408 protein-coding genes, 6 tRNA genes, 1 other RNA gene, 3 pseudogenes and 1 riboswitch (1 of these 419 only partly in view) are annotated in these 461373 nt (G+C 60.1%); of the genes and pseudogenes, 164 read left to right on the plus strand and 254 right to left on the minus strand.

Annotated elements, in window-relative coordinates:
- Positions 1 to 251: transposase (locus tag ACWNRM_RS00005; RefSeq protein ID WP_485168920.1), on the plus strand; the 251-nt coding region annotated here is incomplete at its 5' end.
- Between the two features lie 189 nt (positions 252 to 440).
- Here ACWNRM_RS00005 and ACWNRM_RS00010 read toward each other — a convergent pair.
- The 4 genes from ACWNRM_RS00010 to ACWNRM_RS00025 all read right to left on the minus strand — a co-directional run bounded on the left by ACWNRM_RS00010 (position 441) and on the right by ACWNRM_RS00025 (position 5726).
- Positions 441 to 1316 carry a CatB-related O-acetyltransferase gene (locus ACWNRM_RS00010; RefSeq protein WP_485168921.1) on the minus strand — a complete coding sequence of 292 codons (876 nt, stop codon included), beginning with the start codon at positions 1314 to 1316 and terminating at the stop codon, positions 441 to 443.
- 692 nt (positions 1317 to 2008) lie between these two features.
- A complete protein-coding gene (locus ACWNRM_RS00015) occupies positions 2009 to 3034 on the minus strand; it encodes a ribonucleotide-diphosphate reductase subunit beta (protein ID WP_485168922.1) in 1026 nt (341 codons plus the stop codon).
- Positions 3031 to 3882, minus strand: a complete 852-nt coding sequence (locus ACWNRM_RS00020) for an META domain-containing protein (protein ID WP_485168923.1) — start codon at positions 3880 to 3882, stop codon at positions 3031 to 3033. The genes ACWNRM_RS00015 and ACWNRM_RS00020 overlap by 4 nt, the downstream gene beginning before the upstream one ends.
- Entirely contained in the window at positions 3873 to 5726 is a 1854-nt protein-coding gene (locus tag ACWNRM_RS00025) for a ribonucleoside-diphosphate reductase subunit alpha (RefSeq protein ID WP_485169295.1), read from the minus strand. Before ACWNRM_RS00025 ends, ACWNRM_RS00020 begins: the two co-directional genes overlap by 10 nt.
- Positions 5727 to 6131: 405 nt before the next feature.
- Between ACWNRM_RS00025 and ACWNRM_RS00030 the strand changes: the two genes are divergently transcribed.
- Positions 6132 to 6560 carry an OsmC family protein gene (locus tag ACWNRM_RS00030; protein WP_485168924.1) on the plus strand — a complete coding sequence of 143 codons (429 nt, stop codon included), beginning with the start codon at positions 6132 to 6134 and terminating at the stop codon, positions 6558 to 6560.
- Between the two features lie 241 nt (positions 6561 to 6801).
- Here the strand turns inward: ACWNRM_RS00030 and aroC are convergent, their stop codons facing one another.
- Both aroC and fabI read right to left on the minus strand, forming a co-directional pair.
- Positions 6802 to 7902, minus strand: coding sequence for a chorismate synthase (aroC, locus tag ACWNRM_RS00035; RefSeq protein ID WP_485168925.1), 1101 nt, complete (start codon positions 7900 to 7902; stop codon positions 6802 to 6804).
- A 1-nt stretch (position 7903) separates the two neighbouring features.
- Entirely contained in the window at positions 7904 to 8746 is an 843-nt protein-coding gene (gene fabI, locus ACWNRM_RS00040) for an enoyl-ACP reductase FabI (RefSeq protein WP_485168926.1), read from the minus strand.
- 142 nt (positions 8747 to 8888) lie between these two features.
- On the opposite strand from fabI, the gene pdxH reads away from it, so the two are divergent.
- From pdxH to ACWNRM_RS00070, 6 genes are all read left to right on the plus strand, one after another.
- The gene (gene pdxH, locus ACWNRM_RS00045; protein ID WP_485168927.1) at positions 8889 to 9500 is read left to right on the plus strand and encodes a pyridoxamine 5'-phosphate oxidase; all 612 of its coding nucleotides are present in this window, start codon (positions 8889 to 8891) and stop codon (positions 9498 to 9500) included.
- 75 nt (positions 9501 to 9575) lie between these two features.
- Entirely contained in the window at positions 9576 to 10463 is an 888-nt protein-coding gene (locus ACWNRM_RS00050) for a universal stress protein (protein ID WP_485168928.1), read from the plus strand.
- Positions 10464 to 10534: 71 nt separating this feature from the next.
- Positions 10535 to 12529, plus strand: a complete 1995-nt coding sequence (locus tag ACWNRM_RS00055; RefSeq protein WP_485168929.1) for a glycosyltransferase N-terminal domain-containing protein — start codon at positions 10535 to 10537, stop codon at positions 12527 to 12529.
- Complete coding sequence (gene lpxK, locus ACWNRM_RS00060; protein WP_485168930.1) at positions 12520 to 13512, plus strand: tetraacyldisaccharide 4'-kinase; 993 nt, start codon at positions 12520 to 12522, stop codon at positions 13510 to 13512. Before ACWNRM_RS00055 ends, lpxK begins: the two co-directional genes overlap by 10 nt.
- 9 nt (positions 13513 to 13521) lie before the next feature.
- Positions 13522 to 14463 carry a lysophospholipid acyltransferase family protein gene (locus ACWNRM_RS00065; protein ID WP_485168931.1) on the plus strand — a complete coding sequence of 314 codons (942 nt, stop codon included), beginning with the start codon at positions 13522 to 13524 and terminating at the stop codon, positions 14461 to 14463.
- Positions 14464 to 14645: 182 nt separating this feature from the next.
- Positions 14646 to 15017 carry a hypothetical protein gene (locus ACWNRM_RS00070; RefSeq protein ID WP_485168932.1) on the plus strand — a complete coding sequence of 124 codons (372 nt, stop codon included), beginning with the start codon at positions 14646 to 14648 and terminating at the stop codon, positions 15015 to 15017.
- Positions 15018 to 15155: 138 nt separating this feature from the next.
- Here the strand turns inward: ACWNRM_RS00070 and ACWNRM_RS00075 are convergent, their stop codons facing one another.
- The gene (locus ACWNRM_RS00075) at positions 15156 to 16532 is read right to left on the minus strand and encodes a penicillin-binding protein activator (RefSeq protein ID WP_485168933.1); all 1377 of its coding nucleotides are present in this window, start codon (positions 16530 to 16532) and stop codon (positions 15156 to 15158) included.
- On the opposite strand from ACWNRM_RS00075, the gene rsmI reads away from it, so the two are divergent.
- Positions 16517 to 17461 (plus strand): 16S rRNA (cytidine(1402)-2'-O)-methyltransferase, encoded by a 945-nt coding sequence (gene rsmI, locus ACWNRM_RS00080; protein WP_485168934.1) that lies wholly within the window; start codon positions 16517 to 16519, stop codon positions 17459 to 17461. The two genes, ACWNRM_RS00075 and rsmI, sit on opposite strands and share 16 nt — an antisense overlap.
- A gap of 127 nt (positions 17462 to 17588) precedes the next feature.
- Here rsmI and ACWNRM_RS00085 read toward each other — a convergent pair whose 3' ends face one another.
- Genes ACWNRM_RS00085 through ACWNRM_RS00095 form a run of 3 tightly spaced genes read right to left on the minus strand, consistent with a single transcriptional unit; the run spans position 17589 to position 20473 of the window.
- On the minus strand, positions 17589 to 18251 hold the full coding sequence (locus ACWNRM_RS00085) for a LolA family protein (protein ID WP_485168935.1): 663 nt from the start codon (positions 18249 to 18251) through the stop codon (positions 17589 to 17591).
- Position 18252: 1 nt separating this feature from the next.
- Entirely contained in the window at positions 18253 to 19635 is a 1383-nt protein-coding gene (locus ACWNRM_RS00090) for a glutamate--cysteine ligase (RefSeq protein ID WP_485168936.1), read from the minus strand.
- Between the two features lie 58 nt (positions 19636 to 19693).
- Positions 19694 to 20473, minus strand: coding sequence for a 16S rRNA (uracil(1498)-N(3))-methyltransferase (locus ACWNRM_RS00095; RefSeq protein ID WP_485168937.1), 780 nt, complete (start codon positions 20471 to 20473; stop codon positions 19694 to 19696).
- 18 nt (positions 20474 to 20491) lie between these two features.
- Here ACWNRM_RS00095 and ubiA point away from each other — a divergent pair, with 18 nt between their 5' ends.
- Positions 20492 to 21412: a 4-hydroxybenzoate octaprenyltransferase gene (ubiA, locus tag ACWNRM_RS00100; RefSeq protein ID WP_485168938.1), complete on the plus strand. Its 921-nt coding sequence runs from the start codon at positions 20492 to 20494 to the stop codon at positions 21410 to 21412.
- On the plus strand, positions 21409 to 22059 hold the full coding sequence (locus ACWNRM_RS00105; RefSeq protein WP_485168939.1) for a class I SAM-dependent methyltransferase: 651 nt from the start codon (positions 21409 to 21411) through the stop codon (positions 22057 to 22059). The genes ubiA and ACWNRM_RS00105 overlap by 4 nt, the downstream gene beginning before the upstream one ends.
- Positions 22060 to 22074: 15 nt before the next feature.
- Here the strand turns inward: ACWNRM_RS00105 and ACWNRM_RS00110 are convergent, their stop codons facing one another.
- Together ACWNRM_RS00110 and ACWNRM_RS00115 are read right to left on the minus strand one after the other, a co-directional pair.
- On the minus strand, positions 22075 to 23472 hold the full coding sequence (locus ACWNRM_RS00110; RefSeq protein ID WP_485168940.1) for an MFS transporter: 1398 nt from the start codon (positions 23470 to 23472) through the stop codon (positions 22075 to 22077).
- A 3-nt stretch (positions 23473 to 23475) separates the two neighbouring features.
- Entirely contained in the window at positions 23476 to 24225 is a 750-nt protein-coding gene (locus ACWNRM_RS00115; protein WP_485168941.1) for a dienelactone hydrolase family protein, read from the minus strand.
- Between the two features lie 298 nt (positions 24226 to 24523).
- On the opposite strand from ACWNRM_RS00115, the gene ACWNRM_RS00120 reads away from it, so the two are divergent.
- Complete coding sequence (locus ACWNRM_RS00120; protein ID WP_485168942.1) at positions 24524 to 25870, plus strand: GntT/GntP/DsdX family permease; 1347 nt, start codon at positions 24524 to 24526, stop codon at positions 25868 to 25870.
- 66 nt (positions 25871 to 25936) lie between these two features.
- Here the strand turns inward: ACWNRM_RS00120 and ACWNRM_RS00125 are convergent, their stop codons facing one another.
- From ACWNRM_RS00125 to ACWNRM_RS00140, 4 genes are read right to left on the minus strand one after another with little or no spacing between them, the layout of a single operon-like run.
- Positions 25937 to 26527 carry a cysteine hydrolase family protein gene (locus ACWNRM_RS00125; protein ID WP_485168943.1) on the minus strand — a complete coding sequence of 197 codons (591 nt, stop codon included), beginning with the start codon at positions 26525 to 26527 and terminating at the stop codon, positions 25937 to 25939.
- The gene (der, locus tag ACWNRM_RS00130; RefSeq protein WP_485168944.1) at positions 26524 to 27930 is read right to left on the minus strand and encodes a ribosome biogenesis GTPase Der; all 1407 of its coding nucleotides are present in this window, start codon (positions 27928 to 27930) and stop codon (positions 26524 to 26526) included. Before der ends, ACWNRM_RS00125 begins: the two co-directional genes overlap by 4 nt.
- A gap of 3 nt (positions 27931 to 27933) precedes the next feature.
- Positions 27934 to 29319: a PQQ-binding-like beta-propeller repeat protein gene (locus ACWNRM_RS00135; RefSeq protein ID WP_485168945.1), complete on the minus strand. Its 1386-nt coding sequence runs from the start codon at positions 29317 to 29319 to the stop codon at positions 27934 to 27936.
- Between the two features lie 5 nt (positions 29320 to 29324).
- On the minus strand, positions 29325 to 30017 hold the full coding sequence (locus ACWNRM_RS00140) for a tetratricopeptide repeat protein (protein WP_485168946.1): 693 nt from the start codon (positions 30015 to 30017) through the stop codon (positions 29325 to 29327).
- 148 nt (positions 30018 to 30165) lie between these two features.
- Between ACWNRM_RS00140 and bla the strand changes: the two genes are divergently transcribed.
- Positions 30166 to 31122: a class A beta-lactamase gene (bla, locus tag ACWNRM_RS00145; RefSeq protein ID WP_485168947.1), complete on the plus strand. Its 957-nt coding sequence runs from the start codon at positions 30166 to 30168 to the stop codon at positions 31120 to 31122.
- 87 nt (positions 31123 to 31209) lie between these two features.
- On the opposite strand, the gene ACWNRM_RS00150 is transcribed toward bla, so the two are convergent.
- The 9 genes from ACWNRM_RS00150 to ACWNRM_RS00190 form a co-directional block, all read right to left on the minus strand.
- Positions 31210 to 31596: a hypothetical protein gene (locus ACWNRM_RS00150; RefSeq protein ID WP_062164787.1), complete on the minus strand. Its 387-nt coding sequence runs from the start codon at positions 31594 to 31596 to the stop codon at positions 31210 to 31212.
- A gap of 48 nt (positions 31597 to 31644) precedes the next feature.
- Entirely contained in the window at positions 31645 to 32964 is a 1320-nt protein-coding gene (locus ACWNRM_RS00155; protein WP_485168948.1) for a dihydroorotase, read from the minus strand.
- A 39-nt stretch (positions 32965 to 33003) separates the two neighbouring features.
- Positions 33004 to 34743, minus strand: a complete 1740-nt coding sequence (gene asnB / locus ACWNRM_RS00160) for an asparagine synthase (glutamine-hydrolyzing) (RefSeq protein ID WP_485168949.1) — start codon at positions 34741 to 34743, stop codon at positions 33004 to 33006.
- Between the two features lie 3 nt (positions 34744 to 34746).
- Positions 34747 to 35835 (minus strand): glycosyltransferase, encoded by a 1089-nt coding sequence (locus tag ACWNRM_RS00165; RefSeq protein ID WP_485169296.1) that lies wholly within the window; start codon positions 35833 to 35835, stop codon positions 34747 to 34749.
- Between the two features lie 43 nt (positions 35836 to 35878).
- On the minus strand, positions 35879 to 36814 hold the full coding sequence (locus tag ACWNRM_RS00170; RefSeq protein ID WP_485168950.1) for a glycosyltransferase family 9 protein: 936 nt from the start codon (positions 36812 to 36814) through the stop codon (positions 35879 to 35881).
- Complete coding sequence (dnaQ, locus tag ACWNRM_RS00175; RefSeq protein ID WP_485168951.1) at positions 36811 to 37488, minus strand: DNA polymerase III subunit epsilon; 678 nt, start codon at positions 37486 to 37488, stop codon at positions 36811 to 36813. Before dnaQ ends, ACWNRM_RS00170 begins: the two co-directional genes overlap by 4 nt.
- On the minus strand, positions 37485 to 38072 hold the full coding sequence (gene coaE, locus ACWNRM_RS00180) for a dephospho-CoA kinase (protein WP_485168952.1): 588 nt from the start codon (positions 38070 to 38072) through the stop codon (positions 37485 to 37487). Before coaE ends, dnaQ begins: the two co-directional genes overlap by 4 nt.
- Before the next feature lie 97 nt (positions 38073 to 38169).
- Complete coding sequence (locus ACWNRM_RS00185; RefSeq protein ID WP_485169297.1) at positions 38170 to 39036, minus strand: shikimate dehydrogenase; 867 nt, start codon at positions 39034 to 39036, stop codon at positions 38170 to 38172.
- Positions 39037 to 39038: 2 nt separating this feature from the next.
- The gene (locus tag ACWNRM_RS00190) at positions 39039 to 39812 is read right to left on the minus strand and encodes an N-formylglutamate amidohydrolase (RefSeq protein WP_485168953.1); all 774 of its coding nucleotides are present in this window, start codon (positions 39810 to 39812) and stop codon (positions 39039 to 39041) included.
- A 60-nt stretch (positions 39813 to 39872) separates the two neighbouring features.
- Between ACWNRM_RS00190 and argH the strand changes: the two genes are divergently transcribed.
- Positions 39873 to 41333, plus strand: a complete 1461-nt coding sequence (gene argH, locus ACWNRM_RS00195; RefSeq protein WP_485168954.1) for an argininosuccinate lyase — start codon at positions 39873 to 39875, stop codon at positions 41331 to 41333.
- Positions 41330 to 41467: a hypothetical protein gene (locus ACWNRM_RS00200; RefSeq protein WP_023978364.1), complete on the plus strand. Its 138-nt coding sequence runs from the start codon at positions 41330 to 41332 to the stop codon at positions 41465 to 41467. Before argH ends, ACWNRM_RS00200 begins: the two co-directional genes overlap by 4 nt.
- Here the strand turns inward: ACWNRM_RS00200 and gluQRS are convergent.
- Entirely contained in the window at positions 41452 to 42309 is an 858-nt protein-coding gene (gluQRS, locus tag ACWNRM_RS00205) for a tRNA glutamyl-Q(34) synthetase GluQRS (RefSeq protein WP_485168955.1), read from the minus strand. The genes ACWNRM_RS00200 and gluQRS overlap by 16 nt on opposite strands.
- Before the next feature lie 138 nt (positions 42310 to 42447).
- Between gluQRS and ACWNRM_RS00210 the strand changes: the two genes are divergently transcribed.
- On the plus strand, positions 42448 to 43011 hold the full coding sequence (locus tag ACWNRM_RS00210) for an HNH endonuclease (protein ID WP_023978366.1): 564 nt from the start codon (positions 42448 to 42450) through the stop codon (positions 43009 to 43011).
- A gap of 26 nt (positions 43012 to 43037) precedes the next feature.
- Here the strand turns inward: ACWNRM_RS00210 and ACWNRM_RS00215 are convergent, their stop codons facing one another.
- The 4 genes from ACWNRM_RS00215 to guaA form a co-directional block, all read right to left on the minus strand.
- Positions 43038 to 43400 carry an ArsC family reductase gene (locus tag ACWNRM_RS00215; protein WP_485168956.1) on the minus strand — a complete coding sequence of 121 codons (363 nt, stop codon included), beginning with the start codon at positions 43398 to 43400 and terminating at the stop codon, positions 43038 to 43040.
- Positions 43401 to 43518: 118 nt separating this feature from the next.
- Positions 43519 to 44487, minus strand: coding sequence for a DNA/RNA helicase domain-containing protein (locus ACWNRM_RS00220; RefSeq protein WP_485168957.1), 969 nt, complete (start codon positions 44485 to 44487; stop codon positions 43519 to 43521).
- Complete coding sequence (locus ACWNRM_RS00225; RefSeq protein WP_485168958.1) at positions 44484 to 45455, minus strand: DNA/RNA helicase domain-containing protein; 972 nt, start codon at positions 45453 to 45455, stop codon at positions 44484 to 44486. The genes ACWNRM_RS00220 and ACWNRM_RS00225 overlap by 4 nt, the downstream gene beginning before the upstream one ends.
- Before the next feature lie 180 nt (positions 45456 to 45635).
- Complete coding sequence (gene guaA / locus ACWNRM_RS00230; protein WP_023978369.1) at positions 45636 to 47231, minus strand: glutamine-hydrolyzing GMP synthase; 1596 nt, start codon at positions 47229 to 47231, stop codon at positions 45636 to 45638.
- Positions 47232 to 47364: 133 nt separating this feature from the next.
- On the opposite strand from guaA, the gene ACWNRM_RS00235 reads away from it, so the two are divergent.
- The 3 genes from ACWNRM_RS00235 to ACWNRM_RS00245 all read left to right on the plus strand — a co-directional run bounded on the left by ACWNRM_RS00235 (position 47365) and on the right by ACWNRM_RS00245 (position 48016).
- Entirely contained in the window at positions 47365 to 47766 is a 402-nt protein-coding gene (locus ACWNRM_RS00235; protein WP_485172125.1) for a hypothetical protein, read from the plus strand.
- Positions 47767 to 47830: 64 nt separating this feature from the next.
- Positions 47831 to 47907: transfer RNA gene (locus ACWNRM_RS00240), tRNA-Arg, on the plus strand.
- A gap of 32 nt (positions 47908 to 47939) precedes the next feature.
- Positions 47940 to 48016 (plus strand) — tRNA-Arg (locus tag ACWNRM_RS00245).
- Between the two features lie 624 nt (positions 48017 to 48640).
- Here ACWNRM_RS00245 and ACWNRM_RS00250 read toward each other — a convergent pair.
- The 3 genes from ACWNRM_RS00250 to ACWNRM_RS00260 all read right to left on the minus strand — a co-directional run bounded on the left by ACWNRM_RS00250 (position 48641) and on the right by ACWNRM_RS00260 (position 50340).
- Entirely contained in the window at positions 48641 to 49045 is a 405-nt protein-coding gene (locus tag ACWNRM_RS00250) for a response regulator (RefSeq protein ID WP_485168960.1), read from the minus strand.
- Positions 49046 to 49117: 72 nt separating this feature from the next.
- Positions 49118 to 49774 (minus strand): trypsin-like serine peptidase, encoded by a 657-nt coding sequence (locus ACWNRM_RS00255; RefSeq protein ID WP_485168961.1) that lies wholly within the window; start codon positions 49772 to 49774, stop codon positions 49118 to 49120.
- 137 nt (positions 49775 to 49911) lie between these two features.
- On the minus strand, positions 49912 to 50340 hold the full coding sequence (locus ACWNRM_RS00260) for a cytidine deaminase (RefSeq protein WP_485168962.1): 429 nt from the start codon (positions 50338 to 50340) through the stop codon (positions 49912 to 49914).
- Between the two features lie 67 nt (positions 50341 to 50407).
- Here ACWNRM_RS00260 and lysA point away from each other — a divergent pair, with 67 nt between their 5' ends.
- Entirely contained in the window at positions 50408 to 51733 is a 1326-nt protein-coding gene (gene lysA, locus ACWNRM_RS00265; protein ID WP_485168963.1) for a diaminopimelate decarboxylase, read from the plus strand.
- The gene (locus tag ACWNRM_RS00270; RefSeq protein ID WP_485172126.1) at positions 51730 to 54435 is read left to right on the plus strand and encodes a DUF4175 domain-containing protein; all 2706 of its coding nucleotides are present in this window, start codon (positions 51730 to 51732) and stop codon (positions 54433 to 54435) included. Before lysA ends, ACWNRM_RS00270 begins: the two co-directional genes overlap by 4 nt.
- 87 nt (positions 54436 to 54522) lie before the next feature.
- On the opposite strand, the gene uraH is transcribed toward ACWNRM_RS00270, so the two are convergent.
- The 8 genes from uraH to ACWNRM_RS00310 are packed head-to-tail and all read right to left on the minus strand — an operon-like array spanning position 54523 to position 61516.
- Complete coding sequence (uraH, locus tag ACWNRM_RS00275; protein ID WP_485168965.1) at positions 54523 to 54855, minus strand: hydroxyisourate hydrolase; 333 nt, start codon at positions 54853 to 54855, stop codon at positions 54523 to 54525.
- The gene (uraD, locus tag ACWNRM_RS00280; RefSeq protein WP_485168966.1) at positions 54852 to 55346 is read right to left on the minus strand and encodes a 2-oxo-4-hydroxy-4-carboxy-5-ureidoimidazoline decarboxylase; all 495 of its coding nucleotides are present in this window, start codon (positions 55344 to 55346) and stop codon (positions 54852 to 54854) included. Before uraD ends, uraH begins: the two co-directional genes overlap by 4 nt.
- Complete coding sequence (gene puuE, locus ACWNRM_RS00285) at positions 55343 to 56239, minus strand: allantoinase PuuE (RefSeq protein WP_485168967.1); 897 nt, start codon at positions 56237 to 56239, stop codon at positions 55343 to 55345. The genes uraD and puuE overlap by 4 nt, the downstream gene beginning before the upstream one ends.
- A 20-nt stretch (positions 56240 to 56259) precedes the next feature.
- Entirely contained in the window at positions 56260 to 57837 is a 1578-nt protein-coding gene (locus tag ACWNRM_RS00290; protein WP_485168968.1) for a gamma-glutamyltransferase family protein, read from the minus strand.
- Positions 57837 to 59177: an AtzE family amidohydrolase gene (locus ACWNRM_RS00295; RefSeq protein WP_485168969.1), complete on the minus strand. Its 1341-nt coding sequence runs from the start codon at positions 59175 to 59177 to the stop codon at positions 57837 to 57839. Before ACWNRM_RS00295 ends, ACWNRM_RS00290 begins: the two co-directional genes overlap by 1 nt.
- Entirely contained in the window at positions 59174 to 59347 is a 174-nt protein-coding gene (locus ACWNRM_RS00300) for a DUF4089 domain-containing protein (RefSeq protein ID WP_485168970.1), read from the minus strand. The genes ACWNRM_RS00295 and ACWNRM_RS00300 overlap by 4 nt, the downstream gene beginning before the upstream one ends.
- Positions 59344 to 60786, minus strand: a complete 1443-nt coding sequence (locus tag ACWNRM_RS00305) for an NAD(P)-binding domain-containing protein (RefSeq protein WP_485168971.1) — start codon at positions 60784 to 60786, stop codon at positions 59344 to 59346. Before ACWNRM_RS00305 ends, ACWNRM_RS00300 begins: the two co-directional genes overlap by 4 nt.
- Before the next feature lies 1 nt (position 60787).
- Positions 60788 to 61516, minus strand: coding sequence for an HAD family acid phosphatase (locus ACWNRM_RS00310; protein WP_485168972.1), 729 nt, complete (start codon positions 61514 to 61516; stop codon positions 60788 to 60790).
- Positions 61517 to 61835: 319 nt separating this feature from the next.
- Between ACWNRM_RS00310 and ACWNRM_RS00315 the strand changes: the two genes are divergently transcribed.
- Positions 61836 to 62447: a TetR family transcriptional regulator C-terminal domain-containing protein gene (locus ACWNRM_RS00315; protein WP_485168973.1), complete on the plus strand. Its 612-nt coding sequence runs from the start codon at positions 61836 to 61838 to the stop codon at positions 62445 to 62447.
- A 33-nt stretch (positions 62448 to 62480) separates the two neighbouring features.
- On the opposite strand, the gene ACWNRM_RS00320 is transcribed toward ACWNRM_RS00315, so the two are convergent.
- On the minus strand, positions 62481 to 63638 hold the full coding sequence (locus tag ACWNRM_RS00320) for an MFS transporter (protein ID WP_485168974.1): 1158 nt from the start codon (positions 63636 to 63638) through the stop codon (positions 62481 to 62483).
- A gap of 109 nt (positions 63639 to 63747) precedes the next feature.
- Here ACWNRM_RS00320 and aptA point away from each other — a divergent pair, with 109 nt between their 5' ends.
- Entirely contained in the window at positions 63748 to 65067 is a 1320-nt protein-coding gene (aptA, locus tag ACWNRM_RS00325; RefSeq protein WP_485168975.1) for an omega-aminotransferase AptA, read from the plus strand.
- Between the two features lie 156 nt (positions 65068 to 65223).
- On the opposite strand, the gene ACWNRM_RS00330 is transcribed toward aptA, so the two are convergent.
- The 4 genes from ACWNRM_RS00330 to ACWNRM_RS00345 all read right to left on the minus strand — a co-directional run bounded on the left by ACWNRM_RS00330 (position 65224) and on the right by ACWNRM_RS00345 (position 70679).
- Entirely contained in the window at positions 65224 to 65964 is a 741-nt protein-coding gene (locus tag ACWNRM_RS00330; RefSeq protein WP_485172127.1) for a CDP-diacylglycerol diphosphatase, read from the minus strand.
- Positions 65965 to 66032: 68 nt separating this feature from the next.
- Positions 66033 to 67583, minus strand: coding sequence for a Ppx/GppA phosphatase family protein (locus ACWNRM_RS00335; RefSeq protein WP_485172128.1), 1551 nt, complete (start codon positions 67581 to 67583; stop codon positions 66033 to 66035).
- Positions 67540 to 69864, minus strand: coding sequence for an RNA degradosome polyphosphate kinase (locus tag ACWNRM_RS00340; protein WP_485168978.1), 2325 nt, complete (start codon positions 69862 to 69864; stop codon positions 67540 to 67542). The genes ACWNRM_RS00335 and ACWNRM_RS00340 overlap by 44 nt, the downstream gene beginning before the upstream one ends.
- Before the next feature lie 83 nt (positions 69865 to 69947).
- A complete protein-coding gene (locus ACWNRM_RS00345; protein WP_485168979.1) occupies positions 69948 to 70679 on the minus strand; it encodes a DnaA/Hda family protein in 732 nt (243 codons plus the stop codon).
- Positions 70680 to 70774: 95 nt separating this feature from the next.
- Here ACWNRM_RS00345 and purM point away from each other — a divergent pair, with 95 nt between their 5' ends.
- Positions 70775 to 71833 carry a phosphoribosylformylglycinamidine cyclo-ligase gene (purM, locus tag ACWNRM_RS00350; protein ID WP_485168980.1) on the plus strand — a complete coding sequence of 353 codons (1059 nt, stop codon included), beginning with the start codon at positions 70775 to 70777 and terminating at the stop codon, positions 71831 to 71833.
- A gap of 8 nt (positions 71834 to 71841) precedes the next feature.
- The gene (gene purN, locus ACWNRM_RS00355) at positions 71842 to 72426 is read left to right on the plus strand and encodes a phosphoribosylglycinamide formyltransferase (RefSeq protein WP_485168981.1); all 585 of its coding nucleotides are present in this window, start codon (positions 71842 to 71844) and stop codon (positions 72424 to 72426) included.
- Positions 72427 to 72507: 81 nt separating this feature from the next.
- Here purN and ACWNRM_RS00360 read toward each other — a convergent pair whose 3' ends face one another.
- From ACWNRM_RS00360 to ACWNRM_RS00375, 4 genes are all read right to left on the minus strand, one after another.
- Positions 72508 to 73920 carry a DUF2142 domain-containing protein gene (locus ACWNRM_RS00360; protein WP_485168982.1) on the minus strand — a complete coding sequence of 471 codons (1413 nt, stop codon included), beginning with the start codon at positions 73918 to 73920 and terminating at the stop codon, positions 72508 to 72510.
- 86 nt (positions 73921 to 74006) lie between these two features.
- A complete protein-coding gene (locus tag ACWNRM_RS00365) occupies positions 74007 to 74993 on the minus strand; it encodes a glycosyltransferase (protein WP_485172129.1) in 987 nt (328 codons plus the stop codon).
- Between the two features lie 117 nt (positions 74994 to 75110).
- Positions 75111 to 75524: a sugar phosphate isomerase/epimerase family protein gene (locus tag ACWNRM_RS00370; protein WP_485172130.1), complete on the minus strand. Its 414-nt coding sequence runs from the start codon at positions 75522 to 75524 to the stop codon at positions 75111 to 75113.
- A gap of 3 nt (positions 75525 to 75527) precedes the next feature.
- On the minus strand, positions 75528 to 75938 hold the full coding sequence (locus ACWNRM_RS00375) for a hypothetical protein (protein WP_485168985.1): 411 nt from the start codon (positions 75936 to 75938) through the stop codon (positions 75528 to 75530).
- Between the two features lie 297 nt (positions 75939 to 76235).
- Here ACWNRM_RS00375 and ACWNRM_RS00380 point away from each other — a divergent pair, with 297 nt between their 5' ends.
- The 3 genes and pseudogenes from ACWNRM_RS00380 to ACWNRM_RS00390 all read left to right on the plus strand — a co-directional run bounded on the left by ACWNRM_RS00380 (position 76236) and on the right by ACWNRM_RS00390 (position 77668).
- A complete protein-coding gene (locus ACWNRM_RS00380) occupies positions 76236 to 76553 on the plus strand; it encodes an MFS transporter (protein WP_485168986.1) in 318 nt (105 codons plus the stop codon).
- Positions 76489 to 77136, plus strand: a pseudogene (locus ACWNRM_RS00385) (MFS transporter); the annotation flags it as partial. The gene ACWNRM_RS00380 and the pseudogene ACWNRM_RS00385, both read left to right, overlap by 65 nt.
- Before the next feature lie 73 nt (positions 77137 to 77209).
- Positions 77210 to 77668 carry an MFS transporter gene (locus ACWNRM_RS00390; protein ID WP_485168987.1) on the plus strand — a complete coding sequence of 153 codons (459 nt, stop codon included), beginning with the start codon at positions 77210 to 77212 and terminating at the stop codon, positions 77666 to 77668.
- A gap of 77 nt (positions 77669 to 77745) precedes the next feature.
- On the opposite strand, the gene ACWNRM_RS00395 is transcribed toward ACWNRM_RS00390, so the two are convergent.
- Positions 77746 to 78282, minus strand: coding sequence for a P-loop NTPase family protein (locus ACWNRM_RS00395; RefSeq protein WP_485172131.1), 537 nt, complete (start codon positions 78280 to 78282; stop codon positions 77746 to 77748).
- A gap of 145 nt (positions 78283 to 78427) precedes the next feature.
- Between ACWNRM_RS00395 and ACWNRM_RS00400 the strand changes: the two genes are divergently transcribed.
- The gene (locus ACWNRM_RS00400; RefSeq protein WP_485168989.1) at positions 78428 to 79366 is read left to right on the plus strand and encodes a DMT family transporter; all 939 of its coding nucleotides are present in this window, start codon (positions 78428 to 78430) and stop codon (positions 79364 to 79366) included.
- A 69-nt stretch (positions 79367 to 79435) separates the two neighbouring features.
- Here ACWNRM_RS00400 and ACWNRM_RS00405 read toward each other — a convergent pair whose 3' ends face one another.
- Together ACWNRM_RS00405 and ndk are read right to left on the minus strand one after the other, a co-directional pair.
- Entirely contained in the window at positions 79436 to 79921 is a 486-nt protein-coding gene (locus ACWNRM_RS00405) for a hypothetical protein (protein WP_485168990.1), read from the minus strand.
- 298 nt (positions 79922 to 80219) lie between these two features.
- Positions 80220 to 80642 carry a nucleoside-diphosphate kinase gene (gene ndk / locus ACWNRM_RS00410; protein ID WP_023978403.1) on the minus strand — a complete coding sequence of 141 codons (423 nt, stop codon included), beginning with the start codon at positions 80640 to 80642 and terminating at the stop codon, positions 80220 to 80222.
- Positions 80643 to 80760: 118 nt separating this feature from the next.
- Here ndk and ACWNRM_RS00415 point away from each other — a divergent pair, with 118 nt between their 5' ends.
- The 3 genes from ACWNRM_RS00415 (at position 80761) to ACWNRM_RS00425 (ending at position 84804) form a co-directional block, all read left to right on the plus strand.
- A complete protein-coding gene (locus tag ACWNRM_RS00415) occupies positions 80761 to 82653 on the plus strand; it encodes an ABC-F family ATP-binding cassette domain-containing protein (protein ID WP_485169298.1) in 1893 nt (630 codons plus the stop codon).
- 45 nt (positions 82654 to 82698) lie between these two features.
- Positions 82699 to 83817: an AI-2E family transporter gene (locus ACWNRM_RS00420; protein WP_485168991.1), complete on the plus strand. Its 1119-nt coding sequence runs from the start codon at positions 82699 to 82701 to the stop codon at positions 83815 to 83817.
- Positions 83818 to 84012: 195 nt separating this feature from the next.
- Positions 84013 to 84804, plus strand: coding sequence for a MerR family transcriptional regulator (locus ACWNRM_RS00425; protein ID WP_485168992.1), 792 nt, complete (start codon positions 84013 to 84015; stop codon positions 84802 to 84804).
- A gap of 167 nt (positions 84805 to 84971) precedes the next feature.
- Here the strand turns inward: ACWNRM_RS00425 and ACWNRM_RS00430 are convergent, their stop codons facing one another.
- The 3 genes from ACWNRM_RS00430 to ACWNRM_RS00440 all read right to left on the minus strand — a co-directional run bounded on the left by ACWNRM_RS00430 (position 84972) and on the right by ACWNRM_RS00440 (position 88785).
- Positions 84972 to 85433, minus strand: a complete 462-nt coding sequence (locus ACWNRM_RS00430; RefSeq protein ID WP_485168993.1) for a hypothetical protein — start codon at positions 85431 to 85433, stop codon at positions 84972 to 84974.
- Positions 85430 to 86629: a DegT/DnrJ/EryC1/StrS family aminotransferase gene (locus ACWNRM_RS00435; RefSeq protein ID WP_485168994.1), complete on the minus strand. Its 1200-nt coding sequence runs from the start codon at positions 86627 to 86629 to the stop codon at positions 85430 to 85432. The genes ACWNRM_RS00430 and ACWNRM_RS00435 overlap by 4 nt, the downstream gene beginning before the upstream one ends.
- A gap of 137 nt (positions 86630 to 86766) precedes the next feature.
- Positions 86767 to 88785: a polysaccharide biosynthesis protein gene (locus ACWNRM_RS00440; protein WP_485168995.1), complete on the minus strand. Its 2019-nt coding sequence runs from the start codon at positions 88783 to 88785 to the stop codon at positions 86767 to 86769.
- An 88-nt stretch (positions 88786 to 88873) separates the two neighbouring features.
- Between ACWNRM_RS00440 and ACWNRM_RS00445 the strand changes: the two genes are divergently transcribed.
- Complete coding sequence (locus tag ACWNRM_RS00445) at positions 88874 to 89944, plus strand: glycosyltransferase family 4 protein (RefSeq protein WP_485168996.1); 1071 nt, start codon at positions 88874 to 88876, stop codon at positions 89942 to 89944.
- Here the strand turns inward: ACWNRM_RS00445 and ACWNRM_RS00450 are convergent.
- The 3 genes from ACWNRM_RS00450 to ACWNRM_RS00460 all read right to left on the minus strand — a co-directional run bounded on the left by ACWNRM_RS00450 (position 89901) and on the right by ACWNRM_RS00460 (position 92724).
- A complete protein-coding gene (locus ACWNRM_RS00450; protein WP_485168997.1) occupies positions 89901 to 90467 on the minus strand; it encodes a GNAT family N-acetyltransferase in 567 nt (188 codons plus the stop codon). The two genes, ACWNRM_RS00445 and ACWNRM_RS00450, sit on opposite strands and share 44 nt — an antisense overlap.
- Before the next feature lie 171 nt (positions 90468 to 90638).
- Positions 90639 to 91043, minus strand: coding sequence for a MarR family transcriptional regulator (locus ACWNRM_RS00455; RefSeq protein ID WP_485168998.1), 405 nt, complete (start codon positions 91041 to 91043; stop codon positions 90639 to 90641).
- Between the two features lie 259 nt (positions 91044 to 91302).
- Positions 91303 to 92724: a leucyl aminopeptidase family protein gene (locus tag ACWNRM_RS00460; protein WP_485168999.1), complete on the minus strand. Its 1422-nt coding sequence runs from the start codon at positions 92722 to 92724 to the stop codon at positions 91303 to 91305.
- A gap of 108 nt (positions 92725 to 92832) precedes the next feature.
- Between ACWNRM_RS00460 and ACWNRM_RS00465 the strand changes: the two genes are divergently transcribed.
- The 3 genes from ACWNRM_RS00465 (at position 92833) to fdxA (ending at position 96155) form a co-directional block, all read left to right on the plus strand.
- Positions 92833 to 95367, plus strand: a complete 2535-nt coding sequence (locus tag ACWNRM_RS00465; RefSeq protein ID WP_485169000.1) for a helicase-related protein — start codon at positions 92833 to 92835, stop codon at positions 95365 to 95367.
- 3 nt (positions 95368 to 95370) lie between these two features.
- Positions 95371 to 95655 carry an RNA-binding S4 domain-containing protein gene (locus ACWNRM_RS00470; RefSeq protein ID WP_485169001.1) on the plus strand — a complete coding sequence of 95 codons (285 nt, stop codon included), beginning with the start codon at positions 95371 to 95373 and terminating at the stop codon, positions 95653 to 95655.
- 167 nt (positions 95656 to 95822) lie between these two features.
- Entirely contained in the window at positions 95823 to 96155 is a 333-nt protein-coding gene (gene fdxA, locus ACWNRM_RS00475) for a ferredoxin FdxA (RefSeq protein WP_023978416.1), read from the plus strand.
- A gap of 268 nt (positions 96156 to 96423) precedes the next feature.
- Here the strand turns inward: fdxA and cyoD are convergent, their stop codons facing one another.
- Genes cyoD through cyoA form a run of 4 tightly spaced genes read right to left on the minus strand, consistent with a single transcriptional unit; the run spans position 96424 to position 100303 of the window.
- A complete protein-coding gene (gene cyoD / locus ACWNRM_RS00480) occupies positions 96424 to 96759 on the minus strand; it encodes a cytochrome o ubiquinol oxidase subunit IV (RefSeq protein ID WP_122039945.1) in 336 nt (111 codons plus the stop codon).
- The gene (gene cyoC / locus ACWNRM_RS00485; RefSeq protein ID WP_485169002.1) at positions 96759 to 97376 is read right to left on the minus strand and encodes a cytochrome o ubiquinol oxidase subunit III; all 618 of its coding nucleotides are present in this window, start codon (positions 97374 to 97376) and stop codon (positions 96759 to 96761) included. Before cyoC ends, cyoD begins: the two co-directional genes overlap by 1 nt.
- 2 nt (positions 97377 to 97378) lie before the next feature.
- Entirely contained in the window at positions 97379 to 99367 is a 1989-nt protein-coding gene (gene cyoB / locus ACWNRM_RS00490; RefSeq protein WP_485169003.1) for a cytochrome o ubiquinol oxidase subunit I, read from the minus strand.
- Between the two features lie 6 nt (positions 99368 to 99373).
- Positions 99374 to 100303, minus strand: a complete 930-nt coding sequence (cyoA, locus tag ACWNRM_RS00495; RefSeq protein ID WP_485169004.1) for a ubiquinol oxidase subunit II — start codon at positions 100301 to 100303, stop codon at positions 99374 to 99376.
- Here cyoA and ACWNRM_RS00500 point away from each other — a divergent pair.
- Positions 100303 to 100440 carry a hypothetical protein gene (locus ACWNRM_RS00500; RefSeq protein WP_485169005.1) on the plus strand — a complete coding sequence of 46 codons (138 nt, stop codon included), beginning with the start codon at positions 100303 to 100305 and terminating at the stop codon, positions 100438 to 100440. The genes cyoA and ACWNRM_RS00500 overlap by 1 nt on opposite strands.
- 455 nt (positions 100441 to 100895) lie before the next feature.
- Here ACWNRM_RS00500 and ACWNRM_RS00505 read toward each other — a convergent pair whose 3' ends face one another.
- Positions 100896 to 101678 (minus strand): Bax inhibitor-1/YccA family protein, encoded by a 783-nt coding sequence (locus ACWNRM_RS00505; RefSeq protein ID WP_485169006.1) that lies wholly within the window; start codon positions 101676 to 101678, stop codon positions 100896 to 100898.
- Positions 101679 to 101991: 313 nt separating this feature from the next.
- On the opposite strand from ACWNRM_RS00505, the gene thpR reads away from it, so the two are divergent.
- Both thpR and ACWNRM_RS00515 read left to right on the plus strand, forming a co-directional pair.
- Positions 101992 to 102561: an RNA 2',3'-cyclic phosphodiesterase gene (gene thpR / locus ACWNRM_RS00510; RefSeq protein WP_485169007.1), complete on the plus strand. Its 570-nt coding sequence runs from the start codon at positions 101992 to 101994 to the stop codon at positions 102559 to 102561.
- 1 nt (position 102562) lies between these two features.
- Entirely contained in the window at positions 102563 to 103153 is a 591-nt protein-coding gene (locus ACWNRM_RS00515; protein ID WP_485169008.1) for a uracil-DNA glycosylase family protein, read from the plus strand.
- Between the two features lie 16 nt (positions 103154 to 103169).
- Here the strand turns inward: ACWNRM_RS00515 and ACWNRM_RS00520 are convergent, their stop codons facing one another.
- From ACWNRM_RS00520 to ACWNRM_RS00530, 3 genes are read right to left on the minus strand one after another with little or no spacing between them, the layout of a single operon-like run.
- The gene (locus ACWNRM_RS00520) at positions 103170 to 103901 is read right to left on the minus strand and encodes a MarC family protein (RefSeq protein WP_485169009.1); all 732 of its coding nucleotides are present in this window, start codon (positions 103899 to 103901) and stop codon (positions 103170 to 103172) included.
- A complete protein-coding gene (locus ACWNRM_RS00525; protein WP_485169010.1) occupies positions 103901 to 105994 on the minus strand; it encodes a lysylphosphatidylglycerol synthase domain-containing protein in 2094 nt (697 codons plus the stop codon). The genes ACWNRM_RS00520 and ACWNRM_RS00525 overlap by 1 nt, the downstream gene beginning before the upstream one ends.
- A 38-nt stretch (positions 105995 to 106032) precedes the next feature.
- Positions 106033 to 107658 carry a lysine--tRNA ligase gene (locus ACWNRM_RS00530; RefSeq protein ID WP_485169011.1) on the minus strand — a complete coding sequence of 542 codons (1626 nt, stop codon included), beginning with the start codon at positions 107656 to 107658 and terminating at the stop codon, positions 106033 to 106035.
- A gap of 167 nt (positions 107659 to 107825) precedes the next feature.
- Here ACWNRM_RS00530 and ACWNRM_RS00535 point away from each other — a divergent pair, with 167 nt between their 5' ends.
- Together ACWNRM_RS00535 and ACWNRM_RS00540 are read left to right on the plus strand one after the other, a co-directional pair.
- Positions 107826 to 110720, plus strand: a complete 2895-nt coding sequence (locus ACWNRM_RS00535) for an ATP-dependent DNA helicase (RefSeq protein ID WP_485169012.1) — start codon at positions 107826 to 107828, stop codon at positions 110718 to 110720.
- On the plus strand, positions 110713 to 111828 hold the full coding sequence (locus tag ACWNRM_RS00540) for a glycosyltransferase family 32 protein (protein ID WP_485169013.1): 1116 nt from the start codon (positions 110713 to 110715) through the stop codon (positions 111826 to 111828). The genes ACWNRM_RS00535 and ACWNRM_RS00540 overlap by 8 nt, the downstream gene beginning before the upstream one ends.
- 132 nt (positions 111829 to 111960) lie before the next feature.
- Here ACWNRM_RS00540 and ACWNRM_RS00545 read toward each other — a convergent pair whose 3' ends face one another.
- Positions 111961 to 114924, minus strand: coding sequence for a TonB-dependent receptor domain-containing protein (locus tag ACWNRM_RS00545; protein WP_485169299.1), 2964 nt, complete (start codon positions 114922 to 114924; stop codon positions 111961 to 111963).
- Between the two features lie 394 nt (positions 114925 to 115318).
- The gene (locus ACWNRM_RS00550) at positions 115319 to 116080 is read right to left on the minus strand and encodes an SDR family NAD(P)-dependent oxidoreductase (protein ID WP_485169014.1); all 762 of its coding nucleotides are present in this window, start codon (positions 116078 to 116080) and stop codon (positions 115319 to 115321) included.
- Between the two features lie 114 nt (positions 116081 to 116194).
- Between ACWNRM_RS00550 and ACWNRM_RS00555 the strand changes: the two genes are divergently transcribed.
- The 3 genes from ACWNRM_RS00555 to ACWNRM_RS00565 all read left to right on the plus strand — a co-directional run bounded on the left by ACWNRM_RS00555 (position 116195) and on the right by ACWNRM_RS00565 (position 119501).
- Positions 116195 to 117109 (plus strand): LysR family transcriptional regulator, encoded by a 915-nt coding sequence (locus ACWNRM_RS00555; RefSeq protein WP_485169015.1) that lies wholly within the window; start codon positions 116195 to 116197, stop codon positions 117107 to 117109.
- Between the two features lie 51 nt (positions 117110 to 117160).
- On the plus strand, positions 117161 to 118225 hold the full coding sequence (locus tag ACWNRM_RS00560; RefSeq protein WP_485169016.1) for a bifunctional transcriptional activator/DNA repair enzyme AdaA: 1065 nt from the start codon (positions 117161 to 117163) through the stop codon (positions 118223 to 118225).
- Positions 118226 to 118598: 373 nt separating this feature from the next.
- On the plus strand, positions 118599 to 119501 hold the full coding sequence (locus ACWNRM_RS00565; protein ID WP_485169017.1) for a prohibitin family protein: 903 nt from the start codon (positions 118599 to 118601) through the stop codon (positions 119499 to 119501).
- A gap of 346 nt (positions 119502 to 119847) precedes the next feature.
- Here the strand turns inward: ACWNRM_RS00565 and groL are convergent, their stop codons facing one another.
- From groL to ACWNRM_RS00580, 3 genes are all read right to left on the minus strand, one after another.
- Complete coding sequence (groL, locus tag ACWNRM_RS00570; protein WP_485169018.1) at positions 119848 to 121491, minus strand: chaperonin GroEL; 1644 nt, start codon at positions 121489 to 121491, stop codon at positions 119848 to 119850.
- A gap of 50 nt (positions 121492 to 121541) precedes the next feature.
- The gene (groES, locus tag ACWNRM_RS00575; RefSeq protein WP_023978434.1) at positions 121542 to 121832 is read right to left on the minus strand and encodes a co-chaperone GroES; all 291 of its coding nucleotides are present in this window, start codon (positions 121830 to 121832) and stop codon (positions 121542 to 121544) included.
- Positions 121833 to 122059: 227 nt separating this feature from the next.
- Complete coding sequence (locus ACWNRM_RS00580; RefSeq protein WP_485169019.1) at positions 122060 to 122263, minus strand: DUF4169 family protein; 204 nt, start codon at positions 122261 to 122263, stop codon at positions 122060 to 122062.
- Between the two features lie 50 nt (positions 122264 to 122313).
- On the opposite strand from ACWNRM_RS00580, the gene ACWNRM_RS00585 reads away from it, so the two are divergent.
- Both ACWNRM_RS00585 and ACWNRM_RS00590 read left to right on the plus strand, forming a co-directional pair.
- Positions 122314 to 122988 (plus strand): dienelactone hydrolase family protein, encoded by a 675-nt coding sequence (locus tag ACWNRM_RS00585; RefSeq protein WP_485169020.1) that lies wholly within the window; start codon positions 122314 to 122316, stop codon positions 122986 to 122988.
- Between the two features lie 30 nt (positions 122989 to 123018).
- Complete coding sequence (locus ACWNRM_RS00590; RefSeq protein ID WP_485169021.1) at positions 123019 to 123339, plus strand: DUF2934 domain-containing protein; 321 nt, start codon at positions 123019 to 123021, stop codon at positions 123337 to 123339.
- A 133-nt stretch (positions 123340 to 123472) separates the two neighbouring features.
- Here the strand turns inward: ACWNRM_RS00590 and ACWNRM_RS00595 are convergent, their stop codons facing one another.
- Complete coding sequence (locus tag ACWNRM_RS00595; RefSeq protein WP_485169022.1) at positions 123473 to 124360, minus strand: S-methyl-5'-thioadenosine phosphorylase; 888 nt, start codon at positions 124358 to 124360, stop codon at positions 123473 to 123475.
- A 178-nt stretch (positions 124361 to 124538) separates the two neighbouring features.
- Here ACWNRM_RS00595 and hemF point away from each other — a divergent pair, with 178 nt between their 5' ends.
- On the plus strand, positions 124539 to 125480 hold the full coding sequence (gene hemF, locus ACWNRM_RS00600; protein ID WP_485169023.1) for an oxygen-dependent coproporphyrinogen oxidase: 942 nt from the start codon (positions 124539 to 124541) through the stop codon (positions 125478 to 125480).
- A 106-nt stretch (positions 125481 to 125586) separates the two neighbouring features.
- Positions 125587 to 126714 carry a hypothetical protein gene (locus tag ACWNRM_RS00605; protein WP_485172132.1) on the plus strand — a complete coding sequence of 376 codons (1128 nt, stop codon included), beginning with the start codon at positions 125587 to 125589 and terminating at the stop codon, positions 126712 to 126714.
- Between the two features lie 61 nt (positions 126715 to 126775).
- On the opposite strand, the gene ACWNRM_RS00610 is transcribed toward ACWNRM_RS00605, so the two are convergent.
- The 5 genes from ACWNRM_RS00610 to ACWNRM_RS00630 all read right to left on the minus strand — a co-directional run bounded on the left by ACWNRM_RS00610 (position 126776) and on the right by ACWNRM_RS00630 (position 131973).
- Positions 126776 to 127402, minus strand: coding sequence for a Smr/MutS family protein (locus ACWNRM_RS00610; RefSeq protein ID WP_485169025.1), 627 nt, complete (start codon positions 127400 to 127402; stop codon positions 126776 to 126778).
- 55 nt (positions 127403 to 127457) lie between these two features.
- Positions 127458 to 128915: a cytochrome-c peroxidase gene (locus ACWNRM_RS00615; RefSeq protein ID WP_485169300.1), complete on the minus strand. Its 1458-nt coding sequence runs from the start codon at positions 128913 to 128915 to the stop codon at positions 127458 to 127460.
- Between the two features lie 235 nt (positions 128916 to 129150).
- The gene (locus tag ACWNRM_RS00620; protein WP_485169026.1) at positions 129151 to 129987 is read right to left on the minus strand and encodes a DNA-methyltransferase; all 837 of its coding nucleotides are present in this window, start codon (positions 129985 to 129987) and stop codon (positions 129151 to 129153) included.
- Entirely contained in the window at positions 129987 to 131144 is a 1158-nt protein-coding gene (gene mltA, locus ACWNRM_RS00625; RefSeq protein ID WP_485169027.1) for a murein transglycosylase A, read from the minus strand. Before mltA ends, ACWNRM_RS00620 begins: the two co-directional genes overlap by 1 nt.
- Positions 131145 to 131289: 145 nt before the next feature.
- Positions 131290 to 131973 carry a Tim44/TimA family putative adaptor protein gene (locus tag ACWNRM_RS00630; RefSeq protein ID WP_485169028.1) on the minus strand — a complete coding sequence of 228 codons (684 nt, stop codon included), beginning with the start codon at positions 131971 to 131973 and terminating at the stop codon, positions 131290 to 131292.
- A 233-nt stretch (positions 131974 to 132206) separates the two neighbouring features.
- On the opposite strand from ACWNRM_RS00630, the gene secB reads away from it, so the two are divergent.
- Positions 132207 to 132725: a protein-export chaperone SecB gene (gene secB / locus ACWNRM_RS00635; protein ID WP_023978446.1), complete on the plus strand. Its 519-nt coding sequence runs from the start codon at positions 132207 to 132209 to the stop codon at positions 132723 to 132725.
- A 252-nt stretch (positions 132726 to 132977) separates the two neighbouring features.
- On the opposite strand, the gene ACWNRM_RS00640 is transcribed toward secB, so the two are convergent.
- From ACWNRM_RS00640 to tsaD, 3 genes are all read right to left on the minus strand, one after another.
- Positions 132978 to 133067, minus strand: a tRNA-Ser gene (locus ACWNRM_RS00640).
- Between the two features lie 222 nt (positions 133068 to 133289).
- On the minus strand, positions 133290 to 133484 hold the full coding sequence (locus tag ACWNRM_RS00645; protein ID WP_485169029.1) for a hypothetical protein: 195 nt from the start codon (positions 133482 to 133484) through the stop codon (positions 133290 to 133292).
- A 124-nt stretch (positions 133485 to 133608) separates the two neighbouring features.
- The gene (tsaD, locus tag ACWNRM_RS00650) at positions 133609 to 134697 is read right to left on the minus strand and encodes a tRNA (adenosine(37)-N6)-threonylcarbamoyltransferase complex transferase subunit TsaD (RefSeq protein WP_485169030.1); all 1089 of its coding nucleotides are present in this window, start codon (positions 134695 to 134697) and stop codon (positions 133609 to 133611) included.
- An 88-nt stretch (positions 134698 to 134785) separates the two neighbouring features.
- Here tsaD and hemC point away from each other — a divergent pair, with 88 nt between their 5' ends.
- Genes hemC through ACWNRM_RS00675 form a run of 5 tightly spaced genes read left to right on the plus strand, consistent with a single transcriptional unit; the run spans position 134786 to position 139183 of the window.
- Positions 134786 to 135895, plus strand: a complete 1110-nt coding sequence (gene hemC, locus ACWNRM_RS00655) for a hydroxymethylbilane synthase (protein WP_485169301.1) — start codon at positions 134786 to 134788, stop codon at positions 135893 to 135895.
- Entirely contained in the window at positions 135888 to 136634 is a 747-nt protein-coding gene (locus ACWNRM_RS00660) for a uroporphyrinogen-III synthase (protein WP_485169031.1), read from the plus strand. The genes hemC and ACWNRM_RS00660 overlap by 8 nt, the downstream gene beginning before the upstream one ends.
- Entirely contained in the window at positions 136631 to 137488 is an 858-nt protein-coding gene (locus tag ACWNRM_RS00665) for a 23S rRNA (adenine(2030)-N(6))-methyltransferase RlmJ (protein ID WP_485169032.1), read from the plus strand. Before ACWNRM_RS00660 ends, ACWNRM_RS00665 begins: the two co-directional genes overlap by 4 nt.
- Positions 137485 to 138450: an NAD(P)H-dependent glycerol-3-phosphate dehydrogenase gene (locus ACWNRM_RS00670; protein ID WP_485169033.1), complete on the plus strand. Its 966-nt coding sequence runs from the start codon at positions 137485 to 137487 to the stop codon at positions 138448 to 138450. The genes ACWNRM_RS00665 and ACWNRM_RS00670 overlap by 4 nt, the downstream gene beginning before the upstream one ends.
- A gap of 22 nt (positions 138451 to 138472) precedes the next feature.
- Entirely contained in the window at positions 138473 to 139183 is a 711-nt protein-coding gene (locus ACWNRM_RS00675) for a TylF/MycF/NovP-related O-methyltransferase (RefSeq protein WP_485172133.1), read from the plus strand.
- 42 nt (positions 139184 to 139225) lie between these two features.
- Here ACWNRM_RS00675 and ACWNRM_RS00680 read toward each other — a convergent pair whose 3' ends face one another.
- From ACWNRM_RS00680 to ACWNRM_RS00690, 3 genes are all read right to left on the minus strand, one after another.
- Positions 139226 to 139522, minus strand: a complete 297-nt coding sequence (locus ACWNRM_RS00680; protein WP_485169035.1) for a superinfection immunity protein — start codon at positions 139520 to 139522, stop codon at positions 139226 to 139228.
- 85 nt (positions 139523 to 139607) lie between these two features.
- Positions 139608 to 140525 carry an MIP/aquaporin family protein gene (locus ACWNRM_RS00685; protein WP_485169036.1) on the minus strand — a complete coding sequence of 306 codons (918 nt, stop codon included), beginning with the start codon at positions 140523 to 140525 and terminating at the stop codon, positions 139608 to 139610.
- A 154-nt stretch (positions 140526 to 140679) separates the two neighbouring features.
- A complete protein-coding gene (locus ACWNRM_RS00690; protein WP_485169037.1) occupies positions 140680 to 141921 on the minus strand; it encodes a NupC/NupG family nucleoside CNT transporter in 1242 nt (413 codons plus the stop codon).
- Positions 141922 to 142148: 227 nt separating this feature from the next.
- On the opposite strand from ACWNRM_RS00690, the gene ACWNRM_RS00695 reads away from it, so the two are divergent.
- Positions 142149 to 142637: a glutathione peroxidase gene (locus ACWNRM_RS00695; RefSeq protein WP_485169038.1), complete on the plus strand. Its 489-nt coding sequence runs from the start codon at positions 142149 to 142151 to the stop codon at positions 142635 to 142637.
- 86 nt (positions 142638 to 142723) lie between these two features.
- On the opposite strand, the gene ACWNRM_RS00700 is transcribed toward ACWNRM_RS00695, so the two are convergent.
- Positions 142724 to 143359 (minus strand): LysE family translocator, encoded by a 636-nt coding sequence (locus ACWNRM_RS00700; RefSeq protein WP_485169039.1) that lies wholly within the window; start codon positions 143357 to 143359, stop codon positions 142724 to 142726.
- Positions 143360 to 143839: 480 nt separating this feature from the next.
- Between ACWNRM_RS00700 and murJ the strand changes: the two genes are divergently transcribed.
- From murJ to ACWNRM_RS00715, 3 genes are all read left to right on the plus strand, one after another.
- The gene (gene murJ, locus ACWNRM_RS00705; RefSeq protein WP_485169040.1) at positions 143840 to 145393 is read left to right on the plus strand and encodes a murein biosynthesis integral membrane protein MurJ; all 1554 of its coding nucleotides are present in this window, start codon (positions 143840 to 143842) and stop codon (positions 145391 to 145393) included.
- A 241-nt stretch (positions 145394 to 145634) separates the two neighbouring features.
- Positions 145635 to 148280, plus strand: coding sequence for a DNA mismatch repair protein MutS (mutS, locus tag ACWNRM_RS00710; RefSeq protein WP_485169041.1), 2646 nt, complete (start codon positions 145635 to 145637; stop codon positions 148278 to 148280).
- A 48-nt stretch (positions 148281 to 148328) separates the two neighbouring features.
- Positions 148329 to 151136: a [protein-PII] uridylyltransferase gene (locus tag ACWNRM_RS00715; RefSeq protein WP_485169042.1), complete on the plus strand. Its 2808-nt coding sequence runs from the start codon at positions 148329 to 148331 to the stop codon at positions 151134 to 151136.
- A 52-nt stretch (positions 151137 to 151188) separates the two neighbouring features.
- On the opposite strand, the gene ACWNRM_RS00720 is transcribed toward ACWNRM_RS00715, so the two are convergent.
- Both ACWNRM_RS00720 and ACWNRM_RS00725 read right to left on the minus strand, forming a co-directional pair.
- Positions 151189 to 152997: a tetratricopeptide repeat protein gene (locus ACWNRM_RS00720; RefSeq protein ID WP_485169043.1), complete on the minus strand. Its 1809-nt coding sequence runs from the start codon at positions 152995 to 152997 to the stop codon at positions 151189 to 151191.
- Positions 152998 to 153062: 65 nt separating this feature from the next.
- Positions 153063 to 153413: a DUF3147 family protein gene (locus ACWNRM_RS00725; protein WP_166928174.1), complete on the minus strand. Its 351-nt coding sequence runs from the start codon at positions 153411 to 153413 to the stop codon at positions 153063 to 153065.
- A gap of 147 nt (positions 153414 to 153560) precedes the next feature.
- Between ACWNRM_RS00725 and ACWNRM_RS00730 the strand changes: the two genes are divergently transcribed.
- The 5 genes from ACWNRM_RS00730 (at position 153561) to ACWNRM_RS00750 (ending at position 159839) form a co-directional block, all read left to right on the plus strand.
- Positions 153561 to 154700 carry an L-dopachrome tautomerase-related protein gene (locus tag ACWNRM_RS00730; protein WP_485169044.1) on the plus strand — a complete coding sequence of 380 codons (1140 nt, stop codon included), beginning with the start codon at positions 153561 to 153563 and terminating at the stop codon, positions 154698 to 154700.
- A gap of 83 nt (positions 154701 to 154783) precedes the next feature.
- On the plus strand, positions 154784 to 156190 hold the full coding sequence (gene thrC, locus ACWNRM_RS00735) for a threonine synthase (protein ID WP_485169045.1): 1407 nt from the start codon (positions 154784 to 154786) through the stop codon (positions 156188 to 156190).
- Positions 156191 to 156318: 128 nt separating this feature from the next.
- A complete protein-coding gene (locus tag ACWNRM_RS00740) occupies positions 156319 to 157584 on the plus strand; it encodes a M16 family metallopeptidase (RefSeq protein ID WP_309680653.1) in 1266 nt (421 codons plus the stop codon).
- Entirely contained in the window at positions 157581 to 158924 is a 1344-nt protein-coding gene (locus ACWNRM_RS00745; RefSeq protein ID WP_485169046.1) for a TldD/PmbA family protein, read from the plus strand. Before ACWNRM_RS00740 ends, ACWNRM_RS00745 begins: the two co-directional genes overlap by 4 nt.
- A 9-nt stretch (positions 158925 to 158933) precedes the next feature.
- Positions 158934 to 159839, plus strand: coding sequence for a Tim44 domain-containing protein (locus ACWNRM_RS00750; protein WP_485169047.1), 906 nt, complete (start codon positions 158934 to 158936; stop codon positions 159837 to 159839).
- An 880-nt stretch (positions 159840 to 160719) separates the two neighbouring features.
- Here the strand turns inward: ACWNRM_RS00750 and ACWNRM_RS00755 are convergent.
- The 3 genes from ACWNRM_RS00755 to ACWNRM_RS00765 all read right to left on the minus strand — a co-directional run bounded on the left by ACWNRM_RS00755 (position 160720) and on the right by ACWNRM_RS00765 (position 163676).
- On the minus strand, positions 160720 to 161661 hold the full coding sequence (locus ACWNRM_RS00755) for a heme o synthase (RefSeq protein ID WP_485169048.1): 942 nt from the start codon (positions 161659 to 161661) through the stop codon (positions 160720 to 160722).
- Complete coding sequence (locus ACWNRM_RS00760; protein WP_485169049.1) at positions 161658 to 162851, minus strand: hypothetical protein; 1194 nt, start codon at positions 162849 to 162851, stop codon at positions 161658 to 161660. Before ACWNRM_RS00760 ends, ACWNRM_RS00755 begins: the two co-directional genes overlap by 4 nt.
- A 102-nt stretch (positions 162852 to 162953) precedes the next feature.
- On the minus strand, positions 162954 to 163676 hold the full coding sequence (locus tag ACWNRM_RS00765) for a class I SAM-dependent methyltransferase (RefSeq protein ID WP_485169050.1): 723 nt from the start codon (positions 163674 to 163676) through the stop codon (positions 162954 to 162956).
- A gap of 274 nt (positions 163677 to 163950) precedes the next feature.
- Here ACWNRM_RS00765 and ACWNRM_RS00770 point away from each other — a divergent pair, with 274 nt between their 5' ends.
- On the plus strand, positions 163951 to 164253 hold the full coding sequence (locus ACWNRM_RS00770; protein WP_485169051.1) for a hypothetical protein: 303 nt from the start codon (positions 163951 to 163953) through the stop codon (positions 164251 to 164253).
- A 24-nt stretch (positions 164254 to 164277) separates the two neighbouring features.
- Here ACWNRM_RS00770 and gshB read toward each other — a convergent pair whose 3' ends face one another.
- The 4 genes from gshB to uvrB form a co-directional block, all read right to left on the minus strand.
- Positions 164278 to 165258: a glutathione synthase gene (gene gshB / locus ACWNRM_RS00775; protein ID WP_485169052.1), complete on the minus strand. Its 981-nt coding sequence runs from the start codon at positions 165256 to 165258 to the stop codon at positions 164278 to 164280.
- A gap of 171 nt (positions 165259 to 165429) precedes the next feature.
- A complete protein-coding gene (greB, locus tag ACWNRM_RS00780) occupies positions 165430 to 165927 on the minus strand; it encodes a transcription elongation factor GreB (RefSeq protein WP_485169053.1) in 498 nt (165 codons plus the stop codon).
- Positions 165928 to 165933: 6 nt separating this feature from the next.
- A complete protein-coding gene (locus ACWNRM_RS00785; protein ID WP_485169054.1) occupies positions 165934 to 166827 on the minus strand; it encodes an aldose 1-epimerase in 894 nt (297 codons plus the stop codon).
- Positions 166824 to 169043, minus strand: coding sequence for an excinuclease ABC subunit UvrB (gene uvrB, locus ACWNRM_RS00790; protein WP_485169055.1), 2220 nt, complete (start codon positions 169041 to 169043; stop codon positions 166824 to 166826). The genes ACWNRM_RS00785 and uvrB overlap by 4 nt, the downstream gene beginning before the upstream one ends.
- Before the next feature lie 118 nt (positions 169044 to 169161).
- On the opposite strand from uvrB, the gene ACWNRM_RS00795 reads away from it, so the two are divergent.
- The 4 genes from ACWNRM_RS00795 (at position 169162) to glpK (ending at position 174311) form a co-directional block, all read left to right on the plus strand.
- A complete protein-coding gene (locus tag ACWNRM_RS00795; RefSeq protein WP_485169056.1) occupies positions 169162 to 169932 on the plus strand; it encodes a DeoR/GlpR family DNA-binding transcription regulator in 771 nt (256 codons plus the stop codon).
- Between the two features lie 117 nt (positions 169933 to 170049).
- Positions 170050 to 171705 (plus strand): glycerol-3-phosphate dehydrogenase, encoded by a 1656-nt coding sequence (gene glpD / locus ACWNRM_RS00800; protein WP_485169057.1) that lies wholly within the window; start codon positions 170050 to 170052, stop codon positions 171703 to 171705.
- Positions 171706 to 171752: 47 nt separating this feature from the next.
- Positions 171753 to 172658: an MIP/aquaporin family protein gene (locus ACWNRM_RS00805; protein ID WP_485169058.1), complete on the plus strand. Its 906-nt coding sequence runs from the start codon at positions 171753 to 171755 to the stop codon at positions 172656 to 172658.
- Between the two features lie 117 nt (positions 172659 to 172775).
- Positions 172776 to 174311, plus strand: a complete 1536-nt coding sequence (gene glpK / locus ACWNRM_RS00810) for a glycerol kinase GlpK (RefSeq protein WP_485169059.1) — start codon at positions 172776 to 172778, stop codon at positions 174309 to 174311.
- Between the two features lie 98 nt (positions 174312 to 174409).
- Here the strand turns inward: glpK and ACWNRM_RS00815 are convergent, their stop codons facing one another.
- Positions 174410 to 174925 (minus strand): DUF2938 family protein, encoded by a 516-nt coding sequence (locus ACWNRM_RS00815; protein WP_062164876.1) that lies wholly within the window; start codon positions 174923 to 174925, stop codon positions 174410 to 174412.
- Positions 174926 to 175442: 517 nt separating this feature from the next.
- Between ACWNRM_RS00815 and ACWNRM_RS00820 the strand changes: the two genes are divergently transcribed.
- Genes ACWNRM_RS00820 through ACWNRM_RS00830 form a run of 3 tightly spaced genes read left to right on the plus strand, consistent with a single transcriptional unit; the run spans position 175443 to position 178515 of the window.
- Positions 175443 to 176777, plus strand: coding sequence for an SMP-30/gluconolactonase/LRE family protein (locus tag ACWNRM_RS00820; protein ID WP_485169060.1), 1335 nt, complete (start codon positions 175443 to 175445; stop codon positions 176775 to 176777).
- Positions 176774 to 178003 (plus strand): L-dopachrome tautomerase-related protein, encoded by a 1230-nt coding sequence (locus ACWNRM_RS00825; RefSeq protein ID WP_485169061.1) that lies wholly within the window; start codon positions 176774 to 176776, stop codon positions 178001 to 178003. The genes ACWNRM_RS00820 and ACWNRM_RS00825 overlap by 4 nt, the downstream gene beginning before the upstream one ends.
- Positions 178000 to 178515, plus strand: a complete 516-nt coding sequence (locus tag ACWNRM_RS00830; RefSeq protein WP_309680682.1) for a YagU family protein — start codon at positions 178000 to 178002, stop codon at positions 178513 to 178515. The genes ACWNRM_RS00825 and ACWNRM_RS00830 overlap by 4 nt, the downstream gene beginning before the upstream one ends.
- A gap of 52 nt (positions 178516 to 178567) precedes the next feature.
- Here the strand turns inward: ACWNRM_RS00830 and ACWNRM_RS00835 are convergent, their stop codons facing one another.
- Both ACWNRM_RS00835 and ACWNRM_RS00840 read right to left on the minus strand, forming a co-directional pair.
- Entirely contained in the window at positions 178568 to 178987 is a 420-nt protein-coding gene (locus tag ACWNRM_RS00835; RefSeq protein WP_485169062.1) for a GNAT family N-acetyltransferase, read from the minus strand.
- Between the two features lie 65 nt (positions 178988 to 179052).
- Positions 179053 to 180174 (minus strand): zinc ribbon domain-containing protein, encoded by a 1122-nt coding sequence (locus ACWNRM_RS00840; RefSeq protein ID WP_485169063.1) that lies wholly within the window; start codon positions 180172 to 180174, stop codon positions 179053 to 179055.
- Positions 180175 to 180329: 155 nt separating this feature from the next.
- On the opposite strand from ACWNRM_RS00840, the gene ACWNRM_RS00845 reads away from it, so the two are divergent.
- Positions 180330 to 181952 (plus strand): ABC-F family ATP-binding cassette domain-containing protein, encoded by a 1623-nt coding sequence (locus ACWNRM_RS00845; protein WP_122050194.1) that lies wholly within the window; start codon positions 180330 to 180332, stop codon positions 181950 to 181952.
- A gap of 234 nt (positions 181953 to 182186) precedes the next feature.
- Here ACWNRM_RS00845 and ACWNRM_RS00850 read toward each other — a convergent pair whose 3' ends face one another.
- Together ACWNRM_RS00850 and ACWNRM_RS00855 are read right to left on the minus strand one after the other, a co-directional pair.
- Positions 182187 to 182702, minus strand: a complete 516-nt coding sequence (locus ACWNRM_RS00850) for a 2'-5' RNA ligase family protein (RefSeq protein ID WP_485169064.1) — start codon at positions 182700 to 182702, stop codon at positions 182187 to 182189.
- A gap of 124 nt (positions 182703 to 182826) precedes the next feature.
- Positions 182827 to 183522 (minus strand): TetR/AcrR family transcriptional regulator, encoded by a 696-nt coding sequence (locus tag ACWNRM_RS00855; protein WP_485169065.1) that lies wholly within the window; start codon positions 183520 to 183522, stop codon positions 182827 to 182829.
- A 75-nt stretch (positions 183523 to 183597) separates the two neighbouring features.
- Here ACWNRM_RS00855 and ACWNRM_RS00860 point away from each other — a divergent pair, with 75 nt between their 5' ends.
- On the plus strand, positions 183598 to 185037 hold the full coding sequence (locus ACWNRM_RS00860; protein ID WP_485169066.1) for a cytochrome P450: 1440 nt from the start codon (positions 183598 to 183600) through the stop codon (positions 185035 to 185037).
- A 698-nt stretch (positions 185038 to 185735) separates the two neighbouring features.
- Here the strand turns inward: ACWNRM_RS00860 and ACWNRM_RS00865 are convergent.
- The 3 genes from ACWNRM_RS00865 to ACWNRM_RS00875 all read right to left on the minus strand — a co-directional run bounded on the left by ACWNRM_RS00865 (position 185736) and on the right by ACWNRM_RS00875 (position 190487).
- Positions 185736 to 187103 carry an ABC1 kinase family protein gene (locus ACWNRM_RS00865; RefSeq protein WP_062164894.1) on the minus strand — a complete coding sequence of 456 codons (1368 nt, stop codon included), beginning with the start codon at positions 187101 to 187103 and terminating at the stop codon, positions 185736 to 185738.
- 3 nt (positions 187104 to 187106) lie between these two features.
- Positions 187107 to 188918, minus strand: coding sequence for a M3 family oligoendopeptidase (locus tag ACWNRM_RS00870; RefSeq protein WP_485169068.1), 1812 nt, complete (start codon positions 188916 to 188918; stop codon positions 187107 to 187109).
- Positions 188919 to 189038: 120 nt separating this feature from the next.
- Complete coding sequence (locus ACWNRM_RS00875) at positions 189039 to 190487, minus strand: AMP nucleosidase (protein WP_485169069.1); 1449 nt, start codon at positions 190485 to 190487, stop codon at positions 189039 to 189041.
- A 109-nt stretch (positions 190488 to 190596) separates the two neighbouring features.
- On the opposite strand from ACWNRM_RS00875, the gene ACWNRM_RS00880 reads away from it, so the two are divergent.
- The 4 genes from ACWNRM_RS00880 to ACWNRM_RS00895 all read left to right on the plus strand — a co-directional run bounded on the left by ACWNRM_RS00880 (position 190597) and on the right by ACWNRM_RS00895 (position 195496).
- Positions 190597 to 191037 carry a DUF6525 family protein gene (locus ACWNRM_RS00880; RefSeq protein ID WP_485169070.1) on the plus strand — a complete coding sequence of 147 codons (441 nt, stop codon included), beginning with the start codon at positions 190597 to 190599 and terminating at the stop codon, positions 191035 to 191037.
- 360 nt (positions 191038 to 191397) lie between these two features.
- Positions 191398 to 192852, plus strand: coding sequence for a hypothetical protein (locus ACWNRM_RS00885; RefSeq protein WP_485169071.1), 1455 nt, complete (start codon positions 191398 to 191400; stop codon positions 192850 to 192852).
- Entirely contained in the window at positions 192849 to 194054 is a 1206-nt protein-coding gene (locus ACWNRM_RS00890; RefSeq protein ID WP_485169072.1) for an HlyD family secretion protein, read from the plus strand. Before ACWNRM_RS00885 ends, ACWNRM_RS00890 begins: the two co-directional genes overlap by 4 nt.
- Entirely contained in the window at positions 194051 to 195496 is a 1446-nt protein-coding gene (locus tag ACWNRM_RS00895) for an efflux transporter outer membrane subunit (RefSeq protein ID WP_485169073.1), read from the plus strand. The genes ACWNRM_RS00890 and ACWNRM_RS00895 overlap by 4 nt, the downstream gene beginning before the upstream one ends.
- Positions 195497 to 195566: 70 nt before the next feature.
- Here ACWNRM_RS00895 and ACWNRM_RS00900 read toward each other — a convergent pair whose 3' ends face one another.
- From ACWNRM_RS00900 to ACWNRM_RS00930, 7 genes are all read right to left on the minus strand, one after another.
- On the minus strand, positions 195567 to 197531 hold the full coding sequence (locus ACWNRM_RS00900; protein ID WP_485169074.1) for a transglycosylase domain-containing protein: 1965 nt from the start codon (positions 197529 to 197531) through the stop codon (positions 195567 to 195569).
- Between the two features lie 38 nt (positions 197532 to 197569).
- The gene (locus tag ACWNRM_RS00905; protein WP_485169075.1) at positions 197570 to 202621 is read right to left on the minus strand and encodes an alpha-2-macroglobulin family protein; all 5052 of its coding nucleotides are present in this window, start codon (positions 202619 to 202621) and stop codon (positions 197570 to 197572) included.
- Positions 202622 to 202781: 160 nt separating this feature from the next.
- Positions 202782 to 203711, minus strand: coding sequence for a Gfo/Idh/MocA family protein (locus ACWNRM_RS00910; RefSeq protein ID WP_485169076.1), 930 nt, complete (start codon positions 203709 to 203711; stop codon positions 202782 to 202784).
- Positions 203708 to 204994 carry a sugar MFS transporter gene (locus ACWNRM_RS00915; protein ID WP_485169077.1) on the minus strand — a complete coding sequence of 429 codons (1287 nt, stop codon included), beginning with the start codon at positions 204992 to 204994 and terminating at the stop codon, positions 203708 to 203710. The genes ACWNRM_RS00910 and ACWNRM_RS00915 overlap by 4 nt, the downstream gene beginning before the upstream one ends.
- Before the next feature lie 171 nt (positions 204995 to 205165).
- Entirely contained in the window at positions 205166 to 209686 is a 4521-nt protein-coding gene (gene gltB, locus ACWNRM_RS00920) for a glutamate synthase large subunit (RefSeq protein ID WP_485169078.1), read from the minus strand.
- A gap of 5 nt (positions 209687 to 209691) precedes the next feature.
- Positions 209692 to 211152 carry an NAD(P)-dependent oxidoreductase gene (locus tag ACWNRM_RS00925; protein ID WP_485169079.1) on the minus strand — a complete coding sequence of 487 codons (1461 nt, stop codon included), beginning with the start codon at positions 211150 to 211152 and terminating at the stop codon, positions 209692 to 209694.
- A gap of 178 nt (positions 211153 to 211330) precedes the next feature.
- Positions 211331 to 212266, minus strand: coding sequence for a complex I NDUFA9 subunit family protein (locus ACWNRM_RS00930; RefSeq protein ID WP_485169080.1), 936 nt, complete (start codon positions 212264 to 212266; stop codon positions 211331 to 211333).
- A 111-nt stretch (positions 212267 to 212377) separates the two neighbouring features.
- On the opposite strand from ACWNRM_RS00930, the gene ACWNRM_RS00935 reads away from it, so the two are divergent.
- From ACWNRM_RS00935 to rpoN, 7 genes are all read left to right on the plus strand, one after another.
- Positions 212378 to 212464: transfer RNA gene (locus ACWNRM_RS00935), tRNA-Leu, on the plus strand.
- A 69-nt stretch (positions 212465 to 212533) separates the two neighbouring features.
- On the plus strand, positions 212534 to 213181 hold the full coding sequence (locus ACWNRM_RS00940) for a ribonuclease D (protein ID WP_485169081.1): 648 nt from the start codon (positions 212534 to 212536) through the stop codon (positions 213179 to 213181).
- Between the two features lie 126 nt (positions 213182 to 213307).
- Entirely contained in the window at positions 213308 to 214342 is a 1035-nt protein-coding gene (locus tag ACWNRM_RS00945; RefSeq protein ID WP_485169082.1) for a KpsF/GutQ family sugar-phosphate isomerase, read from the plus strand.
- On the plus strand, positions 214339 to 215118 hold the full coding sequence (lptC, locus tag ACWNRM_RS00950; RefSeq protein ID WP_485169083.1) for an LPS export ABC transporter periplasmic protein LptC: 780 nt from the start codon (positions 214339 to 214341) through the stop codon (positions 215116 to 215118). Before ACWNRM_RS00945 ends, lptC begins: the two co-directional genes overlap by 4 nt.
- A complete protein-coding gene (locus tag ACWNRM_RS00955) occupies positions 215118 to 216107 on the plus strand; it encodes an LptA/OstA family protein (RefSeq protein ID WP_485169302.1) in 990 nt (329 codons plus the stop codon). Before lptC ends, ACWNRM_RS00955 begins: the two co-directional genes overlap by 1 nt.
- A complete protein-coding gene (gene lptB, locus ACWNRM_RS00960) occupies positions 216107 to 216883 on the plus strand; it encodes an LPS export ABC transporter ATP-binding protein (protein ID WP_485169084.1) in 777 nt (258 codons plus the stop codon). Before ACWNRM_RS00955 ends, lptB begins: the two co-directional genes overlap by 1 nt.
- Before the next feature lie 6 nt (positions 216884 to 216889).
- Complete coding sequence (gene rpoN, locus ACWNRM_RS00965) at positions 216890 to 218317, plus strand: RNA polymerase factor sigma-54 (RefSeq protein WP_485169085.1); 1428 nt, start codon at positions 216890 to 216892, stop codon at positions 218315 to 218317.
- A 68-nt stretch (positions 218318 to 218385) separates the two neighbouring features.
- Here rpoN and ACWNRM_RS00970 read toward each other — a convergent pair whose 3' ends face one another.
- From ACWNRM_RS00970 to ACWNRM_RS00980, 3 genes are all read right to left on the minus strand, one after another.
- A complete protein-coding gene (locus ACWNRM_RS00970; RefSeq protein ID WP_485169086.1) occupies positions 218386 to 218748 on the minus strand; it encodes a RidA family protein in 363 nt (120 codons plus the stop codon).
- A gap of 2 nt (positions 218749 to 218750) precedes the next feature.
- Positions 218751 to 219008 (minus strand): DUF1150 family protein, encoded by a 258-nt coding sequence (locus tag ACWNRM_RS00975; protein ID WP_485169087.1) that lies wholly within the window; start codon positions 219006 to 219008, stop codon positions 218751 to 218753.
- 80 nt (positions 219009 to 219088) lie between these two features.
- Positions 219089 to 219586 (minus strand): Hsp20 family protein, encoded by a 498-nt coding sequence (locus ACWNRM_RS00980; RefSeq protein WP_485169088.1) that lies wholly within the window; start codon positions 219584 to 219586, stop codon positions 219089 to 219091.
- 189 nt (positions 219587 to 219775) lie between these two features.
- Between ACWNRM_RS00980 and def the strand changes: the two genes are divergently transcribed.
- The 3 genes from def to truA are packed head-to-tail and all read left to right on the plus strand — an operon-like array spanning position 219776 to position 222033.
- Positions 219776 to 220321: a peptide deformylase gene (gene def, locus ACWNRM_RS00985; protein WP_485169303.1), complete on the plus strand. Its 546-nt coding sequence runs from the start codon at positions 219776 to 219778 to the stop codon at positions 220319 to 220321.
- A gap of 4 nt (positions 220322 to 220325) precedes the next feature.
- Positions 220326 to 221252, plus strand: a complete 927-nt coding sequence (gene fmt, locus ACWNRM_RS00990) for a methionyl-tRNA formyltransferase (RefSeq protein ID WP_485169089.1) — start codon at positions 220326 to 220328, stop codon at positions 221250 to 221252.
- The gene (truA, locus tag ACWNRM_RS00995; protein ID WP_485169090.1) at positions 221242 to 222033 is read left to right on the plus strand and encodes a tRNA pseudouridine(38-40) synthase TruA; all 792 of its coding nucleotides are present in this window, start codon (positions 221242 to 221244) and stop codon (positions 222031 to 222033) included. Before fmt ends, truA begins: the two co-directional genes overlap by 11 nt.
- Before the next feature lie 28 nt (positions 222034 to 222061).
- Here truA and ACWNRM_RS01000 read toward each other — a convergent pair whose 3' ends face one another.
- The 3 genes from ACWNRM_RS01000 to dapD are packed head-to-tail and all read right to left on the minus strand — an operon-like array spanning position 222062 to position 224657.
- The gene (locus tag ACWNRM_RS01000) at positions 222062 to 222697 is read right to left on the minus strand and encodes a hypothetical protein (protein ID WP_485169091.1); all 636 of its coding nucleotides are present in this window, start codon (positions 222695 to 222697) and stop codon (positions 222062 to 222064) included.
- Positions 222694 to 223824, minus strand: coding sequence for a succinyl-diaminopimelate desuccinylase (dapE, locus tag ACWNRM_RS01005; RefSeq protein ID WP_485169092.1), 1131 nt, complete (start codon positions 223822 to 223824; stop codon positions 222694 to 222696). Before dapE ends, ACWNRM_RS01000 begins: the two co-directional genes overlap by 4 nt.
- A 2-nt stretch (positions 223825 to 223826) precedes the next feature.
- A complete protein-coding gene (dapD, locus tag ACWNRM_RS01010; RefSeq protein WP_485169093.1) occupies positions 223827 to 224657 on the minus strand; it encodes a 2,3,4,5-tetrahydropyridine-2,6-dicarboxylate N-succinyltransferase in 831 nt (276 codons plus the stop codon).
- Between the two features lie 206 nt (positions 224658 to 224863).
- Here dapD and ACWNRM_RS01015 point away from each other — a divergent pair, with 206 nt between their 5' ends.
- Complete coding sequence (locus tag ACWNRM_RS01015; RefSeq protein WP_485169094.1) at positions 224864 to 225907, plus strand: GGDEF domain-containing protein; 1044 nt, start codon at positions 224864 to 224866, stop codon at positions 225905 to 225907.
- Here the strand turns inward: ACWNRM_RS01015 and argB are convergent, their stop codons facing one another.
- The 6 genes from argB to rpmH all read right to left on the minus strand — a co-directional run bounded on the left by argB (position 225908) and on the right by rpmH (position 230149).
- Entirely contained in the window at positions 225908 to 226831 is a 924-nt protein-coding gene (gene argB / locus ACWNRM_RS01020) for an acetylglutamate kinase (RefSeq protein WP_485169095.1), read from the minus strand. It abuts the gene before it with no gap.
- The gene (yihA, locus tag ACWNRM_RS01025; RefSeq protein WP_062164926.1) at positions 226828 to 227505 is read right to left on the minus strand and encodes a ribosome biogenesis GTP-binding protein YihA/YsxC; all 678 of its coding nucleotides are present in this window, start codon (positions 227503 to 227505) and stop codon (positions 226828 to 226830) included. Before yihA ends, argB begins: the two co-directional genes overlap by 4 nt.
- On the minus strand, positions 227502 to 229271 hold the full coding sequence (gene yidC, locus ACWNRM_RS01030; RefSeq protein WP_485169096.1) for a membrane protein insertase YidC: 1770 nt from the start codon (positions 229269 to 229271) through the stop codon (positions 227502 to 227504). Before yidC ends, yihA begins: the two co-directional genes overlap by 4 nt.
- Positions 229272 to 229435: 164 nt before the next feature.
- Positions 229436 to 229669: a membrane protein insertion efficiency factor YidD gene (gene yidD, locus ACWNRM_RS01035; RefSeq protein WP_485169097.1), complete on the minus strand. Its 234-nt coding sequence runs from the start codon at positions 229667 to 229669 to the stop codon at positions 229436 to 229438.
- Positions 229666 to 230007 (minus strand): ribonuclease P protein component, encoded by a 342-nt coding sequence (rnpA, locus tag ACWNRM_RS01040; RefSeq protein WP_485169098.1) that lies wholly within the window; start codon positions 230005 to 230007, stop codon positions 229666 to 229668. Before rnpA ends, yidD begins: the two co-directional genes overlap by 4 nt.
- A 7-nt stretch (positions 230008 to 230014) precedes the next feature.
- A complete protein-coding gene (gene rpmH, locus ACWNRM_RS01045) occupies positions 230015 to 230149 on the minus strand; it encodes a 50S ribosomal protein L34 (RefSeq protein ID WP_023978518.1) in 135 nt (44 codons plus the stop codon).
- Between the two features lie 148 nt (positions 230150 to 230297).
- Here rpmH and ACWNRM_RS01050 point away from each other — a divergent pair, with 148 nt between their 5' ends.
- Positions 230298 to 230510: a hypothetical protein gene (locus ACWNRM_RS01050; protein ID WP_485169099.1), complete on the plus strand. Its 213-nt coding sequence runs from the start codon at positions 230298 to 230300 to the stop codon at positions 230508 to 230510.
- 73 nt (positions 230511 to 230583) lie between these two features.
- Here the strand turns inward: ACWNRM_RS01050 and gloA are convergent, their stop codons facing one another.
- From gloA to rpoZ, 19 genes are all read right to left on the minus strand, one after another.
- Complete coding sequence (gloA, locus tag ACWNRM_RS01055) at positions 230584 to 230979, minus strand: lactoylglutathione lyase (RefSeq protein WP_023978520.1); 396 nt, start codon at positions 230977 to 230979, stop codon at positions 230584 to 230586.
- 54 nt (positions 230980 to 231033) lie between these two features.
- The gene (locus tag ACWNRM_RS01060) at positions 231034 to 231876 is read right to left on the minus strand and encodes an LpxI family protein (RefSeq protein WP_485169100.1); all 843 of its coding nucleotides are present in this window, start codon (positions 231874 to 231876) and stop codon (positions 231034 to 231036) included.
- Positions 231873 to 232724 (minus strand): acyl-ACP--UDP-N-acetylglucosamine O-acyltransferase, encoded by an 852-nt coding sequence (lpxA, locus tag ACWNRM_RS01065; protein WP_485169101.1) that lies wholly within the window; start codon positions 232722 to 232724, stop codon positions 231873 to 231875. The genes ACWNRM_RS01060 and lpxA overlap by 4 nt, the downstream gene beginning before the upstream one ends.
- 21 nt (positions 232725 to 232745) lie before the next feature.
- Positions 232746 to 233165, minus strand: coding sequence for a 3-hydroxyacyl-ACP dehydratase FabZ (gene fabZ / locus ACWNRM_RS01070; protein WP_485169304.1), 420 nt, complete (start codon positions 233163 to 233165; stop codon positions 232746 to 232748).
- Positions 233166 to 233412: 247 nt separating this feature from the next.
- Positions 233413 to 234474 (minus strand): UDP-3-O-(3-hydroxymyristoyl)glucosamine N-acyltransferase, encoded by a 1062-nt coding sequence (gene lpxD / locus ACWNRM_RS01075; RefSeq protein ID WP_485169102.1) that lies wholly within the window; start codon positions 234472 to 234474, stop codon positions 233413 to 233415.
- A 6-nt stretch (positions 234475 to 234480) separates the two neighbouring features.
- Positions 234481 to 235392: an OmpH/Skp family outer membrane protein gene (locus ACWNRM_RS01080; protein ID WP_485169103.1), complete on the minus strand. Its 912-nt coding sequence runs from the start codon at positions 235390 to 235392 to the stop codon at positions 234481 to 234483.
- A 71-nt stretch (positions 235393 to 235463) separates the two neighbouring features.
- Complete coding sequence (bamA, locus tag ACWNRM_RS01085) at positions 235464 to 237896, minus strand: outer membrane protein assembly factor BamA (protein WP_485169104.1); 2433 nt, start codon at positions 237894 to 237896, stop codon at positions 235464 to 235466.
- Between the two features lie 192 nt (positions 237897 to 238088).
- A complete protein-coding gene (rseP, locus tag ACWNRM_RS01090; protein ID WP_485169105.1) occupies positions 238089 to 239174 on the minus strand; it encodes an RIP metalloprotease RseP in 1086 nt (361 codons plus the stop codon).
- Positions 239167 to 240369: a 1-deoxy-D-xylulose-5-phosphate reductoisomerase gene (dxr, locus tag ACWNRM_RS01095; RefSeq protein WP_485169106.1), complete on the minus strand. Its 1203-nt coding sequence runs from the start codon at positions 240367 to 240369 to the stop codon at positions 239167 to 239169. The genes rseP and dxr overlap by 8 nt, the downstream gene beginning before the upstream one ends.
- A gap of 19 nt (positions 240370 to 240388) precedes the next feature.
- Positions 240389 to 241255 carry a phosphatidate cytidylyltransferase gene (locus tag ACWNRM_RS01100; RefSeq protein WP_485169107.1) on the minus strand — a complete coding sequence of 289 codons (867 nt, stop codon included), beginning with the start codon at positions 241253 to 241255 and terminating at the stop codon, positions 240389 to 240391.
- Positions 241252 to 242019, minus strand: coding sequence for a polyprenyl diphosphate synthase (gene uppS / locus ACWNRM_RS01105; RefSeq protein WP_485169108.1), 768 nt, complete (start codon positions 242017 to 242019; stop codon positions 241252 to 241254). Before uppS ends, ACWNRM_RS01100 begins: the two co-directional genes overlap by 4 nt.
- Before the next feature lie 9 nt (positions 242020 to 242028).
- Positions 242029 to 242595, minus strand: a complete 567-nt coding sequence (gene frr / locus ACWNRM_RS01110) for a ribosome recycling factor (protein WP_062164947.1) — start codon at positions 242593 to 242595, stop codon at positions 242029 to 242031.
- A 135-nt stretch (positions 242596 to 242730) separates the two neighbouring features.
- The gene (pyrH, locus tag ACWNRM_RS01115; RefSeq protein WP_485169109.1) at positions 242731 to 243459 is read right to left on the minus strand and encodes a UMP kinase; all 729 of its coding nucleotides are present in this window, start codon (positions 243457 to 243459) and stop codon (positions 242731 to 242733) included.
- A gap of 86 nt (positions 243460 to 243545) precedes the next feature.
- Entirely contained in the window at positions 243546 to 244436 is an 891-nt protein-coding gene (era, locus tag ACWNRM_RS01120; protein ID WP_035443892.1) for a GTPase Era, read from the minus strand.
- Positions 244433 to 245182 (minus strand): ribonuclease III, encoded by a 750-nt coding sequence (gene rnc, locus ACWNRM_RS01125; protein ID WP_485169110.1) that lies wholly within the window; start codon positions 245180 to 245182, stop codon positions 244433 to 244435. The genes era and rnc overlap by 4 nt, the downstream gene beginning before the upstream one ends.
- 9 nt (positions 245183 to 245191) lie before the next feature.
- Positions 245192 to 245986: a signal peptidase I gene (gene lepB / locus ACWNRM_RS01130; RefSeq protein WP_485169111.1), complete on the minus strand. Its 795-nt coding sequence runs from the start codon at positions 245984 to 245986 to the stop codon at positions 245192 to 245194.
- A gap of 43 nt (positions 245987 to 246029) precedes the next feature.
- Entirely contained in the window at positions 246030 to 246440 is a 411-nt protein-coding gene (acpS, locus tag ACWNRM_RS01135; protein WP_485169112.1) for a holo-ACP synthase, read from the minus strand.
- 8 nt (positions 246441 to 246448) lie between these two features.
- Positions 246449 to 248674, minus strand: a complete 2226-nt coding sequence (locus ACWNRM_RS01140) for a RelA/SpoT family protein (protein WP_485169305.1) — start codon at positions 248672 to 248674, stop codon at positions 246449 to 246451.
- 151 nt (positions 248675 to 248825) lie between these two features.
- Positions 248826 to 249224, minus strand: coding sequence for a DNA-directed RNA polymerase subunit omega (rpoZ, locus tag ACWNRM_RS01145; RefSeq protein ID WP_485169113.1), 399 nt, complete (start codon positions 249222 to 249224; stop codon positions 248826 to 248828).
- Between the two features lie 275 nt (positions 249225 to 249499).
- Between rpoZ and ACWNRM_RS01150 the strand changes: the two genes are divergently transcribed.
- From ACWNRM_RS01150 to ACWNRM_RS01160, 3 genes are all read left to right on the plus strand, one after another.
- Positions 249500 to 250105, plus strand: a complete 606-nt coding sequence (locus ACWNRM_RS01150) for a LabA-like NYN domain-containing protein (protein ID WP_485169114.1) — start codon at positions 249500 to 249502, stop codon at positions 250103 to 250105.
- A 426-nt stretch (positions 250106 to 250531) separates the two neighbouring features.
- Complete coding sequence (locus ACWNRM_RS01155; protein WP_485169306.1) at positions 250532 to 251503, plus strand: NAD(P)-dependent oxidoreductase; 972 nt, start codon at positions 250532 to 250534, stop codon at positions 251501 to 251503.
- A gap of 122 nt (positions 251504 to 251625) precedes the next feature.
- Positions 251626 to 252234, plus strand: coding sequence for a superoxide dismutase (locus ACWNRM_RS01160; protein ID WP_023978540.1), 609 nt, complete (start codon positions 251626 to 251628; stop codon positions 252232 to 252234).
- Between the two features lie 129 nt (positions 252235 to 252363).
- Here the strand turns inward: ACWNRM_RS01160 and yajC are convergent, their stop codons facing one another.
- The gene (gene yajC, locus ACWNRM_RS01165) at positions 252364 to 252678 is read right to left on the minus strand and encodes a preprotein translocase subunit YajC (protein ID WP_023978541.1); all 315 of its coding nucleotides are present in this window, start codon (positions 252676 to 252678) and stop codon (positions 252364 to 252366) included.
- A 122-nt stretch (positions 252679 to 252800) separates the two neighbouring features.
- Here yajC and ACWNRM_RS01170 point away from each other — a divergent pair, with 122 nt between their 5' ends.
- Entirely contained in the window at positions 252801 to 253643 is an 843-nt protein-coding gene (locus ACWNRM_RS01170; RefSeq protein ID WP_285532047.1) for an ATP-binding protein, read from the plus strand.
- Between the two features lie 104 nt (positions 253644 to 253747).
- Here ACWNRM_RS01170 and ACWNRM_RS01175 read toward each other — a convergent pair whose 3' ends face one another.
- Positions 253748 to 256264: a TonB-dependent receptor plug domain-containing protein gene (locus ACWNRM_RS01175; RefSeq protein ID WP_485169115.1), complete on the minus strand. Its 2517-nt coding sequence runs from the start codon at positions 256262 to 256264 to the stop codon at positions 253748 to 253750.
- Positions 256265 to 256690: 426 nt separating this feature from the next.
- Here ACWNRM_RS01175 and ACWNRM_RS01180 point away from each other — a divergent pair, with 426 nt between their 5' ends.
- Positions 256691 to 257791, plus strand: coding sequence for a Rieske 2Fe-2S domain-containing protein (locus ACWNRM_RS01180; protein WP_485169307.1), 1101 nt, complete (start codon positions 256691 to 256693; stop codon positions 257789 to 257791).
- Positions 257788 to 258750 carry a GNAT family N-acetyltransferase gene (locus ACWNRM_RS01185; RefSeq protein ID WP_485169116.1) on the plus strand — a complete coding sequence of 321 codons (963 nt, stop codon included), beginning with the start codon at positions 257788 to 257790 and terminating at the stop codon, positions 258748 to 258750. Before ACWNRM_RS01180 ends, ACWNRM_RS01185 begins: the two co-directional genes overlap by 4 nt.
- Positions 258751 to 258764: 14 nt before the next feature.
- Here the strand turns inward: ACWNRM_RS01185 and ACWNRM_RS01190 are convergent, their stop codons facing one another.
- Complete coding sequence (locus ACWNRM_RS01190; protein WP_485169117.1) at positions 258765 to 259673, minus strand: SMP-30/gluconolactonase/LRE family protein; 909 nt, start codon at positions 259671 to 259673, stop codon at positions 258765 to 258767.
- Positions 259674 to 259804: 131 nt separating this feature from the next.
- Here ACWNRM_RS01190 and ACWNRM_RS01195 point away from each other — a divergent pair, with 131 nt between their 5' ends.
- Positions 259805 to 260557, plus strand: coding sequence for a competence/damage-inducible protein A (locus tag ACWNRM_RS01195; RefSeq protein ID WP_485169118.1), 753 nt, complete (start codon positions 259805 to 259807; stop codon positions 260555 to 260557).
- 90 nt (positions 260558 to 260647) lie between these two features.
- On the opposite strand, the gene ACWNRM_RS01200 is transcribed toward ACWNRM_RS01195, so the two are convergent.
- Genes ACWNRM_RS01200 through ACWNRM_RS01210 form a run of 3 tightly spaced genes read right to left on the minus strand, consistent with a single transcriptional unit; the run spans position 260648 to position 262842 of the window.
- Positions 260648 to 261604, minus strand: a complete 957-nt coding sequence (locus tag ACWNRM_RS01200; RefSeq protein WP_062164959.1) for an acetyl-CoA carboxylase carboxyltransferase subunit alpha — start codon at positions 261602 to 261604, stop codon at positions 260648 to 260650.
- A gap of 48 nt (positions 261605 to 261652) precedes the next feature.
- Positions 261653 to 262579, minus strand: coding sequence for a tyrosine recombinase (locus tag ACWNRM_RS01205; RefSeq protein ID WP_485169119.1), 927 nt, complete (start codon positions 262577 to 262579; stop codon positions 261653 to 261655).
- A gap of 11 nt (positions 262580 to 262590) precedes the next feature.
- Entirely contained in the window at positions 262591 to 262842 is a 252-nt protein-coding gene (locus ACWNRM_RS01210) for a hypothetical protein (protein WP_485169120.1), read from the minus strand.
- Positions 262843 to 262989: 147 nt separating this feature from the next.
- Here ACWNRM_RS01210 and aroB point away from each other — a divergent pair, with 147 nt between their 5' ends.
- The 3 genes from aroB to ACWNRM_RS01225 all read left to right on the plus strand — a co-directional run bounded on the left by aroB (position 262990) and on the right by ACWNRM_RS01225 (position 266457).
- Positions 262990 to 264672 carry a 3-dehydroquinate synthase gene (aroB, locus tag ACWNRM_RS01215; RefSeq protein ID WP_485169121.1) on the plus strand — a complete coding sequence of 561 codons (1683 nt, stop codon included), beginning with the start codon at positions 262990 to 262992 and terminating at the stop codon, positions 264670 to 264672.
- Between the two features lie 311 nt (positions 264673 to 264983).
- Positions 264984 to 266129 carry an OmpA family protein gene (locus ACWNRM_RS01220; RefSeq protein WP_485169308.1) on the plus strand — a complete coding sequence of 382 codons (1146 nt, stop codon included), beginning with the start codon at positions 264984 to 264986 and terminating at the stop codon, positions 266127 to 266129.
- A gap of 184 nt (positions 266130 to 266313) precedes the next feature.
- Positions 266314 to 266457: a hypothetical protein gene (locus ACWNRM_RS01225; RefSeq protein WP_485169122.1), complete on the plus strand. Its 144-nt coding sequence runs from the start codon at positions 266314 to 266316 to the stop codon at positions 266455 to 266457.
- Between the two features lie 111 nt (positions 266458 to 266568).
- On the opposite strand, the gene ACWNRM_RS01230 is transcribed toward ACWNRM_RS01225, so the two are convergent.
- Positions 266569 to 268131, minus strand: a complete 1563-nt coding sequence (locus ACWNRM_RS01230) for a peptide chain release factor 3 (protein WP_122039844.1) — start codon at positions 268129 to 268131, stop codon at positions 266569 to 266571.
- A gap of 106 nt (positions 268132 to 268237) precedes the next feature.
- Positions 268238 to 268855 carry a 30S ribosomal protein S4 gene (gene rpsD / locus ACWNRM_RS01235; protein ID WP_023978552.1) on the minus strand — a complete coding sequence of 206 codons (618 nt, stop codon included), beginning with the start codon at positions 268853 to 268855 and terminating at the stop codon, positions 268238 to 268240.
- 384 nt (positions 268856 to 269239) lie between these two features.
- Between rpsD and ACWNRM_RS01240 the strand changes: the two genes are divergently transcribed.
- Entirely contained in the window at positions 269240 to 269710 is a 471-nt protein-coding gene (locus tag ACWNRM_RS01240; RefSeq protein WP_485169123.1) for a LysM peptidoglycan-binding domain-containing protein, read from the plus strand.
- Positions 269711 to 269754: 44 nt separating this feature from the next.
- Here ACWNRM_RS01240 and ACWNRM_RS01245 read toward each other — a convergent pair whose 3' ends face one another.
- Positions 269755 to 271182: an MATE family efflux transporter gene (locus ACWNRM_RS01245; protein WP_485169124.1), complete on the minus strand. Its 1428-nt coding sequence runs from the start codon at positions 271180 to 271182 to the stop codon at positions 269755 to 269757.
- A 96-nt stretch (positions 271183 to 271278) separates the two neighbouring features.
- Between ACWNRM_RS01245 and cysS the strand changes: the two genes are divergently transcribed.
- The 3 genes from cysS to gloA2 are packed head-to-tail and all read left to right on the plus strand — an operon-like array spanning position 271279 to position 273801.
- Complete coding sequence (gene cysS / locus ACWNRM_RS01250; RefSeq protein ID WP_485169125.1) at positions 271279 to 272634, plus strand: cysteine--tRNA ligase; 1356 nt, start codon at positions 271279 to 271281, stop codon at positions 272632 to 272634.
- Positions 272631 to 273410, plus strand: a complete 780-nt coding sequence (locus ACWNRM_RS01255; protein WP_171840683.1) for an RNA methyltransferase — start codon at positions 272631 to 272633, stop codon at positions 273408 to 273410. Before cysS ends, ACWNRM_RS01255 begins: the two co-directional genes overlap by 4 nt.
- Positions 273385 to 273801, plus strand: a complete 417-nt coding sequence (gene gloA2, locus ACWNRM_RS01260; RefSeq protein ID WP_485169126.1) for an SMU1112c/YaeR family gloxylase I-like metalloprotein — start codon at positions 273385 to 273387, stop codon at positions 273799 to 273801. The genes ACWNRM_RS01255 and gloA2 overlap by 26 nt, the downstream gene beginning before the upstream one ends.
- Positions 273802 to 273896: 95 nt before the next feature.
- Here gloA2 and ACWNRM_RS01265 read toward each other — a convergent pair whose 3' ends face one another.
- The 10 genes from ACWNRM_RS01265 to tkt form a co-directional block, all read right to left on the minus strand.
- Complete coding sequence (locus ACWNRM_RS01265) at positions 273897 to 275366, minus strand: MFS transporter (RefSeq protein ID WP_485169127.1); 1470 nt, start codon at positions 275364 to 275366, stop codon at positions 273897 to 273899.
- 152 nt (positions 275367 to 275518) lie between these two features.
- A complete protein-coding gene (locus ACWNRM_RS01270; protein WP_485169128.1) occupies positions 275519 to 276415 on the minus strand; it encodes a DUF4349 domain-containing protein in 897 nt (298 codons plus the stop codon).
- Between the two features lie 276 nt (positions 276416 to 276691).
- Complete coding sequence (locus tag ACWNRM_RS01275; RefSeq protein WP_485169129.1) at positions 276692 to 277228, minus strand: gluconokinase; 537 nt, start codon at positions 277226 to 277228, stop codon at positions 276692 to 276694.
- Positions 277225 to 277944, minus strand: coding sequence for a ribose-5-phosphate isomerase RpiA (rpiA, locus tag ACWNRM_RS01280; RefSeq protein WP_485169130.1), 720 nt, complete (start codon positions 277942 to 277944; stop codon positions 277225 to 277227). Before rpiA ends, ACWNRM_RS01275 begins: the two co-directional genes overlap by 4 nt.
- Positions 277937 to 278695, minus strand: coding sequence for a 6-phosphogluconolactonase (pgl, locus tag ACWNRM_RS01285; protein ID WP_485169131.1), 759 nt, complete (start codon positions 278693 to 278695; stop codon positions 277937 to 277939). The genes rpiA and pgl overlap by 8 nt, the downstream gene beginning before the upstream one ends.
- 90 nt (positions 278696 to 278785) lie before the next feature.
- On the minus strand, positions 278786 to 279649 hold the full coding sequence (locus ACWNRM_RS01290; protein WP_485169132.1) for a Cof-type HAD-IIB family hydrolase: 864 nt from the start codon (positions 279647 to 279649) through the stop codon (positions 278786 to 278788).
- A 28-nt stretch (positions 279650 to 279677) separates the two neighbouring features.
- Positions 279678 to 281225 carry a glucose-6-phosphate dehydrogenase gene (gene zwf / locus ACWNRM_RS01295; RefSeq protein WP_485169133.1) on the minus strand — a complete coding sequence of 516 codons (1548 nt, stop codon included), beginning with the start codon at positions 281223 to 281225 and terminating at the stop codon, positions 279678 to 279680.
- Between the two features lie 133 nt (positions 281226 to 281358).
- Positions 281359 to 282354: a phosphogluconate dehydrogenase (NAD(+)-dependent, decarboxylating) gene (gnd, locus tag ACWNRM_RS01300; RefSeq protein ID WP_485169134.1), complete on the minus strand. Its 996-nt coding sequence runs from the start codon at positions 282352 to 282354 to the stop codon at positions 281359 to 281361.
- A gap of 91 nt (positions 282355 to 282445) precedes the next feature.
- Complete coding sequence (locus tag ACWNRM_RS01305; protein ID WP_485169135.1) at positions 282446 to 285313, minus strand: bifunctional transaldolase/phosoglucose isomerase; 2868 nt, start codon at positions 285311 to 285313, stop codon at positions 282446 to 282448.
- A 157-nt stretch (positions 285314 to 285470) separates the two neighbouring features.
- The gene (tkt, locus tag ACWNRM_RS01310; RefSeq protein ID WP_485169136.1) at positions 285471 to 287591 is read right to left on the minus strand and encodes a transketolase; all 2121 of its coding nucleotides are present in this window, start codon (positions 287589 to 287591) and stop codon (positions 285471 to 285473) included.
- Positions 287592 to 289012: 1421 nt separating this feature from the next.
- Between tkt and ACWNRM_RS01315 the strand changes: the two genes are divergently transcribed.
- The 6 genes from ACWNRM_RS01315 to ACWNRM_RS01340 all read left to right on the plus strand — a co-directional run bounded on the left by ACWNRM_RS01315 (position 289013) and on the right by ACWNRM_RS01340 (position 293344).
- Positions 289013 to 289528, plus strand: coding sequence for an ankyrin repeat domain-containing protein (locus ACWNRM_RS01315; RefSeq protein WP_485169137.1), 516 nt, complete (start codon positions 289013 to 289015; stop codon positions 289526 to 289528).
- Positions 289525 to 290592, plus strand: coding sequence for a pyridoxal phosphate-dependent aminotransferase (locus tag ACWNRM_RS01320; protein ID WP_485169138.1), 1068 nt, complete (start codon positions 289525 to 289527; stop codon positions 290590 to 290592). Before ACWNRM_RS01315 ends, ACWNRM_RS01320 begins: the two co-directional genes overlap by 4 nt.
- A 124-nt stretch (positions 290593 to 290716) precedes the next feature.
- Complete coding sequence (locus ACWNRM_RS01325) at positions 290717 to 291001, plus strand: hypothetical protein (RefSeq protein WP_485169139.1); 285 nt, start codon at positions 290717 to 290719, stop codon at positions 290999 to 291001.
- An 86-nt stretch (positions 291002 to 291087) separates the two neighbouring features.
- Positions 291088 to 292329: an aminopeptidase gene (locus tag ACWNRM_RS01330; RefSeq protein ID WP_485169140.1), complete on the plus strand. Its 1242-nt coding sequence runs from the start codon at positions 291088 to 291090 to the stop codon at positions 292327 to 292329.
- Positions 292326 to 292853: a hypothetical protein gene (locus tag ACWNRM_RS01335; RefSeq protein ID WP_485169141.1), complete on the plus strand. Its 528-nt coding sequence runs from the start codon at positions 292326 to 292328 to the stop codon at positions 292851 to 292853. Before ACWNRM_RS01330 ends, ACWNRM_RS01335 begins: the two co-directional genes overlap by 4 nt.
- Before the next feature lie 71 nt (positions 292854 to 292924).
- Positions 292925 to 293344 (plus strand): hypothetical protein, encoded by a 420-nt coding sequence (locus ACWNRM_RS01340; RefSeq protein ID WP_485169142.1) that lies wholly within the window; start codon positions 292925 to 292927, stop codon positions 293342 to 293344.
- A gap of 91 nt (positions 293345 to 293435) precedes the next feature.
- On the opposite strand, the gene ACWNRM_RS01345 is transcribed toward ACWNRM_RS01340, so the two are convergent.
- Positions 293436 to 293744: a hypothetical protein gene (locus ACWNRM_RS01345; protein ID WP_485169143.1), complete on the minus strand. Its 309-nt coding sequence runs from the start codon at positions 293742 to 293744 to the stop codon at positions 293436 to 293438.
- A 514-nt stretch (positions 293745 to 294258) separates the two neighbouring features.
- Here ACWNRM_RS01345 and ACWNRM_RS01350 point away from each other — a divergent pair.
- Positions 294259 to 295002, plus strand: coding sequence for a response regulator transcription factor (locus tag ACWNRM_RS01350; protein ID WP_485169144.1), 744 nt, complete (start codon positions 294259 to 294261; stop codon positions 295000 to 295002).
- On the opposite strand, the gene thiD is transcribed toward ACWNRM_RS01350, so the two are convergent.
- From thiD to secA, 16 genes are all read right to left on the minus strand, one after another.
- Positions 294994 to 295785, minus strand: a complete 792-nt coding sequence (thiD, locus tag ACWNRM_RS01355; RefSeq protein ID WP_485169145.1) for a bifunctional hydroxymethylpyrimidine kinase/phosphomethylpyrimidine kinase — start codon at positions 295783 to 295785, stop codon at positions 294994 to 294996. The genes ACWNRM_RS01350 and thiD overlap by 9 nt on opposite strands.
- Positions 295785 to 297152, minus strand: a complete 1368-nt coding sequence (glmM, locus tag ACWNRM_RS01360) for a phosphoglucosamine mutase (RefSeq protein WP_485169146.1) — start codon at positions 297150 to 297152, stop codon at positions 295785 to 295787. The genes thiD and glmM overlap by 1 nt, the downstream gene beginning before the upstream one ends.
- A 109-nt stretch (positions 297153 to 297261) precedes the next feature.
- The gene (ftsH, locus tag ACWNRM_RS01365; RefSeq protein ID WP_485169309.1) at positions 297262 to 299184 is read right to left on the minus strand and encodes an ATP-dependent zinc metalloprotease FtsH; all 1923 of its coding nucleotides are present in this window, start codon (positions 299182 to 299184) and stop codon (positions 297262 to 297264) included.
- Between the two features lie 165 nt (positions 299185 to 299349).
- Complete coding sequence (tilS, locus tag ACWNRM_RS01370; RefSeq protein ID WP_485169147.1) at positions 299350 to 300639, minus strand: tRNA lysidine(34) synthetase TilS; 1290 nt, start codon at positions 300637 to 300639, stop codon at positions 299350 to 299352.
- 8 nt (positions 300640 to 300647) lie between these two features.
- Positions 300648 to 301508 (minus strand): tetratricopeptide repeat protein, encoded by an 861-nt coding sequence (locus ACWNRM_RS01375; RefSeq protein WP_485169148.1) that lies wholly within the window; start codon positions 301506 to 301508, stop codon positions 300648 to 300650.
- Positions 301509 to 301767: 259 nt separating this feature from the next.
- On the minus strand, positions 301768 to 302244 hold the full coding sequence (pal, locus tag ACWNRM_RS01380; RefSeq protein WP_023978578.1) for a peptidoglycan-associated lipoprotein Pal: 477 nt from the start codon (positions 302242 to 302244) through the stop codon (positions 301768 to 301770).
- Between the two features lie 276 nt (positions 302245 to 302520).
- On the minus strand, positions 302521 to 303900 hold the full coding sequence (gene tolB, locus ACWNRM_RS01385) for a Tol-Pal system beta propeller repeat protein TolB (RefSeq protein WP_485169149.1): 1380 nt from the start codon (positions 303898 to 303900) through the stop codon (positions 302521 to 302523).
- A gap of 46 nt (positions 303901 to 303946) precedes the next feature.
- Positions 303947 to 304942, minus strand: a complete 996-nt coding sequence (locus ACWNRM_RS01390) for an energy transducer TonB (protein ID WP_485169150.1) — start codon at positions 304940 to 304942, stop codon at positions 303947 to 303949.
- A gap of 17 nt (positions 304943 to 304959) precedes the next feature.
- Positions 304960 to 305394, minus strand: coding sequence for a protein TolR (gene tolR / locus ACWNRM_RS01395; RefSeq protein WP_023978580.1), 435 nt, complete (start codon positions 305392 to 305394; stop codon positions 304960 to 304962).
- 5 nt (positions 305395 to 305399) lie between these two features.
- Positions 305400 to 306116, minus strand: a complete 717-nt coding sequence (gene tolQ, locus ACWNRM_RS01400) for a protein TolQ (RefSeq protein ID WP_023978581.1) — start codon at positions 306114 to 306116, stop codon at positions 305400 to 305402.
- Between the two features lie 99 nt (positions 306117 to 306215).
- Positions 306216 to 306629 carry a tol-pal system-associated acyl-CoA thioesterase gene (gene ybgC / locus ACWNRM_RS01405; protein WP_023978582.1) on the minus strand — a complete coding sequence of 138 codons (414 nt, stop codon included), beginning with the start codon at positions 306627 to 306629 and terminating at the stop codon, positions 306216 to 306218.
- The gene (ruvB, locus tag ACWNRM_RS01410; RefSeq protein ID WP_485169151.1) at positions 306616 to 307674 is read right to left on the minus strand and encodes a Holliday junction branch migration DNA helicase RuvB; all 1059 of its coding nucleotides are present in this window, start codon (positions 307672 to 307674) and stop codon (positions 306616 to 306618) included. The genes ybgC and ruvB overlap by 14 nt, the downstream gene beginning before the upstream one ends.
- 55 nt (positions 307675 to 307729) lie before the next feature.
- Complete coding sequence (ruvA, locus tag ACWNRM_RS01415) at positions 307730 to 308335, minus strand: Holliday junction branch migration protein RuvA (protein ID WP_485169152.1); 606 nt, start codon at positions 308333 to 308335, stop codon at positions 307730 to 307732.
- A 76-nt stretch (positions 308336 to 308411) separates the two neighbouring features.
- On the minus strand, positions 308412 to 308918 hold the full coding sequence (gene ruvC, locus ACWNRM_RS01420) for a crossover junction endodeoxyribonuclease RuvC (RefSeq protein WP_122039817.1): 507 nt from the start codon (positions 308916 to 308918) through the stop codon (positions 308412 to 308414).
- Positions 308915 to 309664, minus strand: coding sequence for a YebC/PmpR family DNA-binding transcriptional regulator (locus tag ACWNRM_RS01425; RefSeq protein WP_485169153.1), 750 nt, complete (start codon positions 309662 to 309664; stop codon positions 308915 to 308917). The genes ruvC and ACWNRM_RS01425 overlap by 4 nt, the downstream gene beginning before the upstream one ends.
- Before the next feature lie 36 nt (positions 309665 to 309700).
- Positions 309701 to 312448, minus strand: a complete 2748-nt coding sequence (gene secA / locus ACWNRM_RS01430) for a preprotein translocase subunit SecA (RefSeq protein ID WP_485169154.1) — start codon at positions 312446 to 312448, stop codon at positions 309701 to 309703.
- Between the two features lie 362 nt (positions 312449 to 312810).
- Between secA and ACWNRM_RS01435 the strand changes: the two genes are divergently transcribed.
- The 5 genes from ACWNRM_RS01435 to ACWNRM_RS01455 all read left to right on the plus strand — a co-directional run bounded on the left by ACWNRM_RS01435 (position 312811) and on the right by ACWNRM_RS01455 (position 318098).
- Positions 312811 to 313722 carry a peptidylprolyl isomerase gene (locus ACWNRM_RS01435; RefSeq protein WP_485169155.1) on the plus strand — a complete coding sequence of 304 codons (912 nt, stop codon included), beginning with the start codon at positions 312811 to 312813 and terminating at the stop codon, positions 313720 to 313722.
- Positions 313723 to 313861: 139 nt separating this feature from the next.
- Positions 313862 to 315097 carry a bifunctional glutamate N-acetyltransferase/amino-acid acetyltransferase ArgJ gene (gene argJ, locus ACWNRM_RS01440; protein WP_485169156.1) on the plus strand — a complete coding sequence of 412 codons (1236 nt, stop codon included), beginning with the start codon at positions 313862 to 313864 and terminating at the stop codon, positions 315095 to 315097.
- Positions 315098 to 315454: 357 nt separating this feature from the next.
- Positions 315455 to 316690, plus strand: coding sequence for an NAD(P)/FAD-dependent oxidoreductase (locus ACWNRM_RS01445; RefSeq protein WP_485169157.1), 1236 nt, complete (start codon positions 315455 to 315457; stop codon positions 316688 to 316690).
- A 26-nt stretch (positions 316691 to 316716) separates the two neighbouring features.
- Complete coding sequence (locus ACWNRM_RS01450) at positions 316717 to 317475, plus strand: 2OG-Fe dioxygenase family protein (protein ID WP_485169158.1); 759 nt, start codon at positions 316717 to 316719, stop codon at positions 317473 to 317475.
- Positions 317476 to 317519: 44 nt separating this feature from the next.
- Positions 317520 to 318098, plus strand: a complete 579-nt coding sequence (locus ACWNRM_RS01455; protein WP_485172134.1) for a hypothetical protein — start codon at positions 317520 to 317522, stop codon at positions 318096 to 318098.
- Between the two features lie 27 nt (positions 318099 to 318125).
- On the opposite strand, the gene ACWNRM_RS01460 is transcribed toward ACWNRM_RS01455, so the two are convergent.
- Positions 318126 to 318199 (minus strand) — tRNA-Gly (locus ACWNRM_RS01460).
- A 104-nt stretch (positions 318200 to 318303) separates the two neighbouring features.
- Positions 318304 to 318383: riboswitch (SAM riboswitch) on the plus strand.
- 67 nt (positions 318384 to 318450) lie between these two features.
- Here ACWNRM_RS01460 and metZ point away from each other — a divergent pair.
- Positions 318451 to 319638, plus strand: coding sequence for an O-succinylhomoserine sulfhydrylase (metZ, locus tag ACWNRM_RS01465; RefSeq protein ID WP_485169160.1), 1188 nt, complete (start codon positions 318451 to 318453; stop codon positions 319636 to 319638).
- A 36-nt stretch (positions 319639 to 319674) separates the two neighbouring features.
- Positions 319675 to 320148 (plus strand): Co2+/Mg2+ efflux protein ApaG, encoded by a 474-nt coding sequence (gene apaG, locus ACWNRM_RS01470; RefSeq protein ID WP_485169161.1) that lies wholly within the window; start codon positions 319675 to 319677, stop codon positions 320146 to 320148.
- On the opposite strand, the gene ACWNRM_RS01475 is transcribed toward apaG, so the two are convergent.
- Positions 320108 to 323032, minus strand: a complete 2925-nt coding sequence (locus tag ACWNRM_RS01475; RefSeq protein WP_485169162.1) for a diguanylate cyclase — start codon at positions 323030 to 323032, stop codon at positions 320108 to 320110. The genes apaG and ACWNRM_RS01475 overlap by 41 nt on opposite strands.
- Positions 323033 to 323244: 212 nt before the next feature.
- Positions 323245 to 323835 (minus strand): hypothetical protein, encoded by a 591-nt coding sequence (locus tag ACWNRM_RS01480; protein WP_485169163.1) that lies wholly within the window; start codon positions 323833 to 323835, stop codon positions 323245 to 323247.
- A gap of 479 nt (positions 323836 to 324314) precedes the next feature.
- Between ACWNRM_RS01480 and ACWNRM_RS01485 the strand changes: the two genes are divergently transcribed.
- Both ACWNRM_RS01485 and ACWNRM_RS01490 read left to right on the plus strand, forming a co-directional pair.
- Positions 324315 to 325718, plus strand: coding sequence for a sugar porter family MFS transporter (locus ACWNRM_RS01485; protein WP_485169164.1), 1404 nt, complete (start codon positions 324315 to 324317; stop codon positions 325716 to 325718).
- Positions 325719 to 325823: 105 nt separating this feature from the next.
- On the plus strand, positions 325824 to 326987 hold the full coding sequence (locus ACWNRM_RS01490) for a bifunctional 2-C-methyl-D-erythritol 4-phosphate cytidylyltransferase/2-C-methyl-D-erythritol 2,4-cyclodiphosphate synthase (protein WP_485169165.1): 1164 nt from the start codon (positions 325824 to 325826) through the stop codon (positions 326985 to 326987).
- Positions 326988 to 327135: 148 nt separating this feature from the next.
- Here the strand turns inward: ACWNRM_RS01490 and ACWNRM_RS01495 are convergent, their stop codons facing one another.
- The 11 genes from ACWNRM_RS01495 to aat form a co-directional block, all read right to left on the minus strand.
- The gene (locus ACWNRM_RS01495) at positions 327136 to 327309 is read right to left on the minus strand and encodes a hypothetical protein (protein ID WP_023977686.1); all 174 of its coding nucleotides are present in this window, start codon (positions 327307 to 327309) and stop codon (positions 327136 to 327138) included.
- A 133-nt stretch (positions 327310 to 327442) separates the two neighbouring features.
- On the minus strand, positions 327443 to 328174 hold the full coding sequence (locus tag ACWNRM_RS01500) for an ATP12 family protein (RefSeq protein ID WP_485169166.1): 732 nt from the start codon (positions 328172 to 328174) through the stop codon (positions 327443 to 327445).
- Positions 328171 to 330723 carry an AsmA family protein gene (locus ACWNRM_RS01505; protein ID WP_485169167.1) on the minus strand — a complete coding sequence of 851 codons (2553 nt, stop codon included), beginning with the start codon at positions 330721 to 330723 and terminating at the stop codon, positions 328171 to 328173. The genes ACWNRM_RS01500 and ACWNRM_RS01505 overlap by 4 nt, the downstream gene beginning before the upstream one ends.
- A 16-nt stretch (positions 330724 to 330739) precedes the next feature.
- Positions 330740 to 331735, minus strand: a complete 996-nt coding sequence (locus tag ACWNRM_RS01510; protein ID WP_485169168.1) for an RluA family pseudouridine synthase — start codon at positions 331733 to 331735, stop codon at positions 330740 to 330742.
- The gene (locus ACWNRM_RS01515) at positions 331732 to 333144 is read right to left on the minus strand and encodes a replication-associated recombination protein A (protein ID WP_485169169.1); all 1413 of its coding nucleotides are present in this window, start codon (positions 333142 to 333144) and stop codon (positions 331732 to 331734) included. Before ACWNRM_RS01515 ends, ACWNRM_RS01510 begins: the two co-directional genes overlap by 4 nt.
- A gap of 218 nt (positions 333145 to 333362) precedes the next feature.
- Positions 333363 to 336620 carry a hypothetical protein gene (locus ACWNRM_RS01520; RefSeq protein ID WP_485169170.1) on the minus strand — a complete coding sequence of 1086 codons (3258 nt, stop codon included), beginning with the start codon at positions 336618 to 336620 and terminating at the stop codon, positions 333363 to 333365.
- A 15-nt stretch (positions 336621 to 336635) separates the two neighbouring features.
- Positions 336636 to 337097: a thioredoxin-dependent thiol peroxidase gene (gene bcp, locus ACWNRM_RS01525; RefSeq protein WP_485169171.1), complete on the minus strand. Its 462-nt coding sequence runs from the start codon at positions 337095 to 337097 to the stop codon at positions 336636 to 336638.
- 22 nt (positions 337098 to 337119) lie between these two features.
- The gene (locus tag ACWNRM_RS01530; RefSeq protein WP_485169172.1) at positions 337120 to 337500 is read right to left on the minus strand and encodes a hypothetical protein; all 381 of its coding nucleotides are present in this window, start codon (positions 337498 to 337500) and stop codon (positions 337120 to 337122) included.
- 366 nt (positions 337501 to 337866) lie between these two features.
- A complete protein-coding gene (locus tag ACWNRM_RS01535; RefSeq protein WP_485169173.1) occupies positions 337867 to 338511 on the minus strand; it encodes a hypothetical protein in 645 nt (214 codons plus the stop codon).
- Positions 338508 to 339155 carry a hypothetical protein gene (locus ACWNRM_RS01540; protein WP_485169174.1) on the minus strand — a complete coding sequence of 216 codons (648 nt, stop codon included), beginning with the start codon at positions 339153 to 339155 and terminating at the stop codon, positions 338508 to 338510. The genes ACWNRM_RS01535 and ACWNRM_RS01540 overlap by 4 nt, the downstream gene beginning before the upstream one ends.
- 20 nt (positions 339156 to 339175) lie before the next feature.
- Positions 339176 to 339838, minus strand: a complete 663-nt coding sequence (gene aat / locus ACWNRM_RS01545) for a leucyl/phenylalanyl-tRNA--protein transferase (protein WP_485169175.1) — start codon at positions 339836 to 339838, stop codon at positions 339176 to 339178.
- A 161-nt stretch (positions 339839 to 339999) separates the two neighbouring features.
- On the opposite strand from aat, the gene ACWNRM_RS01550 reads away from it, so the two are divergent.
- Positions 340000 to 340164: a hypothetical protein gene (locus ACWNRM_RS01550; RefSeq protein WP_485169176.1), complete on the plus strand. Its 165-nt coding sequence runs from the start codon at positions 340000 to 340002 to the stop codon at positions 340162 to 340164.
- Between the two features lie 86 nt (positions 340165 to 340250).
- On the opposite strand, the gene ACWNRM_RS01555 is transcribed toward ACWNRM_RS01550, so the two are convergent.
- Positions 340251 to 341087 (minus strand): EcsC family protein, encoded by an 837-nt coding sequence (locus tag ACWNRM_RS01555; RefSeq protein WP_485169177.1) that lies wholly within the window; start codon positions 341085 to 341087, stop codon positions 340251 to 340253.
- A 224-nt stretch (positions 341088 to 341311) separates the two neighbouring features.
- On the opposite strand from ACWNRM_RS01555, the gene ACWNRM_RS01560 reads away from it, so the two are divergent.
- The 4 genes from ACWNRM_RS01560 (at position 341312) to ACWNRM_RS01575 (ending at position 344878) form a co-directional block, all read left to right on the plus strand.
- The gene (locus tag ACWNRM_RS01560) at positions 341312 to 341794 is read left to right on the plus strand and encodes a hypothetical protein (RefSeq protein ID WP_485169178.1); all 483 of its coding nucleotides are present in this window, start codon (positions 341312 to 341314) and stop codon (positions 341792 to 341794) included.
- 5 nt (positions 341795 to 341799) lie between these two features.
- Positions 341800 to 343182 carry an NAD-dependent succinate-semialdehyde dehydrogenase gene (locus ACWNRM_RS01565; protein WP_485169179.1) on the plus strand — a complete coding sequence of 461 codons (1383 nt, stop codon included), beginning with the start codon at positions 341800 to 341802 and terminating at the stop codon, positions 343180 to 343182.
- 251 nt (positions 343183 to 343433) lie between these two features.
- Entirely contained in the window at positions 343434 to 344069 is a 636-nt protein-coding gene (locus ACWNRM_RS01570) for a PadR family transcriptional regulator (protein WP_485169180.1), read from the plus strand.
- On the plus strand, positions 344066 to 344878 hold the full coding sequence (locus tag ACWNRM_RS01575; protein WP_485169181.1) for a siderophore-interacting protein: 813 nt from the start codon (positions 344066 to 344068) through the stop codon (positions 344876 to 344878). The genes ACWNRM_RS01570 and ACWNRM_RS01575 overlap by 4 nt, the downstream gene beginning before the upstream one ends.
- A 519-nt stretch (positions 344879 to 345397) precedes the next feature.
- Here the strand turns inward: ACWNRM_RS01575 and ACWNRM_RS01580 are convergent.
- Positions 345398 to 346036 (minus strand): pyridoxamine 5'-phosphate oxidase family protein, encoded by a 639-nt coding sequence (locus ACWNRM_RS01580; protein ID WP_485169182.1) that lies wholly within the window; start codon positions 346034 to 346036, stop codon positions 345398 to 345400.
- 107 nt (positions 346037 to 346143) lie between these two features.
- On the opposite strand from ACWNRM_RS01580, the gene pdxR reads away from it, so the two are divergent.
- Positions 346144 to 347580 carry a MocR-like pyridoxine biosynthesis transcription factor PdxR gene (pdxR, locus tag ACWNRM_RS01585; protein WP_485169183.1) on the plus strand — a complete coding sequence of 479 codons (1437 nt, stop codon included), beginning with the start codon at positions 346144 to 346146 and terminating at the stop codon, positions 347578 to 347580.
- Positions 347581 to 347596: 16 nt separating this feature from the next.
- Here pdxR and ACWNRM_RS01590 read toward each other — a convergent pair whose 3' ends face one another.
- Positions 347597 to 348019, minus strand: coding sequence for an EVE domain-containing protein (locus ACWNRM_RS01590; RefSeq protein WP_485169184.1), 423 nt, complete (start codon positions 348017 to 348019; stop codon positions 347597 to 347599).
- A gap of 215 nt (positions 348020 to 348234) precedes the next feature.
- Here ACWNRM_RS01590 and ACWNRM_RS01595 point away from each other — a divergent pair, with 215 nt between their 5' ends.
- From ACWNRM_RS01595 to ccmI, 7 genes are read left to right on the plus strand one after another with little or no spacing between them, the layout of a single operon-like run.
- On the plus strand, positions 348235 to 348996 hold the full coding sequence (locus tag ACWNRM_RS01595; RefSeq protein ID WP_485169185.1) for a heme ABC transporter permease: 762 nt from the start codon (positions 348235 to 348237) through the stop codon (positions 348994 to 348996).
- Entirely contained in the window at positions 348993 to 349190 is a 198-nt protein-coding gene (ccmD, locus tag ACWNRM_RS01600) for a heme exporter protein CcmD (RefSeq protein WP_485169186.1), read from the plus strand. The genes ACWNRM_RS01595 and ccmD overlap by 4 nt, the downstream gene beginning before the upstream one ends.
- A 35-nt stretch (positions 349191 to 349225) precedes the next feature.
- Positions 349226 to 349741: a cytochrome c maturation protein CcmE gene (ccmE, locus tag ACWNRM_RS01605; RefSeq protein WP_485169310.1), complete on the plus strand. Its 516-nt coding sequence runs from the start codon at positions 349226 to 349228 to the stop codon at positions 349739 to 349741.
- Positions 349738 to 351756, plus strand: coding sequence for a heme lyase CcmF/NrfE family subunit (locus ACWNRM_RS01610; protein WP_485169187.1), 2019 nt, complete (start codon positions 349738 to 349740; stop codon positions 351754 to 351756). Before ccmE ends, ACWNRM_RS01610 begins: the two co-directional genes overlap by 4 nt.
- A complete protein-coding gene (locus ACWNRM_RS01615) occupies positions 351753 to 352343 on the plus strand; it encodes a redoxin domain-containing protein (RefSeq protein WP_485169188.1) in 591 nt (196 codons plus the stop codon). Before ACWNRM_RS01610 ends, ACWNRM_RS01615 begins: the two co-directional genes overlap by 4 nt.
- A 53-nt stretch (positions 352344 to 352396) precedes the next feature.
- Positions 352397 to 352852: a cytochrome c-type biogenesis protein gene (locus tag ACWNRM_RS01620; RefSeq protein ID WP_485169311.1), complete on the plus strand. Its 456-nt coding sequence runs from the start codon at positions 352397 to 352399 to the stop codon at positions 352850 to 352852.
- Positions 352849 to 353655 (plus strand): c-type cytochrome biogenesis protein CcmI, encoded by an 807-nt coding sequence (gene ccmI / locus ACWNRM_RS01625; RefSeq protein WP_485169189.1) that lies wholly within the window; start codon positions 352849 to 352851, stop codon positions 353653 to 353655. The genes ACWNRM_RS01620 and ccmI overlap by 4 nt, the downstream gene beginning before the upstream one ends.
- A gap of 49 nt (positions 353656 to 353704) precedes the next feature.
- Here the strand turns inward: ccmI and ACWNRM_RS01630 are convergent, their stop codons facing one another.
- A complete protein-coding gene (locus tag ACWNRM_RS01630; RefSeq protein WP_485169190.1) occupies positions 353705 to 355873 on the minus strand; it encodes a tetratricopeptide repeat protein in 2169 nt (722 codons plus the stop codon).
- On the minus strand, positions 355839 to 357008 hold the full coding sequence (locus ACWNRM_RS01635) for a DUF3142 domain-containing protein (RefSeq protein WP_485169191.1): 1170 nt from the start codon (positions 357006 to 357008) through the stop codon (positions 355839 to 355841). The genes ACWNRM_RS01630 and ACWNRM_RS01635 overlap by 35 nt, the downstream gene beginning before the upstream one ends.
- 509 nt (positions 357009 to 357517) lie before the next feature.
- Here ACWNRM_RS01635 and ACWNRM_RS01640 point away from each other — a divergent pair.
- The 7 genes from ACWNRM_RS01640 (at position 357518) to ACWNRM_RS01670 (ending at position 365268) form a co-directional block, all read left to right on the plus strand.
- Positions 357518 to 357871 (plus strand): hypothetical protein, encoded by a 354-nt coding sequence (locus ACWNRM_RS01640; protein WP_485169192.1) that lies wholly within the window; start codon positions 357518 to 357520, stop codon positions 357869 to 357871.
- 64 nt (positions 357872 to 357935) lie between these two features.
- Positions 357936 to 359087 carry an LPS export ABC transporter permease LptF gene (gene lptF / locus ACWNRM_RS01645; RefSeq protein ID WP_485169193.1) on the plus strand — a complete coding sequence of 384 codons (1152 nt, stop codon included), beginning with the start codon at positions 357936 to 357938 and terminating at the stop codon, positions 359085 to 359087.
- On the plus strand, positions 359077 to 360228 hold the full coding sequence (gene lptG, locus ACWNRM_RS01650; RefSeq protein ID WP_485169194.1) for an LPS export ABC transporter permease LptG: 1152 nt from the start codon (positions 359077 to 359079) through the stop codon (positions 360226 to 360228). Before lptF ends, lptG begins: the two co-directional genes overlap by 11 nt.
- Positions 360228 to 362540 (plus strand): LPS-assembly protein LptD, encoded by a 2313-nt coding sequence (locus tag ACWNRM_RS01655; RefSeq protein ID WP_485169195.1) that lies wholly within the window; start codon positions 360228 to 360230, stop codon positions 362538 to 362540. Before lptG ends, ACWNRM_RS01655 begins: the two co-directional genes overlap by 1 nt.
- An 82-nt stretch (positions 362541 to 362622) precedes the next feature.
- A complete protein-coding gene (locus tag ACWNRM_RS01660) occupies positions 362623 to 364080 on the plus strand; it encodes a peptidylprolyl isomerase (RefSeq protein WP_485169312.1) in 1458 nt (485 codons plus the stop codon).
- A complete protein-coding gene (rsmA, locus tag ACWNRM_RS01665) occupies positions 364077 to 364895 on the plus strand; it encodes a 16S rRNA (adenine(1518)-N(6)/adenine(1519)-N(6))-dimethyltransferase RsmA (protein ID WP_485169196.1) in 819 nt (272 codons plus the stop codon). The genes ACWNRM_RS01660 and rsmA overlap by 4 nt, the downstream gene beginning before the upstream one ends.
- A gap of 166 nt (positions 364896 to 365061) precedes the next feature.
- Positions 365062 to 365268: a cold-shock protein gene (locus ACWNRM_RS01670; protein WP_023977648.1), complete on the plus strand. Its 207-nt coding sequence runs from the start codon at positions 365062 to 365064 to the stop codon at positions 365266 to 365268.
- 169 nt (positions 365269 to 365437) lie between these two features.
- On the opposite strand, the gene ACWNRM_RS01675 is transcribed toward ACWNRM_RS01670, so the two are convergent.
- The 9 genes from ACWNRM_RS01675 to ACWNRM_RS01715 form a co-directional block, all read right to left on the minus strand.
- Complete coding sequence (locus tag ACWNRM_RS01675) at positions 365438 to 367702, minus strand: TonB-dependent receptor (RefSeq protein WP_485169197.1); 2265 nt, start codon at positions 367700 to 367702, stop codon at positions 365438 to 365440.
- Positions 367703 to 367836: 134 nt separating this feature from the next.
- Positions 367837 to 369036 (minus strand): class I SAM-dependent methyltransferase, encoded by a 1200-nt coding sequence (locus ACWNRM_RS01680; protein WP_485169198.1) that lies wholly within the window; start codon positions 369034 to 369036, stop codon positions 367837 to 367839.
- 138 nt (positions 369037 to 369174) lie between these two features.
- On the minus strand, positions 369175 to 369753 hold the full coding sequence (rplI, locus tag ACWNRM_RS01685) for a 50S ribosomal protein L9 (protein ID WP_023977645.1): 579 nt from the start codon (positions 369751 to 369753) through the stop codon (positions 369175 to 369177).
- Positions 369754 to 369763: 10 nt separating this feature from the next.
- Positions 369764 to 370045 (minus strand): 30S ribosomal protein S18, encoded by a 282-nt coding sequence (gene rpsR, locus ACWNRM_RS01690; protein WP_023977644.1) that lies wholly within the window; start codon positions 370043 to 370045, stop codon positions 369764 to 369766.
- A 5-nt stretch (positions 370046 to 370050) separates the two neighbouring features.
- Positions 370051 to 370515, minus strand: coding sequence for a 30S ribosomal protein S6 (gene rpsF / locus ACWNRM_RS01695; protein WP_023977643.1), 465 nt, complete (start codon positions 370513 to 370515; stop codon positions 370051 to 370053).
- Positions 370516 to 370741: 226 nt separating this feature from the next.
- Positions 370742 to 371326 carry a GNAT family N-acetyltransferase gene (locus ACWNRM_RS01700; RefSeq protein WP_485169199.1) on the minus strand — a complete coding sequence of 195 codons (585 nt, stop codon included), beginning with the start codon at positions 371324 to 371326 and terminating at the stop codon, positions 370742 to 370744.
- A gap of 16 nt (positions 371327 to 371342) precedes the next feature.
- Positions 371343 to 373292, minus strand: a complete 1950-nt coding sequence (gene rpoD / locus ACWNRM_RS01705; RefSeq protein WP_485169200.1) for an RNA polymerase sigma factor RpoD — start codon at positions 373290 to 373292, stop codon at positions 371343 to 371345.
- 246 nt (positions 373293 to 373538) lie between these two features.
- Positions 373539 to 375350 (minus strand): DNA primase, encoded by a 1812-nt coding sequence (gene dnaG, locus ACWNRM_RS01710; protein ID WP_485169201.1) that lies wholly within the window; start codon positions 375348 to 375350, stop codon positions 373539 to 373541.
- Positions 375351 to 375364: 14 nt separating this feature from the next.
- A complete protein-coding gene (locus ACWNRM_RS01715) occupies positions 375365 to 375817 on the minus strand; it encodes a GatB/YqeY domain-containing protein (protein ID WP_485169202.1) in 453 nt (150 codons plus the stop codon).
- 176 nt (positions 375818 to 375993) lie between these two features.
- On the opposite strand from ACWNRM_RS01715, the gene carA reads away from it, so the two are divergent.
- The 4 genes from carA (at position 375994) to ACWNRM_RS01735 (ending at position 382765) form a co-directional block, all read left to right on the plus strand.
- Positions 375994 to 377346, plus strand: a complete 1353-nt coding sequence (gene carA, locus ACWNRM_RS01720; RefSeq protein ID WP_485169203.1) for a glutamine-hydrolyzing carbamoyl-phosphate synthase small subunit — start codon at positions 375994 to 375996, stop codon at positions 377344 to 377346.
- 3 nt (positions 377347 to 377349) lie between these two features.
- On the plus strand, positions 377350 to 380604 hold the full coding sequence (gene carB / locus ACWNRM_RS01725; RefSeq protein WP_485169204.1) for a carbamoyl-phosphate synthase large subunit: 3255 nt from the start codon (positions 377350 to 377352) through the stop codon (positions 380602 to 380604).
- A gap of 403 nt (positions 380605 to 381007) precedes the next feature.
- Positions 381008 to 381481 (plus strand): transcription elongation factor GreA, encoded by a 474-nt coding sequence (greA, locus tag ACWNRM_RS01730; protein WP_031240013.1) that lies wholly within the window; start codon positions 381008 to 381010, stop codon positions 381479 to 381481.
- Between the two features lie 72 nt (positions 381482 to 381553).
- Positions 381554 to 382765 carry a threonine ammonia-lyase gene (locus ACWNRM_RS01735; protein ID WP_485169205.1) on the plus strand — a complete coding sequence of 404 codons (1212 nt, stop codon included), beginning with the start codon at positions 381554 to 381556 and terminating at the stop codon, positions 382763 to 382765.
- Positions 382766 to 382778: 13 nt separating this feature from the next.
- Here the strand turns inward: ACWNRM_RS01735 and ACWNRM_RS01740 are convergent, their stop codons facing one another.
- The 9 genes from ACWNRM_RS01740 to aroA form a co-directional block, all read right to left on the minus strand.
- Positions 382779 to 383090: a hypothetical protein gene (locus ACWNRM_RS01740; protein WP_485172135.1), complete on the minus strand. Its 312-nt coding sequence runs from the start codon at positions 383088 to 383090 to the stop codon at positions 382779 to 382781.
- 111 nt (positions 383091 to 383201) lie between these two features.
- On the minus strand, positions 383202 to 383363 hold the full coding sequence (locus ACWNRM_RS01745) for a hypothetical protein (protein ID WP_485169207.1): 162 nt from the start codon (positions 383361 to 383363) through the stop codon (positions 383202 to 383204).
- Between the two features lie 18 nt (positions 383364 to 383381).
- A complete protein-coding gene (locus ACWNRM_RS01750) occupies positions 383382 to 383576 on the minus strand; it encodes a hypothetical protein (RefSeq protein ID WP_485169208.1) in 195 nt (64 codons plus the stop codon).
- Positions 383577 to 383886: 310 nt separating this feature from the next.
- The gene (locus tag ACWNRM_RS01755; protein ID WP_485169209.1) at positions 383887 to 384915 is read right to left on the minus strand and encodes a CgeB family protein; all 1029 of its coding nucleotides are present in this window, start codon (positions 384913 to 384915) and stop codon (positions 383887 to 383889) included.
- 38 nt (positions 384916 to 384953) lie between these two features.
- Positions 384954 to 387920, minus strand: a complete 2967-nt coding sequence (locus ACWNRM_RS01760; RefSeq protein WP_485169210.1) for a glycosyltransferase — start codon at positions 387918 to 387920, stop codon at positions 384954 to 384956.
- Between the two features lie 20 nt (positions 387921 to 387940).
- Entirely contained in the window at positions 387941 to 391297 is a 3357-nt protein-coding gene (locus tag ACWNRM_RS01765; protein ID WP_485169211.1) for a glycosyltransferase family protein, read from the minus strand.
- A 197-nt stretch (positions 391298 to 391494) separates the two neighbouring features.
- Complete coding sequence (gene rpsA / locus ACWNRM_RS01770) at positions 391495 to 393189, minus strand: 30S ribosomal protein S1 (protein ID WP_485169212.1); 1695 nt, start codon at positions 393187 to 393189, stop codon at positions 391495 to 391497.
- Between the two features lie 498 nt (positions 393190 to 393687).
- Complete coding sequence (gene cmk / locus ACWNRM_RS01775; protein ID WP_485169213.1) at positions 393688 to 394320, minus strand: (d)CMP kinase; 633 nt, start codon at positions 394318 to 394320, stop codon at positions 393688 to 393690.
- Positions 394320 to 395663, minus strand: a complete 1344-nt coding sequence (gene aroA / locus ACWNRM_RS01780) for a 3-phosphoshikimate 1-carboxyvinyltransferase (protein WP_485169214.1) — start codon at positions 395661 to 395663, stop codon at positions 394320 to 394322. The genes cmk and aroA overlap by 1 nt, the downstream gene beginning before the upstream one ends.
- Positions 395664 to 395844: 181 nt before the next feature.
- Between aroA and ACWNRM_RS01785 the strand changes: the two genes are divergently transcribed.
- Together ACWNRM_RS01785 and ACWNRM_RS01790 are read left to right on the plus strand one after the other, a co-directional pair.
- Complete coding sequence (locus ACWNRM_RS01785) at positions 395845 to 396171, plus strand: FYDLN acid domain-containing protein (protein ID WP_485169215.1); 327 nt, start codon at positions 395845 to 395847, stop codon at positions 396169 to 396171.
- Positions 396172 to 396215: 44 nt separating this feature from the next.
- Positions 396216 to 396746 carry a hypothetical protein gene (locus ACWNRM_RS01790; protein WP_485169216.1) on the plus strand — a complete coding sequence of 177 codons (531 nt, stop codon included), beginning with the start codon at positions 396216 to 396218 and terminating at the stop codon, positions 396744 to 396746.
- Positions 396747 to 396797: 51 nt separating this feature from the next.
- On the opposite strand, the gene ACWNRM_RS01795 is transcribed toward ACWNRM_RS01790, so the two are convergent.
- The 9 genes from ACWNRM_RS01795 to ACWNRM_RS01835 form a co-directional block, all read right to left on the minus strand.
- Positions 396798 to 398687: a glycosyltransferase family 2 protein gene (locus ACWNRM_RS01795; RefSeq protein WP_485169217.1), complete on the minus strand. Its 1890-nt coding sequence runs from the start codon at positions 398685 to 398687 to the stop codon at positions 396798 to 396800.
- Positions 398688 to 398717: 30 nt separating this feature from the next.
- Positions 398718 to 399476 (minus strand): SDR family oxidoreductase, encoded by a 759-nt coding sequence (locus ACWNRM_RS01800; protein ID WP_485169218.1) that lies wholly within the window; start codon positions 399474 to 399476, stop codon positions 398718 to 398720.
- Entirely contained in the window at positions 399473 to 400069 is a 597-nt protein-coding gene (gene recR, locus ACWNRM_RS01805) for a recombination mediator RecR (RefSeq protein ID WP_485169313.1), read from the minus strand. Before recR ends, ACWNRM_RS01800 begins: the two co-directional genes overlap by 4 nt.
- Positions 400070 to 400127: 58 nt before the next feature.
- Entirely contained in the window at positions 400128 to 400451 is a 324-nt protein-coding gene (locus tag ACWNRM_RS01810; protein ID WP_023977620.1) for a YbaB/EbfC family nucleoid-associated protein, read from the minus strand.
- A gap of 18 nt (positions 400452 to 400469) precedes the next feature.
- Entirely contained in the window at positions 400470 to 402581 is a 2112-nt protein-coding gene (locus tag ACWNRM_RS01815) for a DNA polymerase III subunit gamma/tau (RefSeq protein ID WP_485169219.1), read from the minus strand.
- 32 nt (positions 402582 to 402613) lie between these two features.
- An RNA gene (gene ffs / locus ACWNRM_RS01820) (signal recognition particle sRNA small type) lies at positions 402614 to 402710 on the minus strand.
- 57 nt (positions 402711 to 402767) lie between these two features.
- On the minus strand, positions 402768 to 404492 hold the full coding sequence (gene ggt, locus ACWNRM_RS01825; RefSeq protein ID WP_485169314.1) for a gamma-glutamyltransferase: 1725 nt from the start codon (positions 404490 to 404492) through the stop codon (positions 402768 to 402770).
- Between the two features lie 129 nt (positions 404493 to 404621).
- Positions 404622 to 405413: a type I methionyl aminopeptidase gene (map, locus tag ACWNRM_RS01830; protein WP_485169315.1), complete on the minus strand. Its 792-nt coding sequence runs from the start codon at positions 405411 to 405413 to the stop codon at positions 404622 to 404624.
- A 121-nt stretch (positions 405414 to 405534) separates the two neighbouring features.
- Positions 405535 to 406653 carry a D-alanyl-D-alanine carboxypeptidase family protein gene (locus tag ACWNRM_RS01835; RefSeq protein WP_485169220.1) on the minus strand — a complete coding sequence of 373 codons (1119 nt, stop codon included), beginning with the start codon at positions 406651 to 406653 and terminating at the stop codon, positions 405535 to 405537.
- A 316-nt stretch (positions 406654 to 406969) separates the two neighbouring features.
- On the opposite strand from ACWNRM_RS01835, the gene clpS reads away from it, so the two are divergent.
- Together clpS and clpA are read left to right on the plus strand one after the other, a co-directional pair.
- On the plus strand, positions 406970 to 407338 hold the full coding sequence (gene clpS, locus ACWNRM_RS01840; RefSeq protein WP_485172136.1) for an ATP-dependent Clp protease adapter ClpS: 369 nt from the start codon (positions 406970 to 406972) through the stop codon (positions 407336 to 407338).
- Positions 407339 to 407453: 115 nt separating this feature from the next.
- Entirely contained in the window at positions 407454 to 409790 is a 2337-nt protein-coding gene (gene clpA / locus ACWNRM_RS01845) for an ATP-dependent Clp protease ATP-binding subunit ClpA (RefSeq protein ID WP_485169222.1), read from the plus strand.
- Between the two features lie 104 nt (positions 409791 to 409894).
- Here the strand turns inward: clpA and ACWNRM_RS01850 are convergent, their stop codons facing one another.
- The 5 genes from ACWNRM_RS01850 to ACWNRM_RS01870 form a co-directional block, all read right to left on the minus strand.
- A complete protein-coding gene (locus tag ACWNRM_RS01850; RefSeq protein ID WP_485169223.1) occupies positions 409895 to 410362 on the minus strand; it encodes a DUF3465 domain-containing protein in 468 nt (155 codons plus the stop codon).
- 5 nt (positions 410363 to 410367) lie between these two features.
- Positions 410368 to 410580: a hypervirulence associated TUDOR domain-containing protein gene (locus ACWNRM_RS01855; protein ID WP_485169224.1), complete on the minus strand. Its 213-nt coding sequence runs from the start codon at positions 410578 to 410580 to the stop codon at positions 410368 to 410370.
- A gap of 161 nt (positions 410581 to 410741) precedes the next feature.
- Positions 410742 to 411482 carry an HAD family hydrolase gene (locus tag ACWNRM_RS01860; protein WP_485169225.1) on the minus strand — a complete coding sequence of 247 codons (741 nt, stop codon included), beginning with the start codon at positions 411480 to 411482 and terminating at the stop codon, positions 410742 to 410744.
- A 521-nt stretch (positions 411483 to 412003) separates the two neighbouring features.
- The gene (locus ACWNRM_RS01865) at positions 412004 to 412708 is read right to left on the minus strand and encodes an HAD family hydrolase (protein WP_485169226.1); all 705 of its coding nucleotides are present in this window, start codon (positions 412706 to 412708) and stop codon (positions 412004 to 412006) included.
- A gap of 274 nt (positions 412709 to 412982) precedes the next feature.
- Entirely contained in the window at positions 412983 to 413267 is a 285-nt protein-coding gene (locus tag ACWNRM_RS01870) for a putative hemolysin (RefSeq protein ID WP_485169227.1), read from the minus strand.
- A 510-nt stretch (positions 413268 to 413777) separates the two neighbouring features.
- Here ACWNRM_RS01870 and ACWNRM_RS01875 point away from each other — a divergent pair.
- Together ACWNRM_RS01875 and ACWNRM_RS01880 are read left to right on the plus strand one after the other, a co-directional pair.
- The gene (locus ACWNRM_RS01875; protein ID WP_485169228.1) at positions 413778 to 414569 is read left to right on the plus strand and encodes an SDR family NAD(P)-dependent oxidoreductase; all 792 of its coding nucleotides are present in this window, start codon (positions 413778 to 413780) and stop codon (positions 414567 to 414569) included.
- Positions 414570 to 414706: 137 nt separating this feature from the next.
- Entirely contained in the window at positions 414707 to 415507 is an 801-nt protein-coding gene (locus ACWNRM_RS01880) for an SDR family NAD(P)-dependent oxidoreductase (RefSeq protein ID WP_485169229.1), read from the plus strand.
- Positions 415508 to 415573: 66 nt separating this feature from the next.
- On the opposite strand, the gene ACWNRM_RS01885 is transcribed toward ACWNRM_RS01880, so the two are convergent.
- Together ACWNRM_RS01885 and ACWNRM_RS01890 are read right to left on the minus strand one after the other, a co-directional pair.
- Entirely contained in the window at positions 415574 to 416023 is a 450-nt protein-coding gene (locus ACWNRM_RS01885; protein WP_485169230.1) for a response regulator, read from the minus strand.
- Complete coding sequence (locus ACWNRM_RS01890; RefSeq protein WP_485169231.1) at positions 416023 to 417126, minus strand: histidine kinase dimerization/phosphoacceptor domain -containing protein; 1104 nt, start codon at positions 417124 to 417126, stop codon at positions 416023 to 416025. The genes ACWNRM_RS01885 and ACWNRM_RS01890 overlap by 1 nt, the downstream gene beginning before the upstream one ends.
- A 647-nt stretch (positions 417127 to 417773) precedes the next feature.
- On the opposite strand from ACWNRM_RS01890, the gene ACWNRM_RS01895 reads away from it, so the two are divergent.
- Complete coding sequence (locus ACWNRM_RS01895; RefSeq protein ID WP_485169232.1) at positions 417774 to 418268, plus strand: lysozyme; 495 nt, start codon at positions 417774 to 417776, stop codon at positions 418266 to 418268.
- A 771-nt stretch (positions 418269 to 419039) separates the two neighbouring features.
- On the opposite strand, the gene ACWNRM_RS01900 is transcribed toward ACWNRM_RS01895, so the two are convergent.
- The 7 genes from ACWNRM_RS01900 to ACWNRM_RS01930 form a co-directional block, all read right to left on the minus strand.
- A tRNA-Thr gene (locus ACWNRM_RS01900) sits at positions 419040 to 419114 on the minus strand.
- Positions 419115 to 419183: 69 nt separating this feature from the next.
- Positions 419184 to 419597 carry an RNA polymerase-binding protein DksA gene (gene dksA / locus ACWNRM_RS01905; protein ID WP_023979604.1) on the minus strand — a complete coding sequence of 138 codons (414 nt, stop codon included), beginning with the start codon at positions 419595 to 419597 and terminating at the stop codon, positions 419184 to 419186.
- A 462-nt stretch (positions 419598 to 420059) separates the two neighbouring features.
- Positions 420060 to 420719, minus strand: a complete 660-nt coding sequence (locus tag ACWNRM_RS01910; protein WP_485169233.1) for a glutathione S-transferase family protein — start codon at positions 420717 to 420719, stop codon at positions 420060 to 420062.
- 14 nt (positions 420720 to 420733) lie between these two features.
- Positions 420734 to 421798, minus strand: coding sequence for a tRNA 2-thiouridine(34) synthase MnmA (gene mnmA / locus ACWNRM_RS01915; protein WP_485169234.1), 1065 nt, complete (start codon positions 421796 to 421798; stop codon positions 420734 to 420736).
- Between the two features lie 39 nt (positions 421799 to 421837).
- Positions 421838 to 422152: a ferredoxin family 2Fe-2S iron-sulfur cluster binding protein gene (locus tag ACWNRM_RS01920; protein WP_023979601.1), complete on the minus strand. Its 315-nt coding sequence runs from the start codon at positions 422150 to 422152 to the stop codon at positions 421838 to 421840.
- 23 nt (positions 422153 to 422175) lie between these two features.
- Entirely contained in the window at positions 422176 to 423324 is a 1149-nt protein-coding gene (locus ACWNRM_RS01925; protein ID WP_485169235.1) for a cysteine desulfurase family protein, read from the minus strand.
- Positions 423321 to 424433: a cysteine desulfurase family protein gene (locus ACWNRM_RS01930; RefSeq protein WP_485169236.1), complete on the minus strand. Its 1113-nt coding sequence runs from the start codon at positions 424431 to 424433 to the stop codon at positions 423321 to 423323. Before ACWNRM_RS01930 ends, ACWNRM_RS01925 begins: the two co-directional genes overlap by 4 nt.
- A gap of 465 nt (positions 424434 to 424898) precedes the next feature.
- Here ACWNRM_RS01930 and ACWNRM_RS01935 point away from each other — a divergent pair, with 465 nt between their 5' ends.
- Complete coding sequence (locus tag ACWNRM_RS01935; protein WP_023979597.1) at positions 424899 to 425564, plus strand: alpha/beta hydrolase; 666 nt, start codon at positions 424899 to 424901, stop codon at positions 425562 to 425564.
- A 161-nt stretch (positions 425565 to 425725) separates the two neighbouring features.
- The gene (gene tyrS, locus ACWNRM_RS01940) at positions 425726 to 426982 is read left to right on the plus strand and encodes a tyrosine--tRNA ligase (RefSeq protein ID WP_485169237.1); all 1257 of its coding nucleotides are present in this window, start codon (positions 425726 to 425728) and stop codon (positions 426980 to 426982) included.
- Positions 426983 to 427143: 161 nt separating this feature from the next.
- Here the strand turns inward: tyrS and ACWNRM_RS01945 are convergent, their stop codons facing one another.
- Positions 427144 to 428472, minus strand: a complete 1329-nt coding sequence (locus ACWNRM_RS01945; RefSeq protein ID WP_485169238.1) for a hypothetical protein — start codon at positions 428470 to 428472, stop codon at positions 427144 to 427146.
- A 284-nt stretch (positions 428473 to 428756) separates the two neighbouring features.
- On the opposite strand from ACWNRM_RS01945, the gene ACWNRM_RS01950 reads away from it, so the two are divergent.
- From ACWNRM_RS01950 to ACWNRM_RS01960, 3 genes are read left to right on the plus strand one after another with little or no spacing between them, the layout of a single operon-like run.
- Entirely contained in the window at positions 428757 to 429320 is a 564-nt protein-coding gene (locus tag ACWNRM_RS01950; RefSeq protein WP_485169239.1) for a hypothetical protein, read from the plus strand.
- 41 nt (positions 429321 to 429361) lie between these two features.
- Positions 429362 to 430456 (plus strand): sensor histidine kinase, encoded by a 1095-nt coding sequence (locus tag ACWNRM_RS01955; RefSeq protein WP_485169316.1) that lies wholly within the window; start codon positions 429362 to 429364, stop codon positions 430454 to 430456.
- A complete protein-coding gene (locus ACWNRM_RS01960) occupies positions 430453 to 431067 on the plus strand; it encodes a response regulator (RefSeq protein WP_485169240.1) in 615 nt (204 codons plus the stop codon). The genes ACWNRM_RS01955 and ACWNRM_RS01960 overlap by 4 nt, the downstream gene beginning before the upstream one ends.
- Here ACWNRM_RS01960 and ACWNRM_RS01965 read toward each other — a convergent pair whose 3' ends face one another.
- The 4 genes from ACWNRM_RS01965 to ACWNRM_RS01980 all read right to left on the minus strand — a co-directional run bounded on the left by ACWNRM_RS01965 (position 431068) and on the right by ACWNRM_RS01980 (position 436104).
- Positions 431068 to 432174 carry a glycosyltransferase family 4 protein gene (locus ACWNRM_RS01965; RefSeq protein ID WP_485169317.1) on the minus strand — a complete coding sequence of 369 codons (1107 nt, stop codon included), beginning with the start codon at positions 432172 to 432174 and terminating at the stop codon, positions 431068 to 431070.
- Between the two features lie 47 nt (positions 432175 to 432221).
- Positions 432222 to 434048, minus strand: a complete 1827-nt coding sequence (locus ACWNRM_RS01970) for a heparinase II/III family protein (protein WP_485169241.1) — start codon at positions 434046 to 434048, stop codon at positions 432222 to 432224.
- A 27-nt stretch (positions 434049 to 434075) separates the two neighbouring features.
- Positions 434076 to 434750 carry a ribulose-phosphate 3-epimerase gene (rpe, locus tag ACWNRM_RS01975; RefSeq protein ID WP_485169242.1) on the minus strand — a complete coding sequence of 225 codons (675 nt, stop codon included), beginning with the start codon at positions 434748 to 434750 and terminating at the stop codon, positions 434076 to 434078.
- 91 nt (positions 434751 to 434841) lie between these two features.
- Entirely contained in the window at positions 434842 to 436104 is a 1263-nt protein-coding gene (locus ACWNRM_RS01980; RefSeq protein WP_485169243.1) for an RsmB/NOP family class I SAM-dependent RNA methyltransferase, read from the minus strand.
- Between the two features lie 72 nt (positions 436105 to 436176).
- On the opposite strand from ACWNRM_RS01980, the gene ACWNRM_RS01985 reads away from it, so the two are divergent.
- The 5 genes from ACWNRM_RS01985 to ACWNRM_RS02005 all read left to right on the plus strand — a co-directional run bounded on the left by ACWNRM_RS01985 (position 436177) and on the right by ACWNRM_RS02005 (position 441812).
- The gene (locus ACWNRM_RS01985) at positions 436177 to 436860 is read left to right on the plus strand and encodes a YggS family pyridoxal phosphate-dependent enzyme (protein ID WP_485169244.1); all 684 of its coding nucleotides are present in this window, start codon (positions 436177 to 436179) and stop codon (positions 436858 to 436860) included.
- A gap of 140 nt (positions 436861 to 437000) precedes the next feature.
- Entirely contained in the window at positions 437001 to 438989 is a 1989-nt protein-coding gene (locus ACWNRM_RS01990; protein WP_485169245.1) for a potassium transporter Kup, read from the plus strand.
- On the plus strand, positions 438986 to 440143 hold the full coding sequence (gene hemW / locus ACWNRM_RS01995) for a radical SAM family heme chaperone HemW (protein WP_485169318.1): 1158 nt from the start codon (positions 438986 to 438988) through the stop codon (positions 440141 to 440143). The genes ACWNRM_RS01990 and hemW overlap by 4 nt, the downstream gene beginning before the upstream one ends.
- 156 nt (positions 440144 to 440299) lie before the next feature.
- The gene (locus tag ACWNRM_RS02000) at positions 440300 to 441385 is read left to right on the plus strand and encodes a nucleoside hydrolase (protein ID WP_485169246.1); all 1086 of its coding nucleotides are present in this window, start codon (positions 440300 to 440302) and stop codon (positions 441383 to 441385) included.
- Positions 441386 to 441389: 4 nt separating this feature from the next.
- Entirely contained in the window at positions 441390 to 441812 is a 423-nt protein-coding gene (locus ACWNRM_RS02005) for a DUF1489 family protein (RefSeq protein WP_485169247.1), read from the plus strand.
- A 39-nt stretch (positions 441813 to 441851) separates the two neighbouring features.
- Here ACWNRM_RS02005 and ACWNRM_RS02010 read toward each other — a convergent pair whose 3' ends face one another.
- The 11 genes and pseudogenes from ACWNRM_RS02010 to rimP form a co-directional block, all read right to left on the minus strand.
- Entirely contained in the window at positions 441852 to 443894 is a 2043-nt protein-coding gene (locus ACWNRM_RS02010; protein ID WP_485169248.1) for an FUSC family protein, read from the minus strand.
- A 31-nt stretch (positions 443895 to 443925) separates the two neighbouring features.
- Entirely contained in the window at positions 443926 to 445356 is a 1431-nt protein-coding gene (locus tag ACWNRM_RS02015) for an NAD(P)H-dependent flavin oxidoreductase (RefSeq protein ID WP_485169249.1), read from the minus strand.
- Positions 445357 to 445416: 60 nt separating this feature from the next.
- Positions 445417 to 447570 (minus strand): polyribonucleotide nucleotidyltransferase, encoded by a 2154-nt coding sequence (gene pnp, locus ACWNRM_RS02020; protein ID WP_485169319.1) that lies wholly within the window; start codon positions 447568 to 447570, stop codon positions 445417 to 445419.
- 248 nt (positions 447571 to 447818) lie between these two features.
- Positions 447819 to 448088, minus strand: coding sequence for a 30S ribosomal protein S15 (rpsO, locus tag ACWNRM_RS02025; RefSeq protein WP_023979579.1), 270 nt, complete (start codon positions 448086 to 448088; stop codon positions 447819 to 447821).
- Positions 448072 to 449025 carry a tRNA pseudouridine(55) synthase TruB gene (gene truB, locus ACWNRM_RS02030; protein WP_485169250.1) on the minus strand — a complete coding sequence of 318 codons (954 nt, stop codon included), beginning with the start codon at positions 449023 to 449025 and terminating at the stop codon, positions 448072 to 448074. Before truB ends, rpsO begins: the two co-directional genes overlap by 17 nt.
- Before the next feature lie 15 nt (positions 449026 to 449040).
- Complete coding sequence (gene rbfA / locus ACWNRM_RS02035) at positions 449041 to 449466, minus strand: 30S ribosome-binding factor RbfA (RefSeq protein WP_122039729.1); 426 nt, start codon at positions 449464 to 449466, stop codon at positions 449041 to 449043.
- Positions 449463 to 451625 (minus strand): annotated as a pseudogene (gene infB, locus ACWNRM_RS02040) (translation initiation factor IF-2); the annotation flags it as partial. The gene rbfA and the pseudogene infB, both read right to left, overlap by 4 nt.
- A 206-nt stretch (positions 451626 to 451831) precedes the next feature.
- Positions 451832 to 452270: pseudogene (locus ACWNRM_RS02045) on the minus strand (translation initiation factor IF-2 associated domain-containing protein); the annotation flags it as partial.
- Positions 452267 to 452911 carry an RNA-binding protein gene (locus ACWNRM_RS02050; protein ID WP_485172139.1) on the minus strand — a complete coding sequence of 215 codons (645 nt, stop codon included), beginning with the start codon at positions 452909 to 452911 and terminating at the stop codon, positions 452267 to 452269. The pseudogene ACWNRM_RS02045 and the gene ACWNRM_RS02050, both read right to left, overlap by 4 nt.
- A gap of 37 nt (positions 452912 to 452948) precedes the next feature.
- The gene (gene nusA, locus ACWNRM_RS02055; protein ID WP_485169251.1) at positions 452949 to 454493 is read right to left on the minus strand and encodes a transcription termination factor NusA; all 1545 of its coding nucleotides are present in this window, start codon (positions 454491 to 454493) and stop codon (positions 452949 to 452951) included.
- An 83-nt stretch (positions 454494 to 454576) separates the two neighbouring features.
- A complete protein-coding gene (gene rimP, locus ACWNRM_RS02060; RefSeq protein ID WP_485169252.1) occupies positions 454577 to 455203 on the minus strand; it encodes a ribosome maturation factor RimP in 627 nt (208 codons plus the stop codon).
- A gap of 192 nt (positions 455204 to 455395) precedes the next feature.
- Here rimP and ACWNRM_RS02065 point away from each other — a divergent pair, with 192 nt between their 5' ends.
- The 4 genes from ACWNRM_RS02065 (at position 455396) to ACWNRM_RS02080 (ending at position 458895) form a co-directional block, all read left to right on the plus strand.
- Positions 455396 to 456037 (plus strand): hypothetical protein, encoded by a 642-nt coding sequence (locus ACWNRM_RS02065; RefSeq protein ID WP_485169253.1) that lies wholly within the window; start codon positions 455396 to 455398, stop codon positions 456035 to 456037.
- The gene (locus tag ACWNRM_RS02070; protein WP_485169254.1) at positions 456034 to 457302 is read left to right on the plus strand and encodes an AAA family ATPase; all 1269 of its coding nucleotides are present in this window, start codon (positions 456034 to 456036) and stop codon (positions 457300 to 457302) included. The genes ACWNRM_RS02065 and ACWNRM_RS02070 overlap by 4 nt, the downstream gene beginning before the upstream one ends.
- A 21-nt stretch (positions 457303 to 457323) precedes the next feature.
- Positions 457324 to 458280 carry a hypothetical protein gene (locus ACWNRM_RS02075; RefSeq protein WP_485169255.1) on the plus strand — a complete coding sequence of 319 codons (957 nt, stop codon included), beginning with the start codon at positions 457324 to 457326 and terminating at the stop codon, positions 458278 to 458280.
- A 390-nt stretch (positions 458281 to 458670) separates the two neighbouring features.
- Complete coding sequence (locus ACWNRM_RS02080; protein WP_485172137.1) at positions 458671 to 458895, plus strand: hypothetical protein; 225 nt, start codon at positions 458671 to 458673, stop codon at positions 458893 to 458895.
- A gap of 359 nt (positions 458896 to 459254) precedes the next feature.
- On the opposite strand, the gene ACWNRM_RS02085 is transcribed toward ACWNRM_RS02080, so the two are convergent.
- A complete protein-coding gene (locus tag ACWNRM_RS02085) occupies positions 459255 to 460826 on the minus strand; it encodes an ABC transporter substrate-binding protein/permease (RefSeq protein ID WP_485169257.1) in 1572 nt (523 codons plus the stop codon).
- Positions 460823 to 461373 carry the 3' portion of an amino acid ABC transporter ATP-binding protein gene (locus ACWNRM_RS02090; protein WP_485169258.1) on the minus strand. 142 nt of this gene lie beyond the right edge of the window, so 551 of the gene's 693 nt are visible here — the last part of the coding sequence; the start codon falls outside the window, past its right edge; it ends in the stop codon at positions 460823 to 460825. The genes ACWNRM_RS02085 and ACWNRM_RS02090 overlap by 4 nt, the downstream gene beginning before the upstream one ends.

Raw genomic sequence — 461373 nt, forward strand, 5'->3', positions numbered from 1 at the left:
TCGGCTCGCACAAGGGGCCGGGCGTGCAGGCGGCGATCGAGGCCGCCGGAGCCAGCCTGCGGTTCCTGCCGCCCTACAGCCCGGACTTCAACCCGATCGAGATGGCGTTTTCCAAACTCAAGGCCCACCTCCGCCGCGCCGCCGAACGCACCCGCGACGGGCTTTGGAACAGGATCGGCAAACTCATCGATCAGGTCGCGCCCGCAGAATGCGCCAACTTCTTCACCGCCGCTGGATACAAGCCAGATTGAGAGGAAAACGCTCTAGTCTCCCTGCAGAGGAGACAGACAACACAGGTTGAAAGCCCCCTCCCGGTGGTCCCGGAACAGTGTCACGGGGGGCAACCCTCAGTTGATTTCAACGAGGATCGGCACGTCCCGCTATATTCGACATACCGATCGGCCATCGTGGCAGACATGCCTCTCAGGCATGACGCACTCTCAGGACTGATGGTGGAACTTGCTTATGAAGAGATCGATATCGTCCGTCATGATGAAGTCCAGATTCTGATTTATCTTGTCATCCTCCCAATCCCACCATCTGATCTCAAGCATTTTCCAAATCTGCTCCTCCGAGAATCTCATCTTCAGCACTTTTGCCGGGAAACCGCCCACGATGGCGTATGGGGGCACATCTTTGGTGACCATTGCGCCCGCAGCAATGACTGCGCCGTCGTGAATGGTCACGCCTCCCTTGACGATGACACTGTGGCCAATCCAGACATCGTTACCGATGACCGTCTTTCCATTGTAAAGATGGTCACTTATATCGTCGAGCGGCTTCCAGAAGTGGTTATCAATCGATTTAAATGGATAATTCGAGACAAAATTATAGTTGTGATTACCAGATATTATCTTAAGCGCCGGGCCAATACTTGTGAATTTCCCAATTTCGACATCATCATCCCCGCGCGAGTCTATAATCTCCATGGATCCATAAGTGTGGGTGCCAATCTTCCTGTTTGGGTATTCCCATTGCGTCGGGGCAAAAGGCCTGGGCGTATAGTCTTTCGCCTGAGACTCTAGATGGAAAACGGGCCCGTTCGCCCCGTACATGACATGTTTGCCTACAAGATGGATCTTTTCTCCGACCAGATTGATTTGATCGAACTCAGCGGAGACGTGTCTCGCCTTGTTCAGTATCCGCAATTTCCGGTCGCTGAACTCCCAATAACGCTCGTTCGGATTTCTGTAGCCAGAGATGCTGCCGTCGTCCAGAAACCTGATGCTCTCCGACATACGCACATTGTTTTCCTGGAAAAGATTCCAGAAATTGCTTTTGAGTTCATTTATTAAAAACGAATCGAAATCGAGCATTGTTACTATTCCGGAACCTGGGAAATCATCGTTCCAAGTGAAATAGTACGATCCCGCCAATCGGTAAATTTACAAATAATGTCGTTGAACAATATTTGATATTTATCCCATAATAAGAGTTATGGCATTCTATCTGCCCGAATACAAGACCGGATAAGTCCTGTATTCGATCCTTACGCAAACTGCCTTTGTCTGCCAGTCGCTCTAGCTTACTGATTGGCCGTCCCGGAGGCGATACGGGGACAACGCCACCCGATGCACTCAAGGTGATGTCGACCTGAGCGTGTATTTGTTTCAGGTTTCGCCACTCTCCATACCAGCGTTGAACCTGATGCGCTGGGCGGGCGATACGTTGCGGTGTCTAGCCTCATTCTCGGGGAGATCGTCGCTTCACTCTATCCCCAGCAGGAAACTGGTCCATCAACCATTCCTGTGAGTGATATCACGCCGCCTCACTGGCGTACGCTCTATGCCAGATTGTGCATAAGGGCGAGAAATCGGGACTTTCATCCCCAGAGCCACGCGGGTTTTGCGCCTGTCTCTACAGAACGTATCGAACCGCGAGGAATAGAGTCTTTCCGGCTCACCTACGGAGAGGCCATTCGCCAGGCCGGTTCCCCAGCCCTAGCAGTTTCAACCCGCGAGATGTGCCCGAGGAATATCGTGGCGGGGCGTTAACCCCGCCTGAATTTTCAGGAAGCGAAAACGTCCGCCTCGAAAGCCTCTTCCCAGGATCCCGAGGTTGAAGCGCGAGAATATTCCGTTGAGCGATTTTCAAAGAAATTGGCGTGTTCGACTGCATTCAGCATGTCATCCAGCCAGGGCAATGGATTTTCCTCAATGCCGTAAAAGGGATCAAGGCCAAGCTGCGTCATCCGGCGATCAGCAATGAAGCGGATATAACGCTTTACCTGATCAGCACTCAAGCCTTCGACGTCACCCATCTCGAAAGCGAGATCGATGAAGGCATCTTCATGCTCGACCGTCGTCGCGCAGATCTCTGCGAGTTCGGCGCGGAAATCCTCGGTCCAGATCTCGCTGTTCTCACGCACAAAAGTACGGAACAGACGGATCATCGACAGGCAATGCAGCGTCTCATCACGCACTGACCACGAGACGATCTGCCCCATGCCCTTGAGCTTGTTGAAGCGGGGGAAGTTGAGGAGGATCGCGAAGGAAGCAAAAAGCTGCAGCCCTTCCATGAAAGCGCCGAACGCTGCCATGGTCTTCGCAATTTCACGCTTGTTATTGATGTTGAAGGACTGCATGAAATCATACTTGTCCTTCATTTCCTTGTACTTCAGGAATGCCGAATACTCTGTTTCGGGCATTCCGATTGTATCTAGGAGATGCGAATAGGCTGCGATATGAATCGTCTCGATGTTCGAAAACGATGACAGCATCATCAGCACTTCGGTCGGTTTAAAGACCTGGCTGTAATACTTCATATACGCCGAGTTCACCTCAACGTCGGCCTGCGTGAAGAAGCGGAAGATCTGCGTTACCAGATGACGCTCGCCTTCGCTCAGTGTGCGGTGCCAATCCTTTACGTCATCGGCCAAAGGCACTTCCTCGGGCAGCCAGTGGACACGCTGCTGGATCAGCCATGCGTCATAGGCCCAGGGATAACGGAAGGGCTTATAGACCGGATTGGCGGTCATCAGGTCGAAATGCTGTTCTTCGGCAAGCGGCGCGCCGGCGTTCTGTGTCTCGCTCATGGGCTCTTCCTGCTCCGTTCTGTCTGCGGGCCGGAATCGGTCCGGCCCTGATTTTCCTGCAATGTCAGCGCAGTCACACCGTGATCGTCACTCAGGATCAGGCGGTCGCCTTCCCTGCGCCATGCACGCACGGTCTGCATGGCCTTGAACACGGCATCTTCCTGCGTCATGCGCACACCCGGACAGGCCATGCGCGTTCCCGCCGTCGGGCCAAAGGTGAAATGGGTTGCGTCGACAACCACATGCCCCATCATCCGGTTGCATCCGCCTGTGCCAGACAATGCACCATCGGCGCGAATAACCATGAAGGCGGGCGCCGAGGGGTCAGCCTTTTGCGCACCAATCTGTATGATGGACCAGGCCCCGGCAACGGACTCGGGCACGGGTTGACGGACGGATTCGACCTTGACCGTCGTATCTGACGGCACAGCTCCCGCCTCCATATTGGCGGTCTGGCTAATGGCAACAAGCCTGCCGCGCTGGCGTATAGCCGCGTGGAGCGCATAGCGATGGCCTGCGGTCAAATGCTGTGCATCGTAGTGCAGCCTGTAGCCAAAAGGTGATTTGCCTACCGGCATGAATTCGGTCTTGCCCAGTGTGACGGAGGGGGCATCTGCCCGGCTGACATCATCGAGTTGCACAGTGAGCATTGCTCCCTGCGGCATGATCATGCCCGTGGGTGTGACGACCGTACCGATGAGAACGGATTGTCCTTGTACCGCTTGCCCCTGTGCCGCATCCGCAGGCGCCGGCATCCCAGCCGCCCGGGACGATTGTACACCAACGATACCGATGGCCAAAGCGGCTGTCATAAGTGCCGTAGCGCGAATGGTTGGCTTCACTGACATGACAGACATTCCTCATAGCTTGTCGTCGCTGCGGGCTTCTTGGCAGCCTCAGCCGCGTCGCTGCTGTAATCCTCTTCTTCAAGAATGTTGTTCTTGAGCGCCATATCGCTCACCGCGTCAGCGCGCTGGATCGAGAGCGAACGGCAGTAATAAAGCGACTTCACGCCACGCTTCCATGCAAGGAAATGGATCTGATGCAGATCGCGCTTGTGGATATCAGCAGGCAGGAACACATTGATGGACTGCGCCTGACAGATGAACCCGGCGCGATCAGCCGCATGTTCGATCACCCAGCGCTGATCCAGTTCGAACGCTGTCTTGTAAACATCTTTCTCGGCCTGGGTCAGGAAATCGAGATGCTGCACAGAGCCCTTGTTCAGGGTGATCGATGACCAGACCGCATCGTTGTTGTGCCCCTTCTGCTCCAGCAGCTTGAGCAAATGGCGGTTGCGCACGGTGAACGAGCCTGAAAGGGTTTTCTGCAGGAACACATTGGCAGAGATCGGCTCGATACCGGGGCTGGCATTGCCTGCGATGATCGAGATCGAGGCCGTAGGGGCAATCGCCATCTTGTTCGAGAAACGCTCCATGATGCCGTATTCCTCTGCATCGGGGCACGGCCCGAGCAGCTCGGCAAGATGCTTGGAGGCCGCATCGGCCTGCACCTTGATGTGCTGGAAGATGCGCTTATTCCACACACGCGCCATCACGCTCTCGAACGGGATGCTGCGCGCCTGCAGGAAGGAATGGAAGCCCATGACCCCAAGCCCGACCGAGCGCTCGCGCATGGCGGCATAGCGGGCACGCTCCATGTCATCGGGGGCACGGTCAATGAAGTCCTGCAACACGCGATCAAGGAAGAGCATGACGTCTTCGATGAATTGCGGGTTGTCCTTCCACTCGTCCCAGGTTTCGAGATTGAGCGAAGACAGGCAGCATACGGCGGTACGGTTCTTGCCGTGATGATCGAGACCCGTAGGCAGGGTGATTTCCGCGCAGAGATTGGAGGTCTTGACCTCAAGCCCGGCAAGCTTGTGATGCTCGGGGCGTGCCTTGTTCACATGATCAGAATAGATGATGTAGGGCTCACCCTGCTCCATGCGAGCCGTGAGAATACGGATCCAGAGCTGCCGCGCGGAAACGCTGCGGATAACAGACATATCCTTGGGCGAGCGCAGGCCCCATTCCTCATCTTTCTCCACGGCGCGCATGAAGTCGTCGGTGAGCAGCACACCATGGTGCAGATTGAGGGCCTTGCGGTTAGGGTCACCACCGGTCGGACGGCGCATCTCGACGAATTCTTCGATCTCGGGGTGCCAGACGGGCAGATAGACCGCCGCAGAACCGCGACGCAAAGAGCCCTGTGAAATGGCGAGTGTGAGGCTGTCCATCACGCGAATGAACGGAATGACACCCGAGGTCTTGCCGTTCTTGCCGACATTCTCGCCGATCGAGCGCAGATTACCCCAGTAAGAGCCGATGCCGCCGCCCTTGGACGCCAACCAGACATTCTCGTTCCAAAGGTCGACAATGCCACGCAGGCTGTCATCGGCCTCGTTCAGGAAGCACGAGATCGGCAGGCCTCGCGACGTTCCCCCGTTGGACAGAACCGGGGTCGCGGGCATGAACCAGTGTTGCGAGATGTAATCATAGAGGCGCTGCGCATGGGCGGCATCGGCACCGTAATACGAGGCAACACGACCAAACAGATCCTGATAGTGCTCGCCCGGCAACAGATAGCGGTTATCAAGCGTCGCCCGGCCGAAATCCGTCAACAGCGAATCACGTGACCGGTTGACCCGGACAGGATGATGGCCTTCAAGCTGTACGACATCATCAAACATGTCCGGCTCGGCCTCGATCTCCTGGGGGGCACGGTCACAGGGCTCCGGCAGAACATCAGCCGCGGCTGAAACAGGCTCACGGATCGTGTCGTCTAGCAGGCTCACGGGCCATCTCCCCAAGGTCAGATCGAATTTGGTATCGCAATTTCCGAGTGTCCTCTTGGCGCAAGTCGCGCCTCTCAGACAAGCAATATATCGTGTTAAATTTAGCCTCGGACACTACATATGGTGTTGACACAGGCAGAAGCCCTTGGAGAACATGGAGTTCCCGCAAGCCGCTTTTTTACGGCCCGCTCCCGGCGTTGCGATGATGTCACAGCGTTACAGGTGAACAATTCGTCGGCCCCTGCGTTGGCTCAGCAACCGGAGGCTTCTGCCTCCGGAACCCAGCAGGAGGACTTGCACATGACGATCAAGAAAACTGCCAGCGCCCAGTGGAGCGGTGGCCTGAAGGACGGCAAGGGTACGATCTCGACGCAGAGCGGTGCGCTCTCCAGCCAGCCCTATGGCTTCAACACGCGATTCGAGGACAAACCCGGCACGAACCCCGAGGAACTGATCGGCGCGGCGCATGCCGGTTGCTTCACCATGGCACTCTCCATGATCCTTGGCGAAGCCGGTCTTACGGCGACGTCGCTCGAGACCAAGGCAACTGTCTCGCTCGACAAGACCGAGGGCGGTTTCGAGATCTCTGCCATCCATCTCGACCTCAAGGGCGCTGTCCCCGGCGCCGATCAGGCAAAATTTGAAGAGCTCGCCACGAAGGCCAAGAATGGCTGTCCCGTCTCGCAGCTTTTCAAGGCTGACATCACCCTGTCTGCCGCGCTGATCTGAACCACAAGGCTGGCGACTGCCAGCCTGACACGCCTTCCCCTCAGCCCGTCCCCTCAGCACCGGTATGTGCGCGTGGTTCGCGGCAACGCGTAGGCAAGCCTGAAGGTGCCGGGGCAGTGATGGGAGATCGTGGAACGCTTCATCTCAATCGGCTGAGCGCTCGATCGTGCTGCCGTCGCACTCGACCCACTCCATGTGTGGGATTGAGCCCCGGCGCTCAGCCGCCGCCACAGGGTAACCTCTAGTCGCGGGTGCGATGCCAGCCGTTCTGGGCGTGATCACGCAGGATGTGATCTGCCAGCAGACAGGCCAGCATGGCCTCAGCTACGGGAACCGCACGAATGCCTATGCAGGGGTCGTGCCGGCCTTTTGTCATGACATCGATATTTTCACCCTGCCGATTGACCGAGGGTACCGGCACCAGGATCGAACTGGTTGGCTTGATGGCGAAACGCGCAGTGATGGGCTGGCCGGTAGAGATGCCACCCAGAATACCCCCCGCCCTGTTTCCTTCAAAATGAAGCGCTCCGTCACGCATGCGCATCGGGTCGGCATTTTGCTCGCCACGCAACGCCGCGACGCCTATGCCCTCGCCAATCTCGACCGCCTTCACCCCATTGATGCCCATGAGAGCGGCAGCAATGTCAGCATCAAGCTTGCCATAGAGCGGCGCACCCAGGCCGGCCGGGAAGTTCTGGGCAACGACTTCAACCAGCGCACCGATGGACGATCCTTCCTTGCGCACGCTTGAAAGCAGACCCTCCCATTCGACCGCCGTGACAGGGTCCGGACAGAACAGGGGATTGCGATTGACTTCCTCCCAGTCCCACCGCGCCCTGTCGATCGCCAGGCCGCCAATCTGCACCAACGCAGCCCGTATGGTCGCCATCTCGCCCAGCAGGGTCTCAATCACACGCCGTGCAACACCCCCCGCTGCAACGCGGCAGGCTGTCTCGCGCGCCGATGAGCGTCCGCCACCGCGATAATCCCTGTGCCCGTATTTCAGGTCATAGGTGACGTCAGCATGGCCGGGACGATAGCGTGAGGCAATATCCGAATAATCTTTCGAGCGCTGATCCGTATTCTCGATCATGAGCGCAATCGGCGTGCCGGTCGTCCGCCCCTCGAACACGCCGGAGAGGATACGGACCTGATCCGCCTCCTGGCGCTGGGTGGTGAATTTGGACTGCCCCGGCCTGCGTCGATCCAGCCAGGGCTGGATGTCGCCCTCGTTCAGTGTGATACCGGGCGGGCAGCCATCGACCACGCAGCCAATGGCCGGCCCGTGGCTTTCACCCCAGGTCGTGACACGAAACAGCGTCCCGAAGCTGTTATCCGACATGTCAGCCTTCTGAGGATGCGACAGCGATATCAGGCGCAGTCGGGTTCTTCATCCCCACGACGTGATAACCGCAATCGACGTGATGGACTTCACCCGTTGTTCCCGATGAAAGGTCAGACAGGAAATAGAGACCCGAACCACCGACATCCTTGAGCGACACGTTACGCTCCATTGGTGCGTTCAGCTGGTTCCAGCGCAGGATGTAACGGAAATCGCCGATGCCATTGGCGGCCAGCGTCATGATCGGCCCGGCAGAGATTGCATTGACGCGAATATTATCCTTGCCAAGATCGGCAGCCATATAGCGGACCGAGGCTTCAAGTGCTGCCTTGGCCACGCCCATCACATTATAATGAGGCATGACGCGTTCCGCGCCAAGATAGGACAGGGTCAGCAGCGAACCGCCATCCGTCATCAGGGCCGCTGCGCGACGCGCGACCGCCGTGAAGGAGAAGCAGGAGATATCCATTGCCTTCAGAAAGGCATCGCGCGGCGTATCGACATAGCGCCCGCGCAGGAACTGCTTGTCGGCCCAGCCAATGGCATGGACCACGAAATCGATCTTGCCCCATGCCGCCTCGATCTCATCGAAAGCACGGTCGATATCGGCATCATCGCTGACATCGCAAGGGATAACCAGAGAAGCCCCTACACTTTCTGCAAGAGGCTTGACGCGCTTGCCTAACGCTTCGCCCTGGTAGGTGAAAGCAAGCTCAGCCCCCTGTGCAGCGCAGGCAGAGGCGATGGCCCAGGCAATGGAGCGGTCATTGGCGACGCCCATCACGAGGCCGCGCTTGCCCGCCATCAGCGTCCCGGTGGGGAGATCGAACGAAGCGGTGGACATGAGGCAGATCCCGGTTAATGTCAGAAAAAGAAATAATAATGCTCCGCTACGTCGCACATGCCCGCCGCGCAAACAAGTGTCGAGATGACACGTTAGCGGTGACAACAAAGACGGACATAAATGGTGCAGGAGACGCCCTGTCATGACTGACGATACCACCCTCCCCCTCATTCCCCTCGACGCAGACCCCTTCGTTCTCTTTGCCGAGTGGATGAAAGACGCCGAGGCACGCGAGCCGAACGACCCGAATGCCATGGCACTCGCCACCGCGACACCCGATGGCATTCCGTCTGTCCGCATGATCCTCCTCAAGGGGGCTGATGAGAGAGGCTTTGTGTTCTATACCAACCTTGAAAGCCGCAAGGGTGGTGAATTACTGCGCAACCCTCATGCGGCGCTGCTCTTTCACTGGAAATCCCTGCGTCGTCAGATCCGCATCGAGGGGCCGGTCGAGCCAGTCAGTGCAGAAGAAGCCGATCGTTACTTTGCCAGTCGCAGCCGCAACTCCCGGATCGGTGCCATTGCCTCCGACCAGTCAAGGCCTCTCGCCGACCGTGCTGATTTCGAGAAACGCATAGAGGCTGTAACGGCGCGTTTTGAGGGAAAGGAACCCGAGCGTCCGGCAAACTGGTCAGGTTTCCGTCTCGTACCTCGACAAATCGAGTTCTGGCAGGACCGCCCCTACCGTATGCATGACCGCGCAACGTGGACGCGCGAAGAGAACGACTGGGCGGTCACCCGACTCTATCCCTGACCCGACCTGCTACGGGCGTACTCGCGGGACCTCGCCCACCCCGCCAGACACACCATCTATCTAGCGAGATCCCTCATGGCCAACGACGTCAGAAACATCCTCGTCCCGCTGAATGGCGCAGGCAATATCGATGCCGTTCTGCGTGTCGGCCTGCTCCATGCACGCGCCTTCAATGCCCACCTCTCGACCGTTCTCGTGGGTGACGATCCCAACGAGATGGCGGCGCTCACAGGTGAGGGCCTCTCAAGCGCGATGATCAACGAAATGATGGAGGCCGCCGAACATGAGGCGCATCGCCGCATGCTTCAGGTTCGGCTCAAATTCGACGCGTTCATCCGTGATAATGACATCGATCCCAAGCAAGGTTTTCTTGAGAACGATCCCTTGGCGCATTCGCGGCTAAGCGCTTCTCTCGAGTTCCTGACGGGATCGGAACATGAGGCTGTAACCTGGCGGGCACGCCTTTCGGACCTCACCCTGATGCCGCATCTCGGCCCGAACGATAATGCCCGTGCTTCAGAAGTCCTGCATGCGGTGCTCTATGATAGTGGCTGCCCGCTGGTCATTGCCCCGCCGACCCCGCCCGTCAGTTCAGGAAAGCGTCTTTGCATCGCCTGGAATGGCACTGCGGAGGCAGCGTCGGCCCTGCGTGGGGCTCTCCCTTATGCCAAGCAGGCCGAGAGCGTACAGATCCTTACCAGTGTCGATTATCATCGACGTGGGCCTGAAGCGGATACCGTGCGGGATTATCTCAAGCTGCATGGCGTGAATGCCGAAATCAGGAACTTCAAGGGAATCGAACGCGATGTCGGCGCAGGCATCCTCACCGCGTGTGCAGATTTCGGCGCTGATATGCTCACGATGGGGGCTTACTCTCATTCGCGATTGCGCCAGATGATCATGGGGGGTGCCACCCGCCATGTGCTTGAACATGCTGGCATAACGGTTCTCATGAGCCGTTGATGTCGAACCTTTGCCATACCGCACCGGACATGCTACCGGCGCGGTATGGGTGACTTCCTTTCAGGCGCCGAATGACCCGTCTTGAGCCAGAGCTCCAGACCGAATGCCAGAACAGGCATCCGGGCCGCTCACGCGCCGAGCGCCTCCTTCTGGTGTTGGCACGCGCCTATCTGGGCTTCACCCAGGTCACAATACGCTGGTGCTTCACCGGAGCGCCGGAATCCCTCCCGTCCCTGCTTCAAGGTCCCGATCGTCCTGCCGATGGCTGCATCACGGCCTGCTGGCATCGCTCCCTGCTCTTTCTGCCAGCCATGTGTCGTTGGGGACATCGCCAGAACCCCACCCTCGATTTCGGTGTCATGATCAGCCGCAATCGCGATGGACGTTTTATAAATGACCTCGTGGCGCCCTGGGGAATCACTGGGGTCGAAGGGTCGAGTGATCGTCAGGGGAAGAACAAGGGAGGCAGTCGCGCCCTGCGCGAAGCTATCCGGGTGATCAGAAGCGGTTCAGTTTTCGCCATCACACCCGACGGTCCGCGTGGTCCTGCCGAACAGGTGCAGCCCGGCACCCCGGCCCTGATGCGGCTTTCTGGCAGCCCTCTCATACCAATCGGGGGGGCCTGCACATCACTGCGCCTACCCAGCTGGGATGGGTTGCGCGTTCCCTTGCCTTTTGGCCGTGGCTACATGATCTATGGCGCCCCCCGAACGGGAGAAGCTACACCTGAATCCATCGAGCTGGCCCTCAAGGACCTTTCGACCAGGGCCGAACATTATCTGTCAGCCGGTCGTTTCACAGTTCCCGACCGCCTTTGGCATATTCTCGGGATGGTGCTCACGCCTGGATTAAGAGCCATGATGCTGGTGCGTCTGCGACGTGGGAAAGAGAGACGCAACCGCCTCCCCGAACGTCGGGGCCGTACCAGGATGAAAAGGCCATCAGGCCAATTGATCTGGCTTCATGCCGCGAGCGTGGGCGAAACCCACTCCATCCTGCCCCTGATTGAGGTATTGGCACACCGAAATCCGGAATGGCACTTCCTTCTCACCAGTGCCACGACGGGCGGTGCCGATATTGTAGCGCACCATCTTGCGCAGGCCGGATGCCGGGCTGCACGCATCATCCATCAATTCATTCCGTATGACACGCCATTCTGGACAAGGCGCTTTCTCAATCACTGGCAGCCTGCCGCCCTCTTGCTGACCGACAGTGAACTTTGGCCCGGCCTCATTCTTGCCTGTACCCGACGCGCGATCCCGGTTGGTGTGCTGAACGGTCGTCTTTCAGAGAAGTCCTGGCGACGCTGGCACCGCGCCCGCCACCTTGCCCCTCCGGTTTTCCGGCGCCTCGCCTTCGTTGCCGCGCGGGGCGAGGAAGATGCTATTCGTTTTACAGCCCTCGGCGCACGACAGGTTGCCTGTCTGGGCGACCTCAAGCAGGATGCGCCGCCTCCATCGGTCGACCAGGCCGAACTAGAAATTGTCAGACGCCTGATCGATGGAAGACCCGTCTTTCTCGCAGCCTCCACCCATCAGGGTGAGGATCAGATCATACTGCGTGCAGCAGAGCTTGTCCGCGCGCGCTTTCCTGACCTGCTGACGATTATTGCCCCCCGTCATCCTGTACGCGGCACCGAGATCGCTGCACTTTCCTCCCCGCCAGCACCAAGACGAAGCGCCGGTGCCTCACCCGATCGGGAGGATCAACTCTGGGTTGCAGATACCTTGAGCGAACTTGGCCTGTTTTACCGACTTGCCGATTGCGCCTTCATTGGCAATTCACTGATTGCGCCCGGCGGCGGCCATAACCCGTTCGAGGCAGCGAGACTGAACGTTGCGCTTGCAACAGGCCCCTTTCATGACAATTTCCGACCAGCCTTTACGCAACTGAACGGGCTCGTTGCGACTATACATGATGAGAAGCAACTGGCTGAATGGATTGCAGAGGTGTTAACCCGACCTGCCCTGTGGAAAGACCGCGCCCGACGCGCAAGAGAGACAATCGGCTCTGGACGCGATGTGGCCCGCAAGCTGGCTGAAAAGATCGAGGCCCTGTGCGCCTGAAGCTCCCCCCGCCAGCGTTCTGGTACAGGACTACGCAGGGCTGGCAGGCTCATGCTCTGCGACCCGCCTCTCTCATACTCGACGCGGTAGGCCTTTTCCGGGCGCTGCGCACACGCCCTGCGACAGCCAGCATCCCAGTGCTCTGCTGTGGCAATCTCAGCGTAGGCGGCACTGGCAAGACGATCCTCGTGCGTGATCTGGCGACCCGGCTGCAGGCACGTGGTGAGTACCCTCACATCCTGAGCCGCGGCTATGGCGGAAAGCTTGATGGCCCCCTCCGTGTGGATATCTCGGCGCACACGGCACGGGATGTCGGAGACGAGCCTTTCATGCTGGCGCAGGACTTTCCGGTCTGGATCGGTCGTAATCGTGCCGAGACCGCCCAGCGCGCGACCGAAGCGGGCGCAACATGTCTGATCATGGATGATGGCCTGCAGAACCTGACCCTGCGGCAGACCATGCGTCTGATCACGATCGATGGTGCAGTTGGTCTGGGGAATGGTCGAACCCTTCCCGCCGGGCCTCTGCGCGAACCTGCCCGCAGAGGCTTCATGCGCACCGATGCTGTTATCATGATCGGGCGCGATGACGCGGACGTTGCGCCTTCACTGCCGCCTGACCTGACCATGATCCCGGCACGGCTCATTCCGTCTGCCGCCATACGACGCTTGCAGGGAAAGCAAATCATTGCTTTTGCCGGGATTGGTCGTCCGGCAAAGTTTTTTGATATGCTGCGAGAAGCCGGCGCCCCACCTATGCGCAGCATCGCATTCGACGATCACCATCACTATACGGAACGCGATTGCCGACGCCTGTCCGTCCTGGCGCGTCAACCCCGGACGGCGCTTGTCACCACGCGCAAGGACTGGGTCAAGCTTCCTTTGTGGCTGCGCGACGACGTCGTGGTCATCGATGTGGAATTGCTCTGGACCGATCCAACGGCGCCAGAGCACCTGCTGGACCAGCTGTTTGCAACTGTGTAGAGCGGCCTCATGAGCGATACGACCGCGATCACCTTTCTTCACCGTGCCGAATATGTCCTTGCTCGCATGGCACTCGCGGGGCTCTCCTGGCTACCTGCCACCAGCGCCTCCAACATGGGCGGCTGGCTGGCACGAAAATTAGGACCTCGCCTTCCCGTGTCACGGGTGGCGGACGATAATCTCGCGATGGCGATGCCACGGCTGACATCAGAGGCGCGCGCGGCCATCATCATCGACGTCTGGGATAATCTCGGGCGCACGCTTGGCGAATTCCCTCATCTGCCTTCTCTCGCGCAGAACACCAGCTCCGGTCCAGGCTGGTCCATCAGCAATGCGGAAGCACTGGATGCCGTTCGGGCAACAGGCCGACCCGTCATCTTCTTTTCAGGCCATATCGGCAACTGGGAGATGTTGCCCCCCATCGTGGCGCATCACGGCCTCCCCTTTGCCTCTTTCTACCGTGCAGCTGGGAATCCGCTCATAAACAGGCTGATCATCGGCCTAAGAACGCGCGCGCTGAAAGCTCACGCGATAAAAGCCGATGTCCCGATGTTCGCAAAGGGATCCAAGGGCGCCAGGATGGCGCTACGGCATCTGGCGCAGGGACATCATCTGGGCATTCTGGGCGACCAGAAGATGAATGACGGGATTGAGTGTCGCTTCTTCAATCTACCCGCCATGACGGCATCAGCCGCGGCGGCCTTCGCCGTCAAGCATGATTGCCCCATAGTCACAGGGCGGATCATACGTGTCGGCCCGGCGAGGCTGCATCTGGAGGTTGGCCCGGTTCTTTACCCTGACCTTGAAGCACCGCGCGCAGACGAGATTGGCAGTCTGACTCAGAGACTCAATGATCAGCTCGAGCGATGGATCACTGAGAAGCCCGGAAGCTGGCTCTGGCTTCATCGTCGCTGGCCAAAACAGTTGTATACAAGAAAATGGCGCAAATAACGGTCGAAACAGCCTAAAAGTTTCGTTTTCCCTATCTGAACAGAGGTGAAACGAAGCATTGCTTTTGTGCAACACTCCGCGATCACGATGACTGAAAATGTCATACAGACGCAGTTTAACGTTGAGAACGCCCGCTTTTGCCGTCTAGCCTCGTATCTGCACCAGAAATGAGGACGCAACGTATGGCCCAGACGCTGCCGTTTCCCAAGAACGAAACTCCAGCACCTCTCAGCAATGTGATTCCACTGCGCTTCAATGTACTGCCACGTCATCGCGAATATCTTTCGCAATGGCTGCAGGCAGGCCTGGCGATGGGGCTTTGCGACGCCGATATCGAGACGGAATGTCTGGACGGACGCAGCGAGGCGGTCGCTCATATCCTGATCTGGGTTCGCGAAAATGCTGATCCTGCCTACATGATCAAACCGCGCGGTCTCCGCTGGGTGCTGGTCGACCACATCCGCGATCACGAACTTGGCGTCTATCCAAGCCTCGAGCTTGCCTTGAATACTGTTCGTCCGGTCTTGCCGCTGAAATCCATCGCCGCAGCCTGAAGGCTCCTGTCTTTGGCGGGGCCCCTATCAGTCCCCCTGGCCCCTGCCCCGCCTTAAGGTGGCAGGCAGGTACACACTGAGACTCAGCATGTTGGTCTCACCTACCCCGCGTGACGCAGGGTAGATGTGTTTGCCGTATCAGTGCGTCAGGCGCTTTGGTGCAGCCGACGCCATCTTTACACCGCCACCGGTCAGAATTTCGAATAATGCCAGGCCGCGTGCCACGGTCCCATCAGCTTGCAGTACGAATGTCCCATCAGCTCCTGCAAATCCGTCGGGCCTCAGAAGCGAAGTGGGAGAAAATCCATCCGGCCTCTGGCTCAGCACTGCGGCCATGGTAGCGGTGTCATACGCGACATTGGCAAGCACCGAGGGAGCGTACCCATACCGGGCGCGATAGCGCTGCACGAAATCATTGCGGAATGAAGGATCCGGCGCTGCAAACCAGGCACCGCGCAGAGCGCCAAGCTTACCCGCAAAAGCACTCCACAAGGCTGGACCAAGAATCCGTGTCTGTCTGCTGTCGATATCGGCCTGATGCAGCCCATCTATGACGGTTGCCAGCTGCAGCCCCGTATCTCCCAGAAGAAGGGCATCGAAAGGCGGCGGCGCCAGCGTCGGCTTCGTGGCGGCTTGCACATTTCCCGATATCGGATTCGCGCCCGATCCAGCAACAGAGGGCGCCCCTGAAGGCAGGGGGGCTGACGCAGCGTCAGTGCCCAGAGGATTGATGGCGTCAGGCTCCGCAGGCTGTGCTGTCGTGGCCTGCTGCGTGGCCCGATCCTGACGCGCCTGCCAGTCGGCCAGCGTTTTCAGGCCAGTTGTGATGGAAGAGGCCGATTCGGTGTGAAAGGCAATTTGCGGCGCCGGGAGGCCGCGTGCAGCGCAAGCCTTGAGCAGGGCATCACCCAGTGCATGACCCAACGCAGATTCGGGCAGATACGCGGCAAAATTCCTGCGGCCTTCGGCGCTCGCCGCGTCAACCAGACGATTGACCTGCTGCTCAACCGTCACGCCCATGACCCACACGCCGGGTCGCGCCTGAGCCTGATCGCTCGTATAGGCAAATTCGGGAATACCGGAGGATTGAGCCAGTGACGCGACGGATGCCGTCTGAGGCGCTGTCAGCGGCCCAAGAATTACCCGATCCCCCTGATCGATTGCCGCTCGTGCGGTCGTCTCGACAGTCTGACCGGGCGCATCTGTATCGCGAATATCGAGCGTTACCCCATGTCCCTCAGGCACAGCTATATGGGCGGCATTGGCCATCTGCTGACCAAGCTTTCCAAAACGGCCACTTAGGGGCAGCAGCATGCCGATTTTTTTCTGACCAGAGGCTTCCTGCACGGATCCGGGGCCAATTGTCGCCACGGGTGGTGGCGTCTGCGGTCCGCCGCACGCCGTGAGGGCAAGGGCAGCAACGCCCGCGAGAGTGGAAACCTTGCATGCAGAGGCCGACCTGAGCGATGTGAAGGAAACCACGCGCTGACGGGGACCGAATGTCCGACCTACCATCTTACACCCATACTCCTGTTGACGACTCGACCCTCAAGGGTCCGTCGCATGCTTATGATACTTCCGGTAATTCCGCGACTCTGCCTCCCGGCAGCTTGACGCTTGTGGCGACGCCGATCGGCAATCTGGGCGACATGAGTGCACGAGCCATCGCGACACTCCGGGCCGCGGACGTCATCCTCTGCGAGGATACCCGGGTAACAGCCAAACTGCTCAAGGCGTATAACGTTTCCACGCCGACACAAATTCTCCACGACCACAACGAGCAGGATCGTATTCCGGCACTGCTCGACCGTTTGAACAAGGGAGGACGAATTGCCCTGGTGTCCGATGCCGGCACGCCACTTGTTTCCGATCCCGGCTTTCGTCTGGCACGCGCGGCGATTGCGGACGGCAGGGCAATTAGCGCCGTACCGGGTGCAAACGCTGCCACACTGGCGCTCACGCTGTCGGGCCTGCCCCCTCATCCCTATCTCTTCAGCGGTTTTTCTGCTCCGCGCTCCTCCGCCCGCCGCAGCCAGTTCGCGGTACTGCGCGCCGCCGAGCAGGCAGGTTTCACCGCAACGCTCATCTGGTACGAAGCGCCCCACCGCCTACTGGACATGCTGGATGACCTGATCGCGGTTTTCGGTCCCGAGCGTGAAGCCGCCGTGGCGCGCGAACTGACCAAAAAGTTCGAGGAGATTCGTCGCGGATCGCTCACCAAGATCCGTGAGCACTTCACCGGCACCGCGCCGCGCGGTGAAATAACCGTGCTGGTCGGCCCTCCGGGCAATGAGGCAGCCGATACCGAGCAGGATCTGGACGCTCGTCTTGTCGAGGCGCTCAAGACCCATTCCGTGAAAGACGCGGCGGCTCTGGTCGCCGGGGCGGTCAATCTGCCCAAGCGCGTTGTCTATGCCCGCGCGCTGGAGATTGGCAGAAACTGATCAGTGACCGAACGCGAGGAAAGCGGTAGGTCACGGCCGCCTTGCGTCGGCGCGGACATCATGCCGACTTGCGGTTGCCCATCGAAGCGCGGAGGCCGACATACCCGCGCGCTTCGGGGTAAACATGTCAGTCCTGTTCCTTCGGCAGTGCGAACAATGTCGCCGGGTTGCCGGAATTGGTGACAACGTTGAACAGGTCGATCTGCGTCTCGCGTCCTTGCGCATCCTTGACCACCCATGATTTCAGCGTCAGGGGGGAGTCATTGAAGATGAGTGTCAGGCTACCCTCTGACGGTGTCGCCGTGCGAACCAGGGTGACCTGCACCAGCCCATGATCGTGCTGAAAGGCGGTCACCGTCACATCACCAGACAGGCGCAGATCGGGCCTTAGCAGCAGGCCGAGCGGTGTCCGATCGAGCGGAAGCGTCGTGACCTGTCCAAGCTCCCGATCCTGATAGACAACCTTGCCGTCATTGGCGATGAGCAGCAGCGGGCTTGGCTTATCGTAGTCGAAACGCATTTTTCCAGGCCGGTCCAGCCAGGCCTGTCCCGTAGAGCGGCTGCCATCGGGCGCGATCTGCTGGAACCGCGCCTTGATCGCATGGATGGCGTTCAGTGCGTCCTGTACGCGGGCAATCCAGCCGGCATCGGTGGGCTTGAGAACCGCAGCCTGCGGCGTTGCAGCAGTGCCTTGGGCCAGCACCTTGCCGGGGGTAATGGCCAGGGTGCCAACAAGAACTCCGCCCAGAATCAAGGACCGGATAGACGATCGTGACTTGTTCGCGCTCATCTCAGATCGCTGCTTCTTCAAAAACGTGACGGACATCGCCCTGCCAGGCTCCCTTGAAACGCTCCACCCAGTGCTCGGCCTGGGTCGGCCCGCCATCAGCAATGATCTGGAGCGGGGCAAGAAAGACCTCCTCACCCAGACGACGCGCACGCAGCCCCTGCTCAGCCAGCGCGATGACGCGCTTGGCGAGCACACGCAGCCCACCGGGGAAATCCGCGCTCATTGCATTGCGCGGCACTTCGGCACGCAGGGCACGATAGACCGACCAATCCTGCTCACGAACCAGTGCCTCGGCTGCGACCAGAGTGGCCGGATCATAGAGCAGACCCACCCAGAGCGCCGACTGAGCCAGCATCATTGCCGGGCTACCCGCATCAGCCCCGCGCATTTCAAGGAACTGCTTGAGGCGCACATCCGGGAAAACCGTTGTCAGGTGATCCTCGAAATCACCCATCGTCGGGGTGAAACCTGCCAGCGCTGACTGCGCCTTACCTTCCAGCCAGGCGCGGAACGACGCCCCCGCAACATCGCGTATCTCGCCATCGCGCATGATGAAATACATCGGGACATCAAGAACCCAGTCCACATATTGCTCGAAGCCGAAATGGTCATCGAAACAACAGGCTGGCATGCCCGAACGCGCGTTGTCTGTGTCGGTCCAGACCTGCGCCCGGTTCGACAACAACCCGTTCAGCTTGCCCTCATGGAAGGGAGAATTTGCAAAGAGCGCCGTTGCGAGCGGCTGTAGCGCAAGTGACACGCGCATCTTGCGGGCCATGTCCTCCTCGGAGCCGAAATCGAGATTGACCTGAACCGTGCAGGTGCGGGTCATCATATCCAGCCCGAGTGTACCCACTTTCGGCATGTAGCGTCGCATGATCGCGTAACGGCTCTTGGGCATGATCGGCATGGCATCACGCGTCCAGAGCGGCTGAAAACCCAGAGGTGCGAAGCCCAGACCAAGCGCCTTGGCCGGCTCCCTGATCGCCTCGAAATGCGCCTGCATCTCGTCGCGTGTCTCGTGCAGCGACGCGACAGGACGTCCTGACAGCTCGAACTGCCCTGCAGGCTCAAGCGAGAGGGATTCTCCCTTATGAGCGCCCTGCCCCTTGAGCCCTATGAGCTTGTCATGATCGGTGATGGCCTGCCAGTCACGCCCGTCAGCCATGACTGCCTCAAGAAGCGATTCGATACCTTCTGGCGCGTAGGCAGGCGGTGAATAGGCTTCGCGGCCTGAATGATCACCCGGCAGAACAAAGCCGAATTTCTCGTGCTCGGTACCGATGCGCCATGACCCCTGTGGCTTGGCCCCATCCGCAAGAAGTGCAACGAGCTGCGCCTTGCTCTCGATGGGCGCGTCATTCAGGTCACCGGGATTGGACATGGGCGGTACTGGAGCCTCAAAGGGAGATTTCTGGAAAAAGAAACTGTCGAGTTTCGTCTTATATGGACTGTGATGCGCGAAACGCCAACTGGGCAAGCCCGGCAATCACCGCCGTATCCGCTCTGAGGATAAGATTCCCTAGTGAAACCGGCCTGATCATGCTGTGCATAGTCAGCAGGCGCCGCTCGCTTTCCGAGAATCCGCCCTCTGGCCCGATCAGCAGACCGTAATGCGACGGCACCGGCTCAACGCTCGGACTTTGCTGTCGTTCCAGCGCTGCATAGAGCGGATAGGACTGGGGCCATTCATCAAGCAGCTGCGCCAGCGGCCGCAGCGGCTCGATGGCTGGAATATCGAGCCGTTCGCATTGTTCCGCGGCCTCGATCGCAATGGCGCGAAATCTCTCGGCGTTGATGCGGTGCGTATTGGTGCGTTCCGTGATCACAGGGGCGAAACGTTTGACACCCATCTCGGTCCCCATGCGCAGCACAAGATCAGTGGCGTCGCGCTTGAGTGGGGCAAACACCAAAACCGGCCCCGGCACTTCCACCGCGGGACGGCTAAGCATGGTCAGGACCGCCTGGCCCCGGTCCTTGCGCTGTATCTCAAGACGCGCTGTCCATTCGCCAGCCCCTTCACCGAACACGCAAAGGACGTCTCCTTCGTTCAGGCGCAGCACGGCGATGAGATAACGCATCTGACCCGGATCGAGCGCTATGGCTGTGCCCGCCCCCATACCGGGAAGGAGCTGATCCAGATAGAGCCGGGGGGCGTCCTGCATGTCTGCCTCGTGATGCGTGATTGACGTTCCCTGTTCATAGACGCAATGAACCCTCATGACGACATGGAGACCTCAATGACGCGCGAGACCGTGCCCCATACCGACATTCGCGCTCATGGCTGGATCGCCCGCATGCCGCGTGCATGGCGGCCCTATCTGCTGTTGGCCCGTCTCGACCGCCCTGTCGGCACGTGGCTCCTCCTCTTGCCCGGCATCTGGGGAATCGCGCTCGCCGGGGGCGCGACATTTTCCCGTCGCGCCGTGCTGATCGCCCTTTTCGCCATTGGCTCCCTCGCCATGCGGTCAGCGGGTTGTGTCGTCAATGACATCTGGGACCGCAAGATCGACGCCCAGGTTGCCCGTACCGCAGGTCGCCCTCTTGCCAGCGGCGCTGTCTCGGTGCTTCAGGCCCTCTGGCTGCTGGCAGCCCTGCTCGTCATTGGCGCGCTCGTGTTGTTCCAGCTTCCCGCCATCTGCTGGGCGCTCGCGCCGCTTGCCCTGATTCTGGTCGGTCTCTACCCGGCGGCCAAACGCGTGACGTGGTGGCCGCAGCTCGTCATGGGGTTCACCTTCGGTTTTGGCGCCCCCATGGGGTACGCCGCCGCCGCAGGACGGGTCGATTGGGTCTGTGCCCTTCTCTATGCCGGCACGATCCTGTGGCAGCTTGGCTTTGACACCATCTATGGCTTTCAGGACATGGATGACGATGCCCGTATCGGGGTGCGTTCAACCTCGCGGCTCTGGGCAACGCAGGCGCGGCCTTTCATCGCTGCCTGCTACGCAGGGGCGGCCCTCCTCCTGTCAGCAGCCATCGCACTGGCCGGGCTGCACTGGAGTGTCTGGCCCCTCGCGCTCCTGTCCAGCCTCATGCTGGTCAGCCAGATCGTTCGTCTGGATATCCGCAACCCGGCGCTGTGCCTGATGCTGTTTCGTCAGAATGTCCCGTTTGGCATGGTTCTGGCCGCGGCACTGATCTGCGGGCGGGTGCTGTCGTGAGAGAAGCCGAAAACTTCATTGCCAGTCAGACGGTTATCGAAACCGCGCCCCTCGTCCCGGAGCTGAGGCTGCATCTGGCCACTGAAATCACCCCGATCTGGCAGGCGACAGAAGCCCACCTGGCCGAGATGAACATAGAGCCGCCTTTCTGGGCCTTTGCGTGGCCGGGCAGCCAGCTTCTCGCCCGTTTCATCCTCGACAACCCGGCTCTCGTGCGGGATCGCATCGTGCTGGATTTTGCCTGTGGGGGTGGTCTGGCAGGCATCGCGGCAGCACGGTCCGGCGCAGCAGAGGTGCTTGCCAATGATATCGACCCTCTTGCCCTTCAGGCCGCGCAGATCAATGCTGCGCTGAATGGCGTTGGCCTCACACCGCTGGAAGGCTCCATCATCGGCACATTGCCCAAGGTAGATCTGCTTCTTTGCGGAGATGTCTGCTACAACCAGCAGATGGCGGACCAGATCATTCCGTGGTTGCGTCACTGTGCGACCCGTATGGAGGTCTGGATGGCTGATCCGGGGCGCCCCTATGCGCCGAAAGACGGTATCGAGACGCTGAGCGTCATGGAGCTGCCCACAACGATGGAGCTGGAGGGCAGAACAGCGCGTGAAACACGCCTGTGCCGAATTCTGCCTCTACCAGCCTGACTGGCTTCAGCCCGGTCAGGCCTTCGCCTTGATCGAACGCGCCAGGCTCATCGCAGCGCCAAGCCAGGCAATCAGCATGGCGCAGAGCAGGCACAGCGTCGAGGCATGGGTGCTGAAGCGAAATACGCTTGCAACGAGTAGCGCGCCAAGCGTCTGCCCGCCCAGCCTTGCGACCGACACGAGGCCGCTTGCGCTTCCCTCGCGCCCACGGGGAGCCGCCAGCATCATGACGCGGTTATTGGGGGGCTGGAACATGCCGAACCCGGATCCCGCCAGCCAGGTGCGCCAGATGATGTCCAGATTGGAGGCATCTGGCGGCAGAAGCCAGAGCAACGCAAACCCGCATCCGGTTACGGCAAGGCCGAGGCTGGAGAGCAGAACCGCAGGGACCCGATCGGTCCAGCGGCCTATGAGGAACGACATGGTGGCCACGCCTACCGCCCAGGGCGTGATCAGAAACCCGGTGACTGTCGCCGGGCGCTGGAACACGGTCTCAAGCGTGAAGGGCATGGCAATGATGAAGAAATTCGACGCGACAAACCCCGTCATGCCGACGATGAACGCAATCAGGAAGGAGGGCACACCCAGCAGATCGACCGGCACCACAGGCTCGTCCTTGCCGCGCTGATAGCGCAGAAGCGCTGCCCAGCAGAGAACACCTGCCCCGGACAGAAGCAATGCGCCACAGAGCCCGCCATGCACCGCGTCATCAACGCCAATCACGGTGAAGGTAAAGGCACAGATGGTCAGCACCACGGCCGGCAAATCGACCGCCTTCTCCGAGCGTGGCGTGACTGGCAGGGCGAAGCTGGCCAGCGCCAGCGCTGCCAGCCCAAGGGGCACATTGATCCAGAAAATCCACGGCCAATCGGCAACCGACATGACCAGAGAACCGACGGTAGGGCCAAGCGCCACGCCGGTACCGATAATCAGGCCGTTCAGGGCCAGCCCTTTGCCAAGCGCTGCCTTTGGGTAGATGAACCGTATGAGCGCAATGGCAACGCTCATGATACTCGCCCCGCCAACACCCTGCAGGGCCCGCGCAAGGGCAAGCTCAAGCAGGCTGTGAGACAGGGCGCAGAAAATGGAGGCGACAAGAAAGATTGCGATGCCCAGCCTGCACATGCGGGCAAAGCCTATACGCGCCCCGATCGACGCCAGGGGGAGCAGCATCGACAGCGAAGCAAGCTGATAGGCATTGATGACCCAGATGGACTGGGATGAGGCGATATGCAGGTCATGCGCGATGCTCGGCAGCGCGACATTCGCCACAGCGTAATCAAGCACCGAAAGCAGCACAGCCAGCGCAACCGCCAGCATCGCCCTGGCGCGCTCGACACCATACAGCCCGTCAGGCTGCCCAGTGCCATCGCTGTCGTTGTGCGAAATTCCGCCCTGTCGCGCCGCTTTCATGACTTATGGCTGAGCCATGAACACGCGCTGATAAAGCCCGTTGGTCCAGCTCATCCCCTGAAGAAACAGCGCTGCATCGAAACGGGGTGCACCATCGCGCAGGAAGGCGTGCTGGCCATCGACCTCATGCCATTCCAGCGCCGTACCGGCCTGCTCGAGCGCATCGCGAATCTGGCGACGTCCCTCATAGGGCACATGCGGATCATGCCGGCCCCATACCATCATGATCTCGCCGCGTATCTCGGGGACGCGGGCCAGCGTACCATCATGGCGCTCGCCACCCAGCGTGCCGGTATGCAGATCGGTGGCATAGAAACAGGCTGTCGCTTCGATGTTCGGCAGCAGCGCTGCACGGAAGGCAAGGTGACCGCCGAGACAGACGCCAAACGCACCAAAGCGCCCGCTGCATGCCTCATGCCCGCGCAGCCAGGCAATGAGCGCCACATTGTCAGTGTCAAACTGTCCGATGGGCTTGGTGTATTTCAGGTCATTCCCCCGATCGGTGCCCGGCTTGTCATAGGCCAGCACACAGCCGGGGGCCTCGTATTCGTGATAGACTTCCGGGACCGCTACCAGATACCCCTGCCCTGCAATCATCGCGGCGAGGCGCTCGATAGGCGCGGTCACCTGATAGATTTCCGAGAACAGCAAAATGGCGGGGAAACGTCCCGCTCGTGCCGGACGGAAGAGATGGACGCGCATCTCGCCCGTGGGTGTCTGGATATCGGCTGTTTCGTCGCTTCGGATCAGCACGGTGTTCCCCTCTCAGGTTCTTATGGAGTCGTAGGCGCCACTGGCGAGTCTGTTTCGTGCATAGAACCTCATGCACGCCAAGACCATGCCTGCCGAGTTACAGCCTGAAGGGTGGTGCGACTCGTGTGCTGATCATGCAGATCAGCGAGCCGCCGCGAGAAAACTTTGGATCGATCCAGAATCAAGGGCGTGCCGGAACAGGCGGGAGTAGGCTTGTAAGATTTCTGCCCAATATGTGAACACGCAGCAACCTGATGATACGTTGACAGAAACCCCATTAGCCCCGCGTGATCACGTCATGTCTGCGCTTTTTGCCATCTCCCTTGCCTCCGCAGCGATCCTTGCGATCGTCGTCCTCATTGCCTTCTTCAGGCTCAACCCGTTCATCGTGCTGTTCACGACGTCGCTGGCGCTTGCGCTGGCGGCGGGGATGCCAGCCGACAAGGTTGTGAAATCCTTCGAGGAGGGCGCAGGCCACGTGCTTGGCCATGTCGGCACGGTGATCGCGCTTGGCACGATGTTGGGCAAGATGCTGGCTGAGTCGGGAGGTGCTGACCGCATTGCCCTGACCATCTCCAACCGGGCCGGACGCTCGCGCGTGGACTGGGCCATGATGATCATCGGTCTGCTGATCGGCCTGCCGGTATTCTTCGAGGTCGGTTTCGTCCTGCTTATTCCCCTCGCCTTCGTGCTGGCCGCCCGCACCGATACACCGTTGCTGCGCGTCGCGCTTCCCATGGGGGCCGCGCTGTCAGTCACCCATGCCATGATCCCGCCGCATCCGGCCACACTGCTGGCGCTCTCGGCCTATCATGCCAATACGGGCCATACGATTTTCCTCGGTATCCTGATCGGCACGCCCATCGCCATCATCGCCGGCCCTCTCTTTGCCCGCTTCATAGCCCCGCGCGTTCCCCTGACCGAGGCCAACCCGCTGGCAGAGCAGTTCGTCAACCGCGAGCCGCCCAAGAACATGCCCGGCTTTGCCATTACCGTTTTCACCATCCTCTCCCCGGTGGTGCTCATGCTGGTGGCTTCGATTGCCGATCGTGTCTCGGCACCAGGAACGACGCTGAACACGGCCCTGCATTTCATCGGCAATACCGATATCGCCCTCGTGCTGGCCGTCATCCTCTCCTTTTATGTTCTGGGGCTGGCCCGCGGTTTCTCACGCGAGACCATCCTGCGTTTTACCAATGAATGTCTTGGCCCGACCGCACTCATCATGCTGCTTGTCGGCGCAGGCGGCGGCTTTGGCCGCGAACTGGTTGATAGCGGTGTCTCGAAGGTCATCACCGACACAGCGCTTGACTTCAATGTGCCGATTCTCGTTCTGGGCTGGCTGCTGGCGGTTATCGTGCGCGTGGCCTGCGGCTCGGCAACGGTGGCCATGAGCACCGCCTCCAGCATTGCTGGCCCGATCCTGCTCAAGAGCCATGGCGTTTCGCCCGAACTCATGGTGCTGGTCACGGGCGCAGGCTCGGTGGCTTTCGGCCCCATGAACGATGCCGGGTTCTGGCAGATCAAGGAATATCTCGGCCTGACCGTGCCGCAGACCATCAAGACTTGGTGCGTGATCGAAACGCTGATCGCATTCCTCGGCCTCGGCCTCGGCTTCTGCCTTCTGGCGTCGCTGTTCATATAGAAAAAGCGCGGGACAATGATCCCGCGCTTCTTGCCTCTGCGCCGACAGACGCATCTCGTGAGAGCGTCAGAGCGTAGCCAGAAAGGCCTCTGACGTCATAGGGCGGGAGAACATCGGATAGGTGTACTGAATGGCTGCCTCATGCTGCGCCTGCGAAAGCGTGGCGGTGCAGTCGGTCAGGGTCACCACATCATAGCCCAGTTCATAGGCCGTGCGCATGGTGGACTCCACACAACAATCGGTCAGGAAGCCACCAAGCGCGACACGCTTGATCCCGTTATGGCGCAATACAAAATCGAGATTGGTGCTGGCAAAACCGCACAAGCCACGCTTGCCTGAAATGACAATATCATCACTCTCAGGGGTCAGCGCATCAATAATCCGAGCGCCCCATTCCCCTTTCTGAAAAGCCTGCGTCGCCTTGACGCCCGCCAGAATTCCGTAGGACTCGCTGGCAAGTTCAGGATAGCCCTTTGCGAACTCGATGGGCACCCAGACAATCTTCACGCCCCTGGCACGCGCGGCTTCGACGAGAGCGATTGTGCGATCAATCATGCCCGTGCGGGCAATCTCGGTCTTCACGCCGTCATGCAGCGCTCCGCCCTTGCTGACAAAATCATTCTGGAATTCGATCAGCACCAGGGCGGTCTGGCTCATGACTTGTTCTCCGCATAGGGGTTCTTGGTGCCCCTCAATTGCAAACGGATCGGCGTGCCCGGCAAATGGAAGGTTTCGCGCAGCCCGTTCACCAGATAGCGCTTGTACGCATCGGGAAGCAGCTCCGCGCGCGTGCCGAAAAGAATGAAGGTCGGCGGGCGGGACTTGGCCTGCGTCATGTAACGCAGCTTGAGACGACGCCCGTCAACCAGAGGCGGCTGATGCCGCTCAAGCGCGGCCTCGAACCAGCGGTTGAGCTCGCCGGTCGTCACGCGGCTGTTCCAGACCTCATGCGCCCGACGTACGGCGGGCAGAAGCTTGTTCACCCCAGCACCCGTCAGGGCCGAGAAGGTAACGACCGGGATACCACGCATCTGGGCCAGCGAGGTCTCGATACGATCGGCAATTGCCTGACGGGTGGCTGCGCGGTCCTCGACTGCATCCCACTTGTTCAGGGCCAGAACACAGGCGCGCCCTTCGCGCTCGATAAGACGGGCAATCTGCAGATCCTGCTCATGCACACCCAGCGTGGCATCCAGCGTCAGTACCACTACCTCGGCCATTTTCAGCGCCTCGATGGACGCCGAAACCGACATGCGCTCCAGATCCTGCTCGATGCGCGCCTTGCGACGCAGCCCAGCCGTATCGACAAGCTGGATCGGCCCAACCTCGTCATGCAGCGACACCGAGATTGAATCACGCGTCAGACCCGGCTCCGGCCCGGTGATCATGCGCTCCTCACCCAGCAGGCAGTTCAGGAGCGTGGATTTGCCGGCATTGGGGCGGCCCACAATGGCAAGGCGCAGCGGGCCCGCTGGCCGTTCCTCGATCTCCTCGCCATCCTCGTCAAGCACCTTGGCGCGCGAACACGGCTTTTCACGCACACGCTCACCTTCGGGCAGGCGATCGGCGATTTCACCCATCAGATGCGCAATACCCTCGCCGTGTTCGGCAGAGAGCGCCAGTGGCGTCCCGAGACCAAGGGAATAGGCCTCGAGCACTTCATTACCCGCCGCCGCACCCTCTGCCTTGTTGGCGAGGAGCAGCACTTTCTTGTTCTGCTTGCGCAGCCAGGCAGCAAAATGCTTGTCGGCCGGCGTCACACCAGCGCGGGCATCGATGCAGAATAGCACGAGATCCGCCTGCGCCACTGCCGATTCCGAAGACGCGCGCATACGACCAAACAGTGTGTCCGGCGCAGCTTCTTCAAGACCTGCCGTATCGATCAGGCGTACCTTGCGCCCACGCAGCAACGCCTCTCCTTCCTTGCGATCGCGTGTCACGCCCGGCATGTCAGACACAATGGCCTGACGCCGCCCTACCAGCCGGTTGAAGAGAGTCGATTTACCGACATTGGGACGCCCGGCGATGACAACGAGCGGAAGAAAAGAAGAGTCAGTCACGGATCAACCATATGCATTCAGGTTACCATCGGTCGACAGCACAAGAACCTTGCCGTCGCAGATGATGGGTTCAACCAGGGTAGGCTTTTTTGTTTTCAGCGGTGCGTCAGCCTTGCCCGTGACCGCGTCGATCACCTGGAAGCCGTTTTCCTCTAGAGAGGAAACACACACTAGCTTTCCATCGGCCATGACGGGGCCAAACCACGTCACGGCATATTTCTGCTTGGTCTCGTTCTTGAAACGACGCAGGTCGTGAATCCAGCGCACATGGCCGGACAGACGGTCCAGACAGGCAAGCTGCTGATCCGACGAGATCAGATACAGCCAGTCGCCCACAATAAGCGGCGTATTCTGCCCGCTGGCCTCACGCTCCCAAAGACGGCGGCCCGAGCGCATATCAATGGCCACCAGAACCTTGGAAAGCGAAACCGCATAGGCTGTGCCATCCTTGACCACGGGTGCGCCTCGCACACAGGCCAGATCGAGCATGGCACCACGGCCATTCGAGCCGCCAAGGCTATCGCTCCAGACAAGCTCACCGGACTCCGCGCGAAGCGCCACAAGGTCGCCACTGCCGAAACCGGCCACGACAACGCCGTTATATACCGCCGGGGCGGATTGCCCGAAGATCACCGTATCGGCCTCGGTGGCCTGATAGGTCCAGATCTGCTCGCCCGTCTCGGCATTCAGCGCAAAGAGGCGCTCATCGATCGTGCCGAAGAACACACGACCATCGACGATTGTCGGTGCCGAACGCCCCGGCACAACCGTTTCGGCGCGCCATTTGACCTTGCCGGTCTCGGCAGCCACCGCGATGACCTGCCCGACACCATCGACGATATAGAGCGTGTCACCGGCAAGGCCCAGGCCGCCACCGATATCGCTCGAACGTGCCTTGTTGCCCTTGGGGATGAATGTCCAGAGCGGGCTCATGGCTGGCCAGGACCAGGCTCTTACCGTCCCGACACCATCGCGGGTGTAGATGCGACCTGCGTCAATGACGGGTGGCGACTGGATGGCGCCCCGGCCATTGGGGCCAAGGGCGACGAAATGCAGGAAAGCAGGCTCGGAAATGCCGTGACCGATCGAACGCGACCAAGCGAGCTGCGGACCGGCCCAGTTGGTGTTCAGCGAGAGATGGTCCGGCACGCGCCCGACCAGCGGCCACGCTGTGATGGGCTGAGCCGGGGGCAGAACGATCGGTGTATGATCCTCTTCATCCACGACCAGACCAGCACCGGTCGACAGCACATCATAGCGCTTGCCCGCAAGAATCTGCTTGGGGTCGTCCTTGAAGATTCCGCAGCCGCTCAGCATGGCCGTCGTGGCGAGGGTCGAACCCAGAAAGAAGCGTCGTCCCGGCTGGCGCGGGGATGTCTTGTTCGTCATGGGCATCAACCGGCTCCGCCGAAGGTTTGAAGAAGAATGGAAGCACGCTGGCGAACACCGTCCGGCGCGTCGGGTGACTGCGCGAGCCCCATGAGGAGGCTGCGCGCCTCGTCATGCTGCTTGGCTGTGGCATCTGCCCGCAAATCGAGCGCCGCGAGGCCTTCCTGGGCGAAGGCGCGCCAGGGACCAGCGCTGGCAGCCAGCACCTCGAACCCCTTTCGGGTCTCGGCCGGGTTCGCGTCATCGATATGACTGTTGAGCAGAAGAAGGCGGGCCAGATCACGGAGCGAGACATTCTCGTCCTTGTCGTCAATCACGCCCTGCCAGGCCTTGCGCGCGCCATCGACATCGCCAGCCTGAGCCTTGAGCTGGGCCAGCCTGATGGCCGCAAAGCCACGCGTGGCGCCGGGGGCCTTGCTGGCGAGGTCAGCCAGGACGGCCTGATTGGCCTTTTCGGACTGGCTGCGTGCGGCCGCATCGGGCTGGGGCGCCTGAAGCGCCTCCATAGCCGTATAATAGCGGCCCGAGGCCTCTGCCTGCGTCTGATGGTGGCGATGAATCTGCCATTGCCATCCGCCCACACCGATCAGTGCGACAAGCGCCACACCGACCGCAACACCTCCAAAACGCCGGGCAGTTGCGCGCATCTCAGCTGCACGCATCTCCGCCTGGGCCTGACTGAAAAACTCGTCTGCCACCGTGATCCTCTTGCGACACTATTACCGCAACCATACAGACGCCTGCACCCTGCGGCAAATTGCTTTGTCATTGCAGACATGCATCGGACAAACTTCAGCCACAACCGCGCGTCAGAACAGCGTTTTACACTGAATCAGAAAGTCCTTCATGCGCCCAGACCCCGTTGCCCCACTGGCGAGACGACGCCTGCTTGTCGGCCTTCCCCTTCTCGGGATCGCCGCCCGATCAGCACTCTCCCATGAGGCCCTGGCTCAGGCGGCTTTGACCCAATCGGCCCCCGTTCTCTCTCCGGCAACCCATCAAGCCTTGTCCAATATCGCTACGCGCTACGAGAAGATCTCGGGCGGGCGCCTTGGCGTCCACATCTTCTGTCCCGAAAACGGTACGGCGCTCTCGTGGCGAGGCGAGGAACGTTTTCGTATGTGCAGCAGCTTCAAGGCGTCGCTCGCCGCCTGTGTGCTCGCACGCTGCGACCGGGACGAGGACGATCTGACCCGACGCATCGCTTTTCGCGAGAGCGATTTCAAGGAGCCGTTCTGGGCCCCGGTGGCCGCCCGAAATCGTGACGCGGGTAGTCTCAGCCTCGCGGCGCTCTGCGCCGGGGCGGTAACGATGAGCGATAATATCTGTGCCAATATGCTGTTGCGTCATATCGGCGGCCCCGCAGCCCTGACGCGCTTCTGGCGAGATAGCGGCGATGAGATCACCCGTCTCGACGCCTATGAACCGGAACTGAACCGCCCCTCTGCCAACCCTGATGACAACACGACCAGCCCCGTCGCGATGGCACGGACACTGCATCGTCTGATCCATGGGACATTGCTTCATCCCAACTCGGCAGCACTCCTGCGCAGCTGGATGATCAACTGCACCACAGGTACTCAGAGACTGCGCGCCGGGCTGCCCGCGCATTGGGTGGTGGGCGACAAGACGGGAAATAACGGCAAGGATATTGCCGCCGACATCGCCTTCGCATCGCCCGACAAGAACGCCGGTAAGTCGGTTATCATCGCCACCTATACCGCAGGCGGCACCCCGGACGAGACACAGTTTCGCCGGGTCTTTCATGACATCGGCGCCCTCGCCCCGGCATTGCTGGGCTGAAACCTGCGCCATTCCGAGAGGCCGGAACGAAGAAGGGGACGGGCTCATACCCATCCCCTTCTTCCATAAGCCCGAATGACGCAAGCCTTACTTCTTGGCGAGTTTCTTGCCAGCGGCCGTCAGTTCAGCCGAGATATGGCTGAAATTGGCGGCGATACGCTGCTGAACGCCTGTGCTGACGGCATGCACCTTTGCGATACGTTCGCGCGCATCCTCGCTGATGGCCTGCTCTTCTTTCTGTGACGCACTAGCAACACAGCTATTATAGGCGCGCGCCTCTTTCTCATAAGCCTGGAACTTGTCCACGCTCGCATTGTAATGCGCGGTATCGGTCGCTGTGATAGAGGGCGCACTCGGCTCCTGACCGCATTTGGCGCGCGGATCGGCCTTGGCGACAGAAGGGAGCGACCCGGTTACAGCCACCGAGGCCAGAGCGATCGAGGCAAGAAGCGAAGGTAAAGCGATAGGTTTCATGATCGTGCGATCTGCTGATGTGAAGTGAAAGACGCTATTGCGCAGGAATTACGGCGCAAATCGGGCCAGACGACCGATGGGTGCCGAGGTAATTTCATCATCACGCATGACGATATGCCCACGCACGATCGTCCCGACAGGCCAGCCCGTGACCTGTTTGCCGTCGAAAGGCGTCCATCCAACGGGGCTCGCAATCCAGTCGTTACGGATTTCGCGTCGGGCCTTCATGTCCACGAGCGTGAAATCAGCGTCGAACCCGACGGCCATGCGTCCCTTGGTCTGCAAGCCATAGATACGGGCCGGCCCCGCCGCCATCAGATCGACCAGACGCGTCAGAGACAGGCGACCTGCATTCACGTGATCGAGCATGACGGGCACAATCGTCTGAACACCGGTCAGCCCGGCAGGGCATTGCGGCCAGGGCTTTTCCTTGGCCTCGCGCGGGTGCGGCGCATGATCTGACGACACGACATCCACCCGCCCGTCACGCAGGGCGGCCCAGCAGGCGTCATAATGGCGCTGGTCGCGAATAGGCGGGTTCATGACGGCATAGGCACCGAGCGTCTCATAACAGTCCGGCCCCACCTGCGTCAGGTGATTGACCAGAACCTCCACACTCACATGGGAACGATGGGCAGCAAGCCAGTCCAGTTCCTCGGCGGTCGAGGTATGCAGGATATGGACTGGTCGGCCCGTCTTGCGGGCAAGTGCCGTGATCCGTCGTGTGCCGAGAAAGGCACATTCCTCATCGCGCCAGATCATGTGGTTTACATGAGGCATTCCTGTCTCAAACAGGGGCTTGCGCGCTTGCAGGCGATATTCATCCTCGGAGTGAAAGGCCACGCGACGGTGCCCGCTACGCAACACAGCCTCGATGCCCTCATCATCCTCGATCATCAGATCGCCCGTGGATGACCCTGCAAAAACCTTGATGGCGCAAACGCCGTCTTCCTGCTCCAACGCGGCCAGTTCAGGCGTATTGGCGCGGGTTGCCCCTACGTAAAGCCCCATATCGGTCAGCGCGTTCTCCGCCACGGTCAGGCGCTTGTCGGCAATCGTGGCGGCGGAGGTGATGGAAGGCGATGTGTTGGGCATATCGAATACCATCGTCACGCCGCCAAGCGCCGCAGCGCGGGTGCCAGTCGCGATGGATTCGATTGCGGCATTGCCGGGGTCGCGCAAATGCACATGCGCATCGATCAGACCCGGCAGCACATGCAGGCCGGTCGCATCGATCTCCTCCGCAGCGTCGTCCTGCGCCGTCACGGCCAGGCTCGCAATGCGCCCTTCTTTCACGCCCAGATCGGCCTTGGCCTCACCCCAGGGAAAGACACAGATCCCGCCTCTGATGATCAGATCGTAATGCATGGGTTTCTCCTATTGCGGGTGATGGAAATCAGGGAAAGATCAGGCGGCGAGCGTGTCGAACACATCGCCATGGTACGGAATTCGCTCGATATGAATCCGATACCACAGGGCGTAGAACAGCAACGCCCAGGCAGCATGACGCTCGCGCCGCCCCTCTGGGCGATCAAAAATCCGACGAATGTCCTGCGCCTCCAACACGCCCTTGAACGCTTGCGCCTCAGCCACCAAAGGCCCGAGACGGGCGGAACGAGCGCCAATCCACTGCCCGACCGGCACCGTGAATCCCTGCTTGGGCGCAAAAGGCGACGACCCCGGCACATTCTTCTCTACCCAGCGTCGTAACAGATATTTGCCGTGGCTGCCCTTCACCTTGAGATGATCGGGCAAGGACCAAGCCAGAGCGCTCATGACCGGATCGAGCAAGGGGGTCCTGCCCTCGATGGCATGGGCCATGAGGCAGCGATCGAGCTTGATCAGCAGGTCATTCGGCAGCCATTCATCCAGATCGAGGCCCTGCACGGACCGAAGACGCGTCTGCTCATAGGGTGGCGTGAAGTCCTTCTTCCACTGCCCCCCCGTGGGCAGACGGCAAAGCCCGTCCATCATGCCGCGCCGCCAGGGCAGACGGCCGCCCCGCCACCAGGGGCGCATGGCGCGGCGATAGCGGCCATAGCCGCCGAAGAGCTCATCGCCTCCCTCACCGCTCAGTATCACGGTCACATCCTTGCGCGCCTCACGTGCCAGAAACCAGCTGGGGATTACGGCATAATCCGCCACCGGGTCATCCAGGCAGGCCACGATCTCAGGCAGATGGCGCCAGACCATGCTTTCGGTAATGGTCAGCACATGGTGCTTCGCGCCTAGCACATGGGCGGTCTCCGCCGCCTGCGCGCTCTCATCGACCGAGCCGGTGTCGAAACGCGCTGTCCATGCCAGAGGCGCCCCACGACCAAGGCGCGTCATGGCCGCAAGAACCGCCGTGCTATCTATGCCGCCAGAGAGAAACATGCCGAAAGGCACATCGGCCCGCTCATGCGCCCGCACACTATCCATAAGGGCGTGGTCGAGGCGTGAGAGCGCCATCTCCTCGCTCAGATCCCGGTTGATCGTGCCATGACGGGCGGGCAGTTTGCTGGCGTGATCCAATGCGCCATTGACGAAACGCAGGGTTTCGCCGGGCAGGACGCGCTTGATGCCGGGATAGATCGTCTCACGCCCCGCAACGAACTGCACCTGAAGCAACTGGTCGCGGGCGGCGTCGCGCACGCCGCGCGTGAGAAGCCCCGTTGCGAGTAATGCCTGCGCCTCAGAGGCAAAGATCACCCCCTGCTCGATCTCGGCGTAATAGAGCGGCTTGATACCGAACGGATCACGACTGAGAGCCATGACCGTATCGGGCCCTGTTTCGTCCAGCAGCGCTATGGCGTACATGCCGCGCAGCTCGAACGTGTAGGCGGTATCGCAATCGGGCCAGAGAAACAGGGGCGATTCACAGTCGCTGCCCGTCTTGAATGGCGCATCGGCAAGCGTCGCACGCAGGGCCGGATCATTGTAGATCTCGCCATTGGCAACCAGCGCAATTGGGCCCTGAATCAGAGGTTGCGCGCCCCCTTCCAGGTCGACAATGGAGAGACGGCGATGAACAAGCGCCGCTGCCCCCGTCTCATGGAATCCCTCGCCATCGGGTCCGCGGTGACGCAGCGCCTGAGCCATGATCTGAAGGATTGCCGGGTCAGGCGCATACCCGGGACGACATGCCATGCCAGCGATACCACACATGGCCTAGCACTCCCCATTATGCCGCGAGGCCAGTGCATGCAGGAACTCATCCCACCGCGCCAGCACGACCGGGGCGGCAAACTCGCGTTCAAAACGTGCCCTGCCATTGACGCATAGCGATGCCGCCAGCGCAGGCGTTTCAAGCACCGCAGCAATCTCCCGCGCAAAGGCTTCGGGATCTTCGGTGGGCGCAAGTAGCCCGTCCTGCGTTCCGGCCAGAACCTCCTCCGGCCCCTGTATCGCGCTCGCCACGACAGGACGCGCCGCCGAAAGCGCCTCGATCACCACATTGCCCAGAGGTTCGATGCGCGACGGACAAACCAGCAGATCGCACGCTTTCAGCCACGGGCCGCTGTCCTGCACCCAGCCGGGCATATGCACGCGGTCAGACACCCCCTCACCACGCGCAAGACCGGTAAGGGCCTCGCGCTCCGGCCCCTCACCCGCAATGACGAGATGGACACCGGGTAACCTCTTCATGGCGCGTATCAGAACATCAAAGGCCTTGTTGCGATGCAGCCTGCCCAGAGCCAGAATGAACGGCCGCCCCTCTGGCACGCAATCGGGGCGCTGTGGCTTCACATGGGCCAGATCATTGGCGAAATTAGGCAGATAATGCACACGCCCTGCATCCCAGCCCTGGGCCACCATCCATCGTGTCAGCCCGCGTGTATTGCCCACGAGGTCGGAGCATTTCCGATAATTGGCAAGGTCGTAATAGCCGCCCAGCCTTCCTGCGACAGGCCACGGCCCTGCCGGCATCATACGGGCGGCGCGGCTCATCCAGGCGATGGTTACGTCAGGCTGAAACCGTGTGAGGGAACGGCGCAGATGCCAGGGCGTCAGCAGATCGAGCCGCCCACCGAAACGCATGGCCTCAGTGGCGACGTGCCGTGCACCCAGCCGCGCCTCGCGCGCAGGGTCACGACGAAGGATCGCCCTGACATCATGACCGGCCTCATGCTGGGCCATGCACAGGCGTTCATAGAAAAGTTCGGCACCGCCACTACGCGCGCCCGCCATGACGTGAGCGATGCGCAGAGGAGTGAAATGACGCTCCGACAAGCTCAAACCGCCCTCCCGTTCGCGCATCGCCTGGCGGACAGACGCCAACTCTGCACCCGCACCGAACGTCTCAACCGCCATGATGCGCTTCTTCCTCTCCTGCCAGAAGGGTCTCAATTTCTGTCAGAACGGTCGCAACAGTGAGCCCGGCAATCGGGGCCTTGCCTTCCGGGCCAGGCGCCGCAACGAAATGTGCCTTCCTGCCCGTCGGCGCATATTCCGAGGCACGGCTGGGGCCAAAGAGACCCAGTGTTGGCGTACCGGCCGCCGCAGAAAGATGCATCAGCCCCGAATCATTACCGACAAACAGGGCGCAGCGGCGCAGCAAGGCACCAACGAGGCCGAGGCTCCCTTCCCCGCCAAGATCAATGGCGCCTTTCCCGGCACCGGATGCCGCAAGCGCCTCGATGACAGGTCGTGCGAGTGCCTTTTCCGCCTCGCCGGGGCCATAGAAAATGACAGGGGTCAGCCCTCGTGCCTGCATAGCCCGACCGATCTCGATGAAATGCGGGGCGGGCCAGATCTTGCCTTCCCAGTTGGCGGTCGGCGCAAGGGCGCAATAACGTCTTGTCGCTGGCAGGATCTTGGCTGCGAGATCCTCCTGCTCCGGGCGACACCAGATTTCGGGCATGAGCGTCTTCTTGCCCCGAAACAAGGCCGCCAGATGGCCGATACGCGCGCCCGGCCGACGGCCACCGCGTAGGATACGGCGGTGAAATGTGGGCAGGAAAAGCGAGACACCCGAACCGCGCAGATCGACAATCCGGGTCCAGAACGTGCCCACACAGCCCCACCACAGACCGAGCCAATGCAGGTCGTAGCGCTTCTTGCTGACCACGATCACCCGGTCGACCGAGGGGCACGGCTCGAAATAGCTCGCTGCGACAGGCCCGCAAGCCACAGTGATGCGCGCATCCGGGTGAAGACGGCGCAGTTCGGCCAGCACACCGGAGGAGATGACGGCATCACCCAGACGGTTGGCCGTGATGAACAGGATCCGTTTCATTGCAGCCAGATCGGCTCTTTCAGTCCCGCTACGAAGGCTTGATGAGCCGCTTTCGTCGCCTCATCCGGCGGGGACATGGGGCGCGGTCTGCGATCAGGATTGGCGCGATAGGTGGCAACTCCACCGCCGCTCCCAGACACCGCCAGCCCCAGCCCGCGCTGGCGACCGCCCATCAGTTCCAGATAGACCTCGGAAAGCAGCTTGCAGTCGAGCAGCGCATTATGGGTGGTGCGTGCTGACAGATCGATGTCATGACGACGACAGAGCGCATCAAGCGAGTTGGGCAGACCGGGATAGCGCTTTTTCGCCATCTCGAGGGTATCGATCATACGCGCACGATCGAGGGGCGCCTTGCCACATGCCTTGAGTTCGGCATTGATGAAGCCAAAATCGAACGGCGCGTTATGGGCGATCATCTCATCATTGCCGATGAAGGCCAGAAAACCGTCCACAATTTCGGCAAATTTCGGTTTATCGAGCAGGTCGTCGAGCGTGAAGCCGTGCACACGGCTGGCCTCGGGCGGCACGCCACGCTCGGGGTTGATCAGCACATGAAACGCCTCCCCGGTCGGGAGATCATCGATCAGTTCGAGCGCCGCAATTTCGATCACGCGATCGCCGGTCGCTGGGTCGAGCCCTGTGGTTTCCGTATCGAAAAGGATGGACCTTTTCATGCTGCGTTCTCCAGGGTTCTCATCATGCGTTTCATCTGCTGCGCGGTATGGCCGCGCGAGAGGCCATTACGCAACAGCAGATCGGCGCGTCGATTGCGTTCGTTATCGCTCATCTGACGTGACAGCAATGCACGCGCCTGGGCCTCGCTCATTGAGCGTCGGCGCATGATCCGACGCAGGCGCACAGGCAACGACGCCGTCACCACAACGACCAGATCACAGTCACGATCGGCTCCGGTCTCGAAAAGAAGCGGGATATCCAGCACACAGAACCGCATTTTGCGCCGGCGCATCTGCCGTAGGAAATCCTGCCTCGCCCGACGAACGAGGGGGTGGATAATCGCCTCAAGAGCGACAATGCGCTCCGGATGCCCAATGACGGTCTGTCGCAAGGCTGCGCGATCGACCGCGCCTTCTTTCACCGTTTCCGGCCAGAGCCGGGCAAGGGCCGGAACAGCCGCACCATTTTTCGCCTGAAGGGCGTGGACAGCGCGATCCGCATCGAAAACCGGCCATCCAGCCCTGCGAAGAAAATGCGCGACCGTGCTCTTGCCTGCTCCCATACCGCCCGTCAGGCCGATCACGACGGTACCTGCACGTTGAGGCCGCCAATCCTTACGAGGGCGAACAACCCCGACGCGCGCTTTCGAATTCAATACGGCACCCCTGACGCAGCCCTGCTCAATCGATCGTCTCGATCAGACGAGCCCGCAGCGTGTCATCCACCTGCGGCTCGCGACCGAACCACGCAGCAAAACCCGGCCGTGCCTGATTGATCAGCATGCCAAGCCCATCGACCCCCTTGAGTCCGCGAGCACGCGCCGCAGCCAGAAGAGGCGTTTCGAGCGGCATATAGACGATATCCGACACGACCAGATCGGACGACGCCAATGCAAGCGTTGCGGCCCAGTCGTGAGTTTCCTGCCCTGCCATACCCAGCGACGTGGTGTTGGTCAGAAGCCCGAAAGAGGCGAGAGCCTCGGGCCATTCCTGCCAGTCCAGAACAGCACCGCCCCCCAATGCCTCGACAAGCGACTGGGCGCGGCTGCGGGTGCGATTGGCAATGGCCAGGTCGCAACCCGCATCGAGCAGTGCCGCACAAACGGCCCGCGAGGCCCCTCCAGCGCCGAGCACCAGTGTCTTGCGCGGCAGGGTAATCCCTGCCTGATCGAGCGAGTCCAGATAGCCCGTGCCATCGGTGCAATCGCCGAGGATGGTGCCATCGGGTGAAAAGACCAGCGTATTCACGGCCCCTGCCCGTCTGGCCTGATGCGTGTGCCTGCCAGCCAGACTGTAAGCGGCTTCCTTATGCGGGATCGTGACATTCAGGCCTGCAAAGCCAAGCGCCTGCAATGTGTGTACCCCGGCCTCGAAGCGTTCCGGCGCCAGCGGCAGACGCAGGTAAAGACCGTCGATACCGTAAGCGGCGCACCAGTAATTATGCAGGATGGGCGAGCGCGTATAGGCGAGCGGCCATCCCGTTACAGCCGCCAGAACAGGCTGGCCCTGCGGAAAAAGCGCCGCAAGTTCAGCCTTGGCATCTGCCAGGTTCAGTGCGCCGTCGAGATGGCGTTCCAGTAGAGCGGCAATAGCCGCGCCAGTCTCTGTGCCCAAGATATCTGTCCTGCCTCGTTTTCAATCAGATCCTGACGGATCTCTATCTCCAGATAGGGCAGACCGCCCTGCTCTGCATGATACGGCACGGTATAATCCGATGTCGCAGTCAGCACATAGGGTTCATTATCCCCTACGCACAGATCCCCCTCCTGCCGCAGCAGGTCGAGCATGATCCGTGCCGAGCGCGTATCCCGATGATGCAGGATCCCCACATGCCAGGGACGATCCTTCCCGTTCATGCGCGGCGTGAAGCTATGCAGGGCGATCAGCGCCACGGGCGTTTGCCGCTGGCGTAGCAGTGCTGCGATCTGGTCGTGATAGGGATGAAGTATTTCGCGCTCACGACGCGCCCGACAGGCAGCGCTGAGCGCCACGTTCGCGCCTATGGTTGTGTGGTCCGACACTGCCGGGATGGATGTCGGATGACCCGGTGCACGATTGCTGTCGATCACGAGACGGGAATAGACCTGCTCGATCAGATCAGCGCCGAGCAGCGCCTGCAACTGCACACCAACCCCGTGGATACCGATATCCCAGGCAATATGTCGCCCCCAATCGGTCTCGTCGACGCCAAGACGCCCCAGCGCCCGGGGTACCTCACGTCCTGCGTGGTCGCTCACGAGAATGAACGGCGATGAACCTGTAGCCTTCGTTACCCGGTAGGGCAGCGGATCTGCAGGGCCGAGAAGAGGGGGAAGCTCGCTCATGAATTGCGCGCACCTTGCTGACTGACTAGGTTAGCCCACCTTGACCACAATCCCCATGCCATGGACAACCCCGTGACCGAGACCAAGCCCCAGCCATCGAGCGATACTCCCACCCAGACCGAAGCACGTCTGGCCAACCCGCAATGGGGCGGGCGCTTTGCGGCCGGTCCGGCTGCCATCATGGCCGATATCAATGCGTCCATCGATTTCGATCGCAAATTGTGGCGTCAGGATATTCGCGGCTCGCTGGCTCATGCTGCCATGCTCGCCCGCGTGGGACTGCTGACGGCAACGGAGGAACAGGAGATCCGCGACGGGCTTCACGGCATTGCCCGTGATATCGAAGCCGGGAATTTTCCTTTCTCGCAGGATCTTGAAGATATTCACATGAATATCGAGGCGCGCCTGTCCGATCGTATTGGCGAGGCTGGCAAGCGCCTGCATACTGCGCGCTCACGCAATGACCAGGTTGCCACCGATTTCCGCCTGTGGGTGCGCGACGCCATTGACGGAATCAGCGGACAGATCACCGCGCTCATGCGCTCTCTGGCGACACGGGCACTGGAACACGCTGCTGACGCCATGCCGGGCTTTACCCACCTGCAGGTCGCCCAGCCTGTCACCTTCGGACATCATCTGCTGGCCTATGTCGAGATGCTCTCGCGTGATCGCGACCGCCTGCGCGACGCCCGCGCACGTCTGAACGAATGTCCGCTCGGCTCTGCCGCGCTTGCAGGCACGTCCTTCCCGATCGACCGACGCTTCACGGCTGCTCAGCTCGGCTTTGACCGCCCCACAGCCAACTCGCTCGATTCGGTCTCCGATCGCGATTTCGCGCTCGAATATCTCTCGGCTCTGTCGCTGCTTGGCATGCATCTGTCGCGCCTGTCGGAGGAGCTGGTGCTGTGGTGCTCGGCACCGTTCAGCTTCGTACGGCTTTCAGACGGCTTCACCACCGGCTCCTCCATCATGCCACAAAAGAAAAACCCCGATGCCGCCGAGCTGGTGCGCGCCAAGGTAGGGCGCATCACGGGTGATTTCATGGGCCTGCTGATGGTGATGAAGGGCCTGCCTCTGGCCTATGCCAAGGACACGCAGGAAGACAAGGAGCCGGTATTCGATGCCACCGAGGCCGCTACCCTGTCTCTTGCTGCCATGGATGGCATGATACGCGACATGACCGCCAACACAGACAAGATGCGCGCCCTCGCCGGTGCCGGTTTCGCGACCGCGACCGACCTTGCGGACTGGCTGGTGCGCGTGCCGCGTCTGCCCTTCCGCACGGCGCATCATGTCACAGGCCGACTGGTCGGCATGGCCGAAACCAAAGGCTGCGATCTGGCTGATCTCACGCTGGAGGAAATGCAGGGTGTCGAGCCGCAGATCGATGCCAGCATTTTCGATGTACTGACCGTCGAGTCCTCCCTGGCCTCGCGCACCAGTGAGGGCGGCACGGCGCCGGAGAACGTCGCCCGCGCAGCAGGGCTCTGGCTGTCACGCCTTGAGGAGAACGCAGCATGACCCGCACGACCCGAATTCTCGGCCTGGCCCTAGCGGGCGCGCTCATGCTCACTGGCTGCGGCAAAAAGGGTGCTCCCCACGCCCCCGGCCCGGCCAGCAAGATCACCTACCCGCATAACTACCCGCCGGAGTAATCCGCCCCACCGTTAAAGGGCGTCCGGGCAATGGAAGAGCGCGCCAGAGCGATAATGGCAGGCGCGCTCATCCCCTTCTCCCGCAAGGCACGCAGGCTCTCGGCACCATCCCGCTTTGAAAGCTTGCGCCCGGTTTCATCGCAGATCAGCCCGTGATGAGCGTAAAGCGGGGCCGCAAAACCAAGCAGTTCCTGCAATACACGGTGCACCGAGGTCGCCTCGTAAAGATCCGCTCCTCGTGTGACGCAGGTAATGCCCTGACGGGCATCGTCGCAGGTGACGCACAGATGGTATGAAACGCCATTATCACGCCGTCCCAGCACGACATCCCCAAAATCCTGAGCCCGCCCCTCGATGCGTTGCGCGCCTTCCTGCCAGGAGGGGATACACCCGAGCCGCTTCAGTGCTGCGTTCATATCGAGACGCCATACATGCGGCTGATCCGGCACAATCTGGCCATGACGACCACGGCAATGCCCGCCATAGATTGCACTCCCATCCGGCGCGATGCCCGCCGCACCCGCCTGCATTTCGGCCCTTGAGCAGGTGCAGGCATAAACCAGCCCCTGTTCGCGCAATCTATCCAGCATGGACCGGTAGTAAGGCAGATGGGCTGACTGGCATATGACAGGCTCCGCGCTTTCGAACCCCAGCCACAGCAGATCGTCCAGAAGTGCCTGCGTGAAGGCAGGCAGGCAGCGCTGCGGATCGATATCCTCGATGCGGATCAGGAATGTTCCGTCATGCCCAGCCATATCCCGCGCATGACAGGCCGAGGCAACATGACCCAGATGCAGAAAACCCGTCGGGCTCGGTGCGAAACGTGTGCGAAATCCTGTCATCAAACCTTCGCTTGCCCTGCTCACGGAAAGCTGAAATAGTCAGGCCCATAAGACAGACGGCGCGTATCTATAGGCGCTGGTTTCCCGTCGCGCTTGAGATAATTCGATCGTGCCGCCCTGTAAAAGAGGATGCGATCGATGCTTGCCAGCGCCCAGCATTTCCCCGCCCTTGTTCTGAATGCGGATTTTCGTCCGCTTTCATACTTTCCGCTATCGCTATGGTCCTGGCAGGAAAGCGTCAAGGCGGTGTTTCTCGACCGGGTTTCGGTCCTGAGTGAATACGATGATATCGAGGTCCATTCGCCGAGCTGCGTCATGCGCGTGCCCAGCGTTATTGCGCTGAAGGAATATATCCCCACAGCGCGACGACCTGCTTTCACGCGGTTCAACGTTTTCCTGCGTGACAACTTCTCCTGCCAGTATTGCCACGACCGATTGCCCACGCATGAGCTGACCTTTGATCACGTTATCCCCCGCGCCAAAGGCGGCCGCACCACCTGGGAAAACGTCGTGACGGCGTGCAGCCCCTGCAATCTGATCAAGGGATCGAAACTTCCCGCAGAGATTGGCATGCACCCGCGCATCAGGCCCGTGCAGCCCTCGACACGGCGCCTGCAGGAGAATGGCCGCAGCTTTCCGCCAAACTACCTGCATGAAAGCTGGCGCGACTATCTGTACTGGGACAGCGAGCTGGAGGGCTGAGTTTCGCCCTCCCGCCCCGCTTCCCCTCAGGAAGTGGGCGCAAAAACTGCCGCATAGAGCTCGGGCTTGAACCCAAGCGTCACAGCTCCGTCTCGCACCAGGATAGGACGCTTGATGACGGTCGGGTGCGCCATCATCAGTGCTACAGCCTGCACCTCCGTGCTGATCTGCTTGTCAGCCTCAGGCAGTTTGCGGAAGGTGGTGCCCGATTTGTTGAGCAGCTTCTCCCAACCGACACCCTTCACCCAAGCCGCCAGATCCTCCGCGCTCAACCCGTCCTTGCGGAGATCGTGATAGCAATAGGCGACACCCTCGGCATCCAGCCAGCGCCGCGCCTTGCGCACAGTGTCACAAGTCGTAATTCCGTAGATCGTCACCTCTTGCTCCAATCACCCCTCCTCGTGAATATCTGAACCCAACACTGGGCGGTCTCATACCATGAATGGCGGCGCTTACCGGTAATGTTCGACATGATCGCAAAGCCGATGATCGCCTCGCTTTCGCCCCTCATGAGTACGGATCAAACCCACAGCCAAGCAAAAATTCGTAGATTTCGTCATAGGCGTGCACCGGCCTGGTGACATCCTCAGGGGAGCCTTCAGGAACAAAGATGATCATGCCTTGACGTGCTCTGGTAAGGAGAACCCGATAGGCGTTCGCCATATAGCGCTGTCTCGCAGAATCATTAACCCGCTGCCAACGAGTCCCTTTAAACTGGAAGCTCGTCCATGCGTGGCCTTCCCGGCGATAATTGAGGTCCCAGCAAACGCAGGTCCAATCCAGTTCTAGCCCCTGCGTCTCAAATTCTGTGCCCACGTCCTCGAGCGCATCTGAGGATCGGACATCATCATGCGGCCCAATAAACCAATGTTGCGGCTCAATCTTCGCTTTTACAAATAGCCCACAGGGCCGAAGTCTCACAGCGTTTGACGACGCCAGCAAACCGCTTCGCTCCTGCCCCCGACGCTTAGCGCGGAGCCAGCGCCGCGCTGCTTCGAGATCACGAGTCACCAAAAGCGGAAAACGAGTAAGCCCTTGTCTCACCTGCTGTGCACGCGCCGCATCCCCTGCCACGACATGCGATACGAACTCTGATAGCCGCTCAGCGCGGAAGGATCGGATAGACGTCGATAAATGCAAGGGAGCCGCCAGAACCCGATCGTGCAATACGCTCTCATGGGTGAGCATTGGGGAGAGATGAATTTGCCAATGGGGGAAGGTGCTCTCAAGCGCGCGCAGCCACTCATCGATGCCTGCTTCGCCCGTGTTGATCTCTTGCCCGCTACCAACGAGGCAAACTACTACGCACCAATCTGGATGCCGATCCATGACCGAAAGAAGGAACGCAGGCTCTGACATTGAGAACCCCGACTGCCCTCGCTTCTGCATGAATTTTGATGTTTGCTCAAGGTCCCAGGCGCGCTGCGCCTCATCAAACACGACAACCTTTTCGGCAGGCGGAGAAACACAATTCAAGGCCTCGTCGCGGAAATGATGGATGTTCTGAATGAAAGCCTCAGCGCGGCGGCGCTCCCGGACTTTGCTGCTGTCCTCATTTTTTCTTTCGCCGTTTTGACAGCATCAACCGTCAAGGCTTCGCGCAACACCTCGACTAATGGGCCGTTGCCCGACAGGAACACGGCATGTTCCTCAGCATGAGCGCGTTGACGATCGGTGGCCAGATTGAGACCGGCCAGTGTTTTGCCTGATCCCGGCACCCCTGTAATAAAACAGATCATTTTGCGATGCTCGCGCTTCGCGTTTTCGATCACGCGCGCAACGTATTGAGCCGTCTGCGTCAGGTTTTCCGCGCCGGCTTCCGAACGCGATATGCTATGGACCGAATGACCATGATATAGCGCCTGCGCGGCTTCAATAATCGTCGGTGTCGGCCGATAGCGACCGGCTTCCCATCTCAATGGGTCGATAGCAGGGGTTGTGTCTAGGTGGGAGATTTCTCGGATAGCCCGTTCGAGATCATCCTGGCCTAACGCGATGGGTTTCATCAGGCCGTCATCATCGAACTGATACTGAGGTGTCGAGGATGCCTGCCACGATGTGGCTACAGCAATGGGAACGACGGGGAGAGCATGACTCGTTTCATGGAAGTTTTTCAGATCCAGCGCGTAGCCGTAGACTTGATCAAGATCCCCGCGGCTCAGATATTTCGCGCCGATCTTATATTCGATGACGAATACGATGCCGTGGAGCAACAACACCAAATCGGCCCGCCGCCCCATCCGAGGGATGAGAAATTCTATAAAGGCGTGGGCCTTTGGAAACGCCTCAAGCAATCTTCGGAGATGTTCAATTTGATAGGCCCAAGCTCCGCGTTGTGTCTGCTCAACGCTGAACGGCAATTTCGATGCCAGCCGACCAAGCAAAGCCTCGTCGGACGCCGCATCAAGCTCAGTTTTGTCGAGAGATAGATAAGCGCGTGCCATAAATGCCCCAAGGCGATCAGCTATCAAGCAGTCGGGTTGAGAAGCCTGTTCTCGACTGAACCGTCGTGCAAACAGAACTGCACGTGCCGACTCCCAGCCAAATGTAAAAAGAGCGCCCCATCTGAACAGGGCGCTCCTTTCAATTTCGTCGGATCAGCGTGGCACCAAGACCGTAGGGGATCACTCCCACTCAATCGTGCCTGGCGGCTTGGAGGTGATGTCGTAGGTGACGCGGTTGATGCCACGCACTTCGTTGACGATGCGGCCTGCGACACGGTTCAGGAAGCCGAAATCGAACGGGTAGACCTCAGCCGTCATGCCGTCCGTGCTGGTTACGGCGCGCAGGGCACAGGCCTGGTCGTAGGTGCGGCCGTCACCCATCACACCCACTGTACGGACCGGAAGCAACACAGCAAAGGCCTGCCAGATGGCGTCATAGAGCCCGGCATTGCGGATTTCTTCCAGATAGATCGAGTCCACCTTGCGCAGCAGATCGAGCTTTTCGCGATCGATTGCGCCCGGAATACGGATTGCAAGGCCCGGCCCAGGAAAGGGATGACGCCCGACAATGGCTTCTGGGATACCAAGCTCGCGACCCAGGGCGCGCACCTCGTCCTTGAACAGTTCGCGCAGCGGCTCGACCAGCTTCATGTTCATGCGGTCGGGCAGACCGCCGACATTATGATGCGACTTGATCGTGACCGAAGGACCGCCTGTGAAGCTGACGGACTCAATCACATCCGGATAAAGCGTGCCTTGCGCAAGGAACTGCGCGCCGCCCAGCTTGGTGGCCTCTTCCTCGAACACCTCGATAAACAGACGCCCGATGGTCTTGCGCTTCACCTCCGGGTCCGTCACGCCGGCCAGGGCGTTCAGGAAGAGATCAGACGCATCGCGATGAACAAGGCTGATGTTGAAACGGCCACGGAAAGTCTTGACCACTTCATCCGCCTCACCCGCGCGCAAAATGCCCGGATCGACGAAAATGCAGGTGAGCTGATCGCCAATGGCATCATGGATCAGCTTCGCTGCCACGGAGGAGTCAACGCCCCCTGACAGACCGCAGATCACACGACCAGAGCCTACCTGCTCGCGGATACGGGCAATTTCAAGGTCACGGAAGCCGGCCATGGTCCAGGTGCCCTTGCAACCGGCAACCTCATGCGTGAAATTCTTGATCAGCGCGGCACCATGCGGAGTGTGCACCACTTCCGGGTGGAACTGCACACCATAGAGGCGACGCCCCTCATCGGCGATAATGGCGAACGGTGCCCCTTCCGACCACGCGACAGCGCGGAAACCGGGCGGAAGCGCCGTAACGCGATCACCGTGGCTCATCCAGACCTGCTCACGATGGCCGCGCGACCAGGCACCACGGAACAGGGCGCAATCCTCGGCAATCTCGATGTGAGCCCGCCCGAATTCACGGTGCTCATGGGTTTCGACCTTGCCGCCAAGGCGCGCGCACATGGCCTGCTGGCCATAGCAGATGCCCAGCACGGGAACGTTGAGGTCAAACACGACATCGGGGATCTGCGGTGCATTGTCGTCATGAACGCTGGCCGGGCTGCCAGAGAGGATGATGCCACGCGGGTGGAAACCGCGGATCTTCTCTTCTGTCGCTGTGAAAGGCCAGATTTCGCAATAGACGCCACTCTCACGCACGCGGCGGGCAATGAGCTGCGTGACCTGACTGCCGAAATCGAGGATCAGGATACGATCTTCATGAAGCTGCAGGTCGAGGTTATCGGCGTTTTGCGGGGCGGTGTCGGTCATGGCGCTCTTTCAACACGTCGTGCATGGGCAAGTTCTGTGGGCATCGTATAGGATGTTCGTCGTGCATCGTCATCCCAAACGACGCGTTATGCCCGCCTAAATGTCACCATTCCTTCATTCAGACGAGACCGATATGTCGCATTCCCGCTTTCGCCCCCTGCCCTGCGCGGCGCTCCTTGGTGTGATCGGGGCGCTTTCGGCCTGCTCCTCCCCTCAATCCCCGAGCAAGGACCCTGTTGGTCTCTGGACCGGGGCCCTGGTGACCGATGAGGGAAGCTGCCCGACAAACACGGACTCGACCTTGCAGATTGGCAGTAAGGCCATCAGCTTCACGCCCGGCGATAACGCGCTCGTTCTCAAGGGTGTGCGCGGGGCAAACCCGCACCACTATCATGCACAGCTTGATCTCAAGGATGCACAAGGCAAACCCTATAGCATCGTGTTCAATGGGTATCCTGTCGGCAATGCCATCGGGGGCATCTATGGTGCGCCGACATGCCGCGCCCATATCGTCATGACCCGTCCAAATCATTGATTGAAAAAAATTCTTTTTCCCTCTTGCGGGGTCGGGAAACTCGCAGTAGAACCCGCCCCACGACGCACCCGTAGCTCAATTGGATAGAGCACCAGACTACGAATCTGGGGGTTAGAGGTTCGAGTCCTTTCGGGTGCGCCAGTATACATCGTGATCAGTCAAATGATCACTACGCACCCGTAGCTCAATTGGATAGAGCACCAGACTACGAATCTGGGGGTTAGAGGTTCGAGTCCTTTCGGGTGCGCCATTTTCCAACAATAATTTCAAGCCACCCAACGGTATGCTGGTATGGTTCGTAGTCAAAACGAGCTGGTTCCGATGTGAGGTGTCTTATACGGCGATGATACCATTTGGCGATGATACGCCAGATTGGAGGTCAGCTCGTCGCGCTGCTCTTCCTGTTCAGGACATCGCGTCACGAGAAGAGGTTTCGGACGGACGATCGTCGCTCACCGTAGGTCGGACACGCCTCTTGCAAGATAAATCCCCACGATCGTCCTCGCGACAAGCAGAAGTCGCGCTCATACGGCAGATGTCGGAAATAATGTTTGGTGCTTCACAAACCAGACAATGCCCCCCTGAGGGATCAATAAGCCGCAGATTGACCAGGCTGATCGCCTTAGCGTCTTCGGCCTCTGATCGCCCACGGTTGGCCGCACAGGGTCAACGCAGCACTGAAGGCGCAGATCCAGGAGTGTGTCTCTTCTTATTCAGGTCCGCGTCAGGTTCCGTATACCCGCGGCGATATCCGCAACGTCATCATAACGCATGAGCCAGGCTTGATCTGCCATTTCGTCATTGAAATGTTGCTGGATGCTTATCTTTGCAGCTTCAAAAACACTTCATAGGCGTCGTAGAGAGAATTCAGAAGTCAATGCACCAATGTCGCAAGCGCGGCGCAGACGTCACTCTCCAGAAATGGCTTCGAGACAAAGAGGCCTCGCGGCGGCAGACAGAAGCTGTCGAGAGACCGTCTTCCAGACGTCAGAACGAAGGCGACGTCCGGCATCGTACGTGACAGATGATAGCCCAGGTCCAGACCTGTCATGGAGCTTGGCATCTCGAAGTCGGAGAACACCGCGCGGATCTGAGGATTGTGACGCAGGATCGCGAGCGCCTCATCCGCGTCTTCGGCAGAGAGCACCGTGTATCCAGCCTGCTCAATCATCTCCGAGACATACAGACGCAGCAGCACCTGATCTTCAACCACAAGCACAGTCGGGGCGACTGGACCGCGTGAAGAACTGCCGGAATCAGTAATTGCGCTCGTTAACATGACAACTATGTCTCCTGAGAGAGCCTTGAGCCTTCTTAACGGTGACAAGCGCCAGATAGTTTACCTACCGCGTCATGACTTCTCTCTAACAGTTTTGTTAATAACCCTGTTACCCTGGAAACCGGCCGCTGTGCCGCCTCGACCATCATGTGCAGTGACGTCAATCCCCGCAATAGCCCACGCTCCTTCCTGATAGACCAGAAGCGGCGCACCACTGGCACCGTGGGTTGCTGCGCAATCATGATCGATCAACTGCCCCCTCACCCTGACGACATGGCAACTGATGTCGCCCATCGCGAGTTCGATACGGTCCTGCTGGTATCCGGCAAGCATGGCGTCGTCTCCGGACTTCGCCATCGTGAAGGGAAGCAGATCCTGCGATTTCATCAGGGGTCGATCCAGAACGATCGTTGCATGATCCGCCTGGCTGGTGCGCAACGGGTGGAATGGGTCATAGGCTGAGGGAATGATGAATTTCACACCACGCGCCGTCGCGCGCCAGGCGCCCGTATCGTACCCGAGCATGAAATGCACGCTGCCTGGCTGAATGAAGTTGGCGGCATTTTCCAGCCACAAACAATGCGCGGCAGTGATGATGACAGAAGGCGCCACCATGAAACCCGTGCATTTCACGCCCAATTCAGTCTGAACGCGCCCCAGGATACGCCAGGGTGCCTGATTGACCTCGACCACATGCCGCGCGGCGCCCCCCACCCCGGCGAGCGGCATCTTTCCTCCGTTTGCAGCGACGGCCACTCCCGACGTGCTCCATACAAACGGGACGCCCCATGCAAACATGGCGAGCACGGCTTTCCATAGCCATGCCCTCGGGCACCGATCGTGACTGTCTGGGCCAGACACAGGATTCACGCGCTTGCCTCGCTTGCGCTCCCGCCTGTGTCCTGAACGAGATGATCCGGGCCAAAGGACCACGGGAGCAAGGCTTCAAGAGTCGTATCCAGCAAAAGCATGCCCTCTGTATTGACGATCCTGATCGCAAGCTCAGCCCCCCCGAACTCACGCAACCTCTGCCGGCATCCCCCACACGGCGTACACGGTGCCTCCCCAGAGCCAACGATGACGATCTCGTCGATCCTGCGCCCGCCCGCCATCACCATTGCGGCAATCGCACCGGCCTCAGCGCAACTTCCCTGAGGATAGGCCGCATTTTCAACGTTGCAGCCGGCATGAATGACGCCATCGCAACGCAGTGCAGCCCCCACCTGGAAGCGTGAATAGGGGGCATAGGCACGCTCGCGGGCGGCCAGGGCGGCCTCAATCAGGTCTGCGCTCATCAAATATCCCTCTTCCTTGTATAATCGCAGCTTGGAAGCCGCAGATTGCCCTTGTAGTCTGTCATTCATGACACGCCACGACCCTGATATCATGAACCTTCTTGCCTCACGCCCCTCCCTTCATATGGACGGGCAGGACGGTCTGCTGTTCGAAGGCGTTCCCCTCCAGACAATCGCCAGCGCGGTTGGCACGCCATGCTGGGTCACGGGGGCAGGCACACTGCGGCGTCGGACCCGCAATCTCAGGAAAGCCTTCAGCGAGCGTGGTATCGATGTTGCACTTCATTATGCGCTCAAGGCCAATGACCATCTCGCGACCCTGACCGTTCTGCGTCAGGAGGGTTGCGGCGGCGATGTCGTCAGTGGCGGCGAACTGCGCCGCGCCCTTGCCGCCGGAATCAGCCCGTCGCAAATCGTATTCTCCGGGGTCGGCAAGACGGATGCAGAGCTGATGCTTGCGCTGCAGGAGGATATTGGTCAGATCAATGTCGAGAGTGTGGAGGAGTTGCGGCGACTCTCCCGCCTTGCGCGCGCATCGAACCTGACCGCGCGGGTCGCGCTGCGCGTCAATCCGCATATTGATGCGGAGACTCATGACAAGATCAGTACCGGACGTCTTGGCGACAAGTTCGGAATCGATTGGGCCGATGCTCCTGCCCTCTATCGAGAAGCCAGCACGCTGCCGGGAATCGATATCCGGGGTCTGGCAACCCATATTGGCAGCCAGATCCTGTCGCCCGCCCCCTTCAAGGCGGCTTATGCCCGTATTGCCGAGATGGTCGTGGGTCTGCGCAATGAGGGCCTGAGTGTTTCTGTCGTTGATTGTGGTGGTGGTCTTGGGGTGCGCTATCGCGATGAACTGGCCCCGCCCCCTGCTGCTCTGGCAGGCGCAATAGCCGAAACACTCGGCACACTTGAATTGAAGCTGGCCATAGAACCAGGACGCTGGATTGCTGCACCGGCGGGAGTTCTTCTGGCTTCCGTGATTGACCTCAAGGCCCAGCGCGAAGGCGTTTCCGACTTCGTGATCGTTGATGCTGCGATGAATGATCTGGCACGGCCGAGCCTCTATGGGGCCTGGCACGGCATCATCCCGCTTGCACCCGACCTCGCCTATGCCGAGACTGCACCGCAGACGGTTGTTGGGCCGGTGTGCGAATCAAGCGATGTCTTCGCCAAGGACCGGCTGCTCCCAGCGGTGCGCACAGGTGATCAGATCGCCATTCTCGACACAGGCGCTTACGGGGCGGTCATGAGCTCGACCTACAATAGCCGTCCGCTTGCTGCGCAGGTGATGATCGAGAACGGCCAATGGCAGGTGGTTCGCAAGCGGCAGCGTGTGGAAGCACTCTGGAATGATGACAGCATACCGGAGTGGCTGGATAGCGAATGAGCATGGCGACGCCTGCACCGTCCACCCCTTCCGGCCTTTCGCTTGAACGCCGCGTCTTCAAGGCGCGCAACAGGGCGCGTCGTGTGCTTTGGCTTGAATCCGCTTGGTCTGCGGCCCAGCGCCCTCTGGCACTGGTCGGAGCTTACGCCATATCGGGACTGCTTCGCCTCCCGCAATCCTTGCCCGACACGCTGCACGCTTTTCTGTTGGCCGGCGTTGCCGGCGGGGCCATGGCGCTTGCGGCGCGCAACCTTGGCCAACTGCCCCCTCCCTCGCCTGAAAAAATCGATCGGCGCATCGAGCAGGCCTCGGGGTTGCCTCATCATCCCCTGGCCGCTCTGGACGATTACCCGGCAGACGGCGCAGAGACCGCCCTGTGGCAAATTCACATGCAGCGCCTGCACAGCAATATCGGGCAGCTGCAAACAGGTTGGCCAAGGCTGGTCTGGACGACGGGCCGGAAGCTGGCGTGGGCAGGCTTCGGCGCGTGCCTGATTGGTCTCGTCATCGTTGCTGGCCCTGCTGCCCCCTCGCGTCTTGAGGCGGCCTTCCTGCCAGGTGTAGATGACGTCGATGTCCCAATGCCGCAAATCGAGGCCTGGGTGGATATGCCGGGCTATGCCCCCGGCGCTCCGGTATTTCTTACAAACGCAACCACCCCTGCGCCCCTGCCCCAGGATGCCAGACTCACGATTCATGTGACCGGGGCACGCTCGGGGCCTCATCTTCTTGGCATCGAAACAAGTGATGTTGTTTCAAGGCAACTCGATCCCGGGAGCTGGAGTTTCACCGCCACCCTCGCCCATAGCGGCAGGATTTCCATCCGTTCGCGGGGTCGTACGGTTGGGGAGTGGCAATTCAAGATCATCCCCGATCTTGCGCCTGACGTCTCCTGGGCAGCGCCGCCGGTCGCCGCAAAGGATAACAGCGATCTCGTCATGCCCTGGCGTGTCGCTCAGGCACATGGCGTAGCAAACCTGCACGCGGAAATTACCCTCAAAGCCAACCCGGCCCTGCCTCCGCTCGTGGTGACCATCCCTCTCAAGGGAACACCAGCCAAGGCTGAAGGCACATTCCAGAGTGATCTGACGGCGTCGCTGTGGGCCGGAGAAGTGGTCACCCTTCGTCTCAAGGCCACAAGCCGCAGCGGACGGACGCGTTACAGCACGAGCGAAACAGTGACGCTCCCTACGAGGGTCTTTCATGACCCCGCAGCTCGTGCCCTGGTGAGCCTCAGGCATCGTTTCGGCCTTGACCGCGAAACCGCCGCCCAAACAGCGGACGAACTCAAGGCGATAGCGAGCACTCTGCCTGTGACCGAAAAAGGCAGCATCCTCGCTTTACTCTACGCCGCGGCCCAGCTTGAGGATCCTGACTCCGACAGCGCCAGAGAAAACACGATCGGTCTTTGTTGGGCGGTGGCGCTCTATCTTGAGGATCTGCGCGCTACAGACCGTGACACAGCGCAGGCCAATCTGGAAATCCGCGCGGCCCAGAAGGCCGTACAGGACCAGATTGCCCATATGCGTGCGCTAGGCCCTGCCGGTCATAGCGAAGCCGAGCAGCAGGAGCTTGCCTCGCGCATGAAAACACTGCGCGAGGCCCTGAGTCGACGCATGCAGGCCCTGATGCAACGCAGCATGCAGCTTGGCACGGTCATTCCCGACATCGGTGACGCACCCGATGATGGTTCGGACCCGGTATCGCGTCTCATGCGCCGTCTGCAATCGGACGCGGCCAATGGCAATGCTGATGAGGCGATCAAACGGCTGGACGACCTCTCGCGAATGGCCGAGCGTATGCGCACGGCCACACCACAGGATCTGGCGCAGATTGCCCAGCAGCTTCAGGCACAGGCACGGGCGCGAGCCCAGAAGGCCGCATTGCACGATCTCGTCAAGCGCGAGACCGTACTGCTCGACCATGCGCAATCCCGCCTGAATCCGGGGCAGCGCGCCGCACGCGAAGCCATGATGAACCAGAATGCCCCGGGGCAGGATGTCGGCGCCATGTCCACCGCTGAACTCCTCAAGCGCCTCGGCATGGCACCGCCACCCGACATGGATGAGGCCGCGCCCCCTCCCGAACCTTCTCCCCCGTCCCCGGAGGAAGCCACTTTGCAGCATGAGGAGCGACGCAACGACCATGCCGTCCAGCGTGCCCTGCAGATGGTGACACGCCTGCTGAACGACGACATCAAAAGCCTGACCGGCAAGTCGATGCCTGGCCTGATCAAGGCAGATCAGGACATGAAATCAGCCCGCACCGCCCTCGCCACGGCACAGGACGGCCCTGCCGAGATTGCCATACGCAAGGTGCTCAAGGATCTCGCCGAGACCGGTCAGCAGATGAGCGAAGCGCAAAAAGGCAAAAACCACGGCGGCGGCCCCCTCGCATTGCTTCCGACCATGGGAAGTACCGGTCATGCCGAGGGTGGCAAGGACAAGAAAGGCCAGGGTCGCGCCGATAGTGATGATGACGATGATGGCGATGGCCAGTCGGGTGACAGGAATGATCGCGATCCCCTGGGGCGGAAGATGGGCAAAGGGCATTCCGGTGCCGATACGGATGGTACGGTGCCTGATGCGGATAGCCGCGAGAAAGCAAGGGCCATTGAGCGTGAGTTGCGGCGACGCGACGCAGACCGTACCCGTCCCAAGAGCGAACTCGATTACCTGGATAAACTGCTGAAATCCTACTGAGTGCCTTGCGGGCCCCAGGCCTTTCTGCTGTCACGCCGTGTTGGCCGCGGTCCCGTATTGCCCGATCAGGTCGAGACCGAAAACCTCTCAGCTTCCCCGATAGGTCGAATAGCCAAAGGGCGAGACCAGCAGCGGCACATGGTAATGCCCGGCTCCCGTCATGCCGAAATCGATCTGCACCACATCCAGAAACGGCGGCTCGGGCAGATTATGCCCACGCCCCCTGAAATAGGCCGCCACGTCGAAGCGAAGCACATAAGCACCTGCCCCGACTGCGATATCCTTCAGGCCGGGACAGCGGCCATCCTCATTTGTCGCGCCGGCATAGAGCACGCGATCATCATGAAGCAGGGTGATCGTCATACCCTGTGCGGGCACGCCTCCTGCCGTGTCGAGAACATGGGTGGAAAGGCTGGTCATGATGCTGTCCTGTCCTTGAGTCTGAGCAATGCAATCTGGTCGATCTGACCGAGGGCCTCAGCCAGTTCCTCCTGCGGTGACTGCGCCAGCCGACGTTCGATCTCCTGACGCATACGCTCCTTGGTGGCCTGTCGGACACAGATGACGAACGGCATATCGAAACGTGCCTGATAGGCCTCGTTCAGGGCGCGAAAGGCGATGAATTCAGCCTCGCTCAACCTGTCGAGACCCGCCCCCTCCTGCTCGGCCGCCGAGAGCCTGCCCAGATCGGGGTCCACACCAAACTTACGTGCGAGCTCCGGATGGGCCTTGACCAGCGCTTTCTGCCTTTCGTGATCGGCATCGCGTATGATCTGCGATGTTGCGGCAATCATGGCCTCCGGGCCTGAAAAGGGCGCCTGAGGCCACGCCTCGGCCACGATCCAGGGCGTGTGCTCGTAGATATCGCCATAGGCCGATACGAATTCTTCCCGAGTGTTCGCGGTGATCATGCGGGGTGATGCTCCTGCCAGTGACGGGCGATATCGAGCCGTGTCGCAACCCAGGCATCCTGATGGGCCTGCACATGGGCGATGAAACGTTTGAGCGCCAGCGCACGGGCGGGCCGGCCTGCAAGGCGACAATGCAGGCCGACAGACATCATGCGCCCGCCCTCCTGATACAGCATGTCGAAGGTATCACGCAGATAACGGAAGAACTGCTCGCCTTCGGTAAAACCATTGAGCGCAACGAGCTTCATGTCGTTCACATCGAGCGTATAGGGCACAATCAGCTGTGCCCGGCCATAACGACGGTCGTAATAGGGCAGATCGTCGGCATAGGAATCGGCGTCGTAGACAAAGCAGCCTTCCTCGGCGACAATCCGGGCGGTGTTCGGGCTGGTACGACCCTGATACCAGCCCAGCGGGGCCTCCCCCGTGACCTCTTCATGCAGCCTGATGGCTTCCCGGATATGCTCACGCTCGATTGCTTCAGGGATGTCCTGATAATCGATCCATCGGTAGCCGTGGGATGCAATCTCCCAGCCTGCCTGCTTCATGGCCGCTACAGCATCGGGATTGCGGGCAAGAGCCATTGCCACACCGAAAACCGTAAGGGGCAGACCTGCCTCGGTGAAAAGCCGGTGAAGACGCCAGAAACCGGCACGAGCGCCGTATTCATACAGGCTTTCCATCTGCATGCAGCGCGCACCGGTAATCGAACGGGTACCGACCATCTCGGACAGGAAGGCCTCGGAACCGGCATCGCCATGCAGAACGTTATTTTCGGCACCTTCCTCGTAATTCAGAACGAACTGGACGGCGACGCGGGCGCCCCCCGGCCATGCGGCGTCGGGGGGATTGGCACCATAGCCCAGCAGGTCGCGTGGATATGCCTGTGTCATGCCTGTTCGTTCTTTCCCGTTCAAAGCGCCGCCACGCCGCCATCGCTGCGCGGATCGGTGGCCCCTTCCATTGTGCCATCCTCATAGCGCCGAATAGCCCCGGCATGACCCATCGCTGTGGCAAATGGCGTCAGACTCTCGACGTCGTGACCAAGCGCGCTCAGCCCCTCAAGGATTTCCGGGCCAAAGCGCGTCTCCATCTTGAGCGTTGTGGTGGTTTCGCCCCAGGTGCGCCCGAGCAACCAGCGCGGCGCCGTGATCGATTCCTGAAGGCTCAGCCCGGCGATGACGTTTCGCGCCACGATGGCTGCCTGAGTCTGCGGCTGCCCCTCGCCGCCCATCGTGCCATAGGCCAGCAGACTTCCATCATTGAGCGCGGCCATTGCAGGGTTGAGCGTATGGAAAGGCTTGCGCCCCGGCACGAGGCTGCGCAGACGCCCGGGTACGAGATCGAAACTGGCCCCACGATTCTGCCATACCAGGCCGCTCTCCGGCAGCACGATGCCCGAGCCGAACTCGAAATAGAGGCTCTGGATCATGCTGACCGCCCAGCCCTGCGAGTCCATCACGCCAAACCACGTGGTATCGCCCTGCTGGGTCTGATGGGGCCAGGGTGCCGCACGGCTCAGATCGATGGAGGCCGCCATTTCATCCAGAGCAGCCTGATCGGACAAAAGCGCCTGTGGGGAGGTTTCCATGATGGCAGGATCGGCAATCACCCGATCGCGCCAGATGAAGGCGGCCTTCGTCGCCTCAACCCAGCGATGAATGTCGTCAACCGTATCAGCCCCGGTCACGCCCAGCCGTTCGGCCAGAGCCAGAATCAGCAGGGAAGCCGCGCCCTGTGTGGGTGCGACCATATTAAAGAAGCGACCATGGTGAAGGCTGGTCTCGAGCGGCTTCGTCAGGAGGGCTTCATGATGATTGAGGTCGTCGCGGCTGACCGGCGAACCACAGGCCGCAAGATCAGCCGCGATCTGATCGGCCAGCTTGCCATGATAAAAATCGCCCAGACCGGCATTGGCAAGGCGCCGCAACGTGCGCGCCAGCGCCGGATTGCTGTGCACGGCGCCCGCAATCGGCATATCGCCTTGTGGCAGGAACAGGCCGCTGAAATTGGGCATGTAGCTCAACACGTCCAGATGGGCTGCCATAAGCCCGGCCATGCTCTCCGTTACCACCATGCCGCTCTCGGCGTGATCGATGGCATCGGCCAGCAATGTCGAGAGAGGCAACGCCCCTCCTGCATAGGCGAGCGCTCGCGACCAGCCCGCAACCGTACCGGCAACCGTGTTGGCTGCCAGCCCGCCACGCCAGGGCACACTGTCACATTCCGCGTAGAGCTCAGGCGTCGCATTCTGGGCGAGCCTGCCGCACGCATCAATGGCCACGGTCTCGCCATCAGGGCGGCGAATGAGCCAGAAGCCATCTCCCCCAAGGCCGGTCATATGCGGGTAAACCGCAGACAGGGTTGCGGCCACAGCCACGGCCGCCTCTACCGCGTTGCCACCTGCCTTGAGGATATCCCTCCCCGCCTGCGCCGCAAGATGATGCGGGGCGGTAACCATTCCCTTGCGGGAGCGTGCGCTGAAAAGCATCAATCCTCCAGAATACGGGCGCGAGCGACGCCAGCGCGTTCCAGCGCCTCACCGAGCGCGACAAGACGATCTTCCCGCCCCGGCTGCGCCACGAGTTGGACGCCAAGCGGCATCCCGCTGCCGGTATTGGCGTCGATGGCCAGAGGCACGGTCAGGACCGGGAAACCGGCCAGAGTCAGGGGCTGGGTATAAAGGCCGAGATTGGCACGCGCAGAAACCGGTTGACCACCAATTTCGATGACGGGCGTGTCAATCCGCGGCGCGGGGCCGACCACGGCGGGTGCAACAAGAATATCTGCCTCAAGGAAGGCCTCATGCATACGCTCACGAAACCAGTGGCGGATCTTGTGTGCTCTGAAGACGTGCGGTGCAGGCACAAGCGCCCCTGCGAGCAGGCGATCACGCACCGCCGGATCATACTGCTCCGCGCTGTGACGCAAGCGATCGAGATGCAGCCCTGCCCCTTCGGATGCGCTGATGACAAATGCCGCGGCACGCGCCGTTGCAACCTCTGGCAGAACGATCTCGTGGCGTATCGACAGGGCCGTGCAGAAAGCTGCGAGAGCGGCTTCCATCTCAGGCGACATATCCTGGGCAAACCAGCCGCCAAGCCGCGCCATGTTCAGCCCTGCAACATCCACCCGCGCCAGGGGTGACGCGCTCAGCACCTCCACCATCACACGCATATCGGCAGCGCTGGCGGTAAAAGGCCCGACCGTATCGAGACTCGCGACAAAAGGATAAGACCCTGATACCGGCAGCAAACCCTGCGTGGCACGCAGCCCCCACACGCCACACAGCGATGCCGGCACACGGATCGAGCCATTCGTGTCGGAACCAAGGGAAAGCGGAAAATATCCTGCAGCGACGCCTGCCGCGGAGCCACCGGAAGACCCACCAGCGAGACGCGCGCCGTCATGCGGGTTTTTCGTCATGCCATAATGAGCATTGTCGGTCGCAAAACCGTAGGCGAATTCATCCATATTGGTCGTTGCGAGCGGTATGGCACCAGCCTCGATCAGCCTGCGAACCAGCAGCGCGTCACAATCGGCCGGCGCTTCGCCAGCCAGAACCTGCGACCCAGCCGTAGTCACCAGACCTTGCACATCAAACAGGTCCTTGATGCCAAAAGGTACTCCCGCCAGCGGTCCGGGGTCGATCCCCTCGGCCACAAGAGCATCGATGCGGCGCGCCTGATTGAGCGCCCGCTCCGACAGAAGGCGTGTGACGGCATTGATGGTGCCATCGCGCTGTGTAACACGGTCCAGGCAGCTCTCGATCAAGCCGAAGGCGCTGCGTTCGCCCGACCTGACAGCGCGCGCAATCTCGATGGCGTTCATGGATGATACTCGAAAGCGGGCTCAGTGCGCTCGGGCAGATCGAGCGACAGGATGAGCTTCTGGTACCGCGCCAACAAGGCGAGATTTTCCAGCACGCCCGGCTGGCAATCGACCGGAATCGTCAGATCGAGCGCAGCCGCACGCGCATTGAGCGTGGCGTCGTCAATCATGCCTGCTCCTCACCCTCCCGACCGAGACTGACGAGTTCCTCCGCGTCATAGGCGAGCAGGCTCTCAAGGTGCTTTTCACCGTCCTGAACGAACAGATCGCAGGCGATCGAGCGGGCCAGACGGTCCACGCCATAGCGCATGCCGCTGATCGAGGCGCCCGAAAGCCCCATGCTCGGCGTCGCTGCGAAGGTGAAATTATAGATTGCCCCCAGCATGGCGGCATCCGGATGCGCCGGGTCGCGCGGCAGGAACTGGCTCTGCGAGCCAAGATAGGGGTAGGAGTCCAGTACGGCGCTTTCCTCGCCCTCAGGGGCCTCGAACCGATCGCGCCACAGCGCGACGTTTTCGGCAACGGACGCAGTTTCCGGCCGCTTGCTGAAATCGATTACGAAGCCGGTGCCGATAATCAGGAAGTCAAATTCCATCGTCCCGTGAGGCGTATCGACAGTAATGGTCTCATCCTCACAGCGCGCGCCGAGCCAAGGGGTATCGCCGTGGAAGCTGAACCCGTCATGACGGCTGCAACGCCAGAATGTGTCCTGCGGCGGCGGCTGATTGAGATCGAAGATGCGGCGCATGAAGCGCCAGCGTGTCAGATCGGGCAGCGCCGGGAAATGGGCCAGGAAACCGGCATTTTCCATCCAGCGATACGGGTTGATACGCGGCAGGGTCTTGCGGCGTATGCAGACGGCAACCGAACTGGCACCGGCTTCCAGCGCGGTCGCCGCATTATCGAAGGCAGAGGCGCCACCGCCGAGCACACCGACACGCTTGCCACGCAACGCCTCGAAATCGATAGGCTGGTGCGTGTGGGCGTAGAGATGGCTGGGCACCGCCTCGCGTATGAATTCCGGCACATGCCATGACCCGCTGCCCTCAATGCCGGTCGCCAGCACAAGGCGACGTGCCCAGACATGAGAGATCTCTCCCTCCTGCGAGCGGAACTGAAGATGCAGCAGGCCATCCTGCCAGACGACATCGACCAGTTCACGGTCATGCTCTACGGGGAGAGCAAGCGTCTCCTCATACCAGTCAAGATAGGCCTGCCAGTCGCGCCGGTCGATCTTGCCCAGCGACTCCCAGGCATCCTTGCCATAACGCGCCTCAAACCAGCTTCGTGGGGTCAGCGAGGGGATGCCGAGATCGGGGCCAGTCACATGCTTGGGCGTGCGCAGCGTGATCATACGGGCAAAAGTGACCCACGGACCCGCCTGTCCCTTCTTTGCGCGCTCGAATACCCGAACGTTATGCACGCCAATGCGACGAAGCGCGAAAGAGGTCGAGAGACCTCCCTGCCCGCCACCGATCACCGCAACATCAAGTACCGGTTCACCATGATGGGTCAGCGTGGACGAGACCCAGGGACCCGACGCATAGGCAATTTTCTGAAGATCCTCATGAACCCGGCTGGCGAGGTCACGGAGCGCTTTGTTCTGCATGTCAGGGCACCCGATAGAATGGATTGGGAAGAAGAAAACCGCGATCGGCATGACCGCCTGCCAGATCGGAGGGCTGATCACCGATATTGGCGATGATGTGGTAGCCCTTTTGTTCAATCTCGCTTCGGGCCGCTGCCTTGTAGTCGGAGGCTGATGGCGTATGGCTGCCCTCGGGCCGGAGCACGAGGCCTGACCGACCGGTATAGCCCGCAGCCTCAAGGTTGCGTGCCGTATCGGCACGCTCATTCTCACTGCGCCCGGTCACGAAAAACACGGACACGCCATGCTGCTGGGCCATACGATAAAGAGCGAGTGTGGAGGGGAATGCCTGCGCCTTGGCGCTCATCTCCCAGGCCATCACACCGCACGGCCCCTTGGGCAGGACATCGCACTGGCCATCATGAAAATAGGCGAAATGATTGGCCTGTATCTCAGGCCAGTTGGAAAGCGATGTCTCGTCGATATCCAGAACAATGGCCGGCCGGCTCACATGCGTGGCACGCAGACGAACCCACTCCGATGCCTCCTCGATCACGGCAGCAAACTCACGATCATAAGCCCCGCTGTCATGATAGGCAGTAGCGGCAATCTCCGCATCACCCACATTGGCCGGTGCCGCCTGGGCAACGCCGGAAACGGCAAACCCGAGCATGGCCGCAAGCCCCAATGCGCGCCCGAAACGATTTGAACACCTGCGAGAAACGGGTCGGACGATAGACGGGAAAATCATGATAGGCGGCGCTCCTGTGAAGCCAAGATACAGTTGCAGCATCTTCACAGTTGCAAAGACGGCTCACAAGACCGTCGTGCCGGGACATGTCCTTGCTTCAAACAATCGCTTTTCATACCCGCCACGTCCTGTATTGAGATCTCGTTCCTTAAGTGAAACAGAACATCTCCTCTTAGTCTATCCCTCTTGTGCACAAACAGCGGGAGGCCTATTTTATGAATTCCGGTTCAGGTTGCCCAAATATCGTCTCAACTACTTGCAAATACCCCAATACCCGCCTAGACACGGTCGTATACAACGGAGCAGTCAGGAGATAATTTTGGGCGCGCCTCGGGAAATTGCGGTCGTGACCATTCTGGAAGCCGCCGAAAAGATCTTCTCCGAACATGGATTCAGCGGTGCGAGCATTGCCGCTGTGGCTCGGGAAGCTGGAATTCCCAAAGCCAATATTCATTATTATTTCTCCACCAAGGAAACCCTGTATCAGGAAGTGCTTCGGCGCACCGTACAGGAATGGCTCCAGGAATGCGAAATCTGGCTCCGCCCCGAGAATACAGCGTCTACGGCCCTACGTGCCTATATCGGCTCCAAGCTCGCCTTTTCGCGCGCCAATCCGCATGCTTCACGCCTTTTCGCACACGAAATCATCGGGGGCGCGCGCTATCTGCATGATTACCTCTTGACAACCCTGCGTGAGGCGGTTGCGCCTTTCGGCGAAACGTTCAGGGTGTGGATGGCGCGAGACGAGATTCCACAGGTCGACCCGACGCATTTCCTGTTCTGTCTCTGGGCCATGACACAATGGTATGCAGATATGCAGCCTCAGGTAACCGCCCTGCTTGGCAAGGAAACGCTCGAAGAAAGCGATTTTCATGCTGCGGCGGAAACAATCCTGGCCCTCGTTCTTGCCCGGAAGGACATAGCGGCCTGAGGCTCACCAAACGGAGAGGGTCTATCCGATAGTCTACCCTCGGGCCGCTGAGGGTACACGGACAAGCAGAACAATCAGGATAGCGACAACGGCGAGTGCGGCACCACTCATCGAAACAGCGCCATAGCCCAGCCCCTGATACAGGACCGCACCGCCCAGCCAGGCACCAAGCGCGTTGCCAAGGTTGAAGGCGCCGATATTGACTGACGACGCCAGAGCCGGGGCGCGTTGTGCCGCCTGCATCGTGCGCATCTGCAACGCCGGCATGATGGCGAAAGAGGCCGCACTCCAGACCAGAATACCGAGTATGGCACCAATCGGCGTTACCGCAATGAACGGGTAGATCAGCATGATGCCACCCAGCACGGGCAGCATCAGCAACAGGGCAAAACGCGTGGAGCGATCGGCCAGACGACCACCAAGCGCTGCGCCAATGCTGAAACCGACGCCGATCGTCATGAGCGCGAGGGTGACGAGTCCCTCACCGGCATGGGTGATGCTGTGCAGGAAGGGGGCGATATAGGTGTAGAGAACGAACATGATCCCTGCACCAAGGGTGGTGACTGCGAGGGCTAACAACACCTCACCGCCCGCGAGAACACGCAATTCGCCAAGGATATCCGGGCTTGGATTACTGCCACGTCGTGGCAGGGCAAGACTGAGGGCGAGCACGGCCAGGGCGCCGAGCAGCGCCGTCACCAGAAAGGCGCTACGCCACCCCATGGTGTCGCCCAGCCAGGTTGCCGCAGGTACGCCGAAGATATTTGCGATGGTCAGCCCCATGAACATCGACGCCACCGCCGAGGCACGACGCTCGGGCGCCACGACACTTGAGGCCTCAACAGCCCCGAGGCCGAAAAACGCCCCGTGTGACAGGCTGGTGATCACTCGCCAGATCATCAGAACGGCATAGCTGTGGCTGAGCCCGGCACCGAGGTTGCCGATAATGTAAAGCCCCATCAGCCCGACTAGGGCGGCCTTGCGCGATACGGCCCCCAGCAGCAGCGTCATGACGGGCGCCCCCAACATGACACCAAAGGCATAGGCACTTACGAGCGACCCGGCCTTGGGCACGCTGATGTGAAGATCCTGGGCGATGACCGGTAACAACCCCATAGGGGTGAACTCGGTTGTGCCTATGGCAAAAGCCCCCACTGCCAGCGCGAGCAGCGCCCCTCGAGCCGAACCCATCTTACCCCCTGCCGAATTAAAGCTTGCGCAAGTTCTTCTTACTTTCCAGATCCTGCGCCCCGTGCCACGATTTTCTCCTGATGTTTCCACAAGGAGCCGGATCGAGACAATGACCACACCATTTGCCGACAGCAACCACGACGCCCTCTGGCTGCCCTTCACGGCCAATCGCCAGTTTCGCGATGCCCCGCGCATGCTCGTTTCGGCAAAAGGTATGTATTACCGGGATGATAAAGGCCGCGAAGTCCTGGATGGTTGCGCCGGTCTCTGGTGCGTCAATGCAGGCCACGGGGCACCGCGTATCGTGGAAGCCGTGCAGAAGACGGTCGCGACCCTCGATTTTGCTCCCGCTTTCCAGATGGGCCACCCCCTTGCGTTCGAGGCCGCAGACCGTGTCGCGCGCCTGGCCCCGAATCCGCTCAACCACGTTTTCTTCTGCAATTCCGGCTCGGAAGCAGGCGATACGGCGCTCAAGATCGCCATCGCCTATCATCGCCTCCGTGGCGAAGGCACACGTACCCGCCTGATCGGACGTGAACGCGCCTATCATGGCGTCGGGTTTGGCGGCATTTCGGTCGGCGGCATTTCGGGCAATCGCAAGCTCTATGGTTCGCTGCTGACCGGGGTGGACCATCTGCCCCATACGCTCGATCTGCGTCGCAACGCCTTCTCGCGCGGCCTGCCGGAACATGGTGCGGAACTGGCTGACGATCTGGAGCGCATCGTCGCCCTTCATGACGCCTCGAACATTGCGGCTGTTATCGTCGAGCCGATGGCTGGCTCGACCGGCGTGCTGCCAGCGCCGAAAGGCTATCTCAAACGCCTGCGCGAGATCTGCACCAAGCATGGCATCGTGCTGATTTTCGACGAGGTCATTACCGGCTTCGGTCGTCTGGGCGCGTCTTTCGCCGCCGAGAAATACGGCGTCGTGCCTGACATCATGACGGTCGCCAAAGGTATTACCAATGGCACGATCCCCATGGGTGCCAATATCGTATCCGATGAGATTTTCGACGCGTTCATGCAGGGACCGCGCGAGGCCATCGACCTGCCGCATGGCTACACGTATTCGGCCCACCCCATCGCCTGTGCGGCTGCCATCGCCACGCTCGACACCTATGCAGAGGAGCATTTGTTCGAACGTGCGGCCGCACTCTCGCCGTATTTCGAGGAGGCTGCCCACTCGTTGAAGGATGCGCCCCATGTGGTCGATATCCGCAATGAGGGGCTTGTGGCCGGCATCGAACTTGCCCCCCGCATCGCCAAAACGACACGCGCTTTCGAGGTGTTCGAGCGCGCCTTCCATGAAGGACTGCTGCTGCGCTACACAGGTGACATCCTCGCCATTTCACCGCCGCTGATCATCGAGAAGAACGAGATCGATCGCATCTTCGAGACGATCGGCCGCATTCTCAAGACGATCGAGTGATCAGCTTAAGCCCCGGCGGGTTACGCCGGGGCTTTGATTCCATCGCACGGATTTTTCGATCTCCCGGCAATCCGGTGAGATCGAGCCTGTTTCAGGCGCACAGTGCGACCAGGCGTCGCCGCGGCCCTAGACGTTCAGCCACTTGCCCAGCGCCCCTCAGGGGACAGATCGGGGCGCTCTGTCGAGAACATGGCAGGCATGGTCCTGCAGCTCTTCGCCGGAGGCATGATCATCATCATGCGCCACGTCATCAAGCAACGCATAACCGGTGCCGAGCGGCACGAGGACAAGGGTATGATTTCCCATTTCCTGTTCGGGATGGGCCAAGGAACCTGCAAGTATCCTGAATGGCGAGCCGTTCAGCGTCGAGAGATAGAGGGCGCGGTAACGATGTGCACCCAGCGGGACAGGCAGAAACGACCAGCTTGGCCCGATACGGTCACCGTACCGGTCCAGTGTCGCCCTCACCTCAGGGTCCACGCAATCCAAATGGATGTGTAACTGGTTCTGCGAGCGCCCGCGTGACGAATTGATCGAAAGGGCGAGCAGCCGGTCCGGAACAGGATGCCCATAGGCCGCACCAACGCGTTCACGGAAAGCCCAGGCTTCGGCGAAGTAGTTGGGCGTTTCAGGGCGGAGCAGGACCGTACTTTCCATCCCCGCTACCTTATCCGTGGGAATCAAAAGATATTGCCCACGCCCCTCAAGCGAATGCAGCAGGGCAATACCCCGTGCCTGGTCATAGATCACACAGGGCTTCGTCCCTTTGGAGCACTTCGCGCTGACGAGCTTCCAGAGAATATCCGGATCATGATCCTTGTGGATTACCGTGGCGGCGCGGGAGGCGGGTGCAAGACCGATGCCGAGCGCCGCAACGGCGACACCCACCCGCCACATTACGCGCCTGATGATGCGCGGCAAAGCACGATTTGATCGGGGAGACAGGGATCGATCCCGACTGCCCCTCAGCATGCCCGCGTCGCCGCCGAAAGAGCCATGCTCTGGCCCAGCCGCTCAAGGCGACGCTTGACCCCACCACCCGCAGCAAAGCTGCTCTGCTCGTTATGGCTCAGCCAGAGAATCCCGTCCTCGATCGAGAGGGAGGTATTCTTGAGAAGCGCCGACGTGCCACCGCAGATCGTATAGGCAAGGCGAAGCGCAAAGCCGAGCTGCACGGCGCGGTCGCAATCATCGGGTGAGAGCAGACGCCGCGAGACTTCCATAAGGGGATCGGCCGGGTCGGCCTCGTAGCGGACCGCCAGTGTCAGGGCGACGAAGGCGCGTGACTGGTGGTCGAAACCAACGCCATGCATACGCATGATACGTAGATAGGTCTGGGCTGCGCGATATTCGGGGTGATCGAACGAGCCGATGTCAGACATACGACAGGCCATATCGCGCAATGCGGTTTCGGACGGCGTTTCATGCTGGAACAGCGGCGCTGTCCAGCGCACGAGATCATCGGGCAGCTCCATGCTGCGGCTCAGACGATGCGCGGTCTCATCAGCCAGCGCACGACAGGGGTCGAGTGCAGCAACCTCCTGCCCGACCTTGCGCATATACCAGCCCTCACGCAGGCCATCGACGCTGAAAATGATCTGTGATGGCTGCACGATACGCATCAGACGTCGCAGGACGGTTGCGGAGAACGGGACATCGTCCAGACGCTTGCGCGGAAAGCCGGGTACTTTTTCCAGCATCTTGCGCGGGGTATCGATCAGCCACGTCACCATCTCGCGCGCCTCGTCGGCACCCAGCGTATAGAGATGAACGATATTGAGCGGGTAATGCGTGCGGGCAATCTGCAACCGGGCCAGGGCGCGGAATGCACCGCCAACCAGATAGAGCGGCTTTCCTTTCAGGGCAGGCAGCCATGCCACATCATCAAGATCGGCTTCCACAACCTCACGCGCACGCTTGAGGTCGCCGCCAGAACGGTCAGACAGGCGTATCACCCCCAATGGCTTGGTGCAGGCCTCATGATGCCGCCCCCCTGCCACACGGATCAGTTCAAGCGAGCCACCGCCAATGTCAGCGACAACGCCATCTGCATCCGGCAGACCACAGAGCACGCCGGTCGCAGCGTAATCCGCTTCCTCCTCACCCGAGAGGATACGGATCGGCACATCCGGCATACACTCATGCAGTGTCTCGACAAACTCGTGCCCGTTGCTGGCATCGCGTACCGCAGCCGTCGCCAACACCTCGAAAGGGTGGGCGTCCATCGCGCGTGCGATGGCATTGAAGCGGGTCATGACATCGCGTGCGAGTCTCAGCCCCTCCTCATTCAGGCGACCCGTCTGCTCAAGCCCGCGCCCCAGACGCAGCGTCGCTTTTTCATTGAAGATCGGGATCGGATTGCGGGTGACGCCCTCGAACACGACCAGACGGACCGAATTCGATCCCAGATCGACAATGGCGGCGCGATGATGGCCCTTTGGCGCGTCAGTACCCGTCACTCTACCCTCTTCCTCAATCTTCGCGGATACGTTCGGGCCGCTCACGACGGCCCGCATCCTTATCCTGCGGTTTCTCCCTCGCTGCCGAACCGCGCCCGGAGAGCGATGGGTTATGCATGAAATATTCATGCGCCGAGAAGGGATTAGCCCCCGGAGATACGCGATGCCAATCCCCACGTGAGGAAAGCACCCAGCTTTGAAGTGTGTCACGTAAATCCATGGTCATGATCTGACCCAGGATCTGGGCATGAACGGTCGAATTGAAGATCGGCACCATCGCCTCGACACGACGATCCATGTTTCGTCCCATCCAGTCGGCCGAGGAGATGAAGACCTTCGCCTTGTGCGACGGCATCCGATGGCCATTGCCAAACGCGAAGATACGCGCATGTTCCAGAAACCGACCGACGATCGAACGGATCTCGATATTTTCCGAAAGACCCGGCACACCGGGGCGCAGGCAGCAGATCCCCCGGATGATCCCGACCACCCTCACCCCGGCGCGTGACGCCCGGTAGAGCGCATCGATCAGGGCCGGGTCGACCAGTGAATTCATCTTCAGCCAGATCTTGGCAGGGCGCCCGGCCTTGGCGTGAGCGATCTCCCCCTCGATCAGGTCCATGAGCGTGTCACGCAACGTGATGGGGGCAAAAGCGAGCGCCTCCATATCCACCGGGGTCGCATAACCCGTCATGTAGTTGAACAGCTTGGCCGAATCGCTCGCGAGCTGGGGATCGCAGGTGAAGAAGGAGAGATCCGTATAGATACGCGCCGTGATCGGATGATAATTGCCCGTACCGAAATGGGCGTAGGACCGCAGACCACCAGCTTCTCGCCTGACGACAAGGCTGAGCTTGGCGTGCGTCTTTAGATGGGTGAAGCCGAACACCACCTGGACGCCTGCCGATTCGAGCGACCGCGCGAGGCGTATATTGGCTTCCTCATCAAAGCGCGCGCGCAATTCAACCATCGCCGTGACCGACTTGCCCAGTTCTGCGGCCTCGATCAGCGCCCGCACAATGGGGCTGTCACGCGAGGTGCGATAAAGCGTCTGCTTGATTGCCACCACGTTGGGGTCAAGCGCTGCCTGTTTGAGAAACTGCACCACCACATCGAAGCTCTCGAAGGGATGATGCACCACGATATCCTTGGCGCGGATCGCTGCGAAGCAATCGCCGTCATAATCGCGGATTCGCTCAGGGAAGCGCGGCGTATAGGGTTTGAACAGCAGGTCAGGGCGATCAGATACGATCATCTGCTTGAGATCGACCACACCGATGATATCGGGCTGAACCACCACATCGTCACGTGCCACGTCGAGTTCTTCAGCGAACTCACGCCCCATGCTCTCCGGTATGGAGGCGTCAAGGGCAAGATGGATACCCACACCACGGCGACGCTGCTTGAGCGCTGTCTCGTAGGACAGCACCAGATCCTCGGCTTCGTCCTCGAACTCGACATCCGAGTCGCGGATGATACGCAGCACCCCGCCCTCGGCAATTTCCATTCCGGGAAAAAGACGCGTTATGTGCAGCCGGATGACATCCTCTAGCGCCACAAAGCGCACATCGGGTCGAATATCCGGCTCCTCCTTGTGCGGCGCGGGTAGCCTTATGAATCGGTCGATCTGCTGAGGCAGCAGAATGAGCGCATCCATCGAAAATCCCGGGATTGTCGGGTCATTGAGGCGTAGCGCCAGCGCCATCCCGAGATTCGGAATGAAAGGCATGGGGTGCGAGGGGTCGATGGCGAGCGGCGTCAGAACAGGATAGATCTCGTTCTCGAACTTGGCGGCGATGCTCTCGCGCTCGGCGTCTGTCAGTTCCTCACGCGTGCACAGGCGAAGCCCGGCCTGGGCGAGTTCACCGCGCAAGAGGCGCCAGATGCGCTGCTGTGCCGCAAAGAGCTTTGCCGCGCTGCGGCGCACGCTCGTCAGCTGGCGCGCTGGCGTCAAACCATCAGCCGAGGGGGCGACCAGCCCCTCGCGCACCTGACCGACAAGCCCCGCCACACGCACCGAATAGAATTCATCCAGATTACTGGCGCTGATCGACAGAAAGCGCAGGCGCTCCAGCAACGGGTGGCGGCTGTTTTCTGCCTCCTCAATCACGCGCTGGTTGAAGTCGAGCCAGGATAATTCACGGTTGATGAACCGCGTCGGCGAGGTCACGATTCCGGGGTCGGGAATACGGGCTACGGCACGCGTGGCCCGCGTCGCCCTTGGGGCTTTCGCCCGGGTGGCGCGTGGTGCCTTGGAGGGGGCGGGCCTTGAGTCCTTTTCCGAAGACGACGTCACGCGCTGCGTTTCCTGTTTCTGTCTAATGAGAAGTAACAACATCGGCCCGTGAGCAGCGCGCGTCAAACCCCTTAACCCAATCATCATAAAACGTTCCGGCCCGGTGACGGCCTGAGTGGTCAGGTTCAGCGTTCGCCGGGGGCGGGCTCATCCAGCAGCCCCGACAGGGCCTGTCGTGCAAGGGCCCGCGTGAGTGGCCTGTTATGAGCAAGCCCAGCCTGATCGAGCCGGTCTACCGCGCTCACAATCGCATCGCAGGTGCGCGGCAGATGGTGCATGAGCCAATCGAGAATCGGCTTCGAGACTATCATCTGACGTTCTGCAATCAGGCGCAGAAGCAGGGCAAAACGCAGGGAATCCTCCGGCGACAAAAGCGGCACAACCGTGATAGCCCGCAAACGGCTTGCCAGATCGGGAAGAACGATGGGCAGACGAACAGGCGCGTAACGCGAGGCAATGAGCAGGGTTGTGCGATGCTCACGCGCCAGATTGAGCAGATGCAGCAGGGCACGCTCGGATGTCACACGCTCCAGATGATCAAGCGCCAACGTGGTATGGGCTGTCCCCGCAATCTCCACCACCTGCGCCATATCCAGCGTCGCCGCATCGACAACGCGGGCCTGACGTCTTGCTGCCCAGATGTGCAGAAGATGCGACTTGCCGCAGCTGTCATCACCGCAGAGCAGCAGCCTGCGATCGGGCCAGCCGGTCTGATTCAGCCAGTGGCGGGCCTGGGCGTTGGAGGCCGACGGAATGAAGTGGCGGGCCGCAACACTCGCAGGCGGCCGCAGCGCCAGCGCGAGTTGCGCGGCGGCGTTGCCCGGCGCCAATCCGTCAATTCCCGCTTCTTTGTCCATTCAATAGCCGTTCCGGTCCTTTCCGAGCCGGGTCGGCTCCATTAGAAGGACAGATACTAACGCAACCGGCCAGGTTTTTCGAGCGAGGCGACAGCATGACCGATCCGATTTCCCCTTCAGCAAGCTATCGCGATTCCGGCGTCGATATCGAGGCCGGTGATGCGCTGGTCGAGGCGATCAAGCCCGCAGCAAAATCGACCGACCGGCCGGGCACGATGGGTGGTCTGGGCGGCTTCGGTGCGCTGTTCGACCTCAAGGCCGCTGGTTTCACCGACCCGATCCTTGTCAGCTGCACCGATGGTGTGGGCACAAAGCTCATGGTTGCCATCGAGAGCGGTCAGCATGATACGGTCGGCGTCGATCTGGTGGCCATGTGTGTGAATGATCTCGTGGTGCAGGGCGCTCAGCCGCTTTTCTTCCTTGATTATCTGGCAACCGGCAAACTGGCTGTCGAAGATGCTGCCCGTGTCGTGAAGGGCATTGCACAGGCCTGCCGCGATACGGATTGCGCACTGGTCGGCGGTGAGACTGCCGAAATGCCCGGCATGTATGACTCCGGGCATTATGATCTCGCCGGGTTCAGTGTCGGCGCAGCCGAGCGTTCTGCTCTGCTTCCCGCCGGCATCACCGAAGGCGACACATTGATCGCCCTTCCCTCCACCGGCGTTCATTCCAATGGCTATTCGCTGGTGCGCAGCATCAAGGCCATGAGCGGTCTGCAATGGAACAGCGAAGCCCCCTTCGAGCCGGGCAGTACGCTCGCCGAAGCCCTGCTGCGCCCCACCGCGCTCTATGTGCGAACGGTCATGGCCCTGCATCATGCCGGGTTGCTGCATGGCTGCGCCCACATCACCGGTGGTGGCCTGCCCGGGAACTTGCCCCGTGTCCTGCCTGAGGGTCTGGGCGTACAAATCGAGGCCGATACCTGGCCCGTGCCCCCTGTCTTCCGCTGGCTGGCCACCACGGGCAATGTCGCGCATGACGAGATGCTCAAGGTCTTCAATTGCGGCATCGGCATGGTTCTGATCACGCCCGAACCCGGAAAGGTTCTGGCCATGCTCGAAGCTCGTGGCGAAAAGGGCTATCGCATTGGCGACGTTACCGCCAATGGCCCACGCTATGCATTGGATGGCCAGGTTGATTTCGCCCTGTGAGTGAGGCAATGGCTGTCCATAAAACCCCCATTGCTGTTTTCATCTCAGGGCGTGGCAGCAACATGAATGCCCTGATCGAGGCCTGTGCACGACCTGATTATCCGGCGCGCATTGCCCTTGTGCTGAGCAACAACCCGGATGCACCGGGGCTTGAGACTGCACGAAGCGCAGGCCTCGAAGCTGTTGCGATCGATCACCGCCTTTTCCCGAAAGATCGTGCGGGACACGAGAAGGCCATTGAAGCCTGTCTCGAAAAGGCAGGAATCGAGGTGATCTGCCTTGCGGGCTACATGCGTGTGCTCACCCCTTATCTCGTCGGGCGATGGGCTGGCCGCATGCTCAACATCCATCCGAGCCTGCTGCCGGCCTATCCCGGTCTGGATACGCACGAGCGCGCCCTGGCGGCGGGTGATACCCGTCATGGCTGCACGGTCCATCTGGTCACTGATGGCGTGGATGAAGGCCCGGTACTAGGCCAGGCCGAGGTGCCGGTTCTGCCGGGCGATACACCCTCCACCCTTGCGGCACGCGTTCTGGAGCAGGAGCATCGCCTCTACCCCGAGGCGCTCGCAGCGTTTCTGAGAGCCCGATAAAGCGCCCTCTTGCGACAAAAAAGCCCGGTCACGCCGGGCTTTTTTGTCGCGCATCATAGGTTCGGGGAGCAGGGCGCTCCCTTACCAGAAGCGTGCGGCCAGCACGCTTGTGAGCGTCACAAGGTCAAAGCACAGGAAAGCAGTCATACCCAGCATGGCCCAACGCTGCGTGCTTTCCGACAGGGAAAGCTGGCCTGCCCTTGGCATCAGGGGAAACAACAGAGCCAGAAAGGGCGCAATCGGGAGGAAGTAGCGGCCCTGAACGCCATTGATGATAGGCGCGCCCACCGGAGTCCAGATGACATAAAGCGAGAAATAGACAGCCCCCACAGCAAGCAGCATGGCGACCACTGTGACGAGAGCAGTTCTCCCATTCTGGGCAAGCGCCTTGTTCCTGAACGCCGGATAGGCACAGAAGCATAGCGTTGCGATAATCGTCAGGTAAACAAGACGATAGAACCAGACAGGAAACAGCGTATCGAGCCAGCCAAGTACCCCGATGAACTCATGAATGTTGTGACCGAGATTCACCTTGAGCGTCGTATAGGCGAGCATCGGCAGCGAGAGCGGATGGGTCAGCACCCAATGTACCTGACCGCTATCTGATGTTCCGGTTCCGTCCAGAAACTGCACCTTGGTTGGTGTCATGCCGAAATGCTGCCAGACCAGAAAGGTCACGACGCTCGCCATGAAAGGCGCAACAGAGAGGAGTTTGCGGCGGCCCGGTCCCAACCACTCTCTGCCAGGGAAAAAGCCAAGCGGGATCAGGCTGCAAAGCAGCAAGGGCGGCTTGCTGACGGTCAGTATGGCAAAAAGACAGGTTATGCCGACCCAGAAGCGGATAGAACCGCGATTGAGAGCATCAAGCCGGCTGAGCAGCCCCGCAGTAAGCAAGGCTAAAGCAAAGATCAGGCCATCTTGCGAACAGGAAGCGTTGAGCGCCATCACCATCGGCAGGCTGGCGAGCAACATCAGGTAAAGCACGCCCCGGCGCGCCACTGCGATGCCAAGCGCACAAAGGGCAATGCTTATGACTGCATTGACGACGTGCACCATGATGCTGGTCTGAATAATGGTGGCCCGTGTCAGGCGACCCACGAGCGTAACAAAGGCGCCCGGGAGATAGGTGATAGGGGCATAAATGACGGTATTACCGAATGACGCCCAGCTCCGGTTTCTGTCCCAATGACGTTCGGCAAGCGCCGAGAGTTCATTGAGGTTCACCTTGTTCTCAGCATGAAAACGCAGGTTGTCCAGCAGTTCCGCCTCAGTGGGAAAATTTGCTGGCAGATACCCCCCGGCCTGTCCCGCATCGCGTTTGATACCAACGAACCCACCCTGCGCGATCTGCACAATTCGGGCAAAATGGTTGCGTTCATCAGGCATCTGCCCAGGCGGAATGAGCAGGACGCATGAAAGCGCCATCATGGCCGCGAAAAAGAGGAAGACGCGCACGGGCGAAAGCGCCAGGGCTGATCTCAGAGTGGTAAGCAAGACTCTATCCCCCAGGGGAAAACGCGATGAGTATCCAAAAGCCGCGTAGACGCACTAAGGCTGATGGACGTTGGTGCCGTGAAACGTCAGAGATCAATACAAGGTGGAGCCTGAAGCGCCAGATAAGCCAGACGCTTGTTCTCCTGACGGCCCAGCGCAACGCTGTTCAGAATCATCCCGCAAACCAGTGACAGAGCCGCGAGGAGTTCAAGTCCGGTTGCCAGCACGGCGGAAGGGAGATGCGGCACAGTGTGGGTCTCGATGAAGTCCAGGACCGAACGCAGCCCGATCAGGCCGCCGCATATCGCCAGCACAAGTCCGATGGCCCCGAAGAACAGCAATGGACGTTCCTGCTTGAGCAAGTTGACGATTGTCCCGAGAATGCGGAATCCGTCGCGATAGGTGTTCAGCTTGGAAAATGATCCCTCCGGCCGCTCGATATAACGTGTCGAGACTTCGCCCATCGACATGTTGAGCTGCAAGGTGTGAACCGTGAATTCCGTCTCTGTCTCAAATCCCGACGAAAGCGCCGGGAAGGACTTGACGAAGCGACGACTGAAGACACGATAACCTGAGAGCATGTCAGACTGGCCACGACCAAAAAGACTGACAACCAGTCCGGTCAGAACCTTGTTGCCCAGCACATGTCCGGGACGATAAGCGGCAACAGCTTCATGAACGCGGACACCCATCACGGTATCATGCCCGTTTTCAAGCGCCATGCGCACCATCTGCGGTGCCGCTGCCGCCTCATAGGTGCCGTCCCCATCGATCAGCACATAGAAATCGGCCTCGATATCCGCAAACATACGTCGGATGACATGGCCCTTGCCCTGTAAACGCTCCCGACGGACAATCGCACCAGCTTCCTTTGCCAGCGCGACGGTGCGGTCGCTCGAATTATTGTCATAGACATAGATGCACGCCTCCGGCAGGGCAGCACGCATATCGCGCACCACGCCTCCTATGGTCACCTCCTCATTATAGCAGGGAACAAGAACAGCAACCCGGTAGGCGCCGAGCGGCAGCGCGGATGCTGTGACGATACCTGCCTGATTGGGGTCTGCCTGCATTACTCTCTCTGCGGAACGATCCTGATCTGCGGCTCCTAGCATTTCGGCCCGGGCTAGACCAGATCAAGGCTATGTAACGCCGTTACACAGCCCCTCTCCGCAAGAGGATTACGACTGTCATTGAGGTGCCATATGATCGACCAGTACCTTTCTGAGGCGTGGCAAAAGGAGGGCCGGATCACATTCCCAGAGTGCCGGGCTGATCAACTCCAGTGACCAGGGGCCGTCATAGCCACTGCGCCTTACGGCTGCGCACCACCCCGGCAGATCAATCTCCCCCTCCCCCGGCAGACAGTCACGCAGTACGGTCTCATCCCAGGCCTCATCAGCCCGAGGGAGACGCCCGTCGCAGAAATGCACACCGAAGATACGTGCAGGATCGAAAGCGGCGAGGTCCGCAGACCAGGCACCCGAGCCGTAAAAATGCCAGAAGTCGACAACCACCCCCACATTGGCGGCTCCTACACGAGCAATAACCTCTCTTGCCTGGGTCAAGGTCCGGAAACGGGTGAAGGCCGGTAACTCGATCATATATCACACACCCCAATCGGCGCCGATCGCGGCAATTGAAGCGATACTCTGCACCATGACATCCATGAGCGCAGGCTCTGCCAGATGATCGGCACCGTTGCGCGGGAGGACTATGACTGTTGGTGCGCCCAGATCATGCGCCTCGCGCGTGATCTTTACCGCTTCCTCCATCAGGGCTGCGCGCCCTGGCGCATCGTGACGCTCGATGTGATCGAGCGCGCTCACGTGGCTTATGCCCATCCCGGCATCGTGTACCATGCCTCGCACGGTATCGATGGTACCGCCGCAGGAAAGATAACGGGCAAGCTTCGGATAGAAGATTTCCATATCGTCACCCCCCGCCTCATGCGAGAGGCGGATATCCGTCAATAAATTCGAGTGAAAACTCTTAATACCGTGCAATGCGGTGCGCATGACGACCATCTCCTCCTGACAAATCAGTCGTCCTCACCGGGCAGAAATCTGCCCCGGTGGTTCTGGCCGATCTTGTCCCGGGCGGTGACAGGGTCACCGTCCGGCCTTGATGTGAAACAATCAGAATTCGCATTCGCTTCCGCAGGCGCATGGCCAGGCTCCAGACGTTAACTTAATGTCATCTTTGGGTCGCCCTATCATTCCTCCGTTTCCCTCCCCTGCCTCGCGTCGTCGCTCCTGCGAGACCCATCGCGCGTCTGCAATCGAGACCGCTTTCCCGGCAAACGGAGGTCGCGCATGAAACGGATCCAGTCACTCGTCGGCGTCACGTCCGGGCGCCACGATGTCTCCTATGTACTTCGCATCTGCGCGGTAGCAGCGCTGGGCGGTATTCTCTTGGGCGACGATACCTCCGTCATATCGGGGGCCATCGGGCCGATACGGGCCCATTTCCATCTGAGCGACGCCGCAACTGACTGGGCTGTCTCCAGCGTGATACTGGGCTGCATCATCGGGGCCTTCGGCTCGGGGTGGCTCGCTCGGGCGCCGGATGGCGCTGTTCATCTGCGCCGTCCTGTTTTCCGTGCAATCGATTGGTGCCGCCCTTGCACCTGATTTTACCCAGTTCATCATCTACCGGATTTTAGGTGGGCTGGCTGTTGGCATCGCCTCTGCGGTGTCGCCCATGTACATGTCTGAAGTATCGCCAAAGGACATGCGCGGTCGGGCCTTGTCGATGGAGTAGTTTGCCATCGTTCTGGGCGCGCTGATCGTTTATGTCGTCAATTACCTGATCGCCGCCCGTGCGAGCACGGCCTGGCTTGAGGAAATGCGCTGGCGCTGGATGCTTGGCTCGGAGATTGTTCCGCGCCTCGTCTTTTGCGTGACAATCTTCCTCATTCCGGAATCACCATGCTGGCACGTGATCCGTGGGCACGAGGCCCATGCGCGCTCGCTCATCGCTGAGATACGGGAATCCATGACGCAGCATACCCGCCAGGGGCCTGCACTCATGACGGTGCTGCGCGACCGCCGCGCAAGATGGATCGTCTTTGCGGGCGCCATGGTCGCAGGCCCGCAGCAATTCACCGGCATCAATATTGTTGTCTATTACGCACCGATGCTCCTGAGCACGAACAGCGGCAGCCTTCAGAAAGCCCTGTTCCAGACCATCTGGATTGGGGTGGCCAACATCGTTGGGGGCATGATTGGAGCCTGGATTGTCGATCGCAAGGGGAGACGTCCGCTGATCCTGTGGGGGGTCGCTCGGCATGACCATCGGCCTTCTGGTGTCGTCCGTCGCCCTCTACAGACAGGATGCCGGACTTCTCGCCCTGTTCGGCCTTCTCTTTTACATGCTCATGTTTGGCCTTTCCTGGGGGCCTGTCGCATGGATTCTCGTTTCGGAAATCTTTCCTAACCGTATCCGCTCGATTGGCATGAGCCTCGCCGTCGCTTCAAACTGGGTGATGAATTTCGTGGTGGCGCAAGGCTTTCCCATGCTGGCAGGCAACCATGCCCTGAATGAGGCTTTTCACGGTGCCTTTTCCATGTGGCTTTTTGCGGCGCTCTGCCTCGGGTCGATGGTCTTCGTGTTGCGGTATATCCCCGAGACAAGAGGGGTCTCCCTTGAGAAGATTGAGGAAACCATGATGGCTGGCCCCGCCTACAGAGCGCGCCGCCCGGAGAACAATCCGCTATCCACCAGACGCCCTGTTGATCACACGTGAACCGGGCGTGGTGAAGCCTGATAGAAAAAACAAGCTGACATAGGCGGTGCCACTTCAGATGCCGTCATTACGCCTCCTCACAGTCCCGCGTGCCGGCAGAACTCATTGACGGCACGAGGTGTCGGGAGGAAGCATTTTGGCAAGCGCGAGCGGGCGTAGATCGTTTGGTAGCGCCGCCTGTTCAATCTCGTCGGCCCGACGATATGGCTCAGCATCGCGATACTGACGGGCTCGCAGGTGTCGCGCGCAAACCCTCCTATACGCTGGCCGGGACGTGCACAGCGACGCAGATAACGATACAGGCTGAGGCAGGTTGACGCGTCCAGCAGGATCAACCCGGTCGCTCGTGCCAGACGATCTTCCATGCAGGAGGAGTAATTCCCCTCGATCACCCAGCGGTCATCCGAAATTGCCCGTGCATGATCTGCATGAAACGCATCGAGCGGCCTCAACGTGCTAAAACTGCCATACTGATAACGCAAAAGGTCCAGATGGATTACGGGGAGATCAAACGCCGTGCCCAAACGCAGCGCAAGCGTGGATTTCCCGCTGTTGGACGGGCCGAGTATACAAATGCGCGTTCCCAGTCTGCTCGTTGGATCCATCGGCTTCATACCCCCTGCCTGAATAGGCCCTCCCGCACCGGAGAAGCAGCACCCTGTTGAAGCTCGACCCAAGCGCGCCGCCCTCATATATCGTGCGATAGATCCGCAACCGTGCCACAAGAGCGATGAAACGACTCAGAAAGAGGGACGATCCGTGCAGGAGCAGCACCAAAACCATATGGGGCCACAGGAGTGGTCGCTTCTGCTGGTTCTTGCTCTCCTCTGGGGCGGCTCGTTTTTCTTTTTCAAGATTCTTGTTTCTGCCGTACCACCCTTCACTGTCGTGCTGGGGCGGGTCGGATTGGCGGCCTTGGCGCTCAATCTTCTCTTGATCGTCCGCCGCGCGCCCCTGCCGCTGAATGGTACCCTCTGGTTACGGCTTCTCCTTCTGGGGCTGCTCAATAACGTCATACCTTTCTCGGCCATCGCCTTCGGTGAAACGCGCATCTCCAGCGGTCTGGCAGCAATTCTGAACGCCACGACCCCGGTTTTCACAATTATCGTCGCGCATTTCCTGACCCATGACGAGAAAATGCGTTGGGGAAAGGTTGCCGGGATCGCGCTGGGTTTTTGTGGGGTTGGCACTCTGATCGCGCCTGCCTTGGCTGGGGGCAGGTTTCAAAGCTCGCTTGCCGGGGAACTGGCCTGCCTTGGCGCGGCGCTGAGCTACGGGTTTGGAGGCGTGTACGGACGACAGTTCCGCGGTCTACCGCCTTTGCAGATCGCCACCGGACAACTCACCGCCAGCACGATCCTGATCCTGCCCCTCTCCATGCTGGTTGATCACCCGTGGATGCTTCCTCAGCTTTCGGAAGCCGTATGGGCAGCCTTTGCAGGCATCGCATTGCTCAGTACCGCTGGCGCCTTCATTCTTTATTTCAGACTTCTCGCCACCTCTGGCGCCACGAATCTCTCGCTCGTCACGTTCCTGCTCCCCATCATGGCGCTGATGCTCGGAATGCTTTTTCTGGGCGAGCGACCCGGCTGGTTTGCTCTGGCCGGGCTTTGCCTGATCGGCGCAGGCCTGGCTGCGATCGATGGACGCCTTTTGCGCTTCGTCACAAGACGGGCAACCGCACCTCGGCAACCTTGACGCGCCGCCTCAGATCTCGCTCGCGTCGTCCTGTTCCTGCACATCCCCACCCAAATCATTCTCGGTTGATTAGTCTGACACAGTGAGCCGCAGGGAGATCATGGCCACATGATCCGGCGATTGGCGGGCGAGAAAAAGCCTATGACCAGGGTCGATCCAATGCATGACCTGCATCGGCTCAGGCATAGACGCAAAATTCTCCACATTGACCATGCCGATTTCTGTTACCGCATCGCTTTCGGACAGGATGACACGCACTGGAATCGTCTTCGGCAGCACAACACCTTCTTCGATGACAACAGAATTTTCCTCCTTACGCTTGAGACAAATCACCTGCACGTTTGGGGGAAGGATATAGCAACACTCATCGGTCGACAGTCCGAGCTTGTCCAGCTTTCGGCCATCTTGCGTGTAGATGGAAATATCCGGGTCAACGATCTCTGGCGTTTTTGTTTCTACAGGCGCCGCCCTGGTTGGGAATGGAATGACGTTATCGGAATACAACGAAGAATTTCCGGTATATTCGTCATCTTTATTTATGCTTGTTACTACCATCTAATTCTCTACTTTACGCAATTTCTTTGCGATTATGTAACCCCAATTTTCTTATCACTTCGCCATCCACGTGATTTACCAAATCGGGCGCAGTTTGGCAGATTATTCAGGTTATTGTTCTACAAAGCGTTAATAGCCGCCATCGGCGTCGTGGAAATCGCGGCCGGATAAATGGATGCGTTTCAGCGAGAGAACGACACAGCTCACAGTGCCTGACCTCAGCTTCCAACTCAGTAAAAAGTCAAAAAAAAGGCGGCTGAAAAGCCGCCTTCTCTACCAGCCTTGATGCAGACGGCCCTTACGGGAGGATTTCCGTCTCGGCAAAGAAGAACGAGATTTCGTTCTTTGCATTTTCGAGGCTGTCCGAACCATGCACCGAGTTGGCTTCGATGCTTTCGGCGTAAAGCTTGCGCACGGTGCCTTCGGCAGCCTGTGCCGGATTGGTTGCGCCCATGACTTCGCGATGATGCGCCACGGCGTTGTCACCCTGCAGCACCTGCACGACAACCGGCTCGGAGAGCATGGAAGCAACGAGGCTGCCATAGAACGGACGCTCGGCGTGCACAGCGTAGAAGGCCTTGGCCTGGTCTTCGGTCAGCTTGATGCGCTTCTGGGCGACGATGCGCAGGCCAGCGCCTTCAAACACGGCATTGATCTTGCCGGTCAGGTTGCGGCGGGTTGCGTCGGGCTTGATGATCGAAAGGGTGCGTTCCAGGGCCATTGAGGCATCTCCTGCATTAAAAAAGAAAAGCGGTGGACGCCCTTCCCCTAGAGCAAAACAACACTTCCTGATAGTCCGCTTGGCATCAAAACGCCTCCATATTGCCTGGGAAAACATCGTGAGCCTGCTGACCATCACCGACCTGACCCTGCGCATTGCCGGTCGTGTCCTGCTTGACAATGCCTCACTCAGCATCGACCCGGGGCGCAAGGTCGGTCTGGTCGGTCGGAATGGTGCGGGCAAATCAACGCTGCTTGCCGCGATCTCCGGTGATCTGCACCCCGATGGAGGCACGATACAGCTCTCCAACCGGGCAAGCATGGGGCGCGTCAAGCAGGAGACACCAGAGGGTGATGCCTCCCTGATCGATACGGTTCTGGCCGGTGATCTCGAACGTGCGCGCCTGCTGCACGAGGCGGAAGCGGCCCATGATCCGTCGCGTCTCGCCGACATCCATGAGCGTCTGCTTGTCATTGATGCGCATACAGCCCCCGCACGCGCGGCAAGCATCCTGTCGGGGTTGGGTTTCGACCATGCAGCCCAGCAGCGCCCGGTATCGTCATTCTCTGGTGGCTGGCGCATGCGCGTGGCGCTGGCCACAGCCCTGTTCCTGAACCCCGATCTGCTGTTGCTGGACGAGCCCACGAACCATCTCGATATCGAGGCGACAATCTGGCTCGAAAACTGGCTCAAGACCTTCTCGGGTGCAGCCATCGTCGTGAGCCATGATCGCTCCCTGCTCGATAGCGTGGTCGATTCCATTGCGCATCTGGACAAGGGCAAGCTGAGCCTCACCCCTGGCGGGTATAACGAATTCATCCGCATACGCACCGAGCAGGCCCTGCAGCAGAACAGGGCAGCTGAACGCCTTGCTGCGCAACGCGCACATATGCAGTCTTTCGTCGATCGCTTCCGGGCCAAGGCCACCAAGGCCCGACAGGCTCAGGCCCGCCTCAAGGCACTGGCGCGTCTGCCCCAGATCGACTCTGTTGTGGAGGACAGTCCCACCCGCTTTGCCTTCCCGGAGCCCACGCCTCTTCCCCCGCCCATGCTGTCGCTGGAAAATGTCAGCGTTGGCTATGACGGGCGCGCTGTCTTGTCCAACCTGTCCTGCCGCCTCGATCTTGATGATCGCATCGCGCTTCTGGGCCAGAACGGCAAGGGCAAATCAACCTTCGCCAAATTGCTGGCAGGGCGTCTCGACCCCATTTCAGGCCGCGTCAACCATTCGCCGAGGCTTCGCATCGGCTATTTCGCCCAGCATCAGGGTGACGAGCTCGTGCTGGGCGATACACCCATCGACCATATGAGCCGCGCCATGCCTGATGCGACGCCCGTCGCCGTGCGGGCACAGCTCGACCGGTTCGGCCTCGATGCCGGCAAGGCCGAGTCCCGGGTGGGTGACCTCTCCGGCGGTGAGAAAGCCCGCCTCCTCCTTGCCCTCGCCACGCGCAACGCCCCTCACCTCCTGCTGTTGGACGAACCGACCAACCATCTGGATCTTGATGCACGCGACGCACTGATTCGCGCCCTTTGCGATTTTGAAGGCGCTGTCGTGTTGATCAGCCATGACTCTCATCTGGTGGAATCCGTGGCCGATCGTCTCTGGCTTGTGGATGAGGGAACGATCACGCCGTTCGATGACGATATGGACGGCTATCGCAGCTGGCTGATCGAACGGGCACGCAAGGCCGCCAGCGACAACCGGGTGGAGAGCGAACCGGACAGCGCCGGCAGGAAGGATCAGCGCCGCGACCGTGCGGAACAGCGAAAGGCTCTGGCGCCCCTGCGCAAGGAAGCAAAAGCCGCCGAGCATTTGCTGGAGCAGCTTGGCAAGGAGCGTCAGAAAATCGAGACGCGCCTGGCCGATCCGGCACTTTATGCAAAAAGCGATACAGCTGAAATCACGAAGTTGAACACAAGACTGGCCGCGTTGCGCCTTGAGGAGCAGGCCGCGGAGGAACGCTGGCTGGCCGCAGAAGCCGAAATCGACCAGGCGAACCGGAGCTAGGGCTCTCCGTTACATCGAGACAGATTTTTGAAAACAAGAGAGACGATGTCTGAAACTCATCCTGACGAGGCCCACGGCGCGGGGCGTGAACTGACGCGGATCTTCCGGATCCTGCGTTTTACTCTTATCGTGACAGTTGCCGTGCTCGCCATCTGGCTTATTGGCGACGTGCTGATGGTGGTTTTTGCCGCCACATTGCTTGCTGTCATCCTGCACGGTCTGGCCCGTATTCTGCGTGACAAGGCGCGCATGCCTTACCAACTTGCCGTAGGCCTGGTGGCACTGACAATCCTGCTCGCCATCGCCGCTCTCTTCTTCTTCAGTGGCCCGCAGATCGGTGACCAGTTCGTAAAGCTGAAGCAGGCGCTGATCACACAGTACGGGCAGATACGCGAGCAGATGGGCACCAGCACATGGGGCCAGTTTGCGCTTGATCATCTGCCCAAGTCGCTCGGCGGGAACGAGGCTGGTAGCGGCCCATCGTTTGGTGCCGGGCTTGCCAACTCGGTGACAGGTATTCTGAGCAGCGCGTTCGGTCTGCTCGGCACGATTGCCGTGATCCTGATTGCCGGGCTCTACTTCGCCCTGTCCCCCGCCATCTATGTGGATGGCCTGTTGCGCCTCGTGCCGGAGGGTCACCGCCCCGAGGCCCGCAAGCTTTTCCTGACTGCGGGCACGGCCCTGTGGTCATGGACGATCGGTCAGGCCTTTGACATGCTTGCCGTCGGTCTGGCCTCGGGTATTGGTCTGGGCTTTCTTGGCGTTCCTCTGGCGATGGCGCTCGGCGTCGTTGCCGGACTCTGCAATTTCATCCCGTATATCGGCGCCATTCTCGGGGCAATACCGGCTGTATTGATCGCCCTTTCCCAAGGCACACGCACTGGCCTCATGGTAGCGGGGCTCTATTGCGTCATCCAGTTCCTGGAGGGCAACGTGCTCGCCCCCCTGATCCAGCGCCACGCGGTACATATGCCGCCTGCTCTGGCGATTCTCTCCCAGACTGTGTTCGGTACCATTCTTGGCGTGCCGGGCCTTATCCTTGCCTCTCCCCTCACCGCAGCCCTGCTTGCCATTGGTGACAAGGGTACGGCACCACTTGCCGATGATATGCGTACGGGCGAGACCATGGGCGATGCGCCGCTTTCCAGTGAGAGCGGGAAATAACAGCACGCCTGATCTTCAACTGACGGGGCGTATTAACACACCCCGTCAGTCCAACCTGTCAGGCGAAGTGATGCCACGGGCTGCGCAGGGCTCTGCACTCAGATATCACTCTTTGAACTTAGCGTATTTATCGCTTGCTCCTCACACTGTGTCAGCGTCGCATGAAGATGCCGGACGATAGAGAGGGGCCTCGTGATGCGTGATCGATCAATTGGCGAAATGGCCGCCCAAAGCGGGCTGTCGATACGCAGCCTGCGCCACCTTGAAGAAAAAGGGTTGATCGCCCCACGCCGAACCGAGGCAGGTCGTCGTGTCTACGGCGCGCGGGAGGTAAACCTGATCACCAAGATCCTACTGCTTCGGCAAGCAGGGTACCGGCTGTCGGAAATCTCCGCGGTCATGATTGCCCCCTCTCTGGACGCCCGGAGCCTGATCGAAACACAGATCCTGCATCTTGGCGCGAAGCAAAGAGAGATCGAGACCATGCTGCGCCGTCTGCGGCATATGTCCGATCTGCTCGGAACATGCGAAACGCCAGATGCTGACCGGCTCTGTTCCCTGATCAAGGAGGCACAGACCATCATGACACAACAGGATCTCAGAACCGTCGCAAAGCAGTATTTCACTGAGGAAGAATGGGATCGCTGGCAGGCGCTCGGGGCCAGACTTTTTCCGGGAGAGACGCGCACCGCCTATGAGCAGAACTGGACGGCGTTGATCATCCGTGTTGAAGACGCCATCAGACAAGGTGTTGCTCCGGGGTCGCCGCAAGCCCTGTCGCTGCTTGGTGAATGGATGACGCTTCAACGGCCGATGGTTGATGCGTTGGGCAAGGACCACTGGAACAAGGCGGCAAAGATGTATGCCGATATGGAAAACTGGCAGACAGACACGGCCACGGCACCGTTCAGTGCCGAGGTCTATCGCTTCATGACGGAGACCGGCCGGCTCTCACGCACGGGGGAAAAGCAGGTTTCGCAGGGCTAGCCCTGAACGCGGGCCTTGCTGGTCCGGGATGGCTGCTTCCATTCCCGGCCATGGGTGTCGCAATCGTGACGCCTGACACCATGCCTGCAACCGTCACGGGTGTCAGGCTAGAGTGGCAAGCACCGGCCTGAACACCTTTGCAGGTGAAAAGGCCGCGAAACTTTTCCTCAGGGAACGTCGGTTTTCTCGAAGCCCTGCCCCTCGATCAAGCGACGCAGCGGCGCCCAGCCCTGATCGTCGAAGCTCTGCACCTTGAATCGAGCCTTGGGGTTCGCGCGCGTGATGGCTGTATCATTCCAGTCAGCGCCGCTGATACCCGTCCAGAGCGCGAGTTCGAACGGTTCACCATCTGGCAGGTGGGCCTTGATTACCACATCGCCGGTCGAGGGAGCTGGCGAGGTGAGCGGGGCCCAGCCATGCGTATGGCTGTGGAGCCATGCGTTCAGCTGAGCCGTTTCCGCTGCGTCAAGCCTGCGCGTCTGGTTTGTCTGCTCGATCGTCAGTGTTACATCCGAGACGGTCTCGAACCGTACCGGACGCAGAGCCGGCCATGCGAAATACCAGATGAGCGCGACCGTCGAGAGAACAACTGCCAGAAATCCGAAAACGAGAAGGGTTTCTTTCCTCACGCGCCGCGCTCCTGCCCGGCATCGGCAGAACCCGCTTCACCACGTGTTTCGGGCTTTGCGAAATAGGACGAGACAGCGCTGATCACACGGCTGACCTCCTCGTCAGTCAGTTCAGGGTGAAGCGGCAGGGCCAGGATACGAGAGCCCAGCGTTTCCGAAACTGGCAGCGATACCGTCTCGTCATGATGCTCGGCATAAGCTGGCTGCTCATGCAGCGGGCGCGGATAGTACACGACGCTCGGGACCCCGTGGCGGCCAAGATGCGCCTGCAAGGCATCCCGCGTTGCGGCGTCCGGCAGCAGGATGGAATAGATGGCCCAGGCGCTCGCGCTGTCCTTTACCCGTGCTGGAGTCTGCACAATACCGGAAAGCGCCGCGTCATACGCCTGTGCAATGGCCTCGCGACGGGCCAGTTCCTCTTCAAACCGGTCGAGCTTTGCCAGAAGAATAGCCGCCTGAAGCGTATCGAGGCGCCCATTGAGGCCGATACGCAGAACCTCGTAGCGCGTGCGCCCCTCGCCGTGGGTGCGCAGCGAACGGTACAATGTCGCACGCTCGGCGTCGTCAGTGAGGATGGCACCCCCATCGCCATAGGCCCCCAGTGGCTTGGACGGGAAGAAGGACAGGGTTGTCGCCATCGCCTCGCGGCCCAGCTTCTGACCGTTGAGAGAGGCACCGAAAGCCTGCGCGCAATCGGCAACAAGCAACAGATCCTCCTGCGCGGCAATATCGCGCAGGTTCGCCCAGGGCGCAGGCTGACCGAACAGATCAACGCCGATGACGATTCGAGGCTCAAGCTCCTCCTGCGCGCGTATCGACGTTATGCGCGCGCGCAGATTATCGCAGTCGATCTGGAAACTTGCCGGATCCACATCCACAAAAACCGGGGTGGCGCCAAGAAGCAGCACCACTTCCGCGGTGGCGGTATAGGTGAAGGCGGGCAGAAACACGGCGTCGCCCGGACCAATCTCCTCGGCCATCAGCACCATGAGAAGCGCGTCGGTGCCGGACGAGACGCTTACGGCGTGAGCCGCGCCGCTATAGCTACAGAGCCGTTTTTCAAGCTCTTCAACCTCTGGACCCATCACGAATCTGCAATGCTGGAGAACTGTATCAATGCGCTGCTTCAGCGTCGCACCGAGGCGTGCCTGTTGTCTGGGCAGGTCGAGAAAGGAGATGGGGGCTTTGTCGCTCATGGCACCTTTTTTCCATAGACGGCCGATGAGGCCGGTCCCTTATCGCTGCAGGCCCTGACATCCGGGCCAGAACCCGACAGGCCGTTTTCGTTGGACTGGGCGCATACGAGATCAACGCCCAGACGATCTTGCCGGGACTATGACACAGGGTTCGTGTTTTCCGAAGTCGCCACCTGCGAGGCTGATGCGGCGGATGAGCTGGAATGGCGCACCTCACCCAGCGGATTATGGGCGAACTCCGGCACCAGATCCTGAATGATCGTCAGAGATTGCGCGATATCTTCCACAAGACTCGCCAATTCAAGCTGTTGCAGCAGCGCACGCGCCGCTTCGAGATCGATCATACGCGGGGTTGCCATCTTCAAGCCGGGCGCATCGGTCGGAACCGGCGCCTCACGGCCATGAAAGAGCTCCTCATAAAGTTTTTCACCCGGGCGCAGTCCCGTAAACCGTATGGCTATATCCTCATCGGGCCGCAGCCCCGCCAGACGCACCATCTGACGTGCCAGATCGAGAATGCGAACCGGCTCGCCCATATCGAGCACGAAGATACCGCCGCGTTGCAGACGCCGGTCCGTCTCATCGGCCTCACGCCGCGATGCTGTACCACGCACACTGGCCTGGAGCACCAGCCCGACTGCTTCTGGCACCGTCATGAAATAGCGCGTCATGTCGGGATGCGTGACTGTAAGGGGGCCACCCTGCTCCAGCTGGCGTCGGAACAGAGGCACGACCGACCCCGTGGAGCCAAGGACATTGCCAAAACGCACAGTCACACAGCGAAAATGCGAGCCCTTGGCCTCAGCCTCGCCCATCAGCGCCTGACAATAGATCTCAGCACAGCGTTTGGTTGCCCCCATGATGCTTGACGGATTGACCGCCTTGTCACTGGAAATGAGGACCATCGCCCGGGCCCCGTGGCGAATGGCGGCATCGGCGACGATTCGTGTCCCGATCACATTGGTCAGCACACCTTCACAGGGGTTGGCCTCAACAATCGGCACGTGTTTGAGCGCTGCTGCATGGAACACGAGAGCCGGGCGGTAGCGTGCAAACACCTCGTCGATACGCTGGGCATCGCGGATATTGGCCACGATGACCTGACGCTGCACATGAGGAAACAGCTCCGACAGTTCCAGATCGATCTGCCACAGCGCATATTCACCATGATCGAGCAGGAGCAGCGTGGCTGGACCAAACTGGGCAACCTGCCGGGCCAGCTCAGAACCGATCGTCCCGCCTGCGCCGGTAACCATGACGACCTGCCCCTGAATCAGGCGTGCCATGCCTTCACGATCTAGCGGAACTTCCGGCCGGTTCAGAAGGTCTTCCAGTGCAATCGGGCGCATCTGGATTTCCTCGGCCGGGGTCAGCCGTGTGAGCGAAGGGGCACGCTGCACTGCGATGCCGTAGCTCTGCCCGGCATCAAGCACGACGGAAAGCTGCGAGCCCCGCCATTCGGGATCGGTCACAATCACGCTGTCGGGGAGGGTGTCGTTCTTCTCCATCTCCGCCAGCACAGACGAAAGGTCCTCGGTCACACCGAGAATCGGCACGCCATGCAAACGCCTTCCCTGCTGGCCCGGTGACCGGGTGACCAGGCCGAGGACAAGATAATGGGCATCGGAAACGCGCTCGAGCGCACGCAGAAACAGGTCCGCGCTCAAATCAGAACCGGCCAGCACGACACGGCGCTTTTGCCCCTGCGCATGCTGGCGCATCGTACCATAAAGCCGGGTGGTGACTCGTCCGCCACCCAACCCGACAAGAAGCACGAGCGCATAGATCAGCGGAAACGTAGGTGAAGGCAGAGGAAAGCCGGAAAGCCATAGCATGAGCGAGAACAGCGCAGCGCCACCGATTGACGCAGCAGCGATGCCACGCAGATCGGCGACACCCGAGAACCGCCAGTATTGCTGCGGAATGCGAAAGGGCAGCCCGCTGACCAACAATGTGATGGCCCCCCCCATGACAAACCAGAGGGGATGCAGCAGCCCGTCATGTGGCGCCGCCAGAAAGCGGGCCACCGGGGCCGCAAGCCCTGATATCAACCCGTCAGCCAGCACATTGACGGCAATGCGGCCACGTGATCGATGACGTCGCGCCAGGGATGAAGAGGCGGGGACCGGATTATGAGATTGTTGCTTCGCGTTCACTCGACTCTTATAGCCCCGAAAAAGCTTTTGTCGCGATGGGCTGGCACCGTGTCAGCCTCTACCCGCTAAAAATTTTTCGGACTCAACCATGATACCTCTGATCCTATGCTGTGCCGCTACGGCCTGTATCAGTGCTGCCCTGATCCTGCACATGATCCGTGTCGGTGTCATGGATGTCCCCGGCCATCGCAGTTCCCATACGCGCCCCACGCCCAAGGGCGGCGGTATTGGAATCATCACCGGGTTTTTACTCGTCTTTCCGCTCTCACAGCTCTGGACACAGGGCGACCTGCCCGGGCCGGAATTTCTCTTGCCGCTTCTCGGCGTGGCAACACTTGCTTTCTTTTCCTGGCTCGATGATGTCCACTCCTATCGCGCCTCGCTCAAACTGGGCGTTCAGGGTGTCGCGGCACTTGCTGCGCTGGCGGGCGTTGCGCTCACTTCGGTTTCTGGTCACGGGTCCAGCATCCTGGGCGACGTCCTCTCGGGCGCCCCCCTGCTCCCAGGCTTGCCCGTCACCTTCACCGCGGGGTGGCCTGTCGCCCTTCTTGGCGTGGCAGTCGGGTTTCTTTGGTTGGTCTATACGACCAACGCCCTCAATTTTATCGATGGTCTCAACGGCCTTGCTTCAGGCGTCATGACCCTCACCGCCCTTGCGCTCGCCCTCGTATTCGCCAAAGCGGAGGTGCCTGGCTTTACTCATGCAGCGCTTCTTCTTGCTTTCGCACTACTGGCCTTTCTGCCTTTCAACTTTCCCAGGGCCCGGATCTTCATGGGCGATGTTGGCAGCCAGGGAGCAGGCCTTATTCTGGCCTGGCTTGGGATCGAAGCTGCCTTCACAACATCCTTTCCCCTGATCGTCCCCTTCATGCTGAGTGGGGTCCTGTATGACGTGGCGTTTACCCTCACCCGCCGTGCCCTTGCGGGTGATGCGCTGGCGCAGGCCCATCGTAGCCATCTTTACCAGCTTGCCACGCGAAGCGGCGTTTCTCCGACGCACGTAAGCCTTCTGCACTGGGGCTTCGCGCTCTGGGGGGCCGCGGCGGCTCTGGCCCCCTTGCCTCTCATGATACAGATGAGCCTGGTGATGGCACCACAACTATTCTGGACAGCCCTTACCTTGCATCGGGCACGGGCGCGGGATCTGGGCAAATGGTGAGTCTGCCACGCTGACGTTCAAGGACGTCGATAACAGAGTGCAGATAATGAGTCCGCGCGAGCGTTACAAAGCCATGCCGCCTCGCCAGCTTTACAGAGGCTAGATTTTCCGGATCAATGATACACCGCGTGGTCATATGATGGGTCTGGCTGTCAAGCCAGTCCAGGGCGGCGGCGACACCCTCCCCCCCATATCCTATGCCGTGACACCAGGATGCGAGCACCCAACCGGCCTCGGGATAGCCATCGAGTGACGGCTCTATACCCCGCCTTGCCTCGCCAAACCCGATCGTGCCAACGAAACGCCCGGTAAGGCGCTCCCTGACACACCAATAGCCGTAGCCGAGTATTCCCCAGTACCCACGGTACCGTATCAGCCGATCCCAGGAATTATCATGTGAGGCGGGCTGTCCGGATGTGTAACGCGCGACGACGGGGTCCGCGCGCATGGCCGCGAGTTCATCAAAATCCCGACGGGCGGGTAGGCGAAAACACAGATTGTCGGTATCGAATTCCCGCATCATAGCACACTCCCTCCCGATAAATACGCAAAGCCTGATCAAGCGACGTCTCGCGTGTCGAGGCCAGCGGCGCGGATCACCGACTTGCAATCGAGACAAAAAAACCGCTCCCCTTTCGGGAAGCGGCTCTTAAATTCATTGACAGATCTCTGTGTTCAGATCCACCGAGGCTGATCAGCCGGCAATGCGACGCACTGTCATACGCTCGACCGAGCCACGGCCGGTCTTGGCAGCCGACTTCGTCGTGCCCGAGGCCTCGCTCATGAGCGAGCGCATCTCGCGGAGGAAAGCGGAGCCTTTGAGCGTACGCTGAACGAGGACCGAGCGGCGATCCAGCGGATCGACCTTGCGACGCGCCAGATCGAGCTCACCCAGGCGGTCGAGGGCACGCGTGATGGCAGGCTTGGAGACATTGAGCTCCTGGGCCAGGCCGCGAACCGTATGGGCACCATCCTGCAGATAGCAGGTCAGGAAAACACCAAGCTGACGCGCGGAGAGATCAGGGCCATCCTTGCGCACGAGCGAAACGATCGTGTCACGAAGAAGGTTGAGCATCTGGTCATTCTGTGCCTGGGCCATCGAAAAAACTCCTCAATGCATCGCGCATCCGGCGCGGCTAATGGTCTTACCCGTCGCCCAAGTAAGCCACCCTGAAGACACCTTGCGTGTATTCAGGGATGCCACGCCTTGGGTGCGTGTCCTGAAGGCGCTTGCTTTAGGAATGAAGCGGGTTGGGTCCCGATTAGCGTTGCATTCCTACAACATGCGTCGAACGATACGCATCCATATAGGTTCGTTTTTGTAATCGGTTTAGTATCTTTTTGTTGAAAGTCAGTGACTAAGCTGAGCCCGACCCTACCCTTTCATTAATCATTCGTAATGTTGCGACTATCAGAGCACGCAGGGCGAGCGTCTCTCCCCCCTCAGGGCGGCCTGTTCTCGGGCCATCATTCCATGCGTATGTGTCTATATGTGCCCATTTTACAGTGGGTTCGACGAAATGCTGAAGGAACAGGGCAGCCGTAATTGCCCCCGCCATCGGTTTGTCCGTCACATTGCCAAGATGGGCATTTTTGCGGCGGAGCCATGCGTCATAGCCATGCCAGAGTGGCAATTGCCACATGGCATCACCGGTCTCCTGACCTGATTCGAGCAAAATCTGCGACCATTCCGGATCGTTACAGAACAGTGCAGGCAGGTCCGGGCCCAGCGCGACACGGGCTGCACCTGTCAGAGTCGCCGCATCCAGCAGCCAGTCGGGTTGAGATTCGCAAGCCTCGGTCAGCAAGTCGCTAAGCACCAGACGCCCCTCAGCATCGGTATTACCCACCTCAACCGTCAGGCCTGCACGCGTCGTCAGAATATCGCCCGGCCTCATGGCATGGCCGGAGATGCTGTTTTCAACGCAGCCAAGACGCAATTCCAGACGCAAGGGCAGGTCTTGCGCCATGATCACATGCGCCAGAGACAGCATCAGGGCAGCGCCACCCATATCCTTTTTCATGCGCAGCATGCCGCTTGCGGGCTTGATGTCATATCCGCCAGTGTCGAAGCAGACGCCCTTGCCAACAAGGGAGAGCAGCGGCGCATCGGCTCCGGCAGCGCTGCCCTGCCATGTCATCCTGAACACCTGTGCCGGGCGATCTGACCCCGCGCCTACCGCAGCAAGGCAGGGATAGGCCCGTTCGAGAGCCTCGGCGCTTATGATTTCGCTCGAAGCGTTGTGAAGTCGGGCCACAGCCTCAGCCCTTTGCGCCAACTCCACCGGCCCCAGCAGATTGGCAGGCATATTCACCAGATCGCGACCGAGCCATGTTGCCTGAGCTAACGCAATGGCGCGCCCCGTTTCGCACCCTGGGGGCAAGGCCAGGCGCACCTTGTGCTCGCTCGCCGGTCCTATCGCGTAGTGATAGGCGCCCATGCAAAAGCCCAGCACCACATCCTGCATGATCTCAGGACGCGACCCGACATAATCGGGTGCGACAGAAGGAACCCAATCTCCGGAGGGCAAGCCCGTGGCCAGCACACCGAACCGCGCTGCATCGCTGGATTGCGGATCATCCAGATAGATTGCGTGACTGACACCTGCCGCTCCGGGAACGAGATAAAGACGACCTGCCTGCGGTTCTCCGGCCATTTCGCGCAGGGCGGCACCGTGTTCATGCAGCAATGCCTCGATATCCTGCCCGACAGGTACAATATGGAGGGATCTCGCCGCGTCGACCGTCGTCGTCAGGCAAAGCTCTTCAGGATTGCGCATGGTTATCTGCCTTTCTGCTGATCTTCCGATGGAGGATCGGGTCCGCACAAGCTGTGCCAGTGGTGGTGGCGTCTTGCAATTCGGTCGCTCATGCACAAGCATCGTATCATGAAGTCCCAGCTCCATCTCATGCCCCGCCGAATTCGTGCCGTGCTGGGACCGACCAATACCGGCAAGACCCATTATGCTCTCGAGCGCATGCTCGCGCACGAATCTGGTATCATCGGCTTCCCCCTGCGCCTGCTGGCGCGCGAAAATTACGAGCGCATGGTGCGCCTCAAGGGTGCGCGCCATGTGGCGCTCATCACGGGTGAGGAAAAGATCGTTCCCCCCGACGCAAAATGGTTTTCCTGCACGACCGAGGCCATGCCCCTCACGCGCAGGGTCGAGTTCGTGGCCGTAGACGAGATCCAGCTCAGCAGCGACCCCGATCGCGGGCACGTCTTCACTGACCGGCTGCTGAATGCACGTGGCAACGTGGAGACCCTGTTCCTCGGTGCCGAGACCATGCGCCCCCTTCTGCAACGCCTCGTGCCCGGCATCGAGATCGACACGCGCCCTCGCCTCTCAAGTCTGGTCCATACGGGTCATACCAAGCTCTCCCGGCTCCCTGCCCGCTCGGCCATCGTCGCGTTCTCTGCTGCTGAGGTCTACGCTATTGCGGAGATCATACGGCGTCGACGGGGCGGCTGCGCGATCATCATGGGGCAGCTCTCGCCGCGCACCCGCAATGCACAGGTCGAGCTCTATCAGAACAAGGATGTCGATTATCTCGTTGCGACCGACGCCATAGGCATGGGGCTGAACATGGACGTGAACCATGTCGCGCTGGCATCGCTCACCAAGTTCGACGGCGCCTCGCTTCGGCCACTGACAGCCCAGGAATGTGCCCAGATTGCCGGACGTGCCGGGCGCGGCATGAAGGATGGCACATTTGGCACGACCGCCGAGGCGCGTCCGATGTCAGAGTCGCTCGTCGATGCGATTGAGGCGCACCGCTTTGACCCGGTCGAGCGTGTGAGCTGGCGCAACGCGGCTCTCGATTTCACCTCCCCCGACACCCTTTATACTAGCCTGAACGCGTCACCACCCAAACGTGGTCTGGTGGCGGGCCGCCCTGCTTCCGATGTACTGACGCTAGAGAGTCTTTCAGGTGAGCGCGAGATCCGAGAGGCAGCGCGAGGCAGGAAGGCTACAGCCCTGCTATGGGAAGTGTGCCAGATTCCCGATTTCCGGAAACTGGGTGACGATTCCCATGTGCGGTTATGCCATCGTCTCTTCATGCATCTCTTGCAGGATGGGGGCATCCCCGGCTCATGGTTCGACGCCCATATTGCGGGGTTTTCGCGCCTTGATGGCGATATCGACACCCTGATGCATCGCCTGACCGGAATCAGGATCTGTGCCTATGTGGCGGCGCGCAGTGACTGGAGCGACAGGGCAACCCATTGGCAGGAACGCACCCGCGAGGTCGAGGACCTACTGTCCGACGCGCTGCATGAGCGTCTGACAGCACGGTTTGTCGATCGACGCGCCACATCCCTCCTGCGTCGTCTCGATAGTGATGGCGCACGGGACCTCCTCTCTGCCGTGACCCGTGAGGGGCAGGTGATTGTCGAGGGCCACGCCGTCGGCACGATTGAGGGTTTCACCCTGAAGCCTGATCGTGAGGAAGCCCTCCCCGAGCGCAAGCTCATGCTGCGTGCCGGACGCCGTGCGCTGTTGCACGAAATTCCACGCCGCGTGCAGGCTCTTGTCTCCGCCTCCGATGACACCCTCTCGCTGGATGCGACCAATGGCCATATTGCCTGGGAAGGCGTGGTCATCGCGCGCCTCGCCCGAGGCACTTCTCTCCTTGCGCCTTCCGTGCAAATTCTGGGTGGGGAATTTGCTGACACAAAGCAGCGCGACTTCGTTCAGGAGAGGCTGACTGCGTTCGCAGCCGCCCATATCCGTACGACGCTAGCCCCGCTTTATGCGCTGGCTGCACAGCCTCGCCCCACGCCTGCCCTGCGCGGCCTGACTCATCGTCTGATGGAATATGGTGGTGTTGCCCCCCTTATGCCTGGTGAGCCCGCCAGCCACGGAACGCAGGTGCTTGGCCATCTGCGACGCCTGGGTATCCTGTTCGTCCCGCAGGGCGTCTTCATGCCTGTCCTGCTCAAGCCTGCCGCCATGACCCTGCGCTCATTGTTGCTCGGTCTGTGGCATCGCCACGCCTGTCAGAACCCCGACGCCCGGCAGATAACAATTGCTCTTCCGGGTACAGCGCCAATTGCCTCTGCGGGCTGGGCCTGGGCTGGTGGTAGCTGGATGCGGCTGGATCGTGTGGAGAAACTGCTGGGCGAAGTGCATCGTCTGACACGGCAAGGCCCCCGCCCCGTGCCGAACGATCTGGCGCAGCGCTTCGGGCTGAACAAAACACAGCTACCGGAGATTTTGTCCGGACTGGGCATACGCCTGCGTGTGGCTGCACCATTGTCGCCCGGTCAATTCGGGCCGCCTGCGCCCCTCATGCTTTCAGCGGTGAAACCGCAGGCAAAACACCGCCGTCATCCGGACATGCGAGCACCCGCAACGCTATTCCCCCCCTCTGACAGCCCCTTTGCTGCGCTGGCCCAGCTGGGTCTGAGCAGGAGATGATCCATGACTGATGCGGAACGTGATTATCAGCGGCTCGATCTGTGGTTGTGGCATGCCCGTGTGTGCCGCCAGCGGCAGGACTGCGCCGCGCTGGTGGAAAAAGGACGCATCAGGATCAATCGTCAGGTAACGACCAAGCCCCATAGCAAGATACGGGTGGGCGATGTGGTGGGACTACCCGGTCATCCGCGCCCTGAGGTCCGTATCTGGCGTGTCCTCGCTCTTGCCGAGCGCCGGGGCTCTGCCACCGAGGCTGCCCTGCTTTACGAGGTTATTGGCGAGGACTGAGCCCACAAGGCAAATTTGCCGTGGCTTGCCGCAAACATATGCTTGCCAGAGACCGAAACTTCCGCCTATCTGCGGCATCCCTTATTGGAAAATCCCAGACGGCGTCTCTCTATTGCCTCCCGGGATCCTCTCGGGCCTCTGGCCCCAGCTTAAGATCGGAGACACCTATGGCCTATGTGGTCACCGAAAACTGCATACGCTGCAAATACACGGATTGCGTTGAAGTCTGTCCGGTCGACTGCTTCTATGCAGGCGAGAACTTCCTTGTCATCAATCCTGACGAGTGCATCGATTGCGGCGTTTGCGAACCCGAATGCCCTGCTGAGGCCATTGTGCCCGATAGCGACGACCGTGCGACGCCTTGGCTTGAGGTCAACAGCAAATATGCTGCCGTGTGGCCCAACATCACGCGCAAGATCGACGCGATGCCGGATGCCGATGAATGGAAAGACAAACCCGGCAAGGATGCCATGCTTTCGCCGGAGCCGCACAAGGACTGAGAGACGCAATGCGTTTCTGAAAAAGGCCCGATCGATGATCGGGCTTTTTTTATATCTGCCGTCCGTGTCGCCAGCGCCGCAACGTGTTGCCGTTGTTTCCCTGGCCACCGCCGGACAAGACCGAACCTCGGCCCCGGCATGTAGAACCGCGGGGTAGCGCCGCCATAAAAAAGGCCCGAAGGATTTTTCCCCCGGGCCTTTTCCGTTTTACCGGCATGATCGACTTCCAGTGCATCCCTGACAGGAATGCGCCGGAAGACAGATCGCGTCAGCGCGACATCATGTTCATGCTGACGTCGTGGATGATGAAGATCGTTCCACCGACGATGATCAGCACGCAGATAACCGCGAAGGCAAATGCCGTGTTGTTCCAGGACTGGCTTGAGCTGCTGTTCATGTGCAGGAAGTAGATCAGATGCACAAAGATCTGAACCACTGCCAGCGCGGCAATGACACCGAAGGTCACGCCGGGGGTCATGAGGTGCATCTCGACGATAGCGAAAGCCGCAACCGTCAGGATGGCCGCAATCACGAAGCCGATGATGTACGAGGCGAAGCTGCCGTGAGACTCGCCTTCGTGTTGATGGGTCGATGCTTGGCTCATCAGATCACACTCAACAGATAAACGAAGGTGAACACGCAGATCCAGACGATATCCAGGAAGTGCCAGAAGAGGCTCAGGCACTGGAGCTTGTCCATATAGCGTGTGCTGAAAACCTGCGAGCTGAAGCTCTGGACCATGATAACAGCGATCCAGACCAGACCACAGGTCACGTGAAGACCATGCGTCGCCACCAGCGTGAAGAAAGCGGAAAGGAACGCAGAGCGATCCGGACCGGCGCCTTCATGGATGAGGTGAGCGAATTCGCGAACTTCAAGAACAAGGAAGCCGAGGCCGAGCAGGAAGGTGATGGCGAGCCATGCGAGCATGGCGCCCTGCTTGCGGGCATAAGCCGAAAGCATACCGAAACCGAAGGTGATCGAGCTCAGCAGGAGGAGGGCTGTTTCCAGCCCTACCCCGTTAAGATCAAACAGCTCCTTGCCCGTCGGGCCACCAGCGAACTGGGTACGCATGACAGCGAAGGTGGCGAACAGCGTCCCGAAAAGGAGGCAGTCCGTCATCAGATAGATCCAGAAACCAAACACGTTGTTCGTGTTGTGGTGCTCGTGATCATCGATGCCGTGTGCGGTGCCGTGCGGCGTTGCTGAGATATTTGCCATTGTTATTCTGCCGCCTGTGCTGTCAGCGAGCGTACATACTTGGCCTGGTCGCGTTCGATTTCGCTAACCGGGACATAGTAGTCCACATCATTGTTGAAGCTGCGCAGGATGACTGTCGCGAACACGCCAACCAGGGCGAGCGCTGCCAGCCACCAAATCCACCAGATCGCTGCGAAACCAAGCACGAAGCTGAAGGCACCGACAAAGAAGCCGGCAGCCGTGTTCTTCGGCATATGGATCGGTGCAAGCACCTTACCCTCATAGCTGCGACGGCCCATCTGCTTCTCGGTATGGAACGTATCGATACCGTGAATGTCAGGAAGGACGGCGAAGTTATAGGCGGGCGGGGGCGAGGACATCGACCATTCGAGCGTACGTGCGTTCCACGGATCACCCGTGAAGTCGCGGTTCTCGGCCAGGTTACGGTCGCGGATCGAGACATAGATCTGCATCAGCTGGCAGACAACACCCACTGCAATGACGGCAGCGCCGACAGCAGCGATGAGCATCTGAACATGCCAGTCAGCATTGTCGTAATGGTTCATACGACGGGTCATGCCTTCGAAACCGGCAATGTAGAGCGGCACGAATGCAAGATAGAACCCGACGAACCAGCACCAGAAGGCACGCTTGCCCCAGGACTCGTTCATCTTGAAGCCGAGAACCTTCGGCCACCAGAAGTTCAAACCTGCAACGTAACCGAAATACACACCGCCGATGATGACGTTGTGGAAGTGAGCGATCAGGAACAGCGAGTTATGCAGCACGAAGTCGGCTGCCGGCATCGCCATCATGACGCCCGTCATGCCACCAATCGAGAAGGTGACCATGAAGCCGATGACCCAGTACATGATGCCGTTGAACTGGATACGGCCCTTGTACATGGTGAACAGCCAGTTGAAGATCTTCACGCCCGTCGGGACAGCGATGATCATCGTGGCAACACCGAAGAAGGCGTTGACGTTCGGGCCTGCGCCCATGGTGAAGAAGTGGTGAGCCCAGACGATGAAGGACAGGACGCCAATCGCAAGCGTGGCGTAAACCATCACGCGATAACCAAACAGGGGCTTGCGCGAGAATGTCTGGGTGATTTCCGAGAACACACCGAAGGCCGGCAGAACCAGAATGTAGACTTCCGGGTGACCCCACGTCCAGATGAGCGAGAGATACAGCTGAACGCTGCCGCCGCCATCATTGGTGAAGAAGTGCATACCCAGATAACGGTCAAGTGCGAGCTCGGCCAGGGTAACCGTCAGGACCGGGAAGACTGCCATGATCAGAACGACCGTGACGAAAGCCGTCCAGGTGAAAACGGGAAGCTGCATCCAGCCCATGCCCGGAGCGCGCATCTTCACGATGGTGACGAAGAAGTTCACGCCAGTCAGCAACGTGCCGACACCGGCAAGCTGCACGGCCCAGATGTAGTAATCCACACCGACGCCAGGGCTGAACTGCTGCTCGGACAGCGGCGGATAGACCAGCCAGCCGCACTGAGCGAATTCACCAATGAAGAGCGAGACGTTGATCAGAACAGCGCTGATCGTGGTCATCCAGAAGCTCAGCGAGTTCAGGAACGGGAACGCAACGTCGCGTGCGCCAATCTGCAGCGGCACGATGACATTGAGCAGACCCGTCATGAACGCCATGGCCATGAAGAAGATCATGATGGTGCCATGGGCGGAGAAGATCTGGTCGTAATGGTGCGGGGGCAGATAGCCCGGGTTGCCATTATAGGCCAGAGCGAGCTGGCTGCGCATCATGATGGCGTCGGCAAAGCCGCGGAACAGCATGACGAGGGCCAGTACGATGTACATGATGCCCAGACGCTTGTGGTCGACCGAGGTCAGCCACTCGCGCCACAGATAGCCCCATTTGCCGAAATAGGTGATGGCACCCAGAACGGCGAGCGCGACGATAACAACGCCTGAGAACGTGCCGACGAGAATGGGCACATCCAGCGGTATCGCCGAAAGTGTTAACTTACCTAGCATGTGTCCCTATTCCTTCATCTGCATGTCGGACATGGCGGACTGCATGTGCATGACCTGACCCGTCGACTTGTCGATGACCATACCGTTGTTGTACTTGGCCACGATGCTGTCGAAGAGGTTCGGCTGAACATGCGCGAAATACTTCACCGGCGCTGCTTCCTGAGGAGCGGCAACCTGCGGGTAGTCGGCTGAGTCGAGCGAGTCAGACGCGCCCTTCACCTTGTCGACCCACTGGCTGAAATCGTCATCCGTCATGGCAAGCGTACGGAACTTCATGTCCGAGAAGCCACGGCCCGTATAATGCGCTGCTTCACCCAGATAATCACCCGGCGCACTGGCCAGAAGATGAAGCTGCGTCTGCATGCCAGCCATGGCATAGACCTGCGAGCCCAGACGCGGGATGAAGAACGACGTCATGACCGCGTCTGACGTGATGCGGAAATTGATCGGAGTATTGACCGGCACAGCAAGCTGGTTGACCGTTGCAATACCCTGGTCGGGGTAAATGAACAGCCACTTCCAGTCGAGTGCGACCACTTCGACATTCAGAGGCTTGCGCCCTGCGGCTTCAGCCGAGTGCAGCGGGCGATAGGGATCAAGCGTGTAGCTCGTCCAGATCGCGATTGCACCCAGAATGACGATGACAACAGCCGGAACGCCCCATACGAAGAATTCGATCTTCGTCGAGTGGTCCCAGTTCGGCAGATACTCGGCCGATGTGTTGCTCTCGCGATACTTCCAGGCGAAGTACAATGTCATCAGGATCACGGGGATGACGATGCAGAGCATCACACCCAGTTCGATCAGGATGACGTTACGGTTCTGAAGACCCACCGGACCGCGCGGATCGAGAAGATCGAGCGTACATCCGGAGAGGAAAAGCGCCGGCGCCAGCGGCAGAAGCCGCCGCAACTTCGGCAAAAGTCTATTGTTCATTGTCTGCCCCGCTCGTTGAACCGACCGTCAAGCTTTTTGGCTGCGCTACGCTGCCGCTGAACCCGACCACGGCTTGGTCGAACGTGGCGACAACACCTTCAGGGGATGTCATCCATCTCTCCTATTCCAGTGAATGACACGCATCGCCCCGCAACGTGACATCATCATACGACCAGGACCGTATGAAGACGTAACATTGCGTATGTCGGTGGCTTTGAACGCTCCGACCACGATACGTTTCATCCTTGCCTCGCCTTGCTTCGGCACGAAGATAGACCGGTTGGTCAATCGCGTGCCTGCACGCTGGGCATCAGCACCCAGCTCTGTTCTGTTGTTTCCGCCCGATTGGCCTGCAAAGCAAGCACTGATCACGACTTTTCATGGGACTGTTCACAATTTGAACACAAGACTTGCGGTTGAAAATCAATACTTTAGCGATCAGTTTCGCTTTTTGGCCGCAATATATTGCGGATTTTTTAGATTCAGTTCAGACAGAAAAGACAAGTTATCCAGACTGAAATAGTCTGAATAAACAAAAAGGGGCGTGCCTGAGACACACCCCTGTAAATAGATCATTGATCTAGATCAGTACTTAGCTGTTATTATTATTACGAACGCCCATGAACTGGAGCAGAAAGGTGAAGAGGTTAATGAAGTTCAGATAAAGCGAAAGCGCATCGTAAACACTGCGCTTGCCCATTTCATCCGGCCCCACATAGGACAGATAATATTGGTAGGTTGCGCGGATACGCTGCGTATCGAACGCTGTCAGAACCGTGAACAGCACCACACCAATAAGGCTGACCATGAATGAAACCGCCGGACTGTGCAGAAACATGTTGACCAGGCTCGCAATAACCAGACCAATCAATCCCATCATGAGGAACGAACCGAGCGAACTCAGATCACGTCGGGTCGTGTAGCCCCACAGGGACATTGCAGCAAAAGTCGCTGCCGTGACGAAAAACGTGCTCGCTACCGAGGTATGGGTATAGACGATCAGGATGTTCGACAGGCTGGCTCCCATCACGGCGCAGAAGGCCCAGAACAGCCCCTGTGCTGCCTGCCGCGACAGGCGGTTGACGCCAAACGACATGACCATGACAAATGCCAGAGGGGCAAAGATCGTGAGCATGCCCAGCCCCGTCGGACGGGTAAGGATGCCACCCGGCGTCAGAACCTGACGGAAGAAGAGGTCGCGTAATGAGGTTTCGGCTACGGCGTATGCCACGAAACCGGTCACTACCAGCCCCGCTGTCATCCAGTTGTAAACGCTGAGCATATAGGCGCGCAAACCGGCATCGACCGTATCGACCCTGGCGGCTCCGGTGTTACCCGAGTTATTACCAGATCGAGAATTTGGAACGAAAGCCATGACACCCTTTCCTGAAAATTGGCCAGATTGACCTTTTGTTTCTTCAATGTGGCGCTTTTAGCATAGTGGTCAAGTCGACCGTGATGAACGACATTCTAAGATACATTTGTCGCCCTTGCCGAAACTGCTGCGTTGCGGTGCGTTATCGATCCTTAGGATACGACAGAACCACCCTGCTGCGCTATCAAATTGACTCTTCAACCCTCAACGTCATCCTGCCTGCCAGCATCGCCCGCGTGCCATCTTATCCGGTCCTGAGCCGACCACCGCACAGGATCGCGATACCTGCTCACCCGCCTGCCAGGAAATGCTCATGCGCCTGTTTACCGCTCTCGATCTTGCCAGCGAACACAAGCGTCTTCTCTCTTCACTACGCCGCCCGATCTCCGGTGTGACTTGGTACCCTCCGGAGACCTACCATCTCACCTTGCGCTTCATTGGCGAGGTGCGGACGCGCCCGCTCATGGAGGATATTGATCATGCGCTGGCTGCGATCTCGACTGATCCTGTGCAACTCGAACCCAGCGGCGTCGGGATTGCGACACAAGGTGCACGGTCCCGGCTTTGGGCGGGTATCGCGCCGTCCAGCACTCTCACTGCGCTGCAAGGAAAAGTCGAAACCGCTCTCAGGCGTTGCGGGGTAGTGTTGGAAAAGAGACGTTTCATTCCCCGGATCGGACTGGGAGTTCTCGAAGACGATCCCAGCGGCGACGTGGTGCGCTGGATCCAGGGGCAGAACCTTCTGCACGGCAAAGCCCTGAGCTATGAGCATTTCGTACTGCTCTGCTCTCATCGCGGCAGTGAGGCTCCATGTTACGAAACCTGTTCGGCATATCCGCTGAGACTTGATACGATCACCTCTTTGGAAACATGGTCTCTCTGAATTGTCGACGCAATCTGATGAAACGCTTGCCGAACTGGTTTCGCGCGTCCGGGCTTGCCGAATCTGCGAGGCCTCCCTCCCGCTGGGTCCGAAGCCGCTCATTCATGTTTCGCCAACATCACGCATCCTGATTGCCAGTCAGGCACCGGGCACGATTGCCCATGAGAGTGGCAAATCATTCTATGACCCCTCAGGCCGGCGGTTACGGGAATGGATGGCCCTCTCCGAAGAGGATTTCTACGACACAGGCAAGGTGGCCATTCTGCCCATGGGACTATGCTATCCAGGTCGCCTGCCCAATGGCGGCGACAAGCCGCCTCGGCCTGAGTGCGCTCCCGCCTGGCGTGATCAGGTCCTCAGCCATTTGCAGGAGTTACGGCTCATCCTGCTGGTTGGCTCCTATAGTCAACACCATACCCTGGGGCGTGGCGCGGTAACGGATCGGGTGCGTCAATATCGGGACTATCTGCCACGTTACTTTCCTCTTCCCCATCCTTCTTGGCGGACAGGCGTCTGGGAAAGGCGCGCACCGTGGTTTCGTGCAGAAGTTATCCCGGCGTTGCGAGAAGAGATACGAAAGGCGCTTGCCTGACGGTTACCGTTCAGGATCAAGGTACCAGATCGAGCTGCTTCACATGCCTGAGCGTCGAAACGACGAAACCCTCCAGTCCCGCGAAGAGAATCTGGATACCGATACAGAGCAGAATGAGTGCTGCAAGGCGACTCACAATTCGGGCGCCCGTCCGCCCCAGAGAGCTCACAATCCGTTCGGCATAGGTGTAAAAAATGACGACAGTCAGGGCTATCGCGAGCACCGCAAGAGACAGGCCAATAATATAGCTTGCTGCGGAAGCCCCCAGCGTCCGACCAGAGCTTAACGCTATCGCCACGGCAATGCTGCCCGGCCCCACGGTGAATGGCATCGCCAGTGGAAAGAACGCCCGGTCTCCCAGATCATTATCGACGTTGGACGCGTCATGATCGAGAACCTGACGTTCCTTTCGGGCCTCACTCTCCTCGGGCGCAAGCAAGAGCGCCCAGGCACGAGAAGCGACAACGAGGCCACCGGACACGCGCAACGCATCGATTGTGATCCTGAAAAAGCTCAGGATCCACCCACCGAGCCAGACCGACACCATCAGGATGATGAAAGAGTAAAATCCGACTGTTCGCGCCAGGCGAACAACCTGCCCTCGCGGACGCCCGAGCGTCATCTGCGCAAAGATCAGCGACGCCCCGAGAGGGTTGACGATCGAGAACAGAGCCGAATACGCCATCAGCCATATAGCTGTTACGTCACTGACCCTGACCTGCTGTGTCAACACATGGGGCAGATTCATTATCCGGCCTGATCTGTGCGGGCCTTGACTGAGAGAAAATGCCTCGTGTGCAGCAGGCGTTTCAGACGTCTGTGCTCACTACCCAGGACAGCCTTGACCGCTTGAAGATCCTGAGCGAGGCAGCACAGCGCACCACTCTCACCTGGTCCATTGGGACAAACCGTCATGCCTATGTCGTGATACACACCCAGCAGCGCTTGCCCAACCTTGATGAAAACAGGATGTCGCCCTTCTTCGAGGGCAAGATCGCGCAGACGCCAGATCGCGGCAATGCACTCGGTCTCCGCGCCGGCAGGATCTCCAACGCCGATGATGAACTGACCCGTACGCAGAAACGGGATACCGGCGCGGCCGTTGTCATTTAAAATCAGACCGCTCGGGCGACGGGGGCCAAGCTCCTCAAGGGCGTGAGCCAGGTTGCGGTAGAGCGTCTCGCTTTCCTTGTCCCAGGGACGCACAAGCACGTGGCTGCGACGTAGCATCTGGATGACGGCCACAATGCCGAGCAGAGCCGAAATGCCCAGCGCCCAGCGAACGACCGAGGTGTGCGCGTCATAGATCAGCGAGCGCCACCATGCATGACCGAGGTGGTGGCGTAGGGCAAACAGCCCCACGCTGCCGAGGCTGATGATCCAGAGCGTTACAGGCGCCATGAGTGTCGGGCTGAGCGGTTCGGCAAAGAGCCGCGCTTTTCGATAATAGCACGACCGAAACGGCGCGATGAGGAACATCACCATCATCAGGCAGAGCGGGATCGCCAATGGCCCCTGCCGCAGGATGACAAGTGGAATGGCAACGCCCAAAAGGGTGAGCGCCGCCCGCCAGGCCGCAGTCACGCGCTGCGCCAGCCCTGCAGCGACCCCCACAAGCATCACCCCGGTCAGGCACAGAAGGAACTCTGCCAGCTGTAACATGAGATGAGTGAATGGCGTGCCAAGGAGAGGCGCAGGAATGGCCACGGCGTAGAACACGAGCAATATGCCGGTTCCGGCCACCACACCTGTTGCAACCGTAACTGAGAAATCGGCCTCGGATTCACGCACAACCTGGCTGGGACGCCTGACAACTGCCGCCCCCGCCATTGTGCCATGACGACGCGCCCAAGCGGCATCACCACGCAGAAACAACTCATGAACGGCAAACATGCCGCCGGCGAGAAAGAGCGGGATAATATAATAAAACAGACGAAAAGTCAGGATCACGCCAAGAATCTGCGGGGTAGGCAGATAGGGCCCAAGAGCCAGAAGCATCGCGCCGTCAAACACGCCCAGCCCACCCGGCACACTCGCGACCAAACCGGCAGTGTAGGAGGCGATGTAGATGGCGAGGAATGCCGGAAAGCCGATCGCCGCTTCGGGAGGCAACAGGACGTAGGCAATCAAGGCTGTCATGGCCATATCGGCAGCGCTGACAATGACCTGTGCCACAGCCACGCGAAAACCCGGCACGTCGAGCGTGTAACGCCAGATGCGCATCTGGCGATATCGCAGTGACACGCCAAGATAGGCAAGTACGCAAAGCCAGGCCGCCGCACCACCCAGTTGCAGGACCAGATGGGGCAGATGCGCCACAAGCGGAATATGGCCGGGCTCGAACAGGAACACGCCGCCTATGAGCGCCATCGCACCAAGCAGATAGGTGGTGGAACAAAAAGCAATAATCTGGGCGATGCCGCCAGGCGACACCCCCCAGTTGCGATAGAGCCGAAAACGCACGGCCGCGCCAGAAATGGCTGAGCAGCCCAGGTTGTGCGAGAGCACATATGAGCAGAATGCTGCAAAGGCTGTGCGCAGGAACGACTGCTTCGACCCGATATGATAACAGGCCAGCCGGTCGTAGAAAGACAGGATAAAATAGGACAGGAAGGTACAGCCCACCCCAGCCAGCAATGCCTGTGCCGGTATGGCCTGAAGAGCACCCCTAATCTGGGCAAGAGAGAGCGATTTGAGCTCTTTCTGGATAACGTAGATCGCCGCCACCAGAAGAATGAGCCCCAGCAGCGCAGGAAGACGACAGGCCACGCGCCGCCAAGGGCTCGCAGGTTTGGCCTCGCCTTCCTCACAGCAGGGTGTTGTCTGTTCCTGAACGGTCATGACCCCTCAATCAAGGCTGCTGATCGTCTCTTCACCTGTCAAATATTGGCATCAGCCACGGCAACATCGCGGGCAAGGGCATTTTCAATCAGCGCCACCGTTTCCGGCAGGCCGAAAAGCGAGGCGAAGATGCCAAAGCGCGGTCCCTCGGTCTGCCCGAGCAACACCTCGTAGAGACACCCGAACCATGCCCTTAGCGGCTGGATCTGATGTTTCTTGCCAATTTCAAAAACGATATCCTGAACCTGAACAGGAGATAGTCCTGGGTCTGCCAGTTTCAAGGCGTCCGCCAGATCCTGCAAGGCAACGCGCTCCAGATCGGTCGGGGCACGGAACGTCTTGGCCGGACGGACGAACTCCTTGAAATACACCAGAGCGTGGCCGACCAGGCGATCGACATAGGGGTGTGTTTCCGGCGAGAGGTTCGGGTCGTAACGACGCAGGAATTTCCAGAGTGTATCGCTGGTCTCGGCATTGGCGACCGAGGCCAGATTCAGCAGTGCCGTGAACGAGACCGGGCTGGAGAGCCCCTTGTCGAGCGAGCCGCCATGAATAAACCAGGCCGGGTTGGCGCGCAGCGTGGTGTCGTCTTGCGTCTCGACAGCCTTGTCCAGGTTGGCCAGATACTCGTCCATGGCACGGGGGATGACATCGAAGAACAGGCGCTTGGCGCGTGTCGGCTGATTGAACATGTACTGCGCGAGGCTCTCCGGCGGCGCGTAATGCAGCCACTCCTCGATCGACAGACCATTCCCCTTGGACTTGCTGATCTTCTGGGCGTTCTGGTCCAGAAACAGCTCATAGGTCAGGCCCGCGGGCGGGGCCTTGCCAAGGATACGGCAGATCTTGCTGGACAGCTTGACGCTGTCAATCAGGTCCTTACCCGACATTTCATAATCCACGCCGAGCGCATACCAGCGCATGGCCCAGTCGGCCTTCCACTGCATCTTGGCATGACCACCCAGCACGGAGGTCTCGAAATTCTCGCCCGTCTCGGGGTCCTGCCACTGCACGGTTGCGGCAATTGGATCAACCTTGGTCACGGGCACCTGCATGACCTGACCGGTGCGCGGATGAATGGGCAGCACAGGCGAGTAGGTCGCGCGACGTTCGGCACCCAGCGTGGGCGCAATGGTCGCCACAACCTCGTCATGCACCTCAAGCATACGGCGCAGCGCCGCATCGAAACGGCCCGATGTGTAATAATCGGTTGCGGACGCAAACTCGTACTCGAAGCCGAAACGGTCGAGGAATTCGCACAGCATCGCGTTGTTATGCGCTGAGAAACTCTCGAATCTGCCAAACGGATCAGGGATGCGGCTCAGTGGCAGGCCGAGATGCTGCGCCAGCATCTCCTGATTGGGGACGTTGCCCGGAACCTTGCGCAGCGCATCCATGTCATCGCTGAAAGCCAGCAGACGTGTCTTGCGTCCCGTCAGGCGTTCATAAGCCAGACGCACCCAGGTCGTACGCGCAACCTCACCGAAAGTGCCGATATGGGGCAGGCCGGACGGGCCATAGCCGGTCTCAAGCAGGGCCGGAGCATCGCCGCCTCGTGCCTCGACATGGGCCACGATTTTTCGCGCCTCCTCGAACGGCCATGCTTTTGGCAGGTCGAGGGCGTCTGGAGTGAGGGAGGCGTTGTTTTTTGCAATGCTGGACATGATTGGTCGAAAACTAGAAATAGTTCCGCCCCGGGTCAAGCAAGTTGGCGTTAGCCCCTCTTCTTCACAGGCTGCCCAATCTGCCCATTCCACCCCGCTTCAGGCCGCATATGGCAAAGGAAACGCCCTGCTGGCGGGCGGGCGCGAGTGCGTCTATGGTCAGTGTGATGCCCACACCCTCCCGCGCCTTACCTTATGATGCCCCTGCCCTTGTAACGACCAGAGCGCGGGCGTCGGTTCTGACACCGGATGGCGAGCTTCTCTCCCTCGATGCAAATGAGGCGGCACAGCTGCTGGCGACGCTCCCCCCACCGCTGCTGATTCATGGTCCGGCCACAATCAGGCGACTGGGTCTCACGCCACCGGGCCAGGTCGTGCCGTGGTTCGATCTGCTCGAACTGTTCCTGTTTCTCTTTCCCACACGCCCTGTCGTGCCGACCCCTCGGGGTATGGCTCTGGCATTGGGGATGATGGCCCCGGACCCATGCGAGGCAGATTTTCTGCATCAGCTTCTCGAAATGCTGCGCCAGAACCTCACCCGCCTGGCAGAGACGGGCGAGGCTGACAGCATGCGGGCCCTGCTTCCGCTTCTGTCCCGCGCAGGCTGGGCCTGGGCGGCGTTTGTCGAGACGGAACTGGCGGCAACTCCCTCAAGACAGCGCCATCCCTACGAGGCATTGCGCGTCTGGCGGCGTCTGCCGCGCTGGGAGGAGATGGCGCAAAGACCACCACCGGGAAGCCGTCCCGTCAGCCCGGTCGAGGCGCGTGCCCGCCTCTCGGCCATTCTGGGTAACAAGGCCGAGACGCGCCCGGGACAGGCCGATTATGCCTCTGCCGTCACCCACGCCCTCGCCCCACGTGAGGGATTCGGGATACCGGAAATCGTGCTTGCGGAGGCCGGAACCGGGACAGGCAAGACACTTGGCTATATCGCCCCGGCCAGCGTCTGGGCCGAACAGAATGATGGACCAGTCTGGATCTCCACCTATACGCGGCATTTGCAGCGGCAGATCGAGCAGGAGCTGCACCGCCTCTATCCCGATGATGCGGAACGCCGGGATACCGTCGTTCTGCGCAAGGGACGGGAGAACTATCTCTGCCTTCTGAACATGGAAGACGCAGTCAACACCCTGGCGTCGAGGCCAAACCCCTCACCCGCTGCGCTTGTCGGCCTGTCCATGCTGGCGCGCTGGGCTGAAGCAACCGAAGATGGCGATCTGATGGGGGGCGACCTGCCAGGCTGGTTTGGCGATATCTTCGGCACCAGCACGATCTATGGCATGGCTGACAGACGGGGCGAGTGTATCCACGGCGCCTGCCCGCATTATCAGACCTGCTTTGTCGAACATTCCATTCGTCGGGCACGCGGCGCCAATCTCGTGATCGCCAATCATGCTCTTGTGCTGTCGCAAGCAAGCTGGGCCAGCCTCGCACGTGACGATGTGCCTGATGAGGACCAGCTTCCAACGCGCTATTTCTTCGATGAGGGGCATCACCTGCCTGAGGCGGCGGATAGCGCGTTCTCGCTCGCCCTTTCGGGACTGGAGGCGGCGGAGCTGCGACGCTGGCTGCTCGGCGCCGAGGGCAGCCGCTCGCGGGCGCGCGGATTACGCCGAAGGCTGGAGGACCTCGTCGCCACCTCCCCGGCGCTGGAATCGCCGCTGGATGCCATTCTCTCCGCAGCCCATGCCCTGCCCGCACCGGGCTGGCTCGGTCGCCTCAATGGCGAGGATGACGCGACGGAGCCGGAAGTGCCGGAGCTGATTACCAACAGCGCCGAACAGTTTTTCCGGGCGCTCAGAGCCCAGCTCGAAGCCCGCCGCATTGGCGCGGCGGGACAGGACACGTCCGAATGTGAGCTCCACCCGGCTGGCGAGACGCTCAGGGGGGCGGCAGACCCTTTCGATACGGCGCTACGACGCCTGCTCACGCCGCTCGAAACCCTCGTCGAGCGACTCAAGGCCCTGTTGAGTGAGCCGGATGACGCGCTGGAAGCGGCGCAGAGGCTGCGTATCGAGGCCATGATACGCTCTATCCGCCGGCGGGCCATTTCGCGTGTAGAGGGCTGGATCGCCATGCTCGATACCGTGCTGGGCGACACCCCTGAATCGGGAAGTGCATTCATCGATCTCATCAGGCTCGAATATGTCCCCGGCCGCCCGGGCGAGCGCGATATTGGCCTGCACCGTCACTGGCGCGACCCGACCATTCCCTTTGCCTCGGTCATGCAGGGGCCGGCGCATGGCATCCTGATCACCTCGGCCACCTTGCGTGACCAGACGCCCCCGCAGGGTGAGAGCGGCCCTGCCCCCCGTCTGGTCGAACAGGGATGGCAGGCGGCCGAGACGCGACTGGGTACGCCGCATTTCATCAAGCCGCCCATGCGGGCCTCGCTGCTCAGCCCGTTCGACTACGCCAGCCAGACACGCGCGCTGATCGTCACGGATGTTCCACCGAACGATCTCGATGCGCTGGCAAGCGCCTACAGGCTGCTTTTCATGGCGTCGGAAGGCGGTGCGCTGGGGCTGTTTACCGCCATCTCCCGTCTGCGCGCCGTGCATCAGCGGATTGCGGCACCGCTGGAGGAAGCAGGCCTGCCGCTTTACGCGCAGCATGTCGATACGATGGATAACGCCACCCTGGTCGATATCTTTCGCACCGAGCTTCATTCCTGCCTGCTCGGCACCGACGCGATGCGCGACGGCGTGGATGTGCCGGGTCAGGCGCTGCGTCTGGTCGTTTTCGAGCGCACACCGTGGCCGCGCCCCGATATCCTGCATCGCGAGCGACGCAAGGCGCTCTCTCCCGACGACCCGCGCGATTACGACGACCGTCTCACGCGCATGAAACTGCGTCAGGCTTTCGGCCGGCTGATACGCAAGGGCGATGACCACGGGGTATTCGTCATTCTCGATCGACGCATGCCCTCACGCCTGCTCTCCGCCTTTCCTGAGGGCGTCACTGTCGAGCGTGTGAGCCTCGCGCAGGCGGTGCGGCAAATCGGGGAATTCCTTCCTCGTGAGCCCCTCGCAGTAACGGAGAGTGATCCGCACGATGTCTGACACAGCCCTCGTGACCATGTCCGGGGATGTTCTCATCCTCAACGGGACAGAGGCTTCTCAGATGGGGACGACCGGGCCGACGGATAGCTCCAAGCCGGATACAGACAGTCCCATTCGCGGCACGGTTCTGGAAGGCACTGGGCAAACCCTGCTTGGCATCGATCCGCAACGCCGCCTGTTGCTCAATGCACCTGCCGGGTGGAACCTGCTTCAGACGGCACCCGCCGTGTATCAGCTGCGCGATGCCTCTGGCACCATCTGGTCTCACGCCCCTGACGGCTCACGCGACATGGTCATGGAACGCGCCAACTGGGGCGAACTCGTTTGCCTCAGCCTGCGCCGCTTCCCGGTCATTGCGCCTGCGCAGATATCATCCGAGCCCGTGCCGCGGCTGTTGCATTACATCTGCAATGATCTGGCGACACTGGACTCCGCCATCACAGCCAATATAGAGCGCACGGCCCAGATGAACCCGGGGTGGTCACTCAGACTCTGGGACGAGGCTGCACGTTTCGACTTCATATCCGAGCATTATGGCTGGGACGTGCTGAAGATATACCTGATGATTGGCGGGGAATATGGCGCCGCCAAGGCCGATTTCTTTCGTTATCTGCTGATCTACAAGCTGGGTGGGGTTTATCTCGACCTCAAATCGACGACGTCACGACCGCTGGATGAGATGATACGCGCGGATGATGCGTATCTGATCTCGCAATGGAACATGTCAGGCTCCGGACTGCACAAGGGATGGGGCATTGGTGCCTCGATCGCCTATGTTCAGGGTGGAGAATACCAGCAATGGTTTCTCATCGCCCGGCCTGGTCATCCTTATCTGAGGCGCGTGATTCAGCTCGTGATGACCAAGATCCTGACCTATCGTCCCGAGGTGCATGGCGCGGGCGCGGTCACGACATTCAATATCACGGGCCCGCACGCCTATACCAAGGCGATCTATCCAATCAGAACCACTTACCCTCACAGGGTATTCGATGCTGAAAGCGAGGGGCTGGTCTATTCGGCTATCGAGGATCATCGTGCGCGCAGTGGCAGCAACTACCGAGAAGCCCGGACGCCCATCGTGACCGGAAACGAGTCCTATCGCCTTTAAGGCATGCAGCCTTCGTGCAGCCGGACATGCAACACCCTGAGCGAAGCAAGGCCGTCGAACGCAGGGTCCGACGGCCTTTCACACAGGGCGTTCGCGCCCCGTTACACGAGGCGCATTACCCTTGGAGCAGGGTCAGAAATTGACCCCGGCCTGAAGGAAGACATAGCGGCCATAATAAAGGTCGCCATAAAGACCGGCAGCGCTGTTGGTCGAGGCATCGGCCACGAAGGGCGGCTGCTTGTCGAACAGGTTGTTCACACCGGCCTGGAACGTCCACTTGTTCAGACGATAATCAATCGTCAGATCATGCGAGAACACGCCGGGGGTCTTGTAGCGTCCATAACCAAGGGCCGTGCTCAGATCCTGCGATCCGTTGTTCCACACCATGCCACCCGTATATTTCATCATATAGGTGACACCCCAGTTGCCATGCTGCCAGTTGACCGTGGCGTAGTCGCGCACGCGCGGCTGGCCAGTGCCCGACTGGTACATCAGACGACCGGCATAGTTGTACCACTGTCCGCCCGGTTCATTCTGCTGCAGGTAGCTGATGAGCTGCTGGAAGTTGTTGCCCAGCGTCACCACATCCCTGGGTGTTACACGGATACGATAATCAAGGTCGAAATCGATACCGCTCGTGCGCAGACCGCCGATATTAGCATAGTAGTCCGTCACGGAGTTCAGCTGGCTGGTGCTCGAAACGCGTGTGATGTTGTTGCAGTAATTGGTGCTGGCACCTGTGTAGCACTGGTCAAGAATATACTGTGAGCTCAGATACGAGATCATGTTCTTGATCGTGTAATGCCAGTATTCCACCGAAGCGGAAAGACCCGGCACCCAGCGCGGTGTGATCACCGTACCGATTGTATAGGTGCGGCCGGTTTCCGGCTTCAGCGAAGCGTTACCACCATAAAGCGTCGGCACCTGACCCGAGTTTGCCGCAACGAAGGTTGACGTGTTGATACCCTGCTTGGCGCAATTGGCGACGACATTGGCCGAGAGCGAGCCATAGGAGCTGGCCTGGGCGCAGGGATCGGTTGCCGAGGCGTAACCAAGGCTGCCACCTGAATAGAGCTCATATACATTCGGCTGGCGATAGGAGCTGCCAATGGTTGCGCGGAAACGGATATCGCGGATCGGCGCCCAGTTGATCGAGGCCTTCCAGTTCTTGGTGCCACCGAAGGTGCTGTAGGACGAATAGCGCCCCTGCGCATCGATGGTCAGATCCTTGGCGAGAAAGACGTCGCGCAGAAGTGTCGCCTTGCCTTCTAGATACCCTTCCGTGACGTTGAACCCACCGCCGGTATAGGAGGCCGAGTTGGTGAGCGTGTCGCCTGACGCCACAACAGCATCAGGATGATAGGCAAGCTGCTCGCCACGGTGTTCCATGCCCAGTGCAAAGCCCAGATCGCCGCCGCCCTTCCAGGGCATGGTGGCAACATGGTTGTTGTGCATACGCAGGTTCAGGTCGCGCAGCTGGTAATAGTAATGATCGTGGCTGGTGTAGTTCGAATAAGCCGCAGCCGCCGAGGAAAGGGGCTTGAACGGATCGGACAGCACACAACCGGCAGAGGCCTGACAGACCGACGGGTTATAAACGAGCGCAGAACTTGAATCGGTCGGATCCACCTGCTGCAGACCGTATTCCTGTAGGAGCTTGGCATAATTGCCCACACCCGACATCTGCGATGTCACCTGGTTCCAGCCATAGGTGTAGGACAGATCGTACATCCAGCCATGGGTGATCTCGCCCTTGGCGCCTGCAATGGCGGTATAGGTGTCGGTCGCTGTCTCGGTACGACGGTTACCCCATTCGCCGTAACGCTTGTACATCAGCACGTCTTCGCCAAACGTGTTGTATGGCGCATCAGCCGGGATCACGAGGCTGGACGGCAGGTTGGACGGGTAGATGCTGCCCGTCATGGGCTCCGGCGCCAAGGTGGTGCTGGAGGTACGGTGGCTGTACTGAAAATTGGCATAGGGCGTGAAATGGCTGTTCACGTCATAATGCGCGTCGAAAGACAGCGTGGAGTTCTGCAGCGAGTTCGTCAGGGATTGCTGCGAGCCATAATTATAGCGATCTGCAGAGGTGGCCGTGTGGTAGCCGGTCCCACTGGCATTGGGGATATAAGTCCCGGAATCGGTGAAATACTTGCCTGTTGTCGGAATTGATGAACCATAGAGCAGGTCGGACGCATCGGTCGGATCGTTGATCTGCACATTGCGTGACCAGGCGCGGTTGCGCTGCATGATCCCGCTCTTGGTCATGTATGACCCGAACAGTGTCACGTTGCCCTTGCCATGATCGAAGTTCCAGCCCTTGTAGCCGGAAATCTGACCCGTCTGGCCATCACCGACATCGGTGATCCCGCCGCGAACGGTAATGTTGGCGTCATTCAGGTCATGGCGCATCTTGATGTTGATCACGCCCGCAACAGCATCGGCTCCGTAGAGTTCGGAGCCGCCATCCTTGAGGATCTCGATGCTCTGAACCTGATAGACGTTGATCGTGTTCAGATCGACGCAGCTGTTATTGCCGTTAAGCGTGGTACGCTTGCCATCGATCAGCACCAGCGTACGGTTCTGGCCAAGGTTACGCAGATCCACGCAGGATGACCCGCCCGTACCGTTCGTCTGCGAGTTATAGGTGCCCGACGAACCGACAGAAGGTAGGCGCTGCAGATAATCGCCTACGGTGGTGGCGCCTGTCTGCAGGATCTGCTTGGACGTCACGATCTGGACGGGGTTGGCATTGGCGTTGTTCGAAGTGCTGAGCGCCGAACCGGTCACCACGATGTTTTCACTGCCACCCCGCGCCCCACGACCGGAAACCGGCGCGAATGTATCGTTGCTGGCCGAGATCGAGCGGACACCAACGCCCTGCGCCGCAGGGCGGACAAGCGGTGCAGCCGAGGCCGCCGGAGCGGTCGTCGCCTGGTTCCGCGCAGCGACAGTGGTCTTTTTGGCCGTGCGCTTGTGAGCCTTGTGTGAGGGTACAGCGGCGGATTGGGCAGCGTGGGCGAGTTGCGCCTGCCCGAGGGCCAGACCCGCACCCACAGTGGAGACAAGCAGCAATCGTCGCTTGTTCTTGATCATCTTCATCGTGTTTTCGACCTCCAAAAGGCGTTCTGAGGCCGAAAAGATTTCACAAACGAAACCACGTCCAGAGACATATTTTGAATCGAGATTCATCAACTCGTCATATTGTATTTTTGCCACATAGTTACTTACTAATGTTGTATTTTGAACTCAAATATTACTTTTAGTTTTCAGTTAATACTCTTTGACACAAAACGTTCCAGATCGAAATGTATCGGGCTTGCCTCTGAATCGGGCATGGGGGGGATGTGCCCCCCTTTCCAGAGAGACGCTGTGTCACGACTGGGTGCAAAAGGTGCAACGCCGCGCCGCGCGATAGCCCGCACCCGCTCAGACCACCTTCGTGCCTGAGGTAACCTCGGTTTGAGTGACCACAGCAGCTACGACATCGTCAGATGGACTGCCCACCAGATACCTCGATGCGCTGCGCGTTGACCCAGCGGTTGTCATCGGAAAGAAGCGAGGCGATCATCGGGCCGATATCATCAGGCAGGCCGACACGCCCCAGCGCCGTGTTCTGGGCGATATGACGGGCAATCTCGGGATTGTCCCGCACGGCGCCACCGGAGAAATCGGTCTGTATGGCGCCGGGTGCCACGACATTGACCGTAATGCCTCGCGGGCCGAGTTCCTTCGCCATATAGCGCGTCATGGTCTCGACCGCGCTCTTCATCGAGGCATAGACGATGCGACCGGGAAAGGTGAAACGTGTTAGGCCGCTGCTGATATTGAGAATACGTCCGCCATCCGCCAGAAGGGGCAAGAGCGCCTGTGTCAGGAAGAACGGCCCCTTGAGATGTTCGCCATACATGCGGTCGAACTCGGCCTCGGTGGTATCTGCCAGGCCGCCATTATGCGCACTGCCGGCGTTATTGATTAGATAGTTGAAATGGGCGAAGCCCCATCGGCCCAGAATGTCCCTCACCTGCCCGGCGAAAGTGTTGAAACTGTCGCTGCTGGTCATATCGAGTTTGAGCGTGGCAGCCTTTACACCGGATTGCTCAGCCAGAGCGACAACGGCCTCCGCCGCCTCCCGATTACCCTGATAGGTCAGAATGACGCCAATGCCTCTCTGGGCAAGAGCCTCGACGGTGGCTCGGCCCAGGCCACGGCTACCGCCCGTCACAAGCGCGATGCGTTGAATGGAAGTCATGGTGATATCCTCTTGTTTCGATACGCAGAGGAGACCACGCGTGCTGGCTTGCGATAAGCCGCCCATTCCTGTCATCATTATTCACCAAAACAGAACAATCGGCAGGATAGGCTCATGGACAGACTGGCCAGTATCGAGCTTTTCCTGCGCGTCATCGAGCGCGGCAGTTTCAGCGCAGCGGCCTCTTCCTGCGGTGTTTCACGACCCGCTGCGAGTGCTGCCATCCTGGCGCTGGAACGACGTCTTGGCACAAGGCTGTTGCATCGCTCCACTCGCCACGTACAGCCCACGGAGGAAGGCAAACTCTACTACGCCCATTGCCGCTCGATCGTCGCTTCACTCGAGGAGGCCGACCGGTCCATCGGCTCAGCGCTGAGCGGCGTGATCCGTCTCGATACGGTCGGGCATCTTGCACGCACCATTATCCTGCCCGCTTTGCCCGATTTCCTGTCCCGTCATCCGGAGCTTACCGTGCATCTGGGCGAAGGCGAGAGGCTCGTCGATCTTTTGCGTGAAGGCGTGGATTGCGTTGTACGTGGCGGCCCCTTGCCCGATAGCGACATGATGGCTCGCCCGCTCTGCCTGCTTCCGGAAATCACGGTGGCCAGCCCGGATTATCTTGCCCGTCATGGCACGCCCCGTGACCCGGACGATCTGGACGGGCATTGCATGATCGGCTTCGCCTCGTCCCGCACGAAGCAGGTCCTGCCGCTGGAATTCAGCCTTGGCGGCCAGCTTGTCGAGCGTATCCTGCCGGCACGGCTTCTCGTTTCAGGCGCGGAATCCTCGGCGACAGCAGCGTGCCTCGGGCTTGGTCTGGCCCAGGCGCCGCGTTATCGCTTCGAGGCCGAACTGGCACGCGGCGCGCTGGTCGAGGTGCTTTCTGCATTTCCTCCGGCCCCGACGCCCCTGACGCTTCTCTACCCCAGCAACAGGCAGCTCCCACCGCGCGTACGCGTTTTCATGGATTGGCTGATCGACATCTTTTCTGCGTTCGACAGAAACAATCGCAGACAGGTAGAAAAATGAAACGCCCGTTTTCCGGCCTCACGTTTTGAACGGAGGGGTTAGCGTCATCTCATGCTGTTCGACCTTCCCTCCCATGACACGCTCTATCAGGCGCTTCTTGCGCGCGATGCCCGATATGACGGACGGGTTTTCGTGTGTGTTGGAACGACGGGAATATTCTGCCGTCTGACATGCCCGGCACGCAAACCTCTCTCCACCAACTGCACCTTTCGCGACAGCGTGCGCAGCTGCATCGAGGCCGGGTTCCGCCCCTGCAAGCGATGTCATCCGCTCCAGGGCGGCGCCGCTCATGACCCGCTCATTGCCGGGTTGCTCGACAGGCTCGATGCCAATCCGGGACGGCGCTGGAACGAGCAGGATCTCGCAGCCCTCGGGCTGGACCCCTCAACTGTCAGGCGCAGCTTCAAGCGGCACTTTAACATGACCTTTCTGGATATGGCCCGGCAGCGTCGCTTGCGCGACGGCTTCCTGACCCTCTCACAGGGAGAGCCAGTCATAGCCGCCCAGCTCGATTCAGGATTTGAATCCGCCAGTGCCTTTCGCGACGCCTTTTCCCGACTGATCGGTTGTGCGCCAGGCACGCTGCAACAGGGTGGCCTGCTACAGGCCAGCTGGATTGCGACGCCGCTGGGCGACATGCTGGCGGTATGCTCGACGCGTCACCTGCACCTTCTCGAATTCATTGATCGCAAGGCCCTCCCTCGTGAGCTCAAAGCCCTGCAAGCGGCGCTCAAATCACCTCTCGGTCTCGGCAGAACGCAGGTGACCGAGCAGGCACATGCGGAACTCGACGCCTATTTCGCGGGTGTATCAGCCCGTTTCGAGACACCCCTCGCCCCCCAGGGATCCGAGTTCACGCGCCGCGTTCATCGCGCCCTTCAGGACATTCCGCCCGGCGAAACACGAAGCTACAGCGCCCTTGCCTGCACCATCGGTCATCCCGGCGCAGTCCGGGCCGTGGCGCGAGCGAATGGCGCCAATTGCATCGCGCTCATGATCCCCTGCCATCGCGTGATCGGCGCAGATGGCAGCCTGACAGGCTATGGCGGCGGATTATGGCGCAAGCAACGCCTGATCGAGATCGAGCACGCGTTTGGCAGCCGGACTGCAACATAATCCCTCGCACCCCGTTTCCCTCCCGGTGGCACCTGCTGCTTCAATCAGGATGCCGGGATCCTAAAGTGACGCTGAAACAGGAGGCGTTTATGGGCAGGGCAATCCTGCACAGGGCCGATATGGTCGGCAGCGAGGCAGAAAGAATGCGTATATCCCAGCTCCCCGGAGAAGCATTTCAGACAAAACGCACCTGAATGACATATACCTGGCCAACCGGCAGTGACGATACATTAGCCTGCGACGAACACCGGCACTTTTTCACTACCCCGCCTTTTCGTTACGACACTGTTACTTGCTGCTACAGTTCATGCCTGCAACAGTATATTCGCTCCTGCAACAGAGGAGCGAATACTGGACAGGAATCCGAAGCAACATGTCTTTTCCTCAGCCGCCACCCAGACTACCCGTGCAGGTACCCTCAGGGATAATCAAACTTGGCGTCGTCGCACTGGGTGCTGTTGCGATTGTTGCGGTCCTCAATCCGTTTTACCAGATCGCGTCAGGCTATTGCGGCATCCTGACCAATTTTGGCTCGGTCCAGCCCAGCGCTCTCGCGCCCGGGCTGCATATCGCGATACCTGTCTATCAGAGGATCACTTCAGTCTCGACCCAGCCGCAGACCATCACCTCGCATGAGCAGGCTGCCACGCACGACCTTCAGGACGTGCGTACGTCTGTCTCGGTAACATTCCACATCGCACAAGCCGATGCCCCGGGTTTTTATCGTGATTTCCGCACGCTGGACATGCTCGCACGCCGTATCATCGAACCCACGGTCTCGAACGACGTGAAAGCCATTACGGCCAACTACAACGCCGAGGAACTCATCACGAAGCGTGATCTGGTGGACGGGCAGATCAAGGATCTTATCATCCGTTCGCTTCAGCCCTACCATCTGACCATTCATTCCGTGAACACTGCGAACTTCGCGTTCTCGACGGCCTATGCGCAGGCCATTGAGGCCAAGCAGGTCGCCCAGCAACAGGCGCTTCAGGCCCAGTACACGTTGCAGCAGACCCAGATCTCGGCACAGGCTCAGGTGGTGCAGGCCAAGGCACAGGCCGACGCCGCAATTGCCACGGCTCAGGGGCAGGCACAGGCACTATTGGTGACCTCGCAGGCCCAGGCCAAAGCCAATAGCCTTGTCTCGCAATCCCTGACACCGGCGCTGTTGCAGCAGAAGGCGCTTGATCGCTGGTCAGGCACCATGCCGACCTATCTGAGCGCAGGCGCTCCCCTGCCCTTCATCGGCACCATGGGTGCCGTTCAGAAATAAGGCGACAGCCCCTCGTTGATGGCGGGTCTTTCTTTCGGAAAAGGCCCCTCATCACTCCGACGCACATCCAGCCTGCCCTCCCAGCTAGAATACAGATCGGATAGGCCATCGACCGGGGTTCACTCCCTGCCTGATCTGGCGCGCTTTCTGCCTATGCGGCCATCGAGGGGACCAACGCTACAAATCTGACTGGTCATGCCCAAAGCTGCGATCCCGACCCGTTTACCTGTCCCCCCAAGGTGACGAAGCCTACGGGCAGTGATCTCACTCGTACCCCGCCCATGAAAAAACCGCCCTGTCTTGCGACAGGGCGGCTCTTTCGTAACCTCGATGGAAAGGCGCTGGATCAGAAATCCATATCGCCCATGCCACCCATGCCACCCGGACCACCGGCCGGAGCGGCCTTCTTCTCGGGCTTTTCGGCAACCATGGCTTCCGTGGTGATCAGCAGGCCAGCAACCGAAGCTGCATCCTGCAGAGCCGTACGGACAACCTTGGTCGGATCGATGATGCCAGCGGCCACCAGATCCTTGTACTCGGCGTTCTGTGCGTCGAAGCCGTGCGTGTACTCGTTGATTTCGAGCACCTTGCCAGCGATGACAGCGCCATCTTCACCAGCATTGAACGCGATCTGACGCAGCGGAGCCTGCAGGGCCTTGCGGATGATGTCCGCACCAACGCGCTGGTCGTCGTTCTGGAAGGACAGGTCCTTCAGGGCAACGGAAGCGCGGGCAAGAGCCGTACCACCACCCGGAACGATGCCTTCTTCAACAGCAGCGCGGGTTGCGTGCAGCGCGTCATCAACGCGATCCTTGCGCTCCTTCACCTCGACTTCGGTGCTGCCACCGACGCGGATGACGGCAACGCCACCGGCCAGCTTGGCCAGACGTTCCTGCAGCTTCTCACGGTCGTAGTCCGAGGTGGTTTCCTCGATCTGCGCGCGGATCTGTGCACAACGGCCCTTGATGTCGTCCGTGTTACCGGCGCCTTCAACGATCGTGGTGTTTTCCTTCTCGATATGCACCTTCTTGGCGCGACCGAGCATGTCGAGCGTGACGGTCTCGAGCTTGATGCCGATGTCTTCGCTGATGACCTGGCCGCCCGTCAGGATGGCGATGTCTTCCAGCATGGCCTTGCGACGGTCACCGAAGCCAGGAGCCTTGACAGCAGCAATCTTGAGGCCACCGCGCAGCTTGTTGACGACCAGCGTGGCCAGAGCCTCGCCATCGACATCTTCTGCGATAATCATGAGCGGACGGCCGGACTGCACAACGCTCTCGAGCAGCGGCAGCATGGGCTGAAGCGAGGACAGCTTCTTTTCATGGATCAGGATGTAGGGGTTATCCAGATCCGCCATCATCTTTTCGGCGTTCGTCACGAAGTACGGCGAGATATAGCCGCGGTCGAACTGCATGCCCTCGACAACGTCGAGCTCGGTGTGGAGGCCCTTGGCTTCCTCAACCGTGATCACGCCTTCGGAACCAACCTTCTGCATGGCCTGCGAGATCATCTCGCCGATTTCATGCTCGCCGTTGGCCGAGATCGTGCCGACCTGAGCCGTTTCGGCCGGGGTCGTGATCTTGCGGGTGTTCGCCTTCAGCTCTTCCACAACGGCTACGACAGCCTTGTCGATGCCGCGCTTCAGATCCATCGGGTTCATGCCGGCAGCAACAGCCTTGGCGCCCTCACGGATGATGGCCTGCGCCAGAACGGTCGCGGTAGTCGTGCCGTCACCAGCGATGTCGTTCGTCTTCGAAGCCACTTCGCGCACCATCTGGGCGCCCATGTTCTCGAACTTGTCAGCCAGCTCGATTTCCTTGGCGACGGAAACGCCGTCCTTGGTGATGCGCGGTGCGCCGAAGCTCTTGTCCAGAACAACGTTGCGACCCTTCGGGCCCAGCGTGACCTTCACAGCGTCAGCCAGGATGTCCACGCCACGCAGCATACGCTGGCGGGCATCAGCGCCGAATCTTACGTCTTTGGCAGCCATAATCTTTTCTCCAGTAGAGGTTCAGTGTGCGAGAATGGGGAGGCTGGAAATCAGCCGATCACACCCATGATGTCGCTTTCCTTCATGATCAGCAGCTCTTCGCCATTGATCTTCACCTCGGTGCCGGACCACTTGCCGAACAGCACGCGATCGCCAGCCTTGACGTCCAGTGCTACCAGCTGACCCTGCTCATTGCGGGCACCCGGACCGACGGAGACGATTTCGCCTTCCATGGGCTTTTCCTTGGCGGTGTCCGGAATGATGATGCCACCGGCCGTCTTCTGCTCGCCCTCAAGGCGGCGAACGACGACACGGTCATGCAAAGGCCGAAAATTTGTCATAATGGATCGCTCCACTCTATCTCTAAGGCGACGCCCTTGCTCAAAAGCAACGCCGCCGGTTTGCGCGCCCGCTAAGCCGCAGCGCGTTAGCACTCCCGTAGCGAGAGTGCCAAACAGGTAAGAGAGCCCCCGCCCAGCGTCAAGACCTCCGCCATCACTGCCGCCTAAATTTCATCAAAAAATCAGCAAGTCGGCACTTGCTCTTTTCGCGGTCGAGGGACGTTCGATCAGTTGCCCTCCTTGGGCAACTGCGGCACCGCCTCAAGCCGGGCGCCATCGACCTCGCGCTTCAGACGGTTCCTTTCCTGCGTTGTTCTGGCGCGCTCGCCCTTGCTCTGCCCGAAAAGATGCCGGTTTTCATCGGCCTCACGGGCATCCTTCTCCCGCGCCAGACGTTTGCGTACCCGACGCAGGTTGACGATCTCTGCCATGTTATCGTTGCTCCTGATTAAGATGAACAAGCAAGAAGGAGGGCTGTTCCATGGGACGCCTGATATCCCTGACCGCCTCGGACACGCATCATTTTTCTGCCTATGAAGCAGGCGACGCCAAGGCACGTCGTGCCCTTGTCGTGGTTCAGGAAATCTTCGGCCTTACCGATCACATCCGCGCCGTATGTGATGAACTGGCGGAATGCCATGGCTACCATGTGATTGCCCCTGCCCTGTTCGATCGTGCAGAGCGCGATGTGGTTCTCCCCTATGATTCCGAAGGCATGACCGAGGGCCTTGCCTTACGCGAGAAAATCAGCCCCGATGCATTGCAGGCCGATATCACCGCAGCTTGCCATGCCCTGAACCATCATGGTCATTCCAGGGTCGGCATACTGGGATTTTGCTGGGGTGGCCTTGTGGCATGGGAGGCAGCGACCCGCACGCGCAATTTTGCGGCCGCCTGCGCCTGGTACGGCGGCGGCATCGCATCGCTCAGCCATGAAAAGCCCCACTGCCCGGTGCAACTGCATTTTGGCGGAAAGGACGACCACATTCCCCATACCGACATCAATACCATTCGCGAGAACAGGCCTGAGGTCGAGATCTTCGTCTATGACGACGCCGGTCACGGTTTCGGCTGCAATGATCGTCCGAGCTTCAACAAGCCGGCCCGGGACCTCGCTCATGAACGCAGCATGGCGTTCTTCGAGGCCCATCTCTGATACCCCACAATTTCAGTCAGGAAGTCCATCATGCCCGCAGACAGCACCAATCCGCTCGTTGACAGTCCCGAGCGCGATGCCCGCATTGCCGTCAAGGCAAAGGAACTATGGGAAGCCGATGGCAAGCCTGATTGCGGGCCTGAGGCCTACCATGAGAATGCCTCGGAAATTATCGGCATGGAAGAGCATCCGCACGCGGGAGAGATTCCCGTGAAGGATTTGCCTGACCCGCAATTTGCTGATGTTCAGGTCGAGAATGCTGAGATCCAGCAGAACCTTGGAGAATTCCCCGAGCGTCAAACCGACCAAGGGGACCGTGAGCATTTCCCGGAGAAACAGGATCAGGCCTGATCGCCCAAGCCCCTAAGGGACTAACGCGGGGGCTTCCAGCGCTAGAATACAGGAAGTGCTTTGCATCAACAGGAAAAGGCTGACCCTTTCGGGTCAGCCTTTTTCATTCCAGTCTATCGAGACAGGTCCGTTCTCAGCGCAGAACGCGGCCTGCGACGGCATCCAGCTTTGCCAGCATGGCAGGGTCGCGTGATGCCGGAGCTGTAATGATCGCGTGATCCAGGGCCCGCTCTGCACCCGAGGGGCACAGACCGCGCTTCCTGCCGAGTTCGGGAATGATGGCCTTGACCAGCGCCTTCGCCTTGGCGGCATTCTGGGTCATGACGGCCACAACCGCATCGACCGTCACAGAGTCATGGTCGTCGTGCCAGCAATCGTAATCTGTCACCATGGCAATGCTGGCATAGCACATCTCGGCTTCACGGGCGAGTTTGGCCTCTGGCATGTTGGTCATACCGATGACCGAGCAACCCCACTGACGATACAGCTCGCTTTCTGCACGGGTCGAGAATTGCGGCCCTTCCATCACCAGATAGGTTCCACCACGCACCATAGGCACGCCGATCTTTTCGGCCTGTTCGGCAATAATGTCGCCCATACGGCCCGAAACCGGATCGGCCATGCCGACATGGGCCACGCAGCCACGACCGAAAAAGGTCTTTTCGCGCGCAAACGAGCGATCAATGAACTGGTCAACCAGAACGAACTGTCCCGGAGGCAGATCCTCACGCAGCGAGCCGACAGCGGAAAGAGAGACAATATCGGTCACGCCGACGCGCTTGAGCGCATCGATATTGGCGCGGAAATTGAGCTCTGACGGCGGAATGGGATGGCCACGGCCGTGGCGCGGCAGGAACACGCAGCGCACACCATCCAGTCGGCCGAACAGCAATTCGTCGGAGGGCTCACCCCAGGGGGTTTCGACCCGACGCCATTCCTTGTCTTCCAGACCGTCGATGTCATACAGCCCGGACCCGCCAATAAGGCCGATCACGGGGTCGATGGTCACGTTTTCAGTCATGCCGAATTGCCTTTGCTCTGTGTCGGTAAATCTCGCGTTCAGGAACACCAGAATGGCTGGCTTCGCAACCTGTCAGTGTTTTCATTCCGCCCCGCATGGCCCTGTTCTGACGATTCTGATATGGCTCTAGGCTCTCAGGCTGGCGCAAGACCGGCTGGAACAGAATGTGGAGCTTGCCATGAGCGAGACCTTGGACCCCAGGACATTTGGCACCCTCATCCGGGACGACGTGCCTCATGACTCTTTCAAGGAAAAGGCGCGGCACTGGTTCGAGACCCTGCGCGACAAGATCTGCGCTTCGTATGAAGCCATCGAGGACGAGGCCGTCGCCAACAACTCTCCCGTCCTGCGCGACAAGGTGCAGGCCGGACGTTTCGTGCGTACAGCGTGGAACCGCAGCGAAGACCCCGACAGCGCGCTTCACGGCAGTGGCGTCATGTCCGTCATGCGCGGTCGTGTCTTCGAGAAGGTCGGCGTCAATGTCTCGACGGTCTGGGGCGAATTCTCACCCGAGTTCCGCAAGAACATGCCAGGGGCCGATGTCGACCCCCGTTTCTTCGCAACGGGTATCTCGCTTGTGGCCCATCCATGCAACCCGCATGTAAGCGCAGCCCATTTTAATACCCGCATGATCATTACCAGCAATGGCTGGTTTGGCGGCGGCGGCGATATTACCCCCATGTTTCCCGACAGCGCTGAAGCGCAGGAAGATGCTGCCGCCTTCCACGAGACGTTTCGCAAGGCCTGCGAGCCCCACGACCCGACCTATTACGAGAAGTTCAAGGCCTGGTGCGACGAGTATTTCTTCCTGCATCACCGCGGTGAACCACGCGGGCTTGGCGGCATTTTCTACGATCACTTCAACAGCGGTGACGCCGAGAAGGATTTCGCTTTCACGAAGGATGTCGGTCTGGCTTTTTACGAGGCGTATCCACGTGCCGTTCGTGCGCGCATGATGCAGCCCTGGACCGAGGCTGATCGTGAGGCGCAGCTCATAAGACGCGGTCGCTATGTCGAGTTCAATCTGATACATGATCGCGGTACCGTGTTTGGGCTCAAGACCGGCGGCAACACGGAAGCGATCCTCATGAGCATGCCACCCGAGGTCAAATGGCCCTGATGAAGGGTGCTTCAGGGCAAACACCCTGGGGTGTGGCGACACGATTTAGCCGCAATCATCTGGCTTACCAGCGTCAGCTGGCCAGTCGGGCGGTGAAAGGAAAGAAGTGCGCAACAGGTTGACGACTCTGGTGTCAGGTGGAACGACCACCCGCCGCACCTTCCTTTCGGCTCTTGTCGCGTCAAATCTGGCGACAATCCTTCCGGCCTGCGCCTGGGAGGATGATGAACGCAGTGTCTCGACTTCTTCACTGGTCGACTCCCCTCGTCTCATCGTGGGGGGCGGTCCGGATTCCCTGCCAGGACAGGTTGCGCCTCTTGTGGCCACGGCTCTGGCACTTGGGCTGAACACACCACCGCCTGTGGCGGTGCATTACGACATGGGGCGCGACGGCGTCACAGCTGCCAATCTTTTCGACAATGTCAGCCCCGAAGCCGATGGCGGAACGGCCATCCTTGCACCGGGGGCGGCGCTCATCGCCTCACTCTCCGGTGATGCCCGGGTCCATTTCGATTTCTCGCGCTGGGCCGCCCTGATCATGGCACGCCGCCCAGTCGTGACGCTCGCCCGTGCTGAACTGCATCGCACGATACGCGCCCGCCTGAGCGGCCTGTTTCATGACCGCCCGGTCCGGCTTGCAGTGTCGCATCCCACAGGCGTTGAGCTCTCCAGCCTGCTCGGCTTGTCTCTTCTGGGGCTGCATCCGCTCCCGGTCGCCGGTTATGCGAACAAGATGCAAGCGATGGAAGCCCTCAAATCTGGTGAAGTCGATGCTGTTCAGCTCACCCCTGGACCCAATGACGACCTTTCTGCCGATATCATGACCGCCCCTGCCGGGATCAAACCGATCTTCTATTCCGGACCCGCGGTGCCCAATGTGCCAGGGTTTGAAGCAACCTATCTCATGGCGCGGGGCCACGCGCCAGCGGGCGCGCTTTATGAATCATGGCGCGCAGTGTCGAACGCGGCGGCCTCGGCGCTGGTACTTGCGCTGCCGATGCTCACTCCGCCGCTGTCCATCGCGCGCTGGCGCCATGCCTCGCAGGAAGCCATTACCAATACAGCCCTGCGCAACTGGAACGATTCACAGCATCTGAGTGTCGTGGCTGGCGCAGATGCAGCGCCGCTGCTGAACCAGTGCATGCCGGAGCTCACCTCACTTCTGGCGTTGCGACGCTGGATCAACAACAACCAGCCGCGCTGGCGTCAGGGACAGGAAACCCGGCCGACCTGAGGCCCCTCAGGTCGAAAGGTGGTTTCTGACAGGCCGCAACAGGCATCTGGCGCGGCTGACTTCAGAGACGGTGGCGCGCCCTGAGCAGGATACGCACCGCGCCCTTGTTGCGCTTGTGCGTGTGAACCACAGCAAGAATCAGCGGTCGCAAATCTCCGCGTTCCAGCCAATGGGGCAGTTCCTGCCGGATCACGCCGCCTTCCTGACCGCTACCTAGTCCTGTAATCACTTCGACGCAGCGTATCCCCTGCTTGCTCGAATCATGCAGGAAATGATGCAACTTGTGGAACGCATCCTGGGCGAAATGCCCATGCAGATCGAGACGCTTCTGCGGCTTCATCTTGCCCGTCGTGAGCGCATTCCATGATGTCGTATCGAGACCGGGCTGACGGCCATTGATCTCCAGACGCTCACGAACGTTTGCCGGGCGTGACACAGGTGTGGCCATCCGCATGATTTCGCGCACGACATAGCGCGGCGCGGAAGCGGCGTTTTCCGGGACGGAAAATGATGCCGCAGACGGGGCACCCTGACCCGGCATGACCGTTTCGTCTGGGCGCCCGGCCTTGTTATTTTGTCGTGTCCTTTCACGCCGTCCATCGCGCCCGCCCCCGCGAAGCGGCATGATGGTCCGGGCAAAAGCCTGCCACAACGTTTCGTCTTCAGAACTCAGATTACGTCGTGACACGGTGTTTCCTCAGTGACACGTAACAGCCACGCGTTCTGGTTTAGGGGACAGCGCCCTACGGCGCTTCCTGTTGTAAATCCGGAGCTTTCAGGGGTGGCTCCGCAACCACCTGCTGCAAAGGTACGCCCTGATATTTGCCGGTCAGGGTTTTGAGGAAAGCAACGATATCGTCAACATCTCGCTGCGACAACGTTGCATAAGGCGTCTGGTAACGCGCCATCTGACGCACGGCATCGGCCAGAGTTGCAGCGCTGCCATCGTGAAAATAGGGGGCAGTCAACGCAACGTTGCGCAGATTCGGCACCTTGAACTTCTGGCGATCTTCCAGCGCGTGGGTAAAACCCTCACGCCCTGAGTCTACATCCGTCAGACTCGCCTTGCGATCCGTGAAGTACGGACCTTCCAGCCCCATTACCTCGTAGGCGTCACCACCGACGGCCACGCCGCTATGGCAGCCCGAGCACCCGATCGCCTTGAACCGTTCATAGCCGCGCTTTTCCTGCGCGGTAATGGCATTGTTGTCACCCTTCAGATACAGGTCGAAGGGACTATCTGGTGTGATCAGGGTCTTCTCGTATTCCGCAATGGCATTCGTCACGGTTGTCTGATTGACGGCATTGGGGCCGTAGAGCGCTTCAAATGCCGTATGATACTCCGGCACCCCGGCAATAATGGCTGCTACGGCAGGCCAGTCATGCGATCCCATCTCGACCGGATTTGTCACTGGACCTGCCGCCTGAGCTGCCAGGTCAACCGCCCGGCCATTCCAGAATTGCGCCACGTTGAAAACGGCATTGTAGACGCTTGGTACGTTGATCGGCCCCTTCTGCCCATTGATCCCCGTTGCCGTCACGAGATTATCCACGCCGCCCTTGTCGAGACCATGACAACTGGCACAATTCAGCTTGCCATCTCCGGAAAGACGGCGATCAAAGAAGAGCTGTCGACCCAACTCGGCTTTTGTCCAGTCTACTGGCAGGCTCTCGGGAATCGGCTGGATGACCTCACCCGCAAATTGCGGGGCCACCCCGGGCGTCGCGTAATAGCGTCGACGCTGATCCGCCACCCAGGTCAATACGTCGTGGCGCGCTTTTTCGGTCATGTAGGCATGCGGATGCATCAGCAGATAGGCCGCGGGCGGCATACGGTTTTGACTGATCACTTCCTCGATGCGGGATAATTGCTCGACTGAGGGGGGCTTGCCTGTCCTGAATGCCGCGAGAATGGGTTCAAAACGGAAATGCCGCTGCCCGGCGACAAGGTCGCGTTCCATGATCTGGTTCGCAAATGGCAGCTTGAAGTAAAATGGGAGATCGGCCTTGGCGGTGTGGCAATAGTCGCAGCGCGTTTCCTGAAACGCCTGAAAAGCCGCCAGCGCCTTGGGGTCATGCCAGGTTGCACTGCCTGTGGGGATGCGAGGCGCGCCCTGATGATCGAAGTGGGTCAGATAGGCAATCGTAACGCCATATGCCGCAACCCCGGCGACCGCCAATCCAGCGATTGTTCTTTTTATAAGCTTTTTCTTCCTGGCGGCGTCCGACAACCGTCAATCTCCCAATCTGTGCAGATGGGGGCAACATGTCCAAACGGGTTACGCCTGTCAAAGTATTGTTACCGATCATCCTGATCGGTTCTCCCGATATTATTAATCTGTTTTAACGATAGGTCATACGCAGCCAGTCGATACGTGCGATACATTACAGGTATTTCGCGAGACAACGAACCGTGTGCGGCACTTCATCATCGATTCATGGAGCGTCCGGATCTGACTCACCCAAAGCCTCACGCAACCGTCGCCGCGCCACCGACACATAACGTGTATCGATATCAATCCCGATCCCGATCGCGCCCAGTTCGTGCGCTGCAATCAGACTTGTTCCCGTGCCCATGAACGGATCAAGCAGCACCGTACGTTCATCATACCCATGAAGGGTCATGCAGGCTGTCGGCAACGCGACAGGAAATGTCGCGGGATGGAGGAATTTTTCCTTGCGGTGGCGCACCGTTTCGTAGGGAATAAACCATGTATTGCCACGACAGCGGCGATCGACTGCATGGCGTCTGCGGTTGATATTCGATTTGTCGGTGAAAGGCACGCCGGCCGCCAGACGCTGAAGCGGAACATCGCCCTGATGTGTCAGATGAAAGACATGCTCATGATTATGGTTGATGAAGCGCGTCGAATTGACCGGCTTGAAATGGCCGTAGGTCTTCTCCTCAATCGAGACTGATTTGATCCAGACGATATGGTTTTGCAGCACAAAGATATCACGCAGTTGCGTAATCAGCTCAAAGGGCAGCCAGGGCTGGGCAGATGAACCGGCAATATTCAGAAAGAACGAGCCGCCCGGCTTGAGCACACGGGCAATCTGGGCGCAGATGATCTGCATCCAGCCAATATAATCCTGCTCGTTCAGACGATCATTATAGGTACGATAGGCGAGACCGATATTATAGGGTGGGGACGTCACAACAATATCGACCGACGCGTTCTGCATACGGCGCATCACATTGAGCGCGTCGCCGCGTATCAGGGCATGGGGACCAATCGCCTCCCGACGTGCCCTGACCTTGTCAGGCGTCATCAGGCGGGTGGATGCGGCAGCAGCACAACCATCCGGCCATGACTGCGCAGTTTTCCAGCCAGGGCCTCAGCCTCGGTGCCCCAGCCGGTAAACAGGTCCGCGCGCCCCACACCCTTGATATCACTGCCGACATCCTGCGCGAAAACAAGATGCGTCCAGTGCCCCTCTGCCCCGTTTGCCTGCGGCAGATGCGTGTCGATCCAGAGCGGCACGCCCAGCGGCAACACACCGCGATCAACGGCGACGGAACGTCCGGGCGTGAGCGGTATACCCATCGAACCGGGAGCACCGCGATCGAGCGGCACTGTATCGATACGCCTGAAGAACACGTAGTTCGGGTTTTGCTCCATGATGCTCTGGGCACGATCGGGGTGCGCAGCAAGCCAGGCCCGCAGTGTCGCCAGCGAGACGTCCTGCGCCGCCATCTCCCCCTTACTCACCAGAACACGGCCGATTGGCACATAAGGTTCGCCATTCTTGGCCGCAAAACCGACCCGGCGCACGGAACCATCGGTCATGACCAGACGCCCAGCCCCCTGGATCTGCAGGAAAAACAGGTCCTCGGGCGAGCGTAGCCAGGCAATTTCAAGACCACGTCCCTCAAGCGCGCCGCGGTCGATTTCGGCCCGGCTGTAGTAGGGGACGAACTTGTCGTTCTCCCAGCGTCCTGTCACCCAGTCACCTGCCGTATCCTTGGTGCGGACAAGGTCAGCAGGCTGCCCGTAGAGCGGTGTCTGGAATTCACCGCCCTTCTGGGCTGAGGCATAAATCTGTGGCTCGTAATATCCTGTGATCAGTCCATCATTGGACACGAGATAAGGCGCAAACCAGCGCTCGAAATACTGTCGCGCCGCACCTGGCTCATTGCCTACCGATTGAAGGGCAGTGCAGGCGCCGCTCCATTCCCCGGCAAGACTACCATTGGGAATAGAGCCTGTCGCCCCGCCAAGACGGGTTTCGGGTGGGAGACGGGTGATGCGCTGACACTCGCTACGCAACTGGGGCAGAAGTGTCTCAGGCGCTTCCGATGCCCAGCCATCGAGCATGGCATAGGTAACGGGGGTGAGCTCAAGCCGCCCGGACTCCTCCGGCGGCACAGCGCAGGAGGACAGAAAAGCAAGGCCGAGAGCGAGGGAGAGGCGGGTTACTGTCTTCATGGCAAACCGATTTCGTCATACGCCCCGCAAGTACGCCGCACCCCGATCTCTCCATCAGCAGGGCGACGCTGGCGCGCAGAGCGCAAATTCATGGGCCAGCCGGAAGCATGATGCGCGTTCCGACAACGAAAGGGATAAGGTGATATCAGGCCGCGCGTGCGGCGGCCAGATGCCACGACGCCACCGGCCGGTCGCGGCCCGTCTCGCTCTCGAACTCCCACAGATCCGAGAATTCCGTCACGGATTCTGTGCCAATCAAAGGCTGCCCGCCCACATCGTTGAGAATACTGATCTGACGCGAGACTATCTGTACGTCGATCCGTGCCTTTTCACCGCCCTCAAGACGGGTAAGCACGGCATCGACGATGGCCATCGAATTGATCCCGACGATTTCCGTACGTTGCTGGTGCTGTGCAGCCTCACGCGCTGTAATGGCTGCATCAAATCCTTCGAATGCCTCGGATGTGAGGTAGCTGCGCAGCTTGGCGCGATCGCCCGTTGCGAAAGCTGTCACGACATCGCGAAATGCCTTTTGTGCATTCTGCAGAAAAACTTCCGGCTTGAACCCTGGCTGCGCTGCCGCGATCTCGGCCAGAACCTGCCCGACCCGCGTGGCAGGCTGGGGAATATCGAATTTCGCGCTCGGTTCTTCCACGGGCGCTGGTGCAGCAGCCGCAGGCTGCGAGCGAACTGGCACGGGCGCGGCTGTCACGGATGATCCGCCAACATCGACGCGACGACCGAGCACGGCACGCAGTCGCCAGACCAGAAGGGCCGTCAGCACCGCAAAAATGACAATGTCGTAGGGGATATGCGAAAGGACGGACATCAGAGCTTCAGCTTCCCGCTATTTTTTTCTCGAAGGGCATGACGCTCTAGGTAGAGCGGGTCGCACGGTGGCACAACTCCCTGCCAGCGCCCCCTGCCCGAAATATGGTCACATTTGCGCCGGAACCTTAGGCTGTTGGCGTGTGTCAGTGATCATGCTACCGCCTGAGGGAACGATGTGCAGTTCTGTGAACCGCATGTCCACCACCGCCCATGCAAGCAATGCGAGGCTTTATGTCCGATACCGTCCAGAACCCGGCCAACGACCAGGGCAACCCGCCCGCCCTGCCCCTGTCGGTCAATCTGCAATACACGAAGGACCTTTCCTTCGAGGTCCCGGCTGGAGCCGCGATTTTCGCAACGCTGCGTTCCGCGCCGCAGATCTCGGTAAATATCGATGTGCAGGCCAACCGCCTTGAAGAAGCCCAGCCGGTTTTCGAGGTTGCACTCGCCATCCGCGCCGAAGCGACCGAATCGCCGGAAACCGAAGGCGGTGCAGCGGGCCGCACGGTGTTCATCGCCGAGCTGACCTATGCTGCCATCGTCACGCTGACCGACGCCCCCGCCGAGCTGATCGAACCGATCCTGCTGGTTGAAGTGCCGCGTCTGATTTTCCCTTATGTTCGCAGCATCATCAGCGACGTAACGCGCGATGGCGGCTTCCCGCCGATCGTTCTGCAGCCAATCGATTTCGTGGCACTGTGGCAGGCCAAGCGCGCCCAACAGTTCCCCGAGACCGCAGGCAACGCCTGATCACCCTGCACCGGGAGGGCATATCCCTCCCGGAACGCACGCGCATCACGCGCCTGCGACGGCTGACGCGCCGAAAAAACACCTGACACCGTGGGTACTTCCACCTGCACCTGACCTGCATGGCGTCTAGCCGGCCAGAGATTGTCATCTTTCACTTTGTCGATGACGGGACAGGCTCCTGCGGACGCGCTATGGCGCGCGACAATCTGCTGGTGAGCAGGTCGGATTCATGATCGGAAATCTTCGGAAAAATGGCGGAGAGGGTGGGATTCGAACCCACGGTACGCTTACACGCACGGCGGTTTTCAAGACCGCTGCCTTCAACCACTCGGCCACCTCTCCTGCGCTCATCAGGGTATGATCCCTGCGGCAAGAGCCGCTTCTTTGCCCGGTTTCATAACGGGATGCAAGAGGGGGAATGTCACGAAAAGAGGCGTCATTCGACGCGCGCCATGCAGACCCCATGTGGGCACCTCGGTTCTTCCCGCAGCGAACCCGAAAGGGTCACTCCGGATCCGCACTCATACCGGCATCTGCGTTGCAAGTATCAAACCCAGCGATGACTCAACCCAGCAGGTGAAACCAGGAAATGATGGCCCAGAGAGCGCATAGCAGAAAAACCCCCATGGCAATGGTGGGTAGAACGATCGACCAGAGGAAGCTCCGCACCGTTTGGGCTGGTTCGGCAATACCAGCCTGACGCTCAAGCGCACTCGCCTGTTCATCAATGTTGAACCAGGCATCATCTTCTTTGCTCATCGCGTGCACCTTTCCCGCTCTTATTGCCTTCAGCCAAGCACGGAAGGCACATTCTGGCCAATCAGTTCTGGGTCATCACACGTCGTGGCCTTCGCGTAGTGCCTCAATACTATCGAAGGATGGCCTATGTCCCGGCTCGTTTCCCGGCAGGCAGAACATCGCCCAGTGGCCAGCGGGGGCGCGGTGCGGCTGTAATGCCGTCCTCAAGCATTACACCCGCCTGTTCGTGGGCCCGAATTGTCTCGATAGCTGCCCAGCCCACCATGACGGCATTATCCGTGCACAGACGCAGCGGCGGTGCCACGAACGGAATGTGCGCCTCCTGCGCAACGTGCTCCAGCGCAGTGCGGATGGTCTTATTGGCAGCCACCCCGCCGGCCACGACAAGGGACGTGGCCTCCGGCAATGCCTGAAGGGCATGGCGCGCCCTGTCTGCCATCACATCGCAAACGCATTGCTGAAAACTGGCTGCGATATCCGCCGCAATCTGCCGTGGCAGGGCTGCCATGCCATAGGGCTCGATCTGTCGGGCAACTGCCGTCTTGAGCCCTGAGAAGGAGAAATCGCATCCCGGCCTGCCCATCAACGGACGCGGCAGGCCGATGCTTGCTGCATTGCCCTCAGCCGCAAGCTTTTCGAGGGCCGGACCACCCGGCCAGCCGAGCCCCAGAAGCTTGGCCACCTTGTCAAAGGCCTCACCTGCTGCGTCATCGATCGTCCCGCCAAGCTTTTCGTAGTGCCCTACACCGTGCACGGCGACGCATTGGCAGTGCCCACCCGACACCAGAAGCAAAAGATACGGAAATTTAATATCGGTCGCGACCAGCCCCGGCAGTCGCGCTGTGAGGGCATGAGCCTCGATATGATTCACCGCGATGAAAGGCCGGTCCGTCGCCAGTGCCAGCCCCTTTGCATAGTTGCTGCCCACAATCAGCCCACCGATCAGACCCGGACCGGTACAGGCCGCAAATGCCCCCATCTCGTGCAATGCAAGGCCCGATTTCTCAAGTGTTTGCCGGACGATATCAGGCAACAGGGACAGGTGCGCGCGTGCCGCAATTTCTGGCACAACCCCACCCAGCGCCGCATGGCCCGCCTGCGTGTGCACGGTTTCGGCCAGCACCTGCCCTTCGGGAGAGAGAATTGCGCAGGCTGTCTCGTCACAGCTTGATTCGATGGCCAGAACCGGGGCCTTGAGTGAAAAACATGCCATTCCCCCTGATAACGCGATGGAACGCCATAAGCGAGCCGTCTCTTTTCATGGATCACGCGGTGGAGTAGCAAGATCAGCCATGAAACAGATGACGATGCCCGAAGCGCTCATGACCCAGAGCCTGCAATTGCAGCAGGTTGCTGCTGAAGCCATGCGCCGACAGGCCTCGCCCCATCCGCCGACCTCACGGCACTCCCTGCCGCTCCGCGTGGGCACGCGCGGCTCACCGCTGGCGCTTGTGCAGACGAGGGCTTTCCTGACGCGGCTGACCCGTTTCTGTCCGGTGCTGCGTGACATGGGCGCGTTTCAGGAACATCCGATCAACACGACAGGCGATCAGGTCCAGTCCCGCCTGTTGTCGGAAATTGGCGGTAAAGGGCTGTTCGCCAAGGAAATCCACGAATCCCTGCTCGCACGGCAGATCGACTTCGCCGTTCACAGCCTCAAGGATCTCGAAACGGTTCTGCCTGCCGGGCTGACACTGGCCTGCACGCTCAAGCGTGAGGATGCACGTGATGTGCTGATCCTGAGCCCGGCGCTGCGTGACAAGGCAAAGGCGCTGGTTGCAGCCGGTCACTCCCCGCTCGATGCCCTGCCCTTTGGCGCCAGGATCGGCTGTGCCTCTGTGCGTCGCCAGGCCCAGCTGCTGCATCGGCGCCCCGATCTGCGGTTCGGGCTGATACGCGGCAATGTGCAGACACGCCTCGACAAGCTCGCAGGCGGCGCTTGCGACGCGACCCTTCTTGCTCTGGCCGGGCTACGCCGTCTGGGCATGGAAGACCGGGCCGATATCGTGCTCGACACCGATTTCATGATTCCGGCAGCCGGTCAGGGTATCGTTGGCGTGACGGTTCGCTCGGAAGACCGTGAACTGCTCGACCTGCTGGCGGCGATAGAAGACCCCGAAGCACGCGCTGTTGCGACGGCAGAGCGCGCGCTTCTGGATGTGCTCGATGGCTCGTGCCGCACGCCGATAGGTGGCTATGCCAGGCTGCGCCCCAAGGCCCAACCCGGCGGGCGCGGTCATTTCGGAGATCGCGAGCTTGTCCTGACAGGTCTGGTGGCCCGCGAGGATGGCTCCTTCTTCCTGCAACGCGAGATCTGCGGCGAGCCGACCGAGGCCCTGCGTCTGGGGCGCGAACTCGGCCTGTCGCTCCGTGCCGATTCCCCTGCCGATATCTTTGAGGATCATGGCTGAGACGCCGCGCCGGACGGTCCTTGTCACACGCCCGGAACCGGGACTGAGCGATACGCGCCGTGCATTGGAGGCGCTGGGCTGGGAGCCACATCTGGCCCCCATGCTGCGCATCATGCCTATGCCGTTGCGTCCCCTATCCCCTGTCGGTCGTATCGTCGTTACCAGCGGGCAAAGCCTCGACTCCCTGCGTGATGTGCTTCCACCGCAAACGCCGCTGACGGCAGTCGGCGCACGCACGGCCGAGCGCGCACGCGCCTGTGGCTTCAGTCATGTCGATCATGCCGATGGCGATGCTCGCTCCCTGTTGAAGCATCTCGGTCGCCCCCAGTCAGACCCCTCTCTCCTCCTCGCGACCGGACGCGGGCTCGGGAGTCCGCTGGCGCGTGACCTGCGCAGCCAGGGCTGGCGCGTTACAAGACGGGTGGTTTACCATACCGTCCCCGCCGGCAGGCTGGATGACGCCACTCGGGCGTTGCTGGCCCAACAGCGTATCGCCGCTGTTCTCTTTTACTCGGCCGCGACAGCCCGTGCGTTTCTATCGGCGCTGGGGCCAGACGGCGCACTTCTCGCAACGGTGCGGGCGCTTGCCCTGTCGGACCAGATTGGCGACGCGCTGAGGCCATCGTCTTTCGCCGATATCGCCATCGCCGCACGACCGGAGCAAGAGGCGCTGCTGAATCTGCTCGGCCCCTCAAGCGCTCCAGCACCCGACACGCAACTCAGGAAAGACGCCCGTTGAACTACCGTCACGCCTATCACGCAGGCAACTTCGCTGACATGATGAAACACGGGCTCCTGCTCGTTATCCTTCGCCATCTGCTGCGCAAGCCAGCGGGTTTTTGCGTGCTCGACACCCATTCAGGCTGCGGGCTCTATGATCTTGACGCAACCGAAGCGCAGAAGACCGGAGAATGGCGCGAGGGCATCGGCGCTTTCCATGACGCACCGGCCCTGCCCGAAACAGCGCCCGAGGAACTGACTGATTACCTCTCGATCGTGCGCAGCTTCAACGCGCCCGATAGTCCGGCAAACCACTATCCCGGCTCACCCGCGCTAATCGCCTCGGTGCTGCGCCCTCAGGACCGGCTCATCTGTTGCGAACTTCATCCCGATGACGCCCGCATACTCAAGCGCAACTTTCGCGACCAACCGCAAGTTGCGGTGCATGAACGCGATGGTTATGGCGCGCTCAAGGCCTTTCTGCCGCCGCGTGACCTCAAACGCGGCCTCGTCCTGATGGACCCGCCTTTTGAGAAAACGGACGAGTTCGATACCCTCGCGAGTGCCATGCGCAATGCAAGACGTGCTTTCCCTATGGGGATTGTCGCCGCCTGGTATCCCATCAAGCATCGCGCCCCGGTACGCCGTTTTCATGATACGCTGCGCGATATGGGTTTGCGTGATATCGTCGATTGCAGCCTCTATCTGCGACAGCCCACCGATCCTGCCCGGCTCAATGGATGCGGCCTGACCGTCATCGCCCCACCCTATCGCTTCGAGGATCAGGCCAGAGTGTTTCTCAACTCCATTGCGCCCGTCCTTTCACCGGACGGTGAAGGCTACGCGGAAGTGACCCGGATCGTGGAAGAATGACAGCCATCTCCCCTCATATCGCCGTTATCGGTGCCGGAGCCTGGGGTATCGCCCTGGCTTGCGCCAGCGCCCGTGCCGGCGCTCGCGTGACGCTCTGGTCACGCTCCCCCGTGGCACCCGGCACGCGAACACTACCCCGCCTGCCTGCTGCCGTCCTGCCCGATGCGGTTGACATCACATCCGACCTGCCTGAACACGCCGATCTGACACTGCTGGTGGTGCCCATGCAGACGCTCAGGTCAGTCGCACCGCGCCTCAAGGGGACCTCACCGCTCATTGCCTGCTGCAAGGGGCTCGAACTGGGCACGGGAGATCTCCCGCTCGACATTCTGCGCGAAACCCAGCCCGATCGGCCTCACGCCGTTCTGTCAGGCCCGAATTTTGCGATCGAGGTCGCGATGGGCGCACCGGCTGCAGCCACCATCGCCGCGGCGTCGCTCGATGAAGCCCATCACTATGTTGGCCTGCTCTCCTCGCCGCATTTTCGTCTCTATGCCAGCGATGATCCGCTTGGGGTGCAGATTGCCGGCGCTGCAAAGAACGTCGTCGCCATCGGCGCCGGGATCGCCATTGGCGCAGGGCTTGGTGAGAATGCACGCGCGGCGCTGATCACGCGCGCCATTGTCGAAATCGGTCGCCTCGCCGCAGCAATGGGGGGGCGTCCTGCAACGATAGCGGGCCTCAGCGGTCTGGGTGATCTTATTCTCACCTGCACGGGGGCAGGCTCACGCAATTACAGCCTTGGTCTCGAGCTCGGGCGCGGGACAAGCCTGGCCGAAATTCTTGGCACACGCAGCACGGTTGCTGAAGGCGTCGCCACGGCGCCTGCCCTGGCTGCAAGAGCAAAGGCGCTCGGTATTGCCATGCCCATTACCGAAACCGTCTCGGCCTTTCTGGCAGGGGAAATCGACCTCGCCCAGGCGCGTCGTCACCTTCTCGAGCGGCCCATCACCGTCGAATAAGAACAACGAAAAGGACAGTATCATGTGGATGCGCAATGAAGCGATGCGTCGCCTTGTCAGCCGGAACCGGTTCGTCCGGTTTCTGACATTTGGTGTGCACAACATGATGCAGAGGAAGCTGCTCGGTGGGCACAAGCATCCGGTGACACTGCGTCGTCTCGACAAGGCGCGCGCAGGCACGGATTCACTCCTGAGCAGTGACGAAGCCTTTGTGCTTCATGAACTGGCGCAGGCGCAGGCCGTGTATGACGGTGATATGGCCGAGTTCGGTGTCTATCGCGGGGCCTCGGCGGAGTTGCTCTGCATGGTGAAGAATCACCGCAGGCTTCACCTGTTCGACACGTTCGAGGGCCTGCCTGCGCCGTGCGCCAAAGAGGGCAAGGTCTTTGCCAAGGGTGAGTTCTGCGGCACGCTCGATTCAGTTAGACGCAAGCTTGCAGGGTATGAGAATGTTGCCTTTCACCCCGGCTTCTTTCCGGACTCCGCTGCCTCGCTTGGCGATGAACGCTACAGCTTCGTCCATCTCGATGTTGATCTGTACGAAGCGACATTGGCCGGGCTGACCTATTTCTATCCGCGCATGATCCCCGGCGGCATTATTCTCACGCATGACTATTCCATCATTTATGGCGTTTCGCAGGCTTTCGCCGAATTTCTGGCAGACAAGCCGGAGCATGTCATTGAACTGCCTACCACGCAGGCCATGATCATCCGTCACCCCCGTCAGGACTGACCCGCCGATATTACAGCAAGGGTGGCCCTTGTGGGTCGGGAGCTACCTGCCTCGCCCGGGTAGAATACTCCTTACGACGCCGCGCAAGCGCTCGAAACGGGCCACCATCGCATCGCCGGGCCGATCCATGAAGGCCCACGCCATGAGCGGCATCCAGATCCAGAACTCCCAGAAAAACACCAGATTGATCAGCGCGATCATCCGGAAAGACGGATGACGGCGCAGCCCTGCAACAAGCGTCGGAAGAAACACCCAGACGAAACAGACAAGCCCAACAAGAACCAGAGTCAGCGGATCATGATCATGTAGGCGGTGCAGCAGCGCGCTCTTATCCAACATGATAACGTCTCCATCTGTTTCGATAAGATAACGTTAAGCGGCATGGATAGATGACGCAATGCAACCATTCATTGCTTTAAAGTAACTATCTCGCCTCGCCGGACGCACGGCCCTTGTGCCTGAACCATCTCGACAGGAAAAATGGGGCGCGCCCTTCATGACCGAAATAGGCCAGACGCGCTTCGTGCAGATGAACCCTGCCAAACGCTTCAGCCCGTATCAGGACGATCATGATACTGGCCCCAGCGAAGGGGCCGAGCAGATAAACCCAGAAATGCTCCCATGATCCCGATATCAGCGCCGGCCCGACGCTCCGGGCGAGATTCGTACTGTCGCCTGAAAGCCAGGCCTCGAAGGGATTAAGTACGAAAAACACCGGACCTGCCGCCCAGGCTGCAAACCGTCTCAGCGCGGGCCGCGCACCGCAGAGCAGGACGACAGCAACGAGGATCGCGGTCGTATTGATCTCACCTACAAAGGCCCACCACGGCGGCACAAAGGGCGAAGGCACGGTCGCCGCAAAGCGTGATGACTGGCACCAGAGCCCCCAGGCAGGCCAGATAAGGCCGCTCGCCGCAACGAGTCCTGTTCCCATGACGGCACCCGAAATCTGGGCGAGCATGTAAAATGCCATATCGGTCAGGGCCAGACGCTGGCCCAGACAGAATGCCAGGCTGATCGACGGGCTCAGATGAGCGCCGCTGACACGCCCGAAAGGCGAAAGGGCTGCAAGCGTGGAGCTTAACCCAAAAACGAGCCCTTCAAGGGCACTGAGCAGATTGGGCCAGTCAATCAACGCTCTGGCAACCGGGCTATGCGGTGAGCCTATGGCAACATTGGAGCAGACACCTCCGATCATCAGCAGGCAGGTCGCCCAGAACTCGCAGATATAGAGCCGCGTATGAAGGTTCTTGCCCGGCTCGGGCTTCCCCATAAGAGGGCGGTCATGGGGATCGGGATAAAGGGTGTGAAGGTCCTGCTTGCCGGGTGTGTCATCCACCATGCCTGAGCTGTCCCTCTTCCTCTGCCGGCCTGCGCCCTGCCATCCTGAGCGGGTCAGATCTACGGGATCGAGAAATCCCGTTGCCAACCGGCCAGATCGCCTGTGGCGCCCTCGCCATGACAGGGTCTATATGAGGCTTTTGGGGGACACTGGCTCAGGCGGCAATAAAAAGCCCCGTGATCGTAGCACTCATGAGATTGGAGAGCGTCCCGGCAATCACACAGCGTGAAGCGATGGTGGCGATTTCGGCGCGTCTTTCGGGAGCCACGCTGCCGAAGCCACCGATAAGGATCCCCACGCTCGAGAAATTGGAAAAGCCGCACAGCGCGACCGAGACGATCGCAAGGCTATGAGCAGAGAGCGCGTGCGCGTGGATAAGCGGCGATAGCCCAACATAGGCGACGAATTCGTTGAAGGCGATTTTCTGCCCAAGAAGCCCCCCAACGGTCAGGGAATCAGCCCAGGGAATACCGATCAGCCAAGCGAGCGGCGCCATCAGCCCGCCCAGAAGCGTGGAGAGGCTCATCCCTGGCAGATGGAGCCACCCGCCCAAACCGTGAAGAACGCCATCGACCAGTGCGGTGATGCCGACAAACGCAACAAGAACGGCACCCACGGCAAAGGCCACGCGGGCCCCGCTCATCGCGCCCTCGGCCAGCGCATCGAAAACACCGGATGTCTCGAGCACGGCGCGCGGCATGGGCTCTTTTGCCAGCACGGCATCCTCCGGGGTAGGCCAGAGAATCTTGGCGAAAAGCAGTCCGCCCGGTATCGCCATGAAAGACGCCGCCAGCAGATAATGCATGGGCACACCAAGCCCCGCATAACCAGCCAGCACGGAACCGGAAACCGAAGCGGTGCCAGAACTCATGATCGTGAACAGTTCGGCGCGACGAAGCTTGTTCACATAGGGCCGCAGCACCACCGGCATTTCGCTCTGCCCCAGAAACACGGTCATGACGGCAGAAAAGGATTCGATGGCCGTTGTGCCGAGCACACGGCAAAGACCCTGCCCGATGATACGGGCCAGCGCCTGCATGACGCCCCAATGATAGAAAAGGGCAATCAGCGCCGAGACATAGACAATGGCCGGCAACACTTGAAAGGCAAACACGAAGCTGTCCTGCCCGAACAGAGTATCCATTCTGGGCCCCGCAAGACCGCCGAACAGAAAATGCGTGCCCACCTGCCCATAGGCCAGCACTGCCCCGACGCCATCGGCCAGCGCCCCGAAAAGCTTGCGCCCCCACGGCACGAAAAGCGCCAGAGCACCGATGCCGCATTGCAGCGCCAGAGCAATACCCACCTGACGGAAATTTATGGCTTTCCGGTTATTCGAAAGAAGCACACCCAGCGCGATGAGCACTGCCATACCAACCAAACCGCGCAGGAACATCAACGGCCCTTCAGTTCATTCATTCCTGGCCCGCGCAAAGCGTGAAACTGCGCCCAAGCGGGAGGAGAGATTCGAGGAGTTACAACACGATAGAGGGCCAGCGTCGAGACACGACCTGCGGGAACCGTTCTACTCGCGAAAGGTTTTACTGTGTCGGGATGCTTGCACGCTGTCCAGCGGAAAGCCACAGTGGCGATCAGGCTCATAACGAGGCATGACGGACGGACATGACGACCAGTTTTTATGATTTGCAGATACCCGCCCTGTGCGGCGAGCCGATCTCGATGGCCGATTTCAGAGGCAAGGCGGTCGTGATTGCGAATACGGCCTCGAAATGTGGCTTCACCCCGCAATATGAAGGGCTGCAATATCTCTGGAGCCATTACGGCAAATCCGGCCTTGTGGTGCTGGGTGTGCCAAGCAACGATTTCGGCCAGCAGGAGCCCGGAACAGCTTCCGACATCCAGACCACCTGCTCGCGCAATTATGGCGTCAGCTTTCCCATGGCAACCAAATCGACCGTCAAGGGCAAGGAGGCCACGCCACTCTTTCGTTGGCTGGCCAACAGGGGCGGAATCCTGTCACGTCCGCGCTGGAATTTCTACAAATACATCATCTCGCGTGAGGGTGAGCTGCTCAACTGGTACACGCCGCTCACCGCCCCCGATTCAGATCGCTTCAAGGCCAGCGTCATGCGTGCGGTGATGGATCGCTGAAGATCCCGCCCGGCCCGTGCGCGGGTCGGAGCCTCTGCCACGCAGCTGCGCCAGCAACTTATCCCCAGGCGCGATGAGGAAAAGTCTCAGCCCTGGCGTTCGAGGGCAAGACGCAGGCCGAAGGCCATGAAGATACCCCCCGTGGCACGGTCAAGAATCCTTACAGTGGCGGGGCGGGATAAAAAGGCCCCCAGCCTGACGGTCATGAGGATCAGCAAAGTGAACCAGCTGAGCGTCAACAGCACCTGAATTCCCGCCAGCAGCAGCGAAAATGCGACGAAATTGACCCCATGCGGGATGAATTGCGGCAGGAAGGTAATGAAGAAAATACCAACCTTGGGATTGAGCAGATTTGTCGTCAGCCCCTGACGAAAGCTCTGCCGACCAGACAGGGTGACACCGCGCAACGCGTCACCGGGTGTGGCCTTACCACGGGGCTGGAGCAGCAGGCGTATCCCGACAGTGAACAGATAGATGGCGCCCGCCCATTTCACGATAGTGAAACCAAGTTTTGAGGCTGCGAGCAACGCCGTCAGCCCGAAAGCGGCGCTTGCTCCCCACACGAAAAGCCCGAGCGTGATGCCGAGCGCCGCACAGAATCCTGTGCGTGTTCCTGATATGGTCGTGCTGCGCAGAACGAAAGCCGTATCGAGCCCGGGGACGAGGGTGAATACCCCAGCCGCGAGGACAAAACTGGTCAGTGAAAGCACTATGGGGCTCATCTCTCGCTCGCCTCGTTCGACATCCGGCTGACCGGGTCCATCTTCTCTCGATGCCGGGCCGCCTTTGGGGGCTTGCAGGAGTAATCCCGCCAGCGCACGGCCCGAGGGGCGTTCTCTAGCCCCGGGAGATGGCTGCCCACAAGAAAAAGCTCGTGGGGGCAGCCATGCCTTTTCTGCACGATCGAACCGTCAGATAACGTGCGAAAGAGAGCGGCCTGTCGGCATAGGGGGACAAACTCAGGATATGTCTGGCTTTGGAGGCAAGGCTGTCCATACCTGCGTGCGGTCCTGATCGAACGGCATCCATTTTTCGCCACGTTCATCCACCGCCACAGGAAAGCCATTCTCTGCCGCGATGGCTGGCCCCTGTCATAGCTCATGACCCCGCAGCCAATCCTCCCAGCCCCGATGGCGCTCCAGCGTCGTTGCGTCTAAAGAGGCGCGTTCGATTTTAGCTTGTTCTCTGACTGGAAGCCCGGAATGCTCCGAAACCTGATCACCGTCGGTGGTTGGACCATGCTGTCCCGTATCCTTGGTCTGGTGCGTGACCAGCTTCTTGCAGCGTTTCTGGGTGCTGGCCCGGTGCAGGACGCCTATCAGATTGCCTTCAGGCTGCCGAACATGTTCAGGCGGCTTTTTGGCGAGGGCGCTTTCAACGCAGCCTTCGTGCCCCTCTTTACCGAACGTCTGACAGCGCACGGTCAGGAAGATGCCTCGCGCTTTGCCTCGCAGGCCCTGAGCTGCCTCAGCGCATGGTTGCTTGGTCTCACGATCCTGGGCGAAGTGTTCATGCCCTGGATCATCGAGATCATCGCGCCGGGTTTCAACCATGCCGGGGGCCGCTTCGAGATGGCGGTCACCCTCACACGCATCACCTTCCCCTATCTGATCCTGATCTGCACAGCTGCTCTGGTGGCGGGCGTGCTCAACGGGCTGCATCGCTTCTCCATGGCAGCCGGGGCCTATGTTTCCTTCAATATTGTGGGCATCGCCACTATCCTGCTGGGCGCGCTGGTGTTTCACGACACCGCCACCTGGACCGCCATCGGAATCACGGTTTCAGGATTCGTCCAGCTTGGCCTTTTGCTCTGGTCGGTCAGACGGGCCGGTGTACGATTGACCCTGCCGCGCCCCCGCCTGACGGGCGAGATGCGCGACATGCTGCGTCGGCTCTGGCCGGGGCTGGTTGGCTCTGGCGCCACACAGCTCAATCTGACCGTCGATACGCTGATTTCCACCCTGCTCCCTGCGGGATCGATCTCGTGGCTCTACTTTGCCGATCGCGTCAACCAGCTGCCACTGGGTGTTCTGGGGGCCGCCGCAGGGACGACGCTTTTGCCCGTCCTGACCCGTCATGCCGCCGAGCGCGACGCGGCAGGCGGACAGAAAACGCTCAATCAGGCCATTGATTATGCCTCTATCCTGACCTTTCCAGCCTGTTTCGGCCTGCTGGCCCTTGCACCTGAAATCATGGCGACGCTTTTCGGCTACGGAAAATTCACGACCGAAGACGCGCTTTCATCAGCGCAGTCGCTACGGGCTTATGCCCTTGGCCTGCCCGCTTTCATTCTGATCAAGGTGCTGTCACCCGGGTTTTTCGCTCATGGGGATACCCGCACGCCAGTGCGCATCGGATTTCTCACCCTTGCGCTCAATCTCGCGCTTAATCTTGCCCTCTATCGCCCGCTCACCCATGTCGGACCACCGCTGGCAAGTACGATTGCCGCTCTGGTCAATCTCGGCTTCCTTGCCGTCATCCTGCACAGGCGATCCGTATTCCGTCCGGATGCGGCTCTGGTTGGCCGCCTGCTGCGTGTCATCGCCGCATCCTTTCTCATGGCCCTTGTCACGGTCACACTGGCACGCCTCATCGCGCCGGGTCTGGTCATGTGGCATGGCCTCATGCGGGCGATGATGCTTGGCATTCTCATGGGGCTGGCTGGTGTGGTTTACCTCGCCGCGCTCTGGGCCTTCGGGGTTGCACAGCCTGACCGTCTGCTTCGCCGTGTGCTGCGCCGCGGTCGGACCCGCTAAGAAACAGCAATGCCCCAAACACAGGCCGGAGCATGATGGCACCCCTCGCATCGTCTCTCTCCGTGCCTGCGTAGTCGTCGCCGCGGCATGTCGGGGGCTTCCTGACTGCACAGTCAAGCGTTGCAAAATAATCATGGCTCCAAGGCGATTGCGTCTGGTGCCTTAACAGAGTGTTCACAGGACCGCGCTGTAACGTTAGAATTTGTGCGATGTGGCGCAACATACAGACCCGATATCCAGCATGACGACCCCCGCGATTACGGGTGCAATCCCCTCTGCCGAGGGGGCAACACCTGCCATGGCGCAGTGGTTTTCACTCAAGGCGCAGGAACCCGATGCGCTGCTGTTTTTCCGGATGGGCGATTTCTACGAACTTTTTTTCGCCGATGCCGAAACAGCGTCGATGGCGCTCGATATCAGCCTGACCACACGGGGCAAGCATAACGAAGAGCCGATCCCCATGTGTGGCGTCCCGGTTGCGGCCGCCCCGGCTTATCTTGCCCGCCTGATTCGTCGCGGCTTTCGTGTGGCTGTGGCGGAGCAGACCGAAGCCGCACGCAAGGCGGGTGACCCACCCCAGAAAGGCCCTCTGTCGCGGGCTATCGTGCGCCTTGTCACGGCAGGAACGCTGACCGAAGACGAATTGCTTGAGGCCGGTCGCCCCAACCTTCTCTTCGCCCTTTCCGCCCCCGCTCGCAAACCACGCGGCAGCGACGCGTGCGGCGCGGCGTGGATCGATATTTCCACCGGATCGTTTGAAACCACGACGCTGCCGCGTACCCAGATCGAGGAGTTGCTCGCCCGCCTCGACCCGTCGGAGATCCTTGCCGACCCGGCGCTTGTCCCGGAGTCCTTCGCGCTGCGCGTCGCCCCCAACATGGTTCCGCCTGGCATCGACTCAGCACGGACGCGCATGGCGCAGATTTTTGAAGTCCCTCAAATCAACATTCTGGGCGACTTCACCGACGAAGAGATCCGTGCAGGCGCCCTGGTGCTTGATTATGTGCGTCGCAGTCAGGCCGGCGCGATGCCCCGTATCGCCCGCCCCCTCAGACGGGATGATTCCGAAACGCTGGGGCTTGACCCTGCGACACGTGCCAGCCTCGATCTCGTACAGGCCAGAGACGGCACAACCACCCATACGCTTTTTTCAGCGGTGGATCGCTGTGTCAGCGCAGCCGGGCAACGTCTGCTCGCCCAGTGGATTGCAGCCCCCTCTACCGATCTGACGCTCATCCAGAGCCGCCAGGAAGGCTGGCGCTGGATTGGTGCCCAGCCGGGGCTGATGGAGGCGATAACGCCCATCCTGCGGCGCAGTCCCGACCTTGCCCGCGCCTTGGGCCGCCTCTCGGCGGGGCGCGGCCTGCCGCGTGATCTGGCTGCCACACGTGATTTGCTGCAAGCGGCTGACGCGCTCGTGGCGTTGCTCGAACCGGTTTGCGACGATGCAACACCTTCGCTCATCCGGGCGCTTTTCGCCGGGCTGTACGGCCGCGCCGATGCCCTGCTGGAGACGCTTGAAAAATCCTTGTCGGACTCCCTGCCCGCCCGTATCGAGGATGGCGGGGTCATCGCCACCGGCTACGATGCCGATCTTGATCGTTACCGTGGCCTGCGTGACGACAGCAAACGTACCCTTGCGGCATTGCAGCAAAGCTATGCCGAAAAATTCGGCGTTGCCACGCTCAAGATAAAACATCACGCGCAACTGGGTTACATCATCGAGACCTCGGCGCTACATGGGGCGAGGCTCCGGGATTGCCCCGAGCTTTCCTTCAGGCAGGGCACTGCCAATCTGGTGCGGTTCACCACAGAGGAACTGCTCGACCTCGACCGGGCTATTCTGGAGGCCGCCGACCGCGCCGGTGCGCTGGAGCGTCGCCTGTTTGCCGCGCTGGTTGCCGAAACTGTCTCCCATCCTGCCCTGCCCGAACTGGCTGAGCTTTTTGCTCTGGCCGATGTGCTGACTGGCAGTGCGCGTCTGGCCCAGGGTGGCACCTGGTGCAGTCCCGAGATGACACTGGATCAGAGCTTTGCGCTCAAGGCCTGCCGTCACCCTGTGGTTGAAGCTGCCCTGGACCGTGCCACGCGCTTTATCCCCAATGACTGCCACCTGCCGCCCGACCAGCGCGTGATGTTGCTGACCGGGCCCAACATGGCCGGCAAATCGACCTTCCTGCGCCAGACGGCCCTCACCGTTATCCTCGCCCAGGCCGGCCTGCCCGTTCCGGCGGAGAAAGCCCGTATCGGCATCGTCGATCGCCTATTCTCCCGCGTGGGCGCTGCTGATGACCTCGCGCGCGGACGCTCGACCTTCATGGTGGAAATGACCGAGACAGCCGCCATCCTGCGTCAGGCCGGGCCGCGCTCCCTTGTCGTGGTGGACGAGATCGGCCGTGGCACCTCTACGCTGGACGGGCTTGCCATCGCCTGGGCCACGCTTGAGGCGCTTCACTCGCAGCTCGGCTCACGCACCATCTTCGCCACGCATTTTCATGAGCTGTGCAGCCTGTCCGATTCGATGCCCCGGCTGACACCTTTCACCATGGCGGTGCGCGAATGGCAGGGCGAGGTGATTTTCCAGCATGAGGTGCGCAAGGGCTCGGCGCGCAGGAGCTGGGGGGTGCATGTAGCCCAGCTGGCCGGCGTTCCGCTACCGGTCGTGCAACGTGCCACGCGCCTGCTGGCAGCCCTTGAGCGCGATCAGGGACGCAGTGGGCCGCAACTCCCACTATTTGAGGCCGCCCCGCCTCCCCCTGTGGCGAAAGATCACCTGCGTGAAGCGCTGGAAACGATCGACCCCGACACCCTCTCGCCGCGCGACGCTCTGGAGGCCCTCTACGCGCTACGCAAACTTGCGCTTGAAACAAAGAACGATTTGACCTGAAGATAGCAAATTCAGGTATTCCTTAACGCCCCTGACCGACGGATCTTAATGCGCGAACCCATCTCCCTCCTTGAAACCGACATGCAGTCAGCCCTGACCACGGCCCTTGACCGTGTGCGTCAGCCGGATGGCTCTGTTTCACGCGAGGATGCCGTCAGCCTCTTCCGCCGTCATATCGGTCGTCATCACGGCGAGATCCGCAGGCTTTTCGAGGGGCGCCAGCTCAAGGGCATTGCTGCCGCGTCGACCCTGGCGCAGCTGATGGATGGGGCCATCGCGAGCCTTTTCGACCTGTCCCGCGCGGCGGCCAAGGCCCCGGCAGACGGCCTCAGCCTCTGCGCTACGGGTGGCTATGGCAGTGGCCTTCTTGCCCCCTATAGTGACATCGATCTGCTTTTTCTCACCGACGAGATCCCTGCGCCGGAAACGACAGCACAGATCGAATACATGCTGTATTTCCTGTGGGATCTGGGCGTTCGTGTGGGTCATGCCACGCGTTCCATTGAAGGCTGCCTTCAAGCAGCGACTGAAGATCTCACCATACGCACCACGCTTCTGGATGCGCGGCGGATCATCGGGGCAGAGCGGCTCTTTGCCGAACTCGGTGTGCGTTTCAGCCGAAGCGAAGCAAACGCCCTGTCTTTCATTCATGACAAGATCGACGAGCGTGAGAAACGTCATAAACGTTTTGGCGACAACCCCTATATGGTTGAGCCGAACATCAAGGAGGGACGCGGCGGCCTGCGTGACCTCCAGACCCTGAACTGGATGACGCGGGTCTTTCAGGACAGCAACACACCCAACCGCGCCCCGCTCCACCGCCCCCATGAACCCGTTTTCACGACACTTGGACTCCTGACCGAACAGGAAGCCAATCGCGCACGACGCGCCTGGAACTTCCTCTGGACCATCAGGCTGCATCTTCATTACATCGCCGGAAGGGCTGACGAGCGCCTGGCTTTCGATGTGCAACCTGTGATTGGCGGCCGCATGGGCTATGCCGGCCATGGCCGACAACAGGGCGTCGAGCGTTTCATGCGCCACTACTTCCTCACCACGCGTGAGGTGATGCGCCTGACCCGCATCCTCGAACCCAGCATCATGGAACGCCTGCAAGGCCCTGTGCGCGAAGCACCCTGTAGGGAAACGATCCTGACACCGGCGGAAGCCAGCCATTTCCGACTGATCAATGACCAGATCGCGCCCGCAGACGCGCAGTGCTTCGAGAACGATCCGCGCCTGATGGTCCGGATGCTCGATGCCGCATTCCAGGGCAATCTGGAGCTGCATCCGACTGCCATCCAGCAACTCATACGCAACGAACGCCGGATTGCCTCGCTGCGCGATGACCCGATGACCATGCGGGTGTTTCTGTCGCTTCTCATGAGCCCGACAGAAATGAACCGGGAACAGGCCCGCCCCAGCGGCGCAGACTGGCTCACCATTCTCAACGATACGGGGTTCCTTGGCGCGTTGCTGCCTGACTGGTCACGTATCGTCGGGCAGATGCAGTTTGACACCTATCATATCTACACGGTCGACGAGCATAACATCGAGGCCGTGCGTATGCTTGGCTGGATCGAAGCCGGGGCGATGGCGGACGAAATTCCGCTCGTCTACGATCTGGCTCGCGACATGCAGTCGCGTCGCGCCATGTATGTGGCCACGCTTTTGCATGACGTTGCCAAAGGGCGCGGTGGCGATCACTCAGTGCTTGGCGCAGAGGTGGCACAGCATGTCTGTCCGCAGCTCGGGCTGGATGCCGAAGAGACCGAGACGGTCTCATGGCTCATCCTGCATCACCTGCTTCTGAGCCAGACGGCCTTCCGCCGCGATATAGACGACCCGCGCACCATTCTCGATCTCGCTGACATCATCCAGTCTCCAGAGCGCCTCCGCCTGCTGCTGTTGCTCACGATTGCCGATATGCGTGCTGTCAGCCCGAATGTGTGGAATGCCTGGAAGGCAACGCTGCTGCGCGAGCTTTACAGCCGTGTTGCCGAGGTTCTTGAAGGCGGCCTTGCCGCAACCGAGCGCGATGAGCGCGTGAGCCACGCCAAGGAACTTGTGCGTGACGGGTTGCTGCAACAGGGAGTTGCCTCAGAACAGGTCGAGCATTTTCTGACGCTGGGTTATGCCGGATACTGGCTCGGTTTCGATGCTGACACCCATATCCGCCATGCAAGGCTGGTCCTGGATTCCGAGACTCATCTGGCCCCCCTGACAATCGAAGCCACGCCGATCCCACAACGCGACGTGACCGAAATCACGATATTCAGCGCTGACCACTCGGGCCTTTTCTCGCAGATCGCTGGCGGTCTGGCCGTTGCCGGGGCGTCGATTGTCGATGCCCGCATCCATACTCTGAGCGACGGCATGGCACTGGATACATTCTGGATTCAGGACAGCAATGGCCGCGCCTTTGACACACCGCTCCAGCTGGCCCGACTCAACAGTCTGATCGAGCAGGCGCTTTCAAGCCGTCTCGCCATAGGCGCTGAACTCGACCGCGTCGCCGACCAAAGGGCCACTCGGCGCACAAGGGCCATTCATGTGCCGTCCCGTGTCGTGATCGACAACCGCGCGTCGGAACGTCACACGATCATCGAAATCAACGGGCGCGACCGCCCCGGACTGCTTTACGATATCACCCGTACCATCAGTGAACAGTCACTGCAGATTTCCTCAGCGCATATCACGACCTATGGCATGAGGGCAGTCGACGTTTTCTATGTGCGCGACCTGGTAGGGACAAAAGTCACCTCCGAGACGCGCATGGCGGAAATCCGCACAGCCCTGCTGGCTACGATGAACCACGACGACACAACGCGGCCTGTCAGCCCGGTGGCTGCCTGAGCAATTGGGCCCGCCCCTGCCACCCACATGACGGGTACAGGGAAAGGTCTTCTCAAACCTGCCTGTCGCGCAGGGCCTGCGCAATGCGTGTGATCACCGCGGGCCACGCCTCAGCAGGCGGTGCGTGATCGGAAGGGCGGAATACCCGTGTTCTGGCGTACCAGTCAGGCCCCTGCCAGCGCCAGTCTCCCCCGACGCGGTCGAGAAGCCAGAGCTCCATGCCCGCCGATCCCGCCACATGGGCCAGCAGACTATCCACGCCGATGATCAGCTCGCATCGGGCCATTTCCCTTGCCGTGTCGAGCAATGTGGGACCAACGCCCTGCGCCATGCCAAATGACGGGGCCGCCGCATGCTCCCCCGAGGTCTGGAAGCTGACGAACTCATAACCGGGCACAGCAACCAGCGGTGCGAGCATCGAAACAGGCAGGGAACGACGCGCATTGAAGCGATAGGTCGGACTCCCGGCATGGAAAATTCCCACGCGGCCTGCCCCAGGCGTAACCCCGAGATCGAGGATCGGCTTTGCGTCGATGTACTCTACACCCAGCACATAAGGAAGGCTCAGCATCGGGCAAAAGAGCGTTGCCTCGCCATCAAGAACGACACGACCTGAACGAAGGAGCGGCGTCAGGGATGGCATGGCGCGAAGAAGCCCCTGAAGCGGTGCCGGTATTGACAGAAGGAGCGGCGCCCGCTCAGCCGCCCGGAGCACAAAGCGCAAGAACTGCAACACGTCTCCCAATCCCTGCTCGGCCTGGACGCAAACGCGTTGTGCGGTTTCCTCACCCGACCAGCGCGGCAGATCGGACGGTAGCGGCGTGAGAGCGAGCCTGTGCTCGAAATTTGCCCAACCCTGCGCGTAATCGCCACGGGCCAGCTGAAGTACGCCCAGGTTGAACCGTGCACGATGAAAGGCCAGAGTCCCCGCAGCATCATTGACTGCCGTGCCCGTCGGAGCCGGCTGGGGCACGGCGCAGAAAGCCTGTTCGGCTTGACGCTGCCTGCCGGTCTCGGCAAGAAGTGTCGCATGGTTCCCCTTGATACCTTCATCATCAGGGGCAAGGCAGAGCGCCTGCGTAAACAGGCTCTCTGCCTGAGCGAAGGCACCGAGCGCATGATAGACGAGGCCCAGATTATTGAGCGTCTGCGCGCTTGGCACATCGAGCGATAATGCTGTTTGCAGGGCAGTCAAAGCCTCGCTCATGGCACCTGCCTCGAAACACGCTGCGCCAAGATTGGCATAGGCTGCCGCCTGTGCCTGCCGCAGAGTCTTGTCAGCGTCTCTGGCATGGCCTGCATTGCTGTCGTAGCCAGCACCGACGGACAACCGGGCGATCAGCGCCTTGAACGTCTCGGATGCCGTCACGAAGTCGCGCTGCGCCATCAGGAAGGCGCCGCGGCGAGCGAGCAACGACGCCGGGTCGGCAGAGAGCGCGAGTGCCTCACGGAATTCACGTTCAGCCTCGTCACCCTGTCCGCTGCGATGCAGTAGTTCGGCGAGAAACGCCTTGCCCCTGAAATCGCGCGGCTCAAGCAGAAGCGCCACGCGACAGGCCGAGACCGCTTCTCGCAGGTGTCCGGCCTCATCCAGCGCCGCAGCAAGCGTGATGTGAAAGCGCGATTTCTCGCGGTCATTCTTTTCCAGCTGAAGGGCCTGCGCGGCTGAGGCAATGGCCACGCGGGGCTGCCCCAGGGCACGCGCCACGCAGGCCAGCCCATGCCACGCCCCCGCACACTCGACATCGACCGCGAGTATCTCGCGGAAGATGGCCTCCGCCTGCACGGTCTCCCCACCTGCGAGAAGGGCAAGACCCGTATCAATCCGTGAGGCGTGAGCCCTTGAGCGCATATCTGACATGATATTGATCATGAAACGTCTCGGCGCCTGTTACAACTGCGGGAAGCGCTTCATTCAACCTGGGATTACAGGACAAGCCCGAAGCGCGGCCCGATCCATGTCACTGCGAGATAAAGTACGATCGTCAGCAGGCAACCGGCACCGAGTGCGGGCCAGAACCCGACCCCGTGCCGAAGCAGCGCCGGGATAAGAAGGAACATGGGCAAGGAGGGCAGAACGTACCAGAACGTCGCCTCCGCATGATCGGCCATGTTGGCCGCGTCGGGCCTGTCACGCCATAGCCAGATCATGCCCAGCACGGATACCAGCGGCAGTGAGGCAATCAGCGCGCCGAAACCGGGAAAGCGGCGCGCTACAGTCGAAGCGCAGGCAATCAACACACCCGACAGGGCTGATCTGACAAACAGGGCAAGCACGAACCGTTCCTCCCACGCTTGATGGGGTGCCCCCAATCCGCAGCATATCTTCTGGCCCTTTGGCGCAGCCGCCATTCCGATGGCTGTAAAATGCTGCTCTTGCAACAGATGGTTTTGCAAGGGGGCCGATTGGTCCTAAAAGGAGACATGGTCGCCTTCACACGCTTTCTGCCCAGCTGCCTCCTGCCGCCGCGCCACCCGCTCAGGTTCCGTTTCCGAGTGATCTCGGCCGTTGCCGGCGTTACCTTGCTTGCCCATGCGGCACCGGCGCGAGCGTCTCACGAGCGCCCCTGGGTTGCCGATACCCAAGGCGCGCGTGTGGTTGCGACAATCGATCTTCCCGAGACACGCCGCTGGAAACAGGCGCTCCCCCTCAAGAACAACCAGACCGTCCTGCTGTGCGACGCAACGGAACAAGGTGCCGGGTCCGGAAATAGCTGCCTGATGAGTCTGAGCGCAGATCAGACCTCAAAGCCCGTTGCGTCACCCCTGATGCTCGTCTGGCCGGATGGCGGCGCAGATCCTCAGGGCAACGCGGCTCTCTCGCCCGTTGCCCTCGCTTATGGCACTGACGGCACGCTGTGGTTGCTCGACGGGGGCGCAGACAAGACCGCACCACGCCTGATCCGCTTTGACCCGACATCAGGGCGGGTCCTCCAGACGCAGGAGATCCCCACCGAAGGATACACGCCCCAATCCCGCTTCACGGCATTCGCCGTTCATGGCGACATGGCCTATCTGGCTGATGAAGGCGGCATTGCCCTGACCGTGCTTGACTTCAGACGTCATGCGGCCACGCGGTTTTTCGCCGGCTACCCCACAGCACGCGGGCATGTGCCCCTGACCATCGATGGCCACGCCGTACCGGGCAAGGACGGCCATCCCCTCACACGCGACCTCGCCTATCTGGCGCTCGAAACCGACGGTCAATGGCTGTACGAGCTGGCCCCTACCGGGCCGATCTACCGCCTCTCCGCCGATCTGCTGAATGATCCTTCCGTGACCCCGTCCGAACTCATGGAAGGGGTCACGCAGTGGCGTGGCACGCCCACCGTCAGCGGAATAACGATTGATGACAAGGCCACGCTCTATCTGACCGATATCAGCGAGGGACGCGTTCTGAGTTTCGACACCGCACGGCACCCCCATATTCTTCTGTCATCGCATGAACTGGTCGGGGCCGGTATGCCGCAATGGGTACCGGGCGATGCCGGGCACGGCACCGCGGGCGCGGGGGAGCTTTACATTCCGGTCGGATCCAGGCTGTTGCGCATTGCCCTGCCCTGAAATACGCGCCATTTCTTTTCTTCTGATCTTTTTCGTCTTTTTCTCGCCCCCGGTTTTCCAGCCACGCAATCATGAAGGCCATCATGCAGTACCGTTCCACCCGCGGCGATGCGCGCGCGCGCTCCTTTTCAGACATTCTGCTCGCCGGTCTGGCGGAGGATGGTGGGCTGTACATGCCGGAAACCTGGCCCCGCTTCACGGCAGACGAATGGCGCGCCATGCGCAGCCTCTCCTACCCCGATCTGGCCGCGAAGATCCTCTCGGTCTTTGCTGCGGGCAGCATAGATTTGCCTACGTTGCAGAAGCTTTGCGCAAAGGCCTATGCCGGTTTTTCGCATGCCGCCATCGCGCCACTGGTAGAGGTGGAGAACGGGCTGTTCTCGATGGAGCTGTTCCACGGCCCCACCCTCGCCTTCAAGGACATGGCCATGCAGCTGCTTGGCCAGCTTTTCGAGCATGTCCTGACCGAGCGCAACCAGCGCGTGACGATCGTGGGCGCCACGTCGGGCGATACCGGTTCTGCGGCCATCGAGGCTTTCCGTGGTAGCCCGCATCTCTCGGTTGCGATCCTTCATCCGATGGGCCGCACATCGGATGTGCAGCGCCGCCAGATGACGACTGTTCACGATGACAACATCCTGAACATCGCCGTCGAGGGGACATTTGATGATTGTCAGGATCTGGTGAAGGCCATGTTTGCCGATACCAGCTTTCGTGATGAGATCGGCCTTTCTGCGGTCAACTCGATCAACTGGGCACGCATTGCCGCACAGATCCCGTATTACGTGCGCGCTGCCCTCATGATGGGAGCGCCTGATCGCGAAGTCTCATTTGCCGTCCCGACGGGCAATTTCGGGAATGTGCTCGCAGCCTGGGCGGCCAGCCAGATGGGGCTGCCAATCCGCCGTCTGTGCATTGGCTCGAACCGCAACGACATCCTCACCCGCTTCCTGACCAGCAACGACATGAGCATGCGCGCCGTAGAGCCAAGCCTGTCGCCCTCGATGGATATCCAGATTTCATCCAATTTCGAGCGCCTGTTGTTCGAGCTGCTCGATCGCGATCCGGTTGCCTGCCGGGAAACCATGCAGAATTTCCGCCAGACAGGCCGCATGAGCGTTGATCCTGCCGTATGGAACCGTGCGCGTGAACGCTTTGGCGCTCTCATGCTCGATGACGAAGCGACGCTGGGCGAGATGAAGGCGCTGTGGGACAATTCGCTCTATCTGGCCGACCCGCACAGCGCCATCGGACTGGCTGCTGGCCGGCAGGAGCAGGAACCGGGAATTCCGATGATCGTGGCCGCCACAGCCCATCCAGCCAAGTTCCCCGATGCAGTGCGCAAGGCCACGGGTATCGACCCGGCGCTACCGCCGCATCTCGCGGATCTGTTTGCCCGTGAAGAGCGTTACGAGACTCAGCCCAATGAGCTCAACCTCGTTGAGGATGCCGTGAGGCGTCATCTGGCCGGTCACGTTCACGCCGCCTGATATCCGGGCTGGCGTCAGACACGCCCTGGCACGATCATCCAACGCGGGGGGCTAGGATTTTGCCCCCCGCGACGCCATCTCCTTTCACAGACCCCGTTTTCCTTCGATTTCAGGACCATCACCACTCGATGACCGATCCGATTACCGTCACCACCCTTCCCAATGGCCTCACTGTCGTAACCGAGAGGATGGAGCGTGTCGAAACCGTGTCCTTCGGGGCCTATGTTGCCACCGGCACGCGCAACGAAAGCGCAGAGGAAAACGGAGTTTCGCATTTTCTGGAGCATATGGCCTTCAAGGGCACGCAGCGCCGTAGCGCCGCACGTATTGCCGAAGAGATCGAGAATGTGGGGGGGCATATCAACGCCTACACGGCCCGCGAGCAGACGGCCTATTACGTCAAGCTTCTGAAGGAAGACCTCCCGCTCGGTATCGACATCATTGGTGATATCCTTACCCACAGCACGTTTCTCGATCAGGAAGTCGAGCGCGAGCGTGGTGTGATCCTGCAGGAAATCGGTCAGGCCAACGATACGCCTGACGACATCATCTTCGACCATTTTCAGGAAACGGCTTTCCGCGATCAGCCTATGGGGCGTCCGACCCTGGGCACCGAGGGGCTTATTGCCTCGATGAAGCGCGAGACCATGATGCGCTACATGCAGACGCATTATACAACGCGTAACATGGTCATCGCCGCAGCTGGCAATTTGCAGCATGATGCCGTGCTGGAGATGGTGCAGGAACATTTTCGCGATTTGCCCGACCATCAGCCGCCCTCACGTGAGGGGTGCACCTATCTCGGTGGCGAGCATCGCGAGAAGCGCGAGCTCGATCAGGCACATATCGTGTTGGGCTTTCCCTCGGTCAGCTATAATGACCCGGCCTATCATGCGACCATGCTGCTCTCGACCGTCCTTGGCGGGGGCATGTCTTCGCGTCTGTTCCAGGAAATCCGCGAAAAGCGCGGCCTCGTCTACTCGGTCTATTCCTTCGCCCTGCCCTTCCTCGATAGCGGGCTTTTCGGCATCTATGCCGGAACGGGCGAGCAGGAGGCGGCAGAGCTTGTGCCGGTCCTGCTGGACGAGTTGCGCCGTATCGGCGATGGCATCAGTCCGGAGGAAATCGCCCGTGCCCGTGCACAGGTCAAATCCTCGCTTCTGATGTCGCTGGAAAGCACGGGCAGCCGCTGTGAGCAGATTGCCCGCCAGATGCAGCTTTTCGGGCGGATTATCGACACAAGCGAGACCGTGGCAAAAATCGATTCTGTGGATGAAGGGGCCATGATCCGCGCCGCCGAGACACTGTTTCGTGCCCGCCCCACGCTCGCAACCATTGGCCCGGTGGGGGCCATTCCGTCATTTGAGGCCATCAGCCAGAGGCTTGTTGCATGAGCAAGGACCAGGAGCGTCTTTCAGACCTGATCGAAGCCGCAAAGCGCGCCGGAGCCGATCGGGCCGATGCGCTCATGGTGGCCTCGCGTTCGGTTTCGGCCATGTGCCGTCAGGGCGTACCGGAAGGGCTGGAGCACTCCGAAACCCTCGCGCTTGGCTTGCGGGTGTTCGTTGGTAAACGCGCGGCCAGTGTTTCGGCCACGGCACTCGACCCGTGCCGTTTCGAGGCGCTTGCCCAGCAGGCCGTTGCCATGGCGCATGTCGTACCTGAGGATGCCTGGGCCGGTGCAGTCGATCCCGACCGGCAGGGCGTGTACGACATCGCGGCGCTCGATATGGTCGATCCGACCGAAGCCCCGAGCCTCGATGCCTTGCTGGCCCGGGCGCGCGAGGCCGAGGAAATCGCCCTCGGCATCAAGGGGATCACCAATAGCAATGGCGCCTCTGCAGGCTATAGCCGTGTCGAGATCACCTTGGCTGAAAGCAGCGGTTTCAGCGGCGCTTATGCCCAGACCAGCCATAGCAACGGCATCAGCGTGCTCGCCGGTGACGGACCAAGCATGCAGCGTGACTATGCCGGACATAGCACGCGCCATCTGACCGATCTCGATAGCCCTGCGCTACTTGGGCGCGAGGCGGCCGACCGGGCTCTTGCGCGCATGAACCCGGTCAAGCCGCGCACCGGGTCCTTCCCGGTGGTGTTCGACCCACGTGTCTCGTCCAGCCTGCTCGGCCATCTGGCGGGTGCCATCAATGGCTCTGCCATTGCTCGTGGGACTTCGTTTCTGTCCGGCCACAAGGGCAAGCGTATCCTGCCGGAAGCCCTCAGCGTCATCGATGACCCGACGCGTCCCCGCGGCCTGCGCTCAAAGCCTTTCGATGCCGAGGGCCTGCTTCCCAGCCCCCTCGCTTTCATCGAAAACGGTGTGCTTACGGACTGGATTCTGGATGGTCGCTCGTCGCGCCAGCTTGGTCTGGTCAATAACGGTCGCGCCTCGCGTGGCGTAGGTGGTCCCCCCTCTCCGGCAGTCGGCAATTTCTACCTGACGGGCGGCACGGGGTCACGCGCTGCGCTGATGGAGGACATTGTCGAGGGCATCTATGTGACCGAGATGATGGGGTCTTCCATCAACGGCCTGACCGGCGATTACAGCCGTGGTGCGTCGGGTTTCATGATTCGTCATGGTCAGCTTGCGGAACCTGTCGCCGAGTTGACCATTGCAGGTAATCTCATCGAGATGTTCGCGGCCCTGCGTGCCGCCGATGATCTCGTCTTCCGCCACGGTGTCGATGCCCCGACACTGAGGATCGACGCCATGAGCGTTGCTGGAAGCCAGTAAGGAGTTCTCATGTCACGCCGCCTGTTCCGCGCCTCTCTTCTGCTTCTTGCCCTTGCCCCGCTTCTGGCCGCCCCGGCCGATGCGCGCCCCGGTGGCGGTCGCTCCATGGGAAGCCGGGGAAGCCGCACCTATTCTCCTCCGCCCATGACCCAGACCGCGCCCTATCAGGCCCGGCCCATGGAACGAAGCTATGCCCCCTCATCCCCGTCACCGGGCTATAGCAACCCGATGCAGCGCCCGATGGGCCAGCCTTACGGCTTAGCACAACGCCGCCCCTTCATGACCGGCTTCGTTGGCGGCCTGCTCGGTGCTGGCCTGTTCGGCATGCTGTCTGGCCACGGATTTCTTGGCGGGGTTGGCGGGGGACTCTCCTTCCTCGGCCTGCTGTTCCAGATTGCGCTGTTTGGGTTCATTATCGTGATGGTGCTGCGCTGGCTCGGCAATCGTCGCCAGGGCGGGGCCAGCGCCCCTCAGAGCCCCGGCTTTTCGGGCGGTGCCGGGACGCCGGCCGTGACGCTGAACAACAGCGATTACCAGAATTTCCAGCGCCTCCTGCTCGATATCCAGGCAGCGTGGAGTGCCCAGAACATGCGGGCGCTCTCCAGCATGGCCACACCGGAAATGGTGTCGTATTTCAATGAGCAGCTAGCCGATTATGCCAGCCGTGGTGCACGCAATATCGTATCGGACGTGCAGTTCATGCGTGGCGATCTCTCGGAAGCCTGGCGTGAGGGCAATCTGACCTATGCCACCGTCGCCATGCAGTATTCGCTGTATGACGTCACGACCGATCAGCTTGGCAACGTCATTGATGGCAGCAAGACCGAGCGTCAGGTGGTGACAGAACTCTGGACCTTCGTGCGGGCCGATGGACGCGGCAACTGGGTGCTTTCAGCCATCCAGCAGGTTGGCTGAAACGACGGTTGGGACTGGGTCAGTGCCGGACCAAGTCGGGTAATCGCTGACCCGGGAGAATGGGTAACTCCTAGCCGCCTCCCACCGCCTTCAGAACAGAAAGCCGGAGCCCCTGAGGGCTTCGGCTTTTATGTATGGAGAAGTCACCGAAGGTGTCTTCTTCGGATGGGATACGCCCTGAACGGTCGACTGCTCTGTCCCGACATTGACGGGCCTGAACCAGCCCCTTGAGGCAAGGGAGCCTTATCGACTGGATTGTCAGGGCATCGACGATGATCCGTACTGGTTATGTAAGTCCCACTTGTCTGTGTTTAGCATCCCGACCCGATGGCCATCGAACACATCTTTTCATGGGACAGCCATTCCTTTCAGGTGCCAGATCGTCGTAGGTCGCATCAGCTGATCGTTATCACGACGTAAGGCCGCGCTCACCGTCACGGCCTCACCGGCCCTTACCCTGCCCGTTTGCCTTTGCGCAATGACCAGCGGCAACTTCTCTGCCTCGCGGCAGTCCCCACGTTGTCTCAAACGCTTCTGAAAAGCCGCGCACTGTCCTGATTGGAAGGGTGGTAACGGCCAGTCGGAACAAGCCTGGCCCCCGCCCTATCAACATATTCGGCAGGCGGAAGACGCAGAGGAACCAAGGGCGTCTCTGCGGCCCAAGTCCCCGCCGTTACCCCGAGGCAGCGCTACAGGCTTGAAGCCTGGGTAGCGGATCTCTCATGCCCCTCTGACGCGGGATCGGGCCGCCGTTGGGAAAGCGCCCGCGGGTCTCAGAGACGCAGATAGGTCAAGGCGAAAAGAGAGATCATGACCAGTGACAGACCACCCAGCAGACCCATGATCCGCCCCTGACGGCGCACGGCGAGTTCGTTTTTCATCATGGAAACAACACCCGATCGATCAGCAGGGCTGAAAACAGGAAGAACAGATACGCCAGCGAATACCGGAAGGCATAGCGGGCAGGCTTGTCAGCCGTCAGGCTCACCCCGGTCTCGTCTTGTTTGTCGAGCAGAACACGCAAGGCAAATCCTACAAAGCCCAGCCCGAGAACCGTGGCGCTCACCGTGTAGATCAATCCGCAAAGATGCAGAAAGGACGGTACCAGAGAGACAGCCAGCAGGATCAGCGTGTAGATGAAGACATTCCAGCGCGTATGACGAGCCCCCTTCACCACGGGCAACATCGGGATGCCAGCCTTGGTGTAATCCTTGCAGGCGTAAAGCGAGAGCGACCAGAAATGGGGCGGCGTCCACAGGAATACGATGGCAAACATCACCACCGGCAATACGCTCATGGAGCCTGTTGCTGCGGCCCAGCCGATCATGGGCGGAAAGGCTCCGGCTGCCCCGCCAATCACGATATTCTGCGGTGTGCTCCGCTTGAGCCACATGGTGTAGATGACGGCATAGAAGAAAATCGAGAATGCCAGAATACCCGCAGCGAGCGCATTGCTCGCCAGCCACAGCAGAGCCACTGACGCCAGCGAAAGGACAACGCCATAGATAAGGGCGCCATCGGCATCCATACGTGAGTCCGGAATCGGCCTCACCGAAGTCCGCTTCATGATCGCGTCAATATCGCGGTCGTACCACATATTGATGGCACCGGCCGCCCCTGCCCCGACGCATATGCAGAGCATGTCGATCAGACCGAGCGGGACCGAGGGCCAGGTCGGTGCCACGGCCATACCCGCCACACCCGTGAACACAACCAGCGAGATGACCCGGGGCTTGAGCAGAGCAAGCCAGTCCTTGAGCGTCGCGCCTTCGAGGCGATCAAAGCCCGGCGTGGTCTGAGGTAGTGACTGTGAGGCGCTCATGACAGATCCACCCTCACAGGCTTGCGCACTGGTACGATCAGCCTGACGCCAAGACTGGCGACACAGGCCAGAGAGACCAGCAGACCCACCTCACCGATATGACGCAGCATGGGCAGGAACGGTATCATCGCCAGTACGGAGATCCCCATTGAAACGAGATGCACTCGTCCAAGCCAGAGCGGCGCAGCCATCTCGCCCAATCGGGCCTGCCACCGGTAGTAGCAACCAAACAAGGCGAATACTGCACCAAACAGCATGGCAGAATGAAACGCCTCGGGTCGTGCCGGGAAGAGATATAGAGCCCAACCTGCGGAGAGCAGCAAGAGTGCCGGAAAACTCCAGGAAAGCGCATAGGTCATCGTGAAGCTGCGACGCCACAACGTGGCGCAAATCAATGTCATGATCCCGAAGCCAGGCAGGGCAACGCCAAATCCGAGCAATGCAGCGCTTGAGAGCCCCGGCACAATCACGCCATGCGCCCAGACAACCGATACCCCCAACGTAGGCACGGCCATGAGAAGTGGCAGCACAATCTTGGCCCGGGTGGAATGGAAGGAAACAAGATTCGCAATGGCGCCGAGTGCAAGCTGTATGACAAGGGCTAAAACCGGGATCTGGATACGACCGAGCCACTGACCAGCAACGCCTGCCGTATTGCCGCCTGCGACAAGGTCATGGGTGAGGCCGGCGAGCAATACGGGCACCATCACAACCAGTCCCAGAGAGCCCAGCAATTGCGACCAGGTAAAAGGAGAGAGGTCACGAAACCGCCCCTCGCGACACTCCAGACATTTGACCACGGTCGACAGGGCCAGCAGTGCAACGCCTACCGACCAAAGCGCCATTGAGACGGCAAACAGAACAGGTTGATGCGGTCCGCAAACAGCGCACACCGCTCCCAGAACCAGGGTAACAAGCGCTACCCGATCGAAACCAACCATCATGGGAGGAAGGGAAGTCAATTCCCCCGGCAGAACAAGCCGTCCCATACCGCCGAGGAAAGCCGGTATGAGAACGAAAAGGTCAAGCAACAGGCCGTGGGTCAATGCAGGCATTGGCCCTGTATTCTGCGAGACAATGCCTAGAAAACCACCAGCGAGACCACAAAAAAGCGCCAGAGCTAGAAACGCAGCCCCATCGGCTCGCAACGTCAGACCCTCGCGGCGTCTCGAAATCGGCAACTGTAACAAGACCCGTTCCTTATTCCGTCCTGGGGGTCCTCATGCCGTTAGCATCGGAAAGGGACCCTGAGATCAAGGCCAGTCTGGTATGATTTGTCGGGCACAAACGTGTCAGGCAACCAGGGCCGTCTCTTCCTTACTATCCTTCTCGAGCGGCAATGTCACGAGCGTAAACAGTCCTGCAGGCGGGACCGGCGTGATGGTTGCACGGCTCAAATCTTCAGGCGGCAGCAGGGATTCCATAGCAAAATCCGGGTGCCAGCCGAGCGAACGGGAGGCTCGGGCCATACCACGCTCCACAGCAAGCCGGACACCGCCCGTCGCGAGGAAATGATTGACGAACAGGATATGCCCACCCGGCTTCACCACGCGCTTGAGTTCACCCAGAAGACGTCGAGGGCTTGGCACGACTGAGGCCACGAACATGGCCACCGCAATATCGAAGCTGCCTGCTTCAAAGGTGGTCGCTTCAGCGTCCATCTCCAGCAGGTCATCGACATTGCCAAGCTGCTGATTGATCACGCGCTGGCGTGCGCGCTCGAGCATGGCCTCGGAAAGATCGATACCGGTAATGTGCTTGTCGCGGTTGTAGTGTGGCAGAGCGAGCCCTGTACCAACGCCAACCTCCAGAACGCGCTGGCCAGGCAATGCATTGACTGCGGCGACTGCGCGACGTCGGCCGAATGCCGAGATACCACCAAAAACGGAGTCATAGACCTTGGCCCAGCGGCGATAGGCAGCACGTACGGCATCCGCGTCCAGTGCCGAGCGCGGGCGGGGATGAGTATCGTCGAAGGAGACGGTTGGGTCGAGCAGGGGGTCCGGTCGTGTCATCAGGCTTCGTTCGTCTGGTCGCACAAAATCATTGGTTTTGTCCTGATACCTGTTTCGAGCCCCCCGTGCGAGGCCTCGGCAATTCAAAATCATCGCCCGACCGCAGCCAATGTGTCAGGCACCGAAAAGATCGGCCATCCTTAGCCTATCTCGCCAGTACTGGCGAGGGGCGGTTTGCAATTCGTCACAGCCACAGCCTAGAAGATAGGCGATAATAACGGGAGAGAGCCTGAGCACGGGCGATCTGCAACCGCCCCGAAAGAAGCGCCCAGTCATGTCACGTCTCAATTTGTGCCTGATTCTCATATCAATCGGCTTGTGGTCGTCTATTTATGTCCTCAAGTTCAAGGAGGATATCGTCAAGTGGTACCATATCCGGTTTGACAAATCCTCCCCTCCACTTCCCCCGGATGGAAAGATGCCAGAGGTACCCCTCCCCTTCCGCTATGACCAGCCTATGACCGAGGATGAGAACGAAGCTGTTGCCTCGCGTACCGACCATACGGAAGGAACGCAGAATAACGACTCAGCGGAGGCAGAACATCAAGGGGACAGGGCGCAAGATACCAAAACCTGACGTCTGCGCCCGCGAGTCTCCTGTTCAGCCCAAGCGCTTTTCGATCGCGTCCCAGACCAGGCCAGCGCTGTTCATGCTATTGAAACGGTCGAGTTCCTGAAGGCCCGTCGGTGAGGTCACGTTGATCTCGGTCAGCCAATCGCCGATCACATCGATCCCAACGAAGATAAGCCCATTCTCACGCAGATATGATCCGATACGCGCGCAGATCTCCTGATCACGCGCGGTCAGGGCGACGGCTTCCGCCCGACCACCCACATGCATGTTCGATCGGGCCTCGCCTGTAGCAGGAACGCGATTGATTGCACCGATCGGCTCGCCATCGACCAGAATGATGCGTTTGTCACCCTTGCGCACCATCGGCTCATAACGCTGGATCATGAGGGGTTCACGCGAGCGGCTGAAATGCAGCTCCAGCAACGAGGCAAAATTTTCGTCACCTTCACGAATGCGGAAGATGCCTGCGCCGCCATTACCGTAGAGCGGTTTGAGGATTACATCACCATAGCGGGCCCGAAACTCGGCCAGAGCCTCAGTGTCCCACGTAACCAGTGTCGGGGGCATGAGATCGGGGTAATGCGTGACAAGCAGCTTCTCGGGAGCGTTTCGTACAGCTTGCGGGTCATTCACGACCAGTGTCTTGCCGGGGCCAACACCGTGAACATGCTCAAGCATGTGGGTGGCAGTGATATAACCCATGTCGAAAGGCGGGTCCTGGCGCATCAGCACCACATCGGTCTCGCCCAGATCCAGGCGCCGCTCTGCGCCGAAAGTCGCATGCCCTCCCTGTACGCGCTGCACCGAAACCGGGCGCGCTCGCGCAGAAACCCGACCATGATGCAACGTCTTCTCGGCCCCGCCTTCGCCGAGACACAGCGAGTCCACAGGATACACAAAGAGTTCATGCCCACGTCTCTGGGCTTCGAGCATCAGGGCGAAGGTGGAGTCCCCGTTGATATTGACGTGCTCAAGCGGGTCCATCTGTACGGCTATGCGTAGGGCCATCGTCTTCGTCCTTTCGATATCTGCAAACCAGAATGTCATCGTCACAAACCAGGTGCGAACCCTGGCTTTTACCCTGCTAGGCCGTTTGCATCACGCCACACCCATATCATGAGCGTGCGCCCTGCCAAGCATGCGCAAACAGAAAGCCTCGCGGAACCATACGGCTCCGCCTCAATGCGGATAGGCGATTTCCAGAATTTCCAGCGTGACCGTCCCGTTGGGCGTCATCAGGCTCACTTCATCACCCACACGGCCGCGCATCAGGGCACGCGCGACGGGCGATACAAGCGAGATTTCCCGACGGGTCAGATCTGCCTCATCGCAGCCGACAATAGTCACATCATGCCTGACATCGTCTTCGTCGGCATAGGCAACGCGCGCCCCGAAAAACACGCGGTCGCGCGTTGTCTGGCTGGCAGGATCGACAATCAGGGCATGCTCGAGTCGCTTGCTCAGAAACCGGGCGCGGCGGTCGATCTCACGCAGCCGACGTTTACCGTACAGATAATCGCCATTTTCAGAGCGATCACCGTTGCCCGCTGCCCAGGAGACAATCTCCACAATGCGTGGACGCTCAACTTGCATGAGTTCCCGTAATTCCTCACGCATACGCGCGGCCCCCTGAGGGGTAAGATACTGGCTGAGAGCAACACGGGAAGCGTCGGACACGAAAATTCAGCCGCGCTGCTCGGTAATGCGATAGCGTATGACACCCGATATCCTCTCACCGGGCGCCAGAACATGCAGCCCGTTTTCCAGTATCTCGGGATGATTGATCGCGTTGTTCATGTTCGTCACGGCCTCGACCGCCACGAATGGTTTTTCCGGCGCGGTGAAGACCACCAGATGCGAGAACGCCGCATCAGCCTCAATCGTCAGATCATAGCCAGCCGAGGGGTAACCGAGCGTTGCCTTGCCATCCCACCCGGCAAAGCAGTTATCAAGGCGTGTCGCCCCAACGACTTTCGCCTTGTCGAAAAACTCCGTGCCCTCATAGGGCTGCAGAGTGGTGGGAAGCATGTCCGGCCCATTCTGCCACATCCCTCGCGCCCCGAATTGTAACGTCATGTCGTCACTTCTGGCGAAGAACGGATGAAATCCCATGCCCACAGGCTGTGCACGCGTATCGCGATTGGCGAGAAGGATTTCGACATCCAGCCCTTCACGATGCAGTACGAAAGAGAGAACGGCGCGGTAAGCAAAGGGCCATTGCGACGCATCGTCACCCTTGGCGGGATCATGGTCGAGGTAGAGAATGGCCCGCTCGGCATCGTGCTGGGCCACTTCCCAGCTACGTTCCCATCCATTGCCGTGGATGGCATGGGGCTCACTGACAAAATTATGCGCCAGCTGGTACGGGATGCCCTCGAAACTGAATGCGCCATTCCCGATGCGATTGGAGAAGGGCAGCAAGGGATAGCCAGCAACCGGCGTGTTTTTCTGTGCGACCAGGTTCGGATCGGCGGTCGGCGCCAGCAGATCGCGCCCGCGTAGTCGCCAGAAGGCGAGACTGCCACCCAGAGCGGGGAGTAATCCGAGATGGGCCTCGCCCAGTTTCAGCTCGATCATCCTGCTTTTCTCCTGCCACCGCCCCGTTTCTTGTTGGGGTCATAACCGCCGCCACCCGGACCGAGCGGTCGCGGCGTCTTGTCCTTGCTTCTGAACCCGCTACGCCCTGCGGTTGAGCTCGGCAAGGGGGGAGGCTCAAGCCCGAGATCAATCGCCTCGAGCCGCTTGATTTCATCTCGCAAGCGCGCGGCCTGCTCAAAATCGAGATCCGCCGCCGCAGCGCGCATGCGCTTTTCCAGATCCTGAATAGAAGCCGCTAGCGACTTGCCTACGAATTCCTGCGTGTCCCCGGCCTCATCAGGACCGACCGTCACGTAATCCTGCTCGAACACGGACGACAGCGCATCGCCGATACGCGAACGCACGGTCTGCGGTGTGATCCCATGCTCCTCGTTCCATGCCACCTGACGGGCACGACGACGCGCCGTTTCCTCGATCGCGAATTCGAGCGAGCCCGTCATCTTGTCGGCATAGAGCAGAACGCGGCCATCCACGTTGCGCGCCGCACGGCCAATCGTCTGGATCAGCGATGTGCGGCTACGCAGAAAGCCCTCCTTGTCTGCATCAAGGATCGCAACGAGGGCACATTCAGGAATATCGAGCCCCTCACGCAACAGGTTAATGCCTACCAGTACGTCAAAAGCGCCAAGACGCAGATCACGAATGATCTCGATGCGCTCAAGCGTATCCACATCAGAATGGAGATAGCGCACCTTGATACCGGCCTCACCGAGATATTCCGTCAGATCCTCGGCCATGCGCTTGGTAAGCGTGGTCACCAGAACACGCCCTCCCGCCGTGATGGTGTCGCGGGCTTCAGCCAGCAGATCATCCACCTGCCCTTCGACAGGGCGCACGATCGTGACAGGGTCGATCAGCCCGGTCGGACGGATGATTTGCTCGGCAAACACGCCTGCGGTCCGTTCCATTTCCCAGGGGCCGGGCGTTGCGGAAACGAACACGCTTTGTGGACGCAAAGCCTGCCATTCGTCGAATTTGAGGGGCCGGTTGTCGAGGCAGGAAGGCAGACGGAAACCATATTCGGAAAGCACGGATTTGCGCGCATGGTCACCCCGCGCCATGCCCCCGATCTGGGGCACCGTCACGTGGCTTTCATCGACAATCAGCAGCGCATCCTCTGGCAGATACTCGAACAGGGTGGGTGGCGGATCGCCGGGACCACGGCCCGAAAGGTACCGGGAATAGTTCTCAATGCCCTTGCAGGCCCCTGTGGTCTCGATCATTTCGAGATCGAAAATCGTGCGCTGTTGCAGGCGCTCAGCCTCCAGCAGCTTGCCCGCAGCATTGAGTTCATCGAGGCGCTGGCGCAGCTCCGCCTTGATACCGATCATGGCCTGATTGAGCGTCGGGCGTGGCGTCACATAATGCGAATTGGCATAGACGCTTATCTCTGTCAGATCGGCCGTCTTGTTGCCGGTCAGCGGATCGAACTCCGTGATGGCCTCGATTTCATCGCCGAAAAGCGAGACACGCCAGGCGCGATCCTCGTTCTGCACAGGGAAGATATCGACCTGCTCGCCGCGCACGCGGAATGTGCCGCGCTCGAACGCCGCGTCGTTGCGGCGATATTGCAACTCGACCAGCGCCTTGATCAGTCGGTCACGATCAATGCTGCCGCCCGCCTCAAGCTTGACCACCATGCGCGAATAGGTCTCGACCGAGCCGATACCGTAGATGCACGATACCGAGGCCACAATGATAACGTCGTTGCGCTCCAGCAAGGCCTGCGTGGCAGCATGGCGCATACGGTCGATCTGCTCGTTGATCTGACTGTCTTTTTCAATATAGGTGTCAGAGCGCGGCACATAGGCTTCCGGCTGGTAATAATCGTAATAGGATACGAAATATTCGACCGCGTTATCAGGAAAGAACTGCTTCATCTCACCGTAGAGCTGCGCCGCCAGCGTCTTGTTCGGTGCCAGAATCAGGGTCGGCTTCTGTGTCGCCTCGATGACCTTGGCCATGGTGAAGGTCTTGCCCGACCCCGTGACGCCCAGCAGAACCTGATCAACCTCCCCGTCATTCACGCCCTGCGTCAGTTCCGCAATGGCGGTGGGCTGGTCACCCGCCGGCTCGTATTCGGATTTGACGACCAGACGCCGCAGCTTCTCCTTCGCGGGCTGTCGTTCAGGCCTGAATCCCATAAGCCGGTGCTCGGGGATCGCTTCCATCGTGGATCGTGTTGCTGTCGCCATGGCAGGAAAATGGGCTTTCAAAAGGGCTGTCACAAGAGCGCGCCAGATCGCGGGTGCAAAAGCGAGATTGTCGGCATCGGTATCGCATGACAGAACGCGTCATGGCAGACAGGGGTTCATGATGCAGGATATCCTCAATTTGCCCCGTCACAGGCAGATCGTGACGCTGGTCCAGGCCCATGGCTTCATGTCCAATGAGGATCTGGCGCAGCGTCTTGGTGTCACGGTCCAGACCATCCGGCGCGATCTCAATGCCCTGTCGGAGGCCGGGCACGTGGCGCGCTATCATGGCGGGGCAAGCCCTGCCTCCTCCACCGAGAATATCGCCTACGGCGAGCGCCAGAGCCTTCACTCCCGTGCCAAGGAGGCGATCGGGCAATGTGCGTCACGGCTCATCCCCGATGGCAGTTCGCTCTTCATCAATATCGGCACCACGACAGAGGCGTTTGCCCGGGCCCTGACCAGCCATAAAGACCTGCATGTCATCACCAATAATCTGCATGTCGCGGTTGCCCTGTCTCCCCGGCGCGATTTCCGCACCGTGCTGGCAGGTGGACTGGTGCGCCCCCAGGATGGCGGCATTGTCGGCGCGGGCGCGACGGAATCCCTGTCGGGCTTCCGGGCGGATTTCGGGGTTATCGGTATCAGCGGCATTGAGGAAGATGGCACGCTGCTTGATTTCGATCTCGATGAGATACAATGCGCCCGTGCCATCATGCGCCATGCGAGACGTGTAATTCTGCTGGCCGACCACACCAAGTTCACACGCAGCCCGGTGGGGCGGGTGGGCGATCTCTCCAGCATTGATGACTTCGTGACGGATCGTATGCCCTCTTCCCCATTCATCGCAGCGCTCGAAGCGGCGAATGTTAGACTTCACATAGCCTGACCCACATTTTGCACACACATAACACGAACGCGTTATAGTTAACGTTTTATGTTCGCTTTCTTTCGTTTTTGATCTAGCAAGACTTTCGAGTTTGTTCCCCTCGAAAGGTCTCACCCCATGAGCGGTTCCACCCCCAACCACCCGAACGAGGGTTCCGACACGATTGAGCACGACCTGCTGATCGTGGGCGGTGGCATCAATGGCGCAGGGATTGCGCGCGATGCCGCAGGGCGCGGCCTGAACGTGCTGCTGGTCGAGAAGGATGATCTGGCAAGCCATACGTCCTCAGCCAGCACGAAGCTGATTCACGGTGGGCTGCGCTATCTCGAATATTACGAGTTTCGGCTGGTGCGCGAGGCGCTCAACGAACGTGAAAACCTGCTTCGCATCGCGCCTCACATCATCTGGCCCATGCGTTTCATCCTGCCTCATTCAGCCATGCTGCGTCCGGCATGGCTGCTGCGCACGGGGCTCTTCCTTTACGACAATCTCTGCCGCGTCATGACCCTGCCCAAAACCCGCGTGCTCAAGCTGCAGCAGGACCCGGCAGGGCGTGTGTTGCGCAACGAATTCCGCAAGGGGTTCGAATATTCCGATGGTTGGGTGCAGGACAGCCGGCTCGTCGTGCTCAATGCCATGGATGCCGCCCGACGCGGCGCAACAATCTGCACCCGCACAAAGCTGATCGGGGCCGAGCGTCACCCGGATCGCTGGATCGCCACCCTTCGTGACGAGACGACCGGTCAGACAAGGCAGGTCACCGCCCGTGCCCTTATCAATGCCGCAGGCCCCTGGGTGGCTGAACTGCTCAAGGACAGATTGTCAGTACCGAGCAGGAATGATGTGCGGCTCATCAAGGGCAGCCACATTGTCGTGCCCCGCATGTTCGAGACCGAGCAGGCCTATATCCTGCAAAATCCCGACCGGCGCATTGTCTTTGCCATCCCGTATGAGAAGGATTTCACCCTTATCGGCACGACCGACATTCCCTGGGAACAGGACGCCGGTGCCGTGACCATTTCACAAGAGGAAATCACCTATCTCTGCGAGAGCGTGAACCGCTATTTCAAACGCGCCATCACACCGGATGACGTTGTGTGGAGCTATGCTGGCGTACGTCCGCTTTATGACGACCATTCGGGCAGCGCCTCCGCCGTGACGCGCGACTATGTGCTCGATGTCGATCACAGCTCAGCCCCCGTGCTGTCCGTTTTCGGCGGCAAGATCACCACCTATCGCAAGCTGGCCGAGCACGCGCTTGAGAAGCTTGCGCCCCATCTACCCGGACTGCCGGTTACGTCATGGACGGCCGACACCGCCCTGCCCGGCGGCAATTTCAAGCGGGCAGATTTTAATAACCGCGTCCGTCTGCTCATGACGCATGTGCCGGGAATGACGCAGGACACCGCAACGCGGCTCGTGCGCAATTACGGCACCCTGGTCGAAACGCTGATGGCAGAAGGCGCAGAAGCGCAGACCTCTCAGTCCAGCACGGGCACACAAGCAAATGCCCCCCCCACCGGGCATACACCCGATGTCAGCGCCCTTCCCTCGCTGGGGGCCTGCCTTGGAGCCGATCTGTATGAGGCCGAGGCCAATTATCTGATCGACCATGAATGGGCGCGCAACGCAGAAGATATTCTCTGGCGTCGCTCGAAGCTCGGCCTTCGGTTTTCCCCTCGCGAGACACGCGCCCTCGAGGATTACATCGCCCGGCGATCGCGCCGGAATTCCCCGCCTGTCGAGACCGGCCCCGCCCACGAAATGGCCTGATCTCCCTCCCGCCTCTTCCTCCCACTCTGGCTGACGGAAATTTTCTCATGTCAGAAAGAAAACGCTATCTCGGCGAGCTGATTTCAGAATTCATCGCCGTGCTGATCATCATCATCTTCGGCGACAGCGTCGCGGCGATGATCGTGCTTTATGATCCCAATCCGTATCAGAACGCCTATTGGGGCGTGGCCATCGTGTGGGGGCTTGGCGTCACCATCGCCATCTATGCCACCGGGGCTGTAAGCGGCACCCACGCCAACCCCGCCGTGACCCTCGCTCTTGCCCTGTATCGTGGCTTTTCATGGAAAAAGGTCCTGCCTTACTGCACTGCGCAGGTGCTGGGCGGCATTGCCGGGGCTGCGGTCGTCTATCTCAATTTCCATCCGGTCATCGACCACTACAACATGACCCATCACTTCACCCGTGCGGGTGATGGCGGGGCCGCAGGGGTGTTCTTTACCCATCCCGGCCTTGCCGTGACGGCCATGCATTCCTTTGTGGTGCAGATCGTCCTGACTGCCGTGCTGGTATTTGGCATTTTCGCTATCACTTGCCAGTATAACACCCAGGCCCCCCAGGCGAATTCGGGTGCCCTCATCATCGGTCTGCTCGTTGCAGCCATCGGTGCCTCTTCCGGCTTCCTCGATGCCTGGGCCATCAACCCCGCACGTGATTTTGGCCCACGTACCTTTGCCTTCCTTGCCGGCTGGGGAGCTTCAGCGTTCCCGGCCCCCCAGCATTACTGGTGGGTTCCCATCGCAGGCCCGCTGGTTGGTGGCGTGGTGGGTGCTGGCATCTATCAGTTCACGCTTCGCCCGTTCATGCCGAACTACAACCCCGGCGCCACGACAGGGGCAGCCCAGACATTGCCCGATCCTGTCACCGCCACCCCCGTCATTACCCCGGCACCCGTATTCGCCTCGCGGGTCAACGAGGCCACGACACTCCATTAGATCCAGCCTTGTGAGGCACCGGCCGACCGGCACAATCCGATCGGCCACCTCTCCCCGATTTCACACGACAGCCTGCACCGGCACCGACATGCCACGCGTATTTCAAGGACCATCACCATGACCCGCAAGACCCATATCCTCGCCATCGATCAGGGGACGACCTCCACACGCAGCATCGTCTTTGACAGCAAGGCGCGCTCTCTTGCGCTGTCACGGCGTGAATTCACCCAACATTACCCCAACCCCGGCTGGGTCGAACACGATGTCGAGGATATTTGGCGCGATGCACTCGACACGGCACGCGAGGCCATCGAGCAATCCGGGGGTATCGACAGGATTGCCGGTCTGGGCATCACCAGCCAGCGCGAGACCGTCGTGCTCTGGGAGCGCAGCACAGGCAAGCCGGTGCATCGCGCCATCGTCTGGCAGGACCGGCGCACAGCCGCCTTCTGCGCTGAGCTCAAACGCGATGGTGCGGAGGAAAAGGTGCGCGCCAAAACCGGCCTGCTCCTCGACCCCTATTTCTCTGCCAGCAAGATCACCTGGCTGCTCGACAATATTCCCGGCTTGCGGGCGCGGGCTGAGGCCGGCGAGCTCGCTATGGGCACGATCGACTGCTTCCTCCTGTGGCGCCTCACCGGTGGCAAGGTGCATGCCACCGATGTCACCAATGCCAGCCGCACGGCCCTGTTCAACATCCACACACAGCAATGGGACCAGGAACTTCTGGCCCTGTTCAACGTCCCTCAAGCCCTGCTGCCCGTTCTTTGCGACAATAGCGGTGAGCTGGGAATGACCGATCCGGCCCTGTTCGGCCAGTCCATTCCCATTGGAGGCATGGCGGGCGATCAGCACGCCGCGCTTGTGGGTCAGGCCTGCTTCAAACCCGGCATGGGCAAGGCGACCTATGGAACAGGCTGCTTCATGCTGCTCAACACGGGTGACAAGCCCGTCACCTCGCATCATCGGCTTCTGACCACAATCGGCTATCGTATCGGTGGAAAGACCACCTACGCGCTGGAAGGCTCCATCTTTGTGGCCGGGGCTGCCATCAAATGGCTGCGTGACGGGTTGCACCTCATCACCCATGCCTCACAGACCGATGACATGGCAACGCGTGTGCCAGATAGCCACGGGGTATACATGGTGCCCGGTTTTGTGGGGCTGGGTGCCCCCCATTGGGATCCGGAAGCACGCGGTCTGATCTGTGGCCTCACGCTGGGCTCGACCGAGGCGCATATCGCCCGTGCAGCGCTTGAGTCGGTCGCTTACCAGACTTTCGATCTGGCACACGCCATGCGTGAGGACGGCGCCATGCAGGCCCAGACATTGCGTATCGATGGCGGTATGTCAGCCAATGACTGGTTCTCGCAGTTTCTGGCGAACATCCTCGATACGGACGTGCAGCGCCCGGTGGATCTGGAGACAACGGCTCTTGGCGCCGCTTTCCTGGCAGGCCTGGCCACAGGTGTCTGGCAGTCTCTGGAAGAAATCGGCACCATCTGGGAGCAGGAGCGGCTTTTCACGCCCGATATCGACGGTGCCCTGCGCCTGACATTGCTGCGCGGCTGGGAAGATGCGGTACGTCGCACCCTGACCCCTCCCCATGAGACGACGAACGTCACATCCGCACGCCGCGATCAGGCAGCCTGAACCGGCCAGCAGGCGTATGATCCGAACCGGGATGCAGAGGAAAGCCCCGCATCCCGGCCTTATTTAACCCTGCAGTCGTGGCCGGGGGAACGTGTCCCTCAAAAGCAGGACGCAAACCCTATCGCTGCCGCATATTGCCCAATGGCAAAGACTGCATGGGCCAGCAGCACGAGACCGTAAAGCTTCACCGGATTGGGCGTCTTGAGGCCGAGAAAACCGCCCCCCATGCCCGGTACCATAAGTGTCAGGCCTGCAATGGTGGTCAGGACCACGCCGATAAGAATGATCGGCAGCCATGTGGGTGCCGCGATGAATGCCACACCCCAGAAAACCGGCAGCATAGCGGCATAGGCACAGCCCACCACGTAATGGAACAGCCAGCCAAGCCCGTGTTCACCGGGTGTGTAGACCCCGCTTGCCGTCGGTTCGAACACAAAGCGCCCCTGCTTCATGCCCTGTAGCCAGTGGCCGACCGCGCCCCAATTGGTCTGGGGGAGGCCCAGAGCCTTGTCGAGAACGAGCGCGTAGAGATCGAGGATCAGGGTCGAGACAACGCCGACGATAATCGTGAATACAATGACGGCCCCCAGAGGGTGCGCGAGAAAACTGTCCATTCCGGTCATCCTGCAATGAGCGAGCCCGGCTGCACATGACGTGCTGACACCGGACCGTAAGCCCGCCCTCCATGACAGATCCGCCATCTGTCAGCCAGTTCGTAACACGTGCGCATCATCGGACACGCGCAATAGTGATCAGGCGCAAATCACGGGCCCTTTCATCGGTGCGGCTGAATGACTGCGACAAACGGCGCTGGGCGGAAGTGCTGTATCAGCTAGAACAGAGCAGCCCCAGAATGATGACTGACCTGACAAGAAGAAAGGCCAGGAATTGAGGCACAGCATTGGTCTCGTATCGATCACGAAAAGTAATCGGGCAATTCTTCATTGCGACTGGCCACAGCCTGATCACTAATTTAGCGTGATTTATAACATCATCATCACACTTCCACCTGATACCCTTGTTGATCCGCCTGGAACCTGACCCCGCCCCCGGCCTTGAATGACTAATCCCGTCCCGTTGCCGTCGCTTTGCGCGGCGACCGTGGAACCGAGCCTGCGAAAGGAACGCCTCATGCCACCTGCCACACTCCCCGCACCGAAAGTTGTCGCCCGTGAAAAGGCGCTTTCCGGCGCCGACGATCCAGGCCCGGCAGATTCGGTTCCCTCCCCGACACGGCGTGGGCTGATCCGGATCGGAAGCGCCGCGCTGGGCGCAGCGCTAATGTCCCCCCTGATGGGGCGGAAAGCCTCGGCCCATGACGTTGCGGCTGATACGGCGCTCTCTCCGCCGAGTGTCGTCAGCACACCGCCACGCCTCTGGGGCCCCGAAGCTCCCGTCGCCTTTACCCCCGACCCCGATATCATTTCCTACGATCCGTCCTTCTCGGCGGTGATTCTCGATAACGCGCCGCTTGTTCAGGCGTGGAAAGGCAAGGTGCTCTGGCTGGAAGGGCCTGCATGGTCAAACGAGGGCAGGTTTCTCATCACCAGCGATGTCATGGGAAGCACACAGTACCGCTACCTGCCGGAAGAACGCTGCATGACGGTGTTCCGCAAGGAGAGCTACCACTCCAACGGCAATACGTTCGATCGTGAGGGACGGCTCATCACCTGCGAGCACGGGTTGCGCCGGGTGATCCGCTGGGAGCATGACGGGCGCTGCACAGTGCTCGCGGAGAGCTTCAACGGCAAACGCCTCAACTCACCCAATGATATCGTGGTCGATCATCAGGGCGGGATCTGGTTCACTGACCCGCCCTACGGTGACAGATTATGGGAAGGGCACCCGGATGCTCCTGACGGGACCACGCCGACAAAAGGCAATCTCACCTGGAATCTGGATCTGGAAGCGACAGAGCAGATAGGGGGTGAACATGCACAAGCGACCCATGTCTTTCATCTCGACCCCGAGACGCGTCATCTCACTGCGCTTCTCGATGGCGACGCCCTCGCGGGGCCCAACGGGCTATGCTTCTCTCCCGATCAGAAGACGCTCTATATCGTCTCCAGCGAAAAAGGCGCCCTCAGCCCCAAAGGTGGCGGGTATCGCAATATCTACGCATTTGACGTGCAGAAACCGGGGGGCACTCAACCCGGCACGAATGGCGTCCCGGCCCTCACGAACCAGCGCGTCTTTGCTGATATGACGCTGGGTGGTCACAAGCTCATGCCGGACGGTATCAAGGCAGACCGGCTGGGCAATCTTTGGGTCGCGGCCAATGGCCCGCTCGGGTTGTGCGGTGTGTTTGTCTATAACCCGGCAGGCAAGATGATCGGCCGCCTGCGCCTGCCGCGCAGTGTTTCCAACCTGTGCTTCGGCGGAACACAGCGCGATCGTTTGTTCATGTGCGCTGAAAACACGATTTTCACACTCGATGTCGCCACACAGGGAGCCGGCCTGTCATGAAAACGCCTTATCGATGCCTGATCGGGGGGAGTGCAATCGCTCTGCTTGCCCTCTCCGCCGCGCCTCGCGCACTGGCTGCGCCAGCACCCGATACAACCAAGCCGGATGCGGTCACACAGCGCATCGCTCCGAAAAACGGCACGACGGCGCTGGAGGTCGTCAAGCGCTTCCCGAAGGATTTCAACATGATCGGGGTCGGGGTCTCCCATTCCGGCATCGTCTATGCCTCTGCCCCGGCAACCATAAAGCGCTACAGTGCGAGTGTCATGCGGATCGACCCCGCGACCGGCGCCCTCCAGCCGTTTCCCGATGCGGGCTGGAACCGCTTCGATCCGCATCCGGTGGACAAGGAGGTATGGGTTTCTGTACCGGCCCTGTGGGTGGATGACCGCAATCATCTGTGGGTGCTGGATTCATCGCTCCCTTCGGTGGACCAGAAAACCCTGCCGCCCAAACTGGCGGAATTCGACGCCGAAACCGGACAACTCTACCAGATCTATCATTTCGGCCCCGACATCACTCCGGCCGACTCACTTAACGATGTACGCGTGGATACGCGCACGCGCACTGCCTATATCACCAATGAATGGGGGCGTGGCGGCCTGGTGGTGATGGATCTCGATACCGGGGCCTATCGTCTGGTTCTGGCCAATACGCGCTCGGGGATCGCCGATCCCAAACAGCACCTTCACATCTACGGGGAACTCGCGCGCAAGAAAGACAATACGCTCCCCGTCACACAGGATGATGGCATTGCGCTCTCACCCGACCGCCAGTGGCTCTATTATCGCCCGCTCACCGACCATCATTACTGGCGCATCGCGACCTCGGATCTGCGCAATGCCAAACTCACCGATGGGGAGCTGGACAAACGGGTAGAGTATCTTGGCCAATCGGTCATGAGCGGCGGTATCGAGATGGATTCCTGCCAGCGACTATGGGTGGGGGATATCGAGAACCACGGTCTTTATGCCCTGAGTTTCCCCAAAGGAGCGACGACACCCAAAATCGACTTCAGCTATCGCAACCCGGCGGTTCTGGACTGGGCCGATGGTTTCGCGATTGCGAAAGACTGGCTCTATATTTCCGACTCACGTCTTGATGAACTGGCCTTCAGCAATTCCCGTCCTGTTTCTGGCGCCACAACCATCTATCGTATGAAGCTTCCTGCCTGCGAGACAGGTGGGGAAGCTTCACATCAACAGATCGATGGACATTCAAATTGACCGGGAACAAGACCGAAAAGGCCTCCCTCAACAAGGCTCTCTGGGCAGGATTTATTGGTGGCAATCTGTCCAGCTTCGTCAAATGGGGAACCGAAGTTCCCCTGCCGCCCCGCACGCCGGACCGCCCCAGCCCACCCGCCGAGATGCTGCGCGATTTCGGCATCGACGTTCGTGGCCTTGTCTATCACTACTCGGACCATCTGGTGCAGGGCGGAGTCCTGCTCGTGCATCACCTCTTTTCCATCGTCTTTGCGCTGCTCTATTGCGTCATCTGGCGCTATGAGCCACGCATTGCGCTCTGGCAGGGCGTTGCCTTCGGGCTGGTCGTCACGGTGGTGTTCCATGGCATGGTGCTGCCTTTGGGGCACTGGGCACCCGCCCTGTGGAATCTCCCGCGAGCGGAAATCCTGTCCGAGACAATCGGCCATATATTGTGGGCATGGGTCATTGAGCTGATCAGACGTGAGTTCATGACCCCAGCCTCAGAGGCAAGGAAAACCCTGAAAGCCTGAAACACGGAAACAGCTGCAAAGCGGGGCCATCATCTCGGCCCCGCAGCAACAGTCAGAGTGCCAGCGCCATGCGTTGATGCTCGATCGGCCCCTTGAAGAACAGATCCCCCATCGGCTGCATGGCAAATTTCTCGTAAAAGCCGCGAGCCGTGCTGCGGGCATCGAGTTCAAGACGCGTGACGCCCAGCATCCGACAGGTGTCGATCGCCTCACGCATCAGTTGCGTCCCGAACCCCTGCCCCTGACAGCGCCCCGTCACGGCGAATTTGCGCAGCTGGTACAGACCCGGCCCGATGGGGCAAAGTGAGAGACAGCCCACCAGCGCCTCGCCAATAAACGCCCCCAGATGCGTGGCTTCGGGGTCCTGCGGCACGCGACACTCATCTTCGGTCAGGGCTGGCCAAAGCACCTCGCGGCGCAAAGGCAGACAATCTTCGGTTGAAATTTGTGCGATGCGCAGAGCGTCCTGCATTTCCCTACTCCCTGATGAGGCATTTTCACGCATCATTCCCGGCCGGTGCAATGCGCGTCCACGCCTCAAGCATAACTCAGATTGCCGTTTTGAGGCCCTGCGCCAGCAATTTGTGCCCCCTCAGACGGGCCGACATCTGAACAGGCTTCCTCGGGCACCTGTCCGAGATCCTCCGCGCCACAGCTCAGGCAAAAGCGGTTGAAGGCCATGTTGCGCGTGTCGCAGCGCAGGCAGTGCTGATAGAGCGTCAGACCGCAATGGACGCAGAAATTCGTGTCCATACCCTCGGAGCGTGCGATGGGACGATCGCAGTCGGGACAGATCCTCTTCTCAATCTTGGCATAGGCCTGCTCGCGGTCCACCCGCTGACGTCGCTCCTTCTCGGACTCTGCCTCGGCAATACGCCGTCTTGCCAGATAGGCCTGCATGTTCCTGATCAGCACCACGCAGACAATGACCGTGAGGAGTGCGCCAACGCCATAACGCACATACCCGCCATAGCTTGGAAGATAGGGGACAAGCTCGACAAAGAACGCATAAAGCGAGGCCAGAACGAAGCCGCGATAGAGTGGCCAGTAAGCGCTTTGCCGCTTGCGCATGACCAGCCATGCTGACAGCAGCAGAAGCGGCAGGGTGAAGGCAAGACGCATGAGGAACACGCGTAACTGCGCCATGAAGACAGCGCGGGCATAAACTGGCCGATAAGCCTGCGCGATCGTATCGCGTTCCTGCTCGATCGCCGTTTTCTGCTGGCTGAGTTCATGCACACGCTGATCGATCGCCTCGATCTTCTGCGTTGCCTGATGCTCGCGCTGCTGCAATTGCTCGAGCGCCTCGGTACGACGGGTCAGTTCAGTGTCCTGCCGCGGGTCGGTCGTCGCCTTGCGTGTCTCAAGCCAGGCCTGGAAGGCCTCCTTCGCGCTGCTGGTTGCACTATGAGCCGCCTCCAGCGCGATCTCTCCGCTTTCGCGCTGCGCGCGCAGCGCATCCTCCTCGGTGCTGATCGAACGCGCATGCTGCGTCAGTGTGTCAGGATAGACGGGTTTGTAAGCTACATCCCCTGCGCGGCGCGGCAGATCATCGATAACCAGACCGCCAAGCCCGATCAGAAACACCGCAAACGCAGCTGAAACGGCCCACATGGCCAGCCCATAAAGCCGCTCAGGGAGGCGATTGCCTTTTTTCATTCTTGTTTCCCATGATGGTGCCAGGTTGCAGGGGCACGTTACCGCAAGGGAAGCGCGATCTGACGCCTGCGTCAAATATCCGCAGCGTGATCGTAATTGCACATTACGGGTCGAGCCCGTATCAACGCCACCTTCCCCCGTGACCCAGAGGTTCCATGATCCGTCTTGATTCGATCAGCAAGCAGAACGGCCAGCGCGTCATTTTCATCGAGACGAGCGCTGCCCTCCAGAAGGGCGAGAAAATCGGTCTGGTCGGGCCCAATGGCGCCGGCAAGACCACGCTGTTCAGGCTGATCACAAAGCAGGAATCTCCCGATGAGGGTCAGGTGTTCCAGGACCGCGGCATCACCATCGGGTTTTTCAGCCAGGATGTGGGCGAAATGGATGGCCGCTCGGTCGTGGCCGAGGTGATGGACGGCGCGGGCGAAGTCGCAAAGATTGCTTCGGAGCTGGCAGAGCTCGAAGCCGCCATGTGCGATCCCGACAGAATGGACGAGATGGACGCCATCCTCGAACGCTTTGGCGATGTGCAGGCGCGCTTCGAGGAACTTGGCGGTTACGGGCTGGACAGCCGCGCCCGCGAGGTGCTGCACGGCCTCGGCTTCTCTCAGGAAATGATGTCCGGCGATGTGGGGCTTCTGTCGGGTGGGTGGAAAATGCGCGTGGCGCTGGCCCGCATCCTGCTCATGCAGCCTGACGTGATGCTGCTTGATGAGCCAAGCAACCATCTTGATCTGGAAAGCCTGATCTGGCTCGAACAATTCCTCAAAAACTACGAGGGTGCGCTCCTCATGACATCGCATGACCGCGCCTTCATGAACCGTGTCGTCAACAAGATCCTCGAAATCGACGGCGGGACACTGACCTCCTATACGGGTGATTACGAATTCTACGAACAGCAGCGCGCGCTGAATGAAAAGCAGCAGCAGGCGCAGTTCGACCGTCAGCAGGCAATGCTGGCGAAGGAAATCGCCTTCATCGAACGATTCAAGGCACGCGCCTCCCATGCCGCCCAGGTGCAGAGCCGGGTCAAGAAGCTCGACAAGATCGATCGCGTGGAGCCGCCGCGCCGCCGCCAGACCCTGTCTTTCGACTTTGCCCCTGCGCCACGCTCGGGCGACGCTGTTGCCACGCTCAAGCAGGTTGGCAAGGCCTATGGCTCACGTGTGATCTATCAGGATCTCGACCTGCTGATACGCCGTCAGGAGCGCTGCTGTATTCTCGGCGTGAACGGTGCTGGCAAATCCACTCTGCTCAAACTGATTGCAGGAGCCAGCGAGCCTGACTCAGGCAGTGTGAGCATCGGGGCCAGTGTGAAAATGGGCTATTTTGCCCAGCATGCCATGGATCTTCTCGATGGCAGCCGCACCATTTTCGAGACGCTGGAGCACGCTTTCCCGCTTGCTGCCCAAGGCTCGCTGCGGGCTCTGGCCGGCGGGTTCGGTTTTTCGGGGGATGATGTCGAGAAATATGTCAGCGTCCTTTCGGGCGGCGAGAAAGCCCGTCTCGTCATGGCGCTGATGCTGTTCGATCCGCCGAACTTTCTCGTGCTGGACGAACCCACCAACCATCTGGATATCGACACCAAGGAGATGCTGATCCGCGCGCTGTCCAATTACGAGGGCACCATGCTGTTCGTCTCGCATGACCGACATTTTCTCGGAGCACTTTCCAATCGCGTGCTCGAAGTCACGCCGGAAGGACTGCATCGCTATGACGGTGGCTATCATGAATATGTCGCTGCCACGGGTCAGGAAGCCCCCGGCCTACACGTCTGATCCGTTTTCGCCTGCCGGGCGCGACATCAAGCACCCGGCAGATGGCGTGATCCTGTTTTCCCGATAGCCCAACGCCTCGGGAGGGATCATCCGGTTTTTATGTGCAAGGCGCCGCACCAGACCCGGCGCCAGATCCAGCCCGAGGCGATAGCGGCCTGTCGCCCTTCGGAATTGCTCCCTCACGAGGCGGCAGCTGCGCCCCGATAGGGTCGCAGCGTCTTTTCTGCACCCCGCTCAGGCGGTGATAAACGCGAACCGGTCGAGCAACGTCCAGGGGCCGCCTTCATAGCGCCAGAGACGAAGAGCCACCGCGTGGCACGTAACCGGATGAGGGGTCGTCTGAAGGTCGGCAAGAAGCGCACGGGCCTGTTCCGGGGACACCTTGTTCTGAACTGTCAGATGGGGCCGCCATGACGCGGCATCCTGGCGGGTCAGGCGCTCCCTCCCGACCACAGAGACGAGATCCGCACGCAGCCGGGCAAGATCCGGCGTTGTCATGGCATAGGCCACACCGCGCCCCAAAAGGTAGGGTGCACCGATCGTAATCTCGGGCGCTTCACCCAACGTCGCCAGATTCGCGCCGATGCGGTTGCGACACGATGATGGCAGGGCGTGAAAAAGGGTCACATGAGCAGGGACGATATTGCGGGCTGCCGGAAAATGCGTGCTGCGCATATTCTGCGCCCAATCCTGCGTAGCCGGGTCGAATTCCAGCGTGAGGATAAGCGGTGCGTCATTCCCCTGATCCATGCGGCCTGCTCTCCTTGCTTGCTTGATGATATCCACCCGTCAAGACGCGAAAGAGCGTGGCGGGGTTGCCCCCGAAGACAGGCCACATGCTGGCAGACCGCCCGCCTGCCTTCACCGGTCCCGGCTAATCCTGGGCGCCCTCATGGCTTCGCCCGCTGAAAGTGACCATATCCGGGTGCCTTGTCATGATCAGGCGCGCAAGCCAGGTGCGATAGGGAAACACAAGCGCCATGATCTGGTTGAAACCCCATGAGAGATGGCTGTCATCGGGATCGCTGATGCCTGTCTGGTGGATGACGTAGCCAAGCCAGTAGCTCGATACGATGAAGATATTGGCGACGAGCGGCGGTATGGCGTCATCCTCAATCGATAATGCCCGAAGCCGCCTGAGTTCCACAACAAGACCTGTGACCTGTGCCGACAGATCGCGATTCAGGCTCATGGCGGCGTCCTGAATCTCCGGCGCAAGGCGGAATACGGCGTTACCGTCGCGCATCAGCGCCCGGTAATGCCAGCTAAGCGCACACCATTCGCGCAACAGGCTGATGGCCTGCTCGATGGCGGCAATGAGTTCGGCGCGATTGAATTGTCGATGGATGAATGGCCCGGAGGAGAAGATCTCCCGCGCATCCGTCTCGAACAGGGCAAACAGAGCCTGCACGATCTGGGCCTTCGTCTTGAAGTAATAATAGAGGTTTCCCTCATTGATGCCGCAGCGCTCTGCAAGCTCACGCGTGGTGAGGCGATCGAACCCGACTTCATTGGCGACGACGCGCGCCTCCTCAAGGATTCGTGATCGTGTGGAGGGACCTCGCGCCATATCTACGCTCGCTTTCTAAGGTGAACACCTTATATGGTTTAAGGTGTTAGCCTTAGATAACGGAGTCCATCCGCAATGTCATCCTTGCTCAACCCCGTCCGATCCCTGCCGAGCCAGATCAAGGCGCTCCACGCCACAATGAAAAACCCGGTGGAGGCCCTGCCCGAGGCGGTCTATCGCGAGCGCATCGTCGAGCGTCGCCTGATGCGACAGCATATCGTTTATGTCTGCGCGCCGGACCTCATACGAGAAGCGCTCGTGACCCGCAGCCATGCGCTCGACAAGGGCGAAGGGCTACGCCGTGCCATCGGACCCGGGCTTGGGCAGGGGTTGCTGACGGCGGAGGGCAGCCATTGGCGCTGGCAGCGTCAGGCTCTCGCCCCGGTTTTCAGAGCCAATGCCACAGCTGCCTTCCTGCCCGCCATGACGCGGGCCACTCTTGGCTGTGTGCACGATCTGGCCAGACAGGGCGGCGTGGTGGCTATTGAGCAGATCATGATGCGGCTTACGGGACGCATCATTATTGAGACAATGCTGTCTGATCCCGAAGCCGTCGATGCCGATGCCATGGCCGACGGTCTGGCGGTATTCCTTCATCAGACGCGATGGAGCCTGCTGGGCGACCTGCTTGGCACCCCCGAATGGATGCCCCATCCGGGCAAGGCACGCGGCCTTGCCGCCGCCCGTGCCTTGCGTCGTGAGGCGATGGCCCAGATCTCACGCCGCCGCGCGGCGATGGCGCACGGTACGCCGTCCGGATTTTCGACACAGGAAAGCGGCCCGCAAAGCGGTGGAGCGTCACCCCTGCCCGATGATCTGCTTGCGCGGCTCCTTGCAGCGCGTGACCCCGAGACAGGCCGGATGATGAGCGATGAGGAAATCATTGATAATCTGCTGACGTTTCTGACGGCAGGTCATGAGACCACAGCGCTGGCGCTCGCCTGGACACTCGACCGTCTCGGCCGTCACCCCGAGATCGCACGCAGCGTTCAGGCGGAAATCGATGCCGTACTGGGCGCTAGCGATGTGAACAGCACTGAGGGCGATGCGCTTGCTATGGAGCAGGTCCAGAAGCTCACCCTCACACGTGCCGTGCTACGTGAATCCATGCGTCTGACGCCACCGGCGCCGATGATCGTCCGTGAGGTGAGCGAGCCTTTCGAGCTGGAGGGAGTGCAGCTCCATCGTGGCACACGGCTTGTTGTGCCTATCTGCGCGCTGCACCGCCACAGGGATCTGTGGTCGGCACCCGAAATCTTCGACCCATTGCGCTTCATGACGCAGGACGAGGGAAAGGAAAAACAGATCGACCGCTTTGCCTATCTCCCTTTTGGCGCAGGTCCACGCATCTGTATCGGGGCGAGCTTTGCCGAAACCGAGGCCCTTGTCGTGATGGCGCTGATGTTGCGCCATGTCACCCTTACCCCGATGCTGCGCGAGGCCCCGCCCGGTCGGATGGAAATCACCATGCGACCGGCAAAGCCTCTTCTGATGGCAGTCAAGCCGCGCAGCTGACCGGATCACTCGGGCCCGTCGTCGCAGGGCGGGCTTCTATGCAGGGAAATGAAAGTCCTTATCCACGACCTCGTCTATTCGTTGCATGTGGATATTGGCCTCACGCGGCAAGCGCAGCGTGTTGCATGACAAAATCCTGTCATACCGATTCGCCGTTTCGTTACGGTTATCATTGGACTCATCCAGCGGCGTAATGCGCCACCGTGGAATATAGTCCTGCGTCCGAAGATGATCGATCAACGAAGGATTTATCTGGCCGATCATTTCCACCACACCGGTCGTCAACGCGCGATTGTGTCAGAGGCACCTTGCAGGATTTAGTATTCAGGAACTTTCACATCGATCCTGAAAAACACCAGCTTGCCTGCGAACCGGTCACCGGCGCGCAGGCAAGGAGCCGTGACAGAATTGGCGTTATTGTCGAGGTGCATAAAAGTGCCCCCCTCTCGTATGTGAACCGATCTCGATCAACCAGCGCTAAGCATCGAAGATTTTACCGACAGGTATGGCAAAACTAATGATCTGCCCTCTGGAAGGGGGGGCGTCTGCCCTACTACAGAGAGTTCGTGATCCAGCACGTCGGCACATTGATCCCAGCCTCCTGATATCGGCTCCTCACGAAGCCAGCAGCGAGGCTGAAAACACTGACTGAAGGTTGATTGGTGCAAGGCCGGGATAGCGGTCAGCCCGTCCGGACCTTACAAGCCGTTCAGCGGCGGCGGGACACGCGCGGCAGCGAGTGCCACCTGCTGGCGCTCGGCAAGGGCGACCTCGTCGAAATCCGCAATCAGTTCCTGAAAAAGCTTGTGCCAGTTCAGCTTGGCGCGAAGACGAAGGAAAACGCTCCCCAGACCGATGGCCGAGCGATCGACCAGCACGAACTCGCGTGACGGGCGGACGCCACCTGTGCGCTTGAGCCCCTCATAAACGCGTTCGGCAATATCACGCCCGAAATTGGGGTCGTCATTTTCCTGAATGAAACGTTCGCGGTCGTCCATCAGCGGGCCATAAATGAAACGCGCCCACTCATTCAGCACAGACGCTGTTTCACGCGACAGCCCTTTGAAACCCCAGGCCTCATAAGCTGCAAAGGCCATGTCCTCGTCGTTGTCACGCAGCGCATTGAAGAGGTCGATGATACCCTTGATAAAATGCGGTGGGAAAATACGTATCGCACCGAAATCAAGCAGGTTGAGCCCCCAGTCGGGTCGAATGGTGAAATTGCCCATATGCGGGTCGCCATGGATAATTCCGTAGCGATAGACTGGTGTGTACCACGCCTTGAACAGCGCGGTCGCAATGGCATTACGCTCTTCCTGGGTCGGGTTCGTATCCAGGATCTTCTGGATACCCCTGCCAGACACCCATTCCATCGTCAGCAGGCGACGGGTGGAAAGCGCCTCGACAGGCAGCGGTACCGTGACCTCGGGAATATGCTGCAGCATGTCGCGATAAAGCCGCATATGCGAGGCTTCGCGCTCGTAATCGAGTTCCTCGCGCAGGCGCTCTTCCAGCTCGCGCACGACTTCATCCTGTTTGATGGCCGGCAGGAACTGCTGCACCAGCCCGACCACCACCCTGAACTGACGCAGATCGGATTCCACGGCAGCATTCATATCGGGGTACTGCAACTTGCAGGCTACATCCTGCCCCTCTGCCGTTACCGCGCGATGCACCTGCCCCAGACTGGCCGCCGCCATGGCCTGATGGGAGAAGGAGCGAAACTGCCGCTCCCAGTTCACACCGAGTTCAGTCACCATACGGCGGCGCACAAAGCTCCAGGCCATCGGCGGGGCATTGGCCTGAAGTTCTGCCAACTGGTTGGCATATTCCTCGGGCAGGGCACCGGGGATGGTAGAGAGTATCTGCGCGCCCTTCATGAGCGGCCCCTTGAGCCCCCCCAGAGCCGCACGCAGGTCATTGGCATGAATGGCCTGATTGGATTTGAAACCAAGCTTGTTGCCAATCACGCGCGTCGCGATACCCCCGACCGTGCCTGAAGCACGCGCCATGCGCTTGATTTCGCCAAACAGGCCAGTCTGATCCAGATCCTTGGGTGTGCTCATCGGTTAAGCGCTCTTGTCCTGTTTTTCCTGAGCCTCAAGCTCGTCAATGAAGCCGGAGATCACATCCAGGCCCTTGCGCCAGAACCCCGGGTCGGTCGCATCCAGACCGAAAGGCGCCAGCAGATCGGCATGGCGCTTTGTACCCCCGGCTTCCAGCATCGCCACATAACGATCCTGAAACGCGGCTGTTCCACCCTGCCTGTCCTGTTCGCTTTGATAGACGCCATAGAGCGCATTCACCAGGCAATCCCCGAACGCATAGGCGTAAACATAAAACGGTGAGTGCACGAAATGCGGGACGTAAGACCAGTAGATGTCATAATCGGGAGTGAACTCGAAGATCGGGCCAAGACTGCGCGTCTGCACCTCGCGCCAGATTTCGCCCAGACGCTCGGGAGACAGCTCGCCGTTACGGCGCTCATCATGCACCTTCACCTCAAACTGGTAGAAGGCAATCTGGCGCACAACCGTATTGAGCATGTCCTCGACCTTGCCGGCCAGCATGCGGCGCCTGCGCGCGGGGTCGCGCTCCGCGTCCAGCAGGGCACGGAATGTCAGCATCTCGCCGAACACCGAGGCTGTCTCGGCAAGGGTGAGCGGGGTCGAGGATTGCAGATAACCCTGCTTCGCCGCGAGAAGCTGATGCGCGCCATGTCCCAGCTCGTGCGCCAGCGTCATGACATCGCGCGTGCGACCGTGATAGTTGAGCAGCACGTAAGGATGGGTGTCCGGTGTGACCGGATGGGCAAAGGCGCCGGATGACTTGCCCGGCACTGGCGGCACGTCGATCCAGTCATTCTCCATGAAGCGCCCCACGAGCGCACCAAGGCGCGGGTCGAAACGCTCATAGGCATCGCGCACGATGGTCTTGGCATCTTCCCACGGGATCAGCCTGTCCTCGTCACCGGGGAGCGGGGCGTTGCGATCCCAGTGCTGCAGCTTGTCGAGGCCAAGCCATCCTGCCTTGAGACTGTAATAGCGATGTGCCAGCCGGGCATAATCGGCGTCGACTGCCGAGACGAGCGCATCGACCACCTCATCCTCAACCATGTTCGCCCGGTTGCGGCTCGATGCGGGGCGTGGGAAGCCCCTGAGCCCGTCCTCGATGGACTTGTCCTTGGCAAGGGTGTTGGTGATCAGCACTAGAAGGCGCTGATTGGCCCCCAGAGCGCGGCTCACCTCACCGGCTGCGATACGACGCTTTTCCCGATCGGGGCTGGACAACTGGTTGAGCGCGTCACCCAGAGGGCGCTCCTCGCCATCGAGCGTGACCGTCAGGGAGGCCATGGTCTCGTCAAAAAGCCGATTCCACGAAGCCCTGCCCGTCACCGATTTCTCGACCAGTACCTGTTCCACCTCATCGGAAAGCTGATAGGGCCGCCATACACGCAGATCACGCAGGAAGGGGGCCCAGCGGGCAAGCTCGGCATCCTCCAGCAGCTTTTCCAGATGGGTATCATCCAACCGGTTGAGCTCAAGCGTGAAGAACAGTAGATGCGATGAGATTGCCGTCAGACGCTCGGTCATGCCCTGTGAGAAGCGCCCTGTCGCCGGGTCGGTCGTTCGGGCCGCAAAGCCAAGTTGCGCGAACGCACCCAGACGGCCCATGCGCTGGTCAATCTCCTCATACGTTACGATCGCCGTGGCCAGATCGCTGGCACTCGCCTCAGCCAGCCTGCCTTTCCATCGTTCGGCGAAGGCCTTTGCCTGTTCGTCGCACCAGATGAGATCGTGCTCGATGGCAGGGTCATCGAGGCCGGCATACAGATCCGAGAGATCCCAGCGGGGCAAGGTAGGGCTGTCGGCTTGGGCCATGTCATCGGGTCCTTGTTATCTATGTCTGTCCTATCCCATCTGGTGACGACCAGATGGGCCAGAAAGAGGGGTATCGCCCCTGCCGTGGAAGAGTGCGTGTCGCGTCCGGGAAATGATGCCCTAGCGGAAAGCCGGCTCGTCAAAGCCGCGCAGCTTGCGCGAATGGAGACTGTCCACACCCCGCTCACGCAGCAGGCGCATGGTCTCGATCCCCACCATGAGGTGCTGGCTGACCCGCTCGCGATAGAACGCATTCGCCATCCCGCGCAGCTTCAGCTCGCCATGTAATGGTTTGTCGGACACGCAAAGCAGCGTGCCATAGGGAACCCGAAACCGGAATCCGTTGGCCGCAATGGTGGCGGATTCCATATCCACGGCGATGGATCGGCTCATATTGATCTGGGTGAAGAGCGCCCGCAGACGGAGCTCCCAGTTGCGATTATCGGTCGTCATGACCGTACCTGTGCGAAGCCTGGTCTTGATCTCGCGCTCGTCCAGCCCTGTTACGCGCTCCATCGCCTCCTGCAGCGCCACCTGCACCTCTGCAATCGGGGGGACGGGCACCCATGTCGGCAAGTCGTCGTCAAGCACATGGTCGTCGCGCACATAGCCATGCGCCAGCACATAATCGCCCAGCAGCTGGGTGCGACGCAGCCCGGCGCAATGGCCTACCATCAGCCAGCAGTGAGGGCGCAGAACAGCCAGATGATCGGTGATTGTCTTGGCGTTGGAAGGGCCTACACCGATATTGATGAGGGTAATGCCATCACCATCCGGGCGGCAGAGATGATAGGCGGGCATCTGCGGCAAAGAGGCCGAAGGCTGCCCCGACATACCGGTCTTGCTGTAGATCGCATCGCCCGGCTCGACGAAAGCGCTGTATTCGCCGCCCGCATCGACCTGTGCTCGGGCATAATCGCGAAAGCCATCAACATAACGCTGATAGTTGGTCAGCAGAATGAAGCGCTGGAAATGGCGGGGCGCCGTGCCGGTATAGTGATGCAGGCGCGCAAGCGAATAATCCGTCCGCTCTGCGGTGAAAAGCGCCAGAGCCCGTGGCGCGTCGGGGTCCGGTATGATTTCGCAATTGGCAATGCGGTCATCCGTCGCATGCAGATCCGGCAAGGCGTAATTATCCTGCAGGATCTTCAGATCACTCTCGGTGAGGCCAGTCACAGCCTCTTCCATGACGTAGGGCAACGGCATGGGGCGACGCGAGAGCCCGACATGCACAGGCTGACGGTAACATTCGAGCAAATTCTCGATCTGGGCACGCCAATAGCTGCGAAAGAGCGCAGGGCGCGTCAGGGTGGTGCCGTAGAAACCGGGTTCGAGCAGAACGCCGAAACGCGGTTTTACATCGTGGGGGATCGACCCGCGCGCGAGAGAAAAAGCGAGATAGGGATAATAGGACTCCGCTGGCTCACGCGCCTCGAAGGCCTTGCGCAGCCGGGATGCACCCGCGTCATAAAGTGCCTCGATCCGATCAAGCGCTGCCTCGGCATCATGAAACGGCATGAAGCCTGAACCGACCTGGTCGAACATGCCATCCTGATCCGATACGCTCATCCTGCATCCTTCCCGCTTTTCAGCCCGCTCTTGAGAGGGTTGCGATCAGGCTAGCCTGAACTGCAGAACGACGATAGACGCAGATATAGGTATGTTATAACATAACGATATGAGCCATCACGATTCCGCCCCGCCTGCCGCTCTCCGTTCTGCGAACCCGCAACGCCGCCTCCCATCCGAGGCTGCCGGAAAAAGATCGTCCAGACGCGAGGCTTCTGCAGATAATGACGGCACCTGCCGCAAAACGATCTGGCGCAGGCTCGAAGGCGATTCGTGGGAAGCGTTCGATGCCCTGCCCCGCGCCATTCGCCTTCGATTGACCGAACATGTCTATGATGCCTGGTCGGTCAATGCTCTGGCCCTATGGCGCCACTATAAAAAAGTGCATGGCGCAACAGAACGGGCGGAGCGTGCCATGATCCGCTATCTCGATTACTGCGAAAGGCTCGAGCAGCAGGCCTTTATCGAGCGCCACGGCGCCCTGGCCCATCAGGCAGCAGGTGCCACGCCGTTACGCTATGAAGCCTCGCGCCAGAAAATGGGGTCTTGAGCTCGTAACGCGTCACGAAACGGTGCGCACCATCATAATACTATGACGGCTGCGTTTAATTAACGCGCATCACACCATTGTCACGCACCCGTTCATAAATAGTCTGCCATATAATCGGCCTGTCATGTGCAGATCGATGTTGTATTTATTTGGACAGTCCGAACTCCCTGCGGTGGCTCTGTATCCAGTCAGGCAGCTTCTTCCGCATGACTGGATGAAGACATTGGCTTCAGAAGGTGTAATCTTCTGAGTGACGCCCAATCAACCGCCGGACTGGAGCGCCCTCCTCTCCTGGGCGCTCCCTATATCGCCCATCACCCTATGTGGCGGCGGGTGCTTTATGCCTGCATGGGCATTTTCATGCCCATCATTGCCTCAACCCAGAACGCCCTCCTTTCGGGCAATCTCGGGAGCGCAGCCGGTGAAGCCGGGCTGACCACAGCCGAGGCAGAATGGCTGATCGCCGCGTTTGTCGGGGCGGCGGCCTTTGCCAATCTGGTTGTCATCAAGGGGCGCCAGCAATTCGGCATCATGTTCTTTCTCATCACCCTGCTCGGGGTGAATGTGGCGACCGGGCTGCTGCTCATCGCCGCCCCATGTTTCGCAACCCTGATCATCAACCGTGCCAGCAACGGGCTCATGGTATCGACCAGCGTTGCGGGGGGCGTTTATTACCTGATCCAGGCGCTCCCCAAATCGCATCGTGTCATGGCCATCGCCATGGCCATCACCTCCCTGCAGATTGCCATCCCGCTGGCAGCCCTTATTCCCGTCGAAACGCTGACCCGCTCGGGCAATCATGGCTTTGCGTGCCTCGGCACGGCCTTCGCTGCCCTGCAACTCGCCTTCGTTCTGCTGCTACCCCTGCCGAAAACCAATATGGGCCGCGTTTTCGAGAGAATGGACGGCATGTCAGCCCTGCTCCTGTGCGGCATGTCGATCTGCCTTGCCTCGTTCCTGACTTTCGGGCGCACCATGTGGTGGACAGACACCCCCTGGATCGGGTGGCTGCTTGTCGGCACAATCGGTTTTGGTGCTGCGGCTCTGGCAGTTGAGCTCTGCCGCACGCGTCCGCTGCTCCAGATCGACTGGCTCAGTACCGGCACGATTTTCCGTTTTGCGCTTGTCGCCATCATGGAACGGCTTCTGCTGTCAGAGCAGAACACCGGTGCCATCGGATTGCTCGGCCATGCGGGGATGCTCAATGACCAGTATCACATGCTCTATCTGCTGGTGATTCTGGGCATGGTGGCTGGGATGACCGTCATGGCGCTGACCCTCTCGGCCCGTGCAATCCCGTATCAGTGCATCGTGGCCCTGCTCGCCATCGCCCTTGCCGCATGGCTCGATTCCAGCGGTAACGGCCTCACACGCCCTGCCGACATGTATCTCTCACAGATGCTGCTGGGCTTCGGCACCACGCTCTTCGTCGGGCCGGCCCTGCTCTATGGTGTCATTCTGGTGCTCAAATCGGATACGAGCCATTTCATCTCCACCATCTATGTCTTTGCCATCACGCAGAGTATCGGCAGCGTCACAGGGGCGGCCCTGCTGGGCAGTATCCAGTATTATTACGAACGCTACGCCCTGACCGGGTTCAGCTCACGCCTCGATGACACAGCCAGTCTCTCCCTCGCCACGGCGGGTCGCGGCCTGAGCGATGTTTCCAGCACCCTTTCGGATCAATCCGCCATCATGGGGTATCTGAACCTGTTCGGTTTCGTGGCCGTCCTGGCGTTTTGCGCCGCCATTCTGATCGGCCTCTTCCTCATCGGGCGGCATCTCATGCAATTCACGAACAAGCGCCTCTCATGACCGACACACATTCTCTCCCCCCCGACCAGAATGCACCGCCTCCCGGCAAGACAGCATCGGGAGGGGCGCCCGCAGCGCCCCCATCAGGCGCGGTCTGGCATCCCCCCCGACGCAGCATCACCATACTGAGCGTGGTGGCCTTGCTGGCTTTCATCGCCATCGGTTGTGTGCTGGCAACCTTCGACCTAGCCCCTTTCGGGACCGAGGGCGTGAGCACGGATGATGCATATGTGCAGGGCCATGTCACCATCGTGGCGCCTGAAGTGCCGGGTTATATCGAGGGGGTTTTCGTGACCGACTTCGCCCCGGTGCATAGGGGACAGCTTCTGGTGCAGATTGACGAAAGCACCTATCGCGCCCGCGTGGCACAATCCGAAGCCGATCTTGCAAGCAGGCAGGCGGCGCTGGACAATAACAGACAGAACCAGGCGTCGGCACGGGCACGGCTTGATCAGCGTCAGGCGGCCCTGATGACGGCACAGGCCCACCTGACCCGCAGCACGGCAGATCATCGGCGACAGGCGGCCCTTGTGGGCGATCAGAGCGTGTCGCGTGTGGAATATGATTCCGGCCTCGATGCCCTGCGTTCCGACCAGGCGGCATTACGTCAGGCCCAAGCCGATATCCGTGCCGCACAGGCCGATGTGAAAGCGGCGGATGTGCAGGAAGAAGTTCTCAGCGCGCAGGTTCGTCAGGCGGCTGCAATCCTTGACTCGGCGCGCATCGACCTCGGTCGCACCCATATACGCGCGGCCAGTGATGGTGTGATTGGCCGCACGGGCGGCACGCATATCGGCGCCTATGTGGGCGCAGGCACCGCACTTTTCTCTCTGGTCCCCCGTGAGCGCTGGGTGGTTGCCGAGTACAAGGAAGCCCAGACTGGCAATATCCGCATCGGTCAGGCTGCCTCTTTCACCGTGGACGGCCTGAACGGGCAGAAATTCACAGGACGGGTTTTCCGTATCGCCCCGGCGACGGGCTCAGAATTTGCAGTCGTCAAACCGGATAATGCGACGGGCAATTTCGTGAAAATTCCCCAACGTATCGGCATCTATATTGCCGTTGACCCGAACCAGCCCAACGCCGATCGCCTCGCCCCAGGCATGTCGGTCGAATCCTACATCGCCACGCCGCCCCGATCGTCTTCCAATATTGCCCGGAGCACGGCTGACAGCAGCACATCAGGAACCCAGACGCCATGAAGACCGGTTTTGGCTCGCGGCGATACTATCCCGCCAAAATCCTGACCGGGCTGTGCCTTTTATCGCTCAGTGCGACGGGGTGTCAGGAGGGGGATTTCAACCTCCCGAAAGGCTCTGCCGTGGTGGCACCGGCACAATGGCGGCAGGGTGACCAGGCAGCGGTGCACACGAAGCTCGACCCGCAATGGTGGGGGCAGTTCGGCGACCCTGTTCTGGTGGCTCTTGTCGCCCATGCGCTGGACAACAACCCAGATCTCGCTCTAGCGGCTGAAAATGTCATGCAGGCGCGTGCACAAATGCGCCTCGCCCTCAGTGCCCAGCTTCCCCATATCGACGGTCAGGCTCTTGGTATCGGCAATAGCCGCCTCTTCGGATCGAATTTCAGCCAGTATATTCTTGGCGGTGGCCTGACATTCGATTTCGATCTGTTCGGCAAGCTGCGCGAGCAGACCCGCGCGGCCCGGATCCAGACCCTTGCCAGCGCTGCGAACAGGGAAGCCGTCCGTCTGGCACTGATCGGCGATACGGTACGTGCCTATGTATCACTTCAGGCCTCGCGCACGGCGCTGGATGTGCTGCAACGCACATTGATCGTTCGGCAGAATGAACTGGTCCGCGTGCGCCACCAGCTTGCCACCGGCTATGAAAAAACCAGCACTTTCGATCAGGCGAATGCTCTGGTCAGCGACGCCCAGTCCCAGATCGAGTCGACCCGCTTGCAGATTTCACAGCAGGAGAACGCCCTTGCCGTGCTTCTGGGCGAAATGCCCAGTGACGAGATGGCGCGTCTGACGCAAGGCAAACCGCTCGCCGCACTCACGCTCCCTCCAGCGGTAACCCCCGTTCCGGCGCGTCTGCTCGCCAACCGGCCCGATCTTATCGCGGCAGCAGATCAGATCATCGCAGCCGATCACTCCCTGCGCTCCGCCCGTGCCGCCTTTTTGCCCGATATCAGCATCAATCCCGGCATCGGGACGGCGGGGGGCACAACTCCCATCTCGGGCACGATCTGGTCTTTGGGCGGTAGTATGCTGGCGCCTATCTTCGAGGGCGGCGCTCTGCGCGCCCGCGAAAGCATGGCAGTATCGCAGCGCAACCAGGCCGCATGGAGCTACCGCAAGGTGGCGGTTCAGGCATTTCGCGAGGTGCAGGATGCCCTTACTGGCGTAGCCCGACTGGCGGCACAGGAAGAGAGTCTGCAAAGCAGCCTTGAGGCACGACGCCACACCCTTGAGGATGCCCGCAAGGAACTCGCGACCGGCTATGTCAATTACTTCGATGTCGCCAATGCCGAAACCGCAGCCTTGTCAGCCGAGCTTCAGACTGTTCAGATCAGGGCATCGAGACTCGCCGAAATTGCCACGCTCTATCAGGCAGCAGGCGGGGGCTGGACTCCGCCCAAGGATGTGCTCCCCCTGCCCACCCATGACGACAGGTCTTGAGCCTGGATAGGCCATAACGCTCGAAAAACGCGCAGTGTGAGAAAAGAGGGCCCGCTCTTCCGCAGGGCGTTTAACGGACCCTGATATCCACCGCACTGCCCGCACCGGTGGCATCCACGAGGGCAATATGCACGAAGCCGGGACTGTCCGGCTTCCATGACGGCGTGATCCCGACCGGTGTGTCGAGTGGTATGCCATTGACAAGCCAGCGATAGGGCTCCGTTCCCCCGCTGGCCACTAACCCCAGCGGGGTGACCTGACCATCCTCGGCAAAGCACTCCACCACGCCCCCGTTGCCCGGCTGCACGATGCGCGGCCCTGCATTGTCACGCGCCCTCACCAGAGCGGGCGACAACGAGGCTGCGGGCGCCATGGCGTCCGGGCCTTCATCCCCTTCAGGAGGCAGGATGTCGAAAACGTTCATGAGCAACGGTGCGCTGGTCCCGAGGCCGGTAATGCCGGGCACGGCGGTACCGTCGGGCCGACCGCCCCAGACCACAACAATCCAGTCCCCCCTTACCCCAACGGCCCAGGCATCGCGCTGGCCGTATGAGGTGCCTGTCTTGAAGGCCACGCGTTGATCCTGCGTGTCGATGCGTCCTTTAGGCAACGGCGTGCCGCGCAGGATGGACATGATCTGATGGGCAGCATGACCGCCGATCATCCTCGTCCCCTCAGAAGGCGCGACGGGCCAGTCCAGTCCGACCGGACGTGACATGCCGTGATTGGCAAAGATGGCGTAGAGCCGCGCCAGATCGAGCGGCGTAATGCCACCCCCCCCCAGTGCGAGGGCCAGACTTGGCGGTGTCGCCGGAGGAAGTTTCAGCCTTATGCCGGCGGCATCGAGCGTTCCGGCAAAATAGGACGCGCCGATCATGTCGAGCGCCCTCACGGCTGGCAGGTTATACGACCGTTGCAGGGCGTTGCGTATGGTGGTCGTGCCATGAAAGACGCGGTCGTAGTTGCGTGGCGCGTAGCCGCCAAAGCGCGTGGCGCGATCCTGTATAAGCGTATCGGGCGCCAGATAGCCGAGCTGGAAGGCGAGTGCATAGATTGCGGGCTTGAGTGTCGACCCCGGTGAGCGCCATGAGGTGATCATATCCGCAGCGCAGCCCGAGCAGCCATTGCCGGCATTGCCTTGCCATGCCGCGATACCCCCGTCGCGCTGCGCCACCAGAACAGCCCATGTGCCCCCTTCCGGCGGGGGTGTCTGGCGCAGGATACGCGCGAGATTGCCCTGAATACGCCGGTCGAGCGACGCCTGATAGACGTTGCGCGTCCCCTGCCGCCACTGCCAAGTCAACGCACCCTGAGCCTCATGAGCGATTCCGGCGGGTATCAGGGTGAAGGGCGTCGCCTCCCCTGCGGTGCGCAGGGATGGATGGCCTGCAAGCAGGGCTGCAACGGCCCCGTGCGCCGCCTGCGGATGACGGTCGGGGCGCAGGGCTTCCGGATGACGGGCCATCACGATCAGAAGGGCCGCCTCCTCATCGCTCAGATGCAGGGGCTCATGCCCGAACCAGAGGAGCGACGCCGCGCGTATGCCCTCGATGTTCCGGCTTTCCGGCGCAAGTGTCAGATAGAGATCCAGAACACCCCGATGCCCGTAACGCCATTCAAGCTGAAGCGCCCGCGCCATATCCTGAATCTTGCCGCGCCAGCTGTGGCGATGCGGGCTGAGCAGCCGGGCCGTCTGCATGGCCAGCGTCGAGCCGCCCGAGACGATATGGCCGCGGGTGGTGAGCTGATAACCCGCTCGTAACAGCGACAGGGGATCAATTCCGGGGTGCAGCCAGAAACGCCTGTCCTCGATCGCGAGCAGCATGGCGCGATAATGCGGATCGACCGATGCGGCCGGTGTGGCGAAACGCCATGCGCCATCGCGGCTCACTCGTCCGTCTATCACCTCGCCACGCCGGTCCTGCATCAGCAGGGCAAAGGCGCGGGCACGCGACATATTGGGCGGAAGAAGTCTGTCTGCCCCCCAGAGCAGCGCCACCGTCAGGATGACACCTCCCAAAAGAGCGCAGACCATCCGGCCCGACCTGCGCGCCGGTATGTTGCTCCCTTGGCTCATCTTGGAGCGATGACAATCCGGCTCGAGGCACTGCGCGCCATCACTGACGGGCTGAAACGGTCCTTCACCATCGTTTCAGGGCGCAGAAACTGCCCTGGCGCCACGGCGCGCACGATATAGGCCAGACGAAAGGCATTCGACGCCAGCAGATCGGCATCACTCGGACGATAGGACCCGCCAGCGATATCGAAAGCGACTGTCAGACGATCATCCCTGACCGCAACATGCTGCGGCACGGTAAGTTCGCCCAGAGAGGCAAACATTGAGCTACCCGATTGAGAAGCCTCGCGCCCGTCATCATCGTCGGTTCCCTCATCACCGTCCCGGTCACGACCCATGCCATGCCCGTGCGCCTGCACGAGGCTCTCGATCTCCCAACCCGCCGGAAGCAGATCGGTCAGGAGGCAGTGATGCGCGTTTCGGTCCTGCGCCTCGCCCTGCACAAGCACAATGAACCGATCATTTTGATGCCCCTGGCCGGGATCGTACGGATCGCCGCTCATGGTCAGCATCGATACACGAAGGGTCATCCCCGCATTGACGGGGTCTGGTGCCTCACGCGGGGTACCCGTCACGGTTTCGGTCAGCCAGAGCGGGGTCGTGCCGGTATTGGTCAGGCGATAACCCTGCAGTGCCGATGGCTCGGGCGCGAGGGCAACAGGCATGGCGATGGGGCGAGGCATCTCCTTGCCGTTGACGGCAATCCCGCGGGCCGGGTCGGGGCGTTCCATGGCGCGGGCCGCCTCGAGCATTGCTGTCGTAGTCTCGGCAGGCAGCGACGAGAGCGAGACATCGAGCTGGCCGAAGCGATCGGTCAGTTTCTGCGCAAGCCCCTTGTTGCCACTCTCTGCCGCCAGCGGCACAAGACCGCCCAGATCACGCAGATAGATCCAGTAGAACGGATCGGAAGGCGCCGGACGACCCGACCGGACCGGGCCAAGGGCATTGACCGCCATCCCGAACAGCGTGTTGCTCATGCCACGCTCATTCCCCAGCGAGAGCCCACCCGCAAGGTGCCCGAGCGCCAGCGCATCGGCGAAAGCCGCGTTCGCTGCCGTGTCACCCCAATAGATACGCGACACGCCATTGCTGGTCCGTGACGTCGTACGGTCACCCAGCGCACGCAGGGCGCCGATATCCAGCCTTCCCGCCCGGGCGAGAACATAAAGCGCATAAGCGCGTGTCTCAGGCGTGACCGCGCCTTCGCTGTTGCGTTCATCACGGCTCGCATCACCGGGGCTCTGGGCCTGGGAGGTCTCCAGCCAGTCCAGCGCACGATCGAGTGCAGGCGCAGGCACCCCGTATCCAGCCTCCTTGGCATGGACAAGGAAATCGACCACGTAGAGCTGCTCCCAGGGGAACAGGCGGCCATCATTCAGTCGCCACGAGCCAAAACGTCCACCGGCATCCTCGCGATCGACGAGCATGGCAATGGCACTGTTGATCCGCTTATCCGCCCCTTCGGGCACGGTCAGCCGTGCCAGTTCATCATGCCCCTTGAAGGCCAGAAGCCCGCGTGCCGAGGCGGCTAGCGAGACGCTGTCAGTGCCATATCCGGCCTCGAGCGTCTGAAGCAGGCCGATCGTGTCAATCCCGTGCACCCCGGAATAGCCCAGCGTCACCTGCGAACTTCCAGGCTCGAACGGTGCCAGCAGATCGGCCGAAGCCTCGTAGCTTTCACCGGGTGCCTGCGGTTTGACCACCGAGCGGGTGAAGGGCAAATGGCCCGGCCTCACCTGAAGATCCCAGCCTCGTGTCAACACAGGCCGACCGGCCTTATCCTGCACCCTGATCGTCATGTGGGCGATGCCCGAGTTACCGGCCTGCAAACCGACACGAAACGACTGGCGCGCGCCCTTTGCGAGATTGGCTTCGAAATGCCCGGCCCCCGTGAGGCGGATCGGCCCTGTGGCGCTCAGGGTTGCCGTATAACGTCCAGCCTCGCCTTCGGTATTGACGATCGAGACGAGACTGTCGGTCACGTCACCCGGCGCCAGGAAACGAGGCAGGGTAAGATCGGCAAAGACCGGGTCACGAACGAGCACGTCGGATTCCGTTGTGCCCAGGGCGTCGTCCGACCAGGCCGTGACCATCAGATGCAACGTGCCCTCGAAATCGGGAATATCCAGCGGTATGGCAGCATGACCCGCGTCATCCGTGGTGATTATGCCCGAGAACAGCGAGACGATACGGGTGGACGTGACAGAAAGCCCGCCCCCGCCATCGCCGCCCTCATCACCACCCTCGCGAATCTCGCCGCCCTGTCCGACCGGAGTCATAAGATGCGCGTAGCTGTCGCGTATATCGAGCGCGAAGGCGCGACGCCCATAAACCAGATCGAACGCATCCGGCAGCTTCCACTGCGTCAGAGCGAGAATACCCTGATCCACCGTCGAGACCACGAGATGAACCTTCTTGCCCCCCGTGACGGTCAGGGGAAGCACTGCGTGACCCTGCGGCCTCAGCACAGCCGGTGCATCGAGTGCGATTTTGAGGTGATGCGCCGACTGGTCCAGACCGATATAGCCAAGCCCCACCGCCCGTGACGGCTCATGCGGACGCGCAGGCGTATCGAGCGGTCGATAGGCTGTGACGAGCACATAGGCGCCACCGGGCCAGTTCGCTTCCGCTTTCACCGGAATATCCAGGCCGCCCTTGGGAAGGGTAACCGTTTTCGTGCTCTCGACCTTGTCTGTCGCAATCACGATCTGTGCTTCGCCTGCAAAGGGCGCCTGCACATGCACAACGGTTTGACCACCCACCGGCAGGATCTTGTCGCGCACGGTCAGGCTCAGGCGATCAGGCGCATTGGGCTTTTCGGTGGAATCCGACCACCAGCCTGTGACGAAGCGGGCTGAACTTGCAGCGTTGCTTTGCGGGTCGCTCAGAATGACGCGATAGCGTCCGCCATCCAGTTCAGTCGCAAAATGCGCCCGCCCCGAGGCATCTGTTGTCAGCGTGCCATTCTGGAGCGGCTCATCAATGACATGACGAATGAAGTGCCATCCCTGGCTGTTCCTGATCCAGTCATAGGTCTCGTTTTCACGCACGACGGTCCATTTGAGGGCGTGATTGGCCAATGCCTTGCTGTCGGGATTAAGCGCGATCACATCAACGGGGACAGAGCGGGTCGCCAGTTCCTCCCCACCTGCTGCCGGGGTGACACGCACGCCAATCAGCGGCCTGTTGCGACGGATAGGCAGCGTCAGGATCTTGCTGACACTCCGCCCGGCAGGATCGAACAGGCTGAGGCGGATTTCTGCCTTGAGCGGCAGCGTGAGCCCATTGGGGATTTCGGGCAGGACACTCAGTGCAGCATGGCCTGAATCATCCGTGTCGGGCACTGCAAGGCTCTGCTGGTCAGGGCTGAAATTCTGGGTCTGCAACCCGAACACGAAGCCTTTGGCCTCAGCAACGGGGGTCTCATCACGCATGACACGCAAGACGCCCTCCCCCTTCAGATGGGCAGCCGGCGCGCCATAGAGATAGCGCCCTTCAACCGCGATGCCGAACTTCTGCCCCTCGGTAATGAAAGGGCTGGCCGGGGTGGCATCGACCGCAATGGTCTGGGGGACAAAATCCTGCACCAGAACCGAGGCGCGTCCCACGGGCGGTGACGTGGGATCGACATAGGCCTCAAGCGTCCAGTTTCCTGCTGCGGCTGCGGCCGAGAGCGCAAGGCTGGTAACAAGGCCGCCAGAGGCTTGTGGTGTCAGGTGAAGGGTCTGCGCCTTAACGCCATCGGGTCGACGCAGGACGAGGTCAAGCGGCAGATCCGGCAGCGCTCGGCCCTGCGCATCACGCAGGATCAGGGTCGTATTGATGGTCTCGCCGGGACGGTAGATTCCGCGATCTGTCGCGATCACCGCCTGTTGCGGCCCCGGTGCCTTATGCCCTTCGGCCCCGCGGTCTGAGAAATCGAACCACGCCTGAGTGAGGGATGATGTCGCGTAATCTCCGGTCGGGCTCATGGCGATGAGCGAAACCGGTTGATCCGCCCCCTTGCCCTTGATCAGCCCAACCGGGAACGCAACCTCGCCCTTTGCATCGCTCACTGCCTGGCCAAGGTCATCACCCCCCTGAGACACAAGCCGTATAGACACACCCTTCATGGGCAGAGCCGTCGAGAGCGCTCTGGCAAAGACATGCAGGCCATCGGCGCCACGCATGGTGGTGAGCGCCATGTCGCTCACATTCACCCAATGAGCGGCGATAGGGAGGCTTTCACTTTCATCATAACTGTCATTGGTACGCGGCGGGGTGTGAGGCGCAGCGATACGGCTATCCTTCTTGGGCGTACGCGCGGTTTCAGCCGTAACGAGGTAAAGCCCAGGCTTCTTGCCCGCAATCACACGCGCAATCGGAAAGGCCGTGACGGTCGTGGCATTGCGCGTGCCCGGCGTATCCATCGTGCCGGTCCAGATCTGGCTCAGACGCTTTTCGCGCAGATTGTTGAATTCATAGCCTTCAAGCGAGGTGACGCCCGTATCGACGCGAGGATAACTCTCATCGCTGGTCATGCTCTGGGTCGCTGCGGGCGACAAGCGCCACACGCTCACGCGCACACGCTCGATATTGACCGTCTGCACATCGAGACCGGCCACGCTGTGACGAGGCAGGATAAAACCCTCACCTGCGAGACTGAGGCTTGGCGTCCGATCACCCGTCGCCATGCTGACCACCACCGGATCAGCCAGCACATTGCCGCGTGCATCATGCATGCCGCTGGTGAGTGTGACATTGTATCGGGTGGCCCAGGCCAGACCGCCAAGGCACAGATCGCGGTTACGCAGCGTGATTTCAGGCCTCAGGCTGGGCTTGATCTGCACATGATCCGCATAATGCGGGCCTGCCCGGCTATCGAGCGGTGCCGCAAAGCGCAGACAAAACTCCGGGCTTTTCCCACCCGTATTGAGCAGACTGCGTTGGAACTGCATGGGTGCGGCAAACGCCCCGGCTGAAGCCAGAACACTGGTGAGCACCGAACCGACAAGCGGTACGCAAAGTACTGCGTCCCTTAAAGGGATACCGGGAAATTTCCGCGTCATGGACCACGCCTCTTTGTCTGACCTATAGCTTTTCCAATGAGCCCGACGAGAAAGAAAGGCAACTATCCAGCACCCACATTACCTGAGAACCGGCTATTGCCTGGTGATACAGGCCAGAAAAAACAGGTAAACCGCGTATCCGACAAATTGTATTACATGTTTATTGAAATTCATCTGTCAGGTGATAGCGTGTCCCATAGGCCAATGCCTCTGAAATGATGTCCAGCGGTCTCAGATCGAGAGCGCTGTCCTGCGCCGTGATCAGTGCTGCAAAGCTGTCATACACCCCCTCATATTCGCGGCTCTCCGCAAGGGGCATCATTTTCCCTCCTAGAGAAAGCCTTGCTCCCCCTTCCGACATGCGAAGCTGCACCCCATCCGGCATGGTCCAGATAATTTCCCAGATCTCGCTTTCGCGCTCGTGCCGCCAATCGAAATTGGCCAATATAGGGCAACGGGTCCGCGCACCAACAAGCGCGAGACGCGCCCGCGCTGGTGCCTGCTGCTGCGCAAAGAAATCAAGCGAGGCCTGCTCGAAGACGAGTGCCTCGGGGCTGACGGAACATAGAATGGACAGGGCATTGATCCCTGCATCGAAAACACCCAGCGCGCCGGGGCGCCAGAGCCAGTCCGCGCCGGGATGCCATTTATCGGCATTTTCCTTCCAGCTCATCTCCACGCTGACCGGGTCATTCTCTCTCAGCAAAGTCGCAACACTCGGCACAGCCGCAGCATGAACCGAATGCCACGCCGCAAACAGCGTGAGTCCGCGCTGACGCGCCACGGCCAGCAGCACCTGCCCCTGGCTGCGCGTCAGGGTCGGGGGCTTTTCAAGCAACACATGCCACCCCGCCTCCAGCGCCTGCATGGCGAGATCATAACGCATGGAAGGCGGCGTGCAGATAGCGACGGCATCGATGTCGATATGACTTTCGATCAAGGCCTCGATGGAGGCGAATACCGGCACGTCCAGCGTGACCGGCACAGGCGATACGGCGGCCACAAGATGATAGGCCGCGCTGGCAGCAAGGGCCGGGAGATGCTGCTGACGCGCAATCTGCCCAACGCCGATAACGGCAATCCTGATCATGATATCGTCTCCCGGGTCACTGACGCGCGCCGACGCGGAACGGAACCCCAACTGGCATAGAAAAGAAGGTAGAGGTAACAGGCAAAGGGCAGGAGATAAGACAGGGATAGACCGATATGGTCTGCCAGCACGCCCTGGAATATCGCCGCTGCCCCACCGGCAATGGCCATGATAAGCCACCCCGCCCCTTGCTCTGTCTGCGGGCCGAGTTCCGCGACACCGAGCGAGAAGATCGTGGGGAACATGATGGAGTGGCACAGCCCGGTCAGAAGCAACGCCCACATGGCCAGCCCGCCACTTGACGAGACAACCACCAGAATCAGCATGGCCCCGGCAAGGCTGGCGAGGCCCAGCATCAAATGCGGGCTGACACGCCGCATGAGCGCCGCACCGACAAAGCGCCCCACCATGGCCCCACCCCAGAAAAAGGCCACGTAATGCGCTGCCTGAGCATGGCTCATATCGCCAATCTGTTTTTGTGCGATGAAATTCACCAGTGTGCTGCCAATGCCGATCTCGCAGATCATGTAGAGGAATATGGCGGGCACGCCCCAGAACAGATTGCGATGACGCCAGACACTGTGCTGCGTCCCGACGGTCGCTACCTTGCGGCTGCCCGCATCGATGGACGGCAATGGGAACCGCCAGACAACCAGCGCCATGGCCAGCAGCACGAGTGCGATCAGCCCGTAAGGCAATTGTACCATCTGGGCATCCTGGATGTGCTGCCCCGCCGTCTCGGCAAGCGGACCGCCTGTCGAGCTCTCATGGCTGCGCCCGAAGATCAGGATGCCGCCAAACAGTGGCGCGAGCGTCGTGCCGAGCGAATTGAACGCCTGAACCATTGTCAGGCGGCTCGAAGCCGAGGCCTCGTCACCAATCACCACCACATACGGATTGGCTGCAACCTGAAGCAGCGTGATGGCCGCAGCCAGCAGAAACAGCGCGACCAGAAAAAACCCGTAAGAGAAAAACGCGCTGGCAGGGATGAAAAGCAGGCAGGACGCTGCCATGCCGACAAGCCCGATAATAACCGCGTTCTTGTAGCCCAGGGCCGAAACAAGACGCGAGGCAGGCAGGGATATGACCAGATAGCCAAGATAGAAGCAGAACTGCACCAGAAGGGAGGCAGTGTAGTCGAGCGAGAAGGCAGCCTTCAGGTGGGGAACGAGAATGTCGTTGAGGACAGTCGCAAAGCCCCACATGAAAAAGACGCTCGATAACAGGGCCAGAGCGGCGACCGATGACGCCACGCCCTTTGAAGTCGAGACTTGAGACGGCATGAATAACCCTCGAAGAAGAGACCCTGCGATCTATTGACCGAGGGAGAGGGCTAGACCCTACCGAATGACTTTTCAGTAATAAAATAGATATTCAGAGGCAATATATGCCTGTTTGGCTATGAATGGGCATTACGGGAATCGCCTGAAGCGCGCCCGTAATGCCCTGTCCGCTCAGGCGGAAAGCGCCTCCTGCTTGCCCGGCAGTTCGTAGCCGATGATGCGGGCGTAATCGCGCGGAACCACCTGCCAGAACTGCGACAGTACCCGATCCCAACGGTGCAGAAGCTCGGCTGCATAGGCGCTGCCGGTTTCATCGGCATGGCGCTGCACGAGCGAACGGAGGTTCTCTTCCCATACGCTGCCGGGCTCGATACGCGCCCAGAGAAGCGTATCCGAGTTCACACGGCGCTCGAACATGTCTTCCTTGTCGAGTACGAAAGCCATGCCACCCGTGAAGCCAGCACCGAAATTATCGCCGATATGGCCGAGGATCACGACCGTACCGCCAGTCATGTACTCACAGCCATTCGAACCACAGCCCTCGACCACGGCTGTTGCACCCGAGTTACGCACAGCAAAGCGCTCGCCAGCCTGTCCGGCTGCGAAAAGCGACCCGGCAGTGGCACCGTAAAGCACGGTATTGCCAATGATCGCGTTGTCTTCCGACCGCCACGGTGCGGTGGGGGACGGACGAACGACAATGGTGCCACCTGACAGGCCCTTGCCAACGTAGTCGTTCGCATCGCCCACGACATCGAGCTTGAGGCCCTGGACTGCGAAAGCACCCAGCGACTGACCGGCCGAGCCACGCAGGCGCAGGGTCAGATGCCCCTCGGGCAGGGTCTTCATGCCGAATTTGCGCGTGATCAGCGACGAGACGCGTGTGCCGATGGCGCGATGCGTGTTCTGCACCGTGTAGTGCAGATGCAGCTTCTCGCGATGATCGAAAAGCGGCGTTGCATCGGCGATGACCTGCGCGTCGAGCGTCTCCGGCACCTCGTTGCGGCCCTCACGGGTGCAATAACGTGCATCCGGTCCCGGATCGGCCTGAACCAGCAGCGAGTTCAGATCCAGATCATCCAGATAATCCGCGCCGCGCGAGACCTGACGCAGCAGATCGGTACGGCCGATGATTTCCTCAACGCTCTTGAAGCCAAGCTCGGCCAGAATGTTGCGCACGTCCTCGGCGATGAAGGAGAAGAGGTTGATCACCTTCTCGGGTGTACCCTCGAACTTGGCGCGCAGCGCCTCATCCTGAACGCACACGCCCACCGGGCAGGTATTGGAATGGCACTGGCGCACCATGATACAGCCCATGGCGACGAGCGCCGCCGTCCCGATGCCGAATTCCTCGGCACCCAGCATGGCGGCCATCACCACATCACGCCCGGTCTTGAGACCGCCATCGGTACGCAGGGTCACACGATGACGCAGGCGGTTGAGCGTCAGCACCTGATTGGCTTCGGTCAGCCCCATCTCCCAGGGCAGGCCCGCATATTTGATGGAGGATTGCGGGCTCGCCCCCGTGCCACCGCAATGGCCCGAGATCATGATCGCATCCGCCTTCGCCTTGGCCACACCGGCGGCAATCGTGCCAATGCCTGTACGGGCCACGAGCTTGACCGTGACAGTCGCCTCCGGGTTGATCTGCTTCAGGTCGTAGATGAGCTGGGCCAGATCCTCGATGGAATAGATGTCATGATGAGGCGGCGGTGAAATGAGCGTCACGCCGGGTGTGGCATGGCGCAGCTTGCCAATGAGTTCCGTCACCTTGAAGCCAGGCAGCTGCCCGCCTTCACCCGGCTTGGCCCCCTGAGCGACCTTGATTTCGATCTCGCTGCAATTATTCAGATATTCCGCCGTGACACCAAAGCGCCCCGAGGCCACCTGCTTGATTTTCGAGCTGGCATTGTCGCCATTCTCACGCGGCGTGAAGCGCGAAGCATCCTCACCGCCCTCGCCTGAATCCGACTTCGCACCAATGCGGTTCATGGCGATGGCGAGCGTCTCATGCGCTTCCGGGCTCAGTGCGCCGAGCGAGATGCCCGGAGCCACGAGACGACGGCGGATGGAGGTGATGCTCTCGACGTCTTCCACGGGGATCGGCTCGCGCACGCGGCGGAAATCGAGCAGATCACGCAGCGCGGTCGGCGGCTGGCGACGCACGGCATCGGCATAACGCTTGAACAGCGAGAAGCTGTCGGTCGAGACGGCTGTCTGGAGCATATGGATGAGCTGGCCGCTGAAGGCATGAACCTCACCCTTGCGACGTAGCTTGTACAGACCGCCAATCGGCAGGGCGTCGACACCACCCGCATAGGCCGTTTCATGCGCCTTGAGCGCATTGCGGGCCAGACCGGGCAGACCAATGCCCGAAATGCGCGACGGCATACCGGGGAAGAATTCGGCCACAAGTGCACGCGACAGGCCAATGGCCTCGAAATTATAGCCACCGCGATAGGCTGAAACGATGGAAATGCCGGATTTCGACATGATCTTGAGCAGACCCTTGTCGAGCGCCTTGCGATAACGCTCCACCGCCTCGCGCAGGGTGAGATCGCCAAACAGGCCGCGCTGCAAGCGGTCGGCGATACATTCCTGAGCCAGATAGGGGTTCACCGTGGTTGCCCCAACACCCACCGTCACCGCCATGCCATGCACGTCCATCACATCGGAGGAACGGACATTGAGCGAGGTGAAGGTGCGCAGCGACTGACGCACGAGATGGATATGTACGGCAGCGGTTGCGAGGATCATCGGGATCGCAACGCGCTCTTCAGTCTGCCCCTCATCAGAGAGGAAGAGATGGGTGCAGCCACCGCGCACATAATCCTCGGCTTCGTGACGGATGCGTGCAATGGCGTCGCGCAATCCGGCTTCACCATCGGCGGCGCGGAAGGTGCAATCGACCGTAGCGCCATCCTTGCCACAGAAATTACGCAGCGCCTCGAACTCTCCCGTGGTGAGCACCGGGCTCGGCAACTGAAGCAGGTCGCACTGCTCAGGTGACTGGTCGAGGATATTGCCCAGATTCCCGAGACGCGTGACGAGGCTCATCACGTTCATTTCGCGCAGGGAATCGATAGGCGGGTTTGTGACCTGGCTGAAGCCCTGACGGAAATAGTGCGCAAGCCCGCGATAGGTGCTCGACAGAACCTGAAGCGGTGTGTCGTCACCCATCGAGCCGATGGCCTCTGCCGAGGTTTCGACCATGGGATGGAGAATGGTCTCCATTTCCTCATGCGTCAGGCTCATGGCCAGCTGGCGTCGGCGCAGCTGATCGGCGCTGAACAGGACCGGCTCGGCTACGTCACCCCGGACAACGGAGCTGATATTGCGGATATTCTTGGTCCAGGATGGAAAATCCTGACGCTCGGCCAGAAGATCAAGCAGTTCCTGCGGCGCATAGAGCTTGGCTTCCTGCAGATCGAGACCCAGCGTCTCGCCCGGCCCAAGGCGTCCCTTCATGCGGGTATTGGCGTCCTGCACGCGCACCATACCGGCCTCGGAACCCACGATCAGCAGATCGTCCTGCGTGATGGTGTAGCGCAGCGGGCGCAGACCAGCGCGGTCGAGACCGGCAACGACCCAGCGCCCATCGGTTGCACAGATGGCGGCAGGGCCGTCCCACGGCTCCATCACGGCATTGCAGTAGGAGAACAGCGCGCGATGCTTGTCAGTCATGGCGGCGTTGCCACCGGCACTGGCGGGAACCATCAGCGTCTTGGCCATGGGAGCATCGCGCCCGGCATGGGTGAGCAGCTCGAACACGTTGTCGAACATCGCGGTATCGGAGCCCGCCGCCTGAACGACCGGCTTGAGATCGCTCATATAGGGGTCGAGTTCGGCATTCGCGAGACGGGTCTCGTGGCTGCGCATCCAGTTCACGTTGCCCGAAAGCGTGTTGATCTCGCCATTATGCGCCAGACGGCGGAAAGGCTGAGCCAGCTTCCACGTCGGGAACGTATTGGTCGAGTAGCGCTGATGATAGATCGCGAAACGCGAAACAAAACGCTCATCAAGAAGATCGGGATAGAAATCCGTCAGGTTCTCGGCAAGGAACATGCCCTTGTAGATGAGCGAACGGCAGGATAGCGAGCACACATACAGATCGACCTGAGCAGCCGCAGCAGCCTTTTCGATACGACGGCGGATCACATAGAGATCGCGCTCGAAATCAGCTTCCGAGCGGTTCAGACGGTTGCGCACCATGATCTGCTCGATCTCGGGGCGCGTCGCGTTGGCCTTTTCGCCAATACAGGCCGTGTCGATCGGCACCTGACGCCAGCCATAGATACCATAGCCGAAATCGAGGATCTCGCTTTCGATGATCGCGCGCCCTGCTTCCTGCGCGGCCAGATCGGTCTTGGGCAGGAAGATCATGCCCACGGCAATACGACCCTCGATATGGTCGTCACCGGCGCTGTGAATGGCCTCGGCAAAGAAATCCTGCGGGATCTCGACATGGATGCCCGCACCATCGCCGGTCTTGCCATCGGCATCGACAGCGCCGCGATGCCAGAGCGCCTTGAGCGCTGCGATGCCAGCCAGAACCACGTCACGACGGCGCTTGCCGTCCAGCGCCGCTACAAGCCCGACGCCGCAGGCATCACGCTCCATGGTCGGGTCATAAAGGCCTTCGAGGGCGCGGACATTGTCCTGATAGGACTGGATGAAGCTCTTCTCGGTCATGGCTCTTACTCCGCCGCCACTGCCTGAGCGGCATGGTCTGATGTCATGCTCTCTGTGCCAGAGAGGAATTGGTGCATTTCGGCTGCGGCCTCGCGTCCGTCGCGAATGGCCCAGACCACAAGCGAGGCTCCACGTACGATATCGCCGCCTGCGAAAACGCCCGGCACGCTGGTCTCGAAGCGTCCTGGCGTGACCTTGAGCGTGCCCCATTTGGTCACGGCCAGCTCCGGCGCATTCCAGCCACCCGGCAAATCCTCGGGGTCGAACCCAAGCGCCTTGATTACCAGATCGGCCTCGATCACGAAGCTGCTTTCAGGCACAGCCTCGACCGACTGCCGGCCTGACGCATCGGGCAGGCTCAGACGCATCTTGTGGGCGCGCACACCGCTGACGGTGCCGTCACCGAGAAACGCCTCGGGAGCCGCAAGCCAGGCGAAGTTCACGCCTTCTTCCTCGGCGTTTTTCACTTCCTGCACCGAGCCGGGCATATTGGCGCGGTCGCGGCGGTAAAGGCAGGTCACCTTTTCAGCACCCTGACGGATGGAGGTGCGCACACAATCCATGGCCGTATCACCACCACCGATCACGACTACATGCTTTCCTCTGGCGTGCAGCACGGCGTCATCGCCTGGCGTCTCATGATAACCACGACGGTTGGACGCCGTGAGGAAATCGAGCGCCTGAACCACACCGCCCAGGCCGCTGCCCGGCACGGCAACCTCACGCGAGCGATAGACGCCCGTTCCCAGAAAGACCGCATCGTGTTTCTCACGAAGCGCCTCGAAAGAAAGGCCGCCCTCACCTTCTCCAATGGGGGTGGAGAGATGGAAGACGATGCCCTGTGCCTCAAGCAACTCATGACGACGGGCCAGCACATGCTTTTCCAGCTTGAAGCTCGGGATGCCATAAACCATCAGTCCACCGACGCGATCATGGCGGTCATAGACATGAACCTGATAGCCAAGGGCGCGCAGCCATTCTGCCGCAGCAAGCCCGGCCGGACCGGCGCCGACCACGCCGATGCTCTGCGAACGTTCGCGAGACGGCAGGCGCGGTTTGACCCAACCCTGCTCGAAAGCTGTTTCAGTGATGAATTTCTCGACAGCACCGATCGTGACCGCCTCGAAATCCTTCTGAATGACGCAATTGCCCTCGCACAAACGATCCTGCGGACAGATGCGCCCGCAGATTTCGGGGAAGGTATTTGTTGCTGAAGAAAGACGGTAAGCCTCTTCCAGACGGTTCTCGGCCGTCAGCTTCAACCAGTCGGGAATGTTGTTACCCAAGGGGCAATGGACCGAGCAGAACGGTACGCCGCATTGCGAGCAGCGACTGGCCTGACGCTCGGCATGATCAACAGCAAACGCGCGATAGATCTCGCCGAAATCCTCACGGCGTTCCGCAGCATCACGCTTCTCAGGCATCTCCTGCGGCAATGACACAAATTGCAGCATACGTTCGGCCACCACACGTTCTCCCCAAGGGCGAGCAGACGCATGACGCCCCGCTCAAAAAACATGACGGACAGGTAAGACAAGCTCACGACCCGAATAAGTCATCAATACTTACCCATCACCGGTCATATCGACGATTTATGGCGTGCACGCGCAGAAATCTCGTATTATTGGGTCCGAAACGGTCCTTTTATTTGCGAACCATTCTCAACACGCTGATTTGGCTCAGATATTCCGGTGCCACATCATACACACTCCGGGGAACGACTCCGAGGGTTTCGAGCGTCTCAGCCCCGGATAACACGATATTGTCCTGCGAAAGCATCGCGAGCTGATCCTGCGTCAGCAACTTACCCGGCAGAACCTCCATCACACTGGCCTGTATCTGGGCAACACGCTCTGGCACCGTCAGGAGCCGGGGTGTGCGCCCCACGGACTGCGCCACAAAGGCCATGATCTCAGCCATGGTGAGACGATCGGGACCGCCAAGCTCGAACAGCCTTCCGCCCAGACCGCTTTCCGTCAGGGCGAGAGCGGCAGCCTTCGCGACATCCTCGACATAGACGGGCTGAAGGCGCGTTCCGGGAAAGTAGACAGGCAGGACAGGCAGGATTTTCGCCATGAGGCCAAACATACGCAGAAAGCTGTCCTGCGGACCGAACACAACACTTGGGCGTAGGATTGTCGCCTCGGGGAAGGCGGCTTTTACCCTGCGCTCGCCCTCTGCCTTGCTACGCCCGTAACGTGAAGGCGAATCAGGCGCGGCACCGATGGCCGAAACCTGAACGAATCGCTCCACGCCTGCAGCACGCGCCTCTTCAGCCACGCGTTCCGGAGCCTCGGCGTTCATGCGCTGGAAAGTCGCCCCGCCTTTCTCTGTCAGAATCGAGACCAGATTGATGGCCGCCCCTGCACCCTGCAGGGCTGCACGTACCGATGCACGATCCGTCACCGAGGCATAAACAGGCAAGACCGTTCCGGGCGGCAATTCTGCCACGAGCGAGCCCGCCTTGTGGGGCGCACGCGAGGCCACACGAACATGATGCCCCTTCGCGACAAGCTGGCGCACGAGTGAGCGCCCGATGAAGCCATTGCCGCCGAACAGGGTGATGACCGGGTTTTCCATAAAAAAATCCTCTTTTTTCAAGAGGGGGTGTTGACGCCCCCCACATCCACCGGTAAACGCCACCTCACCGAACGGGATGCCGAAAAAAACGGCGACCCGGACAGCCTCTGAGCCCAGATGGCGGAATTGGTAGACGCGCAGGTTTCAGGTACCTGTGTCCGCAAGGACGTGGAAGTTCGAGTCTTCTTCTGGGCACCATACGAAAAACGGAAAAGCCGACGAGAAATCGTCGGCTTCCGTTTTTTTTAGCCCCAGGGTTTTCCAGACATGGCCGCACCGAGCGCTTCAATCCATCTTTACGATGGTGATCTCCCCGACAATTTCGATCTGGGGCCGGTCGTCGCCGTCGATACGGAAGCCATGGGCCTGAACCCGCATCGCGACCGTCTGTGCCTTGTGCAGCTTTCTGCCGGCGATGGCGAAGCCCATCTGGTGCAGATCCGCCCGAAATCGCTGGGCGGCCGCTACGAGGACTGCCCTAATCTCAAGGCGCTCATGGCTGATGAAAGTGTGACAAAGCTCATGCATTTTGCCCGCTTTGACGTGGCATTGCTTCAGCACGCCCTCGGCATCAAGGTGGCGCCCGTGATCTGCACCAAGATCGCAGCCCGTCTGGTGCGCACCTTTACCGATCGTCATGGTCTGGCGCATCTGTGCCGCGAATTGCTGGGGGTCGATCTGGCCAAGCAGCAGCAGACGTCTGACTGGGGTTCGGAAGTTCTCTCCCCCGAGCAACTGAGCTATGCCGCTTCGGATGTGCTTCATCTGCATGCGCTCTGGGCCAAGCTTGAGGCCCTGCTCGTCCGTGAAGGCCGGCGTGAGCTTGCCCAGGCCTGCTACGATTTCCTGCCAGCCCGTGGGCAGCTCGATATCCTGGGCTATGAAGAGCCCGATATCTTCTCCCATCGCGCCTGAGCCCCGACGCGCTTCCTCATCTGCTCTGCTCCGCTCGGTGTGATATTCGCCTGGCGTGTCATAGAAACGCCTTGCTTGGCATGGCAGGGTAATTGACCTGAGGCCAGCAAAGCGGGAAGAGGACGCATGACCGAGCTTTCACGTTCCAGCTCCGCTTTGATGACCGACTCCAACAGCACCCGGCGCGCAGCGCTCGACAGCGCTCAGGCTACCTTGGCCGCCGAGGCTGCCGGACTGGCCGCGCTGCAGGCCGCTATCGCCATCCCCGATGAAATGGGCAACAGCTTTACTGCTGCCGTCTCCTGCATCGCCGCCACTGAAGGGCGCGTTGTGGTGTCCGGCATTGGCAAGTCAGGCCATATCGGCAGAAAGATACAGGCAACGCTCGCCTCAACCGGCACTTCAGCCATTTTCGTCCATCCCGCCGAGGCCGCACATGGCGACCTTGGCATGATTGAGGCGCGTGACGTGATGCTGCTTCTGTCGCAGTCGGGCGAGACGGCTGAACTGGCGGCACTGCTCGAGCATGCGGCACGGCACGCCCTCACTATCATCGGCATGACATCTTCTCCCAGTTCCACACTGGCGCGCTCCAGCAGCGTCGTACTTTGCCTGCCCCGCAGCAAGGAGGCCTGCCCCATGGGACTGGCCCCGACAACAAGCACCGTCATGCAACTGGCGCTGGGTGATGCGCTTGCTGTTGCCCTCCTTGAACGCCGCGGGTTCACCGCCAATGACTTCAGCGCCTTTCATCCGGGCGGCTCTCTGGGCGCTCTGCTCCGGCCCGTGCGCAGACTGATGCACGAAGGGGGCTCCATGCCCCTCGGTACGGCTGATATGCCCCTCTCCAGGGTAATCATCGAAATGACACGCAAGGCATTCGGGTGTATTGGCATTATAGATGATGAAGGTATTCTGATCGGCCTTATCAGTGACGGTGACCTGCGCCCGGCCCTCATGCGCAATCTGGACAGGACGACAGCAGGCGAAATCATGAACCGTGCGCCAATCACCACACATGGCGACGTTCTGGCTCAGGAGGTCATCCACCTGATGACCGCCGGACGCAAGGCTATCAATAGCCTGTTCGTACTGGATGAGGCTAAGCGCCCTGTGGGTATCATTCATCTTCACGATCTGCTCCGCACAGGCATCGCATGACGGAGACAACCGACCAGCAGGACCGCAAGCCGCAACGCGAGGATTTCGCCCGTGACGCCGCAAAGCTTGCCGCCCTGCGTGAAGCCATGCGTGAACAGGGACAGTCCCGCCAGCGCAATATTCCCACGTCTTCAGACCTCGCCTCGCGCCGTCGCCTGCTCGATACGGCCAAGTGGGCGCTTCCGCTCATGGCTGCTGTCCTCCTCGGTTCAATTGCGGTCTGGCCCGAAATTGCTCGCTGGCTCAGTGCCAACCGCGCTGTCATGCAGGAAATGGCACAGATGCGTGTTGAAAGCGGCAACCTTGAAGGCGCGATCTATCGTGGTCTGGATGCCCATGACCGCCCCTATATGATCACGGCACGCATTGCCCATCAGAATGGCCCCGACCGGGTTGATCTGGTCGATCCGGTAGCTGATACACATATGGCTGGCGGCGGCTGGGCCGAGATCAGGGCAGACAAAGGCGTTTACATGCAACATGAGCAGACGCTCAATCTGACCGGTCATGTCGTGCTGTACAGGGACGACGGGACGCTGCTGAACGGTCTCACCGCCGATATCGACCTGCATCGCAGCGTTATCGCCTCGAATGACTGGGTTCACGCCGAAGGGCCATTTGGCATCCTCGATGCTCAGGGCTACTTCATCGACCAGCACGCCAATCTTTTGCAGTTTGTGGGACCGCAGCGCGTCATTCGCAATGATGACCGCCAGGATGCCATGCCCTCGCTCACCTCACCTGCCCGTACCTCCCCCACGCAGAAAGCCCCATGATGCGCTGCCTCATTCCTGCCCTCACCCTGGCTTCGCTCCTGATGGGCCTTCCTCTCACCGGCGTATCGCTTTCGGCCCTTCTCTGCCCACAGGCTCACGCCCAGGCGCTGGACATGTCGCATGGCGAGCAGGTCAATATCAGCTCCGCGGGTCCCCAGACCTATGATCACGACGCCCAGACGGTCACTTTCGTCGATCAGGCGCGTGCCGTTCGTGGTGATGTGACGATCGATGCGGATCAACTCATCGGTTTTCTGCGCAAGAAAGCGCCCGATCCGAACGCCCCCAAACCGCAGGACGATTCTTCTCAACCGGGCGGTGAGAAGAAGCCAGGCGATGACGGCGCTATGGGCGGGTCAATGGAACTCTATCGCATGGAAGCCATCGGGCACGTCCATATTTATACCAGTACCGATCAGGCCTGGGGCGACAAGGCGCTTTATGACATCGATCAGGGCGTGCTCGTCATGACGGGCAAGGCGCTCAAGCTGACGACACCGCAGGATGTCATGACCGCGCGCGACGTAATGGAATATCACAGCCAGACCCGTATGTCGGTCGGTCGTGGTGATGCCACCGTGACCACCAATGATGGCAAGCGCATCAAGGCGGATGTGCTGGTCGCGTTCAGCAAACCGGACTCCACGCCCCCGGCTGGCGCGAAGCCTGCCACTGCGCCCGCACCGGGTGGTGATGGCACCGCCCGCAGCTCCAAGCTTGATCGTGCCTATGCTTGGGGCCATGTCATGCTGCGCACCCCCAATGAAACCGCGACAGGTGACAGGGGCGTTTATGTGTTCGACACGCAGATGGCGCGGCTTATCGGCCATGTGCACGTGACGAGCGGCCAGAACCAGAATAACGGCGCTTCGGCCATCGTGAACATGAAGACGGGCGTTGCCATCATGAATCCCGCACCCGGCCAGCGTATCGAAGGTCTGGTCATCCCCAATGAAGCTGGCAGCAGCAAGCCCGGAGACGCGCATTGATGAGCGACAACGAGACCATCATCCTGCAGCAGATCCACGATGACCCTACGGTGCAGACAGGGCTGATCGCGCATGGCATCGGCAAAAGCTACAAGAAGCGCCAGGTGGTCCGAAACGTCTCGATCCAGGTTCAGCGTGGCGAGGCTGTGGGGCTACTCGGGCCGAACGGCGCCGGCAAGACGACGAGCTTTTATATGATCGTGGGTCTGGTTCAGCCTGACACAGGGACCATCACGCTCGATGGCGCCGATATCACCCAGCTGCCCATGTATCGTCGTGCACGGCTCGGTATCGGCTATCTCCCGCAGGAAGCCAGCATTTTCCGCGGCCTCAATGTCGAGCAGAACATTCTCGCCGCGCTGGAAGTGGTCGAGCCCGATTACGACCGACGCCAGACCATGCTGGATGGGCTGCTGGCCGAGTTCGGTATCTCGCATTTGCGTCATTCGCCCTCCCTGGCCCTTTCAGGCGGCGAACGACGCCGTCTTGAAATTGCCCGCGCGCTCGCCAGCCAGCCGAACTACATTCTGCTCGATGAACCGCTGGCCGGTATCGACCCGATCGCCGTGGGCGAAATCCGCGATCTGGTATCCCACCTCAAGGACCGCGGCATTGGCGTGCTGATTACGGACCATAACGTTCGCGAAACCCTTGAGGTCATTGACCGGGCCTATATCATGCATTCGGGTCAGGTACTCATGGAAGGTACTCCCGAGGAGATCGTGGCTAATGAGGACGTACGTCGCGTCTATCTGGGAGAGAATTTCTCCCTCTGATTCCTGATGGCGCGCCTTTCGCTTCAGGCGCGCCAGACCGCTGGTCTTGTCATGACCGCAGAGTTGCAACAGGCAATCGGCCTTTTGCAGCTCTCAAACCACGAATTGCTGGCCGAACTCACTCATCTGGCCGAAGCCAATCCGCTTTTGCTTGTCAGCTCCCCTGCGGGAGAAGCTGGCAGCACCGAACCCGACACGATGGCCCACCCGGACTGGCGGGATAGCGATCTGCCGGGCGATCTCGATCCTGATGCCGATGAATGGCGCGATGCTGCCTCCTGGGATGATGATGCGATCCTCCATCATGGCGCGTACGACAGTGATGATCAGACCGGCCGTGAGCCATCGGCGCCCGCCCCGACACGCCTTGAGCAGTTTCTCTGGCAGATCAACGAGGCCTTCACGCAGCCAGCCGAGCGCCATATTGCCCTGACCCTGCTTGACGCGATGGATGAATCGGGACGCCTTGATACCCCAATATCTGATCTCGCGGCCTCGACCGGTGTTTCACAGGAGAGTATCGAACAGGTTCGCGGCATCATGCTGCTCTTTGAGCCAGCAGGGTGTTTTGCCACGTCGCTCGCCGAATGCCTTGCCGCCCAGTTCAGAGCAAGGAACCGCCATGATCCCGCGGTTGCGACGCTACTGGGTCATCTCGACTGGCTTGCCAGAGGCGAGCATGAGCGTCTGCAAAAAGCCTGTGGCCTCGACAGTCAGGACTATGCCGAACTGCTGCAGGAATTACGCAGCTACGATCCCAGACCCGGCGCAGGGTTTGAGCCCCCGGCCCCCGAGCCCGCACCGGATCTGTTCATTCATCTCGTTGAGGGAGAGCCGATTGTCGTGCTCAATGAGGCCACATGGCCTGGGCTGACGATTGATGAACGCCTGTACAAACGACTACAGACCGCCGATCGCGAAGCACGCGGCTGGGCTCAGGAGAAAAGGCAGGAGGCGCAAAACCTGTTACGCGCTGTCGAGCAGCGTGCCCGCTCGCTCCTGCTGATCTGCACCGCGATTGCGCGTCATCAGATCCTGTTCCTGCACGACGGTATCGACGCCCTGCGCCCTCTGACTCTGGCCCGGATTGCCGAGGTGACGGGGCTGCATGAAAGCACCGTCAGTCGCGTCACGGCGACACGCATGATCGGCACACCACACGGCGTCACTCCCCTGCGGCGGTTCTTTTCCACCGGCCTGGGGGATGAAACGGACCAGACGAGTGCCGAGGCGATCAAGAACCGGATCAGGCAATTCGTGTCAGCCGAGACGGCTGAGACGATCCTGTCCGATGAGGCGATCACCCTGATGCTTCAGCAAAGCGGTGTCGCCATCCAGCGACGCACAGTCGCCAAATATCGTGAAGCCCTTGGTATTGCAGGATCGGCGCAGAGGCGTCGGGATTTTCGCATGAGAGCCCGAATGGCCCCGTAATGCGTTGCTCGCAGCCCCATGCCGCGTCGATTGAAGCAAGCATAGGGTAAACAAACGAGTATGGCCGCTCAGAGGGCAGCGATAGCCGTAATCTCAACCGCCCATTGCGGATCGACGAGGCGCGTCTCAACTGTCGCCCGCGCCGGCTTATGGTCATGGTCGAGCCAGGCATCCCAGGCGCGATTCATCTCATCAATCTCGGTAATATCGGTCAGATAGACTTGCACCGAGAGGAGCTTTGTCTTGTCAGTCCCCGCTTCGGTCAGGAGAACATCAATTTGACGCAGGATATCGGCAGTCTGGCCTTCGGTATCGAGCGATGCATCATCCGCAACCTGCCCTGCCAGATATAGCGTATTGCCATGACGCACCGCCCCACTCAGGCGGTGTTCCTCGGCGTAACGCTGGATGGTGTCAGGCGTAGTTGTCATGGTCAGTGTACCCAGGCCGGAATCATTTCATGGTCGACAATGGCTTCGAAGGCGCTTGAACGGTCCTCGGCCAGCGCCATCGGGGTGCCATCCGCCGCATGAATCGCAAAGGCAGCCTCGCCCTCGTAAACCACGGGTTTGACATAGGCGACGTGGCTCATCCCGAACGCCTTCAGATCGTCATGCGACATGCGGCGCAAATCGGCAACCGGGGCGGGTGCGTCATTTCCGGCATCATCGCGCGTATTTTTTCTCATCATTTTTCTCTCTTTTCAGCCCGATACCATGACAGCACCGGGCTGGTCATCTCGCCAGTCGCCCAATAAGGCCCTGATCGTCCTCAATCGTCGTCAAGATCGCGTATGGCGCGGGTGCGACGGGGTTTGGGCATTTCGATATGGGTGGCACGCGTCACACCAGAGTCGCGACGCCCGGCGCTGATCTCGATACGCTTAACCCTCACTTCGGGCTGGGGGCGAAACAGATCGATGTAAAGCAGACCATTATCAAGCCAGGCTTCGCCAATCTCGATGTTTTCCGCCAGAACAAACGCCTTCTGGAACTGACGCGCTGCAATGCCACGATGCAGGAACACGCGACCCTGACTGTCATCGGTCTGACGGCCACGAATGACCAGCTGGTTATCTTCCTGCGTGATATGCAAATCGTCCATCACGAACCCGGCGACGGCCAGCGTGATGCGCAGGGTGGTCTGGTTCAACTGCTCGATATTATAGGGGGGATAGCCATCAGAGGCTGTTTTCGAGGCCCGTTCGAGCATCTGCTCCAGATGGTCGAAACCGAGAAACATGGGTGACGTAAACAGACGGCCTGACATGCAGCCTCCTCCACGAGCGAGACGGTAACAGGATCCAGCCCTTGGTTGCGGCACCGGATCACTTTCCCGATATGGTCATGTTTGGTGCGTGGTGCAAGCGAGAGCCCTTGCAGGAATTGCCGTTCTTTGAGGTTTATGCCCCGTTTAGAACTGGTTTTCCGGCACCTGACCGATTACATCCGCTCCATCATGACAGCGCTCTCCTTCCTCCCGGACATCGAGTCCATTACGCCCACGCCCATCCTCGTTGCGCCGCAGCCCGTGCTGCGGGCGGTCGCCCGTGAGGTCACGGCTGACGATATGACTCTCGTCAAATCCCACCTGCCGGGCATGTTCTCTGCCATGTACAAGGCGCCGGGTATCGGCCTTGCTGCCCCGCAGATCGGTCTGGGCCTGCGTTTTGCGCTCGTCGATGTGGCCGATGAGGGCGAGCGCAACCCGATGGTGCTCATCAACCCCGAAATCATCGAGGAATCCGAGCAGCTCGCCGCCCGCGAGGAAGGCTGCCTTTCTTTGCCCAACCAGTATGCAGAGGTCATCCGCCCGCTCAGCGTGCGGATGCGCTATCGCAATCTCGAGGGTGAAGTGATCGAGATGGAGGCCGATGACCTGCTGGCCACCTGCCTTCAGCACGAAATCGACCATCTCGACGGTATCCTGTTTGTCGACCACCTTTCCAAGCTCAAGCGCAACATGATCATGCGCCGCCTCGCCAAGGAACAGAAAGGCCGCTGAAACCATGCGTCTGGTGTTTATGGGCACGCCCGATTTCTCGGTGCCGGTTCTCAAGGCGCTGATCGCGGCCGGGCATGAGGTGGTGCAGGTCTATACCCAGCCCCCGCGCCCGGCCGGGCGCGGCAAGGCGCTGCGTCCCTCACCCGTTCAGAGCGCCGCCGAGGCCGAGGGCATCGCCGTGCGCTCCCCTGTCAGGATCCGACAGAACGAGGAGGAACTCGGTTTTTTCGAGGCCCTTCAGGCCGATTGCGCCATCGTGGTCGCCTATGGGCTGATCCTGCCCCAGCGTATGCTCGATGCCCCCAAACTGGGCTGTCTCAATATCCATGCAAGCCTGCTGCCGCGCTGGCGGGGCGCCTCGCCCATCCAGTCAGCCATTCTGGCTGGTGATCACCGCTCGGGCGTTTCCATCATGCAGATGGATGCAGGGCTGGATACCGGGGATGTGCTGGCGGAAGCCGCTGTGGATCTGTCCCCCTCCGAAACCGCCTCAACGCTGCATGATCGCCTCAGCTTTCTGGGTGCAGAACTGCTGCTTGAGACGCTCCGCCGTCCTTTTGCCCCGGTCCCGCAGCCTGAGCAGGGCGTGACCTACGCCGAGAAACTCACCCGCGAGACAGGCCGCATCGACTGGAACCAGCCTGCGACGATCATCGACCGCCAGATACGCGGTCTGACGCCCTGGCCGGGTGCCTTCACCACACAGGACGGGACTGTACTCAAGATCGGTGAGGCAAAGCTTGTCCCGCTCGCGGCTTCAGGTGGAGCGGATGTCCCGGCTGGCATAGTTCTGGATGATGCGCTGACGGTACGATGCGGTGACGACGCCCTGCAGATTCTGCGGCTTCAGCGCCCCGGCAAGGCGATGATGAACGCGACCGATTATCTGCGTGGCACCCCCATGCCGAAAGGCACGCGCCTTGGGCAGTGATGAACCGGCCAGCGGATATCGCCGCTGGGTGCTCAGAATCGAATATGACGGCACGGGGCTCGTCGGCTGGCAGCGCCAGAACAACGGCGTGTCGGTGCAGGCCCTGCTGGAAGAGGCTGCATCGCGCCTCGTAGGAGATGCCCCCGTCATGACGGCCACGGCGGGGCGTACCGATGCAGGGGTGCATGCCTCTTCCATGGTGGTGCAGCTCGACCTGCCGGATGACCCTCGCCTTGACGCGCGACAGATACGTGATGGCGTCAGCTTTCACCTCAAGCCGCATCGCGTGGCGATCCTGGAGGCGGCACAGGCACCCCCGGGCTGGCACGCGCGGTTCTCCGCCATTTCGCGGCGCTATTGCTACACCATTCTCAACCGCCCTACCCGCCCAGTGATCGACCTCAATCACGTATGGCATGTACGGCACCCCCTCGATGCCGGGGCGATGCATGAGGCAGCCCAGAGCCTGCTGGGGCGGCACGATTTCTCGTCGTTCAGAGCGTCGTCCTGTCAGGCGAGCAGCCCGATCCGCACACTGGACCGGCTGGATGTCACCCGCGAGGGGAATTTTGTGCGACTGGATGTGGAAGCCCGGTCCTTTTTGCATCATCAGGTGCGCAATCTGGCGGGTTCGTTGCAGCTTGTCGGTAGCGGTCAATGGCCGGTCGCCCGTATCCGTGACGTTCTCGAGGCCTGCGACCGGCGTGTCGCTGGCCCCACAGCCCCGCCAGACGGTCTGTGCCTGGTCGGTGTAGGCTACGCGCTGGACCCGTTCGCCTGAGCTTAGCCCTGTGCGGAGGCGCCGGAGATCACGGATGCGGTTTGGGCAGAGGGCCCATCAGTTCCTTGAGCGCATTGTAATGCGGCGGCAGCGCAATGGCGATGAGATAAAGCGACGCTACAGCAAGGTTCACTGCAACCACGAGCAGTGCCGCTTTGCCACTCTTGAGCCCCAGGCCGGATCTGGCCACGAACCATGAGAGCCAGAACTCATAGGCTTCGATGCCAATCATGATGACAGCCAGCGCGGGGCGCGATGTCACGATACCGGGCATGATGATCTGCGCGATGCTCAGCACCACCAGAGACAACACCATCGGCAGCCATGCTGACCACAGCAATGCCGTAGCGTAGCGCAACCAGCCTTCCGCCTTCCCCCAGACTGAAGCCAAAGCCTGCGAAACCACGAGCCGCAGCAGCAGCGCCGTGATCAGGATCAGAACCTTGGTGACCTCAGTGGCATCATATCCCTGCACGAATTGCGACAGGGCCAGAACCAGAAAAAGGGCGGCACTCGGTGCAATCGCCGATAGAAGGGCCTCAGGCGTATTGCCGAAAGAATTGATTCCTTCGGCCTTGCCCCGGCCCAGACGCACCACGCCACGAATAATCCGTGTTGCGGCACCACCAGGGGTTTCCGCCGGAGGAGTTGAACCGGGTTTCACAATCCGAAGGCCTCAAGAAAATCACGATAGATCAGGACAAGCATTTCCAGATCGGCAATCGCCACACATTCGTCTGCCTTATGCATGGTCGCACCGACAAGACCGAATTCTGCCACCGGGCAATAGGAGGCGATAAACCGCGCATCAGACGTGCCGCCGCCTGTATCGAGGGCAGGCAGACACCCCGTATGGCGGGCGATGACACTGGAGAGGGCTTCGACAGGCGCACCGGGCGTGGTCAGGAACGCCTCACCGCTAATGCTGGCCTCGACATGACCGGCAGGCGCATGACGCGCAACCACCTCCCTGATCCAGGCAACCAGATCGTCCCCCTTATGGGCTGTATTGAACCGGATGTTCAACAGCGCCGTGGCCCTGGCAGGAATGACATTGGTCGCCTGATTACCGACATCCACACTGACAACCTGCAGCGATGAGGGCGCGAAATGCTCATTGCCCTCATCCAGCACATGTGTGGTGAGCTCGCTCAGTATCGGCAGCAGGCGATGCACCGGATTATCAGCGAGATGCGGATAGGCCACATGACCCTGCACACCCTCGACGGTGATCCAGGCATTGAGGCTGCCACGACGCCCGATCTTGATGACCTCACCCATGCGGGCGGGGTTGGTGGGCTCGCCCAAAAGGCAGAAATCGGGACGATGCCCGTGCGCCACCATCCAGGGGAGGACTTCTTTCGTACCGTGCAGTGCCGGCCCTTCCTCGTCCCCTGTGATCAGAAAGCTGACAGACCCCTTGAGCGGGCGCTCTGCGAGCAGAGAGGCGACGGCCCCTACGAAGGCGGCGATACCGCCCTTCATATCGGCAATACCGCGCCCGTACAGCATGCCATCAGCGTGCTGAGCACCGAATGGGTCATGTACCCAGCCAGGACCGGGCGGTACGACATCGGTGTGTCCTGCAAAGCAGAGATGCGGCCCCGACGCGCCAAGCCGAGCAAAGAGGTTGGGCGTGCGCTCACCCTCCGGGCCGCAATCGACCCGCTCACAGGTAAAGCCCATCCCCTCAAGCGTACGGGACAGGACATCCATAGCCCCGTCATCCGCCGGGGTTACGGAACGGCAGGCAATCAGCTGGCCCGCCAGGGCCACGGCATCGAGCGACACAATCAGTCGCGCAGCAATTCGTTGATGGAGGTCTTGGAACGCGTGCGCTCATCGACCCGCTTGACAATGACAGCGCAGGCCAGATGCGGCGCATCGGGGGTACGACCCGGCAGCGTGCCAGGCACGACGACGGAATAGGCCGGCACACGCCCCATGAAAATCTCGCCGGTGGCACGATCGACAATCTTGGTGGAAGCACCAATGAACACACCCATGGAGAGCACGGAGCCGCGCTCGACAACCACCCCTTCGGCTACTTCGGAACGCGCACCGATAAAGCAGTCATCCTCGATGATCACCGGGGCCGCCTGGAGCGGCTCAAGCACACCGCCAATACCGGCGCCGCCGCTGATATGGACGTTCTTGCCGATCTGGGCGCAGGAGCCCACGGTGGCCCAGGTGTCAACCATCGTGCCGCTATCCACACGCGCGCCGACATTGACGAAGCTTGGCATCAGGACCACGCCGGGAGCGATATAGGCGGAACGACGCACAATGGCGCCCGGCACGGCGCGAAACCCGGCCTCTGCAAAGCGGAACTGGTCCCAGCCGTCGAACTTCAGAGGTACCTTGTCAAAACCGGGAACGCCCCCGCAGGCACGTTCGGCCACGCGGCTATCCGTGATGCGGAAGGAAAGCAGCACCGCCTTCTTGAGCCACTCATGGACAACCCAGCCGCCAGCTCCGGGTTCGGCCACGCGCAGCTTGCCCTCATCGAGTGATGTCAGGGCCTGTTCGATCGCCTCACGCGCCTCGCCTTCCGTATGGGCGTTGAGCGTGTCACGACGCTCCCACAGGGAGTCGATCACGGTGCGGAGATCGGAAACAGGCATTATCAGCCATCCTTCAACAGGGTTACTCGAGTGAGCGGACCATGCTCAGGACGCACCCGGAAGTCAACGAATCTTCCGCAAACGGTGCGTTAAGGAGTAATTAAATACCGCGATCTATAGTAAAACAGAGACGCCACCGATAGCTGCGCTTTTGACATCCGTCTCTCGCCGCTGGCTCGACAAGCCCCCAAGCTCCAGGAATCTTCATGATGGACGCCTCACTTTCCGACATCATGAGCTCGGCTCGCGAGCGCTTGTCTCGTGTCCTCGCCTCTACCACACGAACAGGAGCTGATACGCTGAAGGAAGCCGCGCTTGAGGCGGCGCTGCTGGCGATCCTCCGCTCGGCCATATCGGTGCCAGATGGTCTGAAACAGGCTTTCGACCATTTCTGCATGACGACGCGCCCCGAGCGGGGCCTCATCATGAGTTCCGGCCCCCTGGTCATACCCGCGCCCACAGAGCCACAAATCCACATCCTCCACTCGTGGCCGGTGCGCGACGCGGATTTTAGCACTCGTGCGAGCAAGATAAAAACAACTACCAGCCTGTGCCTGCGCGCGATCGCCGAAATACGCCATCAGGGAGAGATGGGCCTGATTGTCTATTATGGCAGCCGCGCTTCGAGACGACGCACCGAATCATGCCGACGTATTCTCAATACGCTGGCGCAGACAGCAGCCGCCATGATTGAGGTCGACTATCGTTATCGTGCGTTGCTGCGTGCCCTGCCCTTTGATCCTCTGACCCATCTACCGGTCTGGCCATTGTTTCGCGAAAAAGCCGAACGGCGTTTCGCCCGACTGGATCGCGAGCAGATACCGGCAACGCTCATCCTTGTCAGCTTTAACGGGCTGCTCCACTCCCCCGCGGATGACATCCAGACTGACGAGACCAGTGACGCCAATGAAGCGATCGAGCAGATTGCTCATGTGCGCGATGCCATTAATTTTCTGCAACGAGCTATCCGGCCTACCGATCTGATTGGGCAGATCGATCGTGAGAGTTTCGTTCTATGGCTTGATGGCGGCGACCGTTTTGCCTCGGTCGAGCGGGCTGAACAAATCTGTCGGCGGAAATATATGTGCTCAGCCGGGGCCAATCCGCTTGTGTCGGTCAAGATCGGACTCGTGACGCGTGAGCCGGGATCGCATGATACGCTCGATGTGTTTTTCGAGAGAGCCCGCATGGCTCTCTCGATTGCCCAGGAAGAAAACCTGGACTGGTATTTCGCGCATGAAAGCGCGTGATCAGGCGGCGCGGATGAGTGTGCCTGATCCCTTATGCGTGAAAAGCTCCAGCAGGCAGGCATGGGGCACACGACCGTCGAGGATCACAGCCGCACTGGCCCCTGCCTTGACCGCAGCGAGACAGGTCTCGACCTTTGGAATCATGCCACCCGATATTGACCCGTCGGCAATGCGGCGACGCGCCTCATCAGCCGTCAGTTCGGGAATGAGCTTGCCATTTTCGTCAAGCACACCTGCCACATCGGTCAACATCAGCAGGCGCGACGCATTGACGCTACCAGCGATGGCACCAGCCGCCGTGTCGGCATTGATATTATAGGTCTCGCCCTTATCGCCTACGCCAACGGGTGCGATGACGGGAATAAGCCCCGAACCCAGCAAGGAAAACAGAACGCGGGGGTCGATCTTGACGGGCTCACCCACAAAACCGAGATCCTGCGCCTCATCATTGCCCGAGCGGGCGTCGCGGCTGTAATGCAGGAGCTTGCGCGCCTGCAGCAGGCCACCATCCTTGCCCGAAATGCCGACAGCCAAAGCCCCGGCGCGATTAATGAGGTCGGCCACCTGCTTGTTGACGCTGCCCGAAAGCACCATCTCGATAACGTCAATCGCCGCCTGATCGGTCACGCGCAGGCCATCGACAAAGCGGGATTCGATGTTCAGGCGCTTGAGCATGGCGCTGATCTGCGGGCCGCCGCCATGCACGACGATGGGGTTGATGCCCACGAGCTTCAGCAAGGCGATATCGCGCCCGAAAGCGCTGGACAGATGATCCTTGCCCATGGCGTTTCCGCCATATTTCACGACAATGGTATCGCCCGCATAGCGCCGCAGAAACGGCAATGCGCTTGCCAGAAGAGCCGCCTGCTGCTGCCCCTCATCATTCATGTCCGGAAGCGTCAGCTCCGGGATATCCTTACTCATCCCTGCATCCCCTCAGGTGACGCACCAGCGATAAGCCGGGCGATCTCGGCACGCAATGTCTCGATGCCCAGTCCGGTCTCGCTGCTTGTGGTCGCGATATGCGGATAGGCCGCGGCATGTTTGGCCAGTACGGCCTGCACCTCGGCCATCTTGGCCTTGAGCTTGTTCGGCCCCATCGAGTCTGCCTTGGTCAGCACGACCTGAAACAGCACTGCGGCGCGGTCGAGCATTTCCATCACGTCGCGATCTGCCTGCTTCAGCTCGATACGGGAGTCGAGCAGCAGAAAGACGCGCGTAAGCGTAGGGCGGCCGCGCAGATAGGCAAACATCATGGTCTGCCATTCTTCCTTGACCGATTTGGCCGCCTTGGCAAAGCCATAGCCCGGCATGTCTACCAGAGCGAGACGATCGCCAAGATTGAAGAAATTGAGCTGCTTGGTGCGTCCCGGCTCGGAAGAGGCGCGAGCCAGTCTGTTACGTCCGGTCAGGGCGTTGATGAGGCTGGACTTGCCCACATTGGAGCGACCGGCAAAGGCCACTTCCGGACCGGCAAGCGGGGGAAGCTGGTCGAGCTTTTGCGCACCGAAAAAGAATTCGCATTCCGATGCGAAAAGCAGACGACCTTCCTCGATCTGCTCGTCACTGAAGACTGTCGGATCTTCTTTCTGGCTCACGACTTGCTGACGGCCTTTCCGCCTTTCTTCTGGGCACGATCGATCTGGCTCTGGATCAGCTTCTGCTGACCATAGCTGAGGACGTTGTTCCATGTGTAGTAAATGATGATGCCTGCCGAGATACGACCAAGGAAGATCGTATAGATGACCGGCATGAACTGCATGATCTTCTGCTGCGCCGGATCCATGCTCACCATGCTCTGACGCTGCATCAGCCAGATGGTGAAGCCGAACAGGATGGGCCAGATGCCGATATGGAGCATCTCGGGCATGAAGCTCGGGTTGAATGGCAGCAGGCCAAACAGATTGAAGATGGTGGTCGGGTCGGGCGCTGACAGATCGCGGATCCAGCCATAGAAGGGCGCGTGGCGCATCTCGATGGTGATGTTCAGCACCTTGTAAAGGCAGAACGCGACCGGGGCCTGAACGAGCAGCGGCAGACAGCCACCCGCCGGATTGACACCCTCTTCCTTGTAGAGCGCCATGATCTGCTGGTTCTGTGCCAGCTGATCGCCCTTGTTGTGCTCACGAATGGCCTGGATACGGGGGGCCAGCGTGCGCATACGCGCCATTGAGGCAAACGATTTCGTCGCCAGGGGATAGAGGATCAGCTTGATGATCAGGGTCAGGATCAGCAGGGCGATACCGAAATTGCCGACATGACTGTAGAGCCAGTGCAGCACATGGAACATCGGGCGCGTCAGAAACGCAAACCAGCCGAAATCCACGGCCTTGTAGAAATAGGGAATATGCAGATCGTCGGTGTACTGGTCGAGAAGATTGACTTCCTTCGCACCGGCAAAAATCATGCTTGTCGTCGCAACATTCGAACCTGGCGCGATCTGGATCGGCTGGCTCGAGAGCGTATCGACAATGTACGAGCCTTCCTTGGCGTTGGGCACGTAACGATACCGCACGGTCACCGCAGCCTTCTGGTCGGGGATAATGGCCGTCAGCCAGTACTTGTCGGTGATACCGGCCCAGCCACCCACGCCATCAGCCGACCAGGCGGTGTTGTCGGGTTTGCCAGCGCCCTTGCGCATGGTCTTGTAGGATTCTTCGTCCAGACGGTCATTCATGACCGAAAGCGGACCTTCTTGCACGATCATACCGCCAGTCTCGAGCGGCTTGTAATCACGTTCGACGCGCTGATAGGGCGTGAGAGAAACCGGCCCACCGGCCTTGTTCTCGACACTCTGGGTAATCGCGAAAAGATAGCGACGATCAAGCTTGATCTGAATTCGGAAAATCAGACCCTGACCGTTATCCCACTGCATGGAAACCGGGTGGTCGGGCGAGAGCGTCTTGTCATCGCTCGACCAGTCGGTATTGGCATTCGGTAGGCGTATCGTGGAGCCTGATGGCGCCTGCCAGCCTAGTTCGACAAAGCTCGGCTGCGGCCCTTCATCCGTCTCCAGGAGGCGAACGAGCGGCGAGTTCTTGTCCAGCGTCTCAAAATAATGCGTGAGCACCAGATTGTCGAAACGGGCCCCGCGCAGGCTGAAGGATCCGGTTGCATCCGGCCCCTCAATGGCGATGCGTCCAGCCGGCCCGTTGGGAACGGCGGGCCCATTCGCAGGTGCGCCGCCCGGCGCGGCGACAGGCAGGGCCGAAACCTTGCCATCAGCTTGGGGCTGTTTGCCCTGAACCTGCCCGACCGTCTGGGTTTCAGCATCTTTCTTTGCGTGCTGAGGCACGAAATAATCGAAGCCGACCACGATCGCGAGCGAGAGACTGGTTGCCACCAGGATGCGCTTGATATCCATCAGCCGAGTGCCGGTCTTTCCATGAAAGTAAACAATTCTGAGCGCCCGGCGGCAGGATGCCACGGTCGCAGCCGTTGAAGTGACCGAAATCGGGTCACAAAACAATAGGGCGGAGGCGAATTAGGCGTTTTACAGCCCCTCCCAACCATCCAACACCGCCCCGGTCAGGGCACAGGGTCATACCCCCCGCGACAATAGGGATGACAGCGCAGCAGCCGCTTCACGGTCAACCATATCCCGCGCACCAGACCGTGTCGGCGCAACGCCTCCTGAGCATAAACACTGCACGACGGGTGAAACCGGCAATTCGTACCGAGTTGGGGACTGATATAGCGGCGATAGACATGCAGACCGCCGAGCAGGCAGGAAAGCAGAAGCTTTCTGCCCAGGCCGATCACAGGGCCTGACCTTTTTTCAAGGCATGCTCAAGATCGGCAATCAGCTTGCCGAAGGGTCGGCCACGTGTCGAATCGCGACCGATGAGCACCAGATCCACAGCGCTCAACGCATGGCCCTGCGCCACATGCGCCAACGCCGCCCGAAGGCGGCGGCGGGTGCGGTTACGCACAACGGCGTTCCCGACTTTTTTGGTAACCGTGTAGCCGACGCGGGCCGGCGCCTCGTCTTCGGTCTTCAGAACCTGAAGCACGAGCCCCGATGTGGCGACTTTGCGCCCGCGGCTCGCAACCCGAAGAAATTCGGGTCTTTTCCGAAGTTTTTGAGGCAGACCCGCCAAGTCGGAATCAGGCCGAGAGCTTCTTGCGGCCCTTGGCGCGACGGTTGTTGATGACGCGACGGCCACCGACGGTTTCCATACGTGCACGGAAGCCGTGGCGACGCTTGCGGACGAGCTTGGACGGTTGATATGTACGCTTCATGGCGTCATTCCTCAAGGCAATGAATGATGGTGAGGCCCCTGGCTCCACCCCCGACAAGAAGACGACACAAGGCTGACGCCATCTTCCTCTGTGCGCGGGCTTTTACGGGCCTGAAACTGCGCTGTCAATCAAATCAAGGAGTCTGACCATGACACTGCGCGATGAAACGCCGCCAACCGATGCCGAAGCGAGACTGAAGACGCTTCGTCATGATCTGCGCAACGATCTGGCGACTGCCCTTCTCGCTGCCGACCTGCTGACGTCGCATGGTGAAGAGTCAGTCAAACGGCACGCTGCCAGCATCGTCAAGGCGCTGGAAAAGGCGACAGAACGCCTCAAGCGCTCGCGCGTGGTAAACTAGGGGTGCCAGACGCCCCGCCCCATATCCGGGCGAGGCGCAAGGCGGGTGAATTATGCACCCGCCCGACCTTCCTTCAGAACGTGTCCTTCTGGATGATCTCGATCTTGTAGCCATCGGGGTCTTCAACGAAGGCGATGATTGTTGTGCCGAACTTGACTGGCCCCGCTTCGCGCGTGACCTTGCCGCCATTGCTTCGGACCGTCTCGACGGTACGGGCCGCATCAGGCACGCCGATCGCAAAATGCCCAAAGCCCGTTCCGAGCTCATAAGGGCCTTCCTGATCCCAGTTATAGGTGAGCTCAACTTCCGCCTCACCATGGGCGTTGTCGTTGAACCCCATATAAACCAGTGTGTAGCGACCATCGGGCACTTCGCGACGACGGATCTCACGCATCCCCAGAATCTTGTAGAAAGCAACGCTCTTGTCGAGATCCTGAACGCGTATCATCGTGTGCAGATAGCTTGCCATTGTGGCTCTCCCGGGCAGTTGGGTCCGGAATGCGCTGCACACCGGACAGGATGATCAGTCAGCGCCCAGCAGTTCGGCCGGGCTCAGACCATAGAGAAACAGACCTGAGCGGTCGGCGGTTGCCTCGCAAGCGGCCGGATCTGTCAGAAGGGTGCCTCCCGTCTCGAACGCGATGCCACGCAACCCGGCAGTGGCGGCGTTCTGGATGGTTCGAGGGCCGATCGTTGGCATGTCGGCCCGCTTTTCCTGGCCGGGTTTCAGCATCTTTACCAGCACCCCGCCGGGGCCAAGCTGACGCAGCCCGCCTGCCCGCGCAATCATGGCATCCGTCCCTTCAATCGCCTCTACGGCGAGAACAAGGCTATCCTGCACGATGCACCCCTGCCCGATATCCAGCGCACCGAGCCCACGCACAACCGCAATGCCGCGTCTGATGTCACTCAATGCAAGATCATCCGGTGCGTATCGCCCCATGGCGCCGGGGCGACCGAGCGAGCGGGTCAGGAATTCATGGGCGCCTCGGACGCGAAAGCCCTCTTCACCGAAAATCCTCACGAGCGCGCCGAGCAATCCGTCGTCACCGGAGAAAAGCGCGCGCCCGACCCGGGCGAGCAGACGCGCGCCTTCGGCGTCGGGACGCAGATCACGCAGGGCCGGTCGCTTTACCGGGCCGATAAGCACGATATCGCGGCAACCAGCCGCACGAAGTGTCGAGAGAATTTCGCCCGCCGCAGCCAGACGGATGATACGATGTGGCCAAGCACGGATAAGATCGGGATCAACAAAATCCTGAAACCCGATGATAAAAACCTCTCCCCCTTGGGCGCGCACTGAATCGGCTACCTGGAAAGGGAGCGGACCGCCCCCTGCCAGAATACCGACCGGCGCGGCAGTCACACGCCCTCCGTCTCGGCGGAGATCTGCGCAGGGCTGGCGGCGCGGACAAGGCCACGCCGACTCTGGACCTCCATGAAAGCGATGATTTCCTGCACGCGAGGGCTGTCAGGAAAATCACGCTTGACAGCCGCAAGACGGGCTTCGAGCACCTGCTCATTGCGACCGGTGCGCGGGTAGAGGACACGGAAAGCGCGACGCATCTGCTGGATCTCTTCGGCACTGACGCCCTGGCGACGCAGCCAGATCCAGTGCAATCCTACGAGACGCGCCCGGTTGCCAAGCACACTGCCATAGGGAATGACGTCAGCTTCGACACCGCATACGCCACCAACCAGCGCACCGCGACCGATACGCACGAACTGGTGCAGCGCAGCAGCCCCCATCACACGGGCACCATCGCCAATCTCGACATGACCGCCCATGACCACGTTGTTCACGATAATCACGCCATCACCGATCATGCAGTCATGCGCGACATGGGCATTGGCCATGATCAGGCAGTGCGAACCGACCTGGGTAAGCGCCGTTCCCTGCGCAGTACCACGATGGATCGTCACGTTTTCACGAATGACGGTATGGGCACCAATCACGCAACGTGTCGGTTCACCCTTGTATTTCAAGTCCTGCGGCGCAAGACCGATCGTAACGAATGGAAAGACTTCAACCTGCGCACCGATCTCGGTCAACCCGTCGATGAGGACATTGGCATGAAGGCGCGTCCCCTCCCCGATGGACACATCGGGGCCAACGGAACACCAAGGCCCGATGGTGACATTCTCACCCAGTATCGCCTCGGGCGCGACCAGGGCGCTGGGATGAATGCTGACAGTGCTGGGCCAATTTGACACGGAACGATCCACGAAGCTGTTTTAACCCATGATCATGGCGCTGAAGGTCGCCTCGGCAACCGACACGCCTTCGACGCGTGCAACACCCTTGAACCGCCAGACATTGGCGCGGGCGCGCTCCTTCACGACAGTAATATGCAGCTGATCACCGGGGCCGACCGGCCGGCGGAACTTGGCACCCTCGATTGTCATAAAATAAACGAGCTTGCCTTCAAAAGCCTCCCCCAGCGTCAGCACGACCAGCGTCGCCGCTGTCTGGGCCATGGCTTCGACAATGAGCACGCCCGGCATGACGGGCTGCGCCGGAAAATGCCCGGTAAAAAACGGTTCGTTGATGGTGACGTTCTTGATGCCGGTTGCCGACTCACCAAGCTTGATATCGACCATCTTGTCGATCATCAGGAAGGGATAGCGATGCGGGATAGCGGCCATGATACGCATGATATCGATAGCCTCGATATCCACTGTCGCGACTTCGGCTTCGCCGTTGTCAACCTTGCCGGCCTGCGCCGTTACTTCCTTGTTTTTCTCTTCCGCAGAGGCGTCCAATGTTCTGCTCACTTCTCGTTCCTGAGCGGGTAGGCCCTGCCAACCGCGCCCAATTGTCAGTTACATGACAACAGGTTTAACGTGTCCGCCTGCTTCTAGCAAAACTCTGTAGTCATGACCACCGCCTGACCGGTGGTGCTCAGGCGTCGGGCTTGCCGTCCTTCTTGGCCAGGCGGCGCAGAAAGGCGACATTGCGGAAGAACTCGCGGAAGGGCATGGCGGGGCTGCCAATGACATCTGCACCGGCCTCGACATCCGACATCACACCGCATTGTGCGCCAACGCGGGCCTTTTCGCCGATCTTGATATGACCGATCAGACCTGCCTGAGCGGCAATCGTGACGAAATCACCCAGTTCTGTCGAACCGGAAATACCAGCCTGCGACACCACGATACAGCAGCGACCGAGCTGCGCATTGTGGCCGATCTGGACAAGATTATCGATGCGCGTCCCTGCCCCGATTACAGTGTCGCGCATGGAACCACGGTCAATGGTCGAGTTCGCACCGATCTCGACATCATGACCCAGAATGACGCGCCCCAGCTGCGGGACGGTCTCGAACCCTGCTGGTCCGACAGCAAAGCCGAAGCCATCCTGTCCAATACGCGCACCCGGATAGAGGGTGACACGATCATCGAGAATGGCATGAGACAGCGAGACATGCGCGCCGATGCGGCACGATGCGCCAATCACGACACCCTGCGCCACATCTGCGTGAGGACCGATGACGCTCCCCGCCTCGATCTGCACATTGGCGCCAATCGTTGCGAACGGGCCAATCTCGACACCCTCGCCCAGGACTGCGCTTTCATCGACAAACGCTGTTGGATGTACGCCGGGGCGCGATGGGGGCACCGGGTGGAAACGGGCGGCAATACGGGCCCATGCAAGGTAAGGAGACTTGCTGACCAGCCCGACCACGCCCTCGGGAAGCTTGTCCTTGAACGCCGGCGCAAGAATGACGGCACCAGCCTTGGTTTCTGCCAGGAGCGGCAGATAGCGCCTGTTATCCAGAAAGCTCACTTCCTGCGCAGTAGCCGCCTGAAGAGGCGCCACACCACGCAACATGCGCTGACCCGCCTCACTCTGCCCCACGATCTCGGCATCCGCCCACTCGGCAAGCGACTGGATCGAGAACGGTCCCTGACGTCCGAAGAAGCGGGGATCGCCGGGGAGAGCGTCTGGCAGGGAAAGCGTCATGACAGATCAGTGCTTTCTGAGGATGGAGGCAGGAGCGGCTTGTGGTGCAGGAGCCGCCGACGGTGCGGCGGGACCGGGGCCAACTTGCGAGTTCGTATCTTCATCCGCAGTGGTCGGCATCTTGCCCGACTTTGCCAGCACTTCGGGATCGACATCCTCAGCAGGAATGAAGACGTGCGGCAGCACCTTGTTCAGAACCTTGGCTGTCTCTTCCGTGATGTCCTGACCATCGACATGCAGGGCGACCTGTTCGCTATGCAGAACGAGGTTCATGCTGTGGGATGCAGCAACCTGACGCACGATACGAACCAGCTCACGCTCGATCTGGTTCAGGGAAACATTGGCTGCTTCCTGAATGATCCGGGCGCGATTGGCAAAATCACGCTGCGCCTTGGCACGACGCTCCTGCAAATGACGCTCACGCAGCTGGATCTGCTCTGAAGTCAGCGTGCGGGCGCTTTCCTGCAGCTTCTGCTGCTCGGCACGCCAGCCAGCCTGCTCCTTCTGGGCCGCAGCGGCGAGCTTGTCGCGGCGCTCGCCCAGAACACGCTGCGCCTCGGCGGCAGCGCTGGAGAGACGCATGACGGTCGGAATGCTGATCACACCAAGCAGGGCGGCCGGCGGCGGTGCCGCCTTGGGCAGATCGGGCGAGTCAGGAATAGGAGGCTGCGGCAGAACGGGCGGTGTTTCCGGCTGCTGCATCGGTTCATCAGCATCCTGCGCCATGGGCTGCGCGACGGGAACGCGGCGAGCCGGATGCGGCGCGGCAGGAGCCGGTTGCTGGGCCGTCTTGGGGACAAACCAGCCACCATTGCCGGAGGCGTTCTGGGCAGATTGTGCCTGGGCCAGGCTCGGCAGGCTGACGGAAGCGAGCAGTGCCGAAGCAGCCACGAAGCGGGCTGCCGAGAAAATGGACATGGAAACCTCTGTTCAAGACCGGGTGGCTATCGCCTTCTTGGCGGGCGATAGCACAGAGCGGTAAGCGGAGATCAGAATTGCTGCCCGAAGCCGAAACGGATCGGGTAGAGACGGTCGTTGCGCGACTTGCGGATCGGCACGGCGGCGTCGATGTTCACGAGGCCAAACGGGCTTTTCCAGGAAATACCGAGACCCGTGGTGACGCGCGGTGTGAGCGTGTTACCCGTGACAGGCGTGTATTTGGCCTGCGTCGGGTTGGTGTACAGATTCTTCACGCGCAGCCCTGCAAGGCTACCGGCATCGACGAAGTAACGTCCGGAAATCCCGACATCCTCACCCATGGGCAGCGGGAAGTTGAGCTGGGCGGACGCCGTGTAGATGAAGCGACCACCGATCAGATCTTCCTGACCCGGTAGCGGGTTATCGATGCTTGTATGGCCCGTACGCGGACCGGCACCACCCTGCAGGAAGCCGCGGAGGTTTTCACCACCAAGATAGAAGTTGTCGATGATGCTGACATTGCTGCTCTTGGACCAGTCGCCCATATAGCCGACACCGCCCTTGAACTGCAGGCCCCAATCATGGTTACCGGTCACGGAATCGAGCGGCACATAATACTGGCCGTCGAACTTGGCGCGCAGATACTTCACGTCGCCACCCACACCGGCGAAATCGCCGCTCAGGTTCAGTACATAGCCCTTGCGCGGACGCATGCGGTTATCGCGACGGTCATAGGTAAGCGTGGTGCTCAGCTGCGAGAGCAGCGACCAGCCTGCCGAATCCTGCACGTAATAAGACGGGACATACTGATAGCCGTAGGTCGCAATATCGCTCTGGCTGAAGATGTTGCCGACGCGACGATCGATCAGCGAGTAGCTCCAGGATTGCGAGAGGTAGTTGTTATACGAATACCCCATGCGCAGCGTCATACCGTAACGGCCCTCTTTATAGGACTGATAGGTCTGATAGTTGTTTTCGATACCGAAGATATCGATACCAGCAACGATATTGCGGTTCAGGAAGTAGGGATCGGTCAGCGAGAGATCGACCTGCTTCTGATAATACGCAACCGTTCCGGAGATGCCGGCATCCATGCCCGTGCCAAGCAGGTTATGCTGCTTGACCGAGCCGTTACCGAGAATACCAACGTCGGTCGAGTAACCACCGCCAAGCGAGAATTCGCCGGTCGGCTTCTCAACCACATTGGCCGCAACGTTCACCTTGTCCGGTGCCGAACCCTGGGTCTGATCGACGGAAACCGTGCTGAAATAGCCGAGATCCTGAAGCGCAGCCTTGGAGTACTTGCGATCGAACGGGGTGTACGGATCACCCTCTGCCATGGGTAGCGCACGACGGATGACCTTGTCCTTGGTCACCGTATTGCCGTTGATGTCGATGCGCTCGACATAGACATGCGGGCCTTCGTTCACATCGAACAGCAGATCGACAATGCGTTTTTCAGGATTGCGGGCAATCTCGGAACGAACCATCGCAAACGGATGGCCTGTCGCCTGCAGACGCTCCTGCATACCCGTCACGTTGTTCTGGATAGCCGTACCGTCGTACCACTGATGCGGGAACAGATCGATATACTGCTTGAGGTCCTTGGATTCCACATGACGAAGGCTGGAACGCACATCCATCTTGCCAATACGATAACGCGGACCCTCATCCACCGTGAAGGTGATGATGAAGTTCTTGCGGTCAGGTGAGAGTTCACCTGTCGCATTGATCATGTGGAAATCGACATAACCATTGTGCAGATAGAAGCGACGCAGCAATTCGGCATCGTACTTCACGCGCTCAGGGTTGTATTCGTCCGATGAGGAGAAGAAGCGATACCACTCGGTCTCCTTGGACGAGATCACAGAGGCCAGACGGGCTTCGCTGAACGCCTTGTTGCCGACGAACACGACCTTGTTGATCAGGGTCTGGCGGGCTTCGTTGATCTTGAAGATCACATCGACACGGTTATGCGACAGTTTGATGATCTGTGGCGTAACGGTCGCGCCGAAACGGGCCTTCGAGGCATACAGATCGAGCAGCTTCTGACGATCAGCCGCGGCCGCCTGCGAGGAGAACACGGCGCGCGGTCGCATGGCGATTTCCTTGCGCAGATCTTCATCCTTCACCGCATGATTGCCCTCGAAGGCAATGCGATTGACGATGGGGTTCTCCACAAGGTCCACGTTCAGCGTGCTGCCTGTACGGCGCAGTGTCACGTCCTTGAACAGACCGGTCGCATACAACGTCTTGAGCGAACGATCGAGATCGTCCTGGTTGAAACGGTCACCGGGCTGCACCACCATATAGGACAGCACGGTGCTGGTTTCGATGCGGGTATTACCCTTCACGTCGATCGCCTCGATCATCTGCCCATTGGCCTGCCGCGATGCGGCTACCTGGTGATGCGACGGACGGCGGGTTTTCTGAGCCTCGGCCTTCCCTGCCCAAACAGGGAGTATGCAGACCGAAGCAAGAAGAACGAGGCGTTTACCTGACAAGACGGACGTTCCTTAACTTCATCAACCCGACGTGAAGGTTTATTTCAGACAATTTAAATTTATGCAACGAAGCGATGACCTTTGCCTGTCCCGCTTCCACCGGACCTATCCGGTTTATAACCCCTGAGCAAGCGCCTCGCCTCATGAAGTGTCGTAACACTCTGTGTCAGGCGGGCAGTTGCCAGCGTTTTTCTATCGAAACAGACCGAGATTCGATAGGTCGTTGAATGTGGAAAACAGGAAGAGCGCTGCAATAATTGCAAAACCAGCCTGATAGCTGATTTCCTGGATCTTGCGCGAGACGGGCTTCCCCCGCACAGCCTCGGCTGCGTAAAAGACGAGCCGCCCACCATCGAGCAAGGGGATGGGGAACAGGTTGATCAACCCGAGATTGATCGAGAGCAGCGCCATGAAGGACAAAATGCTGGCAAAACCATAATGGGCCACCTGCCCTGAAAGCTGAGCGATCCTGATTGTGCCACCCAATTCACGGGCGCTGCGGTGACCCGTGACGATTTGCCACACACCTTGCAGGGTCTGCACCGAAACAAGCCAGGTTTCATGCAGTCCTGCCGTTACAGCGCTCGCGAAACCCATTGGCTTGCCTGGCACAAGCTGCGCCATGATGCCTATGCTACCTGTATCGGGCGCACCGAGCTTGCCCGGCACACGATCCAGCGTAATGGGCAGGCTCAGATCCTTGTCACCACGATGGATCCCTAATGTCGTGCTTTCCCCAGGCATCTTGACGGCGTGCGCCTGGATATCGGCAAAGTTGAAGACATCGAGCGAGCCCAGCCGGGTGATGATATCCCCCTTCTGCAATCCCGCCTTTTCAGCCGCGCTGTGAGGCACAACCTGCGCAATTTCGTTCTTCAACTCGGGCTTGCCGACGGCGACATAGAGAGCCGTGAAAAGCATGATAGCGAAAACGAAATTGAACACAGGCCCCATGACGATGACCAGCATACGCGAGCCAACCGGCTTGTCGTGAAATGTCTGACCAGGGACCCAGGAGGCTTTCTGCTCGGGCGTTGCGTCCTCGGGATCTTCGAACCCATGCGGCTTGACGAAACCGCCGAGCGGAATGGCTGAAATGCGCCATTCAGTTCCTGTGCGATCATGCCAGCGATAAAGCGCCGGCCCGAAACCGATGGAGAACGTATCCACCTTCACCCCGCGCCAGCGCGCGGCGAGGTAGTGCCCCATCTCGTGAACAAAGACGAGCACCCCCAGGATGAGGGCGAAGGCAAGGATCGTCACCGCGAATTCATGCATGAAGCGTCTCCGCGCCGTTCAGGGAATTGTTGCGCTCGCGCGATACGAAAATCTCTGCCACCCTACGAGCTTCCGCATCCCAGTGCAGCACGTCGTCGAGCGTATCGAGCTTCGGTGCCCCGAGCTTGTCCATTGCGTGGGCAATCGTATCGCCGATGCCGAGGAAGCCAATGCGACGACCAAGAAAGGCCTCAACGGCGATCTCGTTGGCCGCAGAGAAAATGGTGGGGGACGCCGCTCCGGCACAAAGGGCCTCACGGGCCAGACGCAGCGCGGGGAAACGCACCTCGTCGGGCGCTTCAAAATCCAGACGGGCGAGCGCCGCCAGATCCAGACGCGGCGCATTGGTCTGCATGCGGTCGGGCCATGCCAGGGTATTGGCAATGGGTACGCGCATGTCGGGCGCACCAAGCTGCGCAATCAGGCTGCCATCACGAAACTGCACCATGCCATGAACAGCCGATTGAGGATGAACCAGCACGTCGATCTGCGCATTGCTCAGGCCGAAAATGCGGGCAGCCTCGATCACCTCAAGGCCCTTATTGGCCATCGACGCAGAATCGATCGTGATTTTGGCCCCCATGCTCCATGTCGGATGCTTCAGTGCATGTTCAGGCGTCGCGGCGCGCATGGTCTCGATGGAAGCGCACCGGAACGGACCACCAGACGCCGTCAGCACGATCTTCTCAACGCTCTCGATCGGACTGCCCGTCAGGCTTTGAAAAATGGCGTTATGCTCTGAGTCGACCGGGAGCAGCGTTGCACCTGCTGCCGCGACCTCACGCAGCATCACGTCACCCGCACTGACGAGCGCCTCCTTGTTGGCCAGCGCGATGGCGCGGCCATTACGTGTCGCTGCCAGAGTCGGCTCCAGCCCAGCAGCCCCGGTAATGGCCGCCATCGTCCAGTCTGCCTCCATCGCGGCTGCCTCGATGACCGCCTGACGACCACCAGCTGCCTGCACGCCGCTGCCTCTGAGCCGATCTCGCAGTTCATCCAGCAGGGATTCATCGTTGATAACTGCAACCTCTGCGTGCAGGGCTATCGCCTGTTCTGCAAGCAGCGCCACGTTACGCCCACCGACAAGCGCCCGGATCCGAAAACGCTCAGGCTCGGCCAACAGAAGATCGATCGTAGAGCATCCGATGCTGCCAGTACTGCCAAGAACGGTGATGCTACGTGGTGAGGCGGTCATGATCCCAGGATACTCCAGATCAATGCAATGAAGCGGAAGGTGAAACAAAGAGATGCGTCAGAGCCGCGAGCACATCATGGGGTGAGACGTTCCAGAAAATCTGTTCCGGCACACATACTGAGAGAAGAGCGGCGAGAGGAGCGGCCGCGAGAAGCCCATCGAACCGGTCAAGCAATCCGCCATGACCGGGGATAAGCTTGCCCGAATCCTTGATGCCGACGCGGCGCTTGGCGGCACTTTCCGCGAGATCACCCGTTTGGGAGGCACAGCCAAGGCCCATCCCCCATACGAGCCCGCCGAAAGGGGCACCGAGCCCCGAGATCAGCGCCACGGCCATACCTGCAAGGCCTGCAGCCACAAGCCCGCCGATCGCACCGGACCGCGTCTTGCCCGGAGAAATGCGCGGCGCAAGTTTGGCACCTCCAAAGATACGTCCGGCAAGATAGGCCCCGCTATCACTGGCGATGACCACCAGAACGACAAAGAGGACCAATACTGACCCGTGAGCTGGCTCACGCAGCCAGAACAGCGACAATCCCCCGAAGGCTGCCACAGCAACGCAGGCCCATTGGGCAGCCCCAAATATTCCAGCAGCGCATACCATAGCGAAGGCGACACGCCATTCGCCCTTCATGGCTGCCAGCAATGCGACCAGTGGCCAGCCCATCAGAAGCGAGCCGCGCCAGTTCCATGCCCCTCGTTCCCACTTCAGCCCGGCCATCGCGATCGCTTCATAAGCCAGACCGAGACTAACAAGCAGGATCATGGCACGGTAGGCCAGTCCGCCCATGAGAATGCAGAAGACAGCTACTGGAATTATGACAGCTGCAGAGATCAGGCGCAGACGCAGATCAGACCATCGTTGCGCTGCGTTTTGCTGGCTCACAGAACGCCATCCGGTTCGAGACGCTTGCCGAAGCGACGCTCACGTCGGGAAAAATCACTCATGAGAGCTTCAAAATGGCTCTCGTCAAAATCAGGCCACATCACATCCAGGAAAGCCAGTTCGGCATAGGCCGATTCCCATAGCAGAAAGTTGGAGAGGCGCCGTTCGCCACTTGTGCGCACGATAAGATCAGGGTCAGGGAAAGACGATGTCTGGAGGAAGTCGCCGAACGCGGCCTCGCTCACGCCATCAAGGTCGAGTTCACCACGAGAGGCCGCCAAGGCCATCTTGCGCGCCGCGCTGAGCATGTCATGCCGCGCCCCGTAAGAAAGCGCGAGGATCATGGTCAGCCGCGTATTATGTCCTGTCAGACTTCGAGCGCGCTCGATCTCATCACGAAGGCTGGCGTCGAAACGGGTGAGATCACCGATAAAGTCGAGCCTGACATTCTGCTCGTGAAGCTCCGCCACCTTGTGGCGCAGATAAAAGCGCAGAAGCGACGTCAGATCAGACACCTCTTCGGTGGTACGGTTCCAGTTCTCGGATGAAAACGCATACAGCGTCAGATAGCGCACACCGGCATTTATAGCAGCCCTGACGCAACGCCTGACAGCCTCGGCGCCCGCTCGGTGGCCAGCCATCACAGGCTTGCCACGCGCACGCGCCCAACGTCCGTTGCCGTCCATGATGACAGCAACATGACGTGGAATGACTACTGCAGCCGCTCCTGGAGCAGGAGCCTTATGTGCGCGTGAGGAGGACACAGCCTTGAATCAGACCTGCTTGATCTCGCGTTCCTTGTCCGCCAGCATGTCGTCAACCTTCTTGATATACTGGTCGGTCAGCTTCTGAACGCCGTCAGACCACACCTTCATGTCGTCCTGGCTGATTTCGCTCTTCTTTTCGTGTGTCTTGATCTGGTCCATGCCATCACGACGCACATTGCGCACGGCAATCTTGCCGTTTTCGGCATAACGCCCAGCGGCGCGGGCCAGCTCGGTACGACGCTCTTCCGTCAGCTGGGGAATCGGCACGCGCACGGTCTGGCCATCAGCCGCCGGGTTGAGACCGAGACCGGCATCACGGATGGCGCGCTCAACGGCACCTACGAGACCGCGATCCCAGACCGAGACCGTCAGCATGCGCGCTTCGGGAACGGCAATCGAACCCACCTGGGAGAGCGGCACTTCACTGCCATAGGCTTCGACACGGACCGGCTCGAGCAGGTTCGGGCTGGCGCGGCCCGAGCGCAAGCCTGACAGATCGCGGCGCAGGCTCTCGAGGGCGCCATCCATACGGCGCGTCAGATCGTCAAGCAGATCGTTCAGTTCGGCAGGCATTGGTCTCTCCTTCAATACGGTTCAGGCGTCCGGACCGGGGAAATGTCCCTTGGGTGGCGGTATGGCATTGCCGTGATATCCCGAGGGCCATGAGCCCTCGCGAGATCCCCCGGAACACCCGGCAGATGGCCCTGCTCAGGCCGTTTCGATGATACGGGTGAAACGCCCCTCGCCGCGCATGACACTCGCAAACGCACCGGGGGCATGAATATTGAAAACAATGATCGGAAGCCGGTTTTCACGCGCCAGCGAAATAGCAGTTGCGTCCATCACATTCAGATCGCGTGACAGCACGTCCATGTAGGACAGTTCATCATAACGCTCGGCATCCCGCACGCGGCGCGGGTCGGCAGAATAGACACCATCGACCTGTGTGCCCTTGAGCAGAACATCACATTCCATCTCGTTGGCGCGCAGTGCAGCCGCAGTGTCAGTCGTGAAGAACGGATTGCCCGTACCCGCAGCAAAGATGACCACACGTCCCTTTTCCATGTGGCGCACGGCACGACGACGGATATAGGGCTCGGCAATGGAGGACATCTGGATGGCGGACATCACGCGGGTATCGATCCCGGCGCGCTCAAGAGCATTCTGCATCATCAGCGCGTTGATGACGGTTGCCAGCATACCGGCATAATCACCCTGGGCGCGGTCCATGCCCTTCGCTGCGGCGGCCACACCCCGGAAGATGTTTCCGCCACCGATCACCAGACAGACCTGGATGCCGCTGCGTGAGACAGAAGCAACATCGCTCGCGATGGCCTCGACCATCTGCGGCTCGATACCGAATGAGCCCTTGCCCATAAGGGCTTCGCCCGAAACCTTGAGAAGAACGCGCTTGTATCCTGCAGAAGTTCCGGTCATCGCATCCTCTTTTACAGCGGCCTGATCAGGGCCCAACACGGCCCGCGCCTCTCTTATAGGGCGCGGCCTGTCCTCACAAGAACTTCTCAGGCGTCATCCAGCCCGATGGCGCGCAGTCTGGCCTTTTCCTCGTCCCAGCCCGCGCGCTCACGCACGTTCAGGAAAAGGTGGCAGGGGCGCTCAAGCAACCGGCCCAGATCCAGACGGGCCCGCTCGCCAATGCTGCGAATCTTGCGTCCCCCCTCACCAATCAGAATGGCCTTGTGCCCGGGCCGGGAGACATAGATCGTGGCATCGATGCGCACAGACCCATCAGGGCGTTCCTTGAAGCTCTCTGTCTCGACAGTGGCCTGATAGGGAATTTCCTCATGGGTCTGCATGAAGATCTGCTCGCGCACCAGTTCGGCCGCCAGCAAACGATCGGGCAGATCGGTCAGATCATCCTCCGGATAGAGGTAAGGCCCCTCCGGCAGTTCAGCTGCGAGATAATCCAGCAGATCGTCCACCCCATCACCCGAACGGGCGCTGAGCATGAACACATGCTCGACCGACAGCTGATCGGTAATGGCTTTGGTCAGGGGCAGAAGCTGCTGCGTGGTCACGAGGTCGGTCTTGTTGAGCACAAGCCAGACACGACGCTTCTGCTTCGCCAGGGTATCGATCACCGCCTGGGCCTCTTCGCGTATGCCAGCCTTGGCATCGATCAGCAGGAGCGAGATATCGGCGTCCTGTGACCCGGTCCACGCTGCCGCCACCATAGCCCGGTCGAGCTTGCGCTTTGGCTTGAAGATGCCCGGCGTATCAACCAGCAGAATCTGGGAAGTCTGCCGCATCAGGATCCCGAGCACGCGAAAGCGCGTCGTCTGGGCCTTGGGACTGACGATCGAGAGCTTGGTCCCGGTCATACGGTTGATCAGGGTGGATTTACCGGCATTCGGAGCCCCGACCAGGGCGACGAAACCACAACGTGTTGTCATTTTCTATCCTTCGTGCCTTTACGGCCACGGTTCAATCGCCGAAGCAAGGCAGTAGCTGCCTCACTCTCGGCCTGGCGCTTGCTACCCGCAACGCCTTCTCCTCGCTCCCCCATAGCAGAAACCGCGATGGTAAAGCGCGGCGCATGTGAGGGGCCTTCCATGGAAAGCGTTTCGTAATCCGGCAAGGGGTATCCCCGGGCAAGAACGAATTCCTGCAGGGTCGTCTTGGGATCCTTGGGCGGCGTGATCTGCGAGGTCAGCAGGTCCTTCCACTTCTCCCGCACAAAACGTCGCGCCGGCTCCAGTCCGCCATCAAGATAGAGCGCCCCTAACAGAGCCTCCATCGCGTCGGCCTGAACATTGGCAAGACTACGTATACCGGCCTGCTCCTCATGCTCTGCGATATGCAGCGCCTCGGCCACACCAATGCTTTCCGCAATCGGGGCCAAAGCGTTGCGCGAGACCAGCGAGGCATGGCGGGGGCCCAACGCCCCTTCGGGCTCGTCGGGGAACTGCTCAAGCAGCCATTCTGCCATCAGCAGGCCAAGCACGCGATCACCAATGAATTCCAGCCGCTCGTTCGAGGCGGCGCTGGCAACCCTTACCGCCTGACGTGGTGCGCGCCTTCCCTGACGGGCAGAGACGGCAGAACGGTGTGTGAGCGCCTGCCGCAGCAATCCCTGATCAGTAAACTGGTGACCAAGGGCTTTCTGGAGGGTCTCCGTTATGGCGTCATGCGTCGTCATGAGCCACCCTCAATGCATGGTCGCGAAAAGATGGCTCCAGCGGATCTCGAAGGGCCATTGCCAGAACTGCCAGAGAGGATGAACGGCCTCGTACGAGAAGAACACGAAGCGTGCCTTGCCCACCAGATTGACCATCGGCACGTAGCCCAGATCCACACCATTATCGCGCTGGAAACGGCTGTCTCCGCTATTGTCGCGATTATCGCCCATCGCGAAGAAGTAGCCTTCGGGCACGACATATTCGCGCGTGTCGTTCTGCTCACCCTCATCCGTCTGCTTCAGGATCTGATGCGTGACAGACGCGGCGCCCGCACTTCCCGGCAAGGTTTCAAGATAGCGGATACCCGTCTGCGGATAACGATTCTCATCCATCACGGAGTAGGCGCCCAGCGATCTGCGCGGCACCAGCGTGCCGTTCAGATAGAGCTCGCCTGCGCGCATCTGGATATGATCACCCGGCAGACCGATGATGCGCTTGATATAATCGACCGACGTGTTTTGCGTATAACGGAACACCGCGACATCACCACGATGCGGCATCGAGCCCCAGATGCGCCCGTCAAAGAGATGCGGCGAGAACGGCATGGAGAATCGTGACCAGCCATAATCGAATTTCGTGACGATGATGTAGTCCCCTACCTGCAGGGTCGGGATCATGGATGCGCTGGGAATATTGAACGGTTCGAGAACCACCGTTCGTATCGCCAGCAATACGACAATCCAGATCGCGACAAAGCGCACGATCTCAAGGGGGGTATCTTCTTTTTTTCTGGAGGCGCGCGCCTCCTGATTCTGGTCGGTCATATCCGGGTCTTAGCGCAGGTGGTGGGGCATTGGCGACAGGCTATCACGAAGTACGGGAAACTGACTGCACGATCACATAGGCCAGGGCGTAAGGTATCTCGTCACTCAGGCTGAGCAGGATTTCCGCCCGCTCTCCCGGCAGAGCCATCACCGCAAGGCAGCGCGCCGCCTCGCCATGCAAGGTAAGATAGGGTTTGCCGGAGGCATCGTTGCCAACCTCGATGTCGGTCAGGGCGATACCGTCACGAAAGCCAGTGCCCAATGCCTTGACGCATGCCTCCTTGGCCGCCCATCGCTTGGCCAGGATGCCGATACGGCCATCGCCCTTGCGCGTATTCGCATAGGCTCGTTCCGCCGCGGTAAAACTGCGCTCGAGAAATCTTTCCCCTGAACGCTCGAGAACCCGTGCAATACGACGCATATCGCACAGATCCGTGCCAATCCCCCTGATCATCCCGCAGCTCAGTTCCGGGCGCGCTCGACCTGCATGACACCCTGCGCCGAACGCAGCGCCGCAATCATGGCGGACAGGTGCCGCACGTCACGCACTTCCAGATCGACCAGAATTTCCATAAAATCGAGCTGACGGTTCAGGATACGCAGATTGACGACACTGCCGTTATGTTTGGAAGCCGTATTGGTCAGCGTGGTCAGAACGCTCGACTCATTGGCAGCAATCACGCTGACACGTCCGATATGAGGCGCACCGCGCTCGCCTTGCGCCAGGGCCTCGTAGTCCCAGTCGATTTCAAGGAACCGTTCAGGCGTGGACGAGAAGGCACTCAAATTCTGGCAGGCACGCTGGTGGATGGTCACCCCCTTGCCCTGCGCGATGATCCCCACGATCGGGTCGCCCGGCAGCGGATGGCAACATCCGGCGAAATGGGTCGCAATCCCGGAACCGATACCGGTGATGATTGACCCAGCCTTGGCACCGTAGCGTGGCGTGGTGCCAACACCGCCACCCAGGCGACCCGACAGACCGGGCACCATACGGGGCGCGCGATGGGTCTGGCGCAGCTCCGGATAGGCCGCATTGACCACATCGCGCGGTCCGAGCTGACCATTGCCAACCGCAACATACAGATCCTCGATGCTGGCCTGACGCAGATCGCGCAGAAGCGATTCCAGAACCTTTTCGCTGCCATCAACGCCTTCCTGCCGGAAAGCCTTGGCCAGCGCCGTGCGCCCGCTATCGAGATTGACCTGACGCTGCTGCAAGGCAACGTGGCGGCGTATGCGCGCGCGCGCCTTGCCGGTGACAACGAACCGCTCCCAGGACGCCGAGGGCGTCCCGCCACGCGCCGTCATGATCTCGACCTGATCGCCATTCTGCAATTCATGGCGCAGGGGCATCAGGCGACCATTGATCTTGGCGCCTACGCAGGCGTCACCGACCTGACTATGCACCGCATAGGCGAAGTCGACCGGTGTCGCACGGCGCGGCAGGGAAATCAGCTGCCCTTTGGGGGTGAAACAGAAAACCTGATCCTGATACAGTTCGAGCTTCGTGTTTTCGAGAAACTCGTCAGGTGCCTCTGAATCCTCAAGGATCTCAAGCAGATCCTGCACCCAGCGCAGCTTGTTGAGGCCCAGAGCCGCAACTTCACTGTTGGACGCCTGCGCCTCGTCACGCTCCTTGTAGGCCCAGTGCGCTGCCACACCGTTCTCGGCAAAATTGTGCATGTCCGCTGTACGGATCTGCACCTCGATCTTTTGGTTGCGCGGCTGACGCAGGGTCACGCCCGTATGAAGGCTCTGATAGCCATTGGCCTTGGGGGTGGAAATGTAATCCTTGAAGCGCCCCGCGATCATCGGATAGGCGCCGTGAATGGCACCCAGCGCGGCATAACAGGCGTCACGGCTGGGAACGATCACGCGAAATGCCATGATGTCGGAAAGCTGCTCGAACGCGACATTGCGCTTTTGCATTTTGGCCCAGATGGAATAGGGCGATTTTTCCCGCCCCGTCACGTCGATCTGGGGCAGACCGACCTCGGCACAGAGCGCCTTCAGTTCATGCTTGATCTGCTCGATGATATCCGCGCCATGACCCCGCAGGAAGTTCAGGCGCGCCCGGATTGTTGCATCAGCCTCGGGCTCAAGCTGCTCGAAGGAGAGGTTCTGCAGCTCGGTCTTGACGCGATCCATACCGATACGTTCGGCCAGCGGGGCATAGATATCCATCGTTTCACGGGCAATGCGCAGGCGTCGATCCTGCCTCTGCACATAATGCAGGGTGCGCATGTTGTGCAGGCGATCGGCCAGCTTCACAATCAGCACGCGGATATCGCGCGACATGGCCAGAACGAGCTTACGGAAGTTTTCCGCCTGTTTCGTTCGGTCTGACTGCAACTCCAGACGGGTCAGCTTGGTCACGCCATCGACCAGACTGGCCACCGTCTCACCGAAGCGATCCTTCAGAAAGGCCGGGGTGATCCCGGTATCTTCGACCGTATCGTGCAGCAGCCCGACCATGATCGAAGGCACGTCCATGCGAAAACCCGCAAGGATGTTCGCCACGGCGATGGGATGGATAATATAGGGCTCACCATTATCGCGTTTTTGCTCGCGATGCGCCCTCTCGGCAACCTCGTAGGCTTCTTCCACGCGCTTGAGATCCGCTTGCGGATCATAGGCGGCGATGCGGCGAAGAAGGCCGCTGATCGACGGCATGGCGGGGGCCATGCCAGCCGATTCAACTGCGAGGCTTTCGGGCGCTGGCGTGTTGTGCTCGGCGCCGGGGAGAAGGGTGTCAGACATGCCGGTACTCTCTCCCGCAACCTAGATCGTTGAATACGCTACCGGACCACAGAATGGCCCGACATCGCAAGAGGACTCAGCGGCGCCCACGTCCTCCAAACTCTGCCTCGAACGACGCTTCGAGCTCGGCCGTCGACATGGTTTCGGCCATATGGGCATGTTCTTCTTCAGTGGAAACGTCCTGCAGACCAAAGATATTCTGGTCGGTCGGAATGAGGTCCATCACCTCTTCATCGACAGGCTCCGGCTCGGGCGCACGTGCCAGAGAACGCACGATGCCATCCTTGAGCGTACCGAGATTGACCTTGTCTTCCGCGATTTCACGCAGGGCCACCACAGGGTTTTTGTCATTATCGCGATCGAGGGTCATTTCCTCGCCACGCGACAAGCCACGAGCGCGCTGTGCAGCAAGGAGAACGAGCTCGAAGCGGTTCGGGACCTTTTCGATGCAGTCTTCAACGGTAACGCGTGCCATAAAACTCTTCCCAACCAATTTCCGCGGATCGACGTGAATTGTGCAAAATAGCATAGCCGTGGGGACGGAGCAATCACAACACCGCGGCCCAGCCACCAGACCCAGCTTGCCCAGACAGTGACGACCACCCGAAAGGTCACAACCCTGACGCAACCTGAAAATAAGGAAATGAAGCAGTCCCTATATTATTCAGCAGAATTTCGTTAACCTTCTACAGTAAATTTAGCCAACTGCCTCGAAGTACCCTGGAGGCAGATTTTGGATGTGGATCGGACATGCTCGACAAAAGCGAGAAAACTGCTGTTTTTATTGATGGATCAAGCCTTTATTACACAGCAAAAACACTGGGTTTTGAGGTAGATTATCGGAGATTGCTTCGCTACCTCAAGGCAGGAACACGATTGGTTCGTGCCCACTACTATGCAGCAATTCCAGAAACCGACGAATACTCACCACTCAAACCATTGACGGATTGGCTCGCCTATAACGGCTACATGCTGGTCACAAAGACGGCGCGCGAATTCACGGATCAAACCGGGCGCCGCCGCCTGAAGGGTAACATGGATGTCGAGTTGGCGGTGGACCTTCTCGAATTGTCTGACAGGATCGATCACGCTGTCATCTTCAGTGGTGATGCCGATCTGCGGCGCGCTGTAGAGGCCATACAGCGCCGTGGCGTGCGCGTGACTGCGATATCGTCGCTTCGCTCCTCCCCGCCGCTGATCGGCGACGACCTGAGACGACAGGTGGATCAGTTCATCGAACTGGGGGACATTGCGGCAGAGTTCACACGCCGTCAGGCCGACAGTCCAGTACGCCCCAGATCCACCCCGATCAGGCATCCTGCCGATGTTATGACCGACAGCGATCTTGATGACTGATCGTCCTGTCTAACCCAGCCCTGGGCATGTTTCGAGGCAGTGAGATGGCATCGGCAGACATCGTAACGTTTGCCCCGCCCATTTGAGGCCGACAATTCGGCGGTGGGCGCCCGTGGGGACTACCTGCGAGCGCCTCCGCTCGGCTTCGTTCACTGCCAGATTCACGCCTCTACGGAAGTTGAAGCGTCAGGCGTTTCCATATCTCTTAGTCCTGTATCCACCGGGATCCGATCCGGTGCATAGGCAGCTCCAGCGAAGGGAGCCTGTGCGCGACTGCGATCTAACGTGCTTGTTGTCATGACATTTTTTGATCATCGGGAAGATGTCCGCTCACCAGAAACGTATTGACACAAATCGGGCAAGACTTCCCTAGATAAACCGAGACAGAGGGGCGCCCCCCTTCCCAGCATCTGCCCGCGTCGAATGATGCGTGATCAACTGCGCGTCGGGGCAAGCAACCTGGGCAATCAGGACGCTTTAACCCGCAGGATCACGCTCGAGAGGAGAATCACCATGAATCAGCGTAACTCAGGTAAGATCGGCTTTATTGGCTATGGTGCGATGGGCTCTCTCATGGGCCATAACCTGCGGGCAACGGGTTATGACGTCATTGCCTACACCCCGTCAGGGCGCCAGCAGGATGCAGAGACACCGGTGGCCCAGTCAGCGTGCTCGCTTGGCGAAAGCGTTGATATCATCATCCTGTGCGTACCGAACGATGCAGCCGTAATGGCATCGGCCGAAGGAGACGACGGATTTCTCGCCGGGGCTCGCCCTGACGCGCTCGTGATCAATTGTAGCACCGTCTCGCCAGAGGCGACCGAGAAGCTCCAGAGGCTTGTCGTCGGAAAAGGACTACGCTTTGTAGACGCCCCCATGTCGGGCAGCACCCCCGAAGCCGAAAAAGGCGAGCTTGTCATGCTGGTGGGAGCCTCAGAACAGGATCTTGCCGCCGCCGCGCCCGTGCTCGACGCCATCGGCAAGCTCACCATCCATGCTGGAGACGTCGGGGCGGGCACGCGCCTCAAGCTCGTCATCAACGGCATCATGGGCGCAACGCTCAACGTGATTGCCGAAGCTGTGGGTTATGGCCTTGATAGCGGCCTGAACCGTGACATGCTGTATGAAGCGCTGTCTCAGGTGGCCGTCATCTCGCCGCATCACAAGCGCAAGCTTGGTGCCGCACAAACGGGTGATTTCTCGCCGCAATTCCCGACCCGCCTCATGTCCAAGGATATGGGACTGCTCATCAGCGCGGCCAGATCGACGCACAGCTTCTGTCCTGCCATTGCCGTGGCAGACCAGGCCCTGGCCCTTTCGGGCAAACGTCATGCCGATGAAGATTACTCGGCTTTGCTTGGCGCGATTGAAAAGAGCGTCGTCAAGCACGACAACTGATAGATCAACGCGACACGGGCCGCTGTCGCAACGGGTTGACGAAACCGGTTGCGCACCATAGCTGCCTTCTGTGGCCAGACAGCCCGTCTGGCCCTCACCATGACAGTCCAGGAGACGCGACCATGGCTTTCGAACTGCCGTCCCTTCCCTACTCGTCCGGTGCGCTCGCCGCCTCTGGCATGTGCCAGGAAACGCTTGAGCTGCATCATGGCAAGCATCATCAGGCTTATGTCACGGCGCTGAACGGCTTTGTCGAAGCCAAGCCGGAGCTTCAAGGCAAGAGCCTTGAGGAAATCATCCTCGCCGTGAAGGGTGATGCCGCACAGGCTCCCGTGTTCAACAACGCGGGCCAGCACTGGAACCATATCCTGTTCTGGAAGAACCTTGCGCCGAATGGCGGCCAGGTGCCGTCCAAGCTGGCCGCAAAGATCGAGTCCGATCTCGGTGGTCTCGACGCGTTCAAGGCTGCGTTCAAGCAGGCCGCCATCTCGCAGTTCGGCTCAGGCTGGGCGTGGCTGGTTCTTGGCAACGATGGCAAGCTCGCCGTGACCAAGACAGCCAATGGCTCGAACCCGCTGGCCGAAGGCCAGGGTCGTGCCCTGCTGGGTCTGGATGTGTGGGAACACGCCTATTATCTGGACTTCCGCAACCGTCGCCCTGACTACATCACCAACTATCTCGACAAGCTTGCCAATTACGAGTTTGCCGAAGCAGAGCTGCTTTCTGCCTGATATCGTTCCGGACTGCCCTGAGGATTGTCCCTGGGGACTCTCTGCGGGGCAGCCCAAGACGATATCCCATGAAAAAGGCCGGCTCCCTTGCGGGACCGGCCTTTTTCGATCTGTACGGAGCGCTGCGTCTTACTTGGCGGGCTTGCCACCGTCATTCGCTGGCTTCGCCGTGCTGGTCAGAACCTGCGAGACATTTTCACGCATCAGCTGGATCTTCACGCCGGGAGCGATCTCGATCTCGATTTCCTTGGTCCCCTCACGGGCAAGCTGAACCACGCCAATAATGCCGCCACTGGTCACGATACGGTCACCACGACGCAGCGCGTTGAGCTGTGCCTTGAGTTCCTTCTGGCGTGCCTGCTGGGGACGGATGAGCACGAAATAGAACACGACGAACACGAGGATCATCGGGAGGAATGAGATAATCCCGCTGTTGGCGAGCATGCGTTTCTTCCATATGTCGATAGTCAGGGACCGGGCACGTCATGGGACGGACCGGATTGCAGCCGGACCATAATTGACCGCGCCTGCACGTCAAGCACGGCTTTGGAACAAGGGAGAAACCTATGGACCCCGTTCTGCTCGAAAAACTCGAGCGTATTGCATCGGCTCTGGAACGCCTGTCACCCGCACCGGCCAGCGCAACCACGCTCGAGACAGGCGACGCCTTCATGTGGCAGGGGGCGTCCGCAAGCCTGCGACCCGTCGCGCAGGTCCACGGGGTCGATCTCTCTCTGCTGCGCGGGATTGATCGCCAGACCCGGCTGGTTCTGGAAAACACGCGCCATTTCGCACAGGGTCGCACAGGCAATAATGTCATGCTCTGGGGTGCGCGGGGTATGGGGAAATCCTCGCTGGTCAAGGCGTGCTTTGCCGAGGCCAATCGCGAGCGGCCCCATGCCCTTGTCCTGATCGAGATCCAGCGCGACGATCTCTCCACCCTCCCCCGACTGCTCGATATCCTGCGCGCCCAGCCCCGGCGCTGTATTCTCTTTTGCGATGACCTCTCCTTCGAGACACAGGATGCCGATTACAAATCGCTGAAATCGGTTCTGGATGGCGGCATCATGGGCCGCCCCGAGAACGTGCTGTTCTATGCCACGTCCAATCGTCGCCATCTCATGCCGCGCGACATGATGGAAAACGAGAGCGGCAGCGCCATCAACCCGCAGGAAGCCGTCGAGGAAAAGGTCTCCCTGTCAGACCGCTTCGGCCTGTGGATCGGTGTTCATGGCTGCAACCAGGAAACCTATCTTGCGATTGTTGACGGCTACGCAGCCCACCGCAGGCTCGCCATCTCGACCGAGGCGCTGCATCGGCACGCTCTGGAATGGGCCATGGAACGTGGGGGCCGCTCCGGCCGCGTTGCCGCCCAGTTCATCGACCATCTCAGCGCGACGCTGGGATAAAAAAAGCCGGGTCGGTTATGCACCGGCCCGGTCTGAAAAGCTTGTCAGAAAGGAAAGCGTCTGCAGGAACCCTTTGGCTGGTCCCTGCATGGATGAGGGAACGATCAGAACGTCGCGTTCAGACGACCGTAGTAATAGGCGCCATAGATCGGAATACCCGAGGAGTCGGTGTCATAGATCTTCGGACCCAGATAGTTGGTGATCGGGTTCACGTGGCGCGGGCGCTGGTTGAAGATGTTGTTTGCGCCGATAGCAAAGTGCCAATGCTCGGTGAAGCGATAGCCAACTTCAAGATCTGTCAGCCAGACAGGCGTGTTCTTGAACTCTGCCCATTCCGTGTTGGAGTACTTGATCGCCGCTGGTGCCAGATCCTCATAGGTCAGCAGCGACTTGGTCTCGCCATAGCGGGTCTGACGCAGGTTCACGTCCCACTGATGATACGTCCAGTAGGCGTTCAGGATCAGCTTGCTGCGCGGTGAGCCCGTGGTGAGATAACCCACTGTCTGCGCATTGGCTGCGGGTTCCCCGAAAGCATTGGTGTTGATATGGCTGATGCGCGTGCGGTTGAGGTTGAGCATCGCGCTCAGGTTAAGCGTGCCGTAGCGGTGCAGACGCAACAGATAATCGGTTTGCAGGTCGAGACCCTGCGTGCGCGTGCTGGCCACGTTGGCAAAGTAATTGGCTGTCACGTTGCTGGGGTCGATCCCGCTTGGCAGATCCACGCCTGTCAGAGCGATCGCATCCAGTGCCGTCTGACCATTGACCGTAGCCGAGCCGATAATGCGGTCACGGATATTGATCTGATAGACGTCAACCGAAACATGCCAGTCCTTCAGCGGTTCTGCGATGATACCGCCTTCGGCACTCGTCGACCGCTCGGGCTTCAGACGCTGGGCACCGATGGTCTTGCCTGCAGCGCCAACAGTCTGAAGCAGACCCGAAGCACCAGTTGGAGAGACGTTAAGCGCCGAATAATACTGCTCGGGCATGGTCGGCGCACGAAAGCCGTTGCTGATCGTGCCGCGGATTGCGAGCTTGCTGGTGATGTCGTAGCGCGTCGTGACCTTGCCGTTCTCGGTATTCCCGACATCGGTGTAGTGCTCGAAGCGGCCGGCAAAATCGAGGTCCCAGTGCGGCAACGGATGGAAGTCGCCATCCAGATAACCCGCCCAGATATTGCGCTGCCACTTGCCTGCGTTCTGTGGCGTCAGACCGGCAAAGCCCTGTGTGCCGCCAAGATCATACGAAGCCGGCTCGCCTGCCTTGATCGTGTACATTTCCAGACGATGCTCGGCACCGAAGGCCAGCGTCATCGGCACCACATCCGCGATACGGAAGTTGCGACGGGCATCGAAATTGCTGGTCCACTGGGCGAGAGAATAGCTCTGGGCGCGCACCGTAGTGGGCGAGAACCCATAGGCCTTGTAGTAATTCGGGTTGAAGGTGTTCTTGTTCCCGATATCGTCGTCATCCTGGCCATAGAGCGTGCTCAGATCCCAGCTGAAACCGAACAGATTGTCGCCCTTGAGGCCCAGATTGGCCTGAAAGTCGTTCTCCTCGATCGTCTCGAGCGGGGAGAAGCCGTAGGGATAGGCGCTCGGTGCCACGGTGGGCACACGATAATTCTCGTAAGCCTCGGAATGGCGATGGGCGTAGGTGATCAGACCATAGGTCTCGATACCTTCCGTGATACCCTTGCCCCATTCGATGGAGAGATTTTCGCGTGTTTCTTCCGGGTTGGAGAGGATGTTGTTGGAGTTGGCGGGCCAGCTCGAGCTGGTCGTCCAGCGATGGTCATCGGTGCTCTTGAGCTTCGAGACCCAGTGATCGGTGTGATAGATCTGACCGCTCAGGTGGACGAAACCGTCATTGCCCCATTTGAGACCGCCATCGGCACCAATCAGATACTGCCATCCGGTGCCGTTATAGGCATTCGCACCCGTCTGCGCGACGGTGTTGATGCCATGATTGGTCTTCTTGGTGATGATGTTCACGACACCTGCGATGGCATCAGAACCGTAGAGCGCGGCAGCGCCGTCACGCAGGATCTCGATGTGATCGATCGCGCCCGCCGGGATCATGTTCAGATCGACCGGGGTCGAACCCTGCTGCGGGCCTGCATCCGCATAGATATTGGCCGTCGTGTTACGGCGTTTGCCATCGACCAGCACCAGAACCTCGTTAGGGTTTAGGCCACGCATACGGATCGCCGAGGTCAGCGCACCGGCATCGGCGCCGTTGGCTGTGACCGTGATGGAAGGATCAACGCGTGTGATGGCGTCTGCCAGGTTGAGCTGGCCCGAACGGCGCAGGGTAGCAGCAGAAACCACGGTGACAGGCACGGCGCTGTCGCGGGCCTTGCGATTGAAGGCATGGGTACCCGTCACGATGACGGACTCACCGCTATCGCCGCTCGCATCGCGTGCCTTGCGGGTGCGGATCTTGGGAACGGAATGAAGGGGCTGATCCGAGCCGATTGATGTTCTGTGGTGAACGACACCTGTCTTCTTTACCTTCGGCGCAGTCTGCTCGGCAGGCTGCGTAGCCGCCTGAGCGTAGCTGAACCCGAATGGGAAGGAGAGAAGGGTCGCCGCCGCCAGTATTCTTCGCTTTGTAAACATCGTTCGAGCTGTCTCTCCATGGGATCGTGAACCAGGATCAGTCTAGGCAGCATCGAAAACTCGTTACAACGTCGAAATGGAATTTTCTTTCGTTAGCGGATCGAATGAGACAAAAAAAACACAGTTTGTCGTAGATAGCCAGCACAAATCGGCCAGTTTCAGCAATTATCTTTCGCCTAAGCTCCATTTCACGATCATAAGTTCCCCGGTGAACATTCGTGACGTAAAGGTGCTGTTCCCTCTGGCCGCAAGCCTGCTAAACTTCGCCTCTGCACAGGGTTGCAAGGATTTCAGAGCCACGCTCAGGGCCGCCAGCTTTTGCCAGGCCTGGCCATGAGGGCGGTCAAGACAGGGATACCGATGACGGAAAGTCTCACTAACGACACACCTGCAAACGCCCAATCCGGACAGCGCTGCTCAGATGCCATGAGGCTTGGAAGCGATGCGGTTGATCTGCGCCGGGTCAAATGCGACCCCGATTACTGGTACCCTGTTGCGTGGTCGCACGAGCTGCGCAAAGGCAAGACCATTGCGACACGTTTTGCCGGTCAGCCCATCGCGCTTGTGCGCCCACAGGAAGGCACCGTGTTCGCTCTGGAGGATCGCTGTGCGCATAGACAGGTACCGCTCAGCAAGGGGCGTGTGGAGGGCGAGGCTGTCCAGTGCTGCTATCATGGCTGGGCGTATGGCCGCTCGGGCCGCTGCATCGATGTGCCCTATCTGGGCAAGGGCAAACTCCCCAATGGCGTTCGCACCTACCCGTGCCGTGAGGTCGAGGGGCTGATCTTCATCTTCCCGGGTGATCCGGGCAAGGCTGAAACGACCCCCTTCCCGCAACTCGGCTCCGTGGCCGACCCTGCCTACAAGACCCGTCGTTTCGGCGAGCATGTGAACTGCCATTACAGCTTCATGCATGAGAACCTGATGGATATGAACCATCAGTTCATGCACTCGAAGCAGATGGGCAAGATGAAGCCCCGCTATCTTGGCGGTGCCGATGAGCCACGTATGGTCGAGGCGCGTTACAGCTTTGCCCGCGTGGGTGGCAAGCAGCCCTGGGGCGAGGCGCTGATCTTCGGAGAACGGCGCGATGCCAGCGCGAAATTTGCGCATCGCGACGTCATGACCATCCGCACTGTCTATCCCTATCAGACACTGCACATCCGTACCGGCGACGAACCGCCCGTGATGGATCTCTGGATCGTCTATGTGCCGCAGGACGCCGAACATCTCACATGTCGCGTGTTCGGCCTGCTCTCGATTCGTCGTCCCAAGCTCAAGGGAGCGCTCGAGCTTGCCTGGCCGCTCCTTGTCGGGTTTACCAACAGGATCTTCGCCGAGGACCGCGAGATTGTGGAGCTTGAGCAGAAGGCATGGCGTGAGCTTGGCGGTGATCGCAATCAGGAAGTCTTCCCGGTGATCAACGCCCTGCGTGACCTGTTGCGTCGTTCGGGCATCCAGCCGGAAACCGAAACGAAGGGTGTCGAGTCACTGACCGAACCGGACCGGGCGCAGGCCGCCGAATGAGTCTGACACTCGAGGTCTCGCCCTACAGCTTGCGACCGCTTCAGCCGACTGATGGTGCCGCCGTGCATAATCTGGTCAACGACTGGAGTGTAGTGCGCATGCTCAGCCATCTTCCCTTCCCTTACCCGCGGGAGCTGGCTGATCAATGGATTGCGAGCACCATCGAGCGTCAGGAAACCGGCAAAGCCTGGCATTTTGCTATTTGTAACAATGACAGGCTCGTCGGTTGCATAGGTCTGTCGCTTGATCGTCCGACCCAGACAGCAAGGATTGGCTATTGGGTGGGGCGTCCATTCTGGCAGCAAGGCATTGCGAGTGCCTGCGTGCGACGCGTGGTCGAATGGGCGTTCCAGACACTTCCGGTCATGAAGATCATGGCGGACGTGGCAGAAGATAACCTGCCATCGATCGCTCTGCTCGACCGTCTGGCATTCGTGCGCTCGGGCACAACGCGTATCCCCTTCATCTCGCGCGGGCCGGAACCCTATCCAGTGCTTACCTACAGGCTGGATCGCACATTGGAGAAGGCAACGCCCGCGACACAGGGTACCGGGCCGCGCGTCCTGTTGGTCGTCGCAGCCGTGCTGATCGATCGGGAACAGCGCGTTCTCCTAGCCCGTCGGCCGCCCGGCAAACCTATGGCCGGACTGTGGGAATTCCCGGGCGGTAAGGTCGAGCCCCATGAATCGCCCGAACAGGCGCTAATCCGGGAACTGGATGAGGAGTTGGGAGTCGACATCTCAGCAGGATGTATCGCCCCCTTCACCTTCGTTTCCGAAAACATAGGGGGGCGGCATTTACTGATGCCGCTTTATCTCTGCACACGCTGGCGACGCCAGCCCGTCCCGCGCGAGGGGCAGGAGCTTGCCTGGGTGCAAGTGGACGAACTGGATCGCTTCCCTATGCCAGCACCCGACCGCCCACTGATTCCTCTCCTAAGAGAGTTACTCGCCGGTTGACCTGCGGGCGGCGCTCAGTCGGCCTTGACCAGGGCAATGCGATGCTGCGGCAATCCTGCCTTGTCGGCACGGAAGGTAAAGAGACTGCCCGATTGCGGATACTGCGCAAGAATTTCGTCTGAGAGGCCCTGACGCGCGCTCGTGACATAGGCCGTTTTTCGGTCATCACCACCAAAGGCAACCTTGGTGACATTCCTGGCAGGTAAGGCAAAAGAGGCCCGCTCAACGCCATCGGGGGTGAAACAACGCACATGAGCGCCGCCCCAGGTCGAACACCAGATATTGCCTTCACTGTCTGAGACAACACCATCAGGATAGCCCTTGTCCTCAGGCAAATTCACGAAGATGCGCTTGTTCGACAGCGTCCCATCAGGGGAAAGATCGAAACGATAGATCACTCCATTGGGTGTATCACAGGCATAAAGGAGCCTGCCATCAGGCGAAACCGCTGGGCCGTTGGTAACCGTGTATCCTGTGTCATGCTGACGCAGCACAAACCCCTCTGCCGTGTGATGCACCGAATAGAGAGAGCCGCTCGGCGCCTCTTCGGAGTCATCCATCGTGCCGAACCAGCCGCGCCCATGCAGGTCCACGCAGCCGTCGTTCAGGCGGTTGCCGGGCTTGTCAGCCTCGACATCGAGTTCTTTTTCAAAGCTACTGGCCTGTGGATCGAACCGGTAAAGTCCGTCGGGCAACCCCGCCAGGAAGGTGCCATCTTCTACCGGAAGCAGAAACGCGACCTTGCCGGGAGCGACCCAATGATGGGCCTCACCCAGTTCCGGGACGAACCGGTGGACCTTGCGACCGTTGATATCGACGAAATAGATGGCGTTTTCGCTGGAGATCCAGACCGGCCCCTCACCCAGATCGGCGCGGATATCATAGGCGCATGATGCGCAGGGCTCGCTGTTCAGATCGCTCATTTCCTGTCTCCTGCGAAAAGGTCATAGTCAGTTTCATCAACTCGAAGTTGATCGCCGTGTCGGGATTTAACGTCAAGACACCCTGTATGGTTGACGAAGTTATCACTCCCCGGCGATCAGAGGGAAACCCCATGCCACCTACAGCCTGCCTTCTCATCATCGGCAATGAAATCCTGTCTGGCCGCACGCAGGATGCCAATATCCGCTTCATCGCGAACGGCCTCGCCCGCTCGGGAATTGCACTGGAAGAGGTTCGCGTCATTCCCGACAAGGCCAGGCGCATCATCGACACGGTTGCCACCTGTCGGGCCATGTTCGACCACGTCTTTACCACGGGCGGCATTGGCCCGACCCATGACGACATAACCGCGGCCTGCGTCGCGGAAGCGGTCGGGGTTCCCCTCGAAATTCACGACGAAAGCTATCGAAAGCTGGAATCCTATCTGGGCAAGGAGAAATTCAACAAGGCGCGGCAGCGGATGGCCTGGCTGCCACGCGGTGCTGTCCCGATCGAGAACACCGTTTCGATTGCTCCGGGGTTTTCGATTGCCAATGTGCATGTCATGGCGGGCGTACCCTCCATCATGCAATCCATGTTCAACGCTCTGCTTCCGACCCTCGAAGGGGGGGCCCCTCTATGTTCGGTGGCATGGCATGCGGATTTGCGTGAGGGGACGTTGGCGGAGGGGCTGGAGGCAATCCAGAACGACTTCCCCACGCTCGACCTCGGCTCCTATCCGTTTGAACGTGCCGACGGGCGCAAGGGTGTGTCTCTCGTCGCCAAGGGCTACGATTCAGATCAGGTGGCGCAAGCCGGTGAGCGCATCCGTCAACTGATCGATTTGCTTGGGGTGACGCCGCTCGAGGGTGAACCTGCCCCCTGAGAAGCACAAAAAAACCGCCTGACCTTATGGCCAGGCGGTTCTTCATCCTTCAGGGCCGGGGTCGTCAGACCCCGTCCGGAAACCGGTGCCTCAGAGCGTATCACGCCCCATCGCAAGGAACTTCTCGCGTCGCTTTGCCACCAGATTCTCTCCCTCGAAGGGAATGAGTTCGGCCAGCACATCGCCAATGGCATCGCCGACAGCGGCAATCGCTTCTTCCGGGAAACGCTGCGCCCCGCCAATGGGCTCGGGGATGATACGATCGATCAGATGCAGCTTGAGAAGATCCTGAGCCGTCAGCTTGAGCGCCTCGGCCGCCGTAGCCGCCTGCTTGGGGTCGCGCCAGAGGATGGACGCGGCGCCTTCCGGCGCAATGACCGAATAAATCGAATGTTCAAGCATCAGAACGCGGTCACCGGCGCCAAGGGCAACAGCCCCGCCCGACCCGCCTTCACCAATGATGATGGCAATCAGCGGAACCGGTGCGCGAAGACAGCAATCGGTCGAACGGGCAATAGCCTGCGCCTGACCACGCTCTTCGGCATCGATGCCCGGCCATGCACCTGACGTATCGATGAATGTCAGGATCGGCAGGCCAAAGCGGCCGGCCATCTCAACAAGGCGCTGCGCCTTGCGATAGCCTTCCGGCTTGGGCATGCCGAAATTATGGCGCAGGCGCGACTCCATGTCGAAACCGCGCTCGGTGCCGATCACCATGACAGCCTGACCGCGGAAACGGGCAAGACCACCGACGATGGCCTGGTCATCATGCCCCAGACGATCACCGGCAAGCGGCGTATATTCCTCAAGCAGCCCCTTGAAGTAATCAAGAGCGCGAGGACGCTGCGCATGGCGCGCGACCATGACTTTCTGCCACGGCGTCAGCTTGGTATAGGCAGCACGAAGCTGCTTTTCCGCCTTGTCGGACAATTTGCCGATTTCGTCGGCAATGTTGATGCCTTCGCCGTCCTTGGCCATCTGGCGAAGTTCGGCAATCTTGTTTTCAAGCTCGGCAACCGGCTTTTCGAAATCGAGATACTGACGCATGCCCCGCCGATAGCACGGGTTCATGTTCCACAACAATCCGTCGCTTCATCATGGCGCATCATCCGAAAGCGGGTGATGCTGGTTAAGCACCTGCCGCAGCCGTTCCTGCATCACATGGGTATAGATCTGGGTCGTCGCGATATCGGCGTGACCAAGGAGCATCTGCAAGGCGCGCAGATCCGCCCCGCGCTCCAGCAGATGCGTTGCGAAGGAATGTCTCAGCACGTGGGGTGATACCAGATCGGGATCGATCCCGGCCCTGAGCGCTACATGGAGCAGGATCTTGTCAAACCCCTGACGGGTCAGGGCACGCGCCGGGTTGCGACCGGGAAAGAGGTAGGGACTATCGATATCCCGGTCATGATGAAGCAGCGCCAGAGCGGCTTCGCGAGCTGCATGGGAGATCGGTATGAGCCGCTCCCGCCCACCTTTCCCCCTGATCAGCACCATTTCCGACTCACGCCTGAACAGCCGCCCGGGCAGAGCGAGCAACTCCGAAATACGCAAACCGGTTGTGTAAAGCAGTTCGAGCGCCGCCCGGCTGACCAGATCACGCCGTGGATCGTCATGGCCATGACATCCCTCGTCGAGCAGACGCTCTATCTGCGCCTCCGACAGGAGTTTGGGCAGCGGCTTCTCCAGACGCGGCATCTGGATGCTTTCTGTGGGGTCATGATCGGACCACCCCTCGCGCTGCACGAAACGGAAGAACTGGCGCAGGCATGAAAGCCGTCGTGCTGCGGTACTTGATGAAAGCCCCGAACGCCCCTGCCAGGCACTATAGGCCGCAATGCTGGTCTGCCCTGCCTCAAGCAGAGCCGCCGGCTCACCCTCATTCTGACGCTTCAGGAAGGCGATGAAATCCGCAAGGTCCGAGGCGTAGGCCTGACGGGTGCGCGGGGCCGCATTGCGCTCCGCCGCCAGCATCTCCAGAAAAGCCTCTGCCGCCGGGGGTAGCCCCTCACCCCCGGTCATGAGGGAACGGCTCAGTGTTGAAGCATGGGCGCTGCGACAGGCTCTGGCATGGCGGGCATGGGTTTGGCGGGTGCGGCGCCCGGCATGGCCGGTGCGGAATCAGCCGCCGTCGCCGCAAACTGCGTTCCCGGCAGATCCTTGTGCACCATCGTCTGTACGGGCAGTGGCGGGTTCATCCCGAGCTTCAGAAACGCTCCGCCAAGACCCAGAACGATCAGGACAACGAGTGCAAGGGCGATCCGGGGAAAGCTCAGCGTGGACATGAAAAACTCCTGAAAGACGGGCGTGTGGGCAAGATTTTCAGCCACAGGCCGCGCCCTGCCGGGGCTGCTCGGTGGCGAGCCGCTTTCCTGTATGTTAGCCTTGCCCGAATGTCACGCCCCACCTTTTTTTCCGATCGAACCGAACCGATGCCCGACCTGCCTGATCCCGCAACCGGATCGGACTTCCCTGCCCCGAACACTGCTGACCAGATCATTGTTCTTGTCGGCCTGATGGGCGCCGGAAAGACGACAATCGGCCGCCGTCTGGCGGCTCGACTCGGTCTGGAGTTCGTGGATGCCGATCTTGAGATTGAGCGTGCCGCGGGCTGCACCATTTCGGAAATCTTTGCCCGGCATGGTGAGCCGGCGTTCCGTGATGGTGAGCGACGGGTGATCCAGCGTCTGCTGCAGGGGCGTCCCAAGGTGCTTGCAACAGGGGGCGGCGCCTTCATCGACGCGCAGACGCGCCGTCTGGTAAAGGCCCACGCCCGTTCGGTCTGGCTGCGTTGCCCGCTCCCCATACTGGTGCGTCGCGTTTCAGGCCGCACGGGTCGCCCCCTGCTCGACAAGGGCAATGTCGAATCAACGCTTGCCGCGCTTCAGGCGCAGCGCCACCCCATTTATGCAGAGGCAGATATCGTCGTGGATTGTGGAGATGACAGCATCGATCATGGTGCTCAGCGCATTATTGAGGCGCTCGATTCCTATGCCCACCCGCTTCGGGTACCCGTAACGCTTGAGTCGCATCGTTACGAGGTTCTGATCGGGTCTGACCTGATCAGCCGTGCCGGGGCCTATCTGGCACCCGTCCTGCCCCAGAAGCGTGCGGTGGTGATCACCGATGAAACCGTGGCGAAACTCCACCTCCCGCGCCTGCTTGGTGCACTGGGCGAGACCGGTATCGAGGCCACCCCTTTTGTGGTTCCAGTGGGTGAAGAGTCGAAATCGCTCACCCGCTATGCAGCGCTGATCAACGACATTCTGGACCACGGGATGGAACGCCATACAACGGTTATCGGCCTTGGCGGTGGCGTGGTGGGCGATCTTTCCGGCTTTGTGGCGTCCAGCGTTCTGCGTGGCGTTCCCTTTGTTCAGATCCCGACAACACTGCTCTCTCAGGTCGACAGCTCGGTCGGGGGCAAAACAGGGCTCAATGCCCGCGCCGGCAAAAATCTTGTCGGGGCCTTCTATCAGCCTCGTATCGTTCTGGCAGACAGTTCGGCTCTGGCGACACTATCACGTCGTGAACGCGTCGCGGGTTATGCCGAAATCGTCAAGGCAGGCGTTATTGCCGACCCGGCCCTGTTTGCCTGGTGCGAAGCCCATGGCGCCGACCTTCTCGACGGCGACCCGGCGGCCTTGGGGGAAGCCGTGCAGCGTGCCTGCGCCTTCAAGGCGAAAGTCGTGATGGACGATGAAAAGGAAACGGCTGCGCAGGATGGGAGAGCCCTGCTCAATCTTGGGCACTCCTTCGGTCACGCTCTTGAGGCCCATTTCCGCTATGACGGGCGACTTCTGCATGGTGAGGCCGTATCGATCGGACTCCATCTGGCCGCTGCCCTCTCTGTCGCCCTGGGCCTGTGCCCACGTGCCGACATGGAACGCATCGACACCCATCTGCGTGGCCTTGGCATGCCCGCCGGTCTCGACTGGTTCGATGAAACGCTGAGCGCCAGCGAACTGATCGCCTCGATGGCTCGCGACAAGAAGGTGCTCAACGGACGCCTTTCTTTCGTGCTGATTCGCGGGATCGGCCAAGCATTCACGACCCGTGATGTTGAAATGGACACGGTGCGTGACGTTTTGGTTCAGGAAGGTTGCCGCCCCTGACATAGGGAAAGGGAAATGGCGGTTTTTCCTTACAGAACAGCCATTCTCCTCACGATCCCTTGATGACAGCTTTCATGAACAAACCCGCTAGAACGGCTCGCTGCATAAGAAATTGTTAATCGGACGGAATGGAGTGTTGCAGTTTGGACACGGCTACTTCGTCTAATCGTCAAATACCCATGGAACTCACTTCCTGAACCGGAAATGACGGCTCTATACGCACTTATGCATCGCGCTGAGCTTGTTGTTGCTTCCCCTCTTCGGAGGGAAAACGGCAGGCTTGAATGGATGAATTTATGAGGACGAAACTAATGCGTCTCCGCACGGCACTTCTGGCCATGACGTCGATGGCAGCCGCCCCGACGATCGCCATGGCGAGCACCATCACCGGCCCGTATGTCAATATCGGCGGTGGCTACAACCTGGTTCAGCAGCAGCACGGTCGCTTCTCGCCGACCACACAGGCTGATGGCACGACCAGCAACAACGCCAGCAGCTCGCGCTTCCGTCACAAGGACGGCTTCACGGGCTTCGGTTCGTTCGGCTGGGGCTTCGGCAACGGCCTGCGCGCTGAAGTTGAAGGCGTTTACAACTACTCCCAGATCAACCACCGCACGCCGACGGCCGTCCCCGGCTCGACCAGCGGTTCGGACCAGTCGTATGGCGGTTTCGTCAACGTGCTGTATGACATCGATCTGGCCCAGTTCGGCATCAACGTGCCCGTCACGCCGTTCGTCGGTGTCGGTGCAGGTTACCTGTGGCAGCATTACAACCCGATCACCACGGCTTACAGCAACGGCGCTGTGAACCGCGTTGGCGGCACGCAGGGTGGCTTTGCCTATCAGGGCATCGTCGGTGCAGCTTACGATATTCCGGGCGTTCCGGGCCTTGCGCTCACGACCGAATACCGCATGATCGGCCAGACGTTCTCGGATGGTGCTTATCGCTCCACCAGCTGGAACCGCAACGGTTCGGGCCTCCACAAGGGTAACGTGAACTTCGATCAGCGCTTCAACCACCAGTTCATTCTGGGCCTGCGCTATGCGTTCGACACGGCTCCCCCGCCGCCGCCGCCGGTCGTCACGGTTGCTCCCCCGGCCGTGCAGCCTGCCCGCACCTACCTGGTGTTCTTCGATTGGGACAAGTCGAACCTGACGGGCCGCGCTCGTGAGATCGTTGCCCAGGCAGCTCAGGCTTCCACGCACGTCCAGACGACGCGCATCGAAGTCAATGGCTACACCGACAACTCTGCTGCTCACCCCGGTGCACGCGGCCAGAAGTACAACATGGGCCTCTCGGTCCGTCGCGCACAGTCGGTCAAGGCTGAGCTGATCCGTGACGGCGTTCCTGCCGCTGCGATCGACATCCACGGCTACGGCGAGCAGCATCCGCTGGTCCCGACGGGTCCGAACACCCGCGAGCCGCAGAACCGTCGCGTCGAAATCATCCTCCGCTGATTTCGGCCTGAGAAAGAGGTCTCCCCAGAGGCCTCTTGATCGGTTCCAGAATAAAGGCCTCCGGCATTCGTGTCGGGGGCCTTTTTCTTTGCTGCCCCCCTTGCCTCACCGACAAAGCATTACATATAGGTAATGCATTCGGAGGATAAGCTGTTCATGCTTCGCCCCTCCGGGGAGGTTGGCCATGGCTCAGACTTATCATCTCAATCGTTCGGACCGCTCCAGCGTTACGCCGCTTCACCATGAAGGCGAGAATGTCTTTCTCATGCTCGGCGCCCTTGTGGGCGGGCTTTTCGCTCTCGGGGCGATCGCTTTGTTGACCCTGTGAACGACATGTTCCTACGGCGCAAAAAAAGCCCCGGTCTCCCGGGGCTTTTTTATTCCAGACAATCTCATGCCAGATTTTACTCAGATAGCATCTCGCAAGACACCCAGCTGATCAGTTGCTCAGACCAATCTGCTTGATATCGTGAAACGCCAGATCGGGGTTCATCTCGACCATACGGCGCATCATGAAGTTGGAGCTCGCGAGGAAAACGGGATCGCCGTCAAGATCATCTGCCATGGCTGAGCGGTTCGCCATGGAATAGGCTTCGATCTTGGTACGTTCGCCCGTCACCCAGCGGGCAATGGTATAGGGGGTCGATTCAAACCCGATAGCAACGCCATATTCGCCCTGCAAACGCGACTGCAACACATCGAGCTGGAGTGTGCCGACGACGCCTACGATGGGTGGTAGCCCATCCTGCGGGCGAAACAGCTGCACGACTCCCTCCTCTGCCAGTTCCACAAGCGCCTGACGCAGCTTCTTGGCTTTCATCGCGTCATCCAGGCGCACACGGCGCAGGATTTCGGGCGCGAAATGCGGCACGCCCGTAAAGCGAAGTTCTTCACTCTCGCTGAGCGTGTCCCCAATCCGCAATGTGCCATGATTGGGCAGCCCCACGACGTCACCCGCGAAGGCCTCCTCCGCAAGCTGACGATCACGCGCAAAGAAGAATTGTGGCGTGTGCAGCGCAAACTGCTTGCCTGTGCGCACATGCTTAAGGCGCATGCCGCGCGTCAGCCGTCCCGAGCAGATACGGGCGAAGGCCATACGGTCGCGATGATTGGGGTCCATATTGGCCTGGATCTTGAAGATCAGCGCCGTTACCTGTTCCTCATCGGCCTTGACCTCACGCGTCTCACTGGGTTGAGCACGCGGCTCGGGACCATAAGCCACCAGGGCATCCAGCAGGTCGGTCACGCCAATCTCCTTCATGGCGCTCCCGAAGAACACAGGCGTCAAATGCCCGGCGTCGAAAGACTCACGGTCGAACAAGGGCAGAGCAGCCTCGGCTAGTTCGAGCTCTTCGGAAAGCGCAACCATACGCGCATCGGATTGCGGGAGCGTCGCAGCCTCACCGCGTATCTCACGCGTGCGCATGTCATAGGTGCCAGCAAAATGACCGGCACGGCCAATCGGCCATGTGGCAGGAGAGGTATCCAGCGCAAGGGTAGACGCAATTTCATCCAGTAGCCCGAAGCAGTCCTGCGCCTCGCGGTCCATCTTGTTGATGAACGTGACGATAGGAATATCGCGCAGACGGCAGATCTCGAACAGCTTGCGCGTACGGTCCTCAATACCCTTGGCTGCGTCGATCACCATGACCGCGCAATCGACAGCCGTCAGCGTACGGTAGGTGTCCTCGGAGAAGTCTTCATGGCCCGGCGTGTCGAGCAGATTGAACACGCAGCCGCCATATTCAAAAGTCATGACCGAAGTCACAACCGAAATACCGCGGTCACGCTCGATACCCATCCAGTCGGATTTGGTACGGCGGCGCTCACCCTTCGCGCGTACATTGCCTGCAAGCTGGATGGCGCCACCCGCACGCAGGATACGCTCTGTCAGGGTCGTCTTACCGGCGTCAGGATGCGAAATGATGGCGAAGGTCCGGCGGCGCCGGATCTCGCTGGCAAGGCCCGTGGCAGAAACGGAGGCAGACGCGGCTTCGGACATCGAAAACTAACCTTCGGTAAAACGGCAAATACCAGAAACGACAAATGCCGGACCGGGGTGAACCCGATCCGGCATTGGCCAGAAACACCCGGAAGAAACGGGTCTTTTAGCGCGAGTAGAACTCGACCACGAGGTTCGGTTCCATCTGCACGGGGTACGGCACATCGGACAGACGCGGGCTGCGAACGAACTTGCCCTTCATCTGGCGATGATCGACCTCGATGTATTCCGGCACGTCACGCTCAGCGGACTGGGCGGCATCGAGAACGACAGCAAGCTGCTTGGACTTCTCACGCACTTCAATGACGTCGCCGTCACGGACGAGGTAGGAAGGAATGTTTACCTTGCGGCCATTGACCGTCACGTGGCCGTGGCTGACGAACTGACGGGCAGCGAACGGGGTGATCGCGAACTTGAGGCGGTAGATCACCGCATCCAGGCGACGCTCCAGCAGGTCGATCAGGTTCTCTGACGTGTCGCCCTTACGACGGACGGCCTCGTCATAGTACTTGCGGAACTGCTTCTCGCTGATGTTGCCGTAGTAGCCCTTGAGCTTCTGCTTGGCCATCAGCTGGATCGAGAAGTCGGAGGGCTTCTGCTTGCGGCGCTGGCCATGCTGACCGGGGCCGTATTCCCGCTTGTTGACCGGCGACTTGGCGCGGCCCCACAGGTTTACGCCCAGACGGCGATTGATTTTGTACTTGCTCTCTTGGCGCTTGCTCATGTGCAAGAACTCGCTTCGACTTCGGGCTGCCCTATGCTGCGTGGCAACCGCATGTTGCGCCGGTAGGCCTTCCCCCGAATTGAGAAAGACGGGCGCATCCCTCGAACCGCTGTCACGGGATGCAGAACCCGATCTGACAACGGCCGGCATGTCCACGTTCCCGGCAATAGCGGCGGCTCGTACAGGACCCCCTCTGCGGTGTCAATCAAATTTGCCCGGATCAGCGACGGCAGAGCTCGCCTTTCATCCACCTGCACCAATCAGGAGAGCTCGCGTGGCTCACAAATTTCGGATTGACGGAACAACACAAGAGCGGCTGCGTCTGCATGGATGCACGCCATGTCTCATGGCATAACAACCGTGATTATTCTAGGGAGGCCCGTCATGGCCATTTTCAAATTCAATCGTGCTGCCGGGCGCAAGCTGGACGAGCAAGCCAAGGTTACGGCCATCAACCCGGCTGGTGCCCCCGCGCCCAAGGCTCCGCATGAGAGCCTCATCAAGCGCGCTTTCAAGCAATATGGCATGTCGCAGCTTTCCGTCTCGCACATAACGGTGCGCGACAGCACCATCGCCCTCAAGGGCAAGGCCGAGAACGCGGCCGAACGCGATGCCATGATCCTCGCCGCAGGCAATATCGCCGGTATCGACACGGTGCATGCCGATATCACGGTGCCAGAGGGTACGCCCGCTCCGGTATTTCATCAGGTCTCACCCGGAGAGACGCTGCATGCCATTGCCAAAAAAACGGATGCGGATGTCACGGCAGAGGATCTGCACAAGGCCAATGAAGCCGAGCTGGCTCATCATGACGGCGTCTATCCCGGCCAGACGATCCGTATCCCGGAGGCCTGATCTCTCCGCGCTCTACCGATTACTGAGCAACAAGCAGGGCCTGATCAGGCGGGCTCCGCACAGGCAGGGGGCAGCGTCCCCTGCCCCTCTCGCAGTTTGCGCCGTAGCGTGACCGCCAGCCTTATCGACAGCAGGACCGACAGGATACCGAGCCCGGTGGCGAGGCCGATCCAGAGCCCTGCAGCCCCGTAACCTGCCTTGAACGCCAGCCAGTCGCCCCCGAGGATGGATACGGGGATATAGGTCACCACCATCAGCACCATTGGCATGAACGTGTCATGGCAACCTCGCAGGGCGCCAGAACACACGCATTGCACGCCATCGAGAATCTGGAAGATCCCCGCAATTTTGAGAAGCGTTACAGCCAGTGGAATGACCTGCGCCGCATCCTGACCACGCGGATCGACATAAAACCCGGCGATGTATTCCGGGAAGACGAGCAGGATCGTAGCGGTAAAGCACGTCCACAATACCACCAGCATGACTGCCCCGAGCGTGGCGCGCAGGGCCGCCGCAGGAGCACCAGCGCCCAGCCAGTACGCAACCCGGATATTCACCGCCTGAGAGAGCGCCAGACTGATCATGAAAGCGGTACTGGTCACGCTGAGCGCTATCTGGTGTGCCGCCGACGAGACAGCCCCCAACGCGCCAGCGTGAAGCCCTGTCATCTGGAACGCCAGCAATTCTGCGCCCGTCGCGCCCATCATGGGCAGCCCCAGACGCAGCATTTCCATCATGGCGCGTGGATCGGGGCGCGTCAGGCGAAGATGCGGCCTGAGTAAGGACTGGCGCCGGGCGAGAATTACCAGCAAGATGGCAACCGACCAGCCCGTCACGATGGTCGCGCAGGCCGAACCCCACAGCCCCATACGCGGCAAACCAAAGCGCCCATGGATCAGACCGGCATTGAGAAAGCCGTTCATGACCGCCATACCCGGCATGGTCCAGAGCAGCAGACGTTCACTGCCAAAAGCAGGCAGGATAATGCGGAGCAGCCCGATGATGACCAGATTGGGCAGGAGCGCCCATAGCAGCAGATGCATGAAGCGGCTGCCCTGTGAGACCATCAGGGCGGGCTCGTTGAAGAAACTGAGCAGCGACCCTGCGGGCAGCAGAATGGCCAGCACTGGTAGACAGAGCAGCAGCGCAAGCAAGACGCCTGATGTCACAATGCCCGAGAGATCTTCCAGACGCTCTTGCGACGCAAAGGCACGGCCGCGCGCCCGGGCGATGAGGATGCTGGCCCCACCCAGCGCCGCCTGAAACGTGATGAACGTGCAGAAAAAGAGATTGGTGGTCATGCCACCCACCGCCAGCGCCGTGGCACCCAGACTGCCAAGTAGCACCGTATCGGTGACATTCATGGCCATTTCGCTCAACTGCGAAAAACTCAGCGGCGCGGCAATTCTGATCAGCGCACGCAGGTGTTCACCCCAGCGCGGGGCCGTTGCGGAAGAGCGAATTTCTGTCATGCAGCCCTGATTATAGCAGTGCCGAAAGAAAACCAGCACCAAAAGCCGTAAATTAGAGTTGCATGGGGCGCGGGGCTGACGCATCTACTCAACTCCATGGCCACCCCACCCTATACCCTGTCCCTTCATGACAGCCAGACGCGGCGGAAACAGGTTTTCACGCCCCTGGACCCTGAAAATGTGCGCGTTTATTACTGTGGACCCACCGTTTATGACGCCGTGCATATCGGCAATCTGCGTGCCATGCTCAGCGCCGACATTCTGGTCCGCCTGCTGCGCGCGCTGTTTCCGCGTGTGACCTTTGTCCGCAACATCACGGATGTGGATGACAAGATTACCGCCAGGGCGCGGGATAATGGTGAGGATATCGCGAGCCTCACGGCCCGTACGACCATCGCCTTTCATGAAGATGTTGCAGCGCTGGGCATCCAGCCACCCGACATCGAGCCCCGCGCCACGCATCATATCGACGACATGCTGGCGATGATTGCCCAACTGATCGCAAGCGGCCACGCCTACGAGGCAGAGGGCCATGTTCTCTTCGCAGTCGATCGCTGCGCGAGTTATGGTGCCCTGTCCGGACGAAGCCCGGACGATCTGCTGGCCGGTGCACGGGTAGAGATCGCGCCCTACAAGCGTCACCACGGTGATTTCGTCCTGTGGAAGCCCTCTACGCCTGAACAGCCCGGATGGGACAGTCCTTATGGCCGCGGCCGCCCCGGCTGGCATATCGAATGTTCGGCCATGTCCCATCGTTATCTGGGTGAGAGCTTCGATATTCACGGCGGGGGCGACGATCTGCTTTTCCCGCATCATGAGAACGAACGGGCCCAGTCTCTCTGCTGCAATCCGGGCAGCAGCTTTGCGCGATACTGGCTGCATAATGCCATGCTGCTCTCCAATGGGGAGAAAATGTCCAAATCCCTGGGCAATTTCTTCACCATTCGCGAGGTGCTGACCCGTGCCCCGGCCGAGGCGCTGCGCCTGCTCATGCTCGGTGCCCATTACCGTTCCGTGCTTGATTTCACCTGGGAGAAACTCGACGACGCAAAGCGGACGCTCGATCGCTTCTATCGCGCCCTTGAGAAACACCCGTCTATCACACCCGGCGCAGTCGATGCTGATTTCATGTCCGCCCTTTGCGATGACATGAACACACCTCTCGCCCTCTCCTGCCTGCACCCGCTGGCCGATGCCGCCCTTGCTGGCGATGCACAGGCAGCCGATTCGCTCAAGGCTTCTGGCGCCATGATCGGCCTGCTTGGCCAGTCGGCCGATGAGTGGTTTCGAGCCGGATCGGATGACGGTGCCATTGACGCCCTGATCGTCCAGCGTGCCGAAGCCAAGAGAGCGCGTAATTTCGCACTAGCGGATTCGATCAGGGCCGATCTGGCCGCGCAGGGGATCATTCTTGAAGATACCGCACAGGGAACGAAATGGAGGCGCGCATGACGGGTCGTGATGGTGGCGCCGATATCGGACCGATAGGGGCTTTCAGCCCGGTCGTGATCCTGGTGCGCCCGCAGCTCGCCGAAAATATCGGGACGACGGCCCGTGCCATGGCCAATGGTGGTCTCTTCCATCTGCGTATCGTCGCGCCGCGTGATGGCTGGCCGCAGGAGCGCGCCTGGTATGCCTCCTCCGGTGCTGACCGGATTCTGGACGAGGCGCAGGTTTTTGACACCGTGGATGAGGCCGTCGCCGATCTCCACCACGTCATGGCGACCTGCCCGCGCCCGCGCCATATCGTCAAGACCGTCATGACGGCCCGTGGTGCCGCGTCAGAACTGCGCGCAATAGCCGATCGGGGGCTCAAGGCAGGGCTGCTTTTCGGTCCCGAACGTGCTGGGCTCGATAATGAGGACATGGCGCGCGCCGATATCCTCATACGCTATCCGCTCAACCCCGATTTCATGTCACTCAATCTCGCTCAGGCGGTGCTGATCATGGCCTATGAGTGGTGGATGGCCTGCGAAACCACGCCGCCACGCACGCTGATGACAAACGAGACCCATGTAGCGACCAAGGGTGAGCTGGAAAACTTCCTCGGCCATCTCACGCGTGATCTCGACGAGTGCGGCTTCCTGCGCAATGAGCAAAAACGCCCTGGTATGGTGCGCAATCTGCGCCATTTGTTCCAGCGTGGAGAAGTGACCGAACAGGAACTCCGCACCATGCATGGCGTCGTGACTGAACTCTCCAATGGCCGCAAAGCCCGACAGCAATAGGCGTCAGACCATGTTTACCGGCGTCCATCATGTGGCAATCATCGCCTCTGACTACCAGAAATCACGGGCCTTCTACACCGAAGTCCTTGGTTTGAAGATCATCCGTGAAATCTGGCGCGCCCAGCGTCAGTCATGGAAATGCGATATTGCCATCGGTAACACACAGATCGAGCTTTTCTCGTTTCCGGCGCCACCCTCGCGCCCCACAAAACCCGAGGCGGCGGGGCTGCGTCATCTCGCTTTTGCGGTGGAGCATATCCAGGATGCCGTAGATCATCTTACGGGACACGGCGTGGCGTGCGAACCGCTTCGTACTGATCCCTATACCGGTAAACTCTACACTTTTTTCAACGATCCGGACGGCCTGCCTCTGGAGCTCTACCAGAATTGATCGCCTGCGCAGGCCTCCCCGGTCATGCGCCAGAGGATAGATCCGGCCCGCCCGATTACGGACCAAAGAATGCGAAGCGGGAGGCGGCTGGCGCTTCAAATGCCAGGCCGCGCGGCCTCTTGTTCCTGTGCAGCGTAGAGCGCCGAGAGGGGTGGCGCCACCTCTTCGAGCGACCGATTTTCGGCATCAACCCCCCATATCCATGCCACGGCGCTCGCCACAAGCATCAGACCGGCTGCAACAAGATATCCCATTACCAGCAGAGACAGCCGCCCCGTACCAATCAGATGTCCGAAGATCACTGGTGCTGCGACGCCTCCGAACAGGGTGCCCACAGCGTAGAAGACAGCAATGGCAAATGCCCGCATTTCGAGAGGAAACAGTTCACTCGCGGTCAGATAGGCGGAAGATGCCGCTGCGGAGGCAAAAAAGAAAATCGCGCACCATGAGAGGGTTTGGGTCAGTGCCGTGAGAAGATGCGCCCCCATTGCCCAAGCCACCACGACCATCAGGGCACCGGCAACAGCATAGCTCAGCCCGATCATGCGACGCCGCCCCCATGTATCGAACCAGCGCGCCAGCACAAGGGGGCCGATCAGGTTACCGATCGCAAGCGGCAGAATGTACCAGCCCACCTCTTTGGCCGAGACGCCATGATATTGTGTCAGCACCATCCCATAGGTGAAGAAAACCGCATTATAGAGAAAAGCCTGCGAGATCATGAGCACAAGCACATAAAGCGAGCGCCCACGATATCGCTGGACCATGATGCGGATCATTTCCATGGGGCTGAAGACCCCTGCCGGGTAGATGAGCACTGTGGGCAGTTTGCGCGCCCACCCCCCTTCGGGCTCGGCACAATGCGACTCAACATGGCTGACGATGGCATTGGCCTCATCCACACGACAATGCGTCATGAGCCAGCGTGGACTTTCCGGCACAAAGGTTCGCAGCAATAGCACCGCGACGCCAAGTAAAGCGCCAAGCGCAAAGGCGACACGCCATGCCAGCCATATCGGGATGAGAGCGGTATTGAGCAGCCAGACCGAGCCAAGCGCCCCGAAGGCAGCCCCGGCCCAGAACGTGCCATTCACCATCACATCCACACGCCCCCGAAGCCGAGCTGGCACGAGTTCGTCGATGGCAGAATTGATGGCGGAGTATTCGCCCCCAATGCCCATACCCGTCAGGAAACGGGCGACTGCAAAGCTGCCCAGGTTCCAGGAGAAAGCCGACGCACCGACACCGACAACATAAAGAGCAAGGGTCAGAAAAAAGATCTGCTTTCGTCCGAGCTGGTCCGTCATCCAGCCAAACAACAACGCCCCCAGCACCGCACCCGCGACATAGGACGACGAAGCAAAACCAATCCCATCGGCGCTCAGACCGAGCGTATCACCGCGTTCGAGCGATGGGGCCAGCGAGCCAATGATTGTCACCTCCAGCCCATCCAGAATCCAGGTAATGCCCAGGGCCACGACGATGAGCATATGGAAACGCGACCACGGCAGCCTGTCCAGTCGAGCCGGAATATCCGTCTCGATGGGCCTGCCATGGTCTTTCACAGGGTTTGCCCGATGCGATTGGTCGGAAAATGAATGCACAGAGCGAACCCCTTGCCGATTACAGAATTTTTAATATTTGATATCGGTTCTGACGCATCGCCGCTGCAAGGGTTCGCTGGCTCACTTTAAGCTGAGCCAGCAAACGCTGATCCCTAATCGCGTCTGAACCAGCCTTTGCGTATCGCACGACGAACCAGCAGAAGGCCTACAAGGACCAGAGGAGCCCAGACCACGGCCTGAATCAGGAAGAACCAGACGTCGCCCAGTGTCTCCATGAAAATCTGTGTGCTCTCGTTCCATCTCTGTCGGACAGGTGTGGAGGTCGCCCTCGCACCCTCGAAGCTGACGTCGACCCTCTCGGTATCGATGCGGCGGGAGAGGCCGTTCTTTTCCTTCTGTGCATCTTCAAGCGCGGATTGCGCTTCAGAGAGCTCCTTGGCGACCTTGATCAGGTCGTCGGTATGGCCGGCACTCTGGGCCTCGAGGGCTTCCAGCCTGTCGCGGTAGACCGTCATCTGCGCCAGACGCCGATCCACATCAACGACGTCATTTTGCAGATCGGTCTCGCTCGTTGTCGCTGCACGCGTGACGATATTACGGCTTTCCTCGCCCGGCAGGGGCGATGAGGCGGCTTTGATAAAGGCCTCGACACGATCATGGGGCAATCGCACGGCGATACGGGCAGAATGTTGCGATACGCCCTGCCCCAGTTCCTCCGTATTTTCATTTGATGAAACGAGTTCGCACGATACGGCCGCCGTACAGGCCGAGCGCGCCGCATCCAGATGGGCACCGACAAGATGATCGGGGACAGTAAGGTCCAGCCGGTGCTCGTAGGCCATGAACGCCTGCCCGGCCCGTTGACTGACACCATGTTTGAAGAAGCGCAGGCTCATCGCCGGCGCGGGGGCCACGGCGGGCATGGGCGGTGGAGAAGGATCCTCTTCGCGTTGCGTGGTGTGATGGTGCTTGCAGCCAGGCAGAAGCGCGAGGGTCAGAACGACGCCGGTCAAGGAAAAGAGCCGTATGGCTCGCTTGGAAGAACTCATATTACCTGCCATCTCTCTGCCCGGATTTGGACAAATTGCCACCAGTAACGCGGCCTTGTGTCACGCTGGGAGGGAAATAGGGCAGAATTCCGCATCAGCCCCGTCCATCAATCCATGATGCCTGCGAGCGGGCAGAAGTTATCCCCAGATTCAAGGAACAACTCTGCGGATCAGCCTGTGCATAAGCTGTTCACGAGCTTGAATAGAATCTGATGGCAGGTTTCTTGGATCGATCCACAAACTGCGCGTGAATCGATCCGGATGTTAAAGAAAAGCCTAGCCGGCCTTGGCTTTCAATGAAGCGATCAGCTTTGCCATGACGATCTCGGGCGTACCCGCACTATCCACAGTGACCACATTCTCATCCGGGCCTGGCGGCTCCAGCGTAGCAAGCTGGCTGGGCAGCAGCGATGGTGGCATGAAATGGCCGATGCGATGCTTCAATCGCTCGGCAATTGTGCGTTCACTGGTCTCAAGATAGACGAAGGTAATATCGAGCCCATTGCGGAGCGTATCGCGATATTTGCGCTTGAGTGCCGAGCAGGTCAGCACGCCACCGGTAGCAGCGTGATCTCGCAGCCACTCATGGCAGATCTTCAACCAGGGGGCACGGTCGGCATCGTCGAGCGGAATACCGCTATGCATCTTGGCGACATTGGCCGGTGGGTGAAGGTCATCCCCCTCCTGAAACGGCCAACCGAAATGATTGGCCAGCCCCTGAGCCACAGTCGTCTTGCCGCAGCCCGACACCCCCATGACAACGAAAAGCCCGGGTGCTGCCTTGTCGGCAGCAGGTTTCTGCGCGGCGCTCATGCCTTGAGCCTCTGCAGGCCGGATGCGCCCGCAACCAGCACCTCGGTCGTAACGTCCAGAAACAATCCGTGGTCAACCACACCTGTAATCGAAATGATGCGATCGGCCAGGCTACGAGGATCCTCGATACGCTCGTAATCACAATCGATGATGATGTTGTGGTTGTCGGTCATGTAGAGCGACCCGTCCTCGTTGCGACGCGGTATGCAGCTTTTGGCACCCGTCTGACGCAGCAGATTCTCGACACGCTCCCACCCCCAGGGGATGATTTCGACGGGCACTGGCATATGGGTGCCAAGATCCGTCACGATCTTGCTCTCATCCACGATCACGATGAACTTGCGTGCCGAGACCGCCACGATCTTTTCGCGCAACAACGCCCCGCCCCGCCCCTTGATGAGGAAAAGCGAGCCGGTCTGGACCTCGTCGGCACCGTCAATGGCGACATCGAGATACGGATCGTCGGCGAAGTTGGTGATCGGGATATTCAGGCTCTGAGCCTGAGCCGCACTGGCCTCCGAAGTCGGGATCGCCCTTATCTTGAGACCTTCGCGAACGACGCGCTCGCCCAATGCGTCGATCATGAACTTGGCGGTACTGCCCGTGCCAAGACCGACTGCCATGCCATCCTCGATATAGGCGATAGCATGGTGTGCAGCCTCACGCTTGAGCTCGGCAACACGTGCCGCTGCATCCTGTGCGCCGAGATCAGCCATTGGCCAGATCTCCCGCAGCCGCCTTGTCAGTCAGGAACACGACCTCGCCTTCCGACGTGATATGCGACGATGGCAACGAGGCATCACCCGCACGCACACGGGCGAGCATCTCGGCCTTGCCTGCCCCTTCAATCAGGAACACAACGGCCCGGCTTGAATTGATCGCCGTATAGGTGAGCGACACACGGTCGTGCGGGGCGTTATCAGGTGTGCAGGCAGCGACCCATTTTTCGCGCTCCTGCAGAATGGGCTGCCGCGGGAAAAGCGAGGCGGTGTGACCATCTGGCCCCATACCCAGCATCACGACATCGAAAAGTGGCTTGCCTGGGATCAGATGGTGACTGCCATAAACATCGATCAGCGCGGCCTGATAGAGCGCAGCGTCATGCTCCGGCGTGCCATCTGCCGGGATCGGATGGATATTCTCTGGTGGCAGATCGACATGATCGAGAAGAATCTCGTTTGTCATGCGAAAATTGCTGTCTTCGTGAGTAAAGGGCACATGCCTGTCGTCACCAAAGAATATCTGGGTACGACGCCAGGGAAACTGGGCTGCATAAGCCGGCTCCGCCATGATCTTGAACAGACGCTTGGGGGTCGAACCGCCCGATAGCGCGACAACGAATGGGCCGTCCTTCTTTGCGAGCGCCTGATCGAGAAGCCATTGTGCCATCTTGCGGGCAACGGCCTCGCCATCTTCCAGAACCACGATCCGGGCCGAGGTCACGTCATGTCCAGTCATCTGTTTCATTCCTTATTCTATGGCCCATCTCGGATGGCCTTGAGGCGGGGGACCCATACCAGTCTTCTCGCAAGGCCGCCCCACTCTCAGCTTCTGCCTTCAGGCCGCGCCCGGCGCACGAGGGAGAACAAACTCACGCATGGCCTGGGCCCAGCCATCCGCGTCATTGCGTCCCGTCGTCACATGGGCATGCGCCCTGACATCAGCGCTCGCATTCCCCATGGCAATGCCAAGCCCGGCAATGCCGAGCATCGGGACATCATTGGACATGTCGCCAATGCAGGCAACATTGCTCATGGATATGCCAAGACGGTCAGCCAGTGCGCGGGCGGCAAAGCCCTTGTTGGCGTCCTTGTGGGTGATATCGAGATAATAATCCGCCGATCGGTGCACGCTGGCCTGCCCCTTGAGCATGGCTCCGATCTCGGTCTCCATGCGCTGGAGGAGTGCCGGATTGCTGCTCGCGGCCATGATCTTGCCCACACCCGTCATGTAGGGCCTCAGATCCGGCACTACCACTGGCTCAATCCCGACCGATCGACGCTCATGAGCAACGTAATATGTACCCGGATCACGGATCAGCCAATCATGATCACGAAAAAGCCAGGTATCGATCTCGTGGACCGACAATGTATCACAAGCCGCCATGACGCAGCTCTCTGGCATGACGAGATGAGAGAGAATCTCGTCATCCGCGCTGACAATCAACCCGCCATTGAGTGCGCCAAACGGCGTCTTGAGCCCAAGCTCGCGATGATACCGCAGCATGCCTTCGGCAGAGCGCGAGCTGACGAGGCACAGGATAATGCCCGCTTGCGCAAGGTCCTGCGCCGCTTCGAGCGTCGATGGAGCCAGAGACTTGTCCGGACCAATCAGTGTCCCATCGATATCGGAGACAACAAGTCGTACCGTGGACGCCTCAGGCGGCAGTGCATCGTGAATGGCATCCAGTTCGATCGTCATAAGGTCTCCTGTCGTTTTACCAACGAACTTAATTGTTGAGATCAAGCCAGCGACGACCAGAACGCGCGAGAAGCTCGTCGGCTTCACGCGGGCCATCCAGACCAGCCGGATAGAAACAGAGCGGTGACTTGTCAGCGATGTTCTGCGTGAACGCCGGTTCGACAATGCGCCAGCCCTCTTCGATGGTATCGGCGCGCTGGTAGAGCGTCTGGTCGCCAATCATGCAATCGTAGATGAGCGTCTCGTAGCCGGTGCTCGGCCCCTCGCTGAACCAGTCGGAATAGTCGAACTTCATACGTACGCCACCGAGGCGGACCGAAGGACCCGGCACCTTGGCAGAAAACTGCATGGTCACACCTTCAGTCGGCTGGATATGCAGCACCATGATATTGGGGGTGAGCTTGTCCACCGGTGTATCGCGAAACAGCGCAAAGGGTGCCTGCTTGAAATGGATCGCAATCTCGGTCTTGCGACGACGCAGACGCTTGCCTGTGCGCAGATAGAACGGCACACCCGCCCAGCGCCAGTTATCGATGCGCAGTTTCATCGCGACATAGGTTTCGGTCTGGCTGCCCATCGCCACATCGGGCTCCTCGCGATAGCCGCGCAACGCCTCCGCTTCGTCCCCGACCCCAAAGGAGCCACTGACATACTGGCCACGCACAACCTGAGACAGATCGAGCGGCTGAATGGCGCTCAGCACCTTGGCTTTCTCGTCACGAACAGCCTCAGCATCGAAGGACGTCGGTGCCTCCATGGCGACCATGGAGAGAAGCTGCATCAGGTGGTTCGGCACCATATCGCGAATGGCACCCGTGCTCTCATAAAAACGGCCACGTCGCTCAACACCAACGGTCTCAGCTGCCGTGATCTGCACGTGATCGATATTCTGGCGGTTCCAGAGCGGCTCAAAAAAACCGTTTGAAAAGCGAAGGGCCAGGATGTTCTGGACCGTTTCCTTGCCGAGGTAATGGTCAATACGATAGATCTGGTTTTCATCCAGCGAACGCAGCAGGCGAGCGTTCAGCGCCTTGGCAGACTCCAGATCCGCGCCAAATGGCTTTTCGATAATCACGCGGCGTGACATCGTATCCGTCTGTTCGGCCAACCCGGATTTGCCCAACAGATCAACGATCGGACCAAAAAACCGGGCCGCCACGGCAAGATAGAATACGGCAGAACGCTCCCCCAGACGCTCCTTGAGCGCCTCGAAAGTCGAGATCTCCTCGAAGGAGCCCCGCAGGTAGGTGATGCTCTGCGAAAGGCGATCCCACACATCCTGACGCAACTTGGTCGCATTGGTCCCGCGCTTGCTGACGAAATCGTCCAGTGCGCCCTTGAGTTGTTCCAGCAGCCCCTCTGTCGTCATCTCAGCCCAATCGACCACGATGATCGAAAAATCCTCACTGAGGAGACCGGCCGAGTCCAGATTGTAGATAGCCGGGACGAGAAGACGTTTGGTCAGATCGCCACCACCGCCAAAAATGACCATGGACCCCGGAGGCGCCTGGCGAACTCCACGCGTTGTCTCGTTATTGGACAATGCCGCATGTGCTGAAGCGGAAACGTCGACCATATGCCAAACCTTTTTAGTCGATAATCGGAAAGCCGGAGTGCGAGCGGGAGCATTCGGACTCCCGCTGGCATTCAGGCAGACAGCTTAGAGAAAGAAAAAGGGCCGGGACCAGAGAAGGTCCCAGCCCGTCTTGTCACTTCTTCTCGACGTGACCGCCGAAACCAAAGCGCATGGCAGAGAGAATCTTCTCTGCGTAGTTATTGCCCGAACGCGAGCGGAAGCGCGTGAAGAGCGAGGCCGTCATGACCGGCACCGGCACCGACTCCTCGATAGCCGCTTCAATCGTCCAGCGACCCTCACCCGAATCGGCGACCTCACCCGAGAACTCGGAGAGGGATTCGTTCTTGGCGAGCGCATCGGCCGTCAGGTCGAGCAGCCAGGACGATACAACGCTGCCGCGACGCCAGACTTCAGCAATATCGGCCATGTTCAGGTCAAAGCGCTGGTCTTCCTGCAGGACCGGCGAGTTCTTCGATTTCATGACGTCGAAGCCTTCAGCAAAAGCCTGCATCATGCCGTATTCGATGCCGTTATGGACCATCTTGACGAAGTGACCCGAACCGGCCGGGCCGCAATGCAGATAGCCTTCCTCGGCGCGCGGATCGAGGCCCTCACGGTCACGACCGATGGTGCGCACAACGTCACCCTTGCCCGGTGCCAGAGCCTTCAGGATCGGGTCGATATGATCGGCCGAATCCTTGGTGCCGCCGTACATCATGCAATAGCCGCGTTCGAGGCCCCAGACACCGCCCGACGTGCCGACGTCGATGTAGTGAATGCCCTTTTCCATCAGCTCATGAGCGCGACGGACGTCGTCCTTGTAGTAGCTGTTGCCACCATCGATCACGATGTCGTCCTTGCCGAGCAGGCCACGCAGTTCCTGCACGCAGGCTTCGGTGATCTCACCGGCCGGCAGCATGACCCAGACGATCTTGCGCTCTGCCGAAAGCTTGCTGACCAGATCGGCCACCGAGTTCGCAGCGATCGCACGGCCTTTCTCGGCACGGTCGAACGTCTTGGTCACAACTTCAGGCGTGCGGTCGAACAGCACGACGTCATGACCATGACGGGTCAGGCGTACTGCAATGTTGCCGCCCATACGGCCAAGGCCAACAATACCGATTTGCATCTCTAAAACTCCTGCACAGTTTTCCTGTGCCCTCTAACTACCACGTCAAAAAACAATCCGCCCCGTTGGAGCGGGGCGGATTGCATCAGTCTCAGACGGCCTTCTTGATGACCGTCGCCAGTTCGGCGAGGCCAGCTTCAAGCGGTCCCTTGATGTGCACACGAAGGGCGCGACGGCCGCGCTCGGACAGCACGTCGAAATCGCCGCGTGCCTGAGCTGCCTTCACCACACTAAACGTGAAGCGCTCACCCGGCACGGCGAGATCTGCATGATCATCCACCGTGATCTGAAGGAACACACCGCTGTTAGGGCCGCCCTTATAGGCCTGGCCGGTCGAATGCAGGAAACGCGGGCCGAATTCGGCTGCCGTTGCGACCTTGAGCTGGTCGCGCAGATTGAGACGAACGTTCTGGATCCACTCACGCGTCTTCAGATCGCGCTCCACATAAGCGAGAACGCCCACATAGTCGCCAGCCTTCACGCGACCAAAATGCGCCTTCAGGATTGCCAGCGCATCACCGCCGCCCAATGCCTTGGCATTGGTATCGTCAGCGAAGAACTCGAACGCACCCGAAGTTGCAAACGGCGTCTCGGCCGGAAGCTTGCCCGTCTCGTTGAAGGCGGTCGTGAGCTTCTTGGTCTCGATCTTGCTGAACTCGACATCCGGCTGATCGAAAGGATCGATTGCCAGAACCGAGCCTGCAACGGCCGTGGCATATTCCCAATGGAAAAATGCCTGGGCGATATCGAGCTTGTCAGCCAGATCGATCGTCACAACCGGCTCACCGGCGGCGACGAGCGCGGCAATGGCCTTTTCCTGGTTCGGGCAGGGCGCATCCGTCAGGCGCAGATAGGCGAAGACGCGATCCTTGCCGTAAACGCCCGGTGCACCGAGGGTCTCGTCATCGATCGGGATCAGGCCAGTGCCCTTCTTGCCGGTCGATTCAGCCAGAAGCTGCTCAAGCCACGCACCAAGGTCATAGATCGCAGGCGAAGCGATGATCGTCACCTTGTCACGACCAAACTTCGTGGCAGCCGCACCAAGGATGGCACCGAGCTGAAGCGCCGTGTTCTGCGCCGGCGGGGTGCTGGCCGAGGCGCCCTTCACGGAACGCAGAGCCGATTCGAGGAACGCACGAACGTTCAGACCAGCGGCGGCTGCGGGGACGAGACCGAAATTGGACAGCACGGAGAACCGGCCACCAATCTGCTTCTCACCGTAGAAGATTTTCCAGAAGCCATCGCCCTTGGCCACCTGCTCCATGTGCGAGCCAGGATCGGTCACGGCAACAAAGTGCTTGCCAGGGGCCGAACCGAGCGCCTTTTCGGCAGCGGCGAAGAAGTACGCCTTCAGAATGTTCGGCTCCAGCGTGCCGCCCGACTTGGACGAGACGATGAAGAGCGTGTTCTTCAGGTCGACCGCGTTCTCGAAGGTTTTCACCTGCTGCGGGTCCGTGCTGTCGAGCACGTGCAGCTTGGGGAAGCCTGCGATCTGGCCAAAGGTTTCCGAAATCACTTCCGGACCGAGGCTCGAACCGCCCATACCGAGCAGCAGCACGTCACTGAAGCCCTTGGCCTTGACTTCGCTGGCGAAAGCCTCGAGCTCAGAAACATGAGCCAGACGCTCTTCCACAATGTCGAGCCATTTCAGCCAGCTGGCCTCGTCACCACCTGTCCAGACAGAGGCGTCCTTGGCCCAGAGCTTGCGGCCCTTGCCGGTCTTGCGCCAGTCTTCGAGAACCGCATCAGAGGCGGCTTTCAGATCGGCCGGAAGGTCGGTCTTCTGCTCGATCAGTTTGGACCCGAGAAACGTGGCCTGCTTGTTTGCTACCGCCCCAAGCAGCTGGTCGAAAGCGTCGCAGAACGAAGCGCAGCCTTCTGTTACGAGGGTCTTGGTGACACCATCGAGGTCGAGGCCGAGCTTGGCCTGCTGCTCAAGCACCTTGAAGGCATCTTCCACGTTTTCGGTCAGGCTGGCACGCAGCTTGCCATGATCACGGAAGGCATCGAAGGTTGCGGGCGGAATGGTGTTGACCGTGTCCTCACCGATCAGCTCTTCAACATAAAGAACGTCCGAGAAGCTCTTGTCCTTGGTGCCGGTCGAGGCCCAGAGCAGACGCTGCGGATTGGCACCGGCCGCTGCCAGCTTCTTCCAACGCTCGGAAGCTGTGACTTCGAGATAATGCTGATACGCAACCTTGGCGTTCGCGATGGCAACCTTGCCACGCAGAGCCTTCAGCGCCTCGGCATCCTTGTCGCCTTCTTTCACGCGACGGTCGATGGCACCGTCGATCTTGCCATCGATGCGCGATACGAAGAACGACGCCACGCTGGCGATCTTGCTGATGTCCTTGCCCGCTGCATGACGGATCTCAAGGCCCTTGATGTAGGCTTCAAGAACATTCTTGTAGGCTTCGAGCGAGAAAAGAAGCGTGACGTTGACGCTGATGCCTTCCGAAGTGACTTCCTGGAATGCCGGAACACCTTCAGGCGTGCCCGGAATCTTGATCATCAGGTTTTCTTCGCTCACGGCAGCCCACAGACGGCGGGCTTCGTCAGCCGTGGCCTTGGTGTCGAAAGCGAGATAAGGCGAGACCTCAAGGCTCACATAACCATCGAGACCCTTGGTCTGCACGAATACCGGGTGCATGACCTTGGCGGTCGCCTTGATGTCGGTGATGGCGAGTTTCTCGTAGAGCTCACCGGCGGAGAGGATTTCCTTCGCCAGCAGATCCTTGATCTGGGCGTCATAATCCGTGCCGTAGCCCATCGCCTTTTCGAAGATGGCCGGATTGGAGGTCACGCCACGCAGGCCGTCCTCGTCCACCAGCTTCTTCAGGCTGCCATCGGCAGTGTAGGATCTCTGGATGAAGTCCAGCCAGGGTGACTGGCCAAATTTGGAAAGGTCACGCAGCGGGTTTCCGCTCGTGGCGGCACCCTGCTTCTGTTCGACGTCCATGACGTACTCCTGTCTGTCCACCTGACGGGTTCCCTGTGGATACCCGTCTCAGCTCAGGTCGGCCTTCCGACCCTGACCTCATATTGAGGGGGCCAAAGCACGCTAGGGCCCCGAGAGGCCCGACCGCCGAGGAGGCGGTCAGGCCCCGGTAGTCGTCTTACTTTCGGGCAGCCTGCTCGCGGGCCGCATCGTAAACCTTCTCCGGCGTGAAGCCGAACTTGGTGAGAAGGCTCTTGAGCGGTGCCGAGGCGCCGAAGCTGTTCATCGCGATGATCGAACCGCCGATGCCGGTATAACGATCCCAGCCGAAGGCGGCAGCCTGTTCAACGGCCACACGTCCCTTGACGTCCGGCGGCAGCACACTGTCCTTGTAAGCCTGATCCTGCTCCTCGAAGAGGTCGAAGGACGGGAAGGAAACGACGCGGGCCTTGATGCCTTCTGCCGTCAGCTTCTCGTAGGCATCGACCACCAGCGAGACTTCCGAACCCGAGGCCATCAGGATGACATCCGGCTTGCCTTCACAGCTTGCCAGGACATAAGCGCCCTTCGCTACACCAGCGGCGGAAGCATACTTGCTGCGATCCAGCGTCGGCAGGTTCTGACGGCTCAGAACGAGCACGGCAGGCTTGTGCGTCTGCGGGATCAGGGTGCGCCAGGCTTCAGACACTTCGTTGGCGTCGCCGGGACGAATGGTCATGATACCGGGGGTGGCGCGCAGCTGGGCCAGCTGCTCGATCGGCTGATGCGTCGGACCGTCTTCACCAACACCGATGGAGTCATGGGTGAAGATGTAGATGACCGGCAGCTCCATAAGAGCCGACAGACGGATCGGGGCCTTCATGTAATCCGAGAAGATCAGGAAGCCCGAACCGTAGGTGCGCAGACCAGCCAGCGCCATACCGTTGCAGATCGACCCCATGGCATGTTCGCGAATGCCGAAATGAACATTGCGGCCGCCATAAGTGCCACCCCACTGCGGCGGCTGGAACGAACCAGCACCCTCGAAGGTCAGGTTCGTCTTGGTCGAGGGCGAAAGGTCAGCCGAACCACCGATCATCCAGGGGATGTTCTTGGCGACGGCGTTGATCAGCTTGCCCGAGCTGGCGCGTGAGGCAATACCCTTGGCGTCGGCTTCCCAGACCGGGATATCCTTGTCCCAGCCTTCCGGCAGACGACGCTCGAAGATCGCGCGCAGCTCGGCGGCTTCCTTCGGATATTCGCTGGTGTAGCGGTCAAACAGGGCATGCCATTCCGCACGCGCCTTGGCACCGCGCTTGCCGAGGCCTTCCTGGAAGTGCTCAAGAACGCCTTCCGGCACATGGAAAGCATCGGTCCAGGGCCAGTGATAGGCCTTCTTGGCACCGGCGATTTCTTCTTCGCCAAGCGGCTCGCCATGGGCAGAGGCCGTACCGGCCTTCTTGGGGGCACCGAAACCAATCACCGTGTGCATCACGATGAGGCTCGGACGATCCTTGACCGAGCGGGCTTCCTCAAGGGCCTTGCTGACAGCATCGATGTCATTGACATCGTTGACCGTCACCACGTGCCACTTATAGGCGCGGAAACGCTCAGCCACGTTTTCCGTGAAGGCAAGATTGGTGGAGCCTTCGATCGAGATCTGGTTGGAGTCATACAGCCAGATCAGATTGCCCAGACCCAGGTGACCCGCCATCGAAGCCGCTTCGGACGAAACGCCTTCCATCATGTCGCCGTCACCACAGAACACATAGGTGTGGTAGTCGAACAGATCGAAGCCGGGGCGGTTGTAATGGGCAGCGAGATACTTCTCGGCCATTGCCATACCGACGGAGTTGCCACAGCCCTGACCCAGCGGGCCGGTGGTGGTCTCAACGCCGGAGGTGTGGCGGAATTCCGGATGACCAGGGGTCTTGGAATTCAGCTGACGGAACTGCTTGAGATCTTCGAGGGTCAGCGACGGGCTGTCGAGAACCTTGTCCTTCACCACATCGCGAATGCCGGTCAGGTAGATCGTCGAATACAGCAGCATCGACGCGTGACCGACGGACAGCACGAAACGGTCGCGGCCGGGCCAAAGCGGATCGGCCGGATCGTATTTCAGGTCATTTTGCCAGAGGGTGTACATGACAGGAGCCAGCGCCATGGCCGTTCCCGGATGGCCTGAGTCGGCCTTTTCCACACCATCCATCGACAGGGTGCGGATGGTGTTGATGCTCAGCTGCGCGATGTCAGAGACACTGGCGCCGGCCGCTCCACCGGTTTCCGCGCCGAACGCGGACGGGTTGCTACAAGAACGCATCAAAAATCGACCTCCGAATTAACTCTCTGCGATGGAAAACCATCAGCCGGACAGACACCAATGTTCAAGACCGGTTTGCTGTCCGAGACAACCCCATCGGGGATCCTTTTCGTATCGGCGACCATGCAGAGTCAGCGCCCATCCTCACCTTGCACGGCGCACCGTGGGGAGGCGGTTTCCAAACACCCTGACCATACGCCCTGGTCAGCGCGATGTTCCGCTGGACTGCACATATTGCCTCAAATTCCCGACAGCATTGAAACCAGACTGAAGCCTACCGGCCAGGCAATACATTGCGTTGCGCATAAAACGCCCATTGCCCACATTGTGCTAGAGCCAAAACCATCACGACTGCTCGACTACACGAAAATTTGCAGGATTTGCCGCGCATCGGTCTCAACTGGGGCCGCGCAACAATAGATGGAGTTGCTGTGAACCCGCCGCTTATCGCTTTTCCCCGCCCGACGGTCCGCCCAGGGCGTGTCGGCGGTCCGCCGGGGTTGTCACACGATCTTCATGATGAGCGATGAAATCGAGATTAAGCAGCTCACAAACCTGACGCCCGTCTGTTTCACTTTTCTCGCAGAGGGCGCTGCTGGCCGGGCCGCCGTGAAACCCATATATCCTACACAGGTTGTCTGGCACTAAGGTGACCGGGTAGTCGGCGCTTCGACGGACTGCCCCGGCCTGCCCCTCGCGCCGCCAGCCCCTTCAACATTTTGCCCCGACGCGCACTTGGTTGGAGAGCTCCCCATCATCCACTTCCCGCGAACGCGAATTCCAGCCAGACCACCTTCTTGTGACGATCAACACGCATGGCGGCGGGAAGGTGCCACCCCACTCACGCGTGCACGGGTCGGGTGCATCATCATGACAAAGGAATAATAAGGCGTTGCGATCCTCGCTCCCGTGACGGCGCGCCCCGCGTCAGCAGGGCCATGCATCAAGGCGTTCCTCCACCCTCTGAGGCGCCCGGTCGCGTCCGGTATCAATACCACCTGCTTACGGCCCTGAAACGATAATGGCCAACGGCTCGGGGCGCTTTATCTCGGGCTGCCTCGCATCGGCACCCAATGACCTACGAGACGCTCCGCGCGACCTCCAGAGAGCTCCCGAGCAGAGAAGAATCGTCAGCTATCGAGCGATGGCAAGACATAAGCGAGCCCACCATTTGCGACGGTCCATCTGAAGAATAGCAGCTCTTGTCCCCCTGCTCCACAGCCCGACCCAAACAGGCTCGTTGCATTGCCCGATTTCCTCGCAAGGCGCGCTTAGGGCGCAGCATCAGAGGGCAAGTCACCATAGGACACGAGCCATCTAAATCTACAGGGCTTCTTTCGGATCGACCGGGGCTCGGCTATGATTTCTCTCTGCGATCCCCGTGACCGCGCCAGTTCAGGAATGAGAGTCTCAACCCCACGATGACCGAGATGATGCCGGCAGGCAGTTTTTCGCCAGAACAGATCACCGCGCTTTTCATCGATGCCGCCCGCGTGGACGACACCGACATGCTGACGCAATTTCTCGATGCAGGCATGGCAGTCGATGCACAGGACAGCCGCGGCTACACGGCTTTGATCGTCGCGGCCTATAATGGCGTCCTGCCCGCGACGGCGCTGCTTCTCGAACGCGGCGCCAACCCTGACACGCAGGATGCAAAAGGTGCGACAGCCCTGTCGGGGGTCGCCTTCAAGGGGCATCTTGCCGTGGCCGAACTGCTCGTCAGTGCAGGCGCCAGTCTCGATATACCCAGCCATCTGGGCCGCACGCCGCTCATGTTTGCCGTCATGTTCGGACGTCAGGATATGGTGCGGTTTCTGCTCTCGAAGGGCGCCAATCCTGCCCATCGTGATGCAGAAGGCCTGTCCGTGCTCGATATCGCGGAATCGCATGGCCAGAGCCATCTTTTCACCTCAAGCGAAGCGGATTTCTCATGAGCCGGTTCTGGAACCCGCTGGTTGCGGACCTGCACCCCTATATCCCGGGCGAGCAGCCGCATTTCACCGATATCCTGAAGCTCAACACCAACGAGCTTCCCTACGGACCGAGCCCGGCCGCGCTGAGTGTCATGCAGGAAGGCTGCAATGATAGTCTGCGGCTCTACCCGGACCCGACAGCCCGTGATCTGCGCCAGACCATTGCATCGGTCTATGACATGGTGCCGGAACGCGTGTTTGTCGGTAACGGGTCTGACGAAGTGCTGGCCCATGCCTTCCGGGCGCTGATCGCACCGGAAGCGCCCATGCTCTTTGCCGATGTGAGCTATGGGTTCTATCCCGTCTATTGCGGTCTGTTCGGTCAGCCCTATCAAGAAATACCGCTCAACGCGCGCTTCGAGATCGATATCGAGGATTATGCCATTCCGTGCGGCGGCATCGCGATTGCCAATCCCAACGCCAATACCGGGCACGCCCTGTCACTCGAGGCAATCTCACGCCTTGCAACGCTGCAGCCTGACCGTACGATCATCATTGACGAAGCCTATGTTGATTTTGGCGCCGAGTCTGCTGTGTCCCTCACCCGGAAGCATGACAATCTGCTGGTTGTGCAGACCCTTTCGAAGTCGCGTGCTCTCGCGGGGCTGCGGGTTGGTTACGCCATAGGCCACCCGGACCTGATTGAGGGATTGATCCGGGTCAAGGATAGCTTCAATTCCTACCCGCTCAGCCGTCTCGCCCAGGCCGGGGCCTCTGCCGCCATTGCCGATACGACGTGGTTGGCCTCGACCACCGGACGAGTCATGGCGAGCCGCGACAGGTTTGTGCAGGCCATGAGCGGGTTGGGCTTTGACATTCTGCCTTCCTGTGCCAATTTCGTTCTTGTGCATCACCCCGCGCACAAGGCTGGCGATCTGCTGGTTGGGCTTCGGGAGCGCCACATCATTGTCCGGCAGCTGAGTGCCCCTCGCATACGCGACTGGCTTCGCATCACGATCGGCACGGATGATGAGATGAGCCGCCTGATCGAGGCGCTCGCTTCAATGGGTCTGACCGCGCGCTGACTATCAGCGCAGTCACCCTTCTGACCTTCACATGACGGGACTGGCCCGGCGCGATGAGTCGCCGGTCTGGTTCCATGCCGAAAAACGAGTCCCGGGCTGACCGGGCAGATAAAGAGATTTCACGATGCGTTCGTACACAGGACAGCTTTCAGACAACCAGCCCATCCGGCGCAATCTCGCCGAGAAGCAGAAGCAGCTGCGTGACCTCAAGGAAACGCTCGCGACGATGAAGCCGCATACTTCGCCCTCGCTCAAGGAAAGTGTGCAGCGTCGTATCCGCGAGCTCGAGGTCGAGATCCGAACCGCACCACGCAATGACAAGCCCGCGTCGCAGGACAAGTCGCAGCGCAACGAACGCCAGCGCCGTGCGCCGCGCCGCGCCCATCATGCCGAGACATTTGGCGAGTAATCTCGTTCGATCAGGCGCCCCTCACCTCAAGTGAGCAGGGCGCTGACCCGGAGTCGAACAAAGGCTTGCCCCGCAGGAGAAACGTGATGTCTGAAGCCACCCTCTCATTCACCGAGCGTCTCGACAGACTCGGCGAAGTTGCCGTTCGCATCGGGCTGAATCTCCAGCCCGGTCAGGAACTGGTGATTTCCGCGCCGCTGGAGGCCGTCTCGCTGGTGCGCCGCATCACCGAGCACGCCTATCGCGCCGGCGCGAGCCTCGTCACAACGCAATATGCCGATGATGAGGCAACGCTGGCACGCTATCGCTTTGCCTCCGATGAGAGCCTCGACAAGAGCGCCCAGTGGATGGCGGATGGCATTGCACGGGCTTATCGGGAAGGTGCTGCGCGTCTCGCCATTACCGGCAGCAACCCGACCCTGCTTAACGGGCAGGATCCGGCCCGCGTGTCGCGCGCAAGCCGCGCCGCATCGCGTGCCAGCCGTGAGGCGATGGAGATCATCACGCGCTTTGATACCAACTGGACGATTGTTGCCTATGCAACAGCCAGCTGGGCTGCGCAGGTCTTTCCCGATCTGCCGACGCAGGAAGCGCAGGACCGACTCTGGAACGCCATATTCGCCTCGTCCCGACTGGATGCGGCTGATCCTGTCATTGCCTGGAAGCAGCATAATGCAACCTTGCATGCCAAGGCGGCGATGCTGAATGAGCGCCGCTTTCATGCCCTGCACTTCACCGGCCCCGGCACGGATCTGACGGTAGGCCTTGCGGATGGTCATGCCTGGGCAGGCGGTGCCGAGCGCACGACAAACGGGATCGACTGCAACCCGAATATCCCGACAGAAGAAGTCTTTACAACGCCTCACAGCCATCGGGTGAGCGGACACGTTTCAAGCACCAAGCCGCTCTTTCATCAGGGCACGCTGATCGACGAAATCCGCGTGACCTTTGCCGAGGGGTGTATCATCGAGGCCCATGCCGGGAAGGGAGAAGACGCGCTACGCCGGATTCTGGAAACAGATGAAGGCGCCGCCCGCCTTGGCGAAGTGGCTCTGGTACCCCATGCCTCGCCCATCTCGGACACCGGCATCCTGTTTCGCAACACGCTGTTCGATGAAAATGCTTCGAGCCATATTGCGCTTGGTCAGGCCTACACCAAATGCCTGTTCGACACCGAAGGGGCATCGGCTGAGATGCTCGCTGCCCGCGGTGCCAATACGAGCATGATCCATATCGACTGGATGATCGGCTCGGACAAGATCGACCTTGATGGTCTGGCTGAGGACGGCACGGCGACACCGCTGATGCGCAAGGGGGCGTGGGTATGATGAAAATGCACCTTACAAGACTCGCCGCGCTAGGCTTCGCGCTTGGCGCCTCACCTTCTCTGGTTGCAGCAAACGCCTTGGCGCAGAACGCGCCCGCTGGTGCGCAAAGCCAGCAGAGCATCCCGCCCGAAATGAGGCAGGATATCGAGGCAGGGCTGGGTTATCCCCTGCCTGCCGACTTCATGCCGCGTGCAGCACAGACGGTCCAGGCGCTTCAGGCGGCCAATATCCGGCCGCCCAATTCCACCCAGATGTCGCTGCGGGCGACAATCGCCCAGATGCAATCCATCCCGGGTCTGCCTGCCATCCTGAGCGCACACGGCTTCACGCCAGAGACGTTCGTGATGGGCATGACCGCCTTCGGGATGACAGTTGCTGCGACAAATGGTCAGCCTCTGCCCGCAGGCCTACCTGCGCCGAACCCGGCCAATATTGCCCTCTTTCACGCCCATCCGGATCAAGTGACTGCACTGATGCAGGCCATGGGAACACCACCGGGGCAGATGCAGGGTCAGGATAACTGAACCGGGCATACTGAACATCATATCCGGGCCACGCCAGGTCCGGATATTTTTGACGCAGAAAGTAGCAGGACATGAAGGAATTTGCCCTCGACCCGGCAACCCTGCCCGAGGCCGATATCCTCGGCCTGGCACAAACCGGACAGCTTTTACGGGCGGAGCGCCAGACACCTGAGAATGGTATTCCGGCGTTCATCTCTCGCGAAGACTGGGATCGCATGCACGCGCGTTTCGGGGAGTGTGGCAGGGACAAAGGTGATCTTCTCACTGCCCTTGAGAAGGCCGTGCAGCGCCTTATGGGTCATGCTGCCGAGACACTCGCGACGCGCGAAGCCGGTGTGGTCAGCGCCATCCTCAGCGCCCGTACCGACCTGTTCGACGATGGTGGATCGACCTATCTTTCCTTTCTGCGCGACGCCACCCATCCGGTTGCGTGCGTGATCATCGGCAGTCGCCCTTGGCTGAGCGCGGGGGGCGATGAAAAAACCCTTTAATCACCTGAGAAACGAGACGAATCGCCCAGTTCCGAGCCGTGTCCCGCAGAGCGATCTAAGTTGTTTCACCCTGAAACTTGCAGGCACTCGGCTATGTGAGGGGCGCTTCATCCGCTACGTCTGCCGGCTTTGCCCGCCGTATGGCAGTTTTTGCCTGAATATAGGCTTGATAGGCTACGGCTACGTCGATCGCTACCTCTCGTTCATCCAGCCTGGCTCTTTCAATGACTGAGCGCGCCTCGGGCAGCCAATTGACGAACCCCTCGACCTTACTGTCCTCATCATTCGAGTCGAGTATGTTGCGTTCAGCATCAACAATGGCAGCTTCGGCACTACGCCTCGCGTGGCGAACGCCCGTTTCGCGACGCAGGACGGCAGTGAGTGCCTGAGCACGATCCATCAGTTCATACCATCTCTGCAACCGGGTGCTTTTCCTTATTTGCACAGTGCTCACTTTTCATTGCAGGCCCACTGACATTGACGCCAGTTCCAGCCTCTCGATCAAGCAACTACCGACATCGAAAGTTATAAAGTAGTACGATAATTTGCACGGCACCCACTTTCCTATCTCTGAAGTCAGAGAGATGTGAGGTGGGAATTATGGCATTACAACCTGAGCGCGCATATGAGTAATTACAATCCCATGGCCTGACCGGTACATGCCATCATTCGTTAACCATCGTTAAATAACCTGGTGTTAGCATTGAAAAAACTTTCAATACCAAACAGAAATCTCCAAGTGCGGCGTAGTATTTTTGGAAGACAAATATTTTTTCTTGCAGAAATTGTATGGTTAATTCGTTAAAGAGTCATTAACTACCTGAGGAAATGTTTTGCACGCGAAGAAAGTATTTTCCTTGCGGGCAGCAACCTTAGGTAGTAACTAGCAATCATCAACCCTGGAGATTGATGAGATGCGCCTCCTTCTTGTGGAAAGCGAACAGACAACGGCTCAAGCGCTGATCAAAACACTCACGCAGGGCGGTATTACTGTTGATCATGCGCAAACCGGGCATGAAGCAATCGATATGCTGCGCCATTATGACTATGACCTTGCTCTGACAGAACTGACTCTCGAAGATCTTGAGGGTTACGAAGTCATCCGACGCGTCCGCAAGACGCAAATACACACACCAATTATAGTACTCAGCGCAATGACCCGCGCACAGGCAAAAATAAAGGCACTCCATGCGGGTGCCGATGATTACATAACAAAACCATTCGACACAGAAGAATTGCTTGCACGTTTGCAGGCGGTATTACGTCGCTCCAGAGGGTTCAGTACGACCGTCATGACGGTCGGCCCTCTCTCCCTTGACCTGAACGCCAAGAGCGCATCCGTCAACGGGCATCAGGTTCAGTTGACAGGCAAGGAATATGCCATACTGGAACTTCTGGTTTTGAGGCGCGGCAACGTCCTGACGAAGGACGCCTTTCTCAACCACCTCTACGGGGGTATCGATGAGCCCGAGATGAAGATCATCGATGTGTTTATCTGCAAGCTGCGTCGCAAATTGCAGCAATTCGGAGCCGGCCAGATGATTGGCACGGTCTGGGGGCGTGGCTATGTCCTCCGGGACGACACCCGGCCGGTGTCGGTCATTCCCCCGTCTGAACAGACGCCACATCATATTGCCGCACTTCAGCCCTCACCATGATTGTGGGAAATGGTTCATTGGGCGCGCTTTTCCCTGACCATAAGCGGGGGCCTGCAAAATGGCCTGTCTGACGTAGAGGCGCGCACGCGCCACTGCACTTTCCACGCTGAGACCCTGAGCAAGACCGGTCGCAATGGCGCTCGCCAATGTGCACCCGGTCCCGTGCGTATGAAGCGTTTCCAACCTCGTATCTGAGTAAGGATACGTCGCATTCTGCCCGATCAGAATATCTGTAACGTTTGGCCCAACCAGATGACCACCTTTTGCCAGGATCCACTCAATCTCGTGGGTGCGTGCGAAGGTGTGCGCTGCATCGGCCATCTCTCTTTCGGTCGAGAGCGTCTTCCCACTCAGAGCCTCGAGTTCAGGAAGGTTAGGGGTGAGCATGAAACACCGCGCGTAAAGACGCGTCAGCATGGCCTCGCCATCTGGCGTCATCAATCGCGCACCACTGGTGGCCACCATAACCGGATCCATTACACAGGGTATCGCTGGGTAGGAACTCAATACGTCGTCGACGGCTTGCATGATCGCAGCATTGCCAAGCATACCAAGCTTGATGATATCTGCGCCGATATCGTCGAGCACCATCTTCATCTGCTCGGCCACCATCTCGGGTGACATGTAGTCGATCCGGCTGACACCGAAGGTATTTTGTGCAGTGACCGCAGTAATCGCTGTCGTGGCAAAACCACCAAGGGCTGTCACGGTCTTGATGTCGGCTTGAATCCCGGCCCCACCCCCGGAATCACTTCCTGCCACGATCAGCACCCGACCTTGCATCAGACGGCAACCGCTCTGTGCACGGCATCACAGATCAGTGCGACGACTTCCTCCACCAAGGCGGAATCCTCCGCTTCAGCCATGACTCGAATCAGGGGTTCAGTACCGCTCTTGCGCAGCACGAGGCGCCCCTTGCCCTCAAGACGCTTTTCCGCCTCCAGCCTTGCCTGTGCAAGAAGTTCCGTCGAGAGCGGATCTCCACCCCGATAGCGCACGTTACGGAGCAACTGGGGAAACGGCTCAAAAACACGCAAAATCTCGCTGGCGGGTCGCCCATCCTCGACCAGCACAGCGAGGACCTGCAACGCAGCTATAAGCCCGTCACCAGTGGTCGCGAAGTCAGACAGGATCATGTGACCGGACTGCTCGCCACCAAGTTTGATAGCATGCTGACGCATTTTCTCGACCACGTAGCGGTCTCCCACCGCTGTACGATGCAGCGTAATCCCATGCTGGGCGAGCTTCCTCTCGAGGCCGAGATTCGACATGACCGTCGCGACCGCATCATCACTGCCAAGACGATGATTTTTCTGAAGGGACAGGACAATCAGACCAAGAATCTGATCACCATCAACAATTCGTCCCTGTTCATCGACGATTATGAGGCGATCAGCGTCGCCATCCAGCGCGATACCAAGATGGGCCTTGTTTTCGAGCACCGCCTGCTGAAGGGCCTCGGGATGAGTCGATCCACACCCAGCGTTGATATTTACACCATTTGGCTCGCACCCGATCTTGATGACTTCCGCGCCGAGTTCCCACAAAGCCGTTGGCGCGACGCGGTAAGCCGCGCCGTTGGCGCAGTCCAGCACGATACGCAATCCATCAAGTCGTGACCCTTTGGGGAAAGAGGCCTTGGCAGCCTCGATATAACGCCCGGCAGCGTCATTAAGCCTTGATGCCCGCCCCACTTCCTCCGGGGACGCCATCTGATCCGTCAGATCCTGAGCCATCATGGACTCAATTTCCGCCTCGACCTCATCGGAGAGCTTGAAGCCGTCGGGACCAAATAGTTTGATCCCATTATCACCGAACGGGTTGTGAGAGGCGGAAATCATCACTCCCAGATCGGCCCGCAAGGAACGCGTCAGCATGGCAATGGCAGGTGTAGGCAGCGGCCCTACAAGGATGACATCCATACCGGCTGACAGAAAGCCTGAGACCAGGGCGCTTTCGATCATGTAGCCCGAGAGTCGCGTGTCTTTACCCAGCACCACGCTGTGGCGATGGGCACCACGACGAAAATGGAGTCCAGCTGCCTGACCGAGCCGAAGAGCCACATCCACGGTCATTGGGAAGCTGTTCGCCTTTCCACGGATTCCGTCAGTGCCAAACAGCTTGCGGCCTGGATTGGATTGCTTGCTCATAATCGCCCTTCCTGTCGCTTGCTTGCGCGCAAGACATGACGTTCTTCAAGCACACCGCGCCATACGAAAAAAGGGGGCTTGCGCCCCCTCTCCTCAACCGTTGAACGGCTCAACCCGCCTGCGGAGACGGATCCAGCGCTTCTGTCGAGCCCGCCGCCTTGGCTTTGACCGTCGGGACTGATGAGCGACGGTTCTCAGGGGCCGCGTCATCCACCTCTATGCGGGTAATTTCCTCACCACGCAGCACACGCGCGACCTCATCACCAGACAGCGTTTCGTATTCCAGAAGCGCCTTCGCGATCCGGTGCAGCGCGTCGATATGCTCCAGCAAGAGCGCGTGAGCCTGCTGATAGGCGGTATCGATCAGAACCCGGATCTCACGATCGATTTCCATAGCGGTCTGTTCGGACACGTTCTTGTTCTGGGTCACCGAGTGCCCCAGGAACACCTCCTGACCATTGTCTCCGTAAGCAACCATGCCGAGCTTCTCGCTCATGCCCCACTCAGTGACCATGCGGCGCGCGTAATTCGTCGCCATCTTGATGTCACCAGAGGCACCGGTCTCAACATTTTCGGCGCCGAAGATGATCTCTTCAGCAGCACGGCCACCCATGGCCAGCACGAGCTGCGCCTTGAGCTGGGTCCGGCTCATGTTCAGACGATCACCCTCTGGAAGGATCTGAACCATACCGAGAGCACGGCCACGCGGAATGATGGTCGCCTTGTGAATAGGATCGGAACCGGCAGTCAGCAGCGCACAGATGGCATGGCCGCCTTCATGGTACGCTGTCTTCTTCTTCTCGTCCTCGGTCATGGCCAGTGAGCGACGTTCGGCGCCCATCAGAACCTTGTCCTTGGCATTGTCGAATTCGAGCATTGCCACGGTGCGCTTGCCCAGACGGGCAGCGAGCAGAGCGGCCTCATTGACCAGATTGGCAAGGTCGGCACCAGAAAATCCCGGCGTACCACGTGCAATCACTTTGGGATCAACATCCGAAGCCAGCGGTACCTTGCGCATATGGACGCGCAGGATCTTCTCACGCCCCGCAACATCCGGGTTCGGCACCACAACCTGACGATCGAAACGACCGGGGCGGAGCAAGGCAGGGTCGAGCACGTCAGGACGGTTTGTCGCTGCAATAAGGATCACGCCCTCATTGCTCTCAAACCCGTCCATCTCCACCAGCATCTGGTTGAGGGTCTGTTCACGCTCGTCATTGCCGCCACCCAGACCTGCGCCACGATGACGGCCAACGGCATCGATTTCGTCAATGAAGATGATGCACGGCGCCGATTTCTTCCCCTGCTCGAACATGTCGCGCACACGCGAAGCACCGACACCCACAAACATCTCGACGAAGTCCGAACCGGAGATCGTGAAGAACGGTACATTGGCCTCGCCAGCAATAGCGCGTGCGAGCAGGGTCTTACCCGTGCCCGGCGGGCCAACAAGCAGGGCACCCTTGGGAATTTTGCCGCCCAGACGGGTAAATTTCTGCGGGTCCTTCAGAAACTCGACAATCTCCTCGAGCTCTCCCTTTGCCTCATCGATACCGGCAACGTCATCGAACGTGACGCGCCCCTGCTTCTCGGTCAGGAGACGGGCACGCGACTTTCCGAAGCCCATAGCCCGGCCACTGCCCGACTGCATCTGCCGGAAGAACAGGATACCGATACCCAGGAGGAAAATCATCGGCAGCCAGCTCGTGACGGCGCGCAGGATAGGGCTGCCATCCGCATCGAGCGGCTTGGCAACAACCTCTACGCCCTTGCCTGTCATTCGTGGCACCAGGCCAGGGTCGACCGGTGCATAGGTCTCAAAAGACGTGCCGTCCTTCAGGGTGCCTGTGATGTTCTGGTTCTGCACGACGACAGAGCGCACCTTGCCTTCATCAATATCCGTCACGAAATCGGAATAGGCGAGTTGCTGCGCTGCGTGCTGGCTTCCCGTCGGCTGAAACGCCAGGAAAAGCAACAACGCCAGAACGATGATGATCACCCAGAGTGCCAGATTGCGGCCAAAATTGTTCATCACGGTCTCTATTGTTTCCAAATAACAGGTGCCAGGCCATGCGACCGGCGCACTCTCTAGGAGAAACGTCGGCTTCGGTAGCCTCGTCTGCTGCCTTAAACCGACAACAGCGTTGATCTTTCTCATAACATAAGCATTTGGGGGGACGTTCCCACCCCCTGCCGATCAAGTTTTCACGGTTTCCCGGTATTCAGGCCATCTTGACCGGTCACTCAGACTGGCGGCGGGCTCAAACACGAGTTCAAAACCGGGCCAGCCTCGTGAAATACCCTCACCCAACGTCGGCACACCCACGACACTACCCCCTCGCCAAAGTGCCGGAAGGGCAGCCAGCACGCGCGAAGGAAGTGGATGGTGGCGATAGCGGCAGGATTCCGGCCCTAGGGCGCCGACACTCAGCCCGGGCTGCAGGGGCACCCCCCGCACCTTGAAGCGCCTGTCCCACCAGAGCCCCTGACACAAAGCTGACTGCGCACGGATCGCCGCCGCCTCGCGTGCAAGGATCCATCCGTCGCCATACCGTCCTGCCTTGAACAGGATAGACCCTGATCGCGTCAGCGGACACGGCGAGGCGATCAATGCGGCCATATCCGGTGGAGAAGGGGGATAAGCCGCGCCAGATATCATCTGCCAGAGCTGCCCCAGGAGGCCCGGGTCATCGGGTAAAGCCGCCATGACGGCATACCCGGCAGGATCGAGGCGGATCGAGGCAAGCCAACGCGCAACGGCCTCCGATCGCCTGTTGCGTAGCACCCCGTAAGGGCCTGCCTCGATCAGCGTATCGCGCCGCGTCGCAGCATCCATACCCTGCCGGATACGGACACGCTCGAAGCAGCGCTTCTGGTTACTGGGATCTTCCACCCATTCTATCTTATGCGCCTGCAGTGTGGCACGAAGCCGCTCCGGCGCAATCGACAGCAGAGGGCGAAGATAGCGCAGATGCGGCGTCTCACGACTGAGCGCCATGGAAGCAAGGCCATAGGGTGTGCTTCCATGCGCCTTGCGCATAAGGAAGGTCTCCGCCTGATCGCCGGCATGATGCCCCAATGCAAGGTCGAGGATACCATGAGCGGCGCAAGCCTCGGCGAGGATCTGGTAACGGGCAGCCCTTGCGTTCTCCTGCAATCGTCGCGTGCCATCAAGCGCCTGAATGCGCAGAACGCTCACAGGGATATCGAGCGCTTCAAGTCTGGACGCTGTCAGCGCAGCCTCGGCTGCGGAGGCTTCCCGCAAACCATGATCGACAACAAACGCCCTGACGGCACGGCGCCAGCGTCGCAGCAACCAGGCAAGACAGAGACTATCTGCACCACCCGAAACTGCGACACCTATTGGAAAGCGGGGGTCATCGAATGGAAAAGCCCCGAAACCCTGCATGAGGGCCGCAAACTCCCCTGCCACGATGGGCCCTGCACCCGGCTGGAATGACCGGCTCGCAGTTTCATCTTCAGGCATCAGCCCGCTCAGTGACAGTTGGCACGGCCCTTGAAGCTTGTGACGGCAGCCTTCACGCGTGGTGTGGGCGAAGGAAACTCGGAATCGAGCTTCTGCAAGGCCTGACAGGCCGAGTTCTTGTCGCCCATTGCCAGCATGGAGGCAGAGACGCCAAGCAAGGCTTCCTGCGCGCGTGCGGACTTGGGGGAGCGATTATAAGCGTCGTAATAAGCCACAGCGGAATCGCGATACTGCTTCTGCCCCGCAAGAGACTGGGCGAGCAGGAATTGCGATTCGAGCTTCCCATTGGCCGTCTTGGCCAGTTTCAGCGCCTGCTCGGCATTGCTCTGTGCCGTGGCATAGTCACGGCTCTTCAGGGCAGCCTGACCGGATTTGAGCAGATCCAGCGCAGTCGCCGGTTTATCCGCGGGCGCTGCGGGTGGCGCACTGGGAGTGGCTGGCGCAGTCATGGCGCCAGCACTGGTTGCAGCGCCTGCCGCAGCGCCACTGGCTCCATTCTGCGCGGCGAACTGCATATCGCCAATCTGCTTGGTGAGCGTCGCATTCTGCGTCTGGACCTGATTGGTCAGCTGATCGAGCTCTCCGCGCATCTCCCGGTTTTCGTTCTCAAGCGTCGAGACACGCTGCAGAAGCTGGGAAACGAGATCGCCGTTGCCCGAACTGACGGCAGGTGCGGCATTGCCACTCACCGGCACGGAGGATGCACTGGACTGCACCTGCTGAAGCTGCTGCGAGAGCTGCTGGATCTGGTTTTGCAGCGCGATACCCTCGCGGCTCGTGACCTGAGCCTGAGCAGGTGAGAGCCCAAGCCCTGTTGCAGCGGCGACGGTTGAGAGAATGAGGAAGCGGGAAACTCGGGCACCGCGCATGGCGCATCCTTCGGTCAGATCGTGATGGCTGGCATCATGCCGCGCATGATCCTTCGCCGTATAGCTCAAAAGAACTTGTAAATCAGACGTTCCATAAAACAAAACCGGCTGATGCCAAAGCACCAGCCGGTTTCGCCAGATCCGAATTCATCCCCTGCAGGACACAGAGGAGAATCAATCGTCAGACTTGGCAGGTTGTCGAGGCGCTGACGTGAAAAATCAGGTCAGAACCACGAACAACCCGGCAGTCTCGAACCGATTACTTGACCGAGGTGATCGCGTTACGGTTCTGAGCCCATGCCTGCTCGTCGTCACCATCAGCGGTCGGACGGTCCTTGCCGTAGGAGATCGTCGTGATGCGCGAAGGAGCAACGCCCTTGGCAACCAGATAGTCACGAGCCGCATTCGCACGACGCTGGCCGAGCGCAATGTTGTACTCTTCCGTGCCTCGGTCATCGCAGTTACCAGCGATTTCGACGCTGACCTGCGGGTAGCGGGCGAGCCATGCTGCCTGCTTGTCCAGAGTTGCCTGTGCATCGCTGGAGAGCGTGTTGCGGTTCAGGTCGAAGAAGACGCGATCGCCGACATTGGCAACCAGATCGGCTTCGCTACCGGGCGCAGCGCCGGTTTCCTGAGCCGTAGCGCCTGCACCGGTCGATGCACCCTTGTTTGATTCATCCGAGCATGCAGCCAGAACGACTGCAAGGCCAAGCGCACCGAGAAGCTTGAAATTCATTTTTGCCAACCCTGAATATAGTCCCCATCCGGGACCAGGAAGCGTGACGACAACTAATTACGAAGGTCGGAGTTCCCGTTTTGCTTGCTGGTTACCATAACCATTGGGCCTTACCGATCCCGACGACCAAGATCGGCCATACTCATTCCCGCGAAGCGCGGTCAAGCGGCATGAGTACCATCGCGCGCCAAGTCGCGTGGATTTCATTAGAAATTCAGAATTAGTGTCCCCGACGCCACAAAAAGCGGCATCAGAGACACAGCCTCACGGCTTTGTTCAGCCCTGAAGCGGCGACCAGGCCGGATCAGAAGCACCCGTGCTGGTGCGTATGGGACGCTCATGGAATCCGGTGATATCGATCGTGCCGATTCCACTGGAGAACCCGGCGCCCCCTGCCCCGGCTGCCGACTGACGGCAGAAGGCGATCACGCGACCATTCGGACAGAAGGTCGGGCTCTCGACCGTGAAGCCCTCGGTCAGGATGCGTTCTCCCGTTCCATCAGGCCCCATCACACCAAGCAAGAAGCGACCATTGGCAATACGGGTAAAGGCAATCACATCACCACGCGGCGACCAGACCGGCGACCCGTATGTGCCGTGACCGTAGGAAATACGACGCGCGCCGCCACCCGAAGCGCTCATGATGTAGAGCTGCGGCGATCCACCACGGTCGGAGTTGAACACGATCTGGCTGCCGTCAGGGCTGAAGCACGGGCTCGTATCGATCGCACCGGAATTGGTGATCTGACGCTTGGAGCCCGATCCGAGATCGACAACGAAAATGTCCGACCCACCACCGCGCGTTGCAGAGAGCACAACCTGGCTGCCATTGGGGGAAAAACGCGGGGCAAAGGAGATACCCTCAAATTCGCCCAACATACGCTGGCTGCCCGAGCCGAGATCGAACGTATAAACGCGCGGACGGTTATTGGCGTAGGACATGAACGCAATCTGGTCGCGCACCGGGTTGAAACGCGGTGTGAGCGTCAGCCACTGACCCGAGGTCAGCATGTGGCTGTTGGCGCCGTCCTGATCCATCACAGCAAGACGCGTGATCTGGTGATGGCGCGGGCCAGTACGGGCGATATACGCAATGCGCGTATCGAAATAGCCCTTCTCACCCAGCATGCGCTCATAGATCACGTCAGCAATCGTATGGGCAATGCGACGCCAGTTACCAGCCGAGGCCGTATAGGCTGTGCCCTGAATCTGCTCGCCTGTCAGAACGTTCCAAAGACGCATCTCGACGCGCGTGCTGCTCGAACCCGCAGCACTCCCGGTGACAGCAGCGCGTGCACCCTGCGCCTTGAGCGCAGCAAAATCCGGCGTGCCAGAGGAGCCGGGCAGGATCGTGAACAGGCCGGTACTGTCGAGATCGGCAGAGACCACACTGGTGATCTGCTCACCCAGCCCGGGACCAAAAGACGGGATGGCGATGGGAATAGGCGCTGTACGGGCCTGATCGACTGTAATCTCCGCCTCACCGGGCGCATTGCCAGCGGCATTCTGCGCGAAGGCGCCAATCGGCGTGGCCAGCAAGCCACCAGCAGCAAGGGACGCGCCGAGAACCGAGCGTCGTGAGAACAGGGAGGAGAGGCTCTGCGCCTGGTCGTCGGTCAGCAGGGGCCTGTCGAAACTGAACGTATCGCGTGACATGAATGCGGGTCTCTTGCGGTCTGGGAGGATCATGAACCTGAAAACCTCAGGGGCGGAACACGAATTTGAGCTCGTGCGTCTTGCCCAGAAGGTTCGAGGGGATGGGAAGTTTCGAGCAGGTCGGGCTGAGCACGGCATCACGTGCACGCTCGGCCAGCGCCCGATAGGACGGGTCGGAAGCTGCCTTCGCCTGGGTATCGGGAGCAAAACGCGCCATTCTCGCCTCTCCGGTCGCATCGATCGTCACGATCAGATGCGCGCTAAATGAGGCATAATTACGCGCTTCGGTATCTTCCGAATAACACCGGCGCACCGAGCCACCAATTGCCTTCTGCTGGGCAGAACTCAGCGCGTTCGTGATGTCGCCATTTGGCGCACCACCCCCGTTGGGCGCCCCGCCCTGCTGCGGGTTGGCACGCGCCTTCGGCGGATGCGTCTGCTTCTGGTCAGCACGCAGGGCGTCGAGCGTCGCGAGCAGCGAGTGCGAATCCGCCTGGGTCTTCTTCGCCGCGTTGGGCTGCGTGATATGCGAGAAGGTGGGCGTTTCAGGCAGCTTGTCCACTGGCTGTGTCTGCGGCGAAGGCGGCGCGACCTGCTTTGATGCGGAAGGGGGAGACGGCTTGGGCGGCGAGGCCTTGATAGGCTCGGCCGAGTCGTCATCCATTTTCTGCGGTGTCTTCACGTCAGGCAGGGGCGGCGTCTTGCTCTCCGCCGGTGGCGGAATAGGCGGCGGCGGCGGTGCAGGCGGCGGCGGCTCCTCAACAGGCTGAGGAGTCGGCGGCGTAGGCGCCGGCGGCGCATCTGTCGGCGTCGGGGCTGGCGCTGGCGCTGGCTTGGGTGCTGGCGTATCGGCCTTGTGCGGCGTGGCGGGAGGACCGGAATCCTCGAAAGCCATTTCGATTGGCGGCGGTTCGGGGGGCTCGGGAGGCTTGCTCATGGGCAGCCGCACGAGAAGGAAGCCGATGAACAGCGCATGCGCTGCAACCGACGCTCCCAGCGCATAGCGGAAGCGCCGGACATCGGACCGACGGGGACGCAGCAAGGCTGCTTCTCCTCTGGTTACTGGCCCGCGGCGGGCTGCTGGGCGAGCAGCGCCACGTGCGTGAAGCCACCTGAGGTGATCTTCCCCATGATGTCCATCACCTGTCCGTAATTGATATGAGCATCAGCGCGGACGAAGATGCGATGCTCCTTGTCGTTCTGTGCGGCCTGCTGAAGCTGGGCGACGAGCTGGTCGGCCGAAACCGGATCATCTCCCAGATACGTCCCGCCATCGGCCTTGATCGAGACCGTTATGGGTTTGGTATCAGCATTGAGCGGGCTGGCATCGGTCTTGGGCAGATCGACATTCACACCGCTCGTCATCATGGGGGCTGTCACCATGAAGATGATGAGCAGCACAAGCATGACGTCCACCAGCGGTGTGACGTTGATTTCCGACGCCGGGCGTCGCCTGCGGCCGCGTGCGGGGCCGCCCCCTGCAGACATGCCCATGGGTCTTAGCTCCGCTCTTCCGACTGTCGCGACAGGATCGCGGCAAATTCGGTACCGAACGCATCCATGCGCTCGGCGAAATGATCAAGGGCAGAGCTGGTCACGTTATAGGCCACATAGGCCGGAATTGCTGTGACAAGGCCGATTGCCGTTGCAAAAAGGGCCTCGGAAATACCGGGGGCCACAACAGCGAGGTTCGTGTTGTGCATGGCCGCGATCGAGCCGAAGGCGTGCATGATGCCCCACACCGTGCCGAACAGACCGACAAACGGCGCGACGGGACCAATCGTGGCAAGCGCCACCACGCGACGGCTCAGCCGATCCATTTCACGGGCAACCGTGATGTTGATCGCGCGATCCACGCGATCACGCACACCACCGCGTGCAAGATCAATCCCCGTGATGCGGGCGGAGCGGCGCCATTCGCCCATGGCCGCACCAAAGACGGCAGCCATCGGGTGGAGCGGCTTTGCACCGTCGGAATCATAAAGATCCTCCAGGCTGCCACCGGACCAGAAGCGATCCTCAAATTCTGTCGCCTCGCGATTGACGCGGCGAATCAGGATGATCTTCTCGATGATCACGGCCCAGACGAAGGCGCTGCACAAGATCAGCCCCACCATGACCAGCTGCACCACAATGGATGCATGCAGGAACAAGTCCAACGGTGACAAACCAGAAGCGGCGGCCCCAAGGTCAGCCGCATTTACCGCTCGATCCAAAAAAACCTCCTGAGGCTTCGTTCTGCGTCACGCCTATACAGTGCATGCCTCATACGCGCCTATCCCGAATCGTCACGCATCATCACATGCCGCCTGTCCTCAGGTCTGGCTCGACAATGCCTCCAAGGATGCACGCCATCGCGGCGGAATTCGGGCAGGTCGCCCGGAATTCTGCATGATGCATGCCAGCTCGACTGTCAGCGTGGCGGCATGCATGTCGCCACACGACACGATCTGACGCAACTGGCAACGTGCAGAGCCAACAGATTCAATCGTGGTTGTGATCTCTGCCCAGTCATCCAGACGTAACGGGCGCAGATACTCGACCGTAAGCTTCGTTACGACAAAGACGAGACCCGTTTCTTCCTGCAACATCGAAACGGGTGTGCCTGACATACGCAGGGCCTCGGTGCGTGCCCGCTCGGCAAAGGCCAGATAGCGGGCATGGTAAACAATCCCGCCCGCATCCGTGTCTTCGTAATAGACACGATAGCCGATCTTATGAACCTTCATCGCTCTCCCTCAACAGATCGAACTGTGCCGCGCTGGCCGAGGCCGGCGCCGTGAGGCCGAGATGGGTCCAGCCACGCTCTCCAAGCATGCGCCCCCGCGAGGTGCGCAACACAAGCCCTTCCTGAATCAGATAGGGCTCGATCACATCTTCCAGCGTGTCACGCGCCTCAGCCAGCGCCGCAGCCAGGGTCTCGACTCCGACAGGGCCACCGTGATGATGCTCCGCAATGCGCTTGAGATAGCGCCTGTCCATGGCATCCAGCCCGACCGAATCGACCTCGAGTCTCGTGAGCGCGGCATCAGCCATCACGCGCGTGATCGCCCGGTCATGTGGCGCCCCCACAGCGGCGAAATCACGCACGCGGCGAAGAAGCCTGCCCGCAATACGCGGCGTACCACGCGAGCGCTTCGCGATTTCCTCTGCCCCTTCCTCGGTCAGGTTCATGCCCAGCTTGGCGGCTCCACGGGACACGATCAGCCGCAGTTCCTCGGGCGTATAAAACACGAGCCTCAGCGGGATACCGAAACGATCGCGCAGAGGTGTCGCAAGCAGGCCAGCCCTCGTCGTGGCCGCGACAAGGGTAAAAGGCGCCAGATCGATACGCACAGAGCGGGCGGCCGGCCCCTCGCCGATAATCAGATCGAGCTGGAAATCCTCCATCGCCGGATAGAGCACTTCCTCGATGGCGGGTTGCAGACGATGAATCTCGTCAATGAACAGCACGTCATTGGGCTGCAGATTGGTCAGAATGGCTGCGAGATCACCCGCGCGCTGGATCACCGGCCCCGATGTGGCACGAAACCCCACGCCAAGCTCGCGCGCCACAATCTGCGCCAGCGTCGTCTTGCCGAGGCCCGGTGGCCCATGCAGCAGGACATGGTCCAGCGCCTCGCCCCGGCTGCGGGCCGCCTGGATGAAGACGGACAGGTTTTCGCGGCTGGCGCGCTGTCCGGTGAAGTCATCGAGCGTCTGGGGACGCAAACCGTGATCGGTATCTTCCATACGACGCTCGGGGGTCAGCGGGCCTCTATCCGTGTCACTCATGCTCTTGCCCCCATTCCCCTGCTGCTGGTCTCATTTGACCGGGCCATGCCTTGCGTCATCGCGCCAGATCCTTGAGCGCCAGACGGATGACCTTGTCCAGCGTTGCCCCTTCATGATCGACCAGAATGCGGCTGAGCACCGGCCAAGCCTCGGCGCGGCGAAAACCGAGACCGGCCAGTGCCTGCAACGCGTCGCTTTCGACAGAGCCTGCATTGCCCGTGACGCTACGCCCGACAGCAATCGCGCCACCCGCTGGCATCTTGCCCACCTTGCTCTTGAGTTCCGTCACGATGCGCTCGGCCAGACGGGTGCCAACGCCTGCCGCCCGGGTCAGCGCCGCCTTGTCGCCAGCGCTGATGGACAGGACCAGATCACCCGGTGTCGCCACAGAAAGAATGGCCAGCGCCACCTTCGCCCCGACCCCCTGAACCGTGGTCAGCAGACGGAACCATTCCTGCTCATCCGCGGTCAGGAAGCCGAAAAGCTGGATTGCGTCCTCGCGCACCACGGTCTCAATGAGCAGTCGTGTCTTTTCAGGGGCCGCAGGCAGATTCGCCAGGGTCCGGCTCGACGCCGAGACAAGATAGCCCACGCCATTGACGTCGAGAATACAGCGATCCGTATCCGTGCTTACCACGATACCTGTCAGTAGCCCGATCATGCCCACCTCACTTCACGCGTCATGGCATCCTGCCCCGAACCCTGTTGTCTTGTTATCCGTCAGGCCAGAAACCTGATCAGGCCATCCGTCTGCCAGACATGACCTGCCGCGCCGTCTCCCGATGATGGGCGTGGCAGATCGCCACCGCCAGCGCATCGGAGGCATCCGCCTTGTGAATGACCGCACCCGGCAGCAGGCGCTTGACCATCATGGTCACCTGCTCCTTCGTGGCCGCCCCGGTGCCGACAACGGATTTCTTGACCATCATGGCGCCGTATTCCGCCACGGGGAGCCCTTCATAGGCCGGTGTCAGCAAGGCGACACCACGCGCATAACCAAGCTTGAGCGTCGAAGCCCCGTTGCGGTTGACATATGTTTCCTCAACCGCCGCCTCGGCAGGCTGATAATCGCGTATCAGCTTCTGAAGGGCACCATGAAGCTCGCACAGGCGCAGCGGTACGGACTCGGCGCCGTCAGTGGCGATGACGCCGGAGGCGACATGCTGCAACCGGTTGCCTTCGACATCAATCAGACCCCAGCCCATGAAACGCAGGCCGGGATCGATACCGAGCAGACGGATCAAGCAGCGAGTGCCTGGGCAACGTCGTCGGGAATGTCGAAATTCGCATAGACGGCCTGGATATCGTCATTGTCGTCCAGAACGTCGATGAGCTTGAGCACCGAACGTGCCTTTTCCTCATCCAGTGTCACGGTGTTCTCCGGGCGCCAGTCGAGCTTTGCCGAGCTCGGCTCGCCAAACCGTGCTTCGAGCGCATCACGCACTGCAAAGAGGTTTTCCATGGCGCAGGTGATCTCGTGGCCATCGGCCGTGAGCTCGGCATTGTCGGCACCCGCCTCAATGGCCGCATCCAGCATGTCTTCCTCGGAAGCCGCCGCGACCGGGTAGGTAACGACCCCCAGACGCTGGAACATGAAGGATACCGAGTTGCTCTCGCCCATCGACCCGCCATGCTTGGAGAACGCAGCACGCACTTCGCTCGCGGTACGGTTGCGGTTATCCGTCAGCCCCTCGACGATCACGGCAACACCCGCCGGGCCATAGCCCTCGTAGCGGACTTCCACGTAATCCTCACCGCCACCGGCACCACTGGCCTTCTTGATGGCGCGCTCGACATTGTCCTTGGGCATGTTGGCTTCACGGGCCGCAATCATGGCGGCGCGCAGGCGCGGGTTGGATGACGGATCAGGCAGGCCCGAGCGCGCAGCAACCGTGATTTCACGCAGGATCTTCGCAAACTGCTTGGCACGCTTGGCGTCCTGCGCACCTTTGCGATGCATGATGTTCTTGAATTGCGAATGACCGGCCATCAGAGCCTCCTAAACCGTATGACTGTTCGTTCTTCTTCAGGCCAGACGGCCATGACAATGCTTGAATTTCTTGCCCGACCCGCATGGGCAGGGTGCGTTGCGCGGGGTTTCCTGCGCATAACCACCCTCGGCCTCCGGCACATTCATGCCCATGCCTGACGGGGTCTGAAACATCCCGCCTGGCTGCAAGCCCACCTGTCGCGGCTCAAGCCCGTCAGATGACGCCCCCTCATCGGAGGACGCAAAGATCTGCTGCCCCTCGAAACCGGTATGACCATCAAAACCGGGGAACGGATCGGCCTGCTGAACCACCTCGATGCGCGACATGGTCGAGGTGGAACGAATACGCATGTCGTCGAGCATGGCGGTGAAGAGCTGGAATGCTTCGTGCTTGTATTCGTTGAGCGGGTCACGCTGACCATAGGCGCGCAGGCCGATGCCCTGACGCAGCTGGTCGAGTGCGTGGAGATGCTCTTTCCATACCCCGTCGAACGAGGTGAGCAGCACCTGCTTTTCGATATGACGCATGATCTCCGGGCCGATATTGGCAGCGCGCGCAGCCTGTGCCTGCGTGGCAGCCTCTTCCACGCGCTGGATGATCAGATCGGCATCCATACCGTCTTCCTTCGCCCATTCGCGAATCGGCAGGGTCAGATTGAGCAGCGACAGCAGATCGGCTTCGAGCGCCTCGCTCTCCCACTGCTCGGCAAAAGCCTTTTCGGGCACACGGGCATGGACCATCTCTTCGATGCTCTGCTCGCGCAGCTCCTGCAGGATACCCGACACGTCGTCCATCGCCATATACTCACGGCGCTGGGCATAAACTTCCTTGCGCTGGTCATTCATGACGTCGTCGTATTTCAGGACGTTCTTGCGCATGTCGAAATTGCGCGCCTCGACCTTCTTCTGGGCACGTTCAAGCGCCTTGTTAAGCCAGGGATGAACAATGGCCTCGCCTTCCTTCATGCCCAGCTTGGTCCAGAACGCACCCATGCGCTCGCCGCCATAGATGCGCATCAGGTCGTCTTCAAGCGACAGGAAGAAGCGTGATGCCCCCGGATCACCCTGACGGCCGGAACGGCCACGCAGCTGGTTGTCGATACGCCGACTCTCATGGCGCTCGGTACCGATCACATACAGGCCGCCAAGCTCCTTGACCTTGCCATGATTGACCGCGATTTCCTCACGCAGACGCAGGATCTCGGCTTCATGCGCTGCCTCATCCTCAATTTTCTCGAGGCTCTGGCGGATCAGCATATCCAGATTGCCGCCAAGTTTGATGTCCGTACCACGTCCCGCCATGTTGGTGGCAATGGTGATGGCACCCGGCGCACCGGCCTGCGCGACGATCTGCGATTCCATTTCATGGAAGCGGGCGTTCAGCACGGAATGAGGGATTTTCTTGGAGCTGAGCAGGTTGGAGAGATGCTCGCTCTTTTCGATGGAGGTCGTTCCCACCAGCACCGGCTGCCCTGATTTCGCAACCTCCTGGATCAGGTTCGCTACAGCCTCGAACTTCTCGCGGGCCGTGATGTAGACCTCGTCATCCGTATCCTTGCGCGCGACGGGGAGATTGGTGGGAATCTCGACCACATCGAGCTTGTAGATCTCGGCAAACTCGTCAGCCTCGGTCATGGCCGTGCCGGTCATGCCCGAAAGCTTGGGATAGAGACGGAAATAATTCTGGAAGGTGATTGAGGCCAGCGTCTGGTTCTCAGGCTGGATCTCGACATGTTCCTTGGCCTCAAGCGCCTGATGCAACCCGTCGGAATAGCGACGACCATCCATCATGCGGCCCGTGAACTCGTCGATGATGACGACCTTTCCGCCACGCACGATATATTCGACATCGCGGGCAAAAAGCGTGTGGGCACGAAGGGATTGCTGGACATGGTGCATGACGGCGATGTTGTGCACGTCATAAAGGCCGCCCTCATGCAGGACGCCGGCCTCACGCAGCATTTCCTCGACCATGTCGGAGCCCTGTTCGGTCAGGATGACCGTACGCAGCTTCTCATCCCTTTCAAAAGCCTCGGGATGCTTGACGAGATGAACCACCACATCATCCACCCCGCGATAGAGCTCCGAGCTGTCATCGGCAGGACCGGAGATGATGAGCGGTGTACGCGCCTCATCGATCAGGATGGAATCCACCTCATCGACGATCGCATGATAGAAAGGACGCTGGACCATTTCTTCCAGCGTATATTTCATGTTGTCGCGCAGATAATCGAAGCCGAATTCGTTGTTCGTGCCGTAGGTGATGTCCGACCCATAGGCAGCGCGGCGCTCATCGTCCGACAGATTGGGAATGATCACGCCCGTGGTCAGGCCGAGGAAGCTGTAGAGCTTGCTCATCTCCTCGGCATCGCGCTTGGCCAGGTAGTCGTTCACCGTCACGACGTGCACGCCCTTGCCGGCCAGCGCACTAAGATAGACCGCAAGCGTCGCCACCAGCGTCTTGCCTTCGCCTGTGCGCATCTCGGCGATACGGCCGGAATGCAGCACCATACCGCCCACGAGCTGAACGTCGAAATGACGCATGCCGAGCACACGGCGCGATGCCTCACGGCACACGGCGAAGGCCTCGGGCATGATCTTGTCGAGGCTCTCACCCCCGGCGATACGGCCTTTGAATTCCTCGGTCTTTGCGCGCAGTGCATCATCGTCGAGAGCCTGAATGGCAGGCTCAAGCGCGTTGATTTCAGGCAGGCGCTTCTGATAGCCCTTCAGTGAGCGATCATTGGCGGTGCCGAACATGGCGCGGGCAATACGAGCGAACATGACTGTCCTTCTGGCGAACTGGTCCGCTAGAAGCCGGACCGCGAACTGGAGTGCGGATCATCCCGACCCGCCTGCACCGATGAACCTGCCCTACCAAGAGGCGGAGATCGGTCAAGGCGGTCACGCGAAACATCCGCCGAAGCCGGATCGGGATTGTCCACGCGGGAAATGAGATAAGGCGCGCCCTTGCCCCGGTCAACCGAGCAGCAGGGCGTTCAGCCTCGCTTAAAGCTCTGCAATGCACCTTTTCTTCCCGCAGCGCGCCATCAAAACCGGATATCGCACAGCAGTCGGCCTTGCCGAGCGCCCAAGCCTGCGCCATGCTGGACGAAGTTCCACGAGTTTTTCGAGGTTATTTCTCCATGCGGCTTACCCGCCCGGCCCTTTTCTGCGCCGCTCTCATCTCCGGCACGACTCTGGCGGCTCCGGCTTTCGCAGCCCCCGCCCCTGCAGCCCCGGCGAATGCGGCTCCGGCCGCTGCCCCGGCTGATGCCAATCCGCTGATCGCTTCTGTCAACGGACAGAAGATCTATCTGGATGACGTCAAGCACGCTGCTGCCAACCTGCCCCCGCAGGCCCGCCAGCTGCCGCCGAACACGCTGGTCAACATTCTGTTGAACCAGCTTGTCAGCCAGAAGGCTATCCAGATCGACGCACTCAAGGAAGGCCTCGACAAGAAGCCGGACGTGAAGGCCCAGATGCAGGATGCCGCCGATAACGCGCTGCAGAATGCCTATCTGCAGGAAAAGGTTGCGCCGCTGGTGACGGAAGACGCCATCAAGCAGGCCTATCAGGCAAATTACGCCTCCAAGAAGGGGGAGCAGGAAATCCATGCCCGCCACATTCTTGTGGCCGACGAAGCAACCGCCAAGGACGTGATCAAGCAGCTCGACAAGGGCGCGAAGTTCGAGGATCTCGCTAAGAAGCTCTCGACCGACAAGGGATCGGGCGCAAGCGGCGGTGATCTTGGCTGGTTCAAGAAAGACGACATGCTGCCGGAATTCTCGAAGGCCGCTTTCGCCATGAAGCCCGGCACGATCAGCCAGACCCCGGTCAAGACCCAGTATGGCTGGCACGTCATTCAGGTTCTGGCCTCGCGCGAAGCTCCTGTGCCGCCGCTGGACCAGGTGCATGACGAAATCCGTCAGCAGCTGATCCGTGACAACGTGCGCAAGATCGTCGAGGATGCGCAGAAGAAGGTCAAGATCGTGCGCTACGACGCCCAGGGCAAGCCCATCAGCGATGCCCCGGTTGCAGCCCCGGCGAAGAAGTAATCGCCACATGGAGGTGAGCATCTAACGCTCACTTTTCACTCAGAATTCCGGTCTTTTCGCCCCATTGCGGGGCGGGGGGCTGGACCTGAGCCCCAAGCCGTGCATCCTCCTTCCGACGTTTCAAGCTCGGAGACAGATCATGGCAAAAGCCCTCCCCCGCTCCCCCCTCGCCCAACCCCTGCCGCGCCTTCTGCCGGTGGCTGGCGTCAGGCTGGGCGCTGTTGCCGCACAGATCCGCTACAAGGATCGCACTGACCTCATGATGATGGAGTTCGTGCCTGGCACAACGGCGGCGGGTGTGTTCACGCGCAGCAAATGCCCTGGCGCTCCCATTGACTGGAGCCGTGCAGCTCTGGCGCAGGGCAAGGCCCGTGCGCTGGTGGTGAACTCGGGCAATGCCAACGTCTTCACCGGCCGCGCAGGCGTCATCGCCACGCAAATCTCGGCTGCCGCCGCCGCGCGTGTTGTGCACTGCCCGGCAACGGAAGTGTTTCTTGCCTCGACCGGCGTCATTGGCGAGCCACTCGACGCCGAGCGCATCAGTGATGCGATGCCTCAGCTCTATGAGGCGCTTTCGCCCGAAGGCTGGGAAGACGCCGCCCGCGCCATCATGACCACCGACACCTTCCCCAAGGCTGCCACAAGGCAGGTCGAGATCGGGGGCAAGACCGTCACCCTGCAGGGCATTGCCAAAGGCAGCGGCATGATCGCACCCGACATGGCCACCATGCTGGGCTTTGTGGTGACCGATGCCGCAATTTCCCATGATGTGCTGCAATCGCTCCTGCGCGAAGGCACAGAACGCAGCTTCAATGCCATTACGGTCGATTCCGACACGTCGACGTCAGACATGGTGCTCGTTTTCGCTACCGCGCAGGCCGGTCATGACGAGATCACGTCCCTGACCGATCCTGCACTGGCGGCTTTCCGTGAAGCCCTCGATTCCCTGCTGCTCGAACTGGCCCTGATGGTCGTTCGTGACGGTGAAGGGGCAACGAAGATGTTCACGGTGCGTGTAAGCGGTGCCGTTTCAGACGAATCGGCCAAGAAGATCGCCCTCGCCGTTGGCAACTCCCCGCTGGTCAAGACGGCTATTGCCGGTGAGGACGCCAACTGGGGCCGCGTCGTCATGGCCGTTGGCAAGAGCGGCGAGCCAGCCAATCGCGATACGCTCTCGGTCGCCATCGGCAATGTCTGGATTGCCCGACAGGGAACGGTTGTCGAAGGCTATGATGAAACCCCCGTGGTGGCCCATATGAAAGGTCAGGATATCGATATCCAGCTCGATCTCGGGCTCGCCAATGGCCATGCACAGATCTGGAGCTGCGATCTGACTCACGGGTATATCGACATCAACGGCTCCTACCGAAGCTGAACCATTACCGCTGGGCCTGCCAAACGGGCCCGGCATGGCGGCCTTCGCTCCAGCGGTCCTGTCCTGAGGGACCACTGGAGCCCGAGCGCAGAAGCGCACCCTTCCCCGAATCCAGCGGACGGGCCTCTTCTCAACAGCGTCTGCGTCCTTTCTCTGTGCCTGCGTGCGGCATTGCGCCTCATCATTTTCTGATTTAGTACCGTAGTCGTCCTTTTTTGATCGCTGCGACGCATCTCGCGTCTGGACGATCGCGTTGATTGCTCCCACATTGTGGGTTGAGAGCGAGACGCGCTCACAACAAGAGCAATCATATCAGTGTCGTAATTCCTGCCCGGACGACACTGCGGAGGAAACTTCATGGCTAATGGATTTCGCGTGGTTATCATCGGCGGCGGTGTTGCCGGGATGGAAACAGCGATGACCCTCGGTCGCGGCCGCCATCGCAACATCGAAACCACGCTGATCGACAAGGGCGCCGTCCATTACTGGAAACCCATGCTACACGAATTCGCAGCGGGGACGGGTGAGGAAACGCGGGATTGTACGACCTTTATGGAGGCCAGCCGCCGTTTCGGCTTCCGCTTTATCCAGAGTTCGCTGAGCAGCGTTGACCGTGAGAAGCACGAGATACGCCTCGCGAATGACGAGATCGTACCCTACGACATGCTGGTGGTCTCGCTTGGCTCGCGCTCGAATGATTTCGGCATTACGGGCGTCATGGCCAACTGTACGTTCATCGATTCACTGCCCGATGCAAGCTCGTTTCATGAAAAATTCCGGGCGGCTTTCCGTGATGCAGCCGCCAGCAATCGCAAGCTTGAGGTCGGTATTGTCGGTGGCGGTGCAACAGGCACGCAGCTTGCTGCCGAGTTGTGCAGCGCCATCGATCTCGCCCCAGGTTATGGCAAGGATGCAAGACGCAACGTACTGCGCCTCTCCCTGATCGAGACAGGCAAGCGTATTCTCCCCGCATTCCCCGAGCGCGTGTCAAACGATGCCCGCAAGCAGCTTGAGGCTCTGGGCGTGTCGGTTCTGACCGAGGCCATGGTGACGTCGGTCGATGAGGAAGGGTTTCACCTCAAGGACGGGCGCGTCATCCCGGCCTCGTTGCGTGTATGGGCTGCCGGTGTGCGCGCCAGTGCTGCCACCGAACTGTTCGAGGGGCTGGAAATCGCCCGTGGCGGCCAGCTTGTCGTCAATCATCACATGCAGTCCACGAGCGATACGTCGATTTTTGCCCTGGGCGACTGCGCGCGTATCAACGACGCCCCGCTTCCCGCCACAGCACAGGTTGCGCGCCAGCAGGGCATCTATCTTGGCCGCGCCATACCGGTCATCGCTCAGGGCCGCGAGCCCTCGACATTTGTTTACCGCGACCGTGGTGCGGTCGTGTCTTTGGGAGACTATAACGGGTGGGGCATGGTTGGTGCCTCGACGAGTTTCGGTGGCGGCTTCCTGCGTGGCCTCGCCCCGAGATGGCTTCATGATCTGATCTTCCGTCAGCATCAGATTGGCGTCATGGGTCTGGCCCGCGGGACGGCTGCCTTCCTCAAGGCTCATCTGAACCCGACCCGCCCACGTCTGGACCAATAACACCCGATCAACGGTAGTCTCGATTCATGCCCCAGCAACGGTCACAGTCTCTCCCCCCCACCGAGGCGCAACGCCTTGATGATATGGTTGCCACGCTGCAAGCGCGTGGCTTTGCCTTCGAGCGTGGGCCCGATATGCGCTCCTTTCTCAAAGCCTTTGGTTTTGAGGACTGGGACCGCTTTGCCGAGAGCTGGAACCGGCTGGGGCTTGACCGGTACATGGCGGATGGCGGGCGCTATCGCAAACGGCGTTATGCCACCTACGCGCTGGCGGGCGGGCGTATCGACCGCAAGCGCCATCAACCTCACTATCAGAGCCGCGATTACAACCTGCTCAATGGCGGGATCGAACGCTGGTTCGGTCCGGTTGAGGATGCCATTGCCTCACATCCGGTCATGCTCTCCATTCTCAATGCTGCGCATCTTCTGGCGTTGCGCATGACGCCGGCCTCGACCCAACCCGATAGCTGGCATGCGGAGGTGCATCAGTTTCGTATTGAAGCCCAGGCCGGCAGTCAGGGGCGCCCGACTCCCGAAGGCATGCATCGTGATGGTGTGGACTGGGTTTTCGTCCTGATGGTCAGTCGCGAAAATGTCGCTTCCGGCGTCACGACGATCCACGACGATCAGCGTCAGGAAGTCGGCTCGTTCACGCTCGAGTCACCGCTCGACACTGCCCTCGTCGATGATCATCGTGTGTACCACGGGGTCACCCCCGTCGAGCCGATCGACCCCGCCCGCCCGGCCTATCGTGACGTACTGGTCGTCACGCTCAGACATGCGTAATAAACCGGCGTGAAAAAACGGCCCCTGCGATTCGTGAGGGCAAAATGAAAGACAATCCGATGCGTTTTCGTGTGGTACTGGCGGGTATTGCCATCACGGGTCTTATGGCAGCTCCTGCCCTGGCCCGGACGCATCAGAAATCGACGCCATCAGGCAGTGGGCCGCATCCAGTCATTCTCACGGCGCTGCCCGGTACCAATCTCGATCAGGAGGCCCGCCAACTGAGCGCGGGCGATCTGGCCGATGCCGCCAAACATAATGATCAGCCTGTCGTTCTGGTTGCCTCGGCACCGCTTTCCACAGACCGGGGGGATATGGCGCTCTTTGTGCAACTACAATCCGCCCGCCTTTGCGGCTCGGCAGGCTGCTCCACATCGGTCTATTTGCGCCATAAGGGTGGCTGGAAGCTTGTGCTCGACTCGGTAAGCGGAGCCATATCTGTCCTGTCGAGCCGTCATAACGGTATGCATGACCTGCTGATCGACAAGAATGATCGCTGGACCTGGAATGGAACAACCTATCAGGACGGCGCACCCGCAGCAGCTCCGGCGCCACAGAGGGCAGACAAGGACGGCAAGAACAAGGGTGACGAGACCCCGAAGAAAAAGCTTCTTCGCGGCTAGTCTCTGCACCCAGTTTTTCGGGGGAATTGGAGCGGGTGAAGGGAATCGAACCCTCGTATGCAGCTTGGGAAGCTGCCGTTCTACCATTGAACTACACCCGCAACGGCGCCCCTTCTATCCCACTCGCTTGCGTGATGCAATCATCCCGCTGCCAGTTGACGACGGACACAGCCTTTGCGCATAGTCGCAACCGTGATGCCGAAAGCGGCAGAACCCTCGCGATTTGAACGGCCGGATTGCGGCGAGGCTAAACAACAGCGCTAAAGAGGCCCGGAACCAGTTTAGTTCCAGGTTTTCCACGGCCAGAATCGCACCCTACGGATCACGGTGCATTTTGGAGCGTCTCCCTCCCATGACTCAAAATAATTTCGGCCCCTCGACACGTCTGTTGCATCAGGATGTCAGCCGTACCGAACATGGCGAAACCAGCGAAGCCATCTTCCTCACCTCGGGCTTTGTCTATGACAGCGCCGAGCAGGCGGCCGCCACATTCACCGGCGACATCACCCATTACCAGTATTCCCGCTTCGGTAATCCCACGACCGATGCCCTCCAGTCACGCCTCGCCCTGCTGGAAGGAGCCGAGGCCTGCATCGTGACAGCCAGTGGCATGGGGGCAGTCTCATCTGCCCTGCTGTCCCATCTGAAACAGGGCGACCGTGTAGTCGCGTCCCGCGCCCTGTTCGGCTCATGCTACTGGATCGTGACCAATCTGCTGCCGCGCTACGGCATTGAGACTGTGCTTGTCGATGGTGATGACTGGGCCGGGTGGGAGGCAGCGCTTTCACAGCCAACCGGCGCCGTGCTGATCGAAAGCCCCTCGAACCCGATGCTCGACGTACTGGACATCGAACGTATTGCCGATCTCGCACACAAGGCCGGCGCCCTGCTGATGGTCGACAACGTGTTTGCCTCCCCGGTCGGACAGAAACCTCTGGCCCTTGGGGCCGACGTGGTTCTGTACTCCTGCACAAAGCATATTGATGGGCAGGGCCGCGTTCTTGGCGGCGCTGTTCTGGGCCGCAAGCAGTGGATTGAGGACGTTCTCCAGCCCTTCACCCGTAATACAGGCAACGCCCTCTCACCGTTCAATGCATGGGTGCTGCTCAAGGGGCTCGAAACTCTCCCGCTGCGCGTCAACGCCATGGCTCACAATGCCAGCGAAGTGGCGAAATTCCTTGAAAACCAGCCGGGCATTGCTCGTGTTGCCTATCCTGGCCTCGCCTCTCACCCCCAGCGTGCCCTGGTGGAAAAGCAGATGCTCAATGGCGGCTCACTGGTTGCTTTCGAGGTCGAAGGTGGCCGTGAGGCAGCGTTCCGCTTCCTCAATGCGTTCAGGCTGATTGCGATTTCCAACAACCTGGGCGACGCAAGATCTCTCGCTACGCATCCTGCTACGACAACGCACTCCAAGGTCGATGCGGCCGAGCGCGCCAAACTCGGAATCACCGATGGCGCCATCCGTCTTTCAGTAGGGCTTGAAGATGCCAGCGACCTGATTGCGGATCTTCAGCGAGGGCTTGCAGCGCTCAAAGCCTGATTGCTTTTCAGCGCTTCATCGGCCTACAAGGCGGGCATGTCACAAAAGCCTGCCCCTCCCCGCCTCGTGGCCGATCCTGAAGCCAGCCTTGCCGAAGCCATGGAAGCCGCACCTCGTTACGAGGCCACAACCCAGGGGGTGACTGTCTCTGTGCGCACTTTCTGGCTCGAGGACCAATCCCAGCCGGAAGACCATCATTTTGCCTGGGCCTATCATATCCGGATCGAGAATGGCGGTAACGAAACAATCCAGCTGCTGACCCGGTTCTGGGAAATCACGGATGGACGCGGGAAAACCGATCATATTCACGGTGATGGCGTCGTTGGAGAGCAACCTGTTCTGATTGCCCAGGAAGTCTTTGAATATACTTCGGGCGTGGCCCTACCCACGCCTTGTGGCTTCATGCGCGGCATGTATCACATGATTGTTCCTGCTTCAGGCGAGCGCTTTGATGTGGCCATTCCAGCCTTCAGTCTTGATAGTCCTCATCGTTTAGGTCTTGTTCACTGACAACGAGACGCCCCCTCCCCTCAAGCTTGGCGCGATAGAGCGCCTGATCGGCCCTTTCGAGCGCTTCCATCCAGATTTCGCGAGGCGTTTCGATTTCTGGAATACTCCGCGCAAGACCAGCGCTGCATCCGATCACCAATGCACCGACCTTGGTCTCAAAAGGCCTTCCACTCAACGCCGCTAGCAACGTCTCGACACGCCGACGTGATGTAGGCAGATCTCCTTGGATAACGATGAGGAACTCCTCACCGCCATAACGGCCGATGATCTCCTCCGACTGCTTTTCCTGAAGAAGGCGCGTGCCGATTTCGGCCAGGATTTCATCTCCGATCGTATGACCGAATGTATCGTTGATCGATTTGAAATAATCGACATCGAATAGCGCCAATGTCACCGTGCGATGCTTACCCTCATAATCGGGGTGTCCAAGCCGCTCGATCAACCTCAGCACACTGGCTTCAGCTGTACGACGATTCATCAGGCGCGTGAGTCCATCCTGCCGTGCCTGCTGTTCCAGAGCAGCCTGCGCGGCACGCATCTCAACGGTACGTTCGTTCACGAGGGCTTCCAGACGCTTCTGCCGTTGCAAAAAGTAGCGGAAGCGAACGCGGTTGAGGACATAGGGCAGAACGACCACGGCAAGGATATAAGAGACGATCAGGGGCCACGCCATCCACCAGGGACGCTGCATTCTGATCAGGAGCACGATAGGACGCGAAACGATGTTCCGATTGTCGTTGATGGCCTGAACAAGCAACCGGGTATGGCCCGGCGGCACAAAATTATAGCGAATTTCACCTGTCGTTGAGGTGATCCAGTCCTGATCGATGCCCTCCAGGCGATATCTGAAATGCGTGGTGGATGCGAGCGCAGTATTCAGCGAGCCCAGCGTGACCGTCAGTGGATCACGTGTGAAGGGGACTGCGTGCTCAGGCAATACTCGATCGCCCAGTCTGGCTTCGATAAAGACTGGCCTGAGATCAACCGGCTCGAAGAAGTGCTCGGGGTGCAACAGATGCGATACACCGCGCGTCGTGGTTATCCAGATTGAGCCGTCCGGGTCTTCTGTGAGACCCTGTTGATTGATGTTGGCAGAGATCAGTCCATCATCACGGGTCAACCTTATCCATTGGTGCCCGTCATAAGCTGCCAGCCCGTTTTCAGTCCCCACCCACAACCGTCGATGCCGGTCCCAGAGCAGGCTGAAGATAATCTGCGATCCGGTGCATTCTGCACCGACCTGAGTCGTTTTTTTGATCCTGTTCCCGTCGAGATGGACATGCAGGAGACCTACACGCGCCCGCACACCACCAATCCACAAGTCATCATGCGACGAGAAAGTCATGGTCATCGGTTCGAAATCACGCCCGTTGGCCCAGTGTGTTAGCACGGGGTACCAGCTTCCTGCGCTGGTGCGTCTGTAAAGCGCGTTTCCAACGATGGCCCAGGGCGTTCCATCATCGCGAAGTGCCAGGGCGCTTGCGGTTTTGACGAGGGGCTGGCCTGCCGCATTTAAGGCGCTGTGCGGTGCAGTTGCCCCATGGGGCAGCTCAAACAACCCCTCACCGGAAGCGATCCAGAGCGTATCGTCCCGCACCGAATGAGCAAGGCCGAGGACCTGTCGTATTGGATATTTCCAGTTGCAAAGGAAATGCCCTGATTCGAACCCACAATGAACCAGATCACGGTCATCGACCGGCAGCCAGTATCCTGATTTTCCGTCTGAAACCCCGAAGAAAAAGTTGCCGCCCCTCAGGCGCTCACCAATTTCATTGTGCTGAAACGCGTAAAGACCCTGGTCCGTCAGGAGAAGCTGCTTGCCGGAAGCCGGCAGGACAGACCAGACCGAGCGGATACTCTCCGGCTCAAGATTTTCCCATATTCCCCATCCGATCAGCTTGGTGAGCTCAACCCAGTCCTGGACAGTCCAGAGCTGCTGATCACGATCAACATAGGCAAAATGGATGTCCTGCTCCCGGCCCAGATCATGGCTTGGAACTGTCCAGTATTGTCCGTTGAAGGAATGCAACCGTGTGCCGTCGAAAAACATGGTCGCATCCAGCGATCTGACGACAAAAGTCGGATGCCGGACGACGTCGTGTGGATCGATTGGCCAATCAATGGGGAGTTTTTCAACCTGCCCGTCATCCTGTGGCAGAAAGAGCGTCGTGGAGGTAAGCGCATAGAATCTGGAGTCATGCTGCGTAAGAGACGGGCTGGAGATCTCCGCCTCCCACGGGAGCCTGAGTGTACGCAACCCGCTGAGATCACGAAGAACCGTACCTCCGGGCTCGCGCAGAAAAACCCTTGCTCCAATCTGATAGATCAGGGTTCTCGCCTTCGCCGCAACGGGCTGCGTCGAACAGGAAAGCAGATCGTCTTCAGGAAGGTCGCAGAGATAAATGCCACGGTCGCTTGCGACGACCAGGCGTCCTTGATCAATCAGGATGTTATCGACATGCTTCAGCCTGCCAAGTTTCAGGCGCCTGAACTCCAGGTGGAGCGGCGAAAGACGCGCACTGGTTGCCTGCAGCGAGACGACGAGAGCGCCGCGCTGCATAACGATGATCCGGCCATCAGGGAGAAAGCGGATACCATCAGCATGGCTGGACTGATCGGGACCATCCTGAACGTTAAGCTGATAGAAGCGCTGCCCTGAAAAGAAATAGAGGGAACGCTGAGTAAGAAGATACAGGTAGCCCTGCCCGTCTTGCGACATACCGTAGAGATACGAGTTGTCTACGCCATCACGCTGCGTGAAGTTTTGCATGGCCAGATCGGCTTCCCCCGCAAACGCGGACGTCAGCCACACGGCAGGCAGAAGCAGCATGATCAGAACGATACGGCATGCGGCCCAGCGGACATGGCAAAGGAAGGACAACACGAAACGTGTCGAACCTTCCTTGGTCGAGTAGGTGCATGAAACGGATGTCAGGTCTTGTTCCTCAAACGCGTCGATGCGCTGTGAACCATTAGTCTAGTATAACCAACACATCACGTCGTTAAAAACTCGCGATATCATGCATCACCCTGGAGGCAGGCTTTCGGGATATCCCGATCACCATGCCTCGAGCCAGCATCTAGAAGAGATACCTGTCAGACGACAGGTTCACGATTCCCCACAACACAGGCACCCGGCTGGATGCACGGATCCCATGTCTGACCCGGCGGCGGACGAGGTCCCGCATAGGCTACGTCCTGCCGGTTCTCTGCAATACAGGCGCCCGGCTGGATGCACGGATCCCACGTCTGACCCGGCGGCGGACGAGGTCCCGCATAGGCGATATCCTGTCGGTTCTCTGCAATACAGGCGCCCGGCTGGATGCACGGATCCCATGTCTGCCCCGGCGGCGGACGAGGTCCCGCATAGGCTACGTCCTGCCGGTTCTCTGCAATACAGGCGCCCGGCTGGATGCACGGATCCCATGTCTGACCCGGCGGCGGGCGGGGACCCGCATAGGCGATATCCTGTCGGTTCTCTGCAATACAGGCGCCCGGCTGGATGCATGGATCCCATGTCTGACCCGGCGGCGGGCGGGGACCCGCATAGGCCACGCTGGGCAGGGCTGAAATCCCCTTATGCGCTTCCTGAGGCAATGACGCAGAGGCCGCAACACCCAACCCAAGTAAGGAACCCGCAAAGGTAAGTACCGAAAGAGATCTTGACGCAGCGATGAAGAGAGACATGAGACCCATCCACTTACATACGAAAGCTTTATTGCTTGAGCGGATGATGGTCTCGATTTTCTATTTGGTCTTGCGTATTTATGGTATGGTTTACGGGCTGAGCAATTCCATGACTTCATATATTGTATTTACTACTTATTATCGAAATTTTATATTTAATTGATATTCCGCCATGCAATCCCGACTCCTTACGACGCATTGTTTTCTCACTCCGGTTAAATTCGCGTAAATATCGGTTACTTCCTCGCCGCCCCTTACGATTTGAACGCTATTTGTCCGGCCATCTCGTCCTCCGTACGTCGATACGGCTTAGCCGGCCTCGGCGATCGCACGGCTCATGATTGGGCATCACAACGAATTTGGTTTGAATTAACGTGATAAACTCTTAAAGATCACATGGACTTTGGGATTTACCGCGTGAACGCGACGATTCCTCTGCAGGTCCGGCCTCCAGGCTTTCTCGACTAAGGTCTTTTCATATGAGTAACGTTACATCTTCTGCACCGGTAGAAACTAAAGTTCCTCTGGTTGGAAAAATGATGCTTGCCGCCATTCTTGCGGCTGTCGCCGGATTGATGTTCGGTCTCGATATCGGCGTCATCTCGGGTGCGCTCGGCTTTATTGCCAAGGAATTTCAGGCCAGTGATACCGCGCAGGAGTGGATCGTTTCCTCCATGATGTTCGGCGCCGCCCTGGGAGCGCTCGTTGCGGGCCGCCTCTCCTACAGCCTCGGCCGCAAGAAGGCGCTGGTCTTCAGTGCAGCTCTGTTTGTGATTGGCGCCATCTGCTGCGTCGTCGCCCACTCCGTCACCCTGCTCATCGTGGCCCGTGCGATCCTTGGCCTTGCCATCGGCATCGCCAGCTTCGTTGCGCCACTCTACATTTCAGAAGTGGCTGACGAGCAGCATCGTGGCAGTCTGATCTCGGTGTACCAGCTCATGATCACCATCGGGATTCTCCTCGCCTTCATCTCCGATGCCATGTTCGCCTATTCCGGTTCCTGGCGCTGGATGCTCGGTATCGTCGCCGTTCCGGGTGCCGTGTTCCTTGTGGGCTCGCTTTTCCTCCCCGACAGCCCGCGTTGGCTGATGCTGCGCGGTCGCCATGCCGAGGCGCTCGAAACCCTGGCCTCGCTGCGCGCCTCGCGTGCTGATGCCGAGAGCGAAATCCACGATATCCAGGCAGGTCTGCAACAGAAGCAGCGCGGCTTCTCGATGTTCCTGGAAAATCCGAATTTCCGTCGTTCCGTCATGCTCGGCATCGGTCTGCAGATCGTGCAGCAGCTCACCGGCATCAACATCGTCATGTATTACGCACCGCGTATCTTTGAAGTGGCCGGGTTTGGTCAGGACGGACAGATGTGGGGCACGGCCATCGTCGGTCTGGTCAACATGCTGGCCACCTTCATCGCCATCGGATTCGTCGATCGCTGGGGTCGTCGCCCGATGCTCGTTGCCGGCTTCGTCATCATGGCTATCGGCATGGGTGCGCTCGCGATCCTGCTTTCCTTCGGCCAGGATTCGAGCACGATGATGCATTATCTCTCGGTAGCCGTGCTGCTTCTCTTCATCACGGGCTTTGCCTTCTCGGCTGGTCCGCTCATCTGGGTGCTTTGCGCCGAAGTGCAGCCGCTCCAGGGGCGTGATTTCGGCATTGCCTGCTCGACCTTCACCAACTGGATTGCGAACATGGTCGTAGGCGCCACGTTCCTGACGCTGCTTGGCACACTGGGTGCCTCGCACACCTTCTGGCTGTATGCTGCGCTTAATGCGGTGTTTATCCTCGTCACTCTCGCTTTCGTGCCGGAGACGCGGGGCGTGTCACTCGAGTCTCTTGAGCACAAGCTCAACAAGGGTATCCGCCTGCGCGATATCGGTCGCTGAGACACACTTGACGTGTGACGCACAGGTCATGGGCTCCGCAGTCACTGCGGGGCCCTTTTTTCTTGGCTTGACGCGGCAGGGACAAATCCCCATTCCCTGAACATCATGCGTATTGCTGCCATCCTCCTCGCTGCCGGTTCCGGTCGCCGCTTCGCTGATGCCAGCGCTGCGCCGGCCACCGGCCTTTCTGCCACGCCAAAGCAGTACATGCTGCTTGGTGGCAAAACCGTCATTCGCCACGCGGCCGAAGCGCTGCGCGACCATGTGACCCTCATCCAGCCGGTTGGTGATGACCCGTTGCTGCTGCAAGCCCTCGACGGGATCGAGGCACTGCCGCCTGTCGCAGGGGGACGTGAGCGTCAGGACAGTGTGCGCGCCGGGCTTGAGGCCCTCTCCCGCCTGCCTGAGCCGCCCGATCTTGTCCTGGTCCATGATGGTGCACGCCCCTATGTGCCAGCCGATGTCGTAAAGAACGTGCTCCAGGCGCTGGAAAAGCATCCGGGTGCCATACCAGCGGTCGCTGTGGCGGATACGCTCAAGCGCGGTCGCGACGGCCTGGTCGACACAACCGTTTGCCGCGACTCCCTGTGGCGTGCCCAGACCCCGCAAGGCTTCCATTTCCCACTTCTGCTCGACCTGCACCGTACGCATCAGGGGCCTGTCACCGATGACGCCGCCCTGCTCGAAGCCGCGGGGCATCCGGTCGCCCTCGTTCAGGGCGCTGAAGATAATATCAAACTGACCCTACCGGAGGATCTCGTGCGTCTCGAAAGACTGCTCGGCTCGACCCCACTCCCGCGCACGGGGCTGGGCTATGACGTTCATGCCTTCGAGGCCGGCCGTCCGCTGATCCTCTGCGGTATCACCATCCCCCATGATCGCGGGCTGGCGGGCCATTCCGACGCTGATGTCGGTATTCATACCCTGTGCGATGCCATTTATGGTGCGCTCGCCGAGGGAGATATCGGCCGCCATTTTCCACCCACGGATAATGAGTGGAAGGATATGGATTCCGCGCGTTTCCTGATCCACGCGGGCGAACGTATCCGTCAGCGCGGCGGCATGCTGATCAATGCCGATGTAACGCTCATCTGCGAGCGTCCCAAGATCGGCCCTCACGCTCAGGCCATGCGCGAGCGCCTTGCCTCGTTGCTTCAAGTCGATGTGGACCGCATCTCGGTGAAGGCGACCACCTCCGAGCGACTTGGTTTCACGGGCCGTGAAGAGGGTATTGCAGCCACGGCTGTCGCCACGGTGCTCGTCCCCTGAGCAAAATACAAAGCGTATAGACGCGAAAAGCCCGGCCATTGCGCCGGGCTTTTTTCATTGATACGCCCCAAGGGCGGCAAAAGCTGCGCCCTTGGGGCGGATCATGCCGGACGTTCTCTCCTTCCGGCGAAGGCCGGATGAGCGAAACTCAGCCTTTGATGGCGCAGATCACAACAATGACCGGGGTTGCCGCAAGGAGCAGCCAGACATTCTGGACGCAACGTGCCACGAAATGGGCAGAGCGCACCTTGAACGGAATACGACGGATGAGATTTGCAGCAGCGGCGTTCTCATCCAGTACGGCCTGAATACGAGAAGACATACCTGATCCTTGCACAAATTCTTCTGATTACCTGAAAACCCTCTAATAAATCGCGAAGAGCGGGTCGAGTAACCAATGGTCACCGAGTGTGATGACCACTGAAGGCAAGGGTTAAAGGCCGATCATGGCAAAATCATGCCTGATTCGTCTCAACTCCGTAAGAAAGCTCCAGATACCGTAACGCAATTTCCACATCTGCCGCGTTGCGATCAATCTCCTGCATTAGCGCATCATCCTCGCCCCATTGCGCCATCTGGTGCCGCTCCTCGACACTTGCCATCAGCCGTGCCGAAGCAGCGTCCACCCATCCCTCGACCAGACCAATCGCCAGAATCAGGCTTCCCGTTGCAGGTGCGCAGATTGCGGCACAAGTCAGGGCTGCGTCATCCATACGCTCAAGGGCGGCCCCATAAGCCTTCTGAAGCTCAGGAGCGATGGAGAGCGGCAGAAGACTGCGCGTGACCTGAGGCACAACACCATGCCTACTGCCAAACAGGGCAAGAACCGGGTCAAACAGAACGTCCTGCTCGCGACCAAGAGACCCGATGGCCCGGTAACAAAGCAGATCATTTTCACCATAGGCGCTGAGGCCTCCAATGATCTGCGCGCGGTCAGGCCGGATACGCTCGATTTCCGTACCCGCCATCTGCGTCATAGGCAGATCGGATGTCCGAAATGCCTCCCCGTCGGGAATGCCCCGCCACTCGGCGGCAATAGCGTCAGCAAGCCGGGCAGACGATGTGGTCAGCGTATTCCCGCCGGGCAGTCTGAAAGGGCGCCCGTCAAGCATGACAGCGTAATGCCCATTGGGTCCATACGCTGCAACTTCAACGGCTTTCCAGAAACGCTTGATCGTCTGGCTCAATGCAATATCCCCAAACCATGCAGCAATTCAGCGGCCTGCGAATGCTTCTTGCGCTCAGGGGCGGCTTCACCTGACATGTTCTCACGCGCAGCGGAGAGAATATCAGGACAGGTATCGGGCTGGCTGCCGCCGATTGTCAGCTGGAAACGCCCCCCTTCGGTCGCCTCCTGGCTTGCCTTGGGTGCATCGAGCGTTCCCGTGACCAGCACCGGGGTAGAAGCCCCCGTACCGCCGAAACCGATCCGCGGCACCAGGTGCAGATCTAGCGTCTCGTCAGCGAGATCGTAAACACCGTGGCCAGACAGGGTGAGCGCACCAGCCTCCATACCGATCGTATCGAGTTGGGCCTGCCCTCGCTCGAACCGGGCGTGAAGCCCAAGGCAGCGCACCGGCAGTTCACGATGCGAGAGCAGCGAACGCGCCGCATCGCCCAGATAGACTCCAAGCCTGCTGGTATCGATCGTGCCACCCACCATGGAAAGGCCCAGATGCCCCTGCAGGGAGTCGCGCATCGCTGCGCGTGTTTCACCCCGTGCATCGAGCTCACCCACCAGCATCAACGGCCCATGAAACAGGTCAGGGATTGAGAGCAGGGTCTGCGCCAGCGTGGCCGGGAAGAGCACTGGGGAGAAAACAACACTGACAGAGGCAGGCGACACATTCCGATCGTAAACGGCACGCCCGGCAAGCGTCATGCCATTGCCCGCCCCCTTGATTGATTCGATGGCCAGCTTTGCGTTGTTCAACGCGATATGCCCGGAGACATCGCTGTAATCATCACCATTGAAGCGCAGTTTTGCCGCAGAAACATCAATCGATGCCTGCCCCTGATCAATGAAGTGCTGCAAGCCAGTCATGTTGTCGGTATTGCCCACAGTGTCGGAAGGTGCCGTAGCCACCGTCTGAGGGGCTGCAATGCCGTGGCCGACTGCCCCGATCTGACCCGCAACTGGCATCTGCACAGGTGAGGTCGCTGAGGACGCGGGAGACGAAGCCCCCGATGCGCCCGGACCGGCGGGCACAGTGACTTGCGCTGCCTCACCGGCCCTGTCATCGCGTCGCCCCAGCCAGAGCCCCTTGAGGGCATCGAGATCAAGAGCTGAAAACTGGAGCCTTCCGTCTATGGCAGATGGCAGGGGGGCCTTCACCGAGGCATTCATCACGCCCGTCGCCTCATGGCTTGTCAGGCTCAGCCCCTCGATCTGGATCGATCCGGACGTGTCGCGCTGCACCCCCCCCTTGAACGTCACATCGTGCAGTGCCGCCTGCATGACACTGAGCGTGCGTGCCTGCCCTTCCAGAACAAGCGTAGAGTCATCCGCGCCGATCTGGCCGGAGAGATGGGCCGTAAGCCCCGAACCAGTCCCGATCTTGGACACATCCCGCAGCTCCATCGCCACCGGGAGCGGCGTTGCAAGTCCGGACTGCCAGGCCGTACCAGCCTGAGCCAGGGTTCCAAAACGTCCCTGCAGGGCGACGCCCGGTGCCAGTTCATTGATCAGCGCGCCATTGGCGACGGCACTCACCGTCAGGGCCGAGGAGAGCGTGTCGGCGTCGGCATGAACCGCGCTGGATGTCAGCCCGTGCCATGACGGGATGGAATCGGCATGCAGATGCACATGATTCACACCCAGCCGCGAGAAATCGAGCCCGCTGTCTTCGGCTTGGGGATCTGCATCGAATACCCCGATCTCACCCCCCAACCCTTTGACATCGGGCAGATTGGCATTCGGAAAAAGGGATTCGACATCCTTGAGTGAGGCCAGTTCACCGCGCAATACGCCTGAAAAACCGTGGAGATGACGCATGTCATTGATCTGACCATCAAAATTCAGCCAGTCCTGCTGTTTGCCGTCCCTTCCCAGTGTCGCGCCCAGACTGACCGCCCAGGGAGGGTTACCCCCCTGAAACAGCGAGAGCGGGCCGATATGGCCATTGACGCGAAACGGGACATCCCCGCGACGCCCATGAACATCGAGATAGGGAGCCGAGGAAGAAAGACCGTCGAATTCCGCACGCTCTACAGTCATGGCACCGCTGTAATGACCCTGTCTATCGTTGAGGGAGATCGCCATGTTGTCGAGCTTTGCAGAGCCGATCTGCAGTTTCCATCGGACCTGCGGGTGAGACACATGCCCCGATGAGGAACCGGTCTTACCCGTCATTGGATGGAAGACCCAGTTCGCCTGCCCGGCCTCATCGCGATGCAGGATTACCGCACCGCGCATCACCGTCAGGTTTTCAAGACGGATTTCGCGCCAAAGCAACGGAATGAGCGCGATCGACGCGCGGATGTCGCGTGCGCGCAGCATCGGCGTCACGCCATCGCCCCCTTCGTCAGACAGCGTCACCTGATAGGCGCTAAAGGACGGCCAGGGCAGCACACCCACCGAGAAACGCGCCATTGCGAGATCACGGCCGGTCTGGCGCTTGACCGCGGCAATCACATCCTCCTTCAGCGATGAACGATCGATCAGGACATGGGCCGTCACGGCCAGGCCTGCCGCCAGCACCAGAATGACGATGAGCGCCGCAGTAAGACGTTTCATTTGACGAGTTCCTTGGTCATTTCCTGCCGGTCTTGCCCCCGATCCGTTCGGGGCGCGGCGTCTCACCGGCGGTAAAGCCGAGATCCTTGAATGTGTCACGCATATGGGGTGGCAATGGGGCTGCTACGCGCAGGCGCCCACCGGCAGGATGCGGAAACTCCAGTGCACGCGCATGAAGATGCAACCTGTCGATGAAACCCTCCATATGCGCGGTCTTGCCACCATATTTCGGGTCTCCGAGAATAGGCGTGCCGAGAGTTTCGCAATGCACACGCAGCTGATGCGTGCGGCCCGTGAGTGGCTTGAGCGCAAGCCATGAGAGGCGTTTGCCCGCCGCGTCGACCACCTCATAATCGGTCTTGGCCACCACAGCGTCTTCGTCATCACGCGTGGCGGCAATCATGAGGGCTCCGTTTCCGGCGCCGAGCTTCGCAAGCGGCTGATCGATCACGCCTGAACCGGGCATGGGGCGCCCGACGACAATCGCCCAATAAGTCTTGTCCACATCACGCCCGCGAAAGGCTGCGGCCAGTTTAGCGGCAACGCCCGGTGTACGGGCGACCAGCAACAGACCGGATGTGTCGCGGTCGATGCGATGCACAAGGCGCGGCCGGTCGGGCAGATCACCACGCAAACCATCGAGCATCATGTCGATATGCTTGGTGATGCCGGGTCCACCCTGTGTGGGCAGGCCGGACGGCTTGTCGAGCACGATCACCTGATCGTCACGATAGACCACCATGCGCTCGATCTCGCGGGCAAGCTGCGGGTCGAGCGTGGCGGGGCGGTCGGGCTGCGCCGCCATTGGAGCAGGCAGAGGCGGTATGCGCAGGCTCTGGCCGGGGGCAAGACGGCTTGCGCCAGTCACGCGCTTGCCATCGAGACGCACCTGCCCTGTGCGGCACAGCTTTTGCAGCGCCCCCTGGGTAAGATCGGGATAATGGCGGCGGAACCAGCGATCGAGGCGCATATCGGCCTCATCTTCACTGACAATACGGGTCGTTACACTCATGGGCGACGGCTTGCCCGTATTGCGGCCTGCCTGTCCAGATTTTTTCTGATTTCACTTTCCCGACCACGGTCGGTGGGCTGATAGAGTGATACGCGCGCCATCTCATCGGGGAAGTAGTTCTGGCCCGAAAATCCTTCCTCCGTATCATGGTCGTATTCATAGCCCTTGCCGTAGCCGATCGACTGCATCAGCTTCGTAGGGGCGTTGCGTATATGGTGGGGCGGTCCGAGGCTGCCCGTTTCGCGGGCCAGTCTGCGGGCCTGGTTATAGGCACGATAGACGGCGTTCGATTTCGGTGCCGTAGCCAGATGCACGACCAATTGCGCTAAAGCCAGTTCGCCCTCGGGGCTCCCCAGACGCTCATATGTTTCCCACGCGGCCACGGCCAGCGGAAGCGCTGTGGGATCAGCCATACCCACATCCTCTGCCGCAAAGCGCGTCAGGCGGCGGGCGATATAACGAGGGTCCTCCCCGCCTTCGAGCATCCGGGCAAACCAGTAGAGTCCCGCATCGGGGTCTGATCCGCGCAGCGATTTATGCAGCGCCGAGATCAGGTTGTAATGTTCCTCGCGATCCTTGTCGTAAAGCACCGCCCGGCGGGCCACCACACCGGCCAGCCCCGCCGTATCGAGCAGCTCCCCGGCGGGCAGAGCCTGTATCTGCTCAACCAGATTAAGCAGGTAACGCCCATCGCCATCTGCCATCGCACGCAAGGCAGCGCGTGCCTCTGCGGTAAGTGGCAGCGCTGTGTCGGACAGGGCTTCGGCACGCTGAAGCAGCTTCTCGAGCCCGTTATCGTCCAGCCGGTTGAGCACCATCACCTGACAGCGCGACAAAAGCGCGCCGTTGAGAGCGAATGACGGATTTTCTGTTGTCGCACCGATCAGGATGACGGTCCCACGCTCGACATAAGGCAGAAAGCCATCCTGCTGGGCGCGATTGAAGCGATGGATCTCGTCAACGAAGAGTAACGTCCCCCGCCCTGTCTCCTGCTGGAAGCGCGAAGCGGTTTCGAAAGCCTTCTTGAGATCAGCCACGCCCGAGAAAACGGCTGATATCTGCTCGAATCTGAGCTTGGCCTCACGGGCAAGCAGCCGCGCAATCGTGGTCTTGCCGCATCCCGGTCCGCCCCACAGGATGAGGCTTGGCAGCGTATTACGGCTGAGCATCTGGCTAATCAGCCCTTTTGGGCCCAGCAGATGATCCTGACCGACGACCTCCGCCAGAGTGGAGGGGCGCAGCCTGTCCGCCAGCGGCTGCGTCTGTCGCGACGTCGGCATGGACACGGTGCCCGTTTGCGATGCAGGCGGCATCATCGGCGCAGAATGTACCGCAGGACGTCCGTGGCGTGCGGCTTCCTTGCGAGGGGAAGGCGTGCCGAACAGATCTGCATTTCCATCATCCTGCATCGCGCTGGCCTCTTCCTTCCTGCAATCCTGCTCTACCCGACTTACCGCGTATCTTATCGCGCCATCGCCCGCGCATACAGGAACGTGCACAGGCGGCCGAACGTCGCGCAGAACAGACGCTTGAGATTCATCATTCGCCGAAGCGATTACCGGCCATTCTCTACGCAAGGCCAATCACCGGGGCAAATATACCCTTGTTCAGGCCGGTACAGGATGCCCTATTTTGCGAGTTGACGCATGACGCCGGGTAAAAGCATCGCAAATGGGTTAATCGACAGATCCGGATTTCCCGCCGTTCCCTTGACCGTAAAGGTTGCAGCGAGAAAGCCGCCCCCTTTTTCCGGCGAGAACAGCTTGCCCACATTGGGCAGCCGCCCAGGTGCCGCGTTGAGGCCAAAGATCGGCACGACTGTCCCGCGCAGATCGAGCCCGCCCTTGTCCAGATCGATCTTGCCTTCCAGGGTGGCCCCGAGCGCCGGGTTGCCAAGATGCCCCTCATGAATGGTCATGACGTCGTCCTGTACCCTGACCGGCAGATGAAGATGCTGTACCTCAAACCTGTCATGGCTGGCCTGAGACCAGTTGAAGACAGAAAGATGAGTAGCGGCTGTCAGTGCCGCTGGCGGCTGCCTGAACGCGAAGGGTGAGACAGAAATCATCCCCTTGAAAGGTGGAACGCGCCCTTTATCGCCGTCCCCCACCTGACCGGAAATCTGCGCATGCCCCCCCTCCAGACGATCCGTCATGCCGGTTTCGTTCAGAAGCCGACCAAGATTGTCGATACGAAGCGTGAGCTGACGCCCTGCCTCATGCGGGGCCAGATCAAACACCACGCCAGCGGGCCTGACCGCTGTGAAACGGGCGCGGTCGAGCCGGTCATGGCGATGCTCCAGATGCGCCGTCACACCCCCCAGGAATTTCTGGGCGTTGTAGAACAGTCGGTCGGTTGCAATATCAACGGTCCAGTCCTGTCCTGCTGGCGCCGTACCTTTGCCGGACGCGCTGTCAGCAGGGTGGGTCGATGCGCTGCCGGTCACCGCATCGCCGCCCCGCTTCTCCCCGGACTTTGCACCGTCACGATGCAGCAGAGTCGCGATATCGAGGTCCTGGGCATGGATACGCACCTTAATCGCTGCGTTGGCCTGTGTCGGCAGCTCGATCACCGCATCCCCATTGGAGCGACCAATCATGAATCCGTTCAGATCGATAGCCTGGACCTGCCCTTCAATTAGTCGGCTGTCGCCCTCGACATGCAGGTCTGGCCCCTCGGCACTAATGCGATCAAGCGCAACCATCTTGCCATCGTGCAAGCCGATATGGGCAGAAGCCGTGGTCGCAATACCAGCCGGTTTGCTCCAGACGGGAATCGTCAGGGCTGCCTGCGTAAGATCAAGCGCAAGGTCCAGGTTGGCGTGCCCATCGAATGCCGCGCGATAGTCGGAGACGAGCTGCGCCGTTCCCTGAAACAGGCCGTTATTGGCAATATGCGCCTTGTTCAGGGCCTGTTCATCGAAAATCGATACCGCATGCACGGTCTCACGCAGCCCCCCTGATCGGCTCAGGAAATTCTCGTTCAGCGTCACATCGGTTGGCACACCATCGAGCGATCCGTGCCCCTGAAGAGCAAGCTTCCTTTCAGTCGCCTCCAGATTGCCGGACGCCTCGGTCAGCTCCCGCCCCAGGACAACATTGCCAAGGCTGACGTGATCAAACCGCGCCCGTGCGTTGACGTGGATCTGGTCATTCTCGATGTGGGCCGACAGCGGCAGCGTAATGGTCTCGCTCACTCTTACAGCGCCCGCGGGGTGCGTAAAAGGCAGCGGATGCCGCGAGAGCAGATGCAGCCTCGGATGGGCAAGAAGGGTGGCGCACGCGCCCAGATCACAGGAGAGATCGAGCGCGATCGTGCCCGTCTGATCATGGGCAAAAAGGTCGCTGATCAGCATTGACCCACCATCGAGATGGATAAGGCCAGCACTGGCCACATCGGATGCGGGCTGGGTGCCATGCAGAAAGTCGATACGAAGAACATCTGGCGCAGCAAAGCTGAACCGCGCAGCGACATCACGGGCGGGCGGCACGGGTCGTAGCCAGTTCACGGTTGCATGTTCAATGGTCAGCGACGCGTCGGTCTTGCGGGGGCGTAGATGGTCCCATCCGGCATCACTGCCGAGAATGGCATCGAGATGCAGCGAATCTGTCGTCCCGGCGCTCAGATTATTGGTGACCCAGCGGCGCGCGCCCTTCATCAGGAAGCGTGGCCAGATGGAACCAAGATGAGGCACATCGAGCGGCGTCGCCATCAGGGAAACACCCCCCGAGATCCGCCGGGCAGAGCGGAGCGAATCCGCTTCGAGATGGCCACGCGCCTGGAATGTGTTGGTTCTGCCTGTATCATCGATAAGCGCGATGGCTGCCTCGGTCCTGTCGACGATAAGGCGCCTTTCAGGCAGGTCGATATGGGCGGAGACATGACCCGACTCCACGTTCAGAGAATCGCCTCCTGCCTGATCGATCGTGCCCTTGCCGAGAGAGAGGGCAATCTGCCCTTCCATGACCGGGACACCCTGTAAGGGCCCATCGGTCGCAAGGCGTGGTTTTCCGGCACTACCCTTGACCAAAAGAGAGGCCTGCAATCCGACCGGCACATGCCAATCACCGGCATAGGGAACGAAACCGCGCAAGACATCGGGGGGGAAAGGGGTGATCGTCACGCGCCAGGAAAGATCCCCCGCGACCGGTGTACTGGCGGCGCTAAAGCCGATCGACGGTTCGTGACCCGGGCCTAACTTGCCCTCAATCGATCCGTTCCATGCATAGTCGGATGTCCGTGGATCGTGATGCAGCGCGACATGATTCAAAAGCAGCGTGGCATCGGCACGGTTTGGGTAAGCCTCAAAACCATTGGCTGACAGCGCATGACGGACTTGCACCGTCACAGCATTCAGGTCGAGTACCGCCAGATGGTCGAGCGAAAGTGGATTGGAGGCGTTCTTGCGATGTCGCGCATCAGGCCAGTCCAGATCGATCGATCCATCTTCATGACGATCAAGGATGATCCGCCCCGATTGTGAGGCAAGACGTGTGGGCTCCACGCGCCCGCGCAGCAAAGGCCCCATGCGCAAGGCCAGATCGACCCGTGACAGCGCCAGCGTTGCGCTGCCGTCCTTGCGCAGAATACGCAGATCCTGTGCCTTGAGCACAAGTTCAGGATGAACATGACGCAAGCCAGGCTGCCAGCTCAGGAACAGACGCCCCCAGCTCAATCTGCCGGCAGGACGCCCCGTCTCGTTGCTGGCCTGAATTGCGACCGGCGCAAAGCGCGAGGCGACGGCAGTGACATCCAGCGGGCCGAGCGACAGTCGCCATAAAAATGCCAGCCCAGCCACTGCAATGACAGCGATCGGCGTTACGATAATGAGCGTCCCTAGACGGAACGCCCGCCAGGACGCACGATGAAAGGGATCGTGCGGCACGATATCCTGAGAACGCTACAGTTCGGCGGCGGCTTCAGTCACCAGCGCCACATGTTCCGCCGGTTTGACCTTGCGCCATACGGCCCGGATGACACCCTCGGCATCGACCAGAAACGAGCTGCGTTCCATGCCGAAATAAGTCTTGCCGTACATGGTTTTCTCAACCCACGTACCGTACTCATCCGCAAGCTTGTGGTCCGCATCGCTGACCAGAGTGAAATCCAGCCCGTATTTCCGGGCAAAACGATCAAGCTTCCCGACCGGATCCGGGCTGACCCCGATCACACGAAGGCCAAGCGAACTGAGCGTCTGTTTCTGATCGCGCAAGTCGCAGGCCTGTGTCGTGCAACCCGGCGTATCGGCCTTCGGATAAAAATATAGCAGATAAGGCTGCCCATTCAGGGCTTCGCTTTCGACAACCTGACCGCTTGCGTCAGGCAAGGAGAAAGCGGGAGCCCTGTCACCAATGGAGACCATGATGGATGCTTAGCCTTTGAACTCAGTATGCCGGATAGGCGGGGTAAGACGGATAAACTGCAACCGGCGGCGGGTAAACCACTCGCGGAGGCGGCTGATACACAACCGGCGGCGGCGGCGGCGCATAGACGACCGGAGGCGGCGGCGGCGCCACATAGGGCCGTGCAATCGCACCGATAACGGCACCACCAACAAGGCCGCCAACGAGGCCGCCGACAAAGGCATTACCGCCGCGATGCCAGCCGCGATCGCCGCGCCAGCCACCACCACCACGCCAGCCACCGCCGCCATGCCAGCCGGGACCACCCCAGCCTGGACCGGGATGAGCCTGTGCCAATGGAGCGCCTCCCATGAGGCCGATCAGGGGCAGAGCCGCAAGGCCAGTTTTCAGGATATGACGCATGAAGAAACCTCCTCGTCAGATCGGCCTGAAACGAGTGGCCGATCTGATATCCAGTTTATACCATCCATATGGTGTCGATTTTGGGACCAAACAGGACCAAAACCGGGCTAGAATGTAACATAATCGCGCAGACGTGTTGCGGGATCCCACGGCGGGCATGGCCGTAACAAAAAAGGGGCGTGCCGACGAGGCCGCCCCTTTCTTGCTTTATCTGAAAGTCAGAATAGCAAATGATCAACCCACCCGGTGTCGCCATATTCCGTGCCCTGATCAGGCCTACCCGGATGCCGGAGCCCCTGAAACGCAGCGGCATCCTGACGCACGCGGGCAGGTCGTCCCGTCATAAGAGATACAGCTCGCGTCCCCCTACTGATGGTCAACCTTTATGGGTTTGGTTTCATGGAAGCCTTCCGGCTCCTTGAAGATTTCTGGCCCTTGGGCAGTCATCGCGTAGGAGAGCGCCTTGATCACCTCCAGACCGTTATGGCTGGCGGATAACAAGACGCCGTTGTCATCGTAACAGAAATCGCCGACCTGACCGTCTGTGTCCGTGGTGGTCCAGTGTGTGCACCCCTGCCCCGCGACACGATCTTGCGTTCCACGTTGCCAGTGACCGGCAGCCGGGGTGCCGGGCGGGGCAAACTGCGCATCCGGTGCACCGGAGACCGTATAGGTTTTGGTGCGCGTATCAATCACCGAAAGACGATGCGCCTTGTAATCCGTCAGCATGATGAGCCCGGTCGTCTCCATATCGAGACGCTGCTGCCAATGGGCAGCGTTCCAGCGCATACGTTGACGATAGGCCTGACCATCGGGCCCCTTGGCTTCATAGGTGACATCCACATCCACGCGAGGTGTGACATAAGGCGTCGCCTGCACGTCTTCAGCGTGCGCCATGCCGGAATGGCCGGTCAGACCAAGCGCACCAATACAAAGGGCGGTCGGCAGCGCCCTGCGAAACGTGGCGCAGATACTATGGCGCGGGCTGACCATGAGCGCTTGTTGGCTCATTTGGGCGCCGCAGAGCTCTGCGGGCCAGCGCCGTGCGGAATAGGTATCTGCGCCGTGATCTGCTGATAATCGGCAGGCGGCTGGAACTGGGTATCGGCAACCGGGCCGTAAGTCACCTTCTGGGCTTCAAGCTTGCCATGCAGCCCGTCTGCATCCACGCCCTCCTCGCTCAGGATAACGCCGTCCTCGGTCACGCAGGCTGCCGCTTTGCCGTGGGTCGTCGTGATGGTCCACTTGTTGCAGGCAAGCCCGGCCACCGTTGCGGTACCATCCGGCGCATATTGCATGGACATGTCGAGCATGAACGGGTTGCGCAGGCCATGCTTGGGGGCAAAACTCGTATAGACGCGCTGCTTGTGCATGATCAGCGTCACGCGCTGGGCAGGACGATCGAGAATGGTCGAACCTGCATGGTCAGGCGAATCGATGCGAAGCTTGTCTCCCTCAGCCTTGAACTGCACGATGGCCTGTACCGGCTGGGGCATTTTCTCGGGCTGGACAGAATAAACCACCGTCACGTCACGCGCTGGCGAAAGCCGGGGGTGGGCGCCCGTGCTTTCCTGCGCCAGCGCTGTGGCGGCACCGGCCGTCATTGACAGGGCCAGCGACAGTAACGCCGCATTTCTTACATCGAATACCGACATGGTGTTCCCTCCTTCATGCCTCAGCGAGCCTCTATACCATCGCGCAGACGGATGACTTCATCTCGAAGTCTGCCCAGTGAAACATCCTTGTTCCACGATGCCTCAATCCCGAGGGCATGGTCCAGTAGCAAGCGATAGGCGTGGTCTGGAACGGTCAGGCAGCCGAATGTTTCCAGATGCCGTGTGGGAAACTGGGCATCGAGCAGGGCGAAACCCGAGAGGCGCAGTGTCGCGACGAGATGCACCAGCGCGATCTTGGACGCATCCGTGCAGAGCGAGAACATGCTCTCACCAAAAAAAGCCCCGCCGATCTGAACCCCGTAGAGCCCGCCAACTAGCACATCGTCGCGCCATGTCTCGATGGAATGGGCATAACCGAGCTGGTGCAGCAGGGTATATCTGGCCTGGATACGCCCGCTGATCCATGTCTCGTCACGGCCGGGGATTTCAGCGCAAAGGCGAATGACATCATTGAAACAACGATCGGTCGTCACCTCAAATCCGCCCTGCAACGCCGTGCGCGCCAGACGGCGCGAAAGGTGGAACCGGCAATCCAGCGGCAGAACGCCACGCTCATGCGGACGATGCCAGCTGATCTCATCTGCTTCGCGCCCGTCCGACATAGGAAAAATGCCGTTGCGGTACGCTTCGATCAGTAGCTCCGGTGTGATCGGATCCGTCATCCTCGGTCCTGCTTTACAGTCTCAACGCAGCATAAAGCCTCTTTGATAAGCCTCTTGTAACCAGTTCCCGGCAACTCTCGCGCGAGCCCGGATTTGTCATGGCCAGACAACATGACGCCATGATAGGCGACCTGTCGTCGCATCCTGCCGGGAGGTTCACCATGCCACTGACTTTTGTCTATCTCATCGGTATCGCGCTCAGCGCCGTGCTCGCGTTCGTGGCCCCACATTATCGTGGCCTCTGCTTCGTCATGACCGCCATCTTCTCATTGCAGATCGTTCCGGTCGGGTTGCTGGAGACCTTTACTTCCCCGCGTGAGCGCTGACCTCACGCAAGTCCCGCTCTCGTCAGACCGACCGGGGGTGAGAAACGCGCCATGACGCGACGTCGCGTTCCCGCACCTCACGCCCGTCAGGCCGATGCGGCGTCAGCGCCTGTCTGACGCATGTGCTGGGCGGTATCGCGCACAATTGGCCCATGCTGACGCTCAAGGCGTCGAATGGTGAAATGCGCCCGGGCGAGCGCCCTGTAATGCGAGAGGAAAGCCGCGTTGAGCGACGCGCCGCAGAGCGCACCGGCGACCGGCACCATCTGCAGGGCAAACTTGCGCGAAAGCCCGATGCCGTAATGTGACGCGACCTCCGCAATAAGAAGGACAATCGGCTTGCCGCGCATCAGGGCGCGGGCAGAGAAAAAGCCCAGTTCGCTCTCATCGGCATTCTGGCCTGCAAGAAATCCCTTGAGGGCAAACACTTCGAGGCAGGCGCGGCGGGTTTCGTCGTCGCTCAGATCCTCACCTTCCTCACGGGCGATGCGAGCAATCTCGCGCATGATGGTAAGTGTGGTGAAACCGATATCGGGCATCAACCCGACCACGCCACCGAAACCGCCCAGTGCCCCCGAAACTGCAACCGCCGCCTGAGCCGCCGGGTCACGCCATTTCGGAGCCTTGGTCACCGCTTCCTGCGTCATGCCGAGCACCGCAATATCGAAAGCACGGGCAATCGAGGCTTCGGCCAGACCCTGAAGCTTTGTCTGAATCGCCGGGGCCATGCCCAGCCCCTGCATGCCGATACGGGTCGCCTGCCCCACAGCACCACCCATCAGATCCGCCAGACGCACGAGCACGCCGCGCCCATGCTCGACCTTGGCCAGAGCCGCCTGAAGCTGAGCGAGCGACTCGCTATCGAGATTCATCGGGGCAATCTCACCGATTCCGGGGATCGTCGATCCGTTTGCTGTAGCCATGGGTCATGTTCTCCCTGCACTGGCGTTCGGGCCTCGGGCTCCTGCTTTCGCGGGTCGCCTGCACAGCCTGCGCCGAATTCGTTTCATGACGGGCAACGCCCGACGGGTGCGGCAGTCACCAATAATTGTGACGAAGCCTGTTTTTTTACATCTTACAGGTTCATAGAAAAACGAAACAGACGCGCCCCTGTTAGCACCCTACAGAGGCAGGCAGGAGCACGGACATGCCCGGATCACGTTTCACCACCCCACTTACCCGCGCCTTCACCTCGTTACTTGTCATGGCGCCACTCGGTACCGGCATGGCGCTGGCCGATCCGGCCTCGCAGCTCAAGGCGATGGAACACCCCCTCACCCCGGTTGAAAAAGTGGCCCTGCCCGATGGCGGTGCCCCGCCGCCGCCGCATGGCTATGTCGTAACCGAGGATTTCGACAACTCGCTGCGGGACTATTCGTACAAGGTCCGCGCCCATCCGGCTCTGGGTCTGCCGAATTCGGAGGCTCACCAGAGCACCCAGATCCCCAATGACGCCCCGTCCCATTTCTCGTTTCTGGGCTGGCCGGTGAAATTCAATGCACCCGTGCGACCACCTTATACCAACGGGGTCTATCACAACTATGCCGGCTCACCCGGCAACGGTCAGACCGATGTCGTGGCGCAATCCGATGCGGCAGGCACGGCAATGTGGCACAACAACCAGAGGTAAAGATCATGACCCATCCTGCGTCAGGTGATTGCGTATTCACGGTCAACCCGGCCAACGGAGAAACGCTGGGGCGCTACCCGTTTCTCTCGGAGCAGGCGGTTGATGACATGCTGGCCCGTGCCCAGGAGGGTTTTCTGTCATGGCGCGCCAAAACCCTGGGCGCACGGCTCGACCTGCTCCACCGTCTTGCGGCAGGGCTCCGTGCACGCAAGGAGGAACTGGCCCGCCTAGCGGTCAGTGAAATGGGCAAAACCATTACCTCAGCGCGTGCCGAAGTCGAAAAATGTGCCTCGGTTATCGACTGGTATGGCGAACACGCACCGGCCCTGCTGCGGGACAAACCCATGCCCGTACCGATGGGCAAGGCCCATCTGAGCTATGCGCCGACCGGCATCGTGCTGGCGGTCATGCCATGGAATTTTCCCTACTGGCAGATCATTCGCGCCGCCGTGCCCATTCTGGCCGGAGGCAATGGTTTTATCGTCAAGCCCGCCGAAAACACGCTGGGCTGCGGCGCATTGCTGAACGAGATCGCGCAGGATTTCGATCTTGGCGATGTGTTCATTTCCGCCAATCTCGCCCGCGAACAGACGGCACGGGTCATCGCCGACGAACGGATTTCGGGCGTGACGGTTACGGGCAGCGTCAGGGTCGGACGCCTTCTCGCTGGCATGGCCGGTGAAAACGGCAAGAAGACCGTCCTGGAACTGGGTGGGTCTGACCCGTTCATCGTGCTGGCTGATGCCGATCTGGACAAGGCCGTTGATGCCGCCGTGACGGCGCGCTTCGCAAATTGCGGACAGGTCTGCATTGCCGCCAAGCGGATCATCCTCGAAGCACCGATTGCCGAGGCCTTCACGGAACGGTTTCTCGACAAGGTAAGGGCGCTTCGCCTCGAAGACCCCATGAGTGATAGCGCCTTTATTGGCCCGATGGCACGCACTGACCTGCGCGATGGCTTGCACAAGCAGGTGCAGCAAAGCATCGCGGAAGGTGCGCGGCTTGTGGTCGGCGGCGAGGCTGTGAACCGTCCCGGTGCATGGTACGAGCCAACCGTGCTGCTGGACGTCACCCCCGGCATGACCGCCTTCAGGGAAGAGCTTTTCGGGCCTGTCGCCTGCCTGATCACCGCGCGGGATGTCGATCACGCCATTACGCTGGCCAATGACAGTGCCTATGGCCTTGGCGCAAGCCTGTGGACACAGGACGAGCGCCTTGGTCTTGCTCTGTCACAGCGCATCGAATCGGGTGGCGTATTCGTCAACCGCATCACGGCCTCGGACCCCGCTTTGCCGATCGGTGGCGTCAAGGCGAGCGGCTACGGGCGCGAACTGACCGAACTCGGCCTGCATGAGTTCATGAACATCAAGACCGTCTGGGCCTGTTGAGCCGGTTGAGCTTTTCTGTCCGGTCCTGACGCCATTGGTGTTCCTACGGCTCCCCCGGTCTCATTGACCGGGATCAGGACCGGGACCGGTAAGAACCCTCGCTCTCTCACCGTTGCATCCGGCAATCCGAGCGCGCGCATAACGACACGCCTCGTTCTTTCCCCCACTACGCACAGAGCGAATCAGTCTTACGAAAGTTCTTGCGTTATATCTTAAGATAGAACAGTCTAAAGATATAACGGAGGATATAAATGTTTTTTCGCCATCATCTACGTCATGCCCTCAATCGCCATGACGGTTTCGGTCACGGCTCGGACCATCGCTCTGGCGGTGGCATGGGCGGGGGGGGCGGGGGCCGCTTTGGCCGTCGCCGGGGCGGTGACATTCCCGGCGGTCGCAAACTGAGCGCCGAGGAACTGCAACTGGTCATTCTCGCCCTGCTGGCCGAAAGTCCGGCTCACGGCTACGAAATCATCCGCCGCCTCGAGGAACGGACGAACGGTTTCTACAAGCCTAGCCCCGGCATGGTGTACCCTGCCATGACCTATCTGGAGGAGATCGGTCAGGCTGAGGTCACTCAGGAAGGAACCCGCAAACTCTACACCCTGACAGATCAGGGACAGGCTTACCTGACGGACAACCGCGCAGAAGCCGATCGTATTCTTGAAATCCTGACACGCATCGGCAGCCGCATGAGCGAGGTTCGCGAAGCGTTTGCCGGGCTGCATGATGTCGATCCCGAGGCCGCAGACGGGCTGCACAAGGCGCGTCATCACCTCAAGGCAGCGCTCTACAAGCATCGTGGGTGCAGCCCTGTCGAAGCCAGACGGATCGCTGCCATCCTGACGCGCGCTGCCGCTGAAATCATGGGCAAGGAATCATCATGACCAGCAATCTGCCCCCTCTGCCCCCTCTGCCCCCCATCAAGATCCGCCATCCGCTTCGCCTGAGGCAGATCGAGGTGGCACGAATCATCCCGCTATCCGACACCATGCAGCGCGTCGTCTTTACGGGTCCCGACCTGCATGATTTCGTCACCGCCGGGACCGATGACCATGTGAAGCTGTTCTTTCCCCAGCCCGGCGAGACCCATCCTGTCCTGCCTGACATGAAGGCCGACCGTACGGCACCGCGTGATCCGCGTATCATTGCCCGCGACTATACCCCGCGGCGCTTTGACGAGGAAAACGGCGAACTCACCATCGATTTCGTGCTGCACGACTCAGGCCCGGCCACCCAATGGGCAGCCCAGGCCAGACCGGGGCAGCGTCTTGGGATGGGCGGCCCCAAGGCCTCGAATATTCCGCATGAGGGCCTCACCTCGCATCTGCTGATTGCCGATGACACCGGCCTGCCCGCCATCGCCCGTACACTGGAAGAGCTGTCGCCCGAACACAGCGCGGTGGTGGTGCTCGACACGCAGGAAAGCGACAAGACCTACCCGCTGACGAGCCGCGCCTGGGTCGATCTGTTCCGCTGTGACAGGGCCGCTGGCCAAAGCCTTGCCGATCTTCTGCGCCTGGTCGTTCTGCCCGCGAGCGAAACGCTCAATGTCTGGATCGCGGCCGAGATTGATACCGTGCGTGCCCTGCGCGACCATCTGGTGAATGAGGAAGCCATCCCACGCAGCCGGATCAGGGCAGCAGGTTACTGGCGTCGTGACACCGAGGCGGGTGGTGCGCGGGTAGATGACTGACAAAGCCCTTGGAGAGCGCGGCTCTTGCATCATTCCTGCCATGCTGGATATCCGCGCTCAGGCTCGCGAGAGCCCTTCGCCGGGATTTCCCATCCCTTCCCGGTGATACGTCGCTGCGCGCACCGATCACGCCTGCCGATGCCTTGCCATGTGGTCAGGCAGCTTGCGGCAAGCCAGCCAATGGTGGCTGAGAGAAAAGGCTCACCCGCGAGGCTGCGTGTCCCACCACGGATCGCTGTGGAGCAGTAAAACTCCAAGCCTCGTACCCGGCTCGGATTGCGCGACAGAGGTTTGATGCGTGATGCTGCGAAGCCTACGGCCGGTCTCTCCCTCGGCCAGCGCAACTCGTGATTGCGCTCAGCATGGGTTACGCGGCACCAACCAGCCTCCATACTGCCTGCCCAACACTTGAAATCGTCAGACACTCAGGCTTACTCGGCCATCGGGACGCATCAGAATCAAAGAACCCCAAGAACCTTGTTTTCCAAAGACGCGTCCACGACAGGGTTCACTGCCTGATCAGGCCAGAAATTTTGCCTGTGCCTTGCGCAGCGACGCGGGAGGCAGCGTACCTTCCGGGGTATGGCCATCCTGCACACCTGTCCCTAACGCGGTCACAACCGGCACCACGCCGCCCCACTGCGTGGAGGGCAGATCGGCATCATCCTCAACCGGGCCGCCCGTTCTGATCTTTGCGCTGGCTGCCTCGATGTCCAGGGCAATGACGCCTGTAGCCTTGCGTTCCTGCGCCGTCATGGCCCGCACCTCACCCGAACGGCCCGGCAGGAGATGATCGGTTATGGCATCGAGCGCCAGTTGATGCTCCTCCGCCAGAACCTTCCTCGCGGTGCCATGCACAACCGCACTGCGGTAATTGACCGAGTGGTGAAATGAAGAGCGGGCTACGACGATCCCTGTCAGTTGGGTCACGGTCAGGCAAAGCTTCTGGCCATCCAGCGCCATGATCCGTGTCTTGGAAGCGCCATGCAGATAGAGCGTGCTGCCGATACGGGCATAGGCCATCGGTATGACCATTGGACGCTCATCGGCCACAAACCCGACATGCCCGACCAACCCCGTATCGAGAATGGTGTGGAGGGTCGCTTCATTATAATGCGCGCGCCGTGCCTGCCTCGCCCTGGCGTAATCGGGAATCATGGCTCGTTTCTCCTTGCTCGGCATACGGCCCCTGACTTGGCGCCTGTCGCAAAGGCGTTAGCGCAGGAACTGGACTGATTCGAGAACCGGTTTTATGGTTTTTTTCCATGCCAGTTTACCTGCCCGCCCTGTTCAGCGTTGATCCCCACACACCAGACCCCTTGCCTGTTCAGCTCTTCGCAGCTCTGAGTCGCGCCATTAAATCGGGCAAACTGGCACATGGCGAAGCCTTGCCCTCGACTCGACAGGCCGCCGCCATGCTCGGCCTGTCGCGCAGTTCGGTCGCCACGGCCTATGACCTGCTTCGGGCGGAAGGTATTCTCGATATGCGGGCCGGACGACGCCCGGTTGTGCATTGCACGAACCTCCCCTCACCCCGCACAGTTACGGGCGGCACGACCACCCTGTCGGACAGAGGCAGGATTTTGGCCCAGGACCCACGGGCTGCAAGCTATCAACGCGATACAGGCCGCTTATCCCCCGGTTTCCCGGATGAGGCACAGTTTCCCGCCAATCTGTGGGCCCAGACGTTGCGTCGTGTTGCGCGCCAGAATCACGGCGATGAAGCCGCCTATGGCGGGTATCACGGGGCTCATGCCCTGCGTGAGGCAATCAGTACCCGCCTTGCGAGCGATCGCGGGCTGCATGTCAGCCCCGGGCAGATCATCATCACGCCAGGCACTCAGGCATCGCTCACGCTCATCGCGCAGGTCATGACCGACCCCGGTGATGTGATTGCCGTGGAGGATCCCGGCTATCTGGGTGCCCGTGCGAGCTTCATGGCATCGGGCGCACGCCTCGTCCCCGTGCCGGTTGATGATTACGGGATGCAGGTCAGCCAGCTGCCCCCCGAAGCACGACTTGTCTATATCACGCCATCGAACCAGTTCCCTTTGGGCGGTCGCATGGGGCTGGACAGACGTCTCGCCCTTCTCGACCGCGCCAGAGCTCAGGGCGCGCTGGTACTCGAAGATGATTATGACAGCGAATTCCTGTGGCATGGTCGCGAAATCGCCGCGCTTGCCGCGCATGGCACGGGGTGTGAATGGCTCTATCTCGGCTCCGCCTCGAAAGCCATGCTGCCGGGACTAAGGCTGGGCTGGATGGCCGTGCCCGTGCCGTTGGTTGCGCCCCTGCGGGCGGCACACCGCACAATGGGTCTGGCCGCCAATCTGCACGCCCAGCTTGCCCTCGCGGCCCTTATGGAAACAGGACAATACCGGGCGCATCTGCGCCGTATCGCGCGTCTTTACCAGCAGCGGGGCATGGCCCTTTATCATGCCCTCTCAACCGTGGAAGGACTGCATGTCACGCCGCCGCATGGCGGGGTTCAAATTGGTGCGATCCTTGAACGTGCTGGTTTCGAGACAGCCTGCCTGACAGCGCTCAGTGCAGCGGGCTATCGCATAGGGCGTCTGTCAGCCCTTTGCCAGCAAGCATCGCTAGAGGGGCTCATCATGGGCTTTGCCTCGCTGCGAGAAGATGACCCGACCAGACTTGCCGCCCTTTTGCGAGGCGTCCTTGAAGGTGCGCCGGGCGTTTGAGTCCGTTGCGGCAAGGTCAGCCCTTTGGCTTGTGCCAGCCCCCCATATGACAAAGATGATGCCATTCGTCTTCGGTGACAGGCGCTACCGAGAGACGTGACTGACGCAAAAGCGCCATGTCAGCCAGAGCCGGATCAGCCTTGATGGTCGCGAGAGAGACCGGATTTTCAAAGGCCCCACAGGCTTGAACATCCACGCACACCCATTTGCCGCCCTCGGCGCTCGGATCGGGATAGGATTCACGGACAACCCGGACCACACCCACGATCTCCTTGTCCGAGACCGAGTGATAGAAAAATGCCAGATCGCCACAACGCATGGCGGCGAGATTGTTGCGAGCCTGATAATTGCGCACCCCGGTCCAAGGCTCGATGTCGTTGCGCACCTGCTGCTGCCATGAAAAGGCCTCGGGTTCGGATTTGATCAACCAGTACTGCATTATCGTCTCTCTCTTATCGGCATGACCTGTCTGAGCAATCGGAAGAAACTGCGTGATGCAGGCTCCCTGCTCGGCCCTGAATCCCCTATCAGAACGGCGCCCAGTCAGAATCTGCCTTGGATGGCAGCCGATGCGGGCTATATCATAACCGCACTCCAGGGAGAGAGAAGCACGACGTGACAAGCACTGCGCAAGACGCCACGGCAGGTAAAAACTTGGAACGACCCGCACGAGGAACGTTACTGCATCGTTATGCTAATCCGGGACGTTTCCTGAAGCTCTCGCGATGGCTGCTGCCACTTCTGGTCCTTTTGTCATGCCTGACGCTTGGCGTTGGTCTGTTCTGGGCGCTGGTCTGGTCGCCGGCGGACTGGCAACAGGGGGATGCCGTGCGAATCATGTATATCCATGTCCCCATGGCGATACTGGCCTCGGGTGGCTATGCCGCGCTTGCCGTATGCGGGGTTCTGTCCCTCGTCTGGAAGCACCCGCTGGCCGACCTTGCCGCCGTCGAGATCGGGCCGCTCGGCGCCGCCATCACCGCACTGTGTCTGATCACCGGTTCGCTCTGGGGCAAGCCCATGTGGGGGACATGGTGGGTGTGGGATGCACGGCTGACGTCAGTTCTGGTGCTGTTTTTTTTGTATCTCGGTCATATTGCACTGATTCAGGCTTTCGACGACCCGCAGCGCGGGTATCGTGCCGCAGCTGTTCTGGCCATCGCCGGTGTCATTGATCTGCCCATCATCAAGTTCAGTGTCAGCTGGTGGAACACCCTGCACCAGCCAGACAGCATCACGCTCACCCATGCCCCTGCCATGCCGCCCTCCATGCTGCTGCCGCTATCATGCTGTATGGCCGGCTTTGCCTTTGGTTTCGCTGCACTCGTGACAGGGCGCGTCAAGGCGGCCATTCTCGAAGCCCGGGCCCGACAGATCATGACCCGATCGCTCATGCATGAGGGACCGGCTGCGTGACCCATCTGCCCTATATCGTTGCCTCCTATGCCGTGACGCTTGTGATGATCGGTGCCTTTACCCTGCCCCTCGTGATGCGGCTGCGCCGCGCCAGAGCCCGCCTTGCGCTGCTCGAACAGCGTCAGGAAGCCAGACAGCGCAGCACCGGACGCCGCGGTACCGGATCGCTCCCCGATCAGGGGGCGACTTCATGAGCGATGCGCTCTTTCAGACGCGCCCGAAGCGTCGCATGACCCGCAAATCCCGCCGTCTATGGCTGGTCATCAGTTGCCTCGCCTGCTTCGCTGTCGCGACGGCGCTGGTGCTGAATGCGTTTTCCTCCAGCATTGTCTTCTTCATGGCGCCCTCACAGCTTGTGCAAAAGCCACCTGCCTCCGATCGGGTGATCCGTCTTGGCGGCATGGTCGTGGCGGGATCGCTTCGACGCGAGACGGATGGCAAGACACCGGTCAATTATTTCAGGGTCACGGATGGGCAGGCCGCCGTCGAAGTGCGCTTTGAGGGCATCCTGCCGGATCTGTTCCGGGAAGGGCAAAGTGTGGTCGCCCTTGGCAGCTATCATGCCGGCGCACCCTTTACTGCCTCGGAAGTGCTGGCCAAGCATGACGAGACCTACATGCCGAAAGAGGTGGCTGAAGCCCTGCAACGCAGCGGCAAATGGGATCCGCGCTTTGGCAAACCACCCAGTTCCGAAAGCTGGACAAGCATGATCCGTGACGATGCCAAGGGTCACACAACACCATGATTTCAGTCCTGGGGGCCGAACAGGGCCATTATGCACTGGCTCTGGCCTGCGTGATCGCACTGGCCCAGTTCATCCTGCCGCTTTGGGGGGCCGCACGCGCCAGAGTTGCGCTGCTCGATCTGGCCCCGGCGCTGGCTGTAGCCCAGCTGCTGACACTGGGCTTTTCTTTCGCAAGCCTGATTGCCTGCGCGGTGAGTGATGATTTCTCGGTTCAGAACGTGGCCGCGAATTCTGCCCTGAGCAAGCCGTTGCTGTACAAGATCACGGGCGTCTGGGGTAATCACGAGGGATCGGTTCTGCTCTGGGCGCTTATCCTTGCCCTGTGCGGGGGGGCCGTGGCCCTGTTTGGCCGCAATCTGCCGCTTGTGCTCAAGGCCCGTGTGCTGGCCATTCTGGGTGGCGTATCGACCGGGTTCCAGCTTTTCTGTCTGCTCACCTCGGACCCATTCGAGCGCATCTGGCCAGCACCCGATGACGGGCAGGGCATGAACCCGCTTTTGCAGGACCCCGGCCTCGCTTTCCACCCGCCCATTCTCTACACTGGCTATGTCGGGTTTGCCGTGCCCTTCGCCTTTGCTGTCGCCGCGCTGATCGAGGGCCGTGTGGATGCGGCCTGGGGCCGCTGGGTCCGTCCCTGGGCCGTGGCGGCCTGGGCCTTTCTCACATGCGGCATCGCGATGGGCTCGTGGTGGTCCTATTATGTGCTGGGCTGGGGCGGCTACTGGTTCTGGGACCCGGTGGAAAATGCCTCGCTTATTCCCTGGCTGACCGGAACGGCCCTTGTTCATTCGGCCATCGTGGTCGAAAAACGCGATGCCTTGCGTATCTGGACCGTCCTGCTGGCCATTGCGAGCTTCTCGTTCTCGCTTTCAGGCACGTTTCTCGTACGCTCGGGTATTCTCAATTCGGTTCATGCCTTTGCCAATGACCCCGCCCGCGGCATCTTCATTCTGGGTCTGCTCGCGCTCGTCATAGGCGGGTCACTTGTGCTTTTTGCCTGGCGAGCCCCTTCGCTCACTTCGGGGGGCATCTTTGCACCGTTTTCACGCGAAGGCGGCCTTGTGCTCAATAACATCCTGCTTTGCGCCCTGTGCGCGGTGGTGGTGACTGGCACCATGTACCCCCCCTTCATGCAGATCCTGACAGGGCGGACCCTCTCGGTCGGCAAGCCGTTTTTCGATGCCACCACCATCCCGCTGGCGCTGCCCCTTCTGCTTGCGATGGGTATCGGTCCTTTGCTCTCCTGGAAGCGTGCACGCCCCTCGCCGGTGCTGCGGCGCCTCTTTCCAGCGGCCTGTTTTGCGGCGGCTGGGCTTGCAACCATGCTCGTTCTGCTCGACGGCCTTCTGCCTGCGCTCTGTGCGGCGGCGGGGCTATGGGTCATTGCGGCCAGTCTTTCCGATCTGGCCGTCCGTCTTGGCGTCACCACGACCCGCTGGAGTGCAATACCCCGGACCATGCGCCAGCGCGTGGCAGGACTTCCCCGCGCCGTATGGGGCGGGGCTCTGGCTCATATCGGCGTAGGTGTGACGGTGCTGGGTCTCACTGGCATGTCTCAGGCGAGTCATTCCGTCGTGGAACTCGGCGTCGGAGAGACGATCCAGCAGGATGCGCTGGTCTGGCGGCTCGATGGCGCCAGACAGGAGGACGGTCCGAATTACCGCGCGCTCGTAGCCGACCTGACTGTCCTGCACGCCGGGCGTGTCATTGCCCATCTGCACCCGTCGCGCCGCGATTTCACAAGCCAGCATCAGGTCACGACCGATGTCGCCATAAGAACCAACCTGCTGCGTGACCTCTATGCTGCACTAGGTGAGGCTCATGGTACAGGCGCGCAGACCCGCTATGTGCTGCGCCTTCACAATAATCCGCTTGCCCCCTGGATCTGGCTTGGCGGTGTGATCATGGCTCTCGGGGGGGCGCTTTCGCTGTCGGATCGGCGCCATCGCCTCGGTGCGCCCGGCCGAGGCCGCTCAGCCCCTGCACTGCCGGACGCGAGGGAGATACGCCTATGATACGCCTGACAAGACGCCAGATGTTCATGGCGCTCCCTGTAGCTGGGGCGACACTGGCAGGGCTGGGATGCTGGAAGATGCTGGCGGCGATGCAGGATGGCTCCTTCGACCCTCATGCCATCCGCAACGATCAGGCGATCGAGACGATCCCGGATTTCTCGCTGCACGGTCTGACGGGGCAGAGTGACGGTTTCTCAACCGCTGACCTCAAAGCCAGTCCTGTGCCTGTGCTCGTGAATTTCTTCGCCTCCTGGTGCATTCCCTGCGTCGCAGAAATGGCCGCCCTGCGGGCGATCAGCCGCGACATCGCTCTTTGGGGTATTGCCTACAAGGACAAGCCACAGGACGCCCGTCGTTTCATCGAGCGCGATGGCTCGCCTTATGCACGCACCGGCCTGGATGACAGTGGCATGACCGCCATTGACTGGGGCGTGACCGGCGTACCCGAGAGTTTTCTCGTCATGCCGGGTGGGCATATTGCCTGGCATGGCGCGGCCGCGCTTGATGACGCCCTGTTTCATCAAACAATCCTGCCTCTCGCCACGCAGGCATCTGCCCCATCTACAGGTGATGGCAGGTCACCATGAGCCCGTCAGGATTGGCCTTACGTTCTCTCGTTCCGGTGTGGCTTGGTGTTGTTCTGCTGACAGCGCTGCTGGCTCTCACACCCCTGATATCCGGTCGGGCTCTGGCGCTGGACGATCCGTCCGAGATGCTGCACGACCCCGCACAGGAAAAGCGGGCGGCTGCCATAGGGGCCCAATTGCGCTGTCTGGTGTGCCAGAACGAATCCATCGAGGATAGCAGCGCAGGGCTGGCGCGCGATTTGCGCCATGTCGTGCGCGAGCATGTGGCAAAAGGCGAGAGCGACGTCCAGATCATGGCATGGATGACCCATCGCTATGGCGAGTTCATCCGGTTGAAGCCGCAATTCTCGATGGCCACATTGCTGCTCTGGACCATGCCGGCTCTGGCGGTTGCCGTAGGTATTGGCGCAGCCCTTATGATGATGCGCCGCAAGCAGGAAGAACCTCCCCTGACTGAAGCCGAAGCCACGCGTCTGGCCAGTCTGCTGCGTGAGGAGAGCAAGCCATGAGCTGGCCCGGTTTCCTGCTTGTCACGCTTCTGGCCCTCTCGCCGCTGCTTTGGCTGATATTCCTCCAGTCGAAGCGCCAGATCCCACCCGTCGGGCCACGCCTGTCAGCCCTCGCGCTGTATCGCGAGCAGTTACGCGAACTCGATAGGGATATGGCCTCCGGGCTGATCGACCCCACTGAGGCGGGCAAGGCACGGCTGGAGATACAGCGTCGCATTCTCGCCGCCGACGCGCTGCCTGATGACAGATTCACAGCCCGCGCCCTCCCAGCAGGACGTGTGGATGGCGGCTCTCCTGATAATCGCGAGGGCCGTCCGGCGCAGGTTTCACGAGGTATGCGGCGCTGGAAATCCGTGCTCTGGCTACCAGTGCTGCCCGTCGCAGGGCTCGCGCTTTATCTGGTGAACGGTCATCCGTCACTTCCAGCCCAGCCGCATCAGGACCGCACGCGCAGTGTCTCGCCGGAACTGCAGGCGCTTTTCGGCAAGCTGGCCCGGCAGGTGGCAACACTCTCCCCTCAGGACCCGGATTTCATCCGTTCGGCCCTGCTGCTGGGTCAGGTGGATGAGGCCATGAATCGCCCCGATGAGGCCATCGGCCTGTATCGTCGTGTTCTGGCTATACGGTTCATCCCCGATCTGGCCGTGCAGGTGGCAGAGCTTCAGACACGTCGCGACGGTCACATTTCACCCGATAGTCTCGCCCTGTATCGGCGCGCTGTGGATGAAGCCCCGGCAGATGCCCCGTGGCGTCTGGCGGTCGAGGCCCGCATCGCGACAGGCGAGCACGAGAACACGCCCTGAAATCAGCCCAAGACCTGTCGCCACACTCCCTGCCCGAATGCAGCGCGCCTCAGAGCCGACGTGCAATCGCCGCCCGAACGCGCTGCCAGGTTCTACGCAGCCCGTAAAAACGGGTCTGCTCAAAAGCGGGCCTGACCGTGCAGCTATTGCCGAATTTCGGGGCAAAATCGACGAGGGCTCCTTCGCGCACATATCGCCGGTAAAGCGCTTGGGTCTGATCGGTCTGCCAGCCTGCTGCCTGGCAGAGCACAGCCGCGAAAGCCTGCGAACGTGGGGGAAGGAGGTCAGCCGCATGGGATGCATAGCTGACGGCAAGCCAGCGATAATGATAGCGCACATCGGGCTTGACTGCGCTGCTGTCGAAACGGGCGATTTCCTGCGCCGTGACGAAGGTTCTTGAGGCAGGCGGCTTCTGGGCTGCTGGACCTTGCACCGAGCGAGGATCGATGTTGGCACCCCAGCCATAAGTCCCGCCCCAGATATGATAATCTGGCCCCAGCTCCGTGCCGGTCAGCTCCATGCCATAGAGCTTCGAGATCCGTGCCGCCAGAAACCAGGCCTCAGCGCGACCTGCCCGGGTCCAGCGCGATTTTGCATCCGAAAGCGCCTTCGCATAGGTCTTGATCAGTTGATCATAGGTCAGATTAAGCGGCTGGCCTTCCGCGCTCTCGAGCGCGAACCCCGCAATGTGGTCGTGATCCGTATAATTCAGGGCTTCTGCAAAGTGGTTTTCGCGAATCAGGCGTCTCACGAGGAGCGAACGCATGACATCCGGCATCGTCTCTACGGGCGGCTCACCCGCAGGTTCGGTCTGGCCATTCTGCACCCTGGATGGTCTGGCACCGGATGCGTCGGCCGGCGTTGGGGGCACGTTGGCATCCACAAACTGCCTGAGTTCATCGACGCTCAGAACACGCTCAGCGACATAGGCGGCATCGATCCCGACATCGCTGCCCGGTCCGGCCTGCTGCGCGGCTTTATAAAGCCAGAGAAGCGCCTGCACATATTCGCCACGCGATAGCGCCAGCACGCCCTGCTCGCCCTGCATACGCACGGCAATGGCAGGGTCTTGCGCAGGCGATAATGTTGGGAATCCTTTGGTCGCTTCGGCATAAGCAAGCGTTGCGGCTTTTGTGTCATTGGCACGGACAGCCAGCTTGGCGCGCACCCAGGCAGCCAGAGGGGACGGATTCTGTTTAGCGAAATCCCGCGCCAGATCGAACTGACCCTGACGATAGGCCGCGGCCGCCAGCACATCGGTTCCGTCATCCGGTTTGACGCCCTGCTCATGCACGGCAGTCGCGAGATTTTTCAAGGCTGAATGGGCGAGGTCATTGTCATAGTCGAAAGACAGCGCATAGGCGCTGAGCAGCTTGCGTGACAGCGGATCAGCGGCGAGCCCTCTCACCAGATCGGGATATTGCGAGACCCAGGCCAGGACGTAACGCAGGGAGTCCTCACCGGCGTAGGATCCGGATTCGACCTGATGCACATAAAGAAGGAGCGCCTTGCCAATCAGATCCTTCCTCAGGCTGCTCGTGCACGGGGCACGGTTTTCCATTTCGCGCCAACCACACAGACCATTGGCACCGCGCAGATAGAGCTTCGCCTCTTCACCCCATGAGGCCTTGGCCAGGGCGTCAGGATCATATGCGCCTGCCTCGACCAGCGACCGCGTCTGGGCAAAGGCCCGGGCGGCTTCAGTCAGGTCATGCTCCGGATCATTCCCTGACGCGAAAGCCGAAGCACTATACGCCTTCCCCAACATGAAGGCCGCCATGACTTTCTCATGAGCGTTGCTTGTGTCTGGAAGCGCGAGAACCGCCTTGAATGCGTCAATCCCATGATCGGCGCTATTGGGGTCGCGATAGGCCTGCGCGCCGCTTTGATAAAAATCACGCGCCCGGGCTTCTGTTGGATGATCCTCATCCGAGGGCGACACAGCGCCTGACCCTCGCGACGGCTCTGGCGTTACCTTCTGTCCGGGATAAAGATGTCTGATTGCATAGGAGAACGAAAAAGCAGGTAATTTCTCTAGCGTGTGTGCACGGTCATTCAGCAACGGCTCGGGGAAGAACGGACCGCACGCCATGACCCCGACAAGGCTCGCAGGCACCAGAATCATCACGCCGAGCAAGGCGCCCTGCCTTGCTGTCAGTCGCTTTCGGCGGGGTGCACGGTCTTCAGAAGCGTCGGGTAACGTCCTGCGCTGAGACATTGATCTGATCTTTCTTTTTCTGGCAGGTCAGCCAGCCCGCAACAATTTCCTGCCCGACCGGCAGAAGCGCCTCACCCGTTCTGACAAGAACCGGGCCAGTCTGGTCGTAATCAAGACGATAAGGCCCTTGCGCCCCCATACCGGCGCAGTCCTTGTCAGCATGGATAATGAGCGGCAGCTTGGCGTCAATCGTGCCGTCATTTCTCAACACGATATGATACAAAGCTGTCCCTTGCGGGTTCAGGCCAAGCGAGAGCGCCCGGCGCAATGGCTCGTGCCTGACCAGCGTCAGCCACGCAGGCAGGCTCCAGGCGCGTCGGTCACCGGCAACCGGCAGGCGGAACCAGATCCATCCAACCAGACCGGCTGGCGGGGCGTGTTCGATACGCTTCATGAACCGCGCAACCTCCTCCGGAGCAACGGTCAGTTCCTGCCCCGCCCCTCTGGCAAGGCCGCGTGCCATCTCGCTTTCAACCGCGACCGGCTGCCCCGCCTCGCCCCAGATGATTTTCGTACCGTAGCTCGGCAGCGCAATCCGCCACGGAACGGGCGAAATCCTGCCAAAGCTTGCCGCGTCGCGCTGGGCCTCATGAGCCCTGAACAGCCCGCCTGCCGGGTTGCTGACGGCGTGAAGCTGCAGCACGACGCCCTCGACATGGGACAGGACTGAACCGAGCGCCGGTGCGCCGATCCAGCTCGGCAAGGCTGTAATCGTCAGACGGTAGCGCCCTGGCAGCCTGCGATGAAGTGCATCAAGCCATGAGTCATAATCGGCAAGTCGGGCGGTGGGGCAGTCATGATCGATCTCGATCCCTTCCGGCGTAAGGCCAAGCGATTGCCATCGGGCAAGCACCTGCTTGATATGGTCGCCTGTCTGAGCTGGATCGAGCACCAGTATTCGGCCACTGAGGCGAAACACGGCAATAACGTGATGCGACGCCAGAACCTGTCTTGGGTTGAGCAACGCCGTGTCATGCCACTGGCCGGTCTGGTCGAATTCGGCGGCGAGAATGTGCCAGGTCTGGATAGAGGGCGCAGCCTGCACGATGGACTGGGTCAGATCCTCCCGCCATTGGCGCTGCCAGATATAGGCATCCGACGACAGCTCGACTGCCGGGCGCCTGTCGGATCGCATGGTGAAGACTCCGGTGACACAAACTGTCGCCGCCAGAAGGAAGAGGATCCCCGCGAGAGCATGACGCCGTATCAAGATCGCTCCACCTTCTGCACTCTGATGCGGGCATTCCGACACAGATCCCTGCCAGGGGCCTGCCCTGAGATTTGCTGCCACAACTTATCCGGGTGGCATGTCTTCTGCCAAGACTGGCTGCTTCGCGTTGCCAGCTCTCTGCCTTGCTCTGCTGCGCTCTGTCCTAGGGCACCCCGACCATTGCAGAACGCCTCCAGTTGTGTGCCTGCCGGGATGTGGCGTGGCGTATCGTGGCGTGGGGCACTGAACTACATCATGCGTGAGACAAACGCCTGCGCCGTCGTGACTATCATATCGACGGCTGACGGATCGACGGTCGGCGCGCACCAGCAGGGCTGGGTTGCTTGTACGGGGTGCCACCTCTTAACCCCTGCCGGTCGGCTGGCCCGCTTTTCATGTTGCACTCGCCCCACGCTTCGCGGCATGTGCACATCATGGCACGTCTCTCCCCCCTGCCCCGACAACGCTCGGTCATCACCGGCAACTATCTTCCTGTGCCGCGTCCCCCGGCGCAGGAAGCGATCGTTCTGTGCCCGGTATGCCGTGGCAAGATGCAGCGTACGGATGAACAATGCCCTACTTGCCGTGCCGAACGTCATTTCGGGCCAACCCGTCGTGAAACTGTCCTCAGCACGCTGATCGGCCTGGTAGCAGCGCCGGCCCTGTCACTGCTGCTGATACGCCCTTCAGGCTGGACTGTTGCGTTTGCCGTCGCCGGCCTGCTGGCGGGTTTTTTTGTGGCGCATAGTCGTCATACAGGCGATCGCTGGTTACGCGATCCGCGCTGATCCGGAAAATCCGTAACAAGATGCAGCTTTCGGCACGTCCGGCGAAGCGCTAAGGGCAATACTCATGTCTGCTACGGCTTCACGCCCCAAACATCGTTCTCTTCTGCTCCTGCGCGAACGCTACATCCTGCGTCAGCTTTTTCTCGGCCTGGTAGGCATTACCAGCGGCGCCATTGCGTTGATCTGGCTGATGCAGTCACTGCGTTTCGTGTCACTGGTAGTGGATCGCGGCCTCTCGCTCAGGGTATTCATCCAGCTCACATCGCTGATGATTCCCTCCTTCCTGGCCGTCATCCTGCCGATCACGACCTTCCTCGTGATTCTCTTCGGTTATCAGCGTATGTCTGGAGATCGAGAGCTCAACGTCATGCAGGCAGCGGGTCTCTCACCCTTCCAGCTGGCTCGACCGGCAATGGCCTGTGCCCTGATCACGACCGTTATCGGCTATATTCTCAATTTATGGCTCGTGCCCGTCTCCTACCATGCGTTCCGACGCTACGAATTCGAGATCCGCAATCGAATGGCTGCCTTTCTGCTGCAGGACGGTGTCTTTGCGCAGCTTTCCAAGGACATGACCGTCTATGTGCGCAAGCGTGACCGCGATGGCGAGATGCATGGTGTGTTCGTTGAGGATGACCGGCAGCCCGAGGCCCGTGCCACAATCATTGCCGAACGCGGAACGATGGTCGTGGTCGACAACCAGCCGCGTGTCGTGTTGTTCAATGGCTCACGTCAGGAAATTGATCACCATACCGGCCGCCTTAACGTTCTGACTTTTGACCGTAATTCGATCGATCTTTCCAGCAGCAAACAGGCCGATACTGAAGTACGTGATGCCTCTGAGATGTCTCTTGCCGAGCTGTTCCATCCTGACCCGCGCTATGTCTCGCAGCGCGACTGGGGCAAATTTGCCGTGGAAGGGTGGAGGCGTCTGACTTCACCGCTGACCACCCTGTCATTCAGCATGATCGCACTTGTTGCCGTACTGAGCGGTGCTTTTTCACGCCACGGCAACATCAAACGCCCACTGGCCGCCATCCTCTCTGTCGTGGGGCTGATGGCCATGTCACTCATGCTGCAAAACCTGGCCGGACGAAACCTTGGGCTCGTTCCGCTGCTATGGGGCGTGGCGATCTTGCCTGCGCTCGGTTGTGCCGCCTGGCTGTTCCTGCCCAGAGGGCTGAACTCAGGCCGGAAAACCACTCATGGCGCGTAATACCCTGGCCCTGTTCCGGGGCACATCGGCCGGCGTGTCTGTCACGCTTTCGGTCTATATCTCGCGTATCTTCACGCTTTTTTCTCTCGCAATGATTGCAGCGCTCACAGGGCTCGTCTCCCTGTTCGACTTCATCGATCTGCTGCGCCGTGTCGCAACCAAGCCTGACGTGCCGACCAGCCTGGTGACTGAGATTGCAGGCCTGCATGTGCCGTATTTCATGATCATGATCATGCCCTTCGGTATCCTGCTGGGCGGCATTGTGTGCTTCTGGCGTCTGACCCGTTCATCCGAACTGATCGTCGCACGCGCGGCCGGTATTTCAGCCTGGCAGTTTCTGGCAGCCCCCCTGGCCTGCGCCATCCTGCTCGGTGCCTTTGGCACCATGGCCCTCTCGCCACTCTCCTCCTCCATGTTCCGAAAGGCGGAATTACTGGATGAGGCCTATCTCAAGACGGGCGGTGGCCCGCTTTCACTCAACGGAGGCGCCCTGTGGTTGCGGCAGCTGGATGACGAGCAGGGCGGTCAGGGCGTGGCCATTCTGCACGCCCGGCATGTTTTTCTGCACGACCGCAAGCTGACGATCAACGACATCAGCATCTTTCGTCTGGACGCGCGTGACCAGCTGGTAGTCCGCATCGAAGCACCCCGCGGCGAGCTGGTAGAGGGCGCGTGGAAACTCGAAAATGCCGCCACCGTCAGGCCAAACCACCTGCCCATACATATTGGCGATTATCTGCTGCCCACCAATCTCTCGTTGAGACGTGTGGAACAGAGCTTTGCCTCGCCTGACACGCTGTCAGTCTGGACACTGCCAGGTTTCATCCATCTTCTCGAACGCTCGGGTTTTTCCTCCATCCGGCATCGACTGCACTTCCAGACTCTGTTAGCTCTTCCGATCCTGTGCGGTACGATGGCACTGGTCTCTGCCGGTTTCTCGATGCGTCCCACGCGACGCGGCGGCGTCGCCCGGATGCTGGGCTCGGGAATCGCTGCGGGCTTCGCGCTTTTCACCATCTCGAAGGTGGCGGCGCAATTTGGTGAATCCGGTGCATTGCCGCCTGTCATGGCGGCATGGGCACCGACTGGCGCGGGTCTTTGCTTGGCGGTAGCCTTGCTTCTGCATCTGGAGGATGGTTGATGTCGAAACGGCGCGTTGCGCATCACAGGCGCAGGTCCTGGCTTGCTGCCTCCATGCTGGCGGGCACGGCGACATTCGGCTCGATTCCCGAGGCAGATGCGACCATGCAGCGCCAGACAGGGCCCAAGGTCGCCGTAGGAAAACCCTCCTCGCAATCCGACCCAGTCACTTACCTGGCTGATAACGAGAGCTATACACGCAGCGGCGTGGCAACCTGGACCGGCAATGTACAGGTCTGGCAAGGCGAGCATGCGCTGCGTGCCGACAAGATTGTCTTTGATCGCAACACGGGTGTTCTGACGGCCACAGGTCATGTTGCCATGGTCGAACCCGATGGCAGCACCAGCTTTGCGGACTATGTCGAGCTCAGTAACGGCATGCACGATGGCATTGCACGCGGCATCTTCCTGCGCATGGAAGACAATGCGAAGCTTGCCGCGAACGGCATGAGGCGCACCAACGGCAAGATCAACGACATGGCCAAGGCTGTTTATACAGCCTGCCAGATCTGCGCCAAGGATCCCTCACGGCCACCTTTCTGGCAGCTGCGCGCCTATAACGCGACACAGGATGCCGAACACAAGCGCATCGAGTTCAGCCACGCCTATCTTGACATGTTCGGACTACCGATCATCTACCTGCCGCTGTTCTCGATGACGGACCCCAGTGTCAAGCGCCAGAGCGGCTTTCTGATCCCGGGTATCAACCCGCATGACCGCTATCTCGGCACCTATTTCACCATCCCTTATTTCTGGGCCATCGATGACCAGCAGGATCTGACTGTTCAGGGGCTTGTCTCGACCCGCACCGGACCGCAGATCAGCGGGCAGTATCGAAACCAGCTCAATTTCGGCAAGATCAACTTCACCGGCGGCGTCGCGTACAGCACCCACAAGGAGGGCAGCTACGTCAACACCTTCGGTAATACGGTCAGTGGCACCAACGACAACGGTATCCAGGGCTATGTGCGCGGCGGCGCCGTTTTCGACCTCAACGATCACTGGCGCGCTGGTGCCAATGTGAACCTTGCCTCATCAGCCAACTATATGCGTGACTACCGCATCACCGGCTATGGCAATGAAACGCTGCAATCGACCGCCTATATCGACGGTTTTGGCGTGGGCTCCTATACGCGTCTGGATGGGCAATTCTATCAGGGTCTGAACCAGGGCGTTATTCGCAACTCGAATCTGCCTTTCGTACTGCCGCGCTTTACCTATGCGTTTCAGGGTGAGACGGATCCGCTGGGTGGCACGTTCTCGCTCAGCACGAACGACTTCAACGTCTATCGTCCTGAAGGCACACGCGACCAGCGCGGGCAGATCCAGATGAACTGGAACCGCCCGTTCCACAATGTCCTGGGCCAGATCTGGCTGCTGACGGCACGTCTCGATGCCACGGTCTATCAGGCGAGCCATCTGACAGAGCAGCCAACCTACTATACCGATACCGGCACGCACACGACCGGCTGGGTCCTGCCAACAGTTGCCTTGAAAATGAATTGGCCGTTCATGCGCAGCTTTGCGCATGGTCATGGCTCTCAGGTGCTCGAACCCATCGTGCAGGCCATTGCTGCACCGAATATGGGTAATAGTGCCACGCGCATGATCCCAAATGAGGATTCGCTGCAATACGAATTTACCGACAGTACGCTGTTCTCACTCAACCGCTATACCGGCACGGACCGCCTTGATGGCGGGCTGCGCGGCAATATCGGCGTGCATGGCAACTGGACATGGCGCGGTCACGTGGTCGATTTTCTGGTGGGTGAAAGCATCCAGCAGCATGTTACGCAGAATCGTATCCCCTATTCGGGTCTCTCACATCATCTCTCATCGCCTGTTGCGCGCGTCCGTGTCAGTCCGAACCGTTATCTCGATCTGACAGCGCGCGGTCGTTACGATCCCTGGCGCAAGAAATTCGATTATGGTGAAGGACTGGTCAGTGTCGGTGTGCCCGTATTCCATGTGAATGCCGGTTATATCTATGAGCCCGTCACACCCTATTACTTCTACGCAACGAACTATCGCCTGAACGGGCCAACGCAGGTTTACTACACGCCGACAAATGAAGTGACCGCTGGCGTCTCGACGTCCTACAAGCAGTATCATGCTTCGGTCTATGGCCGCCGGTCGCTCTCGCGTCATGAGTTTGTCAGCCTGGGTGGCGATATCGGCTATTCGAACGACTGCTTCGGCTTGGACATCCTTGCGATCAAGCAATATACCTCGATCGGTGGCCAGCAGCGTAATACGACGGTGCTGTTCAATCTCACCTTCAAAACAATCGGTACCTTCGGAATCAATGGCTGACGGACGCGCAATGACCCTTACCGCCCCCTTCCTCCGGGCTGCCCCGCCATCCGGCCATGTCAGGCCCCTGCATGCAACACTCATGGGTTTTGCCACCTACCTTGTCCTGCCGGTACTGACAGCACAGGCAGCCACCGCGCATCACCCGTCCCACGCCCATCCAGGACACGGCAGCGTTGCCCCAGCAGCAAACCCGCCGGAAGATGCCATTCTCGGCACGATCAACGGCCAGGTTCTGACCGAGCGTGATGTTGATAACCGTGGCAAACTCTTTGCGTTATCGACCGGTCTCAATATCAGCGCCGATCTGATGCAGCGCCTGCGTCCGCAGATCATCCGCCAACTGGTCGATGAGCGCATCAAGACACAGGAAATCCTGAAGCGTCATATCAATGTCGAGCCGCAGCAGATTGCCCAGGCCATCAACAACATCGAATCCCGCAATGGCATGCCCAAGAATGCCCTGCGTGACCGACTGGCGCAGGACGGGGTGTCGCTCACCACCCTGATCGACCAGATCCGTGTGCAGATTGGCTGGATGCAGGTGCTGCGTGAGGAAATTTCGGGACGTGGTCGCATCACCGCGCGGGAGATCGCCCAGCGTGAGGAAGCGCTCCGCGCCGAGGAAGGCCGCCCGCAATACAATGTGAGCGAGATCTTCATCCCGGTGGCTGATCCGCGCCACTCTGAAACAGAACTGGAATTCACCAAGACCATCATCACGCAGCTGCGTAACGGCGCCCCCTTCCCCATCGTGGCTGCACAGTTTTCGCAGGCCCAGACCGCGCTTGATGGCGGAACGATGGGCTGGGTTCAGGAGGACAGTCTTGATCCGCCAGTGGTCGAGATCGTGCGCCAGATGCCAAGCGGCGCCATTTCAAACCCGATCAAGGTGGCAGGCGGCTATGTCATCGTGACAGTGAACGGCAAACGCACCATCGGCCATCAGAACGTCACGATGGTCTCGGTACGTCAGGCCTTCTTCCCGTTCTCCTCGCCACTTAATCCCCAGGCGCCGACAGATCAGCAGAAGCTGACCCTGCAGAAAGCCACCTCTGCAGCTCAGTCGGTTCATGGCTGTGACGCAATGGAAGCGCTCAATCGCTCTCTTGGTGAGAAGCATCCGTCCGACCCCGGCGGTCAACTTGTCCTTGAGCGTCTGAATCCGCAGATGCGTCAGGTTCTGGCCGATCTGCCTATCGGGCAGTCAAGCCGCCCGTTGGTGTCGTCCGATGGTATTGCTCTTCTGACTGTCTGCTCCAAGGGACAAAAGAATATTGCCCAGCAGAGCCCGAGCGAAATTGCCGACAGCCTGATGAATGAGCGTGTCGAGCAGGCCTCGCGCCAGCTGGAGCGTGATCTGGAGCGTCGCTCCGTCATCGAGATGCGCAAGGACGACAAGACCGCTTCGGCCAAGGCAAGCGATAACGCTGCTGTCGATGATGAGGCCCCCGCCAAGCCTGCCCATCAGGGGGCGGGGCAAGGCGGTGCGACAAAGGGCGACAAGCCCCACGGCAAGCCAGTGTCGGACCAGGGATGACCCTTCCATCCCTGCGTGACGCAATCCGGATTCATGGTCTGGATGCGAAAAAATCCTTTGGCCAGCACTTCCTTCTCGATCCGGGAATCGTTGCCCGGATCGCCGCACTGGCTGGCGACATGGCTGGACGGCAAGTGGTCGAGATTGGCCCCGGTCCCGGCGGCCTGACGCGCGCCCTGCTGGATACGAAAGCCGATGCGGTGCATGCTGTGGAGATCGATCAGCGTGCCTGGCCCCTGCTGGATGAACTCGTCGCCCACGCGCAAGGCAGGCTACATCTGATCAAGGCCGATGCCACATCACTGGACTGTGCCACACTCTGCCCGGCCCCACGCAAGATTGTCGCCAACCTGCCCTATAATGTCGGCACGCCTCTTCTGGTCGCCTGGTTGCGTCAGGCAGCGTCCTGGGAGCGCATGACGCTCATGTTTCAGCTTGAGGTGGCTGAGCGTATCTGCGCCGCGCCCGATACCAGTGCCTATGGCCGTCTGGGTGTGCTGGCGCAGTGGTGCGCAACCTGCAATGTCGTCATGAAAGTCCCTGCGGGTGCCTTCTCGCCCCCGCCCAAGGTAGAATCGGCTGTGGTCGATATCGTCCCGAAGCCCATCCAGCCTTCAGCCTCACTTTTCAAGGCGATGGAGCATGTGACGCATCTCGCCTTCGGGCAGAGAAGAAAGATGCTTCGTGCCTCGCTGCGTCCCATCGGCGGCGAGGCCCTGCTTGAAAAGGCAGGAATCATCGCGACGAGGCGGGCCGAGACACTGTCGATCGATGAGTTTGCCACGCTTGCAAAATTGGTCTGCAAAGAGGGCTGAGCCGCGCTCAGTGCTTGCACTAGGCTGAGCGAACGCCCATACAGAGTACACGCGGGTGCTTTTGGCCGGGAATGCGGGTGCATGTGGCGCCCGAAACAGATCCACGAGAGCATGTTTGCACGCATAATTCTTCTGCGTGGCCGCTATACTATCAAGGAGCCTTGCTATGGCAACAGGCACCGTCAAGTGGTTCAACTCAACAAAGGGCTATGGCTTCATCAAGCCGGATGCCGGTGGCGACGATGTGTTCGTGCACATTTCTGCCGTTGAGAAGGCCAACCTCTCCTCCCTCAACGACGGCCAGGCGCTCTCCTACGAGACCGAAGTCGGACGCAACGGCAAGACCTCGGCAGTAGCGCTCAAGCTCAGCTGAATCCAGCCGTTACAGGTGCCGGATTCCGGTCGAGGAAAGCGAACAGATCCAGTCGGGCTTGCAAGAGCCTTCTTTGGTGACCGTTCACGTCTCGCCGGATCTGCCCTGTCTCTGCACGGGGAGGACCATTTCCTCCCCCTTGGGTGGCCTTCGAGCCCCCGCTTCCCCCTCAGAATGCAATCGATGTCGCGACAGCGAAGCTGCGCCCCTGCCCCCAGCTATTGCGGTAAACAGACCCTGTCGGAGCGATGATATAACCCTGGTTGAGCAGGTTGACCGCATTGAGTTGCAGGTTGATCTGCCGCGCGAACAGCTGCGTCACCGTCCATGATGCAAAGGCATCAACCGTGCCGTAACCGGGCACCTGGAAGCTGTTGTCAAGCGCTGCCGAGCGCGTCCCCACAAGATGGACACCGCCACCTGCACGCATCGACACGGCGTGCCACGGCAAGACACCATTCCACGTCAGGAACAGGCTCCCGCTGTTTTTCGGCACGCCAATCAACTGGCGCCCCTCGGTGGCAGGCGTATCACGCAGCGTCCGGGCATCGGTCCACGCATAGGCAAGCACAGCGCTCCAATGGGCAGACAAGGCCCCTGTTACACTTGCCTCCAGACCTTTGGACCCGGCCAGACCGGTAAGACGCTGTACGATATTGCCATCACGATCCTGCCCTGCAGTCTGGAGAACGTTTTTCTTGCGGATATGATAAAGGGCGAGATCGGCTGTCAGGCCGCCATGCGCATAACGTGCCCCGACTTCAAATTCCCGACCCGTCGTGGGCTTGTAGCCTCCCTGCAGCACGCTGCCGGCGGAGAGCTGATTTGCGCCGAAGGATTGCGAATAATCGCCATAGAACGAAACGCTCCTGAATGGCTGCCAGACCAGCGCAGCAAATGGCAACGGCTTTGTGTAGGACGCGTCGGTCGTCCGGATGAAGGGAATTCCACTGCCATAGCGCAAACCAAACCACTGATAGCGCACGCCGCCGCTTGCAATCAGGCTGCTTGTCAGGTGGATATTGTCCTTGAGATAGCCAGATGCCGAATTGATGTTCTGCTGTAGATTGCTGTTCGCCGGATTGGGGCGCCCGACGGGTGCCAGTCCCCCATAGACCGGATTGGCCGGGGTAAAGCCACCCTGATTGGCTGACTGATAGAACACCCCCTGATTCTGATTCCGGTTTTCGTAGTCGATACCCGCCGTGATTTCGTGACGCATCCCCCACAGATCGTGATCGCCCAGATAGTCGAGGGCGACACTGCCATTGGCACGGATTGTCCCACCATTGGCACGATAGCGACGTAGCAGAATGCCGGTGCGCGCCGAGTAGCTCGAAGGATCGGCCTGTCTGTCATGATAATCGTCGCGGTTATAGCCACCAGACAGCCTGAGCCTGTCATGCATCCCGATCCGGTAGCCGAGATGACTGGCAATGAGATGACGGGCACCAAAAGACGCGGTCCAGGGTTCATCGAGACGCCTCTGAGGACCGGAAACCGGATTATTCCCGACAAAAACGGCGCCGCGATCCAGCACGTTGTCGTAATCGACATATTCATAAGACAATGCACCATCCCAGCGTTCGTGATGCCAGCTGAGTGTCGGTGCCACCAGGATCTGCTTGTTGGCGCCAAAATTACGCCAGTAATTCTCGTTGCGGTAACTGCCAATCAGACGGAAAGCCAGCGTCTTTCCGAGCGGCCCGGTGACATCGACATGACCATTTCCACCTCCCAGAGAGCTCCACTGGGTCCCCAAAGCTGCTCCCCAGTGCCGGAAATCGGGCGCCTTGGTGATGACATTGATCACACCGCCTGGCTCCTGCATGCCGTAGAACAGTGAGGCTGGCCCTTTGAGGATCTCGACGCGCTCGGCAGTATCACCCTGATAATTGCGTCCAATGGGCATCCTCACCCCGTCGCGCAGGATGGACCCATCATCAATGGCCCCAAAGCCACGCTTGATGAGGGCATCCTGTGTGCCGCCGAAATTGTTCCCGATTGCCATGCCGGGCACGTATTTCGCCATGTCTTCCATGGTCTGCGGCGAGAAATCCACGAGCGTCTGATGGGTGACGACATTGGTGGTCTGCGTCTGTTGCAGAAACGGGGTGGCGCGCTTGTCCCCCATAGCGCTTTCGGCAGCGGCATAACCACCACGTGCCCCCATTACGGTCAGCACCTCATGGTTCCGATGGTGCCGCGCGCTCGTCTCGCCTCCCTGTCCTTCTCGGTGCGGGCGGGTGATATGGCGCTTCGGTGCGCCACGCGTGGCGATATCATCCCCTGTCCGCCCGGGGCCAACAGCATTGTCGCCGGGTTTGCCCTCCGCCAAGGCATCAGGCGGCAAGGCCATGCCAAGTGCCGCAATGAGGACGATTCCGGGGCCAGACAGGCTCACCCCACTATATGGGTTGCGAATGTTTCTCATTCGCCAATCGTTGGCACAAAGCGTTACGTAACGAAACCGTGAGTCACGGTTTCGAGAGCCTATTTTCTTAACAAAGTATGAGCTGACACGTCAGTAGGCTGACCAGAGGCCAGCCGCGCCGCGCAAGATCTGTTTCAGCGTCCGGCCATATAGTCACGAGTCAATGGAACAGCGTCGATATCGGCGGTCAGCTGAAGCTGAAAGTTCATGTGGCCCTGTAGCCGGAAAGACAGTTCGGCCCCAACGAGGTAGAACTCGAACATACGGCAGAAGCGCTCGTCATAAAGCGCCTTGATCTTCTCACGATTGGCCGCAAAACGCTCACGCCAAAGCCGGATCGTTTTCGCGTAGTGCAAGCGCAGGATCTCGCAATCTGTCACCCAGAGGCCGGCCCGCTCGATTGCGGGAAACACTTCGCTCAAAGCTGGGGAATACCCACCGGGGAAGATATATTTGTCGATCCAGGGGTTGGTGGAACCCGGCTCATCCATGCGTCCGATCGAGTGGACGAGCGCCACACCGTCAGGCCGAAGCGCCTTGCGCAGGGTACGGAAATAGGTGTCGTAATGACCTATGCCGACATGTTCGAACATGCCGACCGAAACGATACGGTCATACTGCCTGTCGAGCTTGCGGTAATCCATAAGCTTGAAGGTTACCAGCCCCTCAAGCCCCGCCGTACGGGCACGCTCGCGGGCAACCTGAAGCTGCTCCTGCGAGAGCGTGATGCCTGTCACCTTGGCGCCGTAGTCACGCGCCAGCGTCAGGGCCATGCCTCCCCAGCCGCAACCGATGTCGAGCACATCAAGGCCTGGCCGGTCGAGTTGCAGCTTGGCAGCTATATGATGCTTCTTGGCGAGCTGCGCCTCTTCCAGTGTCATGTCGTCAGATGCGAAATAGGCGCATGAATACTGACGGTCTTCATCGAGGAAGAGATCGTAGAGTTTTCCGTTCAGATCATAGTGATGAGCAACGTTGCGACGTGAGCGCCTCTGCCCGTTCCATTGCCGAAGAAACCGAGTGACGAAACGGGCCTTTTCCTCGACCCGATTGAGCAGATGGTGACTGTCGTGGATGTTGAGCATCAGAACGCTCAGCACATCCTCAAGCGAGCAGTCCACGGAGACGATGTCGCCATCCATCCAGCCCTCACCGAAGGCGAGCCCGGAATTCAGAAGCAGCGCTCTCAGCGCCTTGTCTGTCTTGACATGAATGGCTGCGCTCGGACCGGGACGCGTTCCCTTGTAGCGGCGTTTTTCACCACTGGGCAGGATGACGTCGAGTGCTCCGGCACTGATAAAGCGCTTCAGAACACGGTCCAGCAGAAATATCATGGTCAATCCCGCTCTTCTCACATCAATGCAAGTAATTGAACGAGGAAAACCTGAGATCGTCAACTGGCCCCAATAACACAAAACCCGACTGCCTGAGGCAGCCGGGTTTTGCATTCAATCGCTAAGCGATGCGTCTTTTCAGACAGCAGCGCCTTCGACTTCACCTTCAGCCGCGGCGTCTTCACCCTCGACTTCGGTTTCGAGAACGTATTCGTCCTCTTCAGCGACGATGGCTTCGCCACGTGCCTGACGCTCGGCTTCTTCTTCCGAACGGGCCACGTTGACCGTAACCGGGATCGACACTTCCGGGTGGAGGGCAACGCGTGCCTCGACCAGACCCAGCAGCTTGATCGGCTCGGCAAGGACAACCTGGTTGCGGCTGACGCTCAGGCCAGCAGCCGTCACAGCAATCGCAATGTCGCGCGTCGTCACGGAGCCGTACAGGCTGCCGCTGTCACCAGCCTGACGGATGATGACAACGCTCAGGCCGTGCATACGCTCGGCAAGACGCTCGGCCTCTTCACGACGCTTGAGGTTCTGAGCCTCAAGCTGTGCGCGCTCGGTCTCGAAACGCTGGCGGTTCTGGGCGTTGGCGCGGAGCGCCTTGCCCTGGGGCAGCAGGAAGTTACGGGCATAGCCGGGCTTCACGCGGACGATATCGCCCATCTGGCCCAGATGCTCAACGCGCTGCAGCAGGATGACTTCAGTCTGTGACATGCCTGTCTCCTCAGTTCATCACGTAGGGGAGCAGGGCAAGGAAGCGGGCGCGCTTGATCGCCTGCGCCAGCTCACGCTGCTTCTTGGCCGAAACCGCCGTGATGCGGCTCGGAACGATCTTGCCGCGCTCGGAGAGGAAGCGGCTCAGCAGACGCACGTCCTTGTAGTCGATCTTCGGCGCGTTGGGACCGGAGAACGGGCAGGACTTGCGGCGGCGATAGAACGGACGACGGGCGCCGACGGCAATGCGACGGGCGGCCGGGTTGATTTCGTTGGTGTTCTCGTCAGACATCGCGATTACTCCGCATCCATCTCGGCACCCTCACGGGCGCGGTATTCTTCACGATCGTCGCCACGACGGCCGCCACGGCCGCTGTCGAAACGACCAGCAGGCTTGGAGTTGCCACCACGGAAATTGCCGCGATCGCCACGATCATCGCCCTTGCGGGACAGGATCGGAGACGGGTCCTGGGTGATTTCCTCAACGCGCAGCGTGAGAACGCGCAGAACGTCTTCGTTCAGGCTCAGCTGACGCTCCAGCTCGCGGATCTGGTCCGGACGGGCATTCAGGCCGAGAAGGACGTAGTGGCCCTTGCGGTTCTTCTTGATGCGGTATGCGAGCGAACGCAGACCCCAGAATTCGCGCTTCTCGATGGAACCGCCATCCTGGGTGAGGAGGGTTTCGATCTGCTCGACGAGGGTTTCGACCTGCGCCTGCGAGATGTCATTACGTGCGATGAGCACGCTTTCGTACAACGGCATATGAGCTCCCTTCGGATTGCTTCAACCCAACCACCCGACCGGGACCGGTCGGATCAGCGCCTCTTCCACAAGGCTCGGGTATAGCCGGGACGATGCCTTCGTCCGGCAGGGAAAGGCGGCATAAAGCACATACGTCCCTACGGGGGCAAGAGTTTTCCTGCCTCGTAATGCTTCCATGCGAGCGACAGCCTGCTTTCCCGCCTATTTGTCCAAGCGATGGGTGCGCTCAGGGGCGGAGCAGATGGGCCGGCAGGGTGAGGCCAAGATCGTCGGGCACCGCCCAATGCTCTTCCTCGACCATGATCGGCACGAAGCCCGCAGCCTTGTAGGTGGGGAGCGCATTGGGGTGATCGGCCGTGCAGGTATTGACCCGCATGACCCGCGTGACCTTGCGCCAGCCATGAGAGATGGCAGCCGCCAGCAATTTGCGGCCAAGCCCCTTGCCCTGCGCGCCCGGCACGAGGCCGAGATAGGACAGATAAGGGGTTTCCGGCTTGTGCATATCAAGCTCGAAAAAACCGGCCACGCCCTGCGGCCCCATCAGACGCCAGATTTCCGTACGGCGTGAAGCGATGATGCGATGAAGGGTATCAGCAGGCATCATGTAGCGCATCCACCAGCAATGTGGAGCACCGATCAGACGGTAGAGGGCCAGATAATCATCCACATCCGGATGCCAGCGCTCGATATGATAGCCTTCGGGCCAGCCGATATGGACCGAAGGTGGTGGCCTGAGACGTTCGAGGAACGTCACCTCGACCGTGACTTCGGTCGTGGGACGCTCCGGAATCGTCTCAAGCCAAGGCTCCATGAGCCGTTCCCCCCGATCAGTTATCGTCGAGGAAGGAGCGCAGCTTGCGGCTGCGGCTCGGGTGCTTGAGTTTGCGCAGTGCCTTTGCCTCGATCTGACGGATACGCTCGCGGGTCACGTTGAACTGCTGACCCACCTCTTCCAGCGTGTGATCGGTATTCATACCGATGCCGAAGCGCATACGCAGCACACGCTCCTCACGCGGGGTGAGTGAAGCCAGAACACGCGTGGTCGCCTCGCGCAGATTGGTCTGGATCGCGGCATCCAGCGGAATGATAGCCGTCTTGTCCTCGATGAAATCACCCAGGTGGCTGTCTTCCTCGTCACCGATTGGCGTTTCGAGAGAGATCGGCTCCTTGGCGATCTTGAGCACCTTGCGCACTTTCTCAAGCGGCATACCCAGCTTCTCGGCAAGTTCCTCGGGCGCGGGCTCACGTCCAATCTCATGGAGCATCTGGCGCGAAGTACGCACGAGCTTGTTGATCGTCTCGATCATGTGCACCGGAATACGAATGGTGCGGGCCTGATCGGCGATCGAACGCGTAATGGCCTGACGGATCCACCAGGTTGCATAGGTCGAGAACTTGTACCCGCGGCGGTACTCGAATTTATCCACCGCCTTCATGAGGCCAATATTGCCCTCCTGAATCAAATCCAGGAATTGCAGGCCACGATTGGTGTATTTTTTGGCAATTGAGATCACGAGGCGCAAATTGGCCTCGATCATTTCCTTCTTGGCGCGGGTCGTGTCACGCTCACCACGCGACACCACGGCATAGACACGACGGAACTCACCAACCGGCAGACCTGTGCTATGCGCAAGATCGGCCACCTGATTGCGCAGATCGATAATCTGCTCGGCATAGCGCGTGGTGAAGTTCTTCCACGACTTGCCGGGCAGCGCCGAAACGGAGGCCAGCCAGTTGGGGTCGAGTTCGTAGCCGCGATATTTCTGCAGGAAGTCATCACGCGAGACGCGGCAACCCTCAGCCATACGCAGCATACGGCCTTCAAGGTTGTTGAGGCGCTGGAACTGAACCTTGAGCTGGGTCACCAGCTCCTCAATGCGATTGTTGTGCAGATGGACCTGTTCGACCATCTTCACGAGCTCCATACGAAGTGTCTCGTATTTCTGCTCGGACGAGCCCGTGGTCTCAGAGCCGCTGGTCAGTGTCTCGATGCGCCCCACCTGGAGCGCGCGCAATGTGTCATAGAGCGGCTCGATGGCCTCGAAATGCGCGAGGATCTCGGGCTTGAGCTTCTCTTCAAGGGCAGAGAGCGACAGGCCGGAGCTTTCCGGGTCGCCACCTTCCTCGTTTGCGGGCTCCTCGTCGAGATTGTCCTCGTTCTCCTCGGCGTTCTCGCTCTCGGCAGCTTCCTCTTCAGAGGGGCCACCCTGCATCGCTTCAAGATCGACGATGTCGCGCAGCAACATCTCGCCTTCCTTGAGCTTGTCGTGCCAGGAGATGATGGCGCGGAAGGTCAGCGGGCTCTCGCACAGCCCGCCGATCATCTCATCGCGGCCCGCCTCGATCCGCTTGGCAATGGCGATTTCACCTTCGCGCGACAGCAGCTCGACCGAGCCCATCTCGCGCAGGTACATACGCACCGGGTCATCCGTACGACCGGCGCTTTCGCTCACATTACCAGTGGGAGATTCTTCGGATTCCTCAGCCTCTTCCTTTTCCTCGGATTTCTCCTCGGCTTCGTCAGACTCTTCGTTTTCCTCATTTTCGACGACCTGAATCCCCATTTCGGAGAAGATCGCCATGATGTCCTCGATCTGCTCGGAGGACATCTGATCCTGCGGCAGGACAGCGTTCAGCTCGTCAAACGTGATGTGACCGCGTTCACGTCCCTTGGCGATGAGCCGCTTGACCGCACCGGACTGCGTGTCGAGGACATTGGTATCGCCGTCCTGGTCCTGCGCGTTCCGCTCCGTTCCCGTGGCTGCTTTCGTCGCCATACCCTACTCCCTGCTCCCGCACGCCCTATCGAACGCCACGCTAAAAACCAGCCATGAAAGAAACGTGCTTGGCCAGCGCTCTGCAAACACAGAACGCCGCCCCACCCGTCAGCCTGAGGCTGACCTGTCTTTCATTTGCGATCCACCAGCGCGAGCGCCAGCAATTTCGGCATCGTGCAGGTGGGCGATACGGGCCACGAAGTCAAGGGCCGGGGGCGCTCTTTTCGCGTTACGAAACCTGCATCGTCAATCTGCGTCATCGCCCTCTTCGCCGCGGCGCAGGCGCTCAAGAGTGCGCAATCGCACCATCAACGCTTCAGGCAGCCCTTCCAGGGCGGGATTAGCCAGCGCCGCCTGCATGTCCTGCTCAACCTCGCGCATGAAGGCAGGGAAATTGACCAGCGCGAAGAAATGCCACCATTGCTGAAGCGGGGCCTGATTGAAAAGTCCGCCCGTCTCGGCTTGCGCGGAAGGCACGACACCCCGCGCAATCAGTTGCCGGGCCTCATCGCCCAGCCCCTCATAATCGAGCGCCGCAAGGGCATTCTGTTCTGTCAGGAGGTCCGGCGAACCGATTTCGGCAAACCAGTCGAGAATCGTGTCGCGTATCTCATCAAGCGGATGGGGCAGATCGAGGCGGCCATAAGGATCCTCGATCTGCGACAGAATGGACGGGTGACGCAGCACCAGAATCGTGAGTACCCGCAGACGCTCTCCAGCCCCGTCCCCCACGGCAATAGTGCGCACCGGGCTCTTGCCGGAATCAGGCCGTGAGGGCCCACCCCGCCCCTTGCCCCGACGTGACGATGCGAAAAACCGCTCCATCAGGGCACGCCGGTACTCAGCGGCAAGGTCCCTGTCCGCCACCAGAGCCGCAGCGGCCTCCAGCCGCTTTTTCAACGCTGCACGCTGCTCGGGCACATCCTGCTTCACACCGGCCTGCATGAGCTGGAACAGTTCGTCCGCCAGAGAGGTTGCCCCATCGAGCACCTGACGCATGGCCTGAGGGCCATCGCGCCTGATCAGGCTGTCAGGGTCATCCTTGGCATCAAGGCGGCAGAATTGCAGGCTGCGTTCCGGCGTGAGAAGGGGCAGGGCCAACTCAGCCACACGAAGCGCCGCCCGCGCCCCGGCAGCATCGCCATCGAGACACAGGATGGGATGCGAGGCCTCGCGCCACAGAAGCTCGAGTTGTTCAACACCCATTGCCGTACCGAGCGGCGCAACCGCCGCCTCAAACCCGGCTTGGGCAAGTGCAATCACATCCATATAGCCTTCAGCCACAACCAGCTTCTGCGCCGGGTCGCGCAAGGCATTGCGGGCCTGATCGAGATTGTAAAGCGCGCGGCGCTTCGAGAACAACGCCGTCTCGGGACCATTCACATATTTCGGCTGGGCGTCGCCAAGGGTGCGTCCACCGAATGAGATCAGTCGACCTCGCCGGTCGCGGATAGGGAACATGACACGAGAAAAAAACAGCTCCCCTCGTGGCGCGCCATGCTCATCCACACGCATCAGCCCGGCCTGAAGAAGCTGTTCGGCCGTGATATCCTGCCCGCGCAACGCCTGAAGCAGCGCCCCGCGCCCCTCGCCCGCCCAGCCAAGGCCGAAGCGCTCAATCGTTGCCTCAGTCAGGCCTCGTCGCCTGAGATAGGACAGCGCCTGACGCCCTTCAGGCGCATAGAGGGCCTGGCGATAGACGCTCTGCACGGCCTCGAGCACATCGCCGAGAGATCGCGCCTCGCGCGATCGGGCCTCCTGCCGTGGGTCCTGCCGGGGCATGTCGAGCCCGGCTTCATTCGCCAGTTGCTCGACAGCCTCCGGAAAGCTGCGTCCCTCGCTTTGCATGACGAAGGAGATCACATCGCCATGGACGCCGCAGCCAAAGCAATGGAAGTGATCGTCATAGACATAGAAGGATGGCGTTTTTTCCCCATGGAAGGGGCAGCACGCCTTCCAGTTGCGGCCTGAACGGCTGAGCTTGGTGCGGCGCCCGATCACCGCTGCAATCGGGGTGCGGGCACGCAGCTCGTCCAGGAAACCGGGATCGAACGCCATCGTTCAGCCTACCTTCAGGACAGACGGGCTTTGACGACAGGATTGACGCGACCCATATCAAGGGCGCTGCCAAACTTGGCCTTGAGCACGCCCATGACCTTGCCCATCTCCTTCATGCTGGTCGCGCCAGCCTCGGCAATCGCCGCATCGATCTCGGCATTGAGCGTTGCCTCGTCCATCTCGGGCGGGAGATAGGTCTTGATCGTCTCGATTTCGGCTTCTTCCTTTTCCGCCAGTTCGGGACGACCGCCTTCGCGATACATCGTGGCGGATTCGGTGCGCGACTTGATCATGCTGCGCAGCATCGGGAGGATGTCCTCATCACCGACTTCCTTGCCGTTGGCACGTGCTGCAACATCCAGATCCTTTATACGGGCCGTGATGCCACGAATCCGGGCCACGCGATCCATCTCCTTGGCCTTCATGGCGGTTTTGAGATCGGCCGAGATCTGCTCTCTCAGGGACATTGTGTTTCCTTCCTTGACCCTTGATCATTGCCTCGCGCCATGAGGTAGGGAAATTTTTTCCCACCGCGCAGCGAATTCACGAGGTTGGGAAAAAACTTCCCATTCCTGCGCCGAAGGCTTATCACGTTCCTACCACGCGAGCGTCCCGGACAAAACCGAGGACGGGAGGAAACGGTATGGATATCGAAGAGATCATCGAGAAGGCCGGTGGCGCCGAGGCGCTGGCAGGCCTGACCGGCGTCGGCACCGAGGCCATTCGCAAATGGCGCCAGTCTCGCGCGATTCCCGGCAAACACTGGGCCGCATTGCTGCGCCTGCCCGGCATTTCCCTTTCAGACCTCGACCCGCAGACGCCTCAGGAGGAAACCCCGACAATGACAGAGACCTGCCCTGACGGCGCGAATGCCGCCCTCGTTCTTGCTGATGGCACCGTTTTGTGGGGTGTCGGCTTTGGCGCCCATACGGATGGCGCAGCCATTGGCGAGCTCTGCTTCAATACCGGCATGACCGGCTATCAGGAAACGCTCACCGACCCGTCCTTCGCCGGTCAGATCGTGACCTTCACCTTCCCCCATATCGGCAATGTCGGCACGAACGCCGAGGATGACGAGGCCCAGCGCGTGGCCGCACGAGGCGTGGTGGTGAAGGAAGACGTCACCCTGCCTGCCAACTGGCGCTCGACCCAGAAGCTCGCGCAGTGGATGATCGGCCAAAACCTGCCTGGCATTGCCGGCATCGACACGCGCCTGATCACCCGCCGCCTGCGCGATGGCGGCCCGCAGACTGCCGTGCTCGCCTTCCCGAAGAATGGCCAGTTCGACCTCGCCGCCCTGCGCGCCCAGGCTGTCTCCTGGCCCGGCCTTGAAGGCATGGATCTGGCCAAGGGCGTGACCTGCACCCAGAGCTACTGCTGGGAACTCGGCGTCTGGCAGAAGCCCGCAGCAGAGCGCAGCACGCGTCGCCGCGTGGTGGCAGTCGATTACGGCGCCAAGCGCAACATCCTGCGCTGCCTCGTGACCGCAGGCTGCGACGTGACCGTGGTGCCCGCCACGGCAACGGCCGAGGAAATCCTGCGCCACAATCCTGAGGGCGTGTTTCTCTCCAACGGCCCTGGCGACCCGGCGGCAACCGGCGTTTATGCGGTGCCCGCCATCAAGGGCGTGCTGGATGCCAATATCCCGGTCTTTGGCATCTGCCTCGGTCACCAGCTTCTGGCGCAAGCACTTGGAGCGAAGACGTTCAAGCTGGAGCGCGGTCATCGTGGCGCAAACCAGCCGGTCAAGGACCTCGCCTCGGGCCGCGTAGAGATCACGAGCCAGAATCACGGCTTTGCGGTGGATGACAAATCCCTGCCTGATGACGTGATCATCACCCATACCAGCCTGTTCGACGGCTCGAATGAAGGTATCCGCAGCACGAAGCTCGATGCCTTCTCGGTGCAGTATCACCCCGAGGCCAGCCCCGGCCCGTCGGATTCATTCTATCTCTTCGAGCGTTTCGTCGCGCTCATGGACAAGAAGGCAGCCTGATCCATGCCGAAACGTACAGATATCTCGTCGATCCTCATCATCGGCGCTGGCCCTATCGTGATCGGTCAGGCCTGTGAATTCGATTACTCCGGCACGCAGGCCTGCAAGGCGCTGAAGGAGGAAGGCTATCGCGTCATCCTCATCAACTCCAACCCGGCCACCATCATGACCGATCCGGGTCTGGCCGATGCCACCTATGTCGAGCCGATCACCCCGGAATTCGTCGAGCGCATCATTCTCAAGGAAAAGCCCGACGCGGTTCTGCCGACAATGGGCGGTCAGACGGCTCTGAACGCCGCCATGGCGCTCGACAAGTCGGGCTTCCTGAAGAAGCATAATGTCGAACTGATCGGCGCCAATGCCGAAGTCATCGACCGTGCGGAAGACCGTCAGAAATTCCGCGAGGCCATGGACGAAATCGGCGTGGAATCCCCGCGCAGCACCATCGCCCACACGCTTGAAGAAGCCCGCGCGGCGCTGGAAGCAGTGGGTCTGCCCGCCATTATCCGCCCTTCCTTCACCATGGGCGGCGCCGGTGGCGGTATTGCCTATAACCGTGAGGAGTTCGACCAGATCGTCGCTGGCGGTCTCGATGCCTCCCCCACCACCGAGGTTCTGATCGAGGAATCAGTGCTGGGCTGGAAGGAATTCGAGATGGAGGTCGTCCGCGACAAGGCGGATAACTGCATCATCGTCTGCTCCATCGAAAACATCGACCCGATGGGCGTGCATACCGGTGACTCCATCACCGTTGCCCCGGCCCTGACCCTGACCGACAAGGAGTATCAGAAGCTCCGCGACATCTCGATCGCCTGTCTGCGCAAGATCGGTGTCGAAACCGGCGGGTCGAACGTGCAGTTCGGCATCAATCCCGATGATGGCCGTATTGTCGTCATCGAGATGAATCCGCGCGTGTCACGCTCCTCGGCGCTGGCCTCCAAGGCGACGGGTTTCCCCATCGCCAAAATCGCGGCCAAGCTGGCCGTGGGCTACACGCTGGACGAACTCGCCAACGACATTACCGGCACGACGCCTGCCAGCTTCGAGCCGACCATCGACTACGTTGTCGTGAAGATCCCGCGCTTCACCTTCGAGAAATTCCCTGGTGCCCCCGCCCTGCTCTCGACCTCAATGAAGTCGGTGGGTGAAGCCATGTCGGTTGGCCGTTCCTTCGCCGAGGCCCTGCAGAAGGGTCTGCGCTCGATGGAAACCGGGCTGACGGGCCTCGATCCTGTCGAAGCGCCGGGCGATGGCTCGCTCGATGCCTATCGCGCTGCGCTTTCCGAGCCGCGCCCCGAACGTATTCTCATGGCCGCACAGGCCATGCGCGCCGGACTTTCGCTTGAGGACATCAACGCCGCCTGCCGTTTCGAGCCGTGGTTCCTGCGCCAGCTCCACGACATCGTGGTGTCGGAAAACGAGATTGCCGCCAATGGCCTGCCGCAGGATGCCCGCAATCTGCGCCGCATCAAGGCGCAGGGCTTCTCCGACCGCCAGCTTGCCCGCCTGACGGGACAGAGCGTCGAGGAAGTGACGACATTCCGCCTCAAGCTCGCTGTGACGCCCGCCTATAAGCGCATCGATACCTGCGCGGGCGAGTTCGCTTCTGACACGCCTTACCTCTACTCGACCTATGAAGGCGGGTTCGGTGTGCCGGAATGCGAAAGCCGTCCGACGGACCGCAAGAAGATCGTCATCCTCGGTGGTGGTCCCAACCGTATCGGTCAGGGTATCGAATTCGATTATTGCTGCGTTCATGCCGCCTATGCGCTGCGTGAGGCCGGGTTCGAGACCATCATGGTCAACTGCAACCCCGAGACCGTCTCGACCGATTACGACACTTCCGATCGTCTCTATTTCGAGCCGCTGACCGATGAGGATGTGATCTCTCTCATCCGCACCGAGCAGGCTGGTGGCGAGATTCTCGGCTGCATCGTGCAATATGGTGGCCAGACCCCGCTGAAGCTGTCCCGTGCGCTGGAAGCCGCCGGCATTCCGCTGCTCGGCACCCCGGCTGACGCCATTGACCGTGCGGAAGACCGCGAGCGCTTCCAGGCCCTGCTGCGCAAGCTTGGCCTGCGCCAGCCCGAGAACGGCATTGCCCGCACCCCGGGTGAGGCCGAGGCCGTGGCTGAAAAGGTTGGCTACCCCGTGGTCGTTCGTCCGTCCTATGTGCTCGGCGGCCGCGCGATGGAGATCGTTTACGACCCGGCAGGGCTGCAACGTTACCTGCGCTCCACCCTTCTTCTGGCGGGTGCCGAAGTCGCCAATGGCCCGATCCTGCTCGATCGCTATCTGAACGACGCCATCGAAGCCGATGTGGACTGCATCTGCGACGGTCAGGATGTCTATGTTGCAGGCGTGATGGAGCATATCGAGGAAGCCGGGATCCATTCCGGTGACTCTGCCTGCTCACTGCCGCCTTACACCCTCTCACCGGCTATCGTGACCGAACTGAAAGCCCAGACCGAAGCCATGGCCCGGGAGCTTGGCATTGTGGGCCTGATGAACGTGCAATACGCCATCAAGGATCAGGAAGTCTTCGTGCTCGAGGTGAACCCTCGCGCCTCGCGTACGGTGCCCTTCGTTGCCAAGGCGACCGGCGTGCCGGTGGCCAAGATCGGGGCCTGCGTGATGGCAGGGGCCAAACTCTCGAGCTTCAAGCTCGATGGCGACGCCATCTCTCCGCACGTGGCTGTCAAGGAAGCTGTCTTCCCGTTCCATCGCTTTGCCGATACCGACACCATTCTTGGTCCGGAAATGCGCTCCACGGGTGAGGTTATCGGTCTTGACAGCAGTTTCGAGCGCGCGTTTGCGAAGTCGCAGCTTGGCGCCGGTGTGGTTCTGCCCCAGTCGGGTGCGGTGCTTCTGTCGGTGCGCGATGGTCACAAGACGCAGGTTCAGGCCCTTGGACGCAAGCTGATCGAAATGGGTTTCAGCATTCTCGCCACACGCGGCACGGCAGCCCGCCTTGAAGAGGCCGGTATTCCCGTCAAACGCGTGAACAAGGTGCTGGAAGGCCGCCCGAACTGCGTGGACGCCATCCGCTCGGGTGACGTGCAGCTGGTCATCAACACGGCGCAGGGCGCCCAGGCCGTGCGCGACAGCTTCGATATCCGTCGCTCCTCGCTGCTTGGCGGTGTGCCGCATTTCACCACCCTCGCCGGGGCGCGTGCGGCGATCTATGCCATTTCGGCCATCAAGGATGGCGGGCTGGACGTGGCGCCCCTTCAATCCTACTTCAAGCGCGCTTTCTGAAACCACGAGGCTTTGTCCCTTTCCCCTGCCCGGCTGTTTTAGGCCGGGTGGGGGGATAACGAGGCGCTGCCTCGCGCTCCGGAAAGGGGCTTGCCCCTCTCATCCCCGCTTTGATGCCTTCGAGGCGGGATGCGACATCCTTGTGTCGCGGGTTTTCAGAGGGCGACCGCCTTTTGGCGCGTTTCGGGGCAAAGCCCTGCTTCCTTCCCGAGATGATCAACTCTGTACAAAACAGGCCCTCATTTCGAGGCTCGCCTTGAATTTACCCCCCGGAAGACCTAATTTGTCTGATCAAATTGCGGGCGGGGATTGTCTCATGCCCATCCATGCCCCGTGCAGGGCCTCGGGACACTGCTGTCCTTGGGCGCTGCGCGAGGGCCGAACTCGTTTTGGGGAATGCGCTGTGCAGAAGATTCCGATGACCGGTGAAGGTTTGACCCGTCTAGAAGATGAACTGCGTCGGCTGAAAAGCGAAGATCGTCCGGCCGTCATCCGCGCCATTGCCGAGGCACGCGCTCACGGCGATCTGTCAGAAAATGCCGAATATCATGCAGCACGCGATCGTCAGTCCTTCATTGAGGGGCGCGTTCTGGAACTTGAGGAACTGATTTCGACGGCTGAAGTCATCGATCCCTCGCAGCTCTCGGGGGACACCGTGAAATTCGGTGCTCATATCGAACTGGTCGATGAGGAAACGGACAAGGAGAGCAGCTATCAGATCGTGGGCGTCCATGAGGCTGATATCAAGCTGGGCCGCCTTTCTGTATCCTCGCCGCTCGCCAAGGCGCTCATCGGCAAGTCGGTAGGTGACAGCGTGACCGTACCGACCCCAGGTGGCGACAAGAGCTACGAGATTCTGGCCGTCACTTTCAAATAAGCGGATCAGTATCAGCACGGGCTGGCGTCTGGCGGTTTCGGACGGCCAGCCCCAAAGCAAGAAAAGAAGACCGTGTCCGAAAGCCTCACCCTCACCTTCGCCGATATCCTTGCCGCTCATGAGCGGATTGCCCCCCATATTGTGCGCACGCCCAGCATTCGCTGCGCGGCCCTGTGCAAGATGACGGGTGCCGATATCTGGCTGAAGCTCGAGAATTTGCAGGCTGTCGCCTCCTTCAAGGAACGCGGTGCCGCCAACAAGCTGGCGCTGCTGAGCGACGAGGAAAAGAAACGCGGCGTGATTGCGGTCTCGGCAGGCAATCATTCACAGGGCGTAGCCCGTCATGCCAGCCTGCTTGGCATTGATGCCACCATCGTCATGCCGCGCCATACGCCCTCGGCCAAGGTCGAGCGCACACGTGGCTGGGGCGCTCATGTCGTGACCGAGGGCGAGGATTTCGCCGAAGCCTCAATGGTGGCTGAGGCAATCCGCAAGGAGAACGGCCTCGTTCTGGTTCATCCGTTCAATGATGTGGCCGTCATGGCGGGTCAGGGCACCTTTGCCATCGAGTTGATCGAGGACAGCCCTGAGCTCGATTATCTGGTCCTGCCGATTGGCGGTGGCGGGTTGATCAGTGGTTCAGCCATCGCCTCGGCAGCGCTGAGCCCCAACACAAAGATCATCGGCGTGCAGGTCGAGAGTCATGCCTCGCTCTCCGCCTTCCCCGAAGCGGCCGTGCAGGCACGTGGTGGCTCCACCATTGCCGAGGGTATTGCGGTCATGCAGATCGGCAATACCTGCCTCGAGACGGTTAGCCCGCTTCTCGACCGTGTGCTGGTCGTCACCGAGCTTCAGGTGGAATCAGCCATTGCTCATCTGGCCGAACAGGCCAAGCAGGTCTCCGAGGGCGCTGGTGCGGCGGCTCTGGCGGCAGTGATGGCCTATCCCGAGCTCTTCAGGGGCAAGCGGGTGGCCTTGCCGATTACGGGTGGCAATATCGGCACACGCATTTTCGCCAACACGCTGCTTCGCGCCCTGCGCCGTGACGGCCGCCTGCTGTCGCTCACCCTGCAGATCCCTGATCGCCCCGGTGTACTGGCTGACATCTCCACGCGCATCGGCAATGCTGGCGGCAACATCATTGAAGTCTCGCATCAGCGCCTCTTCGCTGCCCCTTCTGTGCAGACGGCGGAGCTGGAGATCATGATCGAAGCGCGCGATGGGGCTCACGCTGACCAGATCGAGGCGGATCTGCGCAGCCATTATCATCTGACTCGCGGCTGAACGGATTGCCCGCTCACTGCGAGCGGGCTTCAGTCGGAAAGTGGCTGGCCATCCAGCTCAGGCCGTCAGACAAATCATAGTCATTTGGCAGGGCGTAAAGCGTTGCCATGACCGCTTTATCATGAGCAGAGATGCCTCTGGTCGGGCCCTGCACTGTATTGCCTCGAATAAATCGAAGCAGTGTCTGCCTGTCATAGCCCTCTCGCTGATGAGGCGCGACAAACGCAATGCCTGACAACAGATCACCCAGATTTTCCCAGGATTCGTTCCTGAGCCGGCTAATATCGACGATAATCAGAACGCCCGTCAGATCCCGTCGTGTCATTGCCCCCTGCAACAGGCGGTCCTCGTCTGGAGCAGCATACTGCACAACAAAGCCTGGCGGCATAAGAATAGGCGGCCGGTCTTTCTTGCTATGGGTCGACGAAGAGGACAATCAGCGCACCGCATGCGGGCTGAGAAATTGCCTCATTTCATCCGATGTCGCTTCGATCTTGCGTTCCTTGTATTCCAGATCAGGATCAAGGCTGATGAAAAGATCGGGATTGGGTTTACCTATCCCCGCGGCCAGTTCGTTCGAGCGATCTTTGAAAAACATGAAAGGCTGCTTTCCTGCTCAGTCACGAGACAGGGAAAGGCCGAGCCCGCTCCCGATCATTCTGAGATGTTTGAACAGCATCGTCGAGAACTGGTCCTGCACACCATGGATATCGCCACAGACGCTCTGATACCAGCGGGGCAGTATGGCAAACTGGGGGGCGCCCAATGCCAGCATCAGACGATTTTCCCGGGAGTCATGGGGCAGGGCCATGAACTGTCATGGTTTTCCTGACCTAAAGCCCGATGTCTGATTGGAGAAATGCGTCACCCAATGAGGAGCGGCATTGCGAAAAACCGCGCCAGCACGGTAATGCCCATAAACCGATCCAACATTTATGTCGTATATGTTTGTAACTAATCTTATATATTGTTTTTCTGAAGCAGAAATACGCAATAAATTGTCAATCTCTATACGATTTCATGCCCCATCAAAGCGATTTGTTTTTCCGCTTTGACGAGGTCATGGAGAGGAGCGACACCGCACGGCTGCCGGAAAATGGGCGAAAGCGCGGCGCCATCATTCACTCCGGCAGAAAGCCCTCACGCTGTAGAACCGCAATGGCCGCACGGATACGATGGCCATAAGTATGTTCCTCCATCGTGCGGGCCTGAGCGCGGCGGGCCATTTCTATGCAGAGCGGTGTATTGTCAATATAGCGTGCCACCAATTGATCAAAATCGATCTTGTTCGAGAATGTCGGAATTTCATCTGCTGTGAAATACCGACGCAATTCATAAGTATCCTCGTGGAAAACCTGAAAAGCGCCAGCCGCCGCCGCTTCAAAGGTACGAGGTCCCGGCGTGGATGGTGCGATCATGAAACGCTTGTTTTCAAAATGGAGCGAACGTCCAAGGTTGAGCACAAGCTTGGAGCGGCGATACAACTCTATGAGTTGTGCTTTCTCGATACGAGCGTCAGAGAATCCAATACCAAATTCCCCCCAGCCCGGACCGATGATCTTGATATTCAGGTTGCGCAAGGTGGGCATCAGGTTACGCACGATATCCTTGCGGCTGGTAAAGGCTACCCCGCAAAAAAGGACGTCGATCGATTTTTCCACATCTGCTTCAATGGGCGCGTAATGCAGCTTGCGGCTTGCAGCCAAAGGCAAATGATAGACATGCTCTCGCTGATAGAAGTTATGACCCCAGCGATCACACGAGAAGATGACGTCAAAATCGTCCGTGATGCGATAATTCGCATCCTGCTCGTAGGGATCTTCCGTTGCCCAGAAAACGGTTGTGGCCCCGATCTTCTTTGCTTCACGGCAGACTTCGCCGAAATAGGTACTTTCTGGAAGATATGAACCAATCGCAAATACGATTGTGGGTTGGATACGCTCGATAGAGGCTGCAGCGCCGCTGATATGAACAGCGATCACATTCTCCTCACCAAAACATTCAGCCCAGCCATCCATGATGGATTCGCGGATCTGTGCATTGGCCTGGGACTCGTAGCGCCCGCCACTGCAAACGAGCACACGCTGGGTTCTGCCAGCAGTCTTCGGTCCTGCGTTTTCTGTCTCTGCTGACATGGTCTTTGCGTCCATTCCTCGTTCCGGCTTTGGGCATTGCCCCTCGCCAATTATCAGACGTGGCTGCCCGTGGGCGCCACACTCGCTTCAATGATCGACCCAAGTGCCTGACTGAAACGCGCCGGGCTGCAGTCACGGTCAATCGCTCGCAGGGCACCGGCCCTGATCATTCGCCATTTCTCAGGATTCTCGTAGAGTTCCGATAGGGCAAATGCGAAGGCGATCGGATCCTCGCCCGATGCGCTGGCCAGTTCGACCCCATCAACCCAGTCCATCTGCCTGGCGAGGAGGTGCGTTGCCACCACCGGCAGACCATGCGAGGCGGCCTCGTGCACCTTGTACGGCAGCCCTCCAGCATAGCGCGTGGGCGCGACGAAAAGACGGTGCGTTGCGTAAAGTGCGCGCAGGTCATTAACCGGGCCGACCCAGTTGATGCGCCTTGCAGCGCGCAACGCCGAGATATCAAGGGCCGGGTTGACATACCCGGCAACGGTAATCCGAACATCCTCAGGGAGATGCTCGTCAATCTCGGGGAGCACGTCATTGATCAGCCAGAACAGACTGTCGAAATTGGGTGCATCTTCGTCATGAAGGGCCCCCACGAAAAGGATATCACGGCGCGCCTCGAAGTCACGAGGGTCTGGCTGCGCAGCCAGCGCGTGACCCAATATCGAAACATTTTCGTATCCGGCCTCGCGGGCAAGAGCCGCATCGTGCGCCGAAACAACGACAATCTGCTGGCAATAATGAGCAGCCTCAAGCTCGCGTGAGACCATTTCATTCAGCGAGGGAAGCTTCTCCTTAGGCGGATGAAAACGTGCTTTTTCGATCACCCGTGGGGCAGCAATGACTTCAGTATCAAGGACGACACTATCCACCGGCAGGTGACGACTCTGCTCGGTCAGTACCGGCAGGAGGCGTGTGAGATTATGTGTGCGCCCGATCCAGATCAGGTCATAATATCCGGCGCGCTCCTCTATAAACGCATTCAGCTCACTCAGGTCACTCTGAGCCATGAGTTCAACATCGTCAGGGAAGTCGGTCGCCAGTTCGAGAAACGCGGCAGGGCGCGGCAGGACCGGGAATACAGTGACGTGAAAACCGAGCCGGCTCATGGCCCAGACAAGATCGTTGGAGCGCACATACCCTGAGCCAAGCGACCGCAGGGGAATACGATCCTCAATGAACAGGATACGGCGCCGACCGCCCCGATGGGAACGCGCAAGCACGGCATTGCGCACATGAGCCGGAAGCTGCTGCCTCAGATAGTCCTGATGCTGCCTGCCGAATACACGATGATTGATCTTGATCTGTGCCTGCGAGCCCGTGTTGCCCGAACTGCCAAATTCGAGATGCTCGACCATCACCCCGGGATCATACACGATACGCTTGCCAGAGCGGACGATACGCAGGCAGAAATCGGTATCCTCGAAATAGGCTGGCCGGTAAATCGTATCGTAACCGTCCAGCGCACGCGCGACCGAACTGCGTACCATGAGGAACGCAGCAGAGCAGTAATCCACGTCACGGACGAAATTCGCCTCTGGGATCGTTGGATTGTCCTGACGTCGATATCCATACGTTGCCCCATCACGCCATATGATCGACCCCGCCTCCTGCAACCACATATTACTGCGGATCAGTTTGGCACCGACGGCGGCAATGTCTTCTGAGGAGATCAGACGCGACAGCGCATTGCGGATGGCATGGGGGTAGAGACGCAGGTCGTTGTTGAGGTAGAGCACCGCGGGCGCGCGTACTTCGGCCAAGGCGGCGTTGCACCCGTCGAGATAGCCGATGTTGTAACGATAACGCAGCACCTTCACGCCGCGCACGACATGCTCGATACAAACGGTCTCGTCACTCGATGCGGAATCGACCAGAATGACCTGAAGCGCGCCTGCGTAGTTCGCCCGCAATGAGGCGAGAGCCTGCATGGTCAAGGCATATTTATCATGCAGGACCATGATGACTGAGAGTTGCGGCTCACCCTCATGCCTGAAGTCCGGCGCATGACGGGCAAGGATACGCTGCTGCAATGCCGCTGTTTCTTCAAAAAGACGGCGTGTCTGCGCCTCGGTGGGCGGGGCGACATCGCTCTCTTCGCCATATTTCAGGCGATGGGCCACCCAGCACGCATAGACGCTGTCAAACAAACCAGCTTTGAGCGAAGCACGTATATCAGGCTTCTCTCCAAAGGTCTTGAGATTGACACCCTCCGCCGGGTGACGGCCCTCTTTCGCGCCAAACTTGACGAAATGCTCGTAACCGTTGCGAAACGTCCCGTTCTCGATGCTCGGCGACACATCGGCATGAATGCGCAGGTAATATTGCTCGTCAAAGAAAGCCTGCGGGTTGAACTGACGCGGCGTCTGGTTGGTTAGATAATGATGAAGCGCAGACAAATACCGTCCCGCATTGATCTCGCGATCAACTTCCGGATAGCGCTCACGGTACCAGATTGGATCGAAATACCACGAGACACGATGATGGTCGGCGATCGACGGCATATCGAAAGCCAGAGCCTTGAAGAGCCCCCTGTCTTCGCTCCGCCCGGACAACACTTCGACCGAGAGTCGAGCGATGGCTTCAGGGTCCAGGAACCAATGACCTGACAGTCCCTCGGCTTCACCTGTTTCCAGAAAATGATCGTACCCGTTGACATAAAGCCCACAGGACAAGGCTTCAGAGATCAGGTGGCTGTTACTGATACGATAATGGGTTTCGCAGAAAAGCCAGTGCGGCGCATGGGTCGCGAAGCCCTTCATGCAATAATGGTCAAAACCCGATTTCAGTTCGCCGCGACATATCCCGGCGTAGATCTCTGGATAGGCCTGACGGTACCAGCTCTCGTCAAAATAACGATTGGGGGAAAACCCGTAGGATTTCCCGATCGTGTCATAGTGCTCAGCAGCATCGCGCAAACCGTTGGCAGCGATTTCGTCGGCTGCTTCAGGATGAAGACCGAGATACCAGTCTTCATCGACCAGACGCCATTTCGGGACGCGCGCTTGCTGCATGAGAAGGCCTTTCCCGAATGTCAGATGGCCGGCTCGGACGTATAGCGTGCCTCGATGCACTCATTGGTCCGGGCAACAACAGCCTCATTGACTTCTCTGTGCTCGACAGACGCAATGATGCCATCGGTGACAGTCACGATCACATCGAGCGCTTTGATACCCACCTGCTCTCCGATCGTGTTGACCAGACACAGGCGATAGCGACCCGCCATTTCTGCCGCATGGCCCGAAGCAATGGAAAGCCACCCCTCGAAACCGACGCAAAGCGGCGCATCGACAAAGATCGTCTTCACGTCGTGACGGACAAAGCGATTGAGCGCGAAAAAGAACACGTCATTACTGCTCTCGCCTACAAGCGCCACCGACATGGTCCCAGCGCGCTCGATCTGACGAAGGAAGCCCCAGCCGCGGATGAAGAGATTGCCATCATCGGTCAGCAGCGGAGCCGGGTCACCAATCAATCCACTCAGTGAATCAATATAGTGCTGGAAATCGTTTGCGCTGCGATGGGGGGGCGCCTCACGGTGGAGGCGGCTCAGCTTGATGCCGCGCAGAAGTCCGTCGGCATGCGACACACGGGCGAAATCAGCCATGATCTGCCCGTTCGACGGGCGCTCGATCTGGATCTCTTCGATCTTGCCATCCTTGACGGCGATTTCCACCGAGGTGACCATGAATGCGCCCGAACCATTGACGATATTGACCAGCGCCACACGGAAACGCCCCTCACACCACTTGCCACGCAGCGCGGCCTGGCCGGCAAAGCCGGAGCGACGAGGGGCGTTGGGGTAGATCGACAGCACATCGCCTCGCGCTTCGCGAATGCAGGGCAGGAAGATCATCGGGGTGTCGTCATCGCCGATCAGAACAGCATACATTGACCCAGCTGAACTGATCCCCGGCAGGACGTGCCAGCCACGGATATGGAACTCGTGCGACCCCGCAAAGTCCTCCGGCTCATTATCGGCCAACACGAAATGGCATACATCGTCGATGTAATATTCGGCACCCTGGATCGAATACCAGTCTGTCACAGTCTCGGGCAATTCGACGGACAGGTCACGAATGGTCGGTGGATCAAAGATATGACGCGGCGGGGCCTGATGACGCCAGGACGCGTGCGGCAGGAGATGGACCTGACCGGCATCGATCTGCATCTCGGCGGTACCCAGTTCACGCACAGGCGCAGCCTCACGGTACACGTCACGCATGTCGTTGGCGTAGGTCTCGGCCTGGGTCCACAATGCGGGCGATATATTGCCCATGATTTCGCGTCTGACACCCTCGGACGAGCGAAGCAGCTCGAGACGCTCAAGCACCATATTGGCGCGGCCTATCGGCACCTTGAACCCGTTGACACCATCCTTTACGCGGTCGCCCAACGCACCGACATCGGTCACGATGGGAATAAGCCCGTTCTGCCAGGCCTCGGAGAGGGATATGCAATAGGTCTCGGGCCAGATCGACAGGTTGAGCGCGACATCTGCCACTTGGAGAGCAGCAATATCGCCCGCCGAGTAGCGACCATACACCTTCACATTCGGGCGCGGCTTGCCGTTTATGACCGCATCGTATTCAGGGTGGATATAGCCGAAGATATGAAACTCAAAATGATCCGGATGCGCGATCTCGATCAGATTGAGAATGGTGTCGGCACCCTTTGTACGCAGGAAATTGCCGACAATGGCCACCTTGAGCGGCCGCTCACCTAGCGGCTCGTACCCCTTTGGCACGATGGGGATCGTGTTCTCTGGCGATGGTATCCCGAGGATCAGACTGCTTTTGCGGTCCAGAATCGGATAGATTTCGTGCGTCAGATTACGCGAATGCTCGGTACCGAACAGAATGAGATCCACCGAGTGGAGCATCTTTCCAATGAATGCCCGACGTGTCTGTTCGCCGCCATATTCAATGTTCTCGGCAACTTTAAGGATAATATCGCTGGCAACAACCGATTTGACCTCATCCTCGACATAACGAAGATCCTGGTTCAACAGATTGTAGCGCGATGAGATCAGCCAGAAATCATGGGCCGAAAACACCACGCCGGCTCCGCAGGCCTTTGCAATGATCGGCAGGGACAGGGCATGATGGCCCAGATGCTGGAAATGGACGATGTCGAAATTATACTGGCTGATGGCATTGGAAAACGCCATTTCTTCCGGGCCGTCGCACATGGCGTCCATCCAGCCCACTTCCGGCACGTCGTAGCGTTCGACTTCCTGACCGTTCGCCGTTGTCAGGCGGCAATGCGTACCACGACGCAACCAGTAGAAAAATTCGATCTCGCGACCGAGCATGGTGCACAGTGTCTGCTGATAGACTTCGACACCACCCCAAGCAGCCTCGTGAATGGTGGAATGTGTGCACATAAGCACACGCAGGCGACGACGACGGGGGGCGAGTTCGACCCCAGGGACCATACGCCGGAAATTGGCCTTGGTGACCTCCGCCATATAACGCAGACGATGCTCGTAAAGATGCGCTTCCTGCACGGATCGTTGCCCGGCGAGCGCGACATTGCGCCGAAGGTCACGATCATTCAGCAGTGCCGCAACAGCACTCACGACCCCATCGACATCGCGGGCCAGGAAGGTGCCCTCGACTTCGGCGAAATACTTCGTGTCCATGCTCTCGGGCGCTTCAACCACCTGAGCGGCACCGGCCAGGGCCAGCTCGTAAAAACGAGGTCCGGGTGCCGTCGCCTGGCTGATATCACCATGACTGGCGTAGTCACGGAACATGGTAAGCGTGACAGCGCTGGCATTGGCAAAGTCGATGAATGCCTCATGGCTTACAGGGCGCTGAATCGCCAGCTCGGCAAGATCTGCCGGAAGTGGCGGCAGATATTCGTTACCTGGACAGATAAGTTTGAGACGGGCCTGCGGAAACGCTGCAATGATACGTCGTAGCGTCTCGACGCGATTCGGCCACATCGTGCCGGCAAAGAAAATGTCGTAATCCAGCGCGTCAGCATCCCTGACCTCACGCTGATGGATCGTGCGGCTCGCGCCCAGCGGCAGATAGAAGCCCTTGCCGCGGTAGTGCTCGGCGCATGACGGGTCATTGGTAAAGACATAATCGAAAAGATGCGAGTTCTCTACATTGAAATCCTGCATGAAGGGATCTTCAAACGTCCAGAGAATCATCGTCTTGAAGGCAGGGCGGATGCGACGCATGAGCTGGGTATTGATGCGCTGCCCATCGATACAGATAAGCGTATCATGCTCACCAGATGCCGCAGCGGCAGCAAGTGTCATGTTATCCGCCAGGAGTATCTGGTCATGACCAAACAGAACCCGCGCAGCACGCTCGACCGCCAGGGTCAGGTATGAGTTCGGGTTATGGGTGTAGTTTGTATTATAAATAACAGCCATGAAGACCCCACCTGCGCATCTCGTCAACAAACGAGGCAATCCATGCCCGTTCACTGAACAGCCTTTAGCCTAATCGTCAGTCGGGAAAAAGTCTTCGTCGACGACTCAATCATTAAGTTGAGTGTCAATTCAACATGAAAAAATAAAAGGGCTGCCGAAGCAGCCCTTTCATAGTGTTTCTGCGTCTTAACAGCAGATTACACTTCGGTATTACGACGACGGATCGCCGCACCGAGGATATCACCGAGCGATGCACCGCTGTCGGACGAACCGTACTCGTTGATGGCTGCCTTGTCTTCCTCGACCTCACGGCCGCGGATCGTCAGGGCCAGCTTGCGCGAAGCGCGATCGACGGACACAACCTTCGCATCGACCTTCTCGCCAACCGCGAAACGCTCGGGGCGCTGCTCGGCCTTGTCACGAGCCAGTTCGGCGCGACGGATGAAGCCGGTCAGAACGTCGTCCACCTTCACTTCGATGCCGTTGGTCTGAACCGACGTCACGAGGCAGGTCACGATGTCGCCCTTATGGACGCGCGACAGGGTATCGGCTGCCGGGTCTTCCTGGAGCTGCTTGATACCGAGCGAGATGCGCTCCTTCTCAGGATCCACATCGAGCACCTTGGCCTGAACGACCTGACCCTTCTCGAACTTCGCCATGGCTGCTTCGCCGGCTTCGTCCCAGGACAGGTCGGACATGTGCACCATGCCGTCGATATCGGCAGAGAGACCCACGAACAGACCGAATTCGGTGATGTTGCGGATTTCGCCTTCGATGGTCGAACCGACCTTGTGCTCTTCGGCGAACTGCTCCCAGGGGTTGCGCTGAACCTGCTTCAGGCCGAGCGAGATACGACGCTTGGCGCTGTCCACGTCGAGAACCATGACGTCGACTTCCTGCGAGGTCGCGACAAGCTTGCCCGGATGGACGTTCTTCTTCGTCCAGGACATCTCGGAAACGTGTACCAGACCCTCAACGCCGGGCTCGAGCTCAACGAATGCACCGTAGTCAGTGATGTTCGTGACGCGACCGGAGTAGCGGGCACCCGGCGGATACTTGATCGCCACGTTCTCCCACGGATCAGCCTCAAGCTGCTTCATGCCCAGCGAGATACGCTGCGTGTCGGAGTTGAAGCGGATGACCTGAACGCGAACCGGCATGCCGATCTGCAGGGCTTCGGACGGGTGGTTGATGCGCTTCCAGGCAATGTCGGTGACATGCAGGAGGCCATCGACGCCGCCGAGGTCAACGAACGCACCGTAATCGGTGATGTTCTTGACGACGCCATCAAGGATCATGCCTTCCTTCAGGCCCTGGATCAGCTCGGAGCGCTGCTCTGCACGGGTCTCTTCAAGAACGGCACGACGCGAGACAACGATGTTGCCACGAGCGCGATCCATCTTGAGGATCTGGAAAGGCTGGGGCTGGCCCATGAGCGGAGCAACATCGCGCACGGGGCGGATATCGACCTGGCTGCCCGGAAGGAACGCCATGGCGCCACCGAGGTCAACCGTGAAGCCGCCCTTGACGCGACCATAGATCGTGCCGTTGACGCGCTGGTTGTTCGCAAAAGCACGCTCAAGCGAGGTCCATGCCTCTTCACGACGGGCCTTCTCGCGCGACAACACGATGGAGCCGTCACGATCTTCATAGCGCTCGACATAAAGCTCGATCACGTCGCCCGGACGAACGTCAGGCGCAGCGCCCGGCGGTCCGAATTCCTTGAGCGAGACGCGACCTTCGCTCTTGAGGCCGACATCAACGATCGCGAATTCGTCCGTCAGGCGGATGACGCGACCGGTAACGACGGAGCCGTCAAAGCCCGTGTCCTGGCCGAGGGTCTCGTCAAGAAGAGCTGCGAAGTCTTCGACGGTATTGGTGGCTGAAGCCATGTGTTTTCGTAATCCTGGGCCGATCGTGACGATCGGGCCAATGTCTGCGCCCGACATCTTGGCCGGACGGCTTGCTCGATGATCCTGGGCCACCCATGAGCCTTCGGGGAAAGATCACCCGCAAGATGCGGGGGAACGGACAGCGCAGGTGGCGTTACGCTGCCCGTGGTCAGACACCCGCAACGGGGCACTTGTCAACAAAAACCTGAATTTCCGGGCCGAAATCGGCTCCCAGGCATCGACTCCGAGGCAAATCGCAACGGTCGCCGGTCATGCCGTTCAGTCATGCTGTCCGCATGAAGTCGAACATTCGTGCGCGCAAGGGGGGGCTTCGCGCTGCAAGACGCCCCGGTGACCACATGAGTCCGATGACAGTGCAGGAAAGAGACCCGTATGCAGAGAGCGTTTGAGGCGCCTCTATCTTTCACTCTTATGCCGGGGGCAGGATCGATGGATAAAGCTACCCTCCCCGCCCCAGCCTGATCGCAGGTTCTGAGTTCAGGATGGAAAACGAGACCTGACGATCGACAGGGCATGGGCCAGAACAGCCCCGGCATCCATGTCATCGGTTTCAATCAGGACGGCATCATCGGCCTGACGAAGCGGGGAAACCGGACGCTCCGCATCCTTTTGGTCGCGTGCGCTGATCTCCGCCGTCAGGACAGAAAGCGCGTTTTCGTCACTGGCCCCTGTCCCATGAAGCTGCTGGTAGCGACGCAGGGCACGGACCCCGGCGCTGGCAGTGACAAAAAACTTGAGATCGGCGTCGGGAAAAACCACCGTACCAATATCGCGCCCGTCAATCACGGCACCGCTTGTTGTCGCAAACTCGCGCTGGCGTCGGAGAAGAGCCGAACGCACAGGGGGCTGTGTGGCTACTGAACTGGCGCCGCGATCAATTTCCGGCACACGCAGATCACCGCGAAGCAGATCCTCGGGCTGAAGCGCCTGCGCCGTCTGCTCGCCGCTATCGGCAGCCGGATCGAGGCCCTTGAGGATCATCTGACGGGCAACGGCGCGGTAAAGCAGCCCCGTATCCAGATGAGGCAGCCCCAGCGCCGCAGCAAGCGATTTGGCCAACGTCCCCTTACCCGCCGCGGCCGGGCCATCAACAGCAATGATAAGGCGCATCAGAGCGCAGCCCCGAGAGCCGTCATGAGTGACACGAAGCCAGGGAAACTCGTATTGATGAAGCCCGTGTCATCCACCATCACGGGCCTCTCCGCAGCCAGGCCGAACACGATGGCACTCATGGCCAGGCGATGATCCATGCGTGTCTCCACCAGACCGCCACCAAGCCCTTCGGCGCCGCCGCGTCCCTCGATGATCATGTCATCACCCTCAACACGGACAGTCGCGCCGTTGGCCTTGAGCAGTGCCACCGTGGCAGAAAGGCGGTCGCTCTCCTTCACGCGCAGTTCCTCCAGCCCACGCAGACGCGATGTGCCAGACGCAAACGCACAGGCAACAGCCAGTACAGGATATTCATCAATCATGGACGGGGCACGATTGGCCGGCACATCTACGCCACGCAGGGCAGTGGCGCGGACCACGAGGTCACCGACAGGCTCGCCACCCTCAATGCGCTCATTCTCGATTTCGAGTGACGCACCCATTTCGCGCAACGTGATGAACAGCCCTGTGCGGAGCGGATTCAGCCCGATCCCGGGCAGCCTGACTTCCGAACCCGGCACGAGGCAGGCTGCCACGATGGGGAAGGCCGCCGATGACGGATCGGCCGGCACGACAACATCGCGGGCAGCAAGACGTACAGGTCCCTGGAGACTGATGATACGACCACCTGTGGGCGTCAGCCCCACCTCTACTTCAACGCCGAAATGGCGCAGCATGTTCTCGGTGTGATCGCGCGTCGCCACGGGCTCTTCCACCTTCGTCCTGCCCTTCGCATTGAGCCCGGCAAGCAGAATGGCTGACTTCACCTGTGCCGAAGCGACCGGCAGGCAATAGGCGATGGGTGCGGCCTCACCCGTGCCAATGATGGCCATCGGGAGCTTCTCGCCATGCCTGGTGGCAAAACAGGCCCCGTTGGCCGAGAGCGGCTGCGTGACACGACGCATCGGGCGACTGCGCAAACTGGCATCGCCTGTCATGAAGCTGGTAATGGCGTGGCTGGACAGGATACCTGACAAGAGGCGGGCCGCCGTGCCGGAATTGCCCATATTCAGAACGTCGCCCGGCTCGTTCAGTACACCAACGCCCTTGCCCTCGATGACCCAGCGATCCGTCTCACGGGTGATCGTCGCACCAAGGGCGCGCATGGCATCGGCTGTGCGCAGCACATCCTCCCCTTCCAGCAGGCCGGTCACAACAGTGCGCCCGCTGGCAAGAGAGGCCAGCATCAGGGCGCGATGACTGATCGACTTGTCGCCAGGCACACGAATCGAACCCCGCAGCGGGCCGGGGTTGCGCGCTACGGAAAGAGGAATGACGGGGGCGGAGGGATGATGTTCCATGATAGCGTTCATTCCGATGCAAGCCCCTTCCTGTCAATCGCCGAGAGCGGATTTCGGACGGGTTTTGATATCTAAATTCCCGCTGCCATTTGACATTGCGGGCACAAGCTGGCATGGCCCCGTGCTTCGCGGCACAAGCCGTTTCCCTTTTCAACCGGTTCAGGATCGACAGGTAGTCATCATGGCAAAACCAGAACTCGGTCTGAAGCGCGTCTGCGTCTCCTGCGGCACACGTTTCTACGACCTGAATCGCGCTCCCGCGATTTGCCCGAAATGCGGCGCAGAACAGCCCAGCGATCTGCCCCTGCCCAAACGCGGTGGCGACATCCCCGCGGATCAGACCAAGAATGACCCCAAGAGCGATGAGGATGACATTGATGTCGATCTCGACGCCGACGAGGATGGCGACGACGATGTGATGGAAGACACATCCGACCTCGATGATGATGATGATGATCTCGGCTCCGAGATCGAGGTCACCACCGACAACGACGACAACGAAAATTGATCTCCCTGGGAAAAGCCGGTCTAACCGGCTTTTTTCTTTTGTGCATGGCTCCTTCCTTCTCTCATGCCGAGACGGCCGATCAACTGGGCCGCGCCCTTCAGGCTGAGTCTAGCGCGACAAAAGTGCTGCAAGCCTATTGCGCGCATCTGGCGCCTGGCATGGCCATCACGGCCATTCCGCTGCCCACAGGTAATCTGCCGCCACCCGCGCCCTTCAGAAGCCATTTTTCGCTGGGTACGCACGAACATATCCGGCTGCGCCATGTCAGCCTGCGTTGCGGAACCCATGTGCTTTCTGATGCCTGGAACTGGTATGTGCCTGAGCGCCTTGAACCCGCCATGAACACGCTGCTTGACACCACCACCCTGCCTTTTGGCCATGTGGTGGCCGCGTTGCGTTTTCACCGGGTGGCGCTGGAAAGCGAGCGCGACGACCTTCCGTCGGATGTCCTGCTGCGCAACACCGCCATGCTCACGCGCGGGACTGACGGTCTGCCCTTCTCTCTGGTGGTCGAAAATTACCTCGCCTCCGGGTTTGCAGGGCTCACGTCAGCATCGCATCAACCCCAGCCCTGATGGAGGCCCGGTAACAGGGCTCAGTCATCGGGGCCTGGGTACTGCCCTCCGTCAGGAGAGACCGCGCAGCCTGCGCCATTCCGCAACCAGGGCGCACCATTTCTCCCGCGTTTCGGAATCGATACGATCATCCTCCCGCATGATGGTCGCGCTCTGCTCTACATAGTCGATCGATTGCTCCGCAAAGCGTCGTTCGATCTCCTCGCGGGCTTCAGTCACACCGGGCAAACGGGAAAGACGACGCATACCGCGACGGATGTCCTCGGCAAGAGGCAAGGCGGGCTTCGGACCACCGGCCTCGAAACGCGTGGTAAAAAGGTTGAACACACCTGGGTTGTTATAGCGAAAATGCTTGGTCCTGAGCACGCCATTACCGTCATTTTCACCACGGGCGAATTTCCACACATATTCCTCCAGCGAGCGAACATGATAATGGCAGATCATCGCATTGACCGTGGGGCGGGCAGTGAAATTGATATCATGCTCCCGCAGATCGCCTCCGCGATGACATTCGCCATCGATCGTGAGAAACGGGATGATGCTCCTGTCCATCGCGTCGGGATGATGAGCTGAGGACCCGTAGAAATGGCTGGTGCGAAACACAGTCTTGATAAGCGGGTGACGCTCGGTCTCGACGAAACGCTCAGATGACAGACCGGGCGCCCAGGTCAGATGACCATTGGAGTTGAATACCCGCCAGGAAATGGCAACAGCCTCTGCCCCCTCATGCTCGCGCGCTTCCAGCAGGGGAAGAAGGCTGTAATCGACATGCGCTCCCGGCAGCACCATCTCATCAAGATCGACTACCAAACACCAGCGATAATCCAGTAATTCGGGCACGATGGTCAGAGCATGATAATAAGCCTTGTCCTGCATGTTGATGCGCGCAGGAGACGCCCCGGTATTGTCGATCCAGACGATCTCGCCCGCCTCTGCCAATCGCCGTAGCATCGCGTCCGAGCCATCAGTCAGATCATTCGTGTAAATGAAGAACTGCTCGACGCCGATGCGACGATGATGGGCGATCCATTCCAGGAGATAAAGCCCCTCGTCGCGCGCGGTCGCCAGGATCGCCAGCTTGTGCTGCGGAAGGACCGCACGACGCGCTGCGCCCAGCAAACGGGCACCCAGATGATAGGCACTTCCCGGCCCGCGCTGATCATGAAGACCCAGAAAATCATAGCGTGCATCTGCGCTGAGACAGGCCCTTATTCTTCCGTTTTTCCATTCGTGCAGATCCTGCAGGGCGCTGGTCATCCAGGAGCCTCCCGGCAAGGCAGAAAGCAGGCGCAGAACATCGCGCGTTGCGGGATCGATCGCGCGTGCCAGATCAGTCACAAACAACGCCACGAAGGCCGACAGGACATCCGGCCTCAGGATTGTCAGCAGAACATCGAGAAGCGCAGGCAGAAAAGGTACCGGAGCGGAAAGCAGCGCATGCAAAACAGCGACCGCATCATGCCGGGCATGCAGCATGATGCCGAACTGCTCGGCAAAATCGCCCAGCAGCACAGATATGGGTGTCCTGACCGTCTCGAATTCAAAAAGCTCCCAATCCGATATTGCAGGGCGGTTGGTGAAGACGACCCCCGTATTGATCTCGGCCGTGAGAAACGTTGATTTGCCGAAGGGCTTGAGCGCATGTCGCCCTGCCTGCATGTCAATGACCGAAAGCGCCATGAAGCCGGGGCACCACGGGCTCTTTTCTCCCTCCGGGAACGCCTCGGGCCAACCGCCATCACTGACAACCAGCAGCGCAAATTCCGGCATGAAGGACCAGGTAAGAAGGAGGGTTTCCGCCCTCACAGCAGAGGCGTGCGCATGCGACAGGCCATGATCCGCAAGATCGAGACCAATGTAGGTATCATGATGGGTTCTGACCCTGGATACCTTGAAACCGAAGCGCTCTCCATCAGCCATGCGGCAGGTCAAGGATGTCATGGGGAGATATTCGCCTCTTTTATGCAAATGCTAGGAACGCCATTGTAAATGTTGGCCACCGTCAAGCGCAATCATCTGACCTGTCACTGAAGACATTCGCAATAAAGCTATCGCGGCCGTGACAATTTCCTGCGGCTCGGCGCCAATACCGAGAGGCGTATTCTGACACATCCTGTCGAAATGATCCTGTGACTGCCCGGCTGCTGGAAGCACCGGCCCCGGCCCGATGGCATTGACCCGTATGCGTGGCGCCAGAGCAAGCGCCATGGTCTGGGTGAGGGTCCAGAGCCCTGCCTTGGAGAGGGTGTAGCTGATGAAATGTGGCGTCAGGTTCCAGACACGCTGATCCAGCAGGTTGAGCACCATCCCCTGCGCCGTCTCAGGCAACAGACGCGCAAATTCCTGCATCAGCACGAAGGGCGCGCGCAGATTGGTTTCCATATGCCGGTCCCACGAACTGCGCGTGACATCGGGCCACTCGTCCCGCTCGAAAGCTGAGGCGTTATTAATGAGCACGCCCAAGGGGCCCAGCGCCTTCGTGGCATCGCCGATCAGCTGGGCCGTCTGCGCCTCATCCGTGAGATCGGCCTCCAGAACACACCCTGTCACGTCGAGCGTGGCCAGCAGGGCTCGCGCCTCATCCGCATGAGAGCGGCAGTGGATGGCAACCGAGAATCCTTCCATCGCCAGCGCCTCGACCAGCGCCCGACCAATGCGCCTCACGCCGCCTGTGATCAGTGCCGCCCGGGGCATACCCGAGGGGAAAGATATCGCAGAGGTCGTTTTCATTGCGCAGGACGCCTGGCGGAGAGTGCCGCAGCCAGCGTGCCGTCATCAAGCACATCGAGCGCGCCACCGATCGGTACGCCATGACCGACGCGCGTAACGGTCACGTCGAAGGCGGCGAGCTTCTCCTGCAGCCAGTGTGCCGTGCTCGCCCCTTCGACCGTAGCCCCCAGCGCAAGGATAACCTCACGCACCTGCCCCGATTCCACCCGCGCCAGCAGCGATGCCGTATTGAGATCCTCAGGTCCGATGCCGGACAATGCCGAGAGCACGCCGCCAAGCACCTGATAGGTCCCGGGATGCAGTCGTGAGCGTTCAAGCGCCCAGAGATCGCCTACCGTCTCGACCACGCAGATCAGGCCCTTGTCCCGCGCCGGATCGGCACAGATGCTGCAGGGATCGCTGCTGTCGAGCGTGCCGCAGATGGAACAGCTGCGCACGGAATGGGCTGCGGCTTCCATGGCCTGTGCCAGAGGCAGTAGCCTCGTTTGCGGGGAACGCAGGAGCACGAGGGCGGCTCTGCGCGCCGATCGCGGCCCCAGTCCGGGCAGACGGGATAGAAGCTGGATCAGCCTCTCGACATCGCCACCACCCATCATGGCTGTGCGCTCCTGCTTGGTCCAACCGGTATGACGGTTTCAGGCCTTCGGGGGTTCAGAAAGGAAACTTCATGCCAGCCGGCAGATCGATCCCGCCAGTGACCTTGCGCATTTCCTCGGCATTGGCTGCCTCGACCTTGCTGCGGGCATCGGCAAAGGCCGCGATGATCAGATCCTGAAGCATCTCGACTTCATTCGGGTCAGCCAGCTTCGGATCAATACGCAGGCCACGCATGTCACCCTTGCCGCTAAGGGTTACACTGACGAGCCCGGCGCCCGAGGAGCCCTCGACCGTGAGCGCATTGAGCGTGTTCTGCACCTCTTCCATGCGCGATTGCATCTGTGAGGCCTGCTTCATCAGTCCTGCGAGATTTTTCATGATGTCTTGTCCTTGAGGTCAGAAGGAAGAGCTGCCACCGAAATCGTGCCAGTCATCGTCATCCATCAGATCGGCATCGAGGGGCGCAAAGTCCAGATCGGGCACGGCAGGTTCTGCCGTCCAGCTTTCCGGCTCTTCAAGCTCTTCAGGGGGAAGCCCGTATTCGTCGAGCGAGAGATCCTTCGGCTCGCCAACACGGGCATCGGGAAACACGTCGAGTATGGCACGCAGCAGCGGGTGCGCATGCAGTTCCTCGCGGCGCAGGGCTACAATCTCTGCACCCTGCTCATCCAGTGTCGGCTCGCCTTCTTCATCCGAGGCCTCGACATGCCACTGCCCCGGATAGGCTTTCTCAAGCAGGGCCTGCAGACGGGTTTCAATACGCGGCGGCGTTCCACGGGCCATGCGTATGGCCACACGTGGCGGCTCGAAGCGCACAAGATGAGCCGAATGGCGCAGCATACCATGCAACATGGCTTCGGACTGGCGTGCGACAAAAGCGACCATCTCACGCCATGAACGCAGGGGCGGCAGGAGAGCGTCTGCCTCCTCGCCCTGCGGCGCTGGCTGTACCGGGGTCAGAACGGGCGCAGGGACAGCCTCGGCATTGGAGACAGGGTCGTAGGCCACACCCCCATTCGCAACCAGACGCAGGGCCGCCCTGGGGCGGTCATCACCACCCTGACTGCCCGGAATCCCCTGCGGGCTGCTCGCCTGTGCGGAAACCGATCCGGTGCCATGACTGGTCATACTTCCCGAGGGACCTGCCAGACTCTCCCTGTCCATATCACCGGCGGGGCGGTCCTCGGATTGCATCTGCATGACCATGCGTGCCACGCGATCCGGCGTTGGCAGGGTGCTGGCATAGCACAGACGTATGAGCACCATCTCCGCCGCAGCGCGTCGATCAGGGGCCTGCTCGACTTCCTGAATACCCTTGAGCAGGATCTGCCAGGCACGACCGAGTTCGGCATTGGGCAGGCGATCGGCCAGAGAGGCCCCGCGATCACGCTCGGCCTCCGGCAATTCGCGGCTGTGACGCAGCGAAGGGATGGCCTTGAGACGCGAGATTACGTGAATCAGATCGAGCAGATCGGCGAGGAGGATGCCGAGATCGGCCCCCTGCGCATAGGCCTGACCACTCATGGCAAGCGCCTCTTCGGCCTTGCCCTGCATCAGGATCTCGAACAGGTCGAACACGAGCTGACGATCGGCCAGCCCCAGCATGGCGCTGACCATGGGGGCCTCAATGCGCTCGGCCCCCTCGCCCTCACCTTGTGCAATCGCCTGATCGAGCAGAGACAGCCCGTCACGCACAGAGCCATCGGCAGCGCGCGCGATCAGAGCGAGCGCCTCTTCCGAGAACGCGACCGACTCCTTTTCCGCAATACCCGCGAAATGCTGCATGAGCATCTCCTGCGGCACGCGGCGCAGATCGAATCGCTGGCAGCGTGAGAGCACTGTCACTGGCACCTTGCGCAGTTCGGTCGTCGCAAAGATGAAGGTCACCTGCTCAGGTGGTTCCTCGAGGGTTTTAAGCAACGCGTTGAAGGCGTTGCGTGAGAGCATATGGACCTCATCGATGATGAAGACCTTCATGCGCCCCTGCATCGGGCGGAAACGTGTCGCCTCGATGATCTCGCGTATATCGTCCACGCCCGTCCGTGATGCGGCGTCCATCTCGAGCACATCGGGATGACGATCGGCGAGAATGGCCGTGCAATTGGCGCAGACACCGCAAGGATCAGCGGTCGGGCCGCCCTGCCCATCGACACCAATGCAGTTGAGCGCACGGGCGATGATACGCGCCGTTGTGGTCTTGCCCACGCCGCGCACGCCGGTGAGCATGAAGGCATGCGCAACGCGGCCCAGCTGGAAGGCACGGCGCAGGATACGCACCGTCGCATCCTGCCCGATCAGGTCATCGAAATGCTGGGGGCGATATTTGCGGGCGAGAACACGATAGGGTCCGCTGCGCTCGTTTTTATCCCGCGCGGGTGCCACGGACGCTGCTGATGCAGGCGCAGCCGCCTCAACGGGAGTTTCCTGCGGCGCATCGAAAAACCCGCCAGCCTCAACCGGGGGCAGCGGGATATCGTCATCATGGGAGGGGGTGTCTGAAGGCGTCATGACTCGCGCGACGAGACCGGCTGCTTCAGAGGGTGGGAGGCCGAACACATGACCCGAACAAAACTCACTGCGGCTGCTTCCTTCCGGACCTGACCGGGTTCGCAAGCCGTCCGTCCAAGGCCGACCTCCCGGTGAAGGGTTAACACCATTCTGCCTCTCATGCGCAAGAGGCAGGATCAGGTTTTTTTACAATCCGCTTGCGCCGCCGCCTTCATGGCGTCGGTCCCAGCCCCCATAAAGCTTGCCGCTTGCAGGTGCCGCAACCGATGGACGCCCGAACAGAATTCCCTCGGCCACGCCCCAGGGGCGATGCGGCGAGAGCGCGTATCCCTCGATCTGAAGCTGCTGCATCACATCGGGGCTGAGTGCCCGCGGTTCCAGTTCGATCGCCGAGGGCTTCCACTGTTCATGAATACGCGGCAGATCCACGGCCTGCTGAATGTCCAGCCCACCATCGATCACCCCAAGCACGACAGACAGGATGATGGTAGGAATGCGCGAACCGCCGGGGCTGCCGATCACCATGAAAGGCTTGCCCTCATGCGTAATAATCGTGGGGGCCATGGATGACAGAGGGGTCTTGCCCGGTGCGATGGCATTGGCCTCGGACCCGACAATGCCAAACATGTTGGCACTGCCCGGCTTGGCGGCAAAATCATCCATCTCATCATTGAGGAAAAAGCCGGTATTCCCACCGATAACACCCGCGCCGAACCAGCCATTGAGCGTGTAGGTGGCAGAAATGGCGAAGCCTGAGCGGTCAGCTACAGAGAACTGCGTTGTCTCATGCTTTTCGTGATCTTCGGCAGGCTGGGCCTGCATGACACCCGGCAGGGCGGCGCCCGCGACCAGCGCATCGGAATTCAGGGCGTGATCGAGCGGAATACCCTGACGGATGGCGGCCGCATAGGCCGGGTCGATCAGATGGACAACGGGGTTCTTCACGAAGTCCGGATCGCCCAGATCGCGGCGGTCGGAATAGGCATGGCGCATGGCCTCTACCTGACGCTGAACGCCAGCCACCGTGCGCAGGCCAAGCTGCTTCATGTCATAGCCAGACAGAATGTCGAGCATTTCGCACAGGGCCACGCCACCACCGCTCGGCGGCGGGGCTGTATCGATATCATAGCCACGATAGCTGCAATGGATCGGTTCCAGCTCGCGCGTGTGATAGGCTGCGAAATCGGCGAGGCTCAGAATCCCGCCATTCTGCTTGCTGGCAGCTACGACGCGCTGGGCAATATCGCCCCTGTAGAACACATCCGGCCCCTGGCTCGCAATGCTGCGCAACGTGCGGGCAAGCTCTGTCTGCACCAGACGATCGCCCGGCTGGAGCGGTGTACCGTCGGGACGAAGAAAGATCTTTGATGCATGCGGGTCTTTCTGGAAGGCCGCGGTGCTGGTGTGCAGAAGATCGGCATCGCCCTGCCCGATCACAAAGCCCTTCTCCGCCAGCTCGATGGCCGGCGCCATGACCTGAGCACGGCTGAGCTTGCCCCAGCGACGCTGGATCTCGTCCAGTCCGGCAACTGTGCCCGGCACGCCGATTGCCCGCCATCCTTCGATGGAGGCCTTGGGGTCCACCTTGCCCTGTGCATCCTGATACATCGTGGCCGTGGCAGCGAGCGGCGCGTGCTCACGGAAGTCGATGAAGGTCGTCTTGCCGTCTGGCAGGCGCAGGGTCATGAAGCCACCGCCGCCGATATTGCCGGCGGCCGGATAGACAACCGCAAGCGCATACCCCACCGCAACGGCAGCGTCAGCCGCATTGCCACCCGAGGCCAGAATACGACGCCCGGCCTCCGACGCCAGATGCTGGGCCGATACGACCATGCCGCGCGTTCCGACAACCGGCTTTGCGGGCTTGAGCGCCGGGTTGACCGTGCCAAAGGCCAGCGGGTCATAGGGCATGGTCGCGGGCGCAGCCTGGGCGAGACTCGAGACAGAAATGCTGGCGAGGAGGAGCGGCAGGGCCGCAACCCGGGTGCTGACACGCTTCACGTAAATCGTTCCTTGCAGATCAGACAGAAGCCTTTGGCTTCAGACGTAAGGCGGCTTGGTAAAGCCGGCAGGCGAGAGCGTGAAAATCTCGCATCCCTCACTCGTTACGGCAAGCATATGTTCGAACTGTGCGGAAAGGGAGCGATCACGCGTCACAGCTGTCCAGCCGTCTTCAAGCGTCTTGGTGCCTTCCTTGCCCAGATTGAGCATGGGTTCGATCGTGAACACCATGCCTTCTCTCAGCTTCAGCCCCTTGCCCGGCTTGCCGTAATGCACGACCTGCGGCTCGGCATGGAATTCACGCCCGATGCCATGGCCGCAGAAATCGCGCACGACCGAGAGTCGCTGCCCCTCGGCAAAGCTCTGGATGGCGTGCCCGATATCACCCAGCGTCTTGCCCGGCGCAACTTCCGCAATGCCCAGCATCAGCGCCTTATAGGTTGCATCAACCAGATTGGCGGCCTTACGGGGCACGTTTCCCACCAGATACATGCGCGATGTATCGCCATACCAGCCATCGATAATCGAGGTGACGTCGATATTGACGATATCGCCATCCTTCAGGCAGCGCTCGCCGGGGATGCCATGACAGACGACATGGTTGATCGAGATGCAGCAGGATTTTGGGAAGCCGCGATAATTCAGCGGTGCAGGAACCGCACCATGATCGAGCGTGTATTCGTGGATCAGACGGTTGAGATCATCGGTCTTGGCGCCGGGCACGACATAGGGTGTGATCATGTCGAGTGTGGCGGCAGCGAGTTGACCCGCTTTTCTCAGGCCAACAAAATCGTCCTCAGTATAAATCGTGATCCCGTGGTCGTGCGCCATACTGTCCATACCCTGCTGTTGCTCCCGCTCATGTTGTCTACTTCACGGATGATGCAGAGAAAATGCGCTGCCGGGGCATGAGGAGCAAGGCCGGATCGTGGTTTTTTATCGCCTGACCGGATCAACCCTTCTGGTGGCGGCTCTTTTTATGCGTGGAAACGACATGACGCGACGTGGCCATGCGCACCTTGGCAGAAGCCACTGTGTGATGCTTGCTGCCATGTGCGAGTGGCTGATAGCGACGTGGCCCGCTCGGTGCCTCTGCGACCTCCAGCACGGACGATGTATTTGACGTTGCAGCCCGGTGGCGACGCGTATTGCGCGCAAGGGCGACGGGTGGGTGGAGCGGCGCCATCGGGGCAACGCCCTCTGCCGCAAAACCCTGATCCAGTATATTAGCCATCATGGCGTTACGCTGCGGGTTTGAACGAGCGCCCAACACGACGCCGACGAGACGCACATTGCTACGCTGGGCAGATGTTATCAGATTATGCCCTGCCAGATCGGTATAGCCGGTCTTCATCCCGTCAGCACCCGCATAGGTCTTGAGCATCGGATTATGGTTGGGAATCATGCGCCCGTGAAACGCGAACATAGGCGTTGCGAAATAATGATAATATTCAGGAAAATCCTGAACAAGATGCTGTGCCAGCATCGAAAGGTCTCGCGCCGTGGTAACCTGATCAGGATCAGGCAGGCCTGAGGCATTACGGAATGTCGTATTCGACATACCTATCGCACGGGCCTGCTGCGTCATCATATTGGCGAAACGGACTTCGTCACCGCCGCCCAGCAACTCGCCAAGCGCGCAGGCCGCATCATTTGCTGACTTCGTGACAAGACCCAGTATTGCCTGCTGAACCACAAAGTGCGTACCTGGGACCAGACCAAGTTTGGAGGGCGCCTGGATCGAGGCATGAATAGAAACCGGCACGGGGGTATCTGCTGTGATCTCACCCGCGCGCAAGGCCCGGAAGGTCATGTACAGCGTCATGAGCTTGGTCAGTGAGGCAGGATAACGCTGAAGATCAGGATCGACCTGCGACAGCACCGCACCGCTGTTCACATCCACAACATAGGAGCTGACATGGCCAGCATACTGGGCGTGAGCTGGCGTCGACGCAATGACAGTTCCAGCCCCGAGGCTGGCACCAAGAAGAACACGACTGAAAACAGGCCATCTGCGCGCCTTGCCCGCCCGGGTAACCTTGATCAGGTTCTTCTTGATAGCGGACTGCATGCAGTAGGTCACTCGTGCCCCCGGAGATCTGGCGTTAACTGGTATCATAGACTGACACATTTCACATCGTCCACGATGATCTGCCGCAATTGAGGGAAAAATAAGGTAAAAGAACACAAACCGCCCAGGCAGACGCACGCCGTATTTTGCCTTCCGCACCAGGCGAGCCGGACACCCGTTCTACAACACCGGGCCAGCCGCATGCTCTGTCGACAAAGCACACGAATGCTCTTTGCTTACGGCGTTGCAATCCCATATGTTCCATACCATGCCGTACTGCACAGCCGCTTCAGGAACCCGGTCACCCGACGCCCCGGTGAGTCCATTCCCTTCCCTGCCCCACCTGGCGGGCGAGGACGATCCACCACGCAAGGACGGCAATAACGACGAGTCGCATATCAGTGTCGTCATCCAGGCGCGACCAGAGACCCGTCGTCCGGCGATGTACAAGGTCCTCATGCTCAATGACGATTACACGCCCATGGAATTCGTCGTGCATGTTCTGGAGCGCTTTTTCTCCAAATCACGAGAAGAGGCGACCAACATCATGCTCAACGTCCACAAAAAAGGCGTTGGGGTCTGCGGGGTCTTCACCTTTGAGGTGGCAGAGAGCAAGGTAACCCAGGTGATGGATCTGGCGCGCCAAAACCAGCACCCACTGCAATGCATGATTGAGAAAGCCTGAACCGAAATTATTTGGCCTTGCCAGGGAAACGGCAGGAGAGACCCTTTTACAATCCCTCTATTTGCCTACATCCTGTCATGCTGACCCGTCACGCCTGACCTCAAGGAGCGCCCTCATGTTGTCTCGTATGCTCGAACAGACGCTCCATCGCGCCCTCACTCTTGCGGGTGAACGACGCCACGAATACGCAACCCTTGAACACCTGCTGCTGGCTCTGACCGAAGACGCAGACTCGGTGACGGTATTCAAGGCCTGCGGGATCGACCTTGAGAAGCTTCGCGCAGACCTGACCGAGTTTCTCGACAAGGATCTCGCTGGGCTTGCCTCCGACCGCCCCACCGAACCCAAGCCGACAGCTGCTTTCCAGCGCGTCATTCAGCGCGCGGCCATCCATGTGCAGTCTACGGGCCGCGATGAGGTGACGGGTGCCAATGTGCTGGTTGCGCTCTTTGCCGAACGCGAAAGCCATGCCGTCTATTTTCTGCAGTTGCAGGACATGACCCGGCTTGATGCCGTCAATTTCATCTCCCACGGCATTGCCAAGGCACCCGACAAATCCAGCCGCCGCACGCCGACCGGTTCGCGCGACAAGGATGAAGGGGAACGTGAGGAAAAGCAGGGCAAGGCCGCCAAGCCGCAGGAAGCGCTTGCCGCCTATTGCGTCGATCTCAACAAGCGTGCCGAGGACGGCAAGATCGACCCGTTGATCGGGCGTGACGGCGAAGTAGAGCGAACGATCCAGATCCTGTGCCGTCGCACCAAGAACAACCCTCTTTATGTGGGTGACCCGGGTGTAGGCAAAACCGCGATCGCCGAAGGGTTGGCCAAACGCATCGTCGAGGGCGACGTGCCAGAGGTGCTGCTCGATGCAACGATCTTCTCGCTCGATATGGGAGCCCTGCTTGCAGGCACTCGCTATCGTGGCGATTTCGAGGAGCGCCTCAAGGCGGTGGTGACGGAGCTGGACCAGACGCCGGGTGCCATCCTCTTCATTGATGAAATCCACACGGTAATTGGCGCAGGTGCGACGTCGGGTGGGGCAATGGATGCGTCCAACCTGCTCAAGCCCGCACTGGCAGCCGGTACGCTGCGTTGCATCGGCTCGACCACCTACAAGGAATACCGTCAGCATTTTGAAAAGGACCGTGCGCTCGTACGCCGGTTCCAGAAGATCGACGTGCCCGAGCCCTCGATCAGCGATACGATCAAGATCCTGCGTGGCCTCAAAGGCAATTACGAGCGCCATCACAAGGTTCGTTACACCGATGACGCCCTTAAGGCAGCGGTCGAACTTTCGGCCAAATACATGCACGACCGCAAGTTGCCGGATAAGGCCATCGACATCATCGACGAAGCCGGTGCGTCGCGCATGCTCCTGCCCGAAAGCAAACGCCGCAAGACGGTCACGCTCAAGGACATTGAAGAGATCGTGGCCAAGATCGCGCGTATTCCACCCAAATCAGTATCGACTGATGACCGCGAAACGCTTCGCCTTCTTTCCCGCGATCTGAAGAACATGGTGTTCGGTCAGGATACGGCGATCGAAGCCCTCAGCTCGGCCATCAAGCTGGCTCGTGCCGGTCTGCGTGATCCTGAAAAGCCTATCGGGAACTATCTGTTTTCCGGACCGACTGGTGTGGGCAAGACCGAAGTGGCCAAGCAGCTTGCCGCCTCTCTTGGAGTTGAACTGATCCGCTTCGACATGTCGGAGTATATGGAGCGCCACTCCATTTCACGCCTGATCGGTGCGCCGCCGGGTTATGTCGGGTTCGATCAGGGCGGCTTGCTGACCGATGCGATCGACCAGCATCCGCATGCGGTGCTTCTGCTTGATGAAATCGAGAAGGCGCATCCCGAACTCTATAATATCCTGCTTCAGGTCATGGATCATGGCCGTCTGACCGACCATAACGGCAAGACTATCGACTTCCGCAATGTCATCCTGATCATGACGACCAATGCGGGCGCGGCCGATCTGAGCAAGGAAGCTGTCGGGTTTGGCCGAACGGATCGTGTGGGTGAGGATGAAGACGCCATCAAGCGCCTGTTCACCCCGGAATTCCGTAACCGGCTGGATGCGATCATTCCATTTGCCAATCTTACACCTGAGACTGTTGGCCGGGTGGTCGAGAAATTCGTGCTGCAACTTGAGGCGCAGCTGGCCGATCGTCATGTGACGATCGAGATCAGTTCCGCGGCCAAGGAATGGCTGGCTGAACGCGGCTATGACCGCCACTACGGCGCACGCCCATTGGGGCGCGTCATTCAGGACACGATCAAGAAGCCCCTCGCGGAGGAGCTATTGTTCGGTGCTCTCGCAAATGGCGGTGCGGTACGCATCGGGCTGAAGGACAACGCACTGCACTTCGACTTCCTTGAGGCCACTCCGGCCACACCCAAGAACGGTGAGGAAGATTCTGACGAGAAGTCGGAAGCGACCAGTGATAACTGATATTTCCCTCTTGCCTCGGCAGCCTGCCGGTTGAGAGGGAAAACAAAACGTCAGGCCCACAAGAGCCAAAAGCAAAAAAGCGGTGGGAAAACCCACCGCTTTTTTTATTCGTAGCGCGTACCGTTCACGACGACATAACCGGGCGTCGCCCAGTGTCGGCCCGTACCATGATGCGTCCAGTCGATGCCCTGACTGCGTGCGGAGTCGAAATAATACCGGCCTACGACCTCAACCTGATCGCCCGGCTTGACCCACGGCCATGCCGGCGCGTTCATACGGTCGAGATCAGACACGATGCGAATGGCCTGCCCGGGTGCCAGCTGCATGACGAAGTAGCCATGGACACCGCTACGCGAGTGACGCGTGCGCGTTGTGACCGACAGGACCTTTCCGCAGACATGTTCAGGCAGGTCGACACGCGTCGGACCTGTTTGCAGAAAACCAGCCTGATCAGCCTGGAATTTCGCGTTATCACACTGGCCGTCTGCTGCCTGCGCAATGGCGGGAGCCACAGCGAAAGCCAGAGCGGCAAGCGCGGTGCCTCTCCAGCGCCGAAATGATTGAACCTGCATCTGCGTCACTTTTTGTGCAGTGTGTCTGGCTTGTGCGCGGCCTTCGCGCCAGTCTTGTCACTCTCCACCATAATTTTGGGATTGTCCTTGGACGCTTTCACCTCGTTGCTTTTGATCTTCATCGGCTTTGTAACCGTCTTGACCACATGGCCCTCGGTTTCGCCGTTACTCGTCTTCCAGGTGACATCATCACCCTTCTTGAAGTTCTCTGCCGACATGATGCCTGTCCTTGCTCTGCCCTGCGGGTGGTTGGGAAGGAAAATCCCGTGCAAACCGAACGCAGGGCGAGGCAGGAATGTTGCCTGCCTCGCCAACCGCGCAGACATTAAAAAAGCCGCCCCGAGGGACGGCTTTTTTGCGGGTGAACAATCACCAAACCTCAGGCAGCAATTGCCTTCGCGCCGGACTGTACGTCCAGAATTTGCTTGAGGATCAGCGGGAATTCAGAAAGATGCCCGATGCGCAGCAGACCGGGCCAGCTGGGAGCAGGCTTGCTGAGGTCGCGCAGCAGCACGCAGGCCATACCCGCACGACGTGCAGCTTCTGCGCCCGTATCCGAGTCTTCAAGCACGATGCAGTTTTCCGGCTTCACTCCCTCCATCTCAGCTGCGTGCAGATAGAGATCGGGGCGCGGCTTCGGCATGTCGAGGTCACGACCAGAATGAATGCGCTCCTCTTCGAGCAGCTCGTCAAGCCCCGTGCTCGAGAACTTGGCTTCCATCTCTGCACCAGAGGAATTTGAACCGATACGAATGGGAAGACCCAGATCATGCACGCTCTGCAGCATGTCATGGGCACCATCAATTGTTTCTGCTTCGGTTTCCATCATTTTGACAATGCGATCCTGCATCATCATGTCCCAGTTTTCCGGCATCTCGTTGCCGGTTTCACGGCCGATGCGTTCACCGATCTTCACCAGCTCACCACCTGTGAAAATCTTGTGAGCCTCATCGTTGGTAATGTTCCAGCCGTAATGACGGGCTTCCTCAGCCATCTTGGCCGTCGATAGATGTTCGCCGTCAACCAGAACGCCATCACAATCGAAAATAACGAGCTTCAGGGCACCGTCTTCACGAAGGGCGGCAGGGATATCGGTAGCATTTGCAGGAGCTACGGTCATGACATTGTCCTCTCTCGGTCTGTGCGGGCGCCAAGGAGCGCTTCCTGCACACAGGGTTTGGGCAATCACGAAATCGTGTGTATGAGGCAAAGATAGAGATCAAAAATAAAATTGCAAGGACAAAATAGCAAAATGCGCCATATGCAGCAGATGACGATACAGAACGCACAAAAAAATCGCCTCGCCACTCAATAGCGATATAAATCACGCTTGTTGTGTGACATCAGATAATTCAATATAGCATATACATAACATTACAGAAACATGACACAATAATATATTCCATATGTCTATACTATATTATTCGTTCTTATTTACTTTGATGATACGCTTTCTTTTGGAAAGAAAGCTATCGCCAAGATTTGTTCCATCCGGCCATCGATCATCTCCAATAGTCGCGCTTCCATGATAGTCAGCGTCGAACAGCCTCGCAGGTTCTGTGATGTCCGCATGAAGTTTTTGTAGCCTTCATGCAAAACGCATGATTGAGCCGAGCCCGCGCGCTTGAGGTAAACAGGCTTCTATCGGGCATAGCGCGTCAGATAGTCTGTCGCGATGTCAAGATTTTGAACAATGGCAAGCGCATGCTCCGTCACGAATACGTCCGGCTGAGCCAGATCTGGCACCAGAATCACACGGATTCCAGCAGCCCATGCTGCGCGCGCACCGACAGGCGAATCCTCGAGCGCGAGACAAAGTTCGGCGGTCACGCCTATGCGCGCAGCTGCGAGCAGATAGGGTTCGGGGTCAGGTTTACCGAGAATGACATCATCGCGCGTCACCACGGCATCGAAACGCTCGGCAAGAGCGAGCGCTTCAAGATGCCCCCAGGCGCGCGCGTGGCTCGATGAGGTCGCTATAGCTCGCGGAATATTACGGTCGTCAAGCAACCCGAGGAGCGACATAACGCCGGGCTTCAGCTGCAAACGGCCTTCCTGCACCAGGCGGGACAGGCACACTTCCTGCTGGAAAAAAAACTCATCCAGCGATGTCGCTGGTCCAAAATATGCCGCCAGAGCGGAGTGACATTGTTCCTCAGAACAGCCGATCATATCTCGGGCGAGCGACATCGGAAGAGACAACCTGCATAAGGCGGCGGCTTTCATGGAAGCCTCGATACCCAGGGATTCGGTATCAAACAAAAGGCCATCCATATCGAAAATCACTCCGCGCACTGGCATCTGCGGGGTGACGATGAGGGAGTCCGGCAGGGTTGTAGCGATCATCTTTCGTCTCTTTCGCTGCATGTCTCTTGCTGCGACGCTGCTTTTCAATGAGAAACAATACAGATGCAGCGTTGTCGCCCCGCGTAGAGGTGGGGCAGGATAAGCATGGGTACCGTCAAACCGTTTAGCGCCATATGGCGTTAACGGCGCCACCCTCACCCTGTTTGCCTGGGGCGGCTCTTCCCCCATTCACAAGCACGCTATGGAGAACATCCCCCTCCGGAACGCGAGGGGGGGCATACCCCACGCGAACCAGACCTTTGGCTCTTTCAGATCAATGTCCAGAGGATTGATGCTGGGTGGCACGATAAAGCACCCATTCTTCGACGACACGTCCATAGGCAAGATGGCAGTAGCCAACCTCACCACCTTTTTCGTGCCTTATCTCAAGCTTACCACCCTGCTGCTTGCAATAGACTGAGGCAGGGTTGGCGATGGCAACCGCCTTTGACGGCCCATCATCACGCGCACATCCGGAAATCAGGGATGCGAGCGTGAGCACTGACGCCACAGCAAGGCCAGTGGCGCGACGATTTCTCGCATGACTTGATATGGTCATGACGTATGCCCCTTTCGCTCGGATGTTATTTGCCTGGAAGCGTGATGGACCATCTTGAACGCTCCGTCGAGAGAGAGAGAGAGAGAGAGAGAGAGAGAGAGAGAGAGAGAGAGCCCGCCCCTCAACTCGCGCCGCCATTGCGTATCAATGACAGCGCGCATTCAGTCAGAGCCCGGAATGTAGCGGGAACATCCGCAGGCTCGGGTCCGCAATACCACCATATAGTCTTGCAGCAGCCAAACACCACGGGATCGACCAGGCGTTCCCTGCGCTCCCTGCTACGAGCAGGGATGCGCGACTATCATGCCCCCTGAGCAACGAAGGCAAGATCACCTTCGCTCTCGTAGACCGGGTCGGCTCTCGCCCTCCGATATCTCACTACAGCGTGTTCAATGTCACTCAAACTTGTGCACCTTGCCCCCTTCCTCCCGCTACCGTTCCCTCGTTCAGTGTGCCGCCTTTGGACCGTCTCAGCGGGAGACGGCGCAGGATCTGACAAGGAAGATCGGAATGGATCTGGGTCTCAAGGATAAAGTCGCCGTTATTACGGGCGGTAGTGTCGGCATTGGCCTCGCAGTCGCGGAGGGGCTGGCCCGCGAGGGTGCTCACATCGTCATGGTGGCCCGTGACAAGGAACGGCTGACAGAGGCGGCATCGAAACTCGCGGAAAGCTGTGGCGTGCGCTGTGTACCTGTCGCTGCCGATGTGGCCAGCAGCGAGGGCATTGAAAGCATTGTGCGTGAAACGGAAGCCGCCTTCGGTGGTGCGGATATCCTCATCAACAACGCTGGAACGGGCTCGAACGAGACCATCATGGAAGCCTCTGACGAGAAGTGGCAGTTCTACTGGGATCTGCACGTCATGGCGGCCATCCGCCTCGCGCGTGGCCTTGTACCCGGCATGAAGAAGCGTGGCGGTGGCGCCATCATTCACAATGCCTCCATCTGTGCAGCCCAGCCGCTGTGGTACGAGCCGATCTATAATGTCACCAAAGCAGCCTTGATGATGTTCTCGAAAACCCTCTCGACAGAGGTGATCAAGGACAACATCCGCGTGAACTGTGTCAATCCGGGTCTGATCCTGACACCTGACTGGATCAAGACCGCCAAGCAACTGACCAGCGAGAGCGGTGGCGACTGGGAAGCCTATCTGCAGGGCGTTGCCGACGAACATGCCCCTATCAAGCGCTTTGGGTCACCCGAGGAACTGGCGAATTTCTTCGTGTTCCTGTGCTCGGACAAGGCTTCCTACAGCGTGGGGTCATCCTATTTCGTCGATGGCGGGATGCTTAAAACCCTTTGATGCATAGCAATGCGAAAGCCCTGCTATACTGCTAGTCGTAAGGAACCGACCCGCGCCTTTGCCGCCGAGGGCAAGGCAGGGTCTTTCGGCGCATCCCGATCTAGAGGCCGGGATACGACCATGAAGGATGACAACCAATGAGTGAGACGAAACGTTTCGCTGGCAAGACAGCTCTCGTGACCGGTGCCGCTGGCAATATAGGCCTCGCCGTAGCGCGCCGTCTGGCGAAAGAAGGCAGCCACGCCGTGCTGCTCGATCTCGATCAGGGCAAACTCGACCAAGCGGCGAAGCAGTTGGCCGAGCATGGCGTGAAGGTCAAGACGGTGGTTTGTGACGTCACGAACTACGCCAGTGTCGAGGAAGCCGTCGATTACGCCGAGAAAACCGTCGGCCCGATCGACCTGCTATTCAATAATGCCGGTTATCAGGGTGCCTTCGCACCGATTCATGAGTATCCCGTTGAAGACTTTCAGCGCGTCGTTGATATCGATCTGGTCGGGGCGTTTCATGTACTGCGTGCTGTATCGCGCCGCATGGTCGCCCGCCGTTCAGGTAGCATTGTGAATACAGCCAGCATGGCAGGCCTGCAGGGTCCGCCAAACATGGGCGCCTATGGCTCATCGAAATTCGGCGTGGTCGGCCTGACTCAGGTCGCCTCAAAGGATCTCGCACCCCATAATATCCGTGTCAATGGCATCGCCCCTGCCCTGATGGGGCCGGGCTTCATGTGGGACCGTCAGACCGAGCTTCAGGCTGCTACGAACACCCAGTATTTCTCGACCGATCCGGAGACGGTCAAGAAAGAAATGGTGGCCGGTGTACCGATGCGACGTCTGGGTGATATCGAGGAAATCCCCGGTACTGTAGCCTTCCTCCTGAGCGAAGACGCCAGCTACATTACCGGTGTCACGATGCCAATTTCGGGCGGCATCCTCTAGACCTTCAACTGGCGCCGGGGGCAATGCCACAGATCATCGTCCCCCGGCTTCTGTACAGATCGTTCATCATGCACCAATTGCCCAACGCTCGCGCAGGTGCTCAGACGTCGCAAGGCTTGATGGACGGGGCACGGAGGGCGGAGGGTCGAACACCCCCTCAGACAGATAACGCAGGGCATTGACCACGCCAGCATGAGAAAACGGCTTGGCAATCACGCCATGAGCCCCTGAAAAATCCGCCGGAATTTTTGAAACATTCGCGGTCAGGAAAATGATCAAGGCCTCAGGCCATCTCTCGCGAATATGCGCACAGACCTGGAACCCGCTCGATCCCTCCGCGAGATGAAGATCGACCAGGGCCAGTTGCGGACTGACCTGATCGGGTAACGCCTCGACCTCCCGTAGTGATGCTACGGCACCCACCACGTCATGACCGCTGTCACGGACGAGGGCTTCCATGTCCATTGCAATGATCATTTCGTCTTCGACGATAAGGACATCCATGGGAGTCGACATTATGGGGTATCGCTTTTGGGAAAGGTGATCGTGACGCACGTGCCTGGACCGTTGTCGCTCCAGGTTGCCTGAGCCTGAGCCTGCCGCGACAGGCGAGTAATCAGGGCAGCGCCGATGCTTCGGGTACGTTTCACTGAGGGCATGCCCGGACCGTCATCACAGATCCTGATCGTTCCAGAGCCATTCTCCTCGCCGACGAACAGGCCAAGCACGCCCGACCGTCCGTTGGAAAAGCCATGCTTGATGGCATTCGTCAGAATCTCGTTGAGAATGAGACCAAGGGCAGAGGCGTGGGCTGAGTCAATCATCAGCGGCGCGACCTTGAACAACAAACGTATGTCAGTACGACCACTCGAACCGACGACATCGCGTGCAAGGTTCTCCACAAAGCTGCCTATGTCGAAAGCAGCGATATCTTCCGACTGATAAAGCTGTCTGTGCACCACAGCGAGAGCATCAACACGTTCGAGCATGCTGTCGAGTCTCGCGACGATTGCCGGGTCATCAATTGTACGAGCCTGCAACCGCAAAAGAGAACCAATCATCGTGAGGTTGTTTTTGACGCGGTGATCGACTTCATGAAGCAAGATTGTTTTTGCCTCAAGCGCACTGCGGAGATCGGCCGTCCGTCGCGCGACCTCGCGCTCGACCAGAATCTTCTGGTGATTGATGATCTGCTGCGCCTGCACGCGCTCGGTTACATCAAGCTGAGAAGCGAAAAAGAAGCGTATGTCACCCTTGGCATCACGCACAGGCGAGAGATACAGGGCATTCCAGAAAACAGAGCCATCCTTACGGTAATTCAGCAGGTCCACGTCAATGTCATGGCCTTCCTCAATAGCTCTTCGGACCCGGGCAACTGACTCTGGGTCGGTTTCTGGTCCCTGCAGAAAACGGCAATTCCTGCCAATGATTTCGGCACGGTCATACCCGGTCAATTCCTGGAAGGCGACATTGCAAAACACAATCGGATTATCTGCCTGCTCCGGATCCGTAATTACCATGGGCATGCGGGTTGCCCGCACAGCAGCAGCGAATGGGTCACCTCGCCCCTGCTCATAATCGAGCTCATCCGTCAGGTGCCAATCGTCGCGCTGCTTCACACTGTCTCCCCCGGTCAATGCCGAAGAGGCATCACATCTTGTTCAAACGAAACCTTGTTGAGAGGGTTTCAAACCGCTTCGCCTCATACGGAATCAGGATACGGCCAACACGCCCTCAAGGGGTCGCCGGAGAACAACGCTTCAAACGTTCCACGGCCAAAAGACATGAAGACTGTTTGCATGCGCCTGCGGATTACCATGCCTGCCTCGAAGGCCTGAGTAATAAACCGGATATGAAAATTATTAATGAATAATATATTCCAATTATAACCAATAGTGTTGTATTAATTAGTATTGAATTCGGGTATATGCGAGGAATTATTCCTGCCGACCTTGCCTGTAAGGTCTTCCCGACATTTCAAAACCCGATCCAGTAACCCCTGAAGGCTGACAAGCCTGGTGCTGACCCAAGGTCATGAATGCCTCCTTATGCTTCCTCCAGCATAAATAAGGTCGTACCGGAGCCATCTGGAATACGGATAGCCCAGTCAGGGCCTGGAGACGGAAATTCTCTCCGCTTGCGAACGCTCGGCGGAGAAAGATCGCCCGTGATCTACCCCTTAAAAAGGTCAGGACGAGACGTGAGGCAAGAAACTGCGCGTTCCTTATAATAACAAATCGAAAACAAGAAAATGAAGAGGTCTTTGATGGACGATTCAATTGAAATCGCCATGGCGCTACTTTGCCGTGACGATATCGAGGGGCTGCGCCTTGCGCCTTATCTTTGTCCCGCCGGCTATTGGACAATTGGCATAGGCAACCGCTTTCTTGCTGATGGAAGCCCCGTCACCGCCCGCACATTGCCATTGACGACAAGCGGCGCCTGCGACCTGCTTAGGCACACATTGACTGGCCTTCGCGAGAAATTACGTAGCGCAGTCACAGTGCCGCTCGCACCTTGCCAGGAGGGCGCCCTCTTGTCCTGGCAGTTCAATATCGGCAGTTCTGCCATGCGTCGATCAACGCTTCGCACCCTGCTCAACCAGGGCCAATACACCGCAGCAGGTGAGCAATTAGGCCGCTGGGACAAAGCCTGCGTGAAAGGCCGGATGGTGGTTCTGCCCGGACTCAGAAAACGCCGCCAGATCGAGCGTGCCGTTTACTTTGGTCAGCCCGTGGCGGGCGTGACACGCCTCGCTTGATTATCCACTTTTTCAACCCACGCAGGAAATTGGACAATGGCGCTCGACTGGCAACAGCTATACCTTTCCCTCATACCACTAATACCCGCAGAGCTGGCAGCAGACCTGACTGCTGTCGGCACATTCCTCATCGCCTCATGTGCGGTCGCAGCCCGCTTCTGGCCACGCCCGGCAGACAGCTCCAAATGGCTTGTCCTTTACAAGCTGGTTAACTGCCTCGCTATGAACGGCAGGTGTGCGGCGAATGCCGACGATACGAAGCCGAGAAACTTGTGATCTGGAACAAGATCGCAACAGAGAGAAGCATAGGCCGCAATTACCTGGTACGGGACACGAGGTGTTTAAGGCCGGACATACAGGCTGCGTCACAATAGGCCAGGAATCAGATGGCTTGCAGCGGCCGCGTGCCTCGGGGCTGCCTGGCTGGCCTTTATCTCCCGCTTTTGACCGCCAGGGTACTGGGGTAGTGTGGGCATAACGACCCAAGATTATCCAACGAGAGCAGCCTGCAAACGCCTTCTTGCCCATGCACGCTACCAATGAATTTTCTCTCGGTGCGGTCTCGAGCGAGGCTTCATGGAACAAGTCAAGCAGCGGAAAACGCATTGCGCGTGGTCTGGATACCTCGCCACGCGCTTTTCAATGGAGGCTGGCTATCTCGCACTTGCTCGCGGGCAAATTGCCTGTCGAGCACACCGCGGTACACAGAATTCCGGCACGACATACCGAATAGGATGTCATGACTACGGAGTTAGATTGTTAGGAAAATCATGGTGCTGCTAGCGAGGATTGAACTCGCGACCTCTCCCTTACCAAGGGAGTGCTCTACCACTGAGCTACAGCAGCAACTGGAGCGCTTCGTAGCTTCTCAGCCTGAAAGCTGCAAGCCCCGAAAGCGCTTTTTTGTAAAAAGAATCAGTCGTCGCGATGAATCTTTTCCATACGCTCGTGACGCTCCTGCGCCTCGATCGACATTGTGGCGATCGGGCGGGCCTCCAGGCGACGCAGGCCAATCGGCTCCCCTGTTTCTTCGCAAAAGCCGTAAGAACCGTTCTCGACACGCTGCAGGGCAAGATTGATCTTGCCGATCAGTTTGCGGGCCCGGTCGCGTGTTCTCAGTTCAAGAGCCCTGTCCGTCTCAACGCTTGCGCGGTCAGTAACATCGGCTTCATGAATTCCACCCTCAGACAGACTGGCAAGCGTCAGATTGGCTTCCTTGAGCAAGTCGTTGCGCCAACGGAGAAGTTTTTGTCTGAAGAACTCCACCTGAAGCGGATTCATGAACTCTTCGTCGTCAGAGGGCCGATAATCCGGTGGGAGCGTGATCATGCACGTCTGTCCTTAACGCAAGTCGCTTGTGTCCCGCCGCCTTGTGATAGGCTTGTCAGGTGATGAAGGCCCAAACCCGTATCCTGAGCACAACGGCATGGCTGGTTTGGCGCGGCTTATACCCGCCTTGGTAACGATCGCCAAGCCCGAACTGTCAAAAACACGCAATCTATCAGTTGACAGCTGATATAAATCCCAAAATCCGCCACCGGTAATAAAATCGACACATACTTTCGCTGTGATTTTTATTTCGGAAATCTGTTCCAATACCGAAGAACGCTACGAGACCGAGACACGCCATCAGGTAATGTATAATGCGGTCATCCGTACTCTCCCATACCCCAGGATGTCAGAAAGAAGCCCGGCTGTTGGTCGAAACAGGCGCGATCATGAACCAGCACGACCGCATTGCTCCAGCACTGTTACGGCGACTGGCGTCCGCTGCCCGAAGCGAGTGAAGGGTCAGGCCAGTGCCTCGTAACGCTCCAACTGCCAGGAGACAGGCTCCAACGCACCAAGGCGCGCCCATTCCTGCATAAGGGGATGATCGAGTACAGCGAGCCGGTAGGCTTCAGCGATAGCCGAGAGCGTTACCCCATAGGAGGTAAAACGCGAGACTACCGGCGCAAACATAATATCAGCGGCGCAGAAATCGGCGCCGAAAAGATAGGGCCCGGTTGTACCGAAGCGCTCGCGTGTCACGCACCATATCCTGTCGATCTTGACGATATCGGCCACTACATCTTCGCCAGTTTCGACCAAAGGGCGGTTCGTCCGGCCCAGATTCATGGGCATGGCAATGCGCAAGGCGCGAAAGCCTGCATGCATCTCAGCGGCCACGCTGCGGGCCGCCGCGCGCGCAACACGATCGGCTGGCCACAATGCGGGTGTGATTTCAGCGCAGTATTCGCAGATCGCAAGGCTTTCCCATATCCGGGCGCCCTGATGCACCAGATAGGGTACCATCCCATTGGGAGAGATCTCATGGATCTCGCTCGTCTGTCCGCCTCCGCGCAGGGCGATAACCTCGTCCGACACATCCAGCCCGGCGCAACGCACGGCGAGCCACCCTCTCAGGGACCAGGAGGAGTAGCGGCGCGTTCCGATGACGAGACGATCCATGACAATGATCCTGTTCAGGCGAGAATGAAGCCCCCGCCCAGAACCCTGCTGTCCTGATAAAGAACACAGGCCTGTCCGGGCGCCGGCATGGCAATCTCATCCAGCACGACACGCGCACCGCCTGCAAGAGGATAGACCCAGGCGTCACGCGTCACCTCGCGGGCCCGGATCTGCACCTGACAGCGCACGCCGGTTTCCGGCGCATCGATCAGCCAGTTCATGTCGCGCAGGGCAAATTCGCTCCGACCAGCATTTTCCTTGGGGCCCACGATGATACGGCGCGTCGTGGCGTCAATGCGTTTGACAATCTGGCGGCGGCCATCCTTCGTGTGGATGTCACCCAGGCGTTTGCTCTGCCCGACTGTGTAGCGCGCGATGCCCTCATGCTGGCCCAGGATACGCCCTGTCTCATCGACGATCTCGCCAGTCCCGCTGGTTTCGGGGCGCAGCTTCTCAACCACCTCGGCATAGGTGCCAGTGGGGACGAAGCATATATCCTGGCTATCGGGCTTGGCGGCGATTGCCAGTCCGAATGCCTCGGCTTTCTGACGCACTGCATCCTTGTTCGGCATATCGCCAAGCGGAAAGCGCAGATAGTCGAGCTGGTCCTGCGTCGTTGCGAACAGGAACCATGACTGATCGCGCGAGCTGTCGGACGGGCGATGCAGTTCCGACCGCTCCTCGCCCTCGATACGCCGCACATAGTGACCGGTCGCCATCGCCTCGCAGCCCAGATCACGGGCCATGCTCAGCAGATCGGTGAATTTAACGCCCTGATTGCACGCCACACAGGGCACGGGCGTTTCACCACGTGCATAGCTGTCGGCAAAACTGGCCATCACGCTGCTGCGAAAACGATCTTCAGCATTGATGACGTAGTGCGGGATATCGAGCCTGTCGGCCACGGCACGCGCATCAAGAATGTCACGGCCCGCACAGCAGGCACCGGGCTTGGACACGGCCTGACCATGATCATAAAGCTGCAACGTGGCGCCGATGACCTCATGCCCTTCCTGTTTCAGGAGCGCGGCCACTACGGAACTGTCCACGCCTCCCGACATGGCAACTAGGATACGCATGAGATCTCTCTACTTTTCAAAAAAACGGAATTTCAGGCTTCAGGAAGCCTTGGGCAGACGCACAACGAGACCGTCCAGCGCATCGGTCATAACGATCTGACAGCCGAGACGGGAAGTCTTTTCGAGCCCGAAGGCGAGATCGAGCATGTCTTCCTCGTCGTCTGTCGGCGCGGAAAGCTTGTCGGCCCATTCAGGATCGACAATCACATGACAGGTGGCGCAGGCCAGCGAACCCTCGCAGGCGCCTTCGAGTTCGATATCGTGCTTGTGGGCAACTTCAAGCACGGAGAGGCCGACCGGCGCATCGACTTCCCTGCGGGTGCCGTCCTGCTCGACGAAAATCATGTGTGGCATAGTGTTTCTACCCTGCTTCTTCGTTACGAGGTGCGATAGACTTCGCAGGCTGCCTGACGGAAACAGTCCAGCGCCTGCACGATCTCGGGCGTGGAGGTAAAGCGTCCGACCGACAGACGCAAGCATCGTGCCGCGTCTTTTGCTTCGAGCCCCATTGCTGTCAGAACATAGGAAGGCGTGACATCAGCCGAGGTACAGGCTGATCCGGTGGACAAGGCCACATCGGGCAGCGCTGCCATGAGGGCCCTCGCCTCGACCCCTTGGGGGAAGATGAGGTTGAGAGCGCCGCCAATTCGAGGCGACGAAGCACCATTGATGCGCACCCCGGGAAAGATCTCCTCAAGCCCCGCCAGAAGCCGGTCTCGCAGACCGGCAAGGCGCTGCTGCTCCTGCGGCATCAGCGCCTTTGCCAGCGTTGCCGCCTTGCCAAATCCGGCGATCAGTGGTGTCGGCAAGGTGCCCGAGCGCAATCCCCTCTCCTGCCCGCCCCCTGAGAACAGGGGAAGAAGGCGTGCCCTTGGGCGATGACGCACATAAAGCGCCCCGATGCCTTTGGGCCCGTAGAACTTATGGGCCGACAGCGACATCAGGTCGACCAGACCGCAATCAAGTGCCATCTTACCAGCGGCTTGTGCGGCATCGGTGTGGAACAGCGCGCCTGCCTCACGGGCCATGGCGGACAGGCGCGGAATATCCTGAACGATGCCTGTCTCGTTATTGACCGTCATGACACTGACCAGAGCCGTCGGTTGCGACAGGGCAGCGGCCAAGGTTTCAGGCGCGAGCAAGCCGTCGCGTCCGACAGGCAAGATGACGGGTTCGAACCCTTCTGCTGCCAGATCGCGCACCGACTCCAGAACGCATTTATGTTCGGTCGCGACAGTAATGATGCGACGCTTCGGGCTATTCTGGCGGGCCAGAAATCTAGCTGCGCCCTTGGTCGCCAGATTATTTGCCTCGGTGGCACCGGAGGTAAAGATGATCTCGCGTGACTGTGCCCCGATCAGCGCCGCAATGGCCGCACGTGCCTCTTCGACGGCATGGGCTGCCGCCTCACCTGCCGCATGGCCTTCGCTGTGCGGGTTGCCGTAATGCTCGCTGAACCAGGGAAGCATGGCTGCCACAACCTCGGGATCACAACGCGTCGTTGCCTGATTATCGAGATAGATCATGCTGCCTTGGCCCCCAGACGAAGCGCCATGGACGTATAGGCCTCGATAAAACGGTCAATCTGCTCCTCGGTGATGTTCCAGGGCAGTGAGACGCGGATGGCATTGGCGGCTGCCTCACCCAGCCCCATGGCCTGAAGGACATGAGATGCCGAAACCTTGCCGGAAGAGCAGGCCGACCCCGTTGATACGGCAAAGCCCTGCAGGTCGAGCATCATGAGTTGCGTCTGTGCCGGTACACCCCACAAGATCAGAGAGGTCGTATTCGGCAGGCGCGGCGCCTTGCGATCTCCCGTTACGCGAGCACCGCAGGCAAGCGCCGCCTCGTCCACCTTGTCACGAAGCCTTGCAATTTCGCGCCAGTCCTGTTGGCGGGATGCCTCGAGCGCGGCCATCATGCCGAGGATTGCGGGGAGTGGCGGAGTGCCTCCGCGCCTGCCACGCTCCTGGCCGCCGCCGCGGATGAGCGGGGTGATGTGTCCCTCTGCCCCCAGAATCAAGGCGCCCGCCCCCATGATGCCACCCGCCTTGTGCCCGGATAGTGCGAGGCTTGTGACCGAACCAGGGGGTAACGCCATACGGCCAGCCACCTGCACCGCATCGACATGGAGCAGAGCCCCGTGGCGTGCGCAGAGCGCAGCGATTTCCGGGGTGGGATGGATAATCCCCGTCTCGTTATTGGCGGCCATGCAGCAGACGAGCGCCGGTGCGCCATCAGCAAGAGCCTTTTCCAGCGCGTCGAGGGAGAGTGTCCCATCTGCCAGCACGGGCAGGATCACGGCATCAGGACGCGCCATTCTTATGGCGTCATGCTCCGTAGCGCCAATCAGCAGCCGTCGCGTCGTCCCGCCGGGCAAGCCATCGCCCTGCATCAGGGCATGTATGGCCAGCATGTTCGCCTCGGTTCCGCCCGAGGTGAAAACAACCTGTTCTGGCCCTACGCCGCAATAGCGACCCATGCGGTCACGCGCCTCCTCCAGCGCCCGACGCGCAGCACGTCCCGGCCCATGCACCGAGGAGGGATTGCCCCCAAGCGACAGTGCCTCAAGCATCGCCAATCTGGCTTCATCGCGCAAAACGTCAGTAGCATTGGCATCAAGATAAACGGTCATCTTCCTATAGATCGGCTTGCGCTCGCCGAGTGCAAGTCAAAAGCGCAGGAGAGGGAAATGGCGTGTTATGACGATTTCTGTGGAATTTTACCTGTCAGCATCGTTATACACTGCGCCAATGATGGCGTGGTGATCTGCCCCTGAGAGAGAAATCCCTCCCACGGGGTCCGCGCCGCTTCAGGGAATATCCGCTTGATATTCCCTTACCGTTGAGGAGCTAGTCCATGCGCGTTTCAACGCCTGCCGAATCCCTACATGGTTTTCATGCCCGACTGGCCTTCCCTTCGGTACGTGTCGCCACGGTGCCGCTTCGCTGAGAGATCCGCGTCAGTCATCATGACCTGTCCCTGACAGGTCTGGGGCGACAAGCCTCCGGATCTTCAGGCATAGCCTCATCTCCCGCAAAAAACACATATCCCCTGCAGGGCACGCCCTCAGACAGGGGCATAATTCGGAAGCATTTTGATGCCAGAAGTCATGTTCGCCGGCCCTGATGGCCGGTTGGAGGGTCGTTACCACCATTCTGACGAGCCCAACGCGCCGCTCGCTCTGGTTCTGCATCCGCACCCGCTTCATGGCGGGACCATGAACAACCGCATTACCTACACGATGTACCGGTCGTTCGAGAAAATGGGTTTTTCCGTCATGCGCTACAACTCGCGTGGCGTGGGGCGTTCGCAAGGCCGCTATGATGGCGGTATCGGAGAAATTTCTGACGCCGCAGCCGCGCTGGACTGGATGCAGATGGTCAACCCGAACTCAAGCGAGTTGTGGATTGCCGGCTACTCCTTTGGTGCGTTCGTGGGCATGCAGCTCCTGATGCGTCGCCCTGAAATCAGCGGCTGGATCAGCGTGGCACCGCCCGCCAATGACTATGATTTCGGCTTTCTGGCCCCCTGCCCCTGCGGTGGCCTGATGATCGCTGGCGATAAGGATGACATGGCCCCGGAGCCGGGCATTCGCAAGCTGGTCGACAAGCTGAACACGCAGAAGAATGTCGAGGTTGATTACCGCGTATTCGAGGGCGCCAACCACATTTTCGCCAGCGAGGCCGACAAGGTCGCCCACGCGCTGGAAGACCATGTGACTGTCATGCGCAATCGTCGCGTTCTGGCTATCGCTGCCGACTGACGCCTGAGAGGCATCTCATCTGTTTAAAAGGCGGGGCATACCCCGCCTTTTTTATTCGCGATTCACTTTTTTCGGGGAGCAGCTCTGCGTGCCTGGTCGGCTTCTGGACAGTTTCATGCTAGGACCCCCAGCCTTGACCCTATTCTGATGGATGACCCGATATGGCAGAGCACGCGCTGAAAAGTCCTTTTCTGAAAGAGGCTCAGGCTCGGGGCTATATTTTCCAGTGCACCGACCTTGCCGCCCTTGATGACGCGATGAGCAACGGCCCGGTGGCAGGCTATATCGGCTTTGATCCAACAGCAGACTCGCTGCATGTGGGCAATGCCCTCTCCATCATGATGCTGCGCCTGATGCAGAAGCACGGCCATCGCCCGATTGCCCTCATGGGCGGCGGCACGGCCAAGATCGGCGATCCCTCGTTCCGCGACGAGGCAAGAGCGCTGATGAGCCCGGAAAAACTGGCGCATAATCTGTCCGGTATCGAGATCAGTCTGCGCCAGTTCCTGAATTTCGGCACCGGATCGAGCGACGCCATGCTGGTCAATAATGCTGACTGGCTCGATCGCCTGTCCTATATCGAATTGCTGCAGGATGTCGGCGTGCATTTCTCGATCAGCCGCATGCTGTCATTCGAGAGCGTCAAGCAGCGTCTGGACCGCGAGCAGGGCTTGACCTTTCTCGAGTTCAATTACTCCATCCTGCAATCCTATGACTTCCGTGAACTGAACCGGCGTTATGGGGCCGTGCTTCAGATGGGCGGCTCCGACCAATGGGGCAATATCGTTGCCGGTATCGACCTGGCACGTCGCACGGATGGCAAGCAGGTCTTTGGCCTGACGACACCGCTGGTAACGACATCGTCCGGTGCAAAAATGGGTAAATCGGCCAAGGGTGCCACCTGGGTGAGCGCCGAGAAATTGCCGATCTTTGAATACTGGCAGTTCTGGCGCAACACGGAAGATGCCGATGTTGGTCGCTTCCTGAAATTCTTCACGGATCTCCCCGTTGAAGAATGCGATCGTCTTGGTGCGCTTGAAGGGGCCGAGATCAACGAGGCGAAGAAAATCCTTGCCACCGAAGCCACGGCCATCTGCCACGGCCGCGATGCCGCTCAAGCTGCCGCCGAAACCGCACGACAGACTTTCGAGGCCGGTGCCGTTGCCGCCGACCTACCCTCGCGCGACCTGCCGCGTGCAGAACTGGAGGCGGGCATCCCGGCGTTCCGTCTGTTCGGCGAGTCGGGGCTGGTAGCGACCAACAGCGAAGCGCGCCGTCTGATCAGGGGAGGCGGCGCTAGGTTGAACGATCAGCCTATTCAGGACGAGAACCGGATGATCGGTCCGGACGATCTTGCAGAAGGGGTGCTCAAGCTCTCCTCCGGCAAGAAGCGCCATCTGCTGCTGCGTATCGTCTGATCACACTGCCTCTGACGTGAGCACCCCCCGTGGGTGCTCATCCTATTTGCCTGCTGCGAACGCAGGGCCATGCAAGAGGCGCTTTCTTCGCTCGAAAGCCTCTCCTCCGTGCCTTATTGCAATGCTGGTCCAGCCTGAACGCCGTCCCGGAACCACACGCGTCAGATCGTAATCACCGAGAATGTTTCATATGAGAGTTGCTGGGTAGACCACGCCATCTCCGTGTCGCCGACAACGGTCAGATAGCGATTTTCGTGATTTCTGATCCCACACGTCGTGCCGCAACACTGCGCATGAATGCGGCCCGGCGCAGCTGCAGCCCGGATCCTGTCGCCATCAGGATCTAGAAAAAATCGCCTGCCAAACAGCGTAATGCTTGGATAAGCGACCCGACTGACATGGGTGAGGCTGACAGGCACAGCATCGCCCTCCATCCATACGATATTGGAACTCGTAAAACGTCGCGCTCGTGGGGAATACCCGAGGGTCCGACCGCGATGGTCAATCATGACCGGCATGCCCGCGATAATATGGTCGTTATTCTCGGTTGAGAACTCACCCGACGCGTAATAATCGATCAACCCACGCAGCAGGGCACGTGACTGGGCCACATACCCCTTTTCGTTCAACGAGGCACAGACCCTGAAAAGAAGCGTCTCGTCGCGGAGAATGTCTTCGTAGCGAAAATCGCAACAAAACCGATCGCTCGACAGGATATCGAATACAAGTTTGGGAAACCTGCGGTATCCTCCAAGTATCCTGTTATAAAGATTCGTTGTGTTTCTGCGTCGAAATTGAGCGGTCGAGCGTCTCAGGTTCCAGGCACAGCTGTCGGTTGTGTCGGCCTCGGCAAGCATGTCCACAAGAGCAGTCAGGTTCTGGCTGCCCTTCAGACTCTCATAGACGATATGGCCTGCACTCGGCACATTGACAGGAATGACTTCAGCAGACGCACCCTGCCGTACATAATCCAGAAGGTGATTGACGGTCGCGTTATCATTGATGTGATGACGATCAAACAACGTAAAGATCGCACCATGAAGGTCATGTGGCTTGATGCCCATACCTCGCATGGTGGGTGTGCAGAGTGCTGCCCATTCGGGCAGGACATCTCCTTCCTGATCGTCGATGGTCAATTGTGGCCCGAGGGCGAGTGTTCGCCGGGCACCCAGAATTTTAGAATACTTGATCGCCGCATATGCCCCGGCCGAAAGGCCAATCGTGATGACCTCTTTCTGCCCTGCCTCGACAAGACTACGGATGACCCGCAGGGCCGTATGCATGTTTTGAGAACTGTACCAGTTTCTCACCTTCGTCGTCACGCCGATACACGAGATGTTTTCACGTTCGACAACCGGCTTGCCGAAATAGATCCCCGTTGCATTATGCTCATGCCCAATCCCGATAAAGGTAACGAGAACGTACTCCGTATCCCCTTCATGCTGATGCAGGACGATATCATCGCTCTCGAATATGATCCGGGATGTCATCAGGATTTCCGTTAGGCTTCAGGTTTTTTTATTTATACAATTAAATATTATAGATATTTTTAATCCTGTATACACGATGAATCGATCGAATTTCTTGGTAATTTCGATAGGATTTCCGTCGGCTTGGGTATCACTCAACCGATTGTTCGCGTTAATATGGTCCAGCAACTTCCTGAAATTTCGGTCACGTCATGTCATCGCTCTTATGTGACGTGGCACACTGTCGGGTCGCCTCCCGATACGCCATCGTGCCGGTCGTTGACCTGACAGCGAGAGAGCGAAACATGCCGTCTCCATTCCTCCGCGCGCCATGGCGCGATACCCTTACCGACATCATAGGACTACTCTTTGCAGCCCTGTGGGGCATGAGAGGCCTAGGCGCGCTGGGCGTCACCCCTTTTCTTGGCCTGATCATCACGGGACTGATCTCCCTGCCTCTGGCGTGGGGCTTCATCAGGCGAGACATTAGCCGACATGACCCTGAAATCGTTCGTGATCACCGTCTGGCAGGCTGGACACGCCGGGCGAGAATCATCCTGATCTTCATGGCCGGAATGATACTCTCAATCCTGCATCGGCCTGATCTGATGCTCGTGGTCGCTGGTCTCGTCATCGGCGCTTCCTATATGCCTTTGGGGAAAGCCATGCGTGAGCCTGTCCATATCTGGACGGGGGCCAGCATTCTCATGCTTACTCTTGTCTCTTTCTTCCTGACGCAACCCTGGCACAGCGTGATTGCCGGGCTCGGCACTGCCTTTGCCTGCTGGGTGGGTGCTCTTTGTCGGCTCATTCGTAGTGCACAGCTCTTGCCCAAGCCCACTGTGACCAGCCCCGGCCTTGCTTCCTGACGTGTAGGCTAGCCCATTCCTTTCGCAAAACAGGTCCCGTGATGTCCTACGCCTTTGGCCATCGGTCTCGCACCGCCCTCCGACGCAGCATATTTGGCATCTATCTGCTGCTTTACCCCTTGCCCTGGCTCGCTCAGGGAGGAAGCCAGGCGGGTATTGCCGCCTTCATCGCAGGGGCCGCCGTCTTTCTGGCATTACCTTTTCTACCAAAGCGGTTTGCCGTGCCCATTGCTTTCAGGGCCGTACTCTACGCCCTTATCGGCGCTTTGCTGATACCGTTTCACGGTTATTGGGGTGTGTTCTTCATCTCGGCAGCGGCAACCTGCGGGGCCATCGAGAACCGAAGGCATGGCGTGACCCTGCTCGTCGCCATTCTTGGTGCATGCGCATTCCTTACATGGTTTGACTATGAGAGTCTCATAGGCTGCCTGATCACGATCATTGTCGCGATCGGCACTTTCGCTACCACGCAGCTATCAATGGATCTCCATCAGAGAAACGAGGCACTCGCTGCGGCCCAGGAAGAGATACGTTCTCTGACACTCACTGCCGAGCGCGAACGCCTTGCACGTGACCTGCATGACACGTTGGGACAATCGCTTACCCTGATTGCACTGAAATCCGATCTCGCACGCCGCCTCCTGCCTTATGACACCGCCAGAGCCCGGAACGAACTGGATGAAATCGGGCTGAAGGCGCGCAATGCCCTGGCTGAAACAAGGCTTGTCGTCTCGGATATGCGCGTCGCCTCACTCGCCGAGGAACTCATTTCGGGGGTCGCCGCATTGCAGGAGGCGGGAATCATGACCGAGATACAAGGGGAACCGGACTTGATGCCTGCACGCGCCGAGGCCGTTCTCGCCCTCGCGCTGCGTGAAGCCCTGACCAATATCCTGCGCCATGCGCGGGCCATATCCTGCCAGATCGCGTTTTGTCGTCCAGCGACAGGAATCTCGGAACTCACCATACGTGACCAGTCTGGGGATCCGCCCGACAGTAATATTTTGTTATCATTCCGGGAGGGAAATGGTATAAGTGGGATGCGTCGGCGCCTGGCCGAGATCGATGGACACCTTGTCCTGACCCCACGACCAGACGGCCTGACTCTCGTCATCACGCTTGGAGACCTGTCATGAGGCAAAAGCTGCGCCTCGTTCTCGCCGAGGATCAGGTTATGCTGCTGGATGCTTTCGCAGCCCTGCTGTCCATGGAGGCCGATTTCGAGATCGTGGGCAAGGCCACCAACGGCCGTGATGCTCTGGCGTTGACGCGACGTGAACGCCCGGACATTTTGCTTACCGACATCGAGATGCCGGGAATGAGCGGCATCGAGCTGGCAGAGACATTGCAGGCCGAAAAGGCCCGCACCGTGGTTGTAATCGTCACCACATTCGCGCGGGCTGGCTATATGAAGCGCGCCCTCAATGCTGGTGTCCGCGGCTATCTGCTCAAGGATGCACCACTGCACGAACTTGCGGGGGCCCTGCGCAATGTCGGGCGGGGTGGGCGAGCTATTGACCCCACCCTGGCCCAACAGGTCTGGGACGCCGCCCATGATCCGTTGAATTCCCGTGACCGCGCCATATTGAGACTTGTCGAATCCGGACGCTCCAGCGAGCAGATTGCGACATTCTTCGAGCTTTCTCCCGGCACATTACGCAACTGCTTTTCAGACATCATCCAGAAGATCGGCGCTCGGAACCGTGTTGAGGCCAGCCGTATTGCCAGACAGAATGGCTGGCTCTGATCAGCCCAGCAGCGTCACCACGCGGGCCAGAATCTGTCTCTCATCATAAAGCCTGAGAGCACGTGCCCGACCTGCCTGCCCCATGGCGGACCGCAGCGCAGGATTATTGACCAGTTGATTCAGCGCGTCGGCAAGGGGGGCTGCCAGCCCCGGTGGCACCAGGAAACCGGTCTCGCCATTGACGACCTGTTCGTTCGGCCCCCGAATATCGGTAGCCACGACCGGAAGGCCGCTCAGCATGGCCTCGATCACTGACATGGGAAGCCCCTCGAAGTGACTCGGCAGCGCAAAAATATCCGCTGCGGCCAGAAGTAGCGCTGTGTCGTCACGATAACCAAGCAGGCGTAGCCGATCACCAAGCGCCAGTGCCGCTGCCGCAAATTCTGCGGCCATGCTGTCGCCGTGATCAGAGGCGAGACGCTCGCCCACAATCATCAGCACGGCACCCGGAACACTCTCCATTGCACGCAGCAATTCAGGATATCCCTTGTGACGTACGATCCGTGACACGGCAATGACAACGACCTGCGCGTCATTCAGACCAAGTGCCGCGCGAGAGGCGCGTCTCGCCGCCTCGTCCGGTCGGTAGATCGCCGGATCGCGTCCATTACCGACTGCTTGCGGCCATGGATGAATATGAAGCCTGCGCGCGTCGCGGGCTTCGGCCTGAGACACGGTCATGTAGCGATCGGTCACCTGCCCTGCCAACCACTCCAGCATCAAGGACAATACCCTGCGTCGCCATGAACCAGGCTGGTTGAACAGATAGCCGTGGCAGGTATAGGCAATAAGCGGCACACCACACCACCACGCTGCAATACGTGCCAGAAACCCGCTGATTGGCATGTGCCCGTGCACAAGATCAGGCCGGGTCCGCCTGATAAGACGCATGATGGCTCTCAGGGCGCGCCATTGCGCCAGAGGCGAATAGGACCGCGCCATCGGGAGTGGATGCACAACGAAACCGTCAGCCCTTACAGGGTGCAGATGATCCCCCTCCGCACACCCGCCCTCAACGTCATGCCCTGCATCGCGCAACGCCCGCATGAGAGGGTGGATGAATTGCCGCATCGCAAAATCAACATTGGTGATTTCAAGGATACGCAGCTTTTCAGCCCCGAGAGGACGGGGCTCGGCAACCATACGTCGTCTCTTCATTCAGGAACCCGCTCCATCACCCACTGGACGACCTGACGCACGACCTTGGCAGCGGTGCCCTGTGACGAGGCCTGTCCTGGCACATTGGCCGACGCCTCTTCCCCCGTCTCCTGCGCGATGCTGTCGGTCAGTGCTTCTTCGGTCACAGTCTTTCCGACAGCTGTGGTATTCCCTGGCTCCTGGGCATGGTCGGTCGATGCACTTTGCCCTGCCTCTGCATGGGATGATTCCTGCGCCACATTTGCCAGCCCGGGCATCGTACCGCCCACGTCCGTCGATAGCGGGGGGCGAACCACGATCTGAAGAGTGGAAACGGGTTTCTCGCCGCCGGCATAAACGCTTTTTTCAAGGGACAGATTTCCCCCCTCCTGACGGAAACGCCAGATCATGCCACCGGCATGCATAAGCACTTCATCACCATCAGGAGCAAGCTCGGCCGTAACGGAAGGATGAAGGTGAAAGCGCAAGGCAAAGGCGACGCTACGTTCGCCCTCAACACTTTCCTCACCTCGCAGATCCTCCCCCGCAGGTCCCAGATAGAGACGTCTGCGCCAGTTGACGCCCAGACCCGGATACCATCCGTCATGCTGACTATCGACCCAGTGGGAGCCTTCCTGGCTTTGGTGAGTGAGCATAATATGGGCTGGCCGACGCGTCACCCTGCCATCCGGGTCAATATCGCAGCATGACGTATTCTCAACCACGAGGGATGAATGAGCTGCTGTCTGACGCAGCGCGCGCTTCCACGTTCCAGAGGCCGCCGCGCCGCAGTTGACGAAAAGCCTTTGACGCGCATAGGAAAATTCAATTGCGAGTGGCGCCGCATGGGCATCGCGGTCGTAACCAGGTGCAGGAGTCGCCCCCCCATCTACAAAAAGGAGCGCCTTGCCAGCGGTGATACGCCAGAAACCGCCATCAGGCATGGCAGATGCCAACAACCTCTGACGCGCCCCATACTGGATGATGCGGTCGATCTGACGATCGTCGCCCTCCTTGCTCCCGTGAAACAAGGCCAGCTTGCCATCACCATGACGCAGGGCGCGCAAGACAGGGCAAAGGCGGGCCAGGGCATTCTGAACAGTATCCGAAGGCGACATCTGCGCCATGCGCATGAATACACTGATCTCGGCCAGTTCACGTGTTGCCTCCATCTGTGCAAGAGGGCTGCGTTCGCGAAGGGTCCCGTCAGGAAGGATCTGTCGAGCGATCTCCTGATCGAGATAGCGATGAAAACGCTGCAGGAATCCGGTTTGGGACGGGATGGCGACAGCAACGGCGAGCAGGCCCTTGAGTGCTGTGAAGTTTTTCCACCCCTGCTCTTCCAGTGGCAACATGATGGAGACAAGCCGTCCTTCGACCAGAAGGCGATCCATCAATCTCTGCCTGAATCCTTCGCTGGCCGACGCCGCGAAGAAATCGAAATGGCCGAGCCATGATGCGAGGCGCGCGCCCGTCGCGGTTGCGTTGAGCACGAGAGGATCAATCGGCGGCTGATCGAGCCAGCTACTAACGATCGAACGGGCATAAAGACGCGCTTCATCACTGCCGAGCGCACGCAGATCACGCAACCACGTAAAGCCTTGCAGCCAATCACGCACCGCGGGGGAAAGATCGGCATATTCCCAGTCATTCACGCGGAGCGAAAGGACCCTCCCCTCGAAGCGCGTTGCACCGCTGACCAGCAAGGCACCATGATCAGCGTTGCCAGGCCAGATGTCACGAATGGCGTGGACAGGCCGGTCCGGTGCGCGCGCGAGCCCCGGCACGCTCGATGGCAGTCGGGCAAATGAAAGACGAGCTTCACGCGCCCAGCGTCCGAGCATACCGATCTGCTCCTTTTGGTCAGGGTGTCAGGACAGGCTGCCCGCCTGTCTCAAAGAATTGATCGCAGCAGCATAATCATCCTGACCGTAGATGGAAGTCCCTGCGACCATCATATCGGCACCGGCACCCGTTGCGAGTGGCGCAGTCGCAAGGTCAATCCCGCCATCGACGCCAATACGGATGTCGCGTCCTGTGGCATCGGCCATCTGGCGCAGCTTGCGGATCTTGGGCACCTGGCTCTCAAGGAATTTCTGCCCCCCGAAACCGGGATTGACGGTCATGACCAGAATGATGTCGACAAGGTCCAGCAGATATTCGAGCGCTTCAGGCGGCGTACCGGGGCAAATGGCAATCCCGGGCTTCTTGCCAAGGGCACGGATATGCTGGAGCGTGCGATGCACATGCGGATTGTTCTCTACATGCACATGGATATGGTCCGCACCGGCCTTGGCGAAGGCTTCGATGAAGGCATCGGCCGGTTCGATCATCAGATGAACGTCAAAGGGCTTGCCGGTGCGATTGCGCAGTGCAGCCACCATGCCAGGACCAAATGTCATGTTCGGCACGAAATGCCCGTCCATCACATCCAGATGCAGCCAGTCGGCCCCGTCGCGTACCACGGCTTCGACTTCCTCGCCCATGCGCGCAAAATCGGCGCTGAGAATGCTCGGTGCAATCAGGGGCGTCTTCAACTGGGGCATCGTTCTACCTTCTCTCTGTGTGTCGATCGTTCCGTATCGGGCCGCTCATCAGGCACGGCCCGATCGGGCGGCGCTCTCTGAACAATCCTTCTCAGGCCGTCTTGCGCAGCCTTGCAGCGAAAAAGCCATCCATACCGCCCTGCTCGGCCCACATGCCGGGATGCGTGCGGAATGTTCCCTGTTTTGAAAGCGCCTCAGGCATGGCCGCAAGCTCTTCAGCCGTGAAAGGCTCAAGCACCCAGCCGCGTTTGACCGCTGCTGCCACGCGCTGCGGACCTTCCTCATCCTGAAGGGAGCACACGGCGTAAAGCAGGACGCCGCCCGGCTTGAGCATGGTGCCAGCGGCATCGATCAGGCGATCCTGATCCTTCGCGAGCGCCAGCACGTCGCGCGGGCGCTTGACCCACAGGACGTCCGGATGACGACGCAATGTTCCCGTTGCCGAACATGGCGCATCAAGCAGAACCGCGTCCACTTTCTCTTCTGGCTGCCATTGCAGGGCATCGGCGACAACAACCTTGGCATCGAGCCTGAGGCGTTCAAGGTTCTGCTTGAGGCGCCTGGCACGCGTTTCCTCACGCTCGACCGCATAAACCTTGGCCCCGGCCATAGCCAGCTGCGCCGTCTTGCCACCCGGCGCGGCGCAAAGATCGACAACGCTCTGTCCCGGCAAGACGTTCAGCAGTCGCGCTGGCATGGTGGCAGCCGCATCTTGAACCCAGAACGCCCCTTCCTCGAAGCCTTCAAGCTCCGTCACACGCGTCCCCGGTGCGAAACGCACACTGCCATTGGGCATCATCTCCCCGCCTTCCGGCGCCACAGCGCCCGGTTTCAGGGTCAGATCGATCGGTGCCTCGCGATGCAGCCCGGCCGCAATATCGCGGGCCCGGTGCCCCCAGGCCGTCCAGAGCCAGGCCGGTACATCAAGCCGCTCGGCATCAAGCCCCTCGGCCAGCTCGTCACCATCGCGCGCCACACGGCGCAGCACGGCATTGGCCAGCCCGGCGAAAGGCGCCAGCCCGCGACGACGCAGCAGGGAGACAATCGTGCCCACGGCAGCATGAGGGGGTGTCTCAAGATGACGCAGCTGGGCCACGCCCATCAGCAAGGCGCAGCGCACGGGTGCCGGCGGCTCGCGACGAAGAAGCGGTTGCAGCAATTCGGTCATGCTGCCCATGTGCCGCAGCACGGTCGCCGCAAGCCGATGAGCGCTCGCGCGATCCCTCGGGTCGGTCAGCGGACTGCGGTCGAGCGTCGTCTCCAGCATTCGTCGATGCTCGACGACACCGCAGACAATATCGAAGGCCAGATCGCGGGTCGGATCGGCGGGAATCTGAGAAGGTGCTTTGGACATTGCCTTGCCAATGGCATTTCGCGAAGCGCCGCGCTACCCCTTCGTGCATCTTAACAGCAACAACTTGCGGATATGGCCATGACAAACGACACGCTCTCCTCCCGTCTCGACCGGATTCGTGCGCGTATCGATGCCGCCTGCCTGACAGCCCGGCGCCCGAGGGAAAGCGTCCAACTCGTTGCCGTCAGCAAGTTTCATCCGGCTGCCGCCATCGAGCAGGCCCTTGAGGCCGGGCAACGCCTGTTCGGCGAAAACCGCGTGCAGGAAGCCAGGGAGAAGTTCCCCGCCCTGCGCGAAACCTCGCCTGATTTGCGCCTACACATCATCGGTGGTCTTCAAACCAACAAGGCGCTGGACGCATGTCGCGTAGCCGATTGTATCGAATCCCTCGATCGACCCAGCCTGGCCGATGCCATCGCCCGGGCCGGTGATCGTCTTGGCCGCCTGCCTGACCTGTTCGTTCAGGTCAACACAGGTGATGAGCCTCAGAAATCGGGTATCCCGCGCGAAAAGGCCGATACATTCATCACGCTGTGCCGGACGCGTTTTGGCAACGCCGTGAAGGGACTGATGTGCATCCCTCCCGAGGATGAGGAACCAGCCCCCCACTTCGCATACCTTGCTCAGCTGGCGCAGGCGCACGGTCTGGCGGAATGCTCCATGGGCATGTCGGCCGATTTTGAGACTGCCATCGCCCATGGCGCAACACTCGTGCGCGTTGGCACCGCCATCTTCGGCAGCCGTCCCACCATCTGATTTCGGCCACGCCATGCTTGCGGCGACAGGACGAATGATCGTATGGCAGGCTTTATGTCAGTGATCGCTCACATCTATGTGTATCACGCACCGTATTTGCCCACGTGCTTGCCTCGCGCTTGCCATGAGATGGAACAGAAATGACAGACAGGCCTGCCGGACAGCCAGGTTCCACCGCCGCAGAACCAGGGTCCGTTGTCAGAAACGCAACCGACGGGCAGGGCTCCATTCGTGAGTTTGGTGCGAATGACGGCCTGCACAAGAAAGCCCCTGTCGGTCTGGCCGGCCTTCTGGGCGTTCTGGGGGTTGTTTATGGTGATATCGGCACCAGCCCGCTCTACGCCTTTCAGGCCTCTGTCCAGATCGTCGGCTCGATCCGTCATCCGGCAGAAAGCTGGGAGATCATGGGCATTGAAAGCCTAATCTTCTGGGCGCTCATGCTGGTCGTCACCATCAAGTACGTCATGCTTGTCATGCGCGCCGACCATGATGGCGAAGGCGGTATCATCGCGCTGATGTCTCTGGCGCAGCGCGTCTGCAAATCGCCTAGATATCGCTGGTTCTTCGGCATTGTGGGTATTGGCGGGGCGTGCCTTTTCTTTGGTGATGGCATCATCACGCCGGCAGTTTCGGTTCTTTCGGCCATTGAGGGTATCGAGGTCTCGGTGCCATCAGCCTCCCACATCATCATACCGGTCGCGATCATCATCCTGATTGCCCTGTTCAGCGCGCAGGCGCTCGGCACCGGCAAGATCGGTCGTGCCTTCGGCCCGATCATGATGGTCTGGTTTCTGACGCTGGCCGTCATGGGCATTCATTCCATCGCCCAGACGCCCCATATCCTGATGGCACTTTCGCCTTATTACGCTGCGCAGTTCGTGCTCTATCACGGTTGGCTGGCCTTCATCGCGCTGGGCTCTGTCGTTCTTTCCGTGACAGGTGCCGAGGCGCTTTATGCCGATATGGGGCATTTCGGCCGGACACCCATCCGCTATGCGTGGCTGTTTTTCGTCCTGCCATCCCTGACTCTGAACTATCTGGGTCAAGGTGCCCTGCTTCTGCGTAACCCGGCAGCGCTGCAAAATCCTTTTTATCACCTGGCCCCCGGCTGGGCTCAGATTCCTCTTCTGCTGCTTGCCACCATGGCGACCGTGATTGCCAGCCAGGCCGGGATTTCCGGCGGCTTTTCGCTCTGCCGCCAGCTTATCCAGCTGGGCTATCTGCCCCGTATGCGCATCACCCACACCAATGCGGAGGAAGAAGCCCAGATCTATCTTCCTGTGTTCAATTGGGTGCTTGCCGTAGGTTCGATCCTCCTCGTTCTCTCCTTCCGCTCCTCCTCGGCCCTGGCAGCGGCTTACGGCATTGCCGTGACAGGCACCTTCATGTGCACGGCGGTTCTGGCCATGGTGGTGTTCCGTCGCGTGTTCAACTGGAGCGCCCCTCTGGCAGGTCTCGTTTTCGGGTTCTTCCTGCTCAGCGATGGGACTTTCTTTGCAGCGAATGTGCTGAAGATCCCCGATGGCGGCTGGGTGCCTCTGGCCATCGGCGTCTCGGCCACCATTCTCATGACCACATGGGCGCGTGGTCGCAGCCTGATCCGCGCCCGCCAGATGGCAGATTCACTACCCATGGCGTCATTTCTGGCGCGTTTGCCCCAATCACGCACAGTCAGGGTTCCTGGCATGGCCGTGTTCCTGACGGCCAATCCCGATACCGTCCCCACCTGCCTCCTGCACAATCTCAAGCATAATAAGGTGCTGCACGACCACGTCCTGTTCGTGACGGTGCAGAACCTGGATCAGCCCGAGGCAGAGCGCGGCCATCGTGCGATGGTGCAGGAGCTGGCGCCGAACATTCACCGTGTGATCGTGCGCTACGGCTTTATGGAAATGCCCCATCTGCCCAAGGCCCTTGAGGAACTGAATGCAGCCGGGGTGGAGTTCGATGCCATTCAGGCCTCGTATTTCGTGTCGCGTGAACTGGTCGTGCGCTCCACCCTGCCCAAGCTCTCGATCTGGCGCATGTGGCTGTTCCTGCTGATGGTGCGCAATGCTGTGCCCAGCACCGAATTCTTCCGTATCCCGCCTGACCGTGTGGTCGAGCTTGGCGTGAGGATCGCAATCTGAGCGCAGCTCCGCCGCTCTCGCTCTATGTGCACTGGCCCTTCTGTCTGGCCAAATGCCCCTATTGCGACTTCAACTCCCATGTGCGCGACGTCATCCCGCATGAGCGCTTCACGGCAGCACTGCGCCAGGAACTCGCCCATGACGCAGCGCGTGCGGGGCGGCGCAGCCTGCGCTCGATCTTTTTCGGTGGCGGCACACCGTCGCTCATGCGCCCTGAAACCGTCGCCCTGATCATTCAGGATGCCCTGCACCATTTCGACGCAGCCCCTGATCTCGAAATCACACTCGAAGCCAACCCGACCAGCGTGGAGCGCGAGAAACTCGCCGGCTTCGCCCAGGCGGGGGTCAATCGGATATCACTCGGCATCCAGAGCCTGAACGAGGACTCCCTGCGTTTTCTGGGCCGCGAACATTCGGCCGGACAGGCCATGCAGGCTCTGGAGACAGCGCGCGCCCTCTTCCCGCGGCTTTCCTTCGACCTGATTTATGCCCGCCCCGGTCAGAGCCTGAGCGCCTGGGAGGCAGAGTTGCGCGAGGCGCTTGCCCTCGCCTCCGATCACCTGTCCCTCTATCAGCTCACCATCGAACAAGGCACGAAATTCGAGGCACTCTATCGACAGGGGCGGTTCACCCTGCCCGAGGGAGATGAAGCCGCCCGCCTGTATGAAAAGACCGCCGAAATCGCAGGCCTCTTCGGGATGCGTGATTACGAAATCTCGAATTATGCCCGCCCCGGTGCCGAGAGCCGTCACAACCTCACCTACTGGCGTTATCAGGATTATATCGGCATCGGGCCGGGAGCGCATGGCAGGCTGACGCTGGACGACACACTTCTGGCCACACGGCGGCATCGTGCTCCGGAAATCTGGGCAGACCGTGTCGAAAAGCGAGGAAGCGGGTCGACCGAGGAAACGCCCCTGTCATCTGAAGAATGCGGGCGTGAGGCGCTCCTGATGGGGTTGCGCCTGCGCGAAGGGATTGATCTGGACTGGTTCGCAATGCGTACAGGGCGCCCACTGACCGAGTGTGTGGACCCGATGATTTTCGAGGCGGCGCAGGAAGAGGATTATCTCAGCCTCCGGGACAATCGACTCATTGCCACAGACGACGGTCGTGTGAGGCTGGAAGCCCTGTTGGGTGCTCTGGTCCTCTGATCTCCTGCAAGTTACCGGTCTTCTGCTTTTCGATTATCCAGGCGCATGAACACCCTGCACGCCGCAGGATGACGTTCGCCCCCTTCCCCTGAGACCTTATTGCTCACAGTATGAGACACAGGGAACCGTCCCGCTTTTCCGGAGTCGAACCAGCTTATGCGTTGTTTCCTTGCCAGTCTGGCGCTTGCCGCCCTCACCATCGGCACAGCCTCCGCCGAAACCCGGAACGGTCCGGAGCTTGTGATTGCCGATAATGACTATCTGGGCCCGGGGGGCTCGAACATCCAATCCGTCATTCCCCTGCTGAACAACCCGAAACTGAAGGTTCTCGGCCTGACGGTCGTGGCCGGCGATGACTGGGAAAATGCTGAAAGCGCACGTATCCGCCGCTTTCTGGAAATTTCGGGGCATCGTGATGTGCCGGTTTATGACGGGGCAACTCAACCCCTGATCAACACAGTGGCACTCACGCGCCTGCGCGAGCAGCAATATGGCAGCCTGCCCTGGAAAGGCGCCTGGGGTGGCATGGGGTCCATGGACAAGACCCCTGACATGCAGCCCGGTGTTGCCCCGACCCCCGACGGCAAGCCCGAGCTTCAGCCTCAGGGCATCCCTGCAGCGCTGTTCATGATCCAGCAGGTCCATGCTCACCCTCATGAGGTGACGATCATCGAAGCTGGCCCCATGACCAATCTGGCGTTGGCCATTCGTCTGGACCCGAGCTTTGCGAGCACGGCCAAACAGCTTGTCTTCATGGGCGGCTATCTCGATCTGTCGATGATGTCTGTCACCGGCAATGCGGATAACGGATCGGATTTCAATCTGATTTTCGACCCCGAGGCCGCGCACATCACCCTGACCGCGCCCTGGGCCCATATCACCTCTGTCGCCAATGTCTCCAATGACGTGGTGCTCAGCAAGGCTGAGGTTGAGGCCATTGCGAAGGACCATCGCTCGGCCACCACCGATTATCTCGTGCGCTACTATGTTCCGCTGGCCATGTGGGATGAAGTCACGAGCGCCATCGTGGCCGATCCCTCCCTCGTTACCAGGAAACAGGACGCCTATATGGATGTCGAGATCGGCAAGGGCATTGGCTATGGCCACGCCTATGTCTGGCCTGATGCCCTGGCACCCAAAGCAATGGGCGTTCGCAAGGTCAGCATCGTGCAGGCCATTGATGTCGATCGCTTCAAGAAGCTCTATGCCGGCTGGGCGCAGGGCTTCATGGGAAAGCACTGATCCCTTGTTGCACATGATCAAACTGGTCGTCGGTTGCACGACACTCGATGAACTCGCTGCCTGGATGCAACGCGGCGAGCATGTCGAGGGGTACGGTGTCATACGCACACGCACAATGCCCAAGCAGGCCGATGAGATCAGTGGGCAGGGCTCGCTTTTTCGGGTGATGGGTGGGCTGGTGCTGTGCCGTCAGCCCATCGTCGGGTTCCGACCCTTCACCCGCCCTGATGGTCAGCTGGGCACCCATATCCTCGTTACTGATGAGATCATTCCGGTTCAGCCACGTGCCATGCGTCCATTTCAGGGCTGGCGTTATCTGAAGCCGGAGGATGCGCCCATAGATCTCGGCGCGTCACCCGCAGCGACGGGGATCGAGAACCTCCCCCCGGCGCTCAGACGCAGCCTGTCAGAACTCTGCCTGATCTGATTTCTCTCTGCTCTGATTTCCGGACAGGCGGAGGCGGCATCATAGCATGGCATCTCCTGCCACCTTGTTCTGAAGCCCGGCCTTCTGCCCCAGACGCATCAAAGCCGTCTCATCATTGAGCCAGGTCAGAACTTCCTGCATGGCGAGATGGCCCGTCCCCCCGGCATCTCGCGGCACAACCTTCGCGCCGGAAGTCTTTCCCTCTGACGCGATCGCCTGCGCCCATCGCTCGAAGCGTTCTGCCTCCTGCGGGTCAGGGCTTCGCAACCCGTTCTGCATATCAAAGCGATAGAGGGTCAGTTCGCCGCTCAGGCGACGCAGCGCCCGCAGGACGGCCTGCACATCCCGAGACGTCCCATCGCGCAGCTGCGTCACCAGTCCGCCGAACAAAGGCAGCCCCCCACGAGAAAACTCGGCAGCAATCGTTGTCATCCCGGCCTCACGCTGCGCCTTGTCGGTCTGGCCCTGATCCATATCGCCAGAGAGAACAAGGCTGGCATAGCGGCAATGGGCCAGTATCGCGCGCCTGACCAGCGTCTCCCGGTCGGAATCGCCGCGCTGGGGCCAGAGCAGCAGGACGCAAAGCAGAGCAATCCCGCTGCCGATCAGATTATCCAGCACGCGCGCCCACACGATGCCGCTCCCCGGCATCAGCGCCTCGGCAATGACAACCACCAAGCCGGTCAGGAAGAACACCAGCATGGTGTAATTGACGGCCCGGGTCGCAATTGCAGCGAGAGAGAGAAAAACCGCTGCGATCAGGAGGGGGATCTTGCCCGGCAGCACCATAGCGCAGAGCGCCGCGAGCAGACTCCCCCCGATACTGCCCACAACGCGTTCCATGCTGCGCACGATGGTCAGATTACCAGCCGGCTGCATGACCAGCAGTGCCGCGATCAGCGCCCAGTAGGAAAACCCTTCGCCGCCATACAGACAGACGATCTGGGTCAGGGTGAGCGCCAGAGAAAGACGAAGCGCATGGCGCCATATCAACGGGGTCAGGGCGTGCGCGCGCGCGGATTGCCCTTCACCTTCCTCACGATGGCGGCGCGAAAACGCTGCGATCATTTGCTGGAAAGCCGTGGCGCAGGCGATGATAGGCATGGCATTCACCACACCGCCATTGCGAGACTCCCTGTCAAGACGCTGTGCAAGTTGCCCGAGAATACGAAAATCGGGTTCAGGCCGTGCAACCTGTCGCATGCACTCGTGGCAGGCCATGCCAAGACGCGCGAGAAGAACGCGCAGCTCAGGCGATAAAGGCCCATTCTGCGAGAGATGTTCCAACGCGAGCAGAGCGGTAAAGACACGCTCGGCTGCCATGAGTGTCGCTTCCATGCGCCGACGCAGGCGCATATTGCCATGTCGTGCATCAAGCATCAGCAGCAAGGTTCGGGCACGCTCAATCGCGTTTCGCGCCGCCTGACGATGCACAGCCTCGCGCAGACGCCCGGCCGATAACTCGCGCGCCATCAGATCGAGAATATAAAAGGTTGCCGAAAGGCTGCGTCGCGCCGGGGCATAGGGCTGCTGCCGCCAAAGCACGAGACAGAACAGCGTGGCCAAGGCACCGCCCGCAAAAAACAGCCCTGCAATCTCCGCCGCCTGACGCGGAGGAGAGGGAAAACCGGTGGCTGCAACGGCGGCACAGCCAGCCAGCGCCCAAAGCTGCATGACCGCCGGGGAGAACATACGCGCCAGACCACAACCCAGCCCGATAAGCGCCACGAGCGGCACAGTGGCCCAGGGGCCGAACAGGCACAGGCTGGAAACCCCGAAGACAAGAAGGGTGCCAGCCAGCGTGAACCCGCCCAGAACCTGAAAGCGCTCGCGATTGGGGCCACCCGGATCAATCAGACAGGCCCAGAAACAGGCGAAGGCAATCCACGCGAGTACGGGTTGGTCGAAAAAGAGCGAGGGTGTCAGAGCGAGGGCCGTGACAAGGCCCGCTCGTGCGCCTTCATACAGGCTCAGCTGCTCGGGCGTAAGCGTGATGGCATAACGGGCGAGATGGTTTGTTGAGGTTGTCAGAAAGGCAGCCAGAGGGCGAGAGGCAGAAAGCCGGGTCTTGCCCTTCATCATGCCGTTTCGCACCTCCGCTGCTTGAGGGCGCTCAGCGCCCCGTCATGATCTGTTCAACAAGCTGACCGACTGTCGGCGTGAAGCCGTCAGCATAGAACGGATCGGAACCGAAACGCCATGCGTTCGTCCCACCGAACATCAGGTTATGATCAACCAGCTGGTCAGCGGCCTCGATCCCCATACTGTCATCGGCATGAGCAATGTCTTGCAGGCTCTTCTGGATGCAGAAGGAACGCGGATCGGACTTGACCCCATTGGTATAGTTCGGGCCACGCTGGCTCCAGTTGGAGAAGCGACATTCCGAAAGACAGCCCATGCAGGCCACCTGATCGGCCACGATCACGCGGCTTTCCTCAGGTGTGACGAAAACGAGTGTCGAATCCGGCGTGCGCATGGCCTCGGTATAGCCCGCAGCCTCCCAAGCCAGAACATGCTCACGATCCGTCGCGGTCATCCAGACCTCGCGCTTGCGCGCGCCGATCCCATGAGGCGTATCATGCTCGCCCACAGGTTCGCTGCTATAGGCCACCTGACGCTCGGAACGCCCGCGCAGGTTCTGCATGAAGCTGTTGTTCACAGCCGATGAGTAGAAGCCGGTGGGCGAGAAGCGATTGAGATACACATCGCCCTCATGCAGGCGGCGCAGGCGGCGCTTCCATGCATCGGGAATTGGGCTCTCCTGAGTCAGCAACGGACGTGTGCCGAACTGGAACACGATCGGGCCGATCTCGGGATTATTGAACCAGTGCGCCCACTCCTCAAGCCACCAGACACCGCCTGCCATGATGATCGGCACGGTCTCAAGACCGAACTGGTTCATGGATTTGCGCAGCGCGGCAACGCGGGGATAGGGGTCTTCCGGGTTGAGCGGGTTTTCGGTGTTCGACAGCCCGTTATGGCCGCCCGCCCGCCAGGGATCCTCATAAACCACGCCACCCAGCAATTCGGATGTCTTGCTGTACGAACGCTTCCACAGCGCGTTGAACGCGCGCGCCGAAGAGACGATAGGGTAATAATGCACGTTATGACGTGCCGCGATCTCGGAAAGGCGGTAGGGCATGCCTGCACCGCAGGTCAGCCCGTCGATCATGCCAGGGGCGCCCTCGAGAATACCCTCGATCACCTGCTCGGCACCGCCCATCTCCCACAGGAGATTGGCGTTGATCATACCCTTGCTGCCTGCAATTTCGCGGGCAATGCGAACCTGGGTGATACCGCCCTCGATCGCGTAGCGGATCAGTTCCTCATGACGCTCACGGCGCGTACGGCCCGAATAGATCTGGGGGATACGGTTGCCATCTGCGTCATAGCTGTCGGCATTGACGGCAGAGACAGTGCCCACGCCACCAGCAGCAGCCCAATGGCCTGCTGATATACCGGTCGAAACCGAGACGCCCTTGCCACCCTCAACGAGGGGAAGAACTTCCCGGCCCGCCATACGGACGGTATCAATCGACATCATAATCAGTGTTGTACTCCGAGGGAGGAGAGCCCTTTATAGCTCTCCTCCTGAAACGGGAGATCAGTCAGCGTCGCGCTGCCTGGTCGGACGAGCAGCCTTTGCACCGACGCTCTCCGAGATATCGGCACCGGTCTGCTGATCGACAACGCGCATCGACAGCTTGACCTTGCCGCGATCATCGAAGCCGACAACCATGACCTTGACGGCATCGCCCTGCTTCACGACATCGGTGGTCTTGGCCACGCGACCATCGGTCAGCTCGGAGATATGCACCAGACCGTCACGCGGGCCGAGGAAGTTCACGAATGCACCGAAATCGGCGGTCTTTACGACCTTGCCATCGTAGATGCGGCCGATTTCCGGCTCAGCCACGATGCCTTCGATGCGCGAGATGGCCTTCTGGGCCTGCTCATCATTCGAGGCAGCGATGGTGATGACACCTTCGTCGTTGATGTCGACCTTCGCACCCGAAAACTCGACGATCTCGCGAATGACCTTGCCACCCGAACCGATCACATCACGGATCTTCTCCTTGGCGATGTTCATGGTGGTGATCTTCGGCGCATTGCGCGAGACCCCCTCACGACCTTCATCGATAGCCTTGGCCATCTCGCCGAGGATGTGGATACGACCATCACGGGCCTGCTCGAGCGCCACCTTCATGATTTCAGGCGTGATCGAGGTGATCTTGATGTCCATCTGCAGCGCAGTGATACCGGATTCGGTACCGGCCACCTTGAAGTCCATGTCACCAAGGTGATCTTCGTCACCCAGGATGTCGGACAGCACGGCGTAGCCGCGATCTTCCTTGATCAGGCCCATGGCGATACCGGCGACGGGACGCGGCAGCGGCACGCCTGCATCCATCAGCGCCAGCGACGAACCGCAGACGGTGGCCATCGAGGACGATCCGTTGCTCTCGGTGATCTCGGAAACGATACGCACCGTGTAGGGGAAGCGGTCCTTGCCCGGCAGGAGCGGATGCAGCGCACGCCAGGCCAGCTTGCCATGGCCGATCTCGCGACGGCCCGGGCTTCCCATGCGGCCGCACTCACCAACCGAGTAGGGCGGGAAGTTGTAGTGCAGCATGAAGTTCGAGCGGTACTCGCCTTCAAGGGCGTCGATGATCTGCTCGTCCTGGGTGGTGCCCAGCGTGGCAACAACCAGAGCCTGCGTCTCACCACGCGTGAAGAGCGAGGAGCCGTGAGCGCGCGGCAGGATGCCGACTTCAGACACAATCGGGCGCACCGTCTTGGTGTCGCGACCGTCGATACGGATGCCGGTCTTCAGGATGGCGCCACGAACGACCTGGGCCTCAAGCTCCTTGAGCATCGGCTTGGCCATATCGACGTCCAGACCTTCCTCGGTCAGGCCTTCGATGATGCGCGCCTTGGCGGTCGCGATCTTCTCGTAGCGTGCCTGCTTGGCCTTTTCCTTATAGGCGTCAGCCATCAGCTTGGTGCCGATCTTCTCCACGCGCTTGCGCAGGGCGATCTGCTCCTTGGTGGGGCCTTCGAGGTCCCAGGGCTGCTTGGCGGCGTGCTCGGCCAGATCGATGATCGCATCGATCACGGGCTGGAAAGCGGCATGGCCAGCGGTCACGGCTTCGAGCATGATCTCTTCCGAAAGCTCGGAAGCTTCGGATTCAACCATCAGCACGCCTTCACTCGTCCCGGCGACGACGAGATCGAGCGCGCTCTCCTTCATCTCCGCAATGGTCGGGTTGATGACGAGCTGGTCATTGATGCGGGCTACGCGCGCCACGCCAACCGGACCATAGAACGGGATACCCGAAAGGGTGAGCGCGGCCGAGCAGCCGATCAGCGCAACCAGTGCGGGGTCATTTTCCATGTCATGGCTGAGAACGGTCGCCGTAACCTGCACTTCATTGCGGAAGTTCTCTGGGAAGAGCGGGCGGATCGGACGGTCGATCAGACGCGAGATCAGGGTCTCGCTCTCGGACGGACGGCCCTCGCGCTTGAAGAAGCCGCCAGGAATACGGCCAGCTGCATAGGCCTTTTCCTGATAGTTGACGGTCATCGGGAAGAAGTCCTGGCCCGGCTTGACCGACTTGGCACCAACGGCGGTGCAGAGCACAACCGTATCGCCATAGGTGGCGACAACCGCACCATCAGCCTGACGGGCAATCTTGCCGGTTTCCAGAACGAGCGGGCGTCCGGCCCAGTCGATTTCCTTGCGGAAGTAGTTGAACATCATTCTGTCCTGATTAGGGGGCTTTGGCACCGGTTACGGTGATCTGAAGGGAACGGGCCCTGACTGGCTGGCAGCGTTTCGGACGGCATGGCAAGAAAGGCCGGGATCGGACCGGCATGTCACCATGTGGCCTGAAACGCCGAAGGCCGGTTCTGTCTCCAGCTTCAACGTTCAGTGACGAAGCCTGGTATCCCGCCGCCAGAATGACGACGGGAGGCGGCGGAGGCATGACCCTCCGCCCGAGCATATTAGCGGCGCAGGCCGAGACGCTCGATAAGGGTCTGGTAGCGGCCCTGATCCTTGCGCTTGAGATAGTCAAGCAGGCCACGACGCTGGCCAACGAGCATCAGAAGACCACGACGTGAGTGGAAGTCCTTCTTGTGCGTCTGCAGATGGCCCGTCAGGTTGACGATACGCTCGCTCAGCAGTGCAACCTGCACTTCCGGCGACCCGGTGTCGGTCGGGTTGGTCTTGAATTCTTCGATCAGCGCCGTGCGGCGTTCAGCTGTAATCGACATCTCTGTCTCCGTATTTAAACGACTCGAATATCCGTATCGGCTTGAGACGGCCCTCCTGGGCACGGCACAAACCGACAAGACACCCCCCCTCCTGGGCCTGCAGGACGTCACCCTCCTGCGGTGTCAGCATCAGAGCGGCGCAATCGGCCAGAGAAAGGCTCTGTCCAAAGCGCAAGGCCTGTGCTTCTGCGTCGGTCACGGCCAGAGCCGGGATGTCGGCCAGCGCGGTCGAGACCGGGCGCAGAAGCGCTGAAAGTGCATCGGCCTTGTCGTCATTTTGGACCAGCTTGTCCAGTGTTATCGCATGGGTCTCGTCAAACGGGCCACATTTGGTCCTGCGCAATACGGCAATATGCCCGACTGTCCCGCAGGCCAGCGCAATGTCACGTGCAAGGCTGCGCATATACACGCCCTTGCCCGACTGAACCTCGAACACGGCATGATCACGATCAGGACGGTCTACAAGCGTGATGGAGTCAACGCGCGCAGGCCGAGGCGGCAGATCGGGCGGTCGTCCGGCCCGTGCGAGGTCATAGGATCGCTCGCCATCCACCTTGAGGGCGGAATAGACCGGCGGCACCTGCATGATATCACCGGTGAGCGCAGGAAGAGCCGCACGCAATTCGGCATCACTGGGGCGATGCTCGCTTGTCAGCACGACCTCACCCTCGCGGTCATCGGTCGTGCGCGACTCACCAAGGAACAGCGTGAAGCGATAACGCTTGGTGGCATCCATGATATAGGGGATCGTCTTGGTGGCCTGACCGAAAGCGACCGGCAGAATGCCCGTCGCCAAAGGGTCCAGCGTGCCGCCATGTCCGGCCTTCTTGGCATCGAACAAGCGGCGCGCCTTGTTCACCACATCGGTCGAGCCGATCTTCAGACTCTTGTCGACGATCAGCCAGCCGTCAATATCCTGCCCTCTTTTGCGTCCCATGACGGGTCGCTCCACTCAGTCTTCAGAATCGAGATCGCGACGGACCTCGGGCGTGCGCATCAGCGCATCCATTTCCATCGCATGTTCGAGCGCGGTATCGGGCTGGAAATGGATTTCCGGCACAATGCGCGAGCGCAGGGTTTTGGAGAGTCCTGTGCGCAGGAACGGCGCTACGCGCTTGAGCGCAGGCAGCACTTCCTCGATATCGCTACGCCCGAGACGGCTGACAAAAGCCGTGGCGTGGCGAAAATCGGGGGAGATGCGCACTTCAGTCACCGTCACATGCACGCCCGAAAGCTCCGGATCACGGAACTCGGTGCGGGCGAAGAGATCCGAAAGAACACGACGGACCTCCTCGGACATTCTCAGCTGACGCTGCGAAGGGCCACCGGCGTCGCCGGGCCCTGAAAAGCCCGGCACCTTGGAACGCGAACCCCTCATGCAGGGATCACTTCCATCTCGTAGCACTCAACCATGTCGCCTTCGCGCAGGTCGTTGTAGCCAGCGAAGGAGAGACCGCACTCATAGTTACGGGCCACTTCCTTGACGTCATCCTTGAAGCGCTTGAGCTGGCTCAGCTCACCTTCATGGATCACCACGTTGTCACGCAGCAGACGCACACCACAGCCACGCTTGACCACGCCCTCGGTGACATAGCAACCCGCGACCTTGCCGACCTTCGTGATGTTGAAGACCTGACGGATCTCGGCGTAACCAAGGAACTTCTCGCGATGCTTGGGCGCAACCTTGCCCTTGACCAGCTGCTCCACATCGTCGGTCACCTGATAGATGATCGAGTAGTAGCGGATATCCACATCCTCACGCTGGGCCATTTCACGGGCCTGCGTGGTGGCGCGAACATTGAAGGCCACGATGATGGCGTTCGATGCCTTGGCCAGCTGGATGTCGCTCTCGGTGATCTGACCGACAGAGGCATTCAGCACGCGGATACGAACTTCTTCGTGTTCGAGCTTGAGCACCGAAGCCTCGATAGCCTCGGCAGAGCCCTGCACGTCTGCCTTGATGAGCAGAGCCACTTCCTTCTGCTCACCCGCCTGGATACGGGCCAGCATCTGGTCAAGCGTACCGCGGGCTGCGGCACGACCGGCTGCCATCTTGTCCTTCTGCTTGCGCTGACGGAACTCGCAGATCTCGCGGGCACGGTTCTCGTTCTCGACGACCACGAAAGGTTCGCCGGCACCGGGAACACCCGTGATACCCAGAAGCTCAACCGGCATGGACGGACCGGCTTCCTTGAGCTGGCGTCCCTTGTCATCCAGCATGGCGCGAACACGACCCCACTCAGCACCCGCCACGACGATGTCGGAGCGATTGAGCGTGCCCTTCTGCACCAGGACTGTTGCCACCGGACCGCGACCGCGATCCAGACGGCTTTCGATGACCGAGCCTTCAGCCACGCGATGCGGATTTGCCTTCAGGTCGAGCACTTCTGCCTGAAGCAGAATGGCCTCTTCCAGCTTGTCCAGCCCCGTACGCTTGAGCGCCGAAACCTCGACATCCTGCACGTCACCGCCAAGGGCTTCCACGACGATCTCGTGACTCAGCAGGGCCTGACGCACGCGGTCGGGGTTTGCACCTGGTTTGTCGATCTTGTTGATCGCCACAATGATCGGCGCATCAGCAGCCTTGGCGTGCTTGATGGCCTCGATCGTCTGCGGCATCACGCCGTCATCGGCGGCCACAACCAGCACGACCACGTCGGTAACCGAAGCACCACGGGCACGCATCGAGGTGAATGCTTCGTGACCCGGCGTGTCAACGAAGGTAATCTTCGCGCCACTGGGCACCGTCACCTGATAGGCACCGATATGCTGGGTGATGCCACCGGCTTCACCGGCCGCCACATCAGTCGTACGCAGTGCATCGAGCAGCGAGGTCTTGCCGTGGTCGACATGGCCCATGACGGTCACGACCGGAGCGCGTGTCACGAGGTCTTCCTCGCGATCTTCCACACCCTCAATACCCAGCTCCACGTCGCTTTCGGCAACACGGCGGACACGATGGCCGAACTCGCTGATGACCAGTTCTGCCGTATCGGCGTCGATCAGCTGCGTGGCCGTCGCCATCACACCCATCTTCATGAGCGCCTTGACGACCTCAGCCTGGCGCAGCGCCATACGGTTGGCCAGTTCGGCCACCGAGATGGATTCTGGCAGAATCACGTCACGCACCACACGAACCTGGTCGGCGCGAAGACGCTCAAGCTCGGCCTGACGACGCTCGCGGTCGCGCTGACGGCGAACCGAGGCGAGCGAACGTGTCTTGTCGTCATCACCTTCGATGGCTGCGCGAACGTCGATACGGCCAGAACGACGCGAATCACCGCTTTTCTTCGGCGCAGCCGGCGCACCGCGGCGGGGCGGCGCGGCCGGGGCACGGCGCGGACCAGCGCGACGATCATCCTCGGTCTCACCACCCGCACCACCGCGACGCAGGTGAAGCGTTTCATTGCGAGGCGCTGCAGCAGACGCACCGGCTGCAGCAGGTGCGGGCTTGGGCGTCACTGGACGCGGTGCCATGACAGCGCGCTCGGCCAGCGGACGCAGACGCTCCATCGGGGCAGCGAGCTGCACACCGCCGGTACGACGGGCCGACTCCGCTGCCTCAAGCGGCGCACGGCGCGCGGCTTCCTCGCGCTCACGCTCGGCGGCACGCGCCTTGCGCTGCTCCTCAAGGGCTTCCTGCTTTGCCTGATCTTCAGCCGCAGCAGCCATCTGGCGGTCATGCTCTTCAGCTTCACGCTGGGCCTCGACCTCGCGGGCAGCTGCTTCGGCGCGAGCCTCTTCCTCACGCTTGGCTTCTTCTGCCGCGGAGAGGATGCGAATCTTTTCTTCTTCGAGACGTGCCGCCTCGCGTGCGGCTTCCTTGCGCTGCTCTTCAAGCACGCGCTGACGAATAGCGAGTTCCGCAGGCGTCAGCGCACGTCCAGCGCCGGCACGGCCTCCACGGCCACCCGCAGCACCACGGCCATCCTTGCGTTCGCTCGTCTCGCGCTTCTTGCGCACCTCGACCTGCACCACCTTGGAGCGGCCGTGACTGAAGCTCTGACGTACAGAGCCCGCGTCCACTGTACGCCCGACTTCCGTGCGCCCGCCCGGACGCAGGGACAGACGTCCCTTACCCTGGTCACCCTGAGCCTGGGCGCCCTGATCCTGGACATTCTGGCCATCTGTCTGACCGCCCTGAGCCTGAGTGCCCTGGTTCCGTTCGTTGCCTTCGCTCATATACCTGCCTGTTCCCGTCCGAGCCGCTCGTTGCGCGGCTCAGGAACCAACCCATCGGTCAGCCCCAAAAATCGTTCATGCTCAGCCATCAGACGCTGCGCCAGCGCACCAGGCGCTATCACAACATAGACCGCATGTTCCCGCCCGAATGCCGTCGCGAGCATCTGGGCCGGTAACGTCAGTACCGGAAGTTTGCTGTTTCCCGATATCAGACGCCGCAACTCATCCGGGCTTCCGCCCGATCCCTGGATCACTAGCCCTGCCTTGCCGGCAGCAATCCATTCGCGACACTTAACAAACCCACAGAGAGCCTGCCCGGCTCGGCGCGCGAGCCCAAGGCCCTGCACCAGCCGCGCTTCTATTCCTGAAACCAGTACCTGCGCAATATCTTCAGGCACCTTTACCGGCCGACGCGCTGCCCGAGAGAACAGGTGACGCGTCCGCGCGGTTTCTAGCACATCCCGTCTGGCACTCAACCAGATTCCCCGCCCCGGCAGCTTGGCCGCCAGATCGGGTACGACTGTGCCATCGGGCGCAATGACAAAACGCAGCATGACATCAGGGTTCCCGCTCTCGCGAGACACGATGCAGCGCCGCTGCGGCCCCTTCTCGTCATCGAGTTCGATCGGGTCAAGCTCGATATCGGAGTCGGGACTCGGTGCCTGTGTTTGGTGGATCTCAGACGTCGGAAGCCTCCCCTTCCTCGGGGGTTGCCTCTGCCTGCTCACCATCAAACCAGTGGGCACGGGCTGCCATGATGATCTCATTGGCAGCATCTTCATCTATATTGTCACTGCCGAGCATTTCGACAAGCTCGTCGCCTGCGAGATCGGCCAGATCATCGAGTGATTTTACGCCCTTCTCACCCAGCGTCACCAGCATGGCGTTGGTAAACACGCCAAGCTCGGCAATTGAATCCTCAACGCCAAGGCCACGGCGCTTGTCGTCCAGCTCCTGCTCCTTCTGCACGAGGAATTCCTCGGCACGGCGCATCAGCTCCTCGGCCACGCTTTCATCAAAGCCCTCGATGGCATGCAGCTCATCCGGATCGGCATAAGCCAGCTCTTCGATGGTGTGAAAACCTTCGGTCACCAGCAGGCCAGCAATCACGTCATCGACATCGAGCGCATCGACGAAGAGCTGGGTACGCTTGCGGAATTCTTCCTGACGGCGCTCGGATTCTTCGGCTTCGGTCAGAATGTCGATATCCCAGCGTGTGAGCTGGCTTGCCAGTCGCACGTTCTGTCCACGACGACCAATGGCAAGCGAAAGCTGCTCGTTCGGCACGACAACTTCCACGCGGCCAGCTTCCTCATCCATGACCACCTTGGTCACTTCGGCGGGAGCCAGAGCATTCACCACGAAGGTTGCGGCCTGAGGGCTCCAGGGGATGATGTCGATCTTCTCGCCCTGCAGCTCGGCCACCACGGCCTGAACGCGTGAGCCGCGCATACCAACACAAGCACCAACCGGGTCGATGGATGCGTCCTTGGAGACAACAGCCATCTTGGCGCGCGATCCCGGATCACGGGCCACAGCCTTTATCTCGATGATGCCGTCATAGATTTCCGGCACTTCCTGCGCAAACAGCTTGGCCAGGAAGGCAGGATGTGTACGGCTCAGGAAGATCTGCGGGCCACGCGTTTCGTCACGCACGTCATAGATATAGGCACGCACGCGATCGGAATTGCGGAACGACTCGCGGGGGATCAGTTCGTCACGGCGGAGCAGCGCTTCCGTATGACCGATCTCGACCATGAGGTTGCCGTATTCCGTGCGCTTAACCGTGCCGTTGACGATCTCGCCCACGCGGTCCTTGAACTCGTTATACTGCTTCTTGCGCTCATATTCGCGAACACGCTGCACGATAACCTGCTTGGCGGTCTGTGCAGCGATACGGCCGAAATCGATGGGCGGCAGCGGGTCGACCAGATGCTCGCCCAGCTTGATCTCGGGCTGGAACTTCACCGCAATGGCGAGAGGAATCTGGGTGTCCTCGTTTTCAACGGTCTCGACCACTTCGGTCCAGCGTGACAGACGAACCTCACCGGAGCGGCGATCGATCGTCGCGCGGATATCCTTTTCGTGGCCGTACTTGGCGCGCCCGGCCTTCTGGATGGCCTGCTCCATCGCCTCCAGCACTTCTTCACGATCGATGTTCTTTTCACGCGAAACAGCGTCTGCCACCAGAAGCAGCTCAGGACGGGTAACGGAGGTGTCCATCAGACGAAATCCTCAAATGCGGCGCGCCAATGCGGCGCAGACCATCAGAAACAAGAAAGGCGGGAAACCCAGTAACGCAAACTTCAGTGTGTCTTTCGTCCGGGCCGTGATCCCTTGCCCGGCTTGGCAGGATTGAGCTTCGGCGTCTTGCGGCGCGGCGCTTCCTCTTCTTCTGCCCCTTCATCCTCGGATGCAATGCCCAGCATTGCAGCACTCGCCTCAATCAGCGCATCGGTCAGCACAAGACGGGCCTTGCGAATGGTGTCGATAGGCAGAACGGCTTCCTCGCCGTCATCCAGACGAATAACGGCTGCGCCCTCGCGGGTCCCGGTGATGATACCCGAAAAGCGCTTGCGACCATTGAGCGGCAGATCGAGCTCAGCCTTGACCAGGTGACCCGCAAAACGGTCCCAATCCTTCAGGCGCGTCAGCGGGCGGTCGATTCCGGCAGAGGAAACCTCAAGCGTCCATGCGCCGGGGATCGGATCATCCACATCCAGCACGGCGCCCACAGCGTGGCTGATCTGCTCACAATCCTCGATTCCGATCAGGGACCCATCGGCGCGATCAGCCATGATCTGGATGGTGGGCGTTTCGCGGCCCAACACGCTCAGGCGCACGAGCTCGTAACCGAGATCGGTCAGGGTCGGCTCGATCTGCTGCGCGATACGCGCTTCAAGACCGTTCAGGCTGGGAATTTCATTGGCCAAGACAAAAAAGGCGGCCCGTCAAGGCCACCCCCCGATAAGACGAAAGATGAAAGGAATACATGCTGTCTAGGCCAAGATGGCCGTTGATGCAAGACTCGCGCACGATGACGCGGGCCGCGTAACTTTTGATTACACTCCCCATGTAACAGAGCTCTTGCGGTCAGGGTTTTTATCCTGCCACAGTCATCAGCGATGAACGATACGCCCGAGCCACAACTCAAGCCGCTTTTCAATGGAACAGTCGGTAGCGGCCATCAATCCGCCCGCGAAAGCGGAGGATTGACCTCCAAGCTTGTCGTGGCGTCTGCAGTTGTCATGGCCTGCATGGGAGGGGCCTACTGGCACAATGCCGCTCATAGCGGCGTAACAGCAGATCATACACTTGAAGCGTCAACCACGTCGCCTGCAACTGAGCCCCAGATCCGGGCAGACGCCAAACATCAGGGTGCACAATTTGCCCTGATTGCCTCCGGGCAGGCTGCGTCGGCTCTGGCGCATTCAGGCTTCGATAGCCAGCAGAAGGCCAATATACTTGCCGCTGTGAAAAACCGCCGCATGCGGCTGGTGCGCATGCCTATCGCCCAGATTGCCGGGCTACCCGGTCAGTCTGTTGCCATCACCTCGGGTGGCATAACGCAGCGCCTCACCCTCAAACCCGAATTGCAGGCTGTGGTTCTACCCATCTATCTCGCTGGCGAGGTCACAATCTCCCCCCTGACCCAGCCCCCGGCAGGGGGGGTGCAGACCGGCATCCTTACAGCGATCGGCGCTCAGGTTCTCCCGACCCTCGCCAGCCTTGATCAGCAGATTGTTCTGGACGTGATCGTACAATGAAAGCCTTGATGCCTGCCCTCAATCGCCTCATGCCCGTCATGATGGTGATCTTTCTGATCCTTGCGAGCATTCAGGCAGCTGTTTCGCTTCACCTTTCGGGGGGAATGCTGCTTCACTTCCTCTCCTGGGCAAGGGACGCCTATCCTCCCATAGCTGGCCTCGCCGCCCTGCTCTCGATCTCCGGCCTCCTCTATGAGGTCCGCTCCACAAAACTGGCCCGCAAGGGGCTTCGCCGTCGCAAAGGTTTCGTTATGGATATTCTCGCCCGCCTGACAAACCGAGTTGCCCTCGAAGAGCTTCTTGCCCAAGAGCAGAAGGAAGTCGCGATCAATGCCGAGGAATTGGCCGCCGGACTGCGTGCCAAGGTCGTTGGTCAGGATCAGGTTTGCGAGGATATTGCCCAGCAGCTACGTCGACGCCTTGCGCTGACCGTGCGCAACAAGCCGGTCGGAATCTTTCTCCTCGCCGGCCCTCCGGGCACGGGAAAAACCTATCTGGCAAAACAGATCGCACGGCAGATGGACCGCCCCCTGCTTCATTTCGACATGACCCAGATGTCCAGCCCACATGCTGCAACCATGCTTTTTGGCTCGCCCAAGGGGTATGTAGGATCCGACAGCTTCGGCAAGCTCACGGGCGGCCTTCAGGAAAAGCCGGATGCAATCGTGTTGCTCGACGAGATTGAGAAAGCGCATCCAGACGTTTTCAAGAAATTCCTGACCGCATGGAATGATGGCCACGTGACCGAGGCCTCTACCGGCGCTCAAGTGTCTACAACGCGCGCCATTTTCATGCTCACCTCCAATATCGCAACGGAAGCATTGACCGAAATTGCCGATCGTCTTCATGACGATGCAGACAGGATGCGCGCGGAATCGACGGAAGCCCTGCGCAAGGCTGGTTTTGCACCGGAAGTCCTGAACCGTCTGGATCGTATCTTTGTCTTCCGTCAACTGCGCGATCTCGATCTCGCACGGGTTGCGGCGCTGGAAATTGAGGCGATGATCAAGGGTTATGGCCTCAATGTCGAAGCTGGCGGTATCGATGCCTATCTGCTCTTCCAGCTCATGCAGCGTCAGCAGAAGTTGGGTGCCGGAGCCTCGGCACGAGATCTGGTTCGCTCGATCGAGGATATGGTCAGTGAAAGCCTGATCCTGGCGCGCCAGAACAATGCAAAGCTCGTTCGTCTCGTCATGGGCAATGACGGCGTCAAAGCCGAAATCGCTGACGACTCGGTCTCGCTCAACGCGCGACTGACACCCTGAACCCTGCCGGAACGATAGTCAGTGTCAGCTTTTACCCGTCTGTGGCGTCGTGCTCCTGCATGGCGCCTCATGATCTACATCATGATCTTTTTCACGATCATGAGCCTCTTCTTCCCCCTGCCCTGGATGCTTGCCCATGCGCCGTGGCTCCAACGTCTGCCTGGCATGCAGCCCCCGAATGGCGCTGCCCCCGCATCCACCGCGAGCAATCAGGCCGCCAGTAACGGGCAGGGCTCTCAAGCGCAGGCCGGAGCGCCGGACGACACCAATCGTCTGATGACACCCGATATCACTGCATCACTGACTGGAGCGATACCGTTTGGTGGGCATACGTTGCCCCTGCCTGCGGGCGTCTGGCATCCAGTGCTCACGGGGCAATTCGGTCCGGGCGGCCTTATGCTGATCAATATCCTCGTGCGTACCGACCGCGGTGTCGTCACAGGCGTCATGATTGCACGCACAGCTACTGAGCAGCTCCCTCTCGATGTCGTTCAGTCGGCGGCCTCGCATTGTCACGATGACCGCAATTACAGCGCCCGCATCTACGCCGATCGGCCCGATGGCCGGAATGAATGCGCTTTTATTGCCAATGCCGTCATGGGGCCGAATGGCGCCATTTCGTCTGACGAGCTGATTCAGCTTGCTTTCAAGAGACTGGGCGCGCTGGGCTTTCCCATGCCGTCCCTTTTTGTGGTCGCTAACTGGATCCAGAGCAGTGGCTCCACCGATGCGACCAAGGGCAGCTCAGGCATCACCTATCTTCTTGCTCCCACCAAGACCGGCACGGTCCAGTTGCTGGCCCCCCTTCCCTATTGGGATAAAACGACATTGTCGCAAGTTCCTGCCGCCGACGAGTTCATACACAGGACAGAGCGCTGGTTCTCTCGCTGGGTGCCGCTCCTCCGTCAGGCCATGACGCATGATGCAGGTAGACCGGCATTTCCGACGGACCTTGCCCATGACCCATCGGCTCCCTGAGCCATTCAAGGGGAACGCCTCTAGAAGAGACGCTCCTACAGTGAGTCAGAGCGATGCAAACATTGCCGGTTCCAAAATGCTCTTGATCAAACAGCGTACAGGCGGGCGTACGCACGCTGGCAGTGCAGCAACATCTTTCGCCCTGAGTTGTTGCTACGGCTGCTACGCTGGTCCGTGAAGGTAGTCTTTCATCATAACAGACGATGATATATTTTCTCGACTTGAGAGAACCTCTATATTCTCCTGACAAAGTATATCGATGTAAAATCGAGAGAATTTATATTTGTATAATCTGTCTGACGTTTCTCTCAACACCTTGCGCGCAGCCTATCCGACGCGAGGTATATCGGCCAGGCCTCCTGGTCCTGATTGGCCCTCGCAAGTGTCTGGATGGGTGACAAGCGGTCTCTTTCTACCGTTCTCATGGCCGCGGCCATCCCGTTCCCCCTGGCTCTGCTGATCGACAAACTGCGAGCACAGGTCGGATTACGGGTGGCGAACCATCATAACCCAATCACTCAACTTTTCATGCCATTCATTACCGTCACCGGTGTTCTGGTTTCCTTTGCCATCATCACAGCACACAGAGCTCACGACCCGGCAATACTGTTCTGAGAGTTGCCATTTTCACTGGTGTTGTCTGGGTGCCTTACGAGCGGGGCACCAATGACCCTGCCAATTGCGCCATGTTGTCGTGTGCAGCGTGCTGGCCTATCTCGCCGATCTGCTGGCACCTTTCTGAGTGACGCAGCCATCGCAGACGCCGCCACTCTTGGCTGTCTTTACGCGATCGTCGCCATGCGAAGATCCGATGAAGCAAGGTCCCGAGCTGGGATCTAATCTCGTGGCATCCGCTTGCGATCGGCTTCAAGGGCAGGCCTGATCCCGTCAGACGGGAGGCCCGCTGCGCACAATCCTGTTGCGAACGACGCGCTTGCCTCTGCATCGGACTCAAAAGTTTTGTAACAGACTTCTCAGTGATGCCCTGAGCGCGTGAGGCTCTGCCCCAGTCGGCGTTCCACATGGCGGGCAAAACGGACGAAGGGCAGCCCAAGCAGCAGATAGGCCGCACCGATCAGAAGCCCGGTACCGATATAGTCATAATAGGTCGATGAAAGCCGGATATAGGTCTTTGTCAGCTCGGTGAGCGTGATCACACTCACGAGCGAAGAATCCTTGAGCAGGGCAATGAAGTCGTTGGTCATGACCGGCAGGACCGTGCGAAAGGCCTGCGGCACGATCACCAGCCGAACAGCCTTGGCGCGCGTCATGTTAAGCGCAATGGCCGCTTCCATTTGCCCACGCGGCACAGATGAGAGGCCAGCCCGATAATTTTCAGCTTCATAGGCCGCATAATTCAGGCCCAAGGCCAGCACGCCAGCGAAGAAAGGCGACAGCTTGATGCCTATGCCCGGCAGACCATAGAAGATAAAGAGCACCTGAATAAGCAGGGGCGTGCCGCGCACAACCTCGATGTAAAGTCCGCTCAGCCATTGCAGGGGGCGTGCCCCGTAGTGGCGGCACAAGGCAAGCACGAGCCCCAGACTGACGGCAAGGATCATGGAAAGGGCCGACACCACAAGGGTCAGCGCGGCCGCCTTGCCAATGATGGGCAGGAATCCGAGATAGCGGTGGAGCAGCCCCATCCAGCCAAGCTGGCTGCGCATAGCGTCACGATAGCGCAGCCACGCGACAGGGGGCACCTCACGCACTGTGTGGTCGCCCGTCATGGCTGCCATCTCGGGTGTCCAGAGATTCCAGCGCCGTAGAATGGTCTGGAGCGTCCCGTCGCTCATCATGTCACCAAGCACACGATCGACGGAATCATGAAGCGCGACATTGCCCGGCTTGAAGGCAATGCCATAGCGGGTCTGCCCTACCGGCTCGCCAACGATCACCAGATCATCAGTTACCCCGGCGTAGAAAAGCGCGATGGGTCCGTCGAGCAGGAGCGCATCCAGACGCCCGTTGCGCAGGTCGGAAAAGGCATAGGTCTCCTCCTCGTAAGAGCGCGTGGTAATGCTTGGCTCGTTCTGCAACAGCCGTTCGGCCAGCGTCTCCTTGATCGTTCCGACGACATGCCCCTTGAGGGCAGCAAAACTGGCGAGGTCCTGACGGTCGCGACGCACCACGATACGATCACCGGTCACATAGTAAGGCCGTGAGAAGAGCGCGGCCTTCACATGGTCGGGTGTCATCTCGATGCCGTCCACCACCATGTCATACATGCCGCGCTGAAGGCCCGGTATCAGACCGTCCCAATCGTTCTGCACGAAATGCGGTGTACGATTCAGGCGCCGGGCAATTTCCTGCACCATGTCGAACTCGAACCCCTCAAGGCGATTCGTATCCGACGGGTCGTGAAAGACATAGGGAACATTGGCCTCACCATCCGAGGCCCAGTTCAACACCGATGATGGAGCCGCCTGGCTTATCGCAGGGGGGGGAGAAGATGTCTGAGCGTGGACAGCGTGACCACCAATAATAAGCGTCACCCCCATCAGGGCGCAGGCAAAAACCCGCCTTGGCAAGGTGAAGGCCTTCATAGCAGCGATCTCAGGAAGCGGCGCGTTCTGGGATCCTCAGGGGCAGCAAAAAACTCTTCGGGGTCTCCACTTTCGATGATGTGACCACCCTCGACATACAGAACGCGGTCCGACGCCGCACGGGCAAAGCGCATGTCGTGGGTTACGACGATCTGGGTCATACCCTCCTCATCCAGTCTGCGCATGACTTGCAGGACCTCCTCAGCCAGTTCCGGGTCCAGTGCAGAGGTTGGCTCGTCATACAACATGATGGCTGGTTGCATGGCCAGAGCTCGGGCGATGGCTGCGCGCTGCTGCTGCCCGCCAGACAAGGTCGATGGATAACGATCAGCCAGACCATCGAGCCCGACCTTCGCCAGCAGACTATGCGCTAACGGCGCGATATCACCGGCTGCCATACCCTTAACCGCCCGCGGGGCCAGCATGATATTGTCCAGAACCGTGCGATGCGGGAACAGATTGAACGACTGGAAGACCATGCCGACATGGGCGCGCAGCCTGTGGGCCCGGCGTTCCTGGGCATGAGTCCAGCCCTGCCCCGCAATCG

The organism is Asaia sp. A2, from assembly GCF_057319415.1.

Bases quoted from the DNA above. Each gene is read 5' to 3' on its own strand.
- ACWNRM_RS00540 (WP_485169013.1), top strand. From the start codon at position 110,713: ATGTCTGACACAGCCCTCGTGACCATGTCCGGGGATGTTCTCATCCTC.
- ACWNRM_RS00620 (WP_485169026.1), bottom strand. From the start codon at position 129,987: ATGACGCCTGACAAGGTCAGGGCACGTCGGGAGGCGATTGGTCCCCAT.
- ACWNRM_RS00630 (WP_485169028.1), bottom strand. From the start codon at position 131,973: ATGTCCGTCCTTTCGCATATCCCCTACGACATTGTCATTTTTGCGGTG.
- ACWNRM_RS01610 (WP_485169187.1), top strand. From the start codon at position 349,738: ATGATTTCAGTCCTGGGGGCCGAACAGGGCCATTATGCACTGGCTCTG.
- ACWNRM_RS01955 (WP_485169316.1), top strand. From the start codon at position 429,362: ATGTCCTACGCCTTTGGCCATCGGTCTCGCACCGCCCTCCGACGCAGC.
- ACWNRM_RS01325 (WP_485169139.1), top strand. From the start codon at position 290,717: ATGCGTTCGTACACAGGACAGCTTTCAGACAACCAGCCCATCCGGCGC.
- ACWNRM_RS01640 (WP_485169192.1), top strand. From the start codon at position 357,518: ATGGCACGTCTCTCCCCCCTGCCCCGACAACGCTCGGTCATCACCGGC.
- yajC (WP_023978541.1), bottom strand. From the start codon at position 252,678: ATGCTCGCCAACAGCGGGATTATCTCATTCCTCCCGATGATCCTCGTG.
- carB (WP_485169204.1), top strand. From the start codon at position 377,350: ATGCCGAAACGTACAGATATCTCGTCGATCCTCATCATCGGCGCTGGC.
- ACWNRM_RS01680 (WP_485169198.1), bottom strand. From the start codon at position 369,036: ATGATATTTCTGCTGGACCGTGTTCTGAAGCGCTTTATCAGTGCCGGA.
- dapD (WP_485169093.1), bottom strand. From the start codon at position 224,657: ATGCCTGTTTCCGATCTCCGCACCGTGATCGACTCCCTGTGGGAGCGT.
- rpoZ (WP_485169113.1), bottom strand. From the start codon at position 249,224: ATGGCACGCGTTACCGTTGAAGACTGCATCGAAAAGGTCCCGAACCGC.
- clpA (WP_485169222.1), top strand. From the start codon at position 407,454: ATGTTGTCTCGTATGCTCGAACAGACGCTCCATCGCGCCCTCACTCTT.
- ACWNRM_RS00795 (WP_485169056.1), top strand. From the start codon at position 169,162: ATGATGCAGGATATCCTCAATTTGCCCCGTCACAGGCAGATCGTGACG.
- carA (WP_485169203.1), top strand. From the start codon at position 375,994: ATGGATATCGAAGAGATCATCGAGAAGGCCGGTGGCGCCGAGGCGCTG.
- ACWNRM_RS00930 (WP_485169080.1), bottom strand. From the start codon at position 212,266: ATGGAAAACCCGGTCATCACCCTGTTCGGCGGCAATGGCTTCATCGGG.
- ACWNRM_RS00910 (WP_485169076.1), bottom strand. From the start codon at position 203,711: ATGATCAGGATTGCCGTTATCGGCGTTGGGCAGATTGCGCGTCAGCAG.
- rplI (WP_023977645.1), bottom strand. From the start codon at position 369,753: ATGTCACAGACTGAAGTCATCCTGCTGCAGCGCGTTGAGCATCTGGGC.
- ACWNRM_RS01490 (WP_485169165.1), top strand. From the start codon at position 325,824: ATGCGTATTGCTGCCATCCTCCTCGCTGCCGGTTCCGGTCGCCGCTTC.
- ACWNRM_RS01180 (WP_485169307.1), top strand. From the start codon at position 256,691: ATGAGGCTTGGAAGCGATGCGGTTGATCTGCGCCGGGTCAAATGCGAC.
- aat (WP_485169175.1), bottom strand. From the start codon at position 339,838: ATGACGGATCCGATCACACCGGAGCTACTGATCGAAGCGTACCGCAAC.
- ACWNRM_RS00370 (WP_485172130.1), bottom strand. From the start codon at position 75,524: ATGATCGAGTTACCGGCCTTCACCCGTTTCCGGACCTTGACCCAGGCA.
- aroC (WP_485168925.1), bottom strand. From the start codon at position 7,902: ATGTCGGATAACAGCTTCGGGACGCTGTTTCGTGTCACGACCTGGGGT.
- ACWNRM_RS00015 (WP_485168922.1), bottom strand. From the start codon at position 3,034: ATGAGCGAGACACAGAACGCCGGCGCGCCGCTTGCCGAAGAACAGCAT.
- ACWNRM_RS00585 (WP_485169020.1), top strand. From the start codon at position 122,314: ATGGGACGCCTGATATCCCTGACCGCCTCGGACACGCATCATTTTTCT.
- rnc (WP_485169110.1), bottom strand. From the start codon at position 245,182: ATGACGACGCATGACGCCATAACGGAGACCCTCCAGAAAGCCCTTGGT.
- ACWNRM_RS01290 (WP_485169132.1), bottom strand. From the start codon at position 279,649: ATGACGATCGAACTGGATGCCATTCACGATGCACTGCCGCCTGAGGCG.
- ACWNRM_RS02080 (WP_485172137.1), top strand. From the start codon at position 458,671: ATGGGTGACAAGCGGTCTCTTTCTACCGTTCTCATGGCCGCGGCCATC.
- ACWNRM_RS01550 (WP_485169176.1), top strand. From the start codon at position 340,000: ATGCCACTGACTTTTGTCTATCTCATCGGTATCGCGCTCAGCGCCGTG.
- nusA (WP_485169251.1), bottom strand. From the start codon at position 454,493: ATGGACACCTCCGTTACCCGTCCTGAGCTGCTTCTGGTGGCAGACGCT.
- ACWNRM_RS00095 (WP_485168937.1), bottom strand. From the start codon at position 20,473: ATGAGGGTTCATTGCGTCTATGAACAGGGAACGTCAATCACGCATCAC.
- ACWNRM_RS00660 (WP_485169031.1), top strand. From the start codon at position 135,888: ATGGCTGAGACGCCGCGCCGGACGGTCCTTGTCACACGCCCGGAACCG.
- glmM (WP_485169146.1), bottom strand. From the start codon at position 297,152: ATGAGCAAGCAATCCAATCCAGGCCGCAAGCTGTTTGGCACTGACGGA.
- ACWNRM_RS01925 (WP_485169235.1), bottom strand. From the start codon at position 423,324: ATGATCTATCTCGATAATCAGGCAACGACGCGTTGTGATCCCGAGGTT.
- ACWNRM_RS00750 (WP_485169047.1), top strand. From the start codon at position 158,934: ATGTCACGCCGCCTGTTCCGCGCCTCTCTTCTGCTTCTTGCCCTTGCC.
- rseP (WP_485169105.1), bottom strand. From the start codon at position 239,174: ATGCATGAATTCGCGGTGACGATCCTTGCCTTCGCCCTCATCCTGGGG.
- yidC (WP_485169096.1), bottom strand. From the start codon at position 229,271: ATGGATATCAAGCGCATCCTGGTGGCAACCAGTCTCTCGCTCGCGATC.
- truB (WP_485169250.1), bottom strand. From the start codon at position 449,025: ATGGGACGCAAAAGAGGGCAGGATATTGACGGCTGGCTGATCGTCGAC.
- ACWNRM_RS00010 (WP_485168921.1), bottom strand. From the start codon at position 1,316: ATGCTCGATTTCGATTCGTTTTTAATAAATGAACTCAAAAGCAATTTC.
- rpsR (WP_023977644.1), bottom strand. From the start codon at position 370,045: ATGTCTGACGAGAACACCAACGAAATCAACCCGGCCGCCCGTCGCATT.
- ACWNRM_RS00390 (WP_485168987.1), top strand. From the start codon at position 77,210: ATGACCATCGGCCTTCTGGTGTCGTCCGTCGCCCTCTACAGACAGGAT.
- ACWNRM_RS00765 (WP_485169050.1), bottom strand. From the start codon at position 163,676: ATGACACGACCGGACCCCCTGCTCGACCCAACCGTCTCCTTCGACGAT.
- hemC (WP_485169301.1), top strand. From the start codon at position 134,786: ATGACGATGCCCGAAGCGCTCATGACCCAGAGCCTGCAATTGCAGCAG.
- ACWNRM_RS02070 (WP_485169254.1), top strand. From the start codon at position 456,034: ATGAAAGCCTTGATGCCTGCCCTCAATCGCCTCATGCCCGTCATGATG.
- ACWNRM_RS00940 (WP_485169081.1), top strand. From the start codon at position 212,534: ATGGCCGCACCGAGCGCTTCAATCCATCTTTACGATGGTGATCTCCCC.
- ACWNRM_RS00825 (WP_485169061.1), top strand. From the start codon at position 176,774: ATGAAAACGCCTTATCGATGCCTGATCGGGGGGAGTGCAATCGCTCTG.
- ACWNRM_RS01210 (WP_485169120.1), bottom strand. From the start codon at position 262,842: ATGTCCACGCTGAGCTTTCCCCGGATCGCCCTTGCACTCGTTGTCCTG.
- recR (WP_485169313.1), bottom strand. From the start codon at position 400,069: ATGGGTGGTGGCGATGTCGAGAGGCTGATCCAGCTTCTATCCCGTCTG.
- ACWNRM_RS00720 (WP_485169043.1), bottom strand. From the start codon at position 152,997: ATGTCAGATATGCGCTCAAGGGCTCACGCCTCACGGATTGATACGGGT.
- ACWNRM_RS00090 (WP_485168936.1), bottom strand. From the start codon at position 19,635: ATGTCCAATCCCGGTGACCTGAATGACGCGCCCATCGAGAGCAAGGCG.
- ACWNRM_RS01950 (WP_485169239.1), top strand. From the start codon at position 428,757: ATGCCGTCTCCATTCCTCCGCGCGCCATGGCGCGATACCCTTACCGAC.
- aroB (WP_485169121.1), top strand. From the start codon at position 262,990: ATGCCCGACCTGCCTGATCCCGCAACCGGATCGGACTTCCCTGCCCCG.
- ACWNRM_RS00975 (WP_485169087.1), bottom strand. From the start codon at position 219,008: ATGATGAGAAAAAATACGCGCGATGATGCCGGAAATGACGCACCCGCC.
- ACWNRM_RS00290 (WP_485168968.1), bottom strand. From the start codon at position 57,837: ATGCTTTTCAGCGCACGCTCCCGCAAGGGAATGGTTACCGCCCCGCAT.
- tolR (WP_023978580.1), bottom strand. From the start codon at position 305,394: ATGGGCATGTCTGCAGGGGGCGGCCCCGCACGCGGCCGCAGGCGACGC.
- ACWNRM_RS01855 (WP_485169224.1), bottom strand. From the start codon at position 410,580: ATGTCGGCAGAGAACTTCAAGAAGGGTGATGATGTCACCTGGAAGACG.
- ACWNRM_RS00165 (WP_485169296.1), bottom strand. From the start codon at position 35,835: ATGCGCGAACGGGAGGGCGGTTTGAGCTTGTCGGAGCGTCATTTCACT.
- ACWNRM_RS01535 (WP_485169173.1), bottom strand. From the start codon at position 338,511: ATGAGCCAACAAGCGCTCATGGTCAGCCCGCGCCATAGTATCTGCGCC.
- rpmH (WP_023978518.1), bottom strand. From the start codon at position 230,149: ATGAAGCGTACATATCAACCGTCCAAGCTCGTCCGCAAGCGTCGCCAC.
- ACWNRM_RS00450 (WP_485168997.1), bottom strand. From the start codon at position 90,467: ATGATGCGGGAATTCGATACCGACAATCTGTGTTTTCGCCTACCCGCC.
- ACWNRM_RS01945 (WP_485169238.1), bottom strand. From the start codon at position 428,472: ATGACATCCCGGATCATATTCGAGAGCGATGATATCGTCCTGCATCAG.
- ACWNRM_RS00805 (WP_485169058.1), top strand. From the start codon at position 171,753: ATGTCAGAAAGAAAACGCTATCTCGGCGAGCTGATTTCAGAATTCATC.
- ACWNRM_RS01835 (WP_485169220.1), bottom strand. From the start codon at position 406,653: ATGCAGTCCGCTATCAAGAAGAACCTGATCAAGGTTACCCGGGCGGGC.
- ACWNRM_RS00200 (WP_023978364.1), top strand. From the start codon at position 41,330: ATGACCCGCACGACCCGAATTCTCGGCCTGGCCCTAGCGGGCGCGCTC.
- gltB (WP_485169078.1), bottom strand. From the start codon at position 209,686: ATGACCGAGAAGAGCTTCATCCAGTCCTATCAGGACAATGTCCGCGCC.
- dnaQ (WP_485168951.1), bottom strand. From the start codon at position 37,488: ATGAAAAGGTCCATCCTTTTCGATACGGAAACCACAGGGCTCGACCCA.
- ACWNRM_RS00055 (WP_485168929.1), top strand. From the start codon at position 10,535: ATGACCCGTCTTGAGCCAGAGCTCCAGACCGAATGCCAGAACAGGCAT.
- ACWNRM_RS02065 (WP_485169253.1), top strand. From the start codon at position 455,396: ATGAACGATACGCCCGAGCCACAACTCAAGCCGCTTTTCAATGGAACA.
- ACWNRM_RS00025 (WP_485169295.1), bottom strand. From the start codon at position 5,726: ATGTTTGATGATGTCGTACAGCTTGAAGGCCATCATCCTGTCCGGGTC.
- ACWNRM_RS00260 (WP_485168962.1), bottom strand. From the start codon at position 50,340: ATGAGCGCAGACCTGATTGAGGCCGCCCTGGCCGCCCGCGAGCGTGCC.
- ACWNRM_RS01990 (WP_485169245.1), top strand. From the start codon at position 437,001: ATGACAGACAGGCCTGCCGGACAGCCAGGTTCCACCGCCGCAGAACCA.
- tyrS (WP_485169237.1), top strand. From the start codon at position 425,726: ATGGCAGAGCACGCGCTGAAAAGTCCTTTTCTGAAAGAGGCTCAGGCT.
- ACWNRM_RS02010 (WP_485169248.1), bottom strand. From the start codon at position 443,894: ATGATGAAGGGCAAGACCCGGCTTTCTGCCTCTCGCCCTCTGGCTGCC.
- ruvA (WP_485169152.1), bottom strand. From the start codon at position 308,335: ATGATCGGGCTACTGACAGGTATCGTGGTAAGCACGGATACGGATCGC.
- glpD (WP_485169057.1), top strand. From the start codon at position 170,050: ATGAGCGGTTCCACCCCCAACCACCCGAACGAGGGTTCCGACACGATT.
- bcp (WP_485169171.1), bottom strand. From the start codon at position 337,097: ATGGTCTCCATTGGTGACAGGGCTCCCGCTTTCTCCTTGCCTGACGCA.
- ACWNRM_RS01175 (WP_485169115.1), bottom strand. From the start codon at position 256,264: ATGTTTACAAAGCGAAGAATACTGGCGGCGGCGACCCTTCTCTCCTTC.
- fabI (WP_485168926.1), bottom strand. From the start codon at position 8,746: ATGTCCACCGCTTCGTTCGATCTCCCCACCGGGACGCTGATGGCGGGC.
- ACWNRM_RS01930 (WP_485169236.1), bottom strand. From the start codon at position 424,433: ATGACCGTTTATCTTGATGCCAATGCTACTGACGTTTTGCGCGATGAA.
- ACWNRM_RS01155 (WP_485169306.1), top strand. From the start codon at position 250,532: ATGCGTGATCAACTGCGCGTCGGGGCAAGCAACCTGGGCAATCAGGAC.
- ACWNRM_RS01760 (WP_485169210.1), bottom strand. From the start codon at position 387,920: ATGCAGCAAGCGCGCGTCCCGAAATGGCGTCTGGTCGATGAAGACTGG.
- pdxR (WP_485169183.1), top strand. From the start codon at position 346,144: ATGCCAGTTTACCTGCCCGCCCTGTTCAGCGTTGATCCCCACACACCA.
- ACWNRM_RS00235 (WP_485172125.1), top strand. From the start codon at position 47,365: ATGTCGCATTCCCGCTTTCGCCCCCTGCCCTGCGCGGCGCTCCTTGGT.
- ACWNRM_RS01270 (WP_485169128.1), bottom strand. From the start codon at position 276,415: ATGAGTTCTTCCAAGCGAGCCATACGGCTCTTTTCCTTGACCGGCGTC.
- ACWNRM_RS00955 (WP_485169302.1), top strand. From the start codon at position 215,118: ATGCGCTGCCTCATTCCTGCCCTCACCCTGGCTTCGCTCCTGATGGGC.
- ACWNRM_RS00595 (WP_485169022.1), bottom strand. From the start codon at position 124,360: ATGACTGAAAACGTGACCATCGACCCCGTGATCGGCCTTATTGGCGGG.
- rpsA (WP_485169212.1), bottom strand. From the start codon at position 393,189: ATGGCTTCAGCCACCAATACCGTCGAAGACTTCGCAGCTCTTCTTGAC.
- dksA (WP_023979604.1), bottom strand. From the start codon at position 419,597: ATGATCACGCTCCCACCGGATTATCGGCCCTCTGACGACGAAGAGTTC.
- ACWNRM_RS00945 (WP_485169082.1), top strand. From the start codon at position 213,308: ATGACCGAGCTTTCACGTTCCAGCTCCGCTTTGATGACCGACTCCAAC.
- ACWNRM_RS00455 (WP_485168998.1), bottom strand. From the start codon at position 91,043: ATGGCCCAGGCACAGAATGACCAGATGCTCAACCTTCTTCGTGACACG.
- ACWNRM_RS00740 (WP_309680653.1), top strand. From the start codon at position 156,319: ATGACCGATCCGATTACCGTCACCACCCTTCCCAATGGCCTCACTGTC.
- rpe (WP_485169242.1), bottom strand. From the start codon at position 434,750: ATGCCCCAGTTGAAGACGCCCCTGATTGCACCGAGCATTCTCAGCGCC.
- ACWNRM_RS01655 (WP_485169195.1), top strand. From the start codon at position 360,228: ATGTCGAAACGGCGCGTTGCGCATCACAGGCGCAGGTCCTGGCTTGCT.
- ACWNRM_RS00580 (WP_485169019.1), bottom strand. From the start codon at position 122,263: ATGGCAGAGATCGTCAACCTGCGTCGGGTACGCAAACGTCTGGCGCGG.
- ACWNRM_RS00905 (WP_485169075.1), bottom strand. From the start codon at position 202,621: ATGACGCGGAAATTTCCCGGTATCCCTTTAAGGGACGCAGTACTTTGC.
- thiD (WP_485169145.1), bottom strand. From the start codon at position 295,785: ATGCAAGGTCGGGTGCTGATCGTGGCAGGAAGTGATTCCGGGGGTGGG.
- acpS (WP_485169112.1), bottom strand. From the start codon at position 246,440: ATGATCAGGGGGATTGGCACGGATCTGTGCGATATGCGTCGTATTGCA.
- ACWNRM_RS00680 (WP_485169035.1), bottom strand. From the start codon at position 139,522: ATGTTGGATAAGAGCGCGCTGCTGCACCGCCTACATGATCATGATCCG.
- ggt (WP_485169314.1), bottom strand. From the start codon at position 404,492: ATGCCCTATGACCCGCTGGCCTTTGGCACGGTCAACCCGGCGCTCAAG.
- ACWNRM_RS01755 (WP_485169209.1), bottom strand. From the start codon at position 384,915: ATGGACGCAAAGACCATGTCAGCAGAGACAGAAAACGCAGGACCGAAG.
- ACWNRM_RS01795 (WP_485169217.1), bottom strand. From the start codon at position 398,687: ATGACATCCTTGACCTGCCGCATGGCTGATGGAGAGCGCTTCGGTTTC.
- ACWNRM_RS01200 (WP_062164959.1), bottom strand. From the start codon at position 261,604: ATGCGTCAGTATCTCGATTTCGAAAAGCCGGTTGCCGAGCTTGAAAAC.
- ACWNRM_RS01350 (WP_485169144.1), top strand. From the start codon at position 294,259: ATGCGCCTCCTTCTTGTGGAAAGCGAACAGACAACGGCTCAAGCGCTG.
- ACWNRM_RS01225 (WP_485169122.1), top strand. From the start codon at position 266,314: ATGGCTCAGACTTATCATCTCAATCGTTCGGACCGCTCCAGCGTTACG.
- ACWNRM_RS01985 (WP_485169244.1), top strand. From the start codon at position 436,177: ATGGCCATGACAAACGACACGCTCTCCTCCCGTCTCGACCGGATTCGT.
- ACWNRM_RS00730 (WP_485169044.1), top strand. From the start codon at position 153,561: ATGGTCGCCTTCACACGCTTTCTGCCCAGCTGCCTCCTGCCGCCGCGC.
- ACWNRM_RS01515 (WP_485169169.1), bottom strand. From the start codon at position 333,144: ATGCAGGATGATGGAAATGCAGATCTGTTCGGCACGCCTTCCCCTCGC.
- rbfA (WP_122039729.1), bottom strand. From the start codon at position 449,466: ATGAGGGGTTCGCGTTCCAAGGTGCCGGGCTTTTCAGGGCCCGGCGAC.
- ACWNRM_RS01485 (WP_485169164.1), top strand. From the start codon at position 324,315: ATGAGTAACGTTACATCTTCTGCACCGGTAGAAACTAAAGTTCCTCTG.
- dxr (WP_485169106.1), bottom strand. From the start codon at position 240,369: ATGACCGCCTCACCACGTAGCATCACCGTTCTTGGCAGTACTGGCAGC.
- ACWNRM_RS00530 (WP_485169011.1), bottom strand. From the start codon at position 107,658: ATGTCCAGCATTGCAAAAAACAACGCCTCCCTCACTCCAGACGCCCTC.
- ACWNRM_RS01450 (WP_485169158.1), top strand. From the start codon at position 316,717: ATGCCCCAGCAACGGTCACAGTCTCTCCCCCCCACCGAGGCGCAACGC.
- ACWNRM_RS01255 (WP_171840683.1), top strand. From the start codon at position 272,631: ATGACGGGTCGTGATGGTGGCGCCGATATCGGACCGATAGGGGCTTTC.
- ACWNRM_RS01140 (WP_485169305.1), bottom strand. From the start codon at position 248,674: ATGGCCCCCGCCATGCCGTCGATCAGCGGCCTTCTTCGCCGCATCGCC.
- mltA (WP_485169027.1), bottom strand. From the start codon at position 131,144: ATGAAGACAGTAACCCGCCTCTCCCTCGCTCTCGGCCTTGCTTTTCTG.
- mutS (WP_485169041.1), top strand. From the start codon at position 145,635: ATGACGACCCCCGCGATTACGGGTGCAATCCCCTCTGCCGAGGGGGCA.
- rpoD (WP_485169200.1), bottom strand. From the start codon at position 373,292: ATGGCGACGAAAGCAGCCACGGGAACGGAGCGGAACGCGCAGGACCAG.
- ACWNRM_RS00590 (WP_485169021.1), top strand. From the start codon at position 123,019: ATGCCCGCAGACAGCACCAATCCGCTCGTTGACAGTCCCGAGCGCGAT.
- ACWNRM_RS01170 (WP_285532047.1), top strand. From the start codon at position 252,801: ATGGACCCCGTTCTGCTCGAAAAACTCGAGCGTATTGCATCGGCTCTG.
- ACWNRM_RS01375 (WP_485169148.1), bottom strand. From the start codon at position 301,508: ATGCGCGGTGCCCGAGTTTCCCGCTTCCTCATTCTCTCAACCGTCGCC.
- gluQRS (WP_485168955.1), bottom strand. From the start codon at position 42,309: ATGACAGGATTTCGCACACGTTTCGCACCGAGCCCGACGGGTTTTCTG.
- ACWNRM_RS01015 (WP_485169094.1), top strand. From the start codon at position 224,864: ATGATGGACGCCTCACTTTCCGACATCATGAGCTCGGCTCGCGAGCGC.
- rpiA (WP_485169130.1), bottom strand. From the start codon at position 277,944: ATGGCTGATCTCGGCGCACAGGATGCAGCGGCACGTGTTGCCGAGCTC.
- pyrH (WP_485169109.1), bottom strand. From the start codon at position 243,459: ATGACCGGAACTTCTGCAGGATACAAGCGCGTTCTTCTCAAGGTTTCG.
- ACWNRM_RS01875 (WP_485169228.1), top strand. From the start codon at position 413,778: ATGGATCTGGGTCTCAAGGATAAAGTCGCCGTTATTACGGGCGGTAGT.
- argH (WP_485168954.1), top strand. From the start codon at position 39,873: ATGGACAACCCCGTGACCGAGACCAAGCCCCAGCCATCGAGCGATACT.
- era (WP_035443892.1), bottom strand. From the start codon at position 244,436: ATGACAACACGTTGTGGTTTCGTCGCCCTGGTCGGGGCTCCGAATGCC.
- ACWNRM_RS00875 (WP_485169069.1), bottom strand. From the start codon at position 190,487: ATGAGCGTATCGGATCAGGATGGCATGTTCGACCAGGTCGGTTCAGGC.
- ACWNRM_RS01750 (WP_485169208.1), bottom strand. From the start codon at position 383,576: ATGGCCCTGCCCCATGACTCCCGGGAAAATCGTCTGATGCTGGCATTG.
- ACWNRM_RS00135 (WP_485168945.1), bottom strand. From the start codon at position 29,319: ATGACGAACAAGACATCCCCGCGCCAGCCGGGACGACGCTTCTTTCTG.
- ACWNRM_RS00865 (WP_062164894.1), bottom strand. From the start codon at position 187,103: ATGAGCACACCCAAGGATCTGGATCAGACTGGCCTGTTTGGCGAAATC.
- ACWNRM_RS00915 (WP_485169077.1), bottom strand. From the start codon at position 204,994: ATGCCGTCTCAAGTCTCGACTTCAAAGGGCGTGGCGTCATCGGTCGCC.
- groES (WP_023978434.1), bottom strand. From the start codon at position 121,832: ATGACAAATTTTCGGCCTTTGCATGACCGTGTCGTCGTTCGCCGCCTT.
- ACWNRM_RS00445 (WP_485168996.1), top strand. From the start codon at position 88,874: ATGATACCTCTGATCCTATGCTGTGCCGCTACGGCCTGTATCAGTGCT.
- ACWNRM_RS01715 (WP_485169202.1), bottom strand. From the start codon at position 375,817: ATGTCCCTGAGAGAGCAGATCTCGGCCGATCTCAAAACCGCCATGAAG.
- ACWNRM_RS01675 (WP_485169197.1), bottom strand. From the start codon at position 367,702: ATGAGAAACATTCGCAACCCATATAGTGGGGTGAGCCTGTCTGGCCCC.
- ACWNRM_RS00295 (WP_485168969.1), bottom strand. From the start codon at position 59,177: ATGAACGCCATCGAGATTGCGCGCGCTGTCAGGTCGGGCGAACGCAGC.
- aptA (WP_485168975.1), top strand. From the start codon at position 63,748: ATGACCACACCATTTGCCGACAGCAACCACGACGCCCTCTGGCTGCCC.
- ACWNRM_RS01195 (WP_485169118.1), top strand. From the start codon at position 259,805: ATGCCACCTACAGCCTGCCTTCTCATCATCGGCAATGAAATCCTGTCT.
- ACWNRM_RS01615 (WP_485169188.1), top strand. From the start codon at position 351,753: ATGATACGCCTGACAAGACGCCAGATGTTCATGGCGCTCCCTGTAGCT.
- ccmI (WP_485169189.1), top strand. From the start codon at position 352,849: ATGAGCTGGCCCGGTTTCCTGCTTGTCACGCTTCTGGCCCTCTCGCCG.
- ACWNRM_RS01510 (WP_485169168.1), bottom strand. From the start codon at position 331,735: ATGAGTGTAACGACCCGTATTGTCAGTGAAGATGAGGCCGATATGCGC.
- ACWNRM_RS00020 (WP_485168923.1), bottom strand. From the start codon at position 3,882: ATGTCAGTGAAGCCAACCATTCGCGCTACGGCACTTATGACAGCCGCT.
- zwf (WP_485169133.1), bottom strand. From the start codon at position 281,225: ATGGTCGACGTTTCCGCTTCAGCACATGCGGCATTGTCCAATAACGAG.
- ACWNRM_RS00690 (WP_485169037.1), bottom strand. From the start codon at position 141,921: ATGTTCCTGCGCGGTTTGGTTGGTATGGCAGTGCTCATCGCGCTGGGT.
- ACWNRM_RS01505 (WP_485169167.1), bottom strand. From the start codon at position 330,723: ATGAAACGTCTTACTGCGGCGCTCATCGTCATTCTGGTGCTGGCGGCA.
- ACWNRM_RS00850 (WP_485169064.1), bottom strand. From the start codon at position 182,702: ATGGATCAGGGGAATGACGCACCGCTTATCCTCACGCTGGAATTCGAC.
- ACWNRM_RS00435 (WP_485168994.1), bottom strand. From the start codon at position 86,629: ATGAGCGACAAAGCCCCCATCTCCTTTCTCGACCTGCCCAGACAACAG.
- lysA (WP_485168963.1), top strand. From the start codon at position 50,408: ATGACACGCCACGACCCTGATATCATGAACCTTCTTGCCTCACGCCCC.
- ACWNRM_RS00890 (WP_485169072.1), top strand. From the start codon at position 192,849: ATGACCGACACACATTCTCTCCCCCCCGACCAGAATGCACCGCCTCCC.
- ACWNRM_RS01765 (WP_485169211.1), bottom strand. From the start codon at position 391,297: ATGGCTGTTATTTATAATACAAACTACACCCATAACCCGAACTCATAC.
- ACWNRM_RS01305 (WP_485169135.1), bottom strand. From the start codon at position 285,313: ATGGACGTCGAACAGAAGCAGGGTGCCGCCACGAGCGGAAACCCGCTG.
- ACWNRM_RS00030 (WP_485168924.1), top strand. From the start codon at position 6,132: ATGACGATCAAGAAAACTGCCAGCGCCCAGTGGAGCGGTGGCCTGAAG.
- ACWNRM_RS00340 (WP_485168978.1), bottom strand. From the start codon at position 69,864: ATGTTGTTACTTCTCATTAGACAGAAACAGGAAACGCAGCGCGTGACG.
- ACWNRM_RS01790 (WP_485169216.1), top strand. From the start codon at position 396,216: ATGGCTCCTTCCTTCTCTCATGCCGAGACGGCCGATCAACTGGGCCGC.
- ACWNRM_RS02015 (WP_485169249.1), bottom strand. From the start codon at position 445,356: ATGATGTCGATTGATACCGTCCGTATGGCGGGCCGGGAAGTTCTTCCC.
- ybgC (WP_023978582.1), bottom strand. From the start codon at position 306,629: ATGAAGGTTCATAAGATCGGCTATCGTGTCTATTACGAAGACACGGAT.
- ACWNRM_RS01160 (WP_023978540.1), top strand. From the start codon at position 251,626: ATGGCTTTCGAACTGCCGTCCCTTCCCTACTCGTCCGGTGCGCTCGCC.
- ACWNRM_RS00545 (WP_485169299.1), bottom strand. From the start codon at position 114,924: ATGATCAAGAACAAGCGACGATTGCTGCTTGTCTCCACTGTGGGTGCG.
- gshB (WP_485169052.1), bottom strand. From the start codon at position 165,258: ATGGCCCTACGCATAGCCGTACAGATGGACCCGCTTGAGCACGTCAAT.
- ACWNRM_RS00700 (WP_485169039.1), bottom strand. From the start codon at position 143,359: ATGAGCCCCATAGTGCTTTCACTGACCAGTTTTGTCCTCGCGGCTGGG.
- ndk (WP_023978403.1), bottom strand. From the start codon at position 80,642: ATGGCCCTGGAACGCACCCTTTCGATCATCAAGCCCGACGCAACCCGC.
- ACWNRM_RS00250 (WP_485168960.1), bottom strand. From the start codon at position 49,045: ATGTTAACGAGCGCAATTACTGATTCCGGCAGTTCTTCACGCGGTCCA.
- ACWNRM_RS00685 (WP_485169036.1), bottom strand. From the start codon at position 140,525: ATGGTGGATGACACACCCGGCAAGCAGGACCTTCACACCCTTTATCCC.
- ACWNRM_RS00320 (WP_485168974.1), bottom strand. From the start codon at position 63,638: ATGGGTTCGGCTCGAGGGGCGCTGCTCGCGCTGGCAGTGGGGGCTTTT.
- uraD (WP_485168966.1), bottom strand. From the start codon at position 55,346: ATGATCACCGCGAACACTCGGGAAGAATTCGTATCGGCCTATGGCGAT.
- ACWNRM_RS01480 (WP_485169163.1), bottom strand. From the start codon at position 323,835: ATGTCTCTCTTCATCGCTGCGTCAAGATCTCTTTCGGTACTTACCTTT.
- dnaG (WP_485169201.1), bottom strand. From the start codon at position 375,350: ATGGCGTTCGATCCCGGTTTCCTGGACGAGCTGCGTGCCCGCACCCCG.
- lptC (WP_485169083.1), top strand. From the start codon at position 214,339: ATGACGGAGACAACCGACCAGCAGGACCGCAAGCCGCAACGCGAGGAT.
- ACWNRM_RS00870 (WP_485169068.1), bottom strand. From the start codon at position 188,918: ATGGCCCAAGCCGACAGCCCTACCTTGCCCCGCTGGGATCTCTCGGAT.
- ACWNRM_RS01785 (WP_485169215.1), top strand. From the start codon at position 395,845: ATGGCAAAACCAGAACTCGGTCTGAAGCGCGTCTGCGTCTCCTGCGGC.
- lpxD (WP_485169102.1), bottom strand. From the start codon at position 234,474: ATGACGCTTTCCCTGCCAGACGCTCTCCCCGGCGATCCCCGCTTCTTC.
- ACWNRM_RS00745 (WP_485169046.1), top strand. From the start codon at position 157,581: ATGAGCAAGGACCAGGAGCGTCTTTCAGACCTGATCGAAGCCGCAAAG.
- ACWNRM_RS00695 (WP_485169038.1), top strand. From the start codon at position 142,149: ATGACGACCAGTTTTTATGATTTGCAGATACCCGCCCTGTGCGGCGAG.
- ACWNRM_RS01275 (WP_485169129.1), bottom strand. From the start codon at position 277,228: ATGAGCGCCGCGCAGAAACCTGCTGCCGACAAGGCAGCACCCGGGCTT.
- uraH (WP_485168965.1), bottom strand. From the start codon at position 54,855: ATGACCAGCCTTTCCACCCATGTTCTCGACACGGCAGGAGGCGTGCCC.
- ACWNRM_RS00210 (WP_023978366.1), top strand. From the start codon at position 42,448: ATGCTTGCCAGCGCCCAGCATTTCCCCGCCCTTGTTCTGAATGCGGAT.
- ACWNRM_RS00345 (WP_485168979.1), bottom strand. From the start codon at position 70,679: ATGGACAAAGAAGCGGGAATTGACGGATTGGCGCCGGGCAACGCCGCC.
- ACWNRM_RS00425 (WP_485168992.1), top strand. From the start codon at position 84,013: ATGCGTGATCGATCAATTGGCGAAATGGCCGCCCAAAGCGGGCTGTCG.
- hemF (WP_485169023.1), top strand. From the start codon at position 124,539: ATGAGCGAGACCTTGGACCCCAGGACATTTGGCACCCTCATCCGGGAC.
- ACWNRM_RS01935 (WP_023979597.1), top strand. From the start codon at position 424,899: ATGCCAGAAGTCATGTTCGCCGGCCCTGATGGCCGGTTGGAGGGTCGT.
- ACWNRM_RS01345 (WP_485169143.1), bottom strand. From the start codon at position 293,744: ATGGATCGTGCTCAGGCACTCACTGCCGTCCTGCGTCGCGAAACGGGC.
- argB (WP_485169095.1), bottom strand. From the start codon at position 226,831: ATGAGTAAGGATATCCCGGAGCTGACGCTTCCGGACATGAATGATGAG.
- pgl (WP_485169131.1), bottom strand. From the start codon at position 278,695: ATGAAACAGATGACTGGACATGACGTGACCTCGGCCCGGATCGTGGTT.
- ACWNRM_RS00715 (WP_485169042.1), top strand. From the start codon at position 148,329: ATGCGCGAACCCATCTCCCTCCTTGAAACCGACATGCAGTCAGCCCTG.
- ACWNRM_RS01815 (WP_485169219.1), bottom strand. From the start codon at position 402,581: ATGACGCCTTCAGACACCCCCTCCCATGATGACGATATCCCGCTGCCC.
- murJ (WP_485169040.1), top strand. From the start codon at position 143,840: ATGCTCCGAAACCTGATCACCGTCGGTGGTTGGACCATGCTGTCCCGT.
- ACWNRM_RS00835 (WP_485169062.1), bottom strand. From the start codon at position 178,987: ATGCAGGACGCTCTGCGCATCGCACAAATTTCAACCGAAGATTGTCTG.
- ACWNRM_RS01540 (WP_485169174.1), bottom strand. From the start codon at position 339,155: ATGTCGGTATTCGATGTAAGAAATGCGGCGTTACTGTCGCTGGCCCTG.
- lptB (WP_485169084.1), top strand. From the start codon at position 216,107: ATGAGCGACAACGAGACCATCATCCTGCAGCAGATCCACGATGACCCT.
- ACWNRM_RS00900 (WP_485169074.1), bottom strand. From the start codon at position 197,531: ATGGTCTGCGCTCTTTTGGGAGGTGTCATCCTGACGGTGGCGCTGCTC.
- ccmE (WP_485169310.1), top strand. From the start codon at position 349,226: ATGACCCGCAAATCCCGCCGTCTATGGCTGGTCATCAGTTGCCTCGCC.
- ACWNRM_RS01590 (WP_485169184.1), bottom strand. From the start codon at position 348,019: ATGCAGTACTGGTTGATCAAATCCGAACCCGAGGCCTTTTCATGGCAG.
- ACWNRM_RS01080 (WP_485169103.1), bottom strand. From the start codon at position 235,392: ATGTCCATTTTCTCGGCAGCCCGCTTCGTGGCTGCTTCGGCACTGCTC.
- groL (WP_485169018.1), bottom strand. From the start codon at position 121,491: ATGGCTGCCAAAGACGTAAGATTCGGCGCTGATGCCCGCCAGCGTATG.
- ACWNRM_RS00190 (WP_485168953.1), bottom strand. From the start codon at position 39,812: ATGAGCGAGCTTCCCCCTCTTCTCGGCCCTGCAGATCCGCTGCCCTAC.
- ACWNRM_RS00770 (WP_485169051.1), top strand. From the start codon at position 163,951: ATGTCACGTCTCAATTTGTGCCTGATTCTCATATCAATCGGCTTGTGG.
- cysS (WP_485169125.1), top strand. From the start codon at position 271,279: ATGGCCACCCCACCCTATACCCTGTCCCTTCATGACAGCCAGACGCGG.
- purN (WP_485168981.1), top strand. From the start codon at position 71,842: ATGGCTGTCCATAAAACCCCCATTGCTGTTTTCATCTCAGGGCGTGGC.
- ACWNRM_RS00520 (WP_485169009.1), bottom strand. From the start codon at position 103,901: ATGAATCTGCCCCATGTGTTGACACAGCAGGTCAGGGTCAGTGACGTA.
- ACWNRM_RS01575 (WP_485169181.1), top strand. From the start codon at position 344,066: ATGACCAGCAATCTGCCCCCTCTGCCCCCTCTGCCCCCCATCAAGATC.
- ACWNRM_RS01315 (WP_485169137.1), top strand. From the start codon at position 289,013: ATGACCGAGATGATGCCGGCAGGCAGTTTTTCGCCAGAACAGATCACC.
- ACWNRM_RS01895 (WP_485169232.1), top strand. From the start codon at position 417,774: ATGGACGATTCAATTGAAATCGCCATGGCGCTACTTTGCCGTGACGAT.
- ftsH (WP_485169309.1), bottom strand. From the start codon at position 299,184: ATGAACAATTTTGGCCGCAATCTGGCACTCTGGGTGATCATCATCGTT.
- ACWNRM_RS00885 (WP_485169071.1), top strand. From the start codon at position 191,398: ATGCCCATCATTGCCTCAACCCAGAACGCCCTCCTTTCGGGCAATCTC.
- guaA (WP_023978369.1), bottom strand. From the start codon at position 47,231: ATGACCGACACCGCCCCGCAAAACGCCGATAACCTCGACCTGCAGCTT.
- ACWNRM_RS01980 (WP_485169243.1), bottom strand. From the start codon at position 436,104: ATGTCCAAAGCACCTTCTCAGATTCCCGCCGATCCGACCCGCGATCTG.
- ACWNRM_RS00535 (WP_485169012.1), top strand. From the start codon at position 107,826: ATGCCCACACCCTCCCGCGCCTTACCTTATGATGCCCCTGCCCTTGTA.
- ACWNRM_RS00675 (WP_485172133.1), top strand. From the start codon at position 138,473: ATGTGGATGCGCAATGAAGCGATGCGTCGCCTTGTCAGCCGGAACCGG.
- ACWNRM_RS00860 (WP_485169066.1), top strand. From the start codon at position 183,598: ATGTCATCCTTGCTCAACCCCGTCCGATCCCTGCCGAGCCAGATCAAG.
- ACWNRM_RS01185 (WP_485169116.1), top strand. From the start codon at position 257,788: ATGAGTCTGACACTCGAGGTCTCGCCCTACAGCTTGCGACCGCTTCAG.
- ACWNRM_RS00565 (WP_485169017.1), top strand. From the start codon at position 118,599: ATGTCTTTTCCTCAGCCGCCACCCAGACTACCCGTGCAGGTACCCTCA.
- ACWNRM_RS01810 (WP_023977620.1), bottom strand. From the start codon at position 400,451: ATGAAAAATCTCGCAGGACTGATGAAGCAGGCCTCACAGATGCAATCG.
- ACWNRM_RS00980 (WP_485169088.1), bottom strand. From the start codon at position 219,586: ATGTCAGGCCGTCTGTTTACGTCACCCATGTTTCTCGGTTTCGACCAT.
- ACWNRM_RS00840 (WP_485169063.1), bottom strand. From the start codon at position 180,174: ATGAAAAAAGGCAATCGCCTCCCTGAGCGGCTTTATGGGCTGGCCATG.
- lptG (WP_485169194.1), top strand. From the start codon at position 359,077: ATGGCGCGTAATACCCTGGCCCTGTTCCGGGGCACATCGGCCGGCGTG.
- ACWNRM_RS00670 (WP_485169033.1), top strand. From the start codon at position 137,485: ATGACAGCCATCTCCCCTCATATCGCCGTTATCGGTGCCGGAGCCTGG.
- tilS (WP_485169147.1), bottom strand. From the start codon at position 300,639: ATGCCTGAAGATGAAACTGCGAGCCGGTCATTCCAGCCGGGTGCAGGG.
- ACWNRM_RS00300 (WP_485168970.1), bottom strand. From the start codon at position 59,347: ATGATTGACGACGCCACGCTCAATGCGCGTGCGGCTGCGCTCGATCTG.
- secA (WP_485169154.1), bottom strand. From the start codon at position 312,448: ATGTTCGCTCGTATTGCCCGCGCCATGTTCGGCACCGCCAATGATCGC.
- thrC (WP_485169045.1), top strand. From the start codon at position 154,784: ATGCAGTACCGTTCCACCCGCGGCGATGCGCGCGCGCGCTCCTTTTCA.
- fabZ (WP_485169304.1), bottom strand. From the start codon at position 233,165: ATGCGTATCATGGCCGCTATCCCGCATCGCTATCCCTTCCTGATGATC.
- rsmA (WP_485169196.1), top strand. From the start codon at position 364,077: ATGACCCTTCCATCCCTGCGTGACGCAATCCGGATTCATGGTCTGGAT.
- ACWNRM_RS01800 (WP_485169218.1), bottom strand. From the start codon at position 399,476: ATGAAAACGACCTCTGCGATATCTTTCCCCTCGGGTATGCCCCGGGCG.
- rsmI (WP_485168934.1), top strand. From the start codon at position 16,517: ATGTCCGACCTACCATCTTACACCCATACTCCTGTTGACGACTCGACC.
- tolB (WP_485169149.1), bottom strand. From the start codon at position 303,900: ATGTCACGCGATACGTTCAGTTTCGACAGGCCCCTGCTGACCGACGAC.
- ACWNRM_RS00335 (WP_485172128.1), bottom strand. From the start codon at position 67,583: ATGCGGGCCGTCGTGAGCGGCCCGAACGTATCCGCGAAGATTGAGGAA.
- ACWNRM_RS00380 (WP_485168986.1), top strand. From the start codon at position 76,236: ATGAAACGGATCCAGTCACTCGTCGGCGTCACGTCCGGGCGCCACGAT.
- ACWNRM_RS01150 (WP_485169114.1), top strand. From the start codon at position 249,500: ATGCTCGACAAAAGCGAGAAAACTGCTGTTTTTATTGATGGATCAAGC.
- ACWNRM_RS01660 (WP_485169312.1), top strand. From the start codon at position 362,623: ATGGGTTTTGCCACCTACCTTGTCCTGCCGGTACTGACAGCACAGGCA.
- ACWNRM_RS00125 (WP_485168943.1), bottom strand. From the start codon at position 26,527: ATGAGCCAGACCGCCCTGGTGCTGATCGAATTCCAGAATGATTTTGTC.
- ACWNRM_RS01205 (WP_485169119.1), bottom strand. From the start codon at position 262,579: ATGACCGGGGGTGAGGGGCTACCCCCGGCGGCAGAGGCTTTTCTGGAG.
- ACWNRM_RS01570 (WP_485169180.1), top strand. From the start codon at position 343,434: ATGTTTTTTCGCCATCATCTACGTCATGCCCTCAATCGCCATGACGGT.
- tsaD (WP_485169030.1), bottom strand. From the start codon at position 134,697: ATGGCATGTTTTTCACTCAAGGCCCCGGTTCTGGCCATCGAATCAAGC.
- ACWNRM_RS00305 (WP_485168971.1), bottom strand. From the start codon at position 60,786: ATGCAGAACAAAGCGCTCCGTGACCTCGCCAGCCGGGTTCATGAGGAT.
- ACWNRM_RS00820 (WP_485169060.1), top strand. From the start codon at position 175,443: ATGCCACCTGCCACACTCCCCGCACCGAAAGTTGTCGCCCGTGAAAAG.
- ACWNRM_RS01910 (WP_485169233.1), bottom strand. From the start codon at position 420,719: ATGGATCGTCTCGTCATCGGAACGCGCCGCTACTCCTCCTGGTCCCTG.
- rpsD (WP_023978552.1), bottom strand. From the start codon at position 268,855: ATGAGCAAGCGCCAAGAGAGCAAGTACAAAATCAATCGCCGTCTGGGC.
- map (WP_485169315.1), bottom strand. From the start codon at position 405,413: ATGGCGCACGACCACGGGATCACGATTTATACTGAGGACGATTTTGTT.
- ACWNRM_RS01425 (WP_485169153.1), bottom strand. From the start codon at position 309,664: ATGGCCGGTCATTCGCAATTCAAGAACATCATGCATCGCAAAGGTGCG.
- ACWNRM_RS00465 (WP_485169000.1), top strand. From the start codon at position 92,833: ATGAAGTCCCAGCTCCATCTCATGCCCCGCCGAATTCGTGCCGTGCTG.
- ACWNRM_RS01190 (WP_485169117.1), bottom strand. From the start codon at position 259,673: ATGAGCGATCTGAACAGCGAGCCCTGCGCATCATGCGCCTATGATATC.
- ACWNRM_RS01455 (WP_485172134.1), top strand. From the start codon at position 317,520: ATGAAAGACAATCCGATGCGTTTTCGTGTGGTACTGGCGGGTATTGCC.
- aroA (WP_485169214.1), bottom strand. From the start codon at position 395,663: ATGGAACATCATCCCTCCGCCCCCGTCATTCCTCTTTCCGTAGCGCGC.
- cyoB (WP_485169003.1), bottom strand. From the start codon at position 99,367: ATGCTAGGTAAGTTAACACTTTCGGCGATACCGCTGGATGTGCCCATT.
- ACWNRM_RS01230 (WP_122039844.1), bottom strand. From the start codon at position 268,131: ATGTCCGAAGCCGCGTCTGCCTCCGTTTCTGCCACGGGCCTTGCCAGC.
- mnmA (WP_485169234.1), bottom strand. From the start codon at position 421,798: ATGCGTATCCTAGTTGCCATGTCGGGAGGCGTGGACAGTTCCGTAGTG.
- ACWNRM_RS01335 (WP_485169141.1), top strand. From the start codon at position 292,326: ATGATGAAAATGCACCTTACAAGACTCGCCGCGCTAGGCTTCGCGCTT.
- ACWNRM_RS01340 (WP_485169142.1), top strand. From the start codon at position 292,925: ATGAAGGAATTTGCCCTCGACCCGGCAACCCTGCCCGAGGCCGATATC.
- rpoN (WP_485169085.1), top strand. From the start codon at position 216,890: ATGGCGCGCCTTTCGCTTCAGGCGCGCCAGACCGCTGGTCTTGTCATG.
- ACWNRM_RS02000 (WP_485169246.1), top strand. From the start codon at position 440,300: ATGCGTTGTTTCCTTGCCAGTCTGGCGCTTGCCGCCCTCACCATCGGC.
- ACWNRM_RS00785 (WP_485169054.1), bottom strand. From the start codon at position 166,827: ATGATCGAGCTGAAACTGGGCGAGGCCCATCTCGGATTACTCCCCGCT.
- ACWNRM_RS00365 (WP_485172129.1), bottom strand. From the start codon at position 74,993: ATGCAGGCAGACCCCAATCAGGCAGGTATCGTCACAGCATCCGCGCTG.
- apaG (WP_485169161.1), top strand. From the start codon at position 319,675: ATGTCACAAAAGCCTGCCCCTCCCCGCCTCGTGGCCGATCCTGAAGCC.
- ACWNRM_RS01880 (WP_485169229.1), top strand. From the start codon at position 414,707: ATGAGTGAGACGAAACGTTTCGCTGGCAAGACAGCTCTCGTGACCGGT.
- ACWNRM_RS01495 (WP_023977686.1), bottom strand. From the start codon at position 327,309: ATGTCTTCTCGTATTCAGGCCGTACTGGATGAGAACGCCGCTGCTGCA.
- pnp (WP_485169319.1), bottom strand. From the start codon at position 447,570: ATGTTCAACTACTTCCGCAAGGAAATCGACTGGGCCGGACGCCCGCTC.
- ACWNRM_RS01445 (WP_485169157.1), top strand. From the start codon at position 315,455: ATGGCTAATGGATTTCGCGTGGTTATCATCGGCGGCGGTGTTGCCGGG.
- purM (WP_485168980.1), top strand. From the start codon at position 70,775: ATGACCGATCCGATTTCCCCTTCAGCAAGCTATCGCGATTCCGGCGTC.
- ACWNRM_RS00110 (WP_485168940.1), bottom strand. From the start codon at position 23,472: ATGAAAGCGGCGCGACAGGGCGGAATTTCGCACAACGACAGCGATGGC.
- ACWNRM_RS00225 (WP_485168958.1), bottom strand. From the start codon at position 45,455: ATGGCACGCGCTTATCTATCTCTCGACAAAACTGAGCTTGATGCGGCG.
- ACWNRM_RS01670 (WP_023977648.1), top strand. From the start codon at position 365,062: ATGGCAACAGGCACCGTCAAGTGGTTCAACTCAACAAAGGGCTATGGC.
- ACWNRM_RS01220 (WP_485169308.1), top strand. From the start codon at position 264,984: ATGCGTCTCCGCACGGCACTTCTGGCCATGACGTCGATGGCAGCCGCC.
- fmt (WP_485169089.1), top strand. From the start codon at position 220,326: ATGCGTCTGGTGTTTATGGGCACGCCCGATTTCTCGGTGCCGGTTCTC.
- tkt (WP_485169136.1), bottom strand. From the start codon at position 287,591: ATGCGTTCTTGTAGCAACCCGTCCGCGTTCGGCGCGGAAACCGGTGGA.
- ACWNRM_RS01435 (WP_485169155.1), top strand. From the start codon at position 312,811: ATGCGGCTTACCCGCCCGGCCCTTTTCTGCGCCGCTCTCATCTCCGGC.
- ACWNRM_RS00050 (WP_485168928.1), top strand. From the start codon at position 9,576: ATGGCCAACGACGTCAGAAACATCCTCGTCCCGCTGAATGGCGCAGGC.
- ACWNRM_RS01860 (WP_485169225.1), bottom strand. From the start codon at position 411,482: ATGACCGTAGCTCCTGCAAATGCTACCGATATCCCTGCCGCCCTTCGT.
- ACWNRM_RS01330 (WP_485169140.1), top strand. From the start codon at position 291,088: ATGTCTGAAGCCACCCTCTCATTCACCGAGCGTCTCGACAGACTCGGC.
- ACWNRM_RS00845 (WP_122050194.1), top strand. From the start codon at position 180,330: ATGATCCGTCTTGATTCGATCAGCAAGCAGAACGGCCAGCGCGTCATT.
- cyoD (WP_122039945.1), bottom strand. From the start codon at position 96,759: ATGAGCCAAGCATCGACCCATCAACACGAAGGCGAGTCTCACGGCAGC.
- ubiA (WP_485168938.1), top strand. From the start codon at position 20,492: ATGACGCGCGAGACCGTGCCCCATACCGACATTCGCGCTCATGGCTGG.
- ACWNRM_RS00255 (WP_485168961.1), bottom strand. From the start codon at position 49,774: ATGCCGCTCGCCGGGGTGGGGGGCGCCGCGCGGCATGTGGTCGAGGTC.
- ACWNRM_RS01560 (WP_485169178.1), top strand. From the start codon at position 341,312: ATGCCCGGATCACGTTTCACCACCCCACTTACCCGCGCCTTCACCTCG.
- fdxA (WP_023978416.1), top strand. From the start codon at position 95,823: ATGGCCTATGTGGTCACCGAAAACTGCATACGCTGCAAATACACGGAT.
- ACWNRM_RS01970 (WP_485169241.1), bottom strand. From the start codon at position 434,048: ATGCTCGGACGCTGGGCGCGTGAAGCTCGTCTTTCATTTGCCCGACTG.
- ACWNRM_RS01580 (WP_485169182.1), bottom strand. From the start codon at position 346,036: ATGATTCCCGATTACGCCAGGGCGAGGCAGGCACGGCGCGCGCATTAT.
- ACWNRM_RS01565 (WP_485169179.1), top strand. From the start codon at position 341,800: ATGACCCATCCTGCGTCAGGTGATTGCGTATTCACGGTCAACCCGGCC.
- pal (WP_023978578.1), bottom strand. From the start codon at position 302,244: ATGAATTTCAAGCTTCTCGGTGCGCTTGGCCTTGCAGTCGTTCTGGCT.
- ACWNRM_RS00525 (WP_485169010.1), bottom strand. From the start codon at position 105,994: ATGACCGTTCAGGAACAGACAACACCCTGCTGTGAGGAAGGCGAGGCC.
- uvrB (WP_485169055.1), bottom strand. From the start codon at position 169,043: ATGGCGACAGCAACACGATCCACGATGGAAGCGATCCCCGAGCACCGG.
- ACWNRM_RS01740 (WP_485172135.1), bottom strand. From the start codon at position 383,090: ATGACACGACGGGATCTGACGGGCGTTCTGATTATCGTCGATATTAGC.
- pdxH (WP_485168927.1), top strand. From the start codon at position 8,889: ATGACTGACGATACCACCCTCCCCCTCATTCCCCTCGACGCAGACCCC.
- ACWNRM_RS02085 (WP_485169257.1), bottom strand. From the start codon at position 460,826: ATGAAGGCCTTCACCTTGCCAAGGCGGGTTTTTGCCTGCGCCCTGATG.
- argJ (WP_485169156.1), top strand. From the start codon at position 313,862: ATGGCAAAAGCCCTCCCCCGCTCCCCCCTCGCCCAACCCCTGCCGCGC.
- ACWNRM_RS00405 (WP_485168990.1), bottom strand. From the start codon at position 79,921: ATGGTAGTAACAAGCATAAATAAAGATGACGAATATACCGGAAATTCT.
- glpK (WP_485169059.1), top strand. From the start codon at position 172,776: ATGACCCGCAAGACCCATATCCTCGCCATCGATCAGGGGACGACCTCC.
- ACWNRM_RS00065 (WP_485168931.1), top strand. From the start codon at position 13,522: ATGAGCGATACGACCGCGATCACCTTTCTTCACCGTGCCGAATATGTC.
- gloA (WP_023978520.1), bottom strand. From the start codon at position 230,979: ATGGCAAGCTATCTGCACACGATGATACGCGTTCAGGATCTCGACAAG.
- metZ (WP_485169160.1), top strand. From the start codon at position 318,451: ATGACTCAAAATAATTTCGGCCCCTCGACACGTCTGTTGCATCAGGAT.
- rpsF (WP_023977643.1), bottom strand. From the start codon at position 370,515: ATGCCGTTGTACGAAAGCGTGCTCATCGCACGTAATGACATCTCGCAG.
- ACWNRM_RS00505 (WP_485169006.1), bottom strand. From the start codon at position 101,678: ATGGCTTTCGTTCCAAATTCTCGATCTGGTAATAACTCGGGTAACACC.
- ACWNRM_RS00470 (WP_485169001.1), top strand. From the start codon at position 95,371: ATGACTGATGCGGAACGTGATTATCAGCGGCTCGATCTGTGGTTGTGG.
- ACWNRM_RS00270 (WP_485172126.1), top strand. From the start codon at position 51,730: ATGAGCATGGCGACGCCTGCACCGTCCACCCCTTCCGGCCTTTCGCTT.
- ACWNRM_RS00815 (WP_062164876.1), bottom strand. From the start codon at position 174,925: ATGGACAGTTTTCTCGCGCACCCTCTGGGGGCCGTCATTGTATTCACG.
- ACWNRM_RS01555 (WP_485169177.1), bottom strand. From the start codon at position 341,087: ATGGCTACAGCAAACGGATCGACGATCCCCGGAATCGGTGAGATTGCC.
- ACWNRM_RS01850 (WP_485169223.1), bottom strand. From the start codon at position 410,362: ATGCAGGTTCAATCATTTCGGCGCTGGAGAGGCACCGCGCTTGCCGCT.
- ACWNRM_RS01700 (WP_485169199.1), bottom strand. From the start codon at position 371,326: ATGGAGCCTTGGCTTGAGACGATTCCGGAGCGTCCCACGACCGAAGTC.
- ACWNRM_RS00755 (WP_485169048.1), bottom strand. From the start codon at position 161,661: ATGAGCGCCTCACAGTCACTACCTCAGACCACGCCGGGCTTTGATCGC.
- ACWNRM_RS01635 (WP_485169191.1), bottom strand. From the start codon at position 357,008: ATGCGATCCGACAGGCGCCCGGCAGTCGAGCTGTCGTCGGATGCCTAT.
- ACWNRM_RS00170 (WP_485168950.1), bottom strand. From the start codon at position 36,814: ATGAAACGGATCCTGTTCATCACGGCCAACCGTCTGGGTGATGCCGTC.
- thpR (WP_485169007.1), top strand. From the start codon at position 101,992: ATGCGCCTGTTTACCGCTCTCGATCTTGCCAGCGAACACAAGCGTCTT.
- ACWNRM_RS00395 (WP_485172131.1), bottom strand. From the start codon at position 78,282: ATGAAGCCGATGGATCCAACGAGCAGACTGGGAACGCGCATTTGTATA.
- ACWNRM_RS00420 (WP_485168991.1), top strand. From the start codon at position 82,699: ATGTCTGAAACTCATCCTGACGAGGCCCACGGCGCGGGGCGTGAACTG.
- ACWNRM_RS00085 (WP_485168935.1), bottom strand. From the start codon at position 18,251: ATGAGCGCGAACAAGTCACGATCGTCTATCCGGTCCTTGATTCTGGGC.
- ACWNRM_RS00855 (WP_485169065.1), bottom strand. From the start codon at position 183,522: ATGGCGCGAGGTCCCTCCACACGATCACGAATCCTTGAGGAGGCGCGC.
- cmk (WP_485169213.1), bottom strand. From the start codon at position 394,320: ATGCGCCTTATCATTGCTGTTGATGGCCCGGCCGCGGCGGGTAAGGGG.
- cyoA (WP_485169004.1), bottom strand. From the start codon at position 100,303: ATGAACAATAGACTTTTGCCGAAGTTGCGGCGGCTTCTGCCGCTGGCG.
- asnB (WP_485168949.1), bottom strand. From the start codon at position 34,743: ATGTGTGGTATCGCTGGCATGGCATGTCGTCCCGGGTATGCGCCTGAC.
- ACWNRM_RS01920 (WP_023979601.1), bottom strand. From the start codon at position 422,152: ATGCCACACATGATTTTCGTCGAGCAGGACGGCACCCGCAGGGAAGTC.
- ACWNRM_RS00310 (WP_485168972.1), bottom strand. From the start codon at position 61,516: ATGATTTTCCCGTCTATCGTCCGACCCGTTTCTCGCAGGTGTTCAAAT.
- ACWNRM_RS01245 (WP_485169124.1), bottom strand. From the start codon at position 271,182: ATGACAGAAATTCGCTCTTCCGCAACGGCCCCGCGCTGGGGTGAACAC.
- ACWNRM_RS01630 (WP_485169190.1), bottom strand. From the start codon at position 355,873: ATGTCTCAGCGCAGGACGTTACCCGACGCTTCTGAAGACCGTGCACCC.
- ACWNRM_RS01240 (WP_485169123.1), top strand. From the start codon at position 269,240: ATGGCCATTTTCAAATTCAATCGTGCTGCCGGGCGCAAGCTGGACGAG.
- def (WP_485169303.1), top strand. From the start codon at position 219,776: ATGACAGCGCTCTCCTTCCTCCCGGACATCGAGTCCATTACGCCCACG.
- ACWNRM_RS00555 (WP_485169015.1), top strand. From the start codon at position 116,195: ATGGACAGACTGGCCAGTATCGAGCTTTTCCTGCGCGTCATCGAGCGC.
- bla (WP_485168947.1), top strand. From the start codon at position 30,166: ATGCGCCCAGACCCCGTTGCCCCACTGGCGAGACGACGCCTGCTTGTC.
- rpsO (WP_023979579.1), bottom strand. From the start codon at position 448,088: ATGTCGATTACAGCTGAACGCCGCACGGCGCTGATCGAAGAATTCAAG.
- frr (WP_062164947.1), bottom strand. From the start codon at position 242,595: ATGCCTGCCGAACTGAACGATCTGCTTGACGATCTGACGCGCCGTATG.
- lptF (WP_485169193.1), top strand. From the start codon at position 357,936: ATGTCTGCTACGGCTTCACGCCCCAAACATCGTTCTCTTCTGCTCCTG.
- ACWNRM_RS00075 (WP_485168933.1), bottom strand. From the start codon at position 16,532: ATGGTAGGTCGGACATTCGGTCCCCGTCAGCGCGTGGTTTCCTTCACA.
- ACWNRM_RS00460 (WP_485168999.1), bottom strand. From the start codon at position 92,724: ATGCGCAATCCTGAAGAGCTTTGCCTGACGACGACGGTCGACGCGGCG.
- ACWNRM_RS00155 (WP_485168948.1), bottom strand. From the start codon at position 32,964: ATGCATTACGATCTGATCATCAGAGGCGGGATCTGTGTCTTTCCCTGG.
- ACWNRM_RS00150 (WP_062164787.1), bottom strand. From the start codon at position 31,596: ATGAAACCTATCGCTTTACCTTCGCTTCTTGCCTCGATCGCTCTGGCC.
- ACWNRM_RS01050 (WP_485169099.1), top strand. From the start codon at position 230,298: ATGACACTGCGCGATGAAACGCCGCCAACCGATGCCGAAGCGAGACTG.
- ruvB (WP_485169151.1), bottom strand. From the start codon at position 307,674: ATGAGTGACACGGATAGAGGCCCGCTGACCCCCGAGCGTCGTATGGAA.
- ACWNRM_RS00970 (WP_485169086.1), bottom strand. From the start codon at position 218,748: ATGACAACTACGCCTGACACCATCCAGCGTTACGCCGAGGAACACCGC.
- ACWNRM_RS00375 (WP_485168985.1), bottom strand. From the start codon at position 75,938: ATGCGCACCGCATTGCACGGTATTAAGAGTTTTCACTCGAATTTATTG.
- gloA2 (WP_485169126.1), top strand. From the start codon at position 273,385: ATGGCCGCAAAGCCCGACAGCAATAGGCGTCAGACCATGTTTACCGGC.
- lepB (WP_485169111.1), bottom strand. From the start codon at position 245,986: ATGACCGACCAGAATCAGGAGGCGCGCGCCTCCAGAAAAAAAGAAGAT.
- ACWNRM_RS01530 (WP_485169172.1), bottom strand. From the start codon at position 337,500: ATGCGTCATATCCTGAAAACTGGCCTTGCGGCTCTGCCCCTGATCGGC.
- cyoC (WP_485169002.1), bottom strand. From the start codon at position 97,376: ATGGCAAATATCTCAGCAACGCCGCACGGCACCGCACACGGCATCGAT.
- secB (WP_023978446.1), top strand. From the start codon at position 132,207: ATGTCCGATACCGTCCAGAACCCGGCCAACGACCAGGGCAACCCGCCC.
- ACWNRM_RS01745 (WP_485169207.1), bottom strand. From the start codon at position 383,363: ATGTTTTTCAAAGATCGCTCGAACGAACTGGCCGCGGGGATAGGTAAA.
- ACWNRM_RS01320 (WP_485169138.1), top strand. From the start codon at position 289,525: ATGAGCCGGTTCTGGAACCCGCTGGTTGCGGACCTGCACCCCTATATC.
- ACWNRM_RS00895 (WP_485169073.1), top strand. From the start codon at position 194,051: ATGAAGACCGGTTTTGGCTCGCGGCGATACTATCCCGCCAAAATCCTG.
- ACWNRM_RS01870 (WP_485169227.1), bottom strand. From the start codon at position 413,267: ATGACCATATCAAGTCATGCGAGAAATCGTCGCGCCACTGGCCTTGCT.
- ACWNRM_RS00330 (WP_485172127.1), bottom strand. From the start codon at position 65,964: ATGTGGCGGGTGGGTGTCGCCGTTGCGGCGCTCGGCATCGGTCTTGCA.
- ACWNRM_RS00560 (WP_485169016.1), top strand. From the start codon at position 117,161: ATGCTGTTCGACCTTCCCTCCCATGACACGCTCTATCAGGCGCTTCTT.
- ACWNRM_RS01885 (WP_485169230.1), bottom strand. From the start codon at position 416,023: ATGTCGACTCCCATGGATGTCCTTATCGTCGAAGACGAAATGATCATT.
- ACWNRM_RS01960 (WP_485169240.1), top strand. From the start codon at position 430,453: ATGAGGCAAAAGCTGCGCCTCGTTCTCGCCGAGGATCAGGTTATGCTG.
- ACWNRM_RS00550 (WP_485169014.1), bottom strand. From the start codon at position 116,080: ATGACTTCCATTCAACGCATCGCGCTTGTGACGGGCGGTAGCCGTGGC.
- ACWNRM_RS00120 (WP_485168942.1), top strand. From the start codon at position 24,524: ATGTCTGCGCTTTTTGCCATCTCCCTTGCCTCCGCAGCGATCCTTGCG.
- ACWNRM_RS01865 (WP_485169226.1), bottom strand. From the start codon at position 412,708: ATGATCGCTACAACCCTGCCGGACTCCCTCATCGTCACCCCGCAGATG.
- gnd (WP_485169134.1), bottom strand. From the start codon at position 282,354: ATGCAAATCGGTATTGTTGGCCTTGGCCGTATGGGCGGCAACATTGCA.
- ACWNRM_RS00880 (WP_485169070.1), top strand. From the start codon at position 190,597: ATGAGCCATCACGATTCCGCCCCGCCTGCCGCTCTCCGTTCTGCGAAC.
- ACWNRM_RS00645 (WP_485169029.1), bottom strand. From the start codon at position 133,484: ATGAGCAAAGAAGATGATGCCTGGTTCAACATTGATGAACAGGCGAGT.
- ACWNRM_RS00070 (WP_485168932.1), top strand. From the start codon at position 14,646: ATGGCCCAGACGCTGCCGTTTCCCAAGAACGAAACTCCAGCACCTCTC.
- puuE (WP_485168967.1), bottom strand. From the start codon at position 56,239: ATGACACAGGCATATCCACGCGACCTGCTGGGCTATGGTGCCAATCCC.